At 60.9% G+C, this 461,373-nt stretch carries 336 protein-coding genes, 15 pseudogenes and 1 riboswitch (2 of these 352 only partly in view); of the genes and pseudogenes, 74 read left to right on the plus strand and 277 right to left on the minus strand.

The annotated features are described in order from the left end of the window. The 13 genes from PM3016_RS22050 to PM3016_RS22110 form a co-directional block, all read right to left on the minus strand. Positions 1–687: the 5' portion of an ABC transporter permease gene (locus tag PM3016_RS22050; RefSeq protein ID WP_014370992.1), read on the minus strand. It extends 120 nt beyond the left edge of the window; the window shows 687 of its 807 coding nt (coding positions 1–687); it begins with the start codon at positions 685–687; its stop codon lies off the left edge, out of view. Continuing rightward, positions 684–1,667, minus strand: coding sequence for an ABC transporter ATP-binding protein (locus PM3016_RS22055; RefSeq protein ID WP_014370993.1), 984 nt, complete (start codon positions 1,665–1,667; stop codon positions 684–686). The genes PM3016_RS22050 and PM3016_RS22055 overlap by 4 nt, the downstream gene beginning before the upstream one ends. Before the next feature lie 2 nt (positions 1,668–1,669). After that, on the minus strand, positions 1,670–2,704 hold the full coding sequence (locus PM3016_RS22060) for a Gfo/Idh/MocA family protein (RefSeq protein WP_014370994.1): 1,035 nt from the start codon (positions 2,702–2,704) through the stop codon (positions 1,670–1,672). Between the two features lie 30 nt (positions 2,705–2,734). Further along, positions 2,735–3,910, minus strand: coding sequence for a radical SAM protein (locus tag PM3016_RS22065; RefSeq protein WP_014370995.1), 1,176 nt, complete (start codon positions 3,908–3,910; stop codon positions 2,735–2,737). 11 nt (positions 3,911–3,921) lie between these two features. Then, positions 3,922–5,034, minus strand: a complete 1,113-nt coding sequence (locus PM3016_RS22070) for a hypothetical protein (protein ID WP_014370996.1) — start codon at positions 5,032–5,034, stop codon at positions 3,922–3,924. A 12-nt stretch (positions 5,035–5,046) separates the two neighbouring features. Continuing rightward, positions 5,047–6,387, minus strand: coding sequence for a hypothetical protein (locus tag PM3016_RS22075; protein ID WP_014370997.1), 1,341 nt, complete (start codon positions 6,385–6,387; stop codon positions 5,047–5,049). A 2-nt stretch (positions 6,388–6,389) separates the two neighbouring features. Continuing rightward, positions 6,390–6,650, minus strand: a complete 261-nt coding sequence (locus PM3016_RS22080) for an acyl carrier protein (protein WP_014370998.1) — start codon at positions 6,648–6,650, stop codon at positions 6,390–6,392. A gap of 24 nt (positions 6,651–6,674) precedes the next feature. Next, the gene (locus PM3016_RS22085) at positions 6,675–9,260 is read right to left on the minus strand and encodes a PHB depolymerase family esterase (RefSeq protein ID WP_014370999.1); all 2,586 of its coding nucleotides are present in this window, start codon (positions 9,258–9,260) and stop codon (positions 6,675–6,677) included. Positions 9,261–9,536: 276 nt separating this feature from the next. Continuing rightward, positions 9,537–12,098 (minus strand): LamG-like jellyroll fold domain-containing protein, encoded by a 2,562-nt coding sequence (locus PM3016_RS22090; protein WP_014371000.1) that lies wholly within the window; start codon positions 12,096–12,098, stop codon positions 9,537–9,539. Positions 12,099–12,363: 265 nt separating this feature from the next. After that, entirely contained in the window at positions 12,364–13,524 is a 1,161-nt protein-coding gene (locus tag PM3016_RS22095; protein WP_014371001.1) for a serine hydrolase domain-containing protein, read from the minus strand. 148 nt (positions 13,525–13,672) lie between these two features. Continuing rightward, positions 13,673–14,836 (minus strand): family 8 glycosyl hydrolase, encoded by a 1,164-nt coding sequence (locus tag PM3016_RS22100; protein ID WP_041619210.1) that lies wholly within the window; start codon positions 14,834–14,836, stop codon positions 13,673–13,675. A 130-nt stretch (positions 14,837–14,966) separates the two neighbouring features. Then, positions 14,967–16,799, minus strand: a complete 1,833-nt coding sequence (locus PM3016_RS22105; protein WP_014371003.1) for a UbiD family decarboxylase — start codon at positions 16,797–16,799, stop codon at positions 14,967–14,969. A 68-nt stretch (positions 16,800–16,867) separates the two neighbouring features. Continuing rightward, the gene (locus PM3016_RS22110; RefSeq protein WP_014371004.1) at positions 16,868–17,383 is read right to left on the minus strand and encodes a hypothetical protein; all 516 of its coding nucleotides are present in this window, start codon (positions 17,381–17,383) and stop codon (positions 16,868–16,870) included. Positions 17,384–17,803: 420 nt separating this feature from the next. On the opposite strand from PM3016_RS22110, the gene PM3016_RS22115 reads away from it, so the two are divergent. Next, the gene (locus PM3016_RS22115; protein WP_013918770.1) at positions 17,804–18,772 is read left to right on the plus strand and encodes a hypothetical protein; all 969 of its coding nucleotides are present in this window, start codon (positions 17,804–17,806) and stop codon (positions 18,770–18,772) included. A gap of 99 nt (positions 18,773–18,871) precedes the next feature. Here PM3016_RS22115 and PM3016_RS38235 read toward each other — a convergent pair whose 3' ends face one another. The 3 genes from PM3016_RS38235 to PM3016_RS22125 form a co-directional block, all read right to left on the minus strand. Continuing rightward, on the minus strand, positions 18,872–19,030 hold the full coding sequence (locus PM3016_RS38235; protein WP_013918771.1) for a hypothetical protein: 159 nt from the start codon (positions 19,028–19,030) through the stop codon (positions 18,872–18,874). A gap of 95 nt (positions 19,031–19,125) precedes the next feature. Next, complete coding sequence (locus PM3016_RS22120) at positions 19,126–19,470, minus strand: hypothetical protein (RefSeq protein ID WP_014371005.1); 345 nt, start codon at positions 19,468–19,470, stop codon at positions 19,126–19,128. A 180-nt stretch (positions 19,471–19,650) separates the two neighbouring features. Continuing rightward, positions 19,651–19,968, minus strand: coding sequence for a hypothetical protein (locus tag PM3016_RS22125; protein ID WP_014371006.1), 318 nt, complete (start codon positions 19,966–19,968; stop codon positions 19,651–19,653). 261 nt (positions 19,969–20,229) lie between these two features. Here PM3016_RS22125 and PM3016_RS22130 point away from each other — a divergent pair, with 261 nt between their 5' ends. Continuing rightward, on the plus strand, positions 20,230–20,781 hold the full coding sequence (locus tag PM3016_RS22130; protein ID WP_013918775.1) for an RsfA family transcriptional regulator: 552 nt from the start codon (positions 20,230–20,232) through the stop codon (positions 20,779–20,781). A gap of 92 nt (positions 20,782–20,873) precedes the next feature. Next, positions 20,874–21,095, plus strand: coding sequence for an alpha/beta-type small acid-soluble spore protein (locus PM3016_RS22135; RefSeq protein ID WP_013918776.1), 222 nt, complete (start codon positions 20,874–20,876; stop codon positions 21,093–21,095). 140 nt (positions 21,096–21,235) lie between these two features. On the opposite strand, the gene PM3016_RS22140 is transcribed toward PM3016_RS22135, so the two are convergent. The 5 genes from PM3016_RS22140 to PM3016_RS22160 form a co-directional block, all read right to left on the minus strand. Continuing rightward, the gene (locus PM3016_RS22140; RefSeq protein WP_014371007.1) at positions 21,236–25,267 is read right to left on the minus strand and encodes an AAA family ATPase; all 4,032 of its coding nucleotides are present in this window, start codon (positions 25,265–25,267) and stop codon (positions 21,236–21,238) included. A gap of 125 nt (positions 25,268–25,392) precedes the next feature. Then, the gene (locus tag PM3016_RS22145) at positions 25,393–26,862 is read right to left on the minus strand and encodes an MATE family efflux transporter (protein ID WP_014371008.1); all 1,470 of its coding nucleotides are present in this window, start codon (positions 26,860–26,862) and stop codon (positions 25,393–25,395) included. Between the two features lie 289 nt (positions 26,863–27,151). Further along, positions 27,152–28,876, minus strand: coding sequence for an assimilatory sulfite reductase (NADPH) hemoprotein subunit (cysI, locus tag PM3016_RS22150; RefSeq protein ID WP_013918779.1), 1,725 nt, complete (start codon positions 28,874–28,876; stop codon positions 27,152–27,154). 38 nt (positions 28,877–28,914) lie between these two features. Then, positions 28,915–30,729: an assimilatory sulfite reductase (NADPH) flavoprotein subunit gene (locus PM3016_RS22155; protein WP_014651759.1), complete on the minus strand. Its 1,815-nt coding sequence runs from the start codon at positions 30,727–30,729 to the stop codon at positions 28,915–28,917. A 442-nt stretch (positions 30,730–31,171) separates the two neighbouring features. Further along, positions 31,172–32,716 (minus strand): Calx-beta domain-containing protein, encoded by a 1,545-nt coding sequence (locus tag PM3016_RS22160; RefSeq protein ID WP_238540284.1) that lies wholly within the window; start codon positions 32,714–32,716, stop codon positions 31,172–31,174. A gap of 526 nt (positions 32,717–33,242) precedes the next feature. Here PM3016_RS22160 and PM3016_RS22165 point away from each other — a divergent pair. From PM3016_RS22165 to PM3016_RS22180, 4 genes are all read left to right on the plus strand, one after another. Further along, positions 33,243–35,381 (plus strand): ATP-dependent Clp protease ATP-binding subunit, encoded by a 2,139-nt coding sequence (locus tag PM3016_RS22165; RefSeq protein ID WP_014371011.1) that lies wholly within the window; start codon positions 33,243–33,245, stop codon positions 35,379–35,381. Positions 35,382–35,589: 208 nt separating this feature from the next. Then, positions 35,590–36,909, plus strand: a complete 1,320-nt coding sequence (locus PM3016_RS22170) for an ABC transporter substrate-binding protein (RefSeq protein WP_014371012.1) — start codon at positions 35,590–35,592, stop codon at positions 36,907–36,909. Further along, complete coding sequence (locus PM3016_RS22175; protein WP_014371013.1) at positions 36,906–38,606, plus strand: methyl-accepting chemotaxis protein; 1,701 nt, start codon at positions 36,906–36,908, stop codon at positions 38,604–38,606. The genes PM3016_RS22170 and PM3016_RS22175 overlap by 4 nt, the downstream gene beginning before the upstream one ends. 113 nt (positions 38,607–38,719) lie before the next feature. Then, positions 38,720–39,994, plus strand: a complete 1,275-nt coding sequence (locus PM3016_RS22180) for a copper amine oxidase N-terminal domain-containing protein (protein WP_014371014.1) — start codon at positions 38,720–38,722, stop codon at positions 39,992–39,994. Positions 39,995–40,071: 77 nt separating this feature from the next. Here PM3016_RS22180 and PM3016_RS22185 read toward each other — a convergent pair whose 3' ends face one another. After that, positions 40,072–41,475, minus strand: coding sequence for an MATE family efflux transporter (locus PM3016_RS22185; protein ID WP_014371015.1), 1,404 nt, complete (start codon positions 41,473–41,475; stop codon positions 40,072–40,074). Between the two features lie 115 nt (positions 41,476–41,590). Between PM3016_RS22185 and PM3016_RS22190 the strand changes: the two genes are divergently transcribed. Further along, complete coding sequence (locus PM3016_RS22190; protein WP_013918788.1) at positions 41,591–42,547, plus strand: helix-turn-helix transcriptional regulator; 957 nt, start codon at positions 41,591–41,593, stop codon at positions 42,545–42,547. 67 nt (positions 42,548–42,614) lie between these two features. On the opposite strand, the gene PM3016_RS22195 is transcribed toward PM3016_RS22190, so the two are convergent. Genes PM3016_RS22195 through PM3016_RS22210 form a run of 4 tightly spaced genes read right to left on the minus strand, consistent with a single transcriptional unit; the run spans position 42,615 to position 46,704 of the window. Continuing rightward, entirely contained in the window at positions 42,615–42,845 is a 231-nt protein-coding gene (locus PM3016_RS22195) for a hypothetical protein (RefSeq protein WP_014371016.1), read from the minus strand. After that, the gene (locus PM3016_RS22200; RefSeq protein ID WP_014371017.1) at positions 42,842–44,047 is read right to left on the minus strand and encodes a Ger(x)C family spore germination protein; all 1,206 of its coding nucleotides are present in this window, start codon (positions 44,045–44,047) and stop codon (positions 42,842–42,844) included. The genes PM3016_RS22195 and PM3016_RS22200 overlap by 4 nt, the downstream gene beginning before the upstream one ends. Then, on the minus strand, positions 44,044–45,159 hold the full coding sequence (locus PM3016_RS22205) for a GerAB/ArcD/ProY family transporter (RefSeq protein ID WP_013918791.1): 1,116 nt from the start codon (positions 45,157–45,159) through the stop codon (positions 44,044–44,046). The genes PM3016_RS22200 and PM3016_RS22205 overlap by 4 nt, the downstream gene beginning before the upstream one ends. Positions 45,160–45,168: 9 nt before the next feature. Then, a complete protein-coding gene (locus PM3016_RS22210; RefSeq protein WP_014371018.1) occupies positions 45,169–46,704 on the minus strand; it encodes a spore germination protein in 1,536 nt (511 codons plus the stop codon). Between the two features lie 176 nt (positions 46,705–46,880). Here PM3016_RS22210 and PM3016_RS22215 point away from each other — a divergent pair, with 176 nt between their 5' ends. Beyond that, positions 46,881–47,360 (plus strand): CBO0543 family protein, encoded by a 480-nt coding sequence (locus PM3016_RS22215; protein ID WP_014371019.1) that lies wholly within the window; start codon positions 46,881–46,883, stop codon positions 47,358–47,360. Positions 47,361–47,444: 84 nt separating this feature from the next. Here the strand turns inward: PM3016_RS22215 and PM3016_RS22220 are convergent, their stop codons facing one another. From PM3016_RS22220 to PM3016_RS22230, 3 genes are read right to left on the minus strand one after another with little or no spacing between them, the layout of a single operon-like run. Further along, positions 47,445–47,876, minus strand: a complete 432-nt coding sequence (locus tag PM3016_RS22220; RefSeq protein WP_013918795.1) for a chromate resistance protein ChrB domain-containing protein — start codon at positions 47,874–47,876, stop codon at positions 47,445–47,447. A gap of 5 nt (positions 47,877–47,881) precedes the next feature. Next, positions 47,882–48,319, minus strand: a complete 438-nt coding sequence (locus PM3016_RS22225; protein WP_013918796.1) for a Chromate resistance protein ChrB — start codon at positions 48,317–48,319, stop codon at positions 47,882–47,884. Between the two features lie 19 nt (positions 48,320–48,338). Next, positions 48,339–49,538: a chromate transporter gene (locus tag PM3016_RS22230; RefSeq protein WP_014371021.1), complete on the minus strand. Its 1,200-nt coding sequence runs from the start codon at positions 49,536–49,538 to the stop codon at positions 48,339–48,341. A 270-nt stretch (positions 49,539–49,808) separates the two neighbouring features. Between PM3016_RS22230 and PM3016_RS22235 the strand changes: the two genes are divergently transcribed. Continuing rightward, complete coding sequence (locus tag PM3016_RS22235; protein ID WP_013918798.1) at positions 49,809–50,024, plus strand: hypothetical protein; 216 nt, start codon at positions 49,809–49,811, stop codon at positions 50,022–50,024. Positions 50,025–50,082: 58 nt separating this feature from the next. Here the strand turns inward: PM3016_RS22235 and PM3016_RS22240 are convergent, their stop codons facing one another. From PM3016_RS22240 to ric, 21 genes and pseudogenes are all read right to left on the minus strand, one after another. Beyond that, a complete protein-coding gene (locus PM3016_RS22240; protein ID WP_420798948.1) occupies positions 50,083–51,363 on the minus strand; it encodes an ATP-binding protein in 1,281 nt (426 codons plus the stop codon). A 198-nt stretch (positions 51,364–51,561) separates the two neighbouring features. Beyond that, positions 51,562–53,481: a serine hydrolase domain-containing protein gene (locus PM3016_RS22245; protein WP_014371023.1), complete on the minus strand. Its 1,920-nt coding sequence runs from the start codon at positions 53,479–53,481 to the stop codon at positions 51,562–51,564. A 213-nt stretch (positions 53,482–53,694) separates the two neighbouring features. Continuing rightward, entirely contained in the window at positions 53,695–64,707 is an 11,013-nt protein-coding gene (locus PM3016_RS22250) for a non-ribosomal peptide synthetase (protein ID WP_014371024.1), read from the minus strand. A gap of 131 nt (positions 64,708–64,838) precedes the next feature. Next, positions 64,839–79,667 (minus strand): non-ribosomal peptide synthetase, encoded by a 14,829-nt coding sequence (locus PM3016_RS22255; RefSeq protein WP_014371025.1) that lies wholly within the window; start codon positions 79,665–79,667, stop codon positions 64,839–64,841. A 209-nt stretch (positions 79,668–79,876) separates the two neighbouring features. Further along, complete coding sequence (locus tag PM3016_RS36815) at positions 79,877–84,979, minus strand: non-ribosomal peptide synthetase (protein WP_051044991.1); 5,103 nt, start codon at positions 84,977–84,979, stop codon at positions 79,877–79,879. Further along, on the minus strand, positions 84,879–86,282 hold the full coding sequence (locus PM3016_RS36820; protein ID WP_051044993.1) for a condensation domain-containing protein: 1,404 nt from the start codon (positions 86,280–86,282) through the stop codon (positions 84,879–84,881). The genes PM3016_RS36815 and PM3016_RS36820 overlap by 101 nt, the downstream gene beginning before the upstream one ends. A gap of 106 nt (positions 86,283–86,388) precedes the next feature. Then, positions 86,389–102,633: a non-ribosomal peptide synthetase gene (locus PM3016_RS22260; RefSeq protein WP_051044995.1), complete on the minus strand. Its 16,245-nt coding sequence runs from the start codon at positions 102,631–102,633 to the stop codon at positions 86,389–86,391. 51 nt (positions 102,634–102,684) lie between these two features. Further along, on the minus strand, positions 102,685–104,469 hold the full coding sequence (locus tag PM3016_RS22265) for an ABC transporter ATP-binding protein (protein WP_014371026.1): 1,785 nt from the start codon (positions 104,467–104,469) through the stop codon (positions 102,685–102,687). Continuing rightward, a pseudogene (locus PM3016_RS41470) lies at positions 104,444–106,293 on the minus strand (ABC transporter ATP-binding protein). Before PM3016_RS41470 ends, PM3016_RS22265 begins: the two are co-directional and overlap by 26 nt. Positions 106,294–106,765: 472 nt before the next feature. Further along, positions 106,766–108,049 carry a diaminobutyrate--2-oxoglutarate transaminase gene (gene ectB / locus PM3016_RS22275; protein ID WP_013918807.1) on the minus strand — a complete coding sequence of 428 codons (1,284 nt, stop codon included), beginning with the start codon at positions 108,047–108,049 and terminating at the stop codon, positions 106,766–106,768. 746 nt (positions 108,050–108,795) lie between these two features. Further along, on the minus strand, positions 108,796–110,016 hold the full coding sequence (locus PM3016_RS22280; RefSeq protein WP_014371028.1) for a VWA domain-containing protein: 1,221 nt from the start codon (positions 110,014–110,016) through the stop codon (positions 108,796–108,798). Then, a pseudogene (locus tag PM3016_RS22285) lies at positions 110,017–112,387 on the minus strand (DUF5682 family protein). Next, on the minus strand, positions 112,384–113,475 hold the full coding sequence (locus PM3016_RS22290) for an AAA family ATPase (protein WP_013918811.1): 1,092 nt from the start codon (positions 113,473–113,475) through the stop codon (positions 112,384–112,386). The pseudogene PM3016_RS22285 and the gene PM3016_RS22290 overlap by 4 nt, the downstream one beginning before the upstream one ends. Continuing rightward, on the minus strand, positions 113,472–114,629 hold the full coding sequence (locus tag PM3016_RS40050) for a HEAT repeat domain-containing protein (RefSeq protein WP_238540287.1): 1,158 nt from the start codon (positions 114,627–114,629) through the stop codon (positions 113,472–113,474). Before PM3016_RS40050 ends, PM3016_RS22290 begins: the two co-directional genes overlap by 4 nt. An 89-nt stretch (positions 114,630–114,718) precedes the next feature. Then, positions 114,719–115,264, minus strand: coding sequence for a hypothetical protein (locus PM3016_RS40055; RefSeq protein WP_238540288.1), 546 nt, complete (start codon positions 115,262–115,264; stop codon positions 114,719–114,721). Between the two features lie 42 nt (positions 115,265–115,306). Next, complete coding sequence (locus PM3016_RS22300; protein WP_014371029.1) at positions 115,307–116,749, minus strand: SWIM zinc finger family protein; 1,443 nt, start codon at positions 116,747–116,749, stop codon at positions 115,307–115,309. A gap of 771 nt (positions 116,750–117,520) precedes the next feature. Next, positions 117,521–117,862 (minus strand): hypothetical protein, encoded by a 342-nt coding sequence (locus PM3016_RS22305; protein WP_014371030.1) that lies wholly within the window; start codon positions 117,860–117,862, stop codon positions 117,521–117,523. A 73-nt stretch (positions 117,863–117,935) separates the two neighbouring features. Then, complete coding sequence (locus PM3016_RS22310) at positions 117,936–118,574, minus strand: peptide-methionine (S)-S-oxide reductase MsrA (RefSeq protein ID WP_014371031.1); 639 nt, start codon at positions 118,572–118,574, stop codon at positions 117,936–117,938. Positions 118,575–118,589: 15 nt separating this feature from the next. Next, positions 118,590–119,438 carry a serine/threonine-protein kinase gene (locus PM3016_RS22315; RefSeq protein WP_014371032.1) on the minus strand — a complete coding sequence of 283 codons (849 nt, stop codon included), beginning with the start codon at positions 119,436–119,438 and terminating at the stop codon, positions 118,590–118,592. Between the two features lie 11 nt (positions 119,439–119,449). Continuing rightward, entirely contained in the window at positions 119,450–120,172 is a 723-nt protein-coding gene (locus PM3016_RS22320; protein WP_014371033.1) for a phosphotransferase enzyme family protein, read from the minus strand. A gap of 248 nt (positions 120,173–120,420) precedes the next feature. Further along, entirely contained in the window at positions 120,421–121,164 is a 744-nt protein-coding gene (ric, locus tag PM3016_RS22325) for an iron-sulfur cluster repair di-iron protein (protein WP_014371034.1), read from the minus strand. 301 nt (positions 121,165–121,465) lie between these two features. On the opposite strand from ric, the gene PM3016_RS22330 reads away from it, so the two are divergent. Together PM3016_RS22330 and PM3016_RS22335 are read left to right on the plus strand one after the other, a co-directional pair. Beyond that, positions 121,466–122,644: a TIGR04053 family radical SAM/SPASM domain-containing protein gene (locus tag PM3016_RS22330; RefSeq protein WP_014371035.1), complete on the plus strand. Its 1,179-nt coding sequence runs from the start codon at positions 121,466–121,468 to the stop codon at positions 122,642–122,644. After that, a complete protein-coding gene (locus PM3016_RS22335) occupies positions 122,619–123,938 on the plus strand; it encodes a hypothetical protein (RefSeq protein ID WP_014371036.1) in 1,320 nt (439 codons plus the stop codon). Before PM3016_RS22330 ends, PM3016_RS22335 begins: the two co-directional genes overlap by 26 nt. 156 nt (positions 123,939–124,094) lie before the next feature. On the opposite strand, the gene PM3016_RS22340 is transcribed toward PM3016_RS22335, so the two are convergent. From PM3016_RS22340 to PM3016_RS36940, 3 genes are all read right to left on the minus strand, one after another. Beyond that, positions 124,095–124,394: a metal-sulfur cluster assembly factor gene (locus PM3016_RS22340; RefSeq protein WP_013918822.1), complete on the minus strand. Its 300-nt coding sequence runs from the start codon at positions 124,392–124,394 to the stop codon at positions 124,095–124,097. Positions 124,395–124,446: 52 nt separating this feature from the next. Next, positions 124,447–125,166, minus strand: coding sequence for a hypothetical protein (locus PM3016_RS40060; RefSeq protein WP_238540289.1), 720 nt, complete (start codon positions 125,164–125,166; stop codon positions 124,447–124,449). Positions 125,167–125,703: 537 nt separating this feature from the next. Then, positions 125,704–126,321, minus strand: coding sequence for a DUF2249 domain-containing protein (locus PM3016_RS36940; protein WP_013918824.1), 618 nt, complete (start codon positions 126,319–126,321; stop codon positions 125,704–125,706). A 271-nt stretch (positions 126,322–126,592) separates the two neighbouring features. Between PM3016_RS36940 and hemG (PM3016_RS22355) the strand changes: the two genes are divergently transcribed. Both hemG (PM3016_RS22355) and PM3016_RS22360 read left to right on the plus strand, forming a co-directional pair. After that, positions 126,593–128,047 carry a protoporphyrinogen oxidase gene (hemG, locus tag PM3016_RS22355; protein WP_014371037.1) on the plus strand — a complete coding sequence of 485 codons (1,455 nt, stop codon included), beginning with the start codon at positions 126,593–126,595 and terminating at the stop codon, positions 128,045–128,047. A 313-nt stretch (positions 128,048–128,360) separates the two neighbouring features. Continuing rightward, on the plus strand, positions 128,361–128,897 hold the full coding sequence (locus tag PM3016_RS22360) for a hypothetical protein (protein WP_013918827.1): 537 nt from the start codon (positions 128,361–128,363) through the stop codon (positions 128,895–128,897). 697 nt (positions 128,898–129,594) lie between these two features. Here the strand turns inward: PM3016_RS22360 and PM3016_RS22370 are convergent. The 6 genes from PM3016_RS22370 to fabF form a co-directional block, all read right to left on the minus strand. Next, the gene (locus tag PM3016_RS22370) at positions 129,595–130,194 is read right to left on the minus strand and encodes a GNAT family N-acetyltransferase (protein WP_014371038.1); all 600 of its coding nucleotides are present in this window, start codon (positions 130,192–130,194) and stop codon (positions 129,595–129,597) included. Positions 130,195–130,236: 42 nt separating this feature from the next. After that, positions 130,237–130,701: a GNAT family N-acetyltransferase gene (locus PM3016_RS22375; RefSeq protein WP_041619212.1), complete on the minus strand. Its 465-nt coding sequence runs from the start codon at positions 130,699–130,701 to the stop codon at positions 130,237–130,239. A gap of 219 nt (positions 130,702–130,920) precedes the next feature. Next, on the minus strand, positions 130,921–131,130 hold the full coding sequence (locus tag PM3016_RS22380) for a hypothetical protein (protein ID WP_014371040.1): 210 nt from the start codon (positions 131,128–131,130) through the stop codon (positions 130,921–130,923). 187 nt (positions 131,131–131,317) lie between these two features. Continuing rightward, a complete protein-coding gene (locus PM3016_RS22385) occupies positions 131,318–132,628 on the minus strand; it encodes an MFS transporter (protein ID WP_014371041.1) in 1,311 nt (436 codons plus the stop codon). Positions 132,629–132,825: 197 nt separating this feature from the next. After that, positions 132,826–133,764 (minus strand): macrolide 2'-phosphotransferase, encoded by a 939-nt coding sequence (locus PM3016_RS22390; RefSeq protein ID WP_014371042.1) that lies wholly within the window; start codon positions 133,762–133,764, stop codon positions 132,826–132,828. Positions 133,765–134,135: 371 nt separating this feature from the next. Beyond that, complete coding sequence (gene fabF / locus PM3016_RS22395) at positions 134,136–135,386, minus strand: beta-ketoacyl-ACP synthase II (RefSeq protein WP_014371043.1); 1,251 nt, start codon at positions 135,384–135,386, stop codon at positions 134,136–134,138. A gap of 127 nt (positions 135,387–135,513) precedes the next feature. Here fabF and PM3016_RS22400 point away from each other — a divergent pair. Next, positions 135,514–136,348: pseudogene (locus PM3016_RS22400) on the plus strand (helix-turn-helix transcriptional regulator). Positions 136,349–136,357: 9 nt separating this feature from the next. Here the strand turns inward: PM3016_RS22400 and PM3016_RS22405 are convergent. Then, on the minus strand, positions 136,358–137,143 hold the full coding sequence (locus tag PM3016_RS22405) for an aminoglycoside adenylyltransferase domain-containing protein (RefSeq protein WP_014371045.1): 786 nt from the start codon (positions 137,141–137,143) through the stop codon (positions 136,358–136,360). A gap of 317 nt (positions 137,144–137,460) precedes the next feature. Here PM3016_RS22405 and PM3016_RS22410 point away from each other — a divergent pair, with 317 nt between their 5' ends. Further along, positions 137,461–138,225, plus strand: a complete 765-nt coding sequence (locus tag PM3016_RS22410) for a class I SAM-dependent methyltransferase (RefSeq protein ID WP_014371046.1) — start codon at positions 137,461–137,463, stop codon at positions 138,223–138,225. Positions 138,226–138,405: 180 nt separating this feature from the next. Here the strand turns inward: PM3016_RS22410 and PM3016_RS22415 are convergent, their stop codons facing one another. The 3 genes from PM3016_RS22415 to PM3016_RS22425 form a co-directional block, all read right to left on the minus strand. Continuing rightward, positions 138,406–141,477, minus strand: a complete 3,072-nt coding sequence (locus PM3016_RS22415; protein WP_420798949.1) for a X2-like carbohydrate binding domain-containing protein — start codon at positions 141,475–141,477, stop codon at positions 138,406–138,408. Between the two features lie 100 nt (positions 141,478–141,577). Next, positions 141,578–142,021, minus strand: a complete 444-nt coding sequence (locus PM3016_RS22420; RefSeq protein WP_014371048.1) for an RbsD/FucU family protein — start codon at positions 142,019–142,021, stop codon at positions 141,578–141,580. 549 nt (positions 142,022–142,570) lie between these two features. Further along, positions 142,571–143,293: a YebC/PmpR family DNA-binding transcriptional regulator gene (locus tag PM3016_RS22425; protein WP_013918840.1), complete on the minus strand. Its 723-nt coding sequence runs from the start codon at positions 143,291–143,293 to the stop codon at positions 142,571–142,573. A 422-nt stretch (positions 143,294–143,715) separates the two neighbouring features. Between PM3016_RS22425 and PM3016_RS37540 the strand changes: the two genes are divergently transcribed. Further along, positions 143,716–144,411, plus strand: a complete 696-nt coding sequence (locus PM3016_RS37540; protein WP_238540290.1) for an SDR family oxidoreductase — start codon at positions 143,716–143,718, stop codon at positions 144,409–144,411. Between the two features lie 92 nt (positions 144,412–144,503). Here PM3016_RS37540 and PM3016_RS22435 read toward each other — a convergent pair. Together PM3016_RS22435 and PM3016_RS22445 are read right to left on the minus strand one after the other, a co-directional pair. After that, positions 144,504–145,307, minus strand: a pseudogene (locus PM3016_RS22435) (AMP-binding protein); the annotation flags it as partial. A 662-nt stretch (positions 145,308–145,969) separates the two neighbouring features. Next, positions 145,970–146,587, minus strand: coding sequence for an acyl-CoA thioesterase (locus tag PM3016_RS22445; RefSeq protein ID WP_013918844.1), 618 nt, complete (start codon positions 146,585–146,587; stop codon positions 145,970–145,972). A 147-nt stretch (positions 146,588–146,734) separates the two neighbouring features. Here PM3016_RS22445 and PM3016_RS22450 point away from each other — a divergent pair, with 147 nt between their 5' ends. Then, positions 146,735–147,634: a LysR family transcriptional regulator gene (locus PM3016_RS22450; protein WP_013918845.1), complete on the plus strand. Its 900-nt coding sequence runs from the start codon at positions 146,735–146,737 to the stop codon at positions 147,632–147,634. A gap of 168 nt (positions 147,635–147,802) precedes the next feature. Here the strand turns inward: PM3016_RS22450 and PM3016_RS22455 are convergent, their stop codons facing one another. The 14 genes from PM3016_RS22455 to PM3016_RS22515 all read right to left on the minus strand — a co-directional run bounded on the left by PM3016_RS22455 (position 147,803) and on the right by PM3016_RS22515 (position 179,576). Then, positions 147,803–148,648 carry an amidohydrolase family protein gene (locus PM3016_RS22455; RefSeq protein WP_014371051.1) on the minus strand — a complete coding sequence of 282 codons (846 nt, stop codon included), beginning with the start codon at positions 148,646–148,648 and terminating at the stop codon, positions 147,803–147,805. Between the two features lie 188 nt (positions 148,649–148,836). Continuing rightward, positions 148,837–149,700, minus strand: coding sequence for a KPN_02809 family neutral zinc metallopeptidase (ypfJ, locus tag PM3016_RS22460; RefSeq protein ID WP_041619219.1), 864 nt, complete (start codon positions 149,698–149,700; stop codon positions 148,837–148,839). Positions 149,701–149,962: 262 nt separating this feature from the next. Further along, positions 149,963–150,679, minus strand: a complete 717-nt coding sequence (locus PM3016_RS22465) for an MBL fold metallo-hydrolase (RefSeq protein WP_013918849.1) — start codon at positions 150,677–150,679, stop codon at positions 149,963–149,965. Next, the gene (locus tag PM3016_RS22470; protein ID WP_014371053.1) at positions 150,679–151,971 is read right to left on the minus strand and encodes an MFS transporter; all 1,293 of its coding nucleotides are present in this window, start codon (positions 151,969–151,971) and stop codon (positions 150,679–150,681) included. The genes PM3016_RS22465 and PM3016_RS22470 overlap by 1 nt, the downstream gene beginning before the upstream one ends. 68 nt (positions 151,972–152,039) lie before the next feature. After that, a complete protein-coding gene (locus tag PM3016_RS22475; protein ID WP_014371054.1) occupies positions 152,040–153,347 on the minus strand; it encodes an LLM class flavin-dependent oxidoreductase in 1,308 nt (435 codons plus the stop codon). Positions 153,348–153,351: 4 nt separating this feature from the next. Beyond that, positions 153,352–153,906 carry a sterol desaturase family protein gene (locus PM3016_RS22480; RefSeq protein WP_014371055.1) on the minus strand — a complete coding sequence of 185 codons (555 nt, stop codon included), beginning with the start codon at positions 153,904–153,906 and terminating at the stop codon, positions 153,352–153,354. A gap of 195 nt (positions 153,907–154,101) precedes the next feature. Beyond that, positions 154,102–158,112 (minus strand): non-ribosomal peptide synthetase, encoded by a 4,011-nt coding sequence (locus PM3016_RS22485; protein ID WP_238540291.1) that lies wholly within the window; start codon positions 158,110–158,112, stop codon positions 154,102–154,104. A gap of 39 nt (positions 158,113–158,151) precedes the next feature. Then, the gene (locus PM3016_RS40065) at positions 158,152–158,439 is read right to left on the minus strand and encodes a hypothetical protein (RefSeq protein ID WP_238540292.1); all 288 of its coding nucleotides are present in this window, start codon (positions 158,437–158,439) and stop codon (positions 158,152–158,154) included. A gap of 186 nt (positions 158,440–158,625) precedes the next feature. Continuing rightward, entirely contained in the window at positions 158,626–161,160 is a 2,535-nt protein-coding gene (locus PM3016_RS22495) for a penicillin acylase family protein (RefSeq protein WP_014371058.1), read from the minus strand. A 23-nt stretch (positions 161,161–161,183) separates the two neighbouring features. After that, complete coding sequence (locus PM3016_RS40070; protein WP_337999640.1) at positions 161,184–161,528, minus strand: acyl carrier protein; 345 nt, start codon at positions 161,526–161,528, stop codon at positions 161,184–161,186. Next, entirely contained in the window at positions 161,429–165,766 is a 4,338-nt protein-coding gene (locus PM3016_RS41175) for a type I polyketide synthase (RefSeq protein WP_337999606.1), read from the minus strand. Before PM3016_RS41175 ends, PM3016_RS40070 begins: the two co-directional genes overlap by 100 nt. A gap of 14 nt (positions 165,767–165,780) precedes the next feature. Then, positions 165,781–172,449, minus strand: coding sequence for a non-ribosomal peptide synthetase (locus PM3016_RS22505; protein WP_014371059.1), 6,669 nt, complete (start codon positions 172,447–172,449; stop codon positions 165,781–165,783). 64 nt (positions 172,450–172,513) lie between these two features. Further along, positions 172,514–177,904, minus strand: coding sequence for a non-ribosomal peptide synthetase (locus PM3016_RS22510; protein ID WP_014371060.1), 5,391 nt, complete (start codon positions 177,902–177,904; stop codon positions 172,514–172,516). A gap of 868 nt (positions 177,905–178,772) precedes the next feature. Beyond that, positions 178,773–179,576, minus strand: a complete 804-nt coding sequence (locus PM3016_RS22515) for a helix-turn-helix domain-containing protein (protein ID WP_014371062.1) — start codon at positions 179,574–179,576, stop codon at positions 178,773–178,775. 177 nt (positions 179,577–179,753) lie between these two features. Here PM3016_RS22515 and PM3016_RS22520 point away from each other — a divergent pair, with 177 nt between their 5' ends. Further along, entirely contained in the window at positions 179,754–181,451 is a 1,698-nt protein-coding gene (locus tag PM3016_RS22520; RefSeq protein ID WP_014371063.1) for a M3 family oligoendopeptidase, read from the plus strand. A 182-nt stretch (positions 181,452–181,633) separates the two neighbouring features. Here the strand turns inward: PM3016_RS22520 and PM3016_RS22525 are convergent, their stop codons facing one another. Both PM3016_RS22525 and PM3016_RS22530 read right to left on the minus strand, forming a co-directional pair. After that, entirely contained in the window at positions 181,634–182,455 is an 822-nt protein-coding gene (locus tag PM3016_RS22525) for a DUF6492 family protein (RefSeq protein ID WP_014371064.1), read from the minus strand. A gap of 232 nt (positions 182,456–182,687) precedes the next feature. Continuing rightward, positions 182,688–183,086: a VOC family protein gene (locus PM3016_RS22530; protein WP_014371065.1), complete on the minus strand. Its 399-nt coding sequence runs from the start codon at positions 183,084–183,086 to the stop codon at positions 182,688–182,690. Between the two features lie 167 nt (positions 183,087–183,253). Between PM3016_RS22530 and PM3016_RS22535 the strand changes: the two genes are divergently transcribed. The 3 genes from PM3016_RS22535 to PM3016_RS22545 all read left to right on the plus strand — a co-directional run bounded on the left by PM3016_RS22535 (position 183,254) and on the right by PM3016_RS22545 (position 185,880). Further along, positions 183,254–184,066, plus strand: a complete 813-nt coding sequence (locus PM3016_RS22535; protein ID WP_014371066.1) for a hypothetical protein — start codon at positions 183,254–183,256, stop codon at positions 184,064–184,066. Between the two features lie 99 nt (positions 184,067–184,165). Beyond that, a complete protein-coding gene (locus PM3016_RS22540; protein ID WP_014371067.1) occupies positions 184,166–184,579 on the plus strand; it encodes a hypothetical protein in 414 nt (137 codons plus the stop codon). Positions 184,580–184,725: 146 nt separating this feature from the next. Beyond that, positions 184,726–185,880, plus strand: a complete 1,155-nt coding sequence (locus tag PM3016_RS22545) for an RCC1 domain-containing protein (protein ID WP_014371068.1) — start codon at positions 184,726–184,728, stop codon at positions 185,878–185,880. Between the two features lie 72 nt (positions 185,881–185,952). On the opposite strand, the gene PM3016_RS22550 is transcribed toward PM3016_RS22545, so the two are convergent. The 9 genes from PM3016_RS22550 to PM3016_RS22585 all read right to left on the minus strand — a co-directional run bounded on the left by PM3016_RS22550 (position 185,953) and on the right by PM3016_RS22585 (position 194,052). Beyond that, entirely contained in the window at positions 185,953–187,047 is a 1,095-nt protein-coding gene (locus PM3016_RS22550) for an AI-2E family transporter (RefSeq protein ID WP_013918871.1), read from the minus strand. Positions 187,048–187,353: 306 nt separating this feature from the next. Beyond that, a complete protein-coding gene (locus PM3016_RS22555; protein WP_013918874.1) occupies positions 187,354–187,542 on the minus strand; it encodes a hypothetical protein in 189 nt (62 codons plus the stop codon). Between the two features lie 220 nt (positions 187,543–187,762). Further along, a complete protein-coding gene (locus PM3016_RS22560) occupies positions 187,763–189,151 on the minus strand; it encodes an MATE family efflux transporter (RefSeq protein ID WP_014371069.1) in 1,389 nt (462 codons plus the stop codon). 225 nt (positions 189,152–189,376) lie between these two features. Then, positions 189,377–189,979, minus strand: a complete 603-nt coding sequence (locus PM3016_RS22565; RefSeq protein ID WP_238540294.1) for a hypothetical protein — start codon at positions 189,977–189,979, stop codon at positions 189,377–189,379. Further along, entirely contained in the window at positions 189,954–190,202 is a 249-nt protein-coding gene (locus PM3016_RS40085) for a hypothetical protein (RefSeq protein ID WP_238540295.1), read from the minus strand. The genes PM3016_RS22565 and PM3016_RS40085 overlap by 26 nt, the downstream gene beginning before the upstream one ends. Before the next feature lie 92 nt (positions 190,203–190,294). Continuing rightward, complete coding sequence (locus PM3016_RS22570; RefSeq protein WP_014371070.1) at positions 190,295–191,146, minus strand: alpha/beta fold hydrolase; 852 nt, start codon at positions 191,144–191,146, stop codon at positions 190,295–190,297. A gap of 101 nt (positions 191,147–191,247) precedes the next feature. After that, complete coding sequence (locus tag PM3016_RS22575; RefSeq protein WP_014371071.1) at positions 191,248–192,975, minus strand: alpha-keto acid decarboxylase family protein; 1,728 nt, start codon at positions 192,973–192,975, stop codon at positions 191,248–191,250. A 99-nt stretch (positions 192,976–193,074) separates the two neighbouring features. Next, entirely contained in the window at positions 193,075–193,293 is a 219-nt protein-coding gene (locus PM3016_RS22580) for a hypothetical protein (RefSeq protein ID WP_014371072.1), read from the minus strand. Between the two features lie 81 nt (positions 193,294–193,374). Then, positions 193,375–194,052, minus strand: a complete 678-nt coding sequence (locus tag PM3016_RS22585; RefSeq protein ID WP_014371073.1) for an SOS response-associated peptidase — start codon at positions 194,050–194,052, stop codon at positions 193,375–193,377. Between the two features lie 169 nt (positions 194,053–194,221). On the opposite strand from PM3016_RS22585, the gene PM3016_RS22590 reads away from it, so the two are divergent. Next, the gene (locus PM3016_RS22590) at positions 194,222–195,865 is read left to right on the plus strand and encodes a sensor domain-containing diguanylate cyclase (RefSeq protein WP_014371074.1); all 1,644 of its coding nucleotides are present in this window, start codon (positions 194,222–194,224) and stop codon (positions 195,863–195,865) included. A gap of 155 nt (positions 195,866–196,020) precedes the next feature. Here the strand turns inward: PM3016_RS22590 and PM3016_RS22595 are convergent, their stop codons facing one another. The 4 genes from PM3016_RS22595 to PM3016_RS22615 form a co-directional block, all read right to left on the minus strand. Then, a complete protein-coding gene (locus tag PM3016_RS22595; RefSeq protein WP_014371075.1) occupies positions 196,021–196,395 on the minus strand; it encodes a hypothetical protein in 375 nt (124 codons plus the stop codon). A gap of 237 nt (positions 196,396–196,632) precedes the next feature. Next, positions 196,633–196,932, minus strand: a complete 300-nt coding sequence (locus PM3016_RS22600; protein ID WP_013918883.1) for a DUF2325 domain-containing protein — start codon at positions 196,930–196,932, stop codon at positions 196,633–196,635. A gap of 365 nt (positions 196,933–197,297) precedes the next feature. Continuing rightward, positions 197,298–199,598, minus strand: a complete 2,301-nt coding sequence (locus PM3016_RS22610; protein ID WP_014371076.1) for an ATP-dependent helicase — start codon at positions 199,596–199,598, stop codon at positions 197,298–197,300. A gap of 146 nt (positions 199,599–199,744) precedes the next feature. Further along, on the minus strand, positions 199,745–201,199 hold the full coding sequence (locus tag PM3016_RS22615; protein WP_014371077.1) for an APC family permease: 1,455 nt from the start codon (positions 201,197–201,199) through the stop codon (positions 199,745–199,747). A 146-nt stretch (positions 201,200–201,345) separates the two neighbouring features. On the opposite strand from PM3016_RS22615, the gene pdxR reads away from it, so the two are divergent. Further along, a complete protein-coding gene (gene pdxR, locus PM3016_RS22620) occupies positions 201,346–202,761 on the plus strand; it encodes a MocR-like pyridoxine biosynthesis transcription factor PdxR (protein WP_014371078.1) in 1,416 nt (471 codons plus the stop codon). Between the two features lie 98 nt (positions 202,762–202,859). Here the strand turns inward: pdxR and PM3016_RS22625 are convergent, their stop codons facing one another. The 3 genes from PM3016_RS22625 to PM3016_RS22635 all read right to left on the minus strand — a co-directional run bounded on the left by PM3016_RS22625 (position 202,860) and on the right by PM3016_RS22635 (position 204,636). Further along, entirely contained in the window at positions 202,860–203,036 is a 177-nt protein-coding gene (locus tag PM3016_RS22625) for a hypothetical protein (RefSeq protein WP_014371079.1), read from the minus strand. 71 nt (positions 203,037–203,107) lie between these two features. Next, a complete protein-coding gene (locus tag PM3016_RS22630) occupies positions 203,108–204,202 on the minus strand; it encodes a stalk domain-containing protein (protein WP_014371080.1) in 1,095 nt (364 codons plus the stop codon). Between the two features lie 125 nt (positions 204,203–204,327). Next, on the minus strand, positions 204,328–204,636 hold the full coding sequence (locus PM3016_RS22635; protein WP_238540296.1) for a hypothetical protein: 309 nt from the start codon (positions 204,634–204,636) through the stop codon (positions 204,328–204,330). Positions 204,637–204,822: 186 nt separating this feature from the next. On the opposite strand from PM3016_RS22635, the gene PM3016_RS22640 reads away from it, so the two are divergent. Together PM3016_RS22640 and PM3016_RS22645 are read left to right on the plus strand one after the other, a co-directional pair. Next, complete coding sequence (locus tag PM3016_RS22640; protein ID WP_014371082.1) at positions 204,823–205,917, plus strand: DUF4850 domain-containing protein; 1,095 nt, start codon at positions 204,823–204,825, stop codon at positions 205,915–205,917. 136 nt (positions 205,918–206,053) lie between these two features. After that, entirely contained in the window at positions 206,054–206,752 is a 699-nt protein-coding gene (locus PM3016_RS22645) for a hypothetical protein (protein WP_014371083.1), read from the plus strand. Between the two features lie 78 nt (positions 206,753–206,830). Here the strand turns inward: PM3016_RS22645 and PM3016_RS22650 are convergent, their stop codons facing one another. From PM3016_RS22650 to PM3016_RS22675, 7 genes and pseudogenes are all read right to left on the minus strand, one after another. Beyond that, positions 206,831–208,315, minus strand: coding sequence for a DUF5050 domain-containing protein (locus tag PM3016_RS22650; protein WP_238540297.1), 1,485 nt, complete (start codon positions 208,313–208,315; stop codon positions 206,831–206,833). Then, entirely contained in the window at positions 208,312–208,833 is a 522-nt protein-coding gene (locus PM3016_RS40090; protein WP_238540660.1) for a hypothetical protein, read from the minus strand. The genes PM3016_RS22650 and PM3016_RS40090 overlap by 4 nt, the downstream gene beginning before the upstream one ends. 12 nt (positions 208,834–208,845) lie before the next feature. Next, positions 208,846–209,184 (minus strand): annotated as a pseudogene (locus PM3016_RS40095) (DUF4362 domain-containing protein); the annotation flags it as partial. A 286-nt stretch (positions 209,185–209,470) separates the two neighbouring features. Further along, on the minus strand, positions 209,471–210,475 hold the full coding sequence (pdxA, locus tag PM3016_RS22660; protein ID WP_013918895.1) for a 4-hydroxythreonine-4-phosphate dehydrogenase PdxA: 1,005 nt from the start codon (positions 210,473–210,475) through the stop codon (positions 209,471–209,473). Further along, on the minus strand, positions 210,462–211,784 hold the full coding sequence (locus PM3016_RS22665) for a four-carbon acid sugar kinase family protein (RefSeq protein ID WP_014371086.1): 1,323 nt from the start codon (positions 211,782–211,784) through the stop codon (positions 210,462–210,464). Before PM3016_RS22665 ends, pdxA begins: the two co-directional genes overlap by 14 nt. 107 nt (positions 211,785–211,891) lie before the next feature. Further along, entirely contained in the window at positions 211,892–212,851 is a 960-nt protein-coding gene (locus tag PM3016_RS22670; RefSeq protein WP_013918897.1) for a 2-keto-3-deoxygluconate permease, read from the minus strand. A 126-nt stretch (positions 212,852–212,977) separates the two neighbouring features. After that, positions 212,978–214,828, minus strand: coding sequence for a sigma-54-dependent Fis family transcriptional regulator (locus PM3016_RS22675; protein WP_014371087.1), 1,851 nt, complete (start codon positions 214,826–214,828; stop codon positions 212,978–212,980). Positions 214,829–215,012: 184 nt separating this feature from the next. On the opposite strand from PM3016_RS22675, the gene PM3016_RS22680 reads away from it, so the two are divergent. The 4 genes from PM3016_RS22680 (at position 215,013) to PM3016_RS22695 (ending at position 219,549) form a co-directional block, all read left to right on the plus strand. Further along, positions 215,013–215,573 carry a CBO0543 family protein gene (locus PM3016_RS22680; RefSeq protein ID WP_014371088.1) on the plus strand — a complete coding sequence of 187 codons (561 nt, stop codon included), beginning with the start codon at positions 215,013–215,015 and terminating at the stop codon, positions 215,571–215,573. 480 nt (positions 215,574–216,053) lie between these two features. Further along, positions 216,054–217,079: a lytic polysaccharide monooxygenase gene (locus PM3016_RS22685; protein WP_014371089.1), complete on the plus strand. Its 1,026-nt coding sequence runs from the start codon at positions 216,054–216,056 to the stop codon at positions 217,077–217,079. Between the two features lie 215 nt (positions 217,080–217,294). Next, entirely contained in the window at positions 217,295–218,779 is a 1,485-nt protein-coding gene (locus tag PM3016_RS22690) for a hypothetical protein (RefSeq protein WP_014371090.1), read from the plus strand. A gap of 128 nt (positions 218,780–218,907) precedes the next feature. Further along, positions 218,908–219,549 (plus strand): hypothetical protein, encoded by a 642-nt coding sequence (locus tag PM3016_RS22695; RefSeq protein WP_238540298.1) that lies wholly within the window; start codon positions 218,908–218,910, stop codon positions 219,547–219,549. Between the two features lie 190 nt (positions 219,550–219,739). On the opposite strand, the gene PM3016_RS22700 is transcribed toward PM3016_RS22695, so the two are convergent. The 7 genes from PM3016_RS22700 to hemG (PM3016_RS22730) all read right to left on the minus strand — a co-directional run bounded on the left by PM3016_RS22700 (position 219,740) and on the right by hemG (PM3016_RS22730) (position 230,087). After that, entirely contained in the window at positions 219,740–223,414 is a 3,675-nt protein-coding gene (locus tag PM3016_RS22700) for a glycoside hydrolase (RefSeq protein WP_014371092.1), read from the minus strand. Positions 223,415–223,450: 36 nt separating this feature from the next. Continuing rightward, positions 223,451–224,413, minus strand: a complete 963-nt coding sequence (locus PM3016_RS22705) for a cellulase family glycosylhydrolase (protein ID WP_014651835.1) — start codon at positions 224,411–224,413, stop codon at positions 223,451–223,453. 322 nt (positions 224,414–224,735) lie between these two features. Next, a complete protein-coding gene (locus tag PM3016_RS22710) occupies positions 224,736–225,776 on the minus strand; it encodes a LacI family DNA-binding transcriptional regulator (protein WP_014371093.1) in 1,041 nt (346 codons plus the stop codon). Between the two features lie 191 nt (positions 225,777–225,967). Then, positions 225,968–226,378 carry a tellurite resistance TerB family protein gene (locus tag PM3016_RS22715; protein ID WP_014371094.1) on the minus strand — a complete coding sequence of 137 codons (411 nt, stop codon included), beginning with the start codon at positions 226,376–226,378 and terminating at the stop codon, positions 225,968–225,970. A 67-nt stretch (positions 226,379–226,445) separates the two neighbouring features. Next, positions 226,446–227,840: a cytochrome P450 gene (locus PM3016_RS22720; protein ID WP_014371095.1), complete on the minus strand. Its 1,395-nt coding sequence runs from the start codon at positions 227,838–227,840 to the stop codon at positions 226,446–226,448. A 96-nt stretch (positions 227,841–227,936) separates the two neighbouring features. Continuing rightward, positions 227,937–228,269, minus strand: a complete 333-nt coding sequence (locus tag PM3016_RS40100; protein ID WP_014371096.1) for a DinB family protein — start codon at positions 228,267–228,269, stop codon at positions 227,937–227,939. Between the two features lie 408 nt (positions 228,270–228,677). Next, positions 228,678–230,087: a protoporphyrinogen oxidase gene (gene hemG, locus PM3016_RS22730; RefSeq protein WP_014371097.1), complete on the minus strand. Its 1,410-nt coding sequence runs from the start codon at positions 230,085–230,087 to the stop codon at positions 228,678–228,680. A gap of 186 nt (positions 230,088–230,273) precedes the next feature. Here hemG (PM3016_RS22730) and PM3016_RS22735 point away from each other — a divergent pair, with 186 nt between their 5' ends. Together PM3016_RS22735 and PM3016_RS22740 are read left to right on the plus strand one after the other, a co-directional pair. After that, positions 230,274–231,329, plus strand: a complete 1,056-nt coding sequence (locus PM3016_RS22735; protein WP_014371098.1) for a hypothetical protein — start codon at positions 230,274–230,276, stop codon at positions 231,327–231,329. A 148-nt stretch (positions 231,330–231,477) separates the two neighbouring features. After that, positions 231,478–232,617: a VanZ family protein gene (locus PM3016_RS22740; RefSeq protein WP_014371099.1), complete on the plus strand. Its 1,140-nt coding sequence runs from the start codon at positions 231,478–231,480 to the stop codon at positions 232,615–232,617. A gap of 121 nt (positions 232,618–232,738) precedes the next feature. Here the strand turns inward: PM3016_RS22740 and PM3016_RS22745 are convergent, their stop codons facing one another. The 9 genes from PM3016_RS22745 to PM3016_RS22785 form a co-directional block, all read right to left on the minus strand. After that, on the minus strand, positions 232,739–234,514 hold the full coding sequence (locus PM3016_RS22745) for a glycoside hydrolase family 35 protein (protein WP_014371100.1): 1,776 nt from the start codon (positions 234,512–234,514) through the stop codon (positions 232,739–232,741). A 75-nt stretch (positions 234,515–234,589) separates the two neighbouring features. Beyond that, positions 234,590–237,484, minus strand: a complete 2,895-nt coding sequence (locus PM3016_RS22750) for a polysaccharide lyase family 8 super-sandwich domain-containing protein (protein ID WP_014371101.1) — start codon at positions 237,482–237,484, stop codon at positions 234,590–234,592. Positions 237,485–237,787: 303 nt separating this feature from the next. Then, positions 237,788–239,392 carry a response regulator transcription factor gene (locus tag PM3016_RS40885; protein ID WP_014371102.1) on the minus strand — a complete coding sequence of 535 codons (1,605 nt, stop codon included), beginning with the start codon at positions 239,390–239,392 and terminating at the stop codon, positions 237,788–237,790. Positions 239,393–239,416: 24 nt separating this feature from the next. Next, positions 239,417–241,207 (minus strand): sensor histidine kinase, encoded by a 1,791-nt coding sequence (locus PM3016_RS22760; protein WP_014371103.1) that lies wholly within the window; start codon positions 241,205–241,207, stop codon positions 239,417–239,419. A 322-nt stretch (positions 241,208–241,529) separates the two neighbouring features. Next, on the minus strand, positions 241,530–242,894 hold the full coding sequence (locus tag PM3016_RS22765) for an ABC transporter substrate-binding protein (protein WP_014371104.1): 1,365 nt from the start codon (positions 242,892–242,894) through the stop codon (positions 241,530–241,532). 183 nt (positions 242,895–243,077) lie between these two features. Then, positions 243,078–243,914, minus strand: a complete 837-nt coding sequence (locus PM3016_RS22770; protein WP_013918918.1) for a carbohydrate ABC transporter permease — start codon at positions 243,912–243,914, stop codon at positions 243,078–243,080. 18 nt (positions 243,915–243,932) lie between these two features. Next, a complete protein-coding gene (locus tag PM3016_RS22775; RefSeq protein WP_014371105.1) occupies positions 243,933–244,874 on the minus strand; it encodes a carbohydrate ABC transporter permease in 942 nt (313 codons plus the stop codon). Positions 244,875–245,121: 247 nt separating this feature from the next. Continuing rightward, positions 245,122–245,478, minus strand: coding sequence for a DUF4306 domain-containing protein (locus tag PM3016_RS22780; RefSeq protein ID WP_014371106.1), 357 nt, complete (start codon positions 245,476–245,478; stop codon positions 245,122–245,124). A 258-nt stretch (positions 245,479–245,736) separates the two neighbouring features. Beyond that, on the minus strand, positions 245,737–246,315 hold the full coding sequence (locus tag PM3016_RS22785) for a TetR/AcrR family transcriptional regulator (protein WP_013918923.1): 579 nt from the start codon (positions 246,313–246,315) through the stop codon (positions 245,737–245,739). A 171-nt stretch (positions 246,316–246,486) separates the two neighbouring features. On the opposite strand from PM3016_RS22785, the gene PM3016_RS22790 reads away from it, so the two are divergent. Beyond that, complete coding sequence (locus PM3016_RS22790; RefSeq protein ID WP_014371107.1) at positions 246,487–247,716, plus strand: MFS transporter; 1,230 nt, start codon at positions 246,487–246,489, stop codon at positions 247,714–247,716. A gap of 485 nt (positions 247,717–248,201) precedes the next feature. Here the strand turns inward: PM3016_RS22790 and PM3016_RS22795 are convergent, their stop codons facing one another. Together PM3016_RS22795 and PM3016_RS22800 are read right to left on the minus strand one after the other, a co-directional pair. After that, the gene (locus tag PM3016_RS22795) at positions 248,202–248,939 is read right to left on the minus strand and encodes a copper homeostasis protein CutC (RefSeq protein WP_236628532.1); all 738 of its coding nucleotides are present in this window, start codon (positions 248,937–248,939) and stop codon (positions 248,202–248,204) included. Further along, on the minus strand, positions 248,932–249,210 hold the full coding sequence (locus PM3016_RS22800; protein WP_013918927.1) for a barstar family protein: 279 nt from the start codon (positions 249,208–249,210) through the stop codon (positions 248,932–248,934). Before PM3016_RS22800 ends, PM3016_RS22795 begins: the two co-directional genes overlap by 8 nt. 457 nt (positions 249,211–249,667) lie before the next feature. Between PM3016_RS22800 and PM3016_RS22805 the strand changes: the two genes are divergently transcribed. Further along, positions 249,668–250,417 carry a hypothetical protein gene (locus PM3016_RS22805; RefSeq protein ID WP_013918929.1) on the plus strand — a complete coding sequence of 250 codons (750 nt, stop codon included), beginning with the start codon at positions 249,668–249,670 and terminating at the stop codon, positions 250,415–250,417. A gap of 194 nt (positions 250,418–250,611) precedes the next feature. Here PM3016_RS22805 and PM3016_RS22810 read toward each other — a convergent pair whose 3' ends face one another. From PM3016_RS22810 to PM3016_RS22835, 6 genes are all read right to left on the minus strand, one after another. Further along, positions 250,612–251,535 (minus strand): L-lactate dehydrogenase, encoded by a 924-nt coding sequence (locus PM3016_RS22810; RefSeq protein WP_014371109.1) that lies wholly within the window; start codon positions 251,533–251,535, stop codon positions 250,612–250,614. A gap of 57 nt (positions 251,536–251,592) precedes the next feature. After that, the gene (locus PM3016_RS22815; protein WP_013918931.1) at positions 251,593–252,381 is read right to left on the minus strand and encodes a formate/nitrite transporter family protein; all 789 of its coding nucleotides are present in this window, start codon (positions 252,379–252,381) and stop codon (positions 251,593–251,595) included. Between the two features lie 277 nt (positions 252,382–252,658). Continuing rightward, positions 252,659–253,513 carry a nicotianamine synthase family protein gene (locus PM3016_RS22820; RefSeq protein ID WP_014371110.1) on the minus strand — a complete coding sequence of 285 codons (855 nt, stop codon included), beginning with the start codon at positions 253,511–253,513 and terminating at the stop codon, positions 252,659–252,661. 263 nt (positions 253,514–253,776) lie between these two features. Beyond that, entirely contained in the window at positions 253,777–254,913 is a 1,137-nt protein-coding gene (locus tag PM3016_RS22825) for an NAD(P)/FAD-dependent oxidoreductase (RefSeq protein WP_014371111.1), read from the minus strand. Then, positions 254,910–255,650: a methyltransferase domain-containing protein gene (locus tag PM3016_RS22830; RefSeq protein ID WP_014371112.1), complete on the minus strand. Its 741-nt coding sequence runs from the start codon at positions 255,648–255,650 to the stop codon at positions 254,910–254,912. Before PM3016_RS22830 ends, PM3016_RS22825 begins: the two co-directional genes overlap by 4 nt. Then, entirely contained in the window at positions 255,643–256,797 is a 1,155-nt protein-coding gene (locus tag PM3016_RS22835) for a type III polyketide synthase (RefSeq protein ID WP_013918935.1), read from the minus strand. Before PM3016_RS22835 ends, PM3016_RS22830 begins: the two co-directional genes overlap by 8 nt. A gap of 495 nt (positions 256,798–257,292) precedes the next feature. On the opposite strand from PM3016_RS22835, the gene PM3016_RS22840 reads away from it, so the two are divergent. Further along, positions 257,293–258,078 carry an RNA ligase family protein gene (locus PM3016_RS22840; protein ID WP_014371113.1) on the plus strand — a complete coding sequence of 262 codons (786 nt, stop codon included), beginning with the start codon at positions 257,293–257,295 and terminating at the stop codon, positions 258,076–258,078. A gap of 164 nt (positions 258,079–258,242) precedes the next feature. Here the strand turns inward: PM3016_RS22840 and PM3016_RS22845 are convergent, their stop codons facing one another. Continuing rightward, positions 258,243–258,956 carry a 2OG-Fe(II) oxygenase gene (locus PM3016_RS22845; protein WP_014371114.1) on the minus strand — a complete coding sequence of 238 codons (714 nt, stop codon included), beginning with the start codon at positions 258,954–258,956 and terminating at the stop codon, positions 258,243–258,245. Positions 258,957–259,328: 372 nt separating this feature from the next. Continuing rightward, complete coding sequence (locus tag PM3016_RS22850) at positions 259,329–260,876, minus strand: FAD-dependent oxidoreductase (RefSeq protein ID WP_013918939.1); 1,548 nt, start codon at positions 260,874–260,876, stop codon at positions 259,329–259,331. 207 nt (positions 260,877–261,083) lie between these two features. On the opposite strand from PM3016_RS22850, the pseudogene PM3016_RS22855 reads away from it, so the two are divergent. Beyond that, positions 261,084–261,633: pseudogene (locus PM3016_RS22855) on the plus strand (TetR/AcrR family transcriptional regulator). Positions 261,634–261,729: 96 nt separating this feature from the next. Here PM3016_RS22855 and PM3016_RS22860 read toward each other — a convergent pair. The 5 genes from PM3016_RS22860 to PM3016_RS22880 all read right to left on the minus strand — a co-directional run bounded on the left by PM3016_RS22860 (position 261,730) and on the right by PM3016_RS22880 (position 266,955). Beyond that, positions 261,730–262,569 (minus strand): NmrA family NAD(P)-binding protein, encoded by an 840-nt coding sequence (locus PM3016_RS22860; RefSeq protein WP_014371117.1) that lies wholly within the window; start codon positions 262,567–262,569, stop codon positions 261,730–261,732. Further along, the gene (locus PM3016_RS22865; protein WP_014371118.1) at positions 262,569–263,018 is read right to left on the minus strand and encodes a nuclear transport factor 2 family protein; all 450 of its coding nucleotides are present in this window, start codon (positions 263,016–263,018) and stop codon (positions 262,569–262,571) included. The genes PM3016_RS22860 and PM3016_RS22865 overlap by 1 nt, the downstream gene beginning before the upstream one ends. Positions 263,019–263,270: 252 nt before the next feature. After that, positions 263,271–264,620, minus strand: a complete 1,350-nt coding sequence (locus tag PM3016_RS22870; RefSeq protein ID WP_014371119.1) for a WD40/YVTN/BNR-like repeat-containing protein — start codon at positions 264,618–264,620, stop codon at positions 263,271–263,273. An 87-nt stretch (positions 264,621–264,707) separates the two neighbouring features. After that, positions 264,708–266,159: a flagellar hook assembly protein FlgD gene (locus tag PM3016_RS22875; protein WP_014371120.1), complete on the minus strand. Its 1,452-nt coding sequence runs from the start codon at positions 266,157–266,159 to the stop codon at positions 264,708–264,710. Positions 266,160–266,319: 160 nt separating this feature from the next. Beyond that, on the minus strand, positions 266,320–266,955 hold the full coding sequence (locus PM3016_RS22880) for a DUF975 family protein (RefSeq protein ID WP_236628898.1): 636 nt from the start codon (positions 266,953–266,955) through the stop codon (positions 266,320–266,322). A 167-nt stretch (positions 266,956–267,122) separates the two neighbouring features. Between PM3016_RS22880 and PM3016_RS22885 the strand changes: the two genes are divergently transcribed. Then, positions 267,123–267,443 carry a hypothetical protein gene (locus PM3016_RS22885; protein WP_013918946.1) on the plus strand — a complete coding sequence of 107 codons (321 nt, stop codon included), beginning with the start codon at positions 267,123–267,125 and terminating at the stop codon, positions 267,441–267,443. A 100-nt stretch (positions 267,444–267,543) separates the two neighbouring features. On the opposite strand, the gene PM3016_RS22890 is transcribed toward PM3016_RS22885, so the two are convergent. The 10 genes and pseudogenes from PM3016_RS22890 to PM3016_RS40130 all read right to left on the minus strand — a co-directional run. Beyond that, positions 267,544–268,674 (minus strand): S-layer homology domain-containing protein, encoded by a 1,131-nt coding sequence (locus tag PM3016_RS22890; protein ID WP_041619221.1) that lies wholly within the window; start codon positions 268,672–268,674, stop codon positions 267,544–267,546. Next, positions 268,671–269,579 carry a Vgb family protein gene (locus tag PM3016_RS22895; protein WP_014371122.1) on the minus strand — a complete coding sequence of 303 codons (909 nt, stop codon included), beginning with the start codon at positions 269,577–269,579 and terminating at the stop codon, positions 268,671–268,673. The genes PM3016_RS22890 and PM3016_RS22895 overlap by 4 nt, the downstream gene beginning before the upstream one ends. Positions 269,580–269,600: 21 nt before the next feature. Then, positions 269,601–271,031, minus strand: a complete 1,431-nt coding sequence (locus tag PM3016_RS22900) for a M23 family metallopeptidase (RefSeq protein WP_041619222.1) — start codon at positions 271,029–271,031, stop codon at positions 269,601–269,603. Positions 271,032–271,094: 63 nt separating this feature from the next. Next, positions 271,095–271,818 (minus strand): annotated as a pseudogene (locus PM3016_RS22905) (metallophosphoesterase family protein). A 211-nt stretch (positions 271,819–272,029) separates the two neighbouring features. Then, positions 272,030–273,127 (minus strand): GerAB/ArcD/ProY family transporter, encoded by a 1,098-nt coding sequence (locus PM3016_RS22910; RefSeq protein WP_014371125.1) that lies wholly within the window; start codon positions 273,125–273,127, stop codon positions 272,030–272,032. A 50-nt stretch (positions 273,128–273,177) separates the two neighbouring features. Further along, complete coding sequence (locus PM3016_RS22915) at positions 273,178–273,432, minus strand: hypothetical protein (RefSeq protein ID WP_014371126.1); 255 nt, start codon at positions 273,430–273,432, stop codon at positions 273,178–273,180. Positions 273,433–273,438: 6 nt separating this feature from the next. Further along, positions 273,439–274,638 carry a Ger(x)C family spore germination protein gene (locus PM3016_RS22920; RefSeq protein WP_014371127.1) on the minus strand — a complete coding sequence of 400 codons (1,200 nt, stop codon included), beginning with the start codon at positions 274,636–274,638 and terminating at the stop codon, positions 273,439–273,441. Continuing rightward, a pseudogene (locus PM3016_RS22925) lies at positions 274,635–276,219 on the minus strand (spore germination protein). The gene PM3016_RS22920 and the pseudogene PM3016_RS22925 overlap by 4 nt, the downstream one beginning before the upstream one ends. Positions 276,220–276,490: 271 nt before the next feature. Further along, positions 276,491–277,039: a GNAT family N-acetyltransferase gene (locus tag PM3016_RS40125; protein WP_236628900.1), complete on the minus strand. Its 549-nt coding sequence runs from the start codon at positions 277,037–277,039 to the stop codon at positions 276,491–276,493. A 96-nt stretch (positions 277,040–277,135) separates the two neighbouring features. Then, positions 277,136–277,852, minus strand: a pseudogene (locus PM3016_RS40130) (carbon-nitrogen hydrolase family protein); the annotation flags it as partial. Between the two features lie 136 nt (positions 277,853–277,988). On the opposite strand from PM3016_RS40130, the gene PM3016_RS22935 reads away from it, so the two are divergent. Continuing rightward, positions 277,989–278,366, plus strand: a complete 378-nt coding sequence (locus PM3016_RS22935) for a hypothetical protein (protein WP_013918956.1) — start codon at positions 277,989–277,991, stop codon at positions 278,364–278,366. A 183-nt stretch (positions 278,367–278,549) separates the two neighbouring features. Here the strand turns inward: PM3016_RS22935 and PM3016_RS38800 are convergent, their stop codons facing one another. Then, the gene (locus PM3016_RS38800) at positions 278,550–278,717 is read right to left on the minus strand and encodes a hypothetical protein (RefSeq protein ID WP_013918957.1); all 168 of its coding nucleotides are present in this window, start codon (positions 278,715–278,717) and stop codon (positions 278,550–278,552) included. 117 nt (positions 278,718–278,834) lie between these two features. Next, positions 278,835–278,984: riboswitch (cyclic di-AMP (ydaO/yuaA leader) on the minus strand. A 276-nt stretch (positions 278,985–279,260) separates the two neighbouring features. Between PM3016_RS38800 and PM3016_RS22940 the strand changes: the two genes are divergently transcribed. Both PM3016_RS22940 and PM3016_RS22945 read left to right on the plus strand, forming a co-directional pair. Beyond that, on the plus strand, positions 279,261–280,964 hold the full coding sequence (locus PM3016_RS22940; RefSeq protein ID WP_013918959.1) for a DUF2339 domain-containing protein: 1,704 nt from the start codon (positions 279,261–279,263) through the stop codon (positions 280,962–280,964). Between the two features lie 218 nt (positions 280,965–281,182). Further along, positions 281,183–281,590 carry a hypothetical protein gene (locus tag PM3016_RS22945; protein ID WP_014371128.1) on the plus strand — a complete coding sequence of 136 codons (408 nt, stop codon included), beginning with the start codon at positions 281,183–281,185 and terminating at the stop codon, positions 281,588–281,590. Positions 281,591–281,906: 316 nt separating this feature from the next. Here PM3016_RS22945 and PM3016_RS22950 read toward each other — a convergent pair whose 3' ends face one another. From PM3016_RS22950 to PM3016_RS40140, 5 genes and pseudogenes are all read right to left on the minus strand, one after another. Then, complete coding sequence (locus PM3016_RS22950; protein WP_014371129.1) at positions 281,907–283,109, minus strand: serine hydrolase domain-containing protein; 1,203 nt, start codon at positions 283,107–283,109, stop codon at positions 281,907–281,909. Positions 283,110–283,299: 190 nt separating this feature from the next. Beyond that, entirely contained in the window at positions 283,300–284,214 is a 915-nt protein-coding gene (locus tag PM3016_RS22955) for a DNA-3-methyladenine glycosylase family protein (protein WP_014371130.1), read from the minus strand. Further along, the gene (locus PM3016_RS22960) at positions 284,180–284,761 is read right to left on the minus strand and encodes a methylated-DNA--[protein]-cysteine S-methyltransferase (protein ID WP_014371131.1); all 582 of its coding nucleotides are present in this window, start codon (positions 284,759–284,761) and stop codon (positions 284,180–284,182) included. The genes PM3016_RS22955 and PM3016_RS22960 overlap by 35 nt, the downstream gene beginning before the upstream one ends. Continuing rightward, positions 284,758–285,072 carry a helix-turn-helix transcriptional regulator gene (locus PM3016_RS40135; RefSeq protein WP_238540301.1) on the minus strand — a complete coding sequence of 105 codons (315 nt, stop codon included), beginning with the start codon at positions 285,070–285,072 and terminating at the stop codon, positions 284,758–284,760. The genes PM3016_RS22960 and PM3016_RS40135 overlap by 4 nt, the downstream gene beginning before the upstream one ends. A gap of 115 nt (positions 285,073–285,187) precedes the next feature. Continuing rightward, positions 285,188–285,343 (minus strand): annotated as a pseudogene (locus PM3016_RS40140) (Ada metal-binding domain-containing protein); the annotation flags it as partial. 144 nt (positions 285,344–285,487) lie between these two features. Between PM3016_RS40140 and PM3016_RS22970 the strand changes: the two are divergent. Together PM3016_RS22970 and PM3016_RS38805 are read left to right on the plus strand one after the other, a co-directional pair. Further along, positions 285,488–285,850: a DUF423 domain-containing protein gene (locus tag PM3016_RS22970; RefSeq protein ID WP_013918966.1), complete on the plus strand. Its 363-nt coding sequence runs from the start codon at positions 285,488–285,490 to the stop codon at positions 285,848–285,850. A gap of 72 nt (positions 285,851–285,922) precedes the next feature. Then, a complete protein-coding gene (locus PM3016_RS38805; RefSeq protein WP_187297968.1) occupies positions 285,923–286,087 on the plus strand; it encodes a hypothetical protein in 165 nt (54 codons plus the stop codon). Here the strand turns inward: PM3016_RS38805 and PM3016_RS22975 are convergent. Further along, positions 286,084–286,506, minus strand: a complete 423-nt coding sequence (locus tag PM3016_RS22975; protein ID WP_014371133.1) for an organic hydroperoxide resistance protein — start codon at positions 286,504–286,506, stop codon at positions 286,084–286,086. The genes PM3016_RS38805 and PM3016_RS22975 overlap by 4 nt on opposite strands. A 210-nt stretch (positions 286,507–286,716) precedes the next feature. Next, positions 286,717–287,118, minus strand: a complete 402-nt coding sequence (locus PM3016_RS22980) for a hypothetical protein (protein ID WP_013918968.1) — start codon at positions 287,116–287,118, stop codon at positions 286,717–286,719. A 173-nt stretch (positions 287,119–287,291) separates the two neighbouring features. Here PM3016_RS22980 and PM3016_RS22985 point away from each other — a divergent pair, with 173 nt between their 5' ends. Beyond that, complete coding sequence (locus tag PM3016_RS22985) at positions 287,292–287,828, plus strand: hypothetical protein (RefSeq protein WP_013918969.1); 537 nt, start codon at positions 287,292–287,294, stop codon at positions 287,826–287,828. Between the two features lie 100 nt (positions 287,829–287,928). On the opposite strand, the gene PM3016_RS22990 is transcribed toward PM3016_RS22985, so the two are convergent. After that, positions 287,929–289,443, minus strand: a complete 1,515-nt coding sequence (locus PM3016_RS22990; protein WP_014371136.1) for an MDR family MFS transporter — start codon at positions 289,441–289,443, stop codon at positions 287,929–287,931. Positions 289,444–289,894: 451 nt separating this feature from the next. Continuing rightward, complete coding sequence (locus PM3016_RS22995; RefSeq protein ID WP_014371137.1) at positions 289,895–290,602, minus strand: SMI1/KNR4 family protein; 708 nt, start codon at positions 290,600–290,602, stop codon at positions 289,895–289,897. A 166-nt stretch (positions 290,603–290,768) separates the two neighbouring features. Here PM3016_RS22995 and PM3016_RS23000 point away from each other — a divergent pair, with 166 nt between their 5' ends. Continuing rightward, on the plus strand, positions 290,769–292,412 hold the full coding sequence (locus tag PM3016_RS23000) for a stalk domain-containing protein (protein WP_014371138.1): 1,644 nt from the start codon (positions 290,769–290,771) through the stop codon (positions 292,410–292,412). Positions 292,413–292,501: 89 nt separating this feature from the next. Here the strand turns inward: PM3016_RS23000 and htpG are convergent, their stop codons facing one another. The 4 genes from htpG to PM3016_RS23020 all read right to left on the minus strand — a co-directional run bounded on the left by htpG (position 292,502) and on the right by PM3016_RS23020 (position 297,422). Next, positions 292,502–294,382, minus strand: a complete 1,881-nt coding sequence (htpG, locus tag PM3016_RS23005; RefSeq protein WP_013918973.1) for a molecular chaperone HtpG — start codon at positions 294,380–294,382, stop codon at positions 292,502–292,504. A 311-nt stretch (positions 294,383–294,693) separates the two neighbouring features. Beyond that, complete coding sequence (locus PM3016_RS23010) at positions 294,694–294,936, minus strand: hypothetical protein (RefSeq protein WP_013918974.1); 243 nt, start codon at positions 294,934–294,936, stop codon at positions 294,694–294,696. Between the two features lie 276 nt (positions 294,937–295,212). Then, positions 295,213–295,995 (minus strand): squalene/phytoene synthase family protein, encoded by a 783-nt coding sequence (locus PM3016_RS23015; protein ID WP_013918975.1) that lies wholly within the window; start codon positions 295,993–295,995, stop codon positions 295,213–295,215. 143 nt (positions 295,996–296,138) lie between these two features. Beyond that, entirely contained in the window at positions 296,139–297,422 is a 1,284-nt protein-coding gene (locus tag PM3016_RS23020; RefSeq protein WP_014371139.1) for a hypothetical protein, read from the minus strand. A 239-nt stretch (positions 297,423–297,661) separates the two neighbouring features. On the opposite strand from PM3016_RS23020, the gene greA reads away from it, so the two are divergent. Continuing rightward, positions 297,662–298,135 carry a transcription elongation factor GreA gene (gene greA, locus PM3016_RS23025; RefSeq protein WP_013918977.1) on the plus strand — a complete coding sequence of 158 codons (474 nt, stop codon included), beginning with the start codon at positions 297,662–297,664 and terminating at the stop codon, positions 298,133–298,135. Positions 298,136–298,221: 86 nt separating this feature from the next. On the opposite strand, the gene PM3016_RS23030 is transcribed toward greA, so the two are convergent. The 9 genes and pseudogenes from PM3016_RS23030 to PM3016_RS23070 all read right to left on the minus strand — a co-directional run bounded on the left by PM3016_RS23030 (position 298,222) and on the right by PM3016_RS23070 (position 307,196). Continuing rightward, complete coding sequence (locus PM3016_RS23030; RefSeq protein WP_014371140.1) at positions 298,222–299,004, minus strand: SDR family NAD(P)-dependent oxidoreductase; 783 nt, start codon at positions 299,002–299,004, stop codon at positions 298,222–298,224. Positions 299,005–299,286: 282 nt separating this feature from the next. Next, entirely contained in the window at positions 299,287–299,784 is a 498-nt protein-coding gene (locus PM3016_RS23035; RefSeq protein ID WP_013918980.1) for a hypothetical protein, read from the minus strand. Between the two features lie 262 nt (positions 299,785–300,046). Further along, complete coding sequence (locus tag PM3016_RS23040) at positions 300,047–301,348, minus strand: pyrimidine-nucleoside phosphorylase (RefSeq protein ID WP_014371141.1); 1,302 nt, start codon at positions 301,346–301,348, stop codon at positions 300,047–300,049. A 33-nt stretch (positions 301,349–301,381) separates the two neighbouring features. Continuing rightward, positions 301,382–302,090 (minus strand): annotated as a pseudogene (gene deoD, locus PM3016_RS23045) (purine-nucleoside phosphorylase). Between the two features lie 96 nt (positions 302,091–302,186). Then, entirely contained in the window at positions 302,187–303,374 is a 1,188-nt protein-coding gene (gene deoB, locus PM3016_RS23050) for a phosphopentomutase (RefSeq protein WP_014371143.1), read from the minus strand. A gap of 41 nt (positions 303,375–303,415) precedes the next feature. Next, the gene (locus PM3016_RS23055; protein WP_013918985.1) at positions 303,416–304,594 is read right to left on the minus strand and encodes a NupC/NupG family nucleoside CNT transporter; all 1,179 of its coding nucleotides are present in this window, start codon (positions 304,592–304,594) and stop codon (positions 303,416–303,418) included. A 159-nt stretch (positions 304,595–304,753) separates the two neighbouring features. Beyond that, positions 304,754–305,152 (minus strand): cytidine deaminase, encoded by a 399-nt coding sequence (locus tag PM3016_RS23060; RefSeq protein WP_013918987.1) that lies wholly within the window; start codon positions 305,150–305,152, stop codon positions 304,754–304,756. Positions 305,153–305,186: 34 nt separating this feature from the next. After that, the gene (gene deoC / locus PM3016_RS23065) at positions 305,187–305,852 is read right to left on the minus strand and encodes a deoxyribose-phosphate aldolase (protein WP_014371144.1); all 666 of its coding nucleotides are present in this window, start codon (positions 305,850–305,852) and stop codon (positions 305,187–305,189) included. 405 nt (positions 305,853–306,257) lie between these two features. Continuing rightward, positions 306,258–307,196 carry a sugar-binding transcriptional regulator gene (locus tag PM3016_RS23070; RefSeq protein WP_013918990.1) on the minus strand — a complete coding sequence of 313 codons (939 nt, stop codon included), beginning with the start codon at positions 307,194–307,196 and terminating at the stop codon, positions 306,258–306,260. A 422-nt stretch (positions 307,197–307,618) separates the two neighbouring features. On the opposite strand from PM3016_RS23070, the gene PM3016_RS23075 reads away from it, so the two are divergent. Further along, positions 307,619–307,807, plus strand: coding sequence for a hypothetical protein (locus PM3016_RS23075; RefSeq protein WP_041619223.1), 189 nt, complete (start codon positions 307,619–307,621; stop codon positions 307,805–307,807). Between the two features lie 122 nt (positions 307,808–307,929). Here the strand turns inward: PM3016_RS23075 and dnaN are convergent, their stop codons facing one another. The 14 genes from dnaN to PM3016_RS23145 form a co-directional block, all read right to left on the minus strand. Next, positions 307,930–309,105: a DNA polymerase III subunit beta gene (gene dnaN / locus PM3016_RS23080; protein ID WP_014371145.1), complete on the minus strand. Its 1,176-nt coding sequence runs from the start codon at positions 309,103–309,105 to the stop codon at positions 307,930–307,932. Next, a complete protein-coding gene (locus PM3016_RS23085; RefSeq protein ID WP_014371146.1) occupies positions 309,106–309,369 on the minus strand; it encodes a hypothetical protein in 264 nt (87 codons plus the stop codon). A 1,189-nt stretch (positions 309,370–310,558) separates the two neighbouring features. Continuing rightward, entirely contained in the window at positions 310,559–311,545 is a 987-nt protein-coding gene (locus PM3016_RS23090) for a lipoate--protein ligase (RefSeq protein ID WP_014371147.1), read from the minus strand. A 174-nt stretch (positions 311,546–311,719) separates the two neighbouring features. Beyond that, positions 311,720–312,262 (minus strand): hypothetical protein, encoded by a 543-nt coding sequence (locus PM3016_RS23095; protein WP_014371148.1) that lies wholly within the window; start codon positions 312,260–312,262, stop codon positions 311,720–311,722. After that, positions 312,259–312,675, minus strand: coding sequence for a hypothetical protein (locus PM3016_RS23100; RefSeq protein ID WP_238540302.1), 417 nt, complete (start codon positions 312,673–312,675; stop codon positions 312,259–312,261). Before PM3016_RS23100 ends, PM3016_RS23095 begins: the two co-directional genes overlap by 4 nt. Positions 312,676–313,060: 385 nt before the next feature. Next, positions 313,061–314,080 (minus strand): LLM class flavin-dependent oxidoreductase, encoded by a 1,020-nt coding sequence (locus PM3016_RS23105; protein ID WP_014371150.1) that lies wholly within the window; start codon positions 314,078–314,080, stop codon positions 313,061–313,063. Between the two features lie 12 nt (positions 314,081–314,092). After that, complete coding sequence (locus tag PM3016_RS23110; RefSeq protein WP_014371151.1) at positions 314,093–314,746, minus strand: nitroreductase family protein; 654 nt, start codon at positions 314,744–314,746, stop codon at positions 314,093–314,095. A 183-nt stretch (positions 314,747–314,929) separates the two neighbouring features. Continuing rightward, positions 314,930–315,379 carry an RrF2 family transcriptional regulator gene (locus PM3016_RS23115; RefSeq protein ID WP_014371152.1) on the minus strand — a complete coding sequence of 150 codons (450 nt, stop codon included), beginning with the start codon at positions 315,377–315,379 and terminating at the stop codon, positions 314,930–314,932. Between the two features lie 205 nt (positions 315,380–315,584). Then, positions 315,585–316,352 (minus strand): YheC/YheD family protein, encoded by a 768-nt coding sequence (locus PM3016_RS23120; protein ID WP_014371153.1) that lies wholly within the window; start codon positions 316,350–316,352, stop codon positions 315,585–315,587. Positions 316,353–316,716: 364 nt separating this feature from the next. Beyond that, a complete protein-coding gene (locus PM3016_RS23125) occupies positions 316,717–318,243 on the minus strand; it encodes an arabinan endo-1,5-alpha-L-arabinosidase AbnB (protein ID WP_014371154.1) in 1,527 nt (508 codons plus the stop codon). 159 nt (positions 318,244–318,402) lie between these two features. After that, positions 318,403–319,893, minus strand: a complete 1,491-nt coding sequence (locus PM3016_RS23130; RefSeq protein ID WP_013919003.1) for an alpha-N-arabinofuranosidase — start codon at positions 319,891–319,893, stop codon at positions 318,403–318,405. Between the two features lie 48 nt (positions 319,894–319,941). Next, complete coding sequence (locus PM3016_RS23135; protein ID WP_013919004.1) at positions 319,942–320,802, minus strand: carbohydrate ABC transporter permease; 861 nt, start codon at positions 320,800–320,802, stop codon at positions 319,942–319,944. A 123-nt stretch (positions 320,803–320,925) separates the two neighbouring features. Continuing rightward, positions 320,926–321,744: a carbohydrate ABC transporter permease gene (locus PM3016_RS23140; RefSeq protein WP_014371155.1), complete on the minus strand. Its 819-nt coding sequence runs from the start codon at positions 321,742–321,744 to the stop codon at positions 320,926–320,928. A gap of 44 nt (positions 321,745–321,788) precedes the next feature. Continuing rightward, entirely contained in the window at positions 321,789–323,129 is a 1,341-nt protein-coding gene (locus tag PM3016_RS23145) for an ABC transporter substrate-binding protein (RefSeq protein ID WP_014371156.1), read from the minus strand. Between the two features lie 403 nt (positions 323,130–323,532). Here PM3016_RS23145 and PM3016_RS23150 point away from each other — a divergent pair, with 403 nt between their 5' ends. After that, a complete protein-coding gene (locus PM3016_RS23150; protein WP_013919007.1) occupies positions 323,533–324,489 on the plus strand; it encodes an ArsR/SmtB family transcription factor in 957 nt (318 codons plus the stop codon). Between the two features lie 270 nt (positions 324,490–324,759). Here PM3016_RS23150 and PM3016_RS23155 read toward each other — a convergent pair whose 3' ends face one another. From PM3016_RS23155 to PM3016_RS38810, 4 genes are all read right to left on the minus strand, one after another. Continuing rightward, entirely contained in the window at positions 324,760–325,416 is a 657-nt protein-coding gene (locus PM3016_RS23155) for a hypothetical protein (protein WP_014371157.1), read from the minus strand. Between the two features lie 148 nt (positions 325,417–325,564). Then, positions 325,565–326,338, minus strand: a complete 774-nt coding sequence (locus tag PM3016_RS23160) for a C40 family peptidase (RefSeq protein ID WP_014371158.1) — start codon at positions 326,336–326,338, stop codon at positions 325,565–325,567. Between the two features lie 300 nt (positions 326,339–326,638). After that, a complete protein-coding gene (locus tag PM3016_RS23165) occupies positions 326,639–327,799 on the minus strand; it encodes a rhamnogalacturonan acetylesterase (RefSeq protein ID WP_014371159.1) in 1,161 nt (386 codons plus the stop codon). A gap of 799 nt (positions 327,800–328,598) precedes the next feature. Further along, positions 328,599–328,751 carry a hypothetical protein gene (locus PM3016_RS38810; protein ID WP_014371160.1) on the minus strand — a complete coding sequence of 51 codons (153 nt, stop codon included), beginning with the start codon at positions 328,749–328,751 and terminating at the stop codon, positions 328,599–328,601. A 342-nt stretch (positions 328,752–329,093) separates the two neighbouring features. On the opposite strand from PM3016_RS38810, the gene PM3016_RS23170 reads away from it, so the two are divergent. Then, on the plus strand, positions 329,094–330,311 hold the full coding sequence (locus PM3016_RS23170) for a ParB/RepB/Spo0J family partition protein (RefSeq protein WP_014371161.1): 1,218 nt from the start codon (positions 329,094–329,096) through the stop codon (positions 330,309–330,311). 117 nt (positions 330,312–330,428) lie between these two features. Here the strand turns inward: PM3016_RS23170 and PM3016_RS23175 are convergent. The 12 genes and pseudogenes from PM3016_RS23175 to PM3016_RS23230 form a co-directional block, all read right to left on the minus strand. Further along, positions 330,429–332,103: pseudogene (locus PM3016_RS23175) on the minus strand (glycoside hydrolase family 13 protein). A 280-nt stretch (positions 332,104–332,383) separates the two neighbouring features. After that, positions 332,384–332,881 carry a nitrogen regulation protein NR(II) gene (locus PM3016_RS23180; protein WP_013919016.1) on the minus strand — a complete coding sequence of 166 codons (498 nt, stop codon included), beginning with the start codon at positions 332,879–332,881 and terminating at the stop codon, positions 332,384–332,386. Positions 332,882–332,886: 5 nt separating this feature from the next. Beyond that, the gene (locus PM3016_RS23185; RefSeq protein ID WP_013919017.1) at positions 332,887–333,723 is read right to left on the minus strand and encodes an alpha/beta fold hydrolase; all 837 of its coding nucleotides are present in this window, start codon (positions 333,721–333,723) and stop codon (positions 332,887–332,889) included. Between the two features lie 300 nt (positions 333,724–334,023). Further along, complete coding sequence (locus tag PM3016_RS23190; RefSeq protein ID WP_014371162.1) at positions 334,024–334,440, minus strand: VOC family protein; 417 nt, start codon at positions 334,438–334,440, stop codon at positions 334,024–334,026. 158 nt (positions 334,441–334,598) lie between these two features. Continuing rightward, positions 334,599–336,536 carry a fibronectin type III domain-containing protein gene (locus tag PM3016_RS23195; RefSeq protein WP_014371163.1) on the minus strand — a complete coding sequence of 646 codons (1,938 nt, stop codon included), beginning with the start codon at positions 336,534–336,536 and terminating at the stop codon, positions 334,599–334,601. Between the two features lie 261 nt (positions 336,537–336,797). Beyond that, positions 336,798–337,472, minus strand: coding sequence for a sulfite oxidase-like oxidoreductase (locus tag PM3016_RS23200; RefSeq protein WP_014371164.1), 675 nt, complete (start codon positions 337,470–337,472; stop codon positions 336,798–336,800). A 91-nt stretch (positions 337,473–337,563) separates the two neighbouring features. Beyond that, on the minus strand, positions 337,564–337,815 hold the full coding sequence (locus tag PM3016_RS23205) for a YolD-like family protein (protein WP_013919022.1): 252 nt from the start codon (positions 337,813–337,815) through the stop codon (positions 337,564–337,566). Positions 337,816–337,926: 111 nt separating this feature from the next. Next, on the minus strand, positions 337,927–338,286 hold the full coding sequence (locus tag PM3016_RS23210) for a (2Fe-2S) ferredoxin domain-containing protein (protein ID WP_014371165.1): 360 nt from the start codon (positions 338,284–338,286) through the stop codon (positions 337,927–337,929). A gap of 176 nt (positions 338,287–338,462) precedes the next feature. Beyond that, a complete protein-coding gene (locus PM3016_RS23215; protein ID WP_014371166.1) occupies positions 338,463–339,746 on the minus strand; it encodes an MFS transporter in 1,284 nt (427 codons plus the stop codon). Beyond that, entirely contained in the window at positions 339,743–340,441 is a 699-nt protein-coding gene (locus PM3016_RS23220) for a Crp/Fnr family transcriptional regulator (RefSeq protein WP_014371167.1), read from the minus strand. The genes PM3016_RS23215 and PM3016_RS23220 overlap by 4 nt, the downstream gene beginning before the upstream one ends. Before the next feature lie 90 nt (positions 340,442–340,531). Then, a complete protein-coding gene (locus tag PM3016_RS23225) occupies positions 340,532–341,212 on the minus strand; it encodes a DUF4166 domain-containing protein (RefSeq protein WP_014371168.1) in 681 nt (226 codons plus the stop codon). After that, positions 341,209–342,132 carry a DoxX-like family protein gene (locus PM3016_RS23230; protein ID WP_014371169.1) on the minus strand — a complete coding sequence of 308 codons (924 nt, stop codon included), beginning with the start codon at positions 342,130–342,132 and terminating at the stop codon, positions 341,209–341,211. The genes PM3016_RS23225 and PM3016_RS23230 overlap by 4 nt, the downstream gene beginning before the upstream one ends. 162 nt (positions 342,133–342,294) lie before the next feature. On the opposite strand from PM3016_RS23230, the gene PM3016_RS23235 reads away from it, so the two are divergent. Further along, on the plus strand, positions 342,295–342,765 hold the full coding sequence (locus PM3016_RS23235) for a DL-endopeptidase inhibitor IseA family protein (RefSeq protein ID WP_014371170.1): 471 nt from the start codon (positions 342,295–342,297) through the stop codon (positions 342,763–342,765). Positions 342,766–342,855: 90 nt separating this feature from the next. On the opposite strand, the gene PM3016_RS38255 is transcribed toward PM3016_RS23235, so the two are convergent. Beyond that, positions 342,856–343,062, minus strand: coding sequence for a calcium-binding protein (locus PM3016_RS38255; RefSeq protein WP_148279703.1), 207 nt, complete (start codon positions 343,060–343,062; stop codon positions 342,856–342,858). Positions 343,063–343,513: 451 nt separating this feature from the next. Between PM3016_RS38255 and PM3016_RS23240 the strand changes: the two genes are divergently transcribed. From PM3016_RS23240 to PM3016_RS23250, 3 genes are all read left to right on the plus strand, one after another. Continuing rightward, a complete protein-coding gene (locus PM3016_RS23240; protein WP_013919030.1) occupies positions 343,514–343,894 on the plus strand; it encodes a MerR family transcriptional regulator in 381 nt (126 codons plus the stop codon). Further along, complete coding sequence (locus PM3016_RS23245; RefSeq protein ID WP_013919031.1) at positions 343,891–344,241, plus strand: thioredoxin family protein; 351 nt, start codon at positions 343,891–343,893, stop codon at positions 344,239–344,241. Before PM3016_RS23240 ends, PM3016_RS23245 begins: the two co-directional genes overlap by 4 nt. Before the next feature lie 193 nt (positions 344,242–344,434). Continuing rightward, complete coding sequence (locus PM3016_RS23250; RefSeq protein ID WP_014371173.1) at positions 344,435–345,046, plus strand: P-loop nucleotide/nucleoside kinase family protein; 612 nt, start codon at positions 344,435–344,437, stop codon at positions 345,044–345,046. Between the two features lie 122 nt (positions 345,047–345,168). On the opposite strand, the gene PM3016_RS37545 is transcribed toward PM3016_RS23250, so the two are convergent. The 3 genes and pseudogenes from PM3016_RS37545 to PM3016_RS23265 form a co-directional block, all read right to left on the minus strand. Further along, the gene (locus tag PM3016_RS37545; RefSeq protein WP_014651926.1) at positions 345,169–345,267 is read right to left on the minus strand and encodes a YjcZ family sporulation protein; all 99 of its coding nucleotides are present in this window, start codon (positions 345,265–345,267) and stop codon (positions 345,169–345,171) included. A 384-nt stretch (positions 345,268–345,651) separates the two neighbouring features. Then, positions 345,652–351,970, minus strand: a pseudogene (locus tag PM3016_RS36825) (rhamnogalacturonan lyase family protein). A gap of 618 nt (positions 351,971–352,588) precedes the next feature. Beyond that, positions 352,589–353,917: a hemolysin family protein gene (locus tag PM3016_RS23265; protein ID WP_014371174.1), complete on the minus strand. Its 1,329-nt coding sequence runs from the start codon at positions 353,915–353,917 to the stop codon at positions 352,589–352,591. A 259-nt stretch (positions 353,918–354,176) separates the two neighbouring features. Between PM3016_RS23265 and PM3016_RS23270 the strand changes: the two genes are divergently transcribed. After that, complete coding sequence (locus tag PM3016_RS23270) at positions 354,177–354,953, plus strand: DUF1836 domain-containing protein (protein WP_013919037.1); 777 nt, start codon at positions 354,177–354,179, stop codon at positions 354,951–354,953. Positions 354,954–355,090: 137 nt separating this feature from the next. Here the strand turns inward: PM3016_RS23270 and PM3016_RS23275 are convergent, their stop codons facing one another. From PM3016_RS23275 to PM3016_RS23310, 8 genes are all read right to left on the minus strand, one after another. Next, on the minus strand, positions 355,091–356,641 hold the full coding sequence (locus PM3016_RS23275) for an extracellular solute-binding protein (protein ID WP_014371175.1): 1,551 nt from the start codon (positions 356,639–356,641) through the stop codon (positions 355,091–355,093). Positions 356,642–356,857: 216 nt separating this feature from the next. Then, the gene (gene speD, locus PM3016_RS23280) at positions 356,858–357,676 is read right to left on the minus strand and encodes an adenosylmethionine decarboxylase (protein WP_013919040.1); all 819 of its coding nucleotides are present in this window, start codon (positions 357,674–357,676) and stop codon (positions 356,858–356,860) included. Between the two features lie 206 nt (positions 357,677–357,882). Beyond that, entirely contained in the window at positions 357,883–359,760 is a 1,878-nt protein-coding gene (locus PM3016_RS23285; RefSeq protein ID WP_014371176.1) for a copper amine oxidase N-terminal domain-containing protein, read from the minus strand. A gap of 16 nt (positions 359,761–359,776) precedes the next feature. Next, positions 359,777–360,907 (minus strand): S1C family serine protease, encoded by a 1,131-nt coding sequence (locus PM3016_RS23290; protein WP_041618476.1) that lies wholly within the window; start codon positions 360,905–360,907, stop codon positions 359,777–359,779. 202 nt (positions 360,908–361,109) lie between these two features. Further along, positions 361,110–362,315: an MFS transporter gene (locus PM3016_RS23295; protein WP_014371178.1), complete on the minus strand. Its 1,206-nt coding sequence runs from the start codon at positions 362,313–362,315 to the stop codon at positions 361,110–361,112. Between the two features lie 228 nt (positions 362,316–362,543). Next, positions 362,544–364,427: a copper amine oxidase N-terminal domain-containing protein gene (locus PM3016_RS23300; protein WP_014371179.1), complete on the minus strand. Its 1,884-nt coding sequence runs from the start codon at positions 364,425–364,427 to the stop codon at positions 362,544–362,546. Between the two features lie 14 nt (positions 364,428–364,441). Beyond that, positions 364,442–365,572: a S1C family serine protease gene (locus PM3016_RS23305; protein WP_014371180.1), complete on the minus strand. Its 1,131-nt coding sequence runs from the start codon at positions 365,570–365,572 to the stop codon at positions 364,442–364,444. A gap of 256 nt (positions 365,573–365,828) precedes the next feature. Next, positions 365,829–367,037 (minus strand): MFS transporter, encoded by a 1,209-nt coding sequence (locus tag PM3016_RS23310; RefSeq protein WP_014371181.1) that lies wholly within the window; start codon positions 367,035–367,037, stop codon positions 365,829–365,831. Between the two features lie 220 nt (positions 367,038–367,257). On the opposite strand from PM3016_RS23310, the gene PM3016_RS23315 reads away from it, so the two are divergent. Further along, the gene (locus tag PM3016_RS23315; RefSeq protein WP_014371182.1) at positions 367,258–368,709 is read left to right on the plus strand and encodes a GMC oxidoreductase; all 1,452 of its coding nucleotides are present in this window, start codon (positions 367,258–367,260) and stop codon (positions 368,707–368,709) included. A 333-nt stretch (positions 368,710–369,042) separates the two neighbouring features. Here the strand turns inward: PM3016_RS23315 and PM3016_RS23320 are convergent, their stop codons facing one another. The 5 genes from PM3016_RS23320 to PM3016_RS23340 all read right to left on the minus strand — a co-directional run bounded on the left by PM3016_RS23320 (position 369,043) and on the right by PM3016_RS23340 (position 373,971). After that, positions 369,043–370,023, minus strand: a complete 981-nt coding sequence (locus tag PM3016_RS23320; RefSeq protein ID WP_337999641.1) for an NAD-dependent epimerase/dehydratase family protein — start codon at positions 370,021–370,023, stop codon at positions 369,043–369,045. A 193-nt stretch (positions 370,024–370,216) separates the two neighbouring features. After that, positions 370,217–371,311 (minus strand): M24 family metallopeptidase, encoded by a 1,095-nt coding sequence (locus PM3016_RS23325; RefSeq protein WP_014371184.1) that lies wholly within the window; start codon positions 371,309–371,311, stop codon positions 370,217–370,219. Positions 371,312–371,345: 34 nt separating this feature from the next. Beyond that, entirely contained in the window at positions 371,346–372,185 is an 840-nt protein-coding gene (locus PM3016_RS23330; protein ID WP_014371185.1) for a class I SAM-dependent methyltransferase, read from the minus strand. A 308-nt stretch (positions 372,186–372,493) separates the two neighbouring features. Further along, positions 372,494–372,991: a hypothetical protein gene (locus PM3016_RS23335; RefSeq protein WP_014371186.1), complete on the minus strand. Its 498-nt coding sequence runs from the start codon at positions 372,989–372,991 to the stop codon at positions 372,494–372,496. A 104-nt stretch (positions 372,992–373,095) separates the two neighbouring features. After that, entirely contained in the window at positions 373,096–373,971 is an 876-nt protein-coding gene (locus PM3016_RS23340) for a metallophosphoesterase (protein ID WP_014371187.1), read from the minus strand. A gap of 237 nt (positions 373,972–374,208) precedes the next feature. Between PM3016_RS23340 and PM3016_RS23345 the strand changes: the two genes are divergently transcribed. Continuing rightward, positions 374,209–375,171, plus strand: a complete 963-nt coding sequence (locus PM3016_RS23345) for a DMT family transporter (protein WP_014371188.1) — start codon at positions 374,209–374,211, stop codon at positions 375,169–375,171. Positions 375,172–375,586: 415 nt separating this feature from the next. On the opposite strand, the gene PM3016_RS23350 is transcribed toward PM3016_RS23345, so the two are convergent. The 6 genes from PM3016_RS23350 to PM3016_RS23375 all read right to left on the minus strand — a co-directional run bounded on the left by PM3016_RS23350 (position 375,587) and on the right by PM3016_RS23375 (position 379,950). Further along, positions 375,587–375,817 carry a hypothetical protein gene (locus tag PM3016_RS23350; RefSeq protein ID WP_014371189.1) on the minus strand — a complete coding sequence of 77 codons (231 nt, stop codon included), beginning with the start codon at positions 375,815–375,817 and terminating at the stop codon, positions 375,587–375,589. Positions 375,818–376,010: 193 nt separating this feature from the next. Then, positions 376,011–376,253, minus strand: a complete 243-nt coding sequence (locus tag PM3016_RS23355) for a hypothetical protein (protein WP_013919056.1) — start codon at positions 376,251–376,253, stop codon at positions 376,011–376,013. 109 nt (positions 376,254–376,362) lie between these two features. Continuing rightward, positions 376,363–377,412: a nitronate monooxygenase gene (locus PM3016_RS23360; RefSeq protein ID WP_014371190.1), complete on the minus strand. Its 1,050-nt coding sequence runs from the start codon at positions 377,410–377,412 to the stop codon at positions 376,363–376,365. A 762-nt stretch (positions 377,413–378,174) separates the two neighbouring features. Beyond that, a complete protein-coding gene (locus PM3016_RS23365) occupies positions 378,175–378,582 on the minus strand; it encodes a GNAT family N-acetyltransferase (RefSeq protein ID WP_014371191.1) in 408 nt (135 codons plus the stop codon). Positions 378,583–378,648: 66 nt separating this feature from the next. Continuing rightward, positions 378,649–379,554 (minus strand): stalk domain-containing protein, encoded by a 906-nt coding sequence (locus PM3016_RS23370; RefSeq protein WP_014651937.1) that lies wholly within the window; start codon positions 379,552–379,554, stop codon positions 378,649–378,651. 15 nt (positions 379,555–379,569) lie between these two features. After that, complete coding sequence (locus tag PM3016_RS23375) at positions 379,570–379,950, minus strand: HAD family hydrolase (protein WP_014371193.1); 381 nt, start codon at positions 379,948–379,950, stop codon at positions 379,570–379,572. A 219-nt stretch (positions 379,951–380,169) separates the two neighbouring features. On the opposite strand from PM3016_RS23375, the gene PM3016_RS23380 reads away from it, so the two are divergent. The 3 genes from PM3016_RS23380 (at position 380,170) to PM3016_RS23390 (ending at position 383,312) form a co-directional block, all read left to right on the plus strand. Further along, positions 380,170–380,517, plus strand: a complete 348-nt coding sequence (locus PM3016_RS23380; RefSeq protein ID WP_013919062.1) for a hypothetical protein — start codon at positions 380,170–380,172, stop codon at positions 380,515–380,517. A gap of 194 nt (positions 380,518–380,711) precedes the next feature. Continuing rightward, positions 380,712–381,572, plus strand: coding sequence for an S-layer homology domain-containing protein (locus PM3016_RS23385; protein ID WP_014371194.1), 861 nt, complete (start codon positions 380,712–380,714; stop codon positions 381,570–381,572). A gap of 15 nt (positions 381,573–381,587) precedes the next feature. After that, a complete protein-coding gene (locus PM3016_RS23390) occupies positions 381,588–383,312 on the plus strand; it encodes a S41 family peptidase (RefSeq protein WP_014371195.1) in 1,725 nt (574 codons plus the stop codon). 487 nt (positions 383,313–383,799) lie between these two features. Here the strand turns inward: PM3016_RS23390 and PM3016_RS23395 are convergent, their stop codons facing one another. The 13 genes from PM3016_RS23395 to PM3016_RS23450 form a co-directional block, all read right to left on the minus strand. Next, positions 383,800–384,072 carry a hypothetical protein gene (locus PM3016_RS23395; protein ID WP_013919066.1) on the minus strand — a complete coding sequence of 91 codons (273 nt, stop codon included), beginning with the start codon at positions 384,070–384,072 and terminating at the stop codon, positions 383,800–383,802. Positions 384,073–384,208: 136 nt separating this feature from the next. After that, complete coding sequence (locus PM3016_RS23400) at positions 384,209–384,988, minus strand: ABC transporter permease (protein ID WP_013919067.1); 780 nt, start codon at positions 384,986–384,988, stop codon at positions 384,209–384,211. Positions 384,989–384,995: 7 nt separating this feature from the next. Continuing rightward, complete coding sequence (locus PM3016_RS23405; RefSeq protein ID WP_014371196.1) at positions 384,996–385,799, minus strand: ABC transporter permease; 804 nt, start codon at positions 385,797–385,799, stop codon at positions 384,996–384,998. Further along, complete coding sequence (locus PM3016_RS23410) at positions 385,796–386,794, minus strand: ABC transporter ATP-binding protein (RefSeq protein ID WP_277714050.1); 999 nt, start codon at positions 386,792–386,794, stop codon at positions 385,796–385,798. Before PM3016_RS23410 ends, PM3016_RS23405 begins: the two co-directional genes overlap by 4 nt. 407 nt (positions 386,795–387,201) lie before the next feature. Beyond that, the gene (locus tag PM3016_RS23415) at positions 387,202–387,657 is read right to left on the minus strand and encodes a GNAT family N-acetyltransferase (protein WP_014371198.1); all 456 of its coding nucleotides are present in this window, start codon (positions 387,655–387,657) and stop codon (positions 387,202–387,204) included. 94 nt (positions 387,658–387,751) lie between these two features. Continuing rightward, entirely contained in the window at positions 387,752–388,318 is a 567-nt protein-coding gene (locus PM3016_RS23420; RefSeq protein WP_014371199.1) for a DUF1697 domain-containing protein, read from the minus strand. Positions 388,319–388,374: 56 nt separating this feature from the next. Continuing rightward, positions 388,375–389,487, minus strand: coding sequence for a hypothetical protein (locus PM3016_RS23425; RefSeq protein WP_014371200.1), 1,113 nt, complete (start codon positions 389,485–389,487; stop codon positions 388,375–388,377). Positions 389,488–389,742: 255 nt separating this feature from the next. After that, entirely contained in the window at positions 389,743–391,176 is a 1,434-nt protein-coding gene (locus PM3016_RS23430; RefSeq protein WP_238540303.1) for an HD domain-containing phosphohydrolase, read from the minus strand. Between the two features lie 148 nt (positions 391,177–391,324). Next, a complete protein-coding gene (locus PM3016_RS40145) occupies positions 391,325–391,831 on the minus strand; it encodes a hypothetical protein (RefSeq protein WP_238540304.1) in 507 nt (168 codons plus the stop codon). A gap of 134 nt (positions 391,832–391,965) precedes the next feature. Next, positions 391,966–392,277 carry an STAS domain-containing protein gene (locus PM3016_RS23435; RefSeq protein WP_014371201.1) on the minus strand — a complete coding sequence of 104 codons (312 nt, stop codon included), beginning with the start codon at positions 392,275–392,277 and terminating at the stop codon, positions 391,966–391,968. Positions 392,278–392,289: 12 nt separating this feature from the next. After that, positions 392,290–394,326, minus strand: a complete 2,037-nt coding sequence (locus PM3016_RS23440) for a FapA family protein (RefSeq protein WP_014371202.1) — start codon at positions 394,324–394,326, stop codon at positions 392,290–392,292. Between the two features lie 159 nt (positions 394,327–394,485). Further along, positions 394,486–395,637 carry a PP2C family protein-serine/threonine phosphatase gene (locus PM3016_RS23445; RefSeq protein ID WP_238540305.1) on the minus strand — a complete coding sequence of 384 codons (1,152 nt, stop codon included), beginning with the start codon at positions 395,635–395,637 and terminating at the stop codon, positions 394,486–394,488. Positions 395,638–395,831: 194 nt separating this feature from the next. Continuing rightward, on the minus strand, positions 395,832–398,459 hold the full coding sequence (locus PM3016_RS23450) for a xyloglucanase (RefSeq protein WP_014371204.1): 2,628 nt from the start codon (positions 398,457–398,459) through the stop codon (positions 395,832–395,834). Positions 398,460–399,039: 580 nt separating this feature from the next. Here PM3016_RS23450 and PM3016_RS23455 point away from each other — a divergent pair. Continuing rightward, positions 399,040–399,771, plus strand: coding sequence for a 3-keto-5-aminohexanoate cleavage protein (locus PM3016_RS23455; RefSeq protein ID WP_014371205.1), 732 nt, complete (start codon positions 399,040–399,042; stop codon positions 399,769–399,771). A gap of 521 nt (positions 399,772–400,292) precedes the next feature. Here PM3016_RS23455 and PM3016_RS23460 read toward each other — a convergent pair. Next, positions 400,293–401,477, minus strand: a complete 1,185-nt coding sequence (locus PM3016_RS23460; RefSeq protein WP_014371206.1) for a styrene monooxygenase/indole monooxygenase family protein — start codon at positions 401,475–401,477, stop codon at positions 400,293–400,295. A 239-nt stretch (positions 401,478–401,716) separates the two neighbouring features. On the opposite strand from PM3016_RS23460, the gene PM3016_RS23465 reads away from it, so the two are divergent. Beyond that, on the plus strand, positions 401,717–401,914 hold the full coding sequence (locus tag PM3016_RS23465; protein WP_013919082.1) for a cold shock domain-containing protein: 198 nt from the start codon (positions 401,717–401,719) through the stop codon (positions 401,912–401,914). Between the two features lie 206 nt (positions 401,915–402,120). Here the strand turns inward: PM3016_RS23465 and PM3016_RS23470 are convergent, their stop codons facing one another. The 4 genes from PM3016_RS23470 to PM3016_RS23485 all read right to left on the minus strand — a co-directional run bounded on the left by PM3016_RS23470 (position 402,121) and on the right by PM3016_RS23485 (position 405,263). Then, positions 402,121–402,765, minus strand: a complete 645-nt coding sequence (locus PM3016_RS23470) for a rhomboid family intramembrane serine protease (RefSeq protein ID WP_013919083.1) — start codon at positions 402,763–402,765, stop codon at positions 402,121–402,123. A 172-nt stretch (positions 402,766–402,937) separates the two neighbouring features. Beyond that, the gene (locus PM3016_RS23475) at positions 402,938–403,774 is read right to left on the minus strand and encodes a DUF3967 domain-containing protein (RefSeq protein WP_014371207.1); all 837 of its coding nucleotides are present in this window, start codon (positions 403,772–403,774) and stop codon (positions 402,938–402,940) included. A 341-nt stretch (positions 403,775–404,115) separates the two neighbouring features. Further along, positions 404,116–404,655 (minus strand): hypothetical protein, encoded by a 540-nt coding sequence (locus tag PM3016_RS23480; RefSeq protein ID WP_014371208.1) that lies wholly within the window; start codon positions 404,653–404,655, stop codon positions 404,116–404,118. A 35-nt stretch (positions 404,656–404,690) separates the two neighbouring features. After that, positions 404,691–405,263, minus strand: a complete 573-nt coding sequence (locus tag PM3016_RS23485) for a spore coat protein (RefSeq protein WP_014371209.1) — start codon at positions 405,261–405,263, stop codon at positions 404,691–404,693. Between the two features lie 200 nt (positions 405,264–405,463). Between PM3016_RS23485 and PM3016_RS23490 the strand changes: the two genes are divergently transcribed. The 4 genes from PM3016_RS23490 to PM3016_RS23505 all read left to right on the plus strand — a co-directional run bounded on the left by PM3016_RS23490 (position 405,464) and on the right by PM3016_RS23505 (position 409,627). After that, positions 405,464–406,324, plus strand: a complete 861-nt coding sequence (locus PM3016_RS23490; RefSeq protein WP_014371210.1) for an aldo/keto reductase — start codon at positions 405,464–405,466, stop codon at positions 406,322–406,324. Positions 406,325–406,717: 393 nt separating this feature from the next. Then, positions 406,718–408,199 carry an NAD(P)/FAD-dependent oxidoreductase gene (locus PM3016_RS23495; protein WP_014371211.1) on the plus strand — a complete coding sequence of 494 codons (1,482 nt, stop codon included), beginning with the start codon at positions 406,718–406,720 and terminating at the stop codon, positions 408,197–408,199. Positions 408,200–408,299: 100 nt separating this feature from the next. Further along, positions 408,300–408,893 carry a TetR/AcrR family transcriptional regulator gene (locus PM3016_RS23500; RefSeq protein WP_014371212.1) on the plus strand — a complete coding sequence of 198 codons (594 nt, stop codon included), beginning with the start codon at positions 408,300–408,302 and terminating at the stop codon, positions 408,891–408,893. 137 nt (positions 408,894–409,030) lie between these two features. Then, positions 409,031–409,627 (plus strand): potassium channel family protein, encoded by a 597-nt coding sequence (locus tag PM3016_RS23505; protein WP_014651953.1) that lies wholly within the window; start codon positions 409,031–409,033, stop codon positions 409,625–409,627. Between the two features lie 77 nt (positions 409,628–409,704). Here the strand turns inward: PM3016_RS23505 and PM3016_RS23510 are convergent, their stop codons facing one another. From PM3016_RS23510 to PM3016_RS23565, 14 genes and pseudogenes are all read right to left on the minus strand, one after another. Further along, positions 409,705–409,998 (minus strand): Dabb family protein, encoded by a 294-nt coding sequence (locus tag PM3016_RS23510; RefSeq protein WP_014371214.1) that lies wholly within the window; start codon positions 409,996–409,998, stop codon positions 409,705–409,707. A 115-nt stretch (positions 409,999–410,113) separates the two neighbouring features. Then, positions 410,114–412,102, minus strand: a complete 1,989-nt coding sequence (locus PM3016_RS36830) for a DUF2207 domain-containing protein (RefSeq protein WP_148279704.1) — start codon at positions 412,100–412,102, stop codon at positions 410,114–410,116. A 454-nt stretch (positions 412,103–412,556) separates the two neighbouring features. Next, entirely contained in the window at positions 412,557–413,174 is a 618-nt protein-coding gene (locus PM3016_RS23520) for an MBL fold metallo-hydrolase (protein ID WP_014371216.1), read from the minus strand. Between the two features lie 40 nt (positions 413,175–413,214). Beyond that, a pseudogene (locus tag PM3016_RS40890) lies at positions 413,215–413,373 on the minus strand (MBL fold metallo-hydrolase); the annotation flags it as partial. A 302-nt stretch (positions 413,374–413,675) separates the two neighbouring features. After that, positions 413,676–414,455: an ABC transporter ATP-binding protein gene (locus PM3016_RS23525; RefSeq protein WP_013919096.1), complete on the minus strand. Its 780-nt coding sequence runs from the start codon at positions 414,453–414,455 to the stop codon at positions 413,676–413,678. Then, positions 414,443–415,549, minus strand: coding sequence for an ABC transporter ATP-binding protein (locus PM3016_RS23530; RefSeq protein WP_014371217.1), 1,107 nt, complete (start codon positions 415,547–415,549; stop codon positions 414,443–414,445). Before PM3016_RS23530 ends, PM3016_RS23525 begins: the two co-directional genes overlap by 13 nt. Before the next feature lie 22 nt (positions 415,550–415,571). Continuing rightward, positions 415,572–416,450 (minus strand): nickel transporter permease, encoded by an 879-nt coding sequence (nikC, locus tag PM3016_RS23535; RefSeq protein ID WP_014371218.1) that lies wholly within the window; start codon positions 416,448–416,450, stop codon positions 415,572–415,574. After that, complete coding sequence (gene nikB / locus PM3016_RS23540) at positions 416,447–417,391, minus strand: nickel ABC transporter permease (protein WP_014371219.1); 945 nt, start codon at positions 417,389–417,391, stop codon at positions 416,447–416,449. The genes nikC and nikB overlap by 4 nt, the downstream gene beginning before the upstream one ends. A gap of 1 nt (position 417,392) precedes the next feature. Next, on the minus strand, positions 417,393–418,976 hold the full coding sequence (nikA, locus tag PM3016_RS23545; RefSeq protein ID WP_014371220.1) for a nickel ABC transporter substrate-binding protein: 1,584 nt from the start codon (positions 418,974–418,976) through the stop codon (positions 417,393–417,395). A 560-nt stretch (positions 418,977–419,536) separates the two neighbouring features. Beyond that, positions 419,537–420,787: an NAD(P)/FAD-dependent oxidoreductase gene (locus tag PM3016_RS23550; RefSeq protein WP_014371221.1), complete on the minus strand. Its 1,251-nt coding sequence runs from the start codon at positions 420,785–420,787 to the stop codon at positions 419,537–419,539. 191 nt (positions 420,788–420,978) lie between these two features. Further along, positions 420,979–421,113 (minus strand): hypothetical protein, encoded by a 135-nt coding sequence (locus PM3016_RS40895; protein WP_013919103.1) that lies wholly within the window; start codon positions 421,111–421,113, stop codon positions 420,979–420,981. Positions 421,114–421,208: 95 nt separating this feature from the next. Continuing rightward, positions 421,209–421,739, minus strand: coding sequence for a GNAT family N-acetyltransferase (locus PM3016_RS23555; RefSeq protein ID WP_014371222.1), 531 nt, complete (start codon positions 421,737–421,739; stop codon positions 421,209–421,211). Positions 421,740–421,814: 75 nt separating this feature from the next. Further along, a complete protein-coding gene (locus PM3016_RS23560) occupies positions 421,815–422,111 on the minus strand; it encodes a hypothetical protein (RefSeq protein WP_014371223.1) in 297 nt (98 codons plus the stop codon). A 297-nt stretch (positions 422,112–422,408) separates the two neighbouring features. Further along, on the minus strand, positions 422,409–423,557 hold the full coding sequence (locus PM3016_RS23565) for a zinc-dependent alcohol dehydrogenase (protein WP_014371224.1): 1,149 nt from the start codon (positions 423,555–423,557) through the stop codon (positions 422,409–422,411). A 346-nt stretch (positions 423,558–423,903) separates the two neighbouring features. Here PM3016_RS23565 and PM3016_RS23570 point away from each other — a divergent pair, with 346 nt between their 5' ends. Together PM3016_RS23570 and PM3016_RS23575 are read left to right on the plus strand one after the other, a co-directional pair. After that, positions 423,904–425,208, plus strand: a complete 1,305-nt coding sequence (locus tag PM3016_RS23570) for an RICIN domain-containing protein (RefSeq protein ID WP_014371225.1) — start codon at positions 423,904–423,906, stop codon at positions 425,206–425,208. Between the two features lie 97 nt (positions 425,209–425,305). Next, positions 425,306–425,803 (plus strand): spore coat protein, encoded by a 498-nt coding sequence (locus tag PM3016_RS23575; RefSeq protein ID WP_013919108.1) that lies wholly within the window; start codon positions 425,306–425,308, stop codon positions 425,801–425,803. Positions 425,804–426,338: 535 nt separating this feature from the next. Here the strand turns inward: PM3016_RS23575 and thiM are convergent. Further along, positions 426,339–427,157 carry a hydroxyethylthiazole kinase gene (thiM, locus tag PM3016_RS23580; protein ID WP_013919110.1) on the minus strand — a complete coding sequence of 273 codons (819 nt, stop codon included), beginning with the start codon at positions 427,155–427,157 and terminating at the stop codon, positions 426,339–426,341. Between the two features lie 162 nt (positions 427,158–427,319). Between thiM and PM3016_RS23585 the strand changes: the two genes are divergently transcribed. Next, the gene (locus PM3016_RS23585; protein WP_014371226.1) at positions 427,320–428,528 is read left to right on the plus strand and encodes a cytochrome P450; all 1,209 of its coding nucleotides are present in this window, start codon (positions 427,320–427,322) and stop codon (positions 428,526–428,528) included. 145 nt (positions 428,529–428,673) lie between these two features. Here PM3016_RS23585 and PM3016_RS23590 read toward each other — a convergent pair whose 3' ends face one another. The 11 genes from PM3016_RS23590 to PM3016_RS23640 form a co-directional block, all read right to left on the minus strand. Next, a complete protein-coding gene (locus PM3016_RS23590; RefSeq protein ID WP_014371227.1) occupies positions 428,674–429,183 on the minus strand; it encodes a MarR family winged helix-turn-helix transcriptional regulator in 510 nt (169 codons plus the stop codon). 101 nt (positions 429,184–429,284) lie between these two features. After that, a complete protein-coding gene (locus PM3016_RS23595) occupies positions 429,285–429,533 on the minus strand; it encodes a hypothetical protein (protein ID WP_238540306.1) in 249 nt (82 codons plus the stop codon). Positions 429,534–429,611: 78 nt separating this feature from the next. Continuing rightward, positions 429,612–430,523: a GNAT family N-acetyltransferase gene (locus PM3016_RS23600; protein WP_014371229.1), complete on the minus strand. Its 912-nt coding sequence runs from the start codon at positions 430,521–430,523 to the stop codon at positions 429,612–429,614. Positions 430,524–430,762: 239 nt separating this feature from the next. Continuing rightward, positions 430,763–432,013, minus strand: coding sequence for a SpoVR family protein (locus tag PM3016_RS23605; RefSeq protein ID WP_013919116.1), 1,251 nt, complete (start codon positions 432,011–432,013; stop codon positions 430,763–430,765). Between the two features lie 30 nt (positions 432,014–432,043). Beyond that, positions 432,044–433,273 (minus strand): sporulation protein YhbH, encoded by a 1,230-nt coding sequence (gene yhbH / locus PM3016_RS23610; RefSeq protein ID WP_014371230.1) that lies wholly within the window; start codon positions 433,271–433,273, stop codon positions 432,044–432,046. Positions 433,274–433,295: 22 nt separating this feature from the next. Beyond that, positions 433,296–435,194 (minus strand): PrkA family serine protein kinase, encoded by a 1,899-nt coding sequence (locus tag PM3016_RS23615; protein ID WP_014371231.1) that lies wholly within the window; start codon positions 435,192–435,194, stop codon positions 433,296–433,298. Between the two features lie 516 nt (positions 435,195–435,710). Then, positions 435,711–436,142, minus strand: a complete 432-nt coding sequence (locus tag PM3016_RS23620) for an ABA4-like family protein (RefSeq protein ID WP_014371232.1) — start codon at positions 436,140–436,142, stop codon at positions 435,711–435,713. 172 nt (positions 436,143–436,314) lie between these two features. Beyond that, a complete protein-coding gene (locus PM3016_RS23625) occupies positions 436,315–437,226 on the minus strand; it encodes a hypothetical protein (protein ID WP_014371233.1) in 912 nt (303 codons plus the stop codon). 164 nt (positions 437,227–437,390) lie between these two features. Then, on the minus strand, positions 437,391–437,912 hold the full coding sequence (locus PM3016_RS23630; protein WP_014371234.1) for a TetR/AcrR family transcriptional regulator: 522 nt from the start codon (positions 437,910–437,912) through the stop codon (positions 437,391–437,393). Positions 437,913–438,026: 114 nt separating this feature from the next. Beyond that, the gene (locus tag PM3016_RS23635) at positions 438,027–439,946 is read right to left on the minus strand and encodes a PAS domain S-box protein (RefSeq protein ID WP_014371235.1); all 1,920 of its coding nucleotides are present in this window, start codon (positions 439,944–439,946) and stop codon (positions 438,027–438,029) included. A gap of 253 nt (positions 439,947–440,199) precedes the next feature. After that, complete coding sequence (locus tag PM3016_RS23640) at positions 440,200–440,757, minus strand: NUDIX domain-containing protein (protein ID WP_014371236.1); 558 nt, start codon at positions 440,755–440,757, stop codon at positions 440,200–440,202. Positions 440,758–441,050: 293 nt separating this feature from the next. Between PM3016_RS23640 and PM3016_RS23645 the strand changes: the two genes are divergently transcribed. Both PM3016_RS23645 and PM3016_RS23650 read left to right on the plus strand, forming a co-directional pair. Continuing rightward, complete coding sequence (locus tag PM3016_RS23645; protein WP_187298036.1) at positions 441,051–441,467, plus strand: VOC family protein; 417 nt, start codon at positions 441,051–441,053, stop codon at positions 441,465–441,467. 24 nt (positions 441,468–441,491) lie between these two features. Further along, positions 441,492–441,821, plus strand: coding sequence for a hypothetical protein (locus tag PM3016_RS23650; RefSeq protein WP_014371238.1), 330 nt, complete (start codon positions 441,492–441,494; stop codon positions 441,819–441,821). A gap of 298 nt (positions 441,822–442,119) precedes the next feature. On the opposite strand, the pseudogene PM3016_RS23655 reads toward PM3016_RS23650, so the two are convergent. The 8 genes and pseudogenes from PM3016_RS23655 to PM3016_RS23685 all read right to left on the minus strand — a co-directional run bounded on the left by PM3016_RS23655 (position 442,120) and on the right by PM3016_RS23685 (position 454,308). Continuing rightward, a pseudogene (locus PM3016_RS23655) lies at positions 442,120–445,384 on the minus strand (DEAD/DEAH box helicase). Positions 445,385–445,681: 297 nt separating this feature from the next. Next, entirely contained in the window at positions 445,682–446,611 is a 930-nt protein-coding gene (locus PM3016_RS23660) for a vWA domain-containing protein (RefSeq protein WP_014371239.1), read from the minus strand. 179 nt (positions 446,612–446,790) lie between these two features. After that, a complete protein-coding gene (locus PM3016_RS40150) occupies positions 446,791–447,027 on the minus strand; it encodes a hypothetical protein (RefSeq protein WP_238540307.1) in 237 nt (78 codons plus the stop codon). Positions 447,028–448,023: 996 nt separating this feature from the next. Further along, entirely contained in the window at positions 448,024–449,196 is a 1,173-nt protein-coding gene (locus tag PM3016_RS23665; protein ID WP_014371241.1) for a trans-sulfuration enzyme family protein, read from the minus strand. A 352-nt stretch (positions 449,197–449,548) separates the two neighbouring features. Further along, positions 449,549–450,205: a deoxynucleoside kinase gene (locus PM3016_RS23670; RefSeq protein WP_014371242.1), complete on the minus strand. Its 657-nt coding sequence runs from the start codon at positions 450,203–450,205 to the stop codon at positions 449,549–449,551. Between the two features lie 127 nt (positions 450,206–450,332). Beyond that, positions 450,333–450,557 carry a hypothetical protein gene (locus tag PM3016_RS23675; RefSeq protein WP_014371243.1) on the minus strand — a complete coding sequence of 75 codons (225 nt, stop codon included), beginning with the start codon at positions 450,555–450,557 and terminating at the stop codon, positions 450,333–450,335. Positions 450,558–450,797: 240 nt separating this feature from the next. Then, a complete protein-coding gene (locus tag PM3016_RS23680) occupies positions 450,798–453,650 on the minus strand; it encodes an EAL domain-containing protein (protein WP_014371244.1) in 2,853 nt (950 codons plus the stop codon). A gap of 109 nt (positions 453,651–453,759) precedes the next feature. After that, complete coding sequence (locus PM3016_RS23685) at positions 453,760–454,308, minus strand: cysteine hydrolase family protein (protein WP_014371245.1); 549 nt, start codon at positions 454,306–454,308, stop codon at positions 453,760–453,762. 340 nt (positions 454,309–454,648) lie between these two features. On the opposite strand from PM3016_RS23685, the gene PM3016_RS23690 reads away from it, so the two are divergent. From PM3016_RS23690 to PM3016_RS23705, 4 genes are all read left to right on the plus strand, one after another. Next, entirely contained in the window at positions 454,649–456,325 is a 1,677-nt protein-coding gene (locus tag PM3016_RS23690; RefSeq protein ID WP_014371246.1) for a peptide ABC transporter substrate-binding protein, read from the plus strand. Between the two features lie 807 nt (positions 456,326–457,132). After that, entirely contained in the window at positions 457,133–457,663 is a 531-nt protein-coding gene (locus tag PM3016_RS23695; RefSeq protein WP_013919140.1) for a cell wall hydrolase, read from the plus strand. 371 nt (positions 457,664–458,034) lie between these two features. Beyond that, positions 458,035–458,706, plus strand: coding sequence for a DUF3967 domain-containing protein (locus PM3016_RS23700; RefSeq protein WP_013919141.1), 672 nt, complete (start codon positions 458,035–458,037; stop codon positions 458,704–458,706). A gap of 92 nt (positions 458,707–458,798) precedes the next feature. After that, a complete protein-coding gene (locus PM3016_RS23705; RefSeq protein ID WP_014651969.1) occupies positions 458,799–459,017 on the plus strand; it encodes a hypothetical protein in 219 nt (72 codons plus the stop codon). Here PM3016_RS23705 and PM3016_RS23710 read toward each other — a convergent pair. Next, a complete protein-coding gene (locus PM3016_RS23710; RefSeq protein ID WP_013919142.1) occupies positions 458,982–459,578 on the minus strand; it encodes a hypothetical protein in 597 nt (198 codons plus the stop codon). The two genes, PM3016_RS23705 and PM3016_RS23710, sit on opposite strands and share 36 nt — an antisense overlap. A gap of 174 nt (positions 459,579–459,752) precedes the next feature. On the opposite strand from PM3016_RS23710, the gene PM3016_RS23715 reads away from it, so the two are divergent. Continuing rightward, entirely contained in the window at positions 459,753–459,947 is a 195-nt protein-coding gene (locus PM3016_RS23715) for a hypothetical protein (RefSeq protein WP_013919143.1), read from the plus strand. On the opposite strand, the gene PM3016_RS37550 is transcribed toward PM3016_RS23715, so the two are convergent. The 3 genes from PM3016_RS37550 to PM3016_RS23730 all read right to left on the minus strand — a co-directional run. Continuing rightward, positions 459,860–460,450, minus strand: a complete 591-nt coding sequence (locus tag PM3016_RS37550; RefSeq protein WP_014371249.1) for a GNAT family N-acetyltransferase — start codon at positions 460,448–460,450, stop codon at positions 459,860–459,862. The genes PM3016_RS23715 and PM3016_RS37550 overlap by 88 nt on opposite strands. Positions 460,451–460,562: 112 nt before the next feature. Then, positions 460,563–460,784: a hypothetical protein gene (locus PM3016_RS23720; RefSeq protein WP_013919144.1), complete on the minus strand. Its 222-nt coding sequence runs from the start codon at positions 460,782–460,784 to the stop codon at positions 460,563–460,565. Between the two features lie 425 nt (positions 460,785–461,209). Beyond that, a protein-coding gene (locus tag PM3016_RS23730; protein ID WP_013919146.1) for a DUF2905 domain-containing protein crosses the window boundary here: on the minus strand, positions 461,210–461,373 show its 3' portion. 58 nt of this gene lie beyond the right edge of the window; only the last 164 of its 222 coding nucleotides appear in the window; the start codon falls outside the window, past its right edge; its stop codon occupies positions 461,210–461,212.

The raw sequence follows: 461,373 nt of genomic DNA on the forward strand, positions 1-461,373 counted from the left end.
AACCTTGCCGAGCAGAAGCTGCGCGGGAAAATAAACGATATACTTGAACGGCAGCAGGTTCAGCACCGCCCGCACCGAATCGCTGAACATATCGAGCGGGAACAGGCCCCCTCCCGCAATGTTCGCGAGCAGGCTGAAGGCCAGATAGATGCCCCACACCTCCTGGATCCAGAAGGCGGTCATGCTCAGCGAGAAGAAGATGAGAAAGTTGATGGCGACCGACAGGATCAGTGCAGTGAGGCACACCAGGATCCGCATGGGCTCCGGCTGAATATCGCTCCGCAGCGCAAAGACGACGCCGGCCGTCAGCACGGCAATGACGAGATAGTGGATCGACTTCTCGCCGAGAAACGAGCAGAGGCGGAACAGAAAATAGTGGATCGGCTGCACGACGAACTTGCTCAGACGCCCGTCCTTGATGTCGCCTGCGATCTCATGCTCGAACCCCGCGGCGGCCAGCTTGCCGAACAGGGCGGCGAGAATCGAATAAGCGATAAGCTCACCGCGGGTATAGCCGAACACCGAAGGCCGGGCGGCGCTTTGGAAGACCGCGAGCCACAGGAACACCTGGACCACGATCGGAAAGATGCTGCTGAGCAGGCTGAGGGCGAAGTTCGCCCGGTATTCCAGCGCATTCTGCAGCCCCATGACGAAGGTCTTAGCATACTTGCCCGCCGCTCCGCTCATGAGGCCGCCTCCTTGGCATACAGCAGGGCGATGCCCTCCTCAATGGAGATTTCCTCAATCGTAAAGTCCAGCACCGGCAGATGCTCCAGCATCTCCTTCGAGCGTTCCTTGAGATCGCTCTTGTCGACCTCGAGCACCGCCTCCATCCCGCTGCACTCCCGCACACGGCCGAATCGCTCCAGCCGCCGGGGATCGACCGGCTCGCCCAGCTTGATCTTCATCAGCTTCTTCTGCCCGAGCTGGCGGTTGACTGCGGCCAGGCTGCCGTCATAGACGATCCGGCCGCTGTTCACGATGATCGTGCGCTTGCAGAGATCCTCGATATCATTCATATAGTGGCTCGTGAGGACGATGGTCGTGCGCTGCTGCTGGTTGTAATATTTCAGAAACTCGCGGATGCGGCGCTGGGACAGGATATCCAGACCGATCGTCGGTTCGTCCAGGAACAGCACCCGGGGCTGATGCAGCAGCGAAGCGATGAGCTCCAGCTTCATCCGCTCCCCGAGCGACAGGCGCCTCACCTGCACGCCCAGCAGCTCCTTCACGTCCAGCAGCTCGGCCAGCTCGTCTACCGTGCGGCGGAACTGCCCGTCCTCCACTTCATAGATGTGCTTGTTCAGATGCAGCGATTCATTGGCGGGCAGATCCCACCACAGCTGGCTTTTCTGGCCCATGACGATGGCGAACTGCTTCTTGAACGCCTTCCTCCGCTCCCACGGCACATGGCCGAGGATCGAAGCGCTGCCGGAGGTCGGGTACAGGATGCCCGTGAGCATCTTCAGGGTCGTCGTCTTGCCGGCGCCGTTCGGACCAAGGAAGCCGACGATCTCGCCTTCCGGGATCTCGAAGGAGATGCCTTTGACCGCTTCCTTGGTCAGCATTTCCCTGCGGAACAGGTTGCGAAGGGAGCTGGCGAGCCCCACTTCTTTCTTATAATATTGAAAGGACTTCGAGAGTCCTTCTACGATGATTCCCGGCATCTTCACCACTCCCAGTTAACCTCTAGCTGCGGGTAGCGAATCAGTGACGCCCCCCCCGCGGCTGCAGACCGATAAATCCGCTCCCCGGCCGCAATCCGGGCGGCAGTCGCATCAAGACTCACAGGCTCCCTCACTCCCTCAATCACATCGCTGAAGAAGAGCAGCTGGCCGGCGTAATAGCTCTGTTCCTCCCAAAACCGCTTCGACGTCTCCCCTGTTCTCCGTTCTTTGACCTTCAGTCCCATCCGGAAGCCGAGATTGGGCCGGAAGAAATCGTCCACAGCCACGACAGCCTCTTCGAAAATCAAAGTATGGCCCGCCTTGTAAGGCATCTCGAAGGAAGTGACGGCCGAAGCCTTCAGCCCGCCGGGATAGCGCAGCTCCGCCTCGAAGGTCCAATCGCATCCGTTCGGCCCTCCGAAGGAAGAACGGCCGGTGCAGGATTCTGCGTCCAGCCCCACAGCGGCCTGCAGGAACTGCAGCCAGTAGCAGCCGAGGTCCTGGAAGGCCCCGCCGCCCAGCTCCGGGAAGCTGCGGTAGCTCGTCTCGAAGCCCGCCCGGGGCAGATACGAGATCCTCGTCGCGATCTCCAGAAGCCGGCCGTACGTCCCCCCGTCGATCAGCTCCTTGACGGCCGCCTGCCACGGGTGGTGCTGCACCATGAGGCCTTCGAATACGTGCACCCCATGCTTCTGAACCGCATCCCGGATTGCGTTCATCTCGGCCGAATGCAGGCACAGCGGCTTCTCGACCAGCACATGCTTGCCTGCTTCCACCGCCTTGACCGTCCACTCCGCATGCAGGTGATTGCTCAGGAGGATATACACCCAGTCGATCTCACGGCAAGCCAGCAGCTCCTCATAGCTGTCGAACACGAGCGGGATGCCGTATTCGTCCGCCACCCGCTGTGCCTTGCTCCGTGTCCGGGAGGCGATCCCCAGTACCTGAAGGTGACCGATCTCCCTGACCGGCTCCAGCAGCACCCGGGGCAGAATAGACGCCGCTCCGATGACGCCGATCTGCTGTCTTTTTCTCATAGGGCAGGCCTCCGTATGTATCCGTCCATCTCAAATCCCGTGCAGGTACAGCACACTGCACTTCGAGCAGGCCGGGGTCAGGCCTTGCACATTGATGATCTCGCGGATGCGCTCGTAGTCCTGCGATTCCCAGATGTCCATCAGACTCCGCTCCTTGAGATTGCCCACAGTGAATTCGCTGAAGAACTTGCAGGCGGTCACATCCCCCGTCGGGCCTACATCCACCCTGGTGGAGAGAGCAAGACAGGTCGTGGCGCACCGGGAGGTCATCGCTTCTCCGCGGACGAACTGCTGGATCTCGTCATAATCGAGCCCCGGCTGGTAGCGGACCCGGATATTCCATACCCGCTCATTGATCCGCGTCAGCTCCCCCACCAGCTCATGGACCCGCTCCGCACTCATCTGGTATTTGAACGCATGCCAGGAGGCGATATGCTGCTCTTCCAGCTTCCGCAGCCAGCTGAATTTCTCGGCGAAGTAGCTGTCCATCTCGAGCGACGTTTCCTTGGAGATGTACCACGGGAAGCAGAGAATCACGAGATCGAGCTTCAGACTCTCAAAATACTCCAGCAGCTCGTAAAGCTTTGGGATCATGCTGTCGCTGATCATGGAGTGCACGGAGATTCTTCCTTTGTAGATCCCCTGCTCCCGCAGCTCCACGAGCCGTTCGATCTGTCTCATCGTCTTGTGGAACGTGCCCTTCCCCCGGATGAAGTCATGCTCGGCTTCGAGCCCTTCCACGGCCACAAGCAGCTCCAGGTGCGGGGAGATCTTGAGGATGCCGTCCATATACCGGTCCATAAGCAGGCCGTTCGTGCAGATCGTCATCTCCCGCGGGTCTTCGGCGAGGAGCTCGAGGATCCGGTCGAACTGCCGGTGGATCATCGGCTCCCCGCCCCAGAGATAGAGCCGGGACTGGGTTACATGGGTCTCGGCGAGAATCCGCTCGATCACTTCGATGTCGATGTCCTTGTTCTGTTCTTCCTTGTCCATATTCTGGTGATAACCGTCCTCGTTCCACTGGAAGCAGTGGGCGCAGCGCAGGTTGCACCGGTTCGTCAGCTTGATGCCGATCGATTCGGGGACCGGGGTCTTGTACAGCGGGTTCCTGGTTCTCTCGCGAAAAGGCACCGCCATCTTCTTCATCGTGCGCTTCATGAGCTCGAAGGACTCCTGATCGAGAGTCACACTGCTGCTTGGCTGCATAGCCGCTCACCTCACTTGGACTTAAGTTTCTGGTCGTTCATGCACAGCTGGTCGACATAGCTGCGGATTGTGCCTTCCCGGGTCCGCAGCGTTACATGCAGGCTCTCCAGCATAGAGAGGCTGTAATCCGAATCTTTCCATGCTTCATAAGAAATGCCGAATCCGTTCGCAATCCACAGCTCGGCATTCTTCGCCTCATGCGGTCCGAAGGGATCCAGGAAAACGACGGGTGTCGCCGAGGCCAGCGAATCGATCAGCGTCGCTCCCCCGGGCTTCGAGACAATCGCCTTGGACCCGCGGACAAGCTCATACAATCCGTGACGGCGGCCGGGTGAGGTGAAGACGGCCGGCTCCCCGGCCCGGACCTCGCCGAATCTTGGGAATGTATGCCGGGGCGGCTCCCCTTCCTTCCGCCACGCCTCCCAGCACGGGTCATTCATCCAGAAGCGGTGCTCCCCATGCCGCTCCGCTTCCTGCGCAGCGCCCGCGATGATATCGAGCGCGAAGCCCTTTCCCTCCAGCTCCATCCGTTTCCCGAGGTATGTGCCCATGCCCCATCCGCCGCCGTGGAGCACCAGGCGGTTCTCTCTCTCCGCATAAGGAACCGGAGGCTCCCCGGTCACGGGAAGACGGAAGAGGACCTCGAGGGCTGCGGCATCATACATACCGACCTCCCTGTAGCGGGATGCGTAATCGGGGACGTACTTGCGTACGCTTTTCCAGGAAGGGGATACTCCCGCATCCACGTAGAGCAGCTCCGCCTCGACCGGTTTCTCTCCCATCCGCTCCCGGTAGCGGTCCAGGAGATAGATCCAGTGGCCGGAGAGCACGACGAACCGTCTGCGGTCCTCCTCCTCCCACCGGGAGAACAGGGCCTCCGCCGCCTCCCAGTCAATCGAGGGCCGCACATCGGCGGGCAGCCGCTGGGCCACCAGCGCCACCGCGAAGTTCGCATGATACTCCCAGCGGCTCTCGGCTATCTTCTCCTGCTTCTCCTGCTTCAAATAACTTTCGAACACCACGGCTTCCGCGGCATGTCCGCGTGCTTCCAGCTGCCGGCACAAGAGCAGCGACGGGATATAAAATCCAAGGCCGAAGCCCGAGCCGAGTATGGTCCACTGCATGGACTGCCCCCCTTACCGAGTGAATTCGAGCGACAGCGATTCGAGCAGCCGAAACAGCCGCTCCGTATAGCCGCTGCCGTGCTCCCTGTCCCGCCCTGCGGAGCAAATGTACAGCCGGCCCTTGAACGGATGGTCCGCAGAACGGTTCACCGTCAGCGTATTCGCCGTCAGCGGAAGCACGCCTCCATCCCGGCCGGGACGGTACAGTACCCCTTCCCGGTCCATCACCGCCAGCAGGTCTTCGAAGACCAGACCCGGCGGCAGGGAAGGCAGCGTACAGGACCGCAGGTTGCCCTGAAGGCCGGCCTCCTGCAGGAATTGGTCCAGCCCATGCTTGATCAGGCTCATCGACTTGCGCGCATTGATCTCGACGAGCGGCGCCAGTTCCCCGTCCGCCAGCCCCATGGAGTCAATGCAGACGTGGCCGAAATAGCCGTCCCGGTGCAGCTCGCGGCCGATCGATTCCATCAACCCGAAGTACCTCCGCTCTTCGAGCTCCTCCAGGAAGAGCGGCTCCGGGGTATAGGACTCTTGATAAGCGAATTCACTGTTCGCCAGCCGCTGGACGGACAGAATCCGGACCGAACCCTCCTCGCCCACATGAAACTGGCAGGAGAAATCATACGCTTTGGGCAGCAGCGTCTCCAGCACGTACTCGGTGCGCTTCCCTTTGTTCTCCTGCCCGGCCGTATGGGCGGTGATGCGCTCCAGCATGCCTTCCGAGTCGATGAGCAGGTTGCCCTGCCCGGATACTCCGTAATTATCCTTGATCAGGAAGGGGCCTTCCGCAAGCAGAGCACGGCCGGCGGCCGCAAGCTCCCCGGAGCTGCGGACCGTCACCGCCGGGTTCCGGAGGCCCAGCCGGTCTCTCATCTCCGCCGAATACACCTTCGTATTGACACGGGTGATCACCTCCATCGGCGGCACAGGGCAATTCAGTCCGAGGACGCGCGCCGCCTCCTCCGTTCCGGGGATGACCGCGAAGGGCTCCAGCGTCCCCTCGCCCGGCAGCCACTCGGCCAAGTCGCTGCGAGGGAGCGCTGCCAAGAGCTCCGGCACGCTCAAGTGAGGGTTCGCCCCGTCTTCGTCCAGGGGAAGCCGGTTATGGCGGAAGGTGAAGCCGAGCTCGGCCAAATACTGCAGGTGGGCCGCATTCATCGGACGGCGCGTGAGGAGCGTGTCCCCCTCCCGGCAGAAGGGGAAGAGCAGCTCATCCATCGCCGAGACCATCCGCCGGCCGGCGGGGTCCGGGAGCCCCGGCAGCTTGACCAGTCCTTCCGGCCGCCAGAACTGCTCGGCCTCGAAGGAACCGCAGTGGACGCGGGGCAGGGCTGTACCTCTCTCCGGCCGCATCGTTATCTCCCGCTCTCGGCCGTCTCCGGCAGATGCTGCCGGATATATCCGCAGAAGGAGGCAATCGAATCCAAATGAGACAGATCGAAGGTATCAAAGTCGATTTCCACCCCGAATTCGTCCTCCACCCGCAGAATAAAATGGGTGATCAGCAGCGATTCCATGCCCGAATCCTTCAGAATGCTCGATTCCGGTGTCAGCCGGTCCGCAAGTGCGGGGTCTTTTTTCAGCTCGCCGATCAGCTCAATAATGCGTTGTTCCATGATCATCGCTCCTTCGATTCGTGATTAACTATTCATGGCTTGCAGTCTACCGCCCGAGTAGAGGATCACCTCCTTGCTCAGATAAGGATGGGGCCCGCTGCCGTAGCCGGGGAGCAGCAGCTTGCGGGTAAACAGATGCTTCCCAAACAGCTCCGGCGAGGTAGCGAACGCGAACAGCGCTTTCCTGGCCGGGTTGAGCGGGTTCGGCTGAATGAACAGCACGCAGTACGGCCCCGGGTAAAAGCGCCCTCCGAGGCCGAAGCCATCGACCCGGAGCTCAGCACGCAGTCCGTTCGGAACCTCCGTCCGCAGCCAGTCCAGCTGAGAGCTTCCGCAGCCGGCCCAGATCCAACTGCGGCGCGCCAGCCGTTCCCTTGGGAACCCCGGTCCCAAGGTCAGGTGCGGGTAATCGACGTACACCACAGGATCCCAGGTCGCCGTCTTGGGACGGGCCATCACGTCCAAAGCTCTGCGGACGGCCCGCTCCTCCTCTTCGGTCCCCCATTCGCCGGGGATCAGCACGTCCACCCCGGAGTTGTATATCCCGAGAATCCCCGTTCCATGAGAGGGGAGATCCGCCTGCAGAATGTCCGTCCCGCTTACCTGCCGCCAAGCACCGTCCGTCCCTTTCCTGAACTGCAGCTCGCCTGCGGAACCCGGCGGCACGGTGAAGCGCTGTCCGTCAATGACGGCCTGCACCGGTCTGCCGCCGGCCTGTGACGGATGCAGCTTGAAGCCGCCGGTCCCTTCGGTAGCGATCGCATACGTTCCCGGGGCGGTACGCTCCCCGGTGAGCTCGGCCGCCGATGCCGCCTCATAGGAGGTCACCTCCAGCCAGAAGCTGCGCCGGTGTCTTCCGATGGCGGAGCGGAATCGGACCGCCGGCGGGTCCTCCCGCTTATGGTGCTGCAGAAGCCAGTTCAGAGTGAACGGAAGGTAATGAAAGCCCTTCGTGTCCCAGTGATTCGAACCGGTCTCCAGCACGCCGGAGTGATGCCCGGGCAGTGCGGCGGCCGGAAGGGTGTAGGCTTCTTCAAGCAGGTAATCCTCATCCCCGCACAGGTTGAGAATGGGCAGATGCTGCAGATTCACCAGATTCGGCAGATAAGGGACACCTGCGGTAACGGATATAGCGGCGAACCGGTCGGGATAAGCCTCAGCCAGCGCCCATGCGGTGGAAGCCCCGTTGGAATAGCCGGTCAGGGTGATGCGCCCCGGATCAATCCGATAGCGGCTGCAGATGAAGTCAAGGCCCTCCAGGAAAGCGGCCTCGCCGATACAGCCGCCCATTGTGACTCCCCGGCACGAGAAGGTTGCAAGCACGGCACCGGTCTCCACCCCACTGAGGAAGCCGTCCCGGAAGTCGGGGAGGAACAATTCCTCGTGCCCCACCGGCAGTAGAACGATAAGGGGGAAGGAATCCCCTTCCGAATACCCGGGCGGGAGCAGCAGCGTGCAGCGGACAAGAGCACCGTCGAGCTCCGAGACGAAATAATCGTCAGCCAGTCTGCGGGGATACGAAGCCTCTCGGATGGGACGTCCCTCCCTCACGGCCGCCAGGCAAGCCGGCAGATAGTCCGCATACTCCCAGGCGATGCGGGGCTTCTCGTCTTTGAGCGCCCCGCGCTCCTCCTCCCGGATCGCCTCCAGCTCCCTCAGAATGCCCTCGATCGTGGCCCGGTCGTCCCCCGGAATCTCCCGCCCCTCCTGGAGCTGCTCCCATTCCCGTTTCGCCGGCCGAATCAGAGCATCCAGGGGATTAACGATCAAGGGCGCACTTAGGCTGTGACCATTGCCCTGGATATCCGCATACCGGATCTCGAAGCACAGCAGGGACCGGGTCAGGGAGCGCAGCCCCTCCAGATCGACGGAGATGACCCGGTGGAAGGGCAGCTCCAAGGATGCGATCACCCGGCCATGGTCATTGCGTACGTTCAGCGCCGCCGGTTGTCCGTCATCCACCTCCGTCCGGTCCGCCGCCAGCAGGAATACCGTATGCTCCGGCCCCTGCGCCAGTGATTTGAATTCGTGTACCAAGACGGCCCGCCTGCGGACATTACGGTTCAAGAATTCCTCATACAGCGGATGGGGCTGCCGGGCCGCTTCCTCCTCCGGATCGCTGATCCGCAGCGAGCGGTCTGCCCTCAGCTCGGTGAATTCGATCAGAATCCCATGCTCCCCCTCGCACAAGGGAATCAGAAAAGGCCCGGAGTCGCAGTAAACGAGCTCGCCGCCGATCCAGATCCGCCCCTTGATCTCGAAACAGCGGAACAGCAGTTTCCTGTCCCGGTCACACTGCAGCCGGGCCGCCAGGAATAACGATTCCCCTTCTTCCAGGCGGTACCCTGTCAGATCGAGCTCTCGGCTGCGCGGATCGATGCGATCCAGCCGCCGGCAGGGAGCCGCCATCCTTCCGCCGGGTCCCGTCAGTTCCAAGGCGTCCGGTCTCTCTTCCTCCAGCCGTCCGCTCCACCAATCGGGAGCCTCCGGGTTCACCCTGCCGAGGATCGCCGGCCCGCTCCTGACCGGTCCGATGGCATACGCCTTCGTCAGCCGCATGGGTTCTCCCGTGAATCGATTCAGATCAGGCATCCTGTCCACTTCCGTCATCTTTCCCTCCTGCAACCCGACATTCCCTCCGCTATCTTTCCTAAAAATAATCGAATAGTCAATTAATGGATAGGGCTCATTTTTCAGATCAAGTATACGAAATTTCGGATGGCTCGAAATTAAAAAAGAACGGACTGCCGGAGCAGCCCGTCCTTGGGATTTGTTGATCATGAATCAGGGAGCCATGCTGCAAATAAAATACACCTCTTGGCCATGCAGGGAACCCGAAGGCCCCCTCCACGCTGCCAAGAGGTGCATCTCACATCTATCTAACCCTTACTTCCCCTGTGCCAGATCGGCCAGCTGCGTCGGAGACAGCGCGCCTTGGTACACGCGCACATCGTCCATCAGACCCTTGAACGGCGTATCCCACCAGTTGACGCCGAGGCTGAAGCTGGCATCCGTCGTCGTGAAGATATTCGGGAAGTTCGAACCCGTGAACTTCGCTTCTCCATTCACGTAGACGATGATCGTCCCGTTATCCACGGAGAACGCCACATGCGTCCACTCGCCTACCGGAATCGTGAGGCCGGCCGGCGCGTCGTACCACGTTCCGCTGCCGGACCAGACCATCGTGTTGTTGGCTGCCGGACCGCTTGGCACGAGACTGACCCAGTTGTTCGTATCTTTGGCGCCGAAGAACGTTGTCGTGAACGGCGTCAGCTGCTCCGGCTTGAGCCACAGCGATACGGAGTACTGGCTTCCCTTGATCAGGCCGCTCGGCAGGCGTACGCCCGAAGCGCCGTTGAACACCGCCGCCTCGCCGACTTTGCCTTCCGCAAACGTAATGCTGCCGTTCGTGTTATCGATGCGGCTGCCTGTAACCGTGCCCGCTGCGAATCCGCCTGCCGCATCTTTCAGACCGTCCTCGAAGGAGTAGTGGGCCTTGAGGTCGGCATCCTGGTAAGGCAGTACGGTAATGTCAAACGTCTTCGTCTTCGATACACCGCCCTTGGTGATCACTGCCGTCAGGGTGGCCTTCAGCGGAGCCGAGCCATCCTCCGGACGGTTCACAACACCCGTCTCCGTAATCACGGCCGGATCGGAAGTCGTCCAGCTGATCTGCGCATGACGGGTGCCTTCCGCAGGCAGAGACAGGTTGGCAATCACCTTGCTCGTGTCGCCAAGCTGGAGATCGTTGTACACATCCTCTACCACTTGTGCGTCCGACTTGTCCTGCAGCTGGCTGCCCCAGACCGATACGCCGTTCGAAGACAATGCGGTAAAGGTATTCACATACCGCTCGGAAGTCGGATCCCACTGCCGTACGAATACGCCGTTGTACGTTTCGCCGTCGATGGTCAATACAGCCTCGTTATGGCCCGTTTTGTTCCATGTGCCCTTCACGTCGCCCGAGATCGTGTTGTTCTTGTTCAGCTTGATGAAGGAGGACTTGGTGATGCTGCCGGAGTAGGTTTGTCCATGGTTGATGAACTTGTACTCCCCGATGAGATCCTGGCGGTTCAGCTTCTCCAGCTTCTCGCCGGTGTAGCGGTAAGGCGCCACCACCGGCCAGCCGTCCTTGTTCATGTACATCGGGTGGACGCGAAGCTCATGCGCTTCTCCGGTCTGCGGGAAGCGGGAGTGGAACACAAGGAACTGCTGTCCTGTCTCCGCATCGAAGTAAACCGAATTGTGGCCCGGCGATACGTAACCGAAGCCGATGCCCGTACCCGGATCGCCGACTTTACGCTCGAACAGGAAGTTGCTAACGAGCTTGTTGCCGATCGGGGAATGGTCGACATCGCCCGGCAGCACGGCGTTCTGGCCGTCGGCATCGACATAGGGACCCTCAGGGCTCTTGGATCGGAACTGGCGCATGTTGTAGCCGCCGTCCGCGCCAAGCCATCCGTAGGTCACATACAAGTAATAGTAGCCGTTATTCTTGTTGTAGACGATATAAGGGCCTTCACCGGATTTGCCGAAGCCGCCAGCAATCTTGATCCCGAAGTAACGGTCAATCGGGTTGCCGGCGGCCGTCTTGCCGTCTTGGCCCGGGTAGATCGCTCTGCCCGTCTCCTTGTCGATCTCCAGCAGGAATATCCCGCCGGACCAGGAGCCGTAGGACATCCACAGCTTGCCGTCCTTATCGTGGAACAGCGCCGGATCGATTGCATTCGGGAAGCCGCCCTCTTCGTTGGTGTTGTATTCACCGCTGGTCTTGAACCATTTCTCGTTCGGACCGCTCAAGGTTCCTTTGTCAATCAGCGTCTGGATGTTGGTGTTCGTGTACTTGGTGTTGATCTGGCTGTTATTATCATAGGCATCATTGCCGGTAAACCCGGAATACATAATGGTATCCACATAAGTGTAGGGGCCTTCAATGGTCTGGGATACCGCATACCCGATCGCGGAGCGCTTCCAGGTCGAGGAGGTGCAGTAGTACATCATATACGCACCCTTGGTGCCGTCGCTGTTCACATAGTTCGGATTCCAGAACACATCGGGTGCCCATACGGAGAAGCCGCCCTTGCTGTCGGAATCATTCTCGCCGGCCCAGGCGAACGAACCGGCCAGATTCTTGGACAGGTCCCCGAAAATCACATTGTTCGGAGTCGCATAGCCGTTCGTAAAGCGGGTCCAGTTCAGCAGATCCTTGGACTTGGCCGCCTCAATGTGGGAGCCGAAGACATAGAACGTATCCCCATCCTTCACCACGGACGGATCGTGTACCGAAACATTCTGGAACACCGGCGGTGTCCCCTGTACATCCTGGCCTGGCTTGTTGCTGTTCTGGACGGAAACTCCCGCCGCATCCTGGCCGAGCACCGTACCGGGTGCCAGCAGTGTCAGCGCTGCCATTCCAAGGCCCATGCGCCGAATCCATTTTGTCGTCATTCCTTGATCTCCTCTCTCTTGGTCAACGGTATTGAAAACGCTTTAAAGACAGATCGTTTCATTTCTTACCGCATCCCCCCTATGTACGTTATCCTTCTTCATTAACCGCTTACAATTGCCAAATTTATTCATGCTTTTGTAAACAAGTTAATGATAATATAAATAAAATAAGAGATCAAGCGTAAGTTTCATGTTTATGCTAATCATTTTTATAAAATAAAAACGGCCCCCTCCCCTGACGGGAGAAGACCGTTCGCCTGCTGCCTTACTGCAGCGCTCCATAGATTACATTCCGCAGCCGCGGCTGATGCACCGCTTCGAAGTTCGGCAGCATCTGCTGCATGTACACCGCGGACAGCTTTTCCTTCGGGTCGATCATCACCCAGGTGCCCGCAAGCCCGCTCCATCCGAATTCGCCGACGGAGGCGTTGCTGCCTGCTGCCTCGGGATCCATCAAGGTCCTTACGCCGAGTCCGTAACCGAAGCCCTCGAGGTAAGACCAGTTGTAATCCTGCAGCTGCACCGGGCTGAGCTGGTTGGCGGCCATCAGGCGGACCGTGCCGGAACTCAGGATTCGCTCCCCGTTCCACTCGCCACCCAGCGCGAGCATCTGGGCAAACCGCGAGTAGTCTCCGATCGTCGACAGCAGGCCCGCCCCGCCGCTCTCGAAGCGGCTGTCCGGCCCGTACGGCTCATCAAACTGCGTGCTGGGAGTGAGCGTACCGTCCTCCGCCCGGTTGTAATGGGTGCACAATCTTCCCTGCGTCTCAGCCGTGAGCTTAAAGGACGTATCCTTCATGCCCAGGGGCCCAAAGATCTCCTCCTGCATGAACTGTCCCAGCGTCCGGCCGGAGATCACCTCGATGAGCGCCCCCAGCACGTCGTGGCTGAAGCCGTACTGCCAGCGGGTGCCGGGCTCGAAGGCCAGCGGGATCGCCGCCAGGGCCCGGGAGAGCGAGCGGGCATCGAGCTTCTCGGCACGCTGCCGGCTCCCCTCCAGCCACTGCTTCACCCGGCGCTCCGTCTCGGTCCGCTCTCCCCCGTAGGTCAGGCCGGAGGTCATCGCGAACAGGTCTTTGACCCGGATCGGCCGCTTGGCCTCCACGGTGGACAGCGCTTCCAACGAGTCCGGCACGAACACCTGCGGATTCTTGAAGTCGGGCAAATACTCATGGAGCGGGTCGTTCAGCAGAAAGCGGCCCCGCTCATACAGGATGAGCGCCGCGGCGCAGGTGACGACCTTGGTCATCGAGAAGATCCGGTACACGGTGTCCTCCGTGATGGGCTCCCGGCGCTCCAGATTCGCGTAGCCGGCATAGTCCTGGTAGAGCAGCTCCCCCTCCTTGGATACGGAGCAGGCACATCCGGCCGGCCCCTTCTCCACGAAGCCTTGCATCAGTTCGGTCAGACGGTTCATTCGTTTCACGGGCTGATCCTCCTACGTTATCTTTGTATGTTTGCTTAACAAAGCTTCGCTGCCCGGGCGGCTTATTCCTTTTTCTGAAGGTGCCTTCCTGAGAAAAAAGAAACCCTGCCTCGAAGGCAGGGGGTCAGCCGCGTCCAGCTCCGGGAGTTCACTCCGCGGCGGCAGGAGCCCAAATCCGGTACTCTCCGCTGAGCGCGAGCAGGCTGAACAGGTACAGACAGTTATCGTAATACCGTCGCTCTCCGGTGCGCACCGGGGTGTTCCAGAACAGCTCGACCATCTGCCTCGCCGCAGGTCCGGCCGCGGCGAGCGAAGCCATCGCATTGGTCGCGATCAGGCCGACCGGATGCAGGGATTTCTCCTCGAACGGTTCGCCTGCGATCGTGTATCTCCGGTAGTCCTCCGGTGATTTGTCCGCGAAGAACGCCTGAATCCGCTCCGCCGCGCCCACCTGCCACTCGTCCGCCCGGAACCATTCATAATCAAGGCCGAGATTGGCCGCCACCCGGTACGAATCGCTGAAGAAATGGCCGTAGCCCCGCTCATCGTTGGGGGTGCCGTCATAGTGGGCATACTCCGGTGCCAGCCCGGTAACCGGGTGCAGAGCGACGTGCAGGTACTGCCGGCTGGCCGCAGCCGCTTCCTTCCAGAAGGCCCGGTCCTCCTCATTCGCCCACAGGGCGAACAGCTCGTAGAAGTGCGGCAGATGGTACGACGGGTCGGAATACTCGCACTCCGGGATGAACTTGATGAGCTTGTTGTCCGGGTTCCACATCGGATACCCTTCCCCATCCTCGCCTCGGTGCAGGCACGTATGCAGCAGCTCCCGCGCCTGCTCGCTGTAGTTGAACGGCTCCGGACCGTCGCCCCAGCGGTGCGATGCGAAGAACAGCGCCATTGCGAAGAACTCCTCCCCGTCCGGCGCCGGACCATAGGCCCGCTTCGAACCGTCCGGGCTGCAGGACCAGGCGAAGTAGCCGGCATGCAGGCCTTCGGTCATGTACATATGCGTTTTGGACCATTTCCAGAGGCGGTCGAAGACCTCTTTTTGGTCCAGCTGCACGGCCATCATCATGCCGTAGGACATGCCTTCCGTCCGGACGTCGAGGTTGCCCGTATCGAGCATATACGCTTCATCGGCGCCTGACTCGAAATAGATCCGGGTGTTTTCATCCCCGAAGAAGATATCCTGCCACGCCTGGCGGACTCGGCCTGCGATCTCCTCTTCCGTATAACCGCACTCCCTGAATACATTGCGGTACTCCCCGGTGTAGAATGCTCCTCTGCTTGCCTGCTGTATGGTCATCTCCATCAGCTCACTCTCTCTAGAAAGATTGAAAACGCTTCAAGAGTCATCTTAGCAAGCGGAGGGCCGGGCGGATAGAGAGCAAACTAAAGCTAATCCTTAACAAACTATAGGTCCTTGAATGTCCAAAAGATGCTTACCGCAGCTTCACTCCGGCAAGACTCCCTCCTTGGGCAAAGAAACGCCCGATGTTCTTCTCGACATCCGGATCGGGAATCAGCGGAGGCGCCTGGTGCGGCTTCGTCCGGGCGTCGATGATCAGGCTGTCGCAGCCCCAGTGCTTGTACCGCACCTCACTGTTCACGCCGTAGATATCATGCGACGGATTGCTCCGCGTGAAGGTCACCCACAAGAAGTTGCTCAGGTCCGCACGCAGGAAGGCGCTGTCGTCGCACAGGATGATCATCGGGCAGCCCTCCGCCGCCCCCCTCGCCGCCAGTTCGGCCGTCAGCGCCTCAAGCTGCTGCCCTGCGTCCTCGTAGCTGTGGAACGCTGGCCCCTGCAGGGCCACCACGCCCGGCATCACGAGCTCGGGATGTCCGAAGTCGCGCAGGTCCCTGAACCCATCCGGCACCTCCCGGCACAACTCCCGCTTCTTGTCCCCGTAGGCGGCGATGACCACTTTGCTGCCGTAGTTCAGCCCCATCCCGGAGTAGTCCAGCGTATCGATGGTCGTATTCGTATAAAAATGCAGGTCCCGCCGCAGGTCTATGCGCTCGAGGATGTAGGCGAGAAACTCCGCTTCCTTGTGCGAGTCGAGCGGCTGCTCCTCTTCGGCGGTAATGAACAAATACTTCGCCAGGCTGAGCTGCCCTGTCCCGAGAATCCGGTTCGCGAGCGTCAGCAGCTCGGTCGGCTGCTTCACCTGCTGGTACGGCGTGTAGCGCTCGCTTCCGATCGCGAACAGCAGCGGATGCACGCCGGCCGCGTCCACGGCATGGACTTCACGGACGCCGGGGATCTCCTGCGAGATCGCGTCGCCCGTCAGCTCGTGGATCAGCTCGCCGAAGGACGTATCCTCCTGCGGCGGACGGCCGACGACCGTGAACGGCCAGACCGCATTCGGCTTGGCAAAGACCTTGTGGATCCGCATCAGCGGGAACTCATGCGTCAGGCTGTAGTAGCCGAGATGGTCACCGAACGGCCCTTCCGGCTTCGTCTGGCCCGGATAAATCTCACCGGTGATGACGAAATCGGCATCGTTGCTAATGCAGTAGCCGTCAACGTAGCTGTAGCGGAAGCGCCGGCCGGCCAGCAGTCCGGCGAAGGTCATCTCGCTGAGTCCTTCCGGCAGCGGCATGACGGCCGACAGCGTATGGGCCGGCGGTCCGCCGACGAAGATGCTGACCTTGAGCGGCTCGCCCTTCTTGACCGCCTTGGACTGGTGTACGCCGATCCCGCGGTGAATCTGATAATGCAGGCCGATCTCCTGGTCCAGCTCATATTCGTTGCCGCTGAGCTGCACACGGTACATGCCCAGGTTCGAGTTCATGATCCCCGGCTTGTCCGGATCCTCCGAATACACCTGCGGCAGCGTGATGAACGCTCCGCCGTCCATCGGCCAATGCTGGATCAGCGGCAGATCCGAGATGCGGATCTCCTGCAGGGCCGCCGGGCCTCCCGAGGTCTTCATCGGCAGCGCCTTCAGCGCCGCCAGCCCGGTGCCGGTATGCTTCAGCGGGTGCTTCAGCGCCTGCATCGGATCGCTGCGCAGCGCGACGATATTCTTCGCCGCTTCCCACGTATGGCGAAAAATAAACTTGCTGCGCTCCACCGTGCCGAACAGGTTCGAAACCGCGCGGAACTTCGACCCTTTGACCTTCTCGAACAGCAGCGCAGGACCGCCCGCTTCATAGACTTTCAGATGGATCGCGGCCATCTCCAGATAAGGGTCGACTTCCTCCTTGATCCGGACCAAGTGGCCGTTTTGTTCCAAATCGATGATGCATTCTTCTAAATTCCGGTACATAAGTGAACGGGCTCCTAACAAAGAAGTATGGTATGTATGGCGGTTGGATCTTTTCATAAACCTGATTCTTAAACCTGTATGGCCTCCGGATATCGTTCCCCGTCGACATAGTCTGACGAAATCCATTCATAGTGTGTCAGGCCAAGCCTCTGTGCAAGAACGTAGGGAGGCGGCTCGTTACCAAGTATGGCATAATGCTGCTTGAGGTCAAAAACGGCTTCCATATCATCTGCGGAGTTCCCTTGTTGTATAATCAGCTCTCGCAAGAGATAAGGATCGAACTTGTTTTTTTCAATGCGAAGCTCATCGGTCCAATCACATTGATAATCGAAAACCAGCTCGTCCTTGCTCCAGATTTTGAGCTCCCACCCATGGTCTTCCGCATAAATGTAATGCAATAGAATGCCGGGATTCCAGTTGATGACTTCGTCGTTAATGTCAAAAGGCGGTCCAGTCACTACGAAGCTTACCCATCCGTTTTCTACCGGAAAAATAAAACCGTGATTCCCGGAATCCTGAAGCAGTGCAGCCGCTGCCTCCCGGTCGTTTGTTCTCAAATGATAGCTCGCACTGAATTCACTCATACATTATACCTCTTTCTCTACTGTACATTAAAGTTAGGATCAGGACTGCCGGATTCCATCTGCACTTTACTCTCCCCCAGGAGCTTTCCCAGGCAGCAAAGAGGGGAGTCCGGTACTTTCGGCCATCAGGCTAAACAGCTGATCATTGCCTCCCAAGGAGAGCGGCGTTTTTGGGGAGTATTGGTATGCTTCTTCCTACCAAGTACCGCATGCCATGCGAAGAATCCATGGATTCACTTCCATCATACTCGATCGCTTACATGGCGGAAACCCTCTTGCGCCCGCCTCCCGCTCACTTGTCCATCCGCCAAAACATTCAGCCACGATTCAGCCGGCATTCAGTCCGCATTCAGTTTCGCTTCCGATGAAGACAGCAGTGGAATATTCCACCAGGCTTCAAAATCGAGAGGAGAACTGACCATGTCCATGTCCATTTCCCGCACCACCTATTCCACAACCACGGTTTCGAGCGATCAAACCCAGTCCGTTGAGGGACAGCCTCATGTTCACCGCCATCAGCGATCCGCCGATCAGGCCGCCAAGCCGCAGGACCGGGCGATCGATTCCTTCGAGCTCAGCGCCGAGATGTCCGCGTATCTGGCGGGATACGCCGATGGTACACCTGCCGCCGCAAGCACCTACACTGCAGACTCGGAGGAGCTGACGTCGGAACAAAAGCTGCAGGTGTCGATGAACCGCATGGCTCCTCCGCCGCCATGGATATTGAACGGAGCACTGCTGGTCGAGACAGACGATACATACACGGAACTCACAGTAGAAGAGCAACGCTCCCTCCTGACGGAGATGAAGAGCAGACTGAATGACCTGTCTTCGGCGCTTGCGGATGAGTCTTCAACCGAAGCGGATGCCGTGTCTCCGCTGGCGGGTCTGCAAGCGGAGCTCAGCGGATGGAATCTCTCCGAAGCGACGGACGAAGAGGTCGCCGCGGCGTTCGATGACATTATGGGAATGCTCGCCGAATTGCGTCCGCCGCGTCCGGAAGTGGACCGGCCGCATCCACCGCCGGCTGACCCAACCGGCATTCCCTCCATGCTGAGAGGCATGGGCGGGATTGTGCCGCCGTTCGCTTGGGAGCAGCAGAACGGCCTTGAGCATTCAACTCCTCTTGACAGCGGTACCGAAAGCAGCGTAGACGAGTTGACCGTAGAACAGAAAATGAGCATCCTGTCCGACCTCGCCAAGCTGCTGCAGAAGCTGGACAGCTCTGCCGATAGAGATGAGACAGTTGACGAGGAAATTAGCTCGGCAGCCCTTGTGGAAGAACTACAAGACTATGACGCTTCTACCGCTGACGATGAGGAGGTCTCGGCTGTGTTCAATGAGATCGCGAAGCTGCTTCAGCCTTATCTGTCATCCATGGAACGATAAGCCTTTCTTACCCTCTCCCCATCAAACGCTCGCCGAATGCAAAACAGCCGGGACCCCGGGTCCCGGCTGCTTCATACGACAATCCTCTTTCCACGCATCTCACGAGCCGTTTCGTTTGACATGGGCCATATCGATCTCTTCCATGTTGAACTCGGCGTCCTCATAAAATTCCTGGTCCATTGCAATATTGGCGTCAACGGTCTCGGCTGCCTGCACGGCTGCCTGTTCATCTGTAGTCTGCGCTTGGCGGTGCTCCATGGAATCCCCCCTGGTCGTATCCATCTTACCCGGTTAGGTTATCCGGGATTCCCTCTTCCATGCATGGCCGCCGCCGGAGGAATCCGTCCTCTGCCTCAGCTGAACCGGATTCCTCCGGGCGAGATGTTTGAATACAGCAGCAGCCCCACAAGGGCCAGCAGATAGAGAACCATGACGAACAAGAACATCCATAGGCTCGCCCTGCAGTAATTTCTCCGGTTGACATTGGACGTTTTGCCGAAAGCCCATACGAACAGCATAACCAGATTGATGACAGGCAGGGCCAGAATCAACTGGGTAATAACCCAATCCTTGACGGTCATGGGTCTTTCGCTGGGGTGGACGTAGTCCCAGAAGCCGGGATGACCCGGTCGTCCTTTCTGCTGCGGAGCGAGCGGAGCTGAGGTGCTGGTCTGGTCTGTAGATGGCGTTCCGTTCACTTGAATCGAATCCTCCCGTTGTTCTCTCTGCGATCAGTCCCCCTTCCTCAGCCAAGTGTGCATACCGGCCGCCGGATAGGTCATTAGAACCATACACATTATACGGGAATTGTGAAATTTTGACTATAGGGTTTGCGGTTATGGAGGAAAAAATAAGGGGCTTCATCACAAACTCCTCCTCTAGCTGAAGAGTCCCCCGAGCAGGTCCCCGACTACCTCGCCGACCGAGTCCAGTGCCTTCTCCGCCGCTTGACCCACCGTATCGACTGCCGCCCCCGCCGTCTTCAACGTCCCTTCCGCGAGTGAGCCGGCCGCACTCACCGACCCTTCCGCAGCTGAGGCGATCAGTTCCCCTCCGGACGACAGCACTTCGCTGACCGTATGCAGCAGGGCGTCCGTCAGGTTCGCTTCCTGCTCTTCTTCCTTTTTTTCTTCCTGCGTCTCCCCCTGTTCCTCTCCGTAGAACTCCCCTACCGCTTCGCCTTCGAATTCTTCCATACGCTTCTACCTTCCTTCCAGCCGCCAATGATGGCTTTATCGAAAGCATACGAATCTTCCCTGGAGCAGGTTTCACCCTCTGTCCGCCATGGCCGTACATCATGCATCCCTGAGTCTGCTCTCCTGCCTCCCAAGCCCTTCCCATCCCTGAACTCGGCCTGCCTCTAGAACCCGTTCCATAGATCCATAATCATAGACCCGTATATTCTCCCATAGGAAATGGACATACATGTAAATATACTTTCGACATGGGGTGTTAACATGAATGAACGCAAGGATTGTTGGAAGCCTCAAGAGGACAGCCTCCTCGCCGAGGTGATCCTGGAGCATATCCGCAGCGGAAGTACGCAGCTCGCCGCCTTCGAAGAGGTTGGGGAGCGATTGGCACGCACGGCCGCAGCCTGCGGGTTCCGCTGGAACGCCGTGGTCCGCCACAGCTACCTGGCCGCGATCAAGCAGGCGAAGCTGGACCGCAAAGCCATGAAGCAGGCGAAGCATCCGCGGCCGATCCGGCTCGCAAGGACCCAGCCGGGCGGCTGGAGCCTGGAGCGCGCCGACACGGTCATCGAACAGATCCGTGCCTATCTCATCCGCAGTGATGAGCTGGTCAGACAGCTGAAGGAGATGGAAGATGAGCTCGACGCCAAGAACCGGCGGATACACGAGCTGGAAGAGCAGCTGATGCTCGCTGGAACCGGAGGCCCGGCGGATTCCACATTGACCGAGGACTTCAAGAAAATGCTGAAGCTGCTGGAGAGAGCGAGACTCTCCGGGCTGCTCACGGACAATTTTGAGCAGTCCCAGATTTCGTGAGGATGTTTTTCAAAGAAATGAAGATTCGCATGAATACGATATCAAAGACGATGACATACTAGCTTTACACCTCAACGAAAGGGATGATATACATGGCTAACAGAAGAAACAGCAACACCTTGGTCGTTCAGCAAGCTCAACAGGCATTGGATCAGCTGAAGTATGAGGTCGCCCAGGAATTAGGTATTCAAATCCCGCAGGACGGTTACTACGGTTACATGGCAACCCGCGACACGGGTGCGATCGGGGGACACATTACCCGCCGCCTCGTGCAGATTGCCGAGCAGCAGCTCAGCGGCCGCTCTTTCCGTTAGTCGGAGGAGTCCTGCAGGCCTCTCGAGCCGGTTCACTATATACTTACCTGAACGAAAAAGGACTTCTCCCCAAAAATGTGGGAGAAGTCCTTTTGTTGTGTGTCCAACGCGCGCCTCCAGTGATCCGCTGCCTGCTCGCCTTACAGCCGGATTCCCAGCGGCTCCAGCAGGCTGGAGGCCTTCGCTGCACAGCCGGCCTGCTCGGGATCCGATGCCTGGAGCCGGCGGGCGGCTTCGAGGTACGCACGCCCCTCTTCGTAAGGCATCCCGGCTTGGCGGGCCTGCGTCCAGCCCATCTTCCAGGCCTGGCGGGCTTTGCCTATTTTCCCTTCCAGCCAGGCGGCGGTGCCGCGGTATAACGACAGCCTCGGCTTCGCAATGGGGAAGATGCGGGCGAACGATTGCAGCGCCTTCAGCGACTGCTGCAGCTCGGTCTTCACCGATTCCTCTCTGCCGGTGCCCCACAGCTCCAGGAACACTTCCACAAGCAGGGCGTAGCTGTCAAACGAGTAGTAAGTGGTCGGTGCGGAGCTGCGGATAAACCCGAGCCCCTTCCGGGCATAATGCTGCGCTTCCGTCCGATTGCCGGCCTTCATGCTTGCGAAGGCGAGCAGGCAGTACACGCGGATCTCTTCCGTACGGCCGATGTTCACCGGAATCAGCGCCTCCGCCTCCTGCAGCAGGAGCAGGGCTTCTTCCGTCCGCTCGAGATAAAGGAGACTTTCCGCCCGGGCCAGAAGTCCCCAGGACTTCGCCTGGGCGTTGCCGCTGCGCTGCCCGGAGTCATAGATCATTCCCGCCAGCTTCATGCTGCCCTCGAAATCCGCCTTGTGGTAGAGCAGCACTTTGACATGCAGGTAAGAAGCGGCTTCCCAGTACCGGCGGTTCCCGATCCGGTCATAGATGGCAATGGCTTCGAGCGCCAGCTTCTCGGCATCCTCCCACTCGCCGATCCCGATGTGATACAGAGACAAATCCATCGCCACCCAGGCCTGGGCCGTCGGGTCCTGAACCTCGGCAGCCACCTCCAGCGCCTGCTTACGGTAGGCGCCCGCCAGCGGATGCATCGTCATAATGCCTGCCGTGACGCACATGTTGCCGGTGATCTGCGCGAGTACGGTCGAGGGGCCTGAGGCTTCAGCGAAGTTCAGGCCGTGCAGCGAATGATACAGATTCTCAAGCGGCTTGTTGATGAAGAAGCTGATCTCCGAGAGCCGGAAGTAGCAGCGGGCCACTTCATCGAGCTCGCTGCTTCTCCCCTTCTGCCGGCCGATAAAGAGCGACGGCCGGGAGCGGTGCAGCAGCTGCCGCCCCAGCTGCCCGGCCACATGCCAGGCGAACCGGGCCGGCCCTCCCGCCTGCCGGCGGCCCCGGAGAGCCAGGGCCTCATACAGCTGCTCGGTCGCCTTGGCCATATCTCCGATCGCCATATACGCCTCGCCCAGGAGACGGTTCCACTTGGCCGCTTCGGAGACCGCCGGCGCCGCTTCGGGGATCAGACCGACAAGCTCTTCGAATGCCGTTACCGCTTCCTGGTAGGCGCCCGTCCGCAGGGCGAGTTCACCGGATTTTTCGAGATAGAGAGCCGTCTTCTCCGTCACCCCTGCCTTCGACCAGTGATGGGCCAGCGTGTTGTAATAAGGAGCCATATCCGTGAACTGCCGCTCATACCACTGCGCAACCGCGTGATGCAGCTGCCTCCGCTGGGAGTGGAGCAGCATGCTGTAGGTGACCTCCTGGGTGATGATATGCTTGAAGAGATAGGTCAGCTCCGGCTCCATGTCTTCGAGCACCGTCATGTTCACCTGCTCGAGCAGCTCGAGGTACACGGAGAGTTCTTCCCTGCTCGTCTTGAGCGGCAGGGTCCCATGCAGAGCCGAGTAGGAGAAGAGACGGCCGATCACGCTGGCCGCCTTCAGCACCAGCTGCTCCGCAGGCGGCAGCCGGTCGATCCGGCTCATGATAATCCCTTGAATCGTCGGGGGATAGTGGACGTCCTGGAACTCCTCCAGCTCCTTCACCACCCAGCACTCCCCCTCGCGTACTTCGATGAAGCCCCGGTCGCGGAGGGCATAAGCGAACTCCTCGCTGAAGAACGGATGCCCCTCGAATTTGCTCAGAATCAGGGAGGTCACCGCTTCCGGCAGTGCGGCTGCGCCCAGACGGTCGCAGAGCAGCTGAAGGGTATCCCGCTCGGAGAGCTCCCTCAGGGAGAGCATGACCGTGGCAGGCTCCCCGGCAACCAGCTCGTATTCCGCCGGCAGCGAGGAATCATCGGGACGCAGGGCCAGCAGCAGCAGGACCCGGGGCAGCTGCCGGGATACGGCAAGCAGCAGCGTCCAGGAAGCGGAATCGAGCCAGTGTCCGTCATCAAGGATGATGACGGTCGGCGCGGCACCGATCCCCTCGCGGAGCAGCTCCGTCAGGAAATCCAGGGTATTGTCCGCCCGCGCCTGACCGGTCATCGGCTCGGTCCGCTCATTATCCGGGATCTCAAAGGGCAGCACCGGATTCAGGAGCGGCCCGAGATGGACCATGGACGGCAGCAGGGATTGTACTTTATCAAGAACGTAACCCGCTGCGGCAGCTGTGTCGTCCGGCAGCAGGTCAAGCTGCAGCAGATGGAAAAATACCGAGCGCCAAGGGAAGTAAGGCGTCCGCCTTTCAATCGAGTCGCCGCTACCTGCCAGCAGACGGATTCTTCGCTCCTTCGCCTGTTCATACACATACTGGATCAGGCGGGATTTGCCCATCCCGGCTTCGCCGGAGATCAGGATGGTACCGCCAACTCCTGCGAGCAGCGCATCCAAACGGCCAAGCAGCTCCGCCTTCTCCCCGCTGCGCCCGATCATCGACTGCGGCTGGAGCTCTGCGGTCCGGGCCGCTCCCGTGGGCCGGAACACGCCAAGCGGTTCGGCGAAGCCCTTGAAGTGCCGCGTCCCCTGCGGCTCCATCGCCATCTCCCCGAGCGCCTCCTCCCGGGTAGCCTCGTCACACAGTACACCGCCCTCCGCCGCCTGCATGAGCCGGGCGGCCAGATTCACCGTCTCGCCGATCATCGTATATTCCCGCCGGACCCGGCTGCCGATCGAGCCGCAGAACACCATGCCGCTGGCGATCCCGATCGCATGCGGAACCTTCATGGCCGCGAGCCGGGCATTCACGGCGAGGCCCGCCTTGACCGCCCGGGCCGCATTCCTCTCGTGCGTCAGGGAAGGCAGCCCCATGCCGGCGATCACGGCAGCCCCTTTGTCATCGAGGCTGACCTTGTTGATGACGCCTTCATAGGTCTGCATGATGTGCTGAATGGCGTAGATCGCCTGCTGGATCGTTTCGACCGGGACACCCTGATGGAACTCGGGCAGGTGGATGAACAGGACCGTCACTTTGCGCAGCTCCGCCGCCCAGTCCGAGCCTTGAGCCGCAGCCGATGCGATCACCGATGGAGGCAGATACGGCAGCAGGGCTTCCTCGGGGACATCCCCCCACCCCGTCTGCTCCGCCTGAGGCTGGAATTCCCCCGCGGTCACTGAGGATACGAAGATCCCTCCGGCTTCCCCGTCCGCTTTCTCAGGGATGCAGCTGTCCTCTACGAGCGCAAATGCGGCGCCCGAGAGCAGGACCCGCCCCGGGAGCGACTGGGGGCCGCCGTCGGTGATCTGCCGGACCGCATCGCCGGAGAGCACGAGCTCCCATCTCCCCCCGAGCCCGCCGACATAGCTGACGCGATACTCGCCCGCTCCCACAATGGAGCGCAGCGAGAGCCGCAGCGGCGGGAGGAGCTCCCGGTCGTGCAGTGCCTCCTGAAGCTGAAGTGCGCACTGTACCGCCAGCTGTGTGCATAGCGCCGGACTGCCGCCGGAGGCGGCCAGGCTCCATACCGCCAGAAGCGCATCTCCGGCAAAATGGACCACTTCGCCACCGAGATCCGCAATCGTCGAGATCATCGTATCAAAATAGGTGTTGAGAATGACGGACAGCTGCTCGAGGCCGATCGTGCCCTGCTGCGCTGCCTGCTTCGCCAGATGGGTGAAGCCCGAAATATCCACGAACAGGACGGCTCCGGAGGCCGTCTCTTCCACAGGCCTGCTGCGGTCCCATCCTGCGTCGGTCAACTTTCTTAAGATCAGTCCGGGGAGATAGCCGGCTACTTGGTCAACTCCGATGTTCATTCATCCAACCCTCGTTTTCTGTGTCCTATTGATTGTTAGTATAGCAGAAAACACGGGCGGTGGAGGGCCGAAATCAGCAAAAGGGGAAGCTGCAAAAGCGCTTGATACGGGCAGGGCTGCTCCTCTTAGCCCGCGGATTTCTTTGTTAGGAAAAGACGGTTCAGCCGCGGCAAATACATCCATAGGAACACGGACCGGCCCAGGGTAAAGACGATGAAGGAAAGCCACAGCCCATGATTGCCCAGCGGCGGAACCGTGAGGAACAGCAGCGGAATGAAGACGGCCAGGGAGAAGACGAGCGAATTGCGGATCGGGCCGGCCATCGTGGCCCCTGCGAAGACGCCGTACAGCTGCAGTCCCCAGAATCCGGCCAGCGGATACAGCAGCAGCCAGGGCAGATACTGCCGGGCAAGCTCCAGCACTTCGGGCATACCGGTGAAGAGCGTGAGCAGCTCACTGCCCCACAGGAGCACGATGACGGTCAGGACGGCCGACAAGCCGAAGGACCAGATTCCGCCGAGCCGGACCGCTCTCCGGTACAGAACGGCACTGCGTTCGCCGAGCGCCCTGCCGGTCAGAATACTGCTGGCATTGGCAAATCCGTCATACAGATAAGCCATGACATAGTGGATCTGCAGCAGAATGGCATTGGCCGCCAGCGTATCCTCCCCCAGCGCTGCGCCCCGGGAGGTGAACAGGAAGAAGACGGCCAGCAGGCATGCGGTACGGATCAGCAGGTCGCGGTTGACCTTCAGCATCAGCATCATCGGGCGAAGGTTGATGACGTTCCGCAGGGATGCGCCCCCCCTCCCCCTGCGCTGCAGCATCAGCACCCAGATCACCCCGGCGGCGGCGGCGCCGACTTCAGACAGCAGCGTCGCCCAGGCCACACCGGTTACCTCCATCTTGAGCCCCCCGACAAGGAGCAGGCAGAGAAGAATGTTGGAGAGATTCATGCCGATCTGCAGTAACATCGCTCCCTTCACCCGCGAGACGCCGATCAGCCATCCCATCACGACATAATTGGCCAGCGCAAAAGGAGCCCCCCAGATGCGGATGTTATAGTACACACCCGCATAGCCTTCCACCTCCGGGCCCGCAGTCATCAGAGCCAGCGAAACGTCCCGGATCGGGCTCTGCAGGAGGACCAGCAGCAGTCCGAACACCCCGGCCAGCAGCAGCGGACGGTAAAAGGACAGGCTGAGGCCGGCCGGATCCCCGGCCCCCTGCGCCTGGGCCGTGAAGCCGGAGGTGCTGACCCGCAGGAAGCCGAGGAGCCAGTAGAGCGTATTGAAGATCAGCGTGCCGACAGCCACGCCTCCAAGCAGCGACGGGTCCGGGATCCGGCCGATGACGGCGGTATCCACGACCCCGAGCAGAGGTGTGGAGAGCGCCGACAGCATCAGGGGAATCGACAAAGCAAGGAAGGTGCGGTGAGTCAGAATCTCTCCGCCCGGCCGCTCAGGCTGTACCGGAGGAGCCGAAGCCCGGGTTGAATGTAAAGTCAAAAAAGGCACTTCCTTTCTTTCGATGAGGCACAAGCAGCTTGCGGGCAGGCAAACGTACACATGCGTAATAATTACATTTAACATCATAAAGAAAGGAGGGTGCTCTGTAAACAACAAAATGAAAGCTGCAGGCCCGGCCGGTATCCTTCGGCAGGTATGCGCCCTGGAGAAGCAGCGCACGCAGGATCTGGCTCCTCGCCAAGACTGTGCAGGCGCTGCCGGAGAAATAAAAGGCATGAGGCCATGCACCCGCCCGGCCAAACGGACAAGCGGACAAGCCAAGCCTGCTGAGAGGCTTGGCTTGTTCCTGGCTGCGGCACGGATTCACCCGGTGCCGGCAAACAAAAACGGCCCGCCACAATGGCGGGCCGCTGGATTATACAGCGTGGAAATCTTGTCCGGAACGCGTCTCCTTGACGTAGCCGGCGCGGATCACGAAGTCGCCGAAGTGCTCGCCTTCATTGCGCTCCTTGGCATAGCGGGAGAACATGCCCTGCAGGGATTCGAGAATTTCGGCCTCGCCGATATTCTCTTTGTACAGCTTGTTGAGGCGCTGGCCGGCGAAGCCGCCGCCGAGGTACATGTTGTACTTGCCCGGCGCCTTGCCGATGAACGAGATCTCGGCAAGCATCGGACGGGCGCAGCCGTTCGGGCAGCCGGTCATGCGGATGACGATGTCCTCGTCGCGCAGGCCGTTCTCCACGAGCATCGGCTCGAGCTTATCGAGCAGCGTCGGAAGGTAGCGCTCGGATTCGGCCATGGCCAGTCCGCAGGTCGGAAGCGCCACACAGGCCATCGAATTGCGCTTCAGCGCGGTATAGTGGAGTCCGTCCGTGAGGGCGTATTCCTTGATCAGGGCGTCGATCTTCTTCTTCTTCGCCGTGGTGACATTGCTGATGATCAGGTTCTGGTTCGCCGTCAGGCGGAAATCGCCGGTATGCACCTTGGCAATCTCGCGCAGCCCCGTCATCAGAGGGTAGCCCTCTTCGTCCATGACACGTCCGTTCTGGATGAACAGGTTGAAGTGCCACTTGCCGTTCGTGCCTTCCACCCAGCCGTAACGGTCTCCGTTGCTGTCGAAGCGGAACTCACGGGCAGGCTCAAGGCTGTAGCCGAGGCGGCTTGTCAGCTCGCCGATGAACCACTCGATGCCGCGGTCGTCGATCGTGTACTTGAAGCGCGCGTGCTTGCGCACCGAACGGTCGCCGTAATCGCGCTGGATCATAACGGTCTTCTCCGCCACGTCAACCGCCTGCTCCGGCGTGCAGAAGCCGATGACTTGGGCAAGCTGCGGATAGGTCGCCGGGTCCCCGTGCGTCATCCCCATGCCGCCGCCGACCGAGATGTTGAAGCCCTTCAGACGGCCGTCTTCGACGATGGCGATATAGCCGAGGTCCTGGGAGAAGACGTCCACGTCGTTGGACGGCGGAATCGCCATCCCGATCTTGAACTTCCGCGGGAGGTATACCGGTCCGTAGATCGGCTCCTGCTCTTCGTTGTCGCGGCTGTCGACCACTTTCTCGCCGTCCAGCCAGATCTCATGATACGCGCGGGTGCGCGGATCGAGATGGTTGCTGATCCGGCTTGCCCATTCGTATACTTCGCCGTGAACTTCCGACTCATACGGATTCGGGTTGGCCATCACGTTACGGTTCACGTCGCCGCAGGCGGCGAGCGTGCTCAGCATCGCGTCGTTGACTTCCTTGATCGTGGACTTCATGTTCCACTTGAGCACGCCGTGGAGCTGGAAGGACTGGCGCGTGGTCAGACGGATCGTTCCGTTCGCGTACTTCTGTGCGACGCGGTCCATCATCAGCCACTGGTCCGGCGTCACGACGCCGCCCGCCGCGCGGACACGCAGCATGAACTGGTACGCAGGCTCGAGCTTCTGCTTCTGGCGCTCGTTGCGCAGGTCTCTGTCGTCCTGCATGTAGCTGCCGTGGAACTTCATGAGGCGGTTGTCATCTTCCGGGATGGAGCCCGTAATACGGTCTTGCAGCGTTTCTTCCAGGCTGCCGCGCAGATAATTACTGCGGCGCTTGATATCTTCCACATCGCTGTGCGGCGCACTGTTCGGTGAAAGCAGATTATTTTCGGACATAGTGGACTTTCTCCTCTCGCGATCTTCGGGAACCCGTCTTAATAAACATCCCGCTGATAACGTTTCTGCTGTTGCATACGGTTCAGATATTCTACGGCTTCCTCAGGGCTGAGGCCGCCTTCTTGTTCAAGGATCGTTGCCAGGGCGGCATGCACGTCATGCGCCATCTTCTTCTCGTCGCCGCAGACATAGACGCAGGCGCCTTCCTGCAGCCACTGGTACAGCTCGCGGCTCTTCTCGAGCATCCGGTGCTGGACGTAGACCTTCTCGTCCGTGTCCCGGGAGAACGCCACATCCATACGGGTCAGCACGCCGTCCTTAAGCCAGCGCTGCCATTCCACCTGGTACAGGAAGTCCGTGGCAAAATGCTGGTCGCCATAGAACAGCCAGGACTTGCCTTCTGCTCCCGTCTCTTCCCGCTCGCCGAGGAACGCACGGAACGGAGCGACGCCGGTGCCCGGTCCGATCATGATGATCGGGGTATCCCCGTTCTCCGGAAGCTTGAAGCTCGGGTTGCTCTGCACGAAGACCGGCAGCGGATCGCCGGGCTGTACGCGCTCGGACAGGTGCACGGAGCACACGCCGTAGCGGTTGCGGCCCTGGGCTTCGTAGCGGACCGTGCGGACCGTAAGGTGAACCTCATCCGGATAGGCCTTCGGGCTGCTCGCGATCGAGTACAGGCGCGGAGGCATCTTGCGGAGGACGGAGACGAACTCGCCGGCAGGAATGCCCTTCAGGCTGTAATCCTGCACGAGGTCGAGCAGGTCGCGGCCGTTCGTATACGCCCGGAGCTCCTGCTCGCGGCCCGCTTCCAGCAGCTCGCCGATCCCGCTGTTCGAAGCCAGCTTCGCAACCTGCTCAAGGAGCGGCTTCGTGAGGACCGTAATCTCGAAATTGCGCAGAAGCGCGTCACGCAGCGGCTTTTGTTCGCCGTTCTTGTTCACGGCAACCGGCTCTTCCGCATTCCATCCCATCGCTTCGATGAGCTCATCCACAAGGCGCGGATGGTTCTCCGGATAGACGCCGAGGCTGTCGCCCGCTTCGTACTGGAGGTTCGACCCTTCCAGGGAGAGCTCGACGTGACGGGTTTCGCGGTCGGAGCCGCGTCCGTTCAGGTTGAGATTCTCCAGCACTTCGGCCTGGAACGGGTTGGAACGGGAATACTCCGACTCCGCCGCGCCTGCTGCAGGAGCTTCAGCGCCGCCGGAAACTGCAGCGGCTGCGGAAGCGCCGTTCAGCGAACCGGCGACCTGGTCCATCCACTCGGCCGCCGCGTCTGCGAAGTCGACGTCACAGTCCACGCGCGGAGTCAGGCGCTTCGCACCCAGCTCCTCGAGGCGGGCGTCGAAGTCCTTGCCCGTCTGACAGAAGTATTCATAGGACGTATCGCCCAGAGCAAGGACGGAGAACTGCATGCCGTCGAGCTTCGGCGCTCTCTTGCTGTGGAGGAACTCGTAGAATGCGATCGCGTTGTCCGGCGGCTCGCCTTCGCCGTGGGTGCTCACGACGATAAGCAGGTTCTGCACCTTTTTCAGGCCGTTCGGCTTGAAGTCGCTCATCGAGGAGAGCGTCACCTGGACGCCCTGGGCTTCCAGCTTCTTCGCCAGCTTCTTCGCGAGCCCGTTGCTGTTGCCCGTCTGCGAACCGAAGAGCACGGTCGCTTCCTTGGCCTGCGCCGGAGCCGCCGCAGGTGCTGCCGCAGCCGGTACGGCCGCTGCGCCCGCCGCGCCCTGAAAAGCGCTAAGGTATCCGCTGAGCCAGACACGTTGGTTGTCCGTCAAACTCGGCAGGATGCGATTGAGCAATTCGACTTGCTCCTGATTAAAAGGACTGTTCGTTACTTGAAGTACCAACTCGATCCACCTCACATGGCATGCAATGATTTGATTTCCCAGCATTTCTATCTTCATTCTTTCGCTCTATTGAACCTAACACAGCGGATCGTTCCGGTCAATTACAATCATCTTATAGGATCTATCAGTTGTTCTGATAAAGGTACAAATAAGGACAAAACCGGGCCGGATTCGACGTGCGCCTTCCCTATCATCCCCTAAATATCGCCAGGACAAAGAAAAAAGATGTCTTCCGGAGCAGCAGGTGCTGCCTTGGAAAGACACCTCAAACCGGGTCATCAGGGGCCGGGTTCTCATAAAGATCCGTGGTCCCCCTGCTCACGGATTCATAATCCGGCATGATCCTGTCCGCTCCCTGCACCGATCGATCATTACACGGCAAAGCCCGCCATCTCAGAGACGGCGGGCTGCTTGCGCTGCCGGAGGGCTCCCGATTACCGGATCAATACCGGGGCCATGGCCACGGACTCGGCCAATAGATCGGATCGCGGTCATACAGGGACACAATCATTCTCGGACGCTCCCCGAGTTCAGCGCCGCCCGGGCTCGACAGTTCCACGGCAAAATACTCGTAGTATTCTTTGATCCCGTCGTCGAGCAGGGACACGGTCAGCGTCTTCGAAGCTTCGCCCGCTGCGAACTCCAGCGTACCGGACGCGGCACGGTAATCGCGGCCGTCCAAAGCGGTGTGGTCCTTCGTCGCGTACTGGACGCTCGCCGCTTCATTCGTGCTGCCCGTGCGCGTGACGGTCAGCGTCACCGTACCGTCCTCCTCATAAGCGCTCTTGGTATACGCGCTGAACTCGATCCGGCTGGAAGGGTCGTTATCCTGAATCGTCACGTCGCTGCGGACGAGGGAGCCCAGCACCCCTCCGTTCGACGCCGATGTCAGCAGGACGGCGAACTGTTCGTTTCCTTCATGCACCGCATCTTCATAGACAGGCGCCTCAATCCACTTTTCCGTCTCCCCATCGCCAAAATAAAGCTGTCCGCCGGTGCCTCCGAAGTCGGCTCCTTCGGCCGCCGTACCGCTCTCTATGCGGTAATCGACCGCAACCTCCCCGTCAGCGCCGCCATGGCGGAGCACCCGGATCGGCGCTGTACCGCTTCCTTCGTCGACGGTGTAAGCGGCCGACTCCAGCTGGAACTCGCCCGGCTGGTCAGGTACATAAGGATCGTTATCGGCGATGGTGACCTCCGCCGTGCCCGATTCGATGGACGTTTCGCCGCTGGCCCCAAACAGCGAGACGGAGAACGACTCGTTCTCCTCGTGCTCGCTGTCGTCGAGGATCGGAACCTGGAGCACGGCCAGACGCTCGCCCGGCGCGAAGTTCAGGGTGCCGCTGAACGCCGAATAATCCTGGTCTTCGCCCGCAGAGCCGCCGGATGCCGCATACTGGACCGAGATGTTGTCCGCCGCGCCGCCCGAGCGGACCACCTGCAGCCCCACATAGCCTTCGGATTCTCCAACCGTATAAGAAACGGGATCGAACGAAAGCACGCTCGGCGGATCCGGAATCCAGCTGTCGTTGTCGGCAATGGATACAGCGGCCGAAGAATAGGTGCCGAGCTCGGCACCGGCTGTCGGATTCGACAGCAGCACGGAGAACGATTCGTCCCCTTCCGTCTCGCCGTCGTCGTAGATGGCGACATCGACCGTCTTCACCGTCTCGCCGTCCGCGAAGACAAGGGTGCCGGAGCCCGGACCATAGTCGCTCTCCGCATAGGCCGAACTGTCTGCCGTCGTGTAATCAACGGACGCCTCCCCGCTTGCGCCGCCCTCTCTGCGGACGGTCAATGTAACGATGCCGGCATCTTCCCCAGCCGTATAATAGTCGCTCTCGAACGTAAATTGCCCTGCCGGCGATTCGGCATGAGAAACAGAGCTTCCGCCGTAAGGAATGAGCATCGCGGATGCCAGCAGCATTACGCCGAGCTTGCGGCGCAGGGACTGCGGCTGCAGAACCTTCAATTCTTTCATCATCATTTCCTCCGTTCACTTCACAGCTTGGCTTGGCACTTCCCTTGGCTCAGGATAGCGGCCAGAGAAAACATACCATGAGAGTGAAGGACCGGATAAGTATCCATAAGTATACATTTTGGCGGAGCGCAGGAAGCTCGGGCTGAGATCCCCTGGCGAAGCCGCAGAATCCGGGGATCATCCAACGGGGGCGGACCGGACGCTCCTGTCTCATGGCTGTCCGCTGTACGGGAACCCGTTCCCGAGCGGCATCCGTACTCATGAAGTCCATGCCGGCGCGGCCGGTCCACTGCCCTGCCAGCCCAGTACAAGACTCTCTTTCAGCGCGCTCCCTTCGGGCCGGAACAACCCGGTCCGCACCCATTTGACAAATGTTGAAGCTTGATTATAATAAAGATCAGACAAGGTCAAAGTCAAATAAGATCAAAGTCTAAAATAGTCAAACCGTTTGCCTGCGGAACGCCGCTCTTCGGCGTCGTCCGTACCGATATTTGGATATAAAAATAACTTTACATTATTGGAGGTAGAAGCCATGCGCTGTCAACATTGCCATACGCAAGAAGCCGCCGTATCCCTGCATCTTCAGGTCAACACCCAAGTGGAGAAGCTCCAGCTGTGCAGAGACTGCTATGCCAAGCTCGGCAGCGGAATCCCCTTCCCTGCGGGGGCCGGGTCCTTCCCGCACATGCCATCCTTGGACGATCTGTTCAAAGGTCTTATGCAGCCTCCGAAGGGGCAGGAGCCGCACCAAGCCGTCCGGACCGCCGGCAAACGCGGCGGCATCCTCGACGGAATCGGCCGGAATCTGAACGACGCGGCCAAAGCCGGCCTGATCGACACCGTGATCGGACGCGACGAAGAGATCGACCGCGTCATTGAGATCCTGAACCGCCGCACGAAGAACAACCCGGTGCTGATCGGCGAGCCGGGCGTCGGGAAGACGGCCATTGCCGAAGGGCTGGCCCTGCGTATCACCGAAGGCAAGGTTCCTTCCAAGCTGCTCGGCAAGGAAGTGTATTCCCTGGACGTAGCCTCCCTGACGGCGGGCACGGGGATTCGCGGCCAGTTCGAGGAGAAGCTGAAAGGGCTGATATCCGAGCTGCAGCAGCGCCAGAACGTCATCCTGTTCATTGACGAAATTCACACGCTGGTCGGGGCGGGTTCCGCCGAAGGCTCGATGGACGCCGGGAACATCCTGAAGCCGGCCCTGGCCCGCGGCGAGCTGCAGGTCGTCGGCGCCACGACGCTGAAGGAGTACCGCCGCATCGAGAAGGATGCCGCACTGGAGCGCCGCTTCCAGCCGGTCACGGTCGACGAGCCGACAGTGGAGGAGGCCGTGGAGATCCTGAAGGGACTGCGACCGAAGTATGAAGAATACCACCAGGTGACCTACTCGGATGAGGCGATCCGTGCCTGCGTGCTCCTCTCCCACCGCTACATCCAGGACCGCTTCCTGCCGGACAAAGCGATCGACCTGCTCGACGAAGCGGGCGCCAAGCTGAATCTGCAGGGCGCAGGCGGCGGGGAAGCTGCGATCCGCACCCGGCTCTCCGGCATCCAGGAAGAGAAGCGCCAGGCGACGCTGGCCGAGGACTACGAGCGCGCCGCACGGCTGCGTGACGAAGAGGCGAACCTGCTTCAGCAGATGGACGAGCAGCGGCCGCAGGCGGCATCGGAAGTCCGCGTCGAGCACATCCAGGCCATCGTGGAACGGAAGACCGGCATCCCGGTCGGCAAGCTGCAGCAGGACGAAGCGGCCAAGCTGAAGGACCTCGCCCGGCATCTCGAAGCGAAGGTCATCGGGCAGCCGGAGGCCGTGCGCCAGGTGGCCCGGGCCGTCCGCCGCAGCCGCGCGGGACTGGCGCCGAAGAACAAGCCGATCGCCTCCTTCCTGTTCGTCGGCCCAACCGGCGTCGGCAAGACCGAGCTGTCGAAGTCGCTCGCCGAAGAGCTGTTCGGACGCGCGGATGCGATGATCCGTCTGGACATGAGCGAATACATGGAGAAGCACTCCGTATCCAAGCTCATCGGCTCGCCTCCGGGCTATGTCGGCCATGAAGAAGCCGGGCAGCTGACCGAACGCGTACGCCGCAATCCGTACAGCATTATCCTGCTCGACGAGATCGAGAAGGCGCACCCGGACGTGCAGCACATGTTCCTGCAGGTGCTCGAAGACGGGCGCCTGACCGACAGCCAGGGACGCACGGTCAGCTTCAAGGATACGGTCATCATCATGACATCCAATGCCGGAGTGACCGACAGGAAGAAAATCACCGTAGGCTTCTCCGCCGAAGAGAGCACGCAGACCGGCTCGCTGCCGGAATCGCTCGGCTCCTACTTCCGTCCGGAGTTCCTGAACCGCTTTGATGCGATCATTCCGTTCGCCTCCCTGCAGGAGACGGATCTCATCCGCATCGTCGACAAGATGCTCGCGGAAGTCACGAGCACGCTGCAGGAGCAGAACATCACCCTTCACGTGACGGACGAAGCGAAGCGCAAGCTTGCCGAGCTCGGCTATCATCCGTCCTTCGGGGCGCGTCCGCTCCGCCGGGTGATCCAGCAGCACATCGAAGACGGCATCACGGATCTCATCCTCGAGCAGGAGCAGGTGCAAGAGATCCGGGTCGAGGTCCGGGAGAACGGGATCTCCGTTCAGGCACTGCCATCGTAAGCATGCAGCGCTTGTCATGAGGATTCCTGAATCATCAGCACATTCATATCCTTTAGTAAAAATGGGCGGCCGCTTGGCTGCCCTTTTGATCGTTTCCTGAGGGAAAAGGGGTTATTTTCCTGCGTCCAGCTGCCGATAGTAAGCTAAGAGGCTGAGACACTGCAACATCCCGATAGCAGCCGAGATCCAGTCAAGAAAGGTGTGGACCATGAGAAAGTCAACCCAAAAGAGCATTCTCGCCGTACTCGGCACCACTTTACTTGCCGGCGCCGTCGGATGCAGCCATCCGGCCGGCCGGAACGCGCAGCAGACAGAGCATCCGGAAGACGTCACGCTGAAATTTATATGGTGGGGCTCCGAAAGCCGGAAAGAAAGCACACTGAAAGTGATCGAGCTTTACCGGAAGGAACATCCTCATATTCATTTTGAAACCGAATCCCTTGCGAATACCGGGGCGGTCGCGACTCAGTTGGCGGTACAAACCTCCGGCCAGACTACCGCGGACATCATCCAGGCGGATTATAATTTCATCTATGATTATATTAACCGCGATCTCATCGAGCCCTTGAATGCGTTTACGGAGGACGGCACCCTGAATCTGTCGGATATGGATAAGTCTTATCTGCTTCCCGGTACGAAGGACGATCAGTTATATGCCATGCCTATAGGGAACAATTCGACGATGCTGATCTATGACCCGCAGTTATTGACAAGCGCTGGGGTTCCCGTACCCCAAGAAGAATACACGATCGACGAGCTTTATCAAACCCTGAAGCTCTTGAAGCAAAAGATCGGCAGGCCGGACTTTTATCCCCTCGGGAACATGATTGATGTCTTCTATTACCTCAGAGCCCGTGGAGCCTCCATGTACAACAAAGAAGGCACCGCCCTGGGTTATCAGGATGACCGGCTGATGGCCGATTTTTTCGCCTTGAACAAGCAGTGGCGGGATGAAGGGCTGCTCGGAGGGTCGTCTGCGGTTGCCGGTAATGATAAGAATCATCCGATCGTCTCCGGCCATGCCGCTTTTTATTCCGTGGCGACCAACGCCGTCTCCTCCTTAAGCAAACTCGCAGGCCGTCCCTTAAAGCTCCTCCCTTATCCTGAAGTCCCGGGAGGACAAACAGGCCATTTTATCAAGCCGTCCATGTTCCTGGCTCTGTCGTCCTATTCCAAGCATAAAAAAGAAGCGGCCGCGTTCATGAACTTCTTCCTGAACAGCGAAGCGGCGAATGATATCCTGAAAGGAGAGCGAGGCGTTCCTGTGTCGGGCAAAATTGCTGCGAGACTGTCCGCGAATCTCGATGAAGCCGGCAAAGAGCAGTACCGGATTCTCGATTACCTGAAAACACGCTCCAAGCCGATCGATGCCCCTTACCCCTCCAGTCACGTGGTGGTCAGCAAGGCTTATGAACTGGCCTTGAAGCAGGTCACCGATGGGAAATTGACTCCGGAGCAGGCCGCCAAGCAGTACGGCGAGCAGGCCAAGGTCTACCTGGGCGGAGCCAAGGAGGGTGCCGGCAAATGAAGAAATCCAAGGGATTCACGATTCAAAGAAAGCTGTACGGAGGGTTCGGACTGGTCCTCTTCCTGCTCGCCGTCATGTCGACGATCAGCTATGTGTATCTGGTCAAAGTGAATGACTCTTATACCGAATTGATCAAGCACCAGTCGAAAACCCTTCAGCTCATCAAGGATCTGAACATTGCCGTCGAGAGCGAAAGCTCCCATCTGAACAAGTACCTGATCACCGGAGATCCCAAGCAGGTGGATGCTTTTCAACAATCGCAGAGCCGCTTTGCAGCTGCTCTGACCCAGCTGAAGACCTTGATCACAGACCGGGACGATAAGCAGATCCTGGCGGGCCTTGACCTGCTGCAGGGTCAATTCAGCTCCGCCGCCATGCAGATGATCGATGCCAAAAAACAGGATAACACCAAAGCGTTCGTTGACATCTCCGTCGCTCAGGGTCCGGTGCTGGATGCCTTTACGACCTCGGCCAACCGGTTCGTCGAGCGAAAGCAGGCAGCCTTGGATGTGCAAGCATCCGCTACCTTCGAGGAGGTCGAACGGACCAAAAGCCTGGTCATTCTTCTGACGGTTATCACCTTATTGGCAGGTGCGGCAGCCACTGTAACGATCAGCCGAATGATCTCCATTCCGATCATCAAGCTGCAAGCCATGGCCTCCAAGATCGCGCACGGCGATCTCCGGGAAACGAACGTAGTCGTAAAGAACAGCGACGAGATCGGAGATCTGGCCAAAGCATTCAACCTGATGGCGGGCAATCTCAGGAGCCTGATTCAAGAGGTCGGCACCAATGCCGAACAAGTGGCGGCTTCCTCCGAGCAGCTTACCGCAAGTGCGGAACAAACCGGACAGGCCACCGAGCATGTCGCCCATATCACCGAGAGCCTGGCGGAAGGAACCGAAAAGCAGGTCGGTACGATCACGGAGAGCGTATCGCTTGTGCATAAGATGGATGTCGAAGCAAAGAACATCGCTTCACGCGCTTCCCTTGTCACTGCCGCCGTCCAGCAGGCATCGCAGGTTGCGGCGGAGGGCGGAACAGCCGTTCAGTCGGCCATTCACCAGATGTCCTCAGTGCAAAGCAATGTGGGTGAGATCACTCAAGTCGTTACCTCCCTCGGCCATAAAACGGATGAGATCGGGCAGATCATCGCCATCATCACCGATATCGCGGCCCAGACCAATCTCTTGTCGCTGAATGCCGCCATTGAAGCGGCGCGTGCCGGCGAGAGCGGAAAAGGGTTTGCGGTGGTAGCGGGTGAAGTACGCAAGCTGGCCGACCAGACGGCCAGGTCCGGCAAACAGGTGTCCGACGTGATTCTTGCCATTCAAGCCGAAACGAAACGGGCGATCGAGAAGGTCATCCAGGGGGAAAAAGAAGTACTGGAGGGCATCGGAGCCGTTCATAAGGCCGGCGAATCCTTCCGTCATATCGAATCTTCCATCCATGAGGTGAACGGTCAGATCAAGGAGGTCTCCGACTCTTCCGCCGGGATGTCCCTCGAAACGAAGCATCTTGTGGCTGCCTTTGAGGAAATCAACCGGGTAACGCAGGAGGCCGCCAAAGGAACCCACAGCGTCTCCGCCTCGGCCCAGGAGCAGCTCGCAAGTGTAGAAGAAATCACCGGCTCCTCCAGGGAATTGGCACGCCTTGCCCAGAAACTGCAGGAGAGCATTGAGAAATTCTCCTTCTAAAATTAGGACCAGCGATTCATTTTTTGACCATTGGAAGGAATTAACTCGGCAGGGGCGAACTAAGACGTTCTTTGGAATCCATCTCTACTTTACAACCCACTCAGGAGGCATCCATGAACAAGTCGACCGCAATTCTATTCGCCGCTGCAATTCTAACTACAGGTTCCCTGAGCAGTCCGCTAACCCCCGCCCCGCTGCTTCCCGCTGCCGAGGCGGGGGCCGCGGACCATTCCTTCATCGAAGAGGTGGAAGCGAGATATAAGGCGCTGGAGTCGAAATACAGAGGCCTGTACGATGCAGACTACAAGCAGGCGCACGAGGCCTATGACGCCTTTTACGACAGCATCCATAACGACCAGCACAGGCTGAACCGTGCGGGGGAAGACGACCTCGCTTATTTGACCGGCTTGCTCGAAGACGACCTAAAGGGCTTGAAGGAGCGCTACAGCGGCTCCTCCGCCCGCGACGCGCTGAACGAATACCAGCGGCAGAGCAATCCGAATTCCTCCTCGGGCGCGCTGTGGGAATACGCCGCAGCGCTGAACGAGAACTACTCTTCGAGCACCCACTGGGAATTCGCCACGGCCATAAATGAGAATTACAGCTCCTCCCTCATGTGGAATTATCATAAGGAGATCAATGAGAACTATTCCGGGAGCCTCATGTGGGAGTACAGCAGCGAGACGAATCCGAACTACTCCGGCAGCACCATGTGGGAGCTGCATAACGAGTCGAACGCGAACTACTCCGGCAGCGTCATGAACCAGTACAAGCTCGGGAATCTGTCGCGGCAGCAGGCCGAAGCCCGGATGAATGAACTGCTGGTTCAGGGAGAAAAAGATCTGGAAGCGATCCGCGGCGCGGCACTCGCCGGACTGTCCCGCACGCAGCAGGAAACGGTGCAGAAGCTGACGGCGCTGAGGGATTCCACAGTCAGCCGGATTCTGAAGCAGCGTGCGCAGTCGCTGGAAGAAATCATGGCGGTCCGCAAGCGCCATTTCGGCGGGGAAATCGCGGTCAAGCCGCTCGCATTCGGCTTTGGCATCCAGGTCGTCATCGACGGGGAGCCGCAGACCTACGAGCAGCCGCCGGTCAACAAGGACGGCAGTATCCTGGTGCCGATGCGGGCGATCTTCGAGCGGCTCGGCGCCGTGCTCACCTGGAACGCGCAGGAGCGCTCCGTCACGGCCGTAAAGAAGGAGACGACGGTCTACCTCAAGCTGGACAGCACGGAGCCGACAGTGAACGGCACGGTGAAGCCGCTCGAGGTGCCCGCACAGCTTGTGAACTCGAACACGATGGTGCCGGTGCGGTTCATCAGCGAGGCGCTCGGCGCCGAAGTGAGCTGGGATGGAGCCGCCCAGACCGTATATATCCAAACGAAATAAGGGGGTAGGCTCGAAGGAATCGATAGTCCAGTGATGACAAGGACCCGCAGCTTTACAGCTGACGGGTCCTTGTCATGTCAGGATACGGCTGCGGTTGTGACCGCCTCCCTCTCCCCGCTTCCCGTCCGCCAGCGCCCGGCGGCCCAGCGGCGGCGCATCAGCAGGGCGCGGGTCCACTCGTCAAGAATAAAGGCGGCATAGACGCCGATGATCCCGAGGTCGAACACCGTGATACAGAGCCAGGATACCGGCACGCGGATGCCGATCATGAAGAGCACGCCGAGCTTGGCCGGATAGGCCGGGTCGCCCGCCGCTTTCAGCACATGCTGATAGATCATGCACAGGCTGTGAGCGGGCTGGAACAGCAGCATGAGCCAGAGCACCCGGGTGCCTTCGCGGATGACGGCCGGGTCCTCCGTGAAGAGGCCGAGCAGGGGCTCTGCGGCGAAGGCAGCTCCCGCAGCGGCGGCCGCACAGAGGCCCATCGACCAGCGGATGCTCCGGCGGCATTCGTCCTCCGCCTCGGCCATCCGTCTGCCTCCGACCAGTCGGCTTACGATAATCTGGGTGCCGACCGCGATCGAAGTCGCAAGCAGAGAGACGATCCCCAGCACGCTGTCCGCATAGACCCGGGTCGTCAGCGCCGCGATGCCGATCGAGACAATGAACGAAGTGATGATGAGCTGTGAGACATAATAGGCCATATATTCGATGGTGGACGGAATCCCGATCCGCAGCAGCCTCCGGGCGCAGGCCCCCGCTTCACGGAGGAAGGAAGAGGGCTTCAGCCGCGGACGAAGCGTTCTCTTCGCCACGTACAGGATGGCGGTCATCGCCAGCAGCCGGGAGACAACCGTCGACCAGGCTACGCCTTCGAGCCCCAGCTGGGGCAGACCAAACGGCCCGTAGAGCACCAGCGCATTGCCGAGCACATGCACAGCGTTCATGCCGATCGAGATCCACATGACTTCACGGGTCAGCCCATAGCTGCGCAGCACCGCGGAGCCCGTCAGCATCACCACTTCCAGGAAAAGGAAGCTGCCGACGATGCGCAGATACGTTCCGGCCTCGCCCATCATCTCGTCAGGTGTTCCGAGTAGCGTAAGGAAGAAGGCGGCGCCGCCGCCGAGGGCCAGGCTGATCCCGAGCCCCAGCACCGAATTCATCGCTGCGGCCGTGCAGGCCGCCTGCACCGCCTTTTGCCGCTGCCCGCCCCCCAAATCCTGCGATACCACGATCGTCGTTCCCGCGGCCACAAAGCCGAAGAGCATGATAAAGAACTGCAGCAGCTGATTGGCGATCCCCACAGAGGCCACGGCCCGCTCGCTGTAATGGCTCAGCATGAGAATATCGAGATTGCCCATAAGCAGATGCAGCAGCATCTCCACCAGGATTGGCCAGGTGATCCGGGCCAGGCTCAGCTCCGGGGTCCCCGTACTCGTCGTTTGGTTCAACTTTTGGTTTATCGATTCTTCCGTCATACTCTCTTGGTCCCCCTTCGGATCGAATGTCCTCAGGGTATCACCGAAAAGTGCCAAACCCCGTCACCTTTCCATGCTACAATGATTTCATCATCCACCTGGAGGGACCCGCCCGATGAACAAAGCCCAGCGCCTGCTTCACATCCTGATGACGATGCAGGCCCACCGCAAATTCAACCTGAAGGAGCTGACCGAGGAATTCGGAGTCTCGAAGCGGACGATCCTGCGCGACCTGCAGGAGTTAAGCGAGCTCGGCGTACCGCTGTACTCGGAGCTCGGTGTCCACGGGGGGTACCAGCTGCTCCGAGACCGGATGCTTCCGCCGATTCACTTCTCGGACAAGGAGGCGGTCGCCCTGTTCCTGGTGGCCGAATCGCTGAAGGGCTACCCGATGCTGCCCTTCGAGGCCGAGGTGGAGTCCGCGCTGAAGAAGTTCTACCATTACTCCCCCCCGTCGACGAAGGAGAAGATCGAAAAACTCCGCTCGCATGTACTCTTTCATGTGCAGGAGCGGGGCCTCGATACACCGTATTTGACCTCGCTGCTGGAGGCTTCGCTCGAGGGGCGCATCGTCACGATCACGTATGAGGCGGAAAAAGGCACTTCCGAGCGCGACATCCAGCCCATCGGCGTCTACACGGCCAGCGGCCTGTGGTACTGCCCCGCCTACTGCTTCCGCTCCAGGGAACCCCGGCTGTTCCGCGCCGACCGCATCACCGCCCTGAAGATTGTGGAGGATCAGTCACGCCGGATCGATCCCCCGGGCTATGATCTGCGGGACTGGTTCACCGGCCGCCCCAGCGGGGAGACGGCCGAGCTTGTGATTCACCTGACCCGTGCCGGCGCAGTCCGTGCCAAGAGCGATCCGCTGCTGGCTGAAGGGCTGACGGTCCATGCGGATGGGAGAGGCTGTGTGCGGCGCGCAGCCGCCATCTCCGACCTGTCGTGCCTCGCCGACACGCTGCTTGGATATGGAGCCAAGGCGGAGGTCGAAGCGCCGGCCCTGCTCCGGGAGATGCTGCTCCAGCGGGTCAACGAGATCCGTGAGCTGTATGCGGGTGCGGGCGGCTGACCTTTGAGGCTCACGCCGACACCTCTGCCCCGCAAGCCGGACGGACAAGGCGGCCATGCCGGGCGCCTTACCCCTTCTCGAGCAGCTGGCCGAGAGGCCTCAGCACCGCAGAGATCCATTGAGTGGGGCCCGGCGTCCTGGGCGCCGCCAGCACGATCAGGGAGCAGGCACAGACGGCGGCATACAAGCCCAGGAGCAGCAGGTTCTCCCGCCGAGAGACCCCTCTGCCCCGCTTCCACTCCGAGAAGGCCAGACCCCCATAGAGAAGCATGATCAAGATTGCATTCAGGACGGTCACGGATTCATCACCTCCGCCGGTTTGACCGCCGTGCTTCCGCCTATAGCGCCGCTTCGCTCGATGGTTCCCTGGGCCTGAATCATGACCTGCAGCTTGGGAAAGAGCTTGTCCCACTGCCCTTTCATCTGCCGCCACTGCTGAGGATATTGGCGGCTGATGGCGTCGGCGAAGCCGAAGATGTCCGCGTTCCATTTATTCTGCGCGGTCTGAATGCTTCGGCGGATCCGCTGGTCGAGCGCCGCATTCAGCTGGCTCTCCAGCTGCCTGTTGATCTTCGGATCCATGGGATTCATTCCAGAGGTATTCTGCAGCATATAGGTTTCGGCCTTCACAACAACTGTCATGACCACCTCACCGCTGCGGAGCTCCGGAACAAGCCTCGCGTGATTTTTCCAGGATCGGACCGATACCGTCCCGCCTCTCTCGCCTCCGGCCGGGAAGCTGAGCACGGCCGAATTCATTTCGTTGCGGACCCACAGCACGCCCCGCGCAAGGGTGTCGTCCATGGTGCCGACCATCTTCCCCTTCTTGATCACGGCCAGTCCGCGGATATAATGGATCCCCCCCTCCTTGCTTTTCCCGCTGTTACCGGAAGGCTCCCGTTCCAGCAGGGGGACGGCGAGGCTGTCCGACTGCCCGCTGAGCTGAACTTCCATATCCTTCACCGTCATGCTGAGTCCCGTCCGGATCGCGGCCATCTCACGCACGACTTCGGCGGACGAGCGTTCGAGCGGCGACTGCGTTTTGAGCATCTCCTTGCCTTTGCCTCTGCTGATAAAGACATAAGCCCGCTTCCTGGACTGCGGGGCGCGTGCAAGAAAGTCGACATGGTCCGTAATCCCGTCCCGGGCCGCCTCTTCCCCAATCACGTACACCTCGTTATGGCCGAGAAAAAGAAACCGGGGAACCTGCTCCTGCAGCTTGCTCAATGCTTCCCCGATCGATTTGCCTACCGCCGAGCGGACCAGTGTAGCACCTCCCGCATGTTGGCCGGACTGCATCTCCCCGCCTCCTCCTCCGCCTCCACCGCCCCCGGACGAACGGGGAATGAAGATCTGGACCGACACCTCGACGGCGCGGTCTCCTGCCTTATCAATCGACATGGCCATGGTGAAAGCCATGTCGTTCACTTCGGTACGGTCCCAGCAGCCTGCAAGCCCCAGCAGCAGACCTACTAGTGCCAGCCCCCTCGCCCGCTTCATGGCTGCAGCTCCTGTCCGCCTCGACCCCGCCGGCCATGAAAAACGGCTGCCGCCGCCCATAACAGAAGGGGAAGAACCAGCCGGACCAGCAGACCGTACATCGGAACGATGCTGCCGAGGAAGCCGGCAAGCTCCTGCTGGTTCGGCGCGGCCCAGACCGCGAAGACGAGCGTCAGAAAGCCGAGGGGGACCACCAGCTGCCGGAAACCCGACAGCCGTAGCCACTCCGCCGCACCCAGGCAGACCACATAATGGATCATCGTGATCTTAATGAACATGACCGAGATCCAAACCGCGAGAATAAGGGCTTCCAAGTGCTGCAGGAAACCCGCCAGGCTGATGTATTCGGCGGCGCTCATCAGGGGGTACATCTGGCGGGAGACCGTGTTCCCGAAGAGCATCAGCGACCAGATGCCGGTCAGCACCAGGGTAGCCAGCACGCCGAGGAAAGCATACAGGGACGAGCGGCGGATCACCTTCTCCGGATCGGAGACATAGGGCAGCAGGAAGGCCATGAGAAACAGCTCGCTGTACCAGCTCTGTGCCGGTATGGAGCCCATCAGCGAAGGCTTCAGTCCGCGTTCCATAATAGGCGGCACCAGCTTCGGATCGAGATCCGGAATCAGGAGCAGAAGCACGATCAGGAGGAGCACCACGACGACCGGAACGAACATTTGGGATGCCCGTCCGATGCTCTCGATTCCACCGGAAGCAGCGTACATGCAGACGAGCATCATGCATCCCATCACGAACAGCAGCGGAGTCCTCGGAAGAACGGTCCCCACAATGAATTCCCCGTACTGCCTCAAATTCAAGCTGTTGATATGCAGGTAGAAAAATAAAAGAACGCTGCCGAGCAGCCGGCCTCCCCACCGTCCGAGAAGGACGGAACTGTATCCGATGACCGTCCGCTTCGGGAAATACCGGTGAAGAGCCATCGACAGCCAGATGACAAGCAGCCCGGCAAAGGCGGCCCACACGGGCGAGAGGTACAAGTCCCTCTCCGCGTGCTTGGCCATAATGGCGGGAGCCTGCAGGATCACCGTAGCCAGTACGGTGGAATACAGCAGCAGTGATAATTGCTGAGCGGAGATGCGCCCTTGGTCCAACATGCCTCGCGGTCAGCTCCTTCCCCCTCGTGGATTGCTCTGGCGTACCGGATTCCGGGATTGCTTCAGCTGCGGACGGGTCTCCATCTTCCTCTCGGGCGCCCGCAGGAGAACATCCTTCCACGACTTCCTGTGCTGGGGGGCCAGGGGGCTGAGGTACGGCTCCCTGAAAGAGCGCAGCTGGCATAAGTGAATGACGATGATGATGACACCCAGCGTCAGCCCCACCAATCCCTGAATTCCGGAGAGGAGCATCAAGGGAAAGCGCAGAATCCGGTAGACGATGCTGGTCTGGTACTGGGGGATCATGAACGATGCGATGCCGGTGATCGCCACAACCATGACCATCGGCGAGGAGACGAGGCCTGACGCAGTCGCCGCCTGGCCGATGACAAGCGCTCCGACGATGCTGACGGCGGCGCCCACCTGCTTGGGCAGGCGGATGCCCGCTTCCCGCAGGCCTTCGAACATGACTTCCATCAGGAAGGCCTCCACGACCGCCGGAAACGGAATGTCCTCCCGCGACTTGGCAATGGTCAGCAGCAGCGTGGTCGGAACCATCTCCTGATGGTAGGTGAGAATGGCCACATAGAAGGACGGAGCGAACAGCGCGATAAAGGAGAACATGTACCGGATCCACCGGATCAGCGTGGCGCTGACCGAGCGCTGGTAATAATCCTCGGGCGACTGCAGCAGAGAAAAGAGCGTGACGGGGGCGATCAGGGCAAACGGCGTGCCTTCCATCAGGAGGACGATCCGCCCCTCCAGAAGCGCGCCGGCACACACGTCGGGCCGTTCGGTGCTCCTTAGCTGCGGGAACGGCGAAGAAGGCTGATCTTCCATCAGCTCTTCGATATAGGCGCTCTCCAGAATGCCGTCGAGCTTGATGCGCCCGATTCTCTCGGCCGCTTCGCGGACGAGACCGGGTGCTGCAATCCCTTCGATATACACCAGCGCGAGTTCCGTCCGGGTATACTCGCCGACCGTGAAGAAGTTCATCTTGAGCTTGGGGCTGCGAATCTTCCTCCTCAGCATCACCGTATTGGACGCCAGATCCTCGGTGAAGCCCTCCCTCGGTCCGCGCACGACCGACTCGGCGGCCGGCTCCTCGATCGAGCGCTTGTCCCATTTGGGCAGCGCGAGCGAGAATGCCGCCGCCTGCCCCTCAAGCAGCAGCGCCGGGCTGCCGCTCAGAATCCGATGGGCCAAATCATCGAAGCCAAGCACCTCGCCCGCCGAAGCTACGGGCAAGGACTGCTTCAGCCAATCCGCCGGCCGGGCCGCAGCTTCCCGGTCCAGGCGGACCTGCTGCAGGGCGCCCACCACCTGTTCCTGAAGGGCCGCGATGTCGGACAACCCGGGCACAAAGACCAGGGTCGCCCGCTCCCCGCTCCCCAGCGCGATCTCGCTGAACAGGACATCGTCGCAATCACCGAACATGCCCTGCAGCCGTTGGATGTTCTCCCCGTAATCGGGGCCGAACCGGTCCTCTGCCGCTCGAGGGACCGGAGGGGCCTCCGCATGCCCAGTGCGTGGCGGATCGCTCATGTTCCACTCTCCTTTTGCTTTCGGCTGCAGGGTTTCTATGTACAGGCTATCCTAAACAGGCAATATTATGCAGCAGACGGAGAGGGGGTTGACATGAGTTCTCTTCAGCGGAAGGTTCTGGGGTATACGGCATATGGGATGGGGCAGTCTAATAGCAAGGGAGGGAACAACCGGACATGGAACTGTGGGTTCACTTACTCGTCTCGATCCTCGTCTTCAATGTTGCGGCTTACTTGATTCCCAAGAAGCTGACCCTGCTCGAACATTACACGACCATCCTGTTCTCTCTGCTCCTTGCGCTGGTCACCGACGTAACGCTGAACCTGAATTTTGATCTCTACGGCTATTTCGACGTGGGCGTCGACCGCATCGGTTATCTTGCCATTTACGGGATCTACCCGGCGATCAACGTGCTGTTCCTGAACCTCTTTCCTTACGACCGCAGCCTGGCCGCCAAGAGCCTGTATATTGCCGGCTGGTGGCTCTTTGCCGTTGTTTATGAATACACAACGCTCGAGGCAGGCTGGTTTTATTACAACGGCTGGAAGCTGGAATACTCCACGGTGACATATCCGTTCCTGTATATGCTGCTCCTCTGGAATTTGAACTGGATCCGCCGGATGAATGACAACAAGGGAGGATCCCCGGCACGCTGACCGGGAGATTCTCCCTTGTTTGACCTCGTTCCTTTCCTGATAACCGACCTCTCTGCCGATCCGATCCGTCCGTCGGCCGGCGTCTCAGCGGGAACTGCCCCTTGCCCCCGGCTGCTGGCTGAGCAGCTGGGCATACAGGGCTTCATATACGAGACAGCCCTTCTCCAGGGCTTCCTCATCACTGCCGCTGATGAGCCGCAGCCCTTCGCAGATGGCATCCAGGCCGGCGGCGGCGGGCTCTAGCACGATCTCCTGCAGCGTATCGGCTTCATCCACGATCCGGGCTATTCTCAGCAGCACCGGGTCTCTCAGCTCAAACGACTGCACGAGGGCATGAAAGCTGCAGTGCCCCCGGTGATGGGTGAACCGCACCCCGGGAATATCGAAGCCCTCCGCCCCTTCCGGAAGCTCGGTCGATCCCGCCTCAATGAAGAGGAACTCGGCCTCCGGGTCGATGAAGCGGCGGATCAGCCAGGCACAGCCCATCCGGTCCACACCGATTCCTTTCCATGTCACCCATCTCACTCTTCCTTCTCCCCTTTCCTGGCATTCAACAGCTCCTCCCGGATGCGCGGTCCCCAGGCGGAGCCGAAATAATCCTGCTGCTGCACCTGCAGATAAGCACGGGACGCGGCGGCATAATCCGCCTTCGGCTCCTTCAGCCCTGCCAGGACAGCCTGATAGGCCTCGTCCGCCTGGCTCTCGAACTGCCGGACGAGCGCCTCCTCCTGCCCGGGCAGCAGCGTATCCGCCTGCCACACCTGCACTTCCCCGCCAAGCTCCTTGATCTCGGCCGCAAGCCACTGGAAGTGCTCCCGCGTCCTGGGTGTGGCGGGCAGAATCCAGACGGCGTCATGCCAGAGGAGCGCGCCCAGCTTCTTGAGCTTCCGCCAGACATAGACGCGGCTTGAAGTCGGCTTCGGCGGTACTTTGTAGACCAGCAGCAGCCATGGCTGCATAGGCTCCCCCTCCCTTCGGCTAGTGAGTCAGCGGATAGACGATCAGCCCGAGCACGGCCGCGCCGAGGACGATCACAGGCTCGGACGCCTTCTTGACCTTCCAGAGCAGCAGCAGGGTCACCAGGGCGAACAGCAGCGTCGGCAGGTCCACGATGGACCGCTTGCCGAGGACGAAGACCGCGCCGGCAATCGCGCCGCAAGCGGCGGCCGTCACCCCGGTGACGAAGTGAGCGATCCCCGGACGCCGGCCGTACTTCTTGAAGAACGGCGCCGGCACGATCGTCAGCAGGTAGGCCGGCAGGAACGTGGCCAGCGCGGCGACCGCCGCTCCGGAGAAGCCGGCGACCAGGAATCCGATGAACCCGGTCGTGATGACGACGGGTCCCGGCGTGATCATCGCCACGGCGACGGCGTCGACGAACTGGCTGTCGGTCAGCCAGCCGTGCTCTTTGACCACGCCGGAGAAGAGGAACGGCACGATGGCGATGCCGCTGCCGAAGACGAAGGCGCCGGCCTTCGCGAAGAAGAGCAGCAGCTCCCACAGCGTACTGGAGCCGGCAGCGGTGACCGCGCCGCTCGCCGCATGGGTGAGCGTGTCGGCTGGAAGCGCGAAGAAGGACGCCTGTACCCTGCCCGGGCGCTTCGCCGACTTCAGCAGCCAGTAGAGCACGCCCGCGCCGAGGATCAGCAGCACGTCTTCGGTCTCCGTCCAGGCGGTGTACAGGGCCACGACGGCGAAGATGCCCCAGAGAACCCTGTCCCTGCCGACGGTCTTGGCCGTTAATTTGTACGCGCTGAACGCGATGATGCCGATGACACTGGAGCCTACGGCATAGAACACGGCCTGCATCCAGGAGATTCCGCCGTAGAGCTGATAGGCCCAGCCGAGGGCCACGACCATCAGGAACGAAGGCAGCACGAAAGCAATGCCGGCCAGGGTCGAGCCGATCACGCCGTAATGCACGTACCCGAGATAAAATCCGAGCTGGGCGGCTAGCGGGCCCGGGGCCAGCTGGGACAAGGCCAGACCGTCCTTGTAATCCTCCTCGGAGATCCATCGGCGGCGTTCGACCAGGTCCCGGAACATATACCCCACGAGAGCGACCGGACCGCCGAAGCCTACCGTGCCGAGCTTCAGGAAGTACAGGACGAGCTGCCAGAGCGTGTAAGGGGCCGGCTCCGGCCGGACAGCCGTTGGGGCAAGCTGCGGTTCAGACATTCTCATCCTCCTATTCGTAATGTAACCATGGTTACATTTTAGGAGATGTCTTCCTTTCCCGCAATCCTTTTTTATCTTTGTTCTGCCCAAAACAAAAAACACCCCAACAAACGGAGGGTGCTAAAAGGGAGAACCATGCCGAACGGATCGGAACCCGCTGAATAACTTCTGGAAATCCGAGGAAGCCTAGACTTAACAAGCTCATGACGACAGCCATTCCCTTCGAAAACATAACCCGGTCTGTCCGAAACTAAGGAGGTTCCCACCGCCATGCAGTTTGATGTATCGACCGTGAACCGAGTCGCCAAGGAAATCGAGGAATCCGGCAAGCGGATCCAGGCCGCTGTCAACTCGCCGAATGAACTTGAGGCCGAGCTCCAGAAGCTTCAGAGCTCCATGGACAGCCTCCAGTCGCTGACGCAGGCCGGTGCTGCAGGCGCCAATGCCAACACGGCGCAGAATGCGCCGAACCAGAACCAGAGCTGAATCCGAACTTGAGCTGAAGCCCCATTGGCCGCACACTACAAATGAAAACCCCGCTCCGTTATTCCGGAAGCGGGGGATTTGGTGTCTTCGCCGCGAGCGGGAACCTGATCGTCACCCGGGTGCCGACATGGACCTTGCTTTCATACGACAGGCTCCCGCCTAACGTCTCGATCGTCCGCAGCGCGATGGAGGTGCCGAGGCCCGTCCCTCTGTCCTTGGTGGAGTAATAGGGCGTCCCGAGACGCTTCAGCTGCGCTTCGTTCATGCCCGCTCCGGTATCCGCGATATGGATGCGGGCCTCTCCCCCCTCACGCTTCAGCTGCAGCGAGACTTGTCCTCCGCTGGCGGTCGCCTCCACCGCATTCTTCATCAGATTCACGATCGCCTGCTGCAGCAGGCTTTTGTCCGTCGTCAGCACAATCCCTTCTTCAATGTCAGCCGTAACCATCACGCCGGCTTTGAGCCCGAGCGGCGTCAGAAGGACGGCGGTATGGTCCAGCATACGGGAGAGATCCAGGCTCTCCAGCTTTTTCAGTTCGGGACGGGCGAAGCTCAGGAAGTCGTTCAGGATCGATTCAGCCCGGTTCAGCTCCTCCAGAATGAGCGGCACATAGTTCGGCGCATCCTCCGCCCTTCTCTGCGAAAGCTGCATGAAGCCTTTGACGACCGTCAGCGGGTTGCGCACTTCGTGGACAATCGAGGCGGCGAGATCGCTGAGCGTATTGAGCTTCTCCGCCCGCCGGATCTTCTCTTTCATCTGCCGGTGCTCGAGCATCGTTTCATTGAGCTTGGCGCCGATCCAGGCGGCGACGATATAGATGAAGCCGAACATTACGATATTGGATAAGGGAAGCAGGGCGAGCGATTCCTTGACAGGCTGGATGGAGAGGTGAATCACGAGCATCAGCAGAGACACGAGCATGGGCCACAGGGAGATCAGCACGACGATGTTGACCCGCTTGCGGGAAGAGAGCCCCAGAAAGGAACGGCTCATCAGATACAGGAACCCGCCGGAGAGCAGGCAGTTCACATAACCGAACAGCAGCTGGTCCCCGCCGATCACCGTCCTCATAAGCAGGATGGCTCCCATCGTGATGAAGCCGGGCCCCTGCCCTGCATACAGGAACGCGATCACCATCGGAATATTCCGCAGATCCCAGTAGAAGCCGAGATAATAGAACGGAAAAGCCATGCAGACGAGCGAGCTGATGCCAAGCAGCACACCGTAAAGATAAGGTGAGCGGGACGCTCGCAGGTGATCCTGATAGAATCCGTATCCGAGGATCGGAGCCAGGATCATCAGAAGATGAAGGAGTAGTTTTTCGGTTAGCACTGGCATCCCCTTGTGACAAAATGTACTTTCACTGTAAACCATCCCGTTAGGAAAGTCTATGAGATCCTGGTCCACGCGAGCTGCGCTGGCGTGATATCCATTCTTATTTTTCAAGAGAAAGAGCCTGTGTCCCCTTCGGAAGGAAAGGAACCAGGCTCCCGGTTGACGGTCCCGTGTCGTCTTCGTGTCCGGATGACCGGTGGATCAGGAATAGTGTACCGGAAGGAAGTTCCAATAGTACAGGAACCCCGTGAACCCCAGCGTAAAGAGGGAAAAAGCGGTCTTCCAGCCGGCCCATCCGCTCCCTCTGCGGCCCGATGCCATCTTCCACAGCAGCCATACGGCCAGCGCCGCGGAGACCAGCGGCAGGGAGCTTATGCCCCATGCGTACCATGCGGGGTACCCGAACGTAAGCTGGCTGTTCCCGTAGGTGAGCTGCACGGCCAGGAAGACCGTATTGAGCAGCGCGATCGCCGCCACTATGCCGGATACCGGCTTCGCGGACTTCCGGAACGCCCGGATGCCGTAGCGCACAAGCCAGATCAGGCCGATGACGAGGAAGACCAGCGATCCTGCGGCATACAGGGACAGCAGTGTCCAGGTTTTCTGCCAGAACGAGACCTTCCCCAGAGTCGTATGATCGGACAGCGTCATCGCCATCCGCCCTTCCGCCTCCTGGAAGCTCAGCTTCTCCCGGCCGTTCACCTCCTGGAACAGCCCGCCTCCGGCGTGCTTGAAAAGCTTCGTCTGCTTCTCGGGGCTGCCGGAAAAGACGGCGGTCACCCGAAGGCTTGACGGATCCGGCGACTCCACCTGCGCGCTGAAGCCACCGAGGAACCGCAGCCACTTGCCCCAGCCGTGCCGGGGATTGATCCCCGCCTGATAATCGCCGGCCAGCGCCGCCGTGTCGATCGCGGCCGGAGCGGTCCTCCGGCCGCCGGCAGACGCCGACGCACTCGGATCAAGAGGCTGTGCAGGAGCGCTCATGTGCCCGCTGAGGGCCTCAACGATCTCCTCATGCAGCTGGACATCCGAGCCGGCGCTGTTCACAGCCACGAAGATGCCGACCTTCTCGGAGGGGATCAGCACGAGCTCCGACACAAAGCCGTCGATCTCGCCGGTGTGGTACAGCGTCGGGATGCCGCTCGCGGTCCGGCCTCGGAAGAAGCCGTAGCCGATCCCGTCGAGCTGCGGATTCGCGGCGTACTGCTTCGCGTGCATGGCTTCCACCGAATCCGGCTTCAGAATCCGCGTGTCCCCCGCCTGCCCCCCGTTCAGGTGGGCGATCAGGTAGTTCGCGAATTCATTCGGCACGACGGTGAGCCCCCCTGCTCCCGGCAGGGAGATGTAGCTGTACGGAACTTCCTGATACACGCCTTTGGCGTAGGAATACGACTTCGCGAGCTGCGGATCGCCAAGCGGAAGGTCAAGCGTGGCGCTCGGCATCTTCAGCGGTCCGAGGAGCTTCTGCTCGTAATAAGCGGACAGCGGCTGGCCTGATGCGATCTCGACGAGATTGCCGGCCAGGCCCAGACCGGCGTTGCTGTACTCGTATTTCTCACCCGGAGGGCGGACCGGAGGCTGCGCCTCGAAGTACCGCTTCAGGAAGGTCTCCGCATCCGGTGTGGATTCCTTCGTCTTCCCGTTCACCTCGTATACCGCCTGGTCGAGGCCCGAGGTATGGGTCAGCAGGTCATGAAGCGTAATTGGCAGATTCCCGAATTTCGGCGCCTGATACGTCCGCAGATACGTATTGATATCCTGCTTCAAATCCAGACGGCCCTCTTCCACAAGCTGCATGGCGGCCGTAGCGGTCACCGACTTCGTCAGCGAACCGATCGGGATCCGCGTCCGGGCCGGGTCCATCGGCACCTGCGCCGCCGTATCCGCATTGCCATATCCCTTGCTGAAATAAATCCCGCTGCCCTTGGTCACGACAACCGCGGCGCCGGGGATATGAAGAGCGTCCATCCGTTCCTTCATCAGCCCGTCCAGAGTGGACTCCAGTCCGGCGGGCGTCAGATTGAATTCGGCGGCGGCCGGACGGACCTCCGCATTCACCAGAGGCAGCAGCAGGCCTGCACAGAGCCCAAGCCGGGCGGCAGTCTTTAGCAGTTTACTCATATGTGGGTTTCCTCCTTTCCGGGAACGGCGAATTCCCTTCCCTTCTCTCTCTATGGTTTCCCATTTATCACCAAATATAGGGCCGCAAGGATTACTACCCGAAAAGTTTCGCCGAGAACCGTGGAAGCAGGAAAACCAAAGCAAAAAGGGCATCGACAAGCGTCGATGCCCTTGGCTTTGGTTGGAATTACTTAGGACTTGGCGGCTGCCCTGTTATACGGTTGTCCCCTCCCGAGAGGAGCTTGTCAGCTGACCGGCAATTTCGGCAAGCACGCTCTTCAGCACCTGGGCGTTCGCCTCGACATAACCATGCTCGAGGATCTCATCATGTCCGCCCTTCATCATATGCTCCGTGTAGGCCCCACGTGTCCCCTGCTTCCAGCTGAGGCGGTCGTCCTTGACGGACACACCTGGCACCAAACCGCCGGCCGCAATGAAATTGTGGATGCTTGACTGGACGCTCCACCGGTTCACAAGACGGTTGCCGTACTGTGCATAAGCATGCACGCGTTCCCTGTGACGGCCGGTAAGAATCTCTTTGAACGGCTCGGCAATGCCCTCCAGCGAGGCCTCCACCTGCCGGCGAAGCTCTTCGGCATCCAGATTATAGTCCCTGACAATCCTTGCCGAGTCGATCATCAGCAGATGGGATACCGTGTATCCCCTCTTCTCCATTTCCTTGGCCACCTCGAATGCCAGATTGCCTCCCATGGAATAGCCTCCGAGGATGAATGGAGATTCCTGCTGAATCTCGGTAATGGCCCGGACGTACCGGTCCAACATGTCTTCCTCGCCGGCGGCATCATCGATATAATCCAGCCCGTATACCACGGCATGGGTATCGAGTTCCACGGCCAGCTCCGAGAAGGCGAGACCCGATCCGATCATCGGCGGGAACAGGAAGATCCGGAGGGGTCCCGATGCATTCAGCCTTGTGGCCGGTGTGCCGCTTCCCGGATCAAGCTCACTCTTCACGATTTCGACCGCCAGCGCCTCCAGTGTGGGCGTTTCGAAGACGGTCCGCAGCGGAAGCTCCAGGCCCAAATCGGTCTCAATGCGGCGCATAAGCTCCAGCACCTTGAGCGAGTGGCCTCCCAGGTCGAAGAAATTATCCTTGATCCCTACGGTTTCCACACCCAGCACTTCCTGCCAGATACCGGCAAGGCGCTTCTCGTTCTCCGAACGGGGAGCCACATATTCGGCTCCCGTCAGAGTCCGTCCTTCCGGCTCGGGGAGCGCCTTCCGGTCCACTTTGCCGTTCGGCGTAAGCGGCAGCCGCTCCAGCTGCATGAGCCGGGCCGGTACCATATGCGCCGGCAGCGATTGGCGAAGCTCCTTCAGCAGCGCTTCGAGATCCAGCTCAGCCTCAGCCGCTGCATAGCCGCACAGATATTTGCCCCCCCGTTCGTCCGTGCGGTCTATGACGACCGCCTGTTTGACACCCGGGAACCGGAGGATCGCCGTTTCGATCTCGCCAAGTTCGATCCGGTAGCCGCGTATCTTGACCTGATGGTCCATCCGGCCGATAAAATCAACGTTGCCGTCTTCCATCCACCGGGCCGCATCGCCTGTCCGGTAGATGCGTTCTCCCGGCACGAACGGGTTCTCAATGAATTTCTCCGCCGTCAGGTCCGGACGGTGCATATAACCGCGGCCCACCCCGGGACCGCCGATGCACAGCTCGCCTGTCACCCCTACCGGTACGGGACGCAGCTGAGGATCCAGGATATAGAACCTTGCGTTCATGTACGCCCGGCCTACCGGCACATGGCCGGTCTTCGGCAGCTTCTCCAGCGGCTCGTCATAATAACTCGAGTCAATCGCCGCTTCCGTCACGCCGTACGAGTTAATGATGCGGATCCGGCTTCCCCAACGCTCCTGAAGCTGACGGTAATCAGCCACACTGCAGCTGTCGGAGCTGGTGATGACCAGCTTCAGCGAGGTGAGCGCGCAGTCCTTGCGGGCCGCATAATCCAGGAAAGGAATCACGAGCGCCGGTGTAGCCTCGAACAGGGTAAGGCCGTGTGTCTCGATCAGGGCATGCAGGCGCTCCGGATCGATCCGGTCTTCTTTCGGGCAGATGACCATCGTTCCGCCGTTCAGCAGCGCACGGGTCAGATCGCCCGCGAAGACGTCGAACGAGAAGCTGGCCAGCTGCAGCAGACGGACGGGGAATTCGCCGAGGCGGTATTCCCGCCGGTTCGCCATGGCAGTGCTCATCAGACTCCTGTGTTCGATCATGACGCCCTTGGGGCGCCCTGTCGTACCCGAAGTGTAGATCACATACGCCAGGTCACCCGGCGCGTTGATATTCGGCAGGCTTGCGGCTTCCACGCTGCCGCCGTCCGGATTCACGCTGTACAATGACTCGTCGTCCAGGCTCAACACGAGGCGGTCCGCCCCCGGCTGATCGCTCCACGGCGCCACCCGGCCGGTCAGCGCCGCCTGCGTTAGCAGTACCTGCGCCTTGCTGTTCTCCAGCATGTATTCGATCCGCTCCGCCGGGTAATCCGGGTCCAGCGGGAGGTAGGCGCCGCCCGCTTTCCATACGGCGAGCACCGCCGTGATCATCTCCACGCTCCGCTCGGCCAGTATGCCGACCACCTGCTCCCTGCCGATGCCGGATTCCCGCAATCGAACGGCTAGCAGGCTTGCCCTGGCGTTCAGCTCTCCGTAGGTCAGGCTGCGGTCCTGGAAGATGACCGCCGTCTCCTCCGGACTCCGGCGGGCCTGCTGTTCGAACAGCTCATGGAACAGAAGGGGGCGTGTTTCTTCCGCACCTTCCGGAAGGGCGCCGAAGCTCTCGAGCAGCGCCTCCCTCTCGCCGGCGGTCACAAGCTCCAGGCTCTCCACGCTGCGTTCCGGGTCCTCCGCCATCTGCGCCAGCATATGAACGAGGTGCCCCTGAATCCGTTCGATCTCCCGGCCGCTGTACAGCTCCGCGTTGTACTCGAACTTCACGGCCGTTTCCTCGCCCGGCATGACGGTCAGGTTGAAGCCGTAGCTCGTCTGCTCGACCATACCCACGTCCGAGATCTGGAACGCCGCCTGCGGATGGCCTCCGAGCTGCTCCACCTGTTCCTCGACCGGGTAATTCTCGAACACCATAATATGGTGGATAAGATCCTGCCGGCCGCCCGCGAGGGACTGAATCTCATACAGCGGGTAATAATCGTAGGCTTGGGAGGCGAGCGCCCCTTCCTGGGTCCGCCTAAGGAGCGCCGAGACGGACTCTTTGCCCTCGCTGCGGACACGGACTGGGACCGTGTTGATGAACAGGCCGATCATGGATTCGACGCCCGGGATGTGGGCGGGACGTCCGGAGACGACGCTGCCGAACACCGCATCCCCGTGGTTATTGTATCTCTGCAGGATAATTCCCCAGGCGGTCTGCATGAAAGTATTGAATGTCACTTGATGCGCCTTCGCCGTCCGGTTGATCCGGTTCGTCAGGTCGCGGCCCAGCTCGCATGTCAGCTCCGCAGCCGTATAACCGGACCCCTTGGCTGCCGTATCACCATACGGAAGCTTGGTTTCCTGCTCGTAGTCCGCCAGATACTGCCTCCAGTAAGAAGCAGCCTCTTCCTTAGGCTGGTCCTGCAGCCAGCGGATGTAGTCGCTGTAAGGCGTCACCGGAGCAAGCACCGCCTCCCGCCCTTCCAGCTCGGCGCTGTAGCGTTCGAACACTTCGCCGTTCACAACGGAGAGGCACCAGCCGTCCATGATAATGTGATGGAAGCTCCAAATGAAGCGATAGGCCGTTTCGCTCGAACGCAGAACCCTAATGCGCAGCAGCAGATCCGAGCCCAGATCAAATCCGCGCGCAGCGTCCTCGGCTATAACAGCCGCCATATGCCCTTCCCGGTCCGCCTCGTCCAGGGACCTGAGATCTTCATATCGGTATTCAGCTCGGCGGCTTCGGAATACGGCCTGCAGCGGGCGGTCGGACGCACCGAAGAGGAAATTCGTCCGGAGCACGGCGTGCCGGGAGATCAGACCGTTCAGGCTTTTCTCGAAGGCTTCGGAATCGAAGGTGCCGTACAGATTGTACGTCACCTGTTCGAAATAAGCTCCCGACTTCGGTTCGTAGCGGCTGTGAAACAGCATGCCGGCCTGCATCGGTGTCAGCGGATAGACATCTTCGAGCTCACCCAGATGGGCGGTACGCGAGGTCAGCTCCTTCAGCTCCGCCGCGCTCATGCCCCTCAGGGTCACATCGCTTGGCGTCAGCTCTCTGCGCTGCTGAGCGGCACAGTGCCGGATCACTTCACGCAGGCTGATCTGCAGCCCGTCGGCGAGCGCCTGGACCGTCTCCGGACGGTATTCCTTGCGGCTGTACGTGATGGTGAGACCAAGCTGGCCTCCGGAGATCATGCCGTTGATATCCAGCGAATACCATCTCGGCGTCCGTCCGCTCAGCGGCATCCCCGATGAATAAGCGGAGGTTTCGATCGCGCTGCGTTCCAGGTCCTGGTCAAACTGTCCGAGATAGTTGAAGGAGATCTCCGGCTTCAACGCGGCGAGCGGACTGTCCTCCGGCTCTGCCAGGAACTTCAGCAGACCATAACCGATCCCCTTGTTCGGGATAGCTCGCAGTCCCTCTTTGACCTGCTTGATGTTCTCCCCGACATCCCCGTCAACTCCTGTCTCCAGCAGAACAGGGAACTGCGAGGTAAACCAGCCGACGGTCCGGGTGATGTCCATATCCGGTATAATCGGTTCCCGGCCGTGCCCCTCCAGGTTGACGAGCACCTTTCCTTGTCCCGTCCATCTCTGTACGGCCAGACCGAGCGCCGCCAGCAGCAGATCGTTCACTTCCGTGTTGTAGGCGCGGTGCGCCTGCTTCAGGAGCAGCTCCGTCTCCTCTTCCGTCCAGGTAACGGATACGGACTCGCTGTCCTGTACATAAGAGCTTTCCTCTGCCGTGTAATCCTTTGGAAGAGACGGGCACTGCGCATCCGCAAGACCCAGCCAATAGTCGCGCTCCGCTGCCATCCGGGGACCTGCCGCATAGTCGGCCAGGCTCCGGGCCCACAGCTGGAAGGAATCCGTCTTCAGCGGCAGCGCGGCGGCCCGTCCGGCCAGCGCTTCCTCGTAGGCCGAGGCGAAGTCCTCAAAGAGAATACGCCAGGAGACACCGTCGACCACCAGGTGGTGAATGGCCAGCAGCAGATGCTCCCCGTCCTCGCACCGGAACAGTCCCAGCTTCATCAGCGGACCGGTTCCGAGATCGATGCTGCGCTGGATCGCTTCCGCCTCCTGTTCGACAGCAGCGGACGGGTCGGCGGATTCGCGCAGATCCACCGTATGAAGAGTAAACAGTTCACCTTCCAGAGACGGACGGATTCGGGCCGAATAGCCCTCTTCCTCCGAGCGCTCGAATATCATCCGGAGGGCGTCGTGGTGCTTGACGACCTGTGCGGCCGCGAGGCGGACCGCCTCTTCCCTGAACCCGTCCGGGCGATACAGCATCACGGATTGGTTAAAATGATGCGGTTCCGCATTCGCCTCTCCCAGGAACCAGCGGAGAATCGGAGTCAGCTCCACCGGTCCGCTCGCCTCTCCCTGGTCTGCCGTACGGCCGGCCGGCCGTACCCTGCCGCCCAGCTCGGCGATAGTCGGGTACTGGAACAGTTCCTTCATCTCCACCTTGTACCCGGCCTGGAGCAGGCGGGAGGACACTTGAATCGCCTTGATGGAGTCGCCGCCGAGGTCGAAGAAGCTGTCGCGGATGCCCACCTGCTTCGCGCCGAGCACGGACTGCCAAACCCGCGCGAGCGCTTCTTCGGCCGGTGTGCGCGGCGGTTCGTAAGGCGTGCCGGTGTCGAGCTGATCCGAAGGAACGGGCAGCGCGGCCCTGTCGATCTTGCCGTTAGGCGTGAGCGGCATCTTCTCCAGCCGGGTGAAGTAGGCTGGAATCATATACCCCGGGAGCTCACGGGCGAGGAAGCGCCTCAGTTCGCCAGGGGACAGCGGCGCGTCCGCCACATAGTAGGCGGCCAGCTGCCTGCTCCCTTCCGCGTCTTCCCGCGCGAGTACGATGGTCTCCTGCACGGACGGCGCCTTCAGAATCTGCGCCTCCACCTCGCCAAGTTCGATCCGGTGCCCCCGGATTTTGACCTGATGGTCTATCCGGCCGAGGAATTCGATGTTCCCGTCGGGCAACCAACGCGCCAGATCGCCGGTGCGGTACAGGCGCTCGCCCGTCCGGTAAGGGTTCGGGATGAACTTCTCGACCGTCAGCTCCGGCCGGTTCAGGTAACCGCGGGCCAAGCCGTCTCCGCCGACGCACAGTTCACCGGGAACGCCGATGGGAGCAAGCCGCAGCGGGTCCCCTCCCTGCACGATATATACGGAGGTATTGGCGATGGGACTTCCGATCGGCAGGGAAGATGATCCTTCATCGAGCTCATGTACCGGATAGCAGGTGGCGAACACCGTGCTCTCCGTAGGTCCGTACACATGCAGCAGACGATCCGGACCCAGGAACTGCAGGGCTCTGCGGACATGTGCCGGGGATGAACGCTCGCCCCCGAACAGCACTTTGCGCAGAGAACTCAGGGAGCCCAGATTGAGGTCGACGAGTACGTTGAAGAGTGCTGTCGTAATGAAGAGCACCGAAATCCGTTCGGAGGCGATGAGCTTCGAAAGCTTCGTCATCTCCAGAAGATCGGTCTTCGGTACAAGCACCAATCTCGCTCCGTTCAAGAGAGCGCCGAAAATATCGAAGGTCGACCCGTCAAATGCATAGCTGGAGAGCTGAAGCAGCGTATCCTCCGGCCCAATCGTGATATAGTTCGTATCCCGGACGACACGAATAATATTGCGGTGAGTCGTCTCGTTCCCCTTTGGCCGCCCCGTCGTTCCCGAAGTATACATGATATAGGCCAGGTGCTCGCTGCCTGAGACGGGCTCCAGATTGGCCTCGTCGGCGTCGTAGCTCGCTTCATCGTCGAGCAGGATGAACCGACCAGCAGCCGGCGCCCGGTCCAGCAGACCGCTCAGCGTCAGGAGCTCCCTCGCCCCGGAATCCTCCATGATGAACCGAAGGCGTTCTTCAGGATATTCGGGATCCATCGGCACGTAAGCTCCTCCCGCCTTCAGTACGGCTAAGATGCCGATGACCATCTCCGGAGACCGCTCTGCGAGCATCGCGACCGGACGGTCCGCAGTGACTCCTGCCGCGCGCAGTTTCCGGGCCAGCCGGTTCGCCTGTCCGTTCAGCTCCCCGTATGTCAGCTGCCGATCGCCGAAGGTGACCGCCGGAGCATCCGGCCGCTGGGCAGCGTGTTCTTCGAACAGTTCATGGAGCGTGCGTTCCTTCGGATAAGCCGTCTCCGTCGCGTTGAACGCCCCGAGGATGTGTTCTCTCTCCCCCTCCGTGATCAGCTCCAGCTCCGCGAGGGGCTGTTCGGGATCGGATACTACCGCATCCACAAGCCGGCTGAAATGCGCCGCCATGCGTTCAATCGTCACCGGATTGAACAGGGATTCTGCATATTCGAAGGAGCATCCAAGGCCGTCCGGCTCCTCCGCCGCAAAGAGCGTAAGGTCAAACTTGGCCACCGTATGCTCTGTCGGATATGGCGCAAAACGCAGTCCGCCTGCTTCCGGCTCCGCGTCCTCCCCCGGCGCTCCTCCGGCCGTCTGCAGCGCAAACATTGTATCGAACAGCGGGCTTCGGCTCAGCTCCCGCTTCAGGCCGAGCCGTTCCACGAGATCCTCGAACGGATAATCGGCGTGATCGAACGCCTGCAGCGTACCCTCTTTGATCTCCTGCAGATACTGAAGGAAGGTTTTGGCCCCTTCCGGGTAGCTGCGGATTGGCAGCGTGCCGACGAACATGCCGATGAGCGGCTCCAGCTCGGCATGCGGCCGGCCGGCTACCGGCGTGCCGACGACGAGGTCTTCCTGGCTGCTGTACCGGTGGAGCAGTGTCTTGTAAGCTGTCAGAAGAACCATGTACAGGGTCGCTCCATTCTCCTGCGCGAGCCGTCTCAGTCCTTCGTTCTGCCGCTCCGTCAGCTTGAACTCGTACACGCTGCCCCGGAAGCTCTTCACGGCAGGCCTTGCATAATCAGTTGGCAGATCCAGTACCGGAAGCTCGCCGGCAAACGTGTCCAGCCAGAAGTGCTCCTGCTCCCGATACAGATCGCCCTGCAGGCGATCCTGCTGCCAAGCCGCGTAATCCTTGTACTGAATGTGCAGCGGAGGAAGGTCCTCTCCCCGGTACAGTGATGCGAGCTCCTCCACGAACACGTCCATCGAAGCGCCGTCGGAGATGATGTGATGGGTGTCGAACAGCAGGATGTGGCGCTCCGGCCCGCTCTTCACCAAACCTACGCGCAGCAGCGGAGCAAGGCTGAGATCGAACGGTCGGACGAAGCCTGAGACCAGCGTATCGGCTTCTTCCCCGGCGGCCTGCAGCCTATCGATGGCGAAATCCACTTCGTCATGCACCGCCTGCCTCGGCTCGCCGTCCACGGTGTGGAACGAGGTGCGCAGCGTTTCATGCCGGGCGATCAGCCTGCGGAATGCATCCTCGAGCCGACCGGCATCAAGCGGTCCTTCCAGCACCAGAATATTCGGCATGTTATAGCTGAGCTCCGCCCCGGCCTGCTGGCTGGAGAAGAAGATCCGCTTTTGAGCCGAGGATACCGGATAATCCTCCTGTTCCTCCACCCGCTCAATGGACGCATAGCCCGTGCTCTCCATCGTCTCAAGCTGGCGGGCCATGCTTTCCAGGGTCGGATATTTGAAAATATCCTTGAGCTGGATGTTGATCCCGAGCTCCTTGTGCACCTGGGCCACGAGCTTCGTTGCGCGCAGCGAGTGTCCGCCGATCTCGAAGAAGTGATCCCTGCGCCCGACCGGGCGCTTTAAGGAAAGCACCGCTCTCCAGAGGGGCTCGAGGCGCAGCTCCATCACCGTAGAAGGCGCTTCGAAATCCGCCTGATCCGCGGCCGAGGCCTCCGGCTCGGGCAGCGCCCGGCGGTCGACCTTGCCGTTCGGCGTGAGCGGCAGCACATCCAACGGCACGAAGTAAGAGGGGAGCATGTACGCAGGGAGTTCCTGCGCCAAGGAAGTCCTCAGCTCCCGCGGGGTCAGTGTTCCTTCGGCCACGTAGTAAGCAGCGAGCTCATACTGGCCGGCTTCATCCTTCCGCGGAACGACGACCGCATCCCGCACGCCGGGGAGCTTCAGCAGCTCGCTCTCCACCTCGCCCGTCTCGATCCGGTAGCCGCGGATTTTGACCTGGGAATCGATGCGGCCCTTGTACTCCAGCACACCATCCGCCCGCCAGCGCACCAGGTCGCCGGTCCGGTAGCAGCGTTCACCCGCCACGAACGGGCTGCGGATGAACTTGTCCTCCGTCAGCTCCGGCCGGTTCAGGTACCCTCGGGCCACCCCGTCTCCGCCGACCAGCAGTTCTCCCCAGGCCCCGACCGGCATGAGATTCATCGAGGGGTCTACAACATAGGCCGTAGAGTTCGCGATCGGCCGGCCGATCGGCACGGCGGCCTCCTGGATGCCCTCGATCGCATGCGTGGTCGAGAAGGTCGTATTCTCCGTCGGCCCGTAGCCGTTCACGAGCCTAAGTCCCGGATGCTCCTCCAGCGCTCGGTTGATATGCGGAACGGACAGAACGTCCCCGCCGACGATCAGCGTATGCAGTCCCTCGAACAGCCCCTTCTCCTGCTGGGAGAGCTGGTTGAACAGCGGGGCGGTCAGCCACATTGTATTGATGCCGAAGCGGCGGATAGCCGACTTCAGCTTGACGGCGTCCAGGATCGCCTCCTGCGGAACAAAGCACAGCAGGCCGCCGTTCAGCAGGGCTCCCCAGATCTCGAAGGTCGTCGCGTCAAAAACAACCGCCCCGGTCTGCAGAATGCGCGTGTCTTCGTTCAACTCGGCATAGTTCGTGTTTCTCACGAGGCGGACGACACTGCGGTGCTCGACCATCACGCCTTTCGGGCGGCCGGTGGAGCCCGACGTATACAGAATGTAGGCCAGGGCGCCAGGCTCACCGACCGCTGCCGGTTCCGGGCCTTCCTCTGCAGCGCCGCCGGCTTCCATGCTCAAGGGGATCACCGTACCTTGGAACCCTGCCGGCGGCTGAACGCTGTTCTGGGCGAGGAGAAGCTTCGCGCCCGAATCCTCCAGCAGGAAGCCGATGCGCTCCCCCGGATAGTCGGGATCGACCGGAACATAAGCGCCGCCCGCCTTCAGGATGCCGAGGATGCCGGCGACCATCGCCGCAGACCGCTCGGCCATGATGGCGACGGGCTGTTCCGGCCGGAGTCCGTGCGCAAGCAGGTTCCGGGCGATGCCGTTCGCCTGCGCGTTCAGCTCCCGGTATGTGAGCGCTCCCTCCTCCCACCGCAGTGCTTCGGCATCGGGGGTGCGGCTCACCTGCTCCTCGAACAGTCCGTGAATGCTGGAGTCACACTCGTAAGGCACGGCCGTCCGGTTGAAGCCCTCGGTCAGCTCCGAGCGCTCCTCATCCGTAAGCATCTCCACCCGGGACAGCGGAAGCTCCGGCTGGAACAGCACGACCGCGAGCAGCTGGCGGAGGTGGCCCGTCAAGCGGGAGATGGCCTTGGCATCGTACCTGGAACCGTCATAGCGGATGCGGACCGCTGTTCTTCCTCCGTCCACCCGGAAGCGCACCGACAGGTCGGCTGCGATCCGGCTGTGGGACTCCTCCCCGTGCAGAGCGTCCATCGAAATGATCGTATGTATAAGTGTCCGGCCATCGTGCGTCTGCGGCAGCTCGAGTGCTCCGGTATAGTTCCAGAACGGCAGCTGCTGATGGGCTGCTGCTTCGCCCACCGCTGTTTTCAGCACGCCGAGCAGGGTCTTCAGCGATGTTTCTTGGTCCACGCGGCTCTTGATGAGCAGCAGCGGATTCAGCAGGGGTTCGGCGGCGTCAGCCGGTGGAAATGTAGGCACCCCGGCAATCAGGTTGGTTTCGTTCGTATACCGGAAGAGCACCCCTTTCATCCCGGCCAGCAGCACCAGGAATACAGCCAGCGGCGATCCTCCTGTAATGCCGAGAATCCGGTCTGTTACGGACTCCGGCAAGACCTCCTCATAGGTAAGCGTCTCAGGTCCGGAGGTTGTCCGGCTGCCCTGCGCCCCCGTGTAAGGCAGGCAGACCACGCGGTCCTCCCCGTCCCATTTTCCGCTCCAATACGTTGTTTCTTTGTCGATTACGGCTTTCAATTTCCTCACTCCCGTTCAGATGAGCTTAGCTTCCAGTGATCGTGGGAAAACATGAGGATGTGCCGCACCCCGGACGGGACGGCGGCACACCATGCCTATCGTAAACCGGCCCTGCGGATCAAGGCCTCATGTCAGAATGAAAAATCGATGGCTTCAATGCGCAGATCATCGACAGTCATCGCCATGGCCGGCCGGCCTCCTAGCTCCTCCAGCCTGCGCTGCGGCTCCCGGCCCGCTTCGTCCAGCAGGTTCAGCAGGTCCTGCACCAGCTTCTCGACCGCGCTGCGGCCAAAGAGCTTCACCGCGTATTCCGCCGAACCGTAAAGCTGGTCTCCCTTCATCGTGAGGGAAAGACTGAGGTCGAACTTGGCCACCTGATGCTCCTGCCCGTAAGGGATGAAGGTCAGATCCTGCCCGGCCCCAGCTTCGTCCCCGCGCGCTTCCGTCTGGGCTTCGGTCTTCACTTCCGTCTCCGTTTCCTCCGCATACACCAGCAGCGTATCGAAGAGCGGGTGGCGGGACGGGTCGCGTTCGAGCTCCAGCCGGTCCACCAGCTCGTCGAACGGATACCCCTGGTATTCGAAGGCCTGCAGCGCGTTCTCCTTGACCTCGGAGAGGTAGTCCAGGAACGTCAGCCCCCGGCGCGGATACTGCCGGAGCGCCACGGTGCCGACGAACATCCCGATGAGCGGTTCGAGCTCCGCGAGCTGCCTTCCCGCGGTCGGTGTGCCCACGATGATGTCCTCCTGCCCGCTGTACTTGGAGAGCAGCACGCTGTAGGCGGCAAGGAGCACCATGTACATCGTCGCCCCGCTGGCCTTGGCCAGCTCCCGCAGACGTCCGGTCACCTCCTGCTCCACCTCGAATTCATAGAGGGCTCCCTCGAAGCTGCGCACGGCAGGTCGCGGATACGCGATCGGCAGGTCCAGCACCGGCAGATCGCCGGCGAAGGTGTCGAGCCAATACCGCTCTTCCTGGCGGTACCGCTCGCTCTTGACAAACGCCTGCTGCCACACCGCGTAGTCCTTGTACTGAATCGTCAGCGGTGCCGGCGTACGGCCATCGTAGAACTGCGCCAGTTCGTCCATCATCACTTCGGAGGAAACCCCGTCCGAGATGATGTGGTGGGTATCGTACATCAGGATGTGGCGCCCCGGAGCCAGCTCGATCAGTCCGGCCCTCAGCAGCGGCGGCTCATCCAGCCGGAACGGCCTCACGAAGGCCCGCACCAGGGTGTCGGCGGCCGCTTCGTCCGCCTGCATGCATTCGAGCTCGAACGGCACCTCCCCGTACACCTTCTGCACCACTTCGCCGCTCCGCATCTCAAACCCGGTGCGGAGGGACTCATGGCGGGCGATCAGGCGGCGGAACGCTCCCTCCAGCCGTCCGCGGTCCAGCGGACCTTCCACCGTGAAGACGCCCGGCATGTTGTAGCTGAGCTCACCGCCTTCCAGATGCGCCAGGATAAACATCCGCTTCTGTGCGGACGTGACCGGATAGTACTCGCTCTCAGGCGCAGCCGGAATGGCGGCATACCCTGCCTCGTCCATACCGGAGAGCACCCGGGCGAGCGATTCCACGGTCGGCGATTGGAAAATCTCGCGCAGCGGCACGGTCCGTCCCAGCTCCTGGCGGATCTTCGCCGTGAGGGTCGTCGCCCGCAGCGAGTGGCCGCCGATCTCGAAGAAGTTGTCGGTGACGCCGACCTGCGGGAGCCGGAGCACGGCGGCCCAGATCTCCGCGAGCTTCGCCTCCAGCTGCGTGCGGGGTGCGGTGTATTCGCCCGTACTCTGCACGCTTGCTTCCGGAGCGGGCAGCCGCTTGCGGTCGACCTTCCCGCTGCCGCTGAGCGGCATCCGCTCGAGCTGCACGAAGTAGGTCGGCACCATGTAGCCCGGCAGCCGGGCCGACAAAGCCTCTCTCAGCGAGGCGGCAGTCAGCTCGCGGTCCGCTACATAGTAAGCGCAGAGCAGCTTCTGGCCGGTCTCATCCTCCCTCGCCGTCACGACCGCTTCCAGCACGCCTTCCGCGTCCAGCACCGCCGACTCGACCTCGCCGAGCTCGATACGGTAGCCCCGGATTTTGACCTGGTGGTCGATCCGGCCGAGGTACTCGATATTGCCGTCCGGCAGCCAGCGGGCGAGGTCGCCCGTGCGGTACATCCGGCCGCCCTCTGTGAACGGATCGGCGACGAACTTCTCGGCGTTCAGCTCCGGCCGGTTCAGGTAGCCCCTCGCCACCTGAACGCCGGCGATGCAGAGCTCGCCCGCCACGCCGACCGGCTGCAGCCGGGTCGTGCCTTCCTTCAGGATGTAGAGCTGCGTGTTCCAGACCGGACGGCCGATCGGCACCATCCCATAAGTCCCGTCCGGCTCGCAGTCGAAGTACGAGACGTCGACCGTCGCTTCCGTCGGACCGTACAGGTTGATGAGCCGCGCGCCGTGGAGCTTCGCAACGGCCGCCTGGAAGCGGGCCACGCTCTGGGGCGGCAGCGCTTCTCCGCTCGCGAACACCTGTCGGAGTGAAGCCAGCGTGCCGGCCAGCTCCTCCGGCGCAAGACCCTCCGCATACTCCAGGAACGTATGGAGCATCGCCGGCACGAAGTGCATCGTCGTGATGCCGTAACGCTCGATCGCCTCCAGAATCTGCGACGGGTTCTTCTCGCCGCCCGGCGTCAACAGGCATACCTTGGAGCCGACCATGCCCCACCAGAACAGCTCCCAGACGGAGACGTCGAAGGTGAATGCCGTTTTGTGCAGGATGGTGTCCTCTGGTCCGATCCCATACTTGTGATCCATCCACAATATCCGGTTGACGGCCGAATGGTGCTCGATCATGACACCCTTCGGTCTGCCGGTCGAGCCGGAGGTGTAGATCACATAAGCGATGTGATGCGGTCCGGCAGCCGGTACCAGGTTGTATTCGTCCTGGCCGTACACGGCCGGATCGTTCAGATTGACCGTCACGCCTCTGTACGGCTCAGGCACGGCCGTCAGGAACCTCTCCTGTGTCAGCAGAACAGCCGCATCCGAATCCTCGAGAATGTAACTGATGCGCTCCGCCGGATAATCCGGCGCCACCGGCACATAAGCGCCGCCGGCCTTCAGGACCGCGTAGATGCCGACGATCATCTCGATTGACCGTTCAGCCATGACGGCGGCTCTCGTGTCCGGACCGACGCCCGCGGATCGCAGCGTGCGGGCCAGCGCATTCGCGCGGGCATTGAGCTCGCCGTACGTCATCACGGTGTCCTCGAACAGCACTGCCGTACGCTCCGGCGTCCGTGCAGCCTGCTCTTCGAACAGGGAGATGATGGTCGCTTCCCGCGGGTACTCGGCCGCCGTATCGTTGAACGCGCCGAGAATCTGCGCACGTTCTGCGACAGTCACGAGATCCGCTTCGCCGAGGGTCACCTGCGGGTCCTGTGTGAGGCCGTCCAGCAGCTGCAGGAAGTGCTCCGCCAGACGTTCGATGCTCGCCCGCTTGTACAGCGCGGAGGCGAACTGGAAGCTGCACGCGAGACCCTCCGGTGTTTCGGCGGCCTCGAAGGTCAGGTCGAACTGCGCCGCCGCCTGTTCCCTCGGGTACGGCTTCAGGAGCAGACCCGGAAGCTCGTAGCCGCGGTCATCCGCGTTCTGCATCACAAACAGGGTATCGAACAGGGGGCTGCGGCTGAGATCGCGTTCCAGGTTCAGCCGGTCGACCAGATCCTCGAACGGATAATCCTGGTGTTCGAACGCCTGCAGCACCCCGTCTCTCACTTCCTTGAGGTAAGACCGGAACGTCTTGCCGGGGGCGGGCGTATGGCGCAGCGCCAGCGTGTTCACGAACATCCCGAGCACCGGCTCCAGATCCGCATGCGGCCGTCCGGCCACCGGGGTGCCGACCACGATGTCCTCCTGGCCCGTGTACTTGTGCAGGAGCACGGTATAGGCGGCGAGCAGCGTCATGAACAGCGTCGATCCGTTCGCGGCAGCCAGCTTCCGCAGCGCCTCGCTCCGTGCGGCGCCCAGTTCGAAGGCCACCGTCTCCCCCTCAGGGGCGCGTCCGGCCGGTCTCGGGTGATCGGTCGGCATCGCGAGCACCGGCAGCTCGCCCGAGAACCGGTCCAGCCAGAACGCTTCGTGCCCGCGCATCCGCTCGCTCTGAAGCTCCGCCTGCTGCCAGGCGGCGTAATCCTTGTACTGGATCCGCAGTGGAGAGAGCGCCTCCCCTTCGTACAGCCTCACGAACTCCTCGGTGAGCAGGCTCATCGAAGCGCCGTCGGAGACGATGTGATGCGTATCGAACAGGAGCAGGAACCGCTCCGGCGCCATCTCGACGAGTCCGACCCGCAGCAGCGGTGCCCGGGTGAGATCGAACGGCCGGACGAACCGGGCCGCAAGCTCGCCTGCCGTAATGTCGTCCGCCTGCCGGTACTCCACCTCGAACGGCACCTCGGCATGAATTCGCTGCACCGGCTCGCCTTCCGCAAGCTCGAAGCTTGTCCGCAGCGCTTCATGACGGGCGATCAGCTTCCGGAAGACTTCCTGCAGCCGGTCTTTGTCCAGCCTCCCCTCGACCGACATCATCGCCGGCATGTTGTAGGTGAGATGGTCGCCCTCCAGCTCATGGAGCACGTACATCCGCTGCTGTGCGGAGGACAGCGGGTACACCTCCGCCGCTTCGGCAGCCGGTATCGACACGTAAGCGGACTGCTCCCTGCCCGAGAGCACCTCGGCCAGCGCCTCGACGGTCGGCGCCCGGAAGACCTCCTTCAGCGGCACGTTCATGCCGAGCTCCTTGTGGAGCAGGGACACGAGGGCCGTTGCCTTCAGGGAATGACCTCCGAGTTCGAAAAAGCTCTCGTTCACGCCCACGCTGGAGACGCCGAGCACCTGCTGGTACATCTCGGCCAGCCGCGCCTCCATCCAGGTGCGGGGCGCGTGATAGTCGGCGCTGTGAAGCCCGCCCGCCTCCGGCGCCGGAAGCGCCTTGCGGTCGATCTTCCCGTTCGGTGTCAGCGGCATCGCCTCGAGCTGCATGAAGTGCGTCGGCACCATGTAGCCCGGCAGCTCGGCCGCCAGCAGGGCGCGCAGCTCGCTGACCCGCAGCAGCTCCTCCGCCACGAAGTAAGCGCAGAGCTCCTGCTGCCCGTGCCCGTCTTCCCTGGCGAGGACAATCGTCTCCTGCACGGAGGAGCTCTTCAGAAGCTGGGCCTCGATCTCGCCGAGCTCGATCCGGTAGCCGCGGATCTTGACCTGATGGTCGATCCGCCCGAGATACTCCAACCGGCCGTCCTCCATCCACCGGGCGAGGTCGCCCGTGCGGTACATCCGCTCGCCGCTGAAGCGGCTCACGACGAACTTCTCGTCCGTCAGCTCCGGACGGTCCAGATACCCGCGGGCCAGGCCCGCTCCCGCGACGCACAGCTCGCCCGCGACGCCGACAGGAGCCAGGTGGCCGAGCGGATCGATGACGTACACGTGCTGGTTCGGCATCGGGCGCCCGATGGACACGATGCCCTTGTCCGCATCCGGGTCTTCCGACACCGGCCAGATCGTGGTTGCGATCGAGTTCTCGGTCGGACCGTAGCCGTTGTAGTAGGCGAGGCGGTCCTTCCACTTGCCGACGAGCTCGACGGACGAAGCGGAGCCGGCCGTGAAGAGAATGCGGAGCGCCGGCATCGTGTCCGGCTCAAGGTACACCGCATAGGTTGGCGGCAGAGCTGCCATCGTGATCCCGTTCTCCTGCATGTACTGCTCGAAGAGGCGGTAGTTGAGGATCGTGGACGACGCGGGCACATACAAGGCCGCCCCCGTGAACAGCGCGCCGTAGATCTCCCAGCAGGCTGCATCAAATGACAGCGAAGCGAACTGGACGATCTTATCCTGCGCTCCCAGCTTCAGCACCTGATCAAAATACACCTTGAGGTTCGTCAGGCCGTGATGCTCGACCATGACGCCCTTCGGCTTCCCGGTCGTACCCGAAGTATAGATCACGTAAGCGAGGTCGTCGGCCCCCCCGAGCGGCTCCAGGTTCGATTCGTCTTCGTGATACGTCCCTTCCTCATCCAGCAGCAGGACGGTCCCGGCATCCGCCGCCTGCTCCTCCAGGCGGCTCTGCGTCAGCAGCACCTTCGTGCCCGAATCCTCGAGCATGTAGCGGATCCGCTCCTCGGGATATTCCGGATCGATCGGCACATACGCGCCGCCCGCCTTCAGGATGCCGAACAGTCCGACGAACATCTCGAGCGACCGTTCGGCCATCAGGCCGACCAGCGTTTCTCTGCCTACGCCGGCTTCGCGCAGCCTGCGTGCCAATCGGTTCGCCAGCCCGTTCAGCTCCCGGTACGTCAGCCGCTCGCCCTCGTAGACGACCGCCTCGGCCTCCGGCGTCAGTTCCGCCTGCTCCTCGAGCAGCCGGTGAATCGTCTTCTCCTTCGGCGAAGGGACCGCCGTGTCGTTGAAGGCGCCGAATATCGTTTCTTTTTCGGCCGGGGTAACGACCTCAAGCTCATTCACCTTCCGCTCCGCGTCCGCAACCACCTGACCCATGAGATGCTGGAGGTGGCCGCTGATCCGCTCCACCGCAGACGGATCGAACACGGATTCGTTATATTCGAAGCGGATGCGCAGCTGCTCGCCCGGTGTCACGATGAGGTTAAAATCATAGTTCGTCTGCTCGACCATGCCGGCGTTCACAATCCGGAAGTCGGACGCATCCCCGCTGCCGAGCTGCTCCACCTGCTCTTCCACCGGGAAGTTCTCGAACACCACGATATGACCGATGAGCTCCTGCTTCTGCTCGGTGAGCGCCTGAATCTCAAACAGCGGATGCGTCTCGTACGCATAACCGGCTGCCGCCGCTTCCTGGCTGCGCCGCAGCATCTCCGAGAACGTCTCCTCCCCGGAGCAGCGGATGCGTACGGGAATCGTGTTGATGAAGAGCCCGACCATGCTCTCGATGCCCGGAATCTCGGCCGGCCGGCCGGACACGACGCTGCCGAAGACGACATCGCCCGTGCCGTTGTACCGCTGGAGCAGCAGCCCCCACACCGTCTGCAGCAGCGTGTTCAGCGTGACGCCGTGGCGCTTGGCGAACCGGTCCATGCCGGCGGTCAGCTCCCGGCTGAAGTCGCAGTAGCGGCTGCGGAACGCTTCATCTTTCGTTTGATCCTGCACGCGCCCCTGGGGTCTTCCGGTCGGCAGCAGGGTCTGGGTCTCGTAGCCGGCCAAATAGCCTGCCCAGTAGCCCGACGCCTGCTCCTTGTCCTGCTCCTCGAGCCACTCGGCATACCGGCTGTACGGCGTGACCGGCGCGAGCTTCGGTTCCCGGCCTTCAAGGAGCGCTCCGTAATATTCGAACACTTCCTCCGTCACCAGCGAGAGGCACCAGCCGTCCATCAGGATATGATGGGTGCTCCAGATGAACCGGTACGACTCGTCGCCTGTCCTCAGGACGGTAACCCGCATCAGCGGATCGCGCGTCAGGTCGAAACCTCGCTCCTGGTCCTCCCGGGTAATCCGCCCAATCGCTTCCTGCTGTTCGGCGCCGCTCATTCCCCGCAGATCCACCCGGCGGAACAACCCCGTTTTGGAACGGAAAATCACCTGCAGCGGACGCTCTCTCCATCCGGTATACACATTCGAGCGGAAAATCTCATGGCGCCGCACCAGCGACTCCACGCTGAGCTCGAATTTGTCGAGATCGAAGTGTCCGAGGAGATCGAAGGTCGACTGCTCGAAGTAGGCGCCCGAGTTCGCATCCATCAGGGCGTGGAACAGCATCCCCTGCTGCATCGGCGTAAGTAGGTACGCATCCTCGACTTCGCCGATCTCCGCCGTGCTGCGGACAAGCTCCTCCAGCTCGGGGATGGTCATCCCGCGCAGCGTCAGGTCGCTCGGCGTCAGCTCCGCCGTCTGCCGGGCCGCGCAGTGGGCTAGAATCTCGGAGAGGCAGCGCTGCAGCTCCCCGGCCAGCCCCTCGATCGTCTCCTGACGGTACTGCCCCCTGCTGTAGCTGAGCGTCAAGTACAAGCTGCCGCCGGAGGTCAGCCCGTTGATCTCGAGCGGATACGTACGGGCCGCGCGCGGCGAGATTTCCCGTCCTGCCCCATAGGGGGAGACGGAGAACGCCCCGCTCTCCAGCTCTTCGTCGAACTGGCCGAGGTAGTTGAACGCGATCTCGGGCTCCGGCTGGAAGGCGTCAGAGGAACGACCGGCCTCCGACAAGTACCGCCAGATCCCGTAGCCGATGCCCTTGCCCGGGACGCCCCGCAGCGTCTCCTTGACTTCCTTGATGCGCTGCCCGGTCTCCGCGTCCGCGGGCATCTCCAGCGCGACCGGATATTGGCTCGTGAACCAGCCTACGGTCCGCGAGATATCGAGGTCCGGCAGGATCGCTTCCCGCCCGTGGCCTTCGAGGGTGACCCAGATCCGCTCCAGTCCGCTCCAGCGGTGGACCGCCATCCCGAGCGCCGTCAGCAGCAGATCGTTGATCTCCGTCCCATAGGCATGGTGCGCCCCTTTCAGGAGTAGCTCCGTCTCCTCCGGCGTCCACTGCACGGTCACCTTCTCATTGTCCCCGTGCTGCGGATCCGGCTGTACCGCATCCTTCGGAAGGGGTGCGCGCTCAAGCTGCTCCAGCTCCTGCCAGTAGGCATGCTCGCGGGCGGCGGCCGGGGAATCCGCGTACTGCATCAGCCCTTCGGCCCAAGTGCGGAACGCATCCGTCTTGGCCGGCAGCCGGACGGCCTCGCCGCCTGCCGCCTGCCCGTAAGCCTCGGTCAGATCCTCGAAGAGGATACGCCACGACACGCCGTCGACGACCAGATGATGAACCGCGATGAGCAGATGATCCCCGTCGGGGCAGCGGAACAATCCCAGCTTGAAGAGCGGCCCATTCTCCAGATCGATGGACGCCTGCACGCGCTCCGCTTCCGCTTCGACGCGGGCAGCCAGGTCCTCCGACGCCTCGAACGATACGACCTCAAGGCTGAACAGCTCGCCTTCGGCGGTGCTGCGGTTCCAGGCTGCAGTTCCATCCCCGGCTTCACGGTAGATAGTCCGCAGCGTATCGTGATGCACCGCGATCGCGGCGGCCGCCCGGCGGAGCGCTTCTTCGTCGAAGCCTTCCGGCCGGTACAGCATGACGGCCTGGTTGTGGTGGTGCGCATCCGCATACCGCTGCTCGAAGAACCAGCGCTGGATCGGCGTCAGCGGCACCTCTCCGCTCACTTCCCCTTGATCGGCCATCCGCGCCAGCGGCCGGATCAGCGGGCTGAGTGCCGCCGCCGTCGGATGCTGGAACAGATCCTTCATCTCCAGCCGGTAGCCGGCCTGGTACAGCCGCGAAGACACCTGCAGCGCCTTGATCGAATCACCGCCGAGCTCGAAGAAGCTGTCATGGATGCCGACCGGCCCGCCGCCCAGCAGCCCCTGCCAGATGGAGACGAGCGTCTCCTCCACGGCATTGCGGGGAGCGGCGTAGGCGTTCTGCGGGACTGCGGAGCCCGCTTCGGGCACAGGGAGCGCCTTGCGGTCGATTTTGCCGTTCGGGGTGAGGGGCAGGCGATCCAGCCGCAGGAAGCGCGACGGCACCATGTGGGACGGCAGCGTCTGCTGCAGTTCCCGCTGCAGAGCGCCGAGATCCAGTCCCTCGTCTCCTGCCGCGTAGCCGCAGAGATACTTCTGCCCGCGCTCGTCCGTCCGGTCGATCACGACCGCCTGGCGAACGCCCGGGTACCGGAGCATTGCCGTTTCGATCTCGCCGAGCTCGATGCGGTAGCCGCGGATCTTCACCTGGTGGTCGATCCGCCCGATGAAATCGACATGCCCGTCCGCCATCCAGCGCGCCAGGTCGCCGCTGCGGTACATCCGCTCGCCCGGGCAGAACGGGTTCTCCACGAACTTCTCGGCGGTGAGGTCCGGACGGTTCAGGTAGCCGCGGGCCACACCCGGTCCGCCGATGCACAGCTCTCCCGCCACACCGACCGGCACCGGCTTCAGGCCGCTGTCGACGATGTAAAAGCGGGCGTTCAGGTACGCCCGGCCGATCGGCACATTCCCCGACGCCGGCAGCTTCTCGAGCGGCTCGTCATAGAAGCTGGAGTCGATCGCCGCTTCGGTAACGCCGTACGCATTGATGATGCGGACCTGCCCGCCGAACCTCATCTGCAGGTTGCGGTAATCCCGCACCCCGCATGCGTCTGAAGAGGTGATGAGCAGCTGCAGCGAAGAGACGTCGTGACCGCCGGCCGCCGCATGCTCCATGAACGGGATGATGAGCGCGGGCGTCGACTCGAACATGGTAATCCGCCGGTCGCGGATCCAGCCGTACAGCCGCTCGGGATCGATGCGGTCCTCCTTCGGGCAGATGAACATCGTACCGCCGTTCAGCAGGGTCCTTGCAATATCGCCGGTGAACACGTCGAACGAAAAGCTCGCGAGCTGCAGCAGCCGTACCGGGAACTCGGTCAGCCGGTATTCCCGGCGGTAAGCCAGGGCCGTATTGACCAGGCTGCGGTGCTCGATCATGACGCCCTTCGGGCGGCCCGTCGTGCCGGACGTATAGATGACGTAAGCCAGGTCCTGAGGCTCGTTGATGTTCCCCACGCGCAGTGCTTCGCCGCCGCTCTCGTACACCGACTCGTCATCCAGGTGCAGCACATGCCGCAGGCCTTCCCCTGCCGCTTCGGCTTCCGCAAAAGGACCGGACAGGCCGGACTGCGTCAGCAGCACCTCCGCTCCGCTGTCCTCGAGCATGTAGGCGATGCGCTCCGCCGGATAGTCCGGATCGAGCGGCACGTAAGCCCCGCCGGCCTTCCAGATGGCCAGCACCGCGACCAGCAGATCCACGCTGCGCTCCGCCAGGATGCCGACGAGCTTCTCACGGCCGACGCCGAGCTTCCGGAGCCTGGCGGCCAGCGCCCCCGCTCTCTGATCCAGCTCGCGGTACGTCAGTGTGCGGTCCCGGTCACCGACGGCCGGGTGGTCCGGTGTCAGCTGTGCCTGCCGCTCGAAGTGGAGATGGAACGGCTCCGCCAGATCGGCCTGCGGAACCGCCGGATTGAATTCGTCCAGCAGCTGGCTGCGCTCGTACTCCGTCACCATCCCCAGCTCGGAGAGCTTCGACTCCGGATCGCGGACGGCCGACTCGACGAGCTGCACCAGGTGGCAGGCCATGCGTTCCACCGTCTCAGGACGGAACAGGGACGCCGCATATTCGAAGGAGCAGCGCAGCTCCCCGCCGTCTTCGGCTTCCATGGCCTCCAGCGAGAGATCGAACTTCGACGTCTTGTGCTCGCCCGGGTAAGGCGTGAAGCGGAGCCCTTCCAGCTGCGGCTCCGGCCCGGCGGCATGCTTGAGCTCGAACATCGTATCGAACAGCGGCGAACGGCTGAGGTCTCGCTTCAGCTGCAGCTTCTCCACGAGGGCCTCGAACGGATACTCGCCGTGCTCGAAGGCGGCGAGCGCCCCTTCCTTCACCTCGCCGAGATACCCGAGGAACGTCTTCTCCGAGGCCGGTGCCTGGCGGATCGCCAGCGTGTTCACGAACATCCCGATGATCGGCTCGAGCTCGGTCTGGCCCCGGCCTGCCACCGGCACGCCGACCACGACGTCCTCCTGGCCGGTGTATTTGTGCAGCAGCGCCGTATAAGCGGCCAGGAGCACCATGAACAGGGTCGACCCCGATCTTGCGGCGAGCTGCTTCAGCCCGGATACGGCCTCACTCCCGATCCGGAATTCGATCCGGCCTCCCTCGAAGCTCTGGACGGCCGGACGGACGTAGTCCGCAGGCAGATCCAGCGTCGGAAGCTCGCCGCGGAACTGATCGAGCCAGAAGGCTTCCTGTTTGCGCAGGAGTTCGCTCTGCAGGCGGTCCTGCTCCCACACGGCGTAGTCCTTGTATTGGATGCGCAGCGGAGCAGGTGCCAGCCCTTGATAAAAGCGCGCGAACTCCTCGACGAGCACACTCAGCGACACTCCGTCGGAGATGATGTGGTGCATGTCGAACAGGAGCAGATGGCGCTCAGGCGTCAGCGTGATCAGGCCCACCCGCAGCAGCGGAGCCTCAGCCAGATCGAACGGACGGACGAACGCTTCGATCAGCCCTGCGGCCTCTTCCTCCGAGGCTTCCCATTCCTCGATCCGGAAAGGGACCTGGGAGTGCGGCACAATGCGCTGAACGGGCTCGCCCTGCACCATCTCGAAGCGGGTGCGCAGGGATTCGTGTCGGGAGATCAGCCCCTCGAACGCCTGCTGCAGTCTTGCGCGGTCCAGTGCGCCCTCGGCCAGGATGACGCCCGGCATGTTGTAGCCGGTCTCCCCGCCCTGCAGGTGGCTGAGCAGGTACAGCCTTTTCTGGGCCGAGGACAGCGGATAATAGTCCCTGGGCTCCGCAGCGGGGATCGCCGTGTAGGCGGCTTCCTCCATGGACTCGATCACTGCGGCGAGCGCCTCCACCGTCGGCGAGCGGAACATGTCCCGCAGCGCCAGGGGCCGGCCGAGCTCTTTGTGGACCCGCGCCACGACGGCCGCCGCCCTCAGCGAGTGCCCGCCGATGTCGAGGAAGTGGTCGGTGACGCCGACCTGCGGCAGCCCGAGCACCTCGGCCCAGATCGCGGCCAGCTTCGCTTCGAGCTCCGTGCGCGGGGCGACATAGGCCGAGGCGGACTGCACGCTGGCTTCCGGCGCAGGCAGCAGCTTCCGGTCGATCTTGCCGTTCGCGCTCAGCGGCATCCGCTCCAGCTGCACGAAGTATGTCGGCACCATGTAGCTTGGCAGCTGCGCGGTGAGAGCTTCCCGCAGTACGCCCGCGGCGAGCTCCCGGTCTGCGACATAGTAGGCGCAGAGCAGCTTCTGCCCGGTCTCGTCCTCCCGCGCCGTCACGACCGCTTCCAGCACGCCTTCCACGTCCAGCACCGCCGACTCGACTTCGCCGAGCTCGATCCGGTAGCCGCGGATTTTGACCTGGTGGTCGATCCGGCCGAGGTACTCGATGTTCCCGTCCGGCAGCCAGCGCGTCAGGTCCCCCGTGCGGTACATGCGGGCCCCCGGCACGAGAGGATCGGCGGCGAACTTCTCGGCGTTCAGCTCCGGCCGGTTCAGGTAGCCTCTGGCCACCTGGACGCCGGCGATGCAGAGCTCGCCCGCCACGCCGACCGGCTGCAGCTGGGTCGTGCCTTCCTTCATCACGTACAGCCGCGTGTTCCAGACCGGCCGGCCGATCGGCACCATCGCGTACGGCTGGTCCGGTTCGCAGTCGAAGTACGACACGTCGACCGTCGCTTCCGTCGGGCCGTACAGGTTGATAAGCCGCGCGCCGCGCACCTTCGAGACGCTGGCCTGGAAACGCGCCACGTGCTGCGGCGGCAGGGCTTCCCCGCTGGCGAACACCTGCGTGAGCGATGCCAGCTTGCCCGCCAGCACCTCTGGCGCAAGCCCTTCGGCGTAGTCCAGGAACGTGTGCAGCATCGCCGGCACGAAGTGCATTGTCGTAATGCTGTAACGCTCGATGGCTTCCAGGATTTGCGCCGGGTTCTTCTCCCCGCCCGGTGTCAGCAGGCACACCTTGGAGCCGACCATCCCCCACCAGAACAGCTCCCAGACGGAGACGTCGAAGGTGAACGCCGTTTTTTGCAGGATGGTGTCGTCCGCGCCGATCGGGTACTTCTCATGCATCCACAGGATGCGGTTCACAGCCGACGTGTGCTCGATCAGCACGCCTTTCGGCTTGCCGGTCGAACCCGAGGTATAGATGACGTAGGCTGCATCCTGCGGGCCGGCTGCGGCCGGCACAAGGTTGGACTCTTCGCCGCTGTACACGTTCGGGTCGTTCAGGTTCACGACCACGCCGTCATACTCCTGAGGCACGCCTGACAGGAACCGCTCCTGCGTGAGCAGCACCTTCGAGCCCGAATCCTCGAGGATGTAGCGGATGCGCTCCTCCGGATAATCCGGGGCCACCGGCACGTAGGCTCCGCCGGCCTTCAGGATCGCGTAGATGCCCACAATCATCTCCAGCGACCGCTCGGTCATGACCGCCGCTCTCGCATCCGGTCCGATGCCGGCCGCCTGCAGCGTGCGGGCCAGCGCATTCGCGCGGGCGTTGAGCTCGCCGTACGTCAGCGACGCGTCTTCGAACAGCACCGCCGTGCGTTCCGGCGTCCGAGCCGCCTGCTCCTCGAACAGGGAGATAATCGTCGCCTCCTGCGGGTACTCGGCCACCGTGTCGTTGAATGCACCGAGGATCTGCCCGCGCTCCTCCTCCGACATCATTTCCAAGACGCCGAGCTCCTGCGACGGATTCCCCAGCGCTTCCGCCATCAGGGCATACAGATGCTTCGCCATCCGCACCACGGCCTCTTCTTCATAGAGCCCGCTGTGGTACACGATGTCCAGCTTCAGAGCTTCCTCCGTCTCCGTGAAGCGGAACTGAAGATCCGACACGATGGACTCCGACGCATCCGCCGGGTTCATCCGGTCGAACGAGACGAGCGTATGGAGCACAGGAGCGCCCTCCGGAGTGTACTCCACATCCAGCTCCCCGGCCATCGCCTGAAAAGCAACATTCTGGTTCGCCACCGCTTCGCGCACCGTCCCGCTCACCTGCCCGAGGAACGTTCGGAACGAAGCGGTGCCGTCAACCGGAAGCTTGTATAGAATTACGTCGTTCAGCTGGCGGCTGCCCGCTGTCCGGACGGCCGGGGCCGCGACGATGACGGTTTCTTCCTGCGTATAGCGGTGGAGCAGACAGGATACGGCCGCAACAAGCAGCGTATAGACTGCTGCCGGCGTTCCCTGGGTTACCGCACGGATGCGTTCGGAGACCGCCTGCGGCACCGTACTCTCGCTGGCTCCAATAGCTGCCGGCGTGAGGCTTCCCGCGCTTCTCCAATCGGCCTTGCTGTATGGCAGGCAGGTGATCCGCTGCCCCTTTTGAAATGCTCCGTTCCAGTAAGCTCTTGCCTTCTTCATGAGTATCCCACCCTATTCCCTTGGGGTTAACGATATCTGAGCTATGTATGGTGATGGCCTTAGGTCTGCAGCCAGGTTCTTCGCTTCTTAATAAAAGATAGCTCACAGCGTGCGCGCCCGGCAGGCGCACACGCTTGTGAGGAGCGGCAGGTTCCGCTCGTATGATGGGTAACCCACTATGGGTTGATGCTGCCGGCCTTCGGACCGGATTAGAAAAGGAACTCTGCGGCTTCCAGCGCTGTCCCGCCGGACAGCCCGATCTCTCCGAGCCGCACCTGCGGGTCCTGCGTCACCGCTTCAAGGACTTGGATGAAATCTTCCGCAAGCTTCGTGACCGTGCTTTCCCTGAAGAGCTTCACGGCGTATTCGAGCGAGCACTCCAGGGCTTCGGCCTCCTCTACGACATACAGGGACAGGTCGAACTTCGCGATATCATAGTCGCGGGCGAGCGGTTTGAAGATCAGGTTGTCGACGCGAACTTCTTCGTCCTCCCGGTTCTGCACCACAAGCAGGGTATCGAACAGCGGGCTCCGGCTGTGGTCGCGTGCGCCGCCGAGCTTCTCCACCAGCTCGTCGAACGGATAATCCTGATGCTCGAAGGCGCCAAGCGCTTCTTCTTTAACTTCCTCCAGATAGGCACGGAACGTCTTCCCTTCTTCCGGGAACTGGCGGAGGGCCAGCGTATTGACGAACATTCCGATGAGCGGCTCGACGTCCGCTGTCCGTCTTCCGGCAATCGGCGTCCCCACCACAATCTCTTCCTGCCCGCTGTGGTGCGAGAGCAGGACGGAGTAGGCAGCCAGCATCACCATGAAGAGCGTGGTGCCCGTCTCCTCGGCGAGCCTGCGCAGGGCGGCCGTCAGCTCTTCCCCGACCGGGAAGGAGAGACGCGCCCCTTCGAAGCTGCGCAGGGCAGGCCGCGGATAGTCGGTCGGCAGATCCAGCGCGGGCAGCTCGCCCGACAGGCGTTCGAGCCAATAAGCCTCCTGCCCGTCATAGACGCTGCGGCCGGTATCCTGCTGCCATACGGCGTAGTCCTTGTACTGGATGGACAGCGGCGGCAGCTCACGGCCCTGGTACAGCTCCGTGAATTCGCGGATGAGCGTGCCAAGCGACGCGCCGTCCGAGATGATATGGTGCATATCGAACTGCAGCAGGTGTTCCTCTTCCCCGAGACGGATCAGCTCCGCCCGCATCAGAGGCGCCTTCGTCAGGTCGAAGGGACGGACAAAACCGTCGATGCGTTCCTGCGCTTCGTCTTCCTGGGCTTCCGTCATGCTTACGCTGAATTCCACGGAAGGCTCGATCTTCTGCACCGGCTCGCCGTCCACCAGCGGGAAAGAGGTTCGCAGCGTTTCATGCCGGGCGATCAACTCGCGGAAGGCATTCTGTACACGCTCCGGATCCAGCGGACCGTCGATGCGCATCACGCTCGGCATGTTATAGCCGGTCTCCCCGCCTTCCATCTCGCTCAGGATATACAGCCGTTTCTGCGCGGAGGTCACCGGATAGTACTCGGCCGGTGCGGCGGCAGGGATGGACTGGTAGGTGCTGCGTCCGAGGCCTGCGATCACACGGGCCATCGCCTCGACCGTCGGATGCTGGAACACCTCCTTGAGCGGCAGCTCGACCTCCAGCGTCCGGTGAATCCTCGACACCAGGGTGGTCGCACGCAGCGAGTGCCCGCCGATCTCGAAGAAGTTGTCGGTGACGCCGACCTGCGGGAGCCGGAGCACGGCGGCCCAGATCTCCGCGAGCTTCGCCTCCAGCTGCGTGCGGGGTGCGGTGTATTCGCCCGTACTCTGCACGCTTGCTTCCGGAGCGGGCAGCCGCTTGCGGTCGACCTTCCCGCTGCCGCTGAGCGGCATCCGCTCGAGCTGCATGAAGTGCGTCGGCACCATGTAGCCCGGCAGCTCGGCCGCCAGCAGGGCGCGCAGCTCGCTGACCCGCAGCAGCTCCTCCGCCACGAAGTAAGCGCAGAGCTCCTGCTGCCCGTGCCCGTCTTCCCTGGCGAGGACAATCGTCTCCTGCACGGAGGCCGCCTTCAGAATCTGGGCCTCGACTTCACCGAGCTCGATCCGGTAACCGCGGATTTTGACCTGATGGTCGATTCGCCCGAGATACTCGAGCTTGCCGTCCGGCATCCACCGGGCGAGGTCGCCCGTGCGGTACATCCGCTCCCCGCTGAAGCGGCTTATGACGAACTTCTCGTCCGTCAGCTCCGGCCGGTCCAGATAGCCGCGGGCCAGTCCCGCTCCCGCGACGCACAGCTCGCCTGCGACACCGACTGGCGCCAGGTGGCCGTGCGGATCGATGACGTACACGTGCTGGTTCGGCATCGGGCGTCCGATGGACACGATGCCCTTGTCCGCATCCGGGTCCTCCGACACCGGCCAGATCGTGGTCGCGATCGAGTTCTCGGTCGGGCCGTAGCCGTTGTAGTACGCCACCCGGTCCTTCCACTTACCGACGAGCTCCACCGATGATGCGGAGCCTGCGGTGAAGAGAATCCGGAGCGCCGGCATCGTGTCCGGCTCAAGATACACCGCGTAGGTCGGCGGAAGGGCCGCCATCGTGATCCCGTTCTCCTGCATGTACTGCTCGAAGAGACGGTAGTTCATGATGGTGGAAGACGTCGGTACGTACAGCGCCGCACCGGTGAAGAGGGCGCCGTAGATTTCCCAGCACGCCGCGTCGAACGACAGCGAGGCGAACTGGACGATCCGGTCCTGCGTCCCCAGCTTCAGCACCTCGTCAAAATACACCTTGAGGTTCGTCAGGCCGTGATGCTCGACCATGACGCCTTTCGGCTTGCCCGTCGTACCGGACGTGTAGATGACATACGCCAGGTCGTCCGCCCCGCAGACCGCTTCCAGGTTCGATCCGTCTTCGTGGTACAGATCGGCGTCTTCCAGCAGAAGCACGGTCTCCGCTCCTGCCGCCTGCTCGATCAGGCTGCGCTGCGTCAGCATCAGCTTTGTGCCCGAGTCCTCCAGCATGTAGCGGATGCGCTCCGCCGGATACTCCGGATCGATCGGCACATACGCCCCGCCGGCCTTCAGGATGCCGAAGAGTCCGATGAACATCTCGAGCGACCGCTCGGACATCAGACCGACGAGCGTGTCGCGTCCGACGCCCGCTTCACGCAGGGTGCGCGCCAGCCGGTTCGCCCGGTCGTTCAGCTCCCGGTACGTCAGCCGTTCGCTTTCGAAGACCAGAGCTTCCGCCTCCGGTGTCCGTTCCGCCTGCTCCTCGAGCAGCCGGTGGATCGTCTTGTCCTTCGGCGAATCGGCGGCCGTGTCGTTGAAGGAGACGAAGAGCTGCTCTTTCTCACCCGGAGTTACGATCTCGAGTGCGCCTACCTGCATGTCCGGCTGTGCCGCCACCTGCTCCATCAGGTGAACGAGATGGCCGATGATCCGCTCGACCCCTTGAGGCTCAAATGCATGCTCGTTGTATCCCACGATCAGCTTCATGGATTCGCCCGGCAGCACGACCAGGTTGAAATCGTAATTCGTCTGCTCGACCGACTCCACGCCCGTCATCGTGAAAGGTACCGCTCCGCCGCTGGCCAGCTCCTCGATCTGCTCCTCCACCGGATAGTTCTCGAAAATGAGGATGTGCGAGATCAGGTCCTGCTTCTGCTCGGTCAGCGCCTGGATGTCATAGAGCGGGAACGTATCGTAAGCGTGGGAGCGGATCGCCCCTTCCTGGTTGTGCCGGAGCGCTTCGGCAAAGGTCAGTCCTTCCGTGCTGCGGATCCGGACCGGAATCGTGTTGATGAAGAGGCCGATGATGCTCTCCACATTCGGAATCTCCGCCGGTCTTCCGGACACGACGCTGCCGAAGACGACGTCATCGCTGCCGTTATAGCGCTGGAGCAGCACGCCCCATACCGTCTGCATCAGGGTGTTGATCGTCACCTGATGCTTCCGCGCGATCCGGTGCAGGCTGCCGGTCAGCGACGAGCCAAGCTCCAGCTCGAACCGTCCTGCGGCATAGCCCTCCTTGCGGCCCTGCGCCGGTGTACCCGGCAGCAGCGTCATGCCTTCATATCCAGCGAGACACTCGCTCCAGTACGCGGCCGCTTCGCCTTTGTCCCGGGCCTCCAGCCATTCGATATACCGGCTGTACGGCGTCACCGGCGGAAGCTCCGGCTGCCGGTTCTGCAGCTTGGCGAAATACGTGCCGAATACTTCCGTCGCGACAAGCGACAGGCACCAGCCGTCCATGATGATATGATGGAACGTCCAGATGAAACGGTAGAGGTCGTCTCCTGTCTGCAGCACCGACAGGCGCAGCAGCGGGTCGGCCGCGAGATCGAAGCCCCGTGCCTTATCCTTGGCGGTGAACGCAGCCACATAGGCTTCGCGCTCTTCCGCGCAGAGTCCGCGCAAATCCTCAACCTCTACCCGCGCGGCACGATTTCTGAACACAGCCTGCACAGCCTGCTCTCCATACCCGGTCAGGAAGTTCGTCCGCAGCGCTTCGTGACGCTGGACGAGCTCGTTCATGCAGGCGGTGAACAGGTCGAGTCGGAATTCGCCCTGCAGATCGAAGGAGGACTGCTCGAGATACGCTCCCGAGCGGGAGTCCATCAGGCTGTGGAACAGCATGCCCATCTGCATCGGCGACAAAGCATACACGTTCTCCAGCTCGCCGGACGCAGCCGTATCACGCGCCAGGCGGTCCAGCTGCTCAGCGGTCATCCCCTTGAGGGACAGGTCGCTAGGCGTCAGCTCCGTCCGCTCCTGTGCCGCGCAGTGGGTAATCACGGCCTGCAGCGCGCCCTGCAGCTTGGAAGCGAGCCGCTCTATGGCTGCTCTGCGGTACTGCTTGCCGCTGTAGCGGATCGTCACCTGCAGGCGGCCGTCCGTCACCATGCCGTTGATATCCAGAGTATAGCGCGGCGCGGCCTGCGGACTCGAGGATTCTCCGCCGCCGTACGGCGAGAAGCGGATGCCGCTCTCCTGGACGTCCTGATCCAGCTGGCCGAGGTAGTTGAACGAAATCTCCGGCTCGGAACGCAGCTGCAGTGCAGGGTCTTCCCCTGCCGTCAGGTACCTTAGGATACCGTAGCCGATCCCCTTGTTCGGAATGCGGCGCAGCGACTCCTTCGTCATCTTGATGTGCTCTGCCAGCGTCCTGCCGGACTCCGCATGCAGCACCACCGGATAAATGCTGGTGAACCAGCCGACGGTACGCGTGATGTCAAGCTCGTACCCGATGTCTTCGCGGCCGTGGCCTTCGAGCGCCACCTGCACCTGCTCGAGTCCGCTCCAGCGCTGAAGGGCCAGCGCCGAGAGCCGCAAGCAGCAGGTCGTTCACTTCCGTGCCGTAAGCACGGTTCGCCTGGCGGAGCAGCAGCTGCGTCTCTTCGGCGGTCCATTCGGCCGTGACGACTTCGCTGTCCGCGGCGCTGGCGGCTTCATGAAGATGGTCAGTGCCAATTTCGGTGGAAGCTTCGACTCCCGGATCCTTCGGAAGACGAACGCCGCCGGCCTGGTCCACTTCCAGCCAATAACCCAATTCCGCTTGGAGCGCTGCGCTTCCCGCATATTCGTTCAGCCGCTGCGCCCACTCCCGGAACGAGTCCGTCTTGTACGGCAGCTCGGCGGCCTTGCCCTGAAGGGCCTGCTCATAGGCGCTCGAGAAATCCTCGAAGAGGATGCGCCAGGAGACGACGTCCACAGCCAGGTGATGAATCGCGATCAGCAGGTGGTCGCCGTCCTCGCAGCGGAAGAGGCCGAGCTTCACGAGCGGTCCTTCCTCAAGCGACATGGAGCCCTGAATCGCCGTAGCTTCCGATTCGAGCACCGTGCCGGGATCGGCAAGGCCCCGCAGGTCGAAGGCTTCGAAGCCGAAGAGCTCGCCTTCCTCCCTGCTCCGGAATCTCGCCGCATAACCGGACTCCGTCCGCGGGAACACAAGACGCAGGGCGTCGTGGTGGATCACCAGCTGCTCCATCGCCCGGCACAGGGCCGCTTCGTCGAACCCTTCCGGACGGTAGAGCATCACGGATTGGTTGAAGTGATGCGGCTCCGCCTGCCCGCGGTCCAGGAACCAGCGCTGTACCGGCGTCAGCAGGGCGTCACCGGTCACTTCCCGCTGGTCGGCCACCCGTGTGACATTCCGGACGTGCGGACTGAGCGCCGCGATCGTCGGATACCGGAACAGGTCTTTCATCTCCACCTTGTAGCCGCTGCGGAACATTCTTGAGGTGACCTGGATCGACTTGATGGAGTCGCCTCCGAGATCGAAGAAGCTGTCGTGAATGCCCACCGCGCGAACGCCGAGCACGGACTGCCAAACTGCGGCCAGCTCGCGCTCCACCGCCGTCCGCGGAGCCGTATACACGGCCCCGGAGCCGAAGCCGGCTTCAGGGACAGGCAGCTCCTTGCGGTCAATTTTGCCGTTGGCACTGAGCGGCATCCGCTCCAGCTGCATGAAGTAAGCCGGCACCATGTAGCTCGGCAGCTGTGCGGAGAGAACCTCCCGGAGCTCGCCGGCTGCGAGCTCCCGGTCTGCGACGTAGTAGGCGCAGAGCTGCTTCTGGCCGCTCTGGTCCTCCCTCGCCGTCACGACCGCTTCCAGCACGGCTTCCACATCCAGCACCGCCGACTCGACTTCGCCGAGCTCGATGCGGTAGCCGCGGATTTTGACCTGGTGATCGATCCGTCCGAGATATTCGATGTTCCCGTCCGGCAGCCAGCGCGTCAGGTCACCCGGTGCGGTACATGCGGGCCCCCGGCACGAACGGGTCGGCGGCGAACTTCTCTTGATTCAGCTCCGGCCGGTTCAGATAGCCTCGCGCCACCTGGATCCCTGCGATGCAGAGCTCGCCCGCCACGCCGACCGGCTGCAGCTGGGTCGTGCCTTCCTTCATGACATACAGCCTCGTGTTCCAGACCGGACGGCCGATCGGCACCATTGCATAGGTCCCGTCCGGCTCGCAGTCGAAGTACGAGACGTCGACCGTCGCTTCCGTCGGACCGTACAGGTTGATGAGCCGCGCGCCGCGCACCTTCGAGACGCTGGCCTGGAAGCGCGCCACATGCTGAGGCGGCAGGGCCTCCCCGCTGGCGAACACTTGTTTGAGGCTGGCAAGCTGAACCGCCGCCTCGTCAGCCGGCAGGCTTTCCGCATAATCAAGGAACGCGTGCAGCATCGCCGGCACGAAGTGCATCGTTGTAATGCCGTACCGCTCGATCGCCTCCAGGATCTGCGCCGGGTTCTTCTCCCCGCCAGGTGTCAGCAGGCACACCTTGGAGCCGACCATCCCCCACCAGAACAGCTCCCAGACGGACACGTCGAAGGTGAACGCCGTTTTTTGCAGGATGGTGTCGTCCGGGCCGATCGGGTACTTCTCATGCATCCACAGGATGCGGTTCACGGCCGACGTGTGCTCGATCAGGACGCCCTTCGGCTTGCCGGTCGAACCGGAGGTGTAGATGACATAGGCCGCGTCCTGCGGTCCTGCGACAAGCGCAAGATTAGACTCATCGCTGCCGTACACATTCGGGTCGTTCAGATTCACGACCACTCCGTCGTACTCCTGAGGCACGGCCGCCAGGAACCGCTCCTGCGTGAGCAGCACCTTCGAGCCCGAATCCTCAAGGATGTAGCGGATGCGCTCCTCCGGATAATCGGGCGCCACCGGCACATAGGCTCCGCCGGCCTTCAGGATCGCGTAGATGCCCACGATCATCTCGAGCGACCGCTCGGTCATGACCGCCGCTCTCGCATCCGGTCCGATGCCGGCCGCCTGCAGCGTGCGGGCCAGTGCATTCGCGCGGGCATTGAGCTCCCCGTAGGTGAGCGACGCGTCTTCGAACAGCACCGCGATGCGTTCCGGCGTCCGCGCCGCCTGCTCTTCGAACAGGGAGATGATGGTCGCCTTCTGCGGATACTCGGCCGCGGTGTCGTTGAATGCGCCGAGGATTTGTCCGCGTTCGGCTTCCGTCAGCACTTCCATTTCTTCCAGTCGTAGCTCTGGATTCCCGGCCGCCTGCTCCAGCACCTGGACGAGATGGCCCTGAATGCGTTCAATCGTCTCTCTGTCGTATACCGCCGCATTGAATTCGCAGTCGATCCGCAGCTGCGCGCCCGGCATGATGACCAGGTTAAAATCGTAGTTCGTCTGCTCGGCCACCTGCGCGCCGGTGATCGTGAAGCCATGCTGATCTCCGCCCAGCTGTTCGACCTGCTGCTCCACCGGATAGTTCTCAAACACGGTAATATGGTGGATGAGGTCTTTCTTCTGCGACGTGCGCGCTTGAATGTCGAACAGCGGGTACGTCTCGTAGTCCTTCGAAGCAAGAGCCTCACGCTGTGTCCGCCGGAGGAGTCCGGCGAAGGTCTCCCCAGCTTCGCTCCGCAGCCGGACCGGCACCGTATTGATGAACAGCCCGATCGTCCGCTCGACGCCCGGAATCTCCGAAGGTCTGCCCGACACCACGCTGCCGAAGACTACATCGCGGGAGTTGTTGTAATGCTGCAGCAGGATGCCCCATGCCGTCTGTATGACCGTATTGACGGTGACCTGGTACTTTTTCGCCGTGCGATCCAGCTTGGCCGTCAATTCCTCGTCCAGCAGGCAGATCCGTTTATCCGCCCGGTAAGCCTCCTCCGGCTCCGGCGTGCGGGCGCCTGGCAGGAGAGTCATCCCTTCGTAGCCTTCCAGATAGCCGCCCCAGTAATCGGCGGCTTCCGTACCGTCCTGCTTCCCGAGCCACTCGATGTATCGGCTGTACGGGGCAACCGGAGCAAGTACCGGCTCCCGGCCCTCCGCCAGCGCGAAGTAGCCTTCGAACACCTCGCCGGTCATCAGCGACAGGCACCAGCCGTCCATCAGCATATGATGGAAGCTCCAGACGAAACGGAAATGGTTCGCATCCAACTGCAGGATCGTCACGCGCATCAGCGGATCTTCGGCGAGGCGGAAGCCTGCTGCCTTGTCTTCCCGCAGGAAGTCCGCCGCGTAAGCTTCTCGTTCTTCCACAGGCAGGCCCCGCAGATCTTCATAGCGGAAGCCCGCCTTCCGGCTGCGCAGCACGATCTGCAGCGGTTCGCTGCCCGTGCCGGCCAGGAAGTTCGTGCGGAAGATCGCATGCCGCTGCACGAGGGTGTCCAGACTGAGCTCGAAGAGCTCCGGACGGAAGCCGCCGTGCAGGTCGAAGGTCGCCTGCTCGAAGTAGGCCCCCGAGCCTGCATCCATCAGGCTGTGGAACAGCATCCCTTTCTGCATCGGGGTCAGCGGGTAGACATCCTCCAGTCCGCCGAGGTGGCGCACGCCTTCCTCCAGCGCCTCGAGTTCTTCCACCGTCAGGCCCGGGTGCAGAACGTCGCTCGGCGTCAGCTCCGTGCCCTCCTTGCCGGCACAGTGCGCGATGACCTCCTGCAGGCTGGACCGCAGCGCCTCAGCCAAACGCTCCATCGTCTCTCTGCGGTAGGACGGACCATCGTAGCGGATCGTAAGCTCCAACACACCGCCGGAGATCATCCCGCTGACATCGACGGGGTACTTCAGCGTCGTCTTCCGGCTGACCACGTCCCCGATGGAGTACGGCGAGAAGCGCATGCCGCTCTGTTCAAGATCCTGGTCGAACTGGCCGAGATAGTTGAAGCTGAGCTCCGGCTCCGGACCGTTCAGGCCCTCGGAGGAGGCCGACATATATTTCAGGAGGCCGAAGCCGATCCCTTTGTTCGGAATGCGGCGCAGCGATTCCTTCACCGTCTTGATCCGGCGGCCGAGCGGAAGATCAGCCCCCACTTGCAGCAGCACAGGGAACTGGGTCGTGAACCAGCCGACCGTGCGCGAGATGTCCGCTCCCTGCAGAATGTCCTCCCTGCCGTGGCCCTCGAGGTTGACGAGGATGCGGTCCCGGCCGGTCCAGGACTGAACCGCCATGCCGAGCGCCGTCAGCAGCAGGTCGTTCACTTCGGTGTGATAAGCCCTTGGCGCCTGCTTCAGGAGCTGCTCGGTCTCTTCCTTCGTCCAGTAGACCGTGATGGTCTCGGACTCTTCCACGGTCGGAAGACCCTCGCGTGCCCTGTCCTTCGGCAGCGGTTCTTCCTCCGCCGCAAGGATCTCCTGCCAGTAGGCCCGCTCCTGCTCCAGCTCGCTGCCGCCCGCGTAGACCGCGAGACGGTCCGCCCACAGCTGGAACGAATCGGTCTTGGCCGGCAGCCGGACCGGCTTTCCGGCGAGGGCCTGCTCGAACCCCGAGGCAAGATCCTCGAACAGGATGCGCCACGATACGCCGTCCACCGCCAGGTGGTGGATCGCCACGAGCAGGTGGTCCCCGTCATCGCAGCGGAACAGCCCCAGCTTCATCAGCGGTCCGCGTTCGAGATCGATGCCGCTTTGAATCTCGCTGGCCTTGGCTTCCACCCGTGCTGCGACGTCCTCCGCTCCCCGGAAGTCGACCGTCTCCAGGGTGTAGAGTTCTTCGCCCTTCACCGGGCGGTTCCAGCCTTCATATCCGCCGGCTACTTGGCGGAACACCATCCGCAGCGCGTCATGATGCGCTGCCACCTGGTCCAGGGCGGTGCGAAGCGCCGCTTCCTGGAAGCCCTGCGGCTTGTGCAGCATGACCGCCTGGTTGAAGTGGTGCGGCTGCACCTGCTCCTGCTCGAAGAACCAGTGCAGGATCGGCGTATGCCTCACTTCCCCGGTCACTTCCCGCTGATCGGACAGGCGTCCTGCCGCCGTCAGGCGGGAGGCCAGCTGTTCTGCGGTCGGATACTGGAACAGATCCTTCATGTTCAGCTTGTAGCCGGCCTGCAGCAGCCTCGAGGACACCTGAATCGCCTTGATGGAATCCCCGCCGAGGTCGAAGAAATTATCGTGAATGCCGACCTGCCCGGCACCCAGCACGGAAGCCATAACGGAGACGAGCGCCTCCTCGGCTGAGTTCCTTGCGGCGGCATACGCCGCCCCGGAATTCCGGCTGATCTCCGGCGCCGGCAGCGCACGGCGGTCGATCTTCCCGTTCGGCGTCAGCGGCATCTTCTCCAGCTGCACGAGTGCAGCCGGAATCATATATCCCGGCAGTTCGGCCGCCAGCCGGTTCTTGAACTCGCTGTAGGTCATCGGAGTTTCGGCCACGACGTAGGCTGCAAGCTGCTTCGAAGGTCCTCCGTCCTCACGGGCCACCACGACCGTTTCCAGTACGGAAGGCAGCTTCATGATCTGGGCTTCGATCTCGCCGAGCTCGATCCGGTGGCCTCTGATCTTCACCTGATGGTCGATCCGTCCCTCGAATTCGATCGAGCCGTCCGGCAGCCAGCGCGCCAGGTCGCCGGTCCGGTACATCCGCTCGCCGGCGGCAAACGGATGCCCGGTGAATTTCTCCCGGGTCAGCTCCGGCTGATTCAGATAGCCTTGGGCCAATCCGTCGCCTGCGATGCACAGCTCTCCCGTCACGCCGACCGGAAGCAGACGGTTTCCTTCGCCGAGAATGTAGGCGCTCGTGTTGCTCACCGGATAACCGATCGGCACGGTCGCCGCTTCGGCCGGCAGCTCGTTCACCGGATAATATGTGGCGTATACGGTGCTCTCGGTCGGTCCGTAGACGTGAATGAGCCGATCAGGCCCCAGGTACTCCAGCGCCCTGCGCACATGGGTGACCGACGAGCGCTCCCCGCCGAAGAGAATCTTGCGCACCGAGGCCAGGCTGCCGAGGTTCACATCCACAAGCACGTTGAACAGAGCCGTGGTGATGAACATGACGGAGATCCCCTGCGATGCAATGATGCCGGACAGCTTGTCCATATCCAGCACTTCGCTCTTCGAGATGAGGACCAGCTTCGCCCCGTTCATCAGCGCCCCGAAGATATCGAAGGTCGATCCGTCGAACGCATAGCTCGAGAGCTGAAGCAGCGTATCCCCGCCCGTAATCTCGATGTAGTTCGTATTCCGGACGATCCGCATGATATTGCGGTGGGTCGTCAGGTTGCCTTTCGGCCTGCCGGTGGTTCCAGAAGTGTACATCACATAAGCAAGATCGCCGGCATTCACGGCAGTCCCCGGATTCGTATCGTCACCGGCATACGAAGCTTCGTCATCCAGACGGAGCACCGCGCCTGTCCAGCCTGCCGGCCCCTGAAGGTCCCTGTGGGTCAGCAGCAGCTTCGCCTCCGAATCCGAGAGAATATACTCGATCCGCTCCTCCGGATATTCCGGATCGATCGGCACATAAGCTCCCCCGGCTTTGAGCACCGCCAGGATGGCCACGATCATCTCGGCGGAACGCTCGGTGAGCAGCCCCACAAGAGAGCCTGCCGTCACGCCCGAGGCGGCCAGTGTCCGGGCCAGGCGGTTCGCCCGCCGGTTCAGCGCCTCATACGTCAGCTCGCCGCCTTCGTGAACCAGCGCCACTGCATCCGGCGTAAACACCGCGAATTCTTCAAAGAGGGCATGCAGCGTCTTCTCCCTTGGGTAATCCGTACGGGTATCGTTGAAGGTGCCGAGCAGCAGCTCCCGCTCTTCCGGCGTGACGAGCTCCAGTTCATCCACCGCGATCACCGGATTCGCCGAAACCTGGGCCAGCACGTGCGACAGGTGCCCGCGCATGCGCCTCATGCTCGTTTCGCTGAAGCGGGCCGCATTATAGGAGAAACGGACGCCAAGCTCTTCACCAGGGATGAAAATCAGGTTGAAATCAAAGTTGGTCTGCTCGGTCGACTCCACACCCGAGATCCGGAAGGTCTCCCGTCCGCCGCTGCCGATGCTCTCCACTTCCTGCTCCACCGGGAAGTTCTCGAAGGCCATGATGTGGCCGATGAGGTCCGGCTGGCCGGACAGGGACTGGATATCGTACAGCGGGAACGTCTCGAAGCGGTTGGAAACCAGAGCCTCCTCCTGCACCCGCTTCGCCACATCTGCGAAGCGCTCCGCTCCTTCGGCACGGATGCGCACCGGGATGGTATTAATGAAGAGGCCGATAGTCCCCTCCACGCCGGCAATCTCCGCCGGACGACCCGATACGACGCAGCCGAAGACGGCATCCCTTGCGCCGTTGTACTTCTGGACGATGAGTCCCCAGGCGGTCTGCAGGAGCGTATTCACGGTCACCTGCTGCCCTCTGGCCGTCTTCTCGATCCGGGACGTCAGCTCCCGGCCCAGCGTAAAGTCCATCCGTGCCGGCACGTAATCTTTGCCGCCTGCCGGCAGCTCATCGTCCGCCGGAAGCCCCGTGACCGCTTCATAGCCTTCCAGGTATGTCTTCCAGTAATCCGCCGCTTCCCCGCGGTCCTGCCGCTCAAGCCAGTCGATATACCGGCTGTATGGCGTAACGGCCGGAAGCGCCGGACGGCGGCCTTCCCGGAGAGCGAAGTAGGTGTCGAACACTTCCTTCGTCATCAGCGACATGCACCAGCCGTCCATGATGAGGTGGTGATGACTCCAGATGAAGCGGTACGACGCAGCGCCTGTCTGCAGCACGGTTACGCGCATCAGCGCATCCTGCGCCAGATCGAAGCCCATCTCGAGATCGCGCCGTGCCAGAGATGCCAGGACAGCTTCCCGCTCTCCGGCCTCCAGACCGCGGAGGTCTTCGTAACGCAGGTCCGGCTCCCGCCGGCGGTAGACCACCTGCACCGGTTCTTCCCGCCACCCGCTGTGGATGTTGGTCCGCAGCGCTTCGTGCCTTTGGACAAGGCTATCCAGAGATTGACGGAACGTATCCAGGTCGAAGGCACCCGTAAGATCGAAGGAGGCCTGTTCAAAATAAGTCCCTTCCGACGGATGCATCAGCGAGTGGAACAGCATCCCCTTCTGCATCGGCGTCAGCGCATAGACGTTCTCGAGCTCGCCGACGTGCGCCGTCTGCCGGGTGAGCTGCTCGAGCTCGCCGGCTCCGACGCCATGCAGGAGCACATCGCTCGGCGTCAGCTCGGTACGCTCCTGCGCCAGGCAGTGCGTCAGCACCTCCTGCAGCGAGCTGCGGAGAAGCCCCGCCAGTGCATCGATCGTCTCCCCGCGGTACATGTCCCGGCTGTAGCGGATATAGAGCTCGAGCTCGCCGGCGGTGACCATGGCGTTCAGATCCAGCGCAAACTCCATCCATGCCTCACCGCTGACATGCAAGCCTTCGCTGTATGGCGATGGGGTGAAGCCGCCCTGTTCGAAGTCCTGGTCGAACTGTCCCATATAGTTAAAAGAGATGTCCGGCTGCACGGTAAGCGGCGCTTCCGCCCGGCGTGAAGATGCATACCGGAGGATGCCGTAGCCGATGCCCTTGTTGGGGATGCGGCGAAGCGTCTCCTTGACCTGCTTGATCTCCTGCCCGACGGCAAGATCTTCCCCGCCTTGGAGCAGGACAGGGAACATGGACGTGAACCAGCCCACCGTACGGGTGATATCGGTATCCTCCAGGATCGCTTCCCGCCCGTGGCCCTCCAGGTTCACAAACACACGGTCCAATCCGCTCCAGGCGCGCACCGCTCTGCCGAGCGCCGCCAGCAGCAGGTCGTTCACTTCCGTGCCGTAGGCGCGGTGCGCCTGCTTCAGCAGCGCTTCCGTCTCGCGGACGCCGCTCCACGTGATCTTGAGCAGCTCGCTGTCCTGCTGCCGCGTACGGCCGCCGGTCTCCCGGTCCTTCGGCAGCGGGGACGCTCCGCCCTCTTCGACCGTCTGCCAGTACGCCCGTTCCGCTTCCATGGCCGGGCTGTCCGCGTAAGCGGTCAGACGCTCCGCCCACGCCTTGAACGAGTCGGTCTTCTTCGGCAGGCGGATCGGCTCTCCCCGGACCGCCTGCTCATAGCCGGCAGCGAGGTCTTCGATGAGCACGCGCCACGACACGCCGTCCACCGCTGCGTGGTGAATCACGACGAGCAGATGGTCTCCGTCGCCGCAGCGGAACAGTCCGAGCTTGAAGAGCGGCCCGCCCTCCAGCGAGATTCCCGCCTGGATGGCATGAGCTTTGGCTTCGATCACCGGGGCCGGATCCGCTTCGCCTCTCACATCGGTGACATCGAGGCTGTACAGCTCCCCTTCGTTCACAGGGCGGATCCGCAGCGAGTATCCGCCGGCCTCCCCGCTTCCGTTTGGAAGGATCACCATCCGCAGCGCATCGTGATGCTCAGCCAGCTTGGCCGCCGTACGATGCAGCGCCTCCTCTTCGAAGCCCGCCTCCCGGCGGAAGAACATCGCCTGGTTGTAATGATGCATGGCCTCATGGCCCTGCTCGAAGAACCAGCCGAGCACCGGCGTAAGCGGCACTTCGCCCGCCACTTCCCCCTGCTCCGCGAGGGTCACGGCCGCCTTCAGTCTGCCGCTGAGCTGGGCGATGGTCGGATACTGGAACAGGTCCTTCATCTCCAGACGGTAGCCTGCCTGCAGGACACGGGATGAGACCTGCAGCGACTTGATCGAGTCGCCGCCCAGCTCGAAGAACGAATCCTGGATGCCGATCTCCCGGACGCCCAGTACCGCCTGCCATACGCCGGCAAGCATTTCTTCGGCGCTATTGCGCGGAGGCACGAAGTCCGATCCCCTGCCCGTTTCCGCCGCCGGCTCGGGCAGCGCTTTGCGGTCGATCTTGCCGTTCGGCGTCAGAGGCAGGCGCTCCAGCCGCAGGAGCCGGGCCGGCACCATGTGGGACGGCAGCGACTGCGCCAGGTAGCTCTTCAGCTCCCCAAGGTCCAGCGCTTCGCCGGAGGCCGCATAGCCGCACAGGTACTTCTGGCCGCGCCCGTCGGTCCGGTCCACAACCACCGCTTGACGCACGCCGCCGAAGCGCAGCATCACGGTCTCGATCTCGCCGAGCTCAATGCGGTAGCCCCGGATCTTGACCTGGTGGTCGATCCGGCCGATGAAATCCACGTGACCGTCCGCCATCCAGCGGGCCGAGTCGCCGGTGCGGTAGAGCTTCTCGCCGGGGACGTACGGGTTGTCAACGAACTTCTCCGCCGTCAGGTCCGGACGGTTCAGGTAGCCCCGCGCCACGCCCGGTCCGCCGATGCACAGCTCGCCGGCCACGCCGACCGGTACCGGCTTCAGCCCGCTGCCCAGAATATAGAAGCGTGCGTTGAGATAGGCCCGGCCGATCGGCACATTGCCCGCTTCCGGCAGCTTCTCCAGCGGTTCGTCATAGAAGCTGGAGTCGATTGCCGCTTCAGTGACGCCGTACGCGTTGATGATGCGGATCTGCGAGCCGAAGCGCTCCTGCAGGGCGCGGTAATCCCGTACGCCGCAGGAATCCGACGAAGTGATGAGCAGCCGCAGCGACGACATGTCGAGTCCGGCGGCCGCCGCATGCTCCATGAACGGGATGATGAGCGCCGGCGTCGACTCGAAGATCGTAATCTGACGTCCGTGAATCCAGCCGTAGAGCCGCTCGGGATCGATACGGTCCTCCTTCGGGCAGATGAACATCGTGCCGCCGTTGATCAACGTACGAGCCATATCGCCCGTGAATACGTCAAACGAGAAGCTCGCCAGCTGCAGGAGCCGAACAGGGAACTCCGCCAGCCTGTACTCCCTGCGGTAAGCGAGGGCGGTGTTGACGAGGCTGCGGTGCTCGATCATGACGCCCTTCGGACGGCCCGTCGTACCCGAGGTGTAGATGACGTAAGCGAGGTCACCCGGCTCGTTGATATTGGCTGCAACCTGATCTTCGGCGCCGGCATACAGCGAGGGGTCGTCCAGACAGAGCACATGCTTCGGCCCTGGGCCGCCGTCTCCGTCAGCAGCAACATCATACAAGCCGTTCTGCGTCAGCAGCACCTCTGCCCCGCTGTCTTCGAGCATGAAGGCGATGCGCTCCGCCGGATAATCCGGGTCGAGCGGCACATACGCCCCGCCGGCCTTCCAGACGGCAAGCACGCCGACAAGCAGCTCCACGCTGCGGTCCGCCAGGATGCCGACCAGCCGCTCGCGACCGATGCCGCACTCCCGCAGCTTCGCCGCGAGCGCATTCGACCGTACATCGAGCTCCCGGTAGGTCAGCTCCCGGACGGCGTCCGCCACGGCCGGGTGGTCCGGCGTCAACCGGACCTGCTCCTCGAACAGCACATGGAACGGCACATCCAAGGCATCCGGTGCGCCGGTTCCGCTGAAGGCTTCGAGCAGGTCTCTTTTTTCCTCTGCCGCCGTCACTTCCAGATCCGTCAGACGGCGCTGCGGATCCGCGGTAACCTGCTCGAGCACATTCACAAGATGGCCGCCGATGCGCAGCATGTTCGCCCGGTCGTAGGCCAAGGCGTTATATTCCAGCTCCAGCCGCAGATCGTCGCCCGGAATGACGTTGAGGTTGAAATCATAGTTCGTCTGCTCATGCATGGAGATGTTGGCCAGCGTGAAGCCTTCTCCGCCGCCCTCCTGCTCCATGCGCAGCTCGACCGGGTAGTTCTCGAACACGAGAATATGGTTGATCAGATCTTGCTTCTGCGCCGTGAGCCCCTGGATTTCATAGAGCGGGTACGACTCGTAAGAGCGGGAAGCCAGTGCCTGCTCCTGCGTCCGCTTCAGCAGTTCGGCGAACGACGTGTCCGCTTCGCAGGCCACCCGCACAGGCACGGTATTGATGAAGAGACCGATCATCGTCTCCACGCCCGGCAGCTCGGCCGGACGGCCCGAGACGACGGAGCCGAAGACGACATCCTGCGCCTGGTTATACTTCTGCAGCAGCACGCCCCATGCGGCCTGCAGCAGCGTGTTGACCGTCACCTGGTGGCGGCTGGCCACCGCCTGCATCTTCGCGGTAAGCTCCGTGCCCAGGAGAACCGCTTCTTTGCGCACCTCGTAGCCTTCCGTACGGCGGATAAGATCCGACTTCGGCAGGGACGTTTCCTGCTCGTAACCTTCGAGATACTGCGCCCAGTAAGCGGCGGCCGCCCCGCTGTCCTGCTCGTCCAGCCACTTGATGTACCGGCTGTACGGACGGGCCTCCGGCAGCGCAGGCTCACGGCCTTCCAGCTCCGCGAAATACGTCTCGAACACTTCCCGGATGATCAGCGACAGGCACCAGCCATCCATAATCAGATGATGGAAGCTCCACAGGACATGGAAGCTTTCCGCGCCGGTATGCAGCAGCGTGACGCGCATCAGCGGGTCCGCTTCCAGATCGAAGCCCCTCGCCTTGTCCGCCTCTGCCGCCGCACGGACAGCCTCCTGAAGCTCCGCTTCGCCCAGTCCGCGCAGATCCGCAGTGCGGAATTCAGCTTTGCGGCTGCGCAGAACGGCCTGTACCGGCTGTTCCAGCCAGCCGCTGAAGAAGTTCGTACGCAGGATGCCGTGCCGTCTTACAAGCGCATCGAGAGCGCGTTTGAACGCCTCCGGACGGAACCGGCCAAGCACGTCGAAGGAAGCCTGTTCAAAGTAGGCGCCCTCATCCCCGTGAAGAAGCGAGTGGAACAGCATGCCCTTCTGCATCGGCGAGAGGCCGTACACATCCTCCAGCTCGCCAAGGGCGGAAATCCGCTCTTGGAGCGATAGAAGCTCTCCGAAGCTCACGCCCTTCAGCGTGAGATCGCTCGGCGTCAGCTCTCGCTGCTCTTGCGCGCAGCAGTGTTCGACGATCCCCTGCAGACTTTCCTGCAGCAAACCGGCCAGCTCCTGCACCGTCTCGCTGCGGTACTGCCCCCGGCTGTAGCTGATCGTCAGGGTCAATGCCCCGCCGGTGATCATCCCGTTGAGATCCAAGGCAAACTTCCGCTTGCTGCGGCCGCTGACGGATGCCCCTGTGCTGTAGGGGGAGAAGCGCATCGCACTGTTATCAAGGTCCTGATCGAACTGCCCAAGGTAGTTAAAGCAGATTTCGGGCTCCATGCCCAAAAGCGTGTCCCCTTCATGTGGAGCAAGGTAGCGGAGGATCCCGTAACCGATCCCCTTGTTCGGAACGCTGCGAAGCTCTTCCTTCACTCGTTTGATGCTCGTGCCGAGGCTCTCGCCTGCCTTGATCTCCAGGACAACAGGATACTGGCTCGTAAACCAGCCTACCGTGCGGGAGATATCCGCTTCGACGATAGCTTCACGGCCGTGCCCTTCGAGATTCACAAGCACGCGCTCCAGACCGGACCAGGAATGAAGCGCCTGACCGAGAGCCGTGAGAAGCAGATCGTTAATCTCCGTGCCGTAGGCCTGGTTGGCCTGCTTCAGTAACCGGCTCGTGAGCTCCTCCGGCCATACGACCGTAATCATGTCGCTGTCCTGCAAGAGCGCATGCTCCTGTTCCTGATCCTTCGGAAGAGGCGCCGGTTCGAGACGGGCGATCCGTTCGGCATAGGCGCGGTCCGATTCCAGAGCGGCCCCGTTCGCATACTCGCGAAGCTGACGTGCCCAAAGCTGGAAGGAATCCGTCTTCCGGGGAAGCGCAGGCTCTCCCCCTGCCAGAGCCTGATCGTAAGCCGATGCCAGATCCTCGAAGAGAATGCGCCAGGAAACCCCGTCCACCGCGAGATGGTGAATGGCCATCAGAAGGTGATCCCCATCCGCGCAGCGGAACAGACCCATGTGCAGAAGCGGGCCGTTTTCAAGGTTGATCGAGGCTTGGATCTCGTTCGCTTTCTCTTCGATGGCCTGTGCGCAGTCTTTCAGATGACGGAAGTCCAGAACGTCCAGGCGGTACAGCTCGCCCTCTCCGGCCGCCCGGTTCCACAGCTTGCCTTCCGAAGCGCGGTACACCATCCGCAGGGCGTCGTGATGCTCTGCCAGTTTCGCAGCCGCCCGGCGGAGAGCCTCCTCATGGAAGCCTTCGGCACGGTGAACCATCAGCGCCTGGTTAAAGTGATGGCGGTCCGTCCACTCCCCCTGAAGGAACCATTCCAGAATCGGCGTACGCTCCACTTCACCCGTAACTTCCGACTGGGCTGCCGTCCGGGTAAGAAGCTCCACACGTCCAGCCAGATCGGCAATGGTCGGGAATTGGAAAAATTCTTTCGATTCCAGCTTGTAGCCTTCCTGGAACAGGCGGGAAGACACCTGGATTGACTTGATGGAGTCCCCCCCGAGCTCGAAGAAATGATCGTGAATGCCGACCTTCCCGGCTCCGAGTACCTTCTCCCACAAGACGCAGAGCATCCGTTCCATATCCGTCCGCGGAGGGGCATAGGCATTCCCGGACTGCACCTCCGCGCTCGGTGCCGGAAGAGCCCTCCGGTCGATCTTGCCGTTCGGCGTGAGGGGCATCTGCTCGAGCTGGACGAAGTGCGCCGGAATCATGTAGCCCGGCAGCTCCCTGGCCATGCTGCCCCGCAGCTCGCCGGCCGTGAGCGTATGCTCCGCCACAAAGTAGGCGGCCAGCTGCTTCTGGCCGGCTTCGTCGTCACGCGCGGTGACGATGCACTCCTGCACGGACGGTACCTTCATGAGCTGGGCTTCCACCTCGCCGAGCTCGATCCGGTATCCGCGGATTTTGACCTGGTGGTCGATCCGGCCCAGATACTCGATCATCCCGTTCGGCAGCCACCGGGCCAGGTCGCCCGTTCGGTACAGACGACCTCCCCGGGCAAGCGGATGCGCGATGAATTTCTCCTCCGTCAGCTCGGGACGGTTCAGGTACCCTCTGGCCAAGCCCTCGCCGGCCAGACACATCTCACCGGCCACGCCGGCGGGAAGCAGGCGAAGCTGTTCATCCAGGATAAGCACCTGGTGGTTGGCGATCGGCCTGCCAATGGATACCGGACGTCCCTCCACCCATTCGCTGCTGCAGTCCCATACCGTCGAACAGATGGAATCTTCGGTCGGTCCATAGGCGTTATAATAGGCTACCCGGTCCTTCCACTTCTGAATGAGCTCGAGGGACGGTGCGGAGCCTGCGGTGATCAGCTTCTTCAGACTCGGCATAGCGGCAGGCTCAAGATAGACGGCATACGATGGAGGCAGTGTCGCCACCGTGACCCCGTGCTCGGTAACGAAGCGCTCGAACAGCCGCGAGTTCATGATATCCGATGAGGTTGGAACCGCCAGTGCCGCCCCGAAGAAGAGGCTCATGAGCGTCTCCCAGGTCGAAGCGTCAAAGGAGAAGCTTGCAAACTGGACAACCACATCATCTTCGGTCATGCCAAGTGATGTTTCGAAATAAGTGCGCAGATTAACAAGCCCGCGGTGTTCGACCATAACCCCTTTGGGATTGCCGGTCGTCCCGGAGGTGTAAATGATGTAAGCGAGATCGGAAGGACCCGATACCGGCTCCGGATGGTCTCCGTCTCCTTCGTATAACGTCTCGCTGTCTAATGAAAGGACCGTACCGCCAAATGAAACGTTCCGCTCCAGTCCCCGGTTCACAAGCAGCAGCCCGGCTCCCGAGTCCTCCAGCATATAACGGATGCGTCCCTCGGGGTATTCGGGATCGATCGGCACATAAGCGCCCCCGGCTTTCAGCACGCCCAGCATGCCGACCACCATCTCAACCGAGCGCTCGACCATCAAGCCGACGATGGAATCCCGTCCCACGCCCCTGTCCCGCAGCGAACGTGCCAGGCTGTTGGCCCGGCGGTTGAGCTCGCGGTAGCTCAGCCTCTTCCCTTCGCAGACTACGGCCGTACGCTCCGGCACCCTCTCCGCCTGCGCTTCGATAAGCCCGTGGATCGTCTGCTCCCGTTCATATTCCGCATGGGTGTCATTGAATTCATGCAGAATCCGTTCCTGTTCCCCGCTGCCGGTCCATGCCAGGTCCACAATTCTGGCTGTCGGCTGCGCAAGAAGCGCATCGACCAGCGCGAGATACTGCGAGATGACCTGCCGGGCTTCCGCCTGCTCGAACAAGTGAATGCGGTAATCCATGTGCAGCACCAGACGGTCATCGTCCAGCATATCGACGACATGAATATCGAAGTCATTGCCTGTCGCGCCTGCAAAAGGCGTGTCGATCACATGACCGATTCCCTCCGGGTGCAGCCAGCTCATCGTCCGGTACTGCACACTCACGGCAAAGAGACGCTGCACGTCGCTGAACGAGTGAAGATCACGGAGATCCTGGATCAATTTGTTGTACGGATACCGCTGGTGACGCAGGATGGAGGACTGCTCTTTGGCCACCTGCTGCATGAAGGCCGTGATCTCCGATTCCGGCTCTACGACAGCCCGTGTAGCAACCGTACTGACGAACATACCGACCGTCTCTTTCTCCTTGCGGGTCGTCCGGTTGGCATAGGCGGTGCCGATGGCGATATCGCTGCCCCCGGTCACTTTATGCATATAGATGTAGAAAGCCGCCAGGAAGAACGTGAAGAGGGATACCTTGTGTTCCTCGCAGAACGCCTTCGCTCCCCGGTAAGCCGCCTCGGAGATTTCTGCGGTTTCCCTGATGGATTCGGTACTCAGCGTAACGGGGTTATAGACCTTCCAGCCTGTGGTTTCAGGCAGTGTCCGGAATTTCTCATTCCAATACGTCTTATCCTTCTGATACCGGTCGGAGGCTTCATAGTTCATCTCGGATTGGACGAACTCAAAATACGAAGCGTTCCATTCCGGTCTGTTCTCTTCCGGATTCCCCTCCTGCTTGCTGAAGCGCTCGTACAGCTCCGAGATCCGGTTAACCGAGAGAATCATGCCTACTCCGTCGGTCACGATATGATGCATTTTGAAACTGTACCAATATTCTTCCGGACGGATCTTGAGAAGAACGATCTCATACAGGTCCGCCTCCACCATAGCCATGGGCCTGCGAATCTGTGCCTGCACCCATGCCTCTGCCTGTGCCGCCGCTTCTTCTTCCTGTGAAAAGTCAAGCAGTTCGAAGTCCCTCTCCAAAAATGCTTCCACATATTGATAAGGGCTGCCGTCCTTCACGGTCATCTTCATCCGGAAGGCGTCGCTGGCTTCGATCACTCCGTTGATCGCCCGTTTGAGAATGCCGAGATCCACGGATCCCGTCATTTTCACAGTTACCGTAATGGTGGACAGACTGGTGTCCGGATAGAGCTTCTCCGTATACCAGATCCGCTTCTGGGGCTGCGTCAGGGGCTGATAGTTCAAGGCAGTCGGCATAACCGTTGTGTTCTCCGATTCACGAAACATCGTTGTACGCTCCCTATTCTCCAAAATGTAATCTATGGGTCTTGTCACATGCTACGATACGGCAAGCTCAGGCGGTTTCTTCCGGAACTGCAAATGATACAGGTCCGCATACTGGCCCTCCATGGCCAGCAGCTCCTCATGAGTCCCTTCTTCCTGCACCCTGCCCCCCGCAATGACGCAAATGCGGTCCGCATTCTCTATCGTGCTGAGCCGGTGGGCGACGACCAAGGTCGTTCTTCCTTTCATCAGCACCTGCAGCGCCTGCTGGACTTCATGCTCCGATTCGGCGTCGAGGGCCGATGTCGCCTCGTCCAGCAGCAGAATCGGCGAGTTCTTGAGCAGCGCCCGGGCAATGGCGATCCGCTGGCGCTGGCCGCCCGACAGGTTGGCCCCCCGCTCGCCGACCGGGGTATCGTACCCCTGCGGGAGCTCGGTGATGAAGCCGTGGGCATAGGCCGCCCGTGCCGCCGCTTCCACTTCGGAATCGCTGGCATCCGGCGAACCGAAGCGGATGTTGTCCGCGATGGTCCCTTGGAACAGCGTCGCTTCCTGAGGGACGTAAGCCATCTGCTCCCGGATCTCCTGGAGCGTACAGCTGCCGGCAGGCCGGCCGCCGAGCCAAACGGTACCGCTGTCCGGCGGATAAAAGCCGAGCAGCAGCTTCACGACCGTACTCTTGCCGCCTCCGCTTGGACCGACCAGCGCCGTTACGGTGCCTTCGGCCAGAGACAACGACAGCTCCTTCAGCACGGGCCGATTCGCATCGTACCCGAAAGTTACATCGGTTAACTGTAAAGCAGCATCCGGCCGGACCGCCGTCTTCTCCTCGGGTGACGGCACCGCCTGCAGCGCATGGCGCTCCGATTCGACCGGTACGGCGAGCACTTCCCGAATGCGCGTTAACCCGGCATACGAATTCTGCATCATGGCGACGGAGGTCCCCAGACTTAGGAACATCACGGCGATTCCGCTCTGCAGCTGTACGATTTGGCCCAGCACACCAAGCTCGAGTTGACCTGATGAGACCATCAGCAGACCTATGAGCAGAACGCCCCCCAGACTCAGGAACTGGATCAGGAAGTTCCCCGCTTCGAGCAGACCGGCCTGATGCCCCTGCCGGATGCCCGAGCGGCTTACCGCAGCGATCGCATCATGGCTGAGCCGTCCGGCCCGCTGCTGCAGTCCGAACAGCTTGATGACCTGCAGTCCGGCGATCAGGTCGCCGATCCGCTCCGTCAGAACCCCCATCTGCGCCTGCAGCTCGTCACTCACCCGGCGGAGGGGTGCCGAGAAGCGGGTGTTGAGCAGCACGGAGAAGCCGCCCAGCGCCAGCAGGACCAAGGCAAACCGCCAGTCGACGATGAACACCACGACCGAAGACCCGATAAACAGGAGGATTTGCGACACAATGGATTTGATATGCTCGGCATACGTCATCTCGATCGACTGGACGTCATTGGTGATCCGCGAGAGCAGATCGCCGGAGTGGCGGCTCTCGGCCGACCGGTAATCGATCCGGGCGATATGTCCGAAGAGCTCCGTACGGATCTCGCCCATCGTGATCTTGATGCACTTCAGGAACAGGTAATTGCAGATCGGTGACAGGATACTGAGCACCCCTACCGTACCGCAGACCAGATAGACGGCCCGCTGCAGCTCCGACGGATCCCGGTGCACGGCATAGTTGAGCAGATACTGGATCACAAACGAGAGCAGGATGGCCAGTGCCGCACTGACGAGACTCTCGCCGATCATCCCCGCATAGTAGGTGCGGGCCCGCGGTTTCATATAGGCCATGAGCTGGCCGAATTCAGCGTACGCCTGCTTGAAGGACACGTCCTCTCCCCCCTTCCGCGCCGGCTGTGTGCTCTGTCTCTTTCTTTTTCTCTTCCTCTGTCTCTTCCGTATGGACGTTCTGGTACATGGACAGCTTCCGGTAGGCCCCGTCCCTGCCCATCAGCTCCTCGTGCGTGCCGCTCTCGACGATCCGCCCCTGCTCCATCACCAGAATGCGGTCCGCCTGCTTGATCGTGGAGAGCCGGTGGGCGATCACGATAACGCTCCTGCCTTTCATGAGCTCTTGGATCGCCTCCTGCACCCTTGCCTCCGACTGCATGTCGAGCGCCGAGGTCGGCTCGTCGAGCAGCAGCAGCGGAGCGCCCTTGAGCAGGGCCCGGGCGATCGCGATCCGCTGCTTCTGACCGCCGGATAAGCCTCCGCCTCTCTCACCGAGGACCGTTCCGTAGCCTTCCGGCAGCCCGGCTATGAACTCGTGCGCACCGGCCGATTTGGCGGCCTCCATGATGTCCTCGAGCGTCGCACCCTCCCGGCCGGAGCCGATATTCTCGGAAACGGAAGCCGGGAACAGGTACGATTCCTGGGCGACCAGCGCCATCCGGGATCTCAGATCCTGCAGGTTCCACGCTTCGAGCGGCCGGCCTTCGATCCGGATCGTCCCCGAATCCGGCTGGGGCTCATAGAAGCCGCACAGCAGCTTGATCAGCGTGCTTTTGCCGCTGCCGCTTCCGCCGACGACCGCGAGGGTCTCGCCTCTCTCCAGCCGGAACGAGACGTCCCGGAGGGCCGGTGTTTCCCCGTCATAGCTGAAGGTGACACGGTCGAACTCTACCGCCGGGGTGGCCGCTTCGACCGAGAGGGCTGCCGATGTGCCGTTCTCCCGCTCCGAGGGCCAGTCCAGAGCTTCGAACAGCCGCCGTGCCGCACCGGATGCTTCCTGAATCTGGGCGCTGAGCACCGGCATGAGGCTGACCGGCTGCAGTACGAAATTCAGCAGGTAGATGAAGAGCACGATGCCTCCCGCATCCAGCTCGCCCTTCTCGATCAGATGTCCGCCGTAGACGATGACAAACACGATCGGCGAAGCCAGGAACAGAATCGCCAGGGGGCCGAGCAGCGCATACCGCTTTTCCAGCCGCAGGCTCAGGCTGACCGCTTCAGCCATCAGCGCGCTGTACTCCGGTAGAAGGCCGCCTGCATATTGAAAGCCTTGATGATCGCCAGGCCGCCGATCGCATCCTGGGCCATCGCACTCAGGCGTCCGATGCTCTCCTGAAGCTGCTCCGAGAACGACTGCATCGGCTTCGTCAGAAGCGTCGTCAGGATCATTCCGAGCGGTAACAGCACCAGAGTGGAGAGCACAAGCTTCCAGCTCGTCATCAAGAGAATGGTGAAGGCGGCGAGGAACACAACGGGGAGATAGAACAGATTCGCAAACTGCTGGATGAAAAAGTTCTGGAGCACCGCCGTGTCGTTCGTCAGCCGGGAGACGAGGTCCCCGGTGAAGCGCCGTTCCACTTCGGATACGGGCAGCGCCGTGATCTTGGCCGACCACTCGCTCCGCAGATCCTGCAGCGCCTTCACGCTGAATCGCGCTGAAGCGTACTTGATGGCGTATCTGCAGGGCATACCGATCAGGATCATGAGGGCAATGATCGCAATAATCTCGCCCGGGGGTCCGATCGTCCCGTCGATCATCCGCTCGATAAGCTTGCCGAGCACGATGTCGATCGCCGCCAGACCGAGGGAGGCGATGACGGTTACGGCCACCCAGAAGGAGTAAGGCCGGACATACCGGACGAGCCGCCCGAAGACGGGCTTTGGTTTAGCTTTGGGTTCGGATTTGGATTTGGGGGTGGACAAGGGATGTTCCTCCCATCGAAGTAGGGCTTGCTGTATGGTTCCGGCCGGCCCCAAGGGCGTCGGCCGTACCTCCGGATTCGGCACCGGAACCGCCTTTGGAGCTGCCTATTGTCAAAGCCTATGTTCAAGGGGTATCTATACACGCTATGTACGATCGATGTTTCCCCCGCAGCCCTGGTGTGGATAAGAAAAAGATCCGGCTGCGGAGGAAGGTACGTTTTTACTGACGGTTAGGTGTGACGATGGTGCTGCGTGAGGCTCCAGACGGCTCCGTTCTGGAGATGAACGGGACAGTCCTGGATTGGCGGTGAGTCCATGCGGCCTGAGCGGTGAGGCGGTTGGGAAAGGCACCGCTGGCAGAATGGGGAGAAAATCTTCCAATTCGGTGAAAACGTTATCTTAACATCAGGGCCGCAGAGCCCCCGGAAGCACTTCCGTGCCCCTTGCCGGGGGGTGCCGGCTTGGCCGAGCCTTAAGTCGTCACCAGCAGATCCTGGGTCTCCTGGGAGATCACCTGCTGCATACTCGACTTGATGATGTCGCAGCCGGCAGCCAGATGCTCCATCGAGACGGTAAGCGGCGGCATGATCTTCAGCACGCGGTCTCCTCTGCCGGCTCTTTCAATGATGAGCCCGTTCTCGAAGCAGAGCTCCGTCATCCGCTTCGCTCCGGCTTCATCCGTGAAGCCGGAGACGTCAATGCCCCAGATGAGGCCGAGTCCGCGGATTTCGATGGACGGATGCAGAGGCTTGATTTCTTTGTCAAGGAACGAACGTACAAACTCTTCCTTCTGCTTCACCTGGGCTTCCAGGGCGGCCCTGTCCCGGAACTCGAGTGCGGCTTTGGCCGCCACAAAAGCGAGCTGATTGCCGCGGAAGGTGCCGTTGTGCTCACCCGGCGTCCAGAGATCCAGCTCCGGCTTCAGCAGGAGAAGAGACATCGGCAGGCCGTACCCGCTGATCGACTTCGACAGGGTGATGAGATCCGGCTCGATCCCCGCACGCTCGAAGGAGAAGAATCCGCCTGTCCGGCCGCAGCCGACTTGAATCTCGTCGGTAATGAGCAGGATATCGTGCCTGCGGCACAGCTGGTGCAGACCGCGGAGCCACTGCGCGTCGACCACGTGAATCCCGCCTTCGGCTTGTACGGTTTCGAGCAGGATGGCGGCCGGCTTGTCGATCCCGGAGTGCGAATCATTCAGGATATTCTCGATATAGCCGAGCGTATCCATTCCTGCGAACGCCCCGCTCGGATGCGGCATGAACGTGATTCCGCCCAGCGGAAGCCCCGCCCCTTCCCTCATGGACTTGGAGCTTGTCGCCGACAGGCTGCCGAGCGACATGCCGTGGAAGCCGCCCATGAACGCGAACACCCCGGTTCTTTTCTTCGCCTTGCGAGCGAGCTTCAAGGCCGCTTCAACCGCGTTCGTTCCCGTCGGTCCGCAGAATTGAAGCTTGTAGTTCAGCTTCTTCGGCTCAAGGATCCGCTCCGAGAAGCTCTGGATGAACTCGCGCTTGGCCATCGTATACATATCCAGACCGTGCATAATGCGGTCGGAGGTCAAGTAATCGAGAATCCGGTCCTTAATATAATCGTTGTTATGACCGTAATTCAGTGCGCCGGCACCTGCAAAAAAATCAATATAAGCCCTTCCGTCCTCGGAGTACAACAAGTCCCCCTTGGCCCGGTCGAATACCACCGGAAAGCTTCTGCAGTAGGATCTAACGTTGGATTCCAGCTTTTCAAATATGCTCACGCGCTTCATCCTCCATCGGAATTGGGATAAGATTTGCTTCATCCGTTCTGAACCTTCTGGCGTCATGGAGCAGAATATTCTCGGCTGTCGTTTTCCGCATTTGTCGGTCCCCGCATGCCGGCTTGCTGGGTAGCCAGTGGACTGGTCTCTCGCGCACAGCTTGGATCGGGATATAAATCCCTCCGGTTCCATGAACTAACATATTAGGAAAGGTGCTCCATGTAGGATTATATCAAGATTTCGGAAGATGTATAATAAAGCTTTAGTTAAATTTGGCTTATCCAACACATGGAATTAATATTTTGCCGAAAAAGAGAGAATGGAGGATCACGCTGGGAATGGATTGCCATTCATCGAGGAATTCGACTCGAGTCGACATTCAAGCGGGGGGCTGCCCGATGGGGGAGCTCTTCCCTGTAAGCATTCTCTGCCGGGTCTCCAAATCCTTGCGCTTTACGATAACTTAACAAGAACCTGACGGCTGGCTGGCTGCCTGTTGGATGCTTGACTGGATACCTGCTGGATGCCTGGCTGGATCCTTAGCTGGATACCTGCTGGATGCCTGCTGGATACCTGCTGGATGCCTGGCTGGATCCTTAGCTGGATATTGGGCCGCATTGTTCGCACGTAAGGCACCCGTTCCAAGGACCGGCTCCCTCTTGTATCCCGCTGCTGCCAGCTGCACCTCCCTGCATGCAAAAGAGCCGGAGGGGTTCCCTCCGGCTCTCGCCTTGCTCGCGGTTTCTTTATTTGGCGGTTGTGACAGACCCGACCCGGGCGGCCAGCTCCTGCAGATCCTTGCCCTGCAGCGCCCCTTCGACCAGCTCCGCCAGCCGGTCCGGCGTGCACGCGAAGCAGGGGATGCCGAAGGAGGCCAGCTTCTTCGCCACCTCGGCATCGTAGGACGGCACCCCGCTGTCCGACAAAGCGAGCAGGCAGAGCACCTTGACTCCCGCCGCCCGCATCTCGCCCATGCGGCGGATCAGGGCCGCCTGGTTGCCCCCCTCATACAGGTCGGAGATCAGCAGGAAGAGCGTCTTGCCGGGCTCGGTGATGAACTGCTCGCAGTACGCGACCGACTTGTTGATGTCCGTGCCGCCGCCCAGCTGGATGCCGAACAGCATATCCACGGGGTCGTCCGCACACTGCTCGCTGAGGTCCACCACTTCCGTATCGAACACGACGACCCGCGTATCCAGCGCCGGCAGCGAGGCGAAGATCGACCCGATGACCGAAGCGTAGATCACCGAATCGGCCATGGAGCCGCTCTGGTCGATGTCGAGAATGACCGTCCATTCCCGGCTCCGGCGGGCGCGGTCGAAGTAATGGAAGCGCTCCGGAATCAGCCTTTTGCTCTCCCTGTCGTAGTGCTTCAGGTTGCTCGTGATCGTCTTCTTCCAGTCCATCCCGCTCAGGGAAGGCAGCGGCGAATGCTGCCTCCGGTTCAGGGCGCCGGTCACCGAACGGCGGATTTCATTCTCAAGCCGCTTCGCAATGTCGTCAACGACCGCCTTCACCAGCTGGCGTGCCGTGTCCTTGGTTTTCTCCGGGATACTTCCCTTCAGTGCCATCAGCGTCGCCACCATCCGGATATCCGGCTTCACCTGCGAGAGCAGCTCCGGCTCGAAGAGCAGCTGCCTCAGGCCCTTGCGCTCCATGGCATCGCTCTGGATCACCGAGACGACATCGCTCGGGAAAAAGCTGCGGATATCCGCCAGCCAGCGGGCGAGCCGCGGAGCGGACGGACCGGAGCCCGCCGACCTTCTCCGCCCGCTTCGGGGGTCTTCGTCCTCCCCGCCGAAGCCGCCCGAGGTGCCGTCATAGATGGCCGCCAGCGCCTCGTCCATCAGCTGCTGATCCCGGTCCAGCAGCGGTTCTCCGCCGCCGAGTCCGCTCAGCCGCTCCTCCGCCGCCTCGCCGAGAATCAGACGCCAGCGGCTCAGCTGGTCCTTCCGTTCTTCCGTCATTTAGAAATCACCGAAATCATACTCGTTGAGTTCACTTAGCATCCCTCTCTCTTCTTCGGTCAATGGTTCCTGAAGCTGTTCCCCGGCCGCTGCGTCCGAGCCCCACAGCATGCCCAGCAGATCGGCCACGGCCGCCTTCTCCCGCGGTTCGAACGCCCCGAACGCCCGTCTCAGGAACACCAGGGAGCGGCGGAACGGCTCGGGCTCCAGCGAACCGATGTACTCGTCAAGCTGGGCCCACAGATCCGAACGGGACAGCAGCGCATAGCGGTTGCGCATCGACAGGCCTTCGAACCAGCCGGCGCCGAGATCCGCCGGAATCCCCGGCGACAGGCGCCGGGAAACCTCCTGCGAGCACTGCTCGGACGTAACGAGCCCCCGCTCCAGCAGGATCGCAAACGCATAGCCGGACAGCTTCGCATTCCGGTCATCCCGCGAAGCGAGCTCCCACAGCCCCCGAACCCATTCCGCGTCATTCACCAGCTCCGCATGATCCTGAGATACACGGTGCATCGCGTTCATCGCGGACAGAATGTCTCCTGCCGCCTCTTCGCTGCAGGCCGCCGCATCCGTCAGCAGCAGCGCGCCGCGCAGGAACAGCTGCGAGAGCAGCGGCTGGAGCGACTCCGTGCGGACCCGGCGCAGGTCACCGTAGCCGATGAGCACCGAGAGCTTCGATACCGCCGAGGCGATCGGCCCGAAGCTGCCGGCTTCCGCGGCCAGGGCCTGAAGCGTGATCCGGCCGGCCTCCATCGCTTCGGGCAGGCCGCACACGCACGCGTCCTCGATGATCGCCGACGCCTCGGCAAGATCCGTGCAGTGCTCGAGCCGCTCCGCCAGCACGAAGGCGCAGGCAAGCTCGATCGTCTCGCCCTTCAAGGTGGACTCCACGATGCGGATCTCCGCTTCCGGCGTCCACTGGAGCACCCAGTGCTCCGCCCAGGTGGCGGCGTCCTGCCGCACCCGCTTCCTTGCAGCAAAAGGAACCTCAAGCAGCCGCAGCCGGTGCAGGAAGGTCGAGCGGCTTAAGTCGAGGAACGCCGCCTCCTCCGTCTTCACCCGGCGGTTCTCCCGCAGGTCGAGCTCCAGGTCGGCGGCGACGGCCGATTTGTACTTCTCCAGCTTGAGCCGCTTCAGGTGGCGGTTCATGTCGTCCTGCACCGGCGTCTGCGAGACGCCTTCGGGCAGCTCGCCGATGCGCGTCCCGATATCCGCATGGGCCAGCGCCTCCGCCACCGGAGAGAGCTCGCCGTAGCCGAAGGCAACCACCGCAGCGTCCCGCAGCTCGCTCCACGTCGGCTGGGCGGCTCCGCGCAGGGAAGCCAGCGCCCCGGCCAGCCGCACCGCTTCAATGACCGATGCCGTGGATCGGTAGGTCCCCGATTCGCGGAGGCGGCCCGCAATGCCGGCCAAATACCGCGCCGGCAGGCCGCCAAGGTCGTCCTGCAGCAGGCCGTCCCACATCAGCTCGAAGTAGGCCGGAGCCGGGTTCCCGGCTCCGTAGCCCGAGTGCGAAGAGAGCCTGTAATACGAATAGGGCATGAGCGTCAGCTTGGTGGAGACCGCCGGCAGCTTCTTCAGCTCCCTGTCCGACATCGGCGGCAGGGCCGCATCGAGTCCGGACACATGGTAGGCTCCCACCACGACAACAATCCGCTCCGCCGGGATGCCTTCCTCCATAACCGCTTTGATGCGTCGTCGCATGTAGGCTTCCCGTACGGCATTGACGGACGCTTCGTACGGGTCGGCTTCCCGCTCTTCGTCCTGCAGAAGCCCGCGCATCTCCGCCGAGAAGCGGGCGATGGCCTGACGGTACCCCTCCGTTCCACCCTGGTGCTCGAAATACCGTTCCCAGTAGCTCTCATAATCCGGTTCCCCAGGCCAGCTCGGCAGCCTGCCGGTAGAGGCTGCGGCCCCGCCGGTAGAAGTCATGCCGCCGGTCAGCGGCTGCTGCGGGATCTTCCGCCGCCGAAGCATCAGCAGGCTCTCCGCCCGCTGCCGGCCCCTGCTCTCTGCGCAGGGCGTACAGCGGCACCGAAGCCGTGGTGGGCAGATCGATGAATTCGGCCCGCGCTCCCTGCTCCGCCGCCCAGAGCAGGGCCTGGTATTCCGGCGAATACGCGGCAAAGGGGAAGAGCAGCGTGCGCACCGGCACCCGGTCCGTATAAGCCAGCAGAGCCACAGGCGGCTTCACGCCCGTGCGCACCAGTCCGGGGATCAGACCGGTGGCATCCGACGGCCCCTCGACAAGCACTGCCAGCGGCTTCACTTCATCCAGCAGGCGTCGCAGATGGTAGCTTCCTGCCGGGGACAGGTGGCGGATGCCGAAGATATGTATGTCCTTCATCCGCTGTGCAGGCGCAGGGCTCATCCGTTCATCTCCCGGCAGGCGCTGTAGAGGCTGCGCCATTCCGAGCCTCGCTTCTTCATGACGTTCTCCAGGTATTCTTTCCATACGCCGCTGTCCTTGTCCTCATCCTTGACGATCGCCCCCTGAAGCCCGGCGGCCAGATCCTCCGGCTCGATCGATCCGCTGCCGAAGGATGCAGCCAGGGCCATCCCGTTCGTGAGCAGGGAGATCGCTTCCGCCGTCGAGAGTACCCCGCTCGGCCCCTTCACCTTCTCCTTGCTGTCCAGCGTCACGCCGCTGCGGAGCTCGCGGAAGATCGTCACGACCTTGCGCACCGCTTCCTCTTCCGGCAGGGCCGCCTTCAGCTCGTAGTTCGCGGCGATCTCGCCGACGCGCTTGCGCACGATCTCCACTTCCGTCTCAAGATCCGCCGGGGACGGCAGCACGAGAATGTTGAAGCGCCGCTTCAGCGCGGCGGACATGTCGTTCACCCCGCGGTCGCGGGTATTGGCCGTCGCGATGATCGAGAATCCGCGCTCCGCGGGCACTTCCCGCGCCAGCTCGGGAATCGAGATCGTTTTCTCCGACAGGATGGAGATCAGCGCATCCTGCACCTCGGAGGCGCACCGGGATATTTCTTCAAAGCGGGCAATGCCGCCGCTCTCCATCGCCCGGTAGATCGGGCTCTTGATGAGCGCCGCATCCGAAGGGCCGTTTGCCAGGAGCATGGCATAGTTCCAGGAGTAGCGGATCTGCTCTTCGCTCGTGCCCGCCGTGCCTTGAATCACCTTGGATGAATCGCCGTGGATGGCCGCCGTCAGATTCTCCGACAGCCATGACTTGGCCGTCCCCGGCTCGCCGATCAGCAGCAGCGCCCGGTCCGTCAGCAGCGTGGCGATCGCGATCTCCACCAGGCGGCGGTGGCCGATATACTTCGGCGTAATGTCCACGCCGCCGGCCCGGCCGCCCGTAATGTAGGTCAGCACCGCCCGGGGCGACAGCTGCCAGCCCGCCGGTCTCGGATCCCGGTCTTCCGCTTTCAGCGCTTCGATCTCTGCGGCATACAAGCGCTCCGCAGGCAGGCGCAGTACATTGTTCGTTTCACTCATGATTCGATTCCCTCTCCTTTGTCGGCTTCGCCTTTTGATCCGTGTTCCTTATTCCGGGCAACCAGCGCCGCTTCCTCCAGCGCCCGCCGGATGCCCTCGTTCTTCGCCTGCCCTGCCAGCCGCTCGAGCCGGTCGGCGGAGGAGGCGGGGAGCTCCTGCAGCAGCCGCTGCAGATCATATTCGATGTACCACCAGGAGCCGGCAAGCGTGCGCTGTTCGATGACGTGCAGCAGCCGCTCGGACGCCAGTGCCTCATCCATGCGGAAGAGCGCGGTGAGCAGCGGAGCCGGATTGTTCCCCCGCCGGCCTCCTTGTTCGTCCAGTTTGGCCAGCACATAAGCGGCGGCTTCCGGCTCAGGAGCCTCGGGTACAAAACGGCATACGAGCTCCTCCTCATCCAGCCGGATGAACAGCGGCAGCCAGCGGTCGTCCCAAGGCTGGGCCTCCCGGGCTTCACGGGCTCCGTCCCCGATGCGGGAGAGCCCCGTGGTCAGCCGCCGGATCGTCTGCAGCAGCTCCTTGGCAGCCGCTGTCTTCTTCTCCTGCACGTACGGCGCGTACCGTTCATACACCGCTTCGGGAGGAAGCCGGCGCAGCGCGGCCCGCAGCGCGAACGAGATCAGCCGGTGGTTCCACTCGCCGTGAAGCGATTCGACAAATCCGAGCGCCTGCGGATCCCCTGACTCCAGCAGCAGGCCAGCCGCCTCCTCCTGGATCTCTCCCGTCTCCCTCTTCATGAAGTGCGGCGACGCCAGCAGCTTCTGCAGGAAGGAGAGAACGTCCCCCTCCCGCTTCGTTCCCAGGCTGGAGACGGTCGCGGCCATCCGGGCAATGAGCCCGGCTTCCGGCTTCTCCGCTCCGCCGAATTCGGCGAGCAGGCCCTCGGCATGAGAGAGCACCCTTGCCGTCAAGGCCGGGTCCTGGGACAGCCGGAGGGGCTCGACGGCCAGCGGCGCATCCTTCTCCGAGGCCAGGCATTCCATCAGGCGGTCCGCCGCCTTCGTCGACGGGATGCGGGACAGCGCCAGCAGCGCCGCTTCCCGGAGCTCTTTGCGCCGGCTGCGGCTGGCTTCCAGCAGGGCCGCTTCCTGGTCTTCATAGTCGCCGAGGATGCTTGCCGCCGCCACCTGCAGCTCCGCGGCCCCTTCCGCCAAGGCCGTCAGGTACAGCGAAGGATCGCCGGGCCCCTGAAGCCGGTGGATGGCAAGCAGCCTCCGGCCATCGGCCTTGCCCCCCTGCAGGTTCAGCTCCCGGAGCAGCAGCGGAACCGCCGGGCGCCGATGGCCGGCAGCACCCGCTCCTGCACGAACTCCGCGGTCTCCGCGTAGCTGTCCTCCAAGGCAATGACGGCCGGACGGTGGGTGCGGATATCCCCGAACAGCCCTTCTTCAAGAGCGCTGCGGATGATCTCGAGCCGGCCCGGCCCCCTCTCCGTCAGCGCGTCGATCAGGGGCTTCAGCTTCCGGTAAGGCACGTATGTCGTGCCTGTGGGGATGTCGGCGCCGGCCTCCACGAGCTCGCCCTGCGTATCGGTCCGCCCCTGCGTATACATGACGGCATGCAGCAGCGTGCCCAGCTCGAGCAGGCGGCCGGGCGAGCTTTCGGCGTCCGATTCGACCAGCGCCTGCACGCCCTCCGCAAGCCGCCCCAGGACCGGAGCCGCGTCCGCAAGCTTCTCCAGCCGCGGCTGCAGGGCACGCAGCCGGAGGTCGCCCGAGGCCATGCCGCTGCCGGCGATGAAGAGCCTGCGCACTTCTTCGTGCAGCTCGGTCAGCACTTGTAGACTCATGAGCCCTTCGTCCCCTTTTCTTCGATGTTGGTTTGGTTGTGGTTAGTAAGCAAGCCGGATCAGGCCCCCTGCCGTAATGAGGCTGAGCGGCTGGACCAGCAGCCTGCCGGTAGACCAGTCGTGGCTGAAACGGACCAGCACCGCCCCGTCCCGGGTCCAGACGGCATCGAGCTGGGAGAGGAGCACGGTGGCGGCCTGCCCGAAGTCAGCCGTATCCGACAGCGGCAGCTGCCTGCCCTGCTCATCTTTGATGACGAAGGAATCCTCTGTCCGCCCCAGCCGCGAATAATGCAGCAGCAGGACCGGATGTTTGTCCGCCAGCGGGTGCTTGATCCGGTTTTTGACCGACTTGAGCGCCTCGGCATACGAACGGATCGCATGCGACCAGGCGGCGGCATAGTCCGCAGCTTCCGGCTCCCTCATCGTCATGTCCTCCCAGCGGATCCGCCGGTTCAGCCCGCCGGGGTAGAGGAAGAGCTCCTTCGTCTGGACCACGGCGGCGACCGTGTCCTCCTCCTTGATGAATTTGGCCGCCTTGAACGGCCTGTAATTGCGGGTCATACCGATCCGGCCGCTGCCGAGCTCGATCCAGACGCCCTCGTCGACATGCTCGCCGCGGGCGGTATCGGCGTAAGACCGGAAGGAGAGCTGCAGCAGGGAAGCGTCCCGCTCCAGGAGGCCCTGCTCCTTCAATTCGGCGGTCTGCCAGGCATGGCCCAGCTGTTCTTCCAGGGCGCTGTCCGTGTCCATCGGCAGCTCCGGGTTCTGCACCCTCGCCTCCAGGTACTCCCGGGAGCGCTTGGTCAGCATGTGGAGTCTCAGGAGCCGGTCCATGACCAGCGTATAGACCCCTTCGCGCTCCTTGGCGCCTGCCAGGATCTCCAGCAGCTCCCGGAACTCCGCCTGGACGCCAGGAATGTAGTAATTCCCGAGCTCCTTGGCCTGGTCGCCGAGCAGCTTCAGCGTCTTGGCGTCCAGAGAGGCCAGCCCGTGCTGTACCGTCTGGCGCACCAGCTTCTCCAGCAGGCCGATCCCCTCGAGCTGGGCGGCCCGTTTCTTCGCGAGCGCCGCCTTGCTGCTCTTGCGCTTGGCCGGCGGAGCCGCTGCCGGGTCTGCGGCCGCTTCTTTCTTTTTGGCTTCCCGCTGGTTCGCCTTCTCCCGCTTCTCCGCGATATCCGGCGGGATGCTCTCGACGGTGAAGGTCTTGCCCGACGTATACGCATACATCAAGCCGAGGATATGCTTGCAGGGGAACTGCCTGCTCGGACACGAGCACCGGTACACCGGGCTGTCCTCCTGGATCCAGTCGGCCGAGCACCGGTAGGGCTCCTTCCCGCTCCCCTTGCATTCACCGAAGAGCAGGGTGCCGTCTTCCGAGCGGCACAGCTTCGGAAAACTGTTTTTCTTCACGAGGTCCCTGCCGTTCTTGATCGCTGCCGCGTTCAAGGCGGCCGCGTCCACGTATGCTTCCGTGATCGTTACCATGGTTGTGCTGCTCCTAACGTTTCGGATGAAGGAAAGGAAATTACCCTTGATCCATTTCCACAAGAAAGCGGCGATTTCCTTTTTTTATGAAGGAAAACCAGAAAAAATAACGAATATACGTTTGGGTTACACTGCGTTATTCCAGGAGGAGACCAAGCCATGGATGCATACCGCTTTCCGATCGGCCCGTTCCACGGGGTGCCGAATCCTTCGCCGCAGCAGCGCATGGAGTGGATGGCTTGAAATGGAAAAAGGCCGCTTTGTTGGGCGGCCCAGGGGTTACGGTTACGCAAAGCTGACGGTGCATGTTCCGTACTCGGCGGAGGTGAGAATGCCTGGTCCGCTTCAGAGCCGCCAGTAATGCGGAACAACGTGAAACGGCAGCTGCGGTGAGCAACGTCGAGCCGGGTAAGATCAGATGGATGGCGGCCCCCTCTGAGAGAAAAGAACGGAGCTGAGACCTGATTCAATCCGCTTGTCGGACATGGTTGGCAGGCAGCTCCGTTCAGGCCTCACCGGCGGAGTTGAAAAAGAAATAGCGGAAATCCAATGCGCTATTTGCGTTTCAACCCCTGCCCTCTCAAGATTAGAGGAACTGAGGTTCGCTATTCGGTTTGAGGAGGCCGTTTTTTTGCTGCCCCGCGGCCTCATAAGGGATCTGAGTTCCGCTATTCTCCGGGAAATGATGGGAAATAACCGAATAACGAATCGTAGTTCCTCTATTCTCACACCCCCCCCGGCAGCTGCCGAGTGTAACCGCACCTTCCCAACTTACCTCACAGCCCCGTTGTACGAATGCCTGGAATTGCACGGGTTGAACGCCCGGCTGCCATCCTCCCTGGGGAGGGTGCCGTAGAGATGCCCGTCCTTCTGCGCGTAGTCCTCTTTCCGGAGCGCGCCTGCCAGCAGGTTCTCCAGGTACGGGAGCCGCTCGTAGACCGCGTTCTCGTCTTTGTTTCTGGCCTGCAGCTCGGGAGTCTGCCCGTACAGCTCCCGTGCCAGCCTCCGCGTGATTTTCCGTGCCTCCGCCGCCTCCAGGTTCCGAATCTCCGCACGGCAGCGGGGAATCGCATCCAGAAGAACCTTTTGATCCTGCTCCCAACGTTTGGACACTGCATTCCTCTCCTCTCGGGTTATCCCATCCCATCGCCTTAAGCAAAGTCAATCAGCCGATCTTCCCTGCCCGTTACCACCGGATGCTCTCCACGAGCCGCAGCATCGCTTCCCGTTCCTCAACGCCGATCTCCCATGTACGGATCTCCTCCAGGAGCTGCGTCCGGTTCGCATACCCCTTCGCCACCCCGTTCAGTCGGGCCGGCAGGGTGCCGTTCACCAGGTCCTCATGCGTTGGAAAAAGCACGGACAGCTTCTCCACCGCATCGGGGTACCGCTTCAGATAATATTTCTGGTGCCGGTCCTCCGCCGGGTAGAACACCTGAAAGGGTGCGATCTCGGTAGCCGGTCTGCCTCTTCCCCCGGCTTCCCGCCGCTGCAGGGTTTCTTCGATCGCCTTCAGCTGCCCGCCGTCCCGGTACAGCAGGAGGGACAAATACTGGCGGCCTTTGTAATCGTTGATGTTATCAGGCTTGTGGCCGTTCCAGAACACATCCAGAATCGTCTCCAAAGGAAGCCGGCGCTCATCATAGACGACCTCCACGGTCTCGGTATGATCGCCGAGCTCCCGGTATACCGGAGCCTCCGTCGTGCCTCCCGCATAGCCCACCCGTGTCCGGACGACGCCGGGGAGCTGTCCGAACAGGGCGTCCGGGCTCCAAAAGCAGCCCATGCCCAAGGTGATCGTTCTCAGACTGTCCGTGCTTTGCATGGCAGCATCCCTCCTTCATAGGGTGATTGTACCACCCTTGGCCGCCCGATCCCAAGCCGTCCGGAACGCCAATACGCTTGGATAGCGGAGGGATCTGTCCGCCTGCACGGCACGCAGCGCCACCTCGTACAGCGCCTCTCCCGCCTCCCACAAGTCCGGCGAACGGTCCACTCCCCCGCCGGCCAGCGCGAAGGCCGTCGCTCCCATCGTGAACACGTTCGAACGGCCGTCAATCTCAACGCCGAGGACGAACTCCTCCGGAGACATGAAGCGGGAGGAGCCCCACAGCCTGCCCATCGGATTGACGTAGGGGGACTGCTGATACACATCGATGTCGCAGATCGTGAGCCCGCCGCCTTCGAAGTCATACAGGAGGCTTCCATCGTAGAAATCGACGGCGACATATCCCCTCGCCTCGACATGGTCGTGGAAATCGAAGATCCGGCCGAGCGCCGCGAGCTTCTCCTCCAGCGGCAGCCGCCGGAAGTGGGCATGAGCCTCCGCTCCGCGCAGCGATTCTCCTTCCTCCCACCGGAACACGGCGGCATAACCCGAAGGCAGCTCCATTTCCCCGATCCACTTCACGAGACTTGGGTGTGCCAGCTTTGGATACAGCAGCGAGGCCTCCTTGAGTCTAGTCACCGCCTCGCCGCCCTCCCCGCTGAAGCAGATGGGCCTGGCCCCTGCATATTTGATAAACTGCTTCTCTCCAAGGCTCCGGACCCCGAAGCAGATATTCCCGGAATCCTGGCGGTCGAATACGGCGAATACCTGCCCGAGCTCCTTCAGCCACCCGAAATCGTGCGCTTCCTGCAGCTCGAACGTCACCTCGTCCAGCTCGTGTGTTACTCTTTGATCCGTCATAGGCAGCCTCCTTATCCTTCCAAGCTCTGGAACAGGAACGGACGCTCCGACAAAAACCGTTTCAGCATCGTTTGGGCATAAGGCTGTTCCGCCCGCAGCCCTTCGGTCTCCCTCGGGTCCGGCGCATGGTGGCTGTAGTTCTCGATGAGCACCATGATGGTAAAATGCTCCAGCGCAGGCAGCCAATGCGCCTCCAGAGGACGCAGGCTCTCATATCCGTGCAGCACAAGCTCTCTCTGTGCAGGATACAGCCCCAGGATCGTATGAGCGATATCATAGAGATAGAAGCCGGAGCCGCACCGCCCGAAATCAATCGCCCGCGGTTCTTCCCCTTCAAATACGATGTTCCCTTGATGCAGATCTCCATGGACGAAACCGTAAGCCGCCGGGTGCTTCTCCAGCCTCCCGATCCAGGACACGATCCGCTCGGCCGCTGCCCGGTACAACTCGAACTCCGCTTCGCTAAGGAAGCACTCATGGAACGCGTCCAGCCGGCTCACCGCCTCCCGGAAGCTGTCTTCCCCCCACACGGGCCGGTTCGGATGACCGGTCAGTCCGGCGTCCTGCGATGCCTTGTGAAGCTTGGCCAGGAGGACGCCTTCCCGGAAAATCTGCTCCCGCGTCAGCCTTCCGCTTGCAGGGGCTCCCTCCACCCACCGCATCAGGGAAGCACTGCAGCAGTGTCCGTCCTCAAGCTCAATGCTAACCGCCCTTTCACCGCTCGGGGCGGTCATCCCTTGAGGGTGCACGTTTCGGAGAACGCATGGAAACGAATCTCCTCCCAGGCAAGATCCTACTCCTGAAGCGCCTTCAGTGCTGCCTGTCTCCCGTAGGCCAAGGCCCTCTCCAAATCGGCTGGTGAGTTCATTGTACTTTCCCACCCATTCTATCCGAACCACTCCCTCATGCCAATCCAAAGCAAAAAAACCGGCGTCTGCTCAACACAGCCGCCGGCCTTGCAAATCTCCATCTTATTACAGGGTTACTGCCCCATGCCCCCTTTTTCCTCCCCGCACGAGCAATGCTCCTCAAACCGCGGGAACAGGATATTATTCTCGAGATGAATATGCTCGAACAGATCGGACTCGAGCTGCACCAGCTTCTGGAACGAGACCGTATAGGTGCGGCAGGCCCCTTCCGGCAGCGTATAGTCGGCGGTCACCCTCCGCATCTCCCTCAGGATCTCCCCTACGCGGCTGTGGTCAGCCTCCAGAACGGCGATAGTCTCGCCGGCCCGGCGCTTCAGCGCCTCCTCTCCCGTCCGCTCATACTCCAGAATGAGAGGGAACACCCGCTCTTCTTCCTGCACCAGATGCTCCTCCAGCTCCGCTCGCATGCTCGTATACAGCGTGTGCAGCTCGACCAGCTCCGGATGGCGGAGGCCATGGACATTCTTGATCTTAGTGACGAACTCATGCAGGACGGGGAGCTCGGAACGCAGGAATGCATGGTGCGTGTCCTGAATATGCCGCATCAGCTGTCCGGACTCATACGTCCTCCAATCGATATCGGTACGGGGCGTTCGGTTCGACGCCTCCACGATGGCGTTCAGCCGTTCCAGAAAAGCAGGTTCGTCCAGCCCGCTTTCCGCCAGCACCTCGGAGAGGGGCCGGCCTCCCCCGCAGCAGAAGTCAATCCGGTACTCCTTAAACAGGTTGCTCGTATTCGGATATTCAGCGACGATCTCACCGACAGAAGCGGTGCTTTGAACCACAGGACTTTGCATAATGCGGCACCTCCAAAAGGATAAAGATCCATTTTCTGATCTCATGGCCCCACTATACAGCTCTTGGTGAAGCGGCGTTGTGACTGGAACCACATTTTTGCCCCCGGCCTGCATTGTCATCGTTTCGCCTTATTTGTACCGGCCGGCGGCGGCCTCACCTCATGGACACCCCGATTCGCCTGATCCCCCTTCCCCCCGCTCCACCGATTGTCCAAGAACAATGTGAGTCCGCTCACCTCTCCGGAGGACGTTACTGTATATCCTTATTAGGATGGAAGCCACCACCGGAAGGGGTACCCTTATGAAAAACGGATTCACCGCCGATCATTATCATGATTTTCCTTTTATCGTCATCTGGGAGGTCACCCGCGCCTGCGCTCTGAAGTGCCTCCACTGCAGGGCCGAAGCCCAGCGTCAGGCGGACCCCCGGCAGTTAACCTACGGACAGGCCGTGAAGCTCGTGGATCAAGTGGCTGCGATGGAGCGCCGTCCGCTGTTCGTCCTGACCGGAGGCGATCCGCTCATGCGTCCCGACCTGTTCGAGCTCGCCGATTATGCGATCCGGGAGAAGGGGCTGTCCGTCTCCATGACGCCGAGCGCGACGCCGCGGGTGACCCGGGAGGCGGTACGCCGGGCCAAGGAGTCCGGGCTCTCCCGCTGGGCGTTCAGCCTCGACGGCTCCTGCGCGGACATCCACGATTATTTCCGGGGCAGCCCCGGGTCTTACGACATGACGGTGCGGGGCATCTCCTACCTGCAGGAGCTCGGTATTCCGATCCAGATCAATACCACGGTCTCGAACTATAACCTGGCGGATCTGAAGAACATAGCCCGGGTCGTCGGCGGGATGGGGGCCGTCCTGTGGAGTCTGTTTTTCCTGGTGCCGACAGGCCGCGGCATGCAGAGGGACATGATCAGTCCCGTTCAGCATGAAGAGGTCATGCAGTGGCTCGTGGAGCTGTCCGCAGCGGCCCCCTTCGGAATCAAGACGACGGAGGCACCGCATTACCGCCGAGTGGCCGCACAGGCCGGGCCGCTGCTGGCCTTGCGGGAGAGAGCAGGACAGGCGGCACGTCCGCTCGATGTGCTGGGACGCGCGCCGCGGGGTGTAGGCGACGGGGACGGTTTTGTATTCATCAGCCATACGGGCGAGGTGTACCCGAGCGGCTTTCTGCCCCTCTCCTGCGGCAATGTGAAGCAGCAGGAGCTGCTGGAGATTTACCGCGGCTCTCCTGTCATGCGGGAGCTCCGGGACAAGTCCCTGCTGAAGGGCAGGTGCGGCGTATGCGAATACAAAGAGCTGTGCGGGGGTTCCAGGGCCCGGGCTTATGCCGTTACGGGTGACTATCTGGAAAGCGACCCGGCCTGCCTGTATGTCCCCGCCGCTATGCTTCCGCGAACGGCACCCAGGCCCGGCCGGAGCCTGCCGGGCCATCCGTACAGGGCGGCCGGTGATGCGGACCGCTGCGGATCTCCGTAACGAAGCCGCACCGGAAGCATCCATTCCCGGCTCTTGGACCCGGTGGCCGCTGCTGTACTTCTGGATCACCGCAGCGACGGGCGTCCTCCTTCGAGCCATGGTATTCCTGCCCTCCTGGAGCGGAGGGTATGCCCGGCTGCTGCATGCCCACTCCCATACCGCACTGCTCGGGTGGGCTTATACGGCCCTGATCCTTCTGCTTGCGGCCCGCTTCCTGCCGCCCGGCGAGGCGGGCTCGCGATTCTTCCGGGTGAACTGGGGGCTGACCCAGGCGGCCGTCCTCGGGATGTTCGCCGCCTTCGCCGTGCAGGGCTACGGACCGTATTCCATCGCGCTATCCACGGTGCACATCCTGCTTTCTTACTCGCTTGGCGTATGGATGTGGCGCCGTCTGAAGACCGGCCGCAGGCGCGGAATCTCGGTCCGGTTCGCCCAGGCCGCACTGGCGTGCATGGCCCTGTCCTCCGCCGGCCCCTGGGCGCTGGCCTGGCTTGGCAGCCATGGTCTTCAAGCATCGGCAGGATATCGGGCGGCCCTCTACTTCTATCTTCACTTCCAATACAACGGGTGGCTCACGCTCGGCCTGTTTGCCGTCCTGTATGCTTACCTGGAAGAGCGCCTCATCCCGTTCTCCCGGCCTCTGGCCCGTATTCATCTGCTGCTGTACACCGGCATGCTGCCGCCGGCCTTCCTGCTGTCCATGCTCTGGGCAGGCCTGCCGCCGTTCTGGCATGGCACCGCCGCCCTCGCTGGCCTGCTTCAGGCCGCGGGGGCAGCCGCCTTTTGGCTGCTGTGGCGGGGGATACCCGGAATCGGGAGCTATCTGTTCCAGGGATGGGCGGCACGTCTCCTCCGCCTCTCCCTGCTGGTCTGGGCGGCAAAGATGGGACTCGAGGCCGCATCCGCCCTCCCCGCCCTGGAGGCTCTTGTATTTGAGAGCCGCAGTGTCATCGTCGGGTATCTGCATCTGGTGCTGCTCGGCTTCGTCAGTCTCTTTCTCCTTGCCTGCTGGCTGCAGCAGGGATGGCTCGAGGGCCGGGAGGCATCCATCGCAGCAGGCGTCCTGCTGTTAGCAGCGGGCCTTGGATTGAACGAGCTGCTGCTGTTCCTGAACGGATGGCTCGGGTGGCTGGGATCGCACCTCATTCCGTGGAGTAACGGCCTGCTGGCGGCCGCCTCCCTGCTGATGCTGATCGGGATCAGCCTCCTCCTCGGAGCCGGGTGTAAGCGAAAAGCGGCGGCGGTTCCCTTACCATCATCCGTGCCGAACAGCGTACCTGGGGAATCCGGCTGAACATGAGTCTTTTGTGGACGATGCGCGTTTGTTAAAAATATAAACGAAATAACCCGGGAGCCGTCATGCACTTCTGCGCATAATGCTCCCGGGTTGCTTTTGCCCGATCCACACGACTGCTTTATCGCCGGTTCAACTGGAGCCCGGCCCCCTTGCTCAGAAGGACTGGAGCTGTTCTCTGGCCTCGGGGGTCATCCGCTCCGGTGTCCAGCGCGGCTCCCAGACCACTTCGACCTGTACCCGCCCCACTCCCGGCCTGCCTTCCAATGCGCGCCTTACCCCGCCGATGATCGTATCATGCAGCGGGCAGCCCGGTGTGGTGAGCGTCATGCGCACGCGGATCTCCCCCTCCTCCGCTTCGATCCCGTAGATCAGCCCCAGATCGACCACATTCACGCCGAGCTCCGGGTCATAGACCCCCTTCAGCCATTCCCGTACACGCTGTTCTTCTCCCATTTCCGCTCATCCTTTCCGTGTGATTTATTCCTGCCGCCGGCCGCCGGACCCCTTACTTGGCAAATACCCTGACGATCAGTCCCATATACCCCAGAGAGCACAGAGAGAGCAGACTGACACCGGCAGCCGTCACCAGGCCTTCCTGCAGTCCGGTTCCCGTCATCGTGACGAGCAAACCGGCCGCTATGCCCCCAAGTCCCCATCCCACATGCCGTTCGCTGATCAGATCGGACATCAGGGGAACGTTCGGCCTGCCCGCATGCGGGCCGTACTTGTGGGTCCACCAGAGAAACGGAATGATCTTGGACAAGTAGCCCAGAATGGTCATCGCCACCCAACCCCACAGCACCATCCAGCCGGACAAAAGGGTGACGGTAAGGCTCCACGCCTCATCCGGAAAGAACACCCATACACACAGCAGACCGATCAGATACAGGATCAAAGCCCGGGTGACAAGCACCGTCCACTGGATTCCTTGGCCCGGTCCCTTCTTATGCTTGTGTCCGCGGATGTCGCTCATATGGCGGCTGTACAGAATCAGGGCGGCCAGCAGTAGCAGGACCGCCGGAATCGAATACACCGGCCTGACACCCAGAAGGAAGAGGATGGCTCCGTACAGCACGCCGGCGTTCCACAGCCGCATCACCCGTCCCGGGGTCTTCTCCGAGAAGCCGTGGGACAGGTAGAACATCGGCAGCATCTTGTAGCTGAACCCCGTAATGAGCAGTCCGAACCAGCCGGTAATGCCCAGCCAGATATGTGCATGAAGCAATCTCTCATGAACGCCCCCCACCAGTTCCAGGCAAAATTCAATCCCATCATCATGCCGAGCACACCGGTTAAAGCCAAATAACCGACGGCGCAGGCGGTGCTGACCGTTACCGGATTCCACTGCCGGGCCGCAAGCAGCGTTCTCCCCACATTCCATGCGAAAAGCAGAATCCCCGCAAGTGCCCCCGAAGCCCCGGCCGCGATCCAGAGCGTATCCATCCGCAGGAAGCCGGCCAGCAGTACGGCCGAGCCTGCCGTAAAGCAGCCGTAGTGGAGATAGCCGAGCCGCTCGCTGTGGATTCTTCGCTGGAGCACGACGTCCACCAGCTGGTAGACGGCCCCCATCGCAATCATGGTTGCCCAGTCCAGCACAAGCAGGTGCAGGCGGAACCAGCCGTCAGGACTCCGGGGCGAGCCTACGGCCCATTCTCCCACGGAGAAGAGCGACAAGAGATGAAACAAGATGAAGCTGGCCATGCCCGTCATCATAAATAAAAGCGGCAGCCGAAACATGGAAATCGCCTCCTTTTGAGTAAAATCAGGTTGCAGGTTTCAAAATCCAAATGATGGCCGAGCCGTCCGCCTGCGTGACCGACTGATACGTATAGCCGAGCCGGTGCAGCTCTTCCAGCAGGAAGACGGGCGTGCGGTCATTGTGAATCGTCAGCGTGCCGCCCGGAGCCAGATGCTCCAGGGCGCTCAGCGTACGGACCATCGGCTGGGGAGGCTCCAGCCCCCGGTTGTCGAGGTCGGCTCTGCCGTGATCCGCCGCCATGGCTTGATCCCGGGCCGCTCCCCCGGCCTTCCCCTCCCGGCTGGCAGGGGTTCCCTCTTCCGTCTCCACAGCAGAACCCTCATCCTCCAGGAGGGGAACCGCCCACCGGTTCAGCTGCAGCCCGGCAAGCCTGGCCTGGTCCTGGCTCTTATGCAGGAACGCCGTAATCCAATAGCGCTCCCCCACCTGTTCCGTGCGGCTGGCGAACCCTTTGAGCTTCATAAGGCCGAACAAGGGCACCGGCTTGAGCGTCGCGTGGAGAAGCAGCATCTCTTCCCTGCCGAGCTCCCTGACGGTTTTCATGATGAGCTGGAAGGGATCCAGCTTGCGGTGCAGCTGCGGTCTGACATCCAGTTGTCTGACGTTCTCCTGCATGCTCATACGCCGGGTTCCTCCTTTTGCCGCATATCGGCTGCAGCGAGGTTTTTCACCGATATCCTTCGTACAATCATCCGTTTCGGCCGCATCCTGCTTCCTCCTTGAGAATGGTTTTCAATATAGCCAGTATACCGGAGCGCCGGAGCCAACGTTGTGCGCCGGGTCACAGTGAGCCGCCTGATTCGGGGTGATCCGCATCATAGCCTGACGGAGCCTCGTTCTGGTATGGTATCGCTGTCTACACACATTGATCCTGAAAGCGGGTACCGATGCCATGCGAAACATGCCTAATCATATCGTCGTGATCGGAGGCGGCATCACCGGATTAACGGCCGCCTATGAATTGAACAAGCGTGCCGCCAGAGAGAACCGGCCGCTCCGGGTAACCTTGATCGAACGGGAGCCCCGTCTGGGGGGCGCGGTCCGGACGCTGCGGCAGGACGGATTCGTGATCGAGCAAGGCCCCGACTCCTTCCTGTCCAGAAAGCCCGAGACGCTCCTTCTGGCCCGGGAGCTCGGCCTGGAGGAACAGCTGGTGGGGCTCAATCCCGATGCGGCCCGCAGCTATATGTACCGGAACGGCCGGCTGCAGCCTCTGCCCGAAGGGCTGTCAATGGGCATCCCCACCCGGGTTCTGCCGTTCCTCGGAACCGGGCTGCTCTCGTACAGGGCCAAAGCGCGCGCCGCGCTGGATCTGGTGCTCCCCCGCCGGACGGCGCTTGGAGACGAGCCGCTGGGCGGGCTGATCGGCAGGCGCATGGGCCGGGAAGTGGCTGACGGCCTCGTGGGCCCCATCCTGGCCGGCATCTATGCCGGCGACGTGCACAAGCTGAGCACGGCCGCGACCTTCCCCCAGCTGCTCTCCCTGGAATCCCGCCACCGCAGTCTCATTCTCGGCATGCTGGCATCCAAGCGCATGCCGAAAAGCCCCGTGCACGGCCGCACGGGACCTGAGCTTCCGCCCCGGCTGCGGGGCAGCCTGTTCCTCACCTTCAGCTCGGGGCTCGGCGCCTTGGTGGAACGTCTGACGGAAGAACTGGTCTGCCAGGGCACCGTCATCCGGCAGGAGACTTCCGCGTCGGCCATCAGCCCCGCAGGGGAGTCCGGGAGCGCCTACCGCGTGACCTTGTCGGACGGAGCCGAGCTTCATGCCGATGCGGTCATCCTGGCGGTTCCCGCCCATACGGCAGCCATGCTTCTAAAAGGCCGTTCCCGTTCCCTGAACCGGTGCCTGGCCTCCATCCAGGGTGTCTCCGTCGCCAATGTGGCCCTCGGCCTCGACGGCCGCAGGCTTCGCGCTCCCCTGCGCGGGTCGGGCTTCGTCGCTCCCCGCGGCAGCGGTCTCCGGATTACGGCCTGCACCTGGACATCGGTCAAGTGGCCCCATACCGCTCCGCCCGGCAAGCTCCTGCTCCGTGCCTATCTTGGGCATGCAGGCGATGAAATCCACTGTGGGCACGGTGACGACGCCCTGACGGCAGCGGTCCTGGAGGACCTCGGCCGCATTCTCGGTGAAGAGCTCCGGCCGGATTTCAGCGTGGTGTCCAGGCATCCGGCCGCGATGCCCCAGTATGAATGCGGCCACCTGGAGCGGCTGCACGGCATGGAATCCGAGCTGCTGGCGCAGTGGCCGAATGTCGTCCTTGCCGGCAAATCCTACAGGGGGACGGGCATGCCCGACTGCATCCGGCAGGGGATGGACGCGGCGGAGAAGATCCGGCTGAGATAAAGTTGACGATGCCATACGCCATACAAAAGATCATGTCGACCCCTTAAGCCTGCCTGCTCCCGGGAAGTTATGCTTTCCCCGCTTCCCCTGGACAGGCAGGTATCCAGCGGCAGCACCTCAGGCCCGCAGACTGAAGAGCACCGGACGCCCTATCCGGTGCTCTTAAGGGTGCCGCCCGTCCCCCACGTAAAGCAGGAGGACATGAGGGAAGCAAGCCCTCATCTGAAACTGGACCTAAGTCCAGTTCCCTCCTTCCCTTCGGATGGGCGATGGGATAAGATGGAATATGTTAACATACAAACGAGCTTGATTCATGAACGAAACCGAAAGGAGCTTCAATGTGAACATGAGCCGATACATCATTGGCACCGTACTGATTCTCCTGGGGGCAGGCTTGTTCCTGAACCAGGGGCATCCGATGGGTGTCGGCACCATCTTCGAGTATTACTGGGCGAGCCTGTTCGTCCTGCCGCTGGGGCTGTTCTTCCACTGGCTGTACTTCTCCATGACGGCACCCAGAGCGTCCGGCCTGCTCATCCCCGGCGGGATCCTGGTGACGGTCGGCCTCGTCTGCCAGATCTCCACCCTGTTCGACGCGTGGGGCGTCATGTGGCCGGGCTTTGTGCTTGCCCCGGCCGTCGGACTCTTCGAGTTCTACCTGTTCGGCAGCCGCAACCGGTACCTGCTCATCCCGGTCAGCATTCTGACGGTGATCTCCCTGCTGTTCTTCACCGTCTTCACGCTGGGCACCCTCCTGAACAAGCTGAGCGGCCACGGGCCCGTCGTGGCGATCGTTCTGATCGTGATCGGCGCCTACGCCCTCCTCGGCGGGAAGAGGCAGAGCGTGTAACTTCTTGACCCAAGGTCATACGGTACGACAAAAAGCCGGTTAGCGGAAGCTAGCCGGCTTTCCTATGCTCAGGTATGCACTGCTGGCCGCTCAGGCTCCAGCCATCCTTTTATTGCAGCCCTGCTTTGATTGCAAGCTGCAGCTCACATTTCGTAGATGCGGCATACGGAGAGAGACCGAGGCGGGACTCACGGAGCGAGGATGCGGCGGTTCACGAAAGTGAAGCTGCCCGACCATCCGCAAGAAAGCAGGCTGACATCTCCCGGCAGCCTGCTTAAGTTTGATCTGCGTCGCCATTTCCCATGTACCGTGAACTACACTGAACTGTCGCCACGTAAGAGCCGGCAGCACGAGAGCCGAGTCCTGCATTGCTTTCCTTTCAAAATAAAGGAACCAGGATGTCTTATTCGCACAATTTAGGTGGATCTCCAGCGCATAGCGGAACTCAGATTCCTTATTCCGTGCATTTCAGAGAAATACTGCGGCATTCACCAATATAGCGAACCTCAGTTCCTCTATTTTGTCAAAAGCCCCTTCCGAGACGCCCATAGCGCATCTGAGTTCCGTTATTCCCATTGTCCAACGAAGCGCCGCCTGTATCTCCACTAAGTTTGTCTCCATACTGCCAGAGTCGGCCAATGGAAGCTTCACTGGAAAGCTGCTCCCTATCCTCATCATCCACGCTTAGCCAGGATGATCACGGTTCGATTTCCCGTCCTCCAATGGTACCGGCGCCCGGTGTCCCTCCGGTTTTACCCAGCTTATAATAATTGTAAGTCTCCCTGCCGATCTCCACCGTATCCCAAAAGACGAATCCGCACTTCTCGATTACCCGGAGGGAAGCCTTATTGTGCGGAAGAGCCAGCGCGCAGAGCTCAGCCGTATCGGTGTGGTCGAACAAAAACCGGATCAGGCCCTGTACGGCTTGAGCCGCATATCCCTTCTTCCGGTGAAGGGGAGATACGGCGTATACCATCTCCCGGATCGGAGGGGAGAGCTCTTCCTTCATGCCGGTACAGCACCATCCGATGAACTCCCCTGTCGTTTTGGAGTGGATACCGAGCCTCAGACGGAGCTCCCCGATTCGTCCGCCTTCCTGCACCGCTTGCAGAAACTTCCGGTTCTCCGGAATCTCGAAGCGGTTCATCCATTCCCTTCTTGTATCCTTCGGCACATTCCAGTCCGGCAAGAAGGCCATGATCTCCGGTTCCTGCGTAAGTACATAGAGCGCATCCAAATCGCCGATGGCATATTCGCGGAGAACTATATCCTTGCATTCCATGTGAAAAGTACCCATGCCTTCTCCTCCGGGGCACTGTGGAGTCATAGGCCTTCCCTTCTACCGGTCAACGGGATAGACAAAGACTTGTTCGCCCCCAAGCCACTCTCCCGTATCGGTGAAGCCGCTGCTCCGGTACAGCCTTTGGGCATGGGAGTTGTCCGGATGCACCGTCAGCCGGATCTCACGACATTGAGGAAAGCGGCTGCGGATCGTATCCAGCATGAGCAGCAGAGCGGCCCGGCCGTATCCCCTGCCCTGCTGAGCCGCATCGATGAGAAAACCGTTAATCCAATACATATCCGCCGTCAGCTCTTCGTACGCAAGCATCATGAATCCTGCCATGCGGTCTTCATGATATATCGCATATGGCTCATAGCGAACCTGATCCCCATCCGGCTTGATGTACACCTTGGCCAGCGAGACTACTGCCGGCGGAACAAAATGAATCTGCTCTTCGGTTACGCTTAAGCTAAGCGCCTCCATCCAGTTCCCGCGGGTAACCGGCTGCAGGGTGATGTTCATTGACATCTCTTCTGCCACTTCCTCCCTACGATCGATCTCTATAATGTAATTAATACACGGACCGGGGAAGCGGGGCCAGCGAAAAGATGAGTATAACGGTTGTTTCTTAGGGGGGAGCAGCAGTAAGGGGCCTCTATCGTGAAGAGAAAACAAAAAAACCGCACGGGGCGGTTTTTCTGTGTCATGCTGATGATCGTTCGTCGCGGGATTATCAGTGGACTATGCCAGGGAGGCTTCCGGCTTCGCTTCCGCCTTCGCTGCGAACAGCGCCTCCGGCTTCGCTTCCGGCTTGGCCGCCGCTTCTGCCTGTGCCTCCGCCTTCAAGCCGGCTGCCGCCGGAACAATCAAAGCCGCTGCCAGAGCCGCGCCTGCGATCCACTTCATTCCTTTGCCCATCTTGCCGTTCTTCGTGTCGTTCCCTTGTTTCATCGTTATTTCCTCCTCGGTTTCGGTTGATGAATGTATCATACCCCAAGGAGGAAAAGCGTTCTGTTGCAAACCATACGAAAAAAACGTGAAAAATCGAACAATTGCTTCTTCCGTCTATCGACTTTCCTCTATCCGCCTGCCATCTGCGGTCTATCCTTCCATCGCCCACGAGCGGAGCGGCCGAGCCTTATTTGAACCGGCTGATCTCCGCTTCAATGTGGGATACCTTGGAGGACTCCGCCATCCGCCAGTAAACCATCAGGCTGACAGCTATGCAGGCTGCGACATAGTAGTAAAACAGGGACTCATAGCCGATGCTCTTGAACCAGAGCGCGATGAATTCCGCCGTCCCGCCGAATACCGCTACCGTAACGCCGTAAGGAAACCCTACGCCGAGCGCCCGGACTTCGGTCGGGAACAGCTCCGCTTTGACAATGGCATTGATGGACGTGTATCCCGTGACGATGATCAGCCCCGCCATCATGAACAGGAAGGCCGCGAGCGGCGTCTGCGCATTCTGCAGCAGGAGGAACAGCGGCACGGTCAGCACCGTCCCCAGGATGCCGAAGCCGAGCAGAAGCGGCCGCCTTCCGACCCGGTCGGACAGACTGCCCGCCAGCGGCTGTAGCACGACGAAGAGGAGCAGCGCCCAGAAGTTGATCCAGCTGACAGTCTCCTTGGGCAGGCCCACCGTATTGACCATGAACTTTTGGAGATAGGTCGTATAGGTGTAAAAAGCCACCGTCCCGCCAAGCGTCAGGCCGACAACCGTCAGCACCGCCTTCGGATGCTTCATCAGCGCCCGGATCGTGCCGGCATTCGTACGGCTCTCCTTGCCCATGCTCTCGAACTGCTCGGATTCGTCCATCGAACGCCGCAGCCACAGGACCGCAAGTGCCCCCAGGGCGCCGATGACGAAAGGAATCCGCCAGCCCCATGCCTTCATATCCGGCTCGCTCAGCAGCTGCTGGAGGATGATCTGCACGCCCAGCGCCACAAGCTGTCCGGCAATCAGCGTCACGTACTGGAAGCTCGAATAGAAGCCGCGACGCCCGCTGCTCGCCATCTCGGACAGGTAGGTGGCCGAGGTGCCGTACTCCCCGCCGAGCGACAAGCCCTGCAGCAGCCGGGCCAGCACCAGGATGAAGGGAGCCCACAGGCCGATCGTACTGTAGCCCGGGGTCAAGGCGATGATCAGCGAGCCGCCGGCCATGACGGTGATCGAAAGCGTTAACGCCGCACGGCGGCCGTGACGGTCGGCATACCGCCCGAGAAGCAGACTGCCGATCGGCCGCATGAGGAACCCGACGGCGAAGATGGCCGCCGTATTGAGCAGCTGGCTCGTCGGATCGCCCTTCGGGAAGAACTCCGACGAGAAATAGACTGCGAAAGCCGTGTATACGTACCAGTCGTACCACTCGATCAGGTTGCCGACCGAGCCCTTGAAGATGTTGCCCGTAATGCGGCGTTGATTTACGCTATCCCTCGATTGTGCCATCAACTCTCTCCTTTCAGCCGGGAAGAATAGGACGGAGACATGCTGACATGCTCCCCCTTATACATATTCAACACCTTTGCGCACATGATCCCCATTTCCGGAAAGAAAAAACATCTGACGCCCGGAACAGGCCCCAGTGGCCGCTGCTCCCATCTAAACACAGCCTATCGTCCCATCTGTCCTGGGCCTCGCAGCCGCTACCCCGTTTGCCAGTGGGCGATCATGCCCCGGGCCATCTCCATGTCCGCCTCCCTGCCCGTCGTCAGGGCGAACTTGGCCACGAGCGCCGGGTAAGCGGCCCACTGCTCTGCAATGTGCTGCGGCATCCGGGGCCAAACCCGGCCCCCAAGCCGCTCATACCGCCGCAGCAGATCGCGCAGACCCTCCTCGCCGAAAAGCGCGAAGAAGATCACAAAGTCTTTCCCCGGGTCCCCGCATTCCGCCTCGGTCCAATCGATCAGGCCTGTGACCCGCTGCATCTCGTCGACTAGAATATGGGGCGGATGCAGGTCGCCGTGATTCAGCGTCGAATGCTCCGGCCAATAGCTGTCCGCCGCCAGCCAGGCATTCCAGCGCTCCGCCAGCGGCTCCGGGATCTCAAAGCTTCGCCGGATCTCCTCGATGTTATCGGCGAACGCTTCTCTTGCTTCCTGCGGACGCTTCACCCGGACACCGGCCGCCGCCGCTTCTTCATGATCCACGGCATGCAGGGCAGCGAGCGTCTGCGCGAGGGAGTCAAAGAAGAGCTCCGGCAGGGAGTCCTGCTCACAGCGCCACGCGTACCCGCCGCCGGCCGGATCGACGGCCGCCACCGGGTGCCCGCCGAGCAGGGGATACGCAATCAGTTCCGGGGTGAAGATGCACCAATCGGGCACCTCAACCGGGACCTTCCCCTGCAGGAAGCCGAGCACCTTCCGCTCGTTCTCCGCTCTCTCCCAGACATCCTCCCGCCTCGGCTGGCGGAGCACCCACCTTGCCCCCGCATCATCCGAGGCAAAAGCGACCCGAAAATCCATTCCCGATTCATTCAGCTCCACCGATCCGGGATCCAGCTGCAGTCCATGCCGTGAAGCTGCAGCCAGGACTTCTTCCACATGCTGCTTCGGTTCCTGTCCATTGGTATTGAGGGCTGTCATCCGATCACCGCTCCTTTGATTAGGAAAATACAAAAGAACACACAGCCGACTGCCTGTGCGTTCCTCAGCCAAAGAAGATCCCTGCCGCCCCCGGTGCGTCAAAAGAAGAACATCCGCCTGATCAAGGCGCAGGTGTTCTCATTTGTGGACAGCCCGAATCCAGGGGGTTACGTGTATAGGGCAGACCGATCCCGTTGACTCCGCACACAGGCAGAGGCGTAGAAAAGCATGCAGTTCGCTGCATTACTTCCTGAGCCGGGAATGATGTACCACACGTAACCCTCCGATCGAAGTAGAATGCTCTCACTATACCATTGGGATGGCCGGGGCGCTATAGAACCATTTTCCTATTTTATCCATATCCCTTTTCGTCAAAAATCTTCTTCGTCCTCCCACTTTTTCAGCAGAATGACCGCGTTATGGCCGCCGAAGCCGAAGGAATTGGACATCCCGAGTCGCAGCTCCGCCTTCCGTGCCTTATTCGCCACCACGTCCAGACCGCATTCCGGGTCCGGCTGCTCCTGGTTGATCGTAGGCGGAATGATTCCCTGCCGCAGACTCTGCACCAGGGCGATCGCTTCCGCCCCGCCGGCTGCCCCGAGCATGTGGCCGGTCATCGACTTGTTCGCCGTGACGGGAATGCGGCCGGTGGATTCGCCGAACACCCTGCGGATCGCCAGGGCCTCCGACCGGTCTCCAAGCTCCGTGCTCGTCGCATGCGCGCTGATGACGTTCACGTCTTCGGGAACCGCCCCGGCTTCCGCCAGCGCCGCCTGCATCGCCAGTGCCGCGCCACGCCCTTCCGGATGCGTGGCGACCATATGATATGCATCCGAGCTCGCCCCATACCCGGTCACCTCAGCGAGAATCTCCGCCCCCCGCCGCCTTGCATGAGTCAGGCTCTCAAGCACCAGGATGCCGGCGCCCTCCCCCATCACGAACCCGTCCCGCCCCGCGTCGAAGGGACGGCTGGCCCGCTCCGGCTCGTCATTGCGCATGGAGATCGCCGCCGCATTGCCGAAGCTGGCCATCGAGATCTCCGTGACGGCCGCCTCCGCACCGCCGGCGAGAATAACGTCAGCCGCCCCGTACCTGATTGCCCGGAACGCCTCCCCGATGGCCGTATTGCCGATCGAGCAGGCCGTGACGGGCGACAGCGTCGGCCCCTGCAGATCCCACCGCATGGAGATGGCGGCCGCCGCCATATTCGAGATCATCATCGGGACGAGCGTGGGGCTCACCCGCCCTGGACCGCGCTCCAGCAGCGTCCGGCTCTGCTCGAGCAGCGTCTGAATGCCTCCGATCCCCGAGCCGACATAGACGCCGGTCCGTTCCTTATTCAGTTCCTGCCGGAGCAGACCCGACTGCTCCAGCGCCTCCTCCGCCGCCGCCAGCGCGAACTGGCAGAAGCGGTCCATTTTACGCGCCTCTTTGCGCCCGAACCGCCCTTCTCCGTCGAACCCCTTGACCATCCCCGCGATCCTGCTTTTGTAAGCTGACGTATCGAACGCCTCAATCCTGCCGATCCCCGAACGGCCCTGTACCAGCCTGTCCCAGAAGGAACCCGCATCCTGGCCCAGCGGAGAAATCATACCCATTCCCGTAATAACGACCCGTTCCATCCACTCGTCCTCCTTTAACCTGTTCACTTGCTCTCCACACCAGTTTGACACTCTTGTTATCCTATTACAAGTTGGAGTTTATCCTGGTATAATGGATGACAGGATAACGAATACCGGAGGGAAACGAATGAACAGTCAGGAACGATTGCAGGCCTTGTCGGCCTTTTTGAAAGCCCGCCGGGCCCAGATCTCCCCCGATACCGTCGGGCTGCCTGCCGGCATACGCCGCAGAACGCCGGGCCTCCGCCGGGAAGAAGTCGCCCAGCTGGCCGGCGTGAGCACGACCTGGTACACCTGGCTGGAGCAGGGGCGGGATATTCAGGTATCGGTCTCCGTGCTCGAGAGCATCTCCCGCGCGCTGCAGCTGACGATGGACGAGCGCAATTATTTGTTTGCCCTCGCCCTCGAGACGGGCACGTCCGTCCCGCCCCTGGAAGATACGTCCCTCAGAATCAGCCCTTCGCTGCAAAAAAATACTGAAAGAGCTGAAATACTGCCCGACGATCATCTCGGACCGGCGGTGCCATATTGTCGGCTGGAACGAAGCCGCCCGGCGCGTCTTCCTGAACTTCGACGAGATTTCCGCCGAAGGGCGGAACATGATCCGCCTGCTCTTCGCCCGCCAGGAATTCCGGCGCCTCGCCGTGAACTGGGAAGACTTCGTGAGCGGCTTCCTCGCGATCTTCCGCGCTTACTACGGCAAGTATGTCGGGGACGAGTGGTACAACCTCTTCCTGGCGGAGATGAAGGAAGCCCATCCGGACTTCAGCCGGCTGTGGGAGGACAGCAAGGTCAGCTCCTCCCCGGAGGTGACCCTCGAATTCCGCCACGCGAAGGCCGGGCGGATGCTCTTCGAGCTGACGTCGCTGCAGGTGCAGGGGGAGACGGATCTGCGCTGCAGTGTGTACACGCCCAAGCTCGAGTCGACAACCGAGTTGAAGCTGCTTCAGCTCATGAGCTGACGCTGCAGGTTAGATTTTTGACGAGCCGGATGCCCCCGCTTCTCGATGGATTGCAGTGCACATATACCCGGCAAACTCCTCGGCCAGCCTGCTGTTATGTACCGAAGGCTGCTGCTTCAGCCCACTGTACTCGTCCAGGCACTGCCGGATCAGCGGCCGGTATTCGGGAGGCAGGACGCTCAGTCCCCAGGCGCCCCCTTCCACCTTGGAAGACACGACGCCCTCTCTCAAATAGTAGAGAACCCGGCAGAGGTTCAGGGTGTAATACACCGGCTTCGCGGCTATCTGTTCCAGCGCGTTCTCTATATCGCTGAAGATGGAATCCATATAATGCTCCCTGGGGATCTCGGGAACAACAGACCGGACAGCCGGCCCGTGCAAAGCGAAGCCCCGGTGGTAGGTGACGGTCAGATGGGCCGCCAGATCCGGGTCCGTCCCGCCCCCGCACATATAGTTCTCGTCCGCCCGGTACCTGTCCCGGTGAGCGGCGGAATAATGAAATTCGAACGGCGCGGGATGCTTCCAATGCTCCAAGGAGGAAGCCGTGATCACGCTCAGCTCCACTCCGCCGCCGCCGGGCAGCCTCTCCTCGAACGCCAGCAGCCCCCCCGCGATCCTTTTCTTCTCTTCCTGCGTCAGCTTGCGCTTGACGACCACCAGCACATCGATATCGCTGTGTTCCGGGTGAAAGCCCCCCATCGCCAGTGAACCGTGGAGATAAATGCCGGTGATTTGTTCCTTCAACTCGTTCTCCAAAAACGCGGCAAGGGTATCTACCTCCGCGTGGATATTCACAGCTTCTCCCCCTCCACCTTTTATCAAATCTTTATCCTCCAATCTCTATTCCAATCTCTATTCCAATCTTTTTCAAATCTCTTTCAAATCTCTTTCAAATCTTATTTCAAATCATTATCAAAATCTCTTTCCAATCTCCGTCCGACATCACTCTTTCCATCCTTTATCAACTCTTTTCAACCTCCATGCCGCCGCATCTTTTTTCATCGTACCACGGCCCCGCCGCACTTCCCACAATATGTACGAAATGGTACACATGGGGTATCATGGAGATACAGCCTGCTGCGGCAGGCGCCAAGGAGAGGAGCCGTGAACCCATGAGTGTACAGGATTCCAAGGAACGATTCACCGAACGCGTCGACTACTATGTCAAATACCGGCCGGACTATCCGTCCGAGGCGCTGGATTACTTGTTCGACAGCGTGGGTCTCCACCCCGAAGCCGAGATTGCGGATATCGGCGCAGGAACCGGCAAGTTCTCGAAGCTGCTGCTCGAGCGGGGCTGCCGGGTGACCGCGGTGGAGCCGAACCGGGCGATGCTGTCGGCCGCCGAGGATTCGCTCGGAGCCTATACGTCGTTCCGCACGGCTGCCGCCTCTGCGGAAGAAACCGGTCTCCCCGGCGCGTCGGTGGACTTCATTGTGTGCGCGCAGGCGTTCCATTGGTTCGACCGCGTGCGGGCGCAGGCGGAATTCCGCCGGATCCTGAAGCCCGGCGGCCGGGCGGTGCTCATCTGGAACTCCAGGCTGACGAAAGGCACCCCGTTCCTCGAAGAGTATGAGCAGCTGCTCCACAACTACGGAACGGACTACGCCCAAGTCAGCCACAAGAACATTTCCCCCGGGGACCTGGAGCCGTTCTTCCAGGCGGGAAATTTCCACCAGGCTCGCTTCCCGTACCGGCAGCTGTTCGACTACGAAGGCCTCTGCGGCCGGCTCTTGTCTTCCTCGTACGCTCCGGCTCCCGGCCATGCGAAGCATGAACCGATGCTGAAGGAGCTGCGGCGGGTGTTCGACCGCAATGCCGCCCATGGCCGGGTGTCCTTCGAGTATGAAACCGAGGTGTACTGGGGCGGTGTGTGATCCGTTATGGCGGCCTGCCCCCGGCAAGCAGGCAGGATGAATTCCTAACATGATCCAAATAAAAAAAGCAGTCCGCCCTTCCCCTGCTGCAGGGGGGTGGTGGACTGCTTTTTGGTGCCGGAGCTGCAAGGGATACGGCAAAGCCGCCGCTTCCCCACTGTGCCGCTGAGCTCAGCTCCCCTAAGGCTCGATGCCCCAGACGAGCCCGCCCTTGACATAACCGGTTACCCTGCTGCGGTCCGTATACTCCGCTGCCGCATCAAAGGAATAATCGCCGGTCTGCGTGTAATGGGACCAGTCGTTTTTGGAGAAGCGGGCCTGGATATCGATGCTCTTGCCGGCCGCCAGAGTGCCGGCCCCTGCCTTGAAGCCGATCTCAAGGTAGCTGTCGGCACCCGGCTTCGCCGCCGCCGGCTTGCCGAAGGTGCCCGTCACGTTCGGGCAGCCGGCGCTCGACCAGTCGCAGAAGAAGCTCTGCGCCTTCTCCCCGTCGATCGTGTAATAGTATCGCAGTGTGACATCCGACAGCTCGATGGCTGAAGTTCCCGTGTTGACGAGCCGGATCCGCGGTGCGATCGAATTCGTTGCGGCGGCCGTTGTGCCGTTCTGCACCTGCACCCTCAGACCGCTGTTCACCGGCGGAGGCGTCGTTGTCGTCGAGTCCGAGACCGCGACGGCCAGTGCCGCTGTGGTGCCGCTGCTGAATTCGAAGGTCAGCGTGGCCGTGCCGACCGGCCGGGAGGCCAAGTAGCTCTTCAGCAGCGTCACGGAGGAGCCGCTGACGGTATAATGCATACCCGCCGTAAGCGCCGTGCCTCCATTACGGATGCCGGTCAGGCTGCTGCCGTTCAGGGTCAGCTGCACCGCAATGTCCGCCGCCTTGGATGTATTTTTATCAAAAGCAGCGGTCGTCGGAGATATGGACGGGTTCTGAACCGGCGGCGGCGTAGTCGTGCCCGCGGAGTCCCCGTACAGGATGCCTCTGCCGTTCGTTCCGAGGTAGACCCGGCCGTACAGCTTGGGGTCTCCCGTGATCGCCGAGTTGGTTACCCCGTATTGGTGGGCGTCATCATTAATACGCACCCACGAACTCCCCTTGTCGTCGGAACGGTAGATGCCCCGCACGCCATCGATCTTGGCGGAGACGTACAGGGCCATGGTATCCCGGCCGGGAGCCGCCTTGCCGAAGCCGACGACATCCGCCTCCTGGACGTTCGGCAGCTTGACGAAGGACCCGCCCGAATCGGTGGAATGCCACAGGCCGTAGGTGGTCTTGGACGTCCCGCCGGCCAGCCAGATGTCGCCCTCCCGGCCCGGCATCGCCTTGAAGTTCAGCACGCCCTCGGCCGGCAGGCCGGACGCCGCCGTCGGGGTGAACGTCGCGCCTCCGTCGGTGCTGACGAAGAACTTGCCGGCGGACGCCGCGTAGAACTTGCCCCGGTTCACCCGGTCCGCCGCCACTTCCGCGCCTGCCGTCAGCCCCGTGCTCGCCGTCCAGCTGTTCCCGCTGTTCTTCGAGTGGAACACGCCGAGGTCCGAGGTGCTCCAGACGAGCGACCCGGCATCCGCGCCGACGGCGATCAGGCCGCCGCCCTTCGTCCCGGACGGCTCGCCCGACGGATTGAACCAGTTCGCCCCGCCGTCGTAGGAGATCGAGATCGACTTGGCGTTCGGGTCGGCTGTCTTGTCCGCATACCCGACACGTGCCATGAAGGCCGGCTTCCATTCCGCATAGTCCAGCGAAGACGTGCTGCTCGGCTTGATGAGCATTTGGGCCGGCGCCTTCGTGACGTCATCATGCCGAAAGCCTGACACGTCCCCTACCCCCGAGATGAGCGGAGCCCCTGCCGGCGGGGAGATGAGGTCGATAACGGCCATCTCCTCCAGCCCTTTGGCGGCCACGGAGAGGTTCACTTTGCCTCCCGTATCCCAGGCGGTGAGGTTCCCCGTTCCGTAGATCGTCGCTCCCGTGCCGTACAGCATGCGGTCCTTGTTGAACGGATCGATCTCCAGGTCGCCGATCATCCAGCCGAGCTTCGGCGTGACCTCCGGCGGGCTCGGGTTGCTGCCGAAGTCGAGCCACGGGGCGGCTGTGATGTCCTGCGTATACCGCAGCGTCCGGTTCGGATATCCGCTCCACTCCCAGATCGGCGTCCAGGTCGCCCCGCCGTCGCGGGTCCGGTACAGGTTCGCATCCGGCCACCAAGAATTCAGCGTGGAGACAACAAGCGTGCCCGGGTTCTGCGTATCCGCCGCCAAGCCCCCGTAGCCGAAATAATTGTCTGTGGAGGAACTCGGTACCGGAGAAATATTCGTCCAGGCCCCGGTGGTCAGGTTCAGCTTCCACACGTCTCCTTTGGTCCCGTCATACGGCCCGATCCCGTCATTATAGGTGATATAGAGAGAGTCGCCCGAGATCACGCCGTGGTGCGGAAGATACCCTGCCGGCTGCCCGGGTACGGCGGCCCAGGTGGCTCCTCCGTCGGTACTCTTGTAGATGCTCGTTGCCTTATCGGCCACGCCGGCGTAGATCGTCTTCGAAGCCTGTCCTGCCGTACCGGACTTTGGATCGAACACGATCCAGGCCAGCCCCATGATGTCCGACTGGTAGGCATTCGATGGATCCTGAACGTAGGTGCCCGGATTCGGGAAGGAGGCCACCTTGCTCCATGTCGCCCCATAATCGGTGCTCTTCCACAGGCCGTTCCCGCTGCGCGCCCCGAAGAACAGCGTGCTGTTCAGGTTGGGATCGATGACCAGGCGCTCGCCCATCGACCGCCCCGGCATATTGCCGCCCACCTTGAAGGGCAGCGGTGTCGTTTGCCATGTCGTCCCCTTGTCCGTCGACCGCAGGATCGCCCCGTTGTTCGGATCCCAGTCGTTGGTGTAGGTGCCTACGGCGAGGTACAAGCGGTTCGGATCGACGGGATCGGTCGCCAGCGCATCGACGCCGGTGTAACCCCACTGATCCCAGCCGATGGAATCGAGCAGCGGAATCCACGAGCTGTCGGCCGGATTCCAGCGGTACGCCCCTCCGATATCCGTGCGGGCGTAGATCAGATCCTTCTCCTTCGCATTGAACTCGATGCCCGGAACGAATCCGCCTCCGGCGCCGGTCACCACATTGCGCCAGGTATACGGCTCGCTGGGTGCCGCCTGCACCTTCGGGGCAAGCACCGGCCAAGCCGTGCCGATCAGCGCGGCCGCCAGCAGGGCGGTGCCCCAACTGCGTCGTTTTTTGATACGAGTCATCGCCAGTTCCTCCATCCTCATGGGCTAGCCTGCTTGAAGCAGGAAAGTACTCCCATCATACCCGCCGGATGAAAGCGCTGCTAACGCTGGGGTGACTTTTTCACTTGTGGGATTGTGCTCTGATGACCCCCTTCTTGAGGATGAGATTGGCATACTGCGCCGACTCCCCTGTCGCGATAACCGCGTAGGCCCCCCTGGCCCGTTCATAGAAAGCGAAGCGTTCCAGCTTCTCGAAGGACGGGCTCCCGCCCAGCGGCCCCTCCATCAGCTCTTGATAGCGCTGCCAAATCGGCGTTTCGACCGGATCTCCCGGCACAACCTCCATAAGCGCAGCGGGATGCTCGGCATACGTGTCCATCGGCATCAGCTGCAGGATCGCTTCCAGCAGTTCCGGGATCGGATGACCGTCGCATCGGATCAGCCGCTGAGCCACGCTGGCAGCGGGAAAATTGGCATCCGCCAGCACAATCTCATCGCCGTGGCCCATCTCCATGAGCACCTTCAGCAGTTCCGGGGACAGAATTCTTGGGATTCCGATAAGCATTACAAGGGCCTCCTTGGGGTTCATAATAGGTCTTCTTCAGCCTCATGTTACAACACAGGAAGCGGAGATACCATAGGATTTCCCTGCAGGAGTAAGGGCGGCTGAATCCCGATGATGGTATAGAAAAGGCCAAAACGGGTTACACTTCAATTGTGCCCCACTCCCATCCAATATTTAACCGTCTTGGGACGTGTACTTTTTTGAAAAGTGAGGAGATGAGGGTATGATCAAAATCAAGTGGAGAGGTCTTTTTATCGCAATTCCAGTAAAGTATATCCTAACAGCTGCAGCACTTGCGCCCTTATTATTGCAGTATTTTAAGTAACAACCGCCGCAGAACGAGCGGGAAGGGGGCGGCTGCCCCCCTCCTCTCACACCACTGTACATGCTGCATCTACCGAGAAAGCAAACTTCTCAGCCCTTTCGCTTCCCGCAGGAAGCCGGAAGGGCGTTATTTGTGTTCCGGGCCTCTCTCACGCCAACCTCCGTCTTCGTATGCACAAAAACCGGCAGCCTCCATCGAGTGAGAGCCGCCGGTTCATATCCGTTCTATTCTTCATCCAAGTCCACGTTATGGTAGACCTGCTGCACATCTTCGAGGTCCTCGAGGACATCGATCATTTTCTCGAACTGGCCCTGCGCATCGGCAGGGAGCGTGATGTAATTCTGGGCGAGCATCGTCTGCTCGGCCACGGTGAATTCCGCAACGCCGGCATTCTTGAGCGCCTCCTGTACGGCATGGAACTGCTCCGGATCGGCGTAGACGATCACCGCATCATCCTCTTCCACGATGTCGCGGACGTCGACTTCCGCTTCCACGAGGATCTCGAACACTTCGTCGGAGGTTTTGCCGGTCAGGCCGATAACCGCGGTCGCGTCGAACATGTAGGCTACCGAGCCGCTCACGCCAAGGCTGCCGCCATTCTTCGTGAAGGCTGCGCGCACTTCGGAGGCCGTCCGGTTGACGTTATTGGTCAGCGCCTCCACGATCACCATGGAGCCGTTCGGGCCGAAGCCTTCGTAACGAAGCTCGTCATAGTTCTCCTCGCCGCCGCCCTTGGCCTTCTCCAGCGCACGGTCGATGATCGCCTTCGGCACGTTATAGGTCTTCGCACGCTCCAGAACCACCTTCAGGGCGCGGTTCGATTCCGGATCGGGCTCGCCCCGTCTGGCCACAACATAAATCTCGCGGCCGAATCTAGCATATATACGACTCGTACTGGCATCCTTGGATGCTTTCTTTTCTTTGATATTGTTCCACTTACGGCCCATACTGATCCCGCTCACTTTCAACATGATATGTACTCGATCGGACTGCATAATTCCTTGTCCATTATATCGCTTAAAGTCGGCTGGAACAAGTTTGAAGCGCAGCCTTTGTTGAAATTCGGGAGCGTCCGGAGTCATCGGAACCCCTCGGCACCTGTACTCTGTCTTCCGCTATTAGAGCCGGTGAACGGCCGCAAATCTCCCATTTGGATTTTGAGCAGAAAGTTTATCTTACTCCCCAAGCCGCCTCCGGTCAAGAAAAATCCAGCCAGAATACGGGATCCGGAGCTCCCCCTGCCCCCGCAGACCGTCTTTGGAGTCAGGAGACTCCACACGGGGATTCCCGCTCTTTGTCGGCAGACGTCATCGTCGGCTAAGGTAGGTTGTGTTCCTGAGAAGGGAACCAACCGAGGAGGAATGTTCAAATGACGACGACGCAGATCAAAACTACCGCAGGTGACGAAGGGCTGATCCTGGTGATCGGGGCGACCGGAGCGCAGGGAGGGGCCGCGGCCCGCCTGCTGCTGCAGCAGGGCCGCAGGGTCAGGGTCCTGGTCCGGGATCCCCGCAAAGCACGGGATTGGGAGGAGCTGGGGGCGGAGGTGCGGACCGGCGACTTGTCCGAGCCCGGCTCCCTGGAAGCCGCCCTCGAGAAGGTGTACGGCGTGTTCGCCATTCCGGTCCCGGTTCACGATGAACCCGGCAGCGAATACCGGTACGCCGTCCATCTCATCGAGGCGGCCCGGCGGGCCGGTGTGCGGCACTTCATCCAGACCAGCGTGGCTGCCGCCGGCGGCCACAGGCAGATGCCCAAAGCCGGCACTGGCTACTGGAACGACGCTTACTGGGAAAGCAAGTGGCGGATCGAGGAAGCGGTTCGCCAGGCCGGCTTCCCCCTGTACACCATCCTGAAGCCGACGATGTTCATGGAGAACTTCACGCCTCCGATGGTTTCCTTCCTGTACCCCGATCTCGTACAGGGCAGGCTGGTTACCGCCCTCCGGCCGGATACTCGCGTCCAGTTCATCGCGGTCCGGGACATCGGCGCCTTCGCTGCCGCGGCCGGACGATCGAGCTTGCCTCGGAGGCGCCGACGATGGAGGAGGCGGCAGCCGCGCTGACGGCCGACCGGCACGATGTGCCCCGGCTCCCAACCCGCTTCGGGTTCGAACATCGCGGCCGTAATGGTCGTCTCGGTCAGGCCGTAGTCGTTAATCCAGCGCACCCTGCCGCCGGTCACCTGTTTCCAGGCGGAATAGGTCTCGGGCGACACCTTCTCCCCGCCGACAATAACCAGCCTCAGGTCCTGAGGCAGCCCGGCGCGTCCATGCTGCAGGTCCGAGACGAGACTGTTCCAGTAAGCCGTCGTCAGGTTAAGCACCGTAATGCCCTGCTCACCGATCCAATCTAAAAACTCCCCCCCTTCTGTCAGATAGGCATCCTTCCAGAGCACCAGCTCCGCGCCGGCAAGCAGGGCCGGGAAGATCTCCTGCACCGCCACGTCGAAGCTGACCGAGGTGAACTGCAGTACCCGGTCCTGCGCCTCCAGACCGAAGAGCTCGGTGACACCTGCACAGTGGTTAACCACCCCCTTATGCGAAACCATGACGCCCTTCGGCGTTCCGGTCGAACCGGACGTATAAATAACATACATGAGATCGTCCTGCTGCACTCCGGTCACCGGAGGCACGGCCGACTCACTCTCTATCGCTTCCCGCATCGTATCGACGGCGATAACAGCGCAGTCTTCCTTCCTCAGCCGATCCGCGTGCGCTTCCACCGTAAGCAGAAGCTCAGCCCCCGAGCTGCGAAGCATAAGCTTTTGGCGCTCCTCCGGATACGACGGATCAATCGGCACATAAGCCCCGCCGCTCTTGAGAATGGCGAGCAGGCCGGCCACCATGTCGATGGAGCGTTCCATGCAGAGCCCGACGAGTTTGCCGCGTCCCGCCCCCCGGCCGATGAGATAATGAGCCAGCCGGTTCGACCGCTCCTCGAGCTCCCTGTACGTGCACATCTGCCCGCGGTGCCGGACGGCAGGGGCTTCCGGCGTACGGGCCGCACCGTGACCGCCGTCTTCCTGTCCTACGACGAAGCCCGGGCACAGGGGCGGGCGCTGGTCCGGGAGGACGAGTGGTTGAACGACATCGGCCACCGGGCGCCGATCGGGGAGCTTGCAGCCTACGGTGTGCGGCTGACCCCGTTCCGGGAGTGGGCGGAAGAGAACAGGAACGCGATCTTGATCGGGTAGGCGTTCCTTTACAGAGTACATTGCTGGGGCAGCGCCCTTCGCAGCGTCGGCTTTTAGTAATGTCCCTTTCCTTTTTTTGAACTGGTAAAAAAAGAAATAAAATCCGTGCAAACAAGTATATTTCATTCAAGTGTATCTGCGGGTTGCATCATTGATAGCGGGAATAAGGACGGTTGGAGCGGCTGACGGATCTGATGCAGGACGCTGCCCCGCTGCCATCCATGCAGCTCTTGCGGAAAAGCAAAACAACTGCGCCGCAGCAGCGCAGTTGTTATTTGGTTCGATTCCCGCCCGAGCAGCCGGAGCTGTACCGGGCTTCGGAACCCCCATGATTTCCCAGGGAATATTCGTAACCGGGTCAGGCAGGATACTCCACGTTCAGGGGCTTACCGGAGCCTGTCTTTCTCTTGCTGCCTGCCACCTTCTTCTTACCATTCCGCTTCCCAGGCGCTCTCGTACTCCCGGTTGAACGAACGGCGCGGCTTCCGCTCCGCTTTCGATTCCCGGACCGAGCATTCCGTGCCCATGAAGTCGGCAAAATGCTTGCTCTCCCCCCGGCGGATCTTCCGCGCTTCCTTGCGCTCGGCCGCGGTCTCGTAGAGCAGCCGCTCCTCATCCGTTTCGGCGAGCACCCCCGGCACCTCCGTCGGTCTGCCGTCTTCGCCCAGGGCAACGAAGGTCAGGAACGAGGTGGCGCACACTTTGCGGGCACCGGTCAGCAGATCCTCGGTCACGACCCGCACGAACACTTCCATTGAGGTCTTGTGCGACCAGGTGACGAAGGCCGAGAGGCTGACGGCATCGCCTTTTTTCACGGGATGGAGAAAGTCCACCGAATCCGTGGAAGCCGTAACGACCGGGCGGCGGGCATGCCGGGTAGCGGCAATGGTAGCGACGTCATCGATGTAGGCCATGAGCTTGCCGCCGAAGATCGTGCCGTGATGGTTGGTATCCGGAGGCAGAACGATCGAGTCTTTTATGGTCAGGGACGCCGAAGCGGGCCGCGTGGTTAAAGCGGTGGAGAAGGAATGGACTGTGTGGTTCATGATAGCACCTGATTTCTGTTGAATTTGGATCAGTGCCTAGTTTACTCCACCCGGATGTATAGGTAAAATACATATATCGCATAGGTTACATTCCTTTTCACTATACATCACTCTGTCCATATCTTCCGTTCACCACAAGGAGCCTGCATGATCGACCTTAAGCAATTAACGTATTTTGTGGCTGTAGCCGAGTCCGGAAGCTTCACCCAGGCCGCTCGCAGCCTTCATATTACCCAGCCCTCCCTGTCCAAAATGGTCCGCCTGCTCGAGGAGGATCTGGGCGTCCAGCTCATCGACCGCTCTGCCAAGAAGATTGAGCTGACCGATGCCGGCAGAAGCATACTCCAGTCGGCCAAAGGGATTCTCCAATCCGTGGAGCTTCTCACGACGGATCTCGAAGAGGTCACCACGCTCCGCAAGGGCACCCTGCGCCTTGGTATTCCGCCGATGACCGGCGGGTACTTCCTGCCTTCGATCATCGAGAGCTTCCTCTCGGACTACCCGGACATCCGGCTGCACGTCCTGGAGCAGGGCGGAAAAAGTCTGGAACAGGATGTACTCCAGGGAGAGCTGGATTTCAGTCTGGTGATCCTGCCCGTCAAGGAAGAAGACCGGTTCCATATTCTCCCCTGCGTCCACGAGGATCTTCATCTGGTGGCCCACGCGGGGCACCCTCTGGCAGGCCGGGAAGCCGTCACGCTTAAGGAGCTGGAGGACGAGCCTTTTATCATGTTCCGCGAGGACTTTACGCTGCATCACCTCATCAAGGACCGGTGCCGGGCTGCCGGGTTCGAGCCGCGGATCGTCTTCGAGAGCTCGCAGTGGGATTTCATGACGGAGATGGTCGCGGCCAAATACGGGATCAGTCTGCTGCCCGAGGGCGTCTGCCGGCGGCTCGATCCCCGGCGCTTCGCCTCCGTGCCCGTCGTGCGGCCGTCCATTCCCTGGCGGCTCTCCATGATCTGGCGCAAGGATAAATACATGTCGTTCGCGGCCAGGGAATGGGTGCGGCTCATGGAGTCGAAGGTGGCCCCGCCATCCCCATAAGCTCACCGGCCGGGCGGCCTGCCCTGGGAAGGCGGCTCGTTAGGAGAGCATTTGTGCCGGGAAGCGGCACGATAAGATACATACGAATTCCCCCTGATCGGGGGCCTTTCGAAGAAGTGCATCCCAAAAGACCGCCCTCTGAGAGAGCGGTCTTTTACGTACATTTTTTCACTTTGCTCCCAGCTTATAGAACCCAGCCGCGTTGTTCCCGTAAAGATCTGCCCGCTCTTCTTCCGTCAGGCCCTGCGGCAGCGACCGTTCGAGCACTTCCACGACCTGGTCGTAATCCGCCGCGAGCAGGCATACGGGCCAGTCGCTCCCGAACAGGATGCGCTTCGTGCCGAACGCCTCCACGATATGCCTGACATAAGGGAGAAAATCCCCCGTGCGCCACTGTTTGTGGTCCGCTTCGGTGACCATCCCGGAGAGCTTGCAGTACAGGTTCGGATGCGCGGCCAGCCGCGTCAGCTGCTCCCTCCAAGGATCAAGCCTGCCTGAAGCGATCGGCGGCTTGCCCAGATGGTCGATCACGCCGCGCAGTCCCGGCACCCGGTCGGCCAGCTCCATCAGCACATCAAGCTGATGCGGCAGCACGAGCAGGTCGACAGGCACGCCAAGTTGCGCATAGTAGGTCAATCCTTCCACGAAGCCGTCTTCCAGGACTGCGGATGCATCCTCCATCTCCTGGATCATGACCCGGAAGCCCACGAATTTCGGATGCCCCCTGAACTTCTCATAGAGCTCCCGGTGGCCGGGATCGAACAGGTCCAGCAAGCCGACCACGCCCGCAATCGACTCCGTCCGTTCGCTCAGCTCCAGCAAATATTCCGTCTCGGCCGCCGTCTGCGCCGCCTGCACGACAATCGTGCGATCGATGCCATGCCGCTTCAAGTGGGCTTCCAGCATCTCCGGCAGATAGTCACGGTTCATTAGCGGGAGCTCCGGGGTGATCCACCCGTAATCCCCGCGTGCAATGCTCCAATAATGCTGGTGTGCGTCGATCCTCATTCCCATCTTTTCTCCTCCGGACCTTAGGTTATTCAGCTGATCCTACTCCTCTCCTGCTTTCCTGCTTATCCATCGTTTATGTATCTTCGACGCAGGGTGTCCGTCTCCTTCCAGGAATGTCCATAGGCGTGTGTATAGCGAAAAGGAGGGAATCGTCTGCCGATTCCCTCCCTTCCCTGCATCATCTTGGCCGCTTACCAGCCGGAGGCATTCCCCGCAGCCATCGGGTTCATCCCGCCAAGCTTACCGGACTGGAAGCCTTCGTAGAAGGCCTGTTTCCGCTGGGCGGACGTGCCGTGGGTGAAGCTCTCCGGCACCACATAGCCCTGCGCCTTCTTCTGGATCGTGTCGTCCCCAACGGCACTGGCCGCCGTCAGCGCCTCTTCCAGATCGCCTTCCTCCAGCAGCTGCTGCCCCTGCGCGCTTCTTGCCCAGACGCCCGCATAATAATCGGCCTGGAGCTCGAATCGGACCAGATACTGGTTGAACTGCGCCTCGCTGAGCTGCTGGCGGAGAGGCATCACCTTGTTGGTCGTCCCGAGCAGCGTCTGCACATGGTGACCCACTTCGTGGGCGATGACATAGGCCATGGCAAAATCCCCCGGCGCCTGGAACTTCTGCTGCAGCTCATCATAGAAGCTCAGGTCAATGTACAGCTTCTGGTCCCCTGGACAGTAGAACGGGCCGGCCGAAGCCCCGGAGACGCCGCACGCGGACTCCACGCTGCCCGAGTAGAGCACGAGCGTCGGCTCTTTGTAATCCAGGCCTTCCTGCCGGAAGATCTCATCCCATGTTTTCTCGGTATCGGCCAACACGACGGAGACGAACTCCGCGAGCTCCTTGTCCTGCGCCGACTCCTGGTACACGACGGTGGAGCCGTTCCCGCCCCCCGTAATCGCGCTCATGATATCTCCGGGACCCCCGCCGCCGAGCAGCGTGATGATGATCACGAGGATGATGCCGCCGATCCCGCCGCCGATCATCTTCCCTCCTCCCATGCCGCCCATGCCTCTGCGGTCTTCGACATTCGCGCTGCCTTGTCTCCCTTTCCACTGCATGCTTGTTCCTCCCTTTTCCAGGTCTGGGGTTGTTTTCAGGTTGTTCGTGTTATGAGTGTTTACCCCGAAAAGGACAAGCTTGACACCCGGCAGGAATTGGAAGGGCTCGGGCATATCAAGTGCTCGGGCATATCTTTTTGCGCTCCGTTATGCTTCGCATAAAGGTCGCTTTCAAAAAGATATCTCCTCGCTGGCAGGAAGGATTTAGTAAAAAACAAAACCGCTGAAGGAAACAGCGGTTTTGCTACGTGATCTTGCACCTTCACTTGAAAGAAAGCAGATTCGTCTGGTTCTTGCGCATCCGAAACCGGACAAAATGCTCCTGCGACTCGATCTGAAAGTAAATGTTATTCTCTTTTAGATATCGCATGGTCTGTCCGGGCCTCGCCCCGTAGGAATGACCCGGATACACCCTTACATCATCCGGGACAAGCCGCTGCATCCGTTTCACGCTGTGATACAGCTGATCCGGGTCGCTGCCGGCTCCTGCACACATCCCGCAGCCTTCGATGAAGATCGTATCGCCGCTGAACAGGCTGTCCGGCAGCAGATAACAGGCGCCGCCCGCCGAATGTCCCGGCGTCAAATAGCAGCGGACCGGCGTAGCTCCGATCCATAGGGTATCCTCATCCTCCAACCGGTGCAGACCCGGAGCGCTGAATCCGTAGAAGTCGCACTCCCGGCCCATCATATACACTGCAAGTCCGGTGAACCGGCTGCACAGGTCACCCACCAGATTCACATGATCATGATGAGCGTGTGTCAGCAGGATGGAAGTAAGGACCGCTCCCTGCCGGTCCAGTTCGGCCAGAATTGTCTCGGGCTCCCAGGCCGGATCGACCACCGCAGCCTGCCCCGTAGCCCGGTCGATGATCAAGTAGCTGTAGTTGATATAATGCCGCCAGGTGACTCTCAGAGGGATCACCTCATAGCCTGCGTACGGGCCGCTCCGGTTTTCCTCCGATAACGAGAGGACCATTACGCATCCGCCCCCTTCGTACGGCCGTCGGCTGCGGTTCTCACCGGGGACAGGAATACCCACAGGAAGGAGAGCATTCCCCCGCAGACCGCCGTCAGGATGGTCGGATACAGGCCGATCCAGGTACCGAGCGAGCCCCCGGCAAAAGCGCCCAGCGGGATCACGCCCCACACGATAAAACGCATCGTGGCATTCATGCGTCCAAGCAGCTCGGGCTCGGTGATCGACTGGCGAAAGCTGACCTGGGCCACGTTATAGACCGTCGTGGCGAGCCCCATCAGGAACATGGAGATGAACAGCATGGTGAAGGCTGCCGTCTTCCCCCCGGCGGCGCCGAACAGGAACAGGCCGGCGATGCCTTGACAGAATGCCGAACCGGTGATGACCGGGCCGAAGCCGAAGCGGGCAACCAGCCGGCTGCTCATCAGGGCGCTCAGTACGGCACCGCTGGAGCTCAGCGTCATGAGCAGGCCGATCTCCACCGGTGTGAACCCGAGCTCCTTTGTGGCATACAGGATAAGGATCGCCTGGGTCATGTTCAGGAAGAAGTTCGTGGTGGCCGAGCAGGCTGCGATGGACCGGAGGCAGGGGCTTCCGAATACGATCCGGAGCCCTTCCCCCATGTCCTTCCATACGCTGGCATTCGCCTGTCCCTCCTTTTTCGGCTGGGGCTCTTTTACGGAAACGGTTGACGTCAGGATGCCCGAGACCACGAAGGAGAGCGCATCAAGCACAATCGCGAACACGCCGGTCATCCACTGCACCATCAGTCCTGCGAGCCCCGGCCCCGTCACACCGGCTACCGACCGGCTGAATTCCATTTTGGCATTGGCGTCGATGAGCTGCCCCTTCCCAAGCATATAAGGCAGGATGGACTGGTAGCCTATGGAGTAAAGGGTGGTCAGGATGCCCGCCAGGAATGCAACCGTACAGAGAAGCGCGATATTCAGCGATCCGAAGAGGGCGAGCAGCGGAATAAGTCCGAAGAGCAGCGCCCTCCCGAGATCGGCGGCGATCAGCAGCGGCCGTTTGGGCAGCCGGTCCACCCAGACGCCGGCGATCAGTCCGAAGAGCAGAAACGGGGCATATTCGGCCGCATGCAGCACGCCCATCTGGAACGGGGTGGCGTTCAGCGTCATGACGGCGACCAGCGGAAGCGCCATCGTCGTAATCTGCGAACCGAACATCGACAGGGACTGCCCCGTCCACAGCTTCAAAAAATTGCCGTCCTTCCACAGCCCCTGCTCCTGCTGGAGGGCTATCGTTTCATGCTGCAATTCGACTTGTTTCACAACATCACCTTCCTGGATGTCTGCCTCCTGGATGAGGGAAGAGAGGCTTGGAGTATGATCGGCTCAGATCAGACGGAGACCGTCTCCTGAACCGGGGTGAACCAGGATTTCAGCTCGTTCAGATGCTCGAGGCCCTGCATGATCTGTTCGAATTCCAGGCCGAAATCGAGCAGGCAGGCCACTTCGTTCACCCCAAGCTTCTGCAGCCGCTCGATCATCTTCGCGCATTTTTGTTTGGAGCCCATCAGGGAGCTCATCTGGAAATACTTCTCGAACGCAAAGGTGATCAGCGATTCCTTCTCGTTATCGAGTACATCCTTGACCGCCGCGTTGTCGTCCTTGTACGGATTGAGCGTATCGTACTGGCCGAGGAAGGTGCTCAGGTAATCGCGCAGCGGTCCCCGCACCTGCTCCTTCACCCCGCTGTCCGTCTCTCCCACATACGTGTGCAGCATGACCGACACGATCCCGGCATCCGGGTCATGCCCATGTTCACGGCGCTTCGAGCGGTACAGCTCGATCCGTTCCTTGAGCGCATCGGCCGGATGGTTCGCCAGAGAGCACAGGATGTTGACGCCGAGCTCTCCCGCCTTGATCCATGTCGCAGGATTGCCGGACGCCGTGCAGAAGATGGGCAGCTCGGGCTGTACGGGTCTCGGGAGCACCTTCACCTCCGCCTCTCCGCCCGCAATATCCTTGAAGCGTGCCGATTCGCCGCGCCACAGCCGCCGGATCAGATCCAGGTTGTCGAACATGATCTGCTTGCGGTCTTCATAAATATCCGGGTTGAGCACAAAATCCGCGGGATGCCATCCGGTCGCCACCGAGATCGCCACCCGGCCCTGGGACAAATTGTCCACGACGGACCATTCCTCCGCCACACGCAGAGGGTGATGCAGAGGCAGCACGACGCTTCCCGCGCGCAGTTGGATGCGGCTTGTGATCGTAGCCAGACCGGCGCTGAGCACCGACGGGTTCGGATAGAGACCCCCAATCGCCTGGAAGTGGCGCTCCGGCGTCCACACGGCGGAGAACCCGTGGCGGTCAGCGAACTTCGCACTCTCGATCAGCAGGCGGTACTTGTCTCCGGCCGTACTGGAGCCGTCACCCGAGAAGAAGATCAGGGAGAACTGCATCCCCTCCCCGGGGCCTGATCCTGACCGGACCGGATTGCCGCTTGGTGCGGTGCCCCCTGTTCCATCCGCTGCCGCTTTCCCCGGCATTTCCTGCAAGCGGCCCGTCGCTCCGTCCGTGAGTCCGTCCTCCGTCTCCTGCGGCGGAGTACGCTCCCCCGCCGCCTTCTGCTTCAGCCGCTGTTCCAGCAGTCTGCGCTGCTCCGGGGACAGGGCCGCCAATTTTTTCTCCAGGTCACTCATTCACTCATCCTCCGTTCTCTGCCTGCTCGGCCTTGCCGTACGTTCCAGCGGCCTCGGTTACCGTATTACGATTGCGCTTCGCGCCCAGCACATGCGCGTCATTGGTGCGGAACAGATAATCCCACAAGGTGATGAAGAACGAGTAATTGCATCTGTAATGCTTGTGGTGCTTGAGATGAAAGGTACCCACGGGAATGATGTTCGTGATCCGTCCGGTGATATTCGGGTTGTGGTCCAGCACATTGCGGGAGAGGAAGATTTCATAGAAATAGTGGAAGATAAAAAGAATAAGCGCATACGTCGGATCAAAAAACGCCAGCACGACGATCGGCAGCGTGAAGGTCAGCCAGACGTCCAGCGATTCCTTCCAGCCCCCGAACCAGAAGAAGAAATCCGCAAGCGGAGGCCACTTCGAGTCCCCGTAATTGTACCGGTGGTGCGCCATATGAATTTTGTGCAGGAAATTTTTCTTGTGCGGGATATGGGCCAGACGATGCATGGTGAACGAATAAAGGGTCCACAGCAGAAAGTATCCCGTTAATTTCAAAACGAAAATCATGATTGCAATTCCTCCCACATAGCATTGCTTCTATTGAATTCTATTGAATTCTAATGAAAAATTCGAAGCGGTTTGAAATGAGCCTTTCCGAAATGAACCTTCGAAGCGAACCGGACGGACGTGCATCGGAAGCAGGGCCGGCTTCGCTGGGGAAGCCGGCAGCTGGTCGAAATCGGCATTTCAGGTGGGCGAAAGCTAGACGATGTGCGAGTACGATTGCGTGCGGTCGATCAGGCGGCCGACTTCCGGACTGTGAACGATCGAGAAATGGTCGGCGACCACGTGATGCAGAGACAAGGAGGTTACCAGCTCGGTCCAGATTCCTTCCTCTTCGTGGGAATCCGTGGCACGGAACAGCTGCACCTGCTCGATATCGAGCTTGGACGGCGGGGACGGCATGTATTTCTTGAAGGCTTTGACCGTGGTCGTATATACCTCGATCAGGCGCCGCACTTCCTCCGGCGAGGTGCCCTCGGGCAGCAGACCCAGGTTCTGAAGCTCCCGGCACATGCCGGCATGATCCAGATTCAGGGACTTCCAGGAGATCATGATGGAGTCCGAGATCGTCTTGCCCGGTCCTGCGGCCAGCTGGCGGATGAAGTTGTAGAGGATGGTCTCGGCATCCACCTCGGTTGTCTTCGACAGGTAGCTGTCAATGAGCGCCAGCTGGATCACTTCCTCCCCCTCCTGCTTCAGCCGCCGCGCGATTTCGTAGGCAATGAACCCGCCCATGGACCAGCCGCCCAGACGGTACGGGCCGTGAGGCTGGATTTGCCGGATCTCGTGAATGTAATGGTCCGCCATCTTCTCCACCGTATCGAGCGTAGAGTTCTCGGACACCACACCGTGAGCCTGAAGGGCATAGAACGGCTGGTCTTCACCAAGCTGACGCGCCAGAGTGAAATAGCAGGTGATGCTCCCCCCGACCGGGTGGATCAAGAAGAGCGGAATCCGGCTGCCCTTCCGGTTGATCTTCACAAGGCACCGCTCCGTATCCCGCTCGCCGCCCCGGATCCGATCCACCTGCTCCGCCCAATCGGCCAGTACCGGATATTCGAACAGGGTGCGCAGCGGGATGGTGCAGCCGTAGAGTGACTTCGCCTGGGAGATGACCTGCGTCGCCAGAAGCGAGTTGCCGCCCTGCTCGAAGAAGCTGTCGAGGACTCCGATGTTCGGTATCCCGAGAATGCTTCCCCAGATCGCGGCAGCTGTCTCTTCGGACGCCGTGCGGGGGGCGATATACTCCCGAACCGATGACGGCAGCTGCTCCGGCTGCGGCAGAGCGGCCGTATCGACCTTGCCGTTGACCGTCAGAGGGATGTGATCGAGCACGACATAGTGGGAAGGCACCATGTAATCGGGCAGCCTGCCCTTCAGGAATGCCTTCAATTCGTCGATGCTGACCGTATGTTCGCTGAGCACGATATAGGCTGCGAGCTGTGTAGTTCCGGCCGGCGATTTGCGCGGCAGCACCACCGCCTGCGCCAGCTTGCCGTACTGGGCAAGCGCCGCTTCAACCTCGCCGAGCTCGATCCGGTAGCCGCGGATCTTCACCTGGTGGTCCAGACGGCCGAGGAACTCCACCTGCCCATCGGGCAGGAAGCGGGCCAGGTCCCCGGTCTTGTACACCTTCGCCCCCGTACCGCCGGGCAGCGGATGCGGCACGAACCGCTCCCGGGTCAACTCCGGCTGTCCCCAGTAGCCCAGCGCGACGCCGGTGCCGCCGATGTACAGCTCCCCGAATACCCCGGTGGGTACCGGCTGCCCCTTCCCGTCCAGAATGTAGATCTCCATACCCGCCAGCGGACGGCCGACCGGCACGATGTGCCCCGGCTCCCAACCCGCTTCGGGTTCGAACATCGCGGCCGTAATGGTCGTCTCGGTCAGGCCGTAGTCGTTAATCCAGCGCACCCTGCCGCCGGTCACCTGTTTCCAGGCGGAATAGGTCTCGGGCGACACCTTCTCCCCGCCGACAATAACCAGCCTCAGGTCCTGAGGCAGCCCGGCGCGTCCATGCTGCAGGTCCGAGACGAGACTGTTCCAGTAAGCCGTCGTCAGGTTAAGCACCGTAATGCCCTGCTCACCGATCCAATCTAAAAACTCCCCCCCTTCTGTCAGATAGGCATCCTTCCAGAGCACCAGCTCCGCGCCGGCAAGCAGGGCCGGGAAGATCTCCTGCACCGCCACGTCGAAGCTGACCGAGGTGAACTGCAGTACCCGGTCCTGCGCCTCCAGACCGAAGAGCTCGGTGACACCTGCACAGTGGTTAACCACCCCCTTATGCGAAACCATGACGCCCTTCGGCGTTCCGGTCGAACCGGACGTATAAATAACATACATGAGATCGTCCTGCTGCACTCCGGTCACCGGAGGCACGGCCGACTCACTCTCTATCGCTTCCCGCATCGTATCGACGGCGATAACAGCGCAGTCTTCCTTCCTCAGCCGATCCGCGTGCGCTTCCACCGTAAGCAGAAGCTCAGCCCCCGAGCTGCGAAGCATAAGCTTTTGGCGCTCCTCCGGATACGACGGATCAATCGGCACATAAGCCCCGCCGCTCTTGAGAATGGCGAGCAGGCCGGCCACCATGTCGATGGAGCGTTCCATGCAGAGCCCGACGAGTTTGCCGCGTCCCGCCCCCCGGCCGATGAGATAATGAGCCAGCCGGTTCGACCGCTCCTCGAGCTCCCTGTACGTGCACATCTGCCCGCGGTGCCGGACGGCAGGGGCTTCCGGCGTACGGGCCGCCTGTTCCGAGAACAGCTCATGGATGCAGGCCTGAGGCAGCTCACGGGCCGCCTGCCTGCCGCTCCATACATCCACAATCCGGCTCCGTTCTTCCTCCTCCAGAATCGGGAGATCGGCGATGGACCGCTGCGGATCGTCGGCAACAGCCTCCAGCAGGCTGCGGAATTGGCCCAGCAGACGCTGGATCGTCGCTCGGTTATAGAGATCGGTGTTGTAATCCATGGAGCCCAGCATTTCGCCGTTCTGCTCCGTAATCGTGAAGTTGAGCTCGAAGGTCGACGTCTTCTTCTGGAACTCATACGGCTCGATCGAGATATCCGGCGACAGCTGGATGTCCTCCACCGGAGCGCTCAGATGCATGAGCATCGTCTGGAAAAAGAGGTTATGGCTCATGTCCCGCTCCGTGCGCAGCTCTTCCACGAGCTTCTCGAACGGGATGTCCTGGTGGGCGAACGCGCCGAACGCCGTCTTGCGCGTGCGCTTCAGCAGCTCGGCGAAGGTCGGCTCTCCTTCGAGGGAGGTCCGGAGGACGAGCGTGTTGATCAGCTGGCCGATCACGCCCTGCAGCTCCGGCTGGGTCCGTGCGCTGATCGGTGTGCCGATGCAGATATCCTCCTGCCCCGTATACCGGTACAGCAGCGTCTGGTACGCGGCCAACAGCGTCATGAACAGGGTGACCCCGTTCCTGCGGCTGACTTCACCCAGCCGTGCCGTCAGCTCCTTCGGGATGGTTATCTGAACGTTGTCCCCGTTGTACGTCATCACCGGAGGTCTCGGCCGGTCCATCGGCATCCGCAGCACCGGAAGCTCGCCGCCCAGCTTCTCCTTCCAGTAATTCAGCTGCTTGTGATACTGTTCCCCCTGCATCTTCGCCTTCTGCCAGTAAGCATAATCCGCGAACTGTACGGGGAGCGGCGGAAGCTCGCCGGCCTCTCCTTTCGTTTCGGCGGTGTAGAAGTGCGCGAGCTCCTGGATGATCTTCCCGAGGGAGCCGAAATCGGCGATGATATGGTGGATCGTGAAGAGGATGAGCTGATCGTCTTCACCAAGCCGGTACATCCGGGCACGAAGCAGCGGACCGGTATCCAGCCGGAACGGCACCTCGGCCTCCGCATTCATGAGCCGGACGGCTTCCGCCTCCCGCTGCTCTTCCGGCAGCGCGCGCAGGTCTGTGATCGGCATCGACAGGCGCAGCTCTCCGTGGATGACCTGGCAGGGCTCCTGCCCCTCGAACCGGAAGACGGTGCGCAGCGATTCATGCCGGGCGATGATCCGGTTCAGTGCACTCTCGAACCGCTCATGCTGCAGGGGCCCCCGGAAACGGAACGCCTTGTTGATATTGTAGTGAATGCTGTCCGGGTCGAGCTGATGGAGGAACCACAGCCGGTATTGGTCAAAGGAGAGCGGCAGCGGTTGATTGCGGGATACACGTTCCAGCGTTACAGTTCCATTCATCATTCCAACATCCTTTTCCGTTGAATTAGTCGGTGATTGTTTCTACTCGGTTCCCTTCAGCTGCAGCTTCCCTTCCGGCGCCGCAACTGGCTGCAGCGGCCGGTGATGACCCTGCTGCCGCTGCGCCCACAGCCCGGCCGCCAGGCGGACCTGCCAGCTGCCGCCGGCGGCCAGCAGCCCCCCAAGCACGAAGGGAAGCAGCAGGACGGCGGCGGAGGCGGCCATGCCGCTCAGCCCGAAGGCTCCGCCGATCCGCTCCGTGAAGACGAAGAGCTCCGTAGGGTCCGCCAGGAAGAGGACGGGACCGATCCAGCCGATCCCTCCGCTCACGAAGGCGAGCCAGCCCGCTGGGCCGGCTCCTGCGGACCAGAGCCAAGAGAGCCCCGGCGGCCAAGGTCATGTACCAGTCCATCCAGGCGGTCACGAGCAGCATGGCGGCAGTGGAGGCCAGCAGCCATGCCGCCCCCTTCATCATTCGTTTCCCCATTCCTTGTACTCCCGCCCTTTCCGATCTCCTCATGGGGCTTTCCTCCCTCCTGGCTCCAGCGTCCAGACGGGATTCCCGCCTGCCGAAGCCTGGTCGAAGAGCAGGAACTCATTGTACTGTCCTTCCCACCAGGGATTCATCCGGTTGAGGTACCAGGGGGAGCCGGGATTCTCGCTCTGCCCGCCGGGATAGCTCGTCAGCGTACGGCCGCTGCCCCAGTCGGCAATCATGCGCCATGTCGGGCCGTGCACCGATTCCCTGACTCCGACGGAATCCAGCGAGTACAGATTGCCCCCCGATCCTTGGGGCCCGTAGCCCAGGGACGGGATACGGGTCAGGGCCGGGAAGTGCCGGGTGTGCAGCCGGCTCCAGGCCCACTGGTGTGGATCCCCGCCCAGCTTCCCTCTCAGTTCCTCCACCGCCTGGCGGAAGGCCGTACGCATCACCTGAGGAGCCTCTCGTTTTTCTCCGGTTACCGGATTCGAGAAGTACGGATTCCCCGGGTCATTCAGCGTCCAGGCTTCCAGGCTCATGACGAGCGACGGCTTCTTCGGCGATACCGCCAGCCCCGGATGCTCCTTCACGGGAACCGAATGCTTCTCCCACCAGGGACCGAACGTCTCCTGCAGGTACTTTTCCCAGAACACCCACCAGACGGAAGCGGCGGACGAGCCCTCCTCCGCCTTGTAATTCCACCGCTGCAGTTCGGCGGCCGCCCGGCGCTCCACGCCGCTCAGCGTCTCTCCCTCCAGCGCTTCCAGCAGCCTTGGGACCACCGCCGAAGCAAGCGGATCATAGGTGTCATGCTGAAGGAGCTTGAAGGTATCGGAGTCCACCTTGCCCGCCTCCGCCAGCTCCTTGTAGATCCGGCCCGCCCGGTAGCCCGGGTCAAAATAAGCGCTGGTCCCCAGGTAATGCGGGTAAGCGGCGCCCGTCTGGCGCTGGTTGGCCGAGGAGATTACGCCGTCCGGCGGATTGTGGCTCTGCGGGTTCTGCTCGTAAGGCACCCAGCCGGTGCGGTCATGCTCCCCGCTGCCCGGCATCGGCAGCCAGGGCTTCGTCCCTTCGGGAAACGTCGGAATTCGGCCTGCCGTGATTACTCCGATGTCCTTCGCGTCCGCATAGAGGAAGTTCATCATGGGAGCCGTGATCGGCCGAAGGACTTCCTTGAATTCGCCGAAGGACTTGGCCCGCAGCATGCCGGTCAGCGATGCCATGTTGAGCGACGGCACGGAGCCGAGCCAATCCACCGCCAGCGTCCGGCCCTCCTGGATAAGGATGGGACCGTGCACGGAAGAGAGAATCCGGATCGTCTCCGATGCGCCGCCCTTGATCTTCACGGTCTCTTCCCGGACCTCGAAGGGCTTCCACTCCCCTCTCCAGTAGTAGTGGTCCGGCTTGGCCGGATCGGTCTTCTCCTCGTAGTAGAAGGTTTGCTGGTTCTGTCCGCTGGTCATCGTCCAGGCGGAGGATGCGCTGCGCCCGACCAGCACGGCGGGTATGCCGGGAACCGACCCGCCCCCGAAGGAGAAGCCCGGGGAGTCCACATGCACCTCGAACCATATCGATGGGATCGAGTAATCCAGATGCGGGTCTCCGGCGAGCAGCGGCTTCCCGGAAGCGCTCTTCGAACCGGCGACCGCCCAGCCGTTGCTGCTCGGATTCTCGTGCACGGCCATGGAGGGAAGCGACTCCAGGGTATGGAGCAGCTCCAGATGGGCCGCCAGCAGCGGTGCGTCAGCGCCGGACGCGGAAACGCCCGCACTGACGCCGGATCCGGTATGCCCGCCTGAAGAGGCTCCCGGTGCGCCTGCCGGCGCTGCCGCAACGAACGGATACTGACGGTTCGGCGGCAGGACCGGCATCAGCTCCATGGTCCGCTCGTAACCGAGCGTCTCCGACCAGATCGCATAATAGACCGGCAGCTTGCTGAAAGACATCATCTGTGAGAGCAGATTCGTCAGCAGCAGCGTATCCTGCCCCTTCCACGGCTCCGGCTCATAGCCCATGAGCTTGAAGAGCGAGGGCAGCGTTCCGGAAGCCTTTTGCTCCCGGATCACTTCGTTGACCCCCTCCGCATAAGCCTCCAGAATCTGCCGGGTCTCGCTGTCCGGCTTCAGTCCGTTCCACGCCTGCTCCGCGTGGCGGGCAAGGCCGAGCTGCCGCTGGAAGGTGTCCGAGGCCAGGGCGGACCGTCCGGTGACCTCGGCCAGCCTACCGCCCGCCTGCCTCCGCATCAGGTCCATCTGATGCAGCCGGAAGGAGGCGTGCAGGTACCCGACCGCCATCCAGGCGTCACGGTCCGTCTCCGCCTTCACGTGCGGTGTCCCGTCCGCCTCGAAGGCAATCCGGACTCCGCCGCCCAGTCCCTCCAGGGTCCGGTTACGGCCCTCCGCCTCCCGTGCGTCCGCCCGAAGATCGGTCCAAATTCCATCGAACGGGTGAAACACCGACGCCAGCGCGGGAAGTCCGGCGGCAGGTTGACCGGCTGCAAAGAGGACTGCGGTATTCAAGCAAAGCACCGCTGCAAAACCCGTCCATAAACCGAACGTCCGCATTCTCATGCCGTGATGCTCCTTTCTGCCTGTTAGCCCTGCAGGTTGTTCAGTTCCTTCTCAATCTCTTCGAGCGAGTGCCCCTCCAGCTCCCGCAGAAGCCGTTCCACTTCGTCCTGGTCTTCCTCCTGTCCTGCAGGCGACGGCTGCTCCGGCGGCGAAGCCGGTGCTCCCTGCGTTTGCTCCTGTACCGGCGGCTGCACCGCCTGCGCTTCCGCATGGAGCTGCGGATTCCCGTTTTCCGCCGGAGCGGCGGCAAGGGCCTCGTTCACCTGCTTTACCAGGCCCGCGATCGTCGGCTCGTCGAACATGTTCTCCAGCTGCAGCTCGATATTGTAGTGGCTGCGCAGGCGGGAGAACAGCTGGATGGCGAGCAGCGAGTTGCCGCCGAGTCCGAAGAAGTCGTCGTCCGGGCCGATCGGGTGAATACCGAACAGCTCTCCCAGATCGCGGTCACTTCCTCCTCGACGGACCGGGGCACCGGACTGGACGGTGCGCTTCCCTGCTCAGGGGCGGCTGCGGTATCACCCGCTTCGGCCGAGGCCTGCAGCGCCGATGCCGCTGCAAGGCCCGGCATCCGGTCTTCCGCGAGCTCCCTGCGTGCGGCCGCTGCGGCCTGTGCCGGCGGGCTCCCCAGCAGACCGGCGAGAGCTGCCGCCTGCTCGGCCGCCTCCCACTCCCGGCGGTCGAGCCGGACGGCTGTCACGGCTAGTCCGCTGCGGAGATGCAGCCCTTCGGCCAAGGCGCCGAGCTGTGCCTCCGCACGGCGCGGGGATTCCTCCTGCGCAGAGATCACGGCAGGCCGTTCGCTGACGCACAAGGTAAACGACGGGGCGTAGGCCTCAAGGAACGGCAGAAGCGACAGCAGCCCGGAGTACGCTTCTTCGGCAGAGGCCGGCCCGATGACCAGGCCGGCCGCCGGGCCGAAGCGCGAAGCCGCCCGCCGTACGGCCTCGGCCAGCGCTTCCGGCGAGCCTGAAGCCGTGGGCTCCAGCGCCAGAGCCGCCCCCCTTGCAGCGAGCCGGGCAGCCGCATCTGCAGAATCTCCTGCTTCGGCAGCCGGTGCCGGCTCCGGGGTCTCCGCTGCTGCAGCAGCCTCGGGACCGTTCCCGATCCCCGGCAGCGCAGACTCCTCAAGCGGATAGTCCGCCGGTACCAGGAAGACGAACTGCCGGTATCCCCGGTCCGCCAGGCGCTCGGCCAACTGAAGCTTGAGCGCGTCGGGCGCGCCTGTGAAGACGATGGCTCCCCCATCGGCTGCCGGATCGGCCACCGCGTCCATGCCCTCTGTGCGCACCTCTTCGAGTGCCGGCACGTACCGGTGCAGTCCGCGGTAGGCTGCTTCCGCTTCCGGCAGACCCTCCGCCAGAAGCTCATCCGCCCAGCGCGATGCCATCCGGGCCGCAGCGGCGTCTTCTGTCGGCGCCTGTACGTCTAGGCGGCGGAATTCCGCTTCCGGCAGGCGCTCCGCCCAGTCGCGGGCGGCCGCAAGGACTGCGGCACGATCCGCTTCAGGGATCTCGGCCCCCGAAGCGTTCACCGCGCCCGCGGTCACAACACTCACGCGGGGGATGCCGGCTGGCGCCTGGCTGCGCAGCGCCTCGCCCAGCGCTTCCAGCCGCGCTGCATCCGGTGCGGTTCCCTCTGCGGCAAAGACGATCCGGGCAGGCAGGCCGCCGGTGTCCGCCGTATAGCGCTGCAGCACCTGCGCCGGTTCGGTCCCGTCAGTGGAGAACAGGGTCACCCCGCGCTTGCCGAGCGCATCCCCGATCAGCCGCACGAGCGTTCCCTGCGGGCTGCCCAGCAGCAGCCAGGAGCCGCCGGCAGCATCTGCGGCAGGTACCGGCACGTTCGGCGTACGCTTCCATACGCCGGCAAAGATTCGCCCTTCGGCCGGCACCTCAGCGGAAGGCTGCGCTGCAGCGGCCTGCGGCAGACCGGCCGCATGCCTATCGATCCAGTAGGAGCTGCGCTCAAAAGGATACGTCGGAAGCGGAATCCGCTGGGCTCTCGCTCCGCGGTGCAGCGCCTCCCAGTCGGGGGCGGCGCCTTCGATCCACAGGCGTCCCACCGCCTGCAGCAGCACGGCGCGGTCCCCTTGGCGGTCCTTCGGATGCCGGGTCAGCGGCACCGCGACAGGACTGCCGCCATCCTGTTCATGCTGCCACACAAGACCGGTCAGCACCTGTCCCGGCCCGACCTCCACGATGAGCAGATCCGGATCGGCCAGCAGCGTCTGCACACCGTCCGAGAAACGTACCGTTCCGCGGAGATGACGCGCCCAATACTGCGGGTCCACGGCTTCCTCCGGCAGGATCGGCAACCCGGTCAGGTTCGAGAGGAACGGCTTGGAAGGCGGACGCCTCTGGGCAAGGGCCACTTCGTCAGCGAACGCTTCGAGCACCGGGTCCATCATCGCCGAGTGGAACGCATGGGACGTATGCAGCAGACGGCCTTCGATCCCTTCAGCCGCCAACCTGTCCCGCAGGGCTTCGATCTCCTCCGCCGGTCCGGCGGCCACGGCCAGCCCCGGCGCATTCACGGCGGCCAGGGAGAGACTGCCGCTCATGCGCTCCAGCAGCTGTGCCTCGGGCAGCGGTACGGACAGCATCGCCCCGGCCGGCATGCTCTGCATAAGACGGCCCCGGACCGCTACGATCCGCAGCGCGTCCTCCAGTGAGAAGACGCCGGCGAGTGCGGCTGCGGTATATTCGCCGATGCTGTGCCCGAGCATGATCTCCGGCTCGAGACCCCAGGAGATGAGCAGCTTCGCCAGTGAATATTCCACGGCGAACAGGGCCGGCTGGGTGATGGAGGTCATCTGCAGCTTCAGTGCCGCCTCTTCCCCGCCCGATTCGGGATAGATCAGCGCCCGCAGATCCGTGCCGAGCTCGGGAAGAAGCAGCTCGGCGCACAGGTCCAGCGTCTCACGGAAGAGCGGCTCGCACGCATACAGCTCCTGAGCCATGCCGACATACTGTGAGCCCTGGCCCGGGAAGACGAAGGCGAGCTTCCTGCCCCCGGCCGCCCGTCCCCTCCAGAGCTTGCGGCTGTCCGGGCTCCGCAGAATATCGAGCGCTTCGGCCGCCGTGCGGGCTGCCAGCACCGCCCTGCGGCCGAACTCCCGGCGGCCAACCTGCAGCGTGTAAGCCGCATCCCGGAGATGGGTTCCGGGGTGGCTATCGAAATAAGTCCCCAGCTGCAGAATCGCCGTGTCCAATGCCGAGTCCGTATGAGCCGAGAGGATAAGCAGCTGATCTTCTTCCGGTTCTCTCCCCGCTTCCGCCTGGTCCTCTGCGGCTTCCGGCACCGGAGCTTCCTCCAGTACCACATGAGCGTTCGTCCCGCCCATTCCGAAGGAGCTGACTCCGGCGTGCCTCGGCGATCCGTCGGGCTGGCCCCAGTCGCGAAGCTCCGTGTTCACGAAGAACGGGCTGCCCGCAAAGTCAATGTTCGGATTCGCCTCCTCAAAGTGCAGGGTGGGCGGAATTTGCTTGTGGTACAGCGACAAGGCCGCTTTGATGAGACCTGCGACGCCGGATGCGGCGCCGAGGTGCCCCATGTTCGACTTGACCGAGCCGATCGCGCAGTAATTGCGGTCATCGGTAGCGGAACGGTAGACGCGGGTCAGCGCGGAGATCTCGATCGGGTCGCCGAGCGGCGTGCCCGTGCCGTGCGCCTCGATCATGCCGACGCTGCGCGGGTCCACTTCGGCCATCGCCATCGCATCGGCGATCACCTCCGCCTGCCCGTTCACGCTCGGCGCGGTGAAGCCTACCTTATCCGCTCCGTCGTTGTTGATCGCGCTGCCCTTGATGACGGCATAGATCGTATCCCCGTCCTCGAGGGCATCCTCCAGCCTCTTCAGCACAACGACCCCTACGCCGCTGCCGAAGATCGTGCCCTTCGCCTTCGCATCGAACGGACGGCAGTGCCCGTCCGGCGTAAGAATGCCGCCCTCCTGGTAGAGATAGCCGCTCTTCTGGGGCACGACCACCGAGACACCGCCTGCGAGCGCCATGTCGCACTCGCCGCCGAGCAGATTCTGCACCGCCATATGCACGGCCACCAGCGACGTGGAGCAGGAGGTCTGGACGCTGACGCTCGGCCCCTTCAGGTTCATTTTGTAAGAGACCCGGGTCGCCAGGTAATCCTTCTCATTGCCGTGCCGCACGGTGAGCTCGCCTACCGACTCCACAAGCCCCGGCTGGGTGTACAGGTTGAACAGGTAGGAGCTTGTGAAGACGCCTGCAAAGACACCGATGCGTCCCCCGAACTTCTCGGGCGCGTACCCTGCCAGCTCCAGCGCTTCCCAGCAGTTCTCAAGGAACAGCCGGTGCTGGGGGTCAAGAATCTCCGCTTCGCGCGGGGTGAAGCCGAAGAACGAAGCGTCGAACCGGTCGATGCCCTCGAGCACCGAGCCGGCCTTGACATAATTGCGGTGGCCGAGCTGGGAAGCAGGCACCCCACTCTCCACCAGCTCCTCGTCGGAGAAAAAGGTAATGCTCTCCCTGCCCTCCTTCAGTGCCTTCCAATACGCATCGATTCCTGAGGCTCCCGGGAACCGGCAGTTCATCCCCACGATTGCAATTTCCGATCCGTTCCTTGTATCCACAGGTGCACACTCTCCTACTTGGTTGGTTTCGGTTTGTTCTTCATCCGCTGCTCCCGCCGCTGCCGCAGGGAATCCTGCCGCATGGCGGCGCGCTCGCGGTGGGTTTGCGTCTGGAGCGCCGGCTCCTCTCCCCCGGTACTCAGGTGCTTGGCAAGTGCGGACACCGTCGGATATTGGAACAGATCCACTACCGGGATGTCCCGGCCGAGTGTGTCGGTCAGCCGGCTCTTGACCTGCAGGAGCAGAAGCGAATGGCCGCCCAGGTCAAAAAAATTGTCGTCTCTGCCTACCCGCCCGGTGCCCAGCAGCTCCTTCCATACCGAGCTGATGACGGCCTCCAGCTCCGTTTCCGGTGCCGTGTAAGTGACGGACAGCGGTTCGGTGAAGGCGGCGGACGGATCGGGAAGCTTCCGGCGGTCGACCTTGCCGTTCGGGGTCAGCGGCATCCGCTCGAGCCTCACGAAGGCGCCCGGTACCATAAAGCTCGGCAGCTTCTCCTTTGCGTAGGCCCGCAGCTGCTGCGCGTCCGGAAATCCCTCTGCGCCATCCTGCGGAGCAGGCACGTAGTAGGCAGCCAGCCGCTTCTCCCCGCTTGGCGACGGTACGGCGAGTACGGCCGCTTCCCTGACCTGCGGATGCTTCATCAGAACCGACTGGATTTCGCCGAGCTCGACCCGCATGCCCCGGATTTTGATCTGGTCGTCGAGCCGGCCTGCAATGCTCAGCAGTCCGTCGGGGCGGTAGACCCCGAGATCTCCCGTATAGTACACGATATCGTCCGGGCTGCCGGTCCATGGATTCACCGCAAACCGGCTTGCCCCTTCCGTCTCTCCCAAATAGCCGAGCGAGCGGAACGGCGTCCGGATGACGATCTCGCCGGGTTCGCCGATCCCGCAGAGCCCGCCGGCTGCGTTCACCACGAGCGCCTGCGTCTGCGGGAGTGGGCTGCCGACCGGCTGGACCGAAGGCAGCTCTTCCGCAGACGGTACGACATGACAGCACTTCGCGAGCGTCGTCTCCGTCGGTCCGTACAGGTTGACAATCTGCGTCCCTTCGTGGAAGGCGGACCGCCATGCTTGGACGAGTGCCCCGGTCAGCGGCTCGCCGGCGAAGAAGACATAGCGCAGTTCGGCCAGACGGATGCCATGGGATTCGCCTGCCGACACGGTTTGGCCGCGAACTGGCAGCTGCCCCGGAACCTTCGGCATCGACCCGAGCCAGGATTGCGCCAGTGCAGGAACCGAATGCAGGAAGGTGATGCGCTCCTTGTCCATCCACGGCAGGATGCGGGAGGCGGACAGATCCGCTTCGTCTTCCGGCAGGCAGACGGCCGCCCCGCTGGTAAGCGGGAGGAAGACATCGCGAAGCACGACGTCAAAGGACCAGCCGGTGAGCTGTGCCCCCCGGTCACCCGGTCCGATCCCGAACCGCTCCCGCTGCCACACGAGGAAGTGGGACAAGCCCCGATGACGCCCGAGCACCCCTTTGGGAACGCCCGTCGTTCCCGACGTAAAGAAAATATAAGCCGGGTCGTCAGGTTCCGGTGACCCGTTTGCGCGGTGTCCCTGCGGGTACTCCCGGGTGCCGGCACTCTCCGCCTCTGCTGCGGGGAGCAATGAGCCGGTGCGCTCGTCGGCAAGCACAAGGTCTCCCCATGCCCCCCCGGTAAGCATCGCTTCATCCGCCTGTCTGCGGGGACCGACATAGAGCAGCCGCTTAGCCCCCGAGACGGCAAGCATGGCTTCCTGGCGCTCCCGGGGCAGGCTGCGGTCGACCGGCATGAGCACGCCGCCGGCGGCCAGAACGGCAAGCGCCCCGGCGATCAGTCCGGGCGACCTCGGCCCGGCCAGTGCGACCGCTTCTCCGCGGGCCAGCCCCCCCGCCATCAGCCGATCGGCCAGAGCGTTCACCGCTTCGTTCAGCTCCCGGTACGTAAGCATCCCGCCCCGGTGGACCACAGCCTCGCTGCCGGGGTAACGGCTGGCTGCCGTGTGGAACATCTGCGGCACAGACGGGTAGAACGGCTCTTCGAGCTTCGCCGCCGGCTGGGGCAGCAGGGCCGCCCCAGCTGAAGTAACGAGCGAGTAAGCCCCGGCCGCCCTCGTGCTGTCGGCCGCCAGCTGCTCCAGCAGCCCGGCATACTGACCTGCGAATTCCGTCATGCGGGCCCCGCTGAAGAGCTCCTTCTGATAGACGAATTCGAGCTCCAATCCCTCCGCCCTCTCGTGAATGTAGAGCGTCAGGGCGAACTTGGATTCGGGCTCGCCGAGCTCCAGCGCCTCCACCTTCAGGCCGGGGAAGTCCGCCTCTTCCAGCGGTGTGTTCACATGATTGATCATGACATCAAAAATCGGGTTCCGGTTCAGACTGCGTTCGGGCTGAAGCAGCTCGACCAGCTTCTCGAACGGCATATCCTGATGGGCATAGGCATCCAGGCACACCTTACGGACACGCCGCAGCAGCTCAGTGAATGCCGGCCCGCCCGACAGGTCAACGCGCAGGGCCAGCGTCCCCACGAAGCAGCCGATGAGCCGCTCCGTTTCCGTGAGGGAGCGGCCGGCGACCGGCGTGCCGACGATGACATCCTCCTGCCGGCACAGCCTGCCGAGCAGAATGCTGAATGCCGAGAGGAGCACCATGAACAGCGTGGCGCCTTCCCTCCGGCCAAGCTCCTGCAGCTTCTGCATGGTGATGGCCGGTACCTTGACGGCGGTACGTCCGCCGTGGAAGGACATCCGCTGCGGACGGGGATGATCCGCGGGCAGCTCCAGCACCGGCAGCTCGCCGCCCAGCTGCCGCATCCAATAGGCGGTCAGCTCCTCCATCGCTCTGCCGGCCAGCTTCCCGTTCTGCCAAGCGGCATAATCCGGGTACTGGACGGTCAGCTCCGGCAGATCAGCCGGCAGGCCCTGCACCGCGCAGCGGTACAGCTCGCCGAGCTCACGTACGATCACTCCAACCGACCAGCCATCGGAGACCATATGATGCATGGTGAGCAGCAGCACATGCTCTGCCGGAGAGGTCCGGAGCAGCACGGTACGCAGCAGCGGACCGCTGTGCAGGTCGAACGGACGCTTCGCTTCTTCCAGGGCGAGCCGTTCGACCTCCTTTTCCCGATCAGCTCCATCCAGCCCCTGCAGATCAATCAGTGCGAGCACTGGCTCGGCCTGCTCCAGAATATGCTGGACCGGCCTTCCGTCCTCCTCCCGGATCACGGTGCGCAGGGCTTCATGCCGCTGCACCAGACGCTGCAGGCAGCCCGCCAGCACTTGCGCATCCAGCGGTCCGCTCATCCGTACGGCGGAGTAGATGTGATACGCTGCGCTCCCCGGCTGCAGCCGGTCCAGGAACCAGAGACGCTGCTGGGCAAATGACAGCGGAAGGGCAGCCGTTCTTGGCATCCGCGGAATCTCATCCCCCAGGGTTGCCGCTGAACCGGAAGCTTCGTAGTGCGATCCATCCGTGAGGACCGAATCCAGGACAGCCGCCAGACCGGCTGCCGTCGGGTGCTCGAACAGGCTGCGCAGCGGAAGCCCGATCTTCATTTCACTCCTGATCCGCGAGAGGACTTGGGTTGCGAGAAGCGAATGGCCGCCAAGATCAAAGAAAGAATCATAAATGCCGACCCTCTGCACTTGGAGCACTTCTTCCCAGATCCGCACCAAGACCTCTTCCGTCCTGCTCCGTGGAGCAGTATAAGAACGTCCCTGCAGGCCGCGGACCTCCGGTGCCGGCAGCGCCTTGCGGTCCACCTTGCCGTTAGGGGACAAGGGCAGCCGCTCAAGCACTACGAACGCCTGAGGTACCATGTACTGCGGAAGCCTGCGTCCCAGCGCTTCCCGCCACAATGCCGCCAGCTCTGCTCCAGCCACAACCTCTCCGGCAGGCACGACGTAGGCGGCGAGCTGCCGGTCGCCCGGCCGGTCCTCGCGGGCCATCACGAATGCGTCGCCAACCCCTTCGCACTCCCGCAGCGCCGCTTCAATCTCACCCGGCTCGATTCGATACCCCCGGATCTTCACCTGGTGGTCGATCCGGCCGAGGTACTCGACCGTCCCGTCCGGCAGGTACCTCGCCAGGTCACCGGTCCGGTACAGTACCGGCGTCCCCTCGTCCCCGTACGGATTCGCGACGAATTTCTCCGCCGTCATCCCGGCGTCGCCGATATAGCCGCCGCCCACCTGCACCCCGGCGATGCACAGCTCCCCCGGCGTTCCCGCCGGCACCATGCCGAGCTCGCCGTTCAGGATGTACAGGCGCGTGTTCGGCACCGGGCGCCCGATCGGCACCGGCCTGCCGGCCAGCGCCTTCCTATCCGTCAGCCGGCAGAAGACCGTCACGTCCGTGCACTCCGTCGGCCCGTACGTGTTCACATCCTCCGCCCGGCATGCCGGCGACCCGGTCCAGTCCGCCAGCTTATCGGCCGCGATCGGCTCCCCGCCGAGGAACACATGCCTTAACGAAGCCAGCGCCTCATACCCATCCGGAGCCGTCTCCTCGAGCAGCGGATAGAACGCGCTTGGCGTTCCATTCAGCAGCGTGATGCCGTGCTCCTTCACGAGCCCGGTCACCTCCCGCGCATCATACGGCCCGGGCGGCAGCAGCACGAGCTGACCGCCGGTCATCAGCGGAGCGTAGATGTTCTTCTGCGTGAGATCGAAGCTCGGCGACGTGATCAGCAGCACCCGGTCCGCTTCCGTCATGCCGAACTCGCGGGTGTACCACTGCATCAGATTCGCGAACCCTTTGCGGTACACACCCGCTCCCTTCGGCATCCCGGTCGAGCCCGAGGTGAAGATCACATACATCAGATGGTCCGGCCCGGCAGCGTTCTTCGGATTCTCATCCGGATAGAGCTCAATCCCCGCCTGCTCATCCAAGCAGATCACCGGGAGCTCCGGCTGCTTCGGCAGCCCGCCGGCCAGGGCCGACTTCGTCACGAGCGCCTTCAGTCCCGCTCTTCCGGTCATGTACGCGAGCCGCTCCTCCGGCAGCGCCGGGTCGAGCGGCACGTAGGCTCCGCCGGCCTTCAGCACAGCGAGCAGCCCGGCAGCCAGCTCGGGGCTTCGGTCCAGGCACACGCCGACCAGGGTGTCCGGCCCGACGCCGAGTGCCTGCAGCCGGTGGGCGAGCCGGTTCGCCATGCGGTTCAGCTCCCCATAGGAGACGGTCTGCCCGTTATAGACGAGCGCCGTCCGTTCCGGCGAGCGGGCTGCCCATGCCTCGAACTGTTCATGAACGCCCAGCTCTGCAAGTTCGGCCTCCGTCCGGTTCCACTCCTCCGCCTGCTGACGGATCTCCGGCTCGGTCAGCATCGGCAGCCGGCCAATGCGCTCGTCCGGAGTCGCCGCCGCTCCTTCGAGCAGCTGGAGGAAATGTGCGGCCATCCTTCCTACCGCCTCTTCCGTGAACAAGTCCGTGCTGTATTCGAATAAACCGTTGAAGCCCTGCTCCGTCTCGGTCAGCTCCAGCAGCAGATCGAATTTCGCCGTTGTCCGCTCAAGAGGAACCAGCTCTGTTTGCATTCCTTCCAGCTCAACGGACGCAGGCTGGGGCTGCAGCACGAACATGGTCTGGAAGACCGGGGTAACCCCGAGATCACGGCCCGGCTGCACGACTTCCACCACTTTGTCAAATGGCACGTCCCCATGACTGTACGCCTCCACGGCCGCCGCCTTCACCTGCCGTAGAAGGCGGCGGAAGGACACCTTCCCGTCTACTTGGCTGCGGATCACTAGATTGTTGACGAAGAAACCGATCAGCCCTTCGATTTCCTCCGAATCCCGCCCGGCCGCCGGCGTGCCGACCAGAAGATCCTCCTGGCCCGAATACCGGTAGAGCCACGCCTTGTAAGCGGCGAGAAGGGTCATAAAACCCGTTGTCCCTTCCTGCCGGCCCAGCTCCTTCAGCTTCCGTCCCACCTCTTCACTTACCGTGAAGGAAAACGCCGCTCCCCCGTTTCCGGGCTTGGACGGCCTCGGCGCAGCAGTGTACAGCTGCAGCAGCGGCAGCTCGCCGGCCAGCTTCTCTTTCCAGTAGGCGAGCTGCTCTTCCAGCGTGCCGCCCTGCAGCCAGTCCTTCTGGTAGTGCGCGTAATCCGCATACTGGACCGGCAGCTCGGGCAGTTCGTCCGGCTCCCCCCGTACGAAGGCCCCATAGAGCTCAGACAACTCCCGGATAAGCACACCGGTGGACCAGCCGTCGGAGATGATATGATGCAGCGTTACCAGCAGCAGGTGCTCCTCCTCATCGAGGCGGAGCAGCCGGATGCGGAACAGGGGGCCGGAGCTCAGATCGAAGGCCGCCTGCGCTTCTTCTTGCGCCAATCGGAGCGCCCGGTTCCAGCGGATCTCCCCGGGAATTCCGGTGAGATCCTCCACTGGAAGACTCCAGATCAGCCTCTCGCGGATCACCTGCTCGATGGTCCCATCCTTCTCCCGCAACGTGGTCCGCATGGTTTCATGCCGGTCGATGATCCTCCGGAAGGCACGCTCCAGCGCTTCCTGCTTCATCTCCCCCCGAAGCCGAAGTGCAGCCGGGATATGATAGACGGAGGGGTCCTGGAGCAGCTGGTCGATGAGCCACAGACGCTGCTGGGCAAAGGAGGCGCCGAAGGCATACACAGCCCCCTCAAAGGCAGTGTCCGCGGCTTCGTCCGTCGTGTTCTGCGTCACGTAGTTCATCTGGATACTCCTTTCTGGATGACACGATTACGATTATGTTTGGATGACATGAATTCAAGGGCCCCTATTGTACCCGGTGCTCGCTGCGCGAGAGCCGGGTCATCCTTGGCTTGGACGGCTTCGGCGTGGATTCTTCCTCCAGCGCCGCCGCCAGTTCGGCAATCGTCGGCGTATCGAACAGCCGGTGTACGGGAAGATCCGCCTGCAGGGAGGTCCTGATCCGGGAGATCACCTGGGTGGCCAGGAGCGAATGCCCGCCAAGCTCAAAAAAGTTGTCGTGAATGCCGACCTTCTCCAGCCCCAGCACCTCTGCCCATACCCCCGCCAAGGCCGATTCGGTGCGGGTGCGCGGGGGCGTATACGGCTGTTCCCGTATACCGCCGCCCTCCGGTACCGGCAGTGCCTTGCGGTCCACCTTGCCGTTCGGCGACAGCGGAAGCCGGTCGAGCAGGACGAAAGCCGAAGGAACCATATAGTCCGGCAGCTTCCGCCGCAGATCCATGCGCCACTGCTGCACGAAGTCCGCGGCATCCTGCCCCTTGCCCGGTACGCCGCCACCCACAATATAGGCTGCAAGCTGATGTTCGCCGGGACGGTCCTCCCTTGCCATGACGAAGGCGTCACTTACTCCGCCGCACTCCCGCAGAGCCGCTTCGATCTCCCCCGGTTCAATCCGGTATCCCCGGATCTTCACCTGATGATCCATCCGGCCCAGGTATTCGACCGTGCCGTCCGGCAGATACCTCGCGAGGTCACCGGTCCGGTACAGCACCGGTGCCGCCTCATCCCCGTACGGATTGGCTGTGAATTGTTCCGCCGTTAATCCCGGATCGCCCAGGTAACCCCCGCCCACCTGCACACCGGCAATACACAGCTCACCCGGCGCTCCCGCAGGCACCATACCCAGCTCGCTGTTCAAAATATAGAGTCGTGTATTCGGCACCGGACGTCCGATCGGAACCGGCTTGCCGGCAAGCGGCTTCATATCCGTCAGACGGCTGAACACCGTCACATCCGTGCATTCCGTGGGTCCGTAGGTATTGACCACCTGGGCCCGGCAGGAGGGGGACTGCGTCCAGGCCGCCAGCTTGTCGGCGGCGATCGCTTCCCCGCCCAGGAATACGTGCCGGAGCGTGCTTAACCCCGCATACCCCTGCGCCTCCGTCTCCTGCAGCAGCGGGTAGAAGGCGCTGGGTGTCCCGTTCAGCAGGGTGATCCCGTGCCGGCAGATCAGCCCGGATACTTCCCGCGCATCGTACGGGCCGCTTGGCAGAAGCACCAGCTGTCCGCCGGTCACCAGCGGAGCGAATATATTTTTCTGGGTAAGATCAAAGCTCGGTGAAGAGATCAGCAGAATCCGGTCCTCTTCACTCATGCCGAACTCCCCGGTGTACCACTGCATGAGATTCTCAAATCCCCGGCGGTATACGCTTGCCCCCTTGGGGGTCCCCGTCGAGCCCGACGTATAGATGACGTACATCAGATGCTCCGCTCCCGCATCATTCTGCGGATTTGTTTCGGGGTAGAGACCGGTGACCGGCTTCTCCTCGTCCATGCAGATGACGGTGAGCCCGGCCCGTTCGGTGAAGCCTTCGGCCCATGCCCGCTTCGTGACCAGCGCCTTCAATCCCGCCCGCTCCGTCATGTAAGCAAGCCGCTGCGCCGGAAGCGACGGGTCAAGCGGTACATAAGCTCCGCCGGACTTCAGCACGGCCAGCAGGCCTGCAGCCAGCTCGGGACTGCGGTCGAGACACACGCCGACCAGCGTATCGGGTCCGACGCCCAGCGACTGCAGCCGGTGGGCCAGCCGGTTGGCCATCCGGTTCAGTTCGCCGTACGTTACGGTTTGCTCTTGATAAACGACGGCGGTCCGTTCCGGTGCCTGTTCGGCCCATGATTCAAACCGCTCCTGGAGTCCCGTTCCTGGGTACGGGATATTCGTGGAATTCCATTCCCGGGCCTGCCGAGCCTCCTCTTCACGCGTTAGCAGCGGAAGTCTTGCAGCACGTTCGTCCGGATTCTGTGCCATGCCTTCCAGAAGCACGGTCAGGTGGGCAGCCAGCCGCCGCATGCCCTCTTCAGTAAAGCGGGCCGGATCGTATTCCAGCGTGCCGTGCAGCACTTCTCCCACCCGGCCCATCGTCAGGGTCAGATCGAACTGCGCTTCCTGAACGGCCGGTTCGCTGAGTTCCGCCGTGAGAGGTCCCAGGCTGACCGCAGCCCCCGGGAGCCCAAGTGCCGCAGCCACGAGACCGTCGTCCTGCTCCAGCACAGGGACATGCATAGAGAACATCACGTTGAACAGAGGCTGCCGGCCGCCCCGGTGAGGCTGGAGCCGTTCCACAAGCAGCGGGAACGGATATGTCTGATGCTTCAGCGCCTCCGTCACCCCTTGGTGCACCCGTCCGATCATTTCACGGACCGTTTCCCGGGGAACCGACGCCGTACGGATGACCAACGGGTTGACGAAATACCCGAAGGTCCCTGCATCATGGCGGTTCAACCGGCCCGAAGTCGGCGTCCCTACCGTCAAGTCGCTTTGTCCCGTGTAACGGTGAAGCAGGCAGGTGAATGCGCTGAGGAGGGTGCTGTACTGGGAGCATCCGCTTTCTCTGGCCAAGGCTGCCAGCCGTCTGGAGAGGGCGGACGAGAGGGTGAACCCGACCTTGCGTCCTCGCGGTTCATCCGGTGCGGGTGCAGGCAGCGCATGCTGCAGCTGCACGGGTTCCGCACCCTGCAGACGGCTCTGCCAGAACGCCAAGCCGCTCTCCGCCTCCCCTGCCGGCGCTTCACTCTGCCGCTCTACATAGGTCCGGTAGCTTCCAGGCTCGGCCGGCGTCCAGTTCCTGTCTTCGGTCAGCGCTGAATACACTTCCCCGAACTCCTTGGCAAACACGGCAAAGGACCAAAAATCTCCTATGATGTGATGAAGAGTGATCAGAAGGTACGCTTCGCCTTCACCGCAGCCGTACAGGTGTACGCGGAACAGGGGGCCCTGCTCCAAGTCAACGGGAAGCTCGGAAGCCTCCCGGATGCGTTCGAGAAGCTGCACCTCAGGCCAGCCCGCCGTATCCGTATAGGTGATGCAGTCCCTGACCGCCTTGTCCGGGATCAGCACCGGTTCGCCGTCCCTTTCGACAACCCGGCTGCGCAGCAGCGGATGACGCTGGTGCAGCGCATCAATAGCGCGGACGAAGAGCTCCGGCCGCAGCCCGCTGCGGATGTGAAGCGTCCGGGAGATGATGTAGGCCCGGCCTGCCGGGTTCAGCTTCTGCAGGAACCAGAGAGCCCGCTGGCCCGCAGACAGAGGAAACTCCGCCTGTGAAGCCGGTTCTGCCTGCAGCCTCTTCTTCTCTCCTTGAGACTCCGAAGACAGCAGCAGCCGGTCAATCACCGCCGCAGTGTCCGACAGGCTCGGTCCATCCAGCAGCGTATCGAACGGAATGTCCACCTCCAGTACCTCTTCGATCCGCGCCTTCCATTCGACGATCTTCAGCGAATCGAAGCCAAGCGTCTGAAGTGTACTCTCCGGACCGCAGCGCGACGGACCTTTGACCATACGTGCCGTTTCCGTGCACAAATAATGTACCAATTCCCTCCTTCTCTCCTCATCCGGCAGTTTCAGCAGCTCGGCACGATCCGGTAACCCGGGCCGCTCTTTCCTTGAACCGTCCGCCTCTTCCTTCTCACCGGGAGCCTCCGCTCCCGCATACTCCCCGTCCTCTCTGTACTTGGCCAAGATCTCCAGCGTACCTTCCAGATAGGCCTGCCGGCAGGCACTGCGCTGGATTTTACCGCTCGACGTCTTATGGATGGACGCCGGCCTGATTAAAGCAATGGCATGAACCTGCAGTCCGCACCGCTCCGCTACCGCTCCCACGATCGACTCGAATACCGGCATGGGGTCGCTCTTGCGGTAGGCACGCTCCAGCTCGTGCACGATCACCAACCGTTCTTCTCCATCCAGCGTGACCGAGAAGGCCGCTCCATTCCCTGAGCGGACCGCCGGATGACTCTCCGATACACAGAACTCGATATCTTGCGGGTAGTAATTCCTGCCCCGGATAATGATCAGGTCCTTCCATCTTCCGGTTACAAAGAGCTCCCCGGAAGACAGGAATCCAAGATCTCCGGTGCGGAGGAATGGGCCTCCACCCCCACCGGCCAGCTGGCCGCCGAAGGTCTCCGCCGTTTGTTCCTCCCGGTTCCAATATCCTTGGGCGACGCTTCTGCCGGTGATCCAGACTTCGCCCACCCGGTCCTCACCGCAGCGCTCTCCGGTTAAGGGATCCACAATAACCACCTGCGGGTCGCTCTCAAGGGTGCACCCGGAGCTGACCAGGCTGCGTCCGTCCGCGGAGTCCGCGTCCGCCGTCACCACCCGGTTCTCCTCCAGCATCTTCCCTTCAAAGCTGCGCACCACGGGGCCAGTCCCCCGCTGCGCTCCGGTGACAAAAAGCGTACTCTCCGCAAGACCATAACAGGGGTAAAATGATTCGTAACGGAATCCGCACGGTTCGAACACCTCGGCAAACCGCTTCAGGGTCTCCGCCTGAATCGGTTCGGAGCCTGTGAATGCACAGGTCCACCGGCTGAGATCCAAGGCTTGAAGCTCCTCCCGATCAATCCTGCGGACACACAGCTCATATGCGAAGTTAGGCCCCCCGCTTACGGATGCTCCTGTCCGGGAGATGGTCTCGAGCCACTTCAGCGGACTCTGGACAAAATGGGCCGGGGACATCAAGGTCACCGGAAATCCGGTATACAGCGGCTGGAGTATTCCCCCGATCAGCCCCATATCATGATAAGGAGGCAGCCAGATGACGCTACGGCTCTCCGGCGTAAGACCGAAGGAGCGCTGGATCAGCCCCAGGTTGTGCAGGAGATTATCATGGGTCAGCATGACCCCCTTGGGGGCAGACGTAGAACCCGACGTGTACTGCAAAAAGGCAAGACGGGTGCCCTGTGCTCCCACAGCAGGCGCACTCCAGCTCCCGGGATCTTCCTCCGACCACGAATCGGTGACTCCCCATTGAAGCTCGGTAAGTAATGGAGAATCGGGAAATTTGAGCTGAAGCTGCGCAAGTGTGGGGGCATCCGTGAGAGCAAAATCGGCCCGGCAGTCCGATACAATGGACTGCATTCTCCTCAGGTTGGCATTCAGGCGGGGCGGGTACGCAGGCACCGCAGCGGTTCCGGCATACAGACACCCGAAGAAAGCTGCAATATAATCCAATCCGGGCGGATACAAGAGCAGGGCTCGCTTGCCCCCCGCATCCCTGCGGGCCAGCCATACCGCGAGAGTCCTCGCTCTCCGGTCAAGATCGCCATAGGTCAGTACGTTCTCTTTTCCGTCCTCGGTTAGAAAGGAAAAAGCCGTCGCATCACTCTGCCGCTCAGCACGGCAGCGCAGTAAATCCACAAGGGAGTTTACTTCCGGCAGGATTTCTATCATTTAGGGATCCCTCCGCATAGTCTCATCTGATTTCGGAGCTCGATGTATAGAATGAAATACAATCCAAACAGAAGCGGTACCATGGACAGAAGCGTCATTACGTGTGGAAGGAAATGGAATTCAACCCGGGGAGAAAGGAAAACGAAGCGGGATTGCAGTGTCTCCGGAGTCAGCTGGATTGAAATTTCACGCTTACATGCGCATAAAAAAACGAGGGTATTGTAACACATTCCTTTCACGAACATTACATAATCAACGAAATTAATATAACACAAACACTACACTGAATTCACAAAACCAGCCTGTTTACGAAAACGAATGGAAAGAGTCTTGAATATTATTCCAAGAAAATTCTAGCATATGGAGAATAACCTAAGAAAGGGGTTGAATTTGGCGGAAATCAAATCAATTTGTCGAATTCACCAGAGATGTCATGAATATTTACATTAATTGACCCGAGATCAATTGTATGCGCTATACATTCGTTCGGTGTTCTATAGCCGGATTCGTCATACACTTCATCCGTTTTTTTCCGGTAAACTGCCTTTTCGCTTCAGGACAGGCCTTAGCCCTCTTCGGAATGGAGACCGGCGGGAAAACAAGAGGAAATCACATCGGGGTTGCTTTGCGTTTCTTGCTAATTTTTGGTTCGATCGCCCCGCTCCATTTTTTCATCTTTTTTGTATGTTTTTGATCCGCTCCCCAACAAAGCCGCCAGTGTGTACCGGCAGCCCTATGGAGAGCAGGGAACCGGGAGCCATACCGTCGAAAAACGTACGCCCCCCCGGTCGTCGAGTCGCAGCCGCGCAGCAAGCTGCCGTATGTAATCATCATAGAAGTATGCCCGTATTCCCCACACGAACGTCAGCTATCTGCCTCTCCCCGCCGAGTCCCGCAGCATCCCGTGCAGAAACCGGTTCATCAGCAGCGGCAGAGAGATCAGTATGGGCGGATCGTCGAGACGCGGCGGGTGGAGCATGACCTCCTGATGCGGGACCACCGTGAAGGGTTCGACCGTGATCGGGGTCTTCGACCGGGTGCGCAGCGTGGACTGCGGCAGCAGCACGTCCATGGCCTGCATGCTCCAGGAGACGGAGGTGGCCATGAGATAGTACGTGCCGGGCTTCACTCCGGTAAAAGAAAAGCTGCCGAGCGAGGAAAGCACGGTCCCGTACATCGGAATGCCTTCGGGAATCGGCTTGGCGAACAGCCCGACCAGGATCACCCCTTCGAACGGGACCTCCGCCCCCACCGTCCCTTCGATCCGGTCAAATGAAGCGCTTACCGTTCTTGGTGTACGCCAATCCTGGAGTGAACGCAGCTCCTGCAGATGGTGGTTCGTCTGCTGCACGGAGCCCCGGAACTCGGTAGGCGTCATTCCTACACGCTCGGTGAACCGGGTCGTGAAGGTCCCGAGGCTCTGCTGGCCGATCTCAAGACCGATATCCCTTACGCTCCAGCTCGTGCGCAGCAGCAGGTCCTTCGCCTTCTGAAGCCTCAGCGAGGATACATAATACAGCGGCGGCAGCCCGGTCTTCTCCTTGAACAGCCGGGTGAAGTGATAGGGGCTGTATGCCGCCTGCTTCGCAAGCCGCTCCAGGGGCAGCGGTTCATCCATATGCTGATGGATAAAGGAGATGACTTCGTCCATTTCGGAACAGTGGACCGGCATCCTTCCATCCCTCCTTGATTTCGAATGGTTTCGCATAATATCAGAACAAAAGTTCGCATTTATTTACATACTACCATAATTTTCTTGAATCGGAAACAGCAAAATTCGTTGACCACTCCCCTTTCCAATTGTTGTATAATTTTGGGGCAAGCCATTCTAACCGATAGGATGATGCCCATGCTGCAATTTGCCGAGTATGCATACCAAAGACCGGACCTCCAAGCCATGGAACAGGAATTCGGGCGTCATTTGGAAGACTTCCGCAGCGCGGGCTCCGCGGAGGAGCAGGCACACGCCCTCCAGGCGATCAACGGCCTGCGCTCGGGGTTTGAGACGGCCGCCAACCTGGCGTACATCCGGCATACGATGGATACGAAGGATGACTTTTACAAACAGGAGCAGGATTTTATCGATGAGGCACGCCCCGCCTTCCAAAGCCTGGTCAATCCTTTCTATGAAGCGCTGGCCGCCTCCCCGTTCCGCAGGGAGCTGGAATCCCGCTTCGGCAGACAGCTGTTCGCCCTGGCGGAGACCTCGCTGAAGACGTTCAGCCCCGAGGTGGTCGAAGATCTCCAGCAGGAGAATAAACTCGTCAGCGAGTATACGCAGCTGGTCGCCTCCGCGATCGTCTCCTTCGACGGCCGCGAGCTGACGCTGCCCGAGCTCGGTCCGTACCTCCAGTCTCCGGACCGCGAAATCAGGCGCAGAGCCAGTGCCGCGGGGTACACGTTCTTCAGCGCGAATGAGGAGCGGTTCGACGAACTGTACGATAAGCTGGTACAGGTAAGAACCGGACTGGCCCGGAAGCTCGGGTTCCCCAGCTTCACGCCCCTGGCCTACGCCCGCCTCGGCCGTACCGATTATGACGAGACCATGGTCGCCCGCTTCCGGGAAGGCGTGCTGAATGCGATCGTTCCGCTGGCCAGCCGTCTGAAGGAACGCCAGAGGTCGAGAATCGGCGTGGACCGGCTGTATTACTATGACGAGGGCTTCCTCTTCCCTTCCGGGAATGCCAAACCGAAGGGAGAGCCGGCTTGGCTGGTGAAGCAGGCGGAGCAGATGTACGGGGAGCTGTCGCCCGAGACGGGAGCCTTCTTCTCGTTCATGGCGGAGCGCGGGCTGCTGGACCTGTACAGCCGTCCCGGCAAAGCGGCCGGCGGCTATTGTACGTACCTGCCGGACTTCAGGTCGCCTTTCATCTACGCGAACTGCAACGGCACGGCCGGAGACATCCAGGTGCTGACCCACGAAGCCGGCCATGCTTACCAGGTCTACTGCAGCGGCAGGCTGGAAGTGCCGGAATACCACTGGCCGACGATGGATGCGGCCGAGATCCATTCGATGAGCATGGAATTTATCACCTACCCTTGGATGGAGCTCTTCTTCCGCGAGGATGCGGACAAATACCGGTTCTCCAACCTCGTCAGCTCCCTCACCTTCATTCCGTACGGCTGCGCGGTCGACGAGTACCAGCATTGGATCTACGCCCATCCGGAAGCCTCGGCGGATCAGCGCAAAGCGGCCTGGAGGGAGATCGAACGCCGCTATCTGCCCCACCGTGACTACGACGACAACGAGTACCTCGAGCGCGGAGGCTTCTGGCAGAAGCAGGGCCATATTTTTCATACGCCCTTCTACTACATTGATTACACGCTGGCCCAGCTCTGCGCCTTCCAGTTTTGGCAGCTGCATACCGAGCGCCCGGCGGAAGCCTGGGAAAGCTACAACCGGCTGTGCAAGCTCGGCGGCAGCCTCCCCTTCACGGAGCTCGTGACGGATGCGGGACTTGGATCGCCCTTCGACCCGCAGGTCGTCTCTTCCGTGATCGGGCAGATCCAAGTCTGGCTGGACGGTGTGGACGACAAGTCATTGTAGCAGCTTCATCCCCCGGGCCGGCAGTGTCTTTATTCCCGGCCGAAGACTGGCGGACACAGCAAGAAGCAGGCGGCCCACCGGCCGGTCTGCTTCTTGTTCTTTGTCCGCGTCCCCCTGTTCCAGACATTCCATCACGGCTGACGCAGCCCCCTGGAGAAGAGAATGCCTCTTCCAGAGGTCCGCTACCTCCTGCGCGCCTTCACGCCCCGCTTGTAGACGCTCCGCTGGTGGAAAGATACGGTCCGGTACGCCTTGGAGAGACGACGTACACGGGTACCGGTCAGGCGCGATGGATGCGAAGACAGCGCCTTGTTGCGGGCACTGCGCAGAATGCAGCTCTTGGACCTGTGGGCATAGACGTAGTTGCCGTACGTCTCGAACTCGGAGAAGCCGAACTGCTTCCTGCGGTCGATGCTCTTCAGAATCGCCTTGTACCAGGGACGTCCGTGTCTCTTCTCCATCGTCTTCTTGAGGCTTCTCAGCTTGGAGCGCTCGAACAGCATGTAGTGCGTAACAAAGGAACGCGGAGCCGTCTTCCTGCGGCCCATCAGCTTCCGGTAGGTGCGGAAGTATTCCGGCTGGCTCCAGTTCCGGCAGTAAAACACCGGCCGGCCTCCGATCCGGAAGCGGTGCGGACGGATGAAGACCGTGTCCGCGTCGACGACCAGGAAGCTGCGCCGGCACACCCGGTCCCCGCTCAGCTTGAGCAGCTGCTGGTAGAGCCAGCCCGAACGGTCCCACGTGCGGGAACGGTACCGGATCCGGCTCTTGGTCAGCGGCAGCAGCCGGGTCTCCAGGACGAAGGTGCAGTTTTTCTTCGCGCATAAGGCACGGATCCGCCGGCTGTCCGGTGACACGACATAGATCCGGCCGATGGGATGCCGGACAAACGCTCGGATGCTGTCAATGACATACGGAAGGGTATGCAGGTCTTTCTCTATGGCGGGAATCAGGACGTCGATCGCCGGTCCGCCTCCGGGACGCCGCGCCGCTCGCTTGCTCATCCTCTCAGCTCCTGTCGAATCTACTTGTACTCAGAGGTATCTTATGAGAGTGCTAGAGATTCGGTAAGGGACAACAGCGGCCGCCCCGCCAAAAAAATTCTGATTCCAAACCATGACCGTGTGAAATTCCGCGCTGAACTGGACGGTGCTCCCGGGAAGAAAACAGATATAAAAAAAACACCTCGAAGCGAGGTGTGGAATGTGCAGGCCGCACCGAAACGACGGACCGCCGCTAGCCGCTCTTCGGCAGACTCAGCTGCCAGGATACGCCGAAGCGGTCCTGCACACAGCCGAACTTCTCACTGAACGGCGGCAGAGCGCCGAGCGGCATCAGCACCTGGCCGTCCCGGGAGAGCTCTTCGTAAGCATGCTCGATCTCCTCGCTGGAGCTGCAGGTAACGAAGAGGGACATCGCCGGAGTGAAGGCATGCTCAGCTGTCGTACTGTTGTCAATACAGTTGAAGGTTTGTCCCTTGACGGTGAAGACGGCATGCAGAACCTGTCCGTTCTCCTGATAGTGAACCTGCCCGATGGAGGATCCTTCGAACAGCGATGTGTAGAAGCGCATTGCCTCTTCAGCTTGGCCAGAGAACATGAAAAAAGTGACCACGGACGGGACGGTTTGATCCATACGTTTCATCCCCTGCCTTTCACGGGTAGTTTTTCCTGCGATCTTTATCGTACTCTATTTTTGCATAAATTTCCTGCAGCATCCAACACTATCTAGGCTGAAGTCTATTTCATCATTCCGGCACATCATTCGGGGACATCATCCAGGTTCACAGAGGGGGAACGCCGATGGGAACGCTCGACAAACGGCTGCGCAGTCTGCTCAATAAAGCCCGCTTCACGGTGCGCAGCAGGCTCAGCTTCAGCCTGGGCCCCGTCCGCCTCAAGGCCGCCTCCAAGGAAGACCTCTTCCCCGATCCTTCGGTCCGGCGCAGGGAGCTGGAGTACAGGGAGCGGTACGATTTCGCCGGTTGGCATAAGCAGCTCGGTCTGCTCGACTACCGCCTGAATCTGTACTTTCTCGAGCTGCTCCAAACCTGCCGCCCCCACCTCGCGCCTCTCGGATTGGAGCGGATTCGTGCGGTGGATGTCGGAAGCCGGACCTTTTACTATCTGCCCGCCCTATTTCATTACTACCGGACCCTTGCTCCCCTGGATCGGCTGCATGGGGTGGAATTCGACGCTTACCGCCGGTACCAAACAGGCTCCACCGCCTATGACTATGCCCAGGCTTATCTGCGGGAGCTGGCTTCTCCCTGCGCCTCATATCTGCCCATGGATTTCCTCGAGTACCGTGAACCGTTCAATGTGTGCACCTTCTTCCTCCCGTTCGTCACGGAGGATCCGCTGCTGCATTGGGGGCTTCCGCTCGAGAGCTTCCATCCTGCCCGGTTGTTCGAGCACGCCTACAACCGGCTGGAGTCGCCCGGCGTTCTGATCATCACCAACAAAGGGGAGGAGGAGCAGGCTCACCAGCACCGGATTCTGGACTCCCTTGGGATCCGCTGCCGGAATCTCGGGCCGTTCGAGTCCCCTTTCTACGCCTACGATCTGCCAAGGTATCTGACCCTCGTGATCAAATCCGGCACGGCCGGGGAGTAAGATTGCGGTAGACGGGGGATTCGACCTCTAATCCACGTCCCGTTGACACGGTACGAATCTGCTGAAGCGTCAGCCTTACCGAAAGGCAGGTGATTGTCCATGCGTGTCATCCTTCGCGCCCTCCTCACTTTCACTGCTGCACTTCTCTCTGCTCTGGCAAGCTCCGTCACCGTCGTGGTCGCGGCAGCCGCTGCCATGGGTCCCGAGCAGCAGCCTTTCTCCTCCGTTTGGCCCCTCGCTTTCTTTTTTTCTCTGGGCGTGCTCTTCATCGGGGTCCCCGGCTCCGCCGCAATTCAGAGCCTGGCCGCCCGGCGGCATGATTCTTTCGCTCGGACACTGGCGCTTCATGGACTCACGGGCTTCCTCGTCATGGCCGCAATCCATTGCTTCCTGACGATCGGAGATCCACACAGAACCCTGCTCAGCCGGCAAGGAGCATTCCTTTCTATGGCCGGCGCCGTCAACGCAAGCTGGTACTATGTGTTCTCCCGTCTTGGCCGAACATGGGGGTAAGCTCCACAACCCGATGGCAAGCAGAACTCCCTTTCCACCAGGAAGGGATTTTTTTATCGTATTTTGAAACCTTTTGCACGTACTTTGCGTTTGGAGGATGAAGATATGGAATTTATTGTAATATTATCCGTTATGGAGGGAAACTCATGAACCGATTGTCAAAAGGGGGGAGCCGCTGGGCCATCATCCTTTGTGCTTCTGCCCTGCTTACGCTGCCAACCGCGGCTTCTGCCGCGAGTCAAGCTGGCGTCAGCTCCGCTAAGCCCCTCCCGAAGATCGAGCAGGTTGTAGACCCGGCCTTTCCCATGGCACTCGACGATCAGGGACAGGTTTGGGCCAAAGCTCTCAACACGATCTCGGTCAAGGACGGATTCCATCCAACCGTTCTCATTCGAGGCAAGGGCCTGGATCGGGTGTCCAGTGTAGCATCCAACGGCGGAGTTGCCGTTGCCCTGCGGGAGGACGGGAGCGTATGGACGATCAACAGGATCACGCCGGCCAGTGTCAACGATCACGTATCCGTCCAAATTGGAGAGCGTCTGCCGAAGCTTGAAGGCATCGTCAAGGTGGTGCTGGGCGGAACCTTGGGATTGGCGATGGATAAGAAGGGGGACGTGTGGGTATTCGAGATCGGATTCCATGTCGATCGCGGTCAGACCGTGGAACACATGGGGATTATGCCTGTACATCTACCGGCCCTGAAGAAGATCAAGGACCTGTCGTTCGGTTCGACCGCCATTACATTTCTGAAAGAGGATGGAACCGTGTCGCAAATTCCGTATACTTATCGCGAGTCCAAATCCTCGATGTACACGACGCTTCGTACGGCTTCTCCGGAACCGGTCAAAGGAATGAACGGAATCGTCAAGCTGAGTAAAGATTCGGCATTAATACGGGATGGGCGCGTATGGCTGTGGGGAGACGGCGTGTTGGCCAAGCCTGATCATGATGTGATGGCTCCGGCTGCCGAGCCCTTCCAAGTGAGCGGCTTGGATGACGTGGCCGACTTCGCTGCCGGCGGCGAGCATGCGCTATTCATCAAGAAGGACGGCACCGTATGGGCATGGGGCTACTTCAGTCACAACCCCAGCGCGCTTGGTGAGCTGCAGCCCAAGGTGTATCATGAGCTTTCTCCGATCGAGGGGTTATCCGATGCATCCTCCGTCATTGTACACGGAGAACACGGAGGCGATTCCGTGGATATTGTCGTCAAAAAAGATGGAAGCCTCTGGATGTGGGGGGCGGATGAGTCCAGACGCATCCATACCGCGCCCTTGCAGGTGGGCTTCCGCAATCCGTGAGTCCAGCAGTCAAAGACCTCCGAAGAGCATCCCGGAGGTCTTTCCGTTGTTCCTGATTCCGGCGTCCCCTGCCTATGGCAGCATCCGCTCCCGCTTCTCAAGCTGATTCGCATGGTGGAACTTGTAGATGCGGTAGCTTTTGAACAGAATGATCTTACCCACGGCATAGACGGGCACAGCGATCAGCAGGCCGACGAAGCCCGAGATGGACCCCGCGGCGACCACGAGAAGGATGACGGTTAACGGATGAATGTCGAGCTTGTCCCCCATGATCTTGGGCTGGAGCACATTGCCTTCGATCTGCTGGACCACGAGGGTGACGAGCGCCGCCTTGAGCGCCATGACGGGACTGACCGTGAGGGCGATGAACAGCGCGGGAATCGCTCCAATGAAAGGCCCGAGGAAGGGCACGACATTCGTGAACATGGCGAACAGCGCCAGGATGAAGGCAAAATCAAGCCCAATGAGCAGATAGCCGAGGTAGATGAACACGCCCACGAAGGCGGCCACCAGCGCCTGGCCCTTCACATACGCCGAGATGGTGAAATCCATCTCGAGCAGCATTTTGCTCAGCTCGCTCTTGTATTCGTCGGGAAAAGGCCGGACCACGCGGGTATGGAAGCTGGTGCTGTCCTTCAGAAAGTAGAAAAGAATGAATGGAACGAGCGTCAAGGTCGTCGCCGCGCTGGCGAAAGCCGAGACAATCCCCCCGACATTGTTCTGCGCCCACTCGATCAGGGAACGCAGCGTCGCGCTGACCCGCTGTTCAATGTCGTGGATGGAGAAGAACGTATTGTTCTCCTGCAGCAGGTCATCCGTCTTCTCCGTCGCGTCCTGAATGCTCTCCTGCAGATTGGTCGCCAAGTCGGCGAACTGCTGCTGAATCGTCGTGCTGAGGTAGCTGCCCGCCGTGGACATCACCATCGTCAGAATCGCAAAGATAAAAAGAATCGCCATCGTGCGCGGCAGCCGCTTCCCCTCCAGGTAATCCACGAAGGGACGGAGCAGATAGAATAGGAAACCGGAGATCAGCAGCGGGAAGAACAACGCGGAGAACATCTGCCGGAACGGGGCGAAGAAATAACCGATTTTGCCGAGCAGAAAAATAACCAGGAGCACCAGGATGGCCCCTACCGTATATTTAAAAAAATTCTCTCTGTACCACATGGGCATCCCCCCTGTTCAAGCACTTCCTTCCCCTACATTACCATGACGGGATCGCGCTGAATCAGAGAGGATGTTCGGGACAGCCAAGGAAGGCCATCCTGCGAGGGCGGTTCTCCCCCTTGCGGGAGAAATGGATCTGCTGCGCAGCGGTGCTCCACCCTTAAGCCGGACGGCATGCTATAGGACCGGAGGCGGGCACCTTACAGGACCCGGGTCCCCGGCACCCCCGCACAGGATTCCAGGCGCCCGCTCCGGTACGCATTCCTCCATCGTCGGGTCTCGTCTCGCTCTCCTACTATAAGGTGCTCATTCCCCCTCTTCGTCCACCACTTCCCAGGCGATGCTGATCATCCGGTCCGCCCAGCTGCGGATCTTGATCTCAATCGCCTGCTCAATCTCTTCGTCCGTGAGCTCGCCGAGCTTCGTCTCCTCGATCACGAGCTCTTCGGTCTTCACCGGCTGGCCCGCCACCGACAGTTCCACTTGAATACGCATGGTCCGGCCGCCCCCTTCCTATCGTCAGATTCTGTTCGCGTCATCTGCTTGACGCTTCGTTCTATGCTCGACTATAGGCAATTTGTTCCTTGAAATCAACTCGGGGGTACGGCGCTGACACCGCAGCCTGTGCTGCACCCCAACTGGGCTGCAGCGGCGCCCCCGCAGAAAAGCAAAAAGACCGCTGAAATCCAGCGGCCCTTGGGTGGTGCTTCAAGAATCAGGCGCCCTGCCCGGCAGCGGCGGGAGCCGTACCGGCGGGCTGCACGAGAGCTTTGCTCTCCCAGGCCCGGCTTCTCCAGCGGAGGAGCATGATCAGGCCGCGCAGCCATTCGTCCGCCGTGAAGGCGATCCAGACGCCCAGCAGGCCCATGCCGAGCTTGATCCCGAGCAGGTAAGCCAGCGGCACGGCGACGCCCCACATGGAGAGTACGCCCATCATAACCGGGAACCGGGCGTCTCCCGCCGCGCGAAGCGAGTTGATGACCACCAGGTTGAAGGTGCGGCCCGGCTCCAGAATGACCGAGAGCAGGAGAATGCCCGAGCCCATGGCGATAATGTCCGCATTCGTGGTGAACAGTCCCATGAGCTGCTCACGGAACAGGGAGGCGAACCCTACGACGGCGGCGGTCAGCAGGAAGCAGAACCGCAGGCTTCGCAGCAGCTTGTGATAGGCCGCCTTCGTCTCCCCCGCCCCGATCATATGGCCGATGATAATCTCCGTGCCCATCCCGATGGCCATACCGAGCGCCATGAAATAGTTGGACACGTTCATAACGTACACATGGGTGCTTAATGCGGCGGTGCCGATGATATTAATGAAGCTGACGATCATCATATGCTGGGACTGCCAGGACAGGTGCTCCCCTGCGGAAGGCAGGCCGATCGAGAGGATCTGCTTCAGGTAGGTGCTGTTCCACGTGATGTAATCCTTCAGCCGGATCGGATACGGGATGCGGCGGTACAGGATCACGATCAGGACCACCAGACCGATGAGCCGGCTGGCGGCCGTCGAGACGGCTGCTCCCGTGACCCCCAGCTCCGGAAATCCGAAGTGGCCGAAGATCAGCAGGTAATTGCCGGCGACATGGATCAGGTTCACGCCGAGGGTGACGAACATGACATCCCTCGTCTGGCCGTTGGACCGGATAATCGAGGAGATCGCGTACGACAGGGCTTCGATCCAGATGAAGGAGCCGATGATCGTCAAGTACTGCTTGGCGATGGCCGTCTGCTCCGGCGGCAGATTCATCAGACGCATGATCCCCTCGCCGAAGACCACCAGGGTCAGGCTCACGATCAGGCCGAAGATGAAGTTGACCGTGATCGCCAGCGCCGAGATGCGGCTCGCTTCCCTGGCTCTCCCGGCACCCAGGAACTGGGCGACGGCGACACTGGTGCCGATCCCGACAAAGCCGAACATCAGAATACAGAATACGATGATTTCATTGGCGAGACCGACGGCTCCGGTGACCCCATCCGAGATCCGGCTGAGCATATACACATCCGCGGTGCCGAGCATCATCCGCAGGACGGAGTCGACGAAGATCGGCCAGGTGACGGCGAACAGGCTTAGTTTTTTCCAGGTAGGCAGTGATTCGGTATTCATGATATAGGCTCCTCAGGTGTGTTCAAATGCCCCTAGTGTATGTTACGCAAGCGGTTGCAGTCAATTGCTTCTTCCCCTGAAACTAAAAAAGTTAACCGCTTCACCTCCAGCTGGATCGGGCATCGCCCTTGGCCGCCCGAAGGCATGGGAGACCAGGACATGATCACTCCCCCTGTCCCCGTCGACATCCCCCCGGCCGTCAGAGCCGGCGGCCGGGCTGACGGCTCATCCTTCCAAAAGCCGCATGCCTGCGGCTTCCCCTCTCATCCCCTGCCGGTATCGATCTTTCGCCACAACGATTTCGTGTAGGCGACCTTCATGCCGATCCGCTCCATATTCGCCTGGCTGGCCGAGCCGAAGGCGGCTTGTCCGACAAGCAGACCGCACGCCGACCGGGCCGCCTCCTCCAGCCGCTTCACCATCGTCAGAATCGCACAGAATGCCGTCCTCCAGATGGAGCCCACCGATGGCGGCCGGCTCATCCCCGTACAGCGCGAGATAGAAACGCCACCCGGCGCGGCCGTGCAGCACGCGATTGTTGGCGGCAACGGCCGGCTGCAGGAAGGCCGGCATGCCGAAGGAAGCCGCGTAGATCTCGGCGTACAGGTCGAACTCGTCTTCGCGCAGCGGCCGGACGATGACTTGGCCGTCCCGCGGGTCCGTGGGCAGGCCTAACTCCGGAACAGCGCCGTAGAGGGCCGTATGGAATCCGTACTGCCCGTATCCGCGCTCCGCCAGCTTCCTCAGCAGCTCCGGCTGCGCCCCGAAGGGCACGATGTCGAACCGGCAGGACGCCCCATGCTCACGCATAGAAGTCCAGGATCTCATCGATCCGCTCCTCGCTTCCTTCCTCCAGTCCGAGGCCCCTGACCGAATTGAAATAAAGGTCCGGGATTCCCTTGACGAGAAACGCATGCACCCGGCCGAAACGGCGAACCTGGACGCCGTGTGGATTCCCTTCCTGCTCTCCTATCGCCGTGAGCCGCGAAGCCACCGCCCGGATCTCGGCTTCCTCTACCCGCACAGCCCGTTCATGGAATACCGCCTGCATCCCGCCGCCTCCCAAGCCTTTTTTTCCTGATTATACCATGCCCCAAAGAAAAAAAGCGCCTCCTGCGGAAGCGCTCAAATCAAGCTGGAATGCTACTCCTTCCCATCCACCCACTCGGTCAGCATCCGGTCGAATACTTCGGGCTCCTCCCACATCGGATTATGGCCGCTGTGCTCGAACACCGTTACTTTGACATGGGAGCAGCGCTCCTCGATGCCATCCCACAGCGAAACCGGAGAGACCAGGTAATCGTATCGGCCGAGACCGATCCAGACGGGGGCCTTCACCTCATGCAGACGCTCCAGCATATCGATCTCCGCGAACACCCGGCCCCACAGATGATCGATGATCTCCATATTCGTGTACACGCCCGCCCACATCGGGGCGGCATCCACCCCCGGATCATAGAAGCTGTGCGCGGCCATCCGGATGCATGCGTGGGCGAACCGCCGTTCGGGCTCCCGTTCAATATCCCCCGGAAGAAGGGCGATATCCCGCTCGAACTTCGCTTTGCGCTCCGGGGAAGCCGTCTCGTCAAAATGCCTGAGGCTGCCCTGCTGGCGCTCCGCGCTGTTCGTCGGAGCCGAGTTCAGCAGAACCGCCGTGGCGGTATGCCCCGGATAGGTCCTGGCATACTCGAGCGCGATGAAGGCACTGCCGGAATGGCCGAGCACCGTGACGCGCCCGAGCTTCAGCGTCGTCCGGATCACCTCCATATCCTGCACAATCCGCTCCAGCGTGTAATCCTCCGGCTTGATGCTGCGGGAGGGCTTGACGAAGGCGCGGTGGTCGACAAAAATCAGCTGAAGCTTCTTTCGGAGCTCCTGCGAAAACAGCCTCGGGTAATAGGTTTCGCTGCCGACGATCAGGACCGGGGGGCCTTCCCCCTCGATCCGGTACGCCAGCGGGAAGCCGTCCATGTCAATGATACCGCTTGAACTCATGGCACACGTCTCCTTTGATCAGAACACTCGGAATGCATCGCTTCCATGCTACCAAAGGAACACCTTCCAGCGATATGGAAACTTTGACTGATATCGATTTGTTACCCTTTCGCCCTCTGCGCTTCCTGCGCCTCCAGATAGCTCCTCTTGCGCTTCAGGTAAGGGGGAGCGTCCATAGGGTCTTCCGGCACGAGTTCGATCAGGCACAGCCGCCGGCCGCACTGCGCCTCGGCTTCGGCCATCGCCGCATCCAGCTCCCCGTTGGTCCGGACCCGGGCCGTATACGCCTCCCCGCCGAACGCCTCGGCCAGCCGCGTATACGACCACTCCGGAATGTCGTTGTAAGGCTGCCTCTCCGTTCGGACATTCAGGTACTTCTCGATCGTGTAGCCCCGGTTGTTCAGCACGAACAGGATCAGTCGGCCGCCGCAGGCCAGCATCGAGCTGATCTCCTGCACCGTCAGCTGCAGAGCCCCGTCGCCGGTGAACAGCACGATCCGCCGCTGCGGGTCAGCGACCGCGGCACCGAAAGCGGCCGGCAGCGCATACCCGATGCTCTGCCAGGCGCCCTGGTGAATGTAGGCCGCCCCCTTCGGCAGCCGGACCTCCGACATGCCGTAGGCGAGCGTGCCCGTCTCAACGACGACAACGTCCCCCTCTTTCAGCATCCGCTGAAACCGGGGAAGATACGTCTTCGCCGTAACGGCGTCCCCCGGGCCTCCAGCAGGTTCATCGTACGGATGCCGGACCCTCGGCAGCTCCCCGCCCCGGAAGCCCGACTCCTCCAGCGCCCGAAGCATCTCTTCAGCCCGGATCCCCGGGTAGAGCGCTTCGCCGATCCGGACCGAATCCGGCTGAATCTCGATCAGCTGCGCCGTGTCCAGCTTCGCGGTGAAGTTCGCAAGATTGCCGTCCGACCGGACGAGCCCCACGGCAATCAGGCAGCCGGCCTCTTCCACGATGCTGCGTACGTCTTCGCTGCCGAACTCGCCTCCATATACGCCGATATAATTCGGATGCCCTTCGTCGAACGATCCCTTGCCGAGCATCGTCGAAGCGGCCGGGACGTTCAGGGCTTCCGCCAGGCGCTGCACCGGCTCCCCCAGACCGAACCGCTGCACCGGCAGATCGGACAGGATCACCGCCCGGCCGGCTGCACCCAGCAAGCGCTTTGCATGAGCCGATGCAGCCTCAAGCACGGCAGGGTCCGTCCGGCGCTGAAGCTTCGGCTCCGGCTCCCCATGGGCCTGCACCACCACCGGCCGGTCCACAAGATCGATGGCGACGGCCAGGTAGACCGGCTTCTTCTTCTCCTTGGCGGTCCGGATGGCCTTCGGTATTTCGGCCGCCGCATTCTCCGGCGTCAGCACCGCCGTATAGGCCGTGATCTCCCCGTACGCCCGGCGAAACACTTCGTAATCGCCGTCCAGCAGCGAATGGTGCATGAGGCGGCGTTCCCGCTGGGCTGCCGATTTCGGCGTACCGACGATATGCACCAGGGGCACGCTTTCGCTGTACGCTCCCGCCACGGCGTTCGCGGCGCTCATCTCGCCGACGCCGAACGTGGTGATCAGGGCGCCGAGGCCTCGGAGCCTCGCATAGCTGTCTGCCGCATAACCGGCGTTAAGCTCATTGCGCCCGCCGATGAAGCGCATCCCCTCGCATCGCTCCAGCTCGTCGAGCAAGGTGAAGTTGTAGTCGCCCGGTACACCGAATATTTCGGTGACGCCCTCACGCTTCAGGCTGTCGAACAGGAACCGCCCGAGCGATACGGCGGCCTCCTCGGCCCGGCCTGCCGAACTGCGGTCTTTGTCTGTTTTGGCGGACATGCTGCACTCTCCTCTCCCGTCTGTAACGGATCCCATTTTCGGTATCCTCTTCTATTACCCACGGAAAGGCGGACATAAGAAAAAACGCCGCCTGCGGTCTTACCCGCAAACGGCGATGACTTCTTCCTCTTCCGTCTCTTGTGGCATCCAGAAGGAACAACCGGCCCGATCGAAGCGTCGTTCTCCGATCTGCACCGAATGCTCGGTGAACGCCAGGATCTTCCCCCGGTGAACCCATTCCCTGCCGGCAAACACCAGAATCTCTGTTTGATACACAAGAGCCGTACACAGCTCGATATCGTTTACCAACGGCCGCATGCCCTTCCCCCCTTTTGAAGTTATTTATCGACAAAATATTACAGATTGTGAAGGGGGATGCCGTATTTCCGCTGTTGGTATTTACTTCGAATTAAGCTCTTCGAGAAGCTCCGCCGAGTCGTTCCTTACGTTGCCGATGAGCGGCGACACCTCATAGGCATACATCTCATCCGCCGGGTAAGGCTGCAGCAGTCCCTGCAGATGCCCCGGATCCTCCACGCCCGGGTCGAGCCACAGCCGTTCCGCTTCGCGCGGAAGAATGACCGGCATCCGGTCGTGCACCTCCCTCACGATCTCATTGGGCTGCGTCGTGAGAATCGTGCAGGTGGCCATCTCCGTTCCATCCTTCCCTCTCCAGGTCTCCCACAGGCCGGCGAAGCCGTAGACCTCCCGGCTCTTCAGCCTGAAACGCACCGGCTGCTTCGCCTTCCCGCTCCGCACCCGCCACTCGAGGAACCCGTCGGCGACGATCAGACAGCGCGAATGCTTCATGGGCTCCCGGAAGGCCGCCTTCTTGGCTGCGGTCTCCGACCTGGCATTGAACGTACGGTACCCGATCTTCGGGTCCTTCGCCCAGAACGGGACCAGTCCCCAGTGGAGCTGCCTGATCCTTTTCGCTTCCCCGTCGTGCACAATCGCCCACACCTGCTGGCCGGGCGCCACATTATACCTCGGATGATACTCCTCGAGTCCCCCCGGCAGGTCAAACTGCTCCAGAATCGCTTCCGGGGAGACGGTCAGTGTAAACCGTCCGCACATGCGATTGCCCCCTTTCCCGCTGCGGTTGTTACTCTCTATTACCCGGTGCAAGCGGCCTCTGATTCGCTAATCTTCGGGAAGGCAAACAACGATAAATTAAGTATAGATTGCTCTTCGGTATCCGGTAAGCGGGCCGGGAGCGCAACAGCATCTTTTTACGGAGGTCTTCATGATCAAACTTCGCACCCTGCTCATCCTGACTATTACAGGCATTGTCATCCTGCTGACCAGCTTGCTCGGAGTCCTCTTCACCCGGCATTCCACAAATGAAATCAAGAAGGAGATCGGCCATTCGCTGGCCGGCACCGCTTATCAGATGTCCGACAAGCTGGACAATTTCATGTGGTCGAGAGCCGGCGAGATGGAGATTCTCACCACGCTGGACATCTTCAAGCAGGGCGGGGACATCCCCGGCGTCCAGACGGCGCTGGACCAGCTCCAGACCAGCTTTCCCTCCTTTTCGTGGGTCGGCTTTATGAATACCGAGGGCCAGGTGCTCGCGGCAACGGACGGCATTCTCGTCGGCACCAATATCGCCTCCCGGCCCGTATTCAAGGAAGGCATTAAAGGCCGCTTCATCGGAGATGTGCATGAAGCCGTACTGCTCGCAAAACTGCTGCCGAATCCGACGGGAGAGCCGCTGCAGTTCGTCGACATCTCCCTTCCCGTCAAGGATCACGGCGGCCGTACGATCGGTGTTCTCGCCGCCCACATGAGCTGGGAATGGTCCAGGGAGGTGCAGCGGACGATCCTCGAGCCGCAGCTGCACCGCAGCGAGAACCTCGAGCTCTTCATTGTGAGCCGCACGGATCACACCGTGCTGCTCGGCCCTGAGGACATGGTCGGGAAGCCGCTGGAGATCGACAGCGTGAATCGAGCCCAGGCCGGCGGCAGCGGCTGGGAGCTCGCAGCCTGGCCGGATGGCCGCTCGTACCTGACCGGCTATGCCTATGGGGACGGCTACCTGTCCTATGAGGGGCTGGGTTGGACCGTGCTCGTCCGGCAGCCGGAGTCGGCCGCCTTCGCGAGAGTGGCCGGGCTCCGGTCGGATTTTGCCCTGGCGGGCACCCTGGCCGCCATGCTCTTCGCCGTCATCGGCTGGTTCCTGGCCGCACGGATTACGCGGCCGATCAACAGCCTGACCGAGGCGGCCGACCGCCTGCGCACCGGTGAGGCCGCCGAGCTGCCGGAGAACCGCGGATTCCGGGAGATGTACATCCTGTCCCGCTCCCTGCGCAGCCTGGTGGAGTCCCTTGCACGGACGGAAAATGAGCTTGGCGACATGAAGAACCTCGCCCACTTCGACCCGTTGACGGGTCTTCCGAACCGTGTCGCCCTTGAGAGCTACCTGGAGACCACACTGGAAGAGGTGGAACCAAGGACGGAGACCCTCGCATTTCTGTACCTCGATCTGGACGGCTTCAAAAAGGTGAATGACACGCTGGGCCACCATACCGGGGACATCCTGCTGCAGAAGGTCGCCAAGCGGCTGATTTCCCTGCAACAGGCAGGCAATATCACGGTAAGGCTCGGAGGGGACGAGTTCCTGCATATCCTGCGCTTCCCCAAGGAATCGGCTTTCGAGGAAACGAAGCGTGCGGCCGAGGAGATCATTGCCCTGCTCAACAAGCCGTTCCTTGTCGATTACAACCGCATCTCCATCGGCTGCAGCATCGGCGCCGCATTCTATCCGGATCAGGACGAGAACGCGGGCCAGATCCTGAGAATCGCAGACGAATGCCTGTACCGTTCCAAGCGGGCCGGGAAGAACTGTGTTTCCTTCTCGGACGAACTGACGATGAAACTGCAGTAGGATCAGACCGGCCCTCTCGAGGGCTGTTTGGATTGGGTCGCGTCTTCAAGGGTTGTTGCTCTGTGGCTTGATGGGATATATATTCTTATATTTCAAACAAAAAATCCGCCCTGCTGACCTGGCAGGGCGGATCTATTTGGTCGGAACAAGCCAGCTTACCCCTCTTCCGTTGGCGATGCCGGCCGCTTTGCCCTGCCGCGCCGGAGTCCAAGCAGGCCCAGCAGGCCGGCGAGCCCCAGCCAATGGGAACCTTGGTTTTCATTAGCTGGGGCGACGGCTGGCCGATAAACCGGAACATCCCCGGGGTCTCCCCAGCGGCCGTCCGTCAGATCGGCCTGCTGCTGTGGATTCGCGCCCTGAACCCGGAACTGCGGAACGCCTGCATGGGGGGATACCGTCTTGGCGAAGCTCGTATCCCCGAGCGTCGGATTGGTTCCATAGTAATCCGCCACATCCACAGGCTGTGTAGCCGTCTGGTCCGCGGCCGGATTCAAGGCCAGCAGCAGTCCCAGCCATACTGTCTTGATCACGAATGAATCCCCCCGTTTTCCGAATGCCTCACTTTCTTCTTTCTAGGATTTCCTATGGGAGCGAGGCTTATCCTGATCCGCTCTTTCTTGGATGATTCAAGAAGTCTTAGACCGGTGGAATACAGCCGTTTTCATGCCAAATAGACCCTCACCCGGTACGGATGGGGGTCTATCCTCTTTCCCCTTGCTGAAGTATGGGGTTCACCTGCTTTCCCGACTCTACAGAACCGCTGGAGGTTACACCAGCTGCAGCGCCTTCTCCAATGCGCCCGATGCGCCAAAGCCGTCATGATAGTCGATCTTCTTGCCTTTCTTCTCGGCCAGCTCCCGGACCGCCCACATGGAGGTATGCTTGATCGCCCCGCGGAGGACAATGATCACGTCGGCTTTATTAATGATCCGCTGGAAATACTCGTCGACGGGGCCGCCGCCGGTCTTCCCGTTGTGATGCTCCACGAGCAGCCCGCGCTTCTCGCCCAGTTTCTTGAACGTACCCGTTTGGCTTCCCCCGATGATCGCCACTCTCTTCATCGTCATTTACTTGTCCCCCTCGCATGAGTAAATCCGCTGTTCCTTGTCTGTACTCTTTATGATATCCGAATTTCCATTTAAGTCAATAAATTTTATCGGAACGCTCGGATATATGGTTTTGCGTTCCGTTGTGCTTCGCACAAAGGTCACTGTCAAAACCATATATCCTCGCTGGGTATAGAAGACCCCATTTCCGCTTGGCTTCGCACAACCGGTCACTGCCAAAACCATATATCCTTAAAAGCCAAGTCACAACCAAAACCCTAAACCAAAAGCAAAAAGGGCTCTTCTACCGCTTCCTTACGGAAGTCGGTAAAAGAGCCCCATACTACCTTCCCTGCCCAAGGGCAGCGGGAAGGCCGAACCTTCATTCAGGACTTCTCCAGTTCAAGCAGACCCATCTCCAGGCAGGTCGCCACCGACAGCACTTTGTCGGTCGTGCCGAAGCGGATGTGAATCCGCTCCCCCGCCAGCTTCACGATCGTGCCGGAGCCGAAGACGGGATGCAGCACATCCCGGCCTGCGGCCAGGTCTGCAGCTTGGCGGACCGCGTTCGGGTTCTTCTTGCGGGCGGGGGACGCCGATTTGCCGGAAGCCGCCGCCCGGCCAGCGCCGGCTTGGGCAGCGGCCGGCACGCGGCCGGACGTCACCGCGGCTGCCGGTCTTCCCGGCTCCGGCCGCACCGCCGGCTTGCCGGGATTCAGAAGCTGCCGGACGTCGGTTACGAACGGTGATTCCTGCACCTTTTCCCCGTCCCGCATCTTGTAGGTGAGCAGCTCCAGGTGCCGCTTCGCCCGTGTCATGCCGACATAGAAGAGCCGTACCGCTTCCTCCATGGACAGCGCGGCTTCTTCCGCCATCGCTCCCTGCTTGTCGTCCGAAGAAGGAATGATCCCGTCGATCAGGTCGATCATGTACACCCGCTCGAACTCGAGTCCCTTTGCGCTGTGCAGGGTGGAGAACGTGACGACGTTCTGCCCCTTCTTATGCTTCGAGCTCTTGAGGACGCCTTCGAGATGCTTCAGCCGCGCGGCGAATTCCTCCATCGTCGCCAGGGTGTCCGCGATCTCCTCCAGCGTATTAAGAATCCCGAGCAGATGCTCCTTGCGGAACCCGAGCCGCTCGCACAGCCGGTCGAGCGCCTTCTCGTAGCCGAGCTTGCCGCGGATATGGCGGATTGCGTCCTTCGGCGCCATGCCGTGCATCCGCCGGAAGTTATCCCTCAGGAGCTCGATCTGCTTCACCTGATACTCCTTCAGGGGAACATGCTTCAGCAGGTTGTCGAACACGGACTCCTGGTTGCCGATCCCCAGGAGCTGCGTCATCTGTCCCTTGGTGATGTAGCCGGCGCATTTGGTATGGATCGTCTCGAGCAGGTCGGCCCGCTTGTCGGTGAACGACATGCGCATGAAGTTCAGGACGTCCTCCACCACCCAGTGGGAAAAGAACCGGTTATCGGTATCCTTCATGAAGAAGGGAATGCCAGCCCGGTCGAACTCGTTGATCAACGCGATCGAGGACGAGTTGTTGCGGTACAGCACTGCGACCTCACCCAGCTCAGCGATCCCCCGGATCTCCTCCACCAGGTACTTCGCCTGGCTCTTGTAATCCGCGAAGGAGCGGATCTGTGCCGGGGCGCTGCGCGGGTTGCGGGTGAACATGTTCTTCTCATAGCGGTTCTTGTTGCGCTTGATGAACCGGTTCGCCACGTCGACGATGTCCCGGCTCGACCGGTAATTCTGTTCCATGAACAGCGTGAGGGCCGCAGGGTAAGCGTCCTTGAAGTTCAGGAGATAGGACGGGTCCGCTCCCCGCCAGCTGTAGATCGACTGGTCGTCGTCGGCGACCACGCACAGGTTCCCGTGCTCGCGCACCAGCTTCTCGATGATCGCATGCTGCACCAGGGACGTATCCTGGCTCTCGTCGGTGAGCACATAATCGTATCTTCGCTGGTAGCGCCGCAGCAGCTCCCGGTCCCGCTCCAGAATCTCATTGCCGATGGTCAGCATGTCGTCGAAGTCGACGAGCAGCCCCTTGCCGCTGCCGGCGCGCTTGTATTCCTCGTAGGCGATCAGCACGCGGTGAGCCTGCGGAACGTCGGTCTTCACCGAATCCCACCGCTCCGGCGGGATCATCTTGTTCTTGACCAGCGAGATATAGGTCGTCAGCTCCTCCATCTGCTCGTCGGTGATGTTCTCCCCCGCGATCGTCTTGAACAGGTGGCGCAGGATGAACTTCTTGTGCAGCGGAAGCTGATCCGCCGGCTGGGCGCCGTCCCCTTCCGTCTCTTCCTCAAGCTCCACCTGGCCCTCGATCAGATGATACGGCGTTCTTGTCTTGTAAAAATGCTCCCTCAGCACCTGAAAGGCCAGGCTGTGGATCGTCGAAAATTTGACGGGCTCAAGTCCCGGAAAAAACCGCGCGAAGCGCTCCTTCATATCCGCCGCAGATGCCCGGCTGAAGGTGACCGCTTTGATTCTCGAAGGCTCGACACCCATCCGTTCGATGAGATAGCCGATGCGCATGATGATCGTCGTCGTCTTGCCGGAGCCCGGCGAAGCGAGCAGAAGGAGCGGCCCCTCCGTCTCCCGGACGGCCTGCTTCTGCACCTCGTTCAGGGAGACCCCGAGCTCCTCTTTTTTGCTTGCGAAAAAATCTATCCGTTGATGCATGCCTTGCAACCTCTCTGATCAGATCAATATGTACCGATAGCCACCCCATTATAGCATCCACACACCGAAACGTCAGTTCCCCTCCGTCAAAAAAAAGAACGCACCTGCATATACGCACATGCGTTCATCCCTTCCATCCCTTACCTTCACACCTGATTGGCATTCCGCCGGCGGACCTGCCGCAGAAAGAGAATCGCGGCCGCCCCGGCCGGAAACAGCGCAGGCCAGCCGAGGAACGGGTACAGGGCCAGCACCGCCGCCAGCGAGAGCCCTGCGCACCGGCGGCCCCAGCGGCCGTCCCGGAGCAGCCGCACGCCGGCCATACAGCCGCCGATGTACGTGGCGATGAAGGCGGCGTTCGGCAGCGCGATCAGCTCCGCCAGCGACACGGCTTCGCTGTACAGCAGAAGCAGCGCGGCCATACTGCCCGCCGCAATGAAGAGCAGCCCGCCGACGGGCGTGCCGTACCGGGGATGCAGGGCCCCGAGCCACTTGGGCGCGGCCCCTTCCTGCGCCAGGGCATAGGCGGTTCGTGATGCGGCGCTGGAGTAAGCGTTGTGCGCCGCGAGGCAGATGAACAAAGCGGCCACCACGACGGCCCACCCTCCCGCTGCCCCCAGCGAGCGCTGGACCATCAAGCTGAGGGAGGCCGCCGAGTTCTCCCCGCCGTAGCTGCCGGTGGCCACGGTCGTGAAGGCCACGGCAAGGTAGACGAGAGCCACGATTCCCGCGCTCCACAGGATGCCGCGCACCGCGTTCCGCCGCGGATCGACGAATTCGCCCGATAGGTGGGTCACCGCTTCCCAGCCGATGAAGCACCAGAACATCAGCCCTGCCGCCTGCACCACGCTCAGCGGGCCGTGAGGCATGAAGGGCGTCAGACGGGCTGTGTCGACATGGGGGACGGCAGCGGTGACCGACAGCACAAGGACGCCCAGGATCACCGCGACGACCACCGTCTGAAGCCGGCCGGCCAGATGCAGCCCGTAGACGTTCAGCAGCAGCGGCAGCAGCACGATCACGGCCGCCGTCAGGTATACCTGCTCTGCGTTCCAGTGCAGGAGCACGGCCAGATACCGGGCTCCGGTCACGGCAAGCACCGGTCCGCCGAGAGGGACGGAGAGCAGGAAAAACCAGCCCGTAAGGTTGCCGTAAGGCGCCCCGTAAGCCAGGCGGACAAAGTGGGACACGCCGCCGGGGCCCGGGTGCCTGGCGGCCAGCCAGCCCATCGTCACGGCCATCGGTACGACAAGGATTGACATCGCCAGCCAGGCCAGGATCGAGGCAGGTCCTGCCTGCTCCGCGGCCAGGCCGGGAATCAGCAGGATGTCGGAGCCGATGACCGAGCCGAGATAGAGGGCTACGATCTGGGGTAATCCCAGACTCGGCCGCATCCCGCTCCGGCCATCCACAACCGGTTCTCCGGGCCGCCCATCGGCTCCCGGTGCAGCGTGCGTCCCCTGATTGGAGCCGTTCTCCGCGGCGATGGGCTTCCCCGGCCCCGGCAAGGCCTCCGTTCGGAACGCCTCCGCTCCTGCCTGCTTGCCCTGCGGTGTGATCTGAGCAGCCGCTCCGCTGCCCCTCTTCCGTGCATGATTCATATCGCTTCTCCCCGTTTCTGACTCGTACGGCTCCACCCCTGACTCGGACGGTTGCCGGACTCTGTCCCTGAAGCTTATACTGAAACTGACCTGGATGACAGGGCCAGTTTGCATACATATCACAGGGTCAGAATGGAGGGACAGCCTTGTTTGATCTCAGCCTGACGAATCAGGAGGAACTGCCGCTGTACAGGCAGCTGTATGAACAACTCCGTGAAGGCATCCGGGACGGGCGGATTGCGGACGGATCGCGCCTGCCCTCCCTCCGTTCCCTGCGGGCGCAGCTCAATATCAGCAAGGTCACGGTCGAGACCGCCTACGGGATGCTTGTCGCCGAAGGCTACGCCGTAAGCCGGCCGCGCTCCGGATTATACGCCGTCCGCCCGAAGGGCATCCCGCCGCGCAGCTCGGCCGCAGACCCGGCGGCACCGGCCGTGGCGCCTGCTCCGCCGGCGGCGGCCCTGCAGGAGCACCGGATCGACTTCCGGCCCTCCGCCGTCGATCCGCACAGCTTCCCGCTGCGTATATGGCGGCGCATGCTGCACCAGGCGTCGGAGACGGCCGCCGGGCAGCTCGGCCGCTACGGCGATCCCCAGGGCGAAGAAGGGCTGCGCCGCGTGCTGGCGGATTACCTCCGCACATCCCGCGGTGTAGTCTGCCTCCCGGAGCAGATCGTGATCGGCTCCGGGATCGGTTACAGCATGGGCATCCTGGCCAGGCTGTTCACCGCGAAGAGCCCGATTGCGGTGGAGGCCCCCGGTTATGCACCGGTGCGTGAGCAGTGGCGGCACTGCGGCTATGAGGTCATTCCGCTGCCAGCCGGCAGACAGGGATGGGCCTTGGACGAACTCGGGAACACCGGCGCGCAGGCCGCCTATCTCACCCCGTCCCACCATTTTCCAACAGGAATGGTCATGCCTTATGCCGCAAGAGAACAGCTGCTAAGCTGGGCGCACTCGCGGGACGCCTATATCATCGAAGACGATTACGACGGGGAATTCCGTTACGAAGGCAGGCCCCTCCCCTCTCTGCAGAGTCTGGACCGGGACGGCAGGGTGATCTATATCGGCACCTTCTCCAAGGTGTTCTCCCCGGCCCTGCGCATGAATTACATGGTCCTGCCAATCAGGCTGGCCAGCCTCCTCCGCAGCAGGCCCGATCTGCTGCACGCCCCCTCCCGCATGGAGCAGTGGGCCATGCACGCCTTCATCGCCGAGGGGCACTGGTACCGGCACATCCGTCGGATGCGCAGAGCGTACCGGCGCAAGCACGAGACGCTCGTCCGCGGGATCCGCTCCCGCTGGGACGGCCGGATCGAGATCACGGGCCACAGCGCCGGACTGCACCTCGAAATCACGGTTCACACCCCCCATCCGGCAGGCCGCCTGACGGCCTTGGCCGCAGAGCAGGGTGCGGACGTATACGACCTGCGCGAGTCATGGCTGGAGCCCGCCCCCGACGGGCCGCCCCGTCTCTACCTCGGCTTCGGGGGACTGACCGAAGCGGAGATCGACCAAGGGCTGACGCGGCTGGAGCGGGCTTGGAAGAGCCTTTGGGCATAGCGGAGCGCCAGCCGCTGATGACTCACGGCGCCGTTCGGGATGAACACGAGAGAAGCCCTGCTGTCCCGGGGGACGGCAGGGCCTCTGAGTTTGGTAAGTTACTTGCGCAGGTTATGCTGGTCGGTGAGCTTGTTCTGCTCGTCCGGCTTGCGGTTGTGATCCGGTTTCTGATCCCCTCTGCCGCCCGACGAAGCGGTGCTTTGGAGGAACGCTCTCATGTCTTCGGACGCGCCTGCGTCCTTGCGGACAAGCTCGTTCTTCGATCCGGCCGCCATCTCAGCCACCTCCCGGTTGTAGGACATACTCCTTTTTACCCGGATGTGTGCATGGGTAAACGGGCCTGAGCCTACTTGAAGGAAGCGTAAGGGATGATGAACTCCGGCATGCCCTCGGCATACGCCGTGTATTCGTACTGCTGGAAGTAGATGACGAGGCCTTCATGCGTCAGGAAGTAGTCCCGGTCCGGCTCCACGCTCTCGAACGGGGCAATCAGATAAAGGCCGGTGTCCCCGATCTGCTTTTGGACCTCCCGGTTGATGATGCCGACATAGTCCTTGCTCCCCGCCGCTTCCTGAAGGGTCAGCAGCTCTCCGGTCTTCAGATCGAACGTATAGCCCTGCCGGACGGTCGATCCGTGAGCCCCTCCGCCGTAGAAATAATAATCCGAATACAGGCTCAGCCGGCCGTTCTCATTGTAGGTTACGACGTAAGAGGCACTGTAGACGGACTGCGGCGTCTCGATCTCCGGGTTGTCGGTCTTGAGCTCGCTGTTCCACTTCTCCGCTTCCCCCAGCTGCCTGATCCCTTCGGCGATCCGCGCTTCATTCTCTTTCTTGAGCGTTTCGTTGATCTTCCCCATCACCGCCGTATCGGCGAAGCCTTCGATCTGCGGATACTGCGCATCCACCAGCGGATGCCCGCCGTCCGTGGTCACGGTAACGATCTGCAGCGGGTTCTCCTGAATCGTCTCGACCTCGATGGTCCGTGATGCCTGGTCATAAGAGACGCCGTAGCCGAGGCGTTCGAGCAGGAAGCGCAGCGGCACGTACAGGGAGCCGTCCTGGAGAATGGGGAGCTCGCCGTACAGCCGGTTCACGTTCAGCGTATAGACTCCGGTATCCGGGTACACCTTCAGCGTCCGGCCCCGCCCCGTAACCGATGCGGCTCTCTCCCCTGCGTCCCAATCGATCGCAAGGCCGAGATGCTCCGTCAGGGCACGAAGTCCGATATAGGTGCTCCCCTCGGAATAGATGACAGGAATCACGGCTGAGCTGCCGTCCACGGTCACGGGCTGCGGGGTGATCGCGTACCGAGCTGCCGCTTCGTGGGTTTCAGCCGATGCGCCCGCAGGGTTCAGGCTCCCTCCGGCGGCAAGAACCGCTGCCAGAGCCAGCGAGACGGCGGTTTTACGTATTTTTCTGTGTGCATGGATATTGGTCAAGGCGGCTGCATTCCTTTCAACAAGCATGATTCGTATCGATATCCCCCTCATTATAGTCCGGAAGGCGCGGTTTGAATATCTTGAAATGAAAAAAGCCCCGGCACAGGACCGGGACTTCTATATGGTTAATTCGCCTGTCCAGCGGGCTCGGCCTGCGGCTTCGGCATCAGAATGCGTTCAATGCGCTCCTGCATCGTCCCGATCTGCGCCTCCTGGCAGTAGCCGTGGCAGATCTGGATGCGGCCGGATTCCAGCTTCATGTTGCGGACCGGATGGCCCAGCATGCTCTTGTGGATCGTCTTCACATTCCCGGTAGGCAGGCGGAGGATCGAGAACACCTGATTGTCGATCATCGGCGTATGCTGCTTGAACAGAAACCCGACCTTATTCTCCTGCAGAACCCCTACCACCTCGAATAAAATGCCCATCATCATGTCTCCCCTTACTGTGTATGGTTTTCGTTACTGCTTCGTATATCCATAGAATAGCATCCGGGGAAGAAATGCCCGTATGACGATTCTCACAAGGGGGCAAAAAAAGTGAGGTTCACGGCAGCCCGGCTTGTAACTCTGTGCGGTCCGCTGTCGTCTAGTAAGCATCTTGAGTCCCGGAGTGACCACATGCCAACCTCACGTCTCCCGTCACGCCCGTTCCGGACGGCTTGGGCGCTGGTCTGCGCGTGCACGCTGCTGCTTGCATCCTGCGAACCGGGCGGCGGCCCTTCCGCCGATCCGAAAGCCGCCAATCCCTCTGCTGCCGCGTCCGTGGAACCGGCGCGTACGCCACAGGCGGGGCAGCCGGCCGAAGCACCGGTTCAGCTTTCCACGGGTGGCGGAAGTGCAGATGCGCCGCCCCCTTCGGCGTCTCCCGCTGCTGCGCCGCCTTCACCGGCCTCCAGCCAGGACAATGCTCCGTCACCGGCCGACGCCAATGGCCAGCCTTCCGCTGCATCCGGTTCAGCCGCACACAATCCGGCGGCCGCTTCCGCCCCGCCGGTGCCGGAACCGCCTCCCCCGGCTGCAGCCGGGCAGCGTCCTCCCGGCAAGCAGCCGCGGACCGAGAAGAGCGGCAGAGCCGCCTTCGAACCTGCGGGGGCCGCGAAGTTCGAGGTCCCCGTCGTCTGCGTCCAAGCGGATTACGGCGCCGATCCGGAAGGAATCACGCTCTGCCCGCCCGCTCCGCTGTCGTTCAAGAAATACAAGCTTACTGCGCATGAAGCGAGCCGTATGGCCGTGTATTGGATGAGTACGGGCTATGGTAGAGGGATCTCTGTGCTCGCCCCCGGAAGCTGGGCCGTCCATGATGCAGTGATGGGCGCGAACGGGTCTGTATCCTTCATGCTTCAGCACCCGAACGACCCGGAGCAGCGTATCGTCTACAGCGACAGCGGCGCCTGCCAAGGCTGCGTGATTGCGAATATCGGCGGATTTTTCCCCGGGATGGAGGCTTGGGCCGAGCAACAGGGCTTTCCTGTAGAACCTGTACGGGACTTCGCGAGGCGTATCCCGATCGGTCTCGATCTCCTCAGCTATTCCCTGAAGATCTCCAAGACGGGATACGAAGCCCATGGCGTCGCTTCGAAAGAACAGCCTTTCTACCAGTTCCGCCTGCTGGAAGTAAACGTCAAGAACGGATCGCGTCCGCTGGCGACCGCCGCACTGAATTTCTTCGCTGACACCGAGCGGCAGAGAATTCCCCAACCGATGTCACCCTGAAGGGAAATGATCACCAATGATCGCCTCCCTCCCTTAAAAAACCGCTTTTCTTATGTTATGATATTTTCACTACATCCTAGATATAGAGAGAAAACTGATAGGATAGGACATCTGCCACTAGGTTAGGAGGGCTTCTATGCTGCTGGATGCAATCAAGGACAAGGTACGTCAGGAATCTTACGAGGATTTGAAGCTTCCTTTGGATGAGCTCGAGCGGCTCACGGCATTCCGCCCGCTCGTCATTCAGACCCCCAAAGAGCCGGCTTATGTGCTGTTCCAGGCTCACCCAGAATCGTATACGGCGCCGGTCCAGAAGGACGGGGTGCGCAAGGTGGTCGACTGCAGCCTTCTTCGGCCCGCCGGCAAGCTGGAGACGGATCTCATGCTGGAGATGTACCGCCACCGGATCTACACCCTGTACGCTTTCGCTTTCATGTTCACTTACGAGGACAAGGGACTGATCCTGCTGTGGTCGCAGCAGCTCGAGCAGCCGCCGACCTTCAACCGTACGCAGACGAATGCGCTGCTTGAAGAGGCGCTGGGCCCGGAAGGGGACAGCTCTTATTTTACCTTATCCCGCATCTTCCACCCTGCCCAGCTCATCGAACTGACCTATGAGAACCAGACGATCTCCACAGCCGTGGGCGGCCATTCGTTCGTCATGATCATTCCGGTGGAGAAAAAGTGGACCTTATCCCTCCGCCGCTCCAAAAAGGTGCCGGACGACGACTTCGACATCCTCCGGCGCAAGCTGGCCCTGTACAAGGAGGAGGCGATTCTTCTGCAAAATTACTTCCAGAGGAACGGCCTGTGGTCCGAGAAAGCCTCCCTGTAGAACGAACGGTTCACTAACGAAACAAAAAACGGGAGATCCGCTTTAGACGGACTCCCGTTTTGCTGTTTGGGCCGGTCGTTAGGGCTTGGGGGCCGGCTCTTTCAGTTGGTGTTCATATAGGACATGGGATCCCAGGCTCCACTGAGCGAAATACATCGCTTCACCTGCCCAATAAATGGCTGTCGGCCGGGCTTCAAACACGGTCTCGCGTCCGGTTCCGTCAAGCCGGACCCGTTCAAGGGGAAGGGAGCCATGGATACCGGTGGCACCCGCCGCAAAATATATCCAGCCGTCCTTGTAGCTGAGGCGTCCCATGTAGGGTTTCTCCTGCTCCAGCAGCGGAATATCAATGGAGCCGTCCAGACTTATTTTGCGGATATCCTTGCCATCCCTCACATAGTAAATCCAGTCCTCCGTGATGATAAAATCGGTGACCCGCTCCTGAACCTTCCTGTCATCCGAACCGTCAAGCTTCATGGAGTACAGCCCTTCCTTCCCCTGCTCCCCCTTCAGGTAGAAGATCCGGTCCGAGTACACATAGAGGCTCTTGACCTCCCCGCTTGGGTTCAGCTGCACCCCACCCGTTCCGTCCGTCTTCATCCGGTAGATTCCCGGAGGCGAAGAGGAGGCGTTTTCCCGGCTTTCCGGCTGCTGGGTCCGCTTGGTGTAGTACAGCCATTCCCCGTCTGCCCAAAGCTCCCCTACCCCCGTGGCCGGCAGGATCGTTCTGTTCGTCCCGTCCTTGCGGATTTTGACGATGGTACCGGACTGGTCATAAGCAATGTAGTACAGCCACTCTCCAGACGCATTAATGTACATCGCCAGATCATCCGACAGCTTCAACGGATGCTCCCCGTTCAATTCCGTCCGCACCAAGCTGTGCGGTCCTTCCGAGTTTCGTACCGGGTTTTTGTAGATCCACTTCTCATCCGCGGCAAGCTGCCCGCCGTTCGACAGGTTGAGAGCCGTCTGCAGCCGCTTCCCTGCCGCTGCCTCTACCGGACAAGACTGAATGCTGTATCCGCTCACGGGGTCCCAGGCCGCCTGCCAGCCGAATTCTTCCTTCGTGAACCGCCAGGTCATTGGAAAATAAGTGATATTGCGGTACAGCAGCAGCGGATACGTCTCGTTCGGGGAATCGACCGCCTTCCCGTTCACGGTAACCGGAAAAGGCACCGGGACGGCGTCTGCCGCACGGCCGCTGTTCTTCAGCTCCGCCGATAAGGTCTGCGGCACGGGACCGCAGATGCCCTCTGTTTTGGTCAGGGACAGCCCGTCCTCGGCGTTCCAGCTTACGCTGAGACCAAGGGCGGAGGTATAGTTCCAGGTCATCGGAAAGTAGGTGACTCCCTTGTGGAGCAGCAGCGGATACAGGCTGTGCACCCCATCCAGTGCCGTCTCATTCACGGTCACCGGGAAAGCGGGAAAAGCGACTTCCACCGCCTCCGTTGCGGCAGCTTCCGCGTTAGTAATAGGGCCGAGCATGAGCAACCCGGCCGCCGCGGCGGCCGTCCATAAATTGAGCTTACGAAGCATACGCTGCACTCCTTTTTGTTTAGTCACAACCTCGCCCCCTGAACCGGCGGAAGGGAACGAAATGCTTCCGTTTGCTCCGCTTCCCTGATGATCTCCTCTGCAACCGTCGTCAACCCAAGGGTATTCCCGCTGCTGTCATTGCCACAGTTCGCCCAGCGAAATTCTCTGCTGCCTCCATTGATCAGCACCTTTAAGGAGAAATTTCGCTGTTCCGAGGAGGAACCAGCCGAAGTCTCATCAGCAGCTGCTTCACACCCTTCCGACAGCTCCTTGGTACCCAAATAATTCGCCAGCACAAGAGCCCGGTAGATGCGCTGCTTCGCCTCAAAGGGTATTTCAAAACCCTGCGCTACGTGGACGCTGCCGTTGATCAGGTCCCGGCTCAGGCGGGAGTCGATCGTGCTGATTTCGTTCTGCAAATCAAAGGCGGACGGGCCGTATCTCAGGGCAAACTCAAAGCGGTCCTGCTTCGCCAGATCAAAAGCAATATGCAGTACCGTTCGCTCATCTGCTTCCCCCGAACACCCCCGAAGCACATACTTCATCGATACGGAACTCTCGACTTTCTCCATAGACCTGCACGTGAGGTCCGTGATTTTTGGGGATCCGAATTTATCCTGGGTAGTATCGATCCGGAGCTTATGGCCAGCACCGGAAAAGCTGAGATCATTGTAGATGGGATCCCCCTCTATGGTCATATGGACAATCCGTACCGCCCCCCTCTGTCCCTCCAGTGAATGCTGAACGTACTGATCCAGTGCCGTAAGGTTCTCGACATTTCCATGTTGATTTGTCACTTCAGCGGAAACATTCTTTGTTTTCCCCGGCATTTCCGAGCTTTCGCATCCCCACAGAAGGATGGCCGCACCTGCAAAGCAGGCTACTAAGCGATTCATTTACATGCTCCCTCTGTACCGAATAGTCGTTCTGCATTCTTAACGCAAAAACCAATGTGGATGTTCCACTTGACCGTGGAGTACATCTACTGGCCCCGGAAAGACGGATGGTATCAGCATGACTACCGCATGAGTGATGAAGCCCTGCCTCAGAAAATCCGCCCGTCCGCTCTGCGGCATTGGGAAGGACATTCCCTACCTTCGACCCCCTGACACGCAAAAAAAGCAGACGGACCCGGAGGCCCATCTGCTTTCGTCCTATGCTCAATGCTTAGTGTTCCCAAGCTTACCGCTCGCGCTTCGGAGCCAGCTCGATCGCCTGGCGGATCGCTTCCTTCAGGCTCATCTCATCGGCAATTCCTTTGCCTGCGATGTCAAAGGCAGTGCCGTGATCGACGCTCGTGCGGATGATCGGCAGCCCTACGGTAATGTTCACGCCGGCTTCGAGGCCAAGCACCTTGATCGGACCGTGGCCCTGGTCGTGATACATCGCCACGACGATGTCAAAATCGCCGCGGGTCGCGCGGAAGAAGAGCGTATCGGCCGGCAGCGGCCCCACCGCGTTAATCCCTTCGCCCTGCGCCTGCATCACGGCGGGCACGATCTTCTCATCCTCTTCCCCATACCCGAAGAGGCCGTTCTCCCCCGCATGCGGGTTGATGCCGCAGACCGCGATCTTCGGTGCGGCAATCCCTGCCTTCTGCAGCGTCTCATGCGCCATGCGGATGACCTTGTACACCCGCTCCGGATTGATCATCCGCACCGCGTCGATGATGCCGACGTGGGTTGTGACGTGGATGACCTTGAGCTTCGGTGCGGACAGCATCATGGAGAAATCCTGCGTACCGGTCAGGTCGGCCAGAATCTCGGTATGCCCCGGATAGATGTGGCCGCCCTTGTGAAGCGCCTCTTTGTTCAGGGGAGCCGTACAGATCGCGTCGATCTCCCCGGCATTCGCGAGCTCGATCGCCTTCTTGAGGTAGCTGAACGCCGCATGTCCGGCTTCAGCCGATACCTGCCCGATCGGCAGGTCCGCCGAGACGAGGTCGAGGTCGAGGCAGTCCACCGTACCGGCTTCGAATGCCGCATCGGCAACGGCTGCAATGCGGCGCACCTTCAGGCCCGTCCGGACGAATCCGTCGGCGCGCTCCAGAATTTTGGCATCCCCGATCACGAAGGGTCTGCAGACTGCGTACACCTGCTCGTCCTTCAGGGACTTCATGATGATCTCGGGGCCGACGCCGGCAGCGTCGCCCATCGTAATCCCGATAACGGGTCTATTTGTATTCATGAGATGATTCTCCTTTGAGTGCAGATTTGGCATGCGACAAGCTGTGCTCCCCGCCGAAGGCTCCGGCCTTGGTGACGACGGGCAGCGGGATGTCTCCGATCAGCCGGCCCAGCGGAATGCCGGGCTCCACTTCGCGCAGAAGCTGAATCCCCGACACCCCAAGCTCCCGGCAGACCGCCTTGGCGGTATCGCCGCCGGTCAGGATGACGCCCTGAAGCTTCGTCTCCCGCATCAGCCCGGAGGCCACGCGCCCAAGCAGACGGGCAATGTGGTTGGAGACCTCGGTGGAATCCAGTCCTCTCTTCGCGCCGGCCTCCTTCGACAGCCGCACATCCTCCGCAGAGGAGCTCGCATAGAGCGAAGCGTCCGAACCGGCGGCCAGGGCGGCCAGGAGCGCGGAACGGCAGCGCTCGGTCTCCTGCCGCTCCCCTTCCTCCGACGCGATGCCCTTGACGGTATTGAACTCCACCGCGGCGACGCCGGCTCCCGCATTATAGGCGGCAACCTGGGCCCGCGTCACACGGGAGATGCTGCCCGCAACCAACAGAACCGGTTCTCCCGACGAAGCCGGAAGTGCTGCCGAACTCCCTGTGCGCACTGGCAGTGCCAGGGCTTCGGGCAGGTAATCCGCGAGACCGGCCGAACCGGCCCACAGAATCCGGTGCGGGGAAGCCGTCAGCCACCGCGCGATCTGCTCCAGATCTTCCTCGGTTGCCGCGTCGAAGATCAGCAGCTCCGCGCCTTCCTCCAGCCTCGAGAGGACCGCCGCAGCCAGCGCCTCTTTCCCCGCATGAAGCGTATCAAGCTCAATCAGGGCGGCCCTGCGCCTCGATTGCGACGAGAACAGCTTCACGAGGTCGGATTCCCCCACCGGGCATTTCGGATCGTTCGCAATCTCGGTCTGGTGAACCGGTATTCCGTTCAGGCAGTGCACGCCGTTCATCGTAGTTCTTCCGATGCGCGGAAAGGCGGGGGCTACGACGGCGAAATCAAACTCGATTTCGTCCATCACGCCGTCCAGTTCTGCACCAAGATTGCCTCTCAGCGTCGAATCCATTTTCTTGTAGACATGCCGGAAGCCCGAGCGGCGGACCCCAGCCGCCGCTTCTTTGGCCCGGGCATACGCATCCTCCCGGGGGACGGAGCGGCTGTCCGTGTCGATCACGACCGCTTCCACCCCGCCCCCTCCGGCAGAGAAGCGCTTCAGGTCGAAGATCACCTGGGTCTGAAGGCCTTTCCTGGCGAACTGCACGCCTGAATCGGAGGCCCCGGTCAAGTCATCCGCGATAATGGCCATGTGTTTCATCATCGGTATTCTCCTCTCCCCGTCTCTAGCTGCCAGATTGGCACCTTACACCTTAAGCCCTGCGGAAGCAGAAGGTCCCGGATCCAATCCGGGAGCCTCCGCATGGGAGCTTAACCAATCTGGCTCTTGACTCCGATCCTTTTGGCATACCAGGCCGTTACGATCGGGACAAGAATCGCCGTCACGATGACGCAGGAGGCCACGAGCGCCGTGGCCGACGGCACGAGCGGTGCATAAGCCGCATTGGCTGCCGCTACGGCAGCAGGCACGCCGGCGGCGTTGCCGGCCGTGGAAGCGGCGGAGATGCCGGCAATTCCGTTGCCGCCGATGAGGCGGTCCGTGAGGATCAGGGTGATGCCGGTGACGGCGACGACCGCCACGCCGAGCAGTACGCCCAGGAAGCCCGCTTTCCATACGGTTTGCAGGTTCAGGCCGGCTCCCAGCGCGAAGGCGAAGAAGGGAACGAGAACCGGTACGGCTTTGCCGAGGAATTCGCGCATGTCCTTATCCAGGTTGCCGAGGATCATACCGACAACCAGGGGAAGAATGGCACCGACGAAGGTCTGCCAAGGGAACGCGGCAAGTCCTGCAATCCCGAGTGTCAGCATCGTGAAGAAAGGACCCGATTCCAGGCTCATGACCGAGTAAGCGCCCACATCTTCCTTTTTGCCGAACTGCCCCATCAGGGCCATATACAGACCGCCGTTCGTATCGTTCATGGCCGCGACGATCGCCAGGACCGACAGGCCTGCGAAGAAGCCTTCGCTGATCATGCCGTTGCCGAGGAACTGTCCGGCGATAAAACCGACGATGACGCCGGTTGCAATCTTGGTGCCGAGCAGGGTGCCGCCTTTTTTGAGAATATACGGAGTCGCCTTAAAATTGATCGTAGCCCCCATGCAGACGTAGAAAACGGCGAGGATCGGCAGAGAGCCGGTCATCAGGGCGCCGGTGAAGGAACCGAACGTTTTGCCCATGTTCGGGAACAGCGTTGTAAGGATAGCTCCCAGAAGAAGCGGTACAATCATCATGCCACCCGGAATTTTTTCGATGGACGCTTTGATTCTCATGAGGTTTCCTCCTAGTTGTATAGTTTCCTTTGCAAACGAATAAGTGTTGTATTATGCAACATTCATTCCGTGTGATTCGCTTACAAGGTCATTATAGTCCACCGAAAAGCAGGGTTTCAACGCCATTTACGTTTCATTTTGCAACACATCTTTTAGTTTTCTCCACAAAGTGGACCGGTTAATGCCAAGCCGCTTGGCCGCCTTCGACTGGTTCATGTCTTCCTCGCGGAGCACCTCCAGCAGGATTCTCCGCTCGATCTCATCCCAGCTTCCAGACAAATTCAGCTGCACCGTGTGGCTCTCCGCCTCCATCCGAAGCGCCTCCCTCACCTTCCGCCAGCCCTCTTTGGCTTCCTCCATTCCTACATAGGGTCCTTGGGAAGCGGCCAGCATATGCTCGAGCACCATCTTCAGCTGGCGGACATTGCCCGGCCATAGGATCTGCTGGAGCTCCTCTTCCACTACGTCCGGGCGGATGCCGGCGATCTGTTTGCCATAACGGGAGTTATGGGCCGCGATCACCACGCGGGCGATATCTTCGATATCCTCCAGCCGCTCCCGCAGCGGCGGCAAATGCAGGACGGAATCCTGGAAAGCACGGGCCAGTTCCGCTGCAATCTCCCCCTTCTTCAGGAGGGACTTCACGGGCTGCAGGGAAGTGACGACAATGCGAACCGGGCCTGCCCCCTGCAGATACTCGGCCAGCCTCAGCTGGAGGAGGGAGCCGGCCTGCTCGATCTGCGTCAGGCACACCGTACCGGCCGCTTCGGTATGCAGCAGACCCGCGTAGGTCTCACTCCCGAACAGAAGGGATTCCAGCTCCCCGCCGCTTAAGGAGCCGCAGGGAAGCATGAACAAGCCCTCGGCACCCGAGCGGCTCGCCGAGTGGATCGCCTGGGCGAAGAGCCCCTTGCCGGTTCCCGCTTCCCCCTCGATCCAGACCGGCCTTTCCGTACGGGAGAGGGCCTTGGCCCGGGAGACCGCCCCGCGGATCTCGCTGCTTCCCCCGATGATCTGGGTGAAGGTTGCGATGCGTTCGGTTACCTCATAGCCCGCGAAGGCGGGGTTGGTCCCGCTCTCCCCGAGGGGGACCATATAGACAAAGTAACGGCAGTCCATCGAATTCACGGGAGCCGCGGCAGCCACTTCGATGTTCAGCCCCCGCCGCTGGAACCGCCTGGACGGACCGGGGACCGCCCCCTCTTCCGCCGGCGCAGGCTCCCCGATATACCTGGCCCATAAGGGATCGATTCCCCGCAGGTTCATGCCCCGGATGACGCCCGGATCATAGCCGAGCAGAGAGGCTCCGGCCCGGTTGGCGTAAAGGATGGTTCCCTGCCCGTCGACGGCGAGTACGCCGGCGTGGTGCCGCTCCAGCAGCTGCTCGTAGAGCCGCTCGTTCGCCTGCGCCCGGTTCACGACGCCGTACATCCGCCTTACCTCGGCCAGCGCCTCGAGAACCGACTCCCGGCCGGAGGTAATCAGGATGCCGTTATAGCCCATCGCCTCGGCCGCCTGTACGGTAACCACATCCCCAAGTACGAGCTGCACGCCGTCCCCGAAGGCCTGGCGGAGCGCCCCTTCCACCTCGGCGGCGCTCTCGATCGGATAGCTCGGGATGTCAAAATCGAGCAGGCCCGATACTTCGGCCACCCCCCGGCAAATATTCGGAAAGCCGATGATCGCCACCTTGCTGTTCGCGCCGCGCACAAGTGTGAGCACGCGCAGAATGTCGTAGCCCGAGACGGGGATATCCACAACCGGGATGGAGACATGCTTGCGGATCAGAGACGAGGTGCCGCCGCGGCTGAGAATGACGTCGTATGAACGGCTCCGGGCCGCTTGGACGATCGGGAGGGCATTCTGCAGATCCGCGACATGGACCTCCAGCTCCAGGCGAGCATCCTCCCGGGATCCCGCTTCCAGCAGTTCTTTCAACCCCGGATATGGGGCAATAGCCAACACTTTGATTTTCATATGCACTCCTTCGGACGAATCCGGTATGAATTGATGCATTTTTCATCATCTGATACAGGTATTATACACTATGCGTATCAGAAGACATGACAGGGTCAGATCAGAAATTCCTTAGGCCCGGCACGCAGCGGATGCATAAATCCCTACATCCGGATACAGCCTAATTCAGGAAGGAGGGCGCGAAATGGACCGGGATCAAGCGATCAGGCTGAACGATGCCAATGTGGAACAAATTGAGCGGCTGCTCCATCAAAAGGTTCAAATCTGGGCGGAGCATATCGTACTAACCCCTCTGTGGTGGCTTGGCGTCGCCCTGTCGATTGTTCCCTGGATCGTGTGGTACTGTATCCGGGAGCGGCAGTGCACAGACCGTATTCTGTATGCCGGCCTCTTTGTCATGTGCCTCTCCCTGATGCTCGATATCGTCGGAGACCAGTTCGGCTATTGGCATTACCGTTATAACGTGCTTCCGCTGGTACCCACCTATTTTCCATGGGATCTGACCTTGATGCCGGTAACCGTCATGCTGCTGCTCCAGTACAAACCGGGAGCCAACCCGCTTCTCAAAGCATTGTTCTTCTCCCTGCTGACCTCCTATGCGGCCGAGCCCTTCTTCGCCTGGCTGCAAGTGTATCAAATCGCGGACTGGCGGTACTCCTACTCGGTGCCCGTCCAGTTTGCCATCTATCTCCTCGCCCACTATCTCACCCGCAGGTACCAATTTCAGCCGCTCGAGAGGATTTGACGCCGAAAAGGAAATGCCGAGCCGACGGACTAACCTGCCATGCACGGTAAGACAGATCGCACTGTCCCTCCCAGCCGGCTTCCCGGCAACCCGACACTCCAAAGAGCAGTCCCTCCCCAGTGGAGCGGACTGCTTTTATTTCGTTCCGGCCCGCCCTGCCCCGTCTGCCCCCTCCCCGGAAAAAGCATACAGTCCTGTCAGATTCACGAAATTTATCCCCCCATCCCAGAAATGAACACCTCCCGGCCCCGGCTCCAGGATGGCTATAATCAAGGAGCGAAGAAGATCGCCGCCCGGTTCCCCGGCTTCTTGATTCGCCAAGGAGGTGAGCACGCCGCCGCGCGAATGCCGCCTGGTTCACGCTGCCCCTAAGCCATGGCTTGAAGGGAGGTGATTCGCAGGAACGAGTTTGTCATTGTAATCGCTTTCTTCATCGTGCAGCAGGCAAGTCCATTCCCAATCCCCAAGGAGGAACATGATATGACACTTCGCATCCAGGGCTATACGCTGAAAAAACTGGCCGCAGCCGGCGGCATGATGGCGCTGATCGGCGTCTCTTCCGTCCTCTTCGCGGAGAGCGCTTCCGCTCACGGCTATGTCGAGAACGGCCGGGCGGCGCTGTGCAAATCCGGCGCCAACACGGACTGCGGCGCAGTCGTCTATGAACCGCAGAGCCTGGAGGCGCCGAAGGGCTTCCCTGCCGCAGGTCCTGCGGACGGCAAGATCGCCAGCGCCGGCGGCATCTTCCCCAAGCTCGACGAGCAGTCCTCCACCCGCTGGTCCAAGGTCAGCATGAACTCCGGCACGAACACCTTCACTTGGAGGCTGTCGGCTGCCCATGCCACGGCCAGCTGGAAGTATTACATCACGAAGGACGGCTGGAATCCGAATGCGGCGCTGACAAGGGACTCGTTCAACCTGACGCCGTTCTGCTCCGTCCCTTACGGCGGCAAGCAGCCGCCGTTCACCTACTCCGATACATGTAACGTACCGGCGAAGACCGGCTACCATGTGATTCTGGCCGTATGGGAGATCGCCGACACGGCCAACGCCTTCTACAATGTGATTGACGTCAACTTCGGCAGCGGCACCGGAGGAACGACGATCGCGGCACCGGCGAACCTGGCTTCTCCGTCCCAGACCCAGACGAGCGTGTCCCTGACCTGGTCTGCGGTAACCGGCGCAGCCTCTTACGAAATTTACCGCAACGGCACCCAGGTGGGCACAGCCTCCTCCGCTTCCTACACCGATACGGGCCTGGCGGCAGGCACGACGTATACGTACACCGTCGTCGCGGCCGGCTCCACAGGCAAGTCAAGCCCATCAGGCGCACTTGCGGTTAAGACTGCGGGCAGCACCTCAACGACTTATCCCGCGTGGAACGCTTCGACCGCCTACCTGGGCGGCAGCAAAGTGTCCTACAACGGCGTCAACTATGAGGCGAGATGGTGGACACAAGGAGAAATCCCAAGCGCTGCAAGCAGCGTCTGGAAAGTGATTCCTTAGTCTAAGGATCAAAGGCATCGCCTGGAACACTCCTCATTACAAGCAAGGCCGGAACCCCGATGCAGCGCAGGGGTCCGGTCTTTTTGTTTGGTTTACACAGGAAGGACTATGTCGAACGTATGATCGCAGAACCCGTTTTCTGCCCGACGGATGGAAACTTTTGGAGGAAATCGGCGTCCAAATCATATGACTCTTCCCATAAGGTGGTTCTCTTGATGAAAAAATGGTTCAGACTCCGCACTTCCCTGCCCGCCAGCACTGCTGCCCTGCTCCTCGCAGCCCAGCTCATGGCAGCCGCAGCCCAGCTCATGGCAGCCGCACCCGCTGTCCATGCGGCCGCCGCTCCGGCGGTAACGGTAACCCTGCCCTCGTTCCCGGTGAAGATCAACGGGCTGACGATCGATCCGTCCAAGGCGCAGTATCCGCCCATCGTGTATAAGGACATCACTTATTTCCCGCTGACCTGGGATTATACGCAGACGCTCGGCCTGCCGTATACCTGGAGCGAAACGGAAGGCCTCCGGATCACAGGCAATGGGAATCGGTACCGGGTACGGCCTGCCGCCGACACCGGGGGCAGCAACCGAAAGACAGCCTACACGGCAGCGCCGGTCACTTATCCGGTCACGGTGAATGACAAGGCCATCGACACTGCCGCGGAGGAGTATCCGCTGCTGAACTTCCGGAATATCACTTATTTTCCGATGACCTGGAGGTTCATGCATGATGAATTCCATATGAAGCTGAGCTGGCAAGCCAAGGACGGATTCGCCGTGATCTCGCCCCAGCGGCACTATATGTACACGATCTTCAGCGACGATGCGGACTATCTGTACCTGAACTCAGGCAGCCAATCGTACAAGGTCCGCAAGTCGCTCAGCGAGCTGCCTGTCCTCTTGACGGAAGAGGAGAACCGTAAGATCTATGATCAGCCTGTGCGGGTAGATCAGGAGGTACTACCCCCGGCCGAGTTCAAGATGCCCGCCTCCCCGTCCGTCGAGCGCAAATCCCGGACGTTCTACTATGGCAGTCAGGAGCTCTTGACGCTGGCGCCGAAGGACAGCGGGTCGCAGGGTTTCACGGAGACCGATGCCGCCGGGATGGTCTACACGGAAGCCTCGCTGGATCTCGGAGCGGGCCGGAGTCTCCTCGCCGTGAAGGAGACGGACAGCACCAAGGACATGGCTGCGGACTTTTTCACCTATTACCGCTATTTCTACGTGAACGCTGACGGCAAGCCTCAACCGCTCAGCGGCTACACCCACTGGCCGGTCACCGGCTTGCAGCCGAACCCGGACGGTTCGTGGTGGCTCGCGAGCAAAGCATACAAGGGAAGCTCGATCTCCGCCCGCAATGCGTTCATGACCGGCGAGCTCGCCCTGCTCCGGCCCGATGGCCAATCAATATCCCTGAATGAAAAGCTGAAGGTCCGGGAGATCGAGGTACTTTCCCGCAAGGAGGACGGCAGCCTGACGTTTCGCGCTTATTCCCGCATATTTCAGGATGACAATCCTGCCCATGGCATCTATGAGACCGATCCAGCCGGGAACCTGACCAAGCTTAGCGAGGCCAGCGGTGCGGCCTATGTGGATACGGCCGGGGACCTGTGGGTGGCGGGCCGGGAACTCAACCAATTGACCAACCTGTCGAAGAACGTCAGCAGGCTGTGGTATGACTATGAGTTTCCTTTCGCGGAGTAAGGGGCGCAGCGGGCATCACCCGGAACGCCGCCGGCAGGAAGATGACAGAATCGAGCCTTGGTGAGATATAAATTCTTATATTTGAGCCCAAGGAGGTGCCTCCCTTCATGACTCAGGTGATGAAACAAATGAAAAAACAAATGAAAAAACAGGCGGTCCCCCTGCTGACCGCCCTGCTGCTTACCTTCCTCATCGGAATGGTGCTGACCCGGCCCGGGCTTGCCCCAAAGCCTCCCGGGTCCGGCTTCACCCTGACGCCGGTCGAGCTCTTCTCCGGCAGTGAACGCCGCTACCAGCCCTTCCTCGGCCCGTATGCCGGCAGAGTCGACTTCACGGCGGCCTCCGGAAGGAATCTGATCGCCGAGTACGAAATCTGGAAAGACGGCCGGCTCGCCATGACTCCCTACTCCACGAGCTGGGACGATATTCATGCGGAAGGGAAACCGCCTGTCCATGGCGAGTTCCTCTACTCCGTGCTGGACCTGAGCAGGGACTGGCAGGGCGACCAGCTGCTCGTCCACTCTTCGCTCTCCCCGGGGGACGGGGAAGCGTTCCGGACGCTCCTCGGGCGGGTGGACCGGGCGCCCCGCGGCGCTTGGACCAGTCTTCCGCTGAAGCAGAAGCTGACCCTGCAGCCGGGGCAGGAAGCTTATGTCCTGGTGCTTGCGATCACCCCCGAGGGCGGTACTCTCCAGCCGGGCAATCTTCCGCAGGATGCGCTTCCGAGTGCCTCCTGGGCGCTGGGCATCAAGCTGATCCTGCAGGAATGAACGACCGGTACGCCAGGCACGATGTTCTTGAAGGCCGGATGAACCGGACCGGCAGCCGGTTGGCAGCCGTTCCTTTCCCGAGCTAAAGCGAGCGTATTCTTTCTGAATAATACAAAAAAGACCGCGGACCGCGGTCTTTTTGTCGTGACATGTTCATTTCACACGACGCTGCCGAACAGACCGGAGCTGCTTATCGCTGTTCCACGGCTATATAACTGAGCATCGGCTTCGAAGCGCCTGCCTTCACGACCTTCACGATCAGCTCGCCGCCGCTCACTTCCACATCGAAGGTCTTCTCTTCCTGCTTGGTCCCGATCACGTAGTCGGTTAACACGGTCTGTCCGTTGAGCGTCAGGTTCATCCTGCGGTCGCCGGCTGCCCAAGGGTCGAAGAATCCGACCTTCACTCCATACGTGCCGTTCGGCAGCTCAAAGCGGTAGGCCAGCCCCTTCCCGTTCTCATTGCCGTCATATTGGCGGATGGATGGGTACGCTTCCACCGGCGAGGTATGGGCCCAGGTCAACCCATCGTCGGCTTCATAGCCCCAGTGGACGCCGGTGACCGGGTCCGGGCCATAGGCCTGCTCCTCCAGCGTCTGCAGGGCCCCGAGCTGCTCCCCTGCCTCCGGCTGGGAAGGCGTTCCATCCCCGGCGTCCACATAGTAGAGGACGCCTTGATTCCCGGCCGGTACGGCTGTGACCGGCTCCGAGCGCACTTCCTCTCCTCCCCTTTTGGCCACCAGCCAAAAAGAGTACGCAACGTCATTGGTCAGACCGGTTACGAGGGTGGAGCCTGCTTTGGCCGGGATCTCGACGGGAGCGGAACTGCCGCCGGTCACCGCCTGGTACTGGATCGCATAGGCGTCCGCGCCGTCCACTTCGCTGTATTTGAGCGCAGCCTGGCGGTCTCCCGCTTTCACCTGATAAATCTCCGGCTTCGCAAGCTGCGGGTCCGCCTCCCGGGCCGCCTTCACGTATCCGAATTCGGCATCCCCCCAGCTGTGAAGACCGACACGTCCGCTCGTGTAGGCGGTGTCCGTCACATCGAATGCCACTTCCCCGTCGATCAGCGCCTGGATGCGTTTGCCCTGCAGCCGAACCTCAAGGAGATACAGCCCGCCGAGCTTCGCTGTAAAAGGTACGGAAGAGGCCAGGGCCTGACCGTCTTTACGAAGGTACAGACTTCCGTTCTCAAACCCAAACCCATATCCCTTATCGTAGCTTGGACCGCGGAACGTGATTCCCCAATCGGCTCCCGCCGTGGCATGCTTGGCAATGACGGTAAGGGTGCCGTCGATGATCTGCAGATCCCGGATGCCGATCTCCCCTTGATGGTCCCCGCCGGAAGCGTGTTTGAGCACACCGTCCTCCACCTTCCACTCGCTGACGTCCTGCTGATAACGGGACAACCCGCCGGCCTCAAAGCGGTCCTCGAACCGGAGCTCCTCCGCTTTCGGGGTGACCGTCGTTTCTGCGAAGGCGGTGCCGTTCCCGCCCCGGCCGACGGAGTACACACGAACTGTCACCGGCATATCGTTCGTCAGCTCCGCGAGGTCCCATGCACTGCTGCCGCTCTGCCCGGCGGCCGCAAGCTGCGCACCCGAGAGGAGTTCGTATCCGTACCCTGCCGCCCCGGCGACCGGCGTGACTTCCACATGCGCCTTGGCATCGCCGGCCACCGCAAGAATCTTCCCGGGTGCCGGAATATCCGGAGTCACCTGGAACGCTGCCGATGGAGGACTGACGGCCGTGCCGTCCACCGCCTCGACGACGCCATAGAGGACCGTGCCGTTCTGCAGCCCTTCCACGCGGATCAATCCGCTGGCAGTTCCGCTCTCCAGCACGCGGTCGTAGGCACCCGGCTGCAGCCCGTACCGCACCCGGTAGGACGGGACGCCCACGGCGGCATCGTACTTGACCGTAAACCCGCCGTCGGTCCCTTCCGCCGACACACCGCTTGGAGCGAGTAGCTCGGGCACACCATATGCCCGCTTAGACGGAGGGCCGAACCCGTTCTTATTGCCCGCCCGAAGCGTTACGTAGTATTCGATGCCATTGCGCAGATTCGAAAGGGTGATCACATCTTCGGCCGTCACCTTCACCGTACGCTCCCTGTTACCTTGCTTCTCGCCATAAGTCACTTCCACTTCATAAGCACCCTTGGGAAGGGTAAAATCGATCTGCAGGCCCTTATTCGCAGGACGAATGCGGACGTCTTCCGGCGCATCCGGCTTTTTGCCCGCCTTCACCAGATCGCCGTATAACGTTACGACCGAACGGGCCGGAATCACCGTTTCGAACGTCCCATCGGACTGTACCGGCACGTTCCGGCCTTTGGCCAGGTCCTGATCCGCTGAAGTGATATAGGGCTTCAGCATGTACACGGCATCCTTGGATGCCAGTCCCTGAATGGACAGCTTGACCCGCTTGTCCACCGTGCTGTCGTTAACAAGCACCGTCGTTACCGTCTGTTCCTTCTCATCCTTGTAGGCGGACCCCAGGAGGCCGCTCCGTGCCTCTTCATCCAGCCCGGCAAGCTGGATCCGGTCGGCGCCCGGACGGATGAATTTGCTGTAATTGCCCAGCGTCCAGAGGATTTTGGAGGGGAGAATGTTCTGTTCGTCGCCCTCTTTCGTAAAGTCCGTATAGATCAATCCGTCCTTGTAATCCTCCTTCGACACCGCGGTCCACCACTGCCATGCCGCCGCATTCGCGCGGGTGAGATCGAAGTGGATCGTGCGGGCCACGTGAAGCGCAGGATCGATGCCCAGGTCCCGCCCGGGGCCATAGTCTCCCAGAATGCAGTATTCGGACATCCAATACTTCGCGTCCGCACCGTATTTCTCCAAGTTCTCCGCTAGCAGGTCCCTCAGGAGGCCCAGACGGTCATCCCCGGTTCGGCTGTAATCCGACCAGTACGAGTGGGAGGCGATCTTGTTCCCGACCGCTTCCTTCAGCTGCGGATCGCCGAGCAGATCCTTGATGTATTCGCGGTACTTGCCGGCGCCGAGGCTGTTCGCCCCGCCCGTATACCGCTCTTTGTTCGCGAACCGCTGATAGAATTCATCATCGAGCAGAGCCGTGATCTCCACGCCGTCGGGTGCGCTGATCCCCGCCTCTATGCCTCTTTGCTTCAGCTGCCGGTGAAGCTCAAGGATGACGCGCTTGATATCGTCGTTGTTATAGCGGTTGCCCTCCTGTCCGGCACGGTTCCAGTCCCAGGTGGGCTCATTAATCGGAGAGATGTAATCGAAAGCCAGGCCGTTCTGCTCAAAATGCTCCAGCACATCGCTCAGGAAAGCGGCGAATTCGTCCTCGTATCCTTCTTTTAAGTTGGTGGAACCGACTGTGGCGTCCGGCTGGGCATGGCCGTTCTTGGTCATCCAGACGGGCGGGCTGTTGACGAAAGCGATCAGGGTATCGACCCCGCGCTCCTTGGCCGCCTTCAGGAACCACTGCTGCCCCGCCTGCCTGCTCCAGTCATAGCCGCCGGCTTCGGAGGATTTGAAGGCTTCCGCACGCCGCCATGGATTCGTAATGATCGCTCCATCCGTTTCGGTCGAGCCCGCTCCGATGTTGAAGCGCCAGGCGGAGAGCCCGATGCCTTTGTCTCTCGAGAAGAGAAGATCGGCCACCCGGTTCTTATTTTCTTCAGTCCAGTGCTTACCGAGCGGCTCCATCGACCAGGCGTCGGAGGCGCCGAAGTTATCAATCTTCTGATATTTGACGGAGGCATCCAGCGTGAGGAATGCGTCCACGGGGCCCTTTTCATTCGCGGCGGCGTTCGCGTTCACCGCATGGCCGACCAACCCTACACTCAGGGAGCAGGTAAGCAGTGCAGACGTCCATTTCCTGCAGGTTTTCATGTGCAATAAGTCCCCCTAATCCAAAAATAAGTTCCCCTACAATCCCCAGGCCCATCGAACCTGAACCCTTCCGGAGGTGTTCGTGGTGCTCAGCGTAATATTGGAGCCTGTACCGGACCGGGTTTGAATGCTGTACGTATCGCCGTCTCTAAGACCCGGCCAGTACACGCTCCCCATGCCCAGCTCCCGCATTTTATTGGGTACACCATACATGAATGCGATGCGGGGATTGCCGCCGATCGGACCGTTGTAATTGATCCCTGTCGTCATATCCGCGCCATATTCGGTCACGATCGTGCGTCCATGGTGACTGCCTACTCGTCGGACCAGCTCATCCTTCCATGCCTGCTCCGTCACCTTATCCGTGTGCCAGTACCAATAGATGTGCTGGGACAATAAGCAGTCCTTGAAGCGGCTGTCATTGCCGGCCGCGACGACGGTGTCGCTGTAACCGGTACCGCTTACCAGCACCCTGCCTCTCGGAACGTTCGGGAACTTGCCGAGCCAAGCCGCAGCCACGTTCAGCCAGTCGGTCTGGCTGTAGCCGTAAGGTTCATTCATGATTTCAAAATACACATTGGCATTCGTCCCGTATTTGGCTATCACGGTCTGCCACATGGAATAGAACCGGTTCATGTCATCCGGCTTGCCGTTATGCCACGGCCAATAACACAGGATGACCTTCATGTTCCTGGCAAGCGCCTTATCGATGGCCCCCGTGTAAGCTCCCCACCACGATTCGAGCACACTGGGTTCATTGATCGGCATGCGCACGGTGTTGGCTCCGAGATTCGTCTGAAATCCGCCGATCACCTTGTCGGCGATGGCGGCGGCGCTGGCGTAGGACTCCGAAGCCGTTAAGCCGGAGGGAATGACCCAGCCGCTCACATAATTGTCCCGGGCATCCGCCCAGTTGACGCCCCGGTAATCCGTGGCTGCCGAAGCCGTGGAGCCCGTCCACAGGGTAGTAAATAGAAGCATAAGAACGATGGCGGCCAATCCGCCCGTCCTCATCCGGGCCAGAAATGAATTCAGAAATGAGTTCAGAAATGAGTTCAGAAATGAATTTCTTGCCACTGATCTTCACAACTCCTTCTCATCCTCTATGGGTCAAGCCGCGTTCCTAGAGACTTCATCACCTCCCGGCATGGGTGGATCCGCCCCCTCCCCTTTAATGAAACCCATTTCATGAAATGGGTTTCATTAAAGGCAAAAAAGGAACCCGCGCTCTGCGGGATCTTTGGCCGGGGGGAAGCCCCCCTTCGAATGAAAGGGGTTTCATTGATCTGAAAATCATTATATGCCCCCATTCCAACAACTGTCAATCGCCATTTTTCTGCGGCGCCCTGCCGGTGCTCTGCCGGATAACGAGTTCCGGCTGCAGAACGGTGCTGCGCTTCGCCGGCTTGCCATGAATGATCTGGTAGATCCGTTCGACAGCCAGTCTGCCGAGCTCATAGGCGTTCTGCGTCACGGTGGTCAGCTCCGGAATGACGGCGGTGGACAAGGGCGAATCGTCAAAGCCGACGATGGAGAGATCCTCCGGAATCTTCAGCCCGCGTTCGATCGCCGCCTTCATGGCCCCGATGGCCGTAAAATCATTAACACAGATGACCGCCGTTGGCCGCTGCTCCCCGTTCAGCAGGCGGTTCATGAGCTCCCGGCCCGCCGTGATGGAGAATTCGCCGTAGTGAACCCAGTCACTGCGCAGCGAAAGTCCGTGCTCCTTCAGCTTTTTCTTCACGGCCTTCACTTTCTGCATCGTCGTCGTCATATAATCCAGCCCGCCGACAAACGCAATCTCCTTGTGTCCCAGATCAATCAAATGCTGCGCTGCCAGAGCGGCTCCGGCCGCCTCATCGGTGTATACCCGGTGCAGGCTGCCCTTGGAGAGATTTCCGTTCACGAGCACAACCGGTATGGCTTCGGCCGCTTCCGTCACTTCCCGGATTAACTCCGGCGGGCAGTCCGCCAGATTGATGCGGCCCCCGATAAAAATAAGGCCCTCCACCCTCCTCTCGAGCAGGATGGACAAATACTCGGATTCCCTGCTGTATTCCCCGGCCGAGTTGCAGAGGAAAAAGGTATAGCCCTTCTCTCTCCCCTCGTTCTCCGATCCCCAGAATACTTCAGGGAAGAAGGGGTTCGTCATATCCGGAACGATCATCGCAATCGTGCCGGTTTCCTTTTTGATTAAGCTTCTGGCCAGGGCATTGGGCTGAAACTTGTACTTTTCGATCACCTTCATGATGGTGTCTTTCGTGCTGGCCTTGACGGGAGCCGTATTGTTGAGCACCCGCGAAACGGTCGAAACCGACACCTCCGCTTCTTTCGCGATATCGTATATGGTTATGTTCTTCATCCTGATCCACCCTCGGCGTCGTTTCTTGACTACATGATAACAGATGTCGATACGCGGTGAAACCCATTTCACTCCAGTCCGCTCAGCCGGCTGACCGAATCGCGCTTTGGTGAGATGTAAATTCTTATATTTCAAAGCAAAAAGGAGCCTGAATGGTCTCAGACTCCTTCCCGCTCTGCTTCACTTACCGCCTAGCGCCGGCTGAGGATCAGCTTGACGCCCTCGATCTTCAGCTGGTCGACCCGGATGACCCAATCACGGTACGTCTGGAAGACCTCCTCCGGAATCTCGAAGATCCGCTGCATCTCCCGGACGATGCCCTGCTCCTCGTCATTGTAATCGCCGTCGGTGAAGACCAGCAGTAGCATCTCGGCGAAGAAGATGTTCTTCACCTGCGGATCGGTCACCCCTGCAAGAAGCTCACGAAGCTCACGGCTGCCGGACGGGGCAAACTCGCCTTCCTTCATGTCCATCTCGGCCATATAGGATCTCAGAAACTCCCGCTCGTTGCGGTTCACGAATCCGTCGGCTCCGGCCACGAGGTGGGCGAGTTCCAGGAAGGTTTCCTTTTGTTCTTTCGTCTGTAAAAAGTGCAAAAACAATGCTGCCAGCTCCCCTGTTGAATAGTGAATGTACTGAAACCATGATCATCTATGGATAAGTTCGACTTCAGTCCGCTTTTTCCTGCTCGGCGCTCCGCTTCCACACCCTGACCCGGATGCCGTTCTGCGGCCGGAGCGTGATCGAGGGCTCGAGGAGCACCTTGTGCCCCGGCTCCAGCGTCAGCCGGAACCGCTGTCCGATCGACGCCAGCAGCAGCACCGCCTCCATCATCGCGAACTGATTGCCGATGCACACGCGTGGCCCCGCGCCGAACGGGATATAGACGCCGGCCGGCAGGCTCTTCTCGAATTCGGGGGTCCAGCGCTCCGGCTGGAACTGTTCCGGCTCCTCGAAGTACTCGGGCAGCCGGTGCATCACCCACTGGCAGACCGAGATCTCGCACCCGGCCGGGAGCGTGTAGCCTCCGATCTCCACATCCTCGATCGGTTCGCGGGAGATCAGCCAGACCGGCGGATACAGACGCATCGATTCTTTGACGACGCTCTGCGTATAGGTCAGAAGCGGAATATGCTCGAACGCCGGAGGCTGCCCTCCAAGCACCCGGTCCAGCTCCTCCAGCAGCTTCCCTTCGGCTTCCGGCTCCCGGGCGAGCAGGTAGAGCGTCCACGACAGGACGTTCGCCGTAGTCTCATGCCCCGCCAGGAACAGGGTCATGATCTCGTCTCTCAGCTGCTCCCGGGTCATCCCGGTTCCGTCCTCGTCCCTTGCCAAGAGCAGCATCGAGAGCAGATCGCCGCGGTCCTCCGTCCCTTCCGCCTGCCGGCGGTCGATGATGTCGAGGATAATGCGGTTGAGCTGCTCGACGCTCTCCTGCAGCTTCTTGTCCCCCGGCACCGGGACGGACACCGGGAGCAGGTCGAGCAGGCGCCGCATGACGCTGGTGTACTGCTTGACGTACTCATGGAACACGGCGTCCAGCGCCTCGCCCACCGGATTGGAGCGGCCGTCCTCCGCGTGAAGATCCACGTCGAAGAGCGTCTTCGCCACAATCTCCATCGTGCACTGCATCATGTCGGCATGGATGTCCCGGCTCTCCTCGTGCTCCCAGGCGGCGAGCATCCGCTGCGCATACGCCGTCATGATATCCGCATAGCTGCGGATGCGGTGATGATGGAACGCCGGCTGGCTCAGCCGGCGCTGGCGCAGCCAGAAGCTGCCTTCGCTGGTCACGAGACCGTTCCCGAGCACCCGGCTCAGGATCGGATCCCGGTGATATCCCTTGGCGAAGTACCGCTGGGTCTGGTTCAGCACGTGCTGGATATCCTGCGGACGGGTAATCAGGAACGTATCCCGCCGGGGATCTAGCTTGATCCGCACCACCGGACCGTACTGCTCGGCACACTTGGCAAAAAAGACATGCGGCTCCGCGCCTATACTGAGCAGGTTGCCGAGCAGAGGCACGGGCCTCGGCCCCGGGACACCGGCTTGTGTCTTGGTCATCGAAACTCCCCCATTTCGGTTCGGGTGTGGAACCCCGAAGAGGCCGGAACGCGCCCCTCCGGTCTACGAACAAGATATGTATCGATTCCGCGAATATCACCCGGCGGCGGCAAGATACTCCGCTTCCACGCGCTGCAGCTGCCCAAGGTGCCTTTCGGCGTGGAGGCACAAAAAATACAGGTACTGGTAGACGTCGATTTTGCCGAGGTTATTCACCGACATCATCGTCGTGTACAATGTTCCTTCGCCCTTCTTCAGCTGCTCCAGACAGGCGGCGCACTCGCGGAACTGCTCCTGCAGCAGCACCCGCACCTCCTCCGGGGACTTCTCCCCCCGACGGCTCCATGTGAGCGGGACGCTCCCAGCGGAACGAGCGGTGCGACGCGATCTCGTCCAGACGGCCGAGGTCCACGTCCAGGCTCCCGGCATCCGCAGGAAGGCCTCCCCGCTCCGCGCGTTCCAGCGCTTTTCTCGTCCCTTTGCGGATGAGAATGAGCAGGTAGTGATTGGTCAGCGAGACATGCTCCAGAATCTGTGCGGCGCTCCAGCCCTGCCCGGGCCGGAAGTCCAGCAGCGCGGCACTCCTCTCGAATCACGGGTCCAAGTCGGCGGAGATCCGGTATAGCAGGGCGCGGATCTTCTCTACGGCCGCCTCGATTTTCATTGACCATCCCGCCCATCTTTTGGTAAATAGTCCCCATCTCCATTCTATACGGATAGAGGCTGTTGTTCAAATGTGCCGGCCCCTGCTAAAGAAACGGCTTCGCCGTCAAAATTCTCAGATGCCAAAATCCCGCCGCAGCCAGGAGGCCGGGCGGGATCTGCAGCAAACGCAGGTTATACGGCGGCTCCGCGGCCGATCCGCTCAAGAATCTGACGGGCGGCAGCTTCACCGCTCTCGATGCAGTCCGGGATGCCGACGCCGTAGTACGAGCAGCCGGCCAGAAACAGCCCCGGGTACCGCTCGGCCGTTTGGCTCACCAGCGACTTCACGACGGCGGGGTGCCGGGTATGGTAATTCGGCATGCTTTCCTCCCATTTCCGCACGTTGTAAGCCACCGGCTGTCCGGAGAGGCCGAGGCTCATGCGCATATCCTCCAGGGCCACCTCGAGCAGCTCCTGCTCCGTCATCCGCACGAGCCGTTCGTAGTCCGGCTTCGAGCTCTTGTAGAACAGCCTCACCAGCAGCTGCCGGCCTGCGGACGTATGCTCCCACTTGCGGCTGGTCCAGGTGCAGGCGTTGCAGACCAGCTCGCTGTGCCGGGAAGCGATGAACCCGGTGCCGTCGGCCGGCAGGCGGGCGTCCGGGATGTCGAAGCCCATGTACACGGAGATCAGCGAGCTGTTTTTGAATCGGTCAAAATCCGCATCCAGCACCTCATCCCGCAGCAGGGCCTGCGCCGCATCATGCGGAATGCTCAGAATGACGTCGTGCGCCTCAAGCTCGCTCCCGTCCGCCAGGGTCAGCCGGTACCGGTCCCCGTCCCGGACAAGACGTTCGGTCCGGATGCCCTTGCGGATCTCGGCGCCCCCCTCCAGCAGGCGCCGCTCCAGCCCGTCGATCAGGACCGACATGCCCCCGCTGAAGGACATGAACTTCGCGCCCCCCGTCCCCTTGAACTTCGCCTTGTTCTCGGACAGGCCGCGGATGATGCTGCCGTATTCGTTCTTGTACTCGATGAGATACGGCAGCGTGGAGGCGATCGTCAGATCGGCCAGGTCTCCCGAATATACGCCCGAGAGGACCGGCGCGATCTGCTTGTCCACAAGCTCCTTCCCGAGAAAATGCTCCAGGAAGCTGCCGACCGTGTCGTTCTTGGTGAATGTCTCATTGGGCGTATACCAGTCCCTCAGCGCCTCCACCTTGCCTTCGGCGGACACCAGCGTGCTCTTCGCCAGCGACTCCAGGCTCATCGGAATGCCGAAGACCGTGTCGTCCGGGATCGGCTTCAGCTCGCCGTCCACGTGGATGTAGGACCGGCCTGTCGCGTTATAGACCACCTCGCCGCCCAGGCCCAGCTCTTCGATCAGGCCTCCCGCGTTCATCTTGCGCGTGACGATCGAATCGGCCCCCGTCTCCATAAGGAAGCCGCCGTCCTGATGAGTGCTGATCTTGCCTCCCAGCATGCCTGCCGCTTCGATGACGACGATCCGGAGCTCCTCCTGTACGGCATTCCTGTTTTTTTGCAAATGATAAGCGGCGGACAGGCCTGTAATGCCCCCGCCGATGACAGCTATCGTTCTCAATGCCATGCACCTCGGATGTTGGAATGGACGGACAATCAATATACCTCTAGTCTACTACGCTTTGCCCGTTCTTCCAAATGAACTGGATCACACCCGTTTGGAAAAATCATGAATATGTCTTTCCTGGGATTGGTAAGCTATGGTCAGTCTGAATATGCTCCATCCCCATTCAAGGAGGAACCTAACATGAAGCTTGCCCCTTCCCTGCTCACCGGGACGCTGGCCTTCCTGCTGGCAGTCCAGCCGCTCGCCGGCGGCAAGGCGGACGCCCGCTCCACCGGTGCGAACGCATCGGACCGGATCGTCACAGTGGAGCCGATCAATCCGATTACGCTGCAGGTGACCTTCGAGGCGCCGATCCCGCCGGCCGAGGTTACCGTCGATACCGCCAAAGCCAACTTCCAGTTCACCGGCGGACTGACCCTCCGCAATATCCCGCAGCTCAAGACCGGATCGGCCGCCACTTACATCGTTCCCACCACCGTCCAGTCGCCGGGCACCCTGTACAGCCTCTCCTACAAGGGACAGGAGCCGGTCAAATTCACCGGCAACCCGTACAAGCTGAAGCTCCGCTCCGCCGCACAGGTCGCCTACGATACGCTGGAGCTCGAATCTTCGCTCGAGGACGGGGTCACCGACTACAGCAATATCGTGCAGGCTTATGCCGGCAAACGGGGCGGTCTGGAATTCGCCCTGGATGCGAACCTGCAGCACCAGGGGAAGACCTACCAGGTGATCCCGTCGCTGAGGGACAGCTATGTGATCGTCACGCCGCAGGGCGGCGCGCCCCTCAAGGCGGTCTATGTGCCGTTCACGCAGAACACGGACGGGCGGCAGGCGCCGAAGTACCGCCTCCCGGAAGGGACCGTCTTCGAGGCGGGCACCTCCTATACGGTGACCTCCGACTGGGCGGAGATTACAAGTCCCACGTTCACCGCCAAGACGGCAGCCGCCCTGGAGGCCGTGGAGATCCGGGCCGTGAACGCAACCACGCTTCAGGTGACGCTCGCCAGCGACCCGAAGGACGAGCTCTTCGCCTCGCGGCGGCTGCTGCTGTCGGCTCCGGACGGCACCCTGCTCACCGCCCAGTACAAGGTCACCACAAGGCAGGGCGCCACCGCCACCTTCGAGATCCTGAACGGCGGAGCGATGGTCCCCGGAACGACCTATGCCGTGCACACGGTCGGCTATTGGCTCCAACTGAAGGGGACCCAGACGGTCACGTACACGGCCGGCGGATAAGACGGGTATCCTTCCGGAGATTTGAAGCATGCACAAGGGCTGATGCCGCCGAAGCGCCAGGCGCTCCGGACGGGCACAGCCCTTGTTTACTGCGGCGGCAAAAGAAGGTACAATAGGACGAATCCTTACCCGGCAGGTGGCTTCTTCTATGCTTCAAGCGTATCTGTTTCCCATTGCTTATGCCTTCATGGCCTTTCCCGTCGCAGCGTTGTTCTTCACGCTCCCGTTCCTGCTGATCCAGTACCGGCGCTACGGCTACGTCAACAAGGTGCGGGCGGCGCTGCTGTACCTCATGCTGCTGTATCTGATGAACGCCTTGTTCCTCGTGATGCTGCCGCTGCCCGCCTCGCGGGATAACGCGCCGCTCCCGGGCGGAAGCCTGCAGCTGCTTCCGCTGCACTTCATCCATGACATTCTGGCGGAGACGAAGGTGAACTTCGCGGAGCCCTCCACGTATGGGCTTCTGCTTCAGGAGCGCGCGCTCCTGCAGGTTCTCTTCAACATCGGGCTGACCGTGCCCTTCGGGATGTTCCTGCGCTATTACTTCCGTGCGGCATGGCTCCGGTGCCTGCTGCTGTCCTTCGGGCTCTCCCTCTTCTTCGAGGTGACCCAGGTCACCGGGATCTACGGCTACTATGCCAGCGCGTACCGGATCTTCGACGTGGACGACCTCATCGCCAACACGTTCGGCGGGGTCGTCGGCTTCCTCCTGGCCGAGTGGCTGTCCGGGCTGCTCCCGCGCATCGAGCAGCTCGACAAAGGGGTGGACGTCGCATCGAAGCGGGTATCGTATACCCGCCGCGCCGCCGCGTTCACCGTCGATAACCTCTGCCTGGCCCTCGTCCTGCCGGTGCTGGACTACGCCGGCCTGCCCGGCGCCTACTGGATCGCCACCGGCGTATACTTCATGCTCATCCCGTACGTGACGGACGGCCGCACCTTCGGCAAGTGGCTCGTCCGTATCCAGCTGCGGGGGGCCGGCGGCCGCGTCTCCCTGCGCGACCTCTTCCTGCGCTACGGTCCGCTCTACTGGGGGTACTTCGGCAGCCTGTTCGCCTTCCGCGGGGCGGCCCTGGAGCACACGCTGTATCCCTGGGGACCGCTGGTCATTCAGCTGCTGCTGTTCCTTGCGAGCCTGATGTTCTTCCTGCACCTGCTCTCGCGGCTGTTCACCAAGGGCTCGCTACTGTTCTATGAGACGCTCAGCGGCACCTCGCACCGCATCTCGTGGCCCGCGAAGCAGACGGCGCAGCAGCAGCCGCAGCCGGGGACGGAGAGCGATACGTAGGCCCTTGGGCCGCCTCTCCCTGCTGCTGAAATCTCTTCTTCCATAAGAACGCCCTGCCTGGGGCGAAAGCTCACGCTTTCCCACAGGCAGGGCGTTCTTCGTTGTTCGATTGAGCCGTCGGCTAGAATTCCGGCACCACCGGCACGGCGCTGCCGAGATCCGGCTCCTCCGTCAGGAGCAGCTCCGGGCTCACGGCCCCGTGCAGCTCGAAGACGACGAGCTCATTGGTCCCCCGGCGCAGCAGCGGCCCCGGCAGATAGAGCGTCTTCTGCGGCCCCCGCTCCCAGTACCGGCCGAGATGGAAGCCGTTGATGAAGACGACGCCTTTGGTCCAGCCGTCCAGCCGGACGAAGGTATCCGCCGGCTCGTCCACCTCGAAGGCGGCCCGGTAGAAGGCCGGACCGCCCGGCGCCTCCCCTTCGGCAAGCGGCTCGTACGCCACCCCCTCCAGCGAGTCCAGCGGCAGCCCGTACATCGTCCAGCCGTACTGGAACTGGTTGTCGAGGCGTACGCCGCAGGTGATGCCCTTCGCGTCGCTGAGCAGCGGGCCGTAGTTGATCCGCCCCATGTTCTCGACGAGAATATCCAGGGCGGCGCCTCCCTCGGGCACCGTCACAGGCAGCCCCTGCGGGTCCCAGCGTTCCACGACGCCGGCCGGCGTGCCGTCCAGGAACACCTGCGCCCGGTCCCGCACCTCCTGCACGTGCAGCACCTGCCCCGTCCGCGGCCCGCTGATCCGCGTGCGGTACAGCACGAAGCCGTACGCCTGCCCGAGCCTCTCCATCGTCTCCGGGCATGGCCGCGTCACCGGGGACGAGAGCCGATCGAGCTGGGCGAACAGATCCGCCCGCTCCGTCACCCGCACCGTGCCGTAGGTGCGCCGCGGGATCGGCTCCGGCAGCTCCGGCGCGCCGAGCGGCAGGTGCTCCGCCAGCACGTCGCGCACGGCATAATATTTCGCCGTCGGCTCGCCCCACTCCGTGAGCGGGCTGTCATAATCGTAGCTCGTGATCGTGGGCTCATACGTCTTGATATGGTTGGCTCCGTTGTGGAAGCCAAAGTTCGTCCCCCCGTGGAACATATAGAAATTCACGGAAGCCCCCGCTTCCAGCATCTCGCCGAACACCCGCGCCGCATCCGCCGCATCCCGCTGATGATGCTCCTCCATCCAGTGGTCAAACCAGCCGTTCCAGTATTCCATGCACATCAGCGGGCCCTGCGGCTGATACTCTCTCAGCTTCGCGAACGATTCGGCCGTGCGGGAGCCGAAGTTCACCGTAGCGAGCACGCCGGGCAGCGATCCGCCCTGCAGCATGGAATCCGTCGGCCCGTCGGAGGTGAACAGCGGCACATCGATTCCCCGGCGGACCAGGCCGTCCCGCAGATGCTCCAGGTAAGCTTTGTCGCTGCCGTAGCTGCCGTACTCATTCTCCACCTGCACCAGGATTACCGGTCCTCCGCTCGTGCAGAGCAGCGGAACGAGCCGCGGAATCAGCTCGTCATAGTAGGCGTCTACCTTCGAGAGGTACAGGGGATCGGCGCAGCGCAGCTTCATGCCGGGTTCGGCGAGCAGCCAGGCCGGAAGCCCGCCGAATTCCCACTCCGCGCAAATATACGGGCTCGGCCGGACAATGACATGAAGCCCAAGCCGGCCGGCCAGCCGGATGAAGCGCTCGAGATCGGCCATCCCTTCGAAGACGAAGCGGCCTTCCTGCGGCTCATGCAGATTCCACGGCACGTAGGTCTCCACCGTGTTGAAGCCGCAGGCCTTCAGCTTTCTAAGCCGGTCCTCCCAGTACTCCGGCACGATGCGGAAGTAGTGGATCGCCCCGGAGTAGAGCCTAATCTCCTCTCCATCGTAGGTGAAACGGTCCTGCTCGATTCCAAACACAGCCATGGCTTCTCTCTCTCCTTCTGTTCCTTTCTCGGCAAAAAAGGTCTGTCTTACGGTTCTTACGGTTCTCAACGGTTCTTACGGGACAATCAGCAGCTGGGGACGGCTTGGAGCCGTGCCGTACTCCTTGGAGGCGTAGTTGACATAGCCGTCCGCCCCGGAATTGGCAGGTGCCGACAGGCGGATGGACAGCTTCCCGCCCGCCGAGAGCGCCGCATTGACCTGGCCGGTGACATCGATCTCGAGGGGTGAGCCGGCGGCCGGCACGGTCCACGAACCGATGAGGGCGCCGTCGGCCGGCCGGCTGTTCCACGTGAGCGTGCTCTCCCCCCAGGCCGTATCGCTGACGAGATGGGCCTCATTCGTCATCCCGGCCATGCCGGTCTGGGCAGGCACCAGGCGGAGCTTCGCACTCGTGACCGGCGCCGTGACGGACGCCAGGTCAAAGCGCAGATAGGACTGGCGCTGGTAGCCGGCCGCATCCAGCTTGACGGCAAGCGAGCCGTCCGCGCCGTAGTTCGTGCCGGCGTAAGAGCCGTCGCGGACATAGGCGTCCGCTGCCGACCCGATCACGCCGGGCAGGCTGAGCTTCACTCGCAGGGAGCGGCCCAGCGTGCCGCCCGGCTTCACGGTCAGCTGCACGGTCGGGCTGAGCCGGGTGACCGTCACAAGCGGATCGGCGGAGATGACCCCTGCCGCGCTGCGGCCGATCTCGATACGGATCTCCCCTGTGTTCGCCTGGGTCGGATCGGAGACGGCGATGCTCAGCTCCTTCCCCGCTTCGACGGTCGTGACGGACGCCTTCTTGTCCGAGGTGATCCACGGGGCGCCGTCTACGTTCACGGCAGCGGCGGCATCGTTCCAGAAATTCGCTCCGACCGCCTTCGCCGCCGTATCGCGGACCGCCTGCACGGCCGCCGTATTGGACAGCACCTGCACGGTGGGACTTGCCGCGAAGGCCGAGACGGCCGCCGCATCCCGGTTCGGCAGCAGCACGTAGGCATACGAACCGGCGGTCGGGTTCACGCCGTGGTCGACCGCGAGGCTGGCGAACGTGTTCGTCACGGCAGCGGAGCTCTGCCCGCTGTTGATGCCGTTCCAGCTGCCGGTCCGCTGCTCCCGCTGCCCCTGCACCGTCGATGCCGACGGGAAGTAGTAGCCGATCCCGCTGTCTGCCGCAGGTCCGGCCAAGTGAGCCCAGCGGACGCCTGTAATCGCTTCCGACCACGTCGCCGACGCCGGCTTCGCCGTGCCGTTGACCGTCAGGGCCGCCGTTCCCGAGGCAAGCTTGCGGTTCTCGATGACCGTCTCCACCCGGCGTCCGTCCGATGCGCTGATCCCCGCGCCGAGAGCGGCGATCCGGTCGCCGAAGACGAACCATGATTTCTTGCCCTGCAGGGTGGAGCCGGTCACGGCGGACATCGAGAGCTCCATGCCGGCCGAGCCGTAAGCATCGGACAGCGAGGAGCCGCCCGCCCAGGATTTCGTGCCGAGGTAATGCTTGCTGTTCACGGGCAGCGCCGGCGCATACCCGTCGGTCGTGGTCCCCGGCAGGCGCATCATGTTCACCGTCGGCCAGTAGTTCCCCGCATACTGCGCCTGATCCCCGTTGTACAGGAAGGTCATTCCCGCTCCGGTATACCAGCCCTTGCTGTTCTCCCCGTTGATGTACTCGAAGGCCGAGATGCGGGAGGAGAACAGCGAGAGCCCGAACGCGAAACCGGAGCCGTGATGCACATACCGGTCCATCCCCGCGAACATGTGGCTCTTGGCCAGCGGGGCCGCAGGCGCGAGGGCAGTATCGGCCACCAGAGCCTTCATGCGGACGATGTCATAGATGGCCAGGCCCGCATAATAATTCGCGAAGGTGCGGTCGGCCTGCATCCACGACTTGGCGATCCGGCGGAACGCCAGCGCCTTGTCCTGCGGGGCCCCCTGGGCGAGACGGACGATCGACACGGCAGCCGACCGTCCGGCCGTATGATCTTCGGATTCGCTGCGGGAGATGGCTCTGCCCCGCACCATATCCATCATCGCGCCCTGGTAGACCAGCGGCCGGTAGGCTTCCTCCACCCAGTTGTAGACGTTCGCCAGATTGGCATCGGTCACGCTCCACGAGGAGCCCTGCAGCAGGTAGAGCAGCTTCGCCAGATCGCCGAGCATCACGAGGCCGTAGCTGCCCGTGTAGGCCACGTCATTGTGCTGGACAAAGGAGCCGTCCCGGTAGAAGCCGTCCCCGTCGCTTACGTAGAGGAACGTCTGGCTCATCGCATCGCGCCCCTGCGCCAGCTTGGCCGAAGACTTGCCGACCGTGCCGCGCAGGGCATTGATCAGCGCTTTGTCGAGCCGGTTCGCGCCGGTTTCCGTAATCGCAGGGGTGATCGTGCGCTTCGCCGGATCCGGGCAGAACTTGTCGATCGCCTTGATGTAGTTCGACTTCTGCGCCTCAGATAATCGGTCGTAGACCAGCACCATGATATCGCCGAGGAGCAGCGGGGTGCCGATCTCCCAATCCCACCAGTTGCCCGTCTCGCTCTTCGTCTCGTTGTAGGCGTTCGCGTACATCCAATCGAGAGCGCTTACAATATCGGCGGCCAAGCCGGCATCTCCTTCGAGCTCGGAGCCGGTTGTGCCGTAGGCTGCCGCCATGCTCTTGAGACGGGAGTACGAAGCCGTGATCGTGGCGGACTGGCTCCAGTCCGCCAGGTCGCTCCACAGGGCGGTGCGCCCTGCCGTCTTGTTCATCGTGTTCCAATGCGTCCGGGCCGCCCCGGTGACCGCCGAGATTTGCGCAGCGATATCGGGGTCCGCCGTATTGTAGCCCGGCTCGCCCGTCAGCAGGCTCTCCCATTTGATACGCAGGGTATCATACTCATCGGCCGCTGCAGCGGGAGCCGCCGGCCCCCCGAACGATCCCAGCAGCAGACAACAGACCAGCAAGCCTGTCCAGACCTTCTTCCAACCTGGTTTCATGGAAACGCACCGCCTTATGCAGGATTGATCTTTATCATACAGGATGCGGACGGCGGAGAAAGTGCAGGATTCTGACTCGTATGTGCACATTTTTGACGCTTCACAGGATCACGTTTCATGATGACGTATCATGATGACGACTTTACAAAGGATCACAGATCCTGAGAATAACAACTTCATCCAGACACTTGGCTTCACTAGTACGACACTTCGGAGCATGCTCCGGCGTTCTTCCGGCTCCAGCCCTCTCGACACCCGCTCCAACGGTCGCAACCCGCCTGCGTGCTGAGCCCATCTTGCATCTTAGCTCCGGCGGAATTCCCGCGGCGTCACGCCGACGTATTTCTTGAACACCTTGGAGAAGTAGGTCCGGTCCGAATACCCGAGTGCCAGGGCGACCTGCTCGACGGTTTCCTCTCCGGCCCCGAGCCGCTTCGAGGCGATCTTCATCTTCAGCCCGTTGACGTAATCGGTGAAGTTCTCCCCGGTGAGCCGTTTGAAGTAGCGGGAAAAATAGCTCGGATTCATGTACAGGTGGGCCGCCATGTCGACCGAGCTGATGTTCTCGGAGAGCCGCCGCAGCACAAAATCGTCGATGGCCTGCAGCTTCGGCTCGCGGTGGAGCAGCTCCTCCCGGCTTCGGCGGGTGCCGAGCAGCCTGCGGATGCCGGTGCCCAGCACGCCCAGCAGATCCTCCAGGTACCGGGCAGCCTCCAGCGCCTGATAGAATGCGGCCTCCGGCACCTCTCCCGGCACCTGCAGCTCCAGCAGGCGCAGCTTGGCGGAGCAGGAGCGGATCAGCTCTCCCGGCTCGATGCGCTGAAGCAGCGCCGCCTCCCCGAACGCGGACAGCGCCGCTTCCGCCTCGTCCGCCCCGCCTTCCCGCACCGCAGCCTGCAGCTGCTGCCACTGCGCCTCGAGCAGCTGCACCGGGGCGCAGGGCGGCCCCTCTTCTCCGTCTCCCGTCCCTCTGGCGGCTGCCGGGACACCCAGGAGCTCCAGACCCGGCTTCCGGTAGAAGAAGCGCAATCCCGTCTGCTGAAGCCCCCGGATGCCGTCCCCGAGCGAGGCCAGCGGCAGCCGGACAGGGCCGTAGACACCCGTCAGCTCCACGTGCAGATAATGGCGGCCCGATGCCTGCAGCTCGTGCCAATACCGCTGAAGATACTCCCTTTCGTTGAAAGCGAGTGTAGGCCGGTAGTTCAGGACGAGGAGCAGCGAGTCCTCCTGCCGGAACACGCTGATGCCCTCATAACGAGCGGCGATCTCCGACGCCATGTTGTAGAGCCCGTAGCGGATGGGGGCCAGGCCCGCAGCCCCGTATCTGGATATCACCGGAGCATAAAGCGGCCGTACGGCGGCCGGCAGGAACGCGGCATACTCCCACGGGATGCCGAGGCGCTTCGCATAGCTGCGGACGGCGTCCGGGTCCGCCCCCTGCAGCAGCTGGCCGATCAGCGACTCCTTGAGCAGATCGGCGTTGCGGCTGACATCCTCCTTGTAGGCCAGCTGCTCGGTCCGCACACCCTGCTCGCTGATCCGGGCCGCCGACTTCCGCAGCGCGTCCTCCAGCTGCTCCTTCGTCAGCTCATCCTTGATAAGGTAGTCGTCCGCATCGAGGGTGAGCGCCTTTTTGACATAATGGAAGTCCTCATGGCAGGTAAGGAAGATCAGCCGCACTTCGGGCTTCAACCGGGTGAATTCGGCTGCAAGCTCCAGCCCGTTGATCTGCGGGAGCCCGATATCTGTTATCACGAGATCCGGCAGCAGCTCCCTGAACAGCTGCAGCGCCTTCGCGCTGGAGTAGGTCCGTCCCACGACCCGCAGGCCGAGCTCTTCCCAATCCGCCAGCTGCGCCACATATTTGAGCATGGGAACATCGTCATCAATCAGCAGCACTTTGAGCATAAGATGTCATCTTCCTCCTCCGGATCAGCCTGCAGTCGGCAGCCTTCCCTGCCGCTCCTCCCCTGTTCTCCCCGCCGGCCCTGCGCCGAGGCCCGCCGAACCCGGCAGCCGCAGCAGCACCTCGAGCCCTTCGACGGGTCCCGGGCTGAGCTTCATCGCCGCCCCCTCCCCGAAGGTGAGCCGCAGCCGCTGCAGCACGTTGTACAAGCCTACGCGCTCATACGCCGCCGTCTCGTCCGCCCCTCCGGCGCCGAGCAGCCGGTTCAGCTCGTCGAGCCGGGCCTGCGGCGCTCCGGCCCCGTTATCGCGGATGAGGATCTCCACCCGATCCGCGTCGCGCCGGACCTCCACTTCGATCCTTGCGCCCTCTTCCCGGTCGGAGAGCCCGTGCACGACGGCGTTCTCGATCAGCGGCTGGAGCGCCAGCATCGGCATGGGGAATTCCTCGAGCTCGGGCGGGAGCATGATCTCGAGCCCGATCTGCCGGTCGCTGCGCATCTCCATAATGTCCGTGTAATGACGCAGCAGCTGGCATTCGCTGCGCAGGGTCGCCAGCTCCCCGGCTTTCATATACGCCCGGAGCAGGCTCATCAGCGACTCGATCTGCCCTCCGTGGCGGCGGTCGCCCTCCAGCACGAGCGAGCAGCGGACCGAGTTCAGGGTGTTGAGCAGAAAATGCGGCCGGATCTGCGCATACAGCGCCTGCAGCTCCAGCACCCGCTTCTGGTGCTGTTCTTCCTCGATGCCGGCGATGAGCTTGTCAATATCGTCAAGCATCCCGTTCACCGCGCCGCCGAGCTCCTCGATCTCATCGATGCCCGACGGCTGGTACCTTAGCTTCCGGTTGCCCTGGCCGTACTGCTTGGCCAGCGCCTGCAGCCGCTTCACCGGCAGGTGAAGCCGCTTCGCCAGGAACACGGAGAGCAGAAGGAACAGCCCCGAGAACAGGAAGATAAACAGCGCACTCCAGAAGAACGCCTGGGTAATCTCCCCTGTGATGCTGTGTTTCGGCGTCTGGTAGACGAGCTTCCACCCGCCCTTGGGCAGGATCGTCTCGTTGCGGACCTCATCCCCTGCCGCCTCCTCAGCGGTATAAGGCAGTGCCGCCGAGCCGGCCACGCGGGCGCCGTCCGACGCGAAGAGGGCGAAGGCGCCTTCGCGGAACGGCTCGAACAGGCTCTCGAAGTAGGCGGCGGAGATCCCCACCATGAGCGCGGCCAGCTCGCGCTGCTCCGGCGACTCGCCGGTGACGACCCGGGCGATATAATAATAGCCCGGAGAGCCGGGCGCATCCGCTGCGCCCCTTACGCTGCCGAGCCACTGCAGGCCGTCCGAGGCCGTAAGCGAGATCTTCGGGCGAAGGGCTTCATAGTCGTGACGCATCTCCTCGATGCCGCTCCCGGTGCCTCCCGGAATGTCCATATACGGAATGATGAAGCCGTGAGGGTTGGCCAGATACATCCGGATGTCCTTATTCAGCGATTTCATCGCGATGCTCTCGAAGATCCCCTGAATCTCCATGTACCGGCGGTACGCCGAGTAATCCTCGATCCCCTTCGTGTCCGCGAAGGAGACCAGCTGCCGGCGGACGGACGCATCCCGGGCAAAATAATGGGTCGTATACGACAGATCGTCGATGAGCTTCGTGATGTCCTTCGCCATCAGATCCAGCACCGACTGGTTCGTCAGCCGGATCTTCTCCATCAGCGTGGATTTCGTCACCTGATACGACACGACGGACACCGCCATGACGGGCACCAGAATGAAGACGAGGAACGATGCCTGTATCCGTTTGTAAAATGAGCCCCGCAGCATCCCGCTCCCCCTTCCATACTTGGCAGAAAATAACTCGAATCTTGTCGAAATCTCTTGTCCCCATTATAGCCTGAAACGCCGCTCTGCGGAGCAGAAATCTGGCCGGTGCAGGCGGAAGGGCGGTGATGTGCCCACCCGGGAATGCAGTCACTGTGCCGCCGGTTGGCGGCCGGTACCCTGCTCCAGCGGGGACCAGCCCATCTGTCTTCTGCCGAAGCTGCAGCCCCCTTGTGCCTCCCCGGTAAAACAAAGGACACCATAAGGTGTCCTTTTGGCGGCTGCGAAGACAAAGCGCCGCTGGCCGGTTGATGACTGGGGTTCGTTACTTCTTGTTCGCCTGAATGATCTTATTCGCCTCGTCGACAAGCCACTTCTGCGTCTCTTCCACCGGCTGGTTGTCGAGGATGAACTTCGAGAAGCCGTCGGTCAGCAGCTTGTCGAGATCCTTTTCGTAAGGCACGGCGATCTTCGAAGGCGGCAGCGCCTTGATCTTCTCGTTGAAGAGCGTGCCGTTCAGCGATTCGACGTCGTAGAGCTCCTTGTTCGTTCCGATCAGGCGGTCGACGAGCGGCTTGATATCGCCCTTCTTCCAGCCCGGCAGCTCCGTACGCGCCTCGGACATGTTCGTCGAGAGGAAGCGGGCGAAGAGGAACGCTTCGTCCTTATGCTTCGATGCGGCGCCGAGCGACAGGAACTGGCCGCCCATGTAGACATCCGTGCCCGCGTCCTTGGAAGGCAGCGGTACGGGGGCGAAGGCGGTTTTGAACTTGTGGGGGAACTTGGCCGTATCGCCGACCTCGCTGATCATCCAGTTGCCCGCGAGGATCATCGCCGCTTTTTCGTTGAAGAATTCCGCACGGTAGTTCAGCTTCGCCCCGATAACATCCGCATAGGACTTCGCCGACTTGTCGTCCTTCTCCATCGCTCTTCTCAGATTGAAAAAGTCGCGGAAGCTCGGATCGCCGAAGTTCGTGCCTCCCTCCTCGGTCAGGAACGGATGCTGCCGGTATACCTGGGCGGTCGGGTTCATGTACAGCGTCCAGTTGTGGAAGTAAGCGCCGTACCGCTTGGACGGCCCTTCACCCTTGTTCAGCTTCTTCGCATAGTCGCGGAAGTCGTCCCACGTCCAGCCGAGCTTCGGCACCGGCAGGCCGGCCTCATCGAGCGCATCCTTGTTCAGGAGCACGAAGTTCAGCGTCGTGTTGTTCTGGATGCCGTAATACTTGTCCTTGTACCTCGGATTCACGTAATACTCGTCCGCCGGGTTCACCTTCTCCTTGGCATAGAGCTCGTCCAGCGGGGCCAGCACGCCCTGCTCGGCTCGGGAGTACAGGTGCCGCAGGTTCGGCAGAAGCACGACGTCGACCTGCTCGCCGGAGGAGAGAAGCACGTCGAGCTTCTTCATCGTCTCCTCGGAGTTGCCCGGCACAAGGGACACGGGCTCGACCTTGATATTCGGATGCTTGGCCTCGAACTGGTCGATCATCTTCTTGGTGACTCCCGCGCTCACCTCGTTGTCCCAGTTGTAATATTTGACCGTGACGTTCCCGGATGCCCCTTGGGAGGCTCCCTCGCCGGAGGCCGCCCCCTGTTCCTTGGCGCCCCCGCCGCAGCCGGCCAGCAGCACGCCGATGGCCGCCGTACCGGCGATCAGCTTCACATATCCCTTGTTCTTTGTTCTGCGCATATGCAGTCCCCCTGTCGTTTCTCTCGATTCTATTCATGCAGCCTGTTCATGCAGCGCTTACATGCCTGATTATACGGGCCGCGCCGCCGGATGGCTGTGCAGTTTTCGGTACAATTCGTGCATTATTTTGACTTCCATAGATTCCCAGTCACTCCACTCTTACAGCCCTGCAGGCTCCGCTCTTCAGCCCTTCACGCCGCCAAGCGAGATCCCCTTGATGACCTGCTTCTGCAGGATGATAAAGATGAGCAGCAGCGGAATGATCGCCGAGAGGGAAGCCATCATGAGGACGGCGAAGTTGTCGGCATAGTCGTCCTTGAACAGCTGCATGCCGAGCGTAATCGGGAACAGCTCCTTGTCGAGCAGGAAAATGAGCGGGTGCTGGTAATCGTTCCAGGTCCAGATGAATTTGATGATGCCGACTGTAGCAAGAATCGGCTTGCACAGCGGCAGCATGATACCCCAGTAGATCCGGAAGGGTCCGGCCCCGTCGATCTTGGCCGCCTCGATGAATTCCGGGTGGATGCCGATCATGAACTGGCGCATGAGGAACGTGAAGTAGATCGAGAACATCATCGTCACGACCAGCGCCGCATGGGTATTATACAGACCGAGCCACTTGATGAACAGGAAGCGCGGTACCAGTGTCGCCTGCTCGGGGATGATCATGAAGGAGAGCAGGATGCCGAACGCGAAGTCCCGCCCCTTGAACTGCAGCTTCGTGAAGGCGAAGGCCGCCATCGACGAGAAGAGGATGGTGATGACCGTGACGATCAGGGCCAGCTTCAGCGAATTGAGATAAAAGAGATAAAACGGGATGTCCGCCATCCAGACCGCCTTGAAGTTGCCGGCCGCATTCCAGGCCGTGGGGATCCACTGGATCGGAAACACGAGAACGTCCTTCTCGAATTTCATGGCGGCCGATACCATCCACAGTAGGGGCACCAGGAAGACCAGGGAGACGGCTCCCATGAACAGGGTCGTTACGGCTTTGAGCGGGTTGATCGTTTGGGACTGCATGGCTTGCTGCCTCCTCTTCTAGTAATGGACACTGCGCTTCTGGATCTGCCAGGAGATGAACGTGATCACTCCGACGATGGCGAACAGCAGCCAGGAGATCGCGGAGGCATAGCCCATGCGGAAGTTCTGGAAGCCCTCCTCATAGATGCGGTACACGATCACCGTCGAAGCGTTGTTCGGTCCGCCGCCGGTCAGGAAGGCGACCAGGTCGAATACCTTGAAGGAGCCCATGAGCAGGGTGATGAACAAAAAGGAGTTCGTCGGGCCGAGCAGCGGCAGCGTGATGCGGCGGAACTGCTGAAGCTTCGACGCGCCGTCAATCTCGGCCGCCTCGTAGAGCTCGTCCGGAATCCCGGAGAGGCCGGCCAGGTAGATGACGATCTGGTAGCCGATGCCGGCCCAGACCGCAATGATCGCGATCGAGATCAGCGAATAGTTCGGATCGGGCAGCCACATCGGCGGCTGCCCGATTCCGATGCTCATCAGGAACTGGTTGATCGGCCCGAGCGAAGGGTGGTACAGAGCGCTCCATACCGCCCCCACCGCGATGATCGACGAGATGTAAGGGATGAAGAACGCCACCTTGAAGTAGCTCTGCAGATACACCTTCGAGTGGATGACAACCGAGAGCAGCAGGGCCAGGAACATGCCTAGCGGCACCGTCAGCAGCGTATACACCAGGTTGTTGCGCAGGGCGGCGCCCACCTTCGCGTCCTGGAACAGTTCCGCGTAGTTGTCCAGGCCGACGAACTTCATCGCGGAGATCCCGCCGACCAGATTCCAGTCGCACAGGCTCAGGTAGAGTGAAAAGAAAACCGGAAACACATACAGCACCAGGATGCCGAGCAACTCCGGTCCGAGGAACAGCCAGCCGGTCAGGGCCTCCCTGCGCCGGTGGTTCCAGAAGTTCGCGCCGGCCTTGGGGGAGAATCCCTCCGCAGCCGCTTGTTTCATTGCCATATCTTCCCCCTCTTCGTGTCGGATTTGATAGCTTAACTATACGGGCCGGCGGGAGGGAGCGCCGCGTCCGATTCTGACCGGAATGTGCACTATTTTGACCAGGGGTCCGGTTGAGCGAATCAAAAAAATCCGCGCCCGTGGCGCGGATTCGAATTAGAGACAAGGACGGAGTGGCAGCAGCATGCGGGCGGACCCGAGCGGGCCCGCCCGCGGGAGCGGGGATTCGGAAGGTCCGCTCCCGCCAAGCTTACGGGCGTCCCGGCCAGGAGTCCTCCCAAGGGAGGCCGGCATCCGAATCCCATGCGGACGGCGCCGGTTCCCGTGACCGCTCGGACTCGAGCCAGCGGAGGGCAGCCAGCAGGACACAGCCCGTATAGACGGAGCAGACGACGATGACGATCGGGGTCATCGGATAATTCTTGGCGGCATAGAGCAGACGGTCGGCCAGATACGGGTAGTCCTCCCCTTGGGGAGTGAAGACCGTTTGCTCCTTCCAGTCCCCTATATGGACCAGATCGCCGCCCTGCCAGAGGGCCAGAATCAGGTGCATGAACAGCGTGATCCCTGCGGCGGCCAGCTGGAGCATGTACCAAACGGGACGCATGGTTCCTCCTTCGTTCCACAGGCGGCATCGCCCTTGAATGATTGGATGTCATTCTATTATACCAATAATTCCCTGTATTGGGAGGCTCCATCACAAAAAAAGAGCAGCCCGTTCAGGCTGCCCTGCAGTGCAACGAAACGACCGCCTCGCATGCAGCGGTTTGTGGCCGCTTCGGCCGGCACCTGCTGCGGCTCCGGGTACGAAAGCAGCGCAGCGGTTCGCTCGGCGTCCCGAATCTTAGCCGTTCACCAGCCGATTTCAATCGGCACGGATTCCTTCATAGACTTGGGTTACCAGCTCCTTGATATAGGTATCGTCAATCCGGTCCCCCGTAACCAACAAGCGGTAGAATATGGGTCCGTAGACCAGATCCGTACATAGTGCGCGATCGAGATCCTTTTTTAATTCTCCACGCCCAATCCCCCGGTCCAAAATTCCATGAACCTCCTGCCGGCGGGGCTGGATATAGCGGGTCCGATAAGCCTCCGCCAATGCGGGATCCATCTGTCCTTCCCCAATAATCTCGAGAAAAATGGAACCCTCACGGCTTAACATAAACCGGGCCATGTTCGTGGCATGCGCCAGCATATCCTGGAGCACCTCTCCCGTATCCGGTACAGGAAGTCTTGCGGTGGCGGCGGACAAAAAGCCGTCCATGACAACGGCAGCCTTGTTGGGCCACCATTTATAGATCGTAGCCTTGCTGACCTTGGCCCGATCCGCGATTTTTTCTACGGTCACCGCTCCAAAGCCCATTTCCAGCAAGAGATCATAGGAAACGGAGAGGATGGCGTTTTGCGTCTCCACATTGCGCGGACGCCCTCTTTTCGCCTGCACGTGAACCCTCCTTTACTGCTGTTCATCGTCAGCACTATATAAACCATACGTTTAGTATACGAAAGTTGAGCCGTTTTAAAAAGCCTATTTACAAAACGATACGTTCAGTATATTATTGGAATCAGCAATTACAAAACGATACGTTCAGTATATAATTTGAGGAGGATCACTATGCAAAAGGTACAAGGTAGTCCAGACCGTCGGGTTTCAAGCTGGATCATGCTTCTGTTGTCAGCCGCATGCGGGCTTATCGTTGCCAATCTTTATTACGCCCAAACCCTGGTAGGGCCGATTCACGATGCCATCGGCCTCTCATCTGCAGCCGCAGGGTTCATTGTGACCGTAACTCAGATCGGTTATGTCATCGGGCTGCTGTTCATCGTACCGTTAAGCGACGTCATTGAAAATCGGCGCCTCACGGTGATCATGCTTATGGTGGCCGTCGCAGCACTGCTGACTGCAGGTTTCGCCCAAACCGCACCCTGGTTTTTGTCCGCATCTCTGTTTATTGGAATCGGATCTGCAGTCGCTCAAATTCTGGTCCCCCTCGCCGCCTTCTTGGCGTCTGAGGAAGAGCGCGGCCGCGTGGTCGGCAGTGTCATGAGCGGTCTTTTACTGGGGATTATGTTCGCCCGGCCCTTGGCAAGTTTTATTGCCGGCATTTGGGACTGGAGAGCCATATTTGTGATATCGGCAGCCGTTACCTTTCTGCTTGCCGCTGTATTAGGGTACGCTCTTCCATATCGCAAGCCGTCTCCTGCGGTTCGTTACGGACAACTGATTCTTTCCTTAGGTGCTATCCTGCATCGAACTCCGGCTTTGCGGCGCCGCGCTTTATATCAAGCTTTTTTATTCGGCGCCTTCAGCCTGTTCTGGACGGTCGTTCCCTTACACTTGGCCGATACGTTCGGCATGTCCCAAAGCGGCATTGCATGGTTTGCCCTGGTTGGCGTAGCCGGCGCCATCGCTGCCCCGATGGCCGGAAGATTAGCCGATCGGGGCTGGAGCAGGAGGTTAACCGGGCTGGCCATGGTGACGGCCTTCATGTCGTTTTTGCTCATTCATTTGTTCGCCAGTCATTCTGTACTCGCATTGATCCTTCTCTTCATCTCCGCCATTACACTCGACATGAGCGTGTCGGGAAATCTGGTCATCAGTCAGCGCGCGATTTACTCCCTGGGCAGTGAAGCGAGAGGACGCCTGAACGGACTCTTTATGTCCATCTTCTTTATAGGGGGCGCCATCGGCTCCTCTGTGGGAAGCTGGTCTTATGCGCAAGGGGGCTGGAAGCTCACCTCTCTCATCGGAACCCTTCTGCCGGTCCTGGCTCTGATCTACTTTCTCACCGAGAGCAGAACAACCGGGGCCAAGAACATAACCGTGACCAAGAATCAAATGTAAAGGCCGCGTATAGCTTGAGCCCGGGCATGCATGGCATATGCCAAAAATCCCCTTACTCCGGTAAGGGGATCACATGCCGGCAGAGTGACCTTCACTCCCGTTCGCGGTTCTCCCGTCGCCGCCTCCTTTACGAATCTTTAACACCGGGTTAATACCGCGTTAAATCTATTTTCCTATACTGACAAAAGATAGGAGGTGAATGAGAGATGTATTATGAGGAAGATCGCGTGCCTTACGATGCACCGGACGAAGACATATACGAGACCGCAGCGTCTTCTTTGGATACGAACGAGTAAACAAAAAAGCACTTGTCCGAGGACAGTGCTTTTTTTGTTGGATAGCGCCGGAACGGAAATTCCGCTTCCCGGTCTATCCGGGTCACACAAAGAAAGAGGACCCGCGAGTCCGGCCGCACGGTAAGGCATCACCGCGAACCGGTGTGTCCCGTGCCTACTGATCTTCGCGGACCCTCCGCTTGGGACGCCCTATGCTGTTTCCTCGCCGAACCGCTCCAAAATGGCCTTCACCGCCTGCATGCGCTCCGGATCGATCCCCTGTGCGGGATCCCCGCCGAACCGGACCCCGGTCCCGAAGTGGACCTCCCGCACGCCCGTGCGGCGGAGAAACGCTTCGAGCCCTTCGGGGCGCAGGCCGCTGCCGGCCAGCACCGTCAGATGCGTGCCGCGGCTCAGCTCCGTCAGCTCCCGGAGCCGCTCGGCCGCCTCTAGGGCGCTCGGCCGGCCGCCGGAGGTCAGCACATGCCGGATCTGCGGGTAGGCGAGCAGCGTCCGCAGGGCGCCAGGCTGGTCCCCGATCTCGTCGAACGCCCGGTGGAAGGTGACGGACAAGTCCCCTGCCGCTTCCAGCAGCACCTTCAGCGCTTCCTCATCCACGGTGCCTTCCCGGGTCAGGGCGCCGAGCACCACCCCGCCGGCGCCGGCCGCACGGATGAGGCGGACCGACTCCGCCATCTCCAGGAGTTCGTCCCGTTCGTACCGGAACGAACGGCTGTGCGGCCTCACCATCACGTGCACCGGGACCGGCACGGCTTCCACGACCTCTTGAATGCTTCCCGGCTCCGGCGTCAGTCCGCCTTCTTCGAAGGCGGCGATATACTCGATCCGGTCCGCGCCGCATCGGACGGCGGCCGCAGCCTCCGCCGCATTCACAGCGATGACCTCCAGCTTCACGCCGCCCGGTTCCCTGCTCGCCGGGCTACGCATCCTTCGTAAACCGGAAGCTGCCGTCCAGCTGCCTGACGGCCTCTTCGAAGAGCTCGGCCGTACTCTCGCCGTAAGGGCCGAGGGCCTGCACGGCCGCCCCGTAGTGCTTCCAATCGATTTCGAGCGGCAGCTCCACCTCACCGGTGAGGCAGTCCCACAGCGCATCCAGGTTGTTCCCGTAGTGCTCCGGCAGCCCCAGCTTCTCCTTCAGTTCACGGTGCAGCTCTTCCTTCGTCGCCATTCTCGTTCCGTCCAATGTTACGCTTCGCACGGCAGCTCCTCCTCAGCTCCAGTTGTGATGTGCTCCGCGCCATTATAGCATACAACCCCCGGCAGGCTGGAAAGCTTCATAGGATCTTAACCTTCACGGGATCTTAATCTTCATAGGATCTTAACCTTCATAGGATCTTAACAAACGGCCCGGAGGGGCTCACGGCAGCCGGCGGCCCTGCCCCGCCATGCTTACGCATCCAAGCCTCCATGGCTTCCGCTGCCGGCAAGCAGAATCTCCTGCGCCCCGCCGGCCGCTGTGGAGACTTCCTCGGCTGCCCCTACGGCCCCCTGCTTCCTGAATGAAGAAGGCGTGAAAAGGGAGGGAGGGACCGACAGGACTGAATCCAGGGCCGCGCAGCAGACATCCGCCGCCCAGGCCGTAGTATGAAGTTGACAGCTTCTTCCCCCTCTATTATTCTTTTCTTTCAGACTCTATGGAAAGCAGGAACCGTACATTGAAACTCGCTATGCTGCTGTACTACGCCCTTACCTTCCTCGGCACCGTACTGCTGGTGTCCTCCGGCCGCCAGGGCTGGCTCCTCGTGTTCCTCCCGCTGGTGCTGCTGGCATCGGTGCCGCTGGCCGTATGGGACGGACTCCAGTACCATCGGCTGTTCCACGCCGGACGGGTGGAAGAAGCCTTCGAGGAGGTGGACCGAAGGGAGCGCAAATATGCACGCAGCCCCCGGATGCGGATCAGGCTGCAGCTGATCAAGGCGCAGCTGTACACGAATATGGGAGCGTTTGAGACGTCGGACCGGCTGCTGGAAGGGCTCGGCGGCGGGCTCGACTCCAACGCGGAAGGGCTGCGCCTCGGGCTGAAGTCGTTCAATGCCTTCCTGTCCGGCGGAGACTTGGCTGCTGCGCATCAGGATCTGGCCGCATCCATGAAGCACCTGGACGTGCCGGCCAACCATCTGCTCCTGGCCGTGATGGAGAGGGAGCTTGGCCGTACCGTCGAAGCGGAAGCCTCCTTCGGTACCTTCCTGGCCCTTAAGAATCGAAAAAGGTTCTTTTTCGGAAAAACGCTCCTGGTGATGGACAAACAGCTCCTGATCCCCTATGAGCAGTATCTGCTCGGCCGCTACTATCTGGCCTGCGGGGAAACGGCGGAGGCCCGGCATCATCTGAGGCTTGCGGCGCAGGCACCGCGCCCGAGCCTCTATACGAAGCTGTCCGCGGAGCTGCTCTCGCAAACGGGCTGAAGCGCCGCCGGAGGAAGGCCCTGCGGGATATCGGGCTGCCGTGGGCGGGACGTAAGAAAACGTTCGAGTTGAGAACAGCAAAAGTCCGGCCGGGGGAAGCGTCATGCCTGCCCCGACCGGACTTTTTTTGCACCATTTCAGCTGTTTGTTCTCCGCAGCTGTGTCCCTGACTTCCGCCTCGAATGCTGCAAGCCCTACAATCCGATGGACTGGATAATGTCGCGCAGCTTCCCGGCTGAGCGATGCAGTCCGTCGGTTTCTTCCCCGGACAGCTTCAGCTTCATCACCGAGCGTACGCCCTGCTTGTCCACAATGCATGGGACGCCGAGATATACATCCGATATCCCATGGTAATCCTCGAGCAGGGTGGACACGTTCAGCACCGCGCCTTCGTCCCGGAGGATCGCCGTGCAGATCCGGTCGATCGCCAGCGCAATGGCGTAATAGGTGGCTCCTTTGGCCGAGATGATCTGGTAGGCGGCATCCCGGGTATTCGTGAAGATGTCCTCTCTGGCCTCGTTTCCGATCCCAAGCTCCGTCCCCGCCACATTCGCCAGGCTCCATACGGGGACCTCCGAATCGCCGTGTTCCCCGATGATGTGCGCATGCACGCTGCGGGGGTCGATGCTGAGATGCTCCCCGATCAGATAACGGAAGCGGGCGCTGTCGAGCAGCGTGCCCGTGCCGATAACCCGGTGCGCCGGCCACTGCGACTTCTTAAGGGACAGATAGCTCATGACATCCACCGGGTTCGTTGCGATCAGCAGGATGCCGTGGGAGTTGACCTTCGTCACCTCGCCGATGATGCTGTCGAAGATCGAGGCGTTGCGCTTCAGCAGATCGATCCGCGTCTCGCCCTGCTTCTGGGCGGCTCCGGCCGTGATCACGATAATCTCGGCGTCCCGGCAGTCCTCGTAGGTGCCCGCCCATACCTTCGTCCGGCCCAGGAAGGGCAGGCCGTGGTTCATGTCGAGCGCATCGCCGACCGCCTTCTCATGGTTGGCGTCGATGAGCACAAGCTCGTCCGCCCTCTCCCGCAGCAGCAGGGTATACGCAGACGTAGAGCCGACCGCTCCTACACCGATGACGGCAATCCGGGTTGCTTTTTTCACGTTCATCCATCCTTTCCGGTTTCAAGCGTATTCGAAGGCCTTACCGGCCTGCTTCCTCATGGATTACCCTTCCTGCCCGTCCAGAAACGGCTTGTTGACATAATAATACATCGCTGCCATGAGCACTGCCCCGCCGATAAAATTGCCGATCGTCACCGGGATCAGGTTGTAAACGACCCCTTCGAAGGAGATCGTGCCCGGGTGCTGCAGCACCAGCGCAATGGCAAAGGTGCACATGTTGGCGATGCTGTGCTCGTAGCCCGAAATGAAGAAACAGAAGACGAACAGCATCATGGCGAACATCTTGGGCCCGTCCTGCTTGAACGACATCGGGATGAAGAACGCCAGGCAGACGAGCCAGTTACACAGAATCGCACGGAAGAACAGCTCAAGTACCGGGGCATGCATCTTTTTCTCCACCACACTCAGCAGAAAAGCATTGACGCTGTTGTCCCGGAACAGCCCCGTCAGGTAGATCAGCCCCGCAAACACGACGGCGCCGAGGATGTTGCCTGCGTAGCTCGCCGCCCACAGCTTGGCCGCCTCGATCCAGCGGATCCGCCTGCGCAGCGCCGCATACGTGAAGTAGAACGTGTTCCCGGTGAAGAGGTCTCCACCCCCGTATGCGATCAGAATGATCGCCGCCCCGAACGTCAGCGCCGCCATCGGGTACGTGAACGGGGAGTGCTCAAGATAGAAGAAGCTGCCCGTACGGAACGCCACAATGACCCCGAAGCCGATGAACATGCTGGCCAGCGCCGATCTCGAGAGATACCGGAGCAGGCTCTGCCGGTAGATCTTCCGCTTCTTCAGTGCCAGCTGCTCTACCTTCAGCAGCGGTTCTTGTTCCATGACTTCACCGCCAAACCTCAAATGGGATTTCCATATATTACCCCGGCGCAGGACAAGTCATTCAGCAGAATTCGTTAAGATTTGGTAAGGAGATTCTGGTGGAACCTTTGAAAAAGCCAAAACAGACCTCCCCGTCCCGCTTCCGGAAGTCTGTTCGTCACGGCATATGGATGAATGGAGCTGGGCGAACCGCACCCGCCGCCGGCCGGCGCTTCGTACTCCCGCTCCCGTGTCCGGCAGACGGCGTGCCGGCAGAACGGCACCGAAGCTTATGGCCCTAGGACTGCCGGTACAACAGCGTCGAGTTGATCACGACCCGCTCGGCCGGCCGCGTCCGTCCCAGCAGGCTCCAACCGGCGGCGGACAGCTCCGCTTCATCGACGGACTCGTACATCAGCCGGCGCATCCCTTCCGCCGTCCGGACGGCTACCACGGTATCGGCCCGCGTGTCACGGATGCGTTCCAGCACACCGGCTTTCCCGCTCACTAGAGAGGCGACGAACACAGCCGCGTAAGGCGCATAGTCGAAGGCACAGCCTTCTTCCTGCACCACCCGGATGCCCTCCTTCAGACCCAGCCTGCCGAGGAGTGTCCGGGAGACGGCGCATGCGGCAGGATCGCTGTCGATGCAGGTAACCGGGCTGCCCTGCCGCAGATGAATGAGCACCGCGCTGAGCGGCAGCGGGCCGCTGCCCACGAAAGCCAGGGGGAGACCGGCCGGGAGCAGGCCGCCGAGCAGCTCGAGCTCGTGTCCGACGAGGGTCTCGTAGACTCTCCAGCTGCCGTGGTCTCCCAGATCGTCCAGCTCCAACCGGGAGCGGACACCCAGCTGCAGGGCATCGGCCAGCTCCATGCCCGCTTCGGCCTCCGCCAGCTTCGCGAGCAGGCCCTTATGCAGCCGGGACACGTCCCGGTGGGTCAGCACCTGCTCCACCTGCTCCGCCGAGTAAGGCTGGCGAACATGATGCCGGAGCAGCTCCACCGCGGACCTCACGGAAGAAGGAATCCCCCTGCCGGCAGAGTCCACGCTCAGGGCAGCCCAGGTCTGCCGGATCACCGCGATGAGCTCCCGGACCCGCCGGTCCTCTTCGGTCCGGCTCCACGGAGCCGGTTCAAGCCAATTGGTTTCCAAGGGGGACAACCTCCGATCCCGTAACGTGCCATAAGAGGGCGTATCCCACTATATTCGTCCTGTCCCCCTTTTAGACGCACGGCCTCGGATCAAGCCCGTTCTCCCCCCTCCCCGGCTGCATGGAGTGCAAGCACCCGGAGAGCGAATGCTTCGGCGGGTGTGCAGCTGCCCGTAAGAGCCGGGTCCCGCGTGGAAGCCTCCCGGTGAATGAGGCTTTCGGCCTGCCGCAATCTCCGCAGCGCTCTACTACAGCCGTACATCTCTCAGCCGCGTAGCGTGGAGCAGCCGCTCCGGCAGGAGCGGCACGCTGCGGGCGAGACGCATGACGGGTCCCGCGAGCGCCTGCCTGGCGAACAGCGATTGGAGCAGGTGCCCCACCGCAGCGGTCCGGCGAACTCACGGTGGAGGCCGCGTTCATACTGCCTCCTCCACTGCTCCTCCGTCAGGCTGCCGCGCAGGAAGCCGTCCGCCAGCCGGGTGCAGAGCAGCGCGGAGCGCAGCGCCATCGACATCCCGTCCCCGCAGAGGGGCGGGATCGTCACGCAGGCGTCGCCGACGTGGGCGAAGCTGCCCCAGGCCTGCGGCCTGCGGCGCAGGTTCGGGACGATCGCCGCCTCCGTGCCGGGCAGCGGAGCGGCTGCGGCGAGCTTCTCCCGCAGCTGCGGGTGCCTGCCGGCGGCCTCGAGCAGGAGCCCGGCGGCGCCCGGGCCTCTGCCTGCTCCGGCTTCGGCTCCGGCTGCGGCGAACGCCTCTTGATGGAGCAGAGCCGCCACGTTCACACCGCCCCCTTCCACGGGCGCCATCCCCAGGTACCCGCCGGGGAACACAAACAGCTCGACGGCCGGCTCCATCGCCACGCCCCCGAAATGCGCCTTGACCCCGACGTAGGAGGAATCGGCCGCACGGACCTCCGACAGCCGGGAAGGTCCGCCTCCCCAGGCCCCGATGACCGCCCGGGCACGGAAGACTCTTGTCGCCCCGCCGCACTTGGTTTCGACGCGGTAGGCCTCCTTCTCTCTGCCGACCGCGGTCACTGCCGTCTCCGTGAGCACTTCGGCCCCGGCCCGGCGTACCTCGGCATGAAGTGCAGGGTCCATCGCCTGCCGGCTCACCCCGATCGCCCGGCCGGGCAGCGCCACCTCCAGCGGCGGCCCTCCGCCCCAGTAGAGCCTGGCGTGCGTCAGCTCAGCCGGGCTCAGGGCGGCGACGGCTTCGCGGAAGCCCAGCGACTCCAGCATGGAGCGGGACTCCGGCGAGAGGAACTCTCCGCAGACCTTGTGGCGGGGGAAGCGGCGGCCGTCGAGCAGGAGCACGTCCCAGCCCTGGCCTGCCAGCGCCATCGCTGCCGCGCTTCCCCCGATGCCGGCGCCGATGACCGCCGCATCATATACCCGGCTCATCGGGGGACGCTCCAGTCCGCCTGGGACGCGGACGCCTTGCCGATCACTACGGCATATCGGAAGAGCGGCACCCATGTATAGTGGAAGGACTCGGCACCGAGCTGCTCCTTCAGGTATTCCCAATCGGCGGAGCGGAAGCCCTTGGCCACGGACAGCGGACCGTCATGCCGGATATAGCGGTTGCGCGAGAGCACACGCGCCGCTACCCAGACGGCGGACCACGGAATCCAGTGGCGGTGGATGTCATTGATCACGACGCCGTGCCTGGCCCCCTTCAGCATCCGGCCCACGACCCCCGGCAGCTCCGCCCGGTCGAAGTGATGAAGGAACTGCGAACCGGTTACAACATCCGCGCAGCCCTCTTCCAGGGAGAGAACATTGCAGCGGCGCACCTCGATCCGCGGCTCGTCGCGGAAGAAGGCGGCCGCCTCGTCGCACGCCTCCTGCGTGATATCCGCCAGCGTGATCCGCATGTCAATCCCGCTGGCCTCGGCCCACCCGAGCAGCCGCCGGTTCACGTCGCCGGAGCCCGCGCCGGCATCCAGCACGGTGAAGGTCCGCGGCCGCCCCGTCGCCTCCCACAGCCTCCGGACGCCGTACAGGGTCGGAGCCGCCGCCCGGAACACCCGGTTCAGCCGCCTCAGATGGCGGAGCGCCTCCCGGAGGTCCTCCCCGCCTTTGCTGAAATCGTCCATGAGCTCGGGCCTCAGATCCCTTTCCTTGAGCGCCCTATACATAGAGGCCCTCCTCTTGGGCGGCTGCGGGGACTTCGGCCGGAAGATACGTCATCCGCACCAGCTCGGCGGTCAGCCCCGGCCCGAAGGCCATCGCCGTTCCGGCGGCCTGTCCGCTGCCTTGGCTGCGCAGGTCCTCCCGCATGGCACGCAGGACGAACAGGATCGTGGCCGAGGAGAGATTGCCGTAGTTCCGCAGGATCCCCCGGCTGTAGGACGTCTCGGCATCAGTCAGCTCCAGCATCTCCTGCAGGGTATCGACGATGCCTCTCCCGCCCGGGTGAATCGCCCAGAACCGCGGCCTCTCCCCCGGGCCTATGAAGCGCTCGAACTCCGGCGGCAGGTTCCCCCCGAGCAGGCGCGGGATGTCCTGCGACAGGTACAGATCGAAGCCGTGATCACCAACGTCCCATGTCATGGCTTCCGACGTATCCGGGAAGAGGACGCTCCGGTCCCCGTCCAGCCGGAAGATGCCTGCATGGTGCCGGTCCGGACGGCCGATCACGCAGGAAGCGGACCCGTCGCCGAAGAAGGACGCGGCGAACAGGTCCTCCCGGCTGAGGCCCGGCTGGATATGCAGGCTGCACAGCTCCACGCTGACCACCAGGATGCGGGCCTGCGGATCGGCGGCGCCAAGCTGCCCGGCGAGGGCGACAGCCTTGAGCCCGGCGGCACAGCCCAGGAAGTGAAGGGGAATCCGGTTCGTCCGAGGGGACAGGCCGAGCTCCCGCACGAGCAGGGCGTCCAGCCCCGGGAGGAACTGGCCCGTGCAGCTCACGGTGATGAGATGGGTGACCTCCGCCGCTTCCGTACCGCTGTCCCGAAGCGCCTCGCCTGCGGCACGCACCGCGAGCGGGAGCGCCTCGCGGCGGTACACCTCCATGCGTTCCTTCGTCCCGAGGGTCTCCTCCTCCGCGGCACGCAGGTAAGGATTGCCGCCTGCTCCCTGCAGAATGCGGGGATCGCACGTATAGCGGGTCTCTACGGCGCACTGTTTGAAAATGCGTTTCGCCCAGCGGTACCCGTCTGATTTCTCTCCCATGATCTCCGACAGCGTTTGCAGTACCTCCTGCTGGTCGATCCGGTGGTCCGGCAGTGCAGTGCCGATGCCAAGTATCGCCGCTCCTCCCTGTGCCACAGGGTGCTGCATATTCCCACTCTCCTCATATGCTCGTATATCATTTTTACGCTCCATGCTCGTAGTTCCGTTTTTGCGCTCCATGCTCGTAGTTCCGTTTTTGCGCTCCGTTGAACTTCGTTCAAAGGTCGCTTTCAAAAACGGAATACGTCGCTGGGTAGGACCCCATAGCAAGCCAAAACCCACATCAAAACCAACATCAAAACCAAACCAAAATCAAAACCAAACCAAAATCAAAACCAAAATCGGAGACCCGACCAAAAGCGGAGACTCGGCCAGAAACGATGACCAAACCCAGAAGCAAATACAATGGAAGCAAACCCAAAAAGCAAATGCAAAGTGCAAACGAGACACCAAAGAGCCAAAAACCTAAAAAACAAACAGCCCTACCAAATCCAAGAAACGTAATGTTATTATTCACCAAAAAACCGGCAATAACTCTCCTTAAACCACGGTGAAGCTGTATAATCAAACTACTTCTTTTTTAGGAATGGAGCGCTGCTGAGCATGGACCTGAACAAATTGAACTCCTTAACGAAGTACCCGAGCATCCTAACCTATCACAGTCTGGGAGACAGAGGGCGTCTGACGGAGGCATTGTCGGAATCGCGGGGCTTTCCGGAGACGGAGGACGTCTATGTATACGAGAAGGTGGACGGGGAGAATTCGAGAATCCTTCTGCTCCGGAACGAAGAAGGCATCGATTATCTCATCGGTTCGAGGGAGGAGCTGCTGTATGCGAAGGGGGACCGGATCGGCAACCCTTACGGGAACATTGCGGCCTTTCTGAGACCGCTCGCCGAAGAACTGTGCGCTGCACTGCTCAGCGTCTCTCTGCCCGCAAGGGATTGGGCGCTGACCGTGATCTATCAGGAATCGTACGGGGGCAAAACGAAAGCCGCCAAGAACTATACTGCGAACCAAACGCAGGGCAGCCGGGTATTCGACGTCTTTTCCCTGAACGCCGGAGAACTGGAGAGCCTCCTGTCACTGCCCCAGGAAAAGATTGCGGCGTGGCGGGAGCATGGCCAGCAGCCCTTCTATTCGGAGGAGCGCCGGATGGACTTCGTACACACCTTGCATCTGGCTTACGCCCCGCTCCTTGCCAGGGTGCGCGGTGCCGATGTACCGCGCACCCTCGAAGGAACCTTCTCCTTCCTGAAGCCCTTCGGCCAAACGCAAGTCGGCCTGGATACAGCCGGCCGATCGGAAGGCGTAATCGCGCGGACCGCCGACCGCAAGCTGATCCGCAAGCTTCGCTTCGATGATTACGAAAGAACCTTCCGCGGATAGGGATAGCACGCCGCCGCCCTAGCCAGATCGCAGTCGGCTGCGAAGGAATATAGGCCGAGGGATGAGCCTGAACGGGATTCCGAAGCAGCGGAGTAAAACAAAAAAACACAGGCCGAAGGCCCGTGTTCGCAAGCTTACGCTCACCCTTCATCAGGCTCCCTCGGTCACTTGGCATCATGAAACACGATGCCCAGCGTATACCGGGTTCCTGAAGTGACCGTGCTGACGCCGTGCCGCAGGGTGGCCCGGTAATAGCCCCGGGTCCCGGGCACAGGGCGGTCGCGGGTGGGAAAGATCAGCCCCTCCCCTTGCTCCAGCGTGATGACATGGCCCCTGCTTTGGGCCCGCGGGCGCTGCTCGACCAGCAGGAATTCCCCGCCGGTGTAGTCCTTCCCGTGCTGATTCAGGGCGAAGACGGCCTGGAATGGAAAATAGACGTCACCGTACAGATCCTGGTGCAGACAGTTGTATCCCCCTTCCTCATACTTCAGGATGAGGGGCGTCGGACGCCGCTGCCCCTGCAGGCGGCACCGCTCCAGAAAGTCCCCTAAAGCGGCGGGATACTCGGAGGAATGTCCCAGCTTCTCAAGAAAGCTGTTTGCCGTCCGGGCGAGCTCGGGATACAGTCCTTCCCGCAGCAGCTGCAGCGCCTCCGGCAGCGGAGAAGCAAAGTACTTGTACTCCCCCTTTCCGAACCGGTAGCGGGCCATATCGATCGTGGTACGGAAGCAGGCTTCGTTCCCGTACAGGCCAATGTTACCGCCGCATTGTTCCGGGCCCAGCAGCACGGGGAGCTTGGCATACCCCTGCTCCTCCAGTGCCTGCCGGATCGGGCCCCAGTCCAGAGCGGCGATCCGTTCGGCGAGTTCAGCTGTCATGTTCTCCCTCTTTTCTTCCCCTCGGGGATGCGCTTCCTTTACTCCTTCCCAGTATACCTCCCGCTCTTCTCCGCGAACACAGCCCCCGGCTATCGCAGCAACATATCGACAGGCGGCTGCGTCCGCCAAGCTCTGACCTCGTCTCCATGCCTCCTCTGCGTCAAGATTCCACGACCTCATTCCCTCATGCTCACCTTGCGGCTGATAAAAAGAAAAACCATCCGGTTGTCCGGATGGCTTGGCCCTTCCCCTGCTTCCTGCCGTATCCCTGTGACACAGAGATTAGGCTGCATGCTCAGACGGCCGCCTCAATGCAATGTCGGATTCCGCTCCCCGGTACACGCCACCAAGGATGGCTTACCGTTTCCCGCCTCACAGCTGCACTTGTCCCAGGCTCCGCTTCGCCGGCCCTTCAATCACATCGCCGTTGTAGGCGAACCGGGAGCCGTGGCACGGACAGTCCCAGGAACGCTCCGCCTCGTTCCACTCCACCTCGCAGCCCATGTGCGTGCAGGTCGTGTCCACCAGGTACAGCTCGCCCTGGGGATCGCGGTAGGCTCCTGTCCGGCGGCCGCGGATCCGCACGACGGCGCCCTCGTCGGCCTTCAGCTCCTCCACGCGGGTCTGCGGGAACTGGAGCTTGCCGCTGATGAGCTCCTTGGCTACGTTCGCATTGTGCATGGCGAATTCCCGGATCTCCGGATCGGCGTGGAACCGGGACGGCTGGAACAGCTCCTCATACGGGCTTCCCTCGCCGGTAACCAGCCTGCTGTTGAGGAGGGCGGCAGCGGCCGAGTGGCTCATTCCCCACTTTTTGAATCCGGTGGCCACCAGCAGGTTCCGCTTGTCCCCCTCCTCTCCCATCCGGCCGATGTAAGGCACCTTGTCGAGGGTCGTGAGATCCTGGGCCGACCAGCGGTAGGCGATCTCCTCGAGCCCGAAGGTCTTCTGGCCGAACTTCTGCAGGGCCTCATAGTACTGGAACGTACAGATGCCCTGCCCGCTCTTGTGGCTCTCGCCCCCGAAGAGAACCATGGGCTGACCGTCCACTTCGACGGAACGCAGGGACCGCTTCGGTTCCTCCGCGCTGAGGTACATGCCCCCCGGGTAAGCCTCCTTGGTCTTGGCCAGCACAGCGTACGAACGGTCCGCATGCATCCGCGCAAAGTAGAACTGTCCGCCGTCATGCACCGGATAGTGGGAGCAGGAGATCAGCCGGCCGCACGACACTTTATGTCCGGCATCCGTGGTGAACGAGATGGGATTCCCCGGCGTTACCTTCACGACCGTCGTCTCCCCGAAGATCTGTCCCCCGCGTGACGTGACTTCCTTCGCGAGTTCCGCTACGAAGATCCCGGGGTTGAACTGCGCCTGATTCCGCATGACCACCGCCCCTTTGGTGGCAAAAGGAAGCTTCAGCCCCTCCACATAGCCGCCCGGAATGCCAAGCTCCTCATAAGCCTTGGCCTCGGCCTGCAGCTTGCCGATGTAGTCGTCGGAAGTGGTGTAGACATACGCATCCTCGCGTGTCAGTCCGCAGTCGATCCCGAGCTCCTCCGCCGTACGGACGATGAGCTCGAGGCCTTCCCGGTTCGCCTCGTAGTACAGGCGGGCCTTGTCTTTGCCGAAGTGGGAGATGAGTTCGTCATAGATGAGGTCGTGCTGGGCGGTGATTTTGGCTGTCGTATGCTTCGTCGTTCCGGAGAGCACCTGGCCCGCTTCGATCACGGTGACCTTCACTCCCTTCTGCAGGAGCAGGTACGCGGTAAGCATGCCGGTGATGCCTGCGCCAGCGATCACCACATCCGCGTGAAGATCCTGGGTCAGCTTCGGGTACTGCGGCACGTCCGCCGAGTCGAGCCAATAAGATTCGGGATATTGGGGCAAAGCCGTGAATGCTTCCTTCTCGTTCGCTGCCATGTGTGCTCATACTCCTTTTTTTACAACCTATTTAACCGCTAGTGTCCCCCAAGAACCCCTGATTATCCCGTAATCTGGAAAATCCCTATCCCGCTCCACCGTCCGCTCCACCTATTGAAGCGCCGGCGCATCAAGGCTACAACGGAGGGAGTCAGGAGGGACGCCGCGTGGGCAGGAACAGAATTCGACGCAGACTTATATTAAGCAATGAAGGTGTTCGGCCAGTACGGCTATGAGGGCACCTCGCTCCAGCAGCTGCTCCAGCAGCTCGGGATCACCCTCCAGAGTCTCTACGATACGTATGGGACGAAGCGGGACTCTTCATTTCGGCGCTCAGCCGGTACATTGACGAAAAAACAGCGAGGTGGTGCGGATTCTCGAGGAGTCGCCTTCCGTCCGGGACGCGCTGACGGTCATGTTCGAGCAGACGGTGGATGTGCTGCAGGAGCGCGAGCTGTTCAAAGAGTGCTTCATCGTCAAAAGCGCCGTCGAGCAGGCTCCGCTGGACCCGGAGATCGCCCGGATCGTGGATACAAGCACGGCGCTGCTTGAGGACGCACATTACCGGGCGCTGCTCCGGGCGCGGGAGCAGGGCGAGCTGCCGGCCGCCTGGCCGGACGGGAAGCTGGAGCCGCTGGCCCGCTATCCGCACCATACGCGGATGTCGCTTGTCTTTACGGCCCGCTCGGGGGTCGACCGGGAGACGCTGAGGGACATCGCCAGAGTCACGCTCTCGGTATTGGATGCCGGAGCATGAGCCGGAGCAGCGAACTCACGCTGCGGTCGGAAAGGAAAAAGCAGCACACGGCCCGGGAAAGGCGCAGTAGTGCTGCTATTGGGAGGGGCCTGCGGCTCAGAATACGGGAGCTTCGACGGACAGGAACTCCGCCAGCGAGACCGGCCTGCGGCCTGTGATCCTCTCCACGGTGTCCGTTACCCGGCTCTCCGTCCCGCGGTCGCGGATGCCCTCATCGAGGCCGGCCATGAACGCCGCGTAATCCTCAGGCATGCCGAGCGCCATCCACTGCTGCTGCAGCTCCCGTGGGCTTACGGAGACATGCCGCACTTCCCGTCCTGCCGTACGGCTCAGAATCTCCGCCGCCTCGCCGTAGGTCAGTGCCTCGGGCCCCGTGATGACGTGAGCCGTATTATGCGGTACGGAGTCGGTGAGTGCGCGTACAGCGACTTCCGCGATGTCGTCCGCATTCACGAAAGCCACCCGGCCTTCCCCGGCTGCGGTCACCAGATCCCCGCCCTGCCGGACCGCCGCCCCATGGGGGCCTTCCGTGAAGTTCTGCATGAAGTAGGACGGCTGCAGCACCGCCCACTCGGGCGCCTGCTCCCGAAGGTACCGGTGAACCTCCCCGAATACCGGCCCTCCCTCGGGCACCGAAGCGCTGCTGAGGAGCACGGCCCGGCGTACACCGGCTTTCCAGGCCTTCTCAAGGAACGGGATCATGATCTTCGCCGGCTCCATCACCATCAGGGGCCCGACGAGGTACACGGCGCTCACCCCTTCAAGGGCCGCTTCATGCGTGCTCTCCTCATTCCAGTCGAACACGACATGCTCTCCCTCGTGTCCTGCAGCCGCTGCACGGTTTCTGCCCGCCGTACGGACGGGGTATCCCATCTCCCTCAGTCGGCTCGCTGTCCGGCTTCCTGTCTTGCCTGCTGCTCCCGTTACGAGAATCATTACGCTTCCCCTCCTTCCAGTGCTTCCAGGGCGGCAAGCGGATTCCAGTAATCTTTATAATGGATGATCCGGCCGTCCTTCAGCTCGATGACCGAGATGTAGCTCTGCACATAAGACTTCCCGGTCTGCACGCTCTCCCCCCGGCAGCCGAATTCCACCACTCCGCGGTCCGGATCGGAAGAAGGATAAAACACCGGTTCGGTAAACTCATGGATGACGAGAAGCTCCGGGAAGTGACGAATGTAGTCCTGAATCGCGGCCTTTCCGTCGAGCCTCTGGATCATGGAAGCCGGTGCATAAGGAAATTCGAACACGGCCTCCTCATGAAAGAGCTCCGCCCACCTGCCGGTGTCCCCCTCGAGCAGCGACTCCATAAATTCCCTCATGATCTCCTTCATTGCTCCCTCGGTTCCCTGTACTTGCATAATATCCTTACCCGTCATGTTCATCCATTCCTTTCCTGTTTGTGATGCTTTTATCATACTCATTCCGGACTGATTGGTCAAGTATTATTTTGACTGTTTAGTCTGGAAAGCATCTTTTCTCAACGCCAGCGCCAAAAAGGAGCAGCCATCTTCGCTGCTCCATCGATGCGCCCGTCCACTGGGCTCCCTCTTGAATGTAACACATTAAATACAACGGACGTCAGGCTTGGCTGAACGCCCCCGCCGGAATCCAAGGTCCGGGACAACCGTGCGGCCCTACAGGACCACCCAGGTCTTCCCCCCGTCCCTCGTCTTCAAAAGCCTGGACGCGTCCGCCTTCTCGCTGCGGACCAGGGCCCAGCCGTCCAGTGGGGAGACGAACTCCAGCCGGATCAGCTCAGGGAAGCTCTCCAGCGTATCCTCCCACACGCCGCTGCCGCCGAGCACCTCCCATGAGGCGCCTCCATCGGCGGTATGCAGCAGATGGGCTCCGTTCCACATCCAGCCCTCCCGGGCGGAGAGGAAGGTCAGCCCCGTACTGCGGAGCGCCGCCCTCACGTCGGTCTCCGGGCCGAAAGCCTTGAGCTGCCAGGTCTCCCCGCCGTCCGAGGTGAAGTAGGCGCCGAGGCTTACGGTCGCGCCATGCCGGAACTCATACGGCATCCAGCCTCCGCCGGCCTCGCTGTCCCAGAACACCGGAGCGCCGGTAATCTGCGGCTGGCCCTGCCCGTCCCGGGACGAAACCTCCAGGGGCACCTCGTGCCAGGTCCTTGCTTTGTCCTTCGTCCGGAAGAGCGTCACCTTGCCCGGCGTCCTGGATTCGAGCGGCAGCCAGCCGTCGCTGTCGCCGCGGAAGGCGATGCCCCGGTTGGCAAAGCCGGCCAGCGGCAGCACCCCGGCTTTCTCTTCCGGACGCTGGATCAGAGAAGCATTGTCCATGACCAGCGCCCAGGCGAATCCGCCGTCGGCGGTCTCGTAGATCCGCTTCTGCGAGCTGCCCATCGCCGCGTCCGGCTGGGTTACAAGATATCCATGATGCTTCGAGGTGAACACCGCCTCTCCACCGGAGGCTTCTTCCGGCAGGGTACCGCTCTTCCAGCTTCTCCCTCCATCCGCTGAGATGGCGAGGGATGCCGGCAGGCTGTGCCCCGCCGAGAGGTAGACCAGATGCTTTCGGTCCGGCACCCGGAAAGCCTCCGGACCCGGATCCGCCGTGGACTCGGCGGCAAGCGGAGAGGCGGCTTCCGCCCAGGTGGTCCCGCCGTCCTCGGTCCGGTAGAGGCGCAAGTGTCCGCCGGACGCCAGGCCCCAGGCATAGGCGGTCCCCTCATCCAGCGCCCGGAAGCCCGTCAGCCGGGCCTGAATCTGCCGCTTGCCCTCAGGCGCCGGAGCGGCAGACGCAGCCGCGTGACCGCCGGCGGAGGGGGCCGCCTCGGTCTTCGGCGGAGCGGAAGCGGTGCTGTCCGGCGGCATGCCCGCCGTCTGCCCGCAGCCGCCGAGGACCAGCAGCAGCGTCAGGGCCAGCGGTGGGAGCGCTCCGGCGGGACGCCGATGTTCCTTGCGAAGCCGCGCCAGAAGGGATCGGCCGCAGCGCGGCCGGGACGTCATTATGGGATATTTTTGCATGAGACTAGCTCCTTTCGGGCAGGTGTACGTGCGCTGTTATTTCTATACGGTAAAGACCCTTTTCTTATCTTTACCCGAAATGAGTGCTTACGGGGCGGCTATATCGATCGGCCTTCTGCTGCGCATATCGAATTGAACCTGCTGCGTTTTCTTTTCATTCGTGCTCTCCTCGATATAGGTAACCGGCCCTTCCTTGATCCGCAACTCATATCTGCCTGCAGGAACCTGCCTGCCTTCGGAGTCCTTCTGGTCCCACTCGAACTCCAGCACCTGAGAGGCCATCCGCCCCGGGAAGACGGCGGTCAAGGCCGGCAGCCTTCCCGTCCATACGATGGCGGGGTTGTTGCGGCCCTCGTCATACCGCACGATTTCCGCCATCATATCCCGGCTATCCTCCAGCCGCAGCGCCTCCTCTGACGAATTGGAGATCATGACACGAAGCTTCAAAGATTCTCTATAAGGAAATCCGCCGTTCGTACTCGCAGGTTGGTCCGACATCACTCCAACCGTAGGCGAGATGGGATAGCCGGCTACATACGTTGAACCGGGATCGAGCTGCAGCGCACTCCAGGCTCCCTTCACTTCGACGACCGCCCCCTCCTCCGGCGCCTGGTAGGTCAGCGGATCTACTGCCGGAGCGGGAGCATACACCCAGGCGTCCCCAAGCCACGAGCTGCGGATGTGATGCCACCCGCTGCCCCGCTCGAACACCTCGATCGTCTGAGGCGACAGCTCGCCGAGCTTTCGCGCCCGGTGATCCGGATGCTCGTAGACCGCCGTCTTCTGCCCGAGAGTCAGCTTCGTCTCCTCCTGCCGCAGATCCCAAGGGTCCCCGATATTCGTGTTGACCCAGTACGGTCCCTTCCAGGTATCGACCTTATACCATGATCCATAGCTCTCAGAACTCCGCAGGTACTGAGCACTGAGCCATCCTTGAACCGGTCCTCCGGCATCCGGCTCCTTGAAGAAGGGCGTTCTTGAATTCAGGCTGATGTCTGACACGCTAGTCAGGTGCGGCCCCAATCCCCGAATGATCCGGTGCACCGGCCTGATCCACTTGTACCCGTTATAGGAGAGAATCCGGAAGGCCCCGTTCTCTTCGTGAATGGCCCTGACGGCCTGCGCCCCCACCGTCCCAGCCGATGTTCCCGTGCCCTTGGGGCTGTCATACAGCTTCTCACTCCCTGTAAGCAGAACCGTCTCGTATTCGTAGGGATCGAGCTCCGGATTACTCACCTTGATCCAGCGCTCTCCCAGATCCGTCTCAATCCGGAACCAGACTTCGGGCTGCTCCCCGTAGATCAGCTTCTGCTCCCAGCCTTCCTCCGCCCCTTTCACCTTGACGAACTGTGGAGCCAACGCGAACAACGCCGTGCCTCCCGGCTCACTGTATACGGTTGTGGTCTGCTCGCTCAGCAGAAGAGACATGGGCAGACGCAAGACCTTTGCCTCTTCCGCCTGGGCCAGGGAAGCCCAGCCGCTTCCTCCAAGCAGTACACCGGTCATCAACGTCAGAAGCACCAGCCGTTTCATTTTCATGTTCCATCCTCCTGATTCTCTTCAACGGATAACCCTACAGACGCGGCGGACGGCCGGAATGTTGTATCCATTTCCCCCCATCCATACAAAAAAATCAGCCTATGCTCCCGCACATAAGCTGATTCGCTTGACCTGCTGCCCTGATTTCCGTGCCGCTGCCTTATTCTTCGATGGACGAATGACTTCCGTTCCTGGAGATCAGAAGATTGTAGAACTCCGCCATCGATGTCTTGTAATACGAAGCCAGCCAGAGGAACCCGACCCCGAGCGTCAGGAGACAGCCGAGCGCCCATCCGATGAAGCTGAGCTGCAGGCAGAAGTACCGCCACTTGTGCCCGTCCATCAGTTCGCTGCTCATCCGGATCGCCTCGAAGGAGCCCACCTGCGGATTATCGATCTTGATGTTGAGTGCCTGCGCATACCGGATACCGGCAATGATGCCCGGAATGATGAGCAGCAGCGTCCAGGCAAGGATCTTGAGTCCCATGGCCAGAGTCAGCTTGAAAAAAGGCCAGAAGTGCTTGAAGCTGTAGTCGATGACCTGCCCGATCCCGAGCCTGTCTCCGCGGGAGATCGACAGGAAGAAGGCTTCGTAACCCGTTGTGATCATCGTAGAGAAAAAGATGTTCGCCAGGAAGATCACCAGCGCGAGCAGCCAGGGCACCTCCACCCGGTCATCGCTCAGATAACCGAAGAACATGTTGACCGCTGTTGTCAGCAGGACAAATAAGACCGCGTGCCCCCAGTTTCCCGTGAGCGCTTCCCTAGCGCTTTTGCGGATTTCGCTGTTCGTCATAATCAAAACCGTTCGCTCCCTGCCTCAGATGAATGATGGTGCTTACGCCCTATATTGTAAGGTATATACGAAGGTTTGTCATCCGTTTTTTCTAATTCCTGCCAATTTCTGCCCGTGAACTTCTCCCGATGGCTTGATATAATAAGGGCAAAAAGGAGGCGCAGATTATGAACCGCATGAATGATAAAGTCGAGCACCTGCTGCACACCGCCCTGGAGAACTGGAGCGCCATGGCCGGAGCCGGAGGCGGCGGTGAGGAGGCGGAAGCGAACGAATTCGAGTCCTCCTTCTACCGCCTGATCGACGCCGTCCGGGAATGGTATGAGGGACTGAAGAACCCGCCTCGGACGCTGGAGGCTTTCATGGCGCTCCCCGAGGTCGAGAGCCTGACCGACCGGCTCCCCGGCCCGCTGCATCTCAACTTCGAGACGGAGGCCGAGCTCATCCTAGAGAAGGTCAGCCGGATCGATGAGGATAAGTATGATTGATGAGGACTTCCATCGCCAACGAAAAAAAGGCTATCCGGACCCCTCCGGATAACCTCAAATCTTGCCGTGATGAATAACTCCCGCCACCTTGTCCCCGGGTTCAGCTCTTGTCGATCACCTTCATCGTGAACGTCCTGCTGTCCTGCTCGGGTGCATGGAAGAACACTTCGTACATCCCGAACCGGTAAAAGAGGAAGTAGCCGCCGTACGCCTCGTCTTCTCCCTCGCTCTCGGGCTCGCCCAGCCGGCCGGTGATTCCCGTCCGCGGCAGGTCCAGCTCGAGGGAATAGGCTTTGACGGACTCCTCCTCCAGCTCATCGAAGATATAGGGAAAATGCAGGGTCACCATCCGCCCCTTAAGAATCCGGGGATACTCGAGCGTATATCCCCCTTCGCTGGCTCCTCTGGACAAGGGGGCGCCGTATTGGGACCGGACATCCTTCTTCGGCATCCCGAGGAACAGGTCCGTGCCGTGCAGCCTGCCGACGCTTAAGGAGTCCGGGTCGAGCAGCTCGGTCCCGTCTCCCGGCGCGTCCTCCTTACCGGCCTGCCCGGCACCGGCCGTGCCGGTGTCGAGGTACTCCACCATCCTTGCGATCATCACGGCCGCCTGGGCGCGGGTGGCGGGTGCTGCGGGCCGGAAGGTGCCGTCCTCGAAGCCGCTCACGATCCCCGCCCGGGCAGCGGCACCGATCCAGCCGGCCTCAAGCAGTGCCAGGGTATCCGCATAGCCGGCGGCTTCCGGCTCCTCCTTCAGCTTCAGCGCCCGGGCCAGCAGGACGGCCATCTCCGCCCGGGTCACCTCTTCCTCCGGCCGCAGGCTGCTCCCTGCATCACCGCCCGCGATAATGCCCTCTTTCAGCGCGGCTGAAACATAGGATGCCGCCCAATGCTCCGCGGGCACATCCCCGAACACGGCCCCGTCCGCGTCCGGAAGCGGCCCCTTCGCCGCAGCCGTGACAACCAGCTTCAGGAACTGCGCTCGGGTCACCGTTCCTTCCGGCCGGAAGGTGCCGTCCGGATAGCCGCCGATGATCCCCTCTTCCGTCATTGCCGTAATCGGCCGCTCAGCCCAGTGCCCACGGATGTCGGACAGCTCCGCCGCCCCTGTGTTTTCCGCCGCCCGGACGCCGCTCCATCCGGCTCCGCCGCCGGCTGCGGCCGCCAGGAGAACGAGGAGCCCCATGCGGCGGAACCGCCCCCCTGAGCCTGTTCCTGTCGTCTCTTTCATGCCTGCGGCACGCCCGGACCTTCAGGGATCAGCCGTCCGATGCGGCCGCACTCCTCCGCGAACCAGACCGCCCCGTCGCTGCCGAGCGCGATACCGTGAGGCTCCGCCCCTTCCGTCGGGATGCTGTACTCCGTGAGCTCGCCGCCTGCCGTAATGCGGCCAATCCGCCCGCTTCCCCATTCCGTAAACCAGAGGTCCCCGTCCAGGCCCGGGGTGATGGCGTGCGGCCTGGCATTCTCCGCCGGCAGCTCATATTCCCGCAGCTCCCCGGAGGTGGAGATCCGGCCGATGCGGTTCCCGAGCAGCTCCGTGAACCAGAGCGCTCCGTCCGAACCGCAGGCGAGGCCCACAGGCCCCGACTTCTCGCGGGGCAGCGGATACTCCCGGACTTCACCGTCCGTTGTGATCCGCCCGATCGCATTGCCCTGGTTCTCGGTGAACCAGAGGGCCCCGTCCGGTCCGCAGGCGATGAAAGACGGGAAGCAGCCGGCCTGCGGAAGGGCATGCTCCGTAATCTCGCCCGTCAGGCTGACCCTGCCGATGCGGCCGGCCGCGGTCAGCGTGACCCACAAGGCGCCGTCCGGCCCCGGCGTGATGCCGAAGGGAGCCGAGCCGTCCCCGGGAAGCGCAAACTCCGTGATGACGCCCTCCACGGTTATCCGGCCGATGCGGCCTGCTTTGTAGGCCGTGAACCAGAGCGCGCCGTCCTCCCCCGCCGTGATGCAGGATAAGCCTGACTCCGGTGTGGGAACGGGGTGGAAGCTCATCTCCCCGTCCGGTGTGATGCGGCCGATCCGGTTCCCTTTTTGCTCCGTGAACCACAGCGCGCCGTCCGGACCGGCCGTGATGCCGTACGGAGCCGTGTCCTGTTCCGTAAGGAGATACTCCTGAATCCTCGCCTGCACTCCTCATCGCCTCCCTTTATTTTAGCGGACTTCCGTCCCGGACCCCTCCGGCAGCGACAGCCAGTGGAACGGACTGCGGCCGAAGAACAGATTCGGGTCCACCTGCACGTTATGCGCCCAGAAGGCAAAATGCAGATGCGGCCCGGTCGAAAAGCCCGTGGTGCCGACAAGTCCGATGATATCGCCCTTCTTCACCCGGTCTCCCGTCTGAACCTGAAGCTTCGAGAGGTGGGCGTACTGCGAGAACAGGCCCATGCCATGATCGAGATAGATCGAGTTGCCCGTCAAATACAGCGAATCCGCCAAAACGACGACCCCCTCGTTCGCCGCTTGCACCGGCGTGCCCTCCGGCGCCGCCAGATCCACGGCCAGGTGGGCGCCGCTGAACTTCCCGTTCACATAGCGGGTATGTCCGTAGGGGGTGGTCAGCCGGCCTTCGACCGGAAGAATATAAGGGCCGCCGGCCAGGAATTCCGGCTGCGACACGCTGCGCGCCTTGTTGATCTTCGCCTGGTCGGCGGCAATCCGCTTCGTGTCCTGGCGCATCCGGTTCATCTCCTCGGTCACCTCGAGATACTGCGACGGATACTTCTTGGAGGTTACCGTCAGCATCTTGTCCCCGATCGGGTAGCGGCCCGGCTTGACATCCATCCCGATCGGCAGATAGGTGAAGTAGCCCGCCCCGTACGGCTCCAGCCGATAAGTCCGGCCGTTCCAATACACGGACCCCGGCTTGGTATGCCGGATGAGTACGGCGCCCCCGGGAACCGCCGTCTCGGGCATCACCAGCCACTCCGAGCGGAAGACTAACCGGGCGGCCTCCGCCGACGCGTACAGGGGAGCTTCCTTCAGCCGTCCCTGCAGCTCCAGCTTCGCCCGGCGGATGGCATCGCGGACCGGCTGCGTGACCTCCCGCTGCCAGGAGCGCCCCCCGTCCCCGGTGACCAGCAGCCCGCCGCCCAGCTCGCCTTCATCCTGCACGAGCGCCCAGCCCAGCTCCGGGCTCACGAACTGGACCTGCTTCACCGCATAATCTCTGGCCTGGAACTGCAGGGACTTCACGGCAGGAAGCTCCTCCGGCCCCGGCAGTTCCTGCCCTTCCGCCGCTCCCCAAGCCGGGTCCGCCGGTACCGACGCGCTGTCCGTCCAGGTGATCCCTCCGTCCGATGTGGTCCGGACACCGTCCGCATAGCGGATCCAGCCGTGGTCGGGGTCCGTCATCCGAAATTCCAGCGCCTCCCGGCGAGCGGGCTGGTCCGTGGATAAGGCAGTCACTGACTCAACTCCGGGCGTAACACTGCCGACCGGCTCCCTGACGAGGACAGCCGCGAGAACCGCCGCCCCGGCCGCAGCCAGAGACAAGCCCAGCAGAGGCAGCAGCCTCGGCCGGCTCCTGCCTCTGCGCCTATGCCGGAAGCCATCCGGATTCATGCCGTCTTCTCCTCCTGCCACGCAGCTTCCTCCTCTCCTGTTCGCCGGCATCGGGTGCCGGTCTCGGCAGCCTGATGGTCAGCTTTATGCAAAACGGCCGCTGCGGACGATTCTCGTCATGGTCTCCTTATTGGGATAGCCGCTCTCCTCATACTGCCGTACGACCGCCTCGATGTCATACGGGACACGGCGGATCGACGCGCAGATGCCGCCCCGGCCGACCTCCACCACCGCGTAAGAAGCCTCAGGCAGACCGTCGAACGGCAGGCCGACGCTGCCGGTATTGACGATGACCCTGCCGCCCAGGTACCGGATATACGGCTTGTGAATATGCGCATAGACATAGACGTCCGCCTCCGCGGAATGCATCAGCTTCGCCTGCAGCACGTCATCCTCCGTACCGGGCGGCACAATCTCGAACAAGCTGTCGGGGGTCGCATGGAAGGCCCGGATCTCCACCCCTTCCCGGCTCAGTTGGAGCTCCGCCGGCAGGCCCGCCAGGAACTCCAGGTCTTCCGTCGACAGCTTCGATGCGATCCACTGCCGCTCGACATTCATGAGATCGACGGCATCGCTCCGGCACCTCGCCCGGCCGCACGCCGCGCACTGTCCACTCGTCCGCATTGCCCTTGATCACGCCGGTCTCCAGCGCGCGGACCAGCTCAAGCGAGCGCTTCGGCTCGGGACCGCGGTAGCAGAGATCCCCCAGAACATAGATTTCGTCGGCCCCGCTGCTCCGGATGTCTTCGAGTACCGCATCCAGCGCGGTGGCATTGCCGTGAATATCCGAGATAAAAGCCAGCTTCATCCTGATTCCTCTTCCCTTCGCCCTCTTTTTTCCAAGTCTTCCTGTAGAGTATTATAGCACCCCCTGCGAATAGAGAGAAAGGCACCGGTTCGCAAGGAACCGGTGCCTTCCTCATGCCCCTGCCTGAACGCAGCCAAGCTGTTACGAAGCCATCCTTTCGGGACAGCGCCACATCCGTCGGGTATACGCAAGCTGGCCGCCATGCGCCCTATCAGCCCGCGCCTTTCCGCCTGCTGCGCAGCAGGTCCACCGCAAGGAGCCCCAGCGGCAGGAAGATGCCGAGCACGATCATCATCGGAACCCATACTTTCTTGTCCCATTCGAGCATGTAGTGCACATTGGGGTATACGACTTGGCCGTAGATCACGAGCAGCATGCCCATCGGCAGGGTTAAGGGGCGGTAGCTGTCCAGCTTCGCCAGCTTGGCAAGGGAGACGAGACACCCGTGGAAATACAGGGTCAGCTTGAAAAAAATCGAGATGAACCATAACGCCGCGATGATAATCTCGACCCGTTGGATGAACTTGCCCACACTGACTTTTTTGGCTAGGGCATAGCTCGGATACATCAGCCGCTCCGTCAGATCGGCTCCGAGAACGGCGATGCTGACGAAGGAGATGATGATGATGAACAGTCCGCCGGCCAGGTTGGCGGAAACCATGGCCCCCCGTATGCGCTCCGGGCGCTGAACGGAGGAGAACACCAGGAAGAAGGAGATCAGCGGCATGGCCGACGTAGCGGCCAGCGTGAGACCCGCACGCAGCAGCGCCTTCACTTCCGTTTCGAAGACCGGCCTCACATGATCAAGCTCGACCTGCGGCAGCAGCAGGAGGACCAGCGCGCCGAACAGCCCGACGAACCACGGGAAGAAGATCTCTGCGGTCCTTGCAATGGTCTCGAGGCCGAGCCGCATAGCCATCACGACAATCGCGCCGAACAGCAGATGAATGAATTCGATGGGGGTTTCCACCAGGATCTGCGTCGTCAGGAAGTTGCCCACATAAGAAAGCAGGGTCGCCGAGGAAAGGAAGAAAAACAAGACAAGAAACGCGGTGACCGCGGCCCCGGCCCACCTGCCGAGCACATCCCCGCAGTAGGAGGGAAAATCCCTCCCCTGGAGCCTGCGGCCCACTAGGGAGTGGAGCCACACGACCGGCAGGCCGACAGCCACCCCGGCTGCGGCCGCCAGCCACGCGTCCTGCTTCGCCTCGGCCGCCAGCCCTGCAGGAATGATAAGGATCGTCGTTCCGACCGTATAAAGAATCACCAGCAGCTGAAACTGGGAGACACTGATTACCGTCTTGTTCATGCTCCTCCTTGATCTCCGGCATCCCTTGGGCCGGACTGTGGCTTTCGTTGCTACCCGCCAAGCTCCCCGGGCAGTCTCAGAACCTTGTCGAGCCGCTCTCCCGCCGGTCCGAAGAGATAATTCATCCAATCCAGCGGATTGGGCAGAGGAACATCCGCCGCTTGGGCCAAGCCTGCACCTGTACCCAGGGTGAGCAGAATCAGGAAAACGGCAAGCTCCCGGTAGCGCCGGCTCCTCCGCAGGCCGGGAGCTTCATAGAGCAGGATCAGAGCGGCTGCGGACAGCACGCCAAGGATCGGCCACATCGTCTCTTACTCCTTCCGCGGATTGACGGGGTCCGTTACGGTACCCACTCTCCGGATTTTGGCATCGACCTGAATTTCCACCGGGATACCCGGAACCCTTTCGTCCCAGCTGCTCTTGATCTGCTTCCACAGCTTCGGCTGATCCCGGTGTACGGCTCTCCCGAAGCCGAAGATGTCGGTCTTCAGCCTGGTCTTGGACTTCGTCACGGCGGCCTGCACGCTGCTTCGGATGGCCTCCTCCAGCTTCTCTTCAAGCGGAGGGACGTTCTGCAGCTCCATCACCTTCATCGGACATTCCACATCGCCGATATTCGCCTCCGCCTTAACGTGGATCCCGATGGCCGGAGCTCCCTCCTGCACGCGGGCATGTATGCTGCTCTGGACGCGCTGCAGCTCCATGCCCACCTTCCCACCTCCTTCCGGACAGGCCAGGGACACAATCGTACTTTCCAGGCTGCGCATGACATAGTTGAAGCCCGTGCTTTCCTCCTCATTCAGCCAGCCGATCAGCCGATCCTCCCGGAACACCGCCATCCCGTCGTATTGGATAACCGCATCCGGCTTGCTCTTCTGGACATTCGACTTGTTCCCCGCAGCCTCGGATTTTCCGGTCAGCCGAATACCTGTAGCCACGGGATCAATCCCTTCGCTGAGCATATCGGCCAGCAGCTCATCCAGTGTGATCTCCATTACACCTGCCCAGTTCTCCTTCATCACCTGAAGCGCGGAGAACATCTTGTTGGCCGGAATCTTCTCCAGCGGCGCCAGTGCGCTCAGCACCTTTTCGGCACTCGAGCCCCTCGCCACCAGCATGTAGAAATCCGTCCGCAGCTCATGATCCCTCGACAGAAAATCCAGTGCATCCCCGATCCCCTGCCGCGCCAGCTCCTCGCCGAGCACCACGACACGGATGTGGGAAAGGTACAGCCTCCGGTTGATCTCTGTCGTCATCCGCCGCAGGGCTTCGAACACCGTAGCCCCCTTTCCCTGGTACACCGTGATCGGCGTGGCATAGCCCGAGCCGCCCTTCGCCGCGATCTCCTGGGCATTCACCAGCTGTGCGCTGACGATGTAGCCGTCCTTCGCCTTGTCGATTCCCAAGGCTACCACGACCGTCAGTTCGTTGAGCTCCCTGCGGTTCCAGCAGCCGGTTAAGCTGAGCAGGGAGAGCACCAGGACACAACCCAGCAGCAAGCGGCGCCTCATGCCGGCTCCTCCGGACGCGGCCGCGGCGATTGCTCCCGTTCGGAGTTATTCTGGGAGACGAGCCGGGGCCTGGCGAACATCGCCCAGTGGGGCACGCGGAAGATCGAGTCCTTCTGGTCATCGGAGATGAATGGCGCGAAGGGACTCATGTACGGTATCCCGAAGGAGCGCAGACTGCACAGGTGCAGCACGATGCCGATCAGGCACACGACGATGCCGAAGAGACCGAAGGAAGCGGCGAGGAACATCATGATAAAACGGAGAATCCGCAGCGAGATCCCCATATTGAACGCCGGGATGACAAAGTTGGAAATGGCCGTAATGGACACGATGATGACCATGGACGGAGAGACAAGACCGGCCTCGACCGCCGCCTGGCCGATGACCAGGGTACCGACGATAGACACCGACTGTCCGACGGTCCGCGGCATCCGGACCCCCGCCTCCCTCAGAATCTCGAAGGTGATCTCCATCAGCAGCGCTTCGATGAACGCCGGGAAAGGTACGCCCTCCCTTGCCGCAACCAGGCGGATCAAGAGCTCAGGCGGCAGGAGCTCCTGATGGAACGATGTGATGGCCACATACATGGATGGTGCCAGAAGCGTGACGAAGAAGCACAGGTAGCGGAGAACGCGGAGCAGGGGTTGCAAAATCCGCTCTCTGGTAGTAATCCTCGGACGCCTGGAAAAATTGGGCGAACAGGGCCGGCACCAACAAGGCAAAGGGGGTGCCGTCAATGAGAATCGCCACCTTCCCTTCCAGCAGTCCCGCTGCCAGGGCATCCGGCCTCTCCGTATTGTATACGGTCGGAAACGGAGTCCAGGTCACATCCTGGATCAGCTCCTCGATATAGCCGCTCTCCAGGATCGCATCGGTGTTGATCCGGTCCATGCGGCTGCGGACCTCATCCAGCACGACTTCACTGACGATGCCCTGAATGTACAGGATGGCCACGTCCGTCTGGGTCACTCGCCCCACCGTTCTCGCTTCCATTCTAAGATCCGGACTCTTGATTTTGCGCCGCACGAGGGCTGTATTCGTACGGAGAGACTCCGTGAAGCCGTCGCGGGGACCGCGGACCACCGTCTGCGCATTCGGCTCCTCGACAGCCCGCTCCTTCCACTTCCTTGTACCAAGGACCAGCCCTGTGGAGCGGCCGTTCAGGAGCAGCACCGACTCGCCGGACAGGACCGAATGGCACAGGGCCGGCAGCGTCGACGTCTTCTTGAGCTCGCCGACGGCCAGCAGCTTCTCGTTCAGCAGGGTCCACAGGTCGGTCTGTACGGCGGCCGCATGGAACTCGGGATCGGACGCCTTCTGCAGCAGGAATTCCAGCACCTGCGCCGGATCGGCAATCCCGTCCACGTAGATCAGGGCGAGCCGTTCATCCAGCGGTCCGAAGGTCACCTCCCGGACAATAAGATCCGGGCTCTCCCCCAGGACCGACCGAATCTTCTTCAAGGCGTACGTCAGGTCAGCGGGAATCGGCTCCTCGGGCTTCGCCGTGGCGGCCGTCTGCGGCGGTTTCTCCGGACGCTTCGATGTGCTTAGCAGTTTGCGTATCGTTGATCGAATCCCCATCCGGTCCGCCCTCCCCTCATGTCATTACCTCCTATTCTTTCCAGCGCCGCCCCTGGATAAACGAGGAGGAGCGTGCAGCCGCGGGAACGCACCCGGAGCATCGACACAAGATAAATGACTTCGCTGTCTTCTGCGGACGATGCGCGTTAATAAGAACTATAAGAATACAGAAACGAGACCTTGGGAGATCCACATTCCTGCTATTAAAAAAAGCCGGCGGGGCAGCACGCCCCGTCCGGCTTTCATCATCCGTGTCATTAGGAATAACGTATCAGTTCGGTCCTTCTCCGTTAGGGTTCAGGGCGGCGAATACCAGATGATCCTGCCACTGCCCGTTGATGTTCACATTCTTCCTCGCCAGTCCCTCCCGTACGAAGCCGGCTTTCTCCAGCACGCGGATCGAGCCGGCATTGTGCGGCATGACGCCTGCCTCAATCCGGTGCAGCCCCAGGGGGCCGAAGGCATACGCCACCATCAGACGCACCGCTTCGGACATCCGCCCCTGGCCGTTGTGCGCCCCGTCGAGCATATAGCCGATGAAGCAGCTCTGCAGCGCTCCCCTCAGCACCTCCATCAGAGTGATCGTGCCGATCAGATCACCGGAAGAGGGATCGAAGATGCCGAAGAAGTACGCCTCATCCCTGCTCTTCTTCCGCAGATGGTCTCCGATCCGGTTCCGCTGCCCTTCCAGCGTATAGAAGTCCTCCCTGCGGGTGCCCGTGAACAGCGGGAAGAACTCCCGGTTCGCCTCTTCAAGCTCCAGCAGGGTCCCCGCATCCTTCAGCTGCAGTTCCCTGAGGAGGACTCGCTCTCCCAACAGACGCGTTCCATCCCCCGCGGAGAGCAGGTCGCCCGCAAGCACCTCCGGACGCAGTCGCTTCGCTAGGCGGCCGACAGCAAGCAGCGGGTCAATCTCACAAACCGCGAGCTCCTCGGCATGCAGCTTTGCTTCGCAGAGCCTCCTGCCGTCCGGGGAGATCACCTGGGAGGACAATCCCTGCTCCTGCGTCGCATAGTTGACGCTCGCGAAGTAGATCTCGTTCTCGAGGCTGCGGCACTGGAGGGCTCCCCCGTAGAATTCAGGATACGGCGACGGTCCGGTATACTGCGGATGAAACACGACCGCCGCTCCCTCGCGCGCCGCCCAGCGCACCGTCTCGGGGTAGCGCCAGCCTTCGTGGCAGATCACGATGCCAAGCTTCACTCCATCGATCTCGAAGATCCGGCGGCCCGAACCGGGCATATAGCCGAAGCCTTCCTCGTCCGGGTCGATCTGATTCTTCGTCTGGTAGCCGAGCAGCTCCCCCTTCCCGGAGATAACGAAGGCCACCAGGTGCAGGCCGAGCTCATCCTCCCATTCGGAGGGCAGAATGACCGCTATCCCAAGCCGCTCCGCCGCCGCCCTCACAGCTTCCACTGCAGCGGCAACCGCATTGTGATCATAAGCCTCCACCTCATACCCGACGCCGCGCAATCCCGGAAGCACCGCCTCGGGGAAGCAAACGATGCTGCAGCCTGCTTCGGCCGCTTTCTCCAGCATGTCATGGACAGCCGCCAATCCGTCCTGCAGCGACCCGGGAAATCTCGTTTGGGCCAATCCGATTCTCATTCCATCTCCTCCATCCGATTGCATCACAAATTCACTGGTTGATTCCGGGTATAGGCACCCGCTGCGAATCCATACTATGGAATATCTTACGTCTTCATTGGGCTGCCCGGCAAGCACACCGCTTGGGCCGGAGGCTGCCCGGAAGGAAGGAGAGAGAGCCGTGAGCGATTTTCCGGATGATTATACCTTGGCCGAGACGGTCTCGGGCACTTGGCGCAAGCTGGGTCTTGGCGTACGGACCGGCACCCTGCTCTTCCAGATCGCGGGCAACGTGCTGGTCAGCGCGCACATCAGCTCCAAGCGGCTGGACATTCTCCTGGAGGACCGTCAGGGGATTTACCAGTACGCAGGGGACCTGGCCTTCGAAGGGCTGGAGGAGACGGGCAAGCTGAGGCTGCACAGCTGGTCGATGGAATACATTCATTGGAATGACCCGGATGTGATCCTGGATAACCCCGCGAGTGACATGACCGAGCTGTATATCAAGCTTTCCCTCGACAAGCGCAGAGAAACGGAGAACCGGTTCCTTGGTTATTGAGCGGGGAGCCGGACAACTCAAAAAAACCCGCAGCGGCGCGGGTTTCGTCTGTTCCGGAAGACACCCGTCTTCCGGCTTTTATAAGCGGAGGTACCTGCACAGGCATCAGGCCCATTGCGCCTGGTGCCAACTCCTTTTTGTCCCCGGGCATCGGTTCTTCTCCCTTGGACACTTCCGCGCGGGTTAATCCGGGACGACGTAGAAACGGTTGCCCAGAATGTGAATTTCATCCTCATGATCGAGCTCGTCGACGTTCATGCCTGCCAGAGACTGTAGATATTCATAAGCAGATTTTTGATCCTTCTCATCCAGCCCGTCTACCAAATGAAACAGCTTCTCTTTGTAAGTCATGTGTTCATCCTCCAATCAGGTCATGAATTGTATGATCTCCCATCTGTTTTGGAATGAAAGCGGTGTTTTTTGAAAACCAAAAAACACAAGGCTAGCCTTGTGTCTCCAAACACACATCTATCCTTCCCACTTCGCTTACGAGGTTAGCTGTCGGATTAGGGCAGTGAGAATGCGCCCTTCAGTCCAAAGACGTAAGGTCCGGACCGATTCACCCCAGAAAACTTGGTTCCCCCGCTTTTCTTAGAGAAAATTCAGCGATCGACTATTCAATTGTAAAATACAGGTACAAAAAGGAGTTTACTACTTCTTACCCGGGAAAGCAAGACGTGAAACAAGCAATTTAGACAAACTTAATCTTTTTTTCTTGGAAGCTTGTCCGCTCCAGAGCCTTTTCATGACGAAATCTCCCCCTGTGACGGGAATGGCGTCGACTGCCCTCCCCCATTCATTTCTTCCATTTAGAGGGAATTCATGGTTAACTAGAGGGAGACAGATTCCGCCGGTTCCGCTTCCTGCGCAGAACCGGCTCACCGAGGTGAGACGATGGAGTTGAAAGACCGCGTAGAACAATTGGAACGCCGCGTGCTGGAGCTCGAGCGGGAGGTGCGCAGGCTGAGCCGGACCCCGGCCGGGAGCGGGCTGCCCGCCGGGAAGAACCGGGGCACCGAAGCCCGGCCCGTGCCTGAGGCTCCGCCGGAGCCTGGGATCTCCGCTGTCCCGGCTCGGGCAGCCGGTACGGAGAATGCAGGCGGGGCGCCGCACCGCCCGGTGGATTGGGAGCATCTGATCGCCCGGGTCTGGCTTCCCCGGATCTTCATGTTCGTCCTGCTGATCGGCCTTCTCTGGGGCTTCAAGGCCGCTGCGGATGTAGGGCTGCTCTCCCCGGGCGTACGCTGCCTGATGGGCTTCGCTGCCGGAGCCGCGCTGGTCTATGCCGGCTTCCGCCAGCAGCGCAGAGAGCGGGTGCTGCTCTCCCATGTGCTGCTCGGGGGCTCCATCAGCGTCTTCATGCTGAGCACGTTCGCGGCACATAATCTGTACGGCTACTTCGGTGCCTTTCCCGCCTTCGCCCTGAACGTGCTGTGGGTGCTTGCAGGCCTGTACTTTGCCTGGAGGCTGGGCTCGGAGGCACTGGCAGTGCTGGCCTCTCTGGCGGGGGTCCTGGCGCCTTTCCTCGTGCACAGCAGCGAACCCTCCCCGGTGTTCTTGGCCGCCTACGATACCGTGCTGTTCACGGCCTTCCTGCTGTTCGCGCTGAAACAGCGTTACCCTAAGCTGTTCTATATCATGTTCGGCCTGCAGCACCTCTCGTTCCTGCTCTTCCCTCTCCTGACGGATACAGGAAGCGAGGAGATGGCGGCCGGCGTGCTGGCGCAGCATCTCATTCTGCTGGCGGCTCTGCTCTCGGGCCGGCCCCTGCTGCAGCATCATGCCAAGATTCTGGTCACCTCCTTCGTGATCACGGGCATCTGGTTCCGGGCCGCCTTCGAGCCCGGTGTGTATGAGCCGGCCCTGCTGGCATTCGCCGCCGGCTATGCCGCCTTGTCGTGGCTGGTGCTGCGTCCGAAGCAGCCGGAATCTCTGCCGTATGGACTGACCATCGCCTCTTACGCCCTGCTTGCTTATCTCGCCGCCGTCATCCCGGGACGGACGCTGCCGCTGGCGCTCGAAGCCCAGGGGGTGCTCGCTTTCTATCTCGGCGTGACCGTGCGCAGCAGACTGCAGCAGGCTAACGGACTTATCATTTATACCTTTGCGCTTCTGCTCGCTGCGGGCTATTTGTCCGGCGGGATGGACTCCCCTTGGTCGCTCCAGACGCTGACCTGGCTTGGAACGCTCGTGAGCTTGGGCGTCCTTCGCAGGCTGATCGTCCGCCACCCTGAAGAAGTCTCCCGGAGCACCGCGGCATCGGTCATCCTGTACGTAATGGCCGGCATCCTGCTGCTCTTCCTCGCCGACTTCACGCTTGCCGCCGCCGGGGACCTGCCGGACCAGATCCAGCATCTGCTCGTCTCCCTGGTGTGGGGGCTGTATGCGGTGGCGGTGCTCTTCGCCGGCATCCGGACGGACCGCAAGCAAGCCCGCCTCGCCGGTCTTTGCCTGCTCTTCCTGACGCTGCTCAAGGTGATCTTCCTCGACCTTCCAACCGTTGCCCTGTGGGTCAAGGCGGTCCTGTTCATCGGGCTCGGTGCTGCAGGCATCGGCATCTCGCGGATGTTCTACGGCGGAGGTAAGAAGGAAGACTGAGAGCGGCAGCTCCTCCGTGATCCCGGAGCCTTCCCGCTTGGGTTAGGGAGCCGCTTGGACCGCGCACGCGTTCATCACCCGGATTCCTGCAGAACCTGGACCAAAGTCCAGTTCCGAACGCGGCGCGGGTCCGAGGCCCGACGCCCGTGATTCAGGTATGATGGTAATGGGTTAAAAAATGAAGCCGATTCCGATTATGAATGAAAAGAGGCCATGCCATGAAACCGAAACTGGTGCTCGTTGTAGGCACGATGGTGCTCACCATCACCATAGGCGGGGGCCTTTGGAGCAAGGACTCCAAAGAAGGCCCGCTACGTGCCGTGCTCGAACATACCGCTTCGAGGAACATACATACCGCCCAACCGGCCGACCTGCTCTCCACCCTCGGCGCTTCCTCCGAGGAGGAGGTGTACGACGCCCTGCTCGAGGGCAAGTCCCTGGCCGTCATTGCCGAAAGCAACGGCCGCGATGCCCGTGAGGTGGTCGAGCTGCAGACCGCCGAGCTGGCGGCACAGCTTGACGCCCGCCTGGCCGGGGGCTCCCTGGGCTGGGACGACTATCTCGCCCAGCGAGCGGAGCTGCGGGAGATCGTGGAACGCAGCGTCTACGGCGAGAAGCAGGCCTGACCGATGCTGTGAGTCAGGGTGACTGACCCGAAGCCGTCAGGAACAGGATGTATCAGCAGAAGCCGCTCCCCTGCAGGGGAGCGGCTTCTGCTGCGATGCTGCTTATAAGCGGGAAGGGGCTGGAGGAAGCAGGACCTCGCCTGGACCAAGATAAACGGCTTTGCCGTCCTTTAAGGACGATGCGCGTTAACTCAAATGTCAGATGACAGAAATGAGCTGCAGCAAGTTATGCTTTCTGAATATTTCAAGACAAGCCCGCAGAAGACCGCTCCCTCTGCGGGCTTGTCCCCGCCGCATTCCGGATTCGACGCAGGCGTCACACGTTCTGAGGCTGAGCCTTGAACGAGCTTACCGCCTGCGTCAGTCTACAGGCTGCTTCCGGGTTGGCTTGAAGCGGCGTCTCGGACCGGATGGACCGTACGATGCCGTTCAGCAGCTCCTCAGGCATCTCCCCGTCCGGCGATTCCGCCGTGAAGGCTGCGACCAGCTCCAGAGCCGGGATGACGAAGATCCGCTGCCCGCCGGAGCCGGCCGCGTAGAAGGCTTCCAGTTTGGGCGACGGTTTGGACGAATCCCCGCCGGTCAGTCCGGGCACCAGCGGCTTCAGCCACCAGTAATAGCCGTATCCGCCCTTGCGGCCGTCCTTGTAATGATGGACAATGCGCCGCTGCAGCGATTCGCGAACCCACTTCTTCGGAAGCAGCCGGGCGCCGTCCCACTCGCCTCCCTTCAGATACAGCCAGCCGAGCTTGGCCATATCCCGCGGGGTCAGCGCCATCGCCCATGCCCCGATGGCGATCCCCTGCGGATCGGCGTTCCACCGGTAATCCGTGATGCCGAGCGGGCCGAACAGGCGGGCCTGCGCATAGTCGGCCAAGGGCATCCCGACGGCCTGCTGCAGCACAGCCGATAACAGGTGCGCATCCCCGTTGCTGTAGGTCGACACACGGCCGGGCATATGGATAGCCGGTCTCTCCAGGATGTACTGCACCCAATCCTCCGAATGCATCATCTCGATGGAAGATTGATCCCCCGCATTGTTCCACGCCAGACCCGACGTCATGGACAGCAGGTGCTTAATCCGGAGCTGGGAGGTCTTCGGATCGTTCTTCAGTTCCGGGTAAAAGTCGGAGATCCGCTGCTCCACACTTCTCAGCCGGCCATCCGCCAAAGCCGCACCGGCCAGCATCGACACGATGCTCTTCGTTACCGAACGCACATCCTGCGGAGTGCCGGGCTGCAGCCCTGCCCCATAGGCTTCCGCCACGAGCATGCCTGCGCGGACGACAACCAGGCTGCGCACCCCGCGGTCCCGGAAAGCCCGGATCGTATCCGCGAGCATGCCGGAATCCATCCCCATCCTCTCCGGCTCCGCCGTGCTCCAGCCCGCGGTCGGCCATTCGCCCGCCGGGCTCCGTCCCGCTTCCGAACCGTGCTCCGCAGTAAACATTCCCTCCGTCTCTTGGCGCCACGCATGCGGGCTGACGCTGCCGGAGTTCTTACCGTTGGTATCTCTCATTGCCTCGAATCCTCTCATATCCACTTCGGTTTCTCTATGTAATCAGGTAATATTTTACACTTTACTTGTGAAGTGAATATGACGGGAACCTTAACGAGAGTTAAAAATAACCTTAAAATTACCTTAAAACTGTATGAAAACGGCGGCTTCTATTGACGCAAAAAAGAGAGGCCTTCGCCTCTCTCCGCCCTTAATACAATGCCCGCCACAGGTAAAAAGCGGCGTACGCCTCCCACCCCGGCCAATCCGCGAACAACGCCTGCAGCTCGGGCAGCGTCGGCTTGCGGTCCAGCCCCAGCAGGAGACGGACCGCGTTGTGCAGCCCGACGTCACCGACCGGGTAAGCCTCCGGGTCCCGCAGGCAGCGCATCCGCACGTACTGCGAGGTCCACGGCCCGACGCCGCGGATCTGCAGCAGCTGCTCCTCCGCCGCCCGGAAGCTGCCGAGCGCGAGCAGTCCCTCCCGCGACAGCGCTCCCCCGCTCATCCGCCGGGCGACGTCCAGCACCGCGGCCGATTTCATCCGCGTAAGCTGCAGTGCCCCCAGGGCCTCCGGCTCCGCAGCGGCGAGCTGCCCGGGACGAGGGAAGTGGCGGTAGATCCGCCCTTCCCACTCCAGTGAATCGCCGTACGTCTCGGTCAGCCGGCGCTTCAGCGTATACGCGAACGCGAGATTGACCTGCTGGCCGACGATCGCCCAGCACAGAGCCTCGAAGAGATCGGGCACGCCGACCAGCCGGAGCCCGTTGAACTCCCGGGCCAATCCTCCCAGAACGCCGTGCCCCATGGCCAGCCGGTAGAACGGCTCCAGGTCCCGGTCCAGGTCGAACCAGTCGCGGATATAGCGCTCCGCCTCCACCCGGGCAGCCTCGCCCTTCCACGCTCCGGCGAGCACGCGGACCGTAAGAGTCTGCTCCTCCTCCGCCGTAATCCGGAGCAGCACCGGCTCGCCGGAGAGGAGCAGCAGGCGGTTCACTCCGCCGTCCCGGACTTCGAAGAGCGATTCGTTGTCCGACCGGGCCATGTAATCCAGGCAGGGAGCGAAGCGGAAGTCAGGCGGCACCGTCAGGCTAAAAGTCAAAGCGTGCGTGTCCTGCAGCGGCAAGGCCGCTCACCCCCTCGAGCGCCAGCAGCGCCTGCTTGATCCGCAGCCCGCCGCGGTAGCCGGTCAGCGTGCCGTCCGCCCCGATGACCCGGTGGCACGGGAAGATGACCGGCAGCGGGTTCGCGCCGTTCGCCGCCCCCACGGCCCGCACGGCTTGGGGCCGCCCCACCGCCTCGGCGATCTCCCGGTACGAGCGGGTCGTGCCGGCGGGAATCCGGCCGAGCTCGCGCCATACCTCCTGCTGGAACGGCGTCCCCCGCAGATCCAGAGCGATGTCCTCGAAGCGGGCCGCCTTCCCGGCAAAATAAGCCTCAAGCACCGCCCACGCGCCGTTTCGCAGGAACACCTCCCGGTCCTCCGTGAGCACCGCGCGGGGCAGGTGGCGCCGCAGCCACGCTGCGGCCGACTCCAGCCCCTCATGCGGAAAATGAATGCGGCACAGCCCCTGCTCCGTGGCGAACAGGGTCCATGTCTCCCCGAACACCTGGAATGGCGTGTAATACACGAATGCGTCTTTATGCTTCACTGCTTCTCCGCTTGGTTTCACCGCTGCTCCTCCTTTGGTTGGCCGGATTCATGCCGCTCCCGGTACTCCGTGGGGCTGAGCCCCGTCTCCTGCCGGAACCACACCGCAAAATGCGAGGGGCTCCGAAAACCTATCGCTGCCCCGGCCTCCGCCATAGAGACGGAGGGATCCGCCAGCAGCTCCCGGGCCGCCTGCAGCCTCACCCGCTGGAGCTGAACCGCCGGGCTGTGCCCGGTCACCCGCTTGTAGGTCCGCTGCAGGTGAAACGGCGACACCGCCAGCTGCTCGGCCAGCGTTTTCAGCGTCAGCTGGCCGCCATAGCCTTGTGGCAATGAGGGCATCTACCTGGGCGGCCAGGGCCCGATCCGGACCGTGCGGGCCGGGAGCCTCGGGCTTGCAGCGCTTGCAGGGCCGGAAGCCGGCTTGTATGGCCGCCTCCACGCTGGGATACAGCCGGATGTTTTCCTTCTTCGGGGTGCGCGCCCGGCAGGAAGGACGGCACACAATGCGTGTCGTCAGTACGCCTGTATAGTACACACCGTCATAGGTGTCTTCTTTATTGGCAATCGTCTCATAGATTCGGTCGAACAGCTCGGGTTCCATAGGGCCCACCTCCTATCGCCAGTATAACCCGCAGGCCCCCCGTTTGACATGCCTTCCGGCTACGACAGCAAGATTTCGACAGCCCTGGCGGCGTTGACGGAAGGCGCCCAAACACGGTAGTATTTCGTAGGGAGGCGTTAGGTTATGACATCCTTACTCGTACTCGGCAGCCTGAACATGTTCCTCGTCGTCGCACTCGGCGCGTTCGGGGCGCATGGACTGAAGAACAAGCTGACCGAAGACGCCATGAAAGTATACCAGACCGGGGTCCAATATCATATGGCCCACGCGCTGGGGCTGCTGCTGATCGGGGTACTGTCCGGACAGCTGCCGGAAGCGTCACTTCTGGGGACGGCCGGCTGGCTGCTCTTCGCAGGCATCGTGCTGTTCTCGGGCAGCCTGTATGCGCTGAGCCTCACAGGAATCCGCAAGCTCGGGGCGATAACGCCGCTGGGCGGCCTCGCCTTTTTGGCCGGCTGGATTCTGGTCCTGATCTCGGTACTCTAAATCAGGCATCGGCAAAAACCCTCAAGGAATTTCCTTGAGGGTTTTTGGGCTGTCCGCACAGGGGCCGCAAGCATGCCTATTGCTTTCCCGCTCTGCCGGGCCGGCTATCCGGCCGCAGGATCGTTAGTGCGTTTGCTGCCGGGTCAAACCGCCGCTGCACAAGAAGGCGGCCGGGCTGCCCTGCCGGCAGGGGAGCGGACAGGGTATCCTTTATTTGTGTCCTGCCCGCCGGCTTAAACCAGCTTGAGCGCCACGTCAATGTTGCCGCGGGTTGCCTTCGAATACGGACACACGCCGTGCGCCGCTTCGAGCAGCATCTGCGCCGTCTCGCGGTCCGCCCCTTCGATATACACCTCGAGTACGCCTGCCAGCTTGAAGCCTCCGTCCGCTTCATCGCTAAGGATGGAGATGTGGGCCGTCACCGACGTATGCGTAATGCCCGGCACCTTCTTCGTACGGATGACCAGATTCAGCGCCGAATCGAAGCAGGCTGCGTACCCTGCGGCGAAGAGCTGCTCGGGATTCGTTCCTTCCCCACCCGGGCCTCCGAGCGCCTTCGGCATCTTGATCTCCACATCGAGCACCCCGTCCGCCGATACGACCCGTCCCTGCCGGCCGCCTGTTGCCGTAACTTCCGCTGTATACAATGCGCTCATGTTCATTCCCCGTTTCTCATTTGTATTGTTCACAATGCAATCGTACACCCTTTATATCATTTTGTCAAATTAAATTGTGTTCAATTTAAATAGTCAGACTCCCGTCCATCTCCGCATGAGGCATCTAATCACGGCAGTCCCTGGAACGGCAAATAAGCCGGATCAGACGAACATCGGTCCGTACTGTCCGGCTTATTCCGTTTCCGGCTCTCAGAGCGGATCGCGGCCGCCTTCTCCGGGAAGCGCGGAAGCCCCGCCGGTGAATTTGTGCCCGCATCTGGAGCAGAACAGCGCATGCTGCGGGAGGTGGCTGCCGCAGGGACACAGCTTCTCATTCTTCAACGAAAGAATCCGTGACTGCAAACGCTGGACCTCTTTCTGCAGCGCGAGAATCGAAGCGGACTGCGCCGCTACCACCCGTTCCGCCGCCTTAAGGTCGCCCGCCTTGTACGCATCCAACGCCGCCTGGCCGGCAAGCAGCTGTTTTCGTTCAACTTCCTTCTCACGCGAGGAGATCTGGGTCTGCAGCTTCGTGACCTCCAGGGTCATCTGCGCCAGTCTCGCCGCTTCCGCCGCACTCTGCTTTACTTTATCGAAAAATGACATCCGCATGCACCCGCCTTCTGCCTCAGTGGCTGCCCTGTCCAGGACGCTCTTTCTCTACTTTATTCGTATGGAATACCCGGGCCGCTTAGAATTTGTCCTGCGGGATTTCGTTAGGAAGAATCCCGCTTGCCCTCCGCTGCCGCTGTGCTATACTGTCGTGGAAGGGGGTTTTCAATATTTTGGAAGATCATATGCAGGACGATACGGTGTTAACGGCAGAGGCCGACGAACTGGCGGAGCGGTGCTTCGCCCCGCTTATTGCGGCCTACAAAAAGGACCGGTCGGCCGGCGGCGACTTTGCCGAATCGTTCCGGGAGCTCAGCCCCGGCCAGCAGGCGCTGTTTACCTTCCGCGTGTTCTACGCTCATGCGGTCCACTCCCGGGAGGACCTGTACTGGTGGAGCGCTTATTTCCTGGCCAAGGGCCGGGAATGGAACGGCATCAAAGACGGCCTGCGTTTCTTCGGCGACCTTCCCATGCTGCAACTGCTCGAGCGCCTGGAAGGAGTCCTTGCGGAAACAGGCCATGCTCTGGACTATGCGCAGTTCGACCTGAGCTTTGGCAGCCTCGCCCTCCGTCCGGAGCTTCTGGCCGCCGTAGAACCGATCGATGCCGAATTCCGCAGGCTGCTTCCCTCCACCCTGCAGCGGATCGGCCGGTATATCCGCGAGCATCCGCAGGAGTTCGAACGTCTGCCCCGGCAGACCGACGGTTGAACAAGACGACCGATGAATTCATACCTCTCATAAAAAGGAAACAGGCTGCCGATCCGGCAGCCTTGTCTTTTGTGCGGTATTGATTTGGGGAATGAACTCCCTATCGGGACCGTTGAACAAGACGGGCGCTGCCAAGCAAGGTGCTGGCGGCAAGTCCGATGGCGACGAACAGCGCCCCCGCCAGGAAGACGTCCCCGATCGCCGAGCTGAGAGCAGCCTCCCCGGCGCTCAGCAGCTCCGGAGGCAGCGAGGCCCGCCCGGCCGGGTCCAGCAGCACCATCTCCGGCCGGGCGCCCGCTTCAAGCTGCGACCCGGCCGCACTCACGCTCCTGGAGACCAGGAGTTCCTGCCATGCCGACATCCGGCCGGCCAGCAGACTGCCCAGGACACTGACACCGATGGTCCCGCCGATCGAGCGGAAGAATTGGGAGCAGGACGTCGCCGCCCCTCTCTCCTGCCAGTCGACCGCATGCTGCGCCGCCGTCCCCAGCGCCGGATAGACGGCTCCCATCCCGAGACCGGTGAGGATCAGGCTGAGCAGGAGCTCCGGCAGGGAGGAATCGGTATCCAGCCGGCTGAGGAGCAGGAAGCCGGCCAGCATCAGTGCGAGGCTTGGGAGCAGGATCCCCCGGAAGGTGGTGCGGAGCATCCAGCGTCCGCAGGCCATGGAGGTGACCGCCGCCGACAGCATCAGCGGAATAAGCATCGAGCCGGCGGTTGATGCGCTGAGCCCCATGACGCCCTGTACATACAGGGGAACGTAAGCAATCGCCCCGAACATGCCCGCACTCACGAAGAATCCGGCCAGGCTGCCGTACCCCAGGGTTTTCAGCCGGAACAGGCGCAGGGGAATGAGCGGCTCCTTCACGCGCATCTCGACCCCGATGAAAGCCCCGAGCAGCAGGGTGGAGACGGCGAACCATCCCAGCGCGGGAGCGCTCCCCCAAGCATACGTCTCCCCGCCCACTACCAAGGCTGTCAGCAGCGAGGTAACACCGCCTGCCAGCAGCAGCGCCCCCCACCCGTCGACCGAAGGCTTTTGCTGCCTTCGGACATCTTCATGAAGTCCTTTTCTCACGAAATAGAGAGCGGCTGCTCCGATCGGCAGCTGGATCCAGAAGATCCCCCGCCAGCTCCACAGCTCCGTCATCCATCCGCCCAGCGCCGGTCCCACGATACTGCTGACGGCGAAGACCGCGCTGAACAAGCCCATGAACCTGCCCCTTCGCTCGGGAGGGAATACATCGGCTGCGATCGTGAAGGCGATAGGCATCAGAGCCCCCGCCCCCAGTCCCTGAACTCCCCGGAATGCGATGAACGACGCCATGCTGCCGGCCATCCCGCAGAGCAGCGAACCGAGGAGGAAGAGTCCCATCCCGGCCATGTATGTGAGTTTACGTCCGAACAAATCCGCCAGCCTGCCGTAGATCGGCATGGTGACCGTCGAAGCCAGCATATAGACCGAGAAGGCCCAGCTGTACAGGGAAAGATCTCCCCATTCCCCCAGCACATTCGGCATCGCAGCAGCGACAATCGTCTGATCGACGGACGACAGAATCAAACCCAACAGCAGCCCCCAAGTGATGAGCCGCTGTTCCTTGCTTTCGGCAACCATAACCCACGCTCCTTCAGTTGTTACCGCTCCGCGGAAGCAGTAAGGCAACTATATCGGGATTGGGCCGAAAAATATAGACTTATTCTTTCCGATCGGTTATTCTATAGCTAAGATACGCCCCTGACGATATTTTACATATTTTACCATTTGCGAGCTGTGGAATGATGCTATTCCTCAGCTTTTTTGATTTTTGATTAGGATTCGCTGATTTGAAAATGCCAGTAACCCTGCAGCTCCTCCAGTTCTTCCTCCGGCCGGCTCAGGACCGGGGGCGGCTCGTCTGCCGGCCTGCCCTTCACAAGCGGTCGCTTCGCGCAGATCTTCCAACTTCGGCGCGCCGTGCGCTCCTGCTGAGGAGACCGGTTCGCATTCCAGGAGATACAGCGGCTCCCTTATCTGTTGACCTTGGTGAAAAGATGATGCATCATCCTCTCAGTTGCCTCCAGATTAGTTACGCAGTCTCCGACTTCCCATTTTGCCTCTCGCTATGCAGCTTCAGTTCTTCCAGCAAGAAGGCATCGAATGATGAATAAGCCTTCCGGGGTACACCACTGCCTTCCACATACATATATACCGCCGGATTCTCTCCATCAGACAGCAAAAAGTACATGAAGGCATACCCCTGATGCATTGAAAAGACAAAGGCGTCCTCAGGAAGCGTAAAAGATTCGTTGTTCTCTGCAAGGAGTTCTTCCGCCGCCTCTCTCAGGCTGGTTACTTGATCCCATAAGATATCCGTACCGTGAAGCAGCCTTCCTGCTCCATGCCCGGCCGTGAGCAGGAAATTCCGGTAGCTGCCGGGCAGCCGGAGGTTGTTCTCCATCTCGAAATTTCTGAGTTCTTCCTCACTGCAGCCCCGGATTTCCTGCGGTCCGGCAATCCCTTCGTCCAGCAGCTTCCTGTATAAGCCATCGCCTTCCAGGACACAGCAGCCTTCCCGTTCATTCTTGTCCTTGTCATCCCCCGCCTCGTCCTCGTCCTCCTTCGTTTCCTTATGCTCCTGGAACACTACCGGCGCATGTCCGGTAATCTGGTCGAAGGGCGTATACCGGCTGTCCGGGATCTCCTGGTGACGGAGCATCTTTCCAATGATAATGACGATTATGACAGCAATCGGCACGATCAGCGACAGCATCGCATATAGTCCAACATCGTCCATCTGATCTTCAGTCTCCTTATCCAAACTATTGGAAGTCATTTCCCCCACCATAGCATCCCGAGTGTACCTGTGTCGAGCAGCCTCTGCCATTCCCCGATCCATGCAACCTTCGTCCTCCGTCATCCGTCTGTGGATTAAGGATTTTATGGAAAACGGAGGGTGACCTATGAAAAAACGAAGGTTAAAGGGACTGTCCGCCCTGCTGCTGGCGGCTGCACTGATGGCTGCCCTGCCGCCGGCAGGAATCCGTGCCCAGCAGGCGCTACCGGACCAGCGGACTCCCGCGCAAGTGGAGGCGGTGCGGCTGCTGCTGGATCAAGGGATCGCGAAGGAAACCGTGGAGAAGCTCGGTCCCCGGGCAGAGCTGGCGGCAGCCGTTCTCCGCTCCCGGAAGCTTAGCCGCACAGAGCTGGATAAGCTGGTGCAGGGGCTGGCGCGTTATCCGGACGATCTGGCTTTCACAAGCAAGGAGATCGAAGGTATGCAGGAGCTTACTACTGGTGAACTGTTTTCACCCCAAAATCAAGGAGTCGCCCTAGCCCGTCGAATGATAGACTATAAGCCCATCGACATCACAATCAATTCTGCCCCCACTGTCTTTGACCCCTGGGAAGAATTTCACCAGCCGGTCTACTTGAATGATCAAGCCTATCTGCCTGTTTACCGGATGATGACCATCCTTGGAGGAGATGCCGAGTGGAACGGAATCTCGAAGAATGTCACCCTGATCGCTCCGTGGCAAAGCCGCTGGAAGTTAAAAATTGGCAGCAAAGAGGTTCATAATGCCTCGGGCGACCTCATCGGCACCCTGTCCGGGCCGGCTCTGCAGGTGGAGAACCAGGTGCTCGTGCCCTTCGATTTCTGGAGTGCCATCATGGGATTCCGTTCGGAATGGGATTCGGGCCGGAAGTCGTTCCTGCTTGTCACAGAGCCGCTGTTTGATCCGGATTCCCCGGTTGAAGGCTACGGAGGCGGTGATCACGGCTACATCATGCCGGATCTGAATGTGCGGCTCGACAGCGGGTACGCCAGGTTGACGAGCCTGCCGATTAATTACAACGGACTGATCTATTACCCTCTCGATACGGGCGCCGGGCTTCTGGGTATGACGGCCGTATACGATCCCCAGGCCAGACGGCTTGCGCTGACAACCGATAAGGCGACCCAAGAAAAGAACGAAGGCGTACCGGTCCCTCCGTCGCCGCATCTCAGCGGTGTTCCGGTAGACATCATCCCTTCTGTGCAGGTATCGCTTGACGGTATGCAGACTGCCGCCGATGGAACGCCGCTGGCGCTCAGTTTCCCCCTGGTAATGCACCTGGGCCAAGTATTCTTGCCGGTCAATGAGCTGGCTGCGCTCACAGGCCACCAGGTCACCTACAGCGCATCGGACGCTGAGAAGACCCTCACCCTGACCAAGCCGCCGTCCCGCCGCATCCTCGAGAAACTGGCACCGGGCGTCTCCCGAGACGATGTGCGAAGACTGCTGGGCAACTCCCCGCGGGTGGTGTACGATGCGGCCGATGGCACCCGCAGCTGGGAATACCGCTTCGTCACCGACGAATTCCCCCTCTCTCCGTTGTATTCGGACCCGGCCGTCCCGGAAGCCAACACCGCCGGACCCTACAAGCTTGCAGCCGTAGACCGGGAAGCGCTGATGAGCGGGAAGCTTGCGCTGCAGCTGTTCGTACACCATGAGCCGGACAGCCTGAACATGAGCGGCTATACCCTCTACCGGAAGCTCGGCGACAGCATCCGGGAGACCCGTGTGGCGGCGGACGGCACCCTGACCGAGAAAGAATTGCCTTAGCCCGGGATTACGGTCCGCCGGTTCTAATTGATAATGCAAAAAGCCCCCGGCTGCCGGGGGCTTCGTCTTTAACTTCCTTTTTTGAACCCTTACTTCATGATCTTGCAGATATCGTTCGTAAAGTCGACCGGATCCTGAATCGGCAGGCCTTCGATCAGCAGCGCCTGGTTGTACAGCAGGTTCGTGTACAAGCTCAGCTTCTCCTTGTCCTGCTCGAATGCGTTCTTCAGCGACTGGAACACCTCGTGGTTCACATTGATCTCGAGGATCTTGTCCGCGGACACGTCGCCGCCGCTCGGCATCTGCTTCAGGATCTTCTCCATCTCGATCGAGACATCGCCTTCCGTGGTCAGGCACACCGGATGCGACTTGAGACGCTTCGACGCCCGCACCTGCTTCACCTTATCGGACAGCACGCTCTTCATGTGCTCGAACAGGTCCTTCGTTTCGCTTTCCTGCGCTTCATCCTGCTTCTCGTCCGCCGATGGCTCGATGCCAAGGTCGCCGCTCGAGACGGAACGGAATTCCTTCTCCTTGTACGAGCGGATCATCTTGATCGCGAACTCGTCGATATCGTCGGTGAAGTACAGAATCTCGTAGCCCTTGTCCGCGACAAGCTCCGTCTGCGGCAGACGCTCGATGCGCTGGATGGACTCGCCGGAGGCATAGTAGATGTACTTCTGGTCTTCCGGCATTCTCGCGACATACTCGTCAAGCGTAACCTGTTTTTTCTCTGTGGAGGAGTAGAACAGGAGCAGATCCTGCAGCTCGTCCTTGTTCATGCCGTAGTCGTTGTAGACGCCGAACTTCAGCTGGCGGCCGAACGCCTTGAAGAACTTCTCGTACTTCTCTCTGTCGTCCTTCAGCAGGGAGGCGAGCTGGGACTTGATCTTGTTCTTGATGTTCTTCGCGATGAGCTTCAGCTGGCGGTCATGCTGCAGCATCTCACGGGAGATGTTCAGCGAGAGGTCCTCGGAATCGACCATCCCCTTCACGAAGCCGAAGTAGTCGGGCAGCAGGTCCGCACACTTGTTCATGATGAGCACGCCGTTGGAGTACAGCTCGAGCCCTTTCTCGTACTCTTTGGTGTAGTAGTCGAACGGCGGATTCTCCGGAATGTACAGGATCGCCTGGTACACTACAGCCCCGTCCGCACTGATGTGCAGGTGTGTCAGCGGCTTGTCAAAGCCGTAGCGCTTCTCCTGGTAGAAGTTCTCGTAGTCCTCGCTTGTCAGCTCATTCTTGTTCTTGCGCCAGATCGGCACCATGCTGTTCACGGTCTGCTCTTCGACCTGCTCCTCGAATTCGTTCTCCGCGCCTTCCTTCGGCTTGTGGACTTTGACGTCCATCTTGACAGGATAGCGGATGAAGTCCGAGTACTTCTTGATGATCGCCTTCAGGCGGTATTCTTGGAGGAACTCGTCGTAGTTGTCGTCTTCGGTATTCTCCTTGATCTTCATGGTGATCTCGGTGCCTACCGCTTCCTTCTCACACGGCTCGATGGTGTAGCCGTCCGCCCCCTTCGAATGCCACTTGTACGCCTGGTCGCTGCCCAGCGCACGGCTCACAACGGTCACTTCGTCGGCGACCATGAACGCGGAGTAGAAGCCCACGCCGAATTGGCCGATGATGTTGTGGCCGTCCTTCAGCTCGTTCTCTTTCTTGAAGGCCAGCGAGCCGCTCTTCGCGATGACGCCGAGGTTCGTCTCAAGCTCCTCCTGCGTCATGCCGATACCCGTATCGGAGATCGTCAGCGTACGGGCGTCCTTGTCGGCCGTCACCTTTATGTAATAGTTTTCCTTGTCGAACACAAGCTTGTCATCCGTCAGCGCCTTGTAATAGATCTTGTCGATCGCGTCGCTGGCGTTGGAGATGAGCTCCCGGAGGAAGATCTCCCTCTGGGTGTAGATGGAGTTGATCATCATCTCCAGCAGTCGTTTGGATTCGGCTTTGAACTCTTTAACGGCCATGAAAGAAAGCTCCTTTCAGATTCTCTGCAATGGGTGTTCCGCCCGGTCGGCGGCTGCGTGTGGATGCATGATGAAGTGCCCCGAGCATGTTAGCACTCAAAACTCAGGAGTGCTAACACTTCTTGTTTTTATATATCATATTCTAATTTTTGATGTCAAGGAGTTTACACAAAGTCCATGAAAACGCACGTCATACGGCCCCAGGCGCACGTCAAAAAACCGCCGGAACGGCGGTTTCCGAAGTCGTATACCGAATGATGTCCAGCTCGTCCGGCGCCCCGAGAAGGTTCAAGCAGCGCCGCAGACGAGTTCTACCGGGACTGTTCCTCCAGCTCCGGACAGTAAAGACCGAGCAGCCTGTCGAGCTCCGCATCCGCGCGCTCTCTCCACTCCTGCACCTGACGGATCCGGACCCGGATCGCATCCAGCACGATATGCGGATAGTCCTTCTCCAGCTCGGCCGACAACTGGTCGATCAGCTGAATGGCCGACAGTTCGATGTTCAGCCTCGAAGACTCGATGCTCTGCCGCATCACTTGTGGATTCTTGTTCATCTGTTCGCTCCTGTCCGCCCTGTTCCCGGCCCCCGGCCGTACCCTCATTTGGAATCCCGTTCCCGCTCCCGAGCAGCCGGGCGGTGATCCAATCTGTATCATAGTGTAGCATGGGGAGCCTTCACCAGGCAAGGAAAAAGATAGCGTTTTCGCGCTTTCCGCAGCATCCATTTCTTTCCTCCCGGGCGGTGTACGCCCATAGCAAAAAGGCCTCCTTCCGGAAGCCTCCCGCCTCATCCAAGTATTCTCAGTTCCACCCGTTCAAGGCTTGCCCGGTTAACCCCCGAGCCGGTTCACAATCTTCAGCACGGCGTCCCGGGTCAGCTTATTGCCGCCGCCCGCAATGAGCTTTACGGTCGCATGCGCCAGCGCCAGCGGAATCTTGCAGAAGCTGAGCGCCGGACCGTCCTTCAGGTCGGCGATATAGGCATCCGCCATCGACAGGTTGCGGCGCGTGTACTGAAGCATTTCGTTAAACTCCCACCCTTCCGGGAAAAAGTCCACGCCCCGCTCCAGATCCTCCCCACGGTTGCGGAGAATGTTCACCGCCTGCAGTCCGCGGCCGAAAGCAACCGCCTTGTCTCTGTCCGTCTTCGTTCCGTCGTACCAGTACCAGAGGTCCGAGAGCATCTCGCCCACCATGCCGGCTACGCTGTATGTATACCGGTCGAGGTCCGCTTCGGTACGGATGGTCCACTTGCGGTCAACCCACTCGGCCATCTGCTCGGACATCATCGCGATGTATTTGTACACGGTCGAGGCGATGGTCGACGGGCAGAGCTGCGCCCACTCATGCACCTGCATCGTGACGGCCGGCAGAATGCCTTGGTAAGGAGCCAGCAGCCGGGTCGTCGCTTCCTTCAGATCCGGGCCGCGGAAGGCTTCGCGCATGCCGTACAGCAGCTCCGACTTGACCTTGGGATCGAGCTCTTCATGGTCTTCAATTTCGTCGATCGCCCGCATACAGAGGTAGGCCGAGGTGACGGCTTCCCGGAGCCCCTGTTCCAGACGGCTGATGGGAATATAAAAAGTTCTGCTCGTTTTTTGCAGCATGCTCATAGCATCATTCAGGACAACGTTAGTAATGGGTGTTCCCTCCAAAATGTAACTAGCTGAGATAGACTAGCCATAGCTTTTTTCTTATGATACCATACGCGGGCATCCCGATACCAAATATGAAAACATTTTCACTTCCAAAAGGGCTACACGAGCTTCTCCAGCGCCCCAATCACGCTGCCGAGACGCTCCAGCAGGGAGCGGAGCTCGGGATAGGCTTCCGCCTCCCGCTTCCTCAATAGCTCGGCCGCCTTGGCCAGCATCGACTGCGCTTTCGGGTCGAGGTCCGGCTCATCGCCGTAGTATTCATGGCCGGCCAGCCCCGCCGCCGTGCTCTCCGCCGTCTCGGCGAGCTGTGCGATCGGGTGGCCCGGCGCGAGCAGCTCCCGCAGCGCCGCGGCTCCGGCCGGATCCCCGATGACCGGCGTGCCGTCCGCCAGCCGCTCCTCCTCCAGACTGCCGATGAGCTCCCGCAGCTCCGTGCAGTCGCCGGGCGTAAGCGGACTGGCGCCTCCCGAGTCATACGGATCCCCGCTGCCGTATCCTCCGCTCTCCCTGGGAATGCTGCGCTCCACCTTGTCATAGGCCTTCTGCAGGCGGCTCAAGGTTTCCTTGAACCGCAGCTGCTGCGCATCACCGAGGACATCGCTGCGGCTGTAAAGCTGGAGCAGCCTGTAGGCCTCCGTCCGGCTTCCCGTGCTGACATTGAAGGTTGTCGTCACTTCCAGCAGCACGTCCGCCTTCATCGGCACCACGATCTTATTACCCTTCTGGATATCCTGTTTAATCTCTCCCGAGAGCTTCCCCGCATAAGAAATTCCGTCCTCGCTGTCGAGCTGGAAGGTCCCCCGCTTCATATTGACGGCCGCCAAGGTACCCTTGGCGGTGAAGGTCGACTTGCTCTCGTTGGTCATCTGCAGCAGCCGGTATGCCGACTCCAGCACGCCGGGATGGAGAGCGGCCTCCAGCCCTCCGCCGCCCGGCGACGACCAGCGCAGCACGACGACAGCCTTCGTCCGCAGCAGAAGCTCCAAGAGCCGCTCGTAGGCGGCCGCGGCACGCGGGCTCAGGTGCTTCAGCCCGGCCTGCAGCCGCGCTTCGTCGGAGCTGTCGCGCATGAGCTCCGCCAGCGCCTGAAGGGCCCCTGTCGCCGGCGTCGCCCCGAACAGGTCCGCCTCGTGCCGCGATGCCAGCCGGAAGCCGTACGGCGCGGTATGGATGGCCGCCGCCTCCAGCGCATTATCGCCGCTGACTTCGCCGGGCACTTTCTTGTGGCTGGCCAGCCAGCGCGGATCCAGCGTCCAGACGGCGTGCTGGACCGCCGTGAGAATTTCGGCCAGCAGGGTCAGCTCCAGCCCCCGCGCGCCCGGCGCCGCGAAGCGGAGCTCGAATTGGTCGCGGCCGGAACGGGCGGCCTCCTCCCTGATCATTGCGGCAGGCTCCGGATGCATCACGTGTCAGGTTCACCTCATCTTCTGCAGGATGGGACTTGCATTACTTTATTCCTCTAGTATATCGCCCTGCGGGCAAGAAGGAAATGTCCGCCTCCGCCCCCTCCGGCCCCTCCCGGCTTTTTACGGGAGAGTTTCGCATGGGTGCTTTTTAGTGTACAATGGGGGGACGGGATTCAACTTTTCGAAACCTACTACGATTCAGGAGATGCACACACATGGCTAATGAAGAAGTAATCCTTACCCGCGAGGGGTTTGCCAAACTGGAGCAGGAGCTCGAAGAGCTCAAGACCGTCAAGCGCAAGGAGCTTGCCACCCGTCTGAAGACAGCGATCAGCTACGGCGACCTCAAGGAGAACAGCGAATACCACTCCGCCAAGGACGATCAGGCGTTCCTCGAGACCCGCATCCTCACCCTGGAGCAAATGCTGAAGAAAGCCCGGATCGCTGACAACATCGATACGTCGAAGGTCAACGTGGGTTCCGTCGTGGTGCTCTACGACGTTGAGTTCGCCGAGAAGATCGAGTACCGCATCGTCGGCCCTTCCGAAGCGGACGTGCTCGAGAACCGGATCTCTTATGAGAGCCCGCTCGGGATGTCGCTGATGAACAAGGCCGTCGGGGACAAAATCAGTGTCAATGCCCCTATGGGCGTGATTACGTACGAGCTGCTCGAGATCCGGGCGAACTAAGCGTAAGGGTTTACTATGTACTATGCTGCAACCCAAAAGAGACATGCTGCCATGAGGCGCATGTCTCTTTTGGGTTGCAAGCCAGATTACAGCGCGCCGGCCTTCCCTCCGTCGATGTTCACGGAAGTCCCGGAGACATACGAAGCCGCATCGGATACAAGGAAAGTGATCACCTTCGCCGCTTCCTCCGTATCTCCGATCCGTCCGAGCGGGACGCCATGCTTCGGATCACGGGCGTACTCCTCCCAGCTCTTCTCCGGAGCCGACGCCTGCCAGCCCTTCTCGATCTGGTCGCTGCGGATCAGACCGATGCAGACCGTGTTGACGCGGATGTTGTCCGGCCCCAGGTCCTTGCTCATCGCCTTCGTCAGCGCCATCCCGGCGGCCCGGCTCACGGTGGTCGGCAGGGACGATGCCAGCGGCGTTTTGGCCATGGAAGCCGTTACATTGACGATCGCCCCGCCCCCTGCCCTGCGCAGGTGCGCAATCGCATGCTTCGAGATATGGATCGCCCCGAACAGCTTCAGATCGAGATCCTGCTGCCAGGCCGCGGCGTCCACCTGCTCGAACGGCTTCGCCGCGGACGTGCCCGCGTTGTTCACCACAATATCGAGACGGCCGAAGCGCTCCGCGGCCGCCTCGACGAACCGGCGGCAGTCCTCTTCCTTCGTCACATCGGCCGCCAGATAGAACACCTCGGCCCCGGTCCGCTCGAGAATGCGGGCCGCCGCAGCCTTCAGCGCCTCCTCATTCCGTCCGCAGATCGCCACCTGTGCGCCTTCCTGCGTCAACTGCACTGCCGTTTCGAAGCCGATGCCCTTGCTGCCGCCCGTAATCAAGGCCGCTTTTCCTCTCAAGCCCAATTCCATACCGTCATCTCCCTCTCCGTCTCATTGAATCGTTCCCCTGCCCCACGTGTCCCTGGGTGCTGAGCCCCGGATGAACCTTCCCGCGGAACATGCAGTTCCCCCGCGCAGTCCTTCAGGGGGGCCCGTATTCCACTCCGGTTCCATTTTCCTTATGTATTTCACCATAAATGACTTCGCGCCGGAAGTCCGATTTCCTTTTTTTCTCATGCCCGCTGCTCTCTTCCTCAACGAAAAAAAGCCCCGGGCATGCCGGAGCAGTTGTCATTTATAACGCACAGCTGGTTAATGATAAGTCAATTCGAAGGAGGAGCCCAGCGGAATCACCTCGTGCAGGTATTCCTGGAACAGTTCCTTCTCGATCGCGGTGATCCCGGGGTTCAGGTAGACGTCAAAATGGATCGTGCCGTGGATGGCGTCGTACCGGTTAAACGCAATCTGTCCGATGGGGAACAGCCGGTTGATCCGTGCGAGGAGCTCCGTCTGCTGGACGCTCCTGGACATGGCCGCCTCCACCACACTCTCGGGCAGCTCCGGCCGGACCGGGATGCCGTCCTCCTGCAGCTTGTCATAGGGCTTTACCTTATAGCTCACATAGGGCGACAGGTGACCGGCGGCCAGGCGCCGCAGCCGGAACGCGTCCTGGTCGCTCAGCTGCAGATTTTCGTTCCAGGCATAGATGACGGCCGTATGACCGCCGCCGGAGTGAATCCTGACATACTTCAGGTGCGGAGAATGCTTCTTGATGATGTGTTCCGAAAGCAAGCGGGTTCCCACAGCCATCACCTCATCCTTTGTTGTCGTGAACAGATCGGCCCTCTCCGGATGTCAGCGCTTACAATTTCTCGGTGCAGCGCAGCCGTTATGTCATACCGGCTACTCTTATCATATTCCGGCCGGCGGCGGTTTTGCAATCTTTTTTGAGCACATTTTGCGGAAAATTGTGTCTTGTCGACTGCCGGCTTCCCATGACAGCCCTATTGCGGTCACAAAAAGACTTGGCCCCTTCCCGGGGCCAAGTCTTCGGCGTTGTATACTGCTGCTGTTACTCCGTTACCGTGCCGTAGATCAGCACAGGCGCTTCCGCCTGGTCCGCGATCCGGATGTTCGCGTAGATCATGTCCACGACTTCCTGGACGTTCTCGCGGTTCGCGTGGATCGTGACCAGCGATTCGCCGGCCTTGACGGCATCGCCGACCTTCTTGTTCAGCATCAGGCCGACCGCTAGGTCGATCTCGGATTCCTTGGTCGCCCGGCCGGCACCCAGGAGCATCGCCGCCGTGCCGATCTCGTCGGCCACGATCTCGGCCACGACACCGTCCGTCTTCGCCGGCACCTCGATCAGGAACGCCGCCTGCGGCAGCTTCTCCGGATGGTCGACGACCGACGGGTCGCCGCCCTGGTTCGCGATGAACTCGCGGAACTTCTCGAGGGCTTTGCCGTTGGCGATCACTTCCTTGAGCTTCTCCTCCGCTTCCTCCAGCGAGGCGGCTTTGCCCGCCAGGAAGACCATCTGCCGGCCCAGCGCGAAGCAAAGCTCCTCGAGATCCTTCGGCCCCTGGCCTTTCAGCGTATCGATCGCTTCCTTGACCTCGAGCGAGTTGCCGATCGCAAGACCCAGCGGCTGGCTCATGTCGGAGATAACCGCCATCGTCTTGCGGCCGACGTTGTTGCCGATGCGGACCATCGCCTGCGCGAGCTCCTTGGCGTCATCGACGCTCTTCATGAAGGCGCCCGCGCCGGTCTTGACGTCGAGCACGATGGCGTCGGCCCCCGCCGCGATCTTCTTGCTCATGATGGAGCTTGCGATCAGCGGAATCGAATTGACGGTAGCCGTCACATCCCGCAGGGCGTACAGCTTCTTGTCCGCCGGCGTCAGGTTGCCCGACTGGCCGATGACTGCGATTTTGTGCTCGTTGACAAGCTTCACGAACTCTTCCTTGGAGATCTCGACGTGGAAGCCGGAGATCGCCTCCAGCTTGTCGATCGTACCGCCTGTGTGTCCGAGGCCGCGGCCGGACATCTTCGCCACCGGGATGCCCAGCGCCGCCACCAGCGGAGCAAGCACGAGCGTCGTCGTATCGCCAACGCCGCCGGTGGAGTGCTTGTCGACCTTCACGCCTTCGATCTCCGAGAGATCAATGGTCTCGCCGGAGTGAACCATCGCCATCGTCAGGTCCGCTCTCTCCCGGTCCGTCATATCACGGAAGAAGATTGCCATGGCCAGCGCACTGACCTGATAGTCCGGGATCTCGCCCTTCGTATAGCCCTCTATGATAAAACCGATCTCTTCGCTGCTCAGTTCTTTCCCATCCCGCTTCTTCTGAATCAGATCCACCATTCTCATCGCCGTATCTCCTCGCTTCCGCTTCTCTATTCCCTACAGGGAAACCGCCGTATCGAGCGCCACAATCATCATATCGTTGAAGGTGGACTGGCGTTCCGCCGCCGTCGTCTCTTCGCCGGTGATCAGGTGGTCGCTGACCGTCAGGATCGTCAGGGCGTTCACCCCATGCTTCGCCGCCAGCGTATAGAGGGCGGTCGTCTCCATCTCTACACCCCAGCACGCCGTGGGCCATCAGCTTCTGCACGACCGACTTGTCGTCACGGTAGAAGGAGTCCGAGCTGAACACGTTGCCCACATGCAGCTTCATGCCCTTGGCCGTGCCGCGCTCGTAGGCGGCCAGCAGCAGCGGGAAGCTCGCCACCGGCGCGAAGTCGTAGCCGCCGAACACATGGCGGTTCATGCTCGAATCCGTGCACGCGGCCTGGGCCAGCACAACATCACGCACGCGCACATGCTCCTGCATGCCGCCGCAGGTGCCCACGCGGATCAGGTTCTTCACGCCGTACTCCGTGATGAGCTCGTTGGCGTAGATGCTCATCGACGGCAGGCCCATTCCCGAGCCCTGTACGGACACGCGCTTGCCCTGGTAGGTTCCCGTAAAGCCCAGCATGCCGCGGACTTCGTTGTAGCAGACGATATTCTCGAGATACGTCTCCGCAATATATTTCGCACGGAGCGGGTCGCCCGGCATCAGGACCGTTTCGGCGATATCGCCCGGTTTGGCTCCAATATGTACGCTCATAGTCTGTATCCTCCTGTAGACCGAAGGGCGAAGGGGCTTCTCCCCCGCCCGGTAATGGTATGGTATGTTGATTCGTTTCCCTGCTGCAGCAGCCGATCAGCCCTTGAGCTCGCCCAGGAAGCTGACACCGTGATCCGGCAGCTTCACGCCGAAGTTGTCGGCCACCGTGGCGCCCACATCCGCGAACGTGCTTCGCAGCGGAAGCTCGCGGCCGCCATCCTTGAAGCGCGGCGAGTAGACGAGCAGCGGCACGTATTCCCGGGTATGGTCCGTTCCCTTGAACGTCGGGTCGTTGCCATGGTCCGCCGTGATGATGAGCAGGTCCTCGTCCGTCAGCTTGGCATACACCTCCGGCAGGCGGGCGTCGAATTCCTCGAGCGCCTGGCCGTAGCCCTGCGGGTCGCGGCGGTGGCCGAACAGCGCGTCGAAGTCGACGAGGTTCAGGAAGCTGAGCCCCTTGAACGGTTCACCGAGCACCTGCACGAGCTTGTCCATCCCGTCCATGTTGGACACGGTACGCACCGCCTTCGTAACCCCTTCCCCGTCGAAAATATCGGAGATCTTGCCGATGGCGATCACGTCGAATCCGCTGTCCTGCAGCTCGTTCATCGTCGTGCGTCCGAACGGCTTCAGCGCGTAATCGTGGCGGTTCGCCGTACGGGAGAACTTGCCCGGCTGTCCGATGAACGGCCGGGCGATAATGCGGCCGAGCATGTACGGATCGTCGAGCGTGATCTCGCGGCAGAACTTGCAGATCGCGTACAGCTCGTCGAGCGGCACGATCTCCTCGTGCGCTGCGATCTGCAGCACGGAGTCCGCCGAGGTGTAGACAATCAGCGCCCCGGTCTCCATGTGCTCCGCACCCAGCTCGTCGATGATCTCGGTGCCGCTGGCCGGCTTGTTGCCGATCACCTTGCGCCCGGTGTGTTCCTCAATGCGCGAGATGAGCTCGTCCGGGAATCCGTGCTCGAACACGCGGAACGGCGTGGCGATGTGCAGGCCCATCATCTCCCAGTGGCCGGTCATCGTATCCTTGCCGCTCGACGCTTCCTGCATCAGACCGTAGAACGCCTTCGGCCGGGAAGCGGCCGGCACGCCCTCGATGGTCCGGATGTTCGAGAGGCCGAGAGCGGCCATGTTCGGCATGTTCAATCCGCCGCGGGTACGGGCGATGGCGCCCAGCGTATCGGCTCCCACGTCATCGAATGCCGCCGCATCCGGCGCCTCACCGATGCCCACGGAGTCCAGAACCACCACGTGAATTCTTTGGAAAGTTGAGCTCATTAGCCTCTACCCCTTTCGTACTTCCAAGATATGTGTCTGCTTTAAAGATACAACCCCGCGATGACCGCTGACAATACGCTGACCATCGTTGCTCCGTAGAGCAGTCTCAGGCCGAAGCGGGCAACCACGTTCCCCTGCTTCTCATGCAGCCCTTTGACCGCGCCTGCGATAATCCCGATGGATGAGAAGTTCGCGAAGGAAACGAGGAAGACGGACACGATGCCGGTGGTGCGTGCGGACAGCCCTTCTGTCTTGCCGAGATCGAGCATGGCCACGAACTCGTTGGACACCATCTTGGTGGCCATGATGCTGCCCGCTGCGACGGCTTCCGCCCACGGGACGCCCATCACGAAGGCGAACGGAGCGAAGAGATACCCGAGCATATGCTGGAACGTGATCCCGAAGATGCCCTGGAAAATGCCGTTGACGAGCGCAATCAGCGCCACGAATCCGATCAGCATCGCACCGACCACGATCGCGACCTTGAAGCCGTCGAGGATGTATTCACCCAGCATTTCGAAGAACGACTGCTTCTCTTCCTCCTGCACCTCGAGCAGATCTTCCGCTGCCGTAACGGTGTACGGGTTGAGGATCGAAGCGATGATGAAGCCCCCGAACAGGTTGAGCACCAAGGCCGTGACGACGTACTTCGGCTCGATCATCTGCATGTAGGCGCCGACGATCGACATCGAGACGGTAGACATCGCGGAAGCGCAGAGGGTGTACAGCCGATGCTTCGGCAGAAGGCCCATCTGCTTTTTGACGGAGATGAACACTTCGGATTGCCCGAGAATCGCGGAAGCCACGGCATTGTACGATTCCAGCTGGCCCATCCCGTTGATCTTGCTCAGCGCGAGGCCGATGTACTTGATGATGAACGGCAGCACCTTGACGTACTGCAGAATCCCGATGAGGGCGGAGATGAACACGATCGGCAGCAGCACGTTCAGGAAGAACGGTCCCTGACCTTCATTGGCTATGCCGCCGAAGACAAAGTTGATCCCCTCCGCCGCGTAGGACAGCAGATGCTCGAAGACCCCGGCGAAGCCGCCGACCAGGAATTCACCCGCCCCCGTGTTGAGCAGGACAAAAGCCAGCACCGCCTGCAGCACCACCATGACGATCAGCGGACGGTAGCGGATGCCGCTGCGGTTGTTGGAGGCTGCATAGGTCATGGCGAAGACGACGAGAAGGCCCAAAAGGGCGATAAGATATTTCATGTTATTTTCTCCCACTGATGTAATAATTCATCCCTGGATGTCCTCCCGCACGGGCACGCCCTTTTCTTTAAGCGCTTACAACGCCCTGAAAAGAAGCATCCCGGGCGGGATCATTCTTTTTTTTCGTGAGGATGGTGCAGTTCTGACCGCTTGTCCGGCTCAGCCCTGGCGGGTCATATCCGTGCCCCGGAAGGCACCCGGCAGCAGCTTCTCCATCGTCCACTCCTCGGTGTTTCCGTGCAGATTCGTCAGGTAAATCTTCGTGCCTGCTTCGCAGAACTCGGCGAGTACCTGGCGGCAGGCGCCGCATGGGGATACGGGGCCGTCCGTATCGGCTGTTACGGCGATCGCTTCGATGCGCTGATGCCCTTCGGAGACCATCTTGAAGACCGCCGTGCGCTCCGCGCAGTTGGTCAGTCCATAGGAGGCGTTCTCCACGTTGCAGCCCCGGTATATCTTGCCCCCGGCCAGCAGGGCCGCACCCACTTTGAAGCCCGAGTACGGCACATAGGCCGCCTTCCGTGCTTCCAATGCTTCTTGAATCAGCTGTTCTTTCACCCGGTATGCCTCCTTGACTAGCTCATGCCCCTTATTAATAAGAAGAAGCCGATTGGCCGCCTTCCATGATCTTGACTCCGGAGCTTGCGCCGATCCGGGTCGCACCCGCTTCCACCATCTTCAGCATGTCTTCGCGGCTGCGCACGCCGCCGGATGCCTTGACCCCCGTCCCTTCGCCTACCGTACGGCGCATCAGAGCGACATCCTCCGGTGTGGCTCCGCCGGTCGAGAAGCCGGTGGACGTCTTCACGAAGTCGGCTCCGGCCTTGACGGAGAGCTCGCATGCGCGCACCATCTCCTCGTCCGTCAGCAGGCTTGTCTCGATGATGACCTTCACAAGCGCCTTGCCCTTGGCCGCTTCCACTACGCCGCGGATATCGCGTTCCACAAGCTCGTTGTTCCCGTCCTTCAGCGCGCCGATGTTGATCACCATGTCCACTTCCGTTGCCCCGTTCGCGATCGCGTCGGCCGCTTCGAAAGCCTTCACTGCCGGAGTGGACGCCCCGAGAGGGAAGCCGATCACTGTGCATACCTTGACTTTGGTGCCTGCCAGCTGCTCTGCCGCATAGGCCACCCAAGTCGGGTTCACGCATACGGAGGCGAACGTATATTTCTTCGCTTCCTCCGTCAGCTTCGTGATTTCCGCCTGCGTCGCATCCGCTTTCAACAATGTGTGGTCGATCATGCCTGCCAAATTCATAAGATCTCTCTCCTTTGGATGATCCCGCCGCTCTTCTCTCGCTTCACTTGAACGAGGGCCGGGTATTGGAATATGGACCCATCATAGCACGACCTTGAACATATGTAAATATGTAATTGAAATTACGTTCATATCAAGGCGAACCAATGGCCATGCCTTCCTATCATCCGACGCAGCCTCCTCTTCTATACATCGTACGGCCCACTTCCCACGTGCTTCCTCTCTGCTTCCCGGAGAAGATCGCAGGTTTTGCCCGCGGAACTTTTGTCGGGTGAAGCTTATATTGGCATGTCCGAAGAGAGGAATCCAGGACATATGTCCTGAACGGGAACAAATTTAACGGCGGGATGGAGCACAAAAAAGCAGAAAAAAACCTGCCGCAGGGCAGGCGGCAGGTCCGTGATTCTATTCACCCAGTAGCGCTTGGGCGGTGAATTGATCGGTAATGAGAATATTCGCATACTTGCCGATGAGGGCGGCCCGGATCGCATCGATCTTGCGCTGCCCGCCGGCGACGAGGATCGCCTTCTCCTTGCGGCGCAGGTCCGCCAGGTCGATCCCGACCGTCCGGTCGTTGATCTCTCGGGAGCAGAGCTCGCCGGCCGCGTCGAAGAAGCGGGAACAAATGTCTCCGGCCGCCGTACGCTGGAGCAGCTTCTGCTCGTCTTCGTTGAAGTAGCCGAGCCGGAACAGCAGGGCATCCTCCTTCACCGTCCCTACGGTGAAGACGGCGATATTCGCCTGGCGGCCGAGTTCAATGATCCGCTGGATATGGCGGTCCTCCTCGACCATCCGCTTCACCTCCGTATTGTCGAAGATGACGGGAAGCGGCAGATACCGGGGCATCGTATGGAACGCTTCGGCGAACAGATTGACGATTTCGGCCGCGTACGTATTGACGTGGGAGTGGCTGACGCCTCCTTTGAGCTGGACGACCTCCACCCCCCGCACCGACTTCGGCTGCAGCTGAAGGGCGACCGCATGCATCGTCGTGCCCCAGGTCACGCCGATGATATCGGAGTCCTGCACGGTCTCCTGGATATATTCCGCGGCCTTCTTGCTGATATTCTTCTGGATCTCCGTATACTCGTTCAGCGGGGAATAGCAGACATGCACCGTATCCAGGCCGAACTTCAGCTTGAGCCGGTCCCCCATCGCGTCCAGATCCTCCAGCGGATCGACGATCGTAATGCGCACGTACCCCTGATCTTTGGCATATTGCAGCAGCCGGGAGACGGTCGGCCGGGATACCCCGAGCCGGACGGCGATGTCCTGCTGCCCATAGTCGGACAAATAATACAATCTGGCCGCTTCGATGCTTAAACGCTGTTTCTCGTTATCCATAGCTCAACCCACTTGTCCGTATAAAAGTTGTATGAAAGCCTTCTCTCTTTCTATTATACAGGATCACCATTCGGATTTCGAGAGATCCGGAACCGAAAGATTCGCTAAGCCCTCGATCCATCGGAGTGAAATACGCACAAACTGAAGCGGCATGGACGGAATGTTTGGAAATCGATATGCATTTGTTCAGCTGCCGAAACGGCAAAAAAACATGTTGTCCGCTGGGCCGTCCACTCCCTCCGGTCCGCTCGTGCGGTGCCGAAGGAAGCCGGCTGCCGTCATGACAGCATGTTCTTAAGTGCAGTATCGCCACGAAAAACGGGAGGTAAACCGCCCGGCGAGAAAAAAGTGTGTGGCTGCTGTACGGAGGATGTGAGTTTAAGTAAAGGCAGCTTCGCGGGCGAGGCTGGTCGGGCTGAGCCATGCATTTTCAGCTTCAGAGCGTAATTGTCTTTCGACCCTTCGTCGGAGCTCCCAAGGATCTGGCATTTGTGGTGCTGGTGGTGCCGGTGAGACTGGTGGTGCTGGTGGTGCTGGTGACTTTGGTCAAGCCAGGAAAAGCGGGCATGCTGGTCGAGTCGGTGATGCTCGTAAAGTCAGCGTGCTTGTGAAGCCAGCGAGCTCGTGAAGTTGAATAGCTCGTCAAGCCGTTATAATCCCTTTAGAACTGGTAAGCCGGCGAAGCCAGTCTAAACAGGTCAAACTCAGCAAGCTGGAGATGCTGGCGAGTTCCTCAAGCTGGCGAGGTCGGGGAGGCTAGTACTGCCGGCGTCCGGATGGGGGTCAGCAGGTAATAGGCCTCCGCCCCCGGCCTGTCGTCCACCGGTTCAAGGACGATCGGTCGGTCCGGCCCCGCGAGCACGAGCTGGACACGGTCGCTGGCGATACTCCTCAGCATCTCCTTCATATATTTCCCATTAAAGGAAACCGTGAGCGGCGCTGCAGGGATGCCGGACACGGGTCCGTCCCACGGAACGGTCACCTGCATCTCACCGGTTCCTGAACTGGTGGAAGACAGTATGGCCTGCTTCGGGCTGACGGTAAGCAGCATGAGATGCTGCTGGTCTCCCGAGAGCACAGACGCCCCCTCCACAGCTTGCAGAAGCGAGGCTGTGTGCAGCGTGACCCTTGTAAGCTCCCGTGCCGGCTTCAGTCCGTCCACGGAAGGATAAGCGCCTCCAAGCAGGGAAGACAGCATACGGAAGCGGCCCGATTCCAGCTCCACCGCGTTGGTTCCGATTGAGATCCGGCTGAAACCGGCATCTCCGAGGATCTGGGCATAGGTGCTGAGAGATTTCGCCGGAATCACGGCCGAAGGACCCATCTCCCCGGCCGAGTCCTCCAGTTCACTGCTGCAGAAAGCCAGCCGGATACCATCGGTCGCCGTAAGACTGAGCCTGCTTCCATCGACTCTGCACAGGACCCCTGTAAGCACCATCCGGGCCTCGGACGAAGCGGCCGCGAAGCTCACCTGCTTCACCATCCTCTTCAAATCCCGGTTGGAAATTCGAATCCGGACAACGTCCGTCAGATCGAAGGCTTCCCGGAACTCCGAAGCATCCCGGGCAGCCAAGGCCAGGCGGCAGACAGTCCCGGCGGTGCGGATCTGCAGCATCTCTTTGCCCGCCTCCAGCGCAACCGCCTCCTCCCCAAGGTACCGGATAAGATCCCCAAACCGGCGGGCGGGGATTACGGCTCCACCCTCCTCTAACACGGATAAGGCTGGGTCATCCGACGGGATATGATACTGCAGTCTGGTGACCTCGTTGGAACCCGTCAGGGTCAGGCCTCCAGCATCGGCCTGCAGCCGGATTCCGGAGAGCGCCGGTATGGCGGGACTCACCGCTGCGGCTGGCATTACATGCTGCAGGGCAGCATGCAGTGAAGCTTGGGCAATTACGGTCCGCATTCAGTTCTCCCCCTTGACTGCCGGGACTTCGGGAGTCAGAACCGCTTCGATTATGGATCGCAGCAGTTCCGAACGGGATACGCCAGCTTCCCCGCAGCGCCTTTCAAGCTCTTCCCAGGTGCCCGGAGCGAGGGTTAGCGAGATTTTTTTCGTCTCGCCGATTCCCTTCCTCCCCGCCCCCCGGCGCGGCCCGCCTCTTGCAAATCTCATCGACAGCTGCCCGTCGCGTTCCGGCTCCCCAAGCTTCATGGAGGATTCCTTCATGCCGTCACCTCGTTATTTTGAATTTAGTTACTTATATCAAAGTCGAATCTCCTATCTACCTTAGCACAATTGGAAGGTTCTTGTAAATCGAAAAGTGCCAGCCCCGCAGAAAAAAGACCGCCAAGGAAGGCGGCCATTGATCGATCTCACAGGACCAAAGTAAGATGCTGGTGTGGGAAGCTAGCAGGATATGCTCGTCAAGCTTGATCGTGAGGCATGCTCGTATGGAGTGCTTCAGAGGCTCGCTCGTTAGAGATACACGTCAGAGATTGCTTGGCAGTAATGCTCGGCAGTAATGCGCGGCAGTGATGCTCGGCAGTAATGCGCGGCAGTGATGCTCGGCAGTAATGCGCGGCAGTGATGCTCGGCAGTGATGCTCGGCAGTGATGCTCGGCAGTGATGCTCGGCAGTGATGCTCGGCAGTGATGCTCGGCAGTGATGCTCGGCAGTGATGCTCGGCAGTGATGCTCGGCAGTGATGCTCGGCAGTGATGCTCGGCAGTGATGCTCGGCAGTGATGCTCGGCGGGAATGTTCGTCAGGCAATCATCTCAGGCATGCTCGTCACGCATACTTGTGAGGCGATGCTAAACAGGCTTGCCGTGAGGCGCACTCAAGCTCAGACTTAGGAAACGTGCATCAATTAGAGGAGTTGACCGGCTGCGGCTGTCCTGGCAACTGACCTATTGTTGAAATGTTTCGCAGCAAGTGCTGCTGTGCCGCTCACAGGTTACTCGTTTGACTCTGCATCGGCCCCTACTCTCTTGACGCGGTTGGACGCATAACCCCAGCTTGGGACAGACGTAACAACTCCTAAGCTCAGCGAAAGGGTACTACGCCTTTGGATTAGAGAAAGCAGTTCCTTGTGCCGGCTTGACCATGGGGAATTTCGAAATAGCGGAACTCAGGTATCTTATCCGAGTATTTCCCGGCATTTCCCATGAAATAACGGAACTCAGATGCCTTATATGTCGGAAACTCACCGCTTCTGCCCCACTTGCGACCAAATAGCGAACCTCAGTTCCTCTATTCTCGAATGAACCCCTCCATTTGCCCGCTTAACGCATTAGAGTTCCGCTATTTTACATCTCCGCTGCGACAGCGGACACAGAATGCTAATACACACTACTGTGCTTCAACAGGCAGGCAGAACAAGGGGGCAGCTGCGTCCCCCCTTCCCAGCGCCCCTGCTTACAGCAGCAGGTCGAGAAACTCCTCCCGGCTCACCGGGCCGAAGTAATACTGCAGATCGATGCCCTCGAGCACAGCCTTCAGGGCCGCGCTGTCATACCGTACGCCGATCAGCTTCGCCTCCACTTCCTTGGCGTCGCCGACGCCGAAGAAGTCGCCGTAGATCGCGGCGCCGCGGATGCGGCCTTCCTCCACATCCAGCCGCACGTCGAACGTGCCTGCGGACAGGCGGGCGGCCTTATGCAGATTGAAGGCCGGCGACCGGCCGTAGTTCCAGTCCCAGCTCCGGTAGCGTTCCTCCGCCAGACGGCGCACGCCCTCCCACTGCTCCTCGGAGAGCTTGTACTCCGTGGGCTCGGCCCCGCCGAAGATGGACCGGAGCAGGTGCGCCCGGAATGCAGCGATCGTCATCGGCTCCCTGAGGAATTCCGAGATATTCGCCACCCGGCTGCGTACCGATTTGACGCCCTTGGACTGGATTTTGAGCGGATTGACCTTGAGGGCCGAGACCACATTCTCCATGTGCGAATCGAACAGCAGAGTCCCGTGGGTGAACATGCGTCCGCGGGTCGCGAACTGGGCGTTGCCCGAGATCTTGCGTTCGCCGACCTGAATGTCGTTGCGCCCGCTGAGCTCCGCTTCCACCCCGAGCTCATGCAGCGCCCGGATCACAGGTTCGGTGAACTTGCGGTAATTGTGGAACGACGTCCCGTCGTCGCGGGTGATGAAGCTGAAGTTCAGGTTGCCAAGGTCATGATATACGGCACCGCCGCCGGACAGACGCCGCACGACATGGATACCTTTTTCCTCCACATATTCGCGGTTGACCTCCTCGGCCGTGTTCTGGTTTTTGCCGATGATGATCGAAGGCTCGTTCATGTAAAAAAGCAGGTAATCGTTCTCCGCCGGAAGATGGCGCAGCGCGTATTCCTCCAAAGCCAGATTCAGTGCGGGATCCGTCCCGCCGCGGTTATCGATAAACAGCATCGCCTATGATCCTTTCGCAGGTTCCAGCCCGGAACCGGATAATATTGAAGTGAACCCATCATACCACAACTCTGCAAGTATGAACGAATGCGGGCCGCTCCGCCTGATCACCTGCACGCCAAAAGGATGTTTCTTCACGGATGAAGAACATCCCATTCTTCCGCTGCTGCTGCTCTAAGTAAACTTCCTACTGAGCCCGTACCTCTCGGACTTTTTCTTGGCGGGAGCCATGACCGGCTGTCTGGATTTGACGCATTCAAGATAGAGTCCCGACACGGTCTGGGTGATCAGAAACACGGGGAACGTGTAAGCGACCTGGAATCCTTTTTGAAATGTAATGATCCCGAGCAGGGTAGTGCCCCATTGAGCCCCAACACCGACGACGGACCAAACCACAACGTACAGAATAAACGTGCGCCGGTTGATCCCGAGGACCTCATAGAAATAGAAGAAGAGATACCCGAAGGGCGCAAACAAGAAGTAATACATCACGTCAAAGGCTTCGTATTGGTTCGAATCGTTCACCATATAGAGATCGACGAGGCCTCCGCCGATCGTAAAATCAAAGATCACCCCCATGGTGAATCCCCACAGTAAACTCAGCGTCCGGACCTGGGGCGTTAATCGCCCGGGCAGCAAAAAGAGGAGCAGATACGCTGCCGCATTGAGTGCCACCAGCGAGATCTCATTGAGATTGAAGTTCCCCCAGAATATCATGCGCGTTCCACCCCTCTACGGCCCAAATGGCGGTAGTACTTCAAAAAGTAATGAGCAATGACCTGCAGCACAGCAAAATAAACGAGGTCATAGGTCAGATTCCAATGAACCGAGTGGGAGATCCCGAAAAAGCGTCCGAGCAGGACAAAGACGAACTGGAGCAGGACGGCCCCCACCACCATAAGCCAAGCCCTGTGATTCGTCGCCATCCGCTTCACCAGATTGATCGTGATCACAACAATCAGGGGAACGGTGATGCTGCGGTGGATCAGGAAGGCCGTATAGTTGACAGGTTCTCGGGAGATCACTACCAGCTTCAGCTCTTCAAAGATAATCCAGGACCAGTTGATGCTGATCACCGTGATCAGCAGCAGCACAACGGTGTTCTCGACCAGCGTCAACTGCTTCTTCATGAATCCGAACGCTGCGACTGTAAGCCAAGCTATAAAGAAAAAGAATGCGAATCCCACTCATATCCCCCCCAGCGGCCTGTTGATTCTCACTTGGTATTGTTACATGCTGGCAGGAAAATCATTCATGAGGGGGGAAGTCGGGAGGGATTCCGCTCTTGGGCAGGCGCATTGTCCGGCCTCGTGTGTACACGGCGAGGTGCAAGCCAAGGTGAACGGCCAGCCCGGCACGCCCGGGTGCCGTCTGGACCGTAACTACAACAACGTCACAGGCAAGCAGCCGGGCCGGATAAGAAAGAAGCTTATCCCGCCCCCGCAGCCGGACAGCCCAAAGAGCCACCCTCTTCCTCAGGGTGGCTCTCTTCCTCACCGGCCGGCAGCAGCAGGATCAGCTCGGAGCCTGCGGCAGCCCGAACGCTTCGGCGAGCAGCCGGTACGACCGCAGCCGGGCCTCGAAGTCGTGCATGATCGTCACGATCATGAGCTCATCCGTTCCGTAACGTTCGCTCATCTCGATCAGCTTCGCCTTCACCGTTGTCACCGAGCCGACGATCATCCGGCTGCGGTTGCTTTCGATGCGCATACGGTCGTACGCCGTATACGGATAATTCGCCGCCGTCTCCGGCGACGGGATGCCCGGCCGCTGGACCCCTTTCTCGTGGAAGAGAAAGCTCAGGTCCATGGACGAGGCAAGCCGCTCCGCCTCCTCATCGGTCTCGGCGCAGACCGTGAAGACGGCAACCAGCGACTGCGGCCGGTCCCCTTCGGATGCCGGGCGGAAGTGATCGCGGTACCGGCGCACCGCCTCCGGCCCCCCGTAGCCGTTGATGAAGTGGGCATACGCGAAGGCCGTGCCCTGCTCCGCGGCGATCCGGGCGCTCTCATCGCTCGAGCCGAGCAGCCACAGCGGCGGCACCGACGGAATCACCGGCGAGGCCTTCAGCCCGGCGAAGCGGTGCCCCGGCGGCAGCGCGTCCCGCAGGTAGGCGGAGAGGTCCGCCACCTGCTCGGGGTAGCGGTCGATGTCCGCCGCCCGGCCCTCCTGCAGCGCCCGGGTCGCCAGCGGCATGCCGCCGGGCGCGCGCCCGAGGCCGACATCGATCCGGCCGGGATACAGCGCCTCAAGCAGCCGGAAGTTCTCGGCGACCTTGTAGGCGCTGTAATGCGGCAGCATGACACCGCCGGAGCCGAGGCGGATGCGGGAGGTCACCGCCGCGAGGTGCGAGATCAGCACCTCGGGGCTCGAGCCCGCGAGACTGCCCGCCGCGTGGTGCTCGGATACCCAGAAGCGGCGGAAGCCGAGCCGTTCGGCTTCCTTCGCAAGGCGGGCGGTCTCAGCCAGCGTCTCTCCGGCCGTGCTCCCCTCGGGGATCGGCGATTGGTCGAGTACGCTCAAGTGAAGGTTCATATCACCAGCCCCTTACTTCGATTCGAGGCGGTTCCAGGAGGTAACGTCACCGATCGGCAGCCGGGTCGTGGGATGGCCCGGCTGGGACGCTTTGCCAACCGCAATGAGCATCACCGTCGCATACGAATCCGGAATGCCGAACGCTTCGCGGAACTGCTGCGCGTTGTAGCCGGCCATCGGTACGGTATCATAGCCGCGAGCCTTGGCGGAGAGCATGAACTGCATCGAGACCAGACCGCCGTCGATAAGGACGACGTCCTTGCGCCCGTCTTCTCCCATGCGCTCATACGCTTGGGCATGGCCCGTCAACAGCTGCTTGCGCTCTTCATCCATGTAGCCGGCCTCCACGGCCGATTGGTAGATCGCCTCCGCCTGAAGGTAGGCGTTCTTGTCGCCGAGCACTGCAATGACGGCCGAGGCATCCACTACCTGCTGCTGGTTAAAGGCGATCGGCAGCAGCTTCTCCTTCAGCGGCTGCTCGTCAATAACGAGAAAACGCCAAGGCTGCAGGTTTGAGCTCGACGGGGCCAGCACCGCTTCCTCGAGCATCTCCGTCAGTTCTTCGCGCGAAATCTTGACGGTCGGGTCATAGTGCCGTACCGAACGGCGCTCTCGCACCACGCTGTAATAATCACGAACCTTCGTTTGATCTGCCGTTGTTTCCATATGGAATCCACCCTCTCCTCCGCATAACTGTTCATATTTTTGCACAGTATAGTTCAAAAAAAAGCACCGTCATGCGCTCTTCCCCGCAAGGGGTAGCGGCTGCTCATGCAAGCAGCCTGCCAGGCCGCAGCTGATGTATACTGTGTGTTAATATGCACAGTATAATCCCGGGGAATGGCGTTGTCAATCCCCTTCCGGCAGCAGTGTCTTCTCCGCCAGATCGGCGATCGTATGCCGCTCCAGCACAGCCAGTACGCTCTGGTCAATCTCCGCCATCAAGCCGGCGAACACCCCGTTCATGCGCTGCCCGAAGGCATGGTCTCCGGTCGAAGCCAGCATCTCCCCGTGAAGCGATTCCTCCTGAAGCAGCGCCTGCAGCACCTGCGCACAGGTGATGTTCTCCGGAGCCTGCTTCAGCCGGTAGCCTCCGTCGCGCCCTTCCCGCGTCTCCAGGATGTTCTCCTGCACGAGCCGGGCCAGAATGCGGCGCAGCAGCGTCGCTTCGGACTTCAGATGCTGCGCGATCTCCCCGCTTGGACACAGGTTCGGATATTTGGACAGCACGGTGACGGCCTGCAGTGCAAGTCCGAACGTTCGGAAATTGGAGGGACAGGTGTTTTTTTCTTTTTTCAAGTCAGTCTCGCTCCCCTCGGCTGGATTCGCATTCTATGGAGTGCATTGTAGCAGACCGGGGTGGAAGATACAAGATTCGCTTCGCCCGCCGCCTGACGCCCCCTCGCCGCTATGAGAAAAAGCGTCCCCATGAATTCACCCGGCAGGGGTGAGGGAGACGCTTGTCCTTGAGCCGCTTTGATCCGTCCAACCTTCGCGGAACGCTTTAGCGGTTCAGCTGGGTCTTGCCGATATGCCGCATGATCTTATGAATGCGTCTGTACAGAGTTCGGTCCTCATGGTGGCGGAACAGCTCGTAGAACGGGTTCGTGTTCACCTCGATAATCCAGACCCGCCGGTTCGTATCGATGGCAAAATCGATGCCGAGCCTGCGGCAGTGCTTATGGCGGCTGCCGAACTGCCGTGCCGCGAGGAGTCCCACCCGGCGCATCTCGGCATACACCGCATCGATCTGCTTCGCCGTGAAGCCGGCACGCCGGAGCGACTCCCGGAACCGGATGGCCCGGCCTCCGTGATTATAGTTGGTCACGATCCTCGCTCCCGATGCCACCTTCCCCATCACGCCCATGATTCTCCAGTCCCGGAACGGTTTCAGCAGCATCAGCCGGTAATCAACCGGATGCCCTCCGAGGTGCAGCAGCGGGATGCCCTTCTGGATCAGGAAGGCCCTCGAACGGGCATGTCGGAAGACGACGCGCTCCACCCGCTTGGCGGGAACCGCCTGCACCCGCTGCTCCCGGCGGACCACATACCCCCGTCTCCGCACGTTCCTGCTTAGCTTCATGATATGGTTGCCGAACGAGCCGTAGACCGGCTTGACGTATACGACGCTGTAGCGCTTCAAATAGGCTCGAAGCGTCTTCCGGCTGAGCAGGGAGGTCGGTGGAATGTGCCGCCGGAGTTTTCGCTGTCCGATGAGTCCCAGATGTCTTTTCCACTTGCTTCGAACATGCCACTGCCGCTTTCTGATCATACCTTCCGTTCATCCCCTCTGCCTTGTCTTCTATCTTATCGAGTCTCTTATAGGAATATGCTCCGAGAGGTTGATAGGAGTGGATGTTTTGTCCGGTTCAGATCACCATTTGTCGAGTCGAGAAGGGCGGCTATGCCAAAAAACCACCCGGCGGCGGAGCTCTCTCCACAGCCGGATGGTTGGTATCGGGTATGCCTTACGGAATGTGCCCCTGTACTGCTGTATTGCTGCAGCGGATGGTACTGCTGCCCTGCGCGTTCCGGATAGCTTGTACAGCATGACTGCATAGCTGCGTGTACCGCCCGGACCGCCCCCCGCTCCCTGGGGAGGGCGAGGGAGAACCGGGCAGGCAAGCCTCTCTTCCCTACCTGCCGCTGCGGACGCCCCAGACCGCCGTGCCCTGCTCCGAGAGGGCCGAGAACGTCAGCACTTCCTTCTGCTGCGCCTCGTCCCATCCGGTCACGAATACGCCGTGATACACGGTGCCGTCCAGCGTAAGCTCCGCCCTGCCGCCATCCTCCAGCTTGAAGGTGCCGGAGGCGGCGCCGGTGATCCTGCCGCCCTTCGTGAGCTCGATGGCTGCGGACTCCTTGATCTCCGCGGAGATATCCTTGCCGTGATTCACGAGCTGATACGTGCCGGAGGCTTCCTGGGCCGTGACTTTCTTCAGCCTGCCCGTGTTCCCAGCACCATCACCCGCGTAGCGCAGAGGCGCGGCGACCGGCCAGCCCTGCGCATTCATGTACATCTCATGCACGCGGATCTCATGATGCTCTCCCCGGTCCGGGAAACGGGCATGGAAGATCAGGAAGTACTTCCCGGTCTTATCGTCATAGTAAGTGGAGTTATGGCCCGGGGACACATAGCCGTTCGCCAGTCCTTCCCCTGGCGCCCCCTCCTCCCGCGGGAAGAGATGGCTGCCCATCAGCTTCACGCCGTAAGGCTCGACCGAGCGGTCGTCGAAGAGCGGAAGCGCCGGATCGGCCTTGGCCTCGATCAGGTCCTGTCCCTGCGCATCCACATAGGGGCCGTCCGGCGCCTTCGAGCGGGCGGTACGGATATTGTAGCCTCCATCCGCATCCAATCCGCCGTAGGAGAGGAATAGATAATAGTAGTCCGTCTCCGGGCTGTACTGGATGTACGGGCCTTCGATCCGCGAGTGGTTGCCGCCGAGCAGCTTCTTGCCGTAGCCCTGTCCGGGCAGCGGCTTGCCGGTCGCCGGGTCCATCTTCAGAATGAAGATGCCGCCGGAGTAGGAACCGTAGACCATCCACAGTTTGCCCTCCTTGTCGAAGAACACGTCCGGATCGACGGCATTCGGATGAATCTTCGCGTCATACACCGTCCCGTCTTCGCTCGGCTCGCCCCACATGCCGGACTTCAGCAAGATGCCCTGGTCCTTGTAGGGACCCTCGATCCCATCCGCCACCGCCACACCGAGCGCAGAGCGCGGGGAATCCCCTTTGCAGGCGTTATAGTACATATAGTACCGCCCGTCCGCGAGCTGAATGACATCCGCCGCCCAGAGCGTATTCGTCTGCGCCCACTCGAGCGTTTCTTTCAGCTCTTCCTTCACATTCGGAATGAGCGGGTTGCCGGCCGTCACCCCGGTGGCGACCAGATCCCAGCTTACGAGATCGTTCGTCTTGGCTGCGGCGAGGTGCGAACCGAATACATAGAACGTATCCCCCGCCTTAATGACGGAAGGATCATGCACGGATGCATTTTTGAATTCCGGAACTGTGCGATTCATGGCTTCCCCTCCTGCCCCCCCATTCTTCTGCTGAAGCGCATTGTTGTACTGGTAGCTGTCCGCGAGCACCGCCGCACTGAAGACCGCAGCCCCCAGCACCACCGGAATCAGCACCTTGACCGCTGCTTTGGTATTCATGTTGCTGTCTCTCCTTCATCTGCCAACCATCGGCCTGAACCTGTAGAGTAACGATTTATCCAAACGAGCCCTGGTAAGACCACGTCATATATGGAAGCAAAGGCCCGGCGGGCAAACCCGCCAGGCTTCTTCCTACATCCCTATCGTATATAACTTGTCTTACGCTTTCTCCACGAGCTCGATGATCGCCACCGATGCCGCCGGCAGGTTCACACGCAGGCCTTTGTCCGTCAGCGACACTTCCTTGAACTCGCGCGGAGCAACCTTCGTCGGCTCCTGGAAGGTGTTGTGGTCGTGGATGTCACCGCTCACCAGCACACGGCCGGAGGCCAGCTCGAAAGAGCCTTCGAGTCCGCGAAGCTCGAGATTCAGGTCCGCCGAACGGTTCGGATCCAGGTTGCACAGGGACACGTTGATGCGGCCGTCCTTCTTGGAAGCGGACACGGTCACCTGCGGCAGCGTCACGCCGTTGTTCTCGTACGTGCCGAACTCGCCATGGATCGCCAGGTGCTCGGCATCCTGGTGAACCTTGAACATCTCCATGACATGGTAGGTCGGCGTGAGAAGCATCTGGCTGCCTTCGGTCAGGATGACCGCCTGCAGGACGTTCACCATCTGGGCCAGGTTCGCCATGTGAACCCGGTCGCAGTGCTTGTGGAACACGTGCAGGTGGATGCCGGCTACCAGCGCGTCACGCATCGTGTTCTGCTGGTACAGGAAGCCCGGGTTCGTGCCCGGCTCGACGAGGAACCAGGTGCCCCACTCGTCAACGATCAGGCCGACACGCTTCTGCGGGTCGTAGCGGTCCATGATCGTGCTGTGGCGGGTGATGAGCTCATCCATGCGCAGCGACTTCTGCATCGTTTCGAACCAGTCGTTCTCATCGAAGGTCAGCGACGGCTTTTTCTCTTCCCAGGAGCCCGGGATCGTATAATTGTGCAGGCTGAGACCGTCCATGAGCGGAGCGGCTTCACGCATGAGCACTTCCGTCCAGCGGTAGTCGTCCACGTTCGCACCGCCGGCGATCTTGTACAGCTTGTTGTCGCCGTATTGGCGCACATAGGTCTGGTAGCGGCGGTACAGATCCGCGTAATACTCCGGCTTCATGTTGCCGCCGCAGCCCCAGTTCTCGTTGCCGACACCGAAGTACTTGAGCTTCCAAGGCTTCTCGCGTCCGTTCTCCTTGCGGCGGCTCGCCATCGGAGACTCGCCGTCGAAGGTCATGTACTCGACCCACTCGGACATCTCCTGCACGGACCCGCTGCCGACGTTGCCGCAGATGTACGGCTCGGTCTCGAGCAGATCGCACAGCTGGAAGAACTCATGCGTGCCGAAGTGGTTGTTCTCGACCACGCCGCCCCAGTGCGTGTTGATCATGCGCTTACGGGATTCGCGCGGGCCAATGCCGTCTTCCCAGTGATACTCGTCGGCGAAGCAGCCGCCCGGCCAGCGCAGGTTCGGGATATTGAGCTTCTTGAGCGCTTCGACCACATCGTTGCGGATGCCCTTCGTGTTCGGGATCGGAGACTCTTCCCCGACCCAGAGGCCTTCATAAATGCAGCGGCCCAGGTGCTCCGCAAAGTGTCCGTAAATATGGCGGGAAATCGTCCCTTGGGACCAGTCGGCGTGAATGACTACCTTTTGTGACATGATGGTTCCTCTCTCCTCTATATGTAAGTGGGGGGCCGGCTTGGCCGGTTACCCCTTGATACCGGTAAGGGCAATGCCTTCGATGAAGTAGCGCTGGGCGAAGGCGAACAGGACCAGCGTCGGAATCAGGGCGACGACGGATCCGGCCATGATCAGCGTCCATTCGGAAACGTAATACGATGTGAACGAAGCCAGCTCCATCTGCAGCGTATATTTCTCCGGCGAGTTCAGGTAGATCAGCGGACCGAGGTAATCGTTGTACCCCGCATTGTACGTCAGAATCGCCTGGGTGATCAGCGCGGGCTTGCTCAGCGGCAGGATAATCTTCAGGAATACGCCCAGCGGATTCAGCCCGTCGATCTTGGCGGCATCCTCCAGCTCGTCCGGCAGCTGCTTGATGAACTGGCGCAGGAAGAAGATGACCATCGGGGCACCGAACATGCCCGGAATCATCAGCGGCTTCCAGGAGTCGGTCCAGCCGAAGTTCTTGAACATGATGAACGCCGGGATCATCATGACCGCTCCGGGGATCATGAGCGAGACGACAAGCACCATGAAGAGCCGGTCCCGGCCCGGGAAGCGCAGCTTCGCGAACGCATAGGCCGCGAGGGCGCAGACGAACAGGCCGATGATAATGGTCGGCAGGATGATCATCATCGTGTTGAAGAACCCGCGGATCATATGGGCATCTTCAAAAATGGTGCGGTAGTTCTCCCACATGATGTCTTCCGGAATCCACTGCGGGGGGTAGGAGAACACGGCCCCTTTGTCCTTGAGGGATGTCGAAAGCATCCACAGGAACGGAATCGCCATGAACAGCCCGCCGATCGTCAGCAGAACATAGACGACCGCTTTGTTCAGGATTTCAGCGGCATTCGTAGTGCGTTTGACTGCGGTTGTTGAACTCAATGTGCTGTACCCCCCTCTTAGTTATAGTGAACCCAGCGCTTCGAGAGCAGGAAGTTCAGGAGAATGATGACCATAATGATGATGCCGATGAACCAGGAGATCGCGGAAGCATAGCCCATCTCGTTATATTCGAATGCCGTAGTATAGAGATAATACACAATCGTCGTCGTCGAGAAGTTCGGGCCCCCGCCCGTCATGAGCACGAAGCGCGGGAAGTCCTGGAGGGGCCGCGATCAGCGAAGTGACCAGGATGAAGAAGGTGATCGGCGAGATGCCCGGCACGGTGATGTGCACGAACTTCTTCCAGCCGCCGGCGCCGTCCATCGTCGCCGCCTCGTACAGGGAGGTAGGCACGTTGCTGAGCGCCGCCAGGTACATGATGATCGAGATTCCGAGTCCGCCCCACACGCCCTGGAAGATCATCGCCGGCATGGCCCACGTCTCATCGGTCAGCCAGGCCGGACCTTCAATGCCGACCAGGCTCAGGAAGTAGTTCAGCAGGCCGTAATCCGAGTTGAAAATCCACTGCCAGATCAGGGTCATGGCTACGATCGAGCAGATCGTCGGCAGGAAGAAGAGCATCCGGAAGAGGTTCTTCCCTTTGAGATTCTGGTTGAGCAGAATGGCGATGAGCAGCGAGACCGCCATGCCGATCGGCACGCCCAGCGCCGCATAGAACGTGTTCCAGAGCGTCTTCCATACGAGCGGGTCCTCGAACAGCGCTCTCTTGTAGTTCTCCGTCCCCACGAACTGGGGAGGAGAGCTGAAGTCGAAGATCGTGAAGCTGTAGTACAGTGAAGTCAGCAGCGGATACAGCAGAAATACGGTCAAGCCGATGAACGGAGGGGCGACAAAAAGATAGCCCCACCATTTTTCGCTCGCGTACAGCGACTTTTTTTTAGCGGTCCGCGCACCGGATGCCGTCAGCGGTTTAGCGTTCATAGCAGTATGGTCCTCCTATCCTGATCTCTGTTCTCCGGCAGACCTTATTTGAACACTTCCGGATTGCCTTCCTGAATCTCCTTGTCGATGATCGGCTTCATCTTGTCGAGGAAGGCCTGCGCAGGTTCCGTACCGACCCAGAACTCGGCGAGCTTCTGATTGAAGGTGTCGGACCACTTCGGATTCGGAAGGTACGTCCACGGACCGGCCTGCTGGTTCTCCGCCGCCTTGATGAAGACGGAAGCATGCTCCGGCTTCTGGCCCGGCTGCAGGAACACATCGGTGTTCGACATCGACTTGAAGTTCGGGATGGAGAAGCCGAGCTCGGTCATCTTCGTCTGGCCTTCCTTGCCGGCGAACCATTCGACGAGCTTGTACGATTCGTTCGGGAACTTCGTCTTCGCGTTCACCCCGAGACCGACCGAACCGGACCAGCCGTTCACCCAGCTGCCTGTCGCCGATGGAATCGGCGCTACATCCCAGTTGAACTTCAGCTTGCGGTACGTCGGCACCTGCCAGCGGCCGCCCGTGATCGTGGCGAGCTTGCCGGCCTCGAACATCTGGCCGTCGTTCATCGACTGCAGCGCACGGGCATCCGGAACGACCTTGTGCACGTTGATCAGATCATAGGCGAACTGCATCGCCTTCGCGCCTTCCGGCTTGTTCAGCGTGAATTCCTTGCGGTCCTTGCTCAGGACATCTCCATTGTTGGACCATACGAAGCCTTCCCACCAGCTTGGGCCGGAGCCGTAGATGTCGGTCTTGCCGTCGCCGTTCTCATCGATCGTCAGCTTCTTCCACATCGCCAGCGCGTCTTCCCAGGACATCGGCTTATCGGCGCTAGGGTAAGGAACCTTATATTTGTCGAACAGATCCTTGTTATAGTACATCACGGAAGGACCGATATCCTTAGGAAGCGCATACAACGAGCCCTTGCCCGGCACTTTGCCGTCGTAGCGGTAGCGGTTCAGACCCGTTTCCCACATGTCGTTCAGATCGAGCTTCCCGCTGGCTTTGACCATCTCGTCGATGTTAAGGAACGCTCCCTGCTTCACCCAGCGCGGGAAATCCCCGTCCGTCGTGAAGATGACATCCGGCGCTTTGCCTCCGGCAATCATCGTATTCAGCTTGACTGAATAATCGCTCGGAATATGCTGGAACTTGACCTTGATGTTCGGGTTGGCTTTCTCAAAGTCCTGAAGTACGGCTTCGAAGACCTTCCGCTCGTCGGGCGCGCCCCAGGAAGAGACGGAGATTTCAACTTTGCCGCTGCCGGAGGCGGCTCCCCCTGCGGCTGCACCGTCCTTCGGCGCTTCCCCGCCCGAGCACCCCGTCAGCGCAATGACACCCGACATCGTCAGCATCGTGATAGCCTTTTTGTTCATTCCTAAGTGACCTCCTTGGTTTGGGTACCAGTTGAATTGTAAACGCTCACCAGCGTTCTATGTCCCGCTGCTGCGGAAGCATTCCCTTATTGGCCGGAAGTTGAAGTTATGTAAGCGATATCACAAGAGCCAAAAGAAGGCAGCTTATTTCATTGCATCCCGTAAGTTGTTTCCTCAATCCTTAAGTGATTCACAATGTTATAAACTACTTCACAACAACGTTTATCTATTCACATCATATGGATGATCCTCCCTCATGTCAACACTTTTTTGTGAAGTGTTTTATGTTTATGTGAAACGATTAGGGATTTACAATATTTTTCTAGGGGACCCGAACCTCCCTTGCTAAATGTCAAATAAGTAAGGTATAGTAAAACATAAACTGAAAACCGGAAGAGGGACCATGGAGAAAATCGTATCGGAAAGCAATCTTCCCCTGTTTGAAGCACTGGCCAGCAACGTCCGGATCAAGATTATCGAACTGCTCGGCCAGCAGCCCATGATTATGAAGGACCTCGCCTCTGCGCTTGGTCTCAGCAACTCCATCATCACCATGCACGTCAAGAAGCTCGAGCGGGCCGATCTCGTCCGCACCGAGATGATTCCGGGCAAGGGCGCGTCCCAGAAGCTCTGTACCCTGGTGGCCGAGCGCATCGAACTCGTCTTCCCGAGCAAGGGGCTCATCCCCCGGAATTTTCACGTATCGAATATCCCGATCGGACACTTCACCGACTTCGAGGTCAAGCCGACCTGTGGACTCGCTTCGAAGTACAAGATCATCGGCGGGGGCTTCGACGACCCGCGCTACTTCCTCGACACGGAGCGCGTCGACGCGAAGATTCTATGGTTCTCCCAAGGCTATGTGACCTATAAGATCGCGAATTACTTGCTGCCGGACGAAGAGCCGGAGGAGCTCGAGATCTCCATGGAGCTCGCCTCCGAAGCCCCGCTGTCCAACGAGCATTGGCCGTCGGATATATCCTTCGCCTTCAACGGCGTCGATATCGGCAAGTGGACCTCCCCCGGCGACTTCGGCGGCACGCGCGGCAAGCACACGCCCGAGTGGTGGGATATCAACATGAACCAATACGGTCTTCTAGTTCATATCCGCATCAACGAGGACGGCACCTTCATCGAAGGCACGAAGGTCTCCGATTACACAATCCGCGATGTCCATATCCGCAAGCTCCAGTGGGACTTCACCCTCTCCGTCAAGGAGGATGCGAAGAACCTCGGCGGCCTGACGATTTACGGCACCGGCTTCGGCAACTACTATCAGGACATCGTCTTCAAGCTGACTTATATCAGCGGTGCGGCCAAGAGCTTCTCCACGCGTCCTGAGGCGCTGGAATTGTCGTAAAGGCCGGCATGTCGTCACTATGCCCGTCCGTATCCTAATGAAATGACCATGAACGCCAGCAGCCCCGGCAGGTTCTCCTCAGGAGACCCGCCGGGGCTGCTGTGCTATGATGGCCGAGCTGTTGTCATGGAAGCTGATGCGATGTGATCTGCGCTGTGAGTCTGCCGCTGCTGCCGCGGCAGGATGGCCCGCTGATCGTGCGGTGCTCCAAGGAATCGGGATGCCGCTTGACTCCGCTCTGACCCTGACTCGGCCCGGTGTACCGCCGGATTACTGGCCGATCTTGGACTGCAGCAGGGTGACCAGCTCCTGGCCGGCATTCCGGCCGCCGTTCATCCCCTGCCCGCCCTGGCCGCTGCCGCGGGCCGGCCGCTCGCCTGCGGCCGCATCCGTCTTCGCCGCTCCGTCGGCCGGCGCCTTCGCGTCCGCTGCGGAGCCTGCTGCCGCCGGCGCGGTGCCGTCCTGCTGCGGCTGGGGCGCGGTGCCGCCGGCGGCCGCCGCATCGGCCGGCCGGTTCCCTCCGCCGCCGGGACGCTGGGCTGCCGCCTGCTCGACGAACTGCTTCTGCTCGTCCGTCAGCATCCCGGTGAGCTTCGTCTTGTTCTCTTCCGTCAGCTCGGAAGCCGTAATCGCGCTCTGCACGAGAGGAAGCATCTGCTGTGCCTGCTCCTTCGTTAGGGCCAGGCCTTCCTGCTTATCGAGCGAGATCAGCGAACGGAAGGTCGAACTCATCGAGAACGTTTTGTCGTTCATGGCCGGCTTGGTTCCGGTCTGCGTCTGCGCCGCCGCTTCCGAAGTTTGGCCTGTTCCGGAGGCCGCCGCAGCAGCTCCCTGTGCCGCCGTTTCCTGTGCCGCTTGGGGCTTGGTTCCGCAGCCCGCCGCCAGCACCGCCAGCAGTACGAAGGAGGAGATCATTTGTTTTTTCATCCGCTTCTTCACCCTTAGTCTCTGTATGGTTTGGTTTCTCTACCCTCCACAGCATAAGGGCTGGAGCTAAATCTTTCCTGAATCCGGCATGAAAGGAAGCTGAACGCCTGCTGAATGTTTGCTGAACATCCTCCCGTACCCGCACCCATTAATCGAGGATGCCTCCTCCGAAGACGAGCCGGTATTCCAGATGCTTGCCCCGGATCGTATCGATGCGGACCCCGCCGGTTTCCTTGGACGCCGTATGGATGATTTTGCCGTTGCCGAGATAAATGCCCAAGTGGGTGACCGGCTTCTGCGCCGGGGTCAGCTTCACATAGTCGGAGGGCCGGGTGCCGTGGAATTTGGTGAAGAAGAGCAGGTCCCCCCGCCGCGCCTGGCTCAGTGCCGTATACTTCCGCTTGGCGAAAGCCTTGACATAAGCGGCCTGGCTTCTCGAATCCCACGGCAGGTCCATCCCCAGGGCATACAGGAACACCCATCGGGTAAAGCTCGAGCAGTCGAACGTTCTCGGGTCCATTCGGTTCGCCCCGTACACGTACGGGGTGCCTATATACGATTTGGCTGCCTTGATCACATTCTCCACGTAACGTCCTCCGATCGGAAGGACGGATTTGTCGGGGTATCTGCGGATCAGGGGGAAGCCGTTCGGGTCCAGAAGCGGTGCCGCGTAGGGCCGTACTCCGGTCTCCCTTCCGCGCATGCGGCTCTCCCGGTGGAGCTGCTCCACACCAAGATCGCCGACCCTCTGATCTTCATCCCTCTGCAGCACCGTCCGGTCCGACATCCTCCCGTCGGTGATCCGTTCATCCTGTAAGAGCCCTTCATCCTCCACGCTCTGCATGCGGCTCTTCCCTGCCGAGCATCCTGTTACCAGCATGCAGCTGCAGAGCAGCCCAAGCACCAGCTTGTTCATTCGCATACGTTCACTGAACCTTTCCGTAAGTTGATGGCCTTAGGATGGGACAGGGAGCCCGATTTTATGTCAGAATCTGCCGCCGGGCCCCGATCACCGGCCGCGGCCGTCTTCAGGGAACAAGGTACGGTTAAGGAAAAGCACGGATGGCCTGAACGGGCCGATGCCCCTGCCGCAAACGAATGTATGCGCAGAAAAACCTTGCCCGGCAGCAAACGCCCAAGCAAGGTTTTCAAATGAGGCCGTATTTTTTCAAAGGGGGCCAGGGTGAAGTCAGGATAGAGATCTGCCGTGTACCCAGGCTGCTTAGAAGCCGTCCATTCCCTGTCTTCTAAGCTCCTCGACGACGATGCGGGCCAGCTCTCTCGCCCCGTTGCGGTTCGGGTGCAGCGTGTCGCCTGTCATGTACAAGGCCAGCGTGGCTTCCGGACCGATCGAGGTGAAATAGGCCGAGCTCAGCACGTTGAGATCCACCAGCGGCACGCCCTCTTCCTGGGCAAGGGCTACCGTGGAGTGGCGGTACCAGCGGTTCTCGGAGAAATGCACGCCGGACGTGTTGAAGTCGGAAGCGCGGCCCTGCGGTGTCGAGAGGATGACCGTCGCCCCCTTCGCCTTAGCCAGCCTTATCATCTCACGCATGTACTCCTTGAACTGCGCCTCGGTCGTCGTGTTCTTCGGATTCGTGTCATTGATGCCGAGCTGCAGGATGAAGTAGTCTCCCGGCTTGATGTACTTCAGGATCGCTTCCATCTGCCCGTCGTTCAGGAAGCCCCGGGCAATCTGTCCGCCGGACGCCATGTTCCGTACCTGGAATGCCTTCGGGTCGATGAACTGAGGGAGAAGCTGCCCCCATCCGGCCTGCACGCTGCTGTCCAGCGGATAATAGTTGCAAACCGTAGAGTCGCCGCCGATCCAGATCGTCCGGTTCGTGACAGGTTTGTTCGAGATCAACTTGATGTCGAGCGCGCTCAGCGTGAACATGGCCCCTGCTTTGCCTTCGGTCACGAGCAGATTGAGCTGTCCGTCCGAGACGGGAATCTGGAACTTGTCCACCGCCCCGTTGCCGGTCATGTTGATAATCTGGTACACCCCTTCGGCGGCTACGCTGGAGCGGCTCGTATTGCCGAGCGTTACGTCGACTTCATAGAGCCCCGGCGGCAGGTCGACGTTGAAGGTATTCGTGCTCTTCGTTCCGTACGTCACGAACTGTACGGAGTCGCTCGCCACCCCGGTACCGGAAGCCGGCAGATTCCGCATGTTCTCCGGCGTATTGAATCCGTAGCCCTTCTTCGCGGTGTACTTGTCCGAAGCGCTGACACCGATATACCCCTGTTCCACTGGCCCGCTGCCAAAATCAAAGCGGTACCGGTCATCCGCCGCTTCCGCCTGCGGCGCCCCCAAACTGCCAAGCAGCACGCCGGCGCCCAGCACCAGACTCATCAGCTTCGCGATCATGCTTTTTCTCATCATCTTTCCTCCTTGAAGGTTGATCTGCGCTTTCTTGTAAGCGCAATCAATTCGGCGCGGATTACAGGCCCAAGCCAAATCTCGTCGTCCCTCTCCTCCCCTCTCCTAGAGAACCGCTTCAACGCTGCACCCCGCCGTGCAGTTAAATCATAGAATAATTGCCATATTCAGAGAAAGCCAAAAATCAGTGCTCTCTGTTCAAAATTCCGTTGTATCCTCGGACTGGGATTAGGCATAGTATCCTGCCCATCCATTAAATGTATCCTTTAGGATAATTACCAATTTCCGAGGGGCGCGTTATATTGAATATGCAGCCGCTAGTGATGTACATACAGGGAGGTAGGGAAAGAAAACAAAACGACAAGCCACGGTGTTATGATGATGAAAAGCAGGAAGAAGGCGCCGTGACCGCCGTCACGGATGCACCAACAGGGCGCGCTGGCGAGGCCTGAAGCGGCCGATCCGTTTCCGCGCGAATGAGCCGGAGCGGGCGGGCGCTGCGATTCCCGAAGGCCGGCCGGACGACGGACAGGCTTCCGGTCCCCCCAACCCGGGGGCTGTCCGCCGCCGGTCGGCTGCAGGAAGAAGTGTATTGTCCAGTAAGAAGTTTATTGTCCAGTAAGAAGTGTATTGTCCGGTAAGAAGTCAATTGTCCAGGAAACCGTGTATTGTCCAGTAAGAAGCGTATTGTCTCAATGCAGCTCTGCACTTTTGCAAAGGAATACCCTGAGATGACCCCCCCAAGGAAGACGGCCCGCCGGCCGTCTTTTTTGGGTTTGTCCGGCATCCTGCCTCCGGCTTACTCCAGCTCCAGTTCCTTGCGGGTGATCTTGGATGCGGGAATCCGGTCGTCTTCGTCGATCACGAAGCCGGTTCTTTCATGGCCCTGCACATCCTCGTACAGGCTTTTCTCGTCCTGGTCCTGTTCGATCTCCACTTTCTCGTTCGGCATGGCTCTTCCACCTCCAATGCTCGGGTATCCCTTTTTTCGCTCCGTTATGCTTCGCATAAAGGTCGCTTTCAAAAAGGGATCTCCTCGCTGAGTAAATAAAAGCTAAACCTTACTTTACGCCAGCGATATCCAGGCTATACAAAAACCATGGAAAACGATAACAAAGCCAGGAGCAAGGACAAAGAATGACATCTACGAAAAAATTGGATGAAGCTTCGATGAGGATGTCATGAGGCGGACCACCGGCAAACATGTTCACAGCTCCCCGAATGGTATATAATTAAAGGGATGTCCCGCGATAAGCCAAGCAGCGGGTCAATAGATTCATAGGAGACCATGCAGATGAACATGACCGAAATTGCGATGAATTTGATTGACGAAGACAAGGACCAGCCCCGCTATCAATTTGGCGAGGAAGCCCTCCGGGAGCTGATGGAGAGCATCGAAGAGCTGGGACTTCTCTCCCCGATCAAAGTAAGAACAACGCCGGGCGGGCGGTACAAGATCATTTATGGGAACCGCAGATACAAGGCATGTGAAATGCTGGGCCGGGAGACCATCCCCTGCATCGTCTCGGATGTAACCGATGAAATGGAAATTTATCTGGAGCAGATCGCGGAGAACCTGACGCGCGAAGGCTTCTCGCCGATCGAGGAAGCCGAAGCGTTCGACAAGCTGCTCAACAATCCCAAGTTTAAGAGCTCGACCAAATACCTCTCGAACAAGCTCGGGAAGCCCGAATCCTACATCAAGAACAAATGCGAGCTGCTCAAATTCGGCCGGGCGGTCAAAAAGCTGATCGTCGGCGGCACGGAAATCCGCAAGGATCTGCTCACGGAAGAGCAGCTGCTTCCGCTGAAGGATCTGCCGCTCGAGTACCGTGACACTCTGGCGCTCACGATCGCCCGGGACGAAATGCCGGTCAGCGACGTCAAGAAGATCGCGAAGCTGTTCAAAGCCAAGGACATCTCGGAGAACACGAAGAGCAAGCTGCTCTACAAGAGCGGACCGGGTCTGATCGAGACCTGGTCCGTGCATGAGCACAACAAGGCCGAGCGCGCCAAGGCGGCGGAAGCCAAAGCGGCCGCCGAAGCGGAAGCGAAGGCAGCGGCCGAGCAGGCTGCGAAGGAGCAGCAGGCCAAGGCGGTGCAGGCCGCAGCTGAGGCCGGCGCGGCCGCAGCCCAGCCTGCGGGCCAGGCCGCAGCCCCGGCGCCGGAAGCACAGCCGGCCGCCCCTGCTGCAGCGGCGGCCCCGCAGGCTGCTGCGCCGCAGGCTCCGGCAGCGCCAAGTGCGCCGGGCGGCGAAGCGCTGCTCCTGACGCACCCGCCCGCTTCCCCGGCGCAGTCCAGCCCTTCGCCGGCCCTCGGCCAAGTGCAGCGCATGCTCGCGGCCCTGCCGCAGACGGCCCCGCTGCGGGCGGACGTGATCCGCTCGCTGGGCACGCTGCCGGCCGCCGAGCGCGAAGAGATTCTCGCCGGCATCGACAGTCTGATCGGCCAGCTCGAAAACCACCTGCTCGAGTGGAAGTCCGTGCGGGAGCAGGCCAAGGCCACGGTGTAGCGCGGGAGCGGCATACATACGGCTTGGCCAACTGCTCGGCTGCCTTCATACGCAGCGCAGCACTCACATGAATAAAGGCGCGGCCCCATCGTCCAGGGGCCACGCCTTTATTCATGATTAGACCAACCGGTACACCCGGGCTTCATACGGCCGCAGGTCCACCCGGCGGACGGAAGCCGCCTGCGACTCGGCATCGCCGTAATTGCCGATGATGAGCTCGCCGCCGCCCCCTTCCACCGAACCGGGCAGCTCGAACACCGCGCTTTCCCCTGCGAAGTTCAGCAGGATCAGCCAGCGTTCTTCGCCGAGCTTCCGGAGATAGGCATAGATCTGCTCATGCTCGTCCAGGATCGAGATGAACTCGCCGTAGACCATAATGTCATGCTGCTTGCGCAGGGCGATGAGCTTTTTGTAGTAATGAAATATCGAATCGGGATTTCTCCGCGCTTCTTCCGCGTTGATCTCATGGTAGTTCGGATTGACCGCCAGCCATGGCGTGCCGGCCGTGAACCCGCCGTTCGGCGAAGCGTCCCATTGGAACGGTGTCCGGGCATTGTCGCGTCCCTTCGCATGGACTGCGCGCAGCAGCTCCGCCGGGTCCGCCCCTTCCGCCATCCGCTCCTTGTACCAGTTCAGCGTCTCGATGTCCTTGTACTCCTCGACCGAACCGAAACGGACATTGGTCATGCCGATCTCCTCGCCCTGATAAATATAAGGCGTGCCCTGCATCGTGTGGAGGAGCGTCGCCAGCATTTTGGCCGACTCCACGCGGTAGGGCCCGTCGTTGCCGAAGCGGGAGACCATGCGGGGCTGGTCATGGTTGTTCAGGTACAGACTGTTCCAGCCCCTGCCCTGGAGCTCCAGCTGCCACTTGTTCAGAATCCGCTTCAGGTCGGTGAGCTTCCACGGCTTGACGTTCCACTTGCTGCCCTCGCTGTCCACGTCCATGTGTTCGAACTGGAACACCATGTTAAGCTCCCCGCGGTCTTCGCCCGTATAGAGCACAGCCTCCTCGGCCGTGATGCCCGGCGTCTCGCCTACCGTCATGATGTCATAGCGCGAGAGCACCCTGCGGTTCATCTCCTGCAGGAACTCGTGAATGCGCGGCCCGTTCGTGAAGTACTCGCCGCCCCATGCATACCGGGCGTCGCCCGCATCCGGCAGGGAGGGCTCCTTGGAGATCATGTTGATGACGTCCATCCGGAAGCCGTCGATGCCCTTGTCCAGCCACCAGGTCATCATCTCGTATACTTCTTCGCGGACCTTCTCGTTCTCCCAGTTGAGGTCGGGCTGCTTTTTCGAGAACAGGTGCATGTAATACTCCCCGGTCGCCTCGTCATACTCCCAGGCCGGACCGCTGAATACGGACACCCAGTTCGTCGGCTCCCGCCCGTCCCTGCCCGGTCTCCACCAGTAGTAATCGCGGTACGGGCTGTCCTTGGACTCCCGCGAGGACACGAACCACGGATGCTCGTCCGAGGTGTGGTTGACCACCAAGGTCCATGATCAGCTTGATGCCCCGGGCATGGAGGCCCTCCAGCAGCCTCTCCCAGTCTTCCATCGTGCCAAACTCGCCGAGGATCGCCTGATAGTCGCTGATATCGTAGCCGTTATCGTCGTTCGGGGACTGATACACCGGCGACAGCCAGACGACGTCCACGCCCAGCTCCTGCAGATAATCCAGCCTCGAGACGATGCCCTGCAGATCGCCGATCCCGTCTCCATTGCTGTCCATGAAGCTCCGGGGATAAATCTGATACACTACGGCTTCCTTCCAAAATGCTCGCTGCATGATGTCCGCTCCTCTCCTCTCTATCACCTCTGTACTCCCCATCACCATATCACAGCGCGGCTGGGGACTCCAGCCGGGCAGCAGCCTGCCGTGCCGACCAGGCCGCATGGGATCCGCCTCGCTGCCGAAGCCCCTCTTCCCCGCCCTCCGAATCCTCCGCTTGATGCCGTTCCCGTGGCGGAACCTCAGAATCCGTTCACGCCGAAGGGACCGCCCCTTCCATCCGGGTGACGGCCCCTTCTAGCGAACCGCTGCGTAACAGGAGCGTTCAGCCTCCGGGTCATGAGGAATGCGCTTCGGCGCTTTCCCCGCCCGGCGTCCTCCCGTTCAGCTCCAGCCACTCCTTCCGCTTGCGCTCCAGCGTCCGCTCCAGACGCTCCAGTTCAAGCTTTGCCTTGGAGACGGCATGCTCGGATGCGGAGAGCTGCTGCTCGTAATCCATCCGCCGGCGCATCGGTACAAGGATGAATTCGAACACGGTCTTCCCTTCGCGTTCCCGGCGCACCGCATTCAGCAGCACGGGAATCTCCTGGCCGGAGACCGCCTGCAGGGAAAGGTACATCTCCTCGACTTTTCCCTCCAGGTGCATTAAGGGAAAGAAGTAGATCTGAAAGAAGATGCGGCTCGAAACGGCCAGCACCGAATGCAGCGGCCGCCCCGCCAGCTTCGAGGATTCGCTGCCGAGCAGCTTGGCAAGAGTCTGATTGCTCTCGAGGATCGTGCAGTCCTCCTGTACGGTCAGGTACCCGCAGGGAGCCCGATCCAGTCGGTCATCCATGGACTTCACCTGCCGTCTGCCGAGGATGCGCCGCCATGCACCGGCTGCAGGGATTCACCGATCCGCCGGATGGTCTCCTCCGGGTGGCTCAGGTGGGGGCAGTGCCCGGTCGCTTCCATGAGGACCAGCGTACTCCCGGGAACATGGCGGTGCATGTACGATCCTACCTCGAGCGGAGCGATCACGTCCCCGGCACACTGGAGAATGAGCGAGGGTACGGTCACCCTGGGCAGGTCGCTGCGGTTGTCCGCCAGGAACGTCGCCCTGGCGAATCTCCGGGCAATGTCCGGGTCCATCGAGCAGAAGCTCGTCTTGAGCTCCTGTGTCAGCTCCGGGCGGTCCGGATTCTGCATCACGGCAGGGGCCAGGAAATCCGCCCAGCCGGCGAAGTTCCGCTCCATGAGCTCAAGCAGCCCCTCCAGATCCTCCCGTTCGAACCCGCCGGTATAGGACGGCGGGAGGTTCATATAACACGGCGACGGGCTCACAAGAATGAGCTGCGAGAAGCGCTCCGGCTCACCGATCGAAGCGAGCAGGCCGATCATGGCTCCGACGGAATGCCCGACGAACACCACCTCTTGCAGGTCGAGCGTGCGGCAGATGTCCAGCACATCCAGCGCATAGCCGTCCAGGGCGGCGTACCGGTCCGCGTCGTAGTAAGCCCGGTCGGTCCGGCCGGCCCCGACATAGTCGAAGCGGATCACCCGGTATGTATCTTCGAAGGCCGGAGCCACGCAGCGCCACATGTTCTGATCACATCCGAAGCCGGGTGCGAACATCATTGCCTGCTTGCCCCTGCCCGATATGTAAACTTGATTGCGGGCAAGAATATCGATCTTCATCATACTCCCCCTTTTCTGTCCCACAGCTTTTGGACTGAGCGGCACATGGCAGAAGCAGTTACTCAGTTAGCAACCGTATCCTACTATACCATACTCTGCCTGGCCTTTGTTCCTATTCGCCGAAATAGAATTCAGTCCCCTCGGGAGGAGAGCCCCTCCCATCCCCCACCTCTCTCTTACCCGTACAGACAGGAATCATCACAACAGCCTGGCAATGTAAGCCCTTACCCTCAAAAAAAAGAACACCTGCCCTCTCCAACCTGAGAGAACAGGTGTACCAGCCGTGGGGGAGCAGCGGACTCACTCGCTCGGCATCCGGCTCATATCCATATACAGAATGTTCCAGCGGTGGCCGTCCACATCGGCGAAGCCCGCGCCGTACATCCAGCCCTGCTCCTCCTTCGGCTCGCAGAAACACGTGCCGCCGGCCTCCACAGCTCTCCGGATGATTCCGTCCACTTCTTCCCTGCTGGCCGCACCGATGGAGAGCAGCACCTCCGATCCTTTCTTCGGATCGGCCGCTGCATGGCCCGCGAACTTCTCGAAGGCTTCTTCCGGGAACAGCATCACCGTCACCTTCTTCTCCCCGATGAGCAGTCCGGCCGCATCCCTGCTGCCTTCGTGTCTCGGGTGCAGCGCAAAGCCCGCCGCAGAGTAGAACGCTTTGGCCTTCTCCAGGTCCTTCACCGGCAGGTTGATCCACAATTCTCCGTTCATCGTCAACACTCCTTTCTCCCCTTGCTGGCTGTCCTTGATTCTGACTTCCAGCCGCTTCTGAGACCATTATAGCTTATAAGAAGGAGCGGGATTTCTTACGGATTGCGGACCCCCGCCGGGGGAAGACCTCCCGCGCGCTGCTGCAGGAGTGATCCATCCTACATGGAGTAAGGCTCCGTGGTGAAGTCGATCAGCGCTGCTTCCGAACGATTGCCCGCATGGTCGACGGCCTCCACCGCAGCCAAATAGGCGGTTCCCGGGGACAGCCCCCAAAGCTCATAGCTTGTATCGCTTCCCGGAATTTCGGTATGGATCACCTCATATCCCATCTCGGGGATCAAGACCGTGATATTGTAAAACTGCACTCCGCCTTCATCCTCGGCAGGCTGCCAGCTCAGCAGCGCTTTCGAATCGGTAACCCCGCTCACGCTGAGCGGTTCAGGAGAAGGCCATACCGGGACCGTCTCGTCAACGGCACCGGATACGATCCCGAGGATCGTACCGGACAACGCATTGAACCATTGTCCCTGAATCCCTTTGACCTGACCGGCTGCACCGCCGGTCCGTATCAGAGCCTCGTCCTGCGGGTCGTACAACTGCAGTTCGGAATCGGTCTGCACCGCCAGCGTTCCGTCACCGCCCAGTCCCGCGATCCTTGGGGCCGTCAGGCCATAGGTCACCTGCGTAACCGTCCCGGAAGGCTCGCGGAGGCACACCTGGCGGCTGCCGTCGGCGCTCCCGGCCGTATAAGCAATCCAGCCGCCCTGAATCTCGTAGTCGCGGTGCGGCCTCGGTTCATAGGAAGAAGCTCTGCCCGTACCGGCAAGCTCCCCGATCTCGCCGCCCCTCAGCGTCAGCAGCCGATCTCCGTCGCCCCGGAAGACGACCGTCTCTCCGTCCGACAGCGGCTCGTCGTACACCGCGCCGGTGACGGTGAGCGCCTCCGTACGCCCGTCGGTATAACGCCGGAACAGCTTTCGGCCTTCCTCTTTTTTCACTCCGGCTGCGAAGACGATGGAGCCGTCCGGCTCAAAGGCAGCGGACTGCACACCGCGTGCTTTCACCTTCTCGGCTCGGCCGTCCCGGGTATCGATGACGTACAGCTTGTCTCCGGTGCCGGGGGTATACACAGCCGAGCTCCCCTGGACAGCCAGCGAACCGCCGTCCTTATACTTTACACCTGTGGATTTAGCTTTCTTCCCTGGGGACCATACGTAGAGCTTTTTCTCCGACTCCTCCGCATTCTCTGCGGCAAAGATTACGCCCGAGTGGGTCAGCCGCGCGGATTCGCTGATCTGCCGTCCCCTGGTCCGGGGCACCTCCGTCACCTTGGCGCTCGCCCTCTCCTGAAGAAACAGAACGCCGCTGTTCGCATACAAAATCCGGTCCGCGTCATAATCGATCACAGTTCCGTCGACGGATGCCACGGTCTCCAGCCGCTTGCTCGCTTCGATCACGATCGCTCTCTCGGCGATCACCCGTGGCGGATACTCCGACCCCTCGCTTTCGGTTACCCGCAGGGTCAGCGTCTCCCCGTCATAGCCCTGGACTTGCAGCCTTGTCTCGAAAGGCGCGCTGCCGCTCTCACTGGCCACCACGTCCCCCCAGGCATTCACCAGAGAAACGATCAGGTATGGCGAGCGGTAATCCCTATCTGCGGCATCGACACGGACCTTGACCACCCCGCCGGCAGCAATCGTATTCGGAGCCGGTTCGAGGCGGATAAGTTCAGGGACATAGTCAATCGTAATCAAACGCTCGGCTGAGCCTTGTCCTCCTTCCGTGCCTGCCGCCTTCACCTGAAGCGGATAAACTCCCTGCTTCACCCCTTCGAGCGGCAGGCTTCCGCTCCATGTGCAGTAAACGTCGGCACAATCGGGAGACAGTGAAATGAGTCTGCCGTCCAATTGCGCTGTCATGGATTGGATCTTCTCGCCCGATGGGTAGACACGAATCGGAAGCTTCTCGCCGCCATAAGGCATATACTCTTGCGGTTCTCCGATATCCAGGTAGATCCCTTCGGCCGCCATGGCCGGCAGAGGCATCAAAGCGGCCAGCAGCGTGCCGATCAACCCGATTTTTTGCATGCGTTTCATCGATTTCTCTCCCTTTCTCATTCACCTTTGATACCCTTTGTATCCAAGCGATGATGCTTGCCTGCACTGTCGTATCGTCTTGGTCAAGATTGCGCCGTGCCACCCTTGCGTCCCTCCAGAGCCTCCTCCCGGGTCGAACCTGCTCTACTGCCGCAATCTGCCCTTATAAAAAATAACACCCGGCCCATGGCCAGGTGCAGTATCCTTTCGTATACACTTAGGATTATATGGTATAATATCCTGTTTTTCCCTTGTATTCTCTCAGTCGTAATCCTTATGCACCCATTCGTCTTCGGGAATCGGAAGCTCCTCGCCCGAGAAGCGCTCTTCCCGGAACGGGTCGGCCGTGTTATGAAAGCCGTTGCGCTCCCAGAAGCCTGTCCGGTCCTCCGTCATGAATTCGATGCCGCGGATCCACTTCGCACTCTTCCAGAAGTAGAGATGGGGCACAACCAGGCGCAGCGGCCAGCCGTGCTTCGGGGTCAGCGGCTCGCCGTTATAGCTGTGGGCGAGCAGCGCATCGCCCAGGAGATCCTTCAGCGGCACGTTCGTCTCGTAATCCGTGTCCGCATGGATCATGAGATAGGGAGCCTTCGAACGGATCCCGAGCTCCTCGAGCAGATCGCGGAACCGCACCCCCGTCCACTGCGTATCCGCCTTCGACCACCGGGTTACGCAGTGAATATCGCACCGCAAGGTCGTCTGCGGCAGCTTCATCAGCTCCGCATAGGTCAGCGTGCGTTCCTCCAGCCCGGCTCCAAAGAGACGGAGCGTCCACTCGGCCATGTCATACTGCGGTACCTCTCCTTCATGGAGAATCGGGAACCGGTCGGTCCATACCTGCCCGGGCGGCAGCCTGTGGGCAAGCTCCGGCTTTACCGCAGCCGCCGTGCCCGGCGTCTTCATCCCTTTCAAACGTTCGGCTTTGCTGTGCATGAGATGCGGCCTCCTCCGGATGTCTGTTTTGATCCCGGTTTTTGCTTAAGTCCGGGTGCTTGCTTGAAGACCTATGGGGTTCCCCCGCTCTCTAATCCCTCGGATATTCCACTTTCATGATATCCATGAACGGCACCTTCGTGAGCTGCTGCTCCCCCTCGACATGAACCAGCTTCGTCCGCGAATCCATGTTGACGATCCGTCCGCGTACCTGCTCCTCCCAGCCCCAGACGGTCAGCACGATCTCGGAGTCCTCGTTCTTCGCTTCCACCAGCTGATTGCCGAGCTCTTCCAGCTCGAATTCGTCGCGTGTCGGACGCTTGGCCACCTTCGCTTTTGCCATGTTGATCTTCCCTCCTGCCCTTCGGTAAAACGGTCCTGCCTCTTACCCATATCCTCTTATTATAGCAAAAGTCGGGACCCAAGGGGAGAGCCGATTGCAAGACACGGGCCCTTACTTGGCAACCCCTTCCCGGCCGCTGCCGGTAGGGGCCAGGCCCGTCCCTCCATAGGTATATACCACCCGCTCGAGCACTGGGCTTCCCCCGAGCAGGTGCTCCTGCACCATCAGCCGACCCGATTCGGGCGTCATGCCCTGGTACCACACGCCTTCCGGATAGACGATGACCACGCACGCGTCGTCACAGCGTCCGTTGCACCGGGTCCGTGTCGTGTGAATGAAGCCGTCCGCCCCGCAGGCGCGGATCTCCTCCCGGATCGCCTGGGTCACCGCCTCTGCGCCCCCGCGCATACAGCTCCCCCCATTGCAGATCAGCACGTGATGCCTCGTATTCGATAGATTCCAAGTAGCCATGATGACTCCTCCCCCTCTTACCATTCAAGAAAAAGGGCGTCCTCCCTTGTCCGGTCCGACAAAAGGGAGAGACGCCCGCCAAAGTGCGAACCTCATCACCGCAGTCTATTCGTAGGATATCTTCCTTCTTCCGGCCGACGGCAGCAGGCTTCCTGTTCTCCGGCCGGCCGCCAAGCCTACGGCATACGCTCCGGCTTCCCTGCTTCCATGATAACGGATGCCTGCCGCTGCGGCAACTTGTTCCCGCTCCGGCGCTCGATCACGCCGATGCCCCCGAGCAGCAGCACTCCTGCTGTAGCGAGCACCGCGAAGAACAGGTACACCGCATGTACTGAATAAGCGTGCAGAAGCAGGCCTCCGGCAAAGTTGCAGAAGGCGTTGCCCACTCCCGCCCCCATCATCGAATACAGGGCGATCGCCGTCACCCGGACCTCCTGCGGGGCGGCGGCGACGATGTAGCGGATCGTAAGCGGCAGCAGCAGGCCGACGGAGAAGCCCTGCAGGAGCAGCGTCAGGTACAGCAGCGGCTGCGGCAGCCCGAAGAGGTACATGTACCATCTCACGGCGGTGAACACCGCGGCAACCGTAATGAGGCGCAGCAGACCCAGCCGGGCGGCAAACCGTTCGGCCGCCTGCATGAAGGGGATCTCGCTCCCGGCGGCGATGAGCATCAGCAGGCCTGCGGCGGCGACGCTGCCGCCAAGACCCGCCGCATACGTGCCGAAGTACGTGTTGTTCGCGAAGACCGGCCCCATGATGAGCAGCGCCGCCAGCAGGAACATCCAGACCTGAGGAAGCCTCAGCAGCCGGAGCACCGCGCTCAGCGTCGAGGCCTGCTCACCGGACCCGGACCCGGACGCCTCCCGATCGCCGAGTTCACCGGGCAGCAGCAGCAGAATCAGCAGACCCAGCACGCTCGCCGTGACGAACGCCCATACCGCCACCGACATCCCTAGGCCCCCGGCCAGCCGGCCCGTCACGAACACGCCGGCCGAGAAGCCGATGGCTCCCCACAGCCCGAACGAACCGTAGGTTCTCCCGGTGCGCAGGGAGAAGGCCATCGTCAGACTGTCGGCAATCGGCATGAGGGCGCATTGGAACGAAGCCACGCCGACCAGCGCCAGCACCACCCCGGTGAAGCTGTCCGCTGCAGACAAGGCCAGACCGCTCGCCACCATGCACAGCGACGCGGCAGCCAGAATCCCCTTGGCCTGCCGCGTCGTGTCGCAGAGCAGCCCCCACAGCGGCTGGACCACGATGAGCATCAGCGGCTGCACCGCAAGCAGAGCCCCCGCCTGCAGCCCGCTGAGCACGATCCGTTCCTCCAGGTACGGCACCAGATACGGGAACAAGGACCCGTAGGCGGCAAAATAACAGAAGTAGAACACCTTCAGCGCGGCCGCCTGGATGCCGCTGCTCCTGGAGAGGACGGCGGCAGGGCCGGGCTGCCCCATTCTCATAAGTCCCCTCCGCTTCTTTGGAGGAGCTTGCGGAACATCGTGCGGCTGCGTTCGGTCACCGTGACTTTGTGGCGTCCGACCTGGATCAGCCCCTGTTCCTTCCACTCCTTCATGATCCGGTTGACGCTCCGGCTCGTCACCCGCAGCTGTCTCGCCGTCTCTTCGGAGGAATAATCGAGCTCATAACGGGTCTGGCTGCCGAAATCCAGTCCCTCCAGGCGGTCCACCCAGTATTTGAGCAGCCGCTGCTTCAGCGGGATCAGTGCATATTCCACCGTGCTGACCGACGACTGGTAAAGCTTGCTCGCCAGCTGCAGGTTCAGCATCCGCGAGTAGACGAGATCGGTTTCGAGCCGGCGGCGGAACTTCTCCACCTGCGTGGCCAGGACCGTCGTGGGCACGACGGCCACCGCCTGGCAGACCACCGGCTCTGTCAGCAGCAGCTCCAGATCGCCGATCATGTGCCCGCTCTCCATGCGGGCGAGCACCACGCCTTCGCCCCCGGGCATCAGATGCTCCGCCTGTACAAGCCCTTCCACTACGATCTGCAGCAGGGTCAGCGGCTCCTCCTGCCCGCACAGCTTTTCGCCGGGCTGGTACGTCAGCACCTTCCATTCTTTCAACGCTTCCTCTTCCACTCCGGCGAACAGCTCCGCAATCGGCCGGTGCTTCTTCAGGATTTGGGATATCTCCATGCTCTCCACCTGTCTGTATTCTTTGGATATTCCCCATTAAACCCGATCCTCACCCGGATGAAAAGGACATATGTCCTGAAGCATCCCCCCCTACTCGCGGCGTTCCTCCCGGAGGGGGAATACATCCGCCGGAATCCCTCCCTCCTCCACATGGATGTATTCGGCACGGAACCGGCCGCTGTACCCGAAGAGCGGCCCGAAGACGGGATTCGCGACATTCACCTCAATGCGGAAGAGCCCTTCCTGTTCGTCGAACCATTCGCATACATCCGCATAGCCCGAGAACCGCATGGGGAAGCGGAAGCCGATCCAGCCCTCGTAGAAGTACTGATTGCCCGACCGCAGCCGGACCCCGCCGTTCTCCGCCGGCGACATATCGATCTCCACAGCGAGATGCTGGTGCGTCCCGAGATAATCTACAATCTTGTGCCGCTGTTCGCTGTAGATCATCGTGGCATCGAAGCGGCGGATCCGCCCGGGGAACTGGAACTTGCGGATCCAGGTGACGGTTTCTCTCCCGAAGCGGTCCTTGTACGCATAGTTCTCGATGGTAAAAGGCACGTTCTCCCCCTGCTGGGGGAACATGATATTGCGCCATGCGCCAAGGGACAGGAACGGCTTGGTGAATGCTCTTCCATACCAGACCCGGTCCATCACGCCGCGGCCGATGGAAGCGATCCGGTCTTCGGAGCAGAACCCGAACCGCCTGCGGATCTCCGGATGCAGCCGGTTGAACTCCGAGCCAAGCACCCTCTGATATATGGACGTCACGCTTCCTCCCTCCTCTCCGGTCTGCGTACGCACCGGCGGGCCGAAGGAAGGTCCCCGAGCTGCTGCAGGCCGATGAAAGCGATGGCGATCATCGACAGATTCAGCGTCACCGGATTGAAGGGCTCCACATAGGTGAGGGGATGGCCTGCGGCACTCAACCCGAGCCCGGTCAGCAGGATGATATGGAGCCAGTAGACGAGGTGGCCGTACCGGCTGCCGGCGGCAAGCGTCAGCAGGCCGAATCCCGCCTCGGCCGCGCCCATCAGCCGGATGACCTCCAGCTCGCTGCCGGAGAACCACCCCGTGCTTCGCAGAATCTCCAGCTCTCCCGAATTCGGGTAGATCAGCTTCGGCACGACCCCCTGGTAGATCCAATCGAACGACAGCACCGCAAGACAGACGGCGTGGGTCAGGGCCCTGGCCGCTGACAGGTGCGGAGGGATGCCTCTCTCGAGCCACAATCTCAGGCAGTCGAAGCTCCAGGCGGTCGCCCAGCCCATCAAGGGCCGGAACACGAATCGGTCCAGCAGCCTCCCGAACGCCCCGAAGCGCGTTTGATAATCATAGCGGGTCAAGAAGCGGATCCTTCCATCCGCCTCCGGCACGTACCTCCAGAATCCCGCCCCTTCCCGGATCAGCGAGACCGCCTGGCCGGAGGAGAACTTCAGCACGGAGGTCTTCACCCCGTTCTTTTCTGTTGTCCCTATCGTTTCGCCTTCACCTGCGATCGACAGCCCGAACCCGATCCGCGTGCGGTACAGAAAGCGCTGCGGTTCGCCCTCCTCCGTCTTCGGCAGATAGCGGATCTCCGAGAACCTCAGGTCCCACTGCTGATGCAGCTGGGGTGACTGGGTATGCTCCCACAGCTTCTCCATCTCCGTGTTCATTGTGATCTCGACATAGATCGGTTCCCTTTTCAAGGTTCCACCCCTCCCGTACTTGATCAGGCCCAAGTGTTCTGCCTATGTTGGTTCCCATCCTACCACAATCGCCGCAAAACTAAAAAATCGGCTCTATCCTACGACCCCGGCCCGGACATGGGAACTCATAGTTTCATAGAATAACGCAGGAGGTGAAGCCTTATGGCTCTTCTGCCGTATACGGCAACCACGCTTCGCAACTTCATCAACCGGGCCGAAGCGCTCTGGTTCATTGTCTTCGACTCCTCTCTCAGCGGGCGGCTCATCACGATCGGCGGCAACGAGTACCGACAGCTGCCCACCCGCTTCAATACGCGGGCGAAGATCTTCGCTTTCTTCCGCCGCTACTTCGGGCCCAGCCTCAGCCGGATTCTGCTCTGCAACCTGAGAACGCTGCGCTACCGCGGAGCGCTGTACGTACCGGTCGGCGACCCGGGCCCTGTGCCTGACCGTGTCGTCTCCCTGGCGGTCATCCGCCGCACGTCCTCCCGCATCGCCGTACGGGCCGTGCTGTCCGGTGACCCCTCCGGGAATGTCACGATCCTGTACACGTTCGCGGTCATCCGCGGGCGGCTCGCCATTATTAACCGGACCCGCCGTCAGGTGGATTACCGGTATCAGCCCTGCCGTTAAGTCATGCCCCAGACTTGCCCATGCACAGTGACAAAAGCGCCGGCCTCCCATGGAGGACCGGCGCTTCTCTATTGTAAAGATATACAAGGTTTAGCCGATAAGCGCGGAGTCCCCGGCAGCAAGCAGAAGGTCCTGCGCTTCACCGGCCGGCCCGCCGGCTTCCGTGGCGTCCCCGCCCCCGGGAACCGCAGCCATGGCCTGCACCATCTGCTCGACCTGCGTATCCGTCAGGATGGTACCGCTCCCGAATTCGAAGCGTTCCACACGGTATGCGCCTTTGTCAAAGAAGTGTTCAATGGCGCGTAGGTTTCACCTATGAAGACCGTATCCGTCTCCCCCGCCATACCCGCTTCGCGGATCCTATTCGAACCCCCGTAGGCACGATAATAGATCTCATACCGATCCTTGCCCATGCCTCCGCTGAGTAAACCGTCTCTGCTGTCATAAATGTTCGAGCGCGTGATGATCCGGAACCCTGTCCTTGGCCGCAGCCGTAATCACATCATTGCCTCTCGTACCGAAAATCAATCTTCCTTCCGCAGTTGCCATTCGTCTTCAGCCTCCATAATCGAAGTGTCGACGAACCCCATCCCAATCGTACCATATCCTTTTCTCCTACTGGATTAAATTCCCTTAATATTCCCATGAAGAGGAATACATCCCCCCCTCTGCAGAAAACCTCTTGACCCTCACATCCATGTCATGGTTTATACTGGGGGTACCCCACGAGGAAAGGAGGCGCCGCCGGGTGCGAATCGGAGAGCTGTCCAGCACAACGGGCGTCAGCATCCGCTCCCTGCGCTATTACGAAGAGCAGGGACTGATCCAGCCTGTTCGCATGGCTAACGGGTACCGGGAATATAGCCCGTTCGCCGCGGAGCAGGTACGAACCGTGCAGTTCTATCTCAGTCTCGGGCTGACGACCGAGCAGATCGCAGGATTCCTGCAGTGTGTCATGAAGAACAAGGAGGCCTTCTGCGCGGAGGTGCTTCCCGTGTACGAGAAGAAGCTCGCGGAGATGAACGAGCAGATCGAGCTGCTTACCCGCATACGTTCCAACCTCGTCGAGCGCATTGAAGCGATCCGCGAGGAACAGCAAACCATCTTGAATGGAGGAAACCCTACATGAAACCCGTGAATGTGAATGATACGAATGCAGACGAGCAGATTCGCTCCCACGCCCTGACGCTGCTCGACTTCGGCGCCGTCTGGTGCCCGCCCTGCCGGACCCTGCTCCCGATCCTCGATGAGCTCGGGGAGGCCTACGGCTCCAGCCTGTCGATCCTGAAGCTGGACTGCGACGAGTCGCCGGAGACGGCGGCGGCTTACGGCGTCATGTCCATGCCGACGGTGATTCTCTTCAAGAACGGCGAGCCTGTTGAGAAACTGGTCGGCCTCCGGTCCAAGGCCGGCTATCAGGCGATCATCGACCGGTACCTGCCGGCCGCCGCGGGGAGCACACCTGCGAACGGGTAAGGAGACGGCCTGCCGCTGACCCTGTGTCAGAGGCAGGCCGTACTTCGCTTTCGTCGGGCAGGGAACAGCCGGCGGGGATCGGGTGCGTCAAAGCAGGCTTGGACCCGGGCGCAGCCCCGGCTTATAATAGAAGCTGTATGACCTTCCAGAACAGAGCCAAGTGCACTCATCTCATCGATCAAGGAGCCGCCTTATGCCGAAGTTAACCTTTTTCCTCGGCCCCGCCGCCGCAGGCAAAACCACCCTGGCCAAGAAGCTGGCCGCCAGGCGCCGGGCCGCTTTCTTCGATATGGACACCCTGCTGCGCCCCGCTGCCGAGAAGATTATGGAGATCTCCGGCCTCGACCCGGCCGACCGCGATTCCGCGGAGTACAAGGTTCGCTGCCGGGACCTCGGTTACCGCATCACGATGGATGCGGCGCTCGAGAACCTGGAGCTCGGCATCGATGCCGTGGTCGTTGGTCCCTTCACCAAGGAAACCGGGGACGGGGACTGGATTGCAGACGAGCTGGCGCGCATCGGCGCCACCCTGGAATCCATAGAGGTCCGCGTCGTGCTGGTCTCGCTCCCTTCCGAGGAAGCGTACAGGGAGCGGCTCTGCGCCCGCAGCTCGGAGCTCGACCTGTGGAAGCTCGCGCATTGGGACGAATTCCGGGGTTCTCTCGCCCCGCGGGAGATCCGCTGGCCGCTTCCTCCGTCGTCCGTGCTGCACTTCGACAACTCAGGGCCGCTGAGCGAGGCGGCTCTGGCCTCCCTCGAGCACTTCGTCTACGGAGGCAGGACGGATACTTCTTCCGCGTCATAAACCTCACCGCAATCACCAAGTGAGAAAAACGGCTTCGCCATCCTTTATGTACGCGCATACTTGAACAAAAAGCCGGGACCTCCGTCCCGGCTTCGTACCCAATTGGGCGCATGTGATGTGACTCAGATGACAAATGCAGTAGAAACAATCACAAGCAGGATGAAAAGAACCAGAATAACCCCTGTGCTCGTGAATCCGCCACAACCTGCACCATAACCCATAGCTGCCGCCTCCTTCCGGTTAAGCATAATGCAGTTTATGGGATTCTTCGCTTGTCCGGTTTGGACAGTGCTTGAAAATGTGTCTTTGTGCACAGTCTCTCACACATTCTGCTGTTGATAGATTTTCATATACTGTAGTGTTGTCGGATCACCGCCGGTCCACAGCAACCCATAGGCAGGCCTTCTGGAGAGACGGTTGTGTAAAAGCACCGTCTTTTCCGCGTTCTGTTGTCTCCATTTCATTAACAGAACCTTGGTTCTTCACTCTCTTCCCGCGTTTCACCGCCGCACCTTGAGCGCCTCTTATCTCCTCAGCCCAAACAGAGCAGCCCAACTTGAGCTGCTCTGCTTGGAGCCATCTGTTTTCCTGTAGAGTCGTACTTATTACTCTTGTACGGTGACGGTCATTTTTGCGGTTCTGGTTTCGCCCGCTTGGTTGCTTAATACGGCCTCGTATACATAAGTGCCCGGTGCCTTATCAACGATTGCCGTGACAGCTAATTGGGCGTCAGGCGTACGAGCTTCCAAAGACTGCGTATCGATCAGTATCCCATTCTCGTAGAGCGCGTACTCCGAAGCGTTCGTGCCCCACCAGAGATTCATGCTGACGTTAAAGCTGCCGTCGCCATCCCAGTTATCATGGGACAAAACCGCCTGCCCCGGAGAGGCATCCGTGACGTTCACAGTCAGCGGAGCGCATGGCGTCGCGCCGAGGGAATTGATCAGTTCGCAAGTATAGACATAAGTGCCATTCTTCCTGCCGGTAATGTCCGTCTTCACGGACTGGGCGGACGGAGACTCGTCAGCCAGCGCTGTTTGGTTGATCAGCTTCCCATTCTCGTACAGCTTGAACTGGGTTCCGTTGTTGCCCCACCAGAGATTCATCGTAACCGTATAATCCCCGTCTTCCAGACCCGTATCGTGACCGTTATTATCGGACAATACCGGCGTGCCGGGGGCGCTCTTCGCAAGCGGCGTCATCTGTCGAAGCCAAGATGCCCACTTGATGAGAGTATCAGCCTGTGCAGTCGTGAATACCTTATCCCTATTCTTATTGACTTGATTGCTGTACGCCTCCAAGAGCTGGCGAGCCTTTGCTCCTTCACGCGCCTTCGCCGATTGTTCAGCCTGCTCCAGCAGACTAACGAGCTGCTGTGCAATCTTTTCCGAGTTCGGGTCCTGGGATTTCGGCAGCGAAGCCAAGCGTAAGTTCAGCCAAGCTATCGAAGGTGGCCATAACCCCGAAGCTGAAATCGACGCTCTGCTCCCGTCCTGCCCGATCGTAAACCGCAGCGGTTACCTGATGTGGGCCTGGCTCCAGCGTATAAGCCGGGACATTCAGCAGTACGCCGGTCGGCTTGTCAACGCCGGACGCTGTATCGGAAGCCGTGTAGGTAATCTCAACCTGCTGATCGATCGTATACTCGGTTTGCCCTTGGACGTCAATGGTTGGAGGGGCAAGGTCGATTCGCACGGGTAACGACTGCTCTGCCTCCTTGTTCCCTGCCTCGTCGACGCTCCAGTAAGTAACGGTATGTTCTCCCTCCTCGTTCAGGAGCACCCCCGTACCCGTCATCATTTCCCCATGATTGATCTGATAGTAGGTCGCTTCGACTACGGAACCTTCATCAATGGCGCTCAAGGTTACCTGCACCGGCGAAGTATACCAGCCGTTATGCGATTCCCCTTCCGCTGTCGCGGTTGTTTGCGGTGCCTCCTGATCCGACGGCTTGACAAAGGCAGCAAGCGGAATATTCAGCTCTCTCACCAGCCCCGCCACCAGCTCGGCTACCTTGATGGCGCCGTTCATCTGCAGATGCGTGTTGTCCTCTTTTCCGTCTACCCACATGAAGATGTCTTTGGTCCCCTCAGGTCCAAGCTCCTGAAAATATTCCCAGCTGGCTTGATTCAGATCCATGAGGAGGGTTCCGGTTTCTTGCGCCGTTTCTTTCATCGCCTGAACGTATTCCGGGAAGCTCTTGTTCAAGGTTTCACCCGTGAAGTCACGCCTGTTCACCGGCGTCACCAGAACCGGGGTCGCTCCTCGCTGCACGGCACCGTTGATATAAGCTTTCAAATAATCCTTAAATTGCTCCGGCGTTAGGTATCGCTCCGGACGCGAAGGCGTGGAATCATTATGAGACCACTGCATGAACAGATAATCGCCAGCATGGATGCCAAGCAGAATTTCGTTCAAATATCCGCCCACCAGGAAGGTTTTACTGCTGAGCCCGCCGACCGCCCGGTTATCGATGCGGACCTGATCCAAATCGAAGTGGGCTCCCAGCGTTTCGCCCCATCCGGCTTGCGGGCGATAGCTTTCCGCATAGCTCGCAACCGTAGAATCACTCGCCAAATAAATTACCGGCTTTTCGCCCGCGCCGTTGTCAGGCAGGCGTTCAATTTTCAGCGCATTGATCTTCGGAGTGTTGCCCGAGAAGTCAAAGTTGAATACGCCGTCAATCAGCGCAATGTCATAGGTGATTTCCTTGAATTCCCCCGCTGGTATCGATGTAACCGGCACTTTCGCCATCTGCTCTACCGTCACACCGGCGTTCGTAGCCTCCTGCGCATCGCCAATTGTCATCGTGATGCGGTAATTCGCCGGCTTCATCTCCACCAGGAAGGAGGTGCCGTTGATGCGGGTGAAATCCTCCGTCAGCGCATTCCCGGTCTCGCGGTTGGCGTCCAGGGTTAGAGAGGTATCGGCAAATCCGTAGCCATTCCCTTCCACATACGCTCTTTTGTCGTCTACCTTGAGATAACCTTCGGCCGCAGCTCCGGAGCCAAAGTCGAATTGGTACTCACTGATGTCGCCTGTCGGTTCGCTTGTCAGCGACTCCTTCGCGACCGTCAGCATGTTAAACACATGATCCACCTGAGCCTGGGCGGCTTCCGTGCCTATGATCGCCTCGGCAGCCGCCAAAGCCCGGTTCAGCACGGCAGTGGAGTGTTCGGTATAGGCCGACAGATCCAAGGCTTTGACCTCTTCATGCAGCGCAATCAAGGCCGTCTGATCGCCTGCAGTCGGCGTAAGCTTCGTGCCTTCCATCCACACATTGTCGATCTGGGTGGTCCAGCTCAGCGTTCCTCCGCCGCTTTTTCTCGTACCGAGGAACCGCATCCCCCTCACATTATCGGTGTAGGCAGTTCCGGAGCTCATCGGAATACCCTTGATCGTCTGGGTGACGTTCGGGTCCGTCAAGCTCGTCAGTGTCAAATCGATCTTCTTCTCGGCAAAGTGAATGGCGGCATCCACGTTAACCCACTGGTTTTTATAAACGTTAGTGGTTACGCCGCCATCCGGAATGGCCGTGCTGCCCGTACCGTAGCTGGCGGTGTAAAGGCCCGGGTAATAACCGATCCGCGTGTTCGTACCGCTGGTGGTGTACAGGGTCAAGATTACATTCTCATTCGCGTCCATCAGCGACAAATGCCCTTCGGATGGGAAAGCGCCCACATTGCCCGAATGCCAGTCGAAATTCACACGGACCACATCGCCGTTCACCGCATCGAACAAACGGAACACTTTGGCACGGTTTCCGGATCCGCCGCCGGTAACGGACAGCACCTTGTTTCCGTTCTGCTCCACGACCGTCCCCGTCATCGTTCCCGAGATCCCCGCGGCATTCACCATCGCATATTGGATCGCGGCAGGATCGCCCTCGAAGTTCTCCTCATAGAGCTGGATTTCCGGCTCCGGCTCCGGCTCGACGAGATCCGGATTAATGACGTACGGTGATATGCTTAGATTCAGCGGTTTGACCGCTCCCGCAACCAATCCGGCAATGACCTGTGCGCCATATCCGCTGAAGTGCGTGTTATCGCTCACGCCATTCGGGTATTTCGGATATTCGCCCGGATTCGCATATAAGAAGAGCTTCTCAGAAGCGGCCAGGCCGATCTTATTGTAATGGGCGATGCTTAACTGGCTCAAATCAACAAGCTGCACCTGGAGCTCCTCCGCCACTTCTTTGGCGGCTTTAACATATTCCGGGAAGCTTACATTAAACTCCTGGGTGATCGTATTGAAATCTCTGCGCCCTACCGGCGTAAGAAGTATCGGCGTCGCGCCGCGCTGTCTGGCGCCGTTGACATAGCGGGCCAGGTAGGTTTTATAGTCCTCCGGAGACGCATAACGCTCCGGAATTCCGGCGCTGGCATCGTTATGACCGAAGGAAATGAAGAAGAAGTCTTGCGGCTTGATCTCGCGCAGTATCGTATCGAGCCGGCCGTCAACCATGAAGGACTTGCTGCTTCTGCCGCCGATCGAGTGATTCTCGACTACGACGCCATTGGCGAAATAAGAGCCGAACTGCTGCCCCCAGCCTTCCTGCGGAGCCTGCATGGCGCTGTAAGACTGCATCGTCGAATCGCCGGCCATATAGATCGTCTTGGAGACGCCCGGCGTTTTCTCCGGATACTTCTCAAGGATGATTTCCTGCACATGAATAGACGAGCCGGAGAAGATGAATTCCAGCTGACCGTCCACCAGTGCGATGTCATAGGAATAGACGAGAGGCTCTCCCGCTTTCACATTCGATACGGCCAGCTTCTGAACATATTCCGACTTGACGCCCACGTTGGAGTCTTGCGCATCATCGCCGAGCTTGACCGTCACCTTATAATTGGCATTCGGTAAATCAACCGCAAATTTGGCATTCTCCGGTAAGGTCACCTGGCCGGCGCCCACGGTAATGCCGCTTGTATTCTCGAACCCGTAGCCTGTGCCTGCCGTGTAGTACGTATCCTGCACAACGGTTGTACCGGCCTCCGTTTCCGTACCGAAATCAAAGTGGTAGACCTGCTCCGTCACTGCTCTGCCGCCCGTGAGATCCATATTCGCTTTAGGGAAGTCTGCCGCGCCGAAACCGATATGAAATCCCGTGTGAGGCGGCTGATTGTAACCCGCGTTCTGCCAGGCCGCACCCAAGCGGTATACAGGATCCTGCATCAGCGCGGGAATCCGGTAAGCCGTAGGAATGGTCGTCGAATACAGCCTGTATTCCGTGCTGTCTTCGCTCCGCAGCAGAATTTCCTCGCGCCAGTCTCCTAGGATATCCGCCTGAATCGCCGGATTGCCTTTGGTACTGTTATTGGTCAAAGCGCCTTCCGCTCTGAAGATTTCATTCAGCTTTTTGTTTTGGTAATCCCATTTGTAAACGACCGGGACTCCTTTGGAGGTGCTGCTATCCCATACATGATCGAACAGCTCCCGGCCAAGGTCTCCGTCCCACCAGATCGCAAAGTTGGCGCTTTTCGGCGCTTCTTCCTTGCTGTAAATGACATTTCCGCCTGCCGAATAGCCATTGGTTACGGGGACGATCTGCCCGTCGACAATGGTAGCGGCCCAGGATTCGTAACCCGGATAGGTCGGGTCGATATCCGCCGACATGCCGCGGCCGGTGTCTATGCCGGTATACTCACCCCAAAGAATGTCGCCCGTTGCGGCATCCCGCATCTCAAGGCCGTATTGGGCAGTGGTGTGTTCATGCACGCTTACCACCTGGTAGCCGTCCCTCGCCGGATCGAGCTTGCCTGCATGCATCGCATCGCCGTGGCCGAGTCCGGTGCTGTACATCAAGGTTCCGTCATCGTTAATCGCCAGCGCGCCGAACATGATCTCGTCTTTCCCGTCGGCGTCGACATCCAGTACGCTTAAGCCGTGATTGCCTTGACCTTCGTACTGTTCGCCTGCTTCATTCGTGTCGAATATCCAGCGATTTACCAACTGGCCGCCGGCAAAGTCATAAGCAGCCAGCACGGTGCGCGTATAATAGCCGCGGGTCATGATGACGCTTGGCTTCACGCCATCCAAATAAGCGACAGCGGCAAGGAAACGGTCCACGCGGTTGCCGTAACCGTCGCCCCACGCGCTCACATCGCCTCTTGGAGGATCGTAATTCACCGTGGAAACGGCTGCTCCGGTTTGACCGTCAAACAGCGTGAGATATTCCGGGCCCGACAGGATATATCCGCTCTCGTTGCGGTAATCCTTGGTGCCGTCGCCGATCACTTGTCCTTTGCCGTCCTTCGTGCCGTCCGCCGTTTTGACGACGACTTCGGCTTTGCCGTTGCCATCCAAGTCGTACACCATGAATGGCGTATAATGCGCGCCAGCACGGATGTTGACACCCAGATCGATACGCCAGAGCCTGGTTCCGTCCAGTTCGACGGCGTCAATAAACACATTGCCGGTATAGCCGGCATGGGAATTGTCCTTCATGTTGCTCGGGTTCCAGAGAAAGACAATTTCAAACTCACCGTCACCGTCCACATCCGCCACGGACGCGTCGCTGGCTGTGTAGGAATAAGTGCCGCCATCCTTGGTTCTGCCATCGGCCGGTTTAACCAGCGGGATAGGCAGGTATTTGTTATGCCAGACGGAAACGGTTTCCGGCTGCATTTCTTCCTTACCGGCGATCACCGTGGAAATCTGGTACTCGGAACTGTCGGCGCCGGTCGTGTCAACATAGTTGGTCGAGCCGCTAATAGGCGCCGCATTCACCTTTTTTCCGTTCTTGTACACATTAAAAGCGATTTCATTCGGATCCGTATTCAAATAGCGCCAGCTTAAGAAGACGCCGTTATCGACCAGCACCGCCACCAAACCCCGGTTCAGATATTCCGCCTGACGGGCCTGCGTGCTGTCTGATGACGCTGCATGCCCCGGAGCCGGCAAGACGACCGCCGAAAAAACCATAAGAAGAGTTAAAAAGAATGCGCATATTGATTTGCTGCGGGATCCTGCTTTTGTACCCAATGAACTCACTCCTTCTTATTTTCCAATCCCAGTCCATGACTTGACCTGACAGTTTGGAGTTCCCTCCGTCTCCCAATCGGTATTTTCGTTCATGCGAGCACAGAATCATGATTTTGTAAAAAACCGGAGAAAAAACGATCCCACCCCTTTGTTATGCGCTTACATTTCAAAAAACTACTGTCTGCTTATTGAAGCGATTTGGATCGACTCACTTTCCTTCGCGTGTTTCGCGGCTCTTGGTTGTCGGCTAGTCCAGGCTTTGCTTATACTGCTCCCCTTTCCCAGAGACGGCATCTTTCCAGCTGAAGCATTCTAACGGTGTCATTCCAAGGCTTGATCCCTTGGACTCGATGATTGTGGAAACCTCTGTCGGCGGTTCCAATTTTATCATGCCGCTCCTTCATCCAAACATAATCACTTCATTTGATTATGGGTGAAGCAGATGAAAAAACCATAGGCGCAAGAAAGTGCAATATCGACGCATTGTATAGATCATAAAGAAAATCGCCCTCCCCCCTGCCAAGTAGGCAGAGTAGAGGGCGATTGCCGTTTACCATTCTACACTTCCGAAAATTCCGCCTCGGGCTCCACCACGGCCAGCTGGTCCGCTCTGCGGATCTCCACCCGGCGGATGCGGTAGCTGTCCTTCTTGTGGACAATGAATTCCAGACCATGGTTGATCCAGGGTTCGTTCACCTTGATCTCGGAGTTCGCCGCGAAGAGCCAGCCCCCGATCGTATCCACATCCTCGTTGTCGAGATGGCTGCCCAGCAGGTCGTTCACTTCCGTCAGCGACACCTTGCCGTCGAAGATGTAGTGGGCCTCGCCCAGCTTCTCAATCTCCTTGGCTTCGTCCGCATCGAACTCGTCGCGGATCTCGCCGACGATTTCTTCCAGAATGTCTTCCATCGTGATCAGTCCGGAGGTTCCCCCGTACTCGTCGACAAGCAGAGCGATATGCACCCGCTCCTTCTGCATCCGCGTCAGGAGTTTATTGACCGGCATATACTCGGGCACTGTCAGCACCGGATGAACCAGCGAGGCGAAGTCGAAGGTTTCCGGATGGTTGTCGTATTTCAGGAAAAACTGCTTCGTGTTGATCATCCCGATAATGTTGTCCTTGCTCTCCTTGGCAACAGGGAAGCGGGTGTACTGCTCGCGGCGGATGATCTCCAGATTCTCCTCGAGCGTATGGTTTGTATATAAGCAGATCATATCCGTGCGGGGCACCATAATCTCCCGGGCCAGCATATCGTCAAAGGCGAAGATGCGATTCACGTAGCCGTACTCGGACTGATTGATTTTCCCGCTCTGGAAGCTTTCGGATACGATGATCTGGATTTCTTCCTCGGAGTGCGCTTCTTCATGTTCCTTGGCCGGCTTCAGGCCGAATGCCCGGACCATCGCATTGGCCGAACCGTTCAGCAGCCAGATAAAAGGGTACATGATCTTATAGAAAATCATGATGGGCCGTGCGAGCATCAGAGAGATCGCTTCCGCCTTATGAATGGCGAACGTCTTCGGCGCAAGCTCCCCGAACACCACGTGGATATACGTCATGATCACGAAAGCCGCCAAAAATGAGATCGGCGTCGCGAGCTCTTCGGAGAGCCCGAACCTATCAAAAATAGGGTGAAGCAGCGCTTCTACGGTCGGTTCTCCCAGCCATCCCAGTCCGAGCGCGGTGATCGTAATCCCCAGCTGGCACGCGGATAAGTATCCGTCCAGATTGCGCTGAACCATTTGCACAGCAACCGCATTTTTCCGTCCCTCAACGATCAGCTGGTCCACACGGGAGCTCCGGAGACGAATGATCGCAAATTCGGTAGCGACGAAAAAGGCCGTGAGCAAAATAAGAAGGGCTACAAGAAACAAATTTAAGGCCATATCAACCTTCCTCGAAAATTGGATTTTAAGACCTCAACTCGAAAGAGTTCTTATGAACTCATTATATCGCAGCGAGCAGCAAACCTCCAACGGTCATTTTGGACCTCTTGCCCCCTAATTCAGGCTTCTTGGAGAAGCGTGAGGACTAAACACCCCCCGTTCGCTCGCTGACTCACTTTGACAAAGGATTGCTGAGGATTTATGATGGGTTCAAATGAACTCGTCACACCCGACAAACTGCTGAAAAGAGGAGATTGTTATGGAGACGTTCACTCTGACCCGAAAAGAAATGGCGATTATTCTCCTCTCGCTGAAAGGAAAATCGGCTGCCGCTACACCGCTGACGGTCCTTCAGGAAGCCTGGAAGAAGAACCACCGCACCGAGGTGCAGCACGGCGCTTCGCTGTCCGCCTTCCTGTCGACGCAGCTGACCCCGGTGCTCGAGAAAATGATCAAGACCGAACGCGTGGAAGGCTTCTCCCTGCAGGAGATCGTCTCCCTCGGCAGCGGCATCGAATATACCCATATGTCCATCACATCCATGCAGAACTGGGTGAAGCGGGATTTTAAAGATTTCTTAGGATCGCCCAAAGTTGGCAAAAAATATTCGATCGACCAGGCGGCCATGCTCTTCATCATCGACGACCTGAAGCACTGCCTTGACTTCGAATCGATCCGCCGGCTCTTCGAGATTATCTTCCAGAAGCCGGAGGACGAGACGGACGATCTGCTGGGCCCTGTCGACCTGTATGCCGCGTACTCGCGGCTGTTCGAGGAGCTTGACGCCAACGACGACCAGCTCATGGACGTACAGGGCCATGTGGCCGGCCGGCGCAACCACGACCTGCTTACGGAGCTCACGATCCGCCAGAAGGCGGACCAGTATGCCTGCGCCATGGAGCACCTGAACCCGCAGCAGCGGGAAGCGGTGCGCAACATGCTGTTCATTGCGATGATCTCCGTCCAGACGGCGTACTTCCACTCCATGGCCCGCCGGTACCTCAATGCCACCCTGTTCCTGAACAACCTGAACTGAACCTCCGGCGTGCAGCCGGCCCGTATCAAGATAAACGGCTCCGCTCTTTTATATTATTAAAAATAAGATCGCCCCTCCACTGTGGAAGGGCGATCTTTTGGGTGTCCGCACCTGCACCGGCTGAGCCGCTCGGGCGGTTACTTGAACTTCGCGTACTGCTCGTTGTACTCGGAGATGATGGCGTCGCCGCCCTCCTTGCGCCACTTGTCTACCGCGGCCTGGAAGCCCTTCTCGTCGATCTTGCCCATGATGTACTGGTACGTCGCATCTGTGATGATCTGCCCGAGGGGAACCCCGTTCTTGTCCTTCGTCGGAGAGCTGAAAGCGGCGGTCGGGTCGGTGATCAGGATCTTGTTGTTGTCCTCCATGCTGTCGTCAGTCTTCTTCTGCAGCGGATTCTCAACCAGCGGCTTCAGCCCCGCCACCGTCTCCGGACCGCCTACCCGCAGGCTGAGCAGCGGCCGGACCTCCCGGTCGTTCACGGCCACCTTCGCCGCGTCGGTCGGGATCTTCGCCTTGCCGTCCACCACTTCATAGTGCTCGCCTTCGATCCCGTAGTTGACGAGATTGTAGACTTCGGGATTCATCAGACCGTCGAAGAACGACAGCACCTTTTTCAGTTCCGCTTCGGTCTTGACTGCGGATTTGGGGAACAGCACCATGTTGCCGTAGCCCGGTACGGACCATACCTCCTGCTTGCCGGTCGGGCCCGTGATCCGGTTGACCACATCAAGCTTCGTCTCCGGCATCGTCTTCGCCATATCGCGCTCATAGCCGGGGGCCGCGCAGATGCAGCCGATGTAGACGCCGGCCTTGCCGGATTTGAAGAAGGCTTCGTGGTCCGATTTGCTTGTCACCGAGAAATCCCGGTTGATCAGCCCCTCGTCCACGAGCTTCTTGAAGAAATTCATCGTATCGAGATAGGCAGGGAACATGAACTCCGGCTGCAGCTTGCCGTCCTTCTCGCCCCAATAGTTCGGCGTGCCGAAGTAAGAGGAGACCGTCTTGAACGCGCCGTAGACGAGGTCGCTGCGGTCGGCGAGTCCGAACGTATCCGCTTTGCCGTCGCCGTCCGGGTCCTTCTCCTTGAACGCCTTCATCATCGTATAGAGATCATCCAGAGTCTGCGGCGCAGGCAGCCCCAGCTTGTCCGCCCAGTCCTTGCGGTAGATCACGCCCTGCCTGGACAGCGGAGTCGCCTGATACACGCCGTAGATTTTGCCGTCGACGGCGCTGTTCTTGAGAACCGCAGGGTCCAGGTTGCTGAGGTACTTGTAATCCTTGAGATACGGGCCGATCTCCCAGAACTGTCCGTCCCGCAGCGCGCTCTTGAAGTTATTGTAGATCGCGACATTACCGACATAGACCGCCATCGGCAGGGTTTCGGTGGCGATCGCCGAGTTGACCTTTTCCTCATAAGAGCCGTTCGGCACCCAGCTGATCTTCAGCTTCGTGTTCGTCTTCTCCTCGATTCGGCTGAGCACCTTGTCATTCGGCACCTCGGGCGTATGCAGCACCGTCATGATGCTGAGCTCAAACGGCTTGTTCGGGTCCGCCGCTCCTTCCTGCGGGGATGAGCTTGAGGAACCGGCGCCTGAAGAGCAGGCAGACATCGTCAGAAGCACGGCGGCGCAGGAGAGCGGCAGGAATGGGGCTCTCCCCCCGGCCCATTGGAATCGACGATTCACGTAAAAACCTCCTAGTAGCGGTAATGGGTGGCGGCTTGCATTTTAGTTATGTTAACAATCAGATGTTAACGCTTTCATTTTATAGCAAGTCATCTTCCGTTTCTTCCTTCTTCTTGACTTTTTCGGGCCAAACTTCATTATTTTTGTCATTCTGACATGCGAAGCAGCCCCTCTCCCTAATTGGAGACGGGCTGTACGTGATTTCTGCAGCGCAGATCAGCTGCCGACGAAGGAGATGTTTTTGGCGTAGTAGATCTCGTCCATCTCCGTCTTGAGCCGGTCCGCGATCTGCTCCTGTTCCTGCTTCGTCAGCTTGTCCTTCGTATAACCGAACAGATAGTTGTCGAGATCGAATTCCCGGAGCTTGCACTTCGTGTGGAAGATGTTCTCCTGATACACATTCACGTCGATCATGTCGTACATATCCTTGATCTCTTCCGGGATATAGTTCTGGATGGAGCTGATCTCGTGGTCGATGAACAGCTTGTGCCCGTGAATATCCCGCGTGAAGCCGCGCACACGGTAATCGATCGTCATGATGTCCGTATCGAAGGAATGGATGAGATAATTCAGCGTCTTCAGCGGCGAAATCTCCCCGCAGGTCGATACGTCGATGTCCGCCCGGAAGGTGCTGATCCCCTCGTCCGGATGATACTCGGGGTACGTATGCACCGTGATATGGCTCTTGTCGAGCTGCATCACGACCGTGGACGGCAGCGGCCCCGGCGACTCCTCGAACGACTCCGTCGGCACCTCGACGACCGGCCCTTCGGATACGAGCACCGTGACGCTCGCCCCCTGGGGCACATAATCCTGCTTCGCGATGTTAAGCACATGCGCGCCGATAATCTCCGCCACATTCTTCAGAATTTTGGTCAGCCGGTCGGCATTGTACTGTTCATCGATATATTCAATGTAGGCTTCGCGTTCTTCCTTGGTCTTCGTGAAGCAGATGTCGTACATGTTGAAGCTGAGCGATTTCGTGAGATTATTGAAGCCATGCAGTGTCACTCGCTGTTCCGGCGTTAGTTTCATAAGCGATGTCTCCTTCTGGTAACAGTGTTTGGGACCACCCATGTTCCCTTGCGGCTTTTCGTTCTCTCCGTAGCACAGCGGCATACATACTATGTTTACCCATTCTTACTAAGAAAAAACACACCTGTGCCGGCAGGGGCATTGCGGGGGCGGGTAACAACGCAAAAACCCGCTCCGGAGAGCGGGCAGGGGTTGCTGTTTCCTTCTTATGGAACCTGAATGGACAGAATCGCAGCTTTAATCTGTTTTTTAAGAGTTTCGGTGTACAGCGCATTTGGCTGGTAGCCATGAGCCACATAGGTCGTTCCGTCTTTCTCAAAGACACATACAATCGAAGTTGTCATCCCAGCTTCGAAAACATTCCAATGAGCGTTCACTCCGGCAATGGTTTCGGATTTACTTTCGATATCCTTGATCTCTACTTCGTCTTCTTCCTTGATGGCATTTTTCAAGTGGGTGATCATTTCCTGAGGCGTAACACCGACATCCTCATATGCCAACACGCTGAACTTGCCTACTCCTGTTCCGAACTGAAGCATGTTCGATTCAGCCGAACTGTTCTGTTTCCAGTGAGCAGGAACCGTCACATGAAAACCATATGCTTTGTTTCGGACCAAGCTCGTTTGCGAACGGTCCGCATCCGCCGCATCTTTCAGATCACCGATGGACGAGGATGGCTGCGTAACCTTAAGGGAATTCAGCGTATCCTTTATCAGCATCTCGGAAAGATCAGCTTCTTTCTCGAAATCAAAATGAATTTGATATTTATAATTGCCTTTGATGAAAAATACATTCTCCACGGCCGACCAGCTCTTTTTGTCGATCGTAGTCTTGGAACGGAGGGCTACAGCCGGATTGCCGTCCACCGTCGTGCTGCGCTGGGCATCCATCTTTCGGTAATCGGCAACAAACATGTCTTCAAATCGCTTCGCCACCCGGTCAACCCAAGGCTGAAGTGAATCCTTGTCCGCTTTGGACGAAATCGTCATTGTGATGAACTTGCTCTTCTTCGGGTCATAGAAGAGAATTTCATCGTCCTGGTTTTCGGCCTTCTCCCAGTCCGCTGGCAGTTTCAAGGAATAGCCGTACGTTTCATCTGTGTAGGTCCGATAGCCGTTTTTTACCGTAGACAGGTCCTTTACCGTGCTGTCACTCGAGTTGAACTTCACTTGGAAGCTGTCCAGCAAATTCTGATACTTGCTGTATTTGGCAGGGTTCTTGTAATCTTCCTCTTTCTCCACATAAAAAATAAGAATGTATAGACGGTCCCCGCTCTGGTATGCTCTATGTTCGAATACCCCGTCATCATCTTGGGTTACGATGAGTGCGTATGGCATTTGACCTTGTTTTACAAAGGTCTTTTTGAGGACTTTCCCTTCCGTTTCATCGGATAAGCGGCTAATCAGCGCATCCTCGGACATGTTCTCGGTGACGCCCGTTTCTGCCTGCACGCTCATGCGGAATTCGCCGTCTGCATCTTCAAAGCCGACAAAATCCTCCTGGAAGCTCTGGTAATCCTTGATCAGGCCGGTCGGATATTTCATGGACCAGCCATAATAGCTGTTCCCGATCTGAGTCTTGCCGAGATCCGTATCGATACTGCTTCCGCCAGAAGAAGCCTCGGCAGATCCTGTAATAGTGATCTGCTTAGTAGCATCATCATAAGCTACCTTAGCCCCGAATTTTTCGGAGATGAATCGCAATGGCACCATCGTCGTGCCGTTTTGAAGCTCCGGCGCGGCCTCCAATGTTTCCTGCACACCGTTTACTGTGGCTGTCGTACTGCCGATTTGAAGAGACAAGGAAGTTTGACCGCTCTTCAGTCCTACCGTCTTTGTCTCCGAATCCCAAGTCAGTACCGCGCCGAAGGCTGTTGTGATAACCCGCAGCGGAACCAATGTCGATCCGTTCGAAATATACGGCTTTTCCACAGTGATCGCTTCATTATTCACTTTAAGGACATCCTGCCCGAGTGTAAGCTCGATATGTACCTGCTTGCCGGAATCGGCAGCCCATGCACCTGCCGGAACAGCCGCATTCCACAGCAGCAGCGAACCTAATCCCAATTTCCATATTGCCTTCATGTTGTCACTCTCCGTGTTAGTTCGTCTTGATTTCAACCAAAGTGATTTCTTTCTGCACCAAATCGCCGCCGGACTGAAGGGTCAGCGTAATTTTGTCCCCAGGCAGGTACTGCTTCAGGTACTCATTAAGATCCACGATACTCTTCAGATTCTTGTCTCCGATGGAGTAGAGCACATCCCCTTCCTTAATCCCGGCCGACGCTGCGGAAGTTCCTGGATGGATCCGGGAGACTCGAAGCGGCTCGTCGGTTGGAAGCCCGACAATGGCGGCCCAGCTTTCTTCCACATCCAGACCAAGCCCCGGATGCTTTACATAGCCGTAGGTTAAAAAGTGCTTCAATACGTACTGCACCGTGTCCGAAGGGATGGCAAAACCGAGTCCGTCGACACCCGCAGCCGAAAGCTTAAGGGAGTTGATACCGATGATTTCCCCTTTGAGGTTCACCAAGGCTCCTCCACTGTTCCCCGGGTTAATCGCCGCGTCCGTCTGAATCAGGCGGTACGTACTGTGAAGTGAACGGTCCATACCGCTGACGACACCGACGGATACGGAGTTACGCAGAGCAAAGGAGATCGGGGTACCAATGGCAACAACCGTCTCTCCCACAACCAGTTCGCTGCTCTTCGCAAATTCGGCTGTCGGAAGACCTTCAGCTTCAATCTTAACAAGGGCGAGATCGCTCTCTTCATCGATATGTGTCGTCGTTCCCTTATACTGCTTGCCGTCCGCGGTGACTACGATCAGCTGGCTCATCTCTTTGACTACGTGGGCATTCGTAATAATAAGTCCATTCGACTGCACGATCACCCCTGTGCCATGAGCCAAGTTATAGCGATTGTCCGACGATGAACTGTTCCCGATCGGTTTGCCGATAATCCCGACAGTTGCAGGAGACACCTTCTTCACCGCATCCGGGACAGCAGATGGGGCAATATAGCTGAAACGATTGGCATCCGCCAGGAAAGTTCCGTCCCCTCCCAGTGTTCGTACCACATCGGATGCTTTAACATACAGCTCCCCATTCATCTGGGCTGCCGCCCATGTCACGGGCTGAGCTTGTCCGCCCTGCGCTACGGCACCGCCCGCTCCAAGAACCAGTGATAGCATCGCCGCACAGCCAATAATCCTATTGCGCTTAAGCTTCAAACGTTGATCTTCCCTTCATCTAGTCCGCCGCAGCGGAGGCCATCATACCAATGGACTATAGTGATATGCTGCCTTTTGTCGTATTTATATGAATATAAGCGATTTTTATGGAGCTGTCGACGATTTTTTTCCCGGATTTGGGAAAAAGCAAAAGAAAGAGGCCTCAGCCTCTTTCCTTGATGACACGAGATGCAGCACCTGGCTACGCCGGAAGCTCCTGTCTGCTGGCCCCGGCAGCCGCCGGCCGGTACAGCAGACCGAGCAGTGCGAACAGGACGAAGACACCGCCGAGCCAGTAAAACATACTGTGAATGGAAAAGTACTCCATGCTGAAGCCGCCGATGTTCGGACCGAGAATGCTGCCGGCGCTGAACAGCACGGACGCGATCACATTGGTCCGCGGCAGCACCGCCCGGGGCACCACATCCGCCGCGTAAGCAAGCCCCAGCGTATAGAAGGAGCCCACCGCTCCGCCGGCCAGGGCGAACAGCCCAAGCAGAACATACGGGCTGCCGCCCGCGAAGAACGGAACGGCCAGGAAGGCTGCGCCTCCCAGCAGGCCGGAGACCATCAGCACCGGGCGGCGTCCCCACTTGTCGCTCCACATACCGAGCGGCAGCTGAAGCACCAGCGATCCGATCCCGAGCGCAGGCAGCAGGAGCGAGATCCAGGTGTCACTGAAGCCCGCACGAAGACCGTACACCGGGAAGTTGCTGTTCAGGGACGATTCCATGTAGCCGTACAGCAGCGACGTCAGCAGGGCGAACCAGGCCAGGCGGAACACGGCCGGATAGCCGGCCGATGCCCGCTCCCCCGCTTCCGCCGTCTGCGGAAAGCTGCTGCGGAGCCGCAGCACAAGCAGCAGCGACATGGCGGAGAGGACGGCGGCCGCAAGGAACGGCACACTCTGTCCGAAGATCAGCAGGTTAATGCCTAGCGGCCCGATGCTGAAGCCAACGCCGTAGGCCATGCCGTAGAGCGAGATATAGCGGCCGCGCCGGTCCGCCGGCGAGGATGAGACGATCCACAGCTGGGTGGCATAGTGCAGCCCGCTGTCCCCCGCCCCAACCGCAATGCGCAGCAGGAGCCACACCCAGTAATGCGGGAACAGCGGGAAGAGGACCAGCGCCGCACAGACGATCACCATACCGGTGACGATCACGGGCTTGTAGCCGAACCGCCGTACCGGCTTCTCAATCCAGAACATGGTGGCAAAGATGCCGACATACAAGGCGGCCGCATTAAGTCCGTTCACACCGGACGAGATTCCCGTCTGCTCGAGCATAAGGGTCAGAAGCGGGAGCAGCAGTCCCTGATTCATGCCGGCTACGATCACCACTGTAATGAGAATCAGATAATGCCGGAGAGGAATCGAAGCATCGGCTGTGTTAGGCTTATTCGGATGCAAGACACATTCTCCTTTGGAAGGCCAGATTGGATGTTCATACTGGAACTAATTTCCTTATATGTGCCCCAAGGGCACGCCAGACTATTGTATCTGATCGTTGGTCAAAAATGAACCCCTTTTATTGCTCATAAAAACAAGAAAAAAACCTGCCTTCCATTCCCCCAGTGAAGGAGAAAGATGGAAACAGGTTTGAACCATCCAACCGACTTTATTCAGACTTTTACAGTATTATGGCACTTGCAATGACAAGACCGCATCCGTAATTTGCTTTTTCAAGCTCTCGGTAAACACCGCATTGGGTTCTACAGAGTGAACGATATAAGAGACGCCGTTTTTCTCGAATGTGCAGACCACCGAGATCGTATTCCCCGCTTCGAAAATCGACCAAGCGGCCTCTACACCCGCGACGGTTACGTTCTTATTCTCGATCTCCCTAAATTCGACTCCCTCCTGCCCCCGAATGGAGTCTTTGAGTTTGGAAAGCGCAGCTTGAGGCGAAACTTCCGCATCATCCACAGCAAGAATGTTGAGTACCCCGTATCCCGTTCCAAAACGAAGTGCATAATCATCCGCGGTCGTGATCTGCTTCCAGTGGGCCGGAAGCGTCACCTGGAAACCGTATGTTTTATTCTTTACTACGCTCATTTGAGTGCGGTCCATGTCCTCACTGTCCCGCAGCGTGCCGATCGACGAAGACGGCCGGGTAATCTTGAAGGATTTCAGGGTATCCTGGATCAGCATTTCGGAGACGTTGCTTTCTTTATCAAAATTAAAATAAATTTGGTATTTATAATTCCCTTTCATCAGGAAGACATTCTCCGTAACGTCCCAGTTTTTTTTGTCGAACGTATTCTTGGAACGAACGGCCACCGCCGGGTTGCCGTCAACGGTCAGGCTGCGCTGAGGCTCGAGTTTACGGTACTCGGGCAGGAACATGTCCTCGTATCTCCTCAGCATCCGGTCTGTCCAAGCCTGAAGCGTATCTCCTTCCGCCTTGGAAGTGATGACCACCGATATGCTCTTGTTCTTCTTGGGATCGAGGAATCCGATATTATTGTCCTCATCTTTGGCCATCAACCACTCGGCCGGAAGCTTCAGGGAATAACCATAGGTTTCATCCGTATAAGTCCGGTATCCCGCTTTCACGGTGGACAAGTCTTTGAGGGAACGGTCACTTCCATCGAACGATACCTTGAAGCTGTCGAGCAGATCCTTATACCGGCTGTATTTCACAGGGTTATTGTAATTCTCCGCCTTGTTGACATACAGCGAGAGAACATAGAGCCGGTCCGCCTTTTGATAAGCACGGTATTCGTAGACCTCTCCGTCCTCCTCAGTCACAATCAGAGCATAGGGCTGCTTTGCTTCTTCTATATAGGTCTTCTTGAGGACTCTTCCTTCCGTCTCATCGGACAGCCGGCTGATTAGAGCATCCTCGGACATGTTCTCGGTTGCATCCAGTTCGGCCAGGACGCTGAAATAGAATTCGCCGTCCGCATCTTCAAACCCCACCAAATCTTCCTGAAAGCTCTGGTACTCCCGGATTAGTCCAGCCGGATATTTCATCGACCAACCATAATAGCTGTTACCGATCTGCGTTTTGCCGAGATCCGTATCGATTTCGTTACCGGCTGCCGAAACTGAGGCCGTCCCAAGAATGGTGATTTTTTTAGTAACCTCATCATAGGAGACCTTGGCACCGAATTTCTCAGCAATAAACCTGAGCGGTACCATGGTAGTCCCGTTCAGCAGTTCGGGCGCCGCCTCCAGCGTCTCCTGTACTCCGTTCACTGTAGCTGTCGTACTGCCGATCTGGAGCGACAGGGAGGTGTTGCCGCTCTTCAATCCGACCGTCCGTGTCTCGGAATCCCAGCTCAGGACGGCGCCGAACGCCGTTGTAATCACCCGCAGGGGCACCAGTGTAGAACCGTTGGCCACATAGGGCTTCTCGACGTTCAATTCTTCACTGTTCACCTTCAGAACACTCTGTCCCAGCGTCAGCTCGATCTGCACCGTTTGACCCGCTTCAGGCGTCTGCGCCCATGCACTAGCAGGAAGGACGGCCTGACATAGCAGCAGGGCGCCCAGTCCCATTTTCCAAATTGCCTTCATGATGTCACTCTCCGTTAGTTAAGGCTTGTTTCAACCAATGTAATTTCTTTCTGGACAATATCGCCGCCCGACTGAAGTGTCAAGGTAACCTTGTCTCCAGGCAGGTACTGCTTGAGATACTCGTTGAGATCCACAATGCTTTGTACGTTTTGATTCCCAATGGAGTACAGCACATCTCCCTCTGAAATGCCTGCGGCCTCAGCGGATGTTCCCGGATGGATGCGCGCAATCTGCAGCGGTTCGTCGGTAGGGAGTCCTACAATTGCCGCCCAGCTTTCTTCCACATCCATACCCAGCCCGGGATGCTTTACATGCCCATAGGCCAGAAAATGCTGCAAGACATACATTACCGTGTCGGACGGAATCGCGAATCCCAGACCATCAATTCCTGCAGCGGACAGCTTGAGGGAGTTGATGCCCACGACTTCGCCTTTGAGATTCACAAGGGCTCCTCCGCTGTTTCCCGGATTGATCGCCGCGTCCGTTTGAATCAACCGATAAGTGCTGTGCAGCGAACGGTCCATTCCGCTGACCACACCGACCGATACGGAATTACGCAGGGCGAAAGAGATCGGTGTGCCGATGGCTACTACCGTTTCTCCCACTTCAAGCTCGCTGCTGTCGGCAAACACGGCGGTCTGCAGTCCTACCGCCTCGATCTTTACCAAGGCAAGGTCGCTTTCTTCATCCATATGAGTCGTTGTTCCCGCATACTGCTTGCCGTCTGCAGTAACGACAATCAACTGCGCCATATCTTTGACCACATGGGCGTTAGTGATAATGAGGCCGTCCGACTGCACGATAACTCCAGTGCCGTGGGCCAGATTGTACCGGTTATCGGAAGCCGAGCTGCTGCCAAGCGGCTTGCCGATAATGCCCACCGTGGCAGGTGCTACTTTCTTGACTGCGTCGGGTACAGCAGACGGTGCAATATAGTGGAATGCACCGGTGTCCGCTGCATAGGTTCCTTCACCGCCCAATGTATGAACCACATCCGATGCTTTAACGTACAATTCGCCGTTCAATTGAGCGGTTGACCATGAGACCGGAGGGGAATCCGCAGCATGAACCGAACCGGCACTGGTTCCTGTCATAAGAGACACGGCCGCCGTACAGATCAAAATCTGATTCCATGTAAGCTTCAATCTAGGTTACTTCCCTTCATAGTTAAAATGATGCATGGCGCATGTTGTGAATGGGCCCTTTGAACTATAATATAGTACCTTTGTCGTATGCATATGAATCATACGCCTTTTTCGGGGGGCTGTCGACAGGGAATCCCGGAAAAATTGCAAGCAGTTTATGGAAACTTGCCAGCGTTGGGATGGAAGAACGGTTATTGCCCTGCAAGAAAAAAGAGAAGCCGAAGTCGGCCTCTCCCTATCTTTTTACTCCTCCTGCTCACACCTCTCCGCCCGCCGCTGCTGCAGCCCTTTTCTCCCGAAGCATCGGCACCATCGTGAGTCCCCCCAGGGCAAAGAGCAGCGCGCTGACGCTGAATACGCCCCCCAGCGATAAGAATTCTTTCAGAAAACCGGCGGAGGACATGCCGATGACCATCGAGCCCATGAAGAGCGGGGTCAATACGCCCCCCACCCTTCCGATGAAGGCCTGCTCGGTGTGCTTCAGGATCAGCGTGTTGATGCCGATGTGGATGCACGGGAGCAAGAAGCCGTTGAGCGCCTCCAGCGAAAGCGTGAGCCCCATGCTCCTGGACCAGCCAAGCCCGAGCACGCCGGCGGCGGACACGATCAGGCCGGCCGCCAGCAGCAGCTGCGGCGGCAGCTTCTTGGCCAGCGTCACGACGACCCCGCCGCCGACCAGCATGGCGGCACCGTTGGCCATGAGCAGCCACTGCAGGAACGATTTGTCCTGACCGAGGTTCTCCACCGCAAGGAAGAGCATCAGGGGCTGGGTCAGACCGACGGCAAGGCCCGAGAGGCCGAAGGTCCACCCCAGCGTGCGCAGAGCCGGCCTCCGCCCTACATAGCGGAGCCCGTCTCGGAGCTCCGTCATGAAGTTCCCCTGTGTCACTCTACCGCCCGAAGCCGGGTCCCGGGGCAGCCCGAACAGGATGAGCCCCGAACCGACAAAGCAGATGCCGGCCAGGACCAGCGAAGGCACAATGCCGTACTGCTGGTAGATGAAGGCGCCGAGCACCGGACCGATCACCATGAAGACGGCCATCGTCGATTGGAACATCGCCATCACGCCCTGCAGCCCGTCCGCCGGGATATGCTGCTTGAACAGCTTCATCGCGGAAGGCTGGGAGAATTGGGACATGATGGAGGAGACGAGCGTTGCGAACAGCAGGACATGCCAGGAGCCGTAGACCAGTCCCCCCAGGACGGCGAACATGGACAAGGCCGAGAGCAGGTCACACCCGATCATGGTCCGTTTGGAAGGCCAGCGGTCGGCGAAGGTGCCTCCGATGATGGAGAACAGGAAGATCGGTGCGAATTCAGCAACGGAAATCAGCGAGATGAAGAGCGGATCGTTGTTCGTCACATCGGTCACATAAAGCAGTATGGCAAAATTGCGGATCCAGACCCCGAGCTGCAGCAGGATTCGGGAAAACAGAATCGTCCGGACCAGAGCGTGTTTCAGCATGGTGCATCCCTCATTTCAAAAAATAGATGACAACACCAAACAATGACGTCAATTGTTTGATATAATATAGACAATTAAAATATATGTTTGTTTATATGTCAACAAAATTATAGAATGTCCAGTATGATGCCATGCATTCGTTTAAGGGGGGCGTGGTAAGGGTATGCAATGAGGTAAAGGGATTTGAGACAACGGTACACAGTGGAGAGGAGCGAGCCGAATGGAACCCTACAGGGTGGAATGGATCCCGCTGACTCCCGCCGGGGAGATGGCGGAGCGGGAGTATGACGTGCTGATTGTGGGCAGCGGGGCTGGCGGAGCTGCCGTTCTGCGAAGGCTGGCGGAGCTGTGGGGAGGCCGCGGCCGCAAGGTCGGCATGCTGGAAGCCGGCGGGCTGCTGCTGCCGACGCACGGGCAGAACCTGCCCACAGTAACCGCGGACCGGGTGGTTACGGAGCTGTTCGCCCGGATGTCAACGCCGCTTGGGGAGCGCCTTCCGGATTATCCGGACGCCAAGCTGACCTTCGGCCTCGGCGGTCGGACACTGTTCTGGACCGGGGGAACGCCCCGCATGCCGGCCTGCGAGACGGCGGATTGGCCGCTCTCCCGGCAGGAGCTGGAACGCTACTACCGCCTTGCGGAGCAGGCGATGGATGTTACAGACGGCTTTGCCGGCGGCTCCGCCCTTCAGGACGTCCTGCTCTCCAGGCTGCGGGAGCACGGCTATCCGCATGCCGCCGCCCTGCCGATGGCCGTCCGGCTGGACGCGGCCCGCGGCGGCAGGCTGTCTTCGGGGAGCGTATTCAGCTCCATCGACCACCTGGCGTACGCCCAATACCGCATGCCCTTCGACTTAGCCGCGGGAGCCCGCGTAACCGAAGTGCTGCTGGACGGCGGCCGCGCGGCGGGCGTCAAGGCGGTAAGCGGCGGCCGCACGCAGGTGATCCACGCCCGGACGGTCGTGGTGGCTGCCGGGGGTTTCATTACGCCGCAGATTCTGCTGCACTCGGGGGTACCGGGCCAGGCGATCGGCCGCTATCTGACGAACCATTCGACGGTAAGGGCTACAGGCCGTCTTCGGGAAGGCAGCCCGCCGGAGGGCCCGGCCGTGATCAACGTGCCCCAGACAGAGGAGGCCCCCTACCAGATCCAGCTCTTCGGGCCGGCGCCCCACTATGCTTATCCGCGGGAGCACCCGGCCCCCGTCGGCGATGGGCCTGTTGACGTGCAGATGAACGGCTTCGCCCGCGTGGAATCCCGGGTGGAGAACCGGGTGTACCTTGACCCGGTTCAGCTCGACGCGGACGGGATGCCGCTGCTGCAGGTCGCCTTCACACGAAGCAGCCGCGATCTCGAGACGATCGACCGGACGGCACAAGCCATGCGGCAGGCTGCCGGGGCCCTCGGCCTCTCTCTCGAGGAAGCCGACGGCGCTTCGCAGCCCAAGGCACTGCCACCCGGAGACGACAACCACGAGGCCTGCACCTGCCGGATGGGTCGTCACCCGGACACCTCCGCGGCCGACCCGTATGGGCAGATCCACGGTGTCCCCGGACTCTATATCGCAGACAACAGCCTGCTGCCGTCCATCGGCGCGGCCAATCCGACGCTGACCACGGTGGCGCTCGCCATCCGGACGGCCGACTGCATCGCCGAGCGGCTCGGGGGGTAACCGCAGCCACTCCCCCAGCCGCTCGCCCTCAGCAGACGCACAGGCAGCATCGGCGAACAGCCCCAAGGGCGGAGGAACCGCCGCCGCAAAGAAGCTGAACGGCGCCGTTCTCCGGTTTGGGCGGACAAGCCGCACCCTGATCGGGACAGCTGCAGGTACCGAGTACAAAACGGAGCCTTTCGGCGGGCTTCAAACCAAATCACATCAAACCAAACCAAACCAAACAACCCTCCGCCTGCGCCGTTCGCAGAATGAAGGGTTGTTTTTTACACGTGCTGATCATTTCTCTTGACCACTGCCGACCGAAAGGCCTGCATGAATCGAACGCCGCCCTTACGCCGTCTCCAAACCGGTAGAGGACTTCGCCGGCATCCGCGCTACATCCACGATGAACTCCCGCCCCCGCCGCTCCGCAAGATACTGCGGCCGGAATGCCCTGGCCCACTCGGCATGCTGCAGGTACCAACGGTAGGTCCGCTCGAGCCCCTCTTCCAGGGACACCGAGGCCTTCCACCCGAGCTCCGTTCCGATTTTGGCCGGATCGATCACCAGAGAGGCTCCCCTCGACGGAGTCGGTTCCTGGGTGTGCAGTTCCACTTCGGGCGTCTCGCCGCCAAGCCGGCTCATCAGCCGGCCGACACTCTGCATATCCGTTCCTGTCCCGGATGAGATGTTGTAGATCTCCCCCCACCTTCCGTGCTTCATCACCGTCCAGATCGCCTCGGCCGCGTCGGTTACGTAGACGAAATCCCGGACGACACGCCCCTGGATATCCAGCGGCACCCCGTCGATCAGCCGTCCCATATTCCTTGGAATGATGCGGTCGGGAGCCTGCCAGGGACCGTACAGATTCGTCAAGCGGATGAGCTTCGCCCGGATGCCGAAACATTGGATGTAAGTTTGGGTGAGCACTTCACAGGAAACCTTCGACGCGGCATAAGGGGAATAAGGTTTGTAGGAGGCCGTTTCGGCGTAAACCCTGCCCTGGTCTCCGCCGTACACTTCAACGGAGGAGGTCACGAGGATCGGAAGCCCCCGGTCGCCGCATAGATGCAGCAGGCGCTGGGTGGAGGTTACGTTGTTATGTACGACAAGCCCGGGATAATGCATCGAAAAGTCTACGTGGGGCCAAGCGGCCAGGTGAATGACGGCATCGATCTGGGGAGGAACCTCCAGCGGGGCATCCAGCAGATTCCCGGGGAGGAAATGGAGTCTTCCTTGTTCGGCTTCGCCCATCAGCCTCGATCCGTACTCCAGCCTGCAGCAGAAATCATCCAGATCGAGCAGATACACATCGATTCCTTCCTGAAGCAGTTAGTAAATATATACCATCCTCTCCTCAAAAATCCTCCTGCTCCTCATTCGCCAGCATCTCTTTATTTGGGTACGTAAAAAAACCGGAAGAACGAAACCTCGTCCTTCCGGTACCGATTAGTTTGGGAGCCGCCCTTGATTGCCTCCTCTCGGGTGCTAAGCCGGCAGCAGCGCGAAATCGCGTGCCGCACAGTCAGACTCCGATCACGGTCAGCTCCTTGGGGAATGCCGTCAGCACGTCGGCCCCGTCCGCCGTCACCACGACGTTGTCTTCGATGCGGACCCCGCCGAAGCCGGGGATGTAGATGCCGGGCTCCGCTGTGAACAGCATCCCTTCCTGCAGCAGGTCCTCGTTGCCCCCGTGAATCGACGGGTACTCATGAATCTCGAGCCCGAAGCCGTGCCCGGCCCTGGTGATGAAGAATTCCCCGTAGCCTCTGCTCTCGATCGTGCTTCGGGCGGCACGGTCCAGCGAGCCGAACGGGACACCGGGACGGACGGCCGCGATCATGTCGAGATTGGCCTGGAGCACCGCGTCATACACGGCGCGGGCTTCATCCCCGACCTCCCCTACGGCGAAGGTGCGGGTGAGGTCGGAGGCGTACCCATCGACGAATACGCCGGCATCGAGCAGTAGAAGCTGCCCTTCTCGGATTTCGTCCGCCGAAGGGACGCCGTGCGGCAGGCCGGACTTCGCGCCGGAGAGGACCATCGTCTCGAAGGATGGCCCTTCCGAGCCGAGGCGCCGCATCTGGTACTCCATCTCGGCCACGAGCTCCATCTCGGTCATGCCGGGCTTGACCTTCGCCGCCGCAAGACGGAACACCTCCTCGATGCAGTGGATCGCCCGCCGGACGACCGCGATCTCCCCTGCATCCTTGATCACCCGCATTGCGGCCAGCTCCGCTTCCAGGCTGCGGGCCGATTCGGCACCTGTGGCGGACAGCAGCGCACGGCAGCTTTTGACGCTGAGCTGGTCCTCCTGCAGGCCCACGGTCCGGATAGGCCGCCCTCCCAGCAGGCCTGCCAGCTTGGTGTACGGGTTCTCCGAGTCGTAGTGGGCGGCAATCTTGGCCACCGAAGACGTTTGAACCGCCTTTTCCTCATCCAGGGCCGGCACGTAAAGCATCGGCTCCTCCCCTTGGACGCAGACGAGGGCCAGGAACCGCTCATGGGGATTCGTATAGAATCCGGTAAAATAATAGACGCTCTTCGGGTGGGTGATGAATGCCGCATCCAGCCCTTCCCGCTCCAGCAGCGCATACAGCTTCTCCAGTCTTTCGTTCATGCGGAATTCCGCCTTTCGTGATATGCTTCGCTCTCTATTGTACTACGCCGCCTTTACCGGATAAAATCGAAAGCCCAGGCCGGTCCGCCGCCAGCGTGTAGATCCCCGGCACCCGCTCTTCGATCCCGGCAGGGGCCTCGGCCGGGAAGACCCACCGCTGTGCCGGTCCCTTCTCTTCCTTCAGCGACCGGATGATCAGGCCTACTTCCGCCGCGGCGGTAACGATGTCGCCCATTGTCCAGCCCCGGGTGTAGACTTCGGGCACTTCCGCCCGCTCCGCTTCCGTCAGAAATACCGCATAGGGCACCGCTCCCGCCCGCAGCGACTCGTCAAAATAATCGCCGTCCGCCGTCATCCCGCCATCCTTCCACCGAAGCAGCTGCCGGTGGACCGGATGAAAGTCGCGGACGATCAGCCGGCCTCCCGGCTTCAGCATCGCCGCCGCAACCTGGAAGAAACGCTTCAAGTCGGCGAACCAATGGAGGATGCCGAGCTCCATGATCACCAGATCGCAGTCCCTCGGCGCTTCGCCCTCCGGCAGATTCATCACGTCCGCAACGACATACCGGATCCGGACGCCTGCGGCTTCCGCGAGCTCCAGCGCATAGCGGGCATTGTCCGGGGAGAGATCGACCACGGTTACATCGGCACCGAGCAGCGACAGAGAGACCGCCGCCTTGCCGTTCGAGCCGAGAAGATTGGCGACCCGGCAGCCGCCGGGATCACCGAGCACGGACCGGAGGGGAGCGAGCTTCCTCCACGGATCCGCCTGGAGCTCCCGAGCCATGGCCTGCGGACTCCCTTTGCCCCTCACCCACGCCCGGTAAGCATGCTTGGACCAGCCTTCCCTGTTGCTTGCCGCTATCTGTTCCATTGGATACGCCTCCTTGATCACAAGAGATGGATGTACAATGAGCCCATAACTGTAAAGGATATCCATTCAGGTGTCAACCCTTACTTCGATCCCCCGTAGGCTTCGTTCATATGACAGTCCCCTGGCCCAAAATCCCGGCTGCCCGGGCCGCCTTTCCGCACGCAGATTCATTCGTTCGTGCTTCTGAAGGCGCGGCTTGGGTTCTCATTTCCAGCCTCTGCGGCTGCCGCCTTCAAACGTCAAACAAGCCGGAGAAGCTTCCGGCTTGTCTGGTATTCCGATAACGATGGCTCGGTGCCCTGCTGCGTTCAGCGCGAGGCCAGCCGCTTGGCGAGGTCCAGCAGCAGTGCCTGATCCGCCTCCGTCAGCCCGAGCGCGATCTCCCGCAGCTCGTCGGCTTTCGTCACGGCTGGTAGGGCGGCCGCCTCTTCCACCGGCTGCCCGGCAGGCGCGCCGCCGGCACCCTCCGCCTCTGTCCCCCCGGACTCTTCCGCCGCTTTGGGCTCGGCTGTGCCGTGGATCGAGCTGACCACCTGCGAGCCCTGGCCCGGGTAGTACGTCACATACTGGACATCCGGCTCCTCTTCCGCCTGGAAGTCATCGAGACGGGACATCCGTATGCTCTGCGACTCCTTTGAGTCATCGTTGTAAAGTACGAAATCGACATCCCCGTCCGGGAGCATCTCGTACTTCATCACCCGTCCCCACAGCTTCACCGGCGTTCTCTCGCCCTTCCTCACAAAGCTCGCATAAATCAGCGTCCCGTTTTCCAGCCAATAGTGAAACCTGCGATCCAAATCCGACATGCGTGTCCTCCGATTCCCCGCGCGCGCATCCGCCTTCGGCCGGGATAAAATAACTGCCTGAAGCCCTGCTTAAGATATCGTCAGAAGGGCGTCGTATTGTTAATTTATCCCTTAGTATACCCGTTTCCGATGTTTTCCCTCGTTCCCGCATGGCCCTCGCCCGCCAGCTCAAGATCGGTTACGGCCCGGCGCATCTCCTCCAGCACGTCGGAACTCCGCCATTCCTTCGCATAGCCGAGGCAGGAGCAGATCAGCTCCGTCCGGTGAAACGTCAGCCTTTTGCGGTAATGCACGTGGCCGCACACCGCATAGCGGATGGAATCCGTATGCCGGGCGATCAGGTCCGCATAGGCTTCGCTCCCGAGGAACGCGTTGAAATAGCTCCACGTCTCGTTCGGCAGCGGGACAGTAAAATGCCTGTGCGGCACCGCATGCGTGACAAGGAGGATGCGGCTCCCCCGGTGGGCTTCAAGCTGCGCTTCGAGCTTCTCCACGAAGTACCGGTGCATCTCCGGAGCCGGACGGTCCCAGGGGGCGAACTCCCTGTCGTTCCAGACTCGGCCGCCGTACTCCATTCTCAGGAACTCCTCCTGCGTGAACCGGGGGTCGCCGAGCGAAAAATCATACCAGCCCAGATCGCCGATGACGACCCATTCCGCGTTCACCCGGTAGGGTCCGCGGGCCAGATTGTGGGGATAGTCCAGCAGGCGGTTGTAGATGTCCCATGTCCCGAGCTGCCGAGCATGCCGGTTCCAGACATCATGATTGCCGGGAACCATCAGGCAGGGAAGTCCCGTGCGGCGTTCGATCTCGCCAAGGGCCTCCAGCGTAAGACGGTAATCGCTGGAAAGGTCGCCTGCGATCAGCAGCAGACCGGGGCTGCGCTCCTGCACCACGGTACAGAGCGCGTCGAGAATGCCGGCCGCGGCGGACGGCGGATACGTATCGATATGCAGGTCCGAGACCACGCTGATTTTCATGAATGACCTCCCGAAATAGGATGGGCGAAGGATATCCGCCCGATGAAGGTTAACCGTTTTTTCTTAATGACAACCGGGGAAGCGTTCAGTACAATGGAGATTCGGAGTCCTGTCGACCAGATCAACGGATTCGCCTTTCTTTTAAGACAACGCGCGTTTATAAGAAATAGAAGATGACAAGAGGCGAGACCCGGTAAGATATACAATCTTGTATTTTTAAAAAAAGGGGGGATCCCCATGCGCCCGATCTTGCTGGGCATATTGGCCGCTTTCTTCTTCGCCTTCACCTTCGTGCTCAACCGTTCGATCTCGCTCTCCGGGGGCTCCTGGATGTGGAGCGCCTCGCTGCGGTATTTCTTCATGGTGCCCCTGCTGCTGCTCCTCGTCGGCCGGCACCATCTGAAACCGCTGTGGGCGGAGATCCGGAGAGCCCCCGGCGCCTGGCTCCTGTGGAGCACCGTCGGCTTCGGCCTGTTCTACGCCCCGCTGTGCTTCGCATCCGACTACAGTCCCGGCTGGCTTATTGCGGGCACCTGGCAGATCACGATCCTCTCCGGCTCGCTGCTAGCCCCCCTGTTCAAGCAGGAGAAGGACGGCGTGCCCGTCCGCGGCCGCATTCCCTGGGGCGGTCTCGGCTTCTCGCTGATCATCCTGGCGGGGATCGTCCTGATCCAGGCGGAGCACTTCTCCTGGGAGGACCCGTCCGCCCTGTGGCTCGGCTTCCTGCCGGTGCTTCTCGCCTCGTTCGCCTATCCGCTCGGCAACCGCAAGATGATGGACGTCTGCGGCGGCCGGCTCAGCGCCCCTCAGAGGCTGCTCGGCATGACGCTGCTCAGCCTGCCGTTCTGGCTGCTGCTGGCCGCCGGCGGGTGGGTCCAGTCGGGCCTTCCGTCCTCCGGGCTGGTCATGCAGTCCGCGCTGGTCGCCGTGCTGTCGGGGATCATCGCGACGGCCCTCTTCTTCCAGGCTACGGATGCGGTCCGCGGCGATATGCAGAAGCTGAGCGCCGTGGAAGCGACCCAGTCGCTCGAGGTGCTGTTCGCCGTAATCGGCGAAGTGATCCTCCTCTCTGCGCCGCTGCCCGCCTTGTGGGGCTGGCTCGGCATGGGGCTGATCTGCCTAGGCATGGCCGCACAGAGCTTGTGGACCGTGCGTGCCGCACGCCGGTCCAAGCGCCTCACGCCGCCTCTCTCGGGCTGAGAGGGAGGAGCGCGGCAAGAAGGGCGGCGAGCCGGCCGCGTTCATCCGGACTGGGCATAGACCCTGCCCCGGCTCCCGCACACAGCTCTGCAAGCAGCATCCGTTCTCGCTGCCCGCAGGGCTCATTTTCTTTATATTTTCGACAAAAGGTTGGAAATTCCTTCCTTCGTCTGCCCGTTTCATGACAAAAAAGCGCGGAATCCCGGCTGCCTTCCCTCTCCATCCCCCTCGCTCGTGCAAACGTGTCGGTATGGAATACAGGCCGCCGGCCGGCGAATTCCAGGCGCCTCCAGACTTCCTCTCCTTGCAGCGCGGGTCGATGTCCGCCCAGACACCCCGGCCCACGTCGTCCACAAAAAAAAGAAAGCACGGAAATCTCCGTACTTCCTTCTCGGCTTCCCCAACGGCTGCCTTGTTACACCGCTTCTTCCCCCGGGATTTCGGCGGGTCCCCCCGGGTTCACCTCCGGGGGCGATTCCGGCCGGATCTCCGGCGTTACGGCCGGCACGATTTCCGGCGGCTGCTTCGGGGTGATCTCCGGCTGCGTCTGCGGCTGGGGAACGATCTCCGGCGGGGAAGGCGTCGCCGGAATTTCCGGCTTCTCCAGCACCGCGCGGGCTCCTTCATTGTTCCAAGGGTTCTGCATGGACAAGCACCTCCTATGGCTTCTTCCTTTTATTTACCCGAAACTTGGCCTGCCTACCCGCCTTGACGAACCTGCCGTCCGCCGCCGTACCTGTCTATGAAGCGAATACGAAAAAACCGCCCGGTAAATCCGGACGGTTCTCCGACGTGCTTGGCCGTATTCTAGGCCGGAATTGCCGGGGGTGCGGTTCAAGCTACCCTTCTCCGGACCAGACGAACTTGTCGGGCAGGGTTTTAATGATCTCCTCGTACTGCAGCGCAATCGAAATCTCGAGGATATGTACGGGATTGCGGTGCGCATAGGCCAGCAGCAGCTCCTTGATGAATTCATCTTCATTCAGCTTCATGCTGCGGCGGATGAGCTCCATCATGGCTCTCTGGTTGCGGATATTAAGCTGCTCGATCTTCTCGACAGCCAGCTGTATCTCTTTGTCCATCGTCAGCTCCTGAGTCCTGTTCTAGTGGAATGCTAAGCCGCCTGAATCTTCCTCATAGTGTTCGTCGGAGGCCTGGAATTTCATAGTATACGTCTCTCTCTCCGAACTTTCAAGACGGCAGGCCGCCAGCCTCCGGCATCGCCTCGGCGGCTTCACGCAGGAGCACCTCGACCAGCTGTGAAGCGGGCAACGCTCTGGCCAGGCGGTATCCCTGTCCCGCCCACAGGGACATGGCCTCCCCATCCCCGCAGTCTCCCCCCGCTTTGCGTATGGGCCTGGTAAGGTGGTGCAGCTGCGGGTAAGCCGCAGGGGCATCCGGGTATTCCCGCATGAACCGGTTCACCAGCCCGCGGGCCCGGCGTCCGGTAAAAGCCCTCGTCAGCGCCGTCGCCGCGTATCGGCCGTCCGTCAGTGCGGCCCGGTGCACCGCATGCGTCCCGCTCTCCGGGCAGAGCAGGAAGGCCGTGCCGAGCTGCGCCGCGCAGGCTCCCTCTCGCAGCACCGCCGCCACATCGGCCCCGTGCATTAAGCCGCCGGCAGCGATCAGCGGCACGGCAGCCGCCTCGCGGACCTCCCGCAGCAGCTCCAGCAGGCTCTGCGGCTCCCGGTCCGGCAGCGCATTGCCGAACGCGGCCTGGTGCCCGCCGGCCTCCGAGCCCTGCACACACAGTGCGTCCGCCCCCGCTTCTGCCGCGGTCACCGCTTCGTCCCGTGACGTTACCGTAACGACGACCGTGGAGCCCGAGGCCTGCAGCTGCTTCACGACCTCGGAAGACGGGCAGCCGAACGTGAAGCTGACCACCGGGACGCTCAGCTCCCGGAGCACCTGCAGCTTCCCTTGCCAATCATCATCTTCGTACACCGGCCGTCCGGGCTCTACGCCGTACAGAGCAGCTTCTTTTCTCATCCGCTCCGCGTAAGCAGCAAGTGCCGCCTCGTCCACGGCATCCTCTCCCGGCACGAACAGGTTCATACCGAACGGCGCATCGGTCAGCTTCCTCAATGCCCCGATCTCCGCCCGCATGGCGTCGGCCGTCTTATAGCCTGCGGCCAGGAAGCCCAATCCTCCCGCATTCGATACGGCGGCCGCCAATGCCGGCGTCGATACCCCTCCGGCCATTGGAGCCGCAATGATCGGATGGTGCCATGTCATCTTCATTGTATCCGCTCCCTTCTTTCCGCTTGGTTGCAAACACTGTTACCAGTGTAATACGGGAGCCGCTGCCTGTACAACAGCGCCCTGTGGCAAGTCGTATGTCGCCCTCCGCCAAGGTATGGCTTCCCCATTGACATAGAAGTGAAGCCCCTTGCCAGCCCTTGTTCACGAGATCTGTTTTCTTTCCTTCCCCGGCATGGTTCGGGTAGCCAAACGGACGGATGAATCCTTGATTTGCTGGCTGTACCAAGGTACGGCCTAAGTGAACCGGCAGAATATCCATGGAAACAAATATATTTTAATCAAGCTTGATCAAACTTCCCCGTCCTGATGCCATAATACACTAGTAAAGGCTCGCCGGTTGGTCATATGCGATGAAAAACATTGTAAAAGCGGACTATGCGGCATATTGCGGGTGTTTTATGATGAAAACCATCGCAAAAGGAAGCAAAGCTTCCATTGGGAGGGGGATATGCAGATTATATGATGCGAATCATCATTTCATCGGCTTTTTTCAGCGGCTCCCACGCATCATCTGATCAAAAACATCCTATGGTGCAGCCCCGATCAAAGCCAAATAGAGGGTTTTGACCGTCCCTTCCAACCGAGCCGGGTAGCTGCCCCAGCACCCGCCCTAGCGCTAATTAATGAAGTGTTAAAGTTTAAGTTGTTTGGTTGGCCGCAAAAAGCATGCTAACAAGTATATTGCATACACGCTTACATGTCCGCTCACTGTCAACGAAAAAAGACGCCTCCCGGCGCCTTCTATCGCTTCCTTCGGATCACAAAGGCTTTGTCCGCACGGTCAAAGCCGATCTTCGGATAAAACTCCACTGCTCCCGGAGCGGAAAGCAGTACGTAGGATACCTCTTCCCCGAGCTTGTCCCGAAGCAGCTGTACCATGCGGCTGCCGACCCCCTGCCCCTGATATTCAGGGTCAACGGCCAGATCGGAGAGGCAGCAGCAGAACGCATAGTCGGTCACCGCCCGGGCGACCCCGACCAGCCGCCCGCCGTCCCATGCCGTCACCGTTTCGTCCGCTCCGTCAATCATGCGCTGCAGGCGCGCCGGGTCATCGACCGGCCGGGTCATCCCCGACCGCCGGAACACCTCCGCCAGCTCCGCCGCCGTCAAAGGCGCATTCATGCGATACTCCACCCCATACGCCCCCATTCGTCCTGGCCTCTTCATTCGCACTCGTTCTCCCGCGTTCGCAGAAGGGCTTTTTTCTCCCTCAGCTCATGCCGTCCAACCCGCTTCTTCCGATACCAGCTTCCATACACCCGCCTGCAGTTCCAGCACAAACCGCCTGCCCTCCGCCCCGAGAGCCGTCTTGTACAGATAGGCGTCGACGACCAACCGGCTGCCTTCCACTTTCGTCTGCTCTAAGCCGAGCAGCACGCCCTCAATCGCGTTGTTCCCTTCGGTGTTCACCCGGCCCTGCCTCTTCAGCTCCTCCAATGACGCCTTCAGGACCGGGACCCGATATTCCCCCAGCTTGCCCAGCAGAGCTGTGAACTGCTCATTCTCCAGCCTCTCCAGCCCTCGGGGATCGACGGCGATATAGGCTCCCGGACCCCCCTGCTCCTTGTTCCCATCCACAAGCGAAGCAAAAACAAGGCCGTAGGCCGCATCCAGATTCGGGAGATTCACTCCCAGCTCCTTGAAGGCGACCTGTTCCCCCGTCTCCGCGTGGAGTACAACTTCCGTGCGGGTGCCCCCCGGATCAGTGCCCGTCACTATCCACACCGGACCTTCCACCGCTCCAGCCGCATCGCCGGCCTTCCATCCATGTTCAACCAGTTCGGCCTTCCACACAACGCCCTCGGCATCCGGGTCCGCCAGCTTGGCCAGCTCCAGTGCCACCGCCTCCGCCACATAGCTTCCCGCACGGTCGATGTTCACTGTCCTGGTACTCTCGTCGTATTCCACCTTCAATCCGGCCTGCTCGGCTACGAATCGGATCGGCACATACGCATGCCCGTTATAATTCAGGCTGACGTACTCCCCGCCCACCTGCGCCAGCTTTCCCCCGAACCGGTAGGCCGCGTCAAAAAGAACCGCCTGCACCGAGTCCGCTGCCGAAGCCGCCGTACCTGCGGACAATGCCGCCATCAATGTGATTCCTGCAATCCATCGCTTCATGTCTGTCTCTCCCAGTTATGTAATCCAATCCAACAGCTTGGCCGGCTCCTTCAACCGCTCATATCCCTGAATGCGTGCCGCCATCGCCTCCGGAACGTACCAAGCCGCCGACTTCTCCGCCCCCCGCTCTTCGAGCATGCGCTGCAGTGTCTCTTCCGTATATGCCAACCCGCGGTGGGTGCCGATCTCTCTGAGCACCGCCGGATAGTCCGGGAATGCCCCAGTCATTCTCCGGCCGATCCGCGCATTCCACTCCTGCCGGAACTCCCGCTCTGTAAGACCGATCCGACTCCGTCTTTCCGGGTTGGCGGCTCGGCGGACCTTGCGTACCCCGCCTGCGTATTCGGTGATCAGAGTCTCGAACAGATCAAAGAAGACCGCTTGCACTTTCGTCACAGGCTCTCCCCCTCCGGACCTTGGCGTCCCTGACGAACAGGCCGCGCCTTCTATCCTATTCCCTATTCTACTTTTTGTAAATAAGTGGAACCCTTTTCGCTGCCCGATACAGAGTGCCTCCATCCTTATGCCCCATCTCTCTTGCAACCCCCACCCCTTCCCCACCGTCATACAAAAGAAACCGCTGCTCTCTGCCGCAGCCCCAACGGAGGTGAAAGCATGTTCTATGCTGCTTTCTGTCTGATCTTCATCATCACTTGTGCCGCCCTGCTCCGTAAGGCTCATGTGCCTTATGCTTGTTCTGCAGCCGCCGGATTGGGCCTGGCCCTGGCTCTTTTGGCCTCCATCGCACTCGCCCAAAACTACAACTACAGCAGGATCCCCGGCATTCACGACGGGCTCGGAATCTCCAATATCGTCGCTTACTGGATCATCGGGGAAGACTTCTGGTCCCACGAGAGATTTAACCGTGCCTTCGAAGCCTCCCTCCTCTGGACACTGCTGGTTACGGCTGCTGTACCGGTGGTGATCCTGCTCGAAGCCCGCTTCCGCCGCAGAAGCGAATAAGTTCGCATGAGAAAGCCCCGGCTGCCATTGTATGGTTCGATCCACTGAACGAGGATGAAGCCAGGGAGGAAGGGACCGTGTCTCAACAACCATGCGACACCGCCAAATTGTAGAATAATGTCGAACAAACTCTATGATTCGGGCCTTTCAGCTGATATAATAGCTTGGAAATGATAGCCAAGGAGGCCCATGCATTGAAACGATATACCTTCTGCCTCACTTTACTCCTCGCCGCTTCCTTAACCTCACAGGCGGATGCGGCCGTCGTGCTGCCGCCGGAGGCGCAGCAGTCCTATGCCCGGACCGAGCTTCAGGAGCTGGCCGACCGCGGGGTGATGCCGGATGAGCTGCTGGCTCGTCCGCAGGAGGCGATCAGCCGCGAGCACTTCATCGGCGTGCTCGCAAGGGCGCTGTCTCTTGAGCTGGCTCCCCTGCCTGCTGAGCCAACCTTCACGGATATGCCGGCGGACCATCCCTCTTATCCTTACATCGAAGCCGCCGTGAAGGCGGGTCTGGTACAGGGCGTAGGAAGCGGACGCTTCGGAACGGGACTGCCGCTGAACAGGGAAAGCATGGTGGTCCTGTATGTGCGCGCGCTGGGTCTGCCGAGCGGCGGCAAGGGCAGCCAGCTGACGTTCACGGACAAGGACGCGATCTCCCCGTGGGCACTGGATGCGGTCGGCGCCGCGGTGGAGTACGGACTGATCTCCGGCTTCCCGGACCATGCATTCCGGCCGCAGGGCATCACGACCCTCGAACAGGCCGCTTCCGTCACCGCGCGGTACCTCCGGTCGGAAGATACGGCGGCGCGTGACAAGGAAAAAGAGGAAGCCACGGACCCTTCGCCTGCCCCGGCCCAGTCCGGAACGGGCAGCGGCAGCCCTGCTTCCGGCGGAGCCTCCCCCGCCCCCTCCTCATCAGGCGGAGGAAGCGGCAGCCCGGACTCCTCTTCGGACGATGACGATGACAATGATGCCGGTGACACTCCCGCGTCTCCCCAGCCTTCTCCGGATCCGGAGCCTGCGGCGGACGTTGAAATCATCCAAATTTATTAAAGGAGTCCCTCTCTTATGACACCAAGACGTCTGCACTCCCTGCTTTTATCCGCCTTCCTGGCCGGTAACCTGCTGCTTGGGGCCGCTGCCGTCCCTTCTTCTGCAGCGGCGGCCGAAGAGTACATAGCCTGTGCTCCCGCCGAGCAGGATACGGTATCTGCGCAGGTGTATGACGGCAGCAGCGACCCGCTGCCGCAAACCGATCTTGAGGCGGTGCGGAAGTGCCTGCAAAATACATATCTGTACGATATCCCTGATGAGATTCTGCAGCTGGACTCGATTCAGGAGATGATCGCTGCGGTCAAGGAGCGCTTCCACGATCCCTATACGAGATACGTCACAGCCGAAGAGTATGAAGCCTTCCTCGATGCCATTAATCGAGAATACGGCGGGATTGGCACCGTTCTGGATGGCGCACCCGGGGGAGTGTCCATCACCTCCGTAACTCCGGGCTCACCGGCTGAAGAAGCCGGTCTGCTGGCCGGGGATCTTATTACGGCTGCGGATGGCGTCCTGCTCGCCGGCATGCCCGTATCGGAAGCGGCAGCCCTCCTCAAAGGCGTTCCGGGGACCGTCGTGGATCTGACCGTTCTGCGGGACGGCCACCCTTTGCATGTGGGAGTCACCCGTGCCGTCATCGACCTGCCCCAAGTAACCGGGGAGCTGCTCGACGGGCATATCGGTTACATCCGCATAGCGACCATGGGCAACGAAACGACGGAACAGTTTCTGGCCGCAGCGGACCAACTGGCTGCGGAAGAAGCCGACAGCTATATCCTGGATCTGCGGGGGAACGGAGGCGGATACATCCTGCCCGCGTTCGAGATTGCCGACTTCCTGCTTCCTCCCGGCAGCCGGTTAATCGGCTTAGGCTCCAAGCTGGACACCCTGTATCTCGACTCCTCCACCGGGCCCTTGTGGGATCCCGGCAAGCCCGTCCTTCTGCTGGTTGACCGCAATACGGCAAGCGCAGCAGAGATTCTGACCGCTTCGCTTCAGGATAACCATGCCGTATACACGCTGGGGGAGAACACCTATGGCAAGGGTGTCGGTCAATCCAACGTTCCGCTGCCCGAAGGAGGGATGCTCTTCCTGACGGACACGGAATTCATCCGCGCCTCCAGCGGCGAAGGCTATAACCATACCGGCCTGCAGCCGGATCTGAACCTCGCCGCTCTGCCGGCGGACGATTGGCTTCGGATTGCCGCCATGCTGCTCCATCCCGAGGCAGGCATGAAGGACGGCGACCTCCGGCTCCGGCTTGGAGACCAGGTCATCGAGCTCTCGGGCGAGAGCCTCCGGCAGGAACAGAATACGGCAGCCTTCCGCCATCTGCTGCAGAAGGCGGAGACCGATTCCGTCGAGCTCCGCAGCGGCAGTGCCTGGATTGCGGCCGGGGATGAAGCGGTCGAGAAGCTATGGCCGCTGTACTACCCCGGCTTCAAGGATATGGGAGCCATGGAGCAGGTGCCTCTCGACAAAACGTTCCATGTCGTCTTCTCGCAGAGCATGAATCCTGACTCTGTCACACCGGAGCGCGTACGGCTGGTCGAGAAGGAAACGGGGCATGAGGTGCCTGTAACGGTGGGCTGGAGCCGGACGGACGAGCTGCATATCGTTCCCGCAGAGCCCTTGACGGCAGGCACCGCCTACTGGCTTGCCGTTCAGCCGCCAATGCAGTCCGCCGCAGGAACTCCGCTGAAGAGCGGCGCCGTGCTGGAAGTAACTACAGTGGACTGACCAGGCTTCAACTAAGCTAGCCTGCTCACCGTCCTACACGAACGATGCGCGTCATAAAGTGCGTTATCCTTTCCGAAACTTCCAAACCAAACACCCCTCGTCTTCCGGACGGGGGGTGTCTTTTGCTTCAGAGCTTCTGCTGCCCTGATTTTTATACAGCATACCAAAACAACAGGGTCCCGGCACCGACCCCGCCAATCATGACGGGGAGCGATACCCGCTTGTTCAGGAAGCGGACCTTGGCGCTCATCTTGGCCAGCAGGTAATCCGCCAGTCCGATTCATGAATTCCCCCTCCTTCCCTCGCCCTCCCCCGATTATACCAAATATTGGATGGAAATGTCCGATAAAAAAGCCATTCCCTTCGAGGGAACGGCTTACGGTAACCCCCAAACTCTCCAGCCCGATCGGCAGTAGGGAGTTTGTCTGCACTCGGTCAGAGGAGACGCGGCTGCGGCATCACGCAGTCCGACCGGACCGGCTGCCCGTCAGGCTGTCTCCATCCGTGTGCGGCTGATGAAATCGTCGATGGTCATTTCGGCCGAATACACCTTGCCGAGCAGCCCCGCGGCCTCCCCGGAGTGGTAGTCCGCGCCGAGCAGGCGGACGACTTCCTTTTCCATCTCCATGATATCCGCAGACAGGTGATCTATGTAATCCGATTCGAGACCGGAACGCTTCGAGTCTTCCAACAATTGTACGGCGGCAATGAGAAGCTCCACCGCCGACCTCGCGCTTGCTTCGATCATGGACATCCACATGGTGCCATCCCCTCTCCCCTGTTCAGCCGCGCAGCAGCTTTGCTTGTATAAGCCCACTATACACCGGGCTCAAGGGGACGGCCTATGACGGTTGTTACATTTTCCTATATCAGGAAATGAAGAAATCCTCCCCAGGTCAAGACCCCGTCGACCGGTAATAGCGCACGCCGACCAGCCAGACAAGCAGGCAGGGCAGCACGAACACAGCGCCGCCCAGGGGCATCAGCATATACAGCAGGGGAGGACCCTGCACGCGGTCCAGAATGAACAGGAGCGGCAGGTAGCTTACGCAGCCGAACGGGATGATGAAGGTGAAGAAGACCGTCACCCATTTTTGATAAATGTTCAGCGGATACTGCGCCATCTCCCGGCCCCCGTCGGTGAAGATATTGGCGACCTCGAGGCCCTGGATCGTCCAGAAGCACAGCGTGGCGGCCAGCATATAGATCCCGGTGAAAATCAGCGTGCCTCCGACGATCATCAGCACGAGCGTGAAGGCTTTGGCGGCCGTCCATGCCACAGGCAGGCTGCTTACCGCCCATACGAGGACGATGGCACTCTGTACAAGGCGGCCGATCCGGTTGAATTCGAACCGGGAGCCGAGCACCTGAACCGCCGTGCTGCGCGGGCGGACGAGCAGGCGGTCGAACTCGCCCCCTCCCACGAGGGACGAGAAGGAGTCGAAGCCGCGGGCGAAGCATTCGCTCAGCGAGAATGCGAGATGGATGACCGCGAAGCAGAGCGCCGCTTCAAAGAAGCTCCACCCCTGCAGCTGCCCGAAGCGCTCGAACATGAGATACAGGCCCGCGAAGACGGAGAAGGGGATGAAGAACTGACCGAGCGTCAGCAGCCAGAACGAAGCGCGGTACTGCAGCTGGGACCGGAAATGCAGCGACATGTAGCGAAAATAGATCATATACCTATCACCCTCCCTGTACGACAACTTGGCGGAGCGCCCGCCGCAGAAGCAATCGGCCGGTGCCGACAAGAAACGCCAGCCAGCCCAGCTGGATCAAAATCCCCCAGAGCGCTTCGTCCGCCGGAATATGGCCCGAATAGACCCGGAACGGCAGGTCGACCGCCCACCGGAACGGGAGCACATACGTGATGGTCTGCAGCCACTGCGGCATCAGCGGGATCGGCATAATCATGCCCGCAAAGAATTCGCCGGCTACCGAGACCATCAGGATGGAGCCGGTCGGCGACAGCGTCCAGAAGACGGAGATGTAGATCAGCATCGAAACCGACACCACGAGTAGCAGGCCCAGGGCAAGGGTGATAAGGAAGAGAGCGAACGCCCCCGGGGATTCGGGCAGAGAGAGCCGGTAAGGCTCCGGCAGGAAGAAGACGATGAGCAGAATCGGGAAACAGCGGAGCAGCGCACTGGAGAGACGCTGGGCGAGCAGCTTGGCGAACCAGAACGGATAGATCCCGCACGGGCGGCACAATTCATAAGCGATGCTGCCCCCGGTGATCAGCTGGAAGATTTCGTTGTCCCGCGCCCACAGCATGATGAAGGCAAGGAAGATCTGCTGCAGCCAAATGTATGCGACAATGTCCTGGAGGGAGATCGGAGCCTGCACGGTGCTCCCGTTATAGAAGGCGATGTAGACCATGATGAAGATGAGTCCGAAAAACAGCTGCGTGGCGACACCGGCCAGCGCGGCGGCCCTGTACTGCAGGCCGTTCAGAAAGCGCATCCGGCACACCGATACATACGCCCTCATACCTGGTGCTCCTCATACAGCCTGAGGATCAGCTCGTCGACCGGCTTCGTCTCCACCGACACATCAAGCAGCTCCACCTCTTCGGAGAGCCGGGAGATCACCCGGTCGATCCGCACGTGCTCCGTATCCATGCTGTAGACCGCCCGCTCCGGTGTCCAGGAGAGCCTGAGCGTTCCCGGAATCTCGACAGGCTCGGGGTGCGTACGGAAATCCGCGGTCAGCGTCCGCTGGGTGCCGAACCGTCCCCGCAGTTCATCCAGCGTCCCGTCGTAGAGCAGCCTGCCTCTGCCGATCATCAGAATCCGGTCGGCCAGCGCTTCAATATCGCTCATATCATGGGTCGTGAGGATGACGGTGACGCCTTTCTCCTGATTGATCGTCTTGATAAACTGCCGGACCGCGATCTTGCTGGCTGCATCAAGCCCGATCGTCGGCTCATCGAGGAACAGGATCTTCGGATCATGGAGGAGCGAAGCCGCAATCTCGCAGCGCATCCGCTGCCCGAGACTGAGCTGCCTTACAGGAACATGGAGGATATCGGTGAGCCCGAGGGTCTCTGTCAGCATATCCAGATTGGCCCGGTAAACAGGAAATGGAATGCTGTAAATATCCCTCAGCATCTCGAACGAATCGATCACCGGCACATCCCACCACAGCTGCGAGCGCTGTCCGAACACGACCCCGATTCCGCGGACATAGTCCACCCGGTTCTTCCACGGCGTGTAGCCCATAATGCTGCACGTCCCCCGGTCGGGAACAAGAATTCCGCTCATGACTTTGATCGTCGTGGACTTGCCCGCTCCATTGGGGCCGATGTACCCTACAATCTCCCCTTCCCGGATCTCAAAAGAAATCTCCTGAAGCGCCTCCACCACTTTATACTCGCGGGCGAACAGCGCTTTGAAGGCCTTGCCGAGCCCGGCCGCCCGCTTCGCCACCCGGAACGATTTGCCGATGTCCTTCAGCGTAATCACGGGCTCCCGATTGATGTTCATCCTGTTCAATACTGCAACCTCCTTCAACTGCGGTTTGGAATGCTAAAAAAATATATCCAAAAATGGAAAGAAAGTATAGACTTATAATCATCCGCGTGTTATACTACTATTATAAGAAATTGAGTTTCACCCTCATGAGTCGGTATTCAAATCTTATTTTTTTCGAAACAGCATTCAAATTTTTGGTTCTTTATTTGTTGACCTCGGTTGTTTTAATGGTTTATTTATATCGTTAATGATAAGTCGTGCAGGCTGCATCAGCAGCTGCCCGGCTTTTTTTAATGTTTGGAGGCCCCCCCTTTGGTTCCGGTTTGGGACGGATGGCGGGGATCATGCCAAAAACCCCCTTCCGTTGGAAGGGGGTTCCCTGCATCTCCCGGCTCAAGCCGGTTCACTTACTTCTTCACTTACAAGTCCTGGCTCAGCCGCACCATATCAAACAGCTGCATGCCGTTCTCGTAGATCGGTTCGCTGTAGTGCCTGACGAAAAAATCCCGGTCGATCCCGGTCATGCGGAAACCGCACTTCTGGTACAGGGCCAGCTGCCCGACCCCGGTGCTTCCCGTGCCGACTTCAATGGTGCGGAAGCCGAGCTCCCTGGCACGGGCAACGGCATGCAGGACCAGCCGCTTGCCGATCCCCCGGCCCTGATGGGCTTCATCTACCGCCACATTGACCAGCTCGGCCGTGTCCGGCCGGGTCGGAAGGAGCACATAGACTCCAACGACCCGGCCATCCTCGCCGTGAGCGGTATAACACTCGCCGCGGACCGTGTACTCTTCCACCAGCTTCCGGGAAGGGTCCGCGAGGAGCAGCAGCTTCATCGGGAGCGGCTCCCCCGCTCCCACCTTGCGTATATCCATCCAGCCTGTCCTCCTGACGTTCCGCTCCGTCGCCCCTCCGGGGCACTTCCGGCATCCTCTCTGCCGGGCCGGCGGCCATCTTTCTCTTGTCCTCTTACTCCTCCACCGCCCGCCCCATGTCCAGGAGCTTCCGGACGGTCGCCTCATTGCGTGTGGTTGCCATGACCTTCAGCTTCGCCTCGAGGAAGTTATTCGAGAACTGCGACTTCCCGTACGAGTCCCGGCACAGAATATAGGCCACGTCGCCCACGATCCGGTAGTCATCCGCCTCGCTGGCATAGGCCTGCAGCGTCTCCACGGCCGAAGGCTCCGGAGCCTTCGCGAGAAAGGAATAATACCGCTTCTCCCCCGTCTCCTCCTGCGCCGCACCGACACTGCCGGCCGCGAAGGGATTGCCGCGCAGAGCGGCCTCGAGCTCGTCCGGGGTCTTGACGATCACCCCGACCTCGAAGCCGTACTTCAGCTTCAGCGCGGCGGAGATCCGCTCCGCCAAGGCCTCCTGAGCCCCGGCAGCCGCGGAGTACACGGCATTGCCGCTCTGGATATACGTCCGCACCTGCTGCAGCCCCATCGATTCCAGCAGGCTGCGCAGGTCCTCCATTTTAATGATCTTTTTACCGCTGACATTGATGCCGCGCAGCAGTGCAATATACACGGCCATCCCGACGCCCCGCTTTCCTGGCAGATGATATTCCTGGCTTTACCAGTATAGCATGATCAGCCGGAAAGCGGCTTCTCCGGAATCCACACCGGCCCGCCGAACGATTCGATCCGGTACCATACGTCGCCCTGCGGCGATGTCCACTGCTCCAGCGCCCGGACCTGCTGCAGCCGGAAGGTTCCCGCTTCGTGGCTTACTTCCCCCGTCAGCGGAAACCGGTACGCCCTGGTCTGCGGCGTAAGTGTAATGACCGCTTCCGAGGGCACGATCCCTTCAGGCCGCTCAAGCAGGGCACGGTTCAGGTTCACCCAGGCGGAGCCGTCGGCCGTCCTCAGCTTCACCCAGCCTTCGTAGACCTCGTCCGCCGGGTACATTCCGGGCTCCAGCCAGCGCTGCGCCGTCCCCTCCTCTTCCCCGCGGCCGGCGAACGCCCGGGCACCGGTCGGCAGCTCGACCGGCGCGCCGTTTAGCAGGAACCGGTTCCGCTCCTCCTGGGTCAGCGGATCGGGGCTTACCCAACGCTCGCCTCCGTCCGCCCCCTTGTAACGGTACCATGCAGACGGACCGTCTTCCCCGGGCAAGACAGCCACGGAGACCGGTTGAACCCAGGGCTGCCCGATGCGCTCCCCTGCGCCATCGGCGGCGTAAGGGTACGGATAGCTGAGCTCGGTGCCGCTAAGCTTGACCGGCACGATATAGGGCCGCTGCTCCACCTCCTCCGGAATGACGGGATTCGGAATCCACTTTGCTCCGAGCGAGGTGGAGATCCGGTACCAGGTCCCGCTTTCGGCCACCATGCTGCTCGCGGTGTGCGCGTCCCGGGGCGTGTAGGCGATCGAGGCGGTGATCACGACCGGCTGCGGGCCCAGCTCCTCACCCGCTGCCTGCTCCGCGTCCGGCTCATCGTACAGCTGCACCTTGTGCACGAGGGTCCCCTGCCGCTCGGACGGATCGAGCCGGCCCTGCATCACGCCGCGGTCCCACGCGATCCATTTTCTCCCCTCCGCCGTCTTGACGGGAATCCATGGCTTACCGCCGTACAGAGCCAGACATCCCGGCTGCAGCGGGAGGCAGTCCACCTCCAGCTCCTGCAGGGCGGGCAGCACGCCTTCCGCCGGGCCCGGCTTCCCCTGTTCGTCCCCGTAGAGCCGGGTATCCGCTGTGATCACCACTTCCTGTGCGGCTATCGATGTATCCTGCCAGCCCGCCGGTCTCCTCGCCGGACACGATGCCCGGCAGCAGCAGGAACAGCGCCGCAGCCAGCCATCGGACGCTTTTGGACATGTCGGTCCCACCTCTTCTGCTTTAGAGTCTTTAAGATGAGTTAACCGCCGCGCCGCCCTCCAGAAACATCCGAAGCGTGTATGGGCATGACCGGGAACCCGAACATGACAAAAAGGACCAGAGCATCCTGGTCCTAAAGTCTATACGATCCGTTCTCTCTCGTTCATAGGGTCGGCGGCCGGGGCCGGTTCGTGGATCTCGAACTCCAGCAGGAGACAAGTCCCTTTGGAAGACGTATGGATCACAACATGATCGGATGAAGTGCACATCAGCGAGAAGCCTCTGCCCAGAGAGCGTTTGCTGCTGTAGCCGGAAACAAGAATGGTTTTGGGCAGCTCATGCAGAGGGATTCCGGATCCTTTATCCTGAATCAGCACCTGCAGAACCCCACCTTTCTGATGCACCGATACTTTTCCCTGATTGGCGTGCTTAATCATATTGGTTACCCCTTCAGTGACGGCAAGCTTAATGCTCATTTGTTTCTTGGTATCCTGCGGGTGCCATATGAAATCACAGACATAGGCCCTGCTCAAGGGAACGTCTTTTCTTTCCACAACATCCATAGCTCCGAGAGGCGTACCGAGATACTCCAGCACCTCGTTCTCGCTCAGATGAATGCTGATTTTGCCGTGGGACAAGGTTTCGATGATATCCTGGTAGGAACGCATGGTGTTCAGATGAAGCTTCTCACGGTAAATAAGCAGAGGAGTAATATCGATAATGAAAATGCGCACCGCCGCAGGGTCGTAGAAAAAGTGACTTTCGTAGGTGCAGCCGCCGTATTCCATAATCTCGTAGAAGCTTTTCTCCCTTTCCTTGGAGATGCCGGCAATCATGCCGATCTCGTCAAGGGGCAGATCCAAGCCCTCTCCGGACAAGGTACCGTCCGAATACTCCAGCATGTACGTTTTGCCAATATAGTTGCTCTGCTCCGCCTTGCTCGGTTCATAACCGTCCTGATCTTGCGGAAGCTGGGGGGTGACAGGGCTAATCTGCTGCTCGGCGCCCAATATACGGCGCAGATGGGAGATGCGTTCCGGTGTAATCCCATCCAGCAGTGCCGGATCCAAAGCCTTTCCGGACATGGACCTCAGCATCTGATGCACTTTCTCATCGGAAGAAGTGGTCTGCATGAGGTGATCCAGCTCGTTGCACACGGCAAGGATTCTGGATTCCAAAGGAATGCCGGTGCCGGTCAATCCTTCCGGATACCCCTTTCCGTCATAACGTTCATGGTGGTGCTTGATCCAAAGCGCAATATGCTGGTCTTCAAAAAAAGATAGAATGATGTCATGACCCAGCTTCGAATGCTCGGCGTATTCGGCTTCCTCCGATAACGATAGAGCCCCTCTTTTTACGAAGAGATGGGGGGACAAAAAGACTTTTCCGATGTCATGGACGATGGCGGCATAGACCAATTGATTCCTCGTTTTGAGCGGGTAGGATAAATGAATCGACAGCTCCTCACAAATCCGGCCCACGCGTTTGCCATGACCCTCCATATGCTTCGCCAGTTTGGATTCATAGAGCTGGATAAACTCTTCGATGGTCTTTTTCCTGAGCTCAGCCTGCATCAGATATTTCCTGGAAAAGAAGATGATACAGACAGCCCAAAAGAGAAAAAACAAGGTTTCCTGGGTCATGCTGATCCAGTTCAGGTTGTCCATGAGGTGCGGGACGATCAGCGTGCAAAGAATCAATGGAAGAACGAGCTCCATCAATTTATTGCGAATGTTCCAGAAAAAAAGGCGCCCGGTACACCGTCTTCATCAGTCCGGCGAGCAAAAATACGTGGACAGCCTCAAAGACCAGCGTAGTCATAAAAATCTGAAGGTGCAGGGGAAGGGATTCCGCATACAGCAGGACCTTGTGGGCCGCAAAAGCACTTGCCCCAAAAATCCCATAGATCGCGAAGGCCCGAAACCAAAGATATGAATCCGCTTTGGAAGAAAAGCGGTCTTTCAAATAACAAGCGGAGACACTGACAAAAATCCCGAGCGAAGAGGCTTCCGGCCCGAAAGCGACCAATAAGAGAATCATGCCAATGATGCTGCCGCTGTATTGAGTGCCGCTGAGCATGCGGACAGGAAATACATCCAGTACGGCGATCAGGATCAGGATCGGAAATACCTGAAGGATCGGCACGGCGGGAACAGCTGCTCCGATCCAGGTCAAGAAAGCTAATCCCAGAATGCATAACATGGAAGTATACATGTTCTTGATGTTCATAAACTCTCTCCTTTCCTGCCTGATCGTCAGCTGCCGCCTGGGTCACATGCTTTCAGGGCCACAGAGATGTCGCATCATGGTCGCCTCATGGTCTCATGATTATTCTTTTTAACGAACATTCCGGCGTGCCTTTACTACTCAAAAACCTCGGGTCCCAGAATCTCCCCAATTTGCAGCAGCTCGAACACTTCATTGACTTCCGGCCGGATATGCTGAATACGGACCTTGACTTCACCTTCCTGAAGCGTCTGCACGAGTTTGATCAGAAGACCGATTCCCGAAGAATCCACGAAATGCACCTCGGAAAAATCAATCACGACGGCTTTATGCTGGGATAGAGCCGGCTGCACCTCATCTTCCATGACTTCCGTTCCGTCGATGTCGATATCTCCGATAAACAGGATATGAGCGGTTTCTTCCTTGACTGTAACATGATACTGGAACACAGGATTTCCCCCCTAATACAGTAATAAATTGCCGTTGGAATCCAATCTGGCGTGGACGCTCGCCGTTTCCTTCTCAAAATGGTGCGTTTTGGGTCCGATCCGCAGCACGGTATTCTCCATCACTCTTCCGATCCGGATCTCCGAATCTTCCGGAACATGAAGCTTCGTCGTACTGCCGCCGTTAGACCCGGCTTCTACCGCCCGTATGCCGCCCCGCGCATAATACTCGCCTCCGCGGAGAAACTCCTTGGCTTCGAAGTGTCCGTAACAATGGATCTGGCTGTTATAGCACCCCTTGTTTGCCCGGACGCTGCCTTCGCAGTAAATGGTGCTGTTATGCGCATAAGCAATCTCACAATAAGGCTGGTCGTCAGCGGTCAGTTCCCACACTTCCAGAAGCTCATCGATCCATACGATGAACTGTTCCAGGTCCTGCACGTCGCTCAAGGTACCGGACTGCTGGCTCGTGAAGTTCTTCCTGATTCTCTCGGCGACCTGCAGCAGCTCGGGCTCCGCGCTGCGTTCCTCCTCGGAGATCAGCGCCAGAAGCCGGGTGAACGTGATCTGAAGATCCTTAAACTTCCCCTGCAGCAAAAGATGAAGCAGCGGCCAGATCCCGCGCTGCCCGTAATCCGTTGACTTGAATGCACTGGCTTGGCCGACCTGAATGACCGCGGCCTTCATCAGCTTTAATTTACCGGAGACCTGGCGCAGCAGCGGCAGAGCTTTGGCTGTCAGCAGACTTCCGGCTCCGACAGTGATTTGGCTGCTGATGACATTGGCCGATACCACTAGTGAATGTTTGGCACGAATGTCGGCCATATTGACGTTGCCTCTTACGATAATCTCGCCTTGGGCGGAGACCTTCATCCCGTCTTGTACCGAACCGAGGATTTCCAGATCACCCTGGAAGTGAATGTTGCCGGATTCCAGGTCTACATCCGTACCGTGAACCATTTTGGGTACGATAAGAACGTCGACAACCAGCCCCCTCTGCACAATCTTGGGCTTCCCGGGCTTTGTTGAGAGGGCCTTGGAATCATTCTCAATCAGCGTCATCCCCTCTCCCGCCCTCAGTTGAAGCGGGTGAACCGGCTCCGGCTCCACTTTTTGGCCGGTGACGTCGATCCCCGGAGCACCGGGAACCGGAGGCAGCAGGGCCCCGATCAGAACGCCTTCATCTACGGAAGGAAACTCCTTGATTTCCCGGTGATCGATCGTGCCGTCGGCCCTTACCTTCGGAGCTCTCGTTCGGTCGGCATCCGCATCAAAGAACCGCTGAAATTTCCCGTTCTCGCCCGGCTCAGGTTCCTTCCCTCTGGCGATGGTATAAGTGCCTCCGGAAGATGAACGGCATGCTTCGGTGATCTCGTCGATCTGGATACCGAACTTCACACCCCATCGATCCAGCTCTCGAAGGATGTCTTGACTTTCGGTGCGGATCACCGATTTGATTTCTTCCACGCTGATTTTCAGGTGAGCGGCCGGAGGCTGGTCCTTAAGATAACGCGATATATGGAAGCCGGGCTTGATCTCCAGTACGACTGCCATTTTTCGGTCATCCATCGAGAGCTTCCACTGGGGCTCCTGAAATTCATCATCCAGCTGAACGGTGAATACCTCCTTCTCCGCAATCGTTGTTGTTTTGTCGACGGGGGCGCCGTTCTTGAATAACTGGATTCCTTCTCCCGCTGTGATCAAGGGCATCGCCCCTTCCGCATCGCGGCAGTGGATCTTCCCTTCTTTGACCCAAGCTTTCCCAAGCTTATGAGAATCCTCAGCAGCAGGGGGAGCCGCGGCATCCAGAAGCGTATCCAGATCCAATGTTTCGAGCCGTTCCCTCAGATCAGGTACGGCTGCTTCTTGCGGCACCGCTGTCTTTCGGGTCACCTTGACAACGGCTTGCTTGGAGCCTATGCCGAAGAGACCGCGGCTTTCCGTTTCGATAATCTCAATGGTAACATCCTTCTTCTCGGCATCCAGCAGGTCCAGAGCGAGCTCGACCGCATCCTTTACCGTCTTCCCGCGAGAAACTATACTCTCACCCATACCGCAACCACCGCCTCATCAAAGTCCAAGCATTGTATATATGAAGCCTGTCTGCAGCCCTCGTTCATTGTTCCACTTCTTTATAGGATTAGCAGTACGATGTTCACCTTAGGATGTGAAGCGTAATCGACACTATTTCTTCGGCATGATCGGGAGATACTAAGATAGTAGATGGATGGATATGATGCAGATGTCATCGCTTTTCCTGTCTTTGATCAAGGCCATCCGCTCAATGAAATCCTCATTGCTCTTGATCTTCATCTGGCTGACGAAATATTCGAGACGCATGATGCTTTTGGCCAGCGAAACACCCGGCTTCTCCACCAGCCCATCCGTATAGAGCAGGATCCTTGCGCCGCTTTGATAGGTTAATTCTCCTTTGCTGTATGCCGGATTTTTTTTAATCCCGATCGGAACCGTCGTGCTTTCCAGCCGGATGATTGGATTGGCACTGCCATCCATGAGCATACCGGGAGGATGACCGGCGTTGAAATATTCGATGGTTTTCTTTTCCGTATCGATCAGCAGGTAAATGGCCGTGAAATAAATCAGCTTCTTCGTTCCCCCGAATAACATCAGCATTTGCTGGTTCAGTTCCTGAAAGATCGAAAGGGGATCTTGTTCCTTTTTGATCATCCCCTCCAGCATGGACCTCACCGACATGGTTATGAGCGCCGACGACAATCCGTGACCCGACACGTCCAGGATGAGTACGGCATACTTGTGCGGGGCAACCTTAGTCCAATAATACATATCGCCGGACACCTGATCCGATTCAATGTACTTGCCACGGATCTCGATTTCGTCATTGATAATGGGGGGACTCAGCACGGAATTCTGCACCAGCTTGGCCAGCTGCAGCTCCCTCTCCATCTTCTTGTCCTTCGCTATCCCCGAATCCATTTCTTTCTTCAGCTTTAATGCGGATTTCACCCGGGCCAGCAGCTCGTATTGTTCAAAATCTTTTTGTATAAAATCCATCCCGCCGGCGTTGAAGGCGCTCTGCAGTTGATTTTTGCTTGCGGTCACGAAGATAACGGGCAGGTCCTTGTACCTCTCCTGCCTCTTAATGATCCTGCAAGCTTCAACCCCATCCATGACGGGCATGACGATATCCAGCAGGATCAAATCAATCTGGGCCCGGGCCTTACCCGGCTTACCGTCTTCAGAAATGCCCAGGATCTGAAAGGCTTCGGGAGCAGAACCGGCGGTATAAACCTTGGTATATCCGGATTTGGTCAGCGTGTCTTTAAATAATCGCAGCATTAGCGGGGAATCATCAACGATAAGTATACCTCCCATGAAGCCCATCCTTTCTACTATCTGCAATTATTCTTTACGAATTATTTCTTCGTCATTCTACTCCGCTGTGGACATGTGTAATGTTTGCTAGTTTGTTACTAAGAAATAGAAGAGAATCGAGCCCGGGTGAGATCTGCATTCTGATAACTCCATAAAAAAGAGAGGCACCTGCTCCAACGCGCAGTGCCCCTCTATCGTAAGGTCTATGGTCTGTACTTATACTTGATTTTTACCGTACGGACGGACGTATTGCCCGCAAGGTCCACCGCGCGCACCATCACTTCATTATCACCCTTCACAAGGGGAAGGGGGCCGCTCTTAAATTTCCCCTGAGCGGTGGGGAGGCTGACCGGCGCTCCGCCGTTGTGGGTCAGGGTAACCGTACCCCCGCGCAGCTCCTCGTTCACGCTGCCGGAGATCACCGCTGTGCCCTTATCGGAGCTGCGGTCAACCGGATCCAGCGTGATCTTCGGCGCCTTCGTATCCTGTCTGCTGTCGGCAGGATCGCCCTGCACGATGCCCAGACCGTTCGTCCCCACATACACGCGTCCATACACCCGCGGATCGCCCGTAATCGTGCGGTTCGCCGAACCAAACTGGTGCGCATCGTCGTTGATCCGGGTCCACGAGGCGCCGGCGTTGTCGGAGCGGTAGATGCCGTACTGGCCGCCGATCTTGGCGTAGGAATAGACCGCCATGTAGTCCTGCCCCGGCGCCGCCTTCCCGAAGCCGACCGTCGCCGCTTCCTCCACCCCCGCGACCTTAGTGAACGTCCGGCCGGAGTCGGTGGAACGCCACAGCCCGTACGCGCTGACCGTATCGGAGTTGTCCTTCGCCGCGCCGAGCCAGATGTCTCCTTCTACCCCCGGCACCGCTTTGAAATGGCTTGTCAGCTTAGCCGGCAGGCCGGATGCCGCCGATGCGGTGAACGTGGCCCCGCCGTCCGTGCTCACGTAGAACGTTCCGCCGGAGAAGCCGTAGAACTTCAGCGGATTCACACGGTCGGACGAAATGTGTGCTCCGGCAGGAATCCCCTTCGAAGGCGTCCATGTCGCTCCCAGGTCGGTGGAATAGCTTACGGGCACCGGGGCCTCCGGTGTTCCTCCCTGCGGACTCCAGAGGAGCACCGACCCGTCGGCTCCCACGGCCGCATATCCGCCGCTTGTGCGGTCCTCCGCTCCCGACACCCACGCGTTCGCTGCAGGACGCCATGTGCGGCCGTTATCCGTGGAGACGCCCATTCTCGGTGCGCTGCCGTCGGCATTCCCGACACGGACCACGATATCCGGGTTCTTCTCCGCGTAGTCGAGGTCGGTACTCGTACCGAGGTACGGATTCGTGATCATCTCCGGCGCCCGGTTCAGATCCTCATGCCGGAAGCCGCCGATGTCGCCCATGGCGCTGAGCAGCGGCGCGCCGGACGGCGGGGAGACGAGGCCCAGTATCGCGGTCTCCTCGATGCCTTCCGCCGCGACGCTGATGTTCACCGTGCCGCCCTTGTCCAGGGCGGTCAGATTTTCGCTGCTGAACAGCGTGGCTCCCGTCCCGTACATCATCCGGTCGGAGTTGAACGGGTCGATCTCCAGGTCCCCGATCATCCAGCCGAGCTTCGGCGCAATCTCAGGAAGCTGCTTCTCCTGGCCCCAATCAAGCCAAGGCGAGAGAGAGTAATCGATCGTGAACCGGTTCTCGCGGACCGGATCCTTGGCATAGTCCAGCGTCCAGAACGGCTTCCATGTCTCGCCGCCGTCCGTACTGCGGTAGATGTGATCGTCCGGCCACCATTTGTTCATCGTGGCGACCATGAGCGTATCCGGATGCTGCGCATCGACCGCCAGGCCCCCGTAAGGGCTGTCCGTGCTGCCCGTCGGGGAGATATCCTTCCAGGCGCCCGTCTTCGTATCGAGCTTCCAGACCGCGCCCCGGCCGCCGTTGTAAGGTCCTGCGCCTTCATTGTAGGTCACATACAGGTTCCCCTGCCCGTCCAGTACGCCGTGATGCGGCAGGAAGCCCTGCTCCGGCTGTCCCGGCACCGCTTCCCAGGTCGCGCCCCCGTCCGTGCTGCGGTAGATGCTCCGGTTCGTGTCCGCCACGCCGACGTAGATCGTCTGCGTCGTCTTCCCTTTGGTCCCCGTCTTCGCGTCGAAAGTCACCCAGGCCACGCCGACGAGATCTTGGTAGTCGTCCACATAATTGCCCACCGCCGTGAAGCTCTCGACCCGGCTCCAGGTCTCGCCGTAATCCGTGCTGCGCCACAGTCCGTTGCCGCTGCGGGCGCCGAGATACAGCACCTTGTTGTTGTTCGGGTCCACCGCCAGACGCTCGCCCATGGAGCGGCCCGGCATGTTGCCCCCCAGCTTGAAAGGCAGCTCGGTCCGCTTCCAGGTGCGGCCCTGGTCCTTGGAGCGCAGCAGTATCCCGTTCATATCGGTCCAGTCGTTCGTGTAGGTGCCTGCGGCGACATAGAGCCTGTCCGGATCAACGGGATCGGTGGCCAGACTCTCCACACCGAGCATATTCCACTCTTCGAACGAGACGGAATCGAGCAGCTGAATCCACGTTTTTGCCGCGGGGTCCCACCGGTAGGCGCCCCCGATGTCCGTTCTCGCATAGATCAGGTCTTTCTTCGAGGGGTTATAAATGATGCCGGGCACAAAGCCCCCGCCGACCACCTTTACGCGTCCCCATTCGTAGGTTTCTTTCTTGTAGGTTTCTTTCTTGTAGGTTTCTTTCTTTTTCCCCTTCCCCTGCGCCTCCGCGGCACTGCCTGTTCCCGCCAGCGAAAGGGATAAAGCGCTTACCAAAATCAAACCGAGCCACTTCTTGGACATAAGTCTCCTCCTCTGACTGCTTTGTTCTGAGCAAGCCTGCTCACAATCTTTATCCGGTCCGCCTCCTCATGCTGCTGCGTAAGCGCTTACTCTTCTTGGGCGCTGTTCCGGTTGATCCGGTCCGGCCCGCCTCTCTTCCGGCCTCCGCTCCTATTGTAACTTCCCGCCTCCCGCGCCAGTACCCCGCATTTTAAACGAAAAATCATAGCAGAATTAGCTGTTGCCCATAAGGGGGCCTGACGAAAAAGGGTTGTTCTTTATAAAGAACGACATTACAATAAATAACAGCACCCTTGGCGGAGGAGAAATGACCTATTAGCGACAATCGGAAAGCTGTGAATGACAAACGCCCGATAGCCCCCCCCCCCGCGGGAGACCCTCCCCCTTCTTCGGAGAAGCCGCCCTTAGCGGTACCTCACCGTGTTAGGGAAGACCCTGTCTCGGATCACAAGCGCATCTTCCTGTTCCAAGGCTGCCTGACCGCCATCGCCGTCTGCACGCCGTTCTGGATTCTGCTGCTCTATCTGCTGGTGAAATGGATAAGGTAAAGATTCTTTGAACGAACAGGGGCTGATCCGATATGAAAAACCCGCATACGCACGTACAGGTCTGCCTGAACGGCAGGACGACCCGCCTCATGCATCCGGCCGTACCGCTGACAGCGCGGGAGCTGGCCGCGGATGCCCGCCGCTGCGCCACTTTGGGCGTGCAATCGCTGCATGCCCATGCCCGGCTCCATGACGAAGCCGAGACGCTCGAGCCGGCCGCCTGCGCCGGGGTGGTCCGAGCCATCCGAGCCGTGTGCCCACGGACGCCGATCGGCCTTACCACCTCGCTGTCCGCCGAGCCCGATCCCGCGAAGCGGCTGCATCTCGTCTCCCGGTGGGAGGTGCTTCCCGACTTCGTCTCGGTGAACTTCTGCGAACCGGGAACCGCGGAGCTGTGCAGGCTCCTCCGGGAGCGGGGCATCCCGGTCGAAGCGGGCCTCGCCACCCTCGAGGATGCCGATGCGTTCCTCTGCAGCGGCTTCGAGGACGCGTGCATCCGCGTCCTGGTCGAGGTCTGCGACAGAGGCGAAGCGGAAGCCGCCTCCCGCGCCCGGGCCATCGCCGGGATGCTTCAGGAGGCCGGCATCACGCTGCCGCAGGTCCACCACGGCGAAGGCCCGGCCACCTGGGCCGTCCTCCGGCAGGCGGTGCGCCTGGGGCATGGCATCCGCATCGGCCTTGAGGACACGTGCACCGGCCCGCACGGAAGCCCGGTCCCCGGCGGCAACGCGGAGCTGGCCGCTGCGGCGCTGGAGCTGGAGTGAGGGAGGTTACCCGGCAGGTGCTGTACGGCTGTGCGGTGATGGCCCCAGGGCGGCCATACGCGGTGCGGAGTCCTCATGGGCAGATAGGAGCACATAAAAAAAGCATCACGCCCGAGAGGGGCGTCATGCCGGATGAGTTGCAAGGTCCCACGCACCTTTGGTGAAGGAAGACCGTGCATTAGACTCGTTTGTGAGCGGTGCAGCCGGCCTGCGTGCCTTGTCCGCACCCCCGTGATACCACCGATTCAACCGAGAAACTGAAATAAAGGAACCAGGATGCCTTATTCGGATATTTCCCATCATTTCCCGAGGAATAGCGGAACTCAGATGCGTTATGGGTCTTCATTTTACGGGAAAGCAGCACCCAGCCTCGAAATAGCGAACCTCAGTTCCGCTATCTCAGCAAAGGCCCCTGCCAATATGAACATAACGCATCTGAGTTCCGTTACTTGGTTGGTGCCCTAAGGGCAGCAGCCCATTTGCTGTCTCCTCAACATAAGCAGGCTCTGCCCCCCGTACTCCTACGTCCCTGCCGCCGCGCGGAACAAGTCATCATAGGCCGTTCGCGGATCGGCGAACCAGCCGGCGATGCGGTCCGCCGTCGAAGGATCTCCCGCTCCCGCCATAAGCAGACCTACCGCATGGTCCGGCAGCGGCCCCATCATGGCGTTGGTCCACGTCGTCACCTCGGTGACGTGGTCCCGGATCCGGCGCCAGTACGCTTCGCCGGTCTGCTCATCCCACGGCCGGCCCAGCTCCTCCGCCAGGGTCAGAACGAGCTGCTCGGCGCAGTACGAGGCCGTATTGCAGCCCTGGCCGGTGATCGGGTCGTTCAGCACGACGCTGTCCCCGCAGCCAAGCACGAGCGTGCCGCCCACCGTGCAGTAGGGCCGGTGAACGGACGGCTGCACCGCGATCTGGACGAAGCCCCGCTCGTCGCAGAGGCCGAACCGCTCCCCGTCCAGCCGGGCGGCGACCGCAGGGAAATGGCTGTCCACGACCGCCCTGATCCGGTCGCGGAAGCTCTCCGCGGTCTTGATCCCGCCGAACGCATCCAGCGGACCGCCGGGCACCGCTTCGATAAACAGGATGGTCACGGGACCCTGCGCGGTCAGCGCCGGAATCTCGAACAGCTCGCCGGCACCCGGCAGAATCGAGATCGAGACGCCTGACGGCTCAAGCGGCGCGACGCCGTGGAAGTAGCCGACACTGCATTTGCGCTGGGGAGCCGGCACCGGCGAGAGCTCCTCGAGCTGCGGGAACGGCGCGAGCGGCCCCCGCTTGCCGCTGCAGTCGACGAGCAGGTCATACGCCGGCGCCAGCTCCTGCAGCCGTTCTTCATCCACGCGGCCGTAGACGAACGAGACGCCTTTGGCCTCCAGGTCCTCCATGCACCTGGCGAAGTAAGCCCGCTGGTCGACCGATTTGGCCGGGCGCTCCAGCCGCCCTGTGAACAGCTTCTGTCCGCCCACCGTTACGTGGATGCTCTCGAGGTCCGGCCCCTGCTCCCATGCAGGCATCCCATAGGCCGCCTCCCTCGCCCGGGCCGCACCAAAATGCACCTGCGTCGAGCTCACCCGGCCGCTCCGGACTTCCTCCGGCGACCGGTCCGTATATACGGTCACCTCGAACGGTCCTCTGCTTACCAGCGCATAACTCAAGTGAAGACCCGCGGTCCCGCTTCCGAGCACTGCTATCCTCTTCATACTCCGCCTCCTGCCTGTCTTTACATAAACTCAACATACCTTTACTTCTGCCATCATAAGGGAAAGCATTTTCAGCGGGAATAGGCGGATTTGACTATTCGTACGGGAAGAAAGAGCCCGCAAAATCCCCCAAAAACAAATTCCCAAAAAAAACTTCTTCAAAATTTGGTTTTTTTCCGCAAAACGCTTATAATAGGCTTGTAAGAAAAAATTTGTTGGTTTACACAGGAGGACGTTACATGAAGGGTCAAGTAAAATGGTTTAACGCTGAAAAGGGCTACGGCTTCATCGCCGGCGAAGACGGCACGGAAGTATTCGTACACTTCAGCGCTATTCAATCCGATGGCTTCAAAACTCTCGACGAAGGCCAAGACGTAGAGTTCGACATCGTTGAAGGTCAGCGCGGTCCACAAGCTGCGAACGTCGTAAAACTCTAATACTAAGAGTCAATCAGAAGAAGGAACCACTCTCCGGAGTGGTTCCTTTTGTGTTTGCGCAGCGCAGCGGCTGCCGAGCCCCGTCCGGCACCCTGACCCGGTAACGGTAAAGCGTGCTAGGCAGCCCTTGAAACTCGAGCCGTCTCGTGCACATCAAATATAGCAGGCGATCATTCGGAAAGCTGTCCCCGATCACCTGCCGCCGCTCACTCCCCGGCCGGTTCCTCCGGCCCGGGCTGCGGCCGCGGAGGCCGGCGGCGCACAAGCAGGCTCATCAGGGCACAGATCAGCAGGCCGCCGACGAAGCCTCCGCCATGCGCATACATATCGACCCGCGGCACGACGATCGAATAGATGAAGCCGACGATGACGATGGTCCGCACGGTCTGCTTCGTCGCGTAGTCGATGAGATCCCTGCGGAAGACCGACAGGTACAGGAAGGCCGCATAGACGCCGTAAATCGCGCCGGAGGCCCCTGCGCCAATGTAATAATCGCCGTGCAGCCAGGCGCTCGCGAGGTTGCCGGCGATCCCGCACAGCAGGTAGAACAGCAGGTACTTCCACTTGCCCAGCAGCCGCTCCAGCGGAGCCGCGAACACGTACAAGGCGAAGCTGTTGAAGAGCAGGTGCTGGAAGCCGATGTGGATGAAAATCGCGGTCACATACCGCCAGGGCTCCGGCTGGATGCCGGGCAGGTCGAACATGGCTCCAAAGGCCAGCAGCGTCCGCTGGTCCTCGGACGAGCCCGCCCATTCCATGGCGAACCATACGCCGAGCTGAACCAGGATGAGGGCGAGCGTCACAGGGTAACGGCGCATGTATTCTTTCAGGCTTTCTCTTCGGTCGAACATGGGGCTGCCCCTCTCCAGGTGGAATGACATTCAAGAATCCGCGCCAGGCCAAGTGCCTTCTTCACGGCGCTGATTCTCCTTAGTATACCTTGGCGGGCAGTCCCTTCGCCAACGACGAACAAGCGGCCCGCCGGCAAGGCGGACCGCACAGTATAGGACAGACGATAATCGTTCAGGAAGTGGTTCTCCCGTTCAGCCGCTGCTTCTTCGGAGAGAGCACCTGGGTGACCGTTTTCCACAGGCCCTGCCAACGCCGCTCCCGGGCCGCCGCCACCATCCGCCGGGTCTCGAGAATTTCCTTCATCATGTTCATGATCTCATCCTCGCGGATTTTGCGGTACGCTTCATTCTGCCGGGTGCTCTCATCCACTTTCTCGTGAAGCACGAGCACCTCCGTCACGAGGGTATCCTGATCTTTCTCCAGCCGCGTGACCCTGGCCTCGGTTTCCTTGACCCGCTTGCCGGTCTCTTTGACCTGCTCCACCGCCGCCTTCATCTGGTTCACGGTCTTCTTGACCTGGGCCTCGGTCTCCTTCACCTTCTGCTCGAGGTCCGCCAGGCGCTGCTCGCTGCCGGTCTCCTTCACCTTCTGCTCCAGGTCCGCCAGGCGCTGCTCGCTGCCGGTCTCCTTCACCTTCAGCTCCAGATCCGCCAGGCGCTGCTCGCTGCTCTCCATATAATCCTTCATCCGCAGATCGAACAAGTGATGGATCAAGCTTTTGATTTCCTCCTCATCCACGCCGAGCTTCTGCACCGTCTGCTTGCCGCCGCCTGCCGCTTCCGGGGTGAGATACTGCGAGACGACCTCCTTGACCGCCACCCGCAGCTCCTTGCCGTCGAGCAGCTTCATGGAGATCCACTTGATCGCCTCGACGTCACGCTCCGTAAAGTCCCTCTCCCCCTGCTCGTCCAGAGCGAACTTGTACTTGTATTTTTCCATCAGCACACACCACCGCTTCAAGGAAACCTCCGACACGAATACACGCTGGGCTAACGACTCTATGTTCACGGGTACATTCATCCTTTCTGAGAGAACAGTTTGGCAAGCTTGTGTTACTAGAATACCTTCCCCCGCAAAAATATACTGTCGAAGCCCGGTGTCAGAATCGCAGAAATAAAGCAAAAGCGTGTACGATCCCAGCGAAAACGAACGCAGCCGGGCAAAAAGAAAGACGAAGGGCGCCTCCTCTATCATTCCGTGCGCATCGGCAAACCGATCAAATGACAAAAACGAGCTAAAGCGAGTTAAGTTTTCCTGTACGTCCAAAAAGCCGCCGGCTCCCATAAGGAGCCCGCGGCCTGCTTGCCGGGTATCGTCCTGCTGCTGCGTCTATCCCGGCACCCGGACGATTAAGGCGAGATGCTTCCCGGTGCCGGCACATTGTCCCTGTATTCATAGTCCCCGATCTCTGGCGCCGGATGACTGTGCAGAAAATGATGCTCCACCCGGTCGCTGAGATTCATCAGGTCCGCCGACAGCAGGGACAGAAGCTCCGAGAGGTCCTTCAGGGTCCGGTAATCCTTCTTGAACCGGTAGGCGAGCGGCCGGCTTCCCTCCTGCTCCGCTTCGCTCAGCTTCTCGAACGCTTCCTTGTCCCCGCCGAGCGCGCTGCGGTACTCCTTGAGGGACTCCTCCAGCTTCGCCTCCACGTCCTGGATGCACGGACGCAGCTCCACCCGCAGGTCGGCCAGGCTCTGGCGCAGAGCCATCACTTCGGAGCGCTCCTCCGGGAGGGCGTGCATCGTGCTGAAGTGCTCTCTCATCCGGTCGAGATGGCCGATGAGCTCCTGCAGCTGGCCGGATTGCAGCCGGCTCTTGGCGCTGTCGAGCTCGCACAGCGCTTCGCCAAACCGGATCCGCTCCAGAATCTGCGTTACTTGATCTTCCATGGTAATCCTCCTCTGCCGCTGGAATCGGTCAAGCCTTACATCATCGGGGCAGGTCCAGGGTTCGTAGGCTGGTAGGCATGCAGGAAGGTTTTGGCGGTATGATCCTGCATCGTCGGCACCTGGTACAGGCCCTGCTGGTTCATGATCAGGAACGTCTCATACGCCTGCTCGGCGCAGAGGTTGGCGCCCTGCTGCAGCATGCGTCTGACGTTCGGGTCGGCACACTCCAGGCAGGCCTGCATGTGGTTCTTCGCGGAAGCCTTGTGGCAGGAGAGCACCGCGGCCAGAATCTGGCGGTCATTCAGCGCGCCCTGCAGCATCGGCGCCATAGGTGCCGGACGGTCGAGGCCGTATTGGATCTGCTCCGGACGGATGCCGGAATTGAAGCCCGGCATGCCCGCTCCCGGCGCCTTCGCCGCGCTGTAATCATGCGTGTAAGCTACGAGCTGGTCATACCCGGCCACAGCCGTCTGCAGGTGGCGCGAGACCAGATCGCGGACCGCCGGCGACTGGGCCATTTGTCCGTAGAGAGCGAAATGCTCGATGAGGTTCATTTTTTCGTTGAGAATTTCATGGACTTCCATCGTTTCGTGAGCGCCGAATGGCATGGGGGTAGTCTCCTTTTGTCGTCAAATCGGTTCCTGGCTCTTCTAAGCCCATAGGTTACTTTTCCCAGATCGCCCCGCAGATATTCCATCCCCTTCCACAAAATCCACCCGCCGCCAACCGCCGCTGGAAATGCCTTCATCGTATGGTATACTGTCTTACAGCATTCACATCCCCTCTTCAGACAAAGGAGTGCCGAATCATGGAAAAGAGAGCCTTCGGAACGACGGGACAGCAATTCCCGATCTTGAGCTTCGGCGCCCAGCGCATCGTGGACGAGCACGGCTGCTCAGAAGAAGAAGCCGTGCGCATTGTGCACCGGGCCATCGAAGCGGGCGTCACCTACTTCGATACGGCGCCGAGCTATTCGGCCGGGCAGTCGGAGCAGCGCCTCGGCCTCGCACTGGAGGGTAGGCGCAGCGATGTATGGATCGCCACGAAGACGCACGACCGGACCCGGGACGGCTCGTGGCGGCTGCTCGAAGCGAGCCTCAAGCGGCTGAAGACCGATCATGTCGACGAGTGGCGTCTTCATAACATCATGACGATGGAAGAGCTCGACGCCTGCTTCGCCGCGGACGGGGCCCTCAAGGCGCTGCAGGAAGCACAGGAGCAGGGCGTCGTCAAAAAGCTCTCGATCAGCGGACACACCAATCCCAGCGTCCAGCTCGAGGCGCTCGAGCGCTTCGCGTTCGACAGCGCGCTGGTGGCCGTCTCCGCCCCCGACCACCTCATCTACAGCTTCGCTCACGAATTCCTGCCGAAGGCGCTGGAGCGGGGCACGGCGGTCATCGGGATGAAGGTGTTCGCGCTTGGCAAGCTCGCCCCCTGGTACGAGAAGGCGCTGCAGTACACCTGGAGCCTGCCGGTCTCCACGGCGATCGTCGGTATGGAGACGATGGACCAGCTCGAGCGCAACCTGGCTGCGGCCCGGAGCTTCCGGCCGATGACCGAGGTGGAGCAGCTTGAGTTCCTGAAGGAAATCGCCCACCTCGCCACGCCTGACGTGCTGCGCTGGAAAGCGTCCGAATGGACCTCCGGCCAGTGGTACCAGCGTCCCTGAGGCACGGCGCCATGCTGTGGCGGGCGGCAGACGAGCCCCATTCCCTGCAGCTTGGGCGGGCATCGGGAACAACAAGGGGGGCCGGAATCAACGGCCCCCCTTGTTGTCATGCCTGGCGGGGCGGCTTTATCCCGGCGTCCGGCACGTTGTCCCCTACACCGGAATCACCGCCTTCCTCCCGCGTCAGCTGCCTTTGGCGTGCCGGCGCCTGCCGCTCCTTGCGGCTTCAGCCCCCCATCAGCACCCAAGGAATGGACAAGTTTTCCAATTTTATAATTGACTGAATTAATCAGTCTACGTTATAGTGTGGCTATAACATCATCGTACGCAGCCGATCCGCTGCACAGCCCGCCTCCGAACCATAACTTTCCAAAGTTAAAAGGAGCGATCACTATGAACTCGACTCAAGAAAGCAGACAGGGAACAGCCGTCGTCATCGGAGGGAGCATGGCCGGCCTGCTTGCGGCCCGGGTGCTCTCGGACTTCTACCGGGAAGTGCTTGTGGTGGAAAAGGATGACCTGCCGAACGGACCGGAGCTGCGGCCGGGTACGCCGCAGGCCTTCCACCCCCACCGGCTGACGCCGCGCGGCCTGGAGCTGCTCGAACGCTACTTCCCCGGCTTCAACGAGGAGCTGCTCGGGCATGGAGCGCCCTCTTCGCTGAACGGGTTCAATCACATGAGCAACGAGCACGGCATCCTCGTCCTTGGCCCCGACCCGGACAACAACGCCTCCTGCACCCGGGCCCTGCTCGAGTGGGTGATCCGCCGGCGGGCGCAGGCGGTCCCCGGCATCCGCTTCCTCACGAAGCAGGAGGTGACCGGGCTGCTCTCCTCGCCGGACGGCGCCTCCGTTACCGGCGTGCTAATCCGGGAGCGCGGCTCCGAAGGACAGCGGCGCACGCTTGCGGCCGACCTCGTCGTAGAGACCGGCGGGCGCGCCTCCCGCCTCACCGCCTGGCTGAGCGAGCTCGGATACGAGGTGCCTGCGCCGGACCGCCTCCACCTGAATCTCGGCTACAGCACCCGGCGCTACCGGGTCCCCGAGGGCATGGAGCGGACCTGGAATGTGATCCACACCTCGGGCCGCGCGTCCGAAGGCACAGCCACCGGGGTCTTCGGCCCGATCGAGAACGGCCTGGCCGAGAGCGTGCTGTACAGTGCCGGCGGGGTCTATCCCACCACGGAGGCGGAGAGTTATGCACAGGAGGCCGGCGCCCTGACCTCCCCGGTTCTGGCCGAAGCGATCCGCGATCTGGAGCCGCTCGGCCCGCCCCGTGCATTCCGGGTCCCCGAGCTGGTGCGCCGGCGCTACGGGCACATGACGAGCTGGCCCGCCGGCCTGCTCGTGCTCGGCGACGCCTTCTGCCACTTCGATCCGATCTTCGGCCAGGGCATCACCGTGGCGTCCATGGAAGCCGAGCTCCTCGAGGAATGCCTCCGCGAAGAACGGGAGCAGCCCCGTGCAGGCTTCGAGCTGCGTGCGCTCGGCCGGATGCAGGAGCTCATCGAGCCGGCCTGGTGGCTGAACTGCACGGCCGCCCTCCGCTGGAAGGGCGTTGAATATGCCGGTGCAGCGCCGCTGGAAGGCGTTGAGTTCGCCCAGCGCTACTTCGACCAGTACCACCGCCATGCCATGCAGACGCAGAGCATGGAGCTCTACGGTCTGTTCTGGGCGGTGAACACCCTGTTCGCGCCGCCGGGCGAGCTGGTTCGGCCCGAGCTGGTGGAAGCCGTGCTCGCCGGGGCGCCGGAGACGGACCGCACCTGGTTCGATGCGCTCGCACAGCAGCACGGAGTCCGTCCAGCCGAGCTGCCTGCGGCGCTGCTCCCCGCTTTCTTCCGCAGTGCGGCGGCTGAAGCCCCCAGGGCCTAGCTGCAGCAGCGGAGTCCCGGTGGTATACTTGAAGCTGCGCACCGCTTCTTGCGATTCATTCATCCTTTTTCTCGATACCCCAATCAAAGGAGCATCCACTGTGGCCCCACTTAACGACGAACAGCTGCACCAGATCCGCGACGAACGGCGGGAGCAGATCCGCAGGGCCGGCCTGAAGGTCTTCGCCCGGCGCGGCATCCTCGGGACGAAGATGAGCATGATCGCTTCGGAGGCCGGCATCTCGCACGGTCTTGTATACCACTATTTCAAATCCAAAGACGAGCTCTTCATCTCCCTGGTGGAGGAGGCCGTCGTTTCGGCTGCGGAAGCGGTCCAAAGCATCTATTCGATTCCGGGCACCCCGATGGAGAAGCTGCGGCTGCTCACCGCCGAGATCCTCGATCCCGGCGGCACGGAATACTTCCTGCTGATCCACCAGGCCCGGACGTCGGACGGCGTGCCCGAGCAGGCCAAGGAGCTCATCGCGACGTATTCCATGCGAAGCTTCATCGACACGCTGATCCCCTTGTTCACGGAGGGCCAGCGGACCGGAGAGATTGTCTCCGGGAACCCGGAAGACCTCATCGCTTCCTACTTGTCGATCATCTCGGGACTCATGGTCCTGCATGCGAAGGAAGGCGAATACCGCATCCCGGAGACGGCCCTGCTGCTCCGCATGCTCACCCCGCCCTGACATTGGCTCCGCCTGTGATCCGCTCCCTCCCCTCCCCTTCCCTTCCCTTGGCACCGTATAATCCGCCCTCTCCCGGGGGATAGTAGTTGCCGGATGGAACATCCTGACAAGGCGGGAGGGAAGCGGCATTGCAACGCATGAAAGGTTCGGCATCCGAGTTCAGCCGGGCTAAGCTCGTCCTGTACGGCGGAGCGGCAGCTCTGCTGCTGTTTCTCCTCTTCTGGGATCAGATGCTGGGGAATTGGGTCTCGCTTCACCCCATGACCGCCGGGATTCGCTGCCTGGCCGCCACCCTGCTGCTGGCGGCGAGCATCCGGATGATCTCGGAGCTCATGGACAGCATGACGAACTCCAACGCGGGACTCCCGCTCATTTTCACCGCTTCGGGCATCCTGCTCTTCATCGTCATCCTGGGCTATGCGATCCTTTTTCACCAGGTGTACCGCATCTACGGCTCGGCGTCCTTTTCGGGGGAAACCCTGACGGAAGGCGACTTCCTGTATTTCAGCGTCATGACGTTCACCTCCACCGGCTACGGGGACATCTCGCCCCACGGCGCACTGGCGAATGCGGTGGCGGCTGCGGAGATGCTCTACGGCTTCTTCATCAGCTCCCTGTTCATGGCTACGCTCGTATGGAAGTATGTCCAGCAGCACCGTGAGACGGACTCGGAGAGAGAGGCGGGGCCCAAGGCCTGCGTGAAGCGGAAACCGCAAACTCAAAAAGAACCTTGAGCGCTGGAAGCATGGCTTCCCGCCCAAGGTTCTTTGGTTATGAAGAAGAAAATAAAACCCGATTAAATCTCGACCGATTAAATCTCAATATCCACGACGATGCTGTCCACCCGTCCGACCTCGCGGATGTAGGCGGCCACTTCCTGGTGCTGCGGGTTCGGGCCGTAAGCTTCGAGCGCCGCGCGGTCTTCGAAGCGCACCGACAGCACGACCTGGTAGCCTTGGTTCTTCTCGGAGAAATTCAAACCGGCCTGCAGGTCCACAATGCCGGTAAGATGCGGCTTCAGGGCCTTGAAGCGCGTTACCACTTCGCTCAGCTGCTCTTGTGTTGTCGATTCGCCGAATTTGACGAGTACGATATGGTCGATCATCTGTATGTCCTCTTTTCCGGTAATAGGGTTCATGTCCAAGCTATACTATATCATGGGGAAGCGGACGAACCAACCCTTTCAGCAAACCTTCACACAGCCGGAGCCGGCGGCGGGGTTAATCCCCTCCGCCTCCTCCTCCACCATCGCCTCCACCGCCGCTGTCGCTTCCTCCGCTGTCCGAGCCGTCCCCGTCCCAGCCGCCTCCGTCCGAGTCCGAGCTGCCGGAGGAGCCTTGACCCGAGGCTGCGCCGTCCGATGTGAACCGCAGCGTCGTCTGCGTGTAGAGCACACTCTGCATTCCGCCGGAGAGGCTCAGGAGAGGAGAGTCCGCCGTCCGTCCGGCCGCCTTCAGCCGCTCCTGCAGCTTCGTCAGGTACTCGCGCCCGACCCCGAGCAGCACGGCCGCTTCCGCATACTTCTCGAGTACGGACAGCTCTTCCGTTTCGGCACCGACCGCCCCCTGCTTCAGCTTCCTCCGCCAGGAACGGATTGAGCCCCGGTCCCCCGCCGCCTCCCACGTCAGGCTTCTGCGGGGCAGCAGCGGCACGAGGAGCAGCGACCCCAGCACAAAGAGCAGATAGACGCCGCTGGCAGCCGCGTCCACGATGATGGCGCCGGCCACGAAGCAGGCGAAGAGGTAGAGGGCCAGCCTCCACTTTTGTTCGATCCGATGCAGGGTGAACCCGCCGCCGGCCGCGAGAAACAGCAGCAGATACAGCAGGACATCCCATGGCTGTGCATCGGCATAGAACAGATAGAGCAGGAGCAGCGCGTGCAGCGCTGCAAGCCCCCTTCCGTACCGGCGCAGCGGGGAGTAAGGCCGGAAGCACGCCCCGGCCAGCTCCGCCTCCACACTCTCCTTCCATGGCCGGAAGCCGGCCAGGAAGCCCCGCCGCTTGTTCCGGTAATAGGCGGTCCGTTTGCCGCTCCTGTACTCTGTCAACGTCGGTCCGGCCAGACTGTCGATGCGTACCGACGGAATCCCCTGCTTCCGGGAACGGAGCAGCCACGCGTTCAGCTTGGCATCCGAAGCCGTATCCCCGCTGCCCTTCCCTGTCCGCACGAACTGCAGCGACGTGTGGAAGGCCCCCTCCTCCGTGCAGAACCGGTTCTCCGCCGGTACGGCCGAAGCGGTTAGCAGCCCCCGCCGGCGCTGGGAGAACAGTCCGGCCGCAAAGTCTCCAGCCTGCAGCTCTCCCAGGCGGTACAGGAAGCTCAGCCGCACCGGGTCGGTCTCCGCGAGCTCCTTCAGTCCCCGCCGGCCTGTCCGCAAACCCGCCAGCCGTCCCTTCAGGGAGAAGAGGAGCGTGAGCACCGCCCCCAGCACCAGCACGATCAGGCCGGCCGACACCGCTTTCCCTGCGCCCAGCAGCATCTCCCGCATCCCGAAGCGCTTCTCCCGTGCGGCCTCTTCCTTGAGGATGTCCTCCACGCGCACCGCCTCGCTCTTCGTCGGCGCCTCCGGGAGGAACTCGGACGGGAACAATAAGCGGACCGCGCCGCTGCCGTACATCGACAGGTTCGGGTTGTCATACCGCACGGTTGAAGGCGGCATAACCTGGAGCCTCCCTCCCGTCGGGTCGTGAAGGAAGGCATGCACCTGGTCTTCCTTGAAGGTTTGGGGCAGAAGAATCTCCATCGTTACGTTATGTATGTCGGTATCGCTGTCCTCGAAAAACTTCCATTCGAGCTCTCCGGTCCGGACATAGCGCGAGGCCGCCTGGTCCACCCGGTACCGGTAGTAGAGCTCCTGTGTTCCCTCCTTCACCGCGGGGAACGTATAGAAGAACTCGTCTTCCTCCCGGAACGCCGTGTCGAGCTGCTTCAGCCCCTGGTGCGCAAAGCTTCCGAGCTTCGCCCCCTTCGGAGGCACGTACGCTTCGAAGAATTCGACCCCTCCGGCGCCGCCGAGTCCCACATGCCTCTCCAGTTCGTCCACCGGCTCATGAAGCGTGTAGGTGAAGAGCTCCTCCACGAACAAATCCCCGTCCGTCAGCACCTTGGCCCTTACGCTCACTTCATCGACGGTGTAAGCCTCAGCCGACGCCGCCTGCCCTCCCAGGGTCAGGCACAGCGCCATCCCTGCCATCCATCCTGCTCCCATCAAGCCTTTCCTCATCTGCTCACCTCTGGTTGGTCCAAGTTTCGTTACAGCACCTAGACATATACGCACCAACCGGCAAAATGTTCCACAGCCCGTCCGTATTTTCCTGAAGAGGACGCCGAATGGACCTGACCGGGCAGCGCCGGTGCTTGGAGGAGCCGCTTCCCCGCCTCTGTCCGATGCTTGCAGGCTCTGTGGAGCTGGACAGAGGGGCGCTTGCCGCGGGCCTACGCCAAAAAGCGGCAGCGCATGGGGCACTGCCGTGGTGATGGGACGCATTCCGGTGGAGGAAGTCAGTGAAGCGGCTCCGCTTTGACGAGCCCTTCCCCCTTCCGGACGGCTAAAGCATCTTGAACCTGGATGTCTTGCAGCTATTAAACCTTCGTTCCCGCCGGGAAGACGTTGGAATCTCTAAGCAACAATGGATAGCATCGATGGAAATCATCCATGCAAGCTACGCCGGTGTCTGCAGCTTATGCGGATCAAAGGCGATGGATACCTCCATGTCCCCCTCCCGGTCGGTGTACAGAAGCGCCTCGCCTGCAGCCAGCGGCGTGGAATAAGGGACGCTCTTCGAGATCTCGATCCCCGAAGCACACTCGAGCAGGCGGTCAATACAGGACGCAGGAAGCGCATGGGGAAAATGGGAAGACACAATCTTCCCGGCAGGAAGCTTCCGCAGCTTCTCCAGGCTGGCCGTGTAGGTGCTGAGGCGGGTGCTTTCCTGCAGGAACAGCCACACCATCGGCATCACGGTGTCGGCCGACAGCAGCGTTCCCGTCCTGGAATCGAGAAGCGAGATGCAGCCGGGCGTATGGCCGGGGGTATGATAGACCGCAAGCTCCCGCCCTCCCAGGTCGAAGCGGTGCCCTTCCCGGATCGGGCTCCACCCGTGGGGAGTGCTCCCGAGATAGGCTTCACGGGAGAAGACGTCCGGCAGATGCGAAGCATCGACGGCCCCCAGGATGTGCCGCCTCAGCGCCTGTGAGCCGTGCTCCCGGGCCAGGTCCAGGTCGGCCTCGTGGAGATAAGCCCTGCCGAACGGCCGATTCCCCCCCGATATGGTCGACATGCCCGTGGCTGTTCACGAGAATGACCGGCAGATCCGTCAGACTCCTCACCGTGCCCGCCAGATTCCCGAAGCCGTACCCCGTATCGAAGAGCAGCGCCTGCTCCGAACCCGTAACGAGCGTACAGCCTACGCCCGCCGGCTCAAACAGGTGGTATATGCCATCTTCCATCGGATGAACCGTATAATAGCCCTGCGTCATGGATTGTGTTCCCCTTTCGGCTGAAGGTATGATAAACGAAATATAAACGTTGTACGTAAAACTAATGTATTACGTAATACCTTCATTTGTCAATGATCGGGGCGTGCTCCCTGCAGCAAAAAACCGCCTGTGAAGGCGGCTGCGAGTAGGTTTCGAATAGGCTCCGAATAGGAGATGGTCACGGAAGAGGAGGCGCTGCCCGGCCGGTTCGCGGGTTCGGGCTTCGTGCACCTGCCCCGTGAGAGCTGGAGGGCCGTGTGCAGGGCAGCCCGGCCGGCACCTCCCCGTCGCGGGCTCCCGGCTCAATGAGCGGCAGCCGCCAGCAGCCGGGTGTACGGATGCCTCTCGGGATGCAGGATATCCCCGCTGCCGAACGTGTCGACGCTGAGCCCGTCCTTCATGACCAGAATACGGTCGCTGACCGAATGCACCGCCGCCAGATCATGGGAGATGAAGAGCATCGACATGCCGAGCTCGCGCTGCAGGGATTTCAGCAGCTTGAGAATATGCGCCTGCACGGTGACGTCGAGGCTGGACGTCGGCTCATCGCAGACGAGCAGCTTCGGGCTCAGTGCGATGCCCCGGGCGATCGCGACACGCTGGCGCTGCCCGCCGCTGAGTTCATGCGGGTACCGCCCGAGCAGCCCCGGGTCAAGCCCCACCATCTCGAGAAGGCGGGCCGCCGAAGCCCTCCGGTCCTGCCGGACCTCCTGCAGGAAGGGCGGAACCACCTCCGGGAAGTTGTCTAGCGGTTCCACGACCGAACGCCAGACGGGCAGCCGGTCATTGAGTGATGCGGACGGATCCTGGAACACGGCCTGGATGTGCCTGCGCGAGCGGCGCAGGGCCTCCCCCTTCAGCTCGGGCAGCGAGACGCCTTCGAGCCGGAGACTGCCGCGGTCCGGCCGCTCGAGCGCTAGCAGCAGGCGGGATACCGTGCTTTTGCCGCTGCCGCTCTCCCCGACGACGCCGAGGCACTCCCCCGTGCCGATCTCGAAGCTCACGTCGCGAACCGCCTCCACCATGCCGCCGGGCCGCCGGTACGATTTGCACAGCCCTTGGGCTTCGATCAGACTCCCCATGATACCGCCTCCTTCCGATCGCTGTGATGAAGCTCGCCGCCATCGCAGCCGGTCTCCGGGTGCAGGCCGTGCGAATGACCGTCCCCGGGAAGCCGGGGACACGCCTCAAGCAGCTGCCGGGTGTACGGATGCTGCGCCCGGTCCCGGATATCCTCCGCCCGGCAGCTTTCCACGATCCGGCCTTCCCGCATGACGGCGATCCGGTCGGCACGCTTCAGCACCTGGCGCAGGTCGTGCGAGATGAGCAGCACCGCACAGCCGGTCACCCGCTGCAGCTGTTCGAGTAGGTCCAGCACCTTCTCGCCGGACAGCACGTCGAGCGCCGTCGTCGGCTCGTCCGCGATGAGCAGTCGGGGCTGCAGCAGCAGGGCCGAAGCCATCGCCGCCCGCTGCAGCTGTCCGCCGCTCAGCTCGAAGGGATAGCTCGAGAACGTCCGCTCCGGGGGCAGCCCTAGCCCTTCGAAGCCTTCCAGCACGGCGGCCTTCGCCTGACGGGCCGTCAGGCGCCGGTGGGTTCGGATCGTCTCGACGAGCTGGTCCCCCACCCGCCAGAAGGGGGAGAAGCTTCCGCGGTAATCCTGGAACACGCAGCCGATCTCCCTGCCGCAGAGGCTGCGCCGCTTCTTCGCGGACCAGGGAAGAACGTTCTCTCCCCCGTAGATCAACTGCCCTCCGGTGATTCCGATGCCTTGCGGCAGCAGGCCCAGAATCGCTCCCGCGGTCATGCTTTTGCCGCTGCCGCTCTCGCCGACGAGCGCGAGCGTTTGGCCCGGGTGGAGGGTGAGCGACACGTCCTGCAGGATCGGCACCCGCTTCCCTCTTGCGGCCGCAGCGTCCAGGGAGAGCCCCTGCAGTTCCATCACCGGAGGCTCCTGCCGAAGGAGGGCGGCGCGGGAGGCGCCGTCCCTTCCACCCGCCGGAGTCCCGGCTTGCTTCAGCCGCTCATCCAGCAGCGGACCAGCCGGTCCCCCCTCCTCCTGCATCCTCGCCTCCGGGCTCCCGCCGGCTCTCATTTCCGGCCCGTCGCTCCGCCCGGCCTCCGTTTCATTCTGTACACTCTCAAGGTGTACACGTTCTAGCAATCCTTCCGTCATGCAGGCCTCCTTCTTCCCGGCTTCACCCCCGGCTGCGCACATCCAGCAGATCGCGCAGCCCTTCCCCGATCAGGTTGAAGGAGACCACGACGAGCAGAATAGCCATACCGGGGTAGATCATGAGCTCGGGATGCGTTTGAAAATAAGACCGGCCGTCGTTCAGCATCGCGCCCCACTCCGGGGACGGGGGCTGGGCTCCGAGGCCGAGATAAGACATCGATGATATCACGAGAATCGTTTTGCCCATATCGAGCGCCGCATAGACCAGCACCGGGGAGACCACCTGGGGCAGCAGGTGCCGCCACAGAATGGTCCGCACCCGGCCGCCGGCCACTCTGGCGGCCAGCACATAGTCCTTCTCCCGCTCCGAGAGCACGATCCCGCGGATGAGGCGGGCGTACCCGCACCAGTTGATGAGCACAATGGAGAGGATCAGGTTGTTCAGGGAAGGGCCGAGGAAGCCGGAGACCGCAATGACAAGCAGAAAATCCGGCACGACGGACATGCCGTCCACTGTGCGCATCAGCAGCGCGTCGATCCGGCCGCCGGCATAGCCCGCCAGCAGGCCCGCAGGGATGCCGATCGCCATCACCATCGCGAGCACCATCACCGGGATGCCGAGGGTCGTCTGTGCGCCGGCCGCCAGCCTTGAGAACAGGCAGCGGCCCATGCTGTCCGTACCGAGCGGATACTGCAGGCTCGGGGGCTGAAGCCGCTGCGCCATGTTGACGGCCAGCGGGTCATTGGCAACCAGGAGCGGCCCCAGCAGGGCCAATCCCAGCAGAAGCGCCAGGATGAACAGCCCGGCTGCCGTCATCGGGTCGCTGAGCATCCGCAGAACCAGGGACCTGCGGGGACCTGCGGCCCCCTGGAGGCCCGGCGGTGAATGAACCAGACTCACTGCACCCTCCCCCCTTTCACACGGATCCGCGGATCCACCCAGCCGTACAGGAGATCCACCGCCAGATTGGCGGCGATGATGAGCAGACCGGTCATCATCAGGTAGCCCTGCACGAGCGGATAATCCCGCTGGAACACGGCCTCGACCGCCATGCTGCCGAGCCCCGGCCAAGCGAACAGCGTCTCGACCACCACCGAGCCGCCCAGCAGGCTGCCGAAGGTCATGCCGAATACGGTGAGCACGGGAATCAGAGCGGCCCGCAGGACGTGCTTGAAATACACGCGGCGTTCGGACAGGCCGCGTGCCCTGGCGCTGCGCACATACTCCTGTGACAGGCTCTCCAGCATGCCGGAGCGGAGCAGCCTGGCATGCACGGCCGCGAGCCCGAAGCCGAGCGTGACGGAAGGGAGGATGAGCCCCTTCCATTCGCCCCTTCCCGTCATCGGAAGCCACTGCAGCTTCAGCGAGAAGATGAAGATCAGGATCAGGCCCAGCCAGAAGAGCGGAACGGAAGCCCCGAGCAGGGCGAAGAGCCGCCCGAGATGATCGGGCAGGCGGCCAGGGTATCTTGCAGCCAGCATCCCGAGCGGGACGGCCACGAGCGCCATGAACGCCAGTCCGCCCAGCGTCAGCTCGAGGGTGGCCGGCAGGCGGTCCATCAGCTCCTGGAGAACCGGTTTGCCTTTCATGATCGACGTCCCAAAATCCAGCCGGAGCACGTTCCCGAGCCATGCCAGGTACTGCTGGTGAAGGGGCCGGTTCAAGCCGAGTTCCTCCCGAAGCTGGGCTTCGTCAGCCATCGTCACCTGCATTTCGTCCACCCGCAGCAGCGACAGCACCGGGTCCCCCGGAGCCAGCTTCATCAGGGTGAAGGTGAGCAGCGACAGGGCGAACAGTACGGTGAAGAGCTGGATCAGACGGGATCGAATTCGCTGAAGCATGTTATTTCACATCCATTTTGTTCGTGAGAATATAGTATTCTTCCGCGCCCGGCTTCCAGTCGGAGACCCGTTTGTTCATGCCCACGATCAAGTTCGGGTAGACCGCGTAGGCATGCGGAACTTCCTCCCGCACCACCGCGACCGCTTCCTGGGTGATCTCACTGCGCTGCTTCGGGTCGCTTGTCGCCTGGAGGCGGGCGAGGATCGGATTCAGCTTGTCGATGGAGATCCCGCCGGCATTCAGCGAGCCCCCCGGCACGAGGGACGAGGACAGGAAATACCCTCCGTCCCCCCGCGGAGCGGAGAGGTTGCTGTACGTGGCGAAATCCCAATCCTTGTTCTGGCGCAGGTATGTATCGATGTTCTCCACCGTCTGAATGTTGAGGGTGATGCCAGCCTTCGCGGCATCGGACTGCAGCAGCTGCGCAATCAGCGGCAGTTCCGGCCGTCCCTTATAAGTGATGAGGTCGAGGGTCAGGGGCTTGCCGTCCTTCTCCAGCTTGCCGCCGGCACCCGGCACATACCCCGCCTCCGCCAGCAGCTTCTTCGCCTGCTCCGGGTCGGAAGCCCTCACAGGGTCCTTGCTCCCGAAGGGAAGACGGGTATTGAACGGGCCGTTCGCCGCCGTGGCGTGACCGAGCATGATGTCACCCACAATGCTCTCCCGGTTCAGCAGGAGGTCCAGCGCCCTGCGCACCCTGACATCCTTCACCGCGTCCCGCGCGGGATTGAAGAGCAGGAAGTGTACGCGGAGGCTGGAGGTCGATTCCACCCTCAGCTCAGCATCCTTGGAGATCGCGGTGACGGTTTCGGCCGGCAGCTGCGTGGCAATGTCGACTTCCTTCGCCTGCAGGGCCATCGACCGCACGTTCCCGTCCTCGTTGAACTTCCACTCCACCTCGTCGAGCTTGGCCGCACCGTCCCAATACTTCGCGTTCTTCTCGAGCTGCACGCCGACATTCGGCGTGAATGCCTTCACCCGGAACGGTCCGGTGCCCACCGGCGCCAGGTTGAACGCCGCCGTGCCCGCCTTCTTCTCGGCCTCCGTGCTGATGATCCCCGTGTACGGGTTGACCAGCTCCGATACGAAGGACGGATGCGGCTCGCGGGTCACGATGGTGAGCTGCTGTCCCGACGCCTCCATGGAGGCGATCTTCAAGGCGCCGCCGAGCGGCTTGCTCGCCTGCATGGACCGCTCCAGGGAAGCCTTGACGGCGGCCGCATCCAGCGGAGTTCCGTCCTGGAACTGAATGCCATCGCGGATCGTAAGGCTCCAGGTGACCGGATCCTTCACTTCCCACTTGGAAGCAAGCCAAGGCTGGACTTCCAGATTCTCGTTCAGCTTCGCGAGCGTCTCGACGATGCCCGCCCGGACCGCAATATAATCGTTCGACGGGTCGAGGCTCCCGCTTTTGAAGTGATACATCAGGGTAACTTTCTTGGAGGCGGGAACGGCAGCCCCCGAGCCCGGAGCCGTTCCCTCCGCTCCTTTAGAGCTGGAGCAGCCTGCAAGCAGGATCGCTGCGGCGAGTACCGCACTGAGGCTTAGGGTGCCGATGTGTTTTTTACGCGATTGAAGTAACAAGGTGGAACCTTCCTTTCGTGATCGAGAGCATAATGATGTAAGGGGGCCGAAAAATTCACCTTTACAGCCGGCCAATATACTGTAATAATTACGAATATATCTCATGCATGATTCCGGCCTTGGTAAGCCTGTACCGAGCGTATGGAGACTTTTCTTAACCTCCGGCCGCAGATGGAGTGTTCCAGGGCCGCCTTCGCCTGCCAAGCCCCCGCAGAGTGGCGCCGAACCAAACATATCGCACGGCCCGGGATCTGATGGACCGTCACGGGCCGACACGAATGTGCTCATCTGCATTTAAGCGTAATTATTACGATCTGAGTATAGCAGGCGCCCTTTCCTCCCGTCAATAGCGGATTTCCCTTCCCTTCCAAACGGTTCGGCGGACAGCCTGCTGCCGTCGCGTCCAACGGCTGCCCACGAGCCTGTGTGGGATTTTCATTCTTAGGGATCGAAGCTCCGGCATGCCGGATAGGCCGGAGAGCGGTTGGCACAGCATGGTCCGGATTACAGGCTGCAGGCTGATCCGCTCCCCTTATTTTCCGGGAAATGAGCTCCGCCTGTCACGCCCCCTGTCCCTGCAGCAGCTCCCCTATCAGCCGCTCGAGATCATGAGGCTCGTTCGCATAGTTGTACATGCCGAGGAATGCCCTCGCCGCTTCGGGATGGGCGCCGATCAGATGGTTGACCGCCGTCTGCTCGGGGGTGAACGGCATGTTCTTCGTGTAGAGGCAAGCCATGCCGAAGCGCGTGATCGTCTTGGCCTCCATCGTGCCGTTGTACGCCTCCCGCATGCGGTCCCAGGAGGACGGCCAATCCGGATGCGAAGCCAGAATGTCCGCCAGCACCCGGCTGCCGGTCATCGCGTCGTACATCCCTTGGCCGACGGCCGGATCCTTGAACGACATCGCATCGCCGAGCAGCGCCCAGCCCGGTCCCATTCCGTCCCACCAGTCATTATCGTAGCCGAGAAGCCCCTTCACGCTGCCGTGTAAGCGCGCCTGCGCCAGGCGCTGCGGGAAGCTCAGCTGAGGGAACGCCTCGCCGGCCAGTTCGATGAAGGCCGTCTCGGCATCCTTCGTAAAGCGGTCCGTCCAGGCCTGGTCCTCCAGCGGATACATCAGCCCGACAACGGCCAGTCCGTCACTGGTCGGGAAGACGATCGCCAGCTTGTCGCCCTGCTTGTAGAACTCGACGCACGTCTCCCCCTCCTGCCGGTAGTCTTCAAAATAACCGACGAACGAAGCGAACTCCGTCGGCACGCAGATCTTCCGCTCGCTCTTCACCATCTCGCGCACGGCGGAGCGCCTGCCGTCGGCCCCGACGACCAGCCGGCCCCGGAAGGTCTCCGTACGGCCGTCCTTGTGGCTGCCGGTGACCCCGCACACCGCACCGTTCTCGGTTACGACACCCGTAACGCGGAAGCCCAGCAGGGCCGTGACCCCCACCTGCGAAGCCGCATGCTCGAAGAGCGTTTGATCCAGATGGGTGCGGCGGACACAGAGGCAGTTCGCTTCCCCGTTCACGACCGGATAATCGCCGTCGATGACCGCGTCCTCGAACTGCACATGGGCTCTTTTGTATAAGGGAGCCCCGCTCTCCAGCAGCCGGTCCAGCACGCCCATCTCCCGCAGTCCCGCCACGGCGTTGTTAAAGAAATTATGTGTTGAGAGCGTATCGCTCGGAAACATGCCTTTCTCCAGCAGCAGCACCCGCATGCCCTTCTTCGACAGCTCATAGGCCAGGGAAGACCCGGCCACCCGCGCCCCCACGATAATCACGTCGTATATGCTGTCCTTTGCCATGCTGTCCATCCAGCCCCTCCACCTTCCATACGAATGGTTCTTTCGTTCATCGTACCCCGGCCGCCGTCATGTGACCAGTTACCGGAGTCATGCAGGCTGTCATGCAAGAAGCCGCCGAAGAAGGGCGGGTGAAGGCGGACGAATGGCAAAAAACCGCGCTGGACGCGCGGCTTGATGCCTTCACGGGATAGACGGGTCGCTTACGCTTTCTCCTTCGTCGAAGGGGCTGCAAACTGTTTGAACTGGCTCATCAGCTTGTCACGGGTTTCTTTGTTCCTGAGGAGATAGGCGGCTCCGAGAGCAACGGTTGTCAGAAGTGATTTTTTGGTTACCATGTTGATCCCTCCTAAGATTGAGTAGTAGTGAGTACCTGTCTTCTCTTAGAATTTACCCGCTCCCGCCGGATTCAAACAATCCTCAGGGCAAACCGTCAAGCCCCGGTTCCACCGCCCGCCAGCAGCTTATAGTAATACACGGTCGCATCCCGCCTCCCGTCCGCCGAGATCGCATACTGCGGGATGCGCCCGGCTTCGGTCCAGCCGAGGGAACGGTAGAGGTCATTGGAGGGGTCTCCCTCCCGGGTGTCGAGAACGAGCAGCTCCCGTCCGAGCTCCGCCGCCTTCCGCTCCGCTTCCTGCATGAGAATGCGGGCCATTCCATGGCGCCGGTAATCGGGGTGCACCATGAGCTTGGCAATCTCGGCGCGGTGCACCGCGTTGGCCTTCCCGGCCAGCTGCAGCTGCACCGTACCCGCGATCCGGCCGCCGGCCCGGGCCACCCACAGATGGACACCGGGCCCAAGCGCGCTGTCCCAGTAGCCGCCTGCTTCCTCCCGCTGCAGCGGCGGCACGAACCCGACCGAAGCGCCGCCGTCCACTACGGCGATCAGCAGGTCGACGAGGCCCTCCCGGGTACCCGGGTCCAGCGAAGAGATCGTTTCGAGTGTAAAGGGGACTGACATGGAAACCGCCTCCAAATAAAGAATAGGGGAGAAAAACCCGGATGAAGCTGCAGCCTGTGCAGACTTGAACTTCGATTATCTGACGAGATTGGCGACAGCGGCCACAAGTACAATGAACAGCGAGACGACGACGAAAGACTTCACGACCCCGGCGACAAAGTCGTAGATCTCGCCCCGCTGCATGCCTGTCATCCCTAGCAGCCACAGTGCGATCACCGTGCCGAACATCGCCATGATGCCGAATCGCAGGACCTGGATGACATACTCCCTCAACGGCATGCGGAACGATTCCCATTCCGGAATGAACAGAATGGCCAGGCAGATGCCAATGACGAAGCTGTATACCGCCCCTTTGACCAGCCGCTTTTCCATGGCTGCACCTCCCTTTCTCCCCACCGCCGGAAGGGTTTTCTTTCTCTTTCCTCTATTTATCTAGAATATTCCATATTTACAAATGAAATCAACCCCCTGCTGCGAATCCTTCCCCAGCCTTCGCCGGTACTTCCGCCCAAAACAAAAAAACCGTCCGGTTCCCCGGACGGCCCAGGAACAATCTGCTCCAGCTCATGTGGAGTGTAAAGCTAGGTGGAATGTGAAGCTAGGTGGAGCAAGACCGAAGTCTGAAGCGGCCAAGATTCATCTGCTGTACACATATTGCACAGTTCCGTGTCAAGGCTTCAGCAGCACCTTGATCGCGCCGTCCTTTTTCCCCGCAAACAGGTCATACGCCCGCTCCCCTTCGTCAAGCGGCAGACGGTGCGTAATGACGTCCGCCGGGTCCAGCGCTCCGGTTCTCATCAGATGGTAGAGCTCCGGCATGTAGTGGACGAGGGGCACGCTGCCCATCCGCAGCGTGATATTGCGTTCGAACATGTAACCGAGCGGGAACGCATGGTAGAGCATGCCGTAGAACCCGGTGAGCTGCACGGTCCCGCCCTTGCGCACCATATGAATGGCCATACGGAGGGGGCCGAGTGTTCCGCCCTGCAGCTTCAGCGCCGTCCCGACCTTCTCGAGCACGGATTTTTGACCGTCCATGCCGACACAGTCGATCACGACATCGGCACCTCCCCGGGTGATCTCCTTGATGTGCTCCTCCAGGTTGTCGGTCTCGTCGAAGTTGAACGTCTCCACACCGTTCGTCGCCCTGGCGTGCTCGAGCCGGTAGGGGACGTGGTCGACCGCGATGATGCGCGCCGCCCCTTTGAGCTTCGCACACTTCTGGGTCAGCAGGCCGACCGGTCCGCAGCCGAGAACGACCACGGTGTCTCCCGGCATCACACCCGCGTTCTCCACGCTCCAGTAGGCGGTCGGCAGGATGTCCGAGAGGAAGAGGAGCGATTCGTCGCTCAGCTCCGATTCCGGCGGCACGGGGAACGGCATGAAGTTGCCGTACGGCACCCGCAGCAGCTCGGCCTGGGCGCCGGCGAAGCCGCCGTACTTCTCCGAATAGCCGAGCACGCCGCCCGGCTCCCCGAACGCATTGGCATTGGGGTTCCCGTTGTCGCACAGGCTCTCCAGATCGCTGCGGCAGTAGCGGCATCCCCCGCAGGCTACGGTGGCGGGGATAATGACGCGGTCCCCTTTTTTCACCCGGGTCACCTCCGGCCCGGTCTCCTCTACGATGCCCACCGGTTCATGCCCTATGACATATCCGTGCGGCGTTCCGGGGAGATGGCCGTTATACAGGTGCAGGTCCGTCCCGCAGATCGCTGTCGTGGTGATCCGCACGAGCACGTCGTCGGCTTGCTCGAGCTTCGCATCGGGCACCTCACTGACTTTGACGCTTTTGGCTCCTTGGTAGGTTACAGCTTTCATGGCTGATTCTCCTTTCATCCAGACGGAGATGACTGGCAGACTGGGATGACTGGCAGACTGACAGCGCAAAGCGGTTTCCCAGTTGATTCCACACCTTCTTTATTACCCGCAGCAGCCCCCGTGCATCGGGCACGAGTGATTTACACGACATGCCGGCCGGATTCCCCTTCGCTCCTCCTGCCCGCCATCCCCCTGCAGGTACCTGAAATCCTGACACCCCATCTTAACTTCAAGCCCCTGCATCCTCCGCGCCCCCTTCTTATAATGAGAGACGGGAGGTGTTCAACAACTCTTTTTTGTAACCGCTTCATCCAAATCATTCGTTCCCACTTAAGGAGGTAATATCATGTCCCGTTCCATCCCGAAGCTTGCAATGGCCGCCCTGCTCGCCGCATCCGTGTCCGCTTCCGCCGCACCTGCGGCCGAAGCCGCCCCCACCGATCCCTGGAATCTCGTATGGAGCGATGAATTCAGCGGAGCGAACGGCTCCGCCCCCGACGCCGCCAAGTGGTCCTATGACATCGGCACCGGCATTAACGGCGGCTGGGGCAACAATGAACGCCAGTATTATACCGACTCCCGCAAAAACTCCTACATCCAGGACGGCCGGCTCGTCATCAAAGCGCTGGCCGAATCCTACGGCGGCCGCAATTATACCTCTGCGCGCCTCGTGACAAGGAACAAGGGAGACTGGACCTATGGGCGGATGGTCGTCCGCGCGAAGCTTCCGGCGGGGAACCCTACGCAGCTGCAGGGCATCTGGCCGGCGATCTGGATGCTGCCGACCGACAATGTGTACGGCACATGGCCGGTCAGCGGCGAGATTGACATTATGGAGATGGTCGGCCGCGAATCGACCTCGGCCTCCTCGCAGAAGGTATGGGGCACCCTGCACTTCGGCAACCCGTGGAAGTACATCAACAGCTCCTATACCATCACCAACAACAGCACCAACGGGGGCTTTCATGAATACGCGGTGGAGTGGGACCCCGACCAGATCCGCTGGTATGTCGACAGCCAGCTCTTCCAGACCCGCTCCGCCTCCGAATGGTACAGCTCCGGCGCCCCCTCGCCCGCCCCGTTCAACCAGCGCTTCCACCTGCTGCTGAACCTCGCGGTCGGCGGAGACTGGCCGGGCGACCCGGCCGCCTCCACCGTTCTGCCGCAGACGATGGAAGTCGACTATGTGCGGGTGTACCAGCGGCCGGCGTCCTCTGGCGTCGTCTCCGGTGCGAACTACAAGCTGATCAACGTGAACAGCGGCAAAGCCCTCGACGTCTACTCTGCGGGAACCGCCAACGGCACGAACGTCGACGTATGGACCGACAACGGCACGGGAGCCCAGCAGTGGCAGGCGCTGAGCAACGGCGACGGCACGTTCCGGCTCGTGAATCTGAACAGCGGCAAGGCGCTGGATGTCGCGGGTGCGGTTACGGCGGACGGGACCAACGTGGCGATCTGGGAGGTCAACGGGTCCGCTGCCCAGAAGTGGCAGTTCGTCGCGAATGCGGACGGCACGTACAAGCTCATCAACCCGAACAGCGGCAAGGCGCTGGATGTGGCGGGAGCCGGCACCGGCGACGGGACGAACGTGCAGATCGCCTGGGATAACGGCTCCGCCGCCCAGAAGTGGCGCCTTGTCCGGCTCTAAAGGTCCGGGTCCATGTACGGTTTTGGTTCCGACTCGCGTTCCTTGGGCATATGCTTAGGCGTAAGAACCAAATCGCCTAAAGGAGTGGGGATGGAACATGGCAAAACCGAACGCAGGGTACCCGGCTCACCTGGCCTGGCATGAGACGCTCGAGCTTCATGAGCTTGTAGCTTTTCAGAGCGCCCAATTGGTTTCGTTCAAGAAGAAGCTGCCGACCCTGCAGGACCCCGGGCTGCGGGCCCTCTACACCGAAGCGGTCGCCAGCCTGACGAAGAACCTGACCGAGCTGCTCGCCTTCTATCCCAAAGCGCCGTCCGCCCACCGGGACAGCAAGGGCGACGTGGAGCTGCCGGATGTGGAGTCGGCCCAGCTGCTCGGCATCATGAAGACGGCGGTGCGCAACTACGCCATTGCCATAACGGAGACGGCGACGCCCCAGCTGCGCGATACGTTCGTGAGGCACCTGAATGCGGCGATCGCCCTGCATGCCAAGGTCTTCGCCTTCATGTACGAACGCGGCTACTACCCGGCCTACAACCTCGACCAGCTGCTGGCCGGCGACGTGAAGAACGCCACACGCGCCATACAGCTGTAATGCGGACGGCGTTCCCGCCGGGCGTATAGGCTGGAGGCGGCGGAAAAGCAGCTCACCGCAAAGCCCGCGCACCGGCACCGGTTTCCTGAAGACCGCGCTGCCGAGGGGGACGGTTCATACGGCTCTTCAAGAGCCGGCATCAAACACATAACCGGAAGAAGCCGGCTGCGCTGCAGTCCGGCTTCTTCCCGTTTCGACGCGGCGCGGGGGCAGGAGTCCGCTCCATACCAAATTGGGGCGGCTGTTCGGGCGCGCTGCTTTCCGGAGAAGCGGGGTTCCGCACGCTAGCGCGCGAGCTTCCAGCCGGGCCGTGGCACAGCAAAAGGGCCGGCTTCCCTTTCGGGGAGGCCGGCCCTTTCATTTCTGCGCCGCTCTTATTTGATTATAACGCCGCTGCCCCGCTGTAGATGGCCTTGAGCCGGGTCAGGAGCAGGATTCCTTCCGCTCGGCAGTCTTACAGCTGGCCTGAAGCGAAGAAAGACCCGGCGGGGCCGACAGTCCCGCCCGCACCGGATGAAGCCCGTTCGCCGCCGGTTTACCAGGCGGTGACCCTCGGCTCCCCGCCGAGCGGCTGCAGGTCGCCGCTGCCCGTCAGATGCAGCTGATCCAGCAGCTCGCTCTGGAACCGGCCCGGACGGTCCGCGCCCGAGAGGGCAACCGCCCTTTCGGCTGCCGCCGAATAGAAGGCCAGTGCCGATACGGCCGCCAGCACCCCGTCAGGCTCCACGGCGGCGAAGGCCCCGATGACCGACGTGAGCAGGCAGCCGGTGCCGGTGACCTTCGTCAGCAGCGGGGTCCCCCCGCTGATCCGGTACGTCCGCTCCCCGTCGCTGACCCAGTCCTCGGGTCCGGTCACGACCGTGACGCAGCCGAGGGTGCGGGAGGCCTGCACGACCAGCGACGCAAGCTGCTCGCCGCTGCCCCCGGCAGAGTCGACGCCCTTGATATCCCACGGGATGCCGATCACGTTGGCGACTTCCGCCGCATTGCCCCGGAGGATCGACACGCCCGGATCCTGTACGAGGCTGCGGGCGGTCTCCGTCCGGTAAGGCGTGGCTCCCGCGCCGACCGGGTCGAACACGACCGGGACGCCATGGGCACGGGCGGAGCGGCCGGCCAGCCGCATGGAAGCCACAACCGACTCATCGAGCGTCCCCATATTCAGCACGAGGGCCCCGGCGATCCGCGCCATATCCGCGACTTCTTCCGCCGCGTAAGCCATGACCGGCGAGGCGCCGAGGGCAAGCAGCCCGTTGGCCGTAAAATTCGTAACCACGACATTCGTAATATTGTGAACCAGCGGGCTCTTCGCCCTCACCTGTTCCAATACGCTGCCGATTCTCTCCATATCCATCGGTGTTCATCCCCATTATCTGTTGTGTGGTCCTGCTTGTCCCTGATCATACGCTACATGGCAGCCGGGGGTCAAGACGGCGCCATTTGCCCCCCGCCCCATATAGTTGTATAATACAACCGTATGAATTTATTCCCATATTACGCATAAGGAGGAATACTTATGAATACCGGCTCCCCAGCAAAATATGCGAACATCATCCCTCTGAAAGAACTCGATACGGTGCAGAAGCAGCTGTATCCGTTCGACTTCTACCGCGAAGCTCGGACGCAGACCCCGGTCCGCTACAACGAGCACCGGAGCGCCTGGGACCTGTTTCTCTACGCGGACGTGCACCGGGTGCTGAAGGACCCGGCCGCCTTCTCCTCACGCCGCGGGATGGAGATGCGCACCGAGAACCTGCTCGTGATGGACCCTCCAAGGCACACGCAGATGCGCGACCTTGTCAACAAGGCGTTCACCCCCAAGGCGATCGGTGCGCTGGAGGAGCATATCCGCCGGGTTACCGCCGACCTGCTGGATGAGGCCGCCGGCCGCGGCAGCATGGAGATGGTGCACGACCTTGCGGCCCCGCTGCCGGTCATTATCATCGCCGAGCTGCTGGGAGTGCCGACGCAGGACCGGAAGCTGTTCAAGGAATGGTCCGATGTGCTCGTCAAGGGCGTCGACGAGAATACCGAGGCGGCCTTCGCGAAGATGCACGCGGAACGGGGCCAGGCCGCGAAGGAGCTCAGTCTCTATTTCTCCGGCATCCTGAAGGAGCGCCTTACGCAGCCGCAGGACGATCTGATCTCCGCGCTGCTCGCAGCCGAGATCGACGGGAAGAAGCTGTCCGAGGAGGAGGTCATCTCCTTCGCCATTCTTCTGCTCGTCGCGGGTAACGAAACGACGACCAACCTCATCACCAACGGGGTGCGCCGCCTGACCGAGGACCCGGCTCTGCAGACGCTGCTCCAGGAGCAGCCGGAGCTCGTACCGGGCTTCGTCGAGGAGGTCCTCCGCTTCTATCCGCCGATTCTCGCGGTCGGCCGCGTGGCGGCGCAGGATGTTGAGATTGGAGGACAGACCATCCGCACCGGCGACCAGGTCATCTCCTGGGTGGCCTCCGCGAACCGCGACGAGCGTAAGTTCGACGACGCGGATGCATTCCGCCCGGACCGCAAACCGAACCCGCATCTCGCGTTCGGCTTCGGACCGCACTTCTGCCTCGGCGCGCCGCTGGCCCGCTTGGAGGCGAAGGTCGCCGCGGAGGAGCTCCTCCGCCGGTTCCGGGATCTGCGGCTGGCGGACGGGGCGGAGCTCGTACCGATTCCGAGCCCCTTCGTCTTCGGGGTGAAGAGCTATCCGGTGACGTTCCGCACGCAGGCTTGAGGAGCGCCCGGCCCTCAGAGCATGAGGTCAGCACAACCGGCGGTGGTTCGCCCCGCCCCAAACCCAAAGAGAGCTGTCCCGCCGGGCAGCTCTCTTCCGTTCTTTCCTGCCGGGTCCTTGATCCCGGCAGTTTCTTTTTTTCCTCTTATTCCGCAGACTCTCCCGCCTTGCGCTCCCCGTCCCCGATCAACCCTTCGGCTGCCCGGTACTTGGCGATATGCTCCCCGGTCGTCCGGTTGAACTTCGCCATAAGCTCGCCGAACGCCTGACGCTCTTCCTCCGGCCATTCCTTCAGGAGCTCGGCATAGAAAGCCGCGCGCGCCCGGCCCATCACGCCAAGCTGCTCAAGGCCCCGCTGCGTAATGCGCAGCAGCTTGTAACGCGCGTCCCGCGGGTCGGTGACGCGCTCGACATAGCCCCTCTCCTCGAGGGTCGCCGTCTGCCGGCTGGCCGTCGAAATGTCGAGCAGGAGCGCCTCCGCCAGGGCTTTGATCCCGAGCGGCCCTCTGCCGCTCAGCTCCTGCAGCAGCAGGTAGGTGGAACGGTCCATCGGAGTATCCTTGAGCAGGGCGATCCGGGCGGCCTCCGCCCGGCGCACGAACACGGCGATTTCCCGCTCCAGCAGGCAGAAGACGCTTTCACTTGGTGGCTGCATCAGATATCCGATCCCCATTCCTGTTGCGGTATAGTTACCCTTAGCTTACCGGGAGACGGCCCGGGATGCAAGCGGGGGGCAGGCCGCGCTCGGGATCACCGTCAAGCCGCCGCCCCTTCGAGCGGCTCATAAGGATCTGAAAGAACTGCCAGAATCAGCAGCACATAGGGAAGCAGGAACAGAAGCAGCGTGGCGGCGATGATCCATCCTCCGTACCTCTTCCCGCTTCGGATCCGCCGGACGCCGGCCCAGAAGCCGACCACCGGCACCAGCAGCCAGGTCCCCGGTACAACCAGCAGGAAGACCAGCACGGCCAGCGGCAGGAGCATCGCTCTCAGTATCTTTCCCATTTGTGGTTTCATACCTAATGGACGCCATCCGACGACCGACCGTTCCCTTATCCCTTACCTTTTCCCTTACCTTATCCCTTACCCTTCGGCCTCACCATCCATCGGCCGGCACACCATATGCACCTGGCTCAGCTTCTGCACGAGCCCCAGCGACTCCAGCGCCTTTATCAGGTGCGGCTGTGTCTCGGGCACCGCATTCGCCGAGATGCGGCGGGCTCCCCCGGCGGACAGGACACTGCGAAGCAGCGTATCCAGGAGCTCCGGCGTATCCTGCCGGCCCCCGTCCGTGCAGCACTGCAGGATGGACGTCGCCGTCAGGCTCCCCGCCTCGTCATAGACGTGCCGGTAGAGCACATAGCCGGCCGGCCGGCCCGTTCCCGGGTCTTCGGCGATCAGCGCCTGCCCTTCCTTCGCGCTGCCCCACTGCATCTGCCACGGGACGAGGCCCGGATAGAACGGCAGATGCGCCAGCTCCCGCGGACTCGACGGAATCAGATCATAACCGCTTTCCCGGCCAGCCGCATTCTCCTCCAAGCCGCCCGGAGTCTCGCCGCCGTATACATACAGCGTCTCCACCGGCTGGTAGCCGAACTGCTTGTACAGTGCGATCGCCTTGTCGTTCTGCGAGATGGCCTCCAGCTGCGCCGTATCGACTTTCAGCGCTCTGTATTCCTGCAGGGTCCGTTCCATGAGCGCCCTTGCCACCCCCAACCGCCGGTATTCCGGCGCCACGGCGGTCCCGCCGTTCCATGCGACCTTCTCCCCCCGGATCGTGCGCAGCCCGTTCAGCAGGAGCCCAACGGGCACGCCGCCGACATAGGCGAGGAACGAATGGTCCGGATGGATATCCTCCATGCTTAATTTGACCTTGGTAAAAACAGCCGGGGTCATGCGGATGTCCACAACATAATCGCTGAAGCCCTGATTCAACGCCTGAACGGCATCGCACAGCGAACAATCCGTCAGCCTTCTGATATCCATGCTGCTCATGGGGTACCTCCCGTATGGTTATGCGATCCTTTTATCTAACCTGTCCTTCCTTAACTTCGAGTCCACCCCTGCAAAATCCTTCCAAGGCCGGCGGTTCTCCGCTCCTGATGGCATAAAAAAAGAGAGCCAGGCTCCCCGGCCTGCGGCTCTCCACTCCTATCTCTTCTGCCTGCCGGCCCTGGCCCTGCCCGTCCGCCTCCCGACCCGGTGTCCGTTCCGGCTTCTCTCGTGCATCCGCATTATCCGGCAGCAACCCGCTGCCCGTCGCAGCTGTACCGGACCGTGCGCTGATTCTCCCCGCGTGTCTCCAGATGCACGGGCTTGCCCCACAGCCGGTGCACCAGCGGCAGCGTGCGGTCCACATACTTGCGGTCGAGCTCGAGCCCCTCGTACCGGTGAAGCAGCAGCAGTTCGCCTCGGCCCTGATAGTCGTCATCCATCGCCGTGATGTAAGGGAAGCCCCCGTTCGCCCGCTCCCGGATCAGCGTGTCGCGCACCTTCTCCGTTTCCTTGTCCGTCACCCGGTACACCCGGTCCTGCCGCTCGAAGAGGAACAGGTCCATCTCCTCCACCATATCGCGGCTCAAATACCCCCGCAGGAAGGAGACATCGGACTCCGTCTCCCGCAGCTCGAAGAGCGCCTCCAGGCCCTCCCGCCGTTCCACGTACTCGAGCATCCGCAGGCCGAGATGATACGGGTTCACCCGGCCCGGCGCCGTCTGGATGACGCCCGCGTTCATCTTTGCGAACTCCAGGATCTCCTCTTCCTCCAGCGCCAGGCGGCGCAGCAGCCGCAGGTGCCAGAAGGTGGCCCACCCTTCGTTCAGGATCTTCGTCTCCATCTGGGGCCAGAAGTAGTGCATCTCGCCCCGCAGCATGTAGAGAATCTCCCGCTGCCAATCCTCCAGCATCCGGCTGTTCGAGGCGATGAAGCCGATCACATCCTTCGTGCCGCCCTCCGTCTCCCGGAAGCCGCCCTCCCGTCCGAAGCGCTCGTGGGGGTCGATATGCTCCTGGATGGCCAGCCCCGCGTCAAGGTACTTCTCGACCTCCTCACTGCCGTAGGCTTGCTCGAAGATCCGCATACGGTCTGCGAACACCGCCATCCGTTCGACCATTCCGCGGTCGGTGCGCGAGAACATCGCATTGTTTTTGAAAAAGTCGCTGTGACCCAGCACATGCGCCACAATCAGCTTGTTCTGCAGCAGCGTATTGCGGTCGAGCAGGAACGCGTAGCATGGATCGGAGTTGATCACGAGCTCGTAGATCACGCTCAGCCCGTGGTCGTAAGCGGATTTCATCCGCTGGTACGCCTTCCCGAAGCTCCAGTGGGCGAAGCGGGTCGGCATGCCGTAAGCGCCGATCGAGTACAGCACCTCCGCCGGGCAGATCTCGTAGCGCATGGGGAAGAAATCGAGCCCCTCCTCTACCGCCATCTCGGTGATTTCGGCAATGGAATGCTCCAATGCCTGCAGCTGTGCCGTATGCAACGGGCCTCCCCCCTCCCTCAATTGTACTTCTCAGCCTTCCGCCTCTTCCCGGAAAAACTCACGCAGCGTACGGTACACGTCGCTTTTGTCCCGAAGGACGGAGCGCGAGAATGCCTCGTGCCGGATCCCGTTCATCGTCTCCCACAGCCGGCCGCCCTGCCCGTACTGCCGGATCTCCCCGTAGCCGAGGAGGTGGACCGACTCCAGCAGCTTCTTCGCAAGCTCGGCCGTCGCCCCATTGTCGGAGTCGAGATTGTCGCCGTCCGAGAAGTGAAACGCATACGTGTTGTAGAGTGAAGGCGGATACTCCCGCTCGATCAACTCCAGCGCGAGCCGGTACACGGAGGAGCACCGCGTCCCTCCGCTCTGCCCCTTCGTGAAGAACGCCTCCTCGTCCACCTGCTTTGCCTCCGTATCGTGGGCGAGGAAGCAGATCCGCACATCCTCGTACTTTGTCCGCAGGAACCGCACCATCCAGAAAAAAAAGCTGCGCGAAAGGTACTTCTCGAAGCGGCCCATCGAGCCCGAGGTGTCCATCATCGCGAAGACGACGGCCGAGCTCTGGGGCTTGCGGAATTCCTCCCAGGTCTTGAACCGCATGTCCTCCTGCCGGATCAGCCCCCGTACCCCGGCCTGCTGATCTGCAGGAGCCGCACTGCCGGCCAGGGCGGATGGAAAGACCGGCTGCGGGGCGAAGCCTCCCCCCTGCCCGCTGAGCGCCTGCCGCTTCAGGGCCTGCATCAGCGTGCGCCGCTTGTCCACGTTGCCGATCAGCCCCTTCGGCCGCACGTCGTGGAACCGCACGTCGGGCACGGTCAGGTCCTCGGCCCCTTTCGGCTTCAGCTTCGGCAGCTGCAGATCCTCCAGCACGAGCTCCGCCAGCTCGTCCACCGTGATCTCCGCCTCGTAATAGTCGCTGCCGGGCAGGTCGCCGGCCTCCCGCCCCTGTCCCGGCATCGCCTCCTGGCCGCCGTCCCCGGCCTGTCCGATCACATCGCCGACGGAGGTCCCGCCGCCGCCCTGCCCCACGCGCGGCTTATCGCTGTAATCGTAACGGAAACGGGGCTCGTCCATGCTGCGGACCGGCACCTTGACGATCCGATCCCCCTGCGAGGTGATGATCGACTCCTCGCTGACCAGATCGGCCAGGTTGTCGCGGAGCGCTTCCTTCACCTTGCGCTGATGCCGCAGCTGATCCTGCTCGCCCTTGCGGTGCAGAGACCAGTCTTCCTGCGACAAGATAAACAGCGGATGCTGCATCGGTCTCTCCCCCTTTCGGTCGCTAGCGGTTGAGCAGGCTGCCTACGTACTTCAGAAGTTCGTTGGCGCAGACCGCGCAGTAGCCGTGATGCTCGATCAGCCTGCCCGACACTTCGTTGATGCGCTTCAGCTGGTTCTCGTCCGGCGTCTTCGCCGAGGTGGTGATTTTGACCACATCCCTCAGGTCTTCGAACAGCTTCTTCTCGATCGCCTCCTTCAGCCGCTCGTGGCTCGTGTACTCGAACCTCTTGCCCCGCCGGGCGAGCGAGGAGATCTTGATGAGAATTTCCTCACGAAAGGCTCTCTTCTGGTTCTCGGTGACGCCGATCCCTTCTTCGATCGACCGCATCAGCTTCTCGTCGGGCTCCCGCTCCTCCTCCGTGATCGGGTCGCGCAGCTTGAAGCCGTTGCAGTACGCCTCGACATTGTCGAGATAATTGTTCATGACCGTGTGCGCGGACTCCTCGAACGAATAGACGAAGGCCCGCTGCACCTCCGTGCGCGCCTTGTGGTCGAATTCCTTGCGGGCGAGATTGATGAAGTTCAGCAGCCGCTCCCGCTCCTCCTTGGTGATCGAGGCATGCTGGTCGAGCCCTTCCTTCAGCGATTTGAGCACGTCGAGCGCGTTGATGCAGGACTTGTCCCCTTTGAGCAGGGCGCTGGAGATGCGGTTGATGACATAGCGGGGGTCGACGCCGGACATGCCTTCGTCCGTGAATTCCCGCCGCAGCTCCTGCAGGTCGCCGTTCTTCGTGCCTTCGACTTCCGTGCCGTCGTAGAGGTACATCTTCTTCAGCGGGTCCATGCCGGGCTTCTTCGATTCCTTGAGGCGCGAGAGCACGCTGAAGACGGCGGAGGTCCAGAGGGCGCCCGGTGCGATATGCACGCCGTGGATGTTCGACTGACCGATGAGCTTGCGGTAGATTTTCTCTTCCTGGGTGACCTTAAGGTTGTAAGGGATGCGCATGACGATCATGCGGGAGTGGAGGGCTTCGTTCTTCTTATTGGCGATGAAGGTGCGGTATTCGGTTTCGTTCGTGTGGGCGACGATGAGTTCGTCGGCGGAGATGAGAGCGAAGCGGCCTGCCTTGAAGTTGCCTTCCTGCGTCAGCGAGAGGAGGTTCCACAGGAACTTCTCGTCGCACTTCAGCATTTCCTGGAATTCCATCAGTCCCCGGTTCGCCTTGTTGAGCTCGCCGTCGAAGCGGTAGGCACGGGGGTCGGATTCGGAGCCGTACTGCGTAATGGTCGAAAAATCGATCGAGCCCGTCAGGTCCGCGATATCCTGCGACTTCGGATCGGAGGGGGCGAACGTGCCGATCCCGGAGCGGTTCACTTCAGAGAACAGCACCCGCTTCACCGGCATGAGCTCCGCCCGGCCGCCGTATTCCGTCTCGAGCCGCATCCGGCAGACGGGGCACAGCTCGCCTTCGACCTTCATGCCGAATTCGCGCCGGAAGTCCTCGCGAAGCTCCATCGGCACGAGATGCAGCGGTTCCTCCTGCATCGGGCACCCTGCGATCGCATAGACGGCGCCGGCCTCCGTACGCGAGAACTTCTCGAGCCCCTGCTTCAGCAGCGCCACGAGCGTCGACTTCCCGCCGCTCACCGGCCCCATCAGCAGCAGCAGCCGCTTGCGGACATCGAGCCGCTGGGCGGCGGGGCGGAAGTATTCTTCGACGAGCGTCTGCAGGTCGTCCTCGAGCCCGAACAGCTCAGAGCTGAAGAACTTGTACTCCCGGCGTCCGTCTTCCTTCTCCTCGATGCCCGCGGCTTCAATCATCCGGTAGATCCGGTCATGGGCGAGCCCGGCGATCTCCGGCCGCTCCCTGACCTTCTCGAGATACTGTACGAAGGTCCCTTCCCAGTGCAGACCCTGTTCTTTCACCCGAAAATCCGCGAGCTTGTCCAAAAATACCATAGGCGCATCTCCCCTCCTCGTCCGTCTCTCGATTTTGAGAAAACAACACGTCATGGAACAGGTACACTTCCCAGTATACCAGCAAATTATTGTCAGATAAATATGAATTTTCAGATTATATGAAAAAAACCTTCGCCGGTTCCCCGAAGAAGGCTGAAAATAGTCCCCGTTCCTCTTACATAGAACCCAGCGATCAGGCGGCCGGACTTCATTCCGGCGTCAGCCTATTCCAACCGGCGGGCGGAGGCAGCGGGCAGCATTCAGGCATTCAGTCTCCCCCTCCGGTCGGAGCGCCGCGCATCCGGCAAAGACGCCGTCCGCTTCGACGATGCGCGTCGATTCGGAGGCATACGCCCCCGGAATCGTTCGTGGACCTTCTCTTCGTCGTATCTTCCCAGCCGGGTCAAATCCGTCTGTAGGACAAGGGCCCGAAGGCTCGCAAGCCTTTCCCTTTTTGGGCCGATTCGGAAGCCCGCACTGTGATGGACGCAGCGCCGGGGCTGGTGTTCATCCGAATCAAGTACGGGCCGGCCGGAGCAGCGCCCGCAGCACGGTGTAAACCAGCCACCCGAACGGACCGAACATCAGCGTGCAGAACAGGATCACGGACAGCACGGGCAGGGGTAGAAACCGGTCCGCCATGTAGTCCCGGTAGATCCAGTGGCCGATCGCCTGGTCGAAGCAAAGGATATGAATCCATACGATGAGGGCAAAATCCGGCATGGCCAGCAGGCGGAGCACCCCATCCTCCGAGCCGAAGTCCTGCACGAAGCCGAGGCCGTAGTGCGCGACGGCGGCCCCGATCCCGGCCGTGTAGAGCACGGCCAGAAAGAGGGGGAACACCTGGCGTTCCGCGAGGAATCTCGTAACGCGCCACCCCGGCAGCAGGATCATCAGCAGCCAGAACGGGAAGGCGATCCCCGCGGCGGCGAATAACCATGAATACATGCAAAGCAGCTCCTTTGATCAGAATGATCTTCATTCGTCTTCTCTTCAGTTCAAGCATAAAGGGTTTCCCGACAGGCTGCCACAACTTTCCAAGGGTAACGGCGTTGTGCCCGCAGCGTCGGTACTGAGCGCCATCTCCTCAGCGCAGGGACAGCCGGCCTAGCTCCGGCTCTCAGGAAGCTCTCTCGGTGCGTGCACCGGCCCGGCCGCCGCCCCACGGCCTCCCTTTCCACCAGATCAGCAGCGACAAGCCTGCGGCAGCTGCCCAGACGAGCAGCAGGAGGACCGCCAGCACCGGGAGGGGGCTCAGCTCGAACACGGTCAGACCGCGCAGCGTCTGAAGTCCGACGAGGACGACCGCGGCATTCCAGGCGATGCCGCCGGTGTGAATCAGCCGCCGGGCCTGCGGCGAATGCGCCCCTTCCCGCTCCAGCAGCCAGCCGAGCAGCGGCAGGGTCTGCAGCGCATGGAAGCCGAGCCCGTGCAGGACCATCAGATTCCCGGAAGCCCCCAGATACCGGCTCTGCAGGGCAATCATGACGAGCCCCGCAGCAAAGGCGAGCATCGTGGACGCGAACGCATACCGGATGCCGAGCACCATCAGCGTGCGGTCCCCTTGAGGTCTGCGCCGGAAGAACGGCACCGCCACCACAATGGCCACCAGAATCAGCAGGATGGAATCGATACCGAACAAGAGGCCAAAGAGCCTGTCGACGCCGGAGCCGGCCTCCGAGAAGCGGGGATTGATGCCCCGCAGATGCTGAATCGTCTCGATCAGGAAGGCATACAGGGCCGATGGGATAAACACTGTGCGCAGACGGCGACGTCCCCGGTCGCTCATCCCGCTCAGAGACAGAATCGCGGCGAACGAGAGCACGAAGATCCCCAGCGCCGCATCGAAGGAGAAGGCGCTCTCCAGGCTGCCTTCCGGCGCGACCACCGGGCCGCGGATCAGAATCGGCAGCCTCAGCAGCAGGGCGAGCAGCAGCCCGAAGAGTCCGACGAGCACCATGCTCCTTTCACCGGCGAAGAGCCTCGGGGCCTCCTTCCATCCGGATTCTCCTGCCGAAGTGTTGCTGAACATAGTCCATCTTCCTTTCCTTTTTATTTATAGATAAATAAATAAAACCGTTTTGAAAAAGGCAGCACCGGCTGCCCTGGGTGGAACGTCTGAAACGATTCTTGGATGGAATGAAGGAGGAAGTCCTGGCAGGTTCTCAGATACGTGGGAAGGCGGTTCCCTGTGGTTCAGCTGCTCTCGTCTTTGAAGCAGACGATATCCGGCAGCTCCAGCACCTGGGAGAGGGTGATGAGCAGCCCCATGCCGATAAACTGCGAGGCTGCCGCTCCGGCTTCTCCTGGAGGGAGACCGGCCCTCTCATACTTGGCCTTCAGCGTATCGTGGATGAAGGCGAATCTGCTGCGAACGTAAGCACGGATCTCCGGTTCGGCAATGACGTACGCCTGCATCACCATCAGCGTCTCGTCGCGGTGGGTCTCCAGGATGCGCATGAACGCATCCCCCATCGACTCGGAGAGCTGGTCGGCGGGTGCTTCCACCTCGGCGAAGGTGTCGTAGATCCGGTTCATCGCCCGTTCGATGACGGCCATGAAGAGCTCTTCCTTGTTCTTGAAAAAATGAAACACGTACGGCTGGGTGACTCCCGCCGCCTTGGCCACGAGCGCCGTCGTCGCCTTATAATACCCCAGTTCCGCGAAGATGCCCACGGCTCCGTCGATGATCGCTTCTCTTTTGCTTTCGCGGGCCAAGCGTCTGCACCTCATTTTTTTGATTTATTGATAAATAAATAATAAGGCAGATGAGGAAGGAATGTCAATCCCTTCCTTCCATGATTTACAATAAGTCCGCTATCGTCCCGTTCCTCAGGGCGCTTTCCGCAGAGCCAGGAACTGCTCGATAATCCCGGACACCGCATCCATGCTGATCGGCTTGCTGATATACTCATCCATACCCGCCGCCAGATACTTCTCACGGTCCCCCTTGATCGCGTGGGCGGTCACCGCCACAATATAAGGGCAGCTCCCCTCCGCAGACATGGCCTTGATCGCCTTCGTCGCTTCCAGCCCGTTCATCAGCGGCATCTGGACATCCATGAAAATCAGGTCATAGGCATGCCGTTTGGCGGCGTCGACGGCTTCGGCTCCATTGGATACCACCGTCACGGAATAGCCCAGCTTCTCGATCACCCTCTTGAGCACCAGCGTGTTGATGTCGTTATCTTCGGCGATCAGAATCCGGATCCTGCCGCCGTCCAGCTCATGATCCCCTCCGTCCGCATCATCCGCAAGCGCCTCCGGGTGGGTCCGGAACTCCGCCGTGAACAGGAATGTGGAGCCGTGCTGATCCAGGCCGGCTTCATACCAGATGCTGCCGTCCATGAGCTGCACCAGCTTCCGGCAGATCGCAAGTCCGAGTCCCGTTCCTTCCGCATTGCGGGTCATGAAATGATCCACCTGGTAGAAGGGCTCGAACAAATGGGCGACCTTCTCCTTCGGCACGCCGAGCCCCGTGTCGCGCACCTCGAACTGAAGACGCACCTTATCCTTTTCCCTTTTATTGCAGTGTACAACGATCGAAACCGCACCGTTCGGCGTATATTTGATCGCGTTGCTGAGCAGATTCATCAGCACCTGCTTCAGCTTCATTTGGTCCCCGAGCACCAGGTGGGGAATGTCGGGAGAAACCGAAGTCTTGATCTCCAGGTTCTTCTGCAGGGCCTTAGGCAGAATCAGCGAGATCGTCTCCGACAGGATCGCCCGAATGTTGCATGGCTCTTCAATCAGCTCGGACCTTCCGGATTCCAGCTTCGAGAAGTCCAGGATATCGTTAATAATACTCAGCAGCGTATGCCCGCTGTTCTTGATGATCTGTACGTATTCCCGCTGCTCCATGTCCAGCCGCGTCTCGAAGAGCAGGTCCGTCATACCGATCACCCCGTTCATCGGGGTGCGGATCTCATGACTCATCATCGCCAGGAATTCGCTCTTGGCCTTGTTCGTCTTCTCCGCAGCCTCTTTCTCGATCAGCAGCCGCTTCTGCTCCGTCATATCCTTGGCAATGATATAAAAGCCTGTGGTCTTGTTATGAATAATAATCGGCGCCAGCGTAGCCAGCACCTCCGTCGTCCCCCCGTTCTTGTGCTGAAGAACCTGGATCGACTGTTCGACCGCCGTGTAATCCAGCGTATCCGCCAGGATCCGTTCCAGGTTCTCCCTGCCGATGAGACGGGCGATACTCGTGCCGGCGAGCTCTTCGATGGTATAGCCCGTGAGCTGCTGCACCATCCGGTTGCCATTGATGATGTTCCCGTCGAGCCCGACCGAGATGATGGCGTCGTGGTTGTACTTTTTGAGGGAAGTATACCGTTCGATGCTCTCCTGCAGCTTGATCTCCGCAAGCTTGCTTGCCGTTATATCGATGATCTGCTTAATAAAGAACATCGGCTCCCCGCTCGCTTCCTCGCGGGCCAGACTGACGTGCAGTGAGGTCCAGACGAGCCGGCCGCTTTGATGCAGGTACTTTTTCTCGATCTCAAACGAAGTCCGCTTCCCGTCCAGCAGCTCGTCCAGGAGCGGCTCCTCCAGATCCGATTCCCCCTCGACCCGGAGCCGATCCGGCGTAAGCGTCCTCAATTCCTGCTCCGAGTATCCCAGAATCCGGCATACCGCAGGATTGCAGCTGATCCACCGTCCCTCCGGCGTCAGGAATGCTATACCGATCGGAGCATTTTTATACATATGTTCAAATAACGTCTGGTGGGTAAACACATCCAATTCGCCCATAGCCTTCGCATCCCTCATCACTTTAGTTTGTTTGCTCGTGGCGGCTCGTGCTTGTAGGATAGCACACGTTTTCGTCCAAGCTCAAGCTCTTCCGGCGGGTAAAATGGCGGCCTTCCTCCAGCGTATGGAAACAGCAACATGATATGCTGTATGACCGATGCTGCATGATCGGCAGCGGCCTCCGGCAGGAACGCTAAAAAAAGCCCCCGAGGCTCGGGGAGTACAAAGCTTATCCTCCCGGAGCGCCCGGCCCTCAGGCACGGAACAACCCGTAGCCGGCAAGCGGCACGGCGGGCTCTTCGTCGGCATGCAGCCCGTGGCTGCCGGCATTCGCCGCCGCATGAAGCAGCCAGCGGGTGAATGGGGCGACGTTCATCGACGCGATCTCCTCAAGCGTGTAGAATCCGGCCGCATCCACCTCGGTACCGTCCGGCTTGGGCTCTCCGCCCACGTATTCCATCTCGAAGGCGATGTATACGTTGTGGATCGCCCTCGGCTGGTCCCGCAGCGCCACTACCCGGCGGACCACGGCGTCCACCCCCGCCTCTTCCTTCACTTCACGCCGGATCGTCTCCCCGATGGCCTCGAGCTGCTCGATATAGCCTCCCGGGTTCGTCCAGTAGCCCTTGCCCGGCTCCTGTGCCCGCCTCACAAGCAGGTACCTATGATCTCTGGCGATCAGGGCCCCGACCCCGATGCTGTAGTTCCCCCAGTGAACGAAGCTGCACTTCGTACAGGCCCGTCTGATCGTTCCGTCCACGTCCCGGTCTTCGAGAGCCGCTCCGCAGCTCATGCAAAACTTCACTTCCATACGCTCCACCCTTGCCTGAATTCTTAGGATTAATAATGATTGGATTTGTGACTCACCGCAAATCATTCGTCTATTGTACTTCAGCCTCCGGCGGACGTACAGGAAAGAATGCGGAGCAGCGGGAGCAACTTCCGGCAGCTCCGGCTCGTCAAGAGAGCAGGAGCGGGCCGCTGACGTTTGCGGCCAAGCCGGGAGGTGCGATGACTGAGCTGCGATTATCGTACTGCGATTATCGCAGGGTCGCCGCCATGATTTGCATTTCATTCAGGGGTGTTATCTAGGAGGTGTTCATCCTGCTGCATCATGTGGAGGTCAACGTATCGAATTTGGCGGAGTCCGAGGCGTTCTGGGGCTGGCTCCTCCGCCGCCTGGGGTATACGCCCTATCAGCGGTGGGAGCAGGGCTTCAGCTTCCGGCACGGTCACACCTATCTCGTCTTCGTCCAGACGGGAGAGCGGTTCCTGGTCCCGCCGTATCACCGGTGCCGGGTGGGTCTGAATCACCTGGCCTTCTATGCCCGGTCGAAAGAGCAGGTCGATGAACTGACGCTTGAACTAAAGGAGCGAGGGTGCTCCCTCCTCTATCCGGACCGGCATCCGTACGCCGGCGGCCCCGGCCATTATGCCGTGTTCTTCGAAGATCCGAACCGGATCAAAGTGGAGGTCGTCGCCTCTTCTGTCACTGGAGAGTTTGAGAGCTCGAAATCTTAATGTTAGCGAAAGGAGCGGTTTCGATTGTCTGTCGTCAGTGCAGCACTGTGCCAGTTCTTCGCCTGGGTCCTCCTCTGGCTGTCGCTTCAGGAGAGCAGCCCGCTCGGCTGGTTTCTCCCTCCGAATGTCAACAACACCCCGGCGTTCATCACCGTCTCGAAGTGGCTGGTCCAATGCCTGCTCGTCACGAACCTGTTCAGCTTCGCCCTCACCCAAAGCGCCCGATACCGCCTTCGCAGAAGGGGGCGTCCCCCGCTGCGCTGGGACGGGCAGCTGCATTTCACCACCGCGGCGGTACACCTCTTTTTGGTTAATATGCTGATTATCCTCGTGGCCGGCTTTGAGGATTTGTGACTCGGGATCGGTCCAGTGGCCGATCGATGTTCACAACCGCACCGCTTGGGATACGCGGCCTTCATACCCGACTTTGTCGCGTGGTGCGGCTGGTTCTCCCGCGGCTAACACGGATTTTCCGTGTTAGCCTGCCGCTTTCCTGCGCTGCTCGCGCTTTAGCACGGATTTTCCGTGTTCCGCGCGCTGCCCGACTGCCGTACGGCTGCTGATTCCTCCCCGCGAACCTGTTCCCGTTAACGCCGATAACAAAACAAGCAGCATCCCCCGCCGCCTCCAACGGACAAGGGATGCTGCTTGATTAACCCGCGGCTCCCATCCCATGCTTTACGGATGGAGCATCAAAATCCTCGCGGACCTCCGCCTCCGTCAGGGCCGACAGCGCCTCCTGCCCGGGCTGGATGACCTCCTCGATGAGGTTCTTTTTGCGCAGATGCAGCTCATGCATCTTGTCCTCGACGGTCCCCTTGGCGACCAGACGGATCACCTGCACGACGTGCTTCTGTCCGATCCGGTGCGCCCGTCCCGCAGCCTGTTCCTCCACCGCAGGGTTCCACCACATGTCGTACAGGACGACGGTGTCCGCGCCCGTCAGGTTGAGGCCGGTGCCGCCCGCCTTGAGCGAGACGAGGAACATGTCGCCCTCGCCGTCGTTGAACCGGCGGCACAGCTCGACCCGCTCGGCGGCCGGCGTCTGGCCGTCGAGGTAAAAATGCGGGATGCCCCGATACCCAAGCTCCCGCCCGATCAGGTCCAGCATCTGGGTGAACTGCGAGAAGACGAGCATCCGCCTCCCCGCGCTCCGGCAGTCGTCGATAAGCTCGAGCAGCTGCTCGAATTTGGCCGAGCTTCCCTGATAATCTTCGACGAAGAGGGCCGGATGGCAGCAGAGCTGCCGCAGGCGGGTAAGGCCGGCGAGGATCTTAATCCGGCTTTTCTCGTAGCCGCTCACACTGAGGTGCTTCAGGGTCTCCTCCTGCAGTCCGGCGAGGTAGGCGGCGTAGAGCTTTTTCTGCTCGGGCAGCAGCTCGGCGGCCTGCATCGTCTCGATTTTGTCCGGCAGCTCCCGGAGCACATCCGACTTCACCCGGCGCAGCAGGAACGGCCGGATTCTCCGGGCCACAGAGGCACGGGAGAGCTCAAGGAAGGCCTTACGCGGCGGCAGCAGCTCGGGGAATACGCCGCTGTAGATCGACCAGAGTTCTTCGAGCCGGTTCTCCACCGGTGTGCCGGTAAGGGCGAAGCGGTGCCGCGCCTGCAGCTGCCGCACGGCCTGGGCCGTCTGGGTCGCATGGTTCTTGTAGAACTGCGCCTCGTCGAGGATCAGCGTATGGAACGTCCGGCCGGCATACCGGGCCCAGTCGATGCGCAGCAGAGGGTAGGAGGTGATGATGACATCCGCCTCCCCCGCCTCGTCCATGGCCGCGCTGCGCTGCGTCCGGCTGCCGTCGGCTACAACCGCGCGGAGCTCCGGAGCGAATCGTTGGATCTCGCCGAGCCAGTTGTACATGAGGGAAGCCGGACAAACCACGAGAGCGGGCTCCCCCGCTTCCCGGATCTCCCCCTGCACGGACAGCAGAAAAGCGATGCTCTGCACCGTTTTCCCGAGCCCCATGTCGTCGGCAAGAATGCCGCCAAACCCGTAGCGGGCGAGCGTCTTCATCCATTGATACCCGTACACCTGATAGTCGCGCAGCACCGGCACCAGCCTCTCCGGCAGCGGGAAGTCCAGGTGGTCCGGGTTGCGCAGATGCTCCATCATCCGGCGCAGCGTCTTGCCGAGCCGGACAGACCCGCCGCGATCTTCGGTCTCAGGCAGACGGAGGCCGTAGTAAGCCGGCAGCCGCAGCCCCGGGGCCGAAGGATCGACCGCCATGCCCACCGCGTTCATCGCGTGGAGAATCTCCTGGAAGGCATCCCCTTCCAGGGGCAGCAGCGAGCCGTCCGGCAGACGGTGGTAGCGGCGCTTCTCCTGCAGCGAGAACAGCAGCCTGCGGATCTCCGATTCCGGAATGCCTTCGAGCTCGAATTTGAACTCGAGCCATTCGGTGCGCTCGTCCACGTCCACGGTCGCCTTGGGCCGCAGCGGTCCGCTGTGGATGCGCAGCTTGACCGCCGAAGTGGCCAGCACCTGAAGCAGCTTGTCCGAGCTGGGGCACGATCCGGTACAGAAAATCATACTCCGACTCTTCGTCCTCCATGTAGTAGCCGGCCTCGGTCTTAACAAAATTCCCCTGCTCCATCAGCTCCAGGATGCGGTGCTCCAGCTCCCCGTCCCGCATGAGGATGCGGCCCTCGCCCTGAACCTCGCCTGCGGCCTCCAGCGGATTGATGACCAGATCCCCGTAGTGGAATTCCAGCCCGGCCAGCAGCCGCTCCCTCACCCGGTCCAGGTAGAGCTTGGCCTTCAGCGGCATGTGCACCACCTTCTCCGAGACTGCCTCCTCGATCCGGACGGTTCCCAGCTTCATCAGCCCCGGGACAACCTTGGCCATAAAAGGCTCCGCCTGTTCTGCCGCGATCCGGATCTGGCTGCGGCGGGCGGTACCCAGCATCCGCTTCACCTCCGACAGCCGCCGGCATTCCTCCTCCGGCAGCTTGAGGAACCGGCCGTCACACAGCGCAAGCTTGTACCCTTCCAGCACCACGACCCGCTCCAGCCCTGCGACATCCAGCTGGTAGCCGGAGCCGGGCCCGTCCGCTTCGCTGAAGCGGAACTCGAGCGGCAGCCCGCTCTCCAGCCACGCGATCCCTTCCGCTGCCGCAGCCCCCTGTTCGACCCGTACCGAGGGGGCCGCCTCCAGCAGAGGCAGCAGCCCCTCCCAGGCGTACGGCGGGATTTCGATCACCTTTTGGCGCAGGTGAGCACTGGCCCTGGACTCCCCGTTCTCCGGCTCGCGGTACAGCTCTTCGTTGCGGTAGATCCGGATGAGACTGCGCAGCACGGCATCCTGCTCCGGAGTGAAGCCGTGAAGATCCGGATCATAGAGGAACCCCCGGCTGACCCGGCAGGCCTCCCTCCGGTCCACGGCATCCAGGAACGGCCGGATCGGCTGTACGGTATAGACGCGTTTGGGGCCTGTCCTGAGCTCGATTCCGAGCAGCGTCCTGCCGTCGCCATATCCCACCGGCCTGCAGACGAACTCCGCCTGAAGGACCGTCCGGGAATCGAACAAGGGCCGCATCCCGCTCGGCCGCCGCGGCTTGTGCCCGAAGAGATCGAGCATCCCTCCGGCCAGCTCCCGGTCCACCTCCGATACTTCGATGGGCTCCTCCGGCGGAGCGTCGAGCAGATGCCAGAGCACAGCCGCGATGTGGGCACAGTATTTGTCATCGGGGTGGTACACGGGGCAGGAGCACTCCGCATAAGCCTCGCCTTCCCGATCGAGATCCACGGTAATCAGGAAGAGCTCCTGCTCTCCGTCCACCTCCGCCTCCTGAATCCGGGCCCCCGGCTCCGCAGGCAGCAGATTCACCTGCCCTTCCCTGTACAGCGTCTCCCCCTCCTCATAGGCAAACCGGCCGCACAGCAACTTGATACTCTCATCCGTCAGCGTAAAACTCATGGCTCTCCCTTGTCCCTTCAACCTGATCTCGATCCGCTTGCTATCCGCGCCGCAGGGCGAACATATCATCCCCGCACATATGTACTCCTATCATACCAGATTGCAGCCGAAAAAAAAGATGACAGCCGCATCGCCTTCGATGACGTTCCCTCCCCCTCCCCCTCTCTCTCCCGCTTGCGGAATGAACCGCTTGTGCTTTTTATTAAACACACCGTCAGTACTCCTCCCGCAGCCCGTGCACCTCATCCAAATGAATGAGATGCAAAAAAAGAGCCGTGTCTCCACGGCCCCCCAGGGTTACTGCTGCTTTGTATAGTCGCTGATGACCCGTACCATGAGATCGTTCAGGAACTCCACCTTGTAGTCCCCGACTACCGGGTCGGCATGATGGCCTCCGATCCCGCTGTGGTTGGTCAGGAAGACGTAGGTGCCTCCGCTGAAGGCGGCAAGGGACCGCATCAGGAATTCGGTATTCGTATCCACGCCGCTCGAAGCGACCGGAATGATCCTCACCCCCATCTCGGCAGCCTTCCGGGCAAGCTCCCCCATCTTCGCGACGACGTTCTCCGTGCCGTGCGGCGGGGCGTCCAGCACCAGGAAGAGCAGCCGCGCCCTCGCCGTTTCACTCCACTGGTGGTTCAGCAGCGCATCCGCCAAGGCTTCCTCGACCGCCTCCGGCGTATCGCCCCCGCCCCGTGCCGACTGCTCACCCAGCCGACCCGCCGCCTCTTTCACATCCGTCGTGAAAGGGAACGGGCGGAGCACATAATCATCCCCATGATCCCGGTAAAAATTGACCGAAACCCGCATCTCCAGCGGCGCCCCCGCATCCTGCGATTTGACCCGCTCCACGACATTCACCAGCTCCGCGGTCAAATAATCCAGCTCGTCAGCCATGGAGCCGGTCGTATCCACGACCAGCATCAGGTCCGCCGTCCCCGCCGGTTTCGCCGCGGCCCCTGCCAGCTCAACCGCCAGCTCCGTACGGTACTGCAGCTGGACCGCTTCCAGCTTCCGGCTCGTCTGCCCGCTGGCCACCGCTACCGTGTACGTGTCCTTGGGAAGCGGCCCGAACGCGCCGACGAACAGCTCCGCCTCCCCCCTGTTGTTCGTCCGCGCGGCCCAGACCGCCTGCCCTCCGCCCGACGGCTGCAGAGTGACCGAAGCATCGCCTACCGGCTGCCCGCCGTCCGTCACCTTGACTGTGACCCGCTGCTGCGGATACATCCTCCAGCGGCCCAGGTACCTGGCTGTACTCCGGCTTGTTCAGCGTGCCCAGCCATGCATCCCAGCTCCGCAGATCGTTCCACTCCCCTGCGGTGAGCTGGCCGGCCTGTGCCTGACTGGGCTCGGGCCGGGGTGCGGGTTCCCTCGGTGTAATGATCCGCTTATCCGTCGTCGTGCTGTCAGCCGTTCCGCCTGCTCCGCCGCCGTCCCTCGAAGCCGGCGCCGCCGTCTCCCCCTTCGCAGCAGGCTTTGAAGCGGTGCCCGAGTCTCCTGCCGCGGTACTGCTCGCTGCATGTTCCGCCCTGTCCTGCGAAGAGCTGCAGCCCGCCAGCAGCGCGGCACTCAAGAGCAGACCCAGGCAGCCGCTGCTTCGGCCGTTTTTCTTTTTCTCCGGTTGCCCCCCCATTTCGGCTCATTCCCCTCTCGCTTATCTTCCTTCCTTTTTCCAGACGAATTACACAGTTGGGATGTTGCTCCTGAACTGCTTGTCCTTGGGAATTCAATACCTACTTTTTGAGAGGGAATGTCTCCTTGCTGCCTGCTGATCTTTGGATCAAGATCCCGGCATTGCAGGGAAGCGTTCGACATAGCTAGGTTCAGCAGCGGCGGAGAAGGAGAGATAGGGGCGGAAACAAGTATATTGTTAAAACGTATGGTGCTTGGTTGGTGGTTCGTGGTCAGTGCCACGTGGTTGGTTGGCGGTGGTTGGGGGTCGTGGTCGGTGGTTGGGGCTCGGCGGGCGGGGGTCGACACTCGGGGGTTGGCGGTCGGGGGCCGGGGTAGGTGGTTGGCGGTCAGTGCTCGGTGGGCGGTGCTCAGGGGTCGATGCTCGGTGGTCGTGGTCGGGTGGCGGCCGTCCCTGTTCGATGCTCGATGTTCGGTGATCGGTGTTAGGTGTTCGGTTCTCGGTTCTCGGTTCTCGGTTCTTGGTTCTCGCTTCTCGGTTCTCGCTTCTCGGTTCTCGGTTCTCGCTTCTCGCTTCTCGCTTCTCGGTTCTCGGTTCTCGTGCTCGGTAGCCGGGGGGGCGGTGCCTCAGTGTTCGGTTGTTGGTGGCCAGGAAAGGCGGTAATGGTTCCGTGGTCCGTAGTCCTTGGTCACTGGTCCATAATCCGAAGGCGGCGGTCCGTGGTCCCTGATCCGGTCCGTCGTCCGCAGATCAAGTCGTGCAAACAAGTATATTAACGGTACGTGTTCATATTTTTATAAGATTTGCTGACAAATGGGCGGCTAAAAAGGGGCACCCAAATGCCCCTTACGATGTCCCAGTCTAACTCTTTGTGGACTGCATGAAAAATAGAGCAAGTCCGCGGCTTCCTGCATCCTGCCATGGTCCGCTCCGGCCCTATCCAACCGCCGTTCTCGCTGCAGCCTGCGTCTTTTTGCCGCTGCTTGCTCCGGCTCTTACCGCAGTCTTACCGCAGTGCTTCCTCCAGATCAGCAATCAGCTCTTCGGGAGGCTCGAGGCCGACAGCAAGCCGGATCAGCCCCGGAGACAGCCTTTCCTGCTCCAATGCCTTCAGGTTGTAGCCGTAATTCGGAGACACGACCTGGCTCTGGTACCCGCCCCACGAGGGGGCGATCTCAAACCGTTTCATCCGGTTGATCACCTCCGCCACCCGCTCGAACCGGGCATCCTTCAGCTCGATGCTGAACACGCCGGAATAGCCCTTGAGCACCCGTGTTCCCAGCTCATAGTCAGGGTGCGAGGGCAGCCCCGGGTGATTGACGCGGGCTATCAACGGATGGCCTTCAAGTGCCCGTGCGACGGCAAGTCCGCCCTCTTGGTGCCCCTTCATCCGCAGCGGCAGCGTACGCAGTCCGCGGCTCAGCAGCCAAGCCTCGAAGGGCGCCAGCGCCGCCCCAAACAGCTCAAATTCCTTGGAGAACATCTTCTTCAAGTCCGCCTGCGAACCGATCACGGCTCCCGCGAGCAGGTCGTTATGCCCGCCCAGGTATTTGGAGGCGGCTTCAATGACGAGATCCACGCCATGCTCGAGCGGCTTCTGGAACAACGGCGTGGCCCAGGTATTGTCGATCAGGGTGCGCAGTCCGCGGCTCCGCGCCAGCCGAACGACTTCCGGCACATCCGTCAGCCGGAAGGTCATGGAGCACGGACTCTCCATGTAGATGACCTTCGTGTGCTCCTGCAGCGCCTGCTCAATCTCCCGGATGGAACAGCCTGCCGTCACCGTGTGCGAGACGCCCCATTTGGCGAGGTGCTTCAGCAGCGCCGCCGTCGATTCGTACACCTGCCCGACGGCGACGACATGGTCCCCTGCAGCCAGAGAGGACAGCAGGGCCGCCGTGATCGCCGCCATGCCGGAGCTGAAGCATTTGCAAGCTTCGCCCCCCGCCAGCTCCGCAAGCTTCCGTTCGGCCAGTTCCACCGTGGGGTTGGTCCCCCGCCAATAAACATACTGCTCCTGATCGCGCCGCTCCGCCTCCGCATAAGCCTCAAAGGTGTCATATGCGAATGGGGCGGTTTGATAGATGGGCGGTACGGCCGCATGCCCGAAGGCTTCCTGTTCATCGCCCCCGTGCAGGAGCGTCTGCCGGTCGTCCTGCGGCACTCCCTCCGAAACCAAATCGCTCTCCTCCTCGATTCATCAGCCGATCCGCCGGCCAGCCTCAGCCTGCCCTGCCAATGCTTTCTTTGCCACTCAGTTTCTGCCTCCGAAGCCGGATCTATGCAGTGCAATCCAGCCGGAGGCCTTCCTTCCTGAGAGCGGCATATCTGACTGACATAATGCTCGGACTCGCTCAATTCAGCCCTTAATCCAATACCAACTTCGTCCATTCGGCTCTTGATGGTGGGGAGGAGGCGGAATCCATGGGATTGAAAGCCATCACAATCTCTCCTCCTATGAGAGCCTGCACCGGCCGAAGCAGCAAAAAAAAGAACGCCCGGCTCCCCGGACGCTCCCTCCCTTTCCCTGCTTACACAATGCACATTTGATCCAGCTTCGCTTTGATCTCATTCACTACCCGCTCGGCATCCTCCGGACGGTTGACGACATCGGTGCGGTCCATGTCGATAACAAGCACGTCCGAGGCCTTGTAATGGTTCATGACCCAGTCGTCGTAGCCGGACCACAGCAGCCGGTAATACTCCACGAGTGACGCATCCTGCTCGAAGCTGCGGCCGCGCAGGCCGATCCGGTACATGACCGTTTCAAACGACGCCTTGAGGTAGACCATCAGGTCCGGCGCCTTCTTCGGCAGCTCAGCAAGCTCCGCCATCATGTTGTCCGCGAGCCCCTCGTACACCTCAAACTCCAGCGGCGAGATGCGGCCGAGCTCCAGATTCACTTTGGCAAAATACCAGTCTTCATAAATACTGCGGTCCAGTACGTTACGGTTATGTATAAGTGCAGCCTTAATCGCCTTAAATCGCGTATTTAAAAAATGAAGCTGAAGAAGGAACGGATACCGCTTCTTCTCGATTTCCTCGGGCGACGACGTGTAGAACAGCGGCAGAATCGGATTGTCGTCCACGCTTTCAAAAAATACGTCAGACCCCAAAGCCTCTCCGAGCAGCGTGGCTACCGATGTCTTCCCCAGGCCGATCATTCCCCCAACCACAATCACAGACATATTTCCCCTTTCCCCTTTTACCCAGTTCGCGCCCCGGCCGGATCTTCCCTGCCCGGAGCTTCCCTATTATAGCAGGGAATGCGCCGGGACGGGAGTCCTTTCTTTTGCCAAAACGCCGAACGCTCCGCTACAGTGCCTTCAGTCCCGGAAAGCGTGCTTCCAGCGCCCCGAGCGCCTCCGCATACGTATCCCGCAGCTCCGTGATCGTGATGAGCTCCGGCGTATTCTGCTTCTCCTCTTCGGTATGCTGCTGCAGCACCCCGTTCAGCCCTTCGAGATTAAAGCGCAGGTCCTTATGGGTCATCTGCATCTTCTCCAGCACGACCCCGATCAAGTTCTGATAGGCTTCCACCGTACCTCGCCTCCCTTTCCGCCTTATGATACACGATCCCCCTGCCTCGAGCCAATATCGCAGCACGCCCGCAGTGTTCCCCTCCATCCATCCGCGTCTCCCCCTCGCTCACCCGGCATGTAGGAAAGGACGAAGCCCCCGACAGCCGGCACAGCAAAAAGCGGCCGGACTATCTCCGGCCGCTTTCCCCCACTGCATACAGCACCCGGCATCCCGGAACTGCCGCTCTCATCTTACACCTTACGTCTGCGCACCGCGCGGGTCCAGGAACTTCGCCTGGAACTCGGAGGCAGGCACCGGCTTGCCGTAATAGTAGCCCTGCGCTGCGGCACAGCCGAGCGAGCGCAGGAATTCCGCCTCCTCCGCGGTCTCGACACCCTCCGCGGTGCATTGGAGCCCCATGCTCTCCGACATCGCGAGCACGGTATGGACAATCACCTGGTTCGCGCTTGTGCTGAACATCTCGCTGACGAACGAGCGGTCGATCTTCAGGCGCTGCACGGGCAGCCGGCTGAGGTAGCTCAGCGAGGAGTAGCCGGTGCCGAAGTCGTCGATCGCGATCTGCACGCCGAGCGAGCTCAGCGCGGTCAGCACGCCGACCGCCTTCTCGACGTTATCCATCACAACGCTCTCGGTGATCTCCAGCTCGAGCAGGTGCGGCGGGAACTTCGTCTCCTGCAGCGTGCGCCGCACGAATTCGGCGAACGCATCGTACTGAAGCTGTTTGCTCGAGACATTGACCGCGACCCGCAGCCCCTCGTGCCCCTCGTCCAGCCAGGCCCGGCCCTGCCGGCAGGCTTCGTACAGCATCTGCCGGCCGAGCCCCACGATCAGGCCCGTCTCCTCGGCGACCGGAATGAACTCGCCCGGCGGCACCAGGCCTCGCTCCGGATGGTTCCACCGCGCCAGCGCCTCGGCCCCGGTCACCCGGCCGCTCGCCAAATGAATCTGCGGCTGGTAGAAGACCGTGAACTCGCCGCTCTCGAGGCCCTTGGAGATCTGGGTCTCGAGCGACAGGCGTTCGAGCGAGTTGCCCTGGATCATGTCCGAGTACACGGTGAACTGTCCGCGGCCGCGGCTCTTCGAGGTATACATCGCATACTCCGCATGCTTGAACAGGGCCAGCTCGTCCAGGCCGTGCTGCGGATAAGCGGCAATCCCGACCGAGGCCGTGAATCGGAACTCGATCGCATCCACCGCGAACGGGGTGTCGAGCGAAGCGACGATCCGTTTGGCCGCAGCGGTCAGCTGGTAATTCTCGCTGTATTCCATCGCGATGGCGAATTCGTCCCCGCTGAGCCGCGCGAGGCAGATGACCTCTTCCTGCCCCAGGATCATGCGCAGCCTTTCACTGACCTTCTTGATAATGTCATCGCCCCGCTCGGGTCCGAACGAATCGTTGATCATCTTGAAGCGGTCGAGATCGACGAGCAGCACGGCCAGCTTGCCGTGCCCGCCCTGGGCTCCCGTCAGCCACTCGCGGACCTTCCGCATGAATTGGCGCCGGTTCGGCAGCCCGGTCAGCTCGTCGAAGTAAGCGAGCTCGTTCATCTGCTCGAGCATCAGCTTCCGCTCCGTGATGTTCTGCACCATCCCGTAGACGCCGACCACTTCGCCGTTGACCTTGATCGGGATTTTGACCTCCCGCAGGTACAGCTTGCTGCCGTGGACATCGATGACCGACAGCTCGAAGTGCTGCGGTTCCCCTTCCTTGGACCGGAGGAAAATCTCCCAGATCCGCTCCCTCTCCTCCGGGGTCACCAGCATGAGAAAGGAAGACCCGAGCAGCTGCTCCGGGCGGTAGCCGAGGAACGCACACGCCGGGTTAAAGGCGGTGAACCGCCCCTCCAGATCGAGCGCATACACCGGGTCCGGGCTGTGATCGAACAGCGACTGGAACCGCTGCTCGTGCTCGGCGTACCGCTGCTTCATCGCGAGCTCTTCGGTCAGATCCCGGAAGAGGCAGAGGAAGCGCACGACCTCTCCGCGCCTGCCGCCACGCAGCGGGATGACCGCTGCCTGTACCTGGATGCGCCGGCCTCCCGGCAGCATCAGCTCGGAGTCGAACTTCTCCTCCCGGCCGGTGCGCCGCACGGCGTCCACACGGTCCATGAAGCCGCCCCGGCCCTCCTTGGGGAGCAGCTCGGTCAGCGACTGGATCCCGGGAGGGAACAGCCCCTCCGCCAGAGCCGGAAGCTCCTCGTGCAGCACCTCGAGATCCCGGTCTGTCACGAAGGCATATTCCGTCATACCGGTCGCCATCCGGGAAGCCAGCTCAAGCCCGGCGCCCTGCTTAGCCGTCGCAATCTCCTGGATGACGGCCAGCCGGTCGGCCAGCAGCGGAAGATCTCCTTCGTGCATACCGGCAGACGGCGTCTCCGCACCGCTCTGCCGGATGTAGGCCAAGGCGGCTTCATTCATGCCCCGGACCCGCTCCGACCAGCGGCTCACCCTTGCGCTGACCGGAATGACGATCAGCAGAATCGTGGATACTAGCAGGGCAAGCAAAATATTTAAATTTTTCTGCGTTTCCTTCTTCAGGTCTTCCGCATGTTCCTCCCGGATCACCTTCATCAGCCGGATCGCATCTTCCGCCTGGACCCGGATCGCCTGAAAACTGTTGTTCTCGCTGAGCAGCTCCGGCTTGGATACCGCCGCCCCTTTGCGGAACCGGTCAATCTGGGCGAAGGCGTATTCGCTGTGCCACGTCTCCGCGGCACGGATCAGATCATGGACCTCTTTATGGACCTCTGGATGATGGTCTTCATATTCATAGAGCTCCTGAAGCTCCTTCGACAGCCGCTCAAACTCCCGCGAGCCTCTCTCATAGGTTTCGAGATACACCGGATCCCGGGTCAGCAGATAGCCGCGCTGCCCGCTCTCCTGGGTAATCAGGGCGGAGTAGAGCTGCTGAACCATGAATTCAGCCTGGCGGTCGATCCGGTCCTTGCGGACCACGAGTGCCGAGTCACTCCACACCGCGGCATAGAAGAGCCCGAAAGCCGTCAAGACCAGCGCCGATACGAGACCGAGATCCACCGCAAGCGAGCGGCCCAAGTTCCGGCTCCTCCACCTCATCACCTTTTGGAGCATCGGCTCTCCTCCTTCCCAACGCCGCTCCTATATCTGGATCCTTATTCCATGCCTCCCAAACCGCAAGCAAAAAAACGGTTATCGCGCCAAAATAAAAAGATCCCCATAGTTAATATCGGGGATCAGGTACAAGAACATTATGCCGGGTCCGAATTTCTTTCGGGAGCGGCCTGCTCCAGGATATATTCAATGCCGGGTAAGCCACGGTATGCCGGAAGCGGTACGTATCGGTCACCGCCTCCGTATGGTCGCTGAGCAGTCCGTGCTGCAGTACCGCGGCCCGCCACCCGCGCTCCAGCGCGCCCTGGTAAGTGAACAGAACGCAGTGCTCTGCGGCGAACCCGCAGACGATTACCAGTCCCGCTTCCTGCTCCTGCAGCAGCTCGGCAAGCCGGGTTTCCCAGAACGCATTCGAATGGGTTTTCTCCAGGTGAAAATCCCCCTCCTCGACACGAATTTCGGGGATCACCGCCAGAGCTTCCGGACTCCAAGACTCCGCCTCTTCCACGTCGCGGATATGGATCACAGGGTGTCCCCCGGCCCGGAGCAGGCCCGCCGTATGATGAATGACCTCGCAGGCACGATTCAGGTACGGCCCCTTCCTCAGATGTCCGACGAACCCTTCCTGCATATCGATAATGCACAGTGCCAGCTTCACATGCATCCCTCCGTTTTTTTCTCCAGTATACCGGAAAGGGAAACCGGCGTACGAGGCCCGGTATCGCTATAATCGTTTTTTCGTTTACCCGGGGTAAGTTTTAAACGCCAACAAAAGCGATCCCCGCTTGTCACCCCTTCCAAATCTTGTATTCTTCTATTGAACGGGGCACCCGAATGTGGTAGTTTTAATAAATAATTCACATTGAGTTTTTTCCTTCTGCGCCTGATTCTCTCTTTCCTTCCATTTCCTTGTAGATTCTGCATGTGTAAGGGGTCCGGATCAACGGACGGTCCATCGATCGTTCTTGATTGTATAAAACATGTGAAGGAGCGAATCTATGAACCTGCGTAAATGGCTCTCCACCACGGTTGTACTTACCCTGGCCTGCGGGCTGGCCGCCGGCTGTACCAGCGGCGGAAGCGGAAGTACAACGAACGAAACGGCCACTCCAGAGGGGAAAGAGACTGCGGCACCCAAGCAGCAGATTACGGTCAACTACCGGGCAGAGCCCGGTGCGCTCGACGTCTCCAAGACGACCCAGATCGCGGCCTTCACCATCCTCGGTGCGGTCGGAGAAGGCTTGTACCGGCTCGATAAGAATAACAAGGCGCAGCCGGGCCTGGCCAAGGACATGCCGAAGATCTCCCCGGACGGTAAGACGTACACCATTACCCTCAAAGACAACCTGACGTACTCGGACGGCGTTCCCGTCAAGGCACAGGACTTCGTCTATTCCTACCAGCGCAGCGTGGACCCGGCCACCAAGGCCATCTATGCCTTCATGGTCGCCTGGGTCAAGGGCGGCACCGACGTCATGAAAGCCAAAACTCCCGAAGAAGTCGAAGCCAAGAAAAAAGAAATGGGCGTCAAGGCGCTCGACGACAAAACGCTGGAGATTACGCTCGAACGGCCGATTCCCTTTTTCACCGAACAGCTCTCCTTCCTGAATTTCTTCCCTCAGCGCCAGGACATTATCGAGAAGTACAAAGAAAAGAACGGCGCCGATGCCGAATCCGTCATCGGAGCAGGTCCCTTCGTGCTCGAGAAGTGGGACCACGACCAGCAGCTCGTCCTCGTCAAGAACGACAAGTACTGGGACAAGGACAATGTGAAGCTTGAGCGGATCCAGCTCAACATCGTCAAGGATGAGAATACGGGGCTCAATCTGTTCCAGACGGGCGGCTCCGATCTGCAGACGATCACCGGCGATAATATCGGACTTTGGTCGGGCAAGCCCGAGTATGTGCTGCAGCCCGAGCTTTCCTCCTGGTTCATCAAGCTCAGCCAGAAGAACGTGCCGGGCTTCCAGAACAAGAAGATCCGCCAGGCGCTGGCGCTCAGCGTCGACAACAGCGCCTTCATCGAGACCGTCATGGGCAAAGGTCCTGTGCCCGCCACCGGCTTCGTTCCGTCCGGCACATCGGACGGCAACGGCGAAGAGTTCCGCAAGAAAGCCGGCAGCATCATGCCAAAGTTCGATCCGGATAAGGCCAAGCAGCTGCTGAAGGAAGGGCTGCAGGAAGCCGGTCTCACTCAGCTGCCGCAGTTCAAGCTCCAGGGCGACGACCACAATACCGGTCCCAAAGCGCTGGAGTTCCTCGTGGCCCAGTGGAAGCAGAATCTCGGCGTCGATGTCATCGCCGAGCCGCTGCCGCACAAGCTGCGCGTAGACAACGAGAACAACCACAAGTACCAGGCGTCGGTCTCGGGCTGGGGCGCGGATTACAACGATCCGATGACGTTCCTCGACATGTTCATCACGGGCTCCGATCTGAACGACGTCGACTGGTCGAACGCCGAGTACGACAAGCTGGCGAACGGAGCCATTGCCGAGCTCGACAAGGCGAAGCGCTCCGACCTGATGGTACAGGCCGAGAAGCTGCTTATCGAAGAGATGCCGATCGTGCCGAACTATTTCCGCGCCACGAGCTGGGTGAAGAATACGAAGATCCAGGACCTGCTCTTCCCGCCGTACGGCGTTGAGCTGGAATTCAAGTGGGCGTCGGTGAAATAGCCCCCGGCCCCTTCCTTTGCGAAACATACGAGCAACGACACAAAGCCCCTGCTCTCTTCGGAGAAAGGGGCTTTGTGTCGTTGCTGTCCGCCGCGCGGGAACCGCGCCAAGAGGCTGGGCAGCCAAGTACCGCGTTCCCTCGATGGGAAGCGGGGTCCCAGAACTCTTCCCTGCTGCTCGGCCGCAGAAGGGCGGGAATGTGTTCAATGCCTGGTTCTGGTTTTTTTGGGGACCGAAGCCTTGAAGGCCACAATCTTGGGACGGGCCCATTTTCTTGGCGGACAATACCAGGAATCGGGCGAAGGACGTCCCGCCGACTCCGTAATCACGCTTCCGGTAAGAAATCGAAGCAGGTTCCAGTCCACATTTTTGAGCATGTTCATCTCCCCTGACTCTCAAGGTTTTCTTCCCTGAAAAATTCGTTCCTTTCCCATGTTTATGATGCGTCAGGATTGTCTAAGTACTGATGGGGGTAAAAGGCGGAGGAACTCGGATAACGGGACAAATGCGGCTCGAAAATGAATAGCTTGACACGAATGCGAGAAAATATGGTAGGATAATGGAAACCCTTTCGGACAAAATTCCCAGTCTTGTGCCGAACTGTGTTGTAAGGCCGTCATTTCCAAGTCATCCATGCGAGACCAACCCACCATACATAATGCGGTTTATTCATTACTTAAGGAGGTTCCGTAACGTTGAAAAGACTGACAGTAGCTGCTGCGATCCTGGCGGGCGCACTCGGGGTCCTGGGGACTTCCGGAGACCGCCCATGCCCTGACGCTCAAGCAGGGCAGCAAAAGCGCGCAGGTGCTTGACCTGCAGGAACGCCTGGCCTCCCTCGGCTATTTCAAGGTAGGCACGACAGGCTATTACGGCACCGTCACAGAGGCGGCCGTGAAGAAATTCCAGAAGGCTTACCGCCTCCCGGCCGACGGGATCGCCAATGACGCCACGCTGGCCAAGCTCAAGAAGGTAACCAAGGACAGCGGGAACACGCTGGAGCAGATGGCGCGCATCATTCATGCCGAAGCCCGGGGCGAGACCTACCTCGGACAAGTTGCCGTGGGCGCCGTAGTCATGAACCGCGTGCATCATTCCATGTTCCCGGGGTCGATCCGCGAGGTGATCTTCCAGGATGGCCAGTTCGACGCCGTCGCCGACGGGCAGTACAACCTGAAGCCGAACGCTTCGGCTTACCGTGCCGCACGCGAGGCGCTGAACGGCAGCGATCCGACCAAGGGCTCCCTCTTCTACTATAACCCGAAGATCGCCACCTCCGAGTGGAGCAAAGCCCGCCCGCGGGTCGTTAAGATCGGTAATCATGTCTTTACCCGGTGATCCCCTGTGCCAACAGCAAACCAAGAGAAACGGCTCACGCCTTTTTCTTGGTTTTTTTCTATGGGCTTGTTTTTTCTGCGGGTGCCTCCCCTTCGCGAAAACACCTGAAAGCCCCCCCATTCCCGCAATATATCTTATATTTCTCCATCCGATTTTCGACAGCAACTTCGCTCCGGATCTTTTATGATATAAATATCATTTGAGAGTTTGCAAGATTCCATGAAGCTGCACCAATGAGACCGTTTCCTTCGCCGCACCTCTCTTCCTTCCGGGCCCGCCGGCCCGCTGACTTCTCGGCCGCTTCCGCGGGTTCCTGGGGCGTTTGTTCTTCCGGGGATGCGGTTGTATAATCGATTGGGGGCGTTATAAGCATGTTAGCACACGAAACCACCACGGATGTCCGTCTGACTCACGATCTCGCCAAGCAGCTTGGCATCTCCGACAGCTCGCTGCGGCGCTGGTGCCGCATGCTCGAGTTCCAGGGCTACAGCTTCGTGCTCGGGGAGGATGGGGCCCGGGTATTCCGCGAGCAGGATCTGGCCGCATTGAAGCGGTTCCAGGTGCTCGTGAAGCACAAGCGCATGAACCTGGAGGATGCGGCCAAGGGTGTCATGGAAGCCTGCCTCGAAGAGCCTGCCGCGCCGGCGGAAGCGGTGGTGCTTGCCCTTCCCGGTGAGCCTCCTGCCGAAGCGCCCGAGCCTGCACTGTCTACCGAGGTGATAGCCCACCTGAAGACGTCGATCGAGACGGATGTGCGCATGGGGCTGCTCCCCGAGCTCCTCTCGCTGAAGCAGTCGCTCAACGAGATGGATTTTGAAGTGCAGGAGCTCAAGGTGCGGAACAAAAAGCTGCTGCAGCAGTTCGCCGAGCAGCAGGAAGAGCTCTCCACGCTCAAAGGCTATATCGAGAACCGGGTCGAACAGCGGGACAAGGAGCTCATGTTCGCCCTGCGGGAGATCCAGCAGACGAAGACCCAGATGGCCGCCGCGCGGGACAAGCGCTGGTGGAAGTTCTGGGATGACAGCGCGCCGATGCGCGGCTGAAACGCGGCGGACTCCCGTCCGGACGCCCATGGAGGATTCGGATGCCGTGCGGCTCACCCCCTATGACAGAAGAAGACTGGGGTACCTGACGGATGAAAATTTATGTAGTGCTCTCCTTTACGGAGGGTGAAATGGTCAATGTGTACGTAGGTGATGACGAAGAGAGAGCGCTTGGGCTGCGCCCCGAGGAGTTCGAGAACTGTGACGCCCTGTTCGTCGAGATCTGGGAGGACGGCGAGAAGACCGATGATTTCCGTCTGGAGCATGAGGCTTCCCTACTCGATGAGCCGGATTCGGGACTGGAACAGTGACAGCCGGTCGATGAGCAGCTTGGCCAGCACGGCCATCACCACCAGGCTGAGCATGGATAAATGCGCGTTCCAGTGCTTCTCCATATAGATGCCCGCAAGCTTCATCAGCGGAAGAGAGACATACGATACGCCAGCGCTGAACACGCCAAGAGCGATCAGGAACTTCTTCCAGGAGGAGAAGAACTGGTAGACGAGCGTGAGTCCCATCGGGATGAAGAACAGGTTCACCGGCAGCATCGTCGGGATAATCGGCTCGAGCTGCATCCGGTAATCATACCAATCCAGAGCGGTCGCGACGTCATCCAGGTTCTTGTTCAGGATATAGATGATTCCCAGGTAGGCGGCCATCCGCAGGGACTGCTTCTTGTCGATGAGCAGGAGCAGCGCACCGAGCGAAATTACACAGGCGAAGACAAGCATCCACCACTGCCAGGTGAAAAGCGTATGCTGGAACCACATGTCCCAGCGGAGCTCTGTGAGCTGGTTGGAGAGCTTGTCGATTTTTTTTGCCCATCGCTTCCATATGGATTCCTCCTCCACCTGAAGGCTTACGGCTTCCACCGCACCGCGCAGGTACCTTGGTAGGTTTCCCCTGTCCGCCGCTGCTTAACAATTTCTTCGGACCGGGAAGATCCACGGGAAGGTACAGGAATGAGCTCCTCCGGTTTGTGGAAAAATATCAGGAGATGGGGTACTTCCCGTCTACGGTTCCTGCAGTTCGAGAGGAGACTCCCCATGATCCTGTTCCTGCTCTGTGCGATGCTGCTGCTGTACCCGCTGTTTCTCGACATCCTGGATATCCGGACGCTTCAGGATGTCCGCGTCATCACCTACTTCCTGCCCTATGCCATGGGAGCCCTCGGCCTGACGATCATCCTGTCGGGTCTCATCGACCTGTTCAGGCGGAAGGAAGATTCCGGCGCCAAATAGTCCGGCGTCTTTAGGATGGGACCAATCGTCCGTTCCCTGCCCTTCAATAAGTTCATGCCCGGCGCGTCCGGCGCCCGTGCCGTGAAGCCGTACTTTTCGTAGAAGCCCCTCTTTCCTTTGGCGCACGCCAGCTGCACCCACCGGATTCCCCGGGACCGGCAGTGGTCCAGCAGCTGCTCCAGGATGCGGCCCCCAATCCCCTGGCCCCGGAAGTCCGGCAGGACGATCAAGTCGCATACGAAGCACTGGTGGATGCCGTCCGAGACGAGCCGGCCGGATGCCGCCAGCTGCCCGTTGCGGTAGCAGGCCACAAGATACCAGCTGCCGCGCAGAGGCCTGGTGCAGCCTCTCCGGCGTCCAGTTCTCTTCCGGGTCCCAGCCAGTGGATTGATAGAGCCGATAGTAGTCCTCCTGCCCCGGAAGCTCGGTACGGAAGATAAGATCCATGGGTATGATGATCTCCTCCTAACTTGGCACTGCGGTTTTTTTGAATAATTATGCATTATTTTGTATTATAATCCAATTCCTTGCACGCCTTCAACATCCCTAACGCAAAAAGACGACAGTCTCGCTGTCGTCTTTTTGCGGATATCCAATCCCCGGAGCGGACGGTACCTATCTCCGGTCTTCCATCTCATCGAGACGCTCTTCCATACGCTCGTTGCGCATCTCCCGAACCGGGTTCTGCAGCGTGCGGTCTTCACGTTCGTCAAGCAGGTCTTCCTGGCGCTCCTGCTGCATCTCGGTCTGCGGATCTTCGCAGCCGGTCAGTGCCGCACCCAGCAGCATTGCTGCCAGCGCACCTTTGGCGGCGGTGGAACCCAATGGATTTCTCATGACTTGTAACCTCCCCTTAAAAAAGGCTCTTTTCAGCTTCGCTGTTAGATTGCGCTTCAAGGGGATTTATTATTTACATGGTATTCATTACATGATCAAGGTGATGTACATACTGCCCGTTACGCCCGAGCCGTCTTTGGCTGCGGCCGTCACTTTGAGCGTGCCGGCTCTCCGTAACCCATGATGGCCGCATCGAGGGGGTTCCCCTTTCAAAAAGAAAGACTCCACAGGCCTTGCGGCCTGTGGCGCCATGGGTCCCTTGCTTGACCACCGGGACCTTTACTTTATATAGGGCACGGCAGCGCTTCTGTCTGTCCCCTGTCCGTTCACTGCAAGGCCTTATGGCGCCGTGCCCCGTTTTGCTCCGGCCGTATCTTTCCACTATACTAAGAGCATATCTTTGCTGAAGATCCGGCAGCCGCCTTTTACTTGAAGAAGATCCGGATCACGTACATGACCAGTGAGAACACCACACTGATCACGATGCAGGTCACAATGGGAAAATAAAACTTGACGTTCTCTTTCTCTATCGCTATATCTCCAGGCAGCCTGCCGAGCGGCAGGAATCTGCCGGCAAGGGACCACAGCA

It is taken from the genome of Paenibacillus mucilaginosus 3016, assembly GCF_000250655.1.
Classification (GTDB): domain Bacteria; phylum Bacillota; class Bacilli; order Paenibacillales; family NBRC-103111; genus Paenibacillus_G; species Paenibacillus_G mucilaginosus.

Bases quoted from the DNA above. Each gene is read 5' to 3' on its own strand.
- PM3016_RS22055 (WP_014370993.1), bottom strand. From the start codon at position 1,667: ATGCCGGGAATCATCGTAGAAGGACTCTCGAAGTCCTTTCAATATTAT.
- PM3016_RS22060 (WP_014370994.1), bottom strand. From the start codon at position 2,704: ATGAGAAAAAGACAGCAGATCGGCGTCATCGGAGCGGCGTCTATTCTG.
- PM3016_RS22065 (WP_014370995.1), bottom strand. From the start codon at position 3,910: ATGCAGCCAAGCAGCAGTGTGACTCTCGATCAGGAGTCCTTCGAGCTC.
- PM3016_RS22070 (WP_014370996.1), bottom strand. From the start codon at position 5,034: ATGCAGTGGACCATACTCGGCTCGGGCTTCGGCCTTGGATTTTATATC.
- PM3016_RS22075 (WP_014370997.1), bottom strand. From the start codon at position 6,387: ATGCGGCCGGAGAGAGGTACAGCCCTGCCCCGCGTCCACTGCGGTTCC.
- PM3016_RS22080 (WP_014370998.1), bottom strand. From the start codon at position 6,650: ATGGAACAACGCATTATTGAGCTGATCGGCGAGCTGAAAAAAGACCCC.
- PM3016_RS22085 (WP_014370999.1), bottom strand. From the start codon at position 9,260: ATGACGGAAGTGGACAGGATGCCTGATCTGAATCGATTCACGGGAGAA.
- PM3016_RS22090 (WP_014371000.1), bottom strand. From the start codon at position 12,098: ATGACGACAAAATGGATTCGGCGCATGGGCCTTGGAATGGCAGCGCTG.
- PM3016_RS22100 (WP_041619210.1), bottom strand. From the start codon at position 14,836: ATGGAGATGACCATACAGCAGGCAAGCAGAGGAGCATTCTACACCGGG.
- PM3016_RS22105 (WP_014371003.1), bottom strand. From the start codon at position 16,799: ATGTACCGGAATTTAGAAGAATGCATCATCGATTTGGAACAAAACGGC.
- PM3016_RS22110 (WP_014371004.1), bottom strand. From the start codon at position 17,383: ATGAGTGAATTCAGTGCGAGCTATCATTTGAGAACAAACGACCGGGAG.
- PM3016_RS22115 (WP_013918770.1), top strand. From the start codon at position 17,804: ATGTCCATGTCCATTTCCCGCACCACCTATTCCACAACCACGGTTTCG.
- PM3016_RS38235 (WP_013918771.1), bottom strand. From the start codon at position 19,030: ATGGAGCACCGCCAAGCGCAGACTACAGATGAACAGGCAGCCGTGCAG.
- PM3016_RS22125 (WP_014371006.1), bottom strand. From the start codon at position 19,968: ATGGAAGAATTCGAAGGCGAAGCGGTAGGGGAGTTCTACGGAGAGGAA.
- PM3016_RS22130 (WP_013918775.1), top strand. From the start codon at position 20,230: ATGAATGAACGCAAGGATTGTTGGAAGCCTCAAGAGGACAGCCTCCTC.
- PM3016_RS22135 (WP_013918776.1), top strand. From the start codon at position 20,874: ATGGCTAACAGAAGAAACAGCAACACCTTGGTCGTTCAGCAAGCTCAA.
- PM3016_RS22140 (WP_014371007.1), bottom strand. From the start codon at position 25,267: ATGAACATCGGAGTTGACCAAGTAGCCGGCTATCTCCCCGGACTGATC.
- PM3016_RS22145 (WP_014371008.1), bottom strand. From the start codon at position 26,862: ATGATGTTAAATGTAATTATTACGCATGTGTACGTTTGCCTGCCCGCA.
- cysI (WP_013918779.1), bottom strand. From the start codon at position 28,876: ATGTCCGAAAATAATCTGCTTTCACCGAACAGTGCGCCGCACAGCGAT.
- PM3016_RS22160 (WP_238540284.1), bottom strand. From the start codon at position 32,716: ATGATGATGAAAGAATTGAAGGTTCTGCAGCCGCAGTCCCTGCGCCGC.
- PM3016_RS22165 (WP_014371011.1), top strand. From the start codon at position 33,243: ATGCGCTGTCAACATTGCCATACGCAAGAAGCCGCCGTATCCCTGCAT.
- PM3016_RS22170 (WP_014371012.1), top strand. From the start codon at position 35,590: ATGAGAAAGTCAACCCAAAAGAGCATTCTCGCCGTACTCGGCACCACT.
- PM3016_RS22175 (WP_014371013.1), top strand. From the start codon at position 36,906: ATGAAGAAATCCAAGGGATTCACGATTCAAAGAAAGCTGTACGGAGGG.
- PM3016_RS22180 (WP_014371014.1), top strand. From the start codon at position 38,720: ATGAACAAGTCGACCGCAATTCTATTCGCCGCTGCAATTCTAACTACA.
- PM3016_RS22185 (WP_014371015.1), bottom strand. From the start codon at position 41,475: ATGACGGAAGAATCGATAAACCAAAAGTTGAACCAAACGACGAGTACG.
- PM3016_RS22190 (WP_013918788.1), top strand. From the start codon at position 41,591: ATGAACAAAGCCCAGCGCCTGCTTCACATCCTGATGACGATGCAGGCC.
- PM3016_RS22200 (WP_014371017.1), bottom strand. From the start codon at position 44,047: ATGAAGCGGGCGAGGGGGCTGGCACTAGTAGGTCTGCTGCTGGGGCTT.
- PM3016_RS22205 (WP_013918791.1), bottom strand. From the start codon at position 45,159: ATGTTGGACCAAGGGCGCATCTCCGCTCAGCAATTATCACTGCTGCTG.
- PM3016_RS22210 (WP_014371018.1), bottom strand. From the start codon at position 46,704: ATGAGCGATCCGCCACGCACTGGGCATGCGGAGGCCCCTCCGGTCCCT.
- PM3016_RS22215 (WP_014371019.1), top strand. From the start codon at position 46,881: ATGGAACTGTGGGTTCACTTACTCGTCTCGATCCTCGTCTTCAATGTT.
- PM3016_RS22225 (WP_013918796.1), bottom strand. From the start codon at position 48,319: ATGCAGCCATGGCTGCTGCTGGTCTACAAAGTACCGCCGAAGCCGACT.
- PM3016_RS22230 (WP_014371021.1), bottom strand. From the start codon at position 49,538: ATGTCTGAACCGCAGCTTGCCCCAACGGCTGTCCGGCCGGAGCCGGCC.
- PM3016_RS22235 (WP_013918798.1), top strand. From the start codon at position 49,809: ATGCAGTTTGATGTATCGACCGTGAACCGAGTCGCCAAGGAAATCGAG.
- PM3016_RS22240 (WP_420798948.1), bottom strand. From the start codon at position 51,363: ATGCCAGTGCTAACCGAAAAACTACTCCTTCATCTTCTGATGATCCTG.
- PM3016_RS22245 (WP_014371023.1), bottom strand. From the start codon at position 53,481: ATGAGTAAACTGCTAAAGACTGCCGCCCGGCTTGGGCTCTGTGCAGGC.
- PM3016_RS22255 (WP_014371025.1), bottom strand. From the start codon at position 79,667: ATGAAGAAGGCAAGAGCTTACTGGAACGGAGCATTTCAAAAGGGGCAG.
- PM3016_RS22260 (WP_051044995.1), bottom strand. From the start codon at position 102,633: ATGTTTCGTGAATCGGAGAACACAACGGTTATGCCGACTGCCTTGAAC.
- PM3016_RS22280 (WP_014371028.1), bottom strand. From the start codon at position 110,016: ATGACGGAAGAACGGAAGGACCAGCTGAGCCGCTGGCGTCTGATTCTC.
- PM3016_RS22290 (WP_013918811.1), bottom strand. From the start codon at position 113,475: ATGAGTGAAACGAACAATGTACTGCGCCTGCCTGCGGAGCGCTTGTAT.
- PM3016_RS40055 (WP_238540288.1), bottom strand. From the start codon at position 115,264: ATGAGTCTACAAGTGCTGACCGAGCTGCACGAAGAAGTGCGCAGGCTC.
- PM3016_RS22300 (WP_014371029.1), bottom strand. From the start codon at position 116,749: ATGGTAACGATCACGGAAGCATACGTGGACGCGGCCGCCTTGAACGCG.
- PM3016_RS22310 (WP_014371031.1), bottom strand. From the start codon at position 118,574: ATGCAAAGCACGGACAGTCTGAGAACGATCACCTTGGGCATGGGCTGC.
- PM3016_RS22315 (WP_014371032.1), bottom strand. From the start codon at position 119,438: ATGACGGATCAAAGAGTAACACACGAGCTGGACGAGGTGACGTTCGAG.
- PM3016_RS22320 (WP_014371033.1), bottom strand. From the start codon at position 120,172: ATGACCGCCCCGAGCGGTGAAAGGGCGGTTAGCATTGAGCTTGAGGAC.
- ric (WP_014371034.1), bottom strand. From the start codon at position 121,164: ATGCAAAGTCCTGTGGTTCAAAGCACCGCTTCTGTCGGTGAGATCGTC.
- PM3016_RS22330 (WP_014371035.1), top strand. From the start codon at position 121,466: ATGAAAAACGGATTCACCGCCGATCATTATCATGATTTTCCTTTTATC.
- PM3016_RS22335 (WP_014371036.1), top strand. From the start codon at position 122,619: ATGCGGACCGCTGCGGATCTCCGTAACGAAGCCGCACCGGAAGCATCC.
- PM3016_RS22340 (WP_013918822.1), bottom strand. From the start codon at position 124,394: ATGGGAGAAGAACAGCGTGTACGGGAATGGCTGAAGGGGGTCTATGAC.
- PM3016_RS36940 (WP_013918824.1), bottom strand. From the start codon at position 126,321: ATGAGCATGCAGGAGAACGTCAGACAACTGGATGTCAGACCGCAGCTG.
- hemG (WP_014371037.1), top strand. From the start codon at position 126,593: ATGCGAAACATGCCTAATCATATCGTCGTGATCGGAGGCGGCATCACC.
- PM3016_RS22360 (WP_013918827.1), top strand. From the start codon at position 128,361: ATGAACGAAACCGAAAGGAGCTTCAATGTGAACATGAGCCGATACATC.
- PM3016_RS22370 (WP_014371038.1), bottom strand. From the start codon at position 130,194: ATGGGTACTTTTCACATGGAATGCAAGGATATAGTTCTCCGCGAATAT.
- PM3016_RS22375 (WP_041619212.1), bottom strand. From the start codon at position 130,701: ATGAACATCACCCTGCAGCCGGTTACCCGCGGGAACTGGATGGAGGCG.
- PM3016_RS22380 (WP_014371040.1), bottom strand. From the start codon at position 131,130: ATGAAACAAGGGAACGACACGAAGAACGGCAAGATGGGCAAAGGAATG.
- PM3016_RS22385 (WP_014371041.1), bottom strand. From the start codon at position 132,628: ATGGCACAATCGAGGGATAGCGTAAATCAACGCCGCATTACGGGCAAC.
- PM3016_RS22390 (WP_014371042.1), bottom strand. From the start codon at position 133,764: ATGACAGCCCTCAATACCAATGGACAGGAACCGAAGCAGCATGTGGAA.
- fabF (WP_014371043.1), bottom strand. From the start codon at position 135,386: ATGGAACGGGTCGTTATTACGGGAATGGGTATGATTTCTCCGCTGGGC.
- PM3016_RS22410 (WP_014371046.1), top strand. From the start codon at position 137,461: ATGAGTGTACAGGATTCCAAGGAACGATTCACCGAACGCGTCGACTAC.
- PM3016_RS22415 (WP_420798949.1), bottom strand. From the start codon at position 141,477: ATGACTCGTATCAAAAAACGACGCAGTTGGGGCACCGCCCTGCTGGCG.
- PM3016_RS22420 (WP_014371048.1), bottom strand. From the start codon at position 142,021: ATGCTTATCGGAATCCCAAGAATTCTGTCCCCGGAACTGCTGAAGGTG.
- PM3016_RS22425 (WP_013918840.1), bottom strand. From the start codon at position 143,293: ATGGGCCGTAAGTGGAACAATATCAAAGAAAAGAAAGCATCCAAGGAT.
- PM3016_RS37540 (WP_238540290.1), top strand. From the start codon at position 143,716: ATGACGACGACGCAGATCAAAACTACCGCAGGTGACGAAGGGCTGATC.
- PM3016_RS22445 (WP_013918844.1), bottom strand. From the start codon at position 146,587: ATGAACCACACAGTCCATTCCTTCTCCACCGCTTTAACCACGCGGCCC.
- PM3016_RS22450 (WP_013918845.1), top strand. From the start codon at position 146,735: ATGATCGACCTTAAGCAATTAACGTATTTTGTGGCTGTAGCCGAGTCC.
- PM3016_RS22455 (WP_014371051.1), bottom strand. From the start codon at position 148,648: ATGGGAATGAGGATCGACGCACACCAGCATTATTGGAGCATTGCACGC.
- ypfJ (WP_041619219.1), bottom strand. From the start codon at position 149,700: ATGCAGTGGAAAGGGAGACAAGGCAGCGCGAATGTCGAAGACCGCAGA.
- PM3016_RS22465 (WP_013918849.1), bottom strand. From the start codon at position 150,679: ATGGTCCTCTCGTTATCGGAGGAAAACCGGAGCGGCCCGTACGCAGGC.
- PM3016_RS22475 (WP_014371054.1), bottom strand. From the start codon at position 153,347: ATGAGTGACCTGGAGAAAAAATTGGCGGCCCTGTCCCCGGAGCAGCGC.
- PM3016_RS22480 (WP_014371055.1), bottom strand. From the start codon at position 153,906: ATGATTTTCGTTTTGAAATTAACGGGATACTTTCTGCTGTGGACCCTT.
- PM3016_RS22485 (WP_238540291.1), bottom strand. From the start codon at position 158,112: ATGATGAATGGAACTGTAACGCTGGAACGTGTATCCCGCAATCAACCG.
- PM3016_RS22495 (WP_014371058.1), bottom strand. From the start codon at position 161,160: ATGAGAATGCGGACGTTCGGTTTATGGACGGGTTTTGCAGCGGTGCTT.
- PM3016_RS22505 (WP_014371059.1), bottom strand. From the start codon at position 172,449: ATGAACTACGTGACGCAGAACACGACGGACGAAGCCGCGGACACTGCC.
- PM3016_RS22510 (WP_014371060.1), bottom strand. From the start codon at position 177,904: ATGATAGAAATCCTGCCGGAAGTAAACTCCCTTGTGGATTTACTGCGC.
- PM3016_RS22515 (WP_014371062.1), bottom strand. From the start codon at position 179,576: ATGCCGGTCCACTGTTCCGAAATGGACGAAGTCATCTCCTTTATCCAT.
- PM3016_RS22520 (WP_014371063.1), top strand. From the start codon at position 179,754: ATGCTGCAATTTGCCGAGTATGCATACCAAAGACCGGACCTCCAAGCC.
- PM3016_RS22525 (WP_014371064.1), bottom strand. From the start codon at position 182,455: ATGAGCAAGCGAGCGGCGCGGCGTCCCGGAGGCGGACCGGCGATCGAC.
- PM3016_RS22530 (WP_014371065.1), bottom strand. From the start codon at position 183,086: ATGGATCAAACCGTCCCGTCCGTGGTCACTTTTTTCATGTTCTCTGGC.
- PM3016_RS22535 (WP_014371066.1), top strand. From the start codon at position 183,254: ATGGGAACGCTCGACAAACGGCTGCGCAGTCTGCTCAATAAAGCCCGC.
- PM3016_RS22540 (WP_014371067.1), top strand. From the start codon at position 184,166: ATGCGTGTCATCCTTCGCGCCCTCCTCACTTTCACTGCTGCACTTCTC.
- PM3016_RS22545 (WP_014371068.1), top strand. From the start codon at position 184,726: ATGAACCGATTGTCAAAAGGGGGGAGCCGCTGGGCCATCATCCTTTGT.
- PM3016_RS22550 (WP_013918871.1), bottom strand. From the start codon at position 187,047: ATGTGGTACAGAGAGAATTTTTTTAAATATACGGTAGGGGCCATCCTG.
- PM3016_RS22555 (WP_013918874.1), bottom strand. From the start codon at position 187,542: ATGCGTATTCAAGTGGAACTGTCGGTGGCGGGCCAGCCGGTGAAGACC.
- PM3016_RS22560 (WP_014371069.1), bottom strand. From the start codon at position 189,151: ATGAATACCGAATCACTGCCTACCTGGAAAAAACTAAGCCTGTTCGCC.
- PM3016_RS22565 (WP_238540294.1), bottom strand. From the start codon at position 189,979: ATGAGATCCTGGACTTCTATGCGTGAGCATGGGGCGTCCTGCCGGTTC.
- PM3016_RS40085 (WP_238540295.1), bottom strand. From the start codon at position 190,202: ATGCAGGCGGTATTCCATGAACGGGCTGTGCGGGTAGAGGAAGCCGAG.
- PM3016_RS22570 (WP_014371070.1), bottom strand. From the start codon at position 191,146: ATGAGTTCAAGCGGTATCATTGACATGGACGGCTTCCCGCTGGCGTAC.
- PM3016_RS22575 (WP_014371071.1), bottom strand. From the start codon at position 192,975: ATGTCCGCCAAAACAGACAAAGACCGCAGTTCGGCAGGCCGGGCCGAG.
- PM3016_RS22580 (WP_014371072.1), bottom strand. From the start codon at position 193,293: ATGCGGCCGTTGGTAAACGATATCGAGCTGTGTACGGCTCTTGTGTAT.
- PM3016_RS22585 (WP_014371073.1), bottom strand. From the start codon at position 194,052: ATGTGCGGACGGTTTACACTGACCGTCTCCCCGGAAGCGATTCTGGAG.
- PM3016_RS22590 (WP_014371074.1), top strand. From the start codon at position 194,222: ATGATCAAACTTCGCACCCTGCTCATCCTGACTATTACAGGCATTGTC.
- PM3016_RS22600 (WP_013918883.1), bottom strand. From the start codon at position 196,932: ATGACGATGAAGAGAGTGGCGATCATCGGGGGAAGCCAAACGGGTACG.
- PM3016_RS22610 (WP_014371076.1), bottom strand. From the start codon at position 199,598: ATGCATCAACGGATAGATTTTTTCGCAAGCAAAAAAGAGGAGCTCGGG.
- PM3016_RS22615 (WP_014371077.1), bottom strand. From the start codon at position 201,199: ATGAATCATGCACGGAAGAGGGGCAGCGGAGCGGCTGCTCAGATCACA.
- PM3016_RS22625 (WP_014371079.1), bottom strand. From the start codon at position 203,036: ATGGCGGCCGGATCGAAGAACGAGCTTGTCCGCAAGGACGCAGGCGCG.
- PM3016_RS22635 (WP_238540296.1), bottom strand. From the start codon at position 204,636: ATGATGATGGGCATTTTATTCGAGGTGGTAGGGGTTCTGCAGGAGAAT.
- PM3016_RS22640 (WP_014371082.1), top strand. From the start codon at position 204,823: ATGCCAACCTCACGTCTCCCGTCACGCCCGTTCCGGACGGCTTGGGCG.
- PM3016_RS22645 (WP_014371083.1), top strand. From the start codon at position 206,054: ATGCTGCTGGATGCAATCAAGGACAAGGTACGTCAGGAATCTTACGAG.
- PM3016_RS40090 (WP_238540660.1), bottom strand. From the start codon at position 208,833: ATGAAGTATGTGCTTCGGGGGTGTTCGGGGGAAGCAGATGAGCGAACG.
- pdxA (WP_013918895.1), bottom strand. From the start codon at position 210,475: ATGAATACAAATAGACCCGTTATCGGGATTACGATGGGCGACGCTGCC.
- PM3016_RS22665 (WP_014371086.1), bottom strand. From the start codon at position 211,784: ATGATGAAACACATGGCCATTATCGCGGATGACTTGACCGGGGCCTCC.
- PM3016_RS22670 (WP_013918897.1), bottom strand. From the start codon at position 212,851: ATGAGAATCAAAGCGTCCATCGAAAAAATTCCGGGTGGCATGATGATT.
- PM3016_RS22675 (WP_014371087.1), bottom strand. From the start codon at position 214,828: ATGAAAATCAAAGTGTTGGCTATTGCCCCATATCCGGGGTTGAAAGAA.
- PM3016_RS22680 (WP_014371088.1), top strand. From the start codon at position 215,013: ATGGACCGGGATCAAGCGATCAGGCTGAACGATGCCAATGTGGAACAA.
- PM3016_RS22685 (WP_014371089.1), top strand. From the start codon at position 216,054: ATGACACTTCGCATCCAGGGCTATACGCTGAAAAAACTGGCCGCAGCC.
- PM3016_RS22690 (WP_014371090.1), top strand. From the start codon at position 217,295: ATGAAAAAATGGTTCAGACTCCGCACTTCCCTGCCCGCCAGCACTGCT.
- PM3016_RS22695 (WP_238540298.1), top strand. From the start codon at position 218,908: ATGAAAAAACAAATGAAAAAACAGGCGGTCCCCCTGCTGACCGCCCTG.
- PM3016_RS22700 (WP_014371092.1), bottom strand. From the start codon at position 223,414: ATGAAAACCTGCAGGAAATGGACGTCTGCACTGCTTACCTGCTCCCTG.
- PM3016_RS22710 (WP_014371093.1), bottom strand. From the start codon at position 225,776: ATGAAGAACATAACCATATACGATATCGCGAAAGAAGCGGAGGTGTCG.
- PM3016_RS22720 (WP_014371095.1), bottom strand. From the start codon at position 227,840: ATGACCAAGACACAAGCCGGTGTCCCGGGGCCGAGGCCCGTGCCTCTG.
- PM3016_RS40100 (WP_014371096.1), bottom strand. From the start codon at position 228,269: ATGCCGGGAGCCTGGACGTGGACCTCGGCCGTCTGGACGAGATCGCGT.
- PM3016_RS22735 (WP_014371098.1), top strand. From the start codon at position 230,274: ATGAAGCTTGCCCCTTCCCTGCTCACCGGGACGCTGGCCTTCCTGCTG.
- PM3016_RS22740 (WP_014371099.1), top strand. From the start codon at position 231,478: ATGCTTCAAGCGTATCTGTTTCCCATTGCTTATGCCTTCATGGCCTTT.
- PM3016_RS22745 (WP_014371100.1), bottom strand. From the start codon at position 234,514: ATGGCTGTGTTTGGAATCGAGCAGGACCGTTTCACCTACGATGGAGAG.
- PM3016_RS22750 (WP_014371101.1), bottom strand. From the start codon at position 237,484: ATGAAACCAGGTTGGAAGAAGGTCTGGACAGGCTTGCTGGTCTGTTGT.
- PM3016_RS40885 (WP_014371102.1), bottom strand. From the start codon at position 239,392: ATGCTCAAAGTGCTGCTGATTGATGACGATGTTCCCATGCTCAAATAT.
- PM3016_RS22760 (WP_014371103.1), bottom strand. From the start codon at position 241,207: ATGCTGCGGGGCTCATTTTACAAACGGATACAGGCATCGTTCCTCGTC.
- PM3016_RS22765 (WP_014371104.1), bottom strand. From the start codon at position 242,894: ATGCGCAGAACAAAGAACAAGGGATATGTGAAGCTGATCGCCGGTACG.
- PM3016_RS22770 (WP_013918918.1), bottom strand. From the start codon at position 243,914: ATGCAGTCCCAAACGATCAACCCGCTCAAAGCCGTAACGACCCTGTTC.
- PM3016_RS22775 (WP_014371105.1), bottom strand. From the start codon at position 244,874: ATGGCAATGAAACAAGCGGCTGCGGAGGGATTCTCCCCCAAGGCCGGC.
- PM3016_RS22780 (WP_014371106.1), bottom strand. From the start codon at position 245,478: ATGCGTCCCGTTTGGTACATGCTCCAGCTGGCCGCCGCAGGGATCACG.
- PM3016_RS22790 (WP_014371107.1), top strand. From the start codon at position 246,487: ATGCAAAAGGTACAAGGTAGTCCAGACCGTCGGGTTTCAAGCTGGATC.
- PM3016_RS22795 (WP_236628532.1), bottom strand. From the start codon at position 248,939: ATGCGTAGCCCGGCGAGCAGGGAACCGGGCGGCGTGAAGCTGGAGGTC.
- PM3016_RS22810 (WP_014371109.1), bottom strand. From the start codon at position 251,535: ATGAACGTGAAAAAAGCAACCCGGATTGCCGTCATCGGTGTAGGAGCG.
- PM3016_RS22815 (WP_013918931.1), bottom strand. From the start codon at position 252,381: ATGGAACAAGAACCGCTGCTGAAGGTAGAGCAGCTGGCACTGAAGAAG.
- PM3016_RS22825 (WP_014371111.1), bottom strand. From the start codon at position 254,913: ATGAGCCGGGTATATGATGCGGCGGTCATCGGCGCCGGCATCGGGGGA.
- PM3016_RS22830 (WP_014371112.1), bottom strand. From the start codon at position 255,650: ATGTATAGGGCGCTCAAGGAAAGGGATCTGAGGCCCGAGCTCATGGAC.
- PM3016_RS22835 (WP_013918935.1), bottom strand. From the start codon at position 256,797: ATGCAGCACCCTGTGGCACAGGGAGGAGCGGCGATACTTGGCATCGGC.
- PM3016_RS22840 (WP_014371113.1), top strand. From the start codon at position 257,293: ATGGACCTGAACAAATTGAACTCCTTAACGAAGTACCCGAGCATCCTA.
- PM3016_RS22845 (WP_014371114.1), bottom strand. From the start codon at position 258,956: ATGACAGCTGAACTCGCCGAACGGATCGCCGCTCTGGACTGGGGCCCG.
- PM3016_RS22850 (WP_013918939.1), bottom strand. From the start codon at position 260,876: ATGGCAGCGAACGAGAAGGAAGCATTCACGGCTTTGCCCCAATATCCC.
- PM3016_RS22860 (WP_014371117.1), bottom strand. From the start codon at position 262,569: ATGATTCTCGTAACGGGAGCAGCAGGCAAGACAGGAAGCCGGACAGCG.
- PM3016_RS22865 (WP_014371118.1), bottom strand. From the start codon at position 263,018: ATGAACATGACGGGTAAGGATATTATGCAAGTACAGGGAACCGAGGGA.
- PM3016_RS22870 (WP_014371119.1), bottom strand. From the start codon at position 264,620: ATGCAAAAATATCCCATAATGACGTCCCGGCCGCGCTGCGGCCGATCC.
- PM3016_RS22875 (WP_014371120.1), bottom strand. From the start codon at position 266,159: ATGAAAATGAAACGGCTGGTGCTTCTGACGTTGATGACCGGTGTACTG.
- PM3016_RS22880 (WP_236628898.1), bottom strand. From the start codon at position 266,955: ATGACGAACAGCGAAATCCGCAAAAGCGCTAGGGAAGCGCTCACGGGA.
- PM3016_RS22885 (WP_013918946.1), top strand. From the start codon at position 267,123: ATGAACCGCATGAATGATAAAGTCGAGCACCTGCTGCACACCGCCCTG.
- PM3016_RS22890 (WP_041619221.1), bottom strand. From the start codon at position 268,674: ATGAAAGAGACGACAGGAACAGGCTCAGGGGGGCGGTTCCGCCGCATG.
- PM3016_RS22910 (WP_014371125.1), bottom strand. From the start codon at position 273,127: ATGAACAAGACGGTAATCAGTGTCTCCCAGTTTCAGCTGCTGGTGATT.
- PM3016_RS22915 (WP_014371126.1), bottom strand. From the start codon at position 273,432: ATGTGGCCGATCCTTGGCGTGCTGTCCGCAGCCGCTCTGATCCTGCTC.
- PM3016_RS22920 (WP_014371127.1), bottom strand. From the start codon at position 274,638: ATGAGGCGCCGCTTGCTGCTGGGTTGTGTCCTGGTGCTCTCCCTGCTC.
- PM3016_RS38800 (WP_013918957.1), bottom strand. From the start codon at position 278,717: ATGACTTACAAAGAGAAGCTGTTTCATTTGGTAGACGGGCTGGATGAG.
- PM3016_RS22940 (WP_013918959.1), top strand. From the start codon at position 279,261: ATGGAGTTGAAAGACCGCGTAGAACAATTGGAACGCCGCGTGCTGGAG.
- PM3016_RS22945 (WP_014371128.1), top strand. From the start codon at position 281,183: ATGAAACCGAAACTGGTGCTCGTTGTAGGCACGATGGTGCTCACCATC.
- PM3016_RS22950 (WP_014371129.1), bottom strand. From the start codon at position 283,109: ATGAGAGATACCAACGGTAAGAACTCCGGCAGCGTCAGCCCGCATGCG.
- PM3016_RS22970 (WP_013918966.1), top strand. From the start codon at position 285,488: ATGACATCCTTACTCGTACTCGGCAGCCTGAACATGTTCCTCGTCGTC.
- PM3016_RS38805 (WP_187297968.1), top strand. From the start codon at position 285,923: ATGCCTATTGCTTTCCCGCTCTGCCGGGCCGGCTATCCGGCCGCAGGA.
- PM3016_RS22975 (WP_014371133.1), bottom strand. From the start codon at position 286,506: ATGAGCGCATTGTATACAGCGGAAGTTACGGCAACAGGCGGCCGGCAG.
- PM3016_RS22980 (WP_013918968.1), bottom strand. From the start codon at position 287,118: ATGCGGATGTCATTTTTCGATAAAGTAAAGCAGAGTGCGGCGGAAGCG.
- PM3016_RS22990 (WP_014371136.1), bottom strand. From the start codon at position 289,443: ATGGTTGCCGAAAGCAAGGAACAGCGGCTCATCACTTGGGGGCTGCTG.
- PM3016_RS22995 (WP_014371137.1), bottom strand. From the start codon at position 290,602: ATGGACGATGTTGGACTATATGCGATGCTGTCGCTGATCGTGCCGATT.
- PM3016_RS23000 (WP_014371138.1), top strand. From the start codon at position 290,769: ATGAAAAAACGAAGGTTAAAGGGACTGTCCGCCCTGCTGCTGGCGGCT.
- htpG (WP_013918973.1), bottom strand. From the start codon at position 294,382: ATGGCCGTTAAAGAGTTCAAAGCCGAATCCAAACGACTGCTGGAGATG.
- PM3016_RS23010 (WP_013918974.1), bottom strand. From the start codon at position 294,936: ATGAACAAGAATCCACAAGTGATGCGGCAGAGCATCGAGTCTTCGAGG.
- PM3016_RS23015 (WP_013918975.1), bottom strand. From the start codon at position 295,995: ATGAGCATGCTGCAAAAAACGAGCAGAACTTTTTATATTCCCATCAGC.
- PM3016_RS23020 (WP_014371139.1), bottom strand. From the start codon at position 297,422: ATGATCAGGGAGGAGGCCGCCCGTTCCGGCCGCGACCAATTCGAGCTC.
- greA (WP_013918977.1), top strand. From the start codon at position 297,662: ATGGCTAATGAAGAAGTAATCCTTACCCGCGAGGGGTTTGCCAAACTG.
- PM3016_RS23030 (WP_014371140.1), bottom strand. From the start codon at position 299,004: ATGGAATTGGGCTTGAGAGGAAAAGCGGCCTTGATTACGGGCGGCAGC.
- PM3016_RS23035 (WP_013918980.1), bottom strand. From the start codon at position 299,784: ATGGCTGTGGGAACCCGCTTGCTTTCGGAACACATCATCAAGAAGCAT.
- PM3016_RS23040 (WP_014371141.1), bottom strand. From the start codon at position 301,348: ATGAGAATGGTGGATCTGATTCAGAAGAAGCGGGATGGGAAAGAACTG.
- deoB (WP_014371143.1), bottom strand. From the start codon at position 303,374: ATGAGCTCAACTTTCCAAAGAATTCACGTGGTGGTTCTGGACTCCGTG.
- PM3016_RS23055 (WP_013918985.1), bottom strand. From the start codon at position 304,594: ATGAAATATCTTATCGCCCTTTTGGGCCTTCTCGTCGTCTTCGCCATG.
- deoC (WP_014371144.1), bottom strand. From the start codon at position 305,852: ATGAATTTGGCAGGCATGATCGACCACACATTGTTGAAAGCGGATGCG.
- PM3016_RS23070 (WP_013918990.1), bottom strand. From the start codon at position 307,196: ATGGATAACGAGAAACAGCGTTTAAGCATCGAAGCGGCCAGATTGTAT.
- PM3016_RS23075 (WP_041619223.1), top strand. From the start codon at position 307,619: ATGCATTTTCAGCTTCAGAGCGTAATTGTCTTTCGACCCTTCGTCGGA.
- dnaN (WP_014371145.1), bottom strand. From the start codon at position 309,105: ATGCGGACCGTAATTGCCCAAGCTTCACTGCATGCTGCCCTGCAGCAT.
- PM3016_RS23085 (WP_014371146.1), bottom strand. From the start codon at position 309,369: ATGAAGGAATCCTCCATGAAGCTTGGGGAGCCGGAACGCGACGGGCAG.
- PM3016_RS23090 (WP_014371147.1), bottom strand. From the start codon at position 311,545: ATGCTGTTTATCGATAACCGCGGCGGGACGGATCCCGCACTGAATCTG.
- PM3016_RS23095 (WP_014371148.1), bottom strand. From the start codon at position 312,262: ATGATATTCTGGGGGAACTTCAATCTCAATGAGATCTCGCTGGTGGCA.
- PM3016_RS23100 (WP_238540302.1), bottom strand. From the start codon at position 312,675: ATGAAGAAGCAGTTGACGCTGGTCGAGAACACCGTTGTGCTGCTGCTG.
- PM3016_RS23105 (WP_014371150.1), bottom strand. From the start codon at position 314,080: ATGAACCTTCACTTGAGCGTACTCGACCAATCGCCGATCCCCGAGGGG.
- PM3016_RS23110 (WP_014371151.1), bottom strand. From the start codon at position 314,746: ATGGAAACAACGGCAGATCAAACGAAGGTTCGTGATTATTACAGCGTG.
- PM3016_RS23120 (WP_014371153.1), bottom strand. From the start codon at position 316,352: ATGATCAGAAAGCGGCAGTGGCATGTTCGAAGCAAGTGGAAAAGACAT.
- PM3016_RS23125 (WP_014371154.1), bottom strand. From the start codon at position 318,243: ATGAATACCAAAGCAGCGGTCAAGGTGCTGATTCCGGTGGTGCTGGGG.
- PM3016_RS23130 (WP_013919003.1), bottom strand. From the start codon at position 319,893: ATGTCACAAAAGGTAGTCATTCACGCCGACTGGTCCCAAGGGACGATT.
- PM3016_RS23140 (WP_014371155.1), bottom strand. From the start codon at position 321,744: ATGAACGCTAAACCGCTGACGGCATCCGGTGCGCGGACCGCTAAAAAA.
- PM3016_RS23145 (WP_014371156.1), bottom strand. From the start codon at position 323,129: ATGAACAAAAAGGCTATCACGATGCTGACGATGTCGGGTGTCATTGCG.
- PM3016_RS23150 (WP_013919007.1), top strand. From the start codon at position 323,533: ATGGAGAAAATCGTATCGGAAAGCAATCTTCCCCTGTTTGAAGCACTG.
- PM3016_RS23155 (WP_014371157.1), bottom strand. From the start codon at position 325,416: ATGAAAAAACAAATGATCTCCTCCTTCGTACTGCTGGCGGTGCTGGCG.
- PM3016_RS23160 (WP_014371158.1), bottom strand. From the start codon at position 326,338: ATGCGAATGAACAAGCTGGTGCTTGGGCTGCTCTGCAGCTGCATGCTG.
- PM3016_RS23165 (WP_014371159.1), bottom strand. From the start codon at position 327,799: ATGAGAAAAAGCATGATCGCGAAGCTGATGAGTCTGGTGCTGGGCGCC.
- PM3016_RS38810 (WP_014371160.1), bottom strand. From the start codon at position 328,751: ATGCCGAACGAGAAAGTGGAGATCGAACAGGACCAGGACGAGAAAAGC.
- PM3016_RS23170 (WP_014371161.1), top strand. From the start codon at position 329,094: ATGAACATGACCGAAATTGCGATGAATTTGATTGACGAAGACAAGGAC.
- PM3016_RS23180 (WP_013919016.1), bottom strand. From the start codon at position 332,881: ATGGATGACCGACTGGATCGGGCTCCCTGCGGGTACCTGACCGTACAG.
- PM3016_RS23185 (WP_013919017.1), bottom strand. From the start codon at position 333,723: ATGAAGATCGATATTCTTGCCCGCAATCAAGTTTACATATCGGGCAGG.
- PM3016_RS23190 (WP_014371162.1), bottom strand. From the start codon at position 334,440: ATGAACGGAGAATTGTGGATCAACCTGCCGGTGAAGGACCTGGAGAAG.
- PM3016_RS23195 (WP_014371163.1), bottom strand. From the start codon at position 336,536: ATGAAACGCATGCAAAAAATCGGGTTGATCGGCACGCTGCTGGCCGCT.
- PM3016_RS23200 (WP_014371164.1), bottom strand. From the start codon at position 337,472: ATGCACAGCAAAGCCGAACGTTTGAAAGGGATGAAGACGCCGGGCACG.
- PM3016_RS23205 (WP_013919022.1), bottom strand. From the start codon at position 337,815: ATGGCAAAAGCGAAGGTGGCCAAGCGTCCGACACGCGACGAATTCGAG.
- PM3016_RS23210 (WP_014371165.1), bottom strand. From the start codon at position 338,286: ATGGCTACTTGGAATCTATCGAATACGAGGCATCACGTGCTGATCTGC.
- PM3016_RS23215 (WP_014371166.1), bottom strand. From the start codon at position 339,746: ATGAGAATGGGGCAGCCCGGCCCTGCCGCCGTCCTCTCCAGGAGCAGC.
- PM3016_RS23220 (WP_014371167.1), bottom strand. From the start codon at position 340,441: ATGGAGATATCCCAAATCCTGAAGAAGCACCGGCCGATTGCGGAGCTG.
- PM3016_RS23235 (WP_014371170.1), top strand. From the start codon at position 342,295: ATGGCTCTTCTGCCGTATACGGCAACCACGCTTCGCAACTTCATCAAC.
- PM3016_RS23245 (WP_013919031.1), top strand. From the start codon at position 343,891: ATGAAACCCGTGAATGTGAATGATACGAATGCAGACGAGCAGATTCGC.
- PM3016_RS23250 (WP_014371173.1), top strand. From the start codon at position 344,435: ATGCCGAAGTTAACCTTTTTCCTCGGCCCCGCCGCCGCAGGCAAAACC.
- PM3016_RS37545 (WP_014651926.1), bottom strand. From the start codon at position 345,267: ATGGGTTATGGTGCAGGTTGTGGCGGATTCACGAGCACAGGGGTTATT.
- PM3016_RS23265 (WP_014371174.1), bottom strand. From the start codon at position 353,917: ATGGCCTTAAATTTGTTTCTTGTAGCCCTTCTTATTTTGCTCACGGCC.
- PM3016_RS23270 (WP_013919037.1), top strand. From the start codon at position 354,177: ATGGAGACGTTCACTCTGACCCGAAAAGAAATGGCGATTATTCTCCTC.
- speD (WP_013919040.1), bottom strand. From the start codon at position 357,676: ATGAAACTAACGCCGGAACAGCGAGTGACACTGCATGGCTTCAATAAT.
- PM3016_RS23285 (WP_014371176.1), bottom strand. From the start codon at position 359,760: ATGAAGGCAATATGGAAATTGGGATTAGGTTCGCTGCTGCTGTGGAAT.
- PM3016_RS23300 (WP_014371179.1), bottom strand. From the start codon at position 364,427: ATGAAGGCAATTTGGAAAATGGGACTGGGCGCCCTGCTGCTATGTCAG.
- PM3016_RS23310 (WP_014371181.1), bottom strand. From the start codon at position 367,037: ATGCTGAAACACGCTCTGGTCCGGACGATTCTGTTTTCCCGAATCCTG.
- PM3016_RS23315 (WP_014371182.1), top strand. From the start codon at position 367,258: ATGGAACCCTACAGGGTGGAATGGATCCCGCTGACTCCCGCCGGGGAG.
- PM3016_RS23325 (WP_014371184.1), bottom strand. From the start codon at position 371,311: ATGAACGAAAGACTGGAGAAGCTGTATGCGCTGCTGGAGCGGGAAGGG.
- PM3016_RS23330 (WP_014371185.1), bottom strand. From the start codon at position 372,185: ATGGAACAGATAGCGGCAAGCAACAGGGAAGGCTGGTCCAAGCATGCT.
- PM3016_RS23335 (WP_014371186.1), bottom strand. From the start codon at position 372,991: ATGTCGGATTTGGATCGCAGGTTTCACTATTGGCTGGAAAACGGGACG.
- PM3016_RS23340 (WP_014371187.1), bottom strand. From the start codon at position 373,971: ATGAAAATCAGCGTGGTCTCGGACCTGCATATCGATACGTATCCGCCG.
- PM3016_RS23345 (WP_014371188.1), top strand. From the start codon at position 374,209: ATGCGCCCGATCTTGCTGGGCATATTGGCCGCTTTCTTCTTCGCCTTC.
- PM3016_RS23350 (WP_014371189.1), bottom strand. From the start codon at position 375,817: ATGCAGAACCCTTGGAACAATGAAGGAGCCCGCGCGGTGCTGGAGAAG.
- PM3016_RS23355 (WP_013919056.1), bottom strand. From the start codon at position 376,253: ATGGACAAAGAGATACAGCTGGCTGTCGAGAAGATCGAGCAGCTTAAT.
- PM3016_RS23360 (WP_014371190.1), bottom strand. From the start codon at position 377,412: ATGAAGATGACATGGCACCATCCGATCATTGCGGCTCCAATGGCCGGA.
- PM3016_RS23365 (WP_014371191.1), bottom strand. From the start codon at position 378,582: ATGGGGGCGTATGGGGTGGAGTATCGCATGAATGCGCCTTTGACGGCG.
- PM3016_RS23370 (WP_014651937.1), bottom strand. From the start codon at position 379,554: ATGAAGCGATGGATTGCAGGAATCACATTGATGGCGGCATTGTCCGCA.
- PM3016_RS23380 (WP_013919062.1), top strand. From the start codon at position 380,170: ATGTTCTATGCTGCTTTCTGTCTGATCTTCATCATCACTTGTGCCGCC.
- PM3016_RS23390 (WP_014371195.1), top strand. From the start codon at position 381,588: ATGACACCAAGACGTCTGCACTCCCTGCTTTTATCCGCCTTCCTGGCC.
- PM3016_RS23395 (WP_013919066.1), bottom strand. From the start codon at position 384,072: ATGTGGATGTCCATGATCGAAGCAAGCGCGAGGTCGGCGGTGGAGCTT.
- PM3016_RS23400 (WP_013919067.1), bottom strand. From the start codon at position 384,988: ATGATCTATTTTCGCTACATGTCGCTGCATTTCCGGTCCCAGCTGCAG.
- PM3016_RS23405 (WP_014371196.1), bottom strand. From the start codon at position 385,799: ATGAGGGCGTATGTATCGGTGTGCCGGATGCGCTTTCTGAACGGCCTG.
- PM3016_RS23410 (WP_277714050.1), bottom strand. From the start codon at position 386,794: ATGAACATCAATCGGGAGCCCGTGATTACGCTGAAGGACATCGGCAAA.
- PM3016_RS23415 (WP_014371198.1), bottom strand. From the start codon at position 387,657: ATGGATATACGCAAGGTGGGAGCGGGGGAGCCGCTCCCGATGAAGCTG.
- PM3016_RS23420 (WP_014371199.1), bottom strand. From the start codon at position 388,318: ATGGCCGTGTATATTGCACTGCTGCGCGGCATCAATGTCAGCGGTAAA.
- PM3016_RS23430 (WP_238540303.1), bottom strand. From the start codon at position 391,176: ATGCAGGCTGAGCTCAGGAAAAAGACCATCGAAGAGTTTATCCAGCTC.
- PM3016_RS40145 (WP_238540304.1), bottom strand. From the start codon at position 391,831: ATGAACATCAAGAACATGTATACTTCCATGTTATGCATTCTGGGATTA.
- PM3016_RS23440 (WP_014371202.1), bottom strand. From the start codon at position 394,326: ATGGGTGAGAGTATAGTTTCTCGCGGGAAGACGGTAAAGGATGCGGTC.
- PM3016_RS23445 (WP_238540305.1), bottom strand. From the start codon at position 395,637: ATGGGCTTCATGGGAGGTATACTTATCGTTGATGATTCCCCGCTAATG.
- PM3016_RS23450 (WP_014371204.1), bottom strand. From the start codon at position 398,459: ATGTCCAAGAAGTGGCTCGGTTTGATTTTGGTAAGCGCTTTATCCCTT.
- PM3016_RS23455 (WP_014371205.1), top strand. From the start codon at position 399,040: ATGAAAAACCCGCATACGCACGTACAGGTCTGCCTGAACGGCAGGACG.
- PM3016_RS23460 (WP_014371206.1), bottom strand. From the start codon at position 401,477: ATGAAGAGGATAGCAGTGCTCGGAAGCGGGACCGCGGGTCTTCACTTG.
- PM3016_RS23465 (WP_013919082.1), top strand. From the start codon at position 401,717: ATGAAGGGTCAAGTAAAATGGTTTAACGCTGAAAAGGGCTACGGCTTC.
- PM3016_RS23470 (WP_013919083.1), bottom strand. From the start codon at position 402,765: ATGTTCGACCGAAGAGAAAGCCTGAAAGAATACATGCGCCGTTACCCT.
- PM3016_RS23480 (WP_014371208.1), bottom strand. From the start codon at position 404,655: ATGGAAGATCAAGTAACGCAGATTCTGGAGCGGATCCGGTTTGGCGAA.
- PM3016_RS23485 (WP_014371209.1), bottom strand. From the start codon at position 405,263: ATGCCATTCGGCGCTCACGAAACGATGGAAGTCCATGAAATTCTCAAC.
- PM3016_RS23490 (WP_014371210.1), top strand. From the start codon at position 405,464: ATGGAAAAGAGAGCCTTCGGAACGACGGGACAGCAATTCCCGATCTTG.
- PM3016_RS23495 (WP_014371211.1), top strand. From the start codon at position 406,718: ATGAACTCGACTCAAGAAAGCAGACAGGGAACAGCCGTCGTCATCGGA.
- PM3016_RS23505 (WP_014651953.1), top strand. From the start codon at position 409,031: ATGAAAGGTTCGGCATCCGAGTTCAGCCGGGCTAAGCTCGTCCTGTAC.
- PM3016_RS23510 (WP_014371214.1), bottom strand. From the start codon at position 409,998: ATGATCGACCATATCGTACTCGTCAAATTCGGCGAATCGACAACACAA.
- PM3016_RS36830 (WP_148279704.1), bottom strand. From the start codon at position 412,102: ATGGGAGCAGGATGGATGGCAGGGATGGCGCTGTGCCTGACCCTGGGA.
- PM3016_RS23520 (WP_014371216.1), bottom strand. From the start codon at position 413,174: ATGTCGACCATATCGGGGGGGAATCGGCCGTTCGGCAGGGCTTATCTC.
- PM3016_RS23525 (WP_013919096.1), bottom strand. From the start codon at position 414,455: ATGGGGAGTCTGATCGAAGCCCAAGGGCTGTGCAAATCGTACCGGCGG.
- PM3016_RS23530 (WP_014371217.1), bottom strand. From the start codon at position 415,549: ATGACGGAAGGATTGCTAGAACGTGTACACCTTGAGAGTGTACAGAAT.
- nikB (WP_014371219.1), bottom strand. From the start codon at position 417,391: ATGCTTCAGCGAATTCGATCCCGTCTGATCCAGCTCTTCACCGTACTG.
- PM3016_RS23550 (WP_014371221.1), bottom strand. From the start codon at position 420,787: ATGGACAGCATGGCAAAGGACAGCATATACGACGTGATTATCGTGGGG.
- PM3016_RS40895 (WP_013919103.1), bottom strand. From the start codon at position 421,113: ATGGTAACCAAAAAATCACTTCTGACAACCGTTGCTCTCGGAGCCGCC.
- PM3016_RS23555 (WP_014371222.1), bottom strand. From the start codon at position 421,739: ATGTCAGTCCCCTTTACACTCGAAACGATCTCTTCGCTGGACCCGGGT.
- PM3016_RS23560 (WP_014371223.1), bottom strand. From the start codon at position 422,111: ATGGAAAAGCGGCTGGTCAAAGGGGCGGTATACAGCTTCGTCATTGGC.
- PM3016_RS23565 (WP_014371224.1), bottom strand. From the start codon at position 423,557: ATGAAAGCTGTAACCTACCAAGGAGCCAAAAGCGTCAAAGTCAGTGAG.
- PM3016_RS23570 (WP_014371225.1), top strand. From the start codon at position 423,904: ATGTCCCGTTCCATCCCGAAGCTTGCAATGGCCGCCCTGCTCGCCGCA.
- PM3016_RS23575 (WP_013919108.1), top strand. From the start codon at position 425,306: ATGGCAAAACCGAACGCAGGGTACCCGGCTCACCTGGCCTGGCATGAG.
- thiM (WP_013919110.1), bottom strand. From the start codon at position 427,157: ATGGATATGGAGAGAATCGGCAGCGTATTGGAACAGGTGAGGGCGAAG.
- PM3016_RS23585 (WP_014371226.1), top strand. From the start codon at position 427,320: ATGAATACCGGCTCCCCAGCAAAATATGCGAACATCATCCCTCTGAAA.
- PM3016_RS23590 (WP_014371227.1), bottom strand. From the start codon at position 429,183: ATGCAGCCACCAAGTGAAAGCGTCTTCTGCCTGCTGGAGCGGGAAATC.
- PM3016_RS23595 (WP_238540306.1), bottom strand. From the start codon at position 429,533: ATGGGAAAGATACTGAGAGCGATGCTCCTGCCGCTGGCCGTGCTGGTC.
- PM3016_RS23600 (WP_014371229.1), bottom strand. From the start codon at position 430,523: ATGAGCAGCATGGATATCAGAAGGCTGACGGATTGTTCGCTGTGCGAT.
- yhbH (WP_014371230.1), bottom strand. From the start codon at position 433,273: ATGCAGCATCCGCTGTTTATCTTGTCGCAGGAAGACTGGTCTCTGCAC.
- PM3016_RS23615 (WP_014371231.1), bottom strand. From the start codon at position 435,194: ATGGTATTTTTGGACAAGCTCGCGGATTTTCGGGTGAAAGAACAGGGT.
- PM3016_RS23620 (WP_014371232.1), bottom strand. From the start codon at position 436,142: ATGTATTCATGGTTATTCGCCGCCGCGGGGATCGCCTTCCCGTTCTGG.
- PM3016_RS23625 (WP_014371233.1), bottom strand. From the start codon at position 437,226: ATGTTCAGCAACACTTCGGCAGGAGAATCCGGATGGAAGGAGGCCCCG.
- PM3016_RS23635 (WP_014371235.1), bottom strand. From the start codon at position 439,946: ATGGGCGAATTGGATGTGTTTACCCACCAGACGTTATTTGAACATATG.
- PM3016_RS23640 (WP_014371236.1), bottom strand. From the start codon at position 440,757: ATGGAAGTGAAGTTTTGCATGAGCTGCGGAGCGGCTCTCGAAGACCGG.
- PM3016_RS23660 (WP_014371239.1), bottom strand. From the start codon at position 446,611: ATGTATCCGCAGCAGCGGGTCACAGTCAAGGTGACGGACGGCGGGCAG.
- PM3016_RS40150 (WP_238540307.1), bottom strand. From the start codon at position 447,027: ATGAGCCGAAATGGGGGGGCAACCGGAGAAAAAGAAAAACGGCCGAAG.
- PM3016_RS23670 (WP_014371242.1), bottom strand. From the start codon at position 450,205: ATGTCTGTGATTGTGGTTGGGGGAATGATCGGCCTGGGGAAGACATCG.
- PM3016_RS23680 (WP_014371244.1), bottom strand. From the start codon at position 453,650: ATGCTCCAAAAGGTGATGAGGTGGAGGAGCCGGAACTTGGGCCGCTCG.
- PM3016_RS23690 (WP_014371246.1), top strand. From the start codon at position 454,649: ATGAACCTGCGTAAATGGCTCTCCACCACGGTTGTACTTACCCTGGCC.
- PM3016_RS23700 (WP_013919141.1), top strand. From the start codon at position 458,035: ATGTTAGCACACGAAACCACCACGGATGTCCGTCTGACTCACGATCTC.
- PM3016_RS23705 (WP_014651969.1), top strand. From the start codon at position 458,799: ATGAAAATTTATGTAGTGCTCTCCTTTACGGAGGGTGAAATGGTCAAT.
- PM3016_RS23715 (WP_013919143.1), top strand. From the start codon at position 459,753: ATGATCCTGTTCCTGCTCTGTGCGATGCTGCTGCTGTACCCGCTGTTT.
- PM3016_RS37550 (WP_014371249.1), bottom strand. From the start codon at position 460,450: ATGCATAATTATTCAAAAAAACCGCAGTGCCAAGTTAGGAGGAGATCA.
- PM3016_RS23720 (WP_013919144.1), bottom strand. From the start codon at position 460,784: ATGAGAAATCCATTGGGTTCCACCGCCGCCAAAGGTGCGCTGGCAGCA.